This is a genomic window from Paenibacillus sp. LBL (genome assembly GCF_029893715.1).
Classification (GTDB): Bacteria; Bacillota; Bacilli; order Paenibacillales; family Paenibacillaceae; genus Paenibacillus_AQ; species Paenibacillus_AQ glucanolyticus.
The window spans coordinates 1-461373 of the sequence record NZ_JARXYU010000004.1; the positions used below are offsets into that span (position 1 = coordinate 1).

Genomic DNA, 461373 nt, shown 5'->3' on the forward strand with positions numbered 1-461373 from the left:
GCAAAAACACCTCCAAGGTTGTCTCCATATCTTACGACATGGTTGCATTCTCTTGAAGGTGTTTTAATTTGTCTCACGCTATGGGGTCAGTCCCATCCGCTCAAGGTGCTTTTTGTTTAGGAGAAGAATATGTATCTAAACGCAAGAAAAACTTCCTTGTCCCGGATAGCCCACAAACGGTGCCTGGAGATTAAGAAGTTTTTCTTCATATAACACGAGATGATTATACGCGAGTCACTTTACCGGATTTCAAAGCACGAGTGCTGACGTATACACGTTTTGGCTTGCCATCCACCAAAATGCGAACCTTTTGAACGTTGACACCCCAAGAACGCTTGTTGTGATTGTTAGCGTGAGAAACGTGGTTACCACTGCTTGGTTTCTTGCCAGTTACATAACATTTGCGAGCCATTCATTACACCTCCTTGTACCTAACCCTGCATGAAACAATACTTAAATATAATATCACAGTAAAAATTGCTCCGTCAACTATCCTAAAAACATTTATTTCTCTTTCTTCTTATAGTACAATGTTGATTAGTCCATAATATTTCCGAAGAAATATATTGTGGGCTAGTCGGCATGGCTCTCAAGATGCTTGGAACGCCGGCAGACGTAGAGGACGAGAGGGTAGCCCATCAAGATGTTATGATCGATTTAATCATGGCAAGTCTATTATTTACCGTTTGGGCATTTCGTCAGCTATAAGCTATGAAATAGATAATGAAATTTACGAAAAGAAGTGTTATGGGTATCAAGCCAGGAAGGGGAATTCTCATTGAGTAAGCGTTCTTTGAATGGAACAGAATTTACCGCGATGGTCCTAGCCGGAGCGGAGCAGCTGCAGCAGCATGCAGAACACGTCAATTCCCTGAATGTTTTCCCGGTGCCGGATGGCGACACGGGGACAAACATGAATTTGACGATGACTGCAGGCGTTGCAGAACTGAAGAGTAAGCATTCGGAATCCGTCGGACATAGTGCCGGTGTGCTGTCCAAGGGGCTTCTAATGGGAGCCAGAGGGAACTCAGGGGTTATTTTATCCCAGTTGTTCCGCGGTTTCAGCCGGTATGCAGCACCATATACAGAACTTAATACCCATCAATTTGCTGCTGCGCTCCAGACAGGCGTGGAAGCTGCTTACAAAGCGGTTGTAAAGCCCGTAGAAGGCACCATCCTTACGGTAGCAAAGGAAGCGGCTAAACATGCAGTTTATTTCTCCCGCCGCAGCAACGATGTTGTTGAGCTGATGGAGCAGGTGCTGGCGAAAGCGAAGGAAACGCTCTCCCAGACACCGGATATGCTCCCTGTTCTGAAACAGGTTGGTGTCGTGGATTCGGGCGGTCAAGGCCTGGTATACATTTACGAAGGTTTCTTGCAGGCACTCAGACAAGACGTCCCCTCCGGATCATATGCTGTGTCGGAAGGACAAGCCGAACAGAGCAATACAGCACCGGTCTCCCATGCGGTCCCTGACTTCTCTGCGGTTCAAGCTCCGGCTTCAGCCCAGTCCAGACTGTCCACAGAGGACATTGAATTTTTATATGATATGGAATTCTTTATTAACAGACAGCTTGGAGAGGGAGCAGGAGCGGAATTCGATGAAGATTATTTCCGGAAAGCGCTTGCAGTGAACGGAGATTCCATCATTGTCATTTCCGATGACGAAACGATCAAAGTGCATGTGCATTCCAAAGCTCCGGGCGAAGTGTTGAATTTGGCGCTTCAGTATGGAGAAATCACTCAGATTCACATTTTGAATATGCGTGAGCAGCATCGTGATCTTCTGACAACAGGGATGGATATTGCACCGATGCCAGAGCTGTTTGCGGATATCCCGGCAGAGCATGTAACGCCGGAAGCGCCGGCTGTTCCTCCTGCGGACGAAATGGCACCTTATGGTTTCATTGCGGTATCGTCAGGGGAAGGCATTTCCGATATTTTCAAAAGCTTGGGCGTTGACGTCGTTCTCTCCGGCGGACAGACAATGAACCCGAGCACGGAGGATTTTGTCAATGCGATTTCTTCGATCTCGGCTCAGCAAGTGTTCATTCTTCCGAATAACTCAAACATCGTGCTGGCTGCCCAGCAGGCTCGGGAGCTTCTTGAAGGCGAGCGCAGCGTGACGGTTATTCCGAGCAAGACGATTCCGCAGGGGATGGCGGCAGCTTTCGCATTCCAGGAGGACGAAAGTGCGGACATGAATACGGACAGCATGCTGGACGCCATCACCCGCGTTCAATCCGGTCAAGTGACCTATGCGGTTCGGGATACCACGATTGATGATCTGGAGATCAAGGCAGGCCAGTTTATCGGAATTCGCAATTCCAACATTGTTGCAGCCAATGCGGATCTGATTACAACCTCGCAGGATTTACTTGGCAAAATGCTGGAATCCGGCGACGAGATTGTCACGCTTCTTACCGGAGCGGATGCAACCGAGGAATCGACCAACGCCCTGACCGACTGGCTAGGGGAGCACTATCCGAACGCAGAAGTTGAAGTACACTATGGCGGACAGCCGATTTATTCTTATCTGTTCTCTGTGGAGTCCTGATTCAAGAAATAGGGAAGTATGTGTACGTGTATAGAGGATTCAACATTATGCAGGGTATATTTTTAGGAGGGGTTCCGGTGAATAAGACCGTTATTGTGACAGACAGCACAGCGGATATTCCGGCAGACCTGGCGAAGCAACACAACATTCATATCGTGCCGCTGAGACTTATGTTTGGGGAAGATACGTATTTGGACGGAGTCGAAATTACGCCAGGCGAGTTCTACACCAAGCTGGTACAATCGCCACAGCTTCCAACGACCTCCCAGCCATCTCCCGCAGATTTTGTAGCCGTGTATGAGTCCATCCTGGAACAGCATCCAGGCTGCTCCATCGTGTCGATTCACATCTCATCGGGCTTAAGCGGGACGTATCAGTCCGCATTGCTTGCAACTTCTCTTATGGAAGGTGAAGCGGATATTACCGTGTGGGATTCCAAATCAGCTTCCTACGGTTTCGGATTATTTGTTGTTCATGCAGCCAAGCTCGCTCAAGAGGGAGCTGCTGCTTCAGATATTATTTTGTCCATGGAAGATCTTCGTTCCAAGCGCCGTCTCTACTTCTTGGTAGACACGCTGGAATATTTGCAGAAGGGTGGGCGGATCGGTAAAGCTTCGGCAGTGCTGGGCACATTGCTCAACATTAAACCTATCCTGTCCATTGATGGTGAAGGAATCATTTTCCCGGTAGACAAGGTGCGCGGACGCAAGAAAGCAACCGCCAAAATCATTGAGCTGTTTCAACAGGATTTATCCGGCGTAAAAAATATTAAAGTGGCTGTGGGTCATACAGCTGACCCTGCTCAGGTTGAGGATTTTCTGCAGCAGCTGTCCGCTGTGTTTACGATTGAGGAAACGGTGTTCTCCGAGATCGGTCCGGTTATCGGTACGCATGTTGGACCGGGAACCATTGCAGCATATATATGGCCTGCTTAAGTGAGGTAGATGATATGAGTCTCAAACTCGATCAAATATCCGTCAGACAGATCAACGGCGTGAGCGCCCTGAAAGAAGGGGAGCTTCACGCCTTTGGCGTCTCTACGGTTAAGGATTTATTGGAATATTACCCCTTCCGGTATGAGGATTACCGGCTCCGGTCCTTAAGTGAAGTGAAAGACGGAGACAGAATCACCATTCAAGCGAAGATCGCCAGTGTGCCTGTATTGCAGCGCTATGGTGGGAAATCCCGTCTAACCTGCAAAATGCTCGCAGAGAATTGGATGTTCACTGCGACTTGGTTCAACCGGCATTTTCTCAAGGATCAGCTGACGGCTGGCCGGGAGATCGTGCTGACGGGCAAGTGGGATCAACGGAGAATGCAGCTTACGGTATCCGAATCGGAGTTCCCGGATAAAGGGGCCTTCCGCAGCGGGACGCTGCAGCCGGTCTACTCCATCGGTGGGAAGATTACGCAATCCTGGATCCGAAAAACGATGGGACAGGCTTTGGAGCAGTACGGGGAGATGATTCCCGAGATTCTGCCGCAATTTTTGCTTCGAAAGTATGATCTGATGCCCCGTAAAGGGGCTATCTTGACGATTCATCAGCCTGTGGATTCCAGGGAAGGTCAGGAAGGGCGACGCCGGATGGTGTATGAAGAGCTCTTTCTGTTCCAGCTGAAGATGCAGGCGTTCCGGGCACTGAACCGGGGACGGATGGACGGTGTTGTACATACGGCTGACAATGCAACCATTCGGGAGTTTGTGCGCAGCTTCCCGTTTGAGCTTACCGATGCGCAGAAGAAGGTGGAGCTGGAGATTTTGCACGATATGCGCTCCCCCTACTGCATGAATCGTTTGCTTCAAGGGGATGTGGGCTCGGGAAAAACGATTGTTGCTGCCATTGCCCTGTTTACAACCGTGCGTTCGGGCTTTCAAGGTGCCTTGATGGTGCCGACGGAAATTCTTGCGGAACAGCATATGCGTTCCTTGCAGAAGCTGTTTGAACCCTTTGGAATTACCGTGGGTCTGCTGACAGGCAGCGTTACGGGGAAGAAGCGCAAGGACTTGCTGGCTTCCCTGCAGATGGGGCTGACAGACGTTGTGGTGGGCACACATGCCCTTATTCAGGATGATGTGTACTTCCGTGAGCTTGGGCTCGTTGTGACGGACGAACAGCACCGCTTCGGCGTGAATCAGCGGAGCGTGCTCCGGCGTAAAGGTTATAACCCGGATGTGCTGACGATGACGGCAACTCCGATTCCGCGGACGCTGGCGATTACCGCTTTTGGGGATATGGATGTATCCACCCTGTCGGAGCGGCCGAAAGGGCGTATTCCGATCACAACTTATTGGGTCAAACACGAGCTCATGGAGCGTGTGCTCGGATTTATTTCCCGGGAAGTAGACCAGGGACGGCAGGCATACCTGATCGCTCCATTGATTGAGGAGTCGGACAAGCTGGATGTCCAGAACGCGATTGACCTGCATGTTCAGATGCAGCAGGCCTTTCCCAAGTATGCTGTCGGACTCCTGCACGGCCGCATGACGCCTGCCGAGAAGGATGAAGTCATGCGCCAGTTCTACAGCAATGAAGTGCAGCTGCTCATCTCTACAACGGTAGTTGAGGTTGGGGTGGATGTGCCGAATGCAACGCTGATGATTATTATGGATGCGGACCGCTTCGGCCTGTCGCAGTTGCACCAGCTGCGCGGGCGTGTAGGCCGGGGACAGCATGCTTCCTATTGCGTCCTTGTGGCCGATCCGAAGTCGGAGGTTGGACAGGAGCGCATGCAGGTGATGACCGAAACCGAGGACGGCTTTGAGGTATCCCGGCGGGATTTGGAGCTGCGCGGCCCTGGCGACTTTTTCGGTACGAAGCAGAGCGGGCTGCCGGAATTCCGGCTGGCCGACATGGTGGCCGACTTCAAAGTAGTGGAAGAAGCCAGAGGTGATGCCGCTGCTCTGGTCAGTGACACTGCCTTCTGGACGTCACCCGAGTATGAGCCTTTGCGTGAATTTTTGCAGCAGGAGAAGATTTTTCAGGGCGATATCATGGATTAGCGGCGTGTAATCTGTTGGCACAATGGACAGACCTTCGTCATATAATCAAAAAAGGTGACAGCATTTATGACTGGAGGTGCTTCAACATTGGGTTATCAGCAGTACGGGATTAGTCCGCAGCTGGTGGAGCGGATTAAACTTAAAATGAAAAACCCGGCAATCAAGGAGAAAATCAAGGGACTCACCCAAGGATTGACCAAAGCCGATCTTCAAAACAGTACCAAGGTGCATCAATTGGTCCGAACCGCCAGCGGCATACTGAATGAGAAGCTGAGTTCAACGCAGGAGCAGCAAATGGTGCAATTCGTGCTTGCACAGCGTATTGACCCGAACAATACATTCCATCTGATCAAGCTGTGGGGAATGTTTCGTTAAACCATTGGATGACATCAAGGTTTTACAAGCATAGAAGAAGCCCCTCTCTGGAGTACTCTTCTCCTTATGAGCAGGGGCTTAAATGTTGTTGAAACAGGAATGATAATTCTGCAAGCAATTCTGAATGACGACTGGGTTGTATGGATCCAGGCACAGGCGATTGAATCATTGCCCAGGCAATGTCGCGAGGAGACAGGAGGATAGGCAAAGGTTTTTTGCGTTCAGGCTGACTTAGCTGCGAGTAATGGAGCGGATACAGTCCTCCGTATCATTTTTGACGGAATTGACCGTTGTGCTAACTGGTACGGCTTGCATATCCTGAGCGGGATAAGGCTTCAGAAGCTCTTTGAGAGATTGCAGGTTGGAGGGGTTACGCTCACTTGCAGCTGTCGTCCGTTCCAGCCATAATGCCTCGTCCTCGGGTCTGAGAATAACCGGCATCCGGTTATGGATGGGCTCCATGAGTGTGTTGGGCTCGGTGGTGATGACGGTGCAGGTGCTCAGTTTTTCTCCGCTGGGGGTGATCCAGATGTCATACAGACCTGCCATGCTGAATAAATCACCGCTTCTCAAGCCGATGCGAAAGGGCTGTTTGCCATTCTCGTTTTTTTGCCATTCGTAAAAACCGTCTGCGGGAATTAGGCATCTTTTCCGATAAAAGGGCATCCTATAAGCAGGCTTCTCCTCCAGTGTTTCGCTGCGTGCGTTGATCATTTTGGCGCCTGTGGAGGAATCCTTGGCCCAGGACGGGACAAGCCCCCATTGCAGTTGTCCGATTCGGTTGGTGCTGCCGTCATTGATGATGGCCGTTACCATTTGGGTTGGAGCAATGTTGTATCGGGGAATGTGAAAGGGAGATACCGACTCGGGATCGATAAGATACCTGGTCATAAGCTCTTCCCACGTCACGGTGAGTGTAAAGCGTCCGCACATAGTCTATGGCCTCCTGTAATCGATGTGGCTTACGCCTACCTGAAAATAGCGTACCAATCGAGGATATAGAGTAAACACCTATTGTGTTTTGAGTATAACAAACATCATGCAACTTACCAAAAGGTCCAGACTCTTTGGCTGGTCCATGCATCATGAATGGAGGATATTTTGTGTTTGATTTAAAAGCTAACGGTACCTCGGTTAAGACAGAAGTTGTTGCCGGGACCACGACATTTTTCACGATGGCTTATGTGACCGTTGTGAATCCGCTGATATTATCGCAGGCGGGCGTGCCATTTGAACAAAGCTTCACGGCCACGATTATAGCCGCTGTCATCGGTACACTGCTGATGGGGCTCGTAGCCCGTTACCCGATCGCTGTAGCGCCAGGGATGGGATTAAATGCCTATTTCACCTACTCTGTCGTTCAAGGACATGCCGGACTTGGGTATATTGAAGCTTTCTCCGCCGTTTTCATCGCGGGTATTCTGTTTCTGCTGTTGTCGATGACCTCACTTCGGCGCAGGCTGATCGAGATGATCCCTGCGAATCTCAAGCATGCAATCACGGTCGGAATCGGCCTGTTCATTGCTTTTATCGGTCTCAGGATGAGCGGCATTATTACGGCGCATCCGGATAATCTGGTAGCCCTTGGCGATTTGCATCAGCCCTCGGTGGTGCTCGCTTTGGTCGGGCTGGCGATTACACTTGTATTGCTGTCCCGGGATGTGAAGGGTGCCCTCTTTATCGGTATGATCATTACCGGAATTATTGCTTATTTTGTCGGTATGCTGTCCTTTACGAGTGGCATTATGTCTGTTCCTACACTGCCGGAGGGCATTCTGGTATGGAATCCGATTACGGCAGCCTCGGATGTGATCAGACACGGGCTTTACGCCGTTGTGTTCTCGTTCCTGCTTGTGACATTGTTCGATACCACTGGTACGGTTGTCGGTGTTGCAGAGCAGGCGGGGCTGATGAAGGATAACAAGCTGCCCCGAGCCGAGCGTGCCATGTTCTCTGATTCGGTGGCAACGGTAGCGGGATCCATGGTTGGCACAAGCCCGACAACCGCGTACATTGAATCCGCTGCAGGGGTCGGCGCAGGCGGGCGTACAGGCCTGACAGCGGTTGTGGTTGCCGGATTGTTTGTGGTTGCGGCCTTCTTCAGTCCGCTGATCGGAGCGGTGGCCGGACTATCTGCCATTACGGCGCCTTCACTCATCGTCGTAGGGTGCCTGATGATGAGCAATGTCCAGCACATCCGGTGGAATGATTTTGACGAAGCGTTCCCTGCGTTTCTGGTCATCTTGACCATGCCGCTTACATCCAGCATCGCGACCGGAATTGCGCTCGGTTTTATTTCCTACCCGCTCATGAAAATCGTGAAGGGCAAGTGGAAGGCAGTTCATCCGCTGATGTATATTTTTGCCGTGCTGTTTGTGCTGCAGCTTGTATTTGTCCCGCATTGATTGGAAAGTCAGGGCAGGAAGGATGAAGCAAGAGGGTAGAATCAGCAGTAAGCATGGAGCAGAAGCAAGAAACAAGAAACAAGACGTAAGAAGCAAGAAGCAAGAAGCATGAACACATAAAGCCGTGATATAAGAGATAAGAAGCAAAAAAAGCAAGAGGCAATATGCCAGAGGTAAGAAGCAATAGGTAAGAAATATGAAATCCCCTGAAGGTCAAGCCAGACCGCGCAGGGGATATTTGTCATGTTGAAGGCAGGATGGGGAACGCGTAAAAGTTATTTTACCCGATCCGGCAAAATAAGGGGCAGGTCATCCTCGGCATCCAAACTCCACCGGAGTTTATTCAGCGGGTTCGGCTCCAAACGTCCGCATATTTCGTGACAAGCCCGTGCTCGTCGACCTCCAGATCCGCTTGATAGGCCCCGTTGTTGCTCTCATAACGGTAGGAGCGTTCACCCGTACGCGTATATCGTTGAGGAAGAGGGCTGACGGTCAGACTTGGGAACTGAATCCAGACAGCGATCATGGACGCACTCTCCCCCGGTTTCAGCTGCAGACGCCGGATCGGGAGCGTGTTGGTGGACGGGGTGATCCCGAGATCAATGTCATTCATTCCCGCAAATGACGTTAATTCTGTGCCGCTGCTCCACCAGCGGTTGTCCTCATCCTGTTTCAGGTGAAGGGACTGTTCCTTGGTGCCATTAGAGAGGTGAATCCGAACCTCACGGGTCTTCCAGCCGCTTGTTGTTTCGACTTCATAGGAGCAGTGGAGGGGCTGGGTATCCAGACTGGCTACAACCGTTCCGGTGAGCGTGAATCCCTCTTGATGCTGGTAGAGACGGCTGTGCTCCAGAGAGGGCAGGTCATGCCTGTTCCATAGCAGCGATTGCAGAAGCTGACGGGTTTCCCCGCTATCGTGTCCGGTTTGATGGGCATAGTTAACAGCGTTTGGGTTAAGATTCATAGTATTATACCTCGCTTCTAGGTTGGTGTAGATCTTCTAGTCTCGCTCCGCACCCGCATCTGAATATGAAGCTCTCCCACGGTTTAAAGCGACAGAGGGGAACCGATCGGATTGGCTTCACGTTGTGCCTCGCTAGACTCCTTTTTATTATATACCGAACGTATGTTCTTTTGGCAACTGATCAATATGCAATAGATGCATTTTTTGTTTATATAAAGAAAACAGTAGCCAGATGATGTATTGAAAGTGCGGTGGGGGACCGAAGAATATACGGGCGACGGAAGGAGCCGGAAGCTTTCTGGCTTTTTTTCATAGACAGGTTGAAATGTTAAATAAGGAAGCAAATTCAGATGGGAAGTACTGACCAAGTCAGCATGCCCTATATTTACGGGCTGATATCCTTCTGTCGAGGCACTTGGTTCTTGTACGTTAAGGGCGTCATGTTCATGGCATCTCGAAACTTGTCTATAAAATAGCTTGTGCTGTTAAAACCGACCCGATAACCGACATCTGTCACGCTCGATTCAGGATCGTGAAGCAGCACGAGACTTTGTTTGATCCGATAATCGATCACATACTGCATTGGCGATGTGTTGAGGATTTGCTTGAAATAACGGCACGTTTCGGAGCGGCTCAAGTTCCCCGCTTTTGCGATATCCTCCAATTTGATTTTCTCCGCATAATGCATATGGAGCCAGTTCAGCATTTCCTTCATGCGCTGATTCTTTCTTGTTTCGGCCTGATTGTACTCCAGTACCATTCCATTCTGCATGAAGTTTCTCCATATGGAAGCCAGATGTTCAACGATATGGATTTCATAATACGGCGATTGTAACTTGATACATGTGTTGATCGCCTCAATCGAACTTAAAATACGGAGAGCCCATGGTTCGGAGGGGGCAAGGAACAGAAAAGGCAGATTGGTTGCATGGATATATGGATATACATAGGTCGTATATAATTCTTGGGGCAGGACAAACGAAGGCGACACATTCAAACAAATGTAAACAGAGCCTGAATGATGCTCATCCTCGGCCATATGCAAGCTCCCGCTGTTGATAAATATGCCTTCGCCTTGTTTGACCACCTGCTGGACTTCGTTGATCCGAAAGACCGCTGTTCCTTGAACAACATAAACAAACTGTAACTCGGTATGCCAATGAAGAGGTATGTGACCGTGTATGTTTTGCTTAATGACCGTTTCATAGCAGGCAAGAGGAAGTACAACGGTACGATGGTCCGTAAGCTCTCTTAAGCTGCCCGCATCGATTTTGATCTCTTTGTGCTGCAAGAAGACACCTCAACATACTTATATTTTTAGATCCTATTTTTATATCCCATCTGTTGATCAGCCTTTACAATATCAATATTATGATATTTTGAATGGGGACATCAACATGGGAACACCTGCACGGAGAACCGGATTAGGTCTTGTCATCATCGGCGCATTATGTTGGGGAATGGGAGGAACCGTAGCGCAAAAGCTCATGCAGCAGTACGCTATAGATCTAAATTGGCTGGTGACAACGCGTGTATGCTTAGCCGGGATTTTGCTGTTGAGCATACAGTTTTTCGTCAAGGACCGATCCCAGATATGGAAGATTTGGAAGAATGGCAAAACAGCGATGCAATTGATGGTTTTCGGATTACTTGGCATGCTAACGGTTCAGTATACCTATCTAGCATCGATAAAGTATGGGAATTCTGCGGTTGCGACGCTATTGCAGTATTTAGCACCTGTCATGATCATCGTATACCTTGCTATAAAGGAACGGAAGCTGCTGAGCAGGCAAGATATGATTACGGCTTTGCTAGCTTTATTAGGTTGTTTCTTGTTGTTGTCCAATGGCTCCGTCACGCAGCTTTCCGTGCCGACACCTGCGATCGTGTGGGGGGTTCTATCCGGAATTGCGCTGGCCTTTTACACGATATATGCAGTTCCTCTACTTGAACAATACGATTCCCTTGTTATTGTTGGATGGGCTATGTTGATTGGAGGAAGTGCTCTTGCTTGGTTTCATCCGCCATGGAAAATAAATCTGGTCGGCTTGCAATCAGAGGCCTATTTATATCTAGTCTTCGTGATCGTTTTTGGCACGATGATTGCATTTTGGTTCTACATCGAAAGTCTGCAGAGCCTTTCGCCCAAAGAAACAAGTTTGCTTGGAACGCTCGAGCCCTTGGCGGCTGTGCTAACCACCGTTTTTTGGTTGAAAGAGCCTTTTGGCGTTTTTCAATGGGCGGGAACGGCCTGCATTATCGGAATGATTTTGTTGCTGGCACTGTATCAAAGAACGAATGATGGATAACGTAACAACGATTCAGACCTAGAGCGCCCCAGGGCGTTCTTTTTTTTGTCAACTACGTGAAGCGGATGGCAGAAAAATGCCCATAATGGATGGTCACGAATGGCCGACAACTCTTTATTCTGTGCAATGGGACAGGTCATAAAACGGATCTTGCTCCAGCTTAAATTCAGACACAAGAGGTGGATTATATTGTACGCAATAACATCACGGCACCGCATGCTGGCATGGTCATCTTTTATCGGCATGTTCTTCGTTTTGCTGGCAGGGGCGCTTGTAACCAAGACCGGTTCCGGTCGCGGCTGCGGCGATGATTGGCCGCTGTGCAACGGGAAATTCATCCCGGCATATACACTCGAATCCATGATTGAATATTCGCACCGGATGATAACCGGGGTGGTCGGCATCCTCGTTCTTGTCACGTATATCGTGATCCGGAAATATTACGGGGGCCATAAGGAAGCACGCTATTATGCCGGCGGCACCTTATTCTTCACCGTGATCCAGGCACTGATGGGGGCCGCGGCCGTCATGTGGCCACAGCAGCCAGCGGTCATGGCTCTTCATTTCGGAATCTCTTTATTTGCGGTGGCCAGCAGCATGCTGCTGGTGGTATGGATGTATGGCACAAACCCATACGATTACCGTTCCAATGCCAGGGTTCCGCGATCTATTCGTTATCTGGGCTGGGGGATCTGGCTGTATTGCTGCGGTGTGGTGTATCTTGGCGCCTATATCCGGCATACCGAGTCGGAGGCCGGTTGTATAGGCTGGCCACTGTGCAATGGCCAAGTTATCCCCTATCTGGGAGGCGCCTCGGGCATCGTCTTTCTTCATCGTGTTGCTGCTGCGATTCTACTGCTTTTGTTGATCATTCTGTTTCTAGCCGTAAGAAGATACGAGATCAGGGAGCGCTCAACAGGCCTGACAGCGCTGGCAGTTGGTCTCAATCTCGTGGTGCTCGCGCAGATTCTGAGCGGGGCGTGGCTGACACTTGCGATGAACAACAGCCATGTCTATATTTTTGCAAGCCTGATTCACAACGTGCTCGCCACCTTGCTTTTTAGTTTGCTTTCTGTTTTTGCGATCCGTACGTGGAAGAGACGATGAGTTGATGAGATTGAAATTCGGACTTGTATATGAAATTTGTTACAGAAAATTGAACTTGGCCTGTATTTTTAGTGAACGAACGGCTGGTGACACCGAATGTCTTCTCCACTAAAGTAAGTCACGACAAGTGAGCAGAGATTGGAGCTGAATGTAATGAAACGACCGAGAGCACTTCGATGGATGGGATTGGCTTTTTTACTGTCCATCATGCTGCTGGCGATGACCGGATGCAGCGAGAACATCATTGTTCTGAACCCGAAAGGGCCCATTGCGGAGCAGCAGCGCGATTTGATGATTATTTCGACCCTGCTGTGCTGCATCGTCATCGTTCCGGTATTGATTCTGACTGCCGTCATCATCTGGCGGTATCGGGATAAAAAAGGAAGAAAAGCAGCGTATACGCCGGAATGGGAGCATAGCACGAAGCTGGAGCTGATCTGGTGGGGAATTCCCGTGCTCATCATATTGATGCTGGCCATTATCACGGTAAAAGCAACGTATGACCTGGAGCCGTCGAAACCGATCGCCTCCAGCGAGAAACCGCTTACGGTGCAGGTAACGTCCCTGAACTGGAAATGGCTGTTTCAGTATCCCGAGCAGGGCATAGCGTCGGTGAATGAGTTGAAGATTCCGGAGGATGTGCCCATCCGCTTCGAAATTACGGCGGATTCGCCGATGAATTCGTTCTGGATACCGCAGTTGGGCGGTCAGATGTACGCCATGTCGGGCATGGCGATGACGCTGTATTTGCAGGCCGATGAGGTAGGGGAGTATTGGGGCTCCGGAGCTAACTTTACAGGCACGGATTTTGCCAAGATGTATTTTGATGTGGAGGCCACGTCCAAGGAGGAGTTTGACGCATGGGTGGAGGAGGTCAAGACCGATTCGCCCAAGCTGACTTTGGAAGGCTATAAACAGCTGAGAGAGCCGTCCACATCTGAGGTTCAATCGTATTCCGCATTTCCGGAAGGTCTGTTCGAGATGACGGTGACCAAATATGCCGCTTCTCACAACCATGGCTTGTCATGGAAAAACACGCAAAACTTCGAATTCGAGGACCAGGTGACTAGGTAAGGAGAGAGCTTCTAATGTGGGAAAAAATAAAAGAGTTTGCTTCCGAGTTTTTTGTAACGGGCGATCCGTTAATCTATGGGGCGGATGTCACCATCGTGCTAACCTTGATCGCCACTGTAAGCGGCTTGACGTACTTCAAGAAGTGGAAGTGGTTATGGCGGGAATGGCTGACAACCGTTGACCACAAAAAGATCGGCATTATGTACATATTGGCTGCCTTCCTGATGCTGTTTCGGGGCGGAGTGGATGCGCTTTTAATGAGGGCGCAGCTGGCCATGCCGGAGCTTAATTTTTTGCCGCCGGATCATTATAACCAGATTTTCACTACGCATGGAGTTATCATGATTCTGTTCATGGCCATGCCGTTCATGTTCGGTTTGTTCAACATCATGGTGCCGCTGCAGCTCGGCGCGAGAGACGTAGCCTACCCGTTCCTGAATTCGCTCAGCTTCTGGCTGTTCTTCTCAGGGGCGATGCTGTTTAACCTGTCGTTTGTCATCGGAGGCTCGCCGGATGCCGGCTGGCTTGCGTATCCGCCGTATTCGGGTACCATGTACAATCCGGGCGTGGGGCAGGACTTCTATGTATGGGGAATCCAAATCTCGGGGCTCGGCAGCTTGATGACCGGGATCAACTTCCTGGTGACGATTCTGAAAATGCGGGCACCGGGCATGAAACTTATGAAAATGCCGATGTTTTCCTGGTCGGTGCTATCCAGCTGCATCGCGATTATCTTCTCGTTTCCGATTCTGACCGCGACGCTTGCGCTGCTGTTTCTGGATCGTTATGCCGGGGCTCATTTTTTCACGCTTGACGGCGGCGGGAACCCGATGATGTATATCAACCTGATCTGGATGTGGGGACACCCTGAGGTGTATATCATCGTTCTGCCGGCATTCGGGATATTCTCAGAGATCGTATCCACGTTCTCGAAGAAAAAGCTGTTTGGCTACAAGTCCATGGTATGGGCCATGATGATCATCAGCGTCCTGTCCTTCCTTGTATGGGCCCACCACTTCTTTACGATGGGATCGGGCGCGGACGTCAATGCGTTCTTTGCCTTGACAACCATGCTGATTGCAATCCCTACCGGCGTGAAGGTGTTCAACTGGCTGTTTACCATGTTCCGGGGGAGAATCACATTCGAAACGCCAATGTTATGGACGATTGGATTCATTCCATGTTTTATTGTCGGCGGTTTGACCGGCGTTCTGTTATCCGTAGCTCCGGCGGATTTTCAGTTCCATAACAGTTACTTCCTGGTGGCACATTTCCATCAGGTGATCATCGGGGGCGTCGTATTCGGGTACTTTGCCGGATTGTATTATTGGTGGCCGAAAATGTTCGGTTTCACACTGAACGAACGCATCGGAAAATGGGCGTTCTGGTTCTGGAACATCGGGTTCTATTGCTGCTTTATGCCGCAGTATGTGCTCGGCCTGATGGGAATGACCCGCCGGGTGGTTACTTACAGCTGGGACAAAGGCTGGTGGGAGCTGAACCTGGTGTCCACGATCGGTGCCGTGCTGATGGCCATTGCTTTTCTGTTTCAGGTTTGGCAGATCGTGGATGGATTCAAGCACCAGGCCAAGAACCGGGACACCACGGGCGATCCGTGGAACGGCCGCACGCTGGAATGGTCCATTCCGTCGCCGGCACCGGTCTATAACTTTGCCGTTCTGCCGAATGCATCCCGTCAAGATGAATGGTGGGAGCAGAAACAATCCGTAGGGGCGCATCAAGCCATTAAGCAGAAGCTGGAGCCGATTCATATGCCTAAAAATTCCGGAGTCCCGATTGTCATGTCGGCTTTCTGGTTTATAGCAGGCTTTGGTTTCATATTCGATTGGACCGGATTCATATATACCGGATTGGCAGGCGTTGTTGGCTGTTTGCTGTACCATTCCTTTAACTATGATACGGATTATTATATTCCGGTTGATGAAATCGAGCGAACAGAAGCTGCCATAAGGAAGGTGAGTATCTAATGGCTGAGTCCCAAACATCAGAACAAATATTGCAAGCTCACGCGCATGATGAACATCATGGTCATCCGGATATGGAGGAAGTGCGAACGTTCGGTTTCTGGATTTATCTGATGACCGATGTCATTATATTCGGAACGCTTTTTGCCACCTATATCGTGCTGCAGCAAAATACGGACGGCGGTCCGGGACCTGCAGACCTGTTTCAAATGGGCGGAATTATAACAAGCACGTTTATCTTGCTTGCCAGCAGTTATACCTGCGGTCTTGCGCTGCTGTCCATGCACAAGCACAACGTTAAGGGTCTCATATCCTGGCTGGCGGTTACAGCTGGACTGGGCGCCATATTTATCGGGATGGAAATTGCCGAATTCAATCATCTGGTACACGAAGGCGCGACGATAGGAACCAGCGCATTTTTATCCGCCTTTTTCACCCTGGTGGGTACGCATGGACTGCACGTACTGTTTGGACTGGTCTGGATGATCGCCCTGATCATTCAGCTGGCCAAGCGGGGAATCACCCCGGTAACCAAACGGAAGGTGAATGTGATTAGTCTGTTCTGGCATTTCCTTGATGTGGTGTGGATCTTTGTATTTACGGTCGTGTACTTAATGGGGGTGAGTTAATATGGTTCCATCGAATTCGCATCAAACCCCGGAGGGTCACGGTTCTTTCAAATCGTATACCATCGGCTTCTTCTGCTCAATCATTCTGACCCTGATTCCCATCACCGTTGTGATGAATGATTGGCTGGAAGGAACCTGGAACTCGGTCGTGCTGATGACTGCCGCGGTGCTGCAGCTTATGGTTCAGCTCTTATTCTTCATGCATTTGCGTGAGGAGAACAAGCCGCGCTACAATCTGATATCGCTGGTGCTGGGTCTGGTTATCCTGCTGGTTATCGTAGCGGGGTCCATGTGGATCATGCTGTATAACATGGTAGCTGTATGAAGAATGCCACCTTACTGGGGGATTGGATGCAGCTTATAAAGCCGCGCATTATTCAGCTTAATCTGGTTGCTGCATTTGGAGGCTACTGGCTAGCCTCCAAATGGGTGGTGGACTTTGGCCTGTTGTGCTGGATGCTGCTTGGAACAACACTTACGATGGCATCTTCTTGCATCTTTAATAACGTTTGGGATTACAAGCTGGATCGCAAAATGGCCCGAACCTGCAATAGGCCGCTAGCGACGGGACGAATAAAGTTAACCCATGCTGTTTGGTGTGCTGTGGCTCTTGGTATCTCAGGAGAAATCATTTTGTTCCTGAACGTGAACAAGGTTGCCGGGTGGCTTGGATTGCTGGGGATGTTCTTTTACATTGTCATCTATACGATGTGGCTGAAACGAAATTCAACCTGGAGCACCGCTGTAGGCGGGGTATCGGGAGCGGTTCCGCCGGTTATCGGATACTGTGCCGGCACGGGAACCGTGGATACCGGAGCTGTTCTGTTATTCTGCTTGCTGTTCTTGTGGCAGCCCGCGCATTTCTGGTCGCTGGCCATCCGGCGGGTGGAGGAGTACAGAGCGGCAGGGTTTCCATTGCTGCCTGTCCGTAAGGGAGTTAGGCGTACCAAAGTGCAGATGATTCCCTATGTAACGCTGCTGCTCCCAACCGTCATTTTGCTGTACGTTTACGGCTTCTCCGGTCCCGTATTTCTGACGGTGTCTGTGATTGGTGGTGTGATATGGCTCTTGCATACGCTGCATGGAATAACCGTTTCGGAGGATGAACGCTGGGCTAAAACCAATTTCATGATTTCCGTAAATTATTTGATGATCGTGTTCATTGTTATGATTCTGGATACGCCTGCGCTTTAATGATAGGCATGCATAATGGGGTGAAATGATGAAGAAATCGGATTTGATTGTTCTTATATTGTGCGTGCTGCTATTAGTATCGTGTTCTTCGGCTCCTGCGTCCGATGCAGAGGTTGAAGAATTGATCCGGGTCGATCTGATTCTGCCGACGGGTCCGGTAAAGACCTCGGAGACCGTCCCTTTTGAAGCGCGAGTGACACAAGGCGAGTCGCTTGTTGAAGATGCCCAAGAGGTGGAATTCGAGTTCCGACTGGCCGATCAGGATGAGTTCCAACGGATAGAAGCTAAACATGAAGAAGACGGAAGGTACCGAATAGAGAAGGCTTTTGAGGTCGAAGGGACCTATGAAGTGACTGCGCATGTGACCGCAAGAGGCATGCATGTGATGCCAAAAAAAGAGATTGCTGTAGGAGATCATGTGGAGAAGTGAACTGAGGTAGCAGTGATCGGGTAAGAAGGGGTGGCGGATACAATGACCCGAAAATACAGGTTGATGCTTATTATGCTGGCGATGCTGGTGTTGTCTGCTTGCAGTGAAAGAACCGAGGACGACTCTGCGCTTCGCGCCAGTATTGTTACACCGGAGGATGAAAAGGCGGTTGCCCTCTACAAGAGTCAGTGCCTCTCATGCCATGCTATCGATTTGGGCGGAAGGGTAGGTCCTAGTCTTAAGGATGTCGGAACGAGGCTCTCGGAGGATGAAATACGCGACATTGTAACGGATGGCTATAGAGGCATGCCTTCCTACAGGAAGATTCTAGAGGAGAGCGAGATCCAATCCATAGCGGCGTGGCTTGCGAACATGAACGAGGAGCAGGAGGGGGATACATGAAAAAGATCATGCTCATAGGCGTGCTCATGCTGGTGACGCTGGTGGCAGCCGCATGCGGCAATTCCAAGCCGAGTCAGCTGAGCATTCCGGTCCAGCCATTTGAATACATCAATCAGGATGAAGAGGAGGTCTCTTTAGCTGATCTGAAAGGAAAGGTGTGGATCGCGGACTTTGTATTCACACGCTGCATTACGGTGTGTCCAACCATGACTGCCAATATGGCAGAGCTGCAGCAGCGGTTGAGTGATGCGGGGCTCGAAGCCACGCTGGTATCCTTTTCGGTAGACCCGGAACGGGATGAACCTGCGGCACTCAAGAGTTACCTGGGCAAATTTGATGCAAACTTCACGAACTGGCATGCGCTCACGGGATATACGTTTGACGATATTAAATCGTTTGTGCTGCAATCCTTCAAAGCACCTATTGCCATGGATACAGCAGCAGATCAGGTCATTCATGGCACGTCCTTCTACCTGATAGACCAATCGGGCACGGTTGTCGCGAAATATGATGGCAACATGGACCCGCCTTATGACAAAATCCTGAAGGACGTCAAATCGCTGCTGAAGTAGGGGCGGTCTAAGCGAGGTGGAATGAAATGAACCGATTAGCTCATTCATCATGGATCCGATGGCTGATTCTTGCGCTTGTAACGGCAGCCGGAATATACGCTCTCGTACATGCCCTGCTGGGGGATCAGGAAACCGCTGAGATTGGCCAAACGGCTCCCGACTTTGAGGCGGTGAATCTTCAGGACGAGCCCGTCAGGCTCTCCGATTACAGAGGGCAGCCCGTGCTGTTAAATTTCTGGGCGTCTTGGTGCGGTCCCTGCGTTAATGAAATGCCGATCCTGAACGAAGCGTACGCGCAGGAATCCGGCACTCAGATTATCGCTGTCAATATAGGAGAAAGCCGAGAGAAAGCGGAGGCATTCGCTTCGAAGCATCATTTGGAGATGCCGATTGTGCTGGATCAGCACAATACAATCAAAGGCCAATACGGCATCAGTGGTCTTCCGGTAACCGTCTTGATTGATGACCAGGGTAAAATGGTTGATCGAGTCACCGGCGAGCTGCCGAGTCTTGCGTTCGTCAAGGAATTGATGAGCAGGATTCAATAGGAACAAGTGTGTTAGGACACGAGAACAAGGTTAGCTTCTGGTAAGCTAACCTTGTTCTTTATTCCAGGGAGGAGAAGATCCGTTAACGTCTGCCCTATTGAATCGTGGCGTGCAGAGCTTGAGCAAACCTCGAGATGCCGGACGGGATATCCTCAGCCCTGGCACGGGCATAAGTGAATCTAACGTAACCGGATGCTGAACCGTATACGCTTCCCGGCGCAAAAATAACGCCCTTTTGAATGGAAGCTTCCAGCAGCTTGCTATCATTCACTTCCGGCATGATTTTGCACCAGAGATGCAAACCGCCCTCAGGCACATGGAACTGAACGAGACCGTTCAGCTCTTTCCGAAGGGACTCCATCAGTAAGTCACGCTTGTACAGTAAGCTAGCTCTCAGCTTGTCCAGATGAGGAGCAAAATAGGAGGAGCTGAGAAACTGTCCAGCGAGGCTTTGGGGAACCACGCTCAGCCCGAAATCCATCTGCTGTCTGGCGTCCGCGAGCCGTTCAACGACAGAATTCGGGGCGACCATCCAGCCTACGCGGAGGCCGGACGCTGCGATTTTTGATAGAGATCCAATGTACAGCACCGACCCGACTGAATCCACGGACTTCAGCGGTGCAGGGGGCGAACACTGGTAGGCCGTCAAACTGAAGGGGTCATCCTCCACGATGGGAAGCCCAAGCTCACTTGCAACATCAAGCAGTTGGGCTCTTCTCTCTTCAGCCAAGACGGTGCCTGTCGGATTCTGAAAATTCGGATTAATAAAAATCATCTTGATCCGGTGTTTCTTGTACAGGGAGCGTATGTCCTCTGGTTGTACCCCTCGTTCATCAACAGGCAGTCTGAACAATCGAAGACCGGCAGATTGAAACATAGGCAGTGAATAGCAATATGACGGGTCTTCAATAGCCACTGCGTCACCAGGCGAAAGCAAGCACTGCGTAATGAGGTACAGCGATTGCTGGGAGCCTGACGTGATTAATATGGACGATTCGGTGGTATGAATCCCCCGATATTGTTTGAGATAGGTTACCAATGCCTGTCGTAGTGGACCATATCCTTGCGGATTGTCATAACCCAGGTAGGGAGTATCCGGTTTCTGACTCAATATCGTATTCATTTCTTCGTTCGGCGCCAAATCGCCGGCAAGCTCTCCGCTCGCAAAATCAATCAGGGAGGGATCATAAGCCAATGCTTCCCGAATGCGACGGAGAAAAGGCAGGTTAGGCAGGAAGTTTCCTCCCTCCGCGTAACGGTGCCAGTTCGGCGTATGCTTGGGTGTAGCTCCCCACTTGGAGCTGCTGACCCGAGTTCCGCTCCCGGAACGGCTCTCTATGATACCAAGCGCCCGAAGCTCCGAGTAAGCCAGAACCACGGTGCTTCGATTAACTCCCAATTGCTCGGCGAGTTTGCGTTCGGATGGAAGTAAACTCCCTGGCGGAAACTCACCGTAAGATATTCTTTGCTCCAGATCATCAGCAATTTGCTGATATAGAGGTTGTGTGCTGTTACGATCCGGCTTCCACACTTTCCTCATCCTCTCATGACATATTCAGGTTGTTCCTGTCTGTAATCTTGATCATATCACTATGCACAAATAAAGGGTTTTCATAATTTTATCATTATGATGACAAATCTCTATCAATCTGTTGAACATGGATGGTGCCTTCAGCCCGTGAATTGGATGGGGTAAGCATGATAAACATTTGTGCCGATGATCATTCGTATTATCGTCCAGAGAACGAGCGAATATAGCCCGTAAGGGTCATTCTTCGGGGACAGCATGTGCACTATGATGATACAGAGCAGCATAAATATGAGATGAATAAGGAGAATGAACCCATTGACGACTTATAAATTCCAGCCAGATTTCCGACTCGGGGCTGCATGGATCATTTCGATTGCAGCAACTCTGGGAAGCCTTTATTTTAGCGAAATCAAAGGATATATCCCATGTGACTTGTGTTGGTTTCAGAGGATTTTTATGTACCCGCTAACCATTCTCTTGGGCATTGCGTATTACAAGAAAGATTTGGGAATCATGAAGTATGTTCTTCCTCTCTCTTGCATCGGAGGAGCCATCTCGGTATACCACATCGCGTATCAGCGCTTCTATTCGTTGTTTAGCAATCATGGTTTAGCAGCTTGCGGCCCCACTCCCTGCAACGTAAATTACTTCACCTGGCTGGGTTTTATTACAATTCCTGTTATGGCTCTAACCGCATTTCTGTTAATCACCGTCCTGCTGTGGAGTTTATCCAGAGCCGCTAAGGCGAAGGGAGCCAGTACCGAAGACTGAGCGCAATCAGACCTGCTTCTTGACAAAGCATAAGAACAGGATTAAAGTATGGTTTAACTAATCGTAATCGTTACGATTAATAAAATGTGAGATGAGGAGGTGCTGAATATGAGAGTGACGGTAACTTTGGCATGCACGGAAACCGGTGACCGCAACTATACAACGACAAAAAATAAACGAAATCACCCGGAGCGGATGGAGTTGCGCAAATATAGTCCGCGCTTGAAGCGAGTAACACTTCATCGGGAAACACGCTAGTTCATACGAACCACCAGGAGCCGGACCCGAGGTCCGGCTTATTTGACTTCATACGAAATGGGACTACACTGAGATTAGCAGGTTCCTGCAAAATTGAAGAGAGGAGGGATGGTATGCATCAGGAACGACATGATGCTGGCGGCGAGCTGCTGCTGAGCACACATACCGACGAGCAGTGGCGTCGGAGAAGGCGGGAGTTAAACGATTGGATTAACAGACCCAAGGTGCGCAAGCTGCCCAAGCGTACGCGGCTATTCGGCAAAACGCCGGTTGACGAGCAGCTGCATCCGATATTGATCCGGCTGCAGCGTGCAGGACTGGTCACCGAGTTCTCTTGCGCTGGCGTGAGTCCCCTCGATGAACCTGTGGACCATTCGCTGTATGCCTATCTTACGTATTTTTCCGACCGCGGTCCTGCGGAGTCGTTCACGAACCTTCTTATGAGGAACATGAAACATCGAGCGCTCATAACCTATGAGCCTTCCCGTAGCCGCTACGATGTGTCTTCGTTTTTCATCGGACATAACCGTTCCTTCTGCATTCTTTTACTGCATAGCGCGGAGCAGTTCATTCAGGAATCCCGCTTGTGAAGATACTGAAATAACATTAGATGAGGTAAGGAGTCGTGATGGAATGATACGTAGCCGAATATCTTGGGATTCGGGTCAATGGACAACCGTGCCGATATCAGTCACCGAGACGAAGGAAGGACAATATTTGAAGGTAGAGTCCAGAGAAGGCAGTGATTATTGGGAGAAAACCTTATACGGGTTTCAACGCGACAGCGGACATTCTCTGCTCACACGGTGGGAAAAGGATACGGCCATGGAAGTAACGTTTCAGCTGCAATCGTTTACGGAGCTTTATGATCAGGCAGGAATCATGCTGATGAACGCTCCGGGGCAATGGATCAAAGCAGGGATCGAGATTAATGATGGAATCCCGCAGCTTGCTGTTGTTGTCACCCAAGGATACTCGGATTGGTCGCTCGCACCTGTACCGGAGTGGATTGGCGAGAATGTCACGATCCGCGCTTCGAGAATGAATGATGCGGTCATCATTAGGGCGAGAACTGAGACGCATCCTTGGCGAACACTTCGAGTGGCGCCTTTTCCGATCAATACAGCAAGTCAAGCAGGGCCTTTTATTTGTTCGCCGACCCGTTCCGGGCTGCACGTAACCTTCACACGCTGGGTAATGACCGATCCTGACAGTGACATTCATGTTGATCCGTCTACTGAAGATTAGGATCGTTTCTGTGACATCAGTCAGATTAATATAGGGTCTGCTCTAAATCAACCACTCCAAATCGTAAGGATGCGATAATTATGAAGAAAATCATGAACAAACCGGAAACCCTCGTCAGAGAGATGTGCAGCGGCTTCGTCATGGCTCATCCAGAGTTGGAATTTCATCATAAGCATACCTTTATCCAAAAGAAAAACATGAACCAGGACAAAGTAACCTTGATCAGTGGCGGGGGGAGCGGGCATGAGCCTGCGCATGCGGGTTTTATCGGCAAGGGCATGCTGGACGTCGCGGTTTGCGGCGATGTGTTTGCATCTCCATCCCAAATTCAGGTGTATCAGGCAATCCGGGCATCGGCCAGTCGGAAGGGCACCCTGTTGATTATTAAGAACTACAGCGGAGATATGATGAATTTCAAGAATGCCGCCTGTCTGGCGAATGAAGATGGCATTCAAGTCGACTATGTGAAGGTTGACGATGACATCGCGGTTGAAGACAGCCTGTACACCGTAGGAAAAAGAGGGGTCGCGGGCACGGTTTTGGTACATAAAATAGCGGGTGCGGCCGCAGAGGCCGGCATGTCGCTGGAGCAGGTTAAAGAAGCGGCTCAGCATGCCATCGATAATGTCAAAAGCATTGGCTGTGCGTTCACGTCCTGCACGGTGCCTGCCAAGGGGACGCCGACTTTCTCCATTGGCGAGCAGGAAATGGAGTATGGCGTAGGCATTCACGGCGAGCCTGGAATCCGCCGTGAGCAGATGATTCCGGCTGACGAGCTGGCACGGAGAATGGTAGCGGAGCTGCTGGAAAGTCTGCAAGTAAACGGTGATAGCCCGCAGGAAGTTGCCGTATTGGTCAACGGCTTCGGGGGCACCCCGCTGCAGGAGCTGTATCTCTTGAACCGTTCTGTCATGCGGGAATTAAATCAGCGGAACGTTACGGTGCTTAAAGTCTTTGTCGGCAATTACATGACAAGCATCGATATGGTAGGCGCTTCGGTCTCCATCATGAAATTGACGGACCAGCTGAAATATTTGCTGGGCGAGCCGTGTGACACGCCTGCACTCGTAACACGAGGACCGCTAGAGCCTGTCGTATTTCACGATGTTCTAGAGGAATCCTGGCATAAGAAGCAGCCGGAATCCTACAACATGGTGACACATGAAGAGTATGCTGCCGTTTCGGACGATCAATTGTCACTGAACAACATCATCTACTTGATAGACAAAATGAGTGAGGTCATTATTGCGAACGAAGTCCCGTTCTGTGAATTGGATGCGCACGCCGGTGACGGTGATTTTGGCATGAGTGTTGCCAAGGGATTCAAGCAACTCAAAGCCGAATGGGAGGAGCTTATATCCGAGGCCGCTGATATCGGAAGTTTCTTGAACGCCTGTTCACTGATTATTATGGAGCATTGCGGCGGCGCATCCGGTCCGATCTGGGGCTCTGCCTTTCGGGCGGCGGGCAAATATGCGTTGCATAAGAAGGAGCTGTCCATAGCTGAAATCGCCGAGATGATGGAAGCCGTGGTTCAAGGAATACAGGATACGGGTGAAAGATCCTTTGGAAGAGGGGCAGTTGTGGGAGATAAGACGCTGATGGATGCACTCATTCCTTATGCTGAGGCTTGGAAAGTTAGCGCGCATGACGGGGAGAATCTGCTGACTGCCGGCGTTCAAGCGGCACGGGCGGCCGTGGAGGGTGGAAAAAGCACGGAGGCCCTCGTAGCTCGCATGGGAAGAGCCGGAACCGTCGGCGAGCGGAGCATCGGCTACCCGGACGCCGGGGCACATGCGCTCGGGGTTATATTTACGGAGCTTTCCCAATCGCTCACAAGAGCAAAATAGAATAATCAAACCAAGGAGCCTCGCTTTCATTTGTGAAAGGCGAGGCTTCTTTGCTGCTCGTTGTTCTTGTATCAATTGCTACAGCCCGGGTGCAATGTGCAGTGATAATATTGAGGATAGATGGACTTACATACGATTAATAACACAAACAAAAGGGGATTGGACCAGATGCCGAGTAAAGAAAGCATAGCTATCAAACAGAAACTGACGGCCGAGGGATTTCATCATAAATGGGAGGATGCCAAGGCAATTCGGCAGTATATCGCTACCATGCCTCCTTATCCCGCCCTTACCGGCGAGCAGGAAGGATTTGAAATGCGATCTTTCCAGAGCGAAAGCGGTTTGAGTATGAACTATTATATATCGCATGGTGCTAGGGATAAGGGAACGGTCCTATATTTGCACGGCGGCGCCTATTTCGAAGAAATTCTCCCGCCTCATTTTGCTTTTGTTAAACAGTGGACGAAATTAACCGGATTATCGATATATATGCCCAACTATCCGACCGTGCCAAGCATAGAAGCAGGGGATCTGACTGAGCTGATGCGCGAATATTATAAGTTTGTCTGCTCTAAGGCCCAGAGTCCGGTATTTCTGATGGGGGATTCGGCTGGCGGCGCATTAGCGCTGAACGTTGCCCAAGGATTCAAAGAGACGCCACTTACGCCCAAGCGATTAATTCTGATTGCACCTTGGGTGGACGTCGCCATGGACAATCCGCAGATTGCCAAACTCGGCATACCGCAGCGGGATGTCTTCCTGCAGCCGGCCGGGCTTGGAGCAGTCGGAAGGATGTATGCAGGGAATCTGCGCATGGACGATCCTGCGGTCAGTCCATTGTTCGGCGATATGAAGAACCTGCCAAGCACGGTGATCCTGATCGGGACCGATGATTCCCTGCTGCCGGATGCCCGGCTGCTGCGTGATCGATTGGATGTTGAGGGTGTCGATACGGAGTACTGGGAGTATGAATATATGATGCATGTCTGGCCTCTTTTTCCGATGCCTGAAGCTGAAGAGGCGCTGGACAGGCTGCAGCGGTTAATCATACGTGATTTAGAATACGATGAAATGGATGGTAAGCTGAAGGACCAATTGGATGGTCAGAACTGACGCGCAATTGGATGGTGTGCATTAACCGTTTGTTCATTATAATGAGGCTGAACGAACAAGTTATGATGCATGATGTTGATCCTGGTGCCTCGGGTCAATAGCAGATTCTGTATAATGAATAATCGAATGGGGTTGTTTGGGGTTGGTTATGTACATGATTGTCATTGCGCTGGCATTAATTGGAGGAGTATCAACACTTCTTGTAGGGTTATCACAAGAGAATAAGAAGGCTAATCCGAATTATGAACGGAAAACCAAGACCAATCTCACGAAGCTGCTCATCATCTATCTGGCATCCTTAATTGCATTCATTGTTATATGGATGATTTTTAAATAACATACAGCAACTGCTCCCCGTTACAGTGAACGGGGGGCAGTTTTTTTATGATAAAGGACTTGGACGGGGCTTCATTCCCTCCACGCTGGACAGCTACATCTAACGTTCAAACCAAATACACACGATGTACCGGCTGCTTTTATTTTTTGCATCCTTTTTTCATGGATAGGGTCTGCAGCTATTATCTTTATGATTATCATTGGAACGCAGGTCCATTTGATGTAATCTGAAGACATCAGCTCCACAGCGGTTGATAGCATGGCCAACATTCTGATGTTTGTTATGTTCGCTGCTGGGTTTATTTTATCAATCGATGAGAAGAAAACCATTGCGTTTCTAATTCAGGAGGAGGTCTAGGAATCATATGGCATTGAACGTAGGAATCATCGGCACCGGCTGGTTTAGCAAGATGCATGCCCGTATTTTATCCGACATGGACGGAGTGAGTGTTGCTGCCTTTGTCGGAACAAGCCAGGATAAGGCAGACCAAGCGATAGAAGGATACAGCTCTGCCAAAGCGTATGCGAACGTTGAGCAGATGCTGGATAATAGCAAGCCGGATGCTGTTTATATCTGTGTTCCACCCTTTGCGCATGGGGAGATAGAGTCCCTGCTTGTGGATCGGCATATTCCGTTTATGGTCGAGAAGCCGCTTGGCACGAATCTGGAAATCCCGAAGAAGATTGCGCAAGGGGTGAAGAAGTCAGGGCTAATGACGTCAGTCGGTTATCATTTCCGTTATACGGACGCTGCCATCAAAGCGGCTGAGCTGCTGGAAAGCCGAAAGATCGGCATGGCTCTTGGCTACTGGATGGGTGATATGCCGCAGGTGTATTGGTGGAGACAACAGGAAGGCTCTGGAGGACAATTCATAGAACAAACCACGCATATGGTTGACCTGCTGCGCTGCCTGCTGGGGGAAGTGGATGAAGTGTATGCGGCCTTTGCCCATAGAGCGATGAAGGATATGCATGATAATGTAAGCGTTCACGATGTGGGAACCGCTACACTGAAGTTAAAGAGCGGGGCAGTGGCAGCCATCTCCAATACCTGTATTTTGCCAGAATCGGAGAAGGTAGGCTTGGTTATCTATACGGAACAGGGGAGTCTTGACATCAGAGCAGACAGGCTGATCGTTAATGAACAAGGCAGGAGAACGGAATACCGGAATGCGGCCAACCCATATCAACGGGAGAACGAAGCATTTATTCATGCGGTACGCACAGGCGAAACTTCAGGAATCCTATCCTCTTATGAGGATGCCGTCCGCACAATGGAGATTACATATGCAGCTTTGCAGTCTGCTGAAACGGGATTGCCGGTCAAAATAGGAAATCATTAAACAAACGGCACATATCACATCTAACCATGTGCTTCGGAATTCTATCGAGGGTGAGGGGCAACGAGAAGTACGGTGGCCTTTCGTGTGTGTATGGGTTCAGTTCTGTTATAATAAGTGGACGCATGAAGGAAGGGAAAGATGTAATATGGCATTTACAGCACAGCAGGTGGCCGAATGGATGGTCGAGGAAATCAGATTCACAGGCAATTTGTATCAGACCGAGGCCATACGGTATGTAAGCGAGCACTTCGGTGAGGAGTTCGTTTTTGTTAACGAGAACGGAAATGCCTCGCTGTCCAAGGAAGTGAAGAAGGCATTCCGCAAACTGCATGGCGGCCGCATTGCCTGGGATCGTGACGGGTTTATGTGGGCTTGGACGTAGAAACTTCCAGGGGGGTTCGGTGTCAACACGTAAAAACAGTCTGCGACTGTTATTCTGAGAAGTCTGATCATTCAGGCTTCTGTTGGTTTTGATCAAAGGGATAACGGGGTACACAGGGTGCAACGGATCGAGACCACTGAGGAGTCAGGATTCGGAAAAATGAACAGGGGTCCGGTACACGTTGATTCTCCCTATATATAATCAGAACAGCTGCCTTGAATTCAAGGCAGCTGTTTTTCATACATGATTATTTTATCCGATGAATCGTAAATTGCCCGGTTGAAGCATGCAGAGCCTCCTTGGTCTGTTGTGGGTCGATCCCGTGATGCCGCTCTACCGCATATCGGAACTCATAGAAGCCGCCGAGCGTGGCTTTGAAGTTGGTTTCCCAGTAGTTGGTCAATATCCACGCATACGTGTAAGGCCGGCTGTCCGCCGATTGCATGGTATGGAGCTGGCGCGGCGTATGCTCTAGCGTTCCCAACTGCACAAGCGGCGTGTCTGTCATCGATACAGCGAGCGCTTCCCGGTCTTGGGCCGAGTACCAGAATATGCCCTCTTGGGCACTGGTGTAATCGATGCAGCTTCCCGGAATTTGATCCTTCCATGGACGGATGTGGCAGCCGGCTTTTTCAACATAAAGCTCCGCTTCGGGACCCATGGAGAATGGAAGTGCCACATATACGTTTTCGGGGAGCCAGACACTGTCCTTGTGGAAGCGGACGGACACCTCGGCACGAGGCTGGTTCGCAAACAGCTTGATGTGGAGGGCATAGTAGCTGAGCCCCTTCACTTCGAAGACCAGCTCGATCAGAGCGAACAGCGGGCCATTGTCGAGCACGTTGACGCGAGTCAGGCGCCCGGCATCGCGCTGCACATGGGTACCCTTCCGGTTGCGGCCCATACGGGCACGGGTAGCGCATATCTGGGATGGGCTGTGCTCATCCTGTGCAGGCGTGACCTCGTAAACCGGCGTGAACGGCCCATGCCGGCGTGTATCATCCAGCAGATCGGTTGAACGTGTCTTGTCGATCCAAGCCGTAATGCCCGCGTTGATCTCCCATTCGATGCGGAACGAATCCGATTCGATGAAGCTCTCACCCACTATGACCGGATAAGGGACCAGGGGCTCCAACCGAATGTCGGCGATTCCTTCACAAGCAATTGGCTCGGTGTTGCGCGCAGTCACCATGTTCCCGGAAGGGGAGCCGACCTCTGCCATTTCGAGCGGGTGGATCGACAGCGTGCGGGATTCACCCGGCGTTAGCGTCAGCTCGGCTGCGAGGGCGCCTGTGTGCGTCAGCTGATACGGGAGCGACTGTCCGTTCGATTCATCGATAAGCTCGAACTTCCTCTTCAAGATGACGTTCTCCCAGCCATCGAGCGGAATAGCGACCTGCAGTGTGGCTGTGGCGGGCTCTGTATTAATCACCTCATACCGCAGAGAGCGATGAGGGGCCAGAAGCGCACCCTGACGGGCAACCAGCGCTTTATCCAAAGCCCGGTATGCCAGCTTGCTTGCTTCAGCTGCATAGGCTTGCTTCCGAACCTCCAGCATTTGGACCTGCGGATGCCATGGCTCATACACGGAGGAATGATAACCCCACGTATGCTCCGCGTACATAGTTAGTGCTTGTGCAGCATCATCGATCTCGGCGGGGCTTACCGTTTCGGAAGCCGGATCCAGCCGCTTCACTTTGCGAAGCGTGCGCTGGGCATCCCGGTAAATCTGGGTGTGCATCGCCGTGGAGGCAACACCGTCCGTCCACCAATCCGGCCAGTCGCCCCGGTGCACCGGCAGCTCGGATAAGTCCTCCTGCTTCAGAGCCGCAAAAAATTCGGAGAGGGTAGCCATCTTAATCGTAATGCGGTCACCGTTCTGCTCATTCCATTTGGTCATCCATTCCGCAATGTCCGCATTCGGAGATGCATTATCCGTCCCAAGACCGGACACCATGATCGGAACGAAGGAATAGGGATAGGATTCCTGTTCCAGATTCCATAAATATCGGTTAATCCGTAATGATGCGATGTTGTTGTGGCGATGTTCAGGCTCCATCAGGTTATGCTGGAATTCGTCTTTGATGATGTATTTGCCGAGTGCATCCGGACAGAATCCGAGCTCGTTGCCAAACATGTAATGTTCGCCGTTCCACACAAGCAGCTTGCCGCCCTCCGGACTTTCCCACCAGAATGGGGTCTGCTTGCGACCCAGTGGATACATGCCGTGATGCGTGTGGATGCAGGAGAACAGGTGCTCAATGTTATTCTGCAGCAGGCTGTCGGCATATCCCCATCCGTAGCCGTTAATATCAGCTGTCATGGCGCTGTCGATTCGGTGTCCGAAGGATTTCGCGTACTGCTGAGCCTTCCCGTGGTTGCGCTTCAGGAGGTCAAAGTCCGGGAGCTCGGTCATGTTCAGATAAGTTCCCGACAGCTCAATATCCCCTCGGATGACAGCTTGCTGAAAAGCTTCTTTCTCTTCGGGAGAGGCCGCTTCCAGAAATTTCTCCACGGCCCAGAAGGTTTCGCAGGTCCAGCGGAATGAGCTCCAATCCGGACGCTCCCCGCGATGTGCGGCTTCTGCGATGCCGACCGCCTGGCGAATAAAGTCAACGTGGTACTGCTCGATCCTCTCCTGGCGCTCGGTGTAACCGATATCCGTGTGGGAATGATGGATGGCATAAATGGTCCAGGGACGAGCGGGTCTGTGATCACCTTGGTTTGATAAGTTCATGTAACAGTAACCTCCTATTTATGAAGTGGGACGTATGTGTGGCTATCCATCTACAAAAATTCCCTCTATGCCGTTAAACACAGCGCTGATTCCATCCTCGAGAGTGAGAATGGGGATGGCATATTGGCCTAAAGCCAGCTGTATATCCCTTTCCCATAAGGGAAAACTGCCTGAGATTTGTCCCCCGAGTACCAGGCGGTGGGGTTTAAAGTCAGCTATATAAGGCAGCAGCATCTCTCCCAGCCTGCAACCGTATTCGCGGAACAGGTCTTCAGCTTGCTTGTGACCGCGTGCAGCCGCTTCTGCAAGATCGGCTACATCCATTCCGTCCACGAGCAGTCCCCGCTCGCTAGCCAAATTCAGAATGCCCCTTCTCCCAAAATAACGGTCCACCGTATGATTCCGGTAGGGTTCGGCAAACAGCATTCCGCTGTCAGGAATCCTGTTCCTGCCAGCGATGATCTGCCCATTCTCTATAAAGGCTGACCCAAGGCCTGTGCCGAGCGTAAGGCATATTAACCGCTCGGACGGAAACCGGATACTGGCGCCAAGCCCGAACATGAAGGCATCATTGCCGAACCGGATATTGGCTGCGGTTAAACGATTGGTCATGATGCCCGGGAATAAGCTCTTCTGCTTCTGGAATTCCGTTCGGAGCAGGTCGCGCACCGACAATCTGTAGAGCGATTCATATTTGCCGACACCCTGAAGGAGGGCGATGCCTTCTGCATAATTGAAAGGTCCGGGAAAAGCAAAACCGATTTGGATCGAATCGTGATAATCCAATGGTCTGCAGGTGGAGGCAAATACGTTTAGCAGCTCCCGGCAGGCATTGGCAAAGCTGGCGATCGTATCGCTTGCCGAGCCCTGAGACTTCGACGGCCAGGTAAGGAACGAACCGGGAATAAACGTCCCGTTCACGATGAGTGCCCCTTTCAGGAATGTGCCGCCGGCATCAAGCGTGATGGTGATTCGGGCAGGAAACCGCTCGCTTGGGTGATCTGCTCCATCATCGCAGGGCATGGAAATTCTCCTCTCCGGAAGTCCAAGAAGGCGGAAGCAGGGGATGGCTCCACTCCGGATTGACTCGGGCGGCGATCAGCGTGCAGGGAGAGCCGGAGAGGTTCTCCAGACGATACTCGCCCACACATGCCGGGACGATGTAGGACTCCCCGTAGCCCCACTCAACGGCAGCATCCTCGTCTGCTGCCGGGATAAGGCGGACGCGTTCACCCTCCACGAGGTTGTACATGATAAATTCCCCGTGTGTGTCTGCGTTCCACGTATCGTGCAGGGACAGCCTGCTGACCTGAAAGAGAAGATCCTCCCGTTGGCCTAGCAGTTCCAGCGTGCTCTGACCTTGCCTGCTGATGAGCGTTGGCCGGGCAATAAGCCCGTGTTCTACGGCTGAAGTATTCATGGCATCGTTGATGTTGCGGCGTGCATGATCAGGGTTCATCGGACGAGGCCTGCCGTCCCCATCGAGCCGCAAATAATCGTATATTTTGAAAGTGAACCACCAGGTGGTTGAGGAAATTTCGAGCACCAGATTATCTTTGCCGGAGCAGTGCACCGTTCCCGGCGGAATGAGATAGAGATCCCCCGTCTGTGAGTCATATTCGTTAACGTACGAGGAGAGCTCTAGCGGTTGTTCGTGAAGGTGGGCATCCTCCACCGCTTCAAGCAGCTGTCCGCCGGTTATTCCTTCCTTCAGTCCCAGATACACCTTGGCTCCAGGGGTATTGCGCATGATGTAATAGGACTCCTGCTGTGTCATATGCTCATTGAACTGCGATTCGGCATACTCTTGCAGCGGATGCACCTGAAGTGATAATTGCCCGCCTTGCATCGTATCCAGATAGTCAAACCGGATCGGAAAGTAATCGCCGAATAACTCGACATTCCGCTGTCCCAATATGTCATGGGACGATGCCTCCATCAACAGGGTGAAGGGAATTTCCAGGGTGACGTCCTGAACCCGCAGCAGCAGTGTATTCTCGGGAGCGATGGGTTCAAAGCTCCAGGCGCAGTTTGGCCATTCTTCGGGAAGGCCGCATAATTCCTTCAAGTATTGACCGCCCCAAATCCCGGGGGCAAAAAACGGCTTGACCCGAAACGGCTGCCGACCGGCTTTGTGCAGTACTTCCTTCAAGGCTGCTACAGGCAGCCACACCGGCTCATCCGGGTGATTCAAGTCCATGTAGAACGCCTTCTTATCCTCATGCTGGGCATAATAAGCTAACCAGTCGCGGCGGTAAGTTTCCCAAACAGGCCATTCGAGAAATAAACAGTTCTTGTACGTCTCAACCTTGTCGTGACTCATGCCCAAGCCGAAGCTGCCCATATGCTGGGCGTGTCGCCGCTGCTGGTTCTCGCGGGAATAGTCGGCATAGAAGCGGAGATCGGGATCTCTGTCCGCCAGCATGGAGGCGCCGGGTCCGTATACAACGTAAATGCCTTTTTTCGTTTCAAATTCGAGCGCGCTTTTTTTTAAGGATTCCCTTGCATTATGCTGAAAATATTGACTGGGTCTGACATCAACTGCCTTATAGCCGAACGCCCGGTTATCGGTCAGATAAGGCGCCATCTCGGCTCGGAGCTCGGCCTCGGATTTTACATAATAGGACGTGGAATCACTCAGGAAGGGGATCCCCTCTTGGTCACAGATTTGCTGAAGCTCGACCAGCAATTGATCGAAATGAGCACCGTGAGTTCCATCGAAAGTTACAAAGATTCCGGGTTTTCCTGGCATCTCTTGCTGCGACTTCATGTTATAGGCGGATAGGATAAGAGAGCACCAAGCGTCTGCCCCATACTTCATAAACAGGGGTTCCTTGCGAAAGTCCAAATGGTTGATTGGATGTGATTGAAAGGCAGTTGCAGATGTCATGGATGGATGTATCCTCCCTTCGGATTGTCTGGTTACGACTTCATTGTAGAAGGCAAGGGAGGATACGTCTTTATATAAAGAGGAAGTGTTTTTGTACGATCAGGACATCGGTGGAGAAATGCTAGAACTCGGAGTCATAGCGACCCTCAGAAAACTGCGAGCGTCGGAACCGGGCGGGGGTCACGCCAATCTTGGACGTAAACACCCGTGTGAAGTAGTGTACGGACTCGAATCCGCAAAATACAGCAATCTCTTTAATCTGCCGGTCCGTATTCAGAAGCAGGTGTTTCGCCTTCTGCACGCGCTGCTCCTGCACATAATGGACAAAGGATTGATGACCGTATTTGCGAAACAGCCGTGTCAAATGACGGGTTGTGATGTGGAGATGGCCCGCCACCCGCTCAAGCGACAGCGGCTCGTTAAGATTATCCTTGATGAAAAGCTCGGCTTGATGAAACATCGAGGTCCCTTCATCATGGGCCTCGGTTCCGGAAGGCTCTTGATAGAACCCGGGGCCGTGGGCTGCAGCAATGGATAAAATCAGTGACGTGGCTATGCTGTTCAGCACATGCGGGGAATAGGTTTTATCCACGGAATGAAACTGTGATAACAGCGACAGCCACAGGAGCCCGGGCGCTTGCAGCTGCCCTTCCTGAAGCACGGGAATGCCCTGTTTGGCTAACAGCCGGAATGCGGCCGCATAGAGCTCGTTATGTGCAGTTTCATCCAGCTCGAAAGCAACATAGCATAAGGACAAGCCCTCCTTGCTTCGGATTCGGTGCTGGACGCCTGGCCGGGAGAGAAACATGGTGCCTGGTTGAAGGGGGAACTCTGTAGCGTCTTCTATATACGAGCCGCTGCCTGTTAATACATAACAAGCTTCAAAAAAAGAATGTTTATGCTCGGTATTGTCGTAATGACGCGGCATGAATCCCCAATAGTGAATATGAACGGTTAGATCCTGCTGTTCAAGACGGTTCAGGGTACGGTTCAGGATGGAATTGGCCCGTTTATAAAACGATACAAATAAATGGTTGTCAATCAGCATGGGAGAGTCTTCTCCTTCTCAAAAACGGCTTTGTATCTGCCGGTCATGTAAGTTACAGGATAATACGATGTCTCTCTATTTTATATCATAATGATAAGTTATAAAGAAAAAATGGGTATAGTGATGTTGTGCATAGACAGCTACACAAGTTCTTCATAAGTAGATGCTATGCTATAAATATTCAATTCTAGAGAGGAGTTTATACTTATGTCAGCTAAGAAACGATGGAAGCCGATCATCCTGGGAGTGTTAGCATCTCTCATCTTCATATTGGGGGCCTGCGGAAACACGGACGGTGCAAACCCTGAGAGCACACCAAGCAAGGAAACCTCCGGGAGCATGGACGGGATGGATCACGGCAGCATGAACCATTCCGGCTCAGGCGAGGTTCCGGAAGGATTGAAGGCGGCAGAGAATCCAACTTATCCGGTTGGTACCCAAGCGCTCATTGAAACTGACCATATGCCCGGGATGAAAGGGGCTAAAGCAACAATTGTTGGAGCGTATGATACTACGGTGTACACGATATCGTATACACCAACGAATGGCGGTCCCGAAGTGAAGAATCATAAATGGGTGATTCAAGAAGAGCTGAAGGATGCCGGTAAGGAACCGCTGCAGCCAGGTACGGAGGTTGTAGTTAACGCGGACCATATGGAAGGGATGGAGGGCGCAACTGCGGTCATCGATTCTGCGGAACAAACGACGGTGTATATGGTGGACTTCACATCAACCACGGGTGAAGAAGTCAAGAACCATAAATGGGTGACGGAAAGCGAACTGTCTCCGGTTCAATAAAAAATGTATAAAAAAACAATTGGTTTCCAATAATTGGAAACCAATTGTTTTTTTATGAGTTATCAGCTTTCTCTAATCTGGCGCAGCGCTTCCGTCAATTCCGCATAGCGAAACTGAAAGCCGTGACGCAGGGCTTTGGCCGGGACGATTCGCTGGCCCTTCAACAGAATGAGGGACATTTCTCCGAGGATTGCTTGCAGCATAAAGGCAGGCAAGGGGAGCCAATGTGGACGATGATAGACCTTGGCCACACATCTGCCAAATTCATCGTTCCTGACCGCATGCGGCGAAGCGGCATTGACGGCTCCGGATATTTCCTTGTGCCGGACACAGTAGTCAATTAAATCTGCGATATCGTTGATATGTATCCAAGATAACCATTGCTTGCCGCTGCCTATCTTACCGCCGACGCCCGCTTTGTAAGGCAGCAGCATCTTGGGGAGTGCCCCGCCTGGATTGCCCAGCACGACACTGATCCGCAGCTTGATTAACCGGTCAACAGGGATGTGGTCTGCTGCCTGTTCCCACTCCGATACAACCTCGGACGGGAAATCCATAATGGTGGCAGGACTCTCCTCATCAAACGTTTTGTGCTCGGAAGTACCATAAATCGCCATCGCTGAAGCTTGAACAATGACCGCTGGTTTATGCTCCAACTTGTGCATCAATTCAGCTACAGAGGATACGGTTTTTTGCCGGGACTGCAGAATTCTCTGTTTGCCCTCCCGTGTCCAGCGCTGGCTCAGAGAGGAGCCGGCAAGATTGATGAGCGCGTCCAAATGCTCAAATCGCTCGGGATTGGACTTCATCTCATCCCAGGTCAGATAGGATAAGTGCCCGTTAAGTTCGGTTTGTGCGTGAGATTTCGGAACCGATCTCGTTACAATGACAATGTCATGCCCGTCTTGGAGCCAACGCTTGCATAATGCTTGGCCTATAAATCCGGTGCCTCCGCAAACAGCGATTCTCATGAAAAAACCTCCTTGAGCGATATGTTGTCGGTGTATGATTAAAATACGATAAGCGTGATTCACGGAAATGAAGGGGAAAGGCTTAACGACCCTTTACGAATGACGCTTGGGGTTACGAATTGGAAGTCCATATTATACAATCAATTATACAGGAAATGCGGTAGGACTCCGCCATAAGATTTGCAGGAGCCTCGTACTCCGTAGCAAGAAGTAAGGAGTGAAGGATGAGTTTATTTGAGAAGCTTCAAACGTTGATCATTATGGGTGCGGTCGGGATCGGGCTGCTGTTGGGGCAGCTTCCGGCTGCTTCGGGTTATGCGGAATATGTGATTGTTCCCTTTTTGCTGCTGATGTTATATGGATTGTTCTTGACGATACCGCTGCGGCAATTAACGCAGGCCTTCAAGAACATCCGATTTCTAGGGTCGAGCACCATCATTAATTTTATTTGGACGCCGCTGCTGGCTTGGGTGCTGGGTGCTGTCTTTTTATCGGATTATCCTGCCCTCTGGATAGGCTTCATCATGCTGATGGTGACTCCTTGCACCGACTGGTATTTGGTGTTCACTTCAATTGCAAAAGGCAATGTGCCCTTGTCCACATCGGTTCTGCCCATCAATCTGATCCTTCAGGTGCTGCTGCTGCCGCTCTATCTGCTGCTGTTCGCCGGCACGATTGAAACGATGCGGATGACAACAATCATGGAGAGTGTACTGCTGGTGCTCGTGGTGCCGTTCACCCTCGCACATCTCACCCGGTTTTTGCTGAGGGAAAAGAAGGAGGTGCTGGACCAGAAGCTGGTGCCGTTCTTTGCCAAAGCACAGATTATGTTTCTGTCTTTGGCCATTGTGGCGATGTTTGCATCTCAGGGCTCGTATTTACTGAAGAACCTGGAAATGATCTATATTCTTATCGTTCCGATCCTGATCTACTTCACGGTCAATTACGTCCTGGGCAGTCTGGTAGGCAGAATGCTGCGTTTCTCCTATGAGGATTCGGTCAGTTTACATTTAACGATCATTGCCCGAAACTCTCCGGTAGCCCTGGCTATCGCGGTGACAGCTTTTCCGGACCAGCCCCTGATTGCGCTTGCCCTGGTCATCGGACCGCTGATCGAGCTTCCCGTGCTTGCCGTGGTATCTCAGCTGCTCCTCTTCACAAGAAGAATGAAGCCGACGTCCGGCTGAATCAACGAATTCGGGCTGCTTGTTAGGCGGCTGCACGGAATGGATAACGGATACCCATAAGAAAAACAGTTTGTTGCGCCCGCGTTCTTCTTGGCCGGGTGAACAAACTGTTTTTTATTGGTGCATATGCGGCGGCCAGGTATCCGTTGTCACGTAAACGCCTGCCGTACGATCTCCACGGCCTGGTCCAGCTCCGGTTTCGATATGATGAGCGGCGGTGCAAAGCGAATGATCGATTCATGGGTTTCCTTGCAGAGCAGTCCGAGATCCTTCAGCTTCTCGCAGTAGGGTCTGGCCGGTACATGCAGCTCCATACCGATGAATAATCCTCTGCCGCGCACGTCTTTAACATCGGGATGCCGAATGGAACGAAGCTGCTGGAGAAAGTATTCGCCAAGCTCTAAGGATCTGGCTTCGAGCCCCTCTTCGGCAAAAACGTCCATTGAGGCGATCGCTACCGCGCAGCCGAGTGGATTCCCGCCAAAGGTAGAGCCGTGGGATCCCGGCTCGAATACACCAAGAATATCTGCCTCCGCCGCCACAGCAGAGACAGGGAAGACGCCGCCGCCAAGCGCTTTTCCAAGAATGTACATATCGGGCACAACGTTCTCCCAGTCACAAGCAAACCGTTTTCCCGTTCTGCCGAAGCCGGTTTGAATTTCATCGGCGAGCAGAAGGACGTGGTGCTGTTTGCACAGTTCCATAGCGCCGCTCAGATATCCGTCAGGCGGAATGACAATTCCGGATTCTCCCTGGATCGGCTCGACAAGAAAAGCGGCAGTATTCGGTGTAATTGCCTGCTCGAGCGCTTCCAAATCCCCATAGGGAATGATGTTGAAGCCAGGGGTGAACGGGCCAAAGTCCTCCCGGTATTCGCTGGATGAGGAGAACGAGGTGACGGTAAGGGTACGGCCGTGAAAATTACCCTCGCAGACGATAATTTCTGCTTGATCCGCCGGGATGCCTTTGTTCCGATAAGCGTATCGGCGAGCCGCCTTGAGCGCGGTTTCAACAGCTTCGGCACCGGTATTCATGGGAAGAATCATGCCTTTGCCGGTGAATGCGGACAGCTTCTCGTAGAAGTCTCCCAACTGATCGTTATGAAAAGCGCGTGAGGTTAATGTCACCTTATCCGCCTGATCTTTCAGCGCCTGAATGATTCGGGGATGACGATGGCCTGCGTTCAGAGCGGAGTAGGCGCTTAACATGTCGATGTATCGCTTGCCGTCCGCATCCGTGATATGAATCCCTTCCGCTTCCGCGATGACGATGGGAAGGGGGAAGTAGTTTCTTGCACCGTACGTTTCGGCTTTCTCGATATGAAGCCTTGTAGGGTCCATGGCGTAACCTCCTTAGTAGTCTGAAGAAGCCGGAGAGGTTGGAGAAGTCTATTACAAGATGCTTTCGCCCAGCATGGAGGCGATTAAGCCAACAAGCAGTCGGGACGTGGTCTGACCGCGGTCCAGCAGCGGATTGTTCTCGACGAATTCGGCTGAGGTTACGATGCCGGATTCAGACAGCATCTCCATGGCAAGATGTGCTTCGCGGTAACTGAGTCCGCCCTGAACCGGCGTTCCCGTGCCAGGCGCGATTTTGGGATCGACACTGTCGATATCAAAGGACAGATGAACACCATCCGTCCCCGCCGAGGTAATGCGGATGGCTTCTTCCATGACCCGGAACATGCCCAAGCGGTCGATGTCCTGCATCGTGAAGCAAGTAATGCCTTCTTGCCGAATCAGGTCCCGTTCGCCCTGATCGAGGGAACGCGAACCGATGAGCACCACATTTTCCGGCTTGATGGGGGATTTTGCACCGCCTATGGATGTCAGCCGTGTATCGCCTTTACCCAAGCTGACAGCCAGTGACATGCCATGGATGTTGCCAGATGGCGTTGTATCCGGCGTATTGAGATCGGAATGGGCGTCCAGCCAGATGACCCCCAGATTGCGGTGGTGCCGGGTCAGTCCGGCCAGTGTGCCAATTGCGATGCTATGGTCACCGCCAAGCACAAGCGGGAAGACCCCTGTCTCTGCCAGGGCGTATACGCGAGCTGCGAGCAACTCGTTGATCGATAATACTTCCTGCACATGTTTTAATTGAGGATTGTGTGCCTCATCCTTCATTTCAGGGGGGGCAGCCAGCTCTTCGACGCGATAGGGGATACCGAGTGTGTCAAGCTTGCGCTTCAGACCCGATCCGAATATCGCATTCGGTCCCTGACCGGCTCCCCGCCGGGTAGCTCCGCGGTCAAAAGGCACCGAGAGGATTGTTACGGTGGACGGAAGATTTCTCATTATGGACTCACCTCCACTTTGTAACATTGTATTCACTGGCCCGGCTTCGTGACTTGGGTTAATCCCCATACAAGCTGATTGTAGCGGGCATATGAAGATTCACACAAAAAAAACCTCCGGCCAAACATCGGGACCCATTGGTCCAATGTCTGTGCAGGAGGGTGTTGAAAGAATCGAACGATTTCTCTTTTATTATTTTACTGTTTTATTATAGGTTTCGATCTTGGAGCTGATTTCCGAAGCAGCTTTGTCCAGGGCTTCCTGTGGTGTTTTTTGACCGTTCAGCACCTCTTCGATGGCCGTTTCGGTAAGCTGGCGAGCTTCAGGGAATACCCCCATGACAGCGCCTTGTGTTGCCAGATTGGCTGTGGTTTGATGCAATTGATCCACGGCTGTTTGGAATTGAGGGTATTTCTCCAGATTCTCTTTCACAAGCTCTTCTTCATAGGCTTTGGTTGTAACCGGGAAGTAGCCGGTGTTGACATGCCAGTAAGCTTGCGTTTGCGGCTCGGCCAAATACTTCATGAATTCCCAAGCGGCCTGCTGCTCTTCTTCCGATTTGTTGTTCATCAGCCAGAGGCTGGCACCGCCGATAATGACGCCGCCGTCGCCGCCGTCAGCCGGTTTGGGCAGGAAGCCGGTACCGACTTCGAATTTACCTTCCGCCGCGCTGACAATGCCGCGAAGCGAAGCCGTGGAGTCCAGTGTCATGGCGATTTGTCCGGCTGCAAAAGCTTTTTTGGTGTCATCCGTTTTACGCCCCAGGTTCAGCAGCACTTTATCATCCACCATTTGCTTCCACCATTCCAGTGTCTTCACGCCGGCAGGGCTGTTAACCTGTGAAGCGGTGGCCGGGGATGTACGGCCGTTGCCGTTATTCAGCAGCTCAACGCCCTGGTTCGCAAGGAATTGCTCCATAAACCAGCCGTAGATGGCGAAGGATGCGCCCGCTTGATTGCCTTTTGTCAGGGCTTTTGCTGCTTCCGCTACCTCCTCATAGGTTTTTGGAGGATTCTCAGGGTCCAAACCGGCTGCTTTAAAGGCATCTTTGTTGTAATACAGAATCGGGTTGGAGGAGTTAAACGGCATCGAGTACAGTTTATCGTCGAACGTATAGTAATTTTTGATATTCGGCTCCAGGGAAGAGATGTCGTACTGCTCGGCATCCATAAAGTCCTGAACCGGACGGATTGCCTTGGTATCCATCATGAAACGGCTGCCGATCTCGTACACCTGAATCATCGTAGGGCCGCTGTTTGAGCCCAGGGAAGCTTTGAGTTTGTTCAGGCTTTCATCGTAGGTGCCCTGAAATACGCCCTCTACCTGTATGTCTTCGTGAGCGGCATTAAAATCGGAGATTAACTTGTCCGCGACCGTGCCGAGTTCACCGCTCATGGAGTGCCACCATACAACTTTTACAGGCTCCTTGGACGGCTCGCTGCCTGCGGCAGCAGTCGTCTCCCCGGTGGTAGGCGAATTGCTGCAAGCGGCGCTGATCAGCATCAAGCAGGAAAGCAGGAGCAGCGTGAAGGATCTTTTCCCAAAACGTTTCATGATTGGTTAATCTCTCCCTTTTGAAAATATAGTATGGTTCTATCTATCAGAAATTGCGTGGTCCCGTCTCTTAGAGACAACCGGCTCGCAAGGCTGATCATGCATGGTCTTGGCTATATAGCCATTAACCCTTTAATGCGCCTGCCGTGATGCCTCGAACAAGAGGCTTCAGCCCAAGTGCCAGCAGCAGCAGGGAAGGAAGCAGAAGCAGCAGAACACCGGATAGAATCAGATTCCACGAATTCATCTCCTCAAACTGCAGCATGCCGATCCCGATCTGGACGGTGCGCATCTCGACACGGTTTGTTGTCAAGAGCGGCCATAGGTACATGTTCCAATTGTTCAAGAACGAGTACACGCCCAGTGTGGCGATTCCGGGAATCGATAACGGCAGTACCATTTTCAGAAATATCCGGACATGTCCGCAGCCGTCCACCCGAGCCGCTTCAAACAGTTCCTTCGGCAGCTGCAAAAAGGTTTGTCTCAGCAGGAAGGTACCGAAGGCAGTAGCCAGAAACGGCACGATCAGCCCTTGATAGGTGTCCAGCCAATTCAAGCTTTTGACCGTTAAATAGTTCGGAATCATGATCACTTCCCAAGGAATCATCATGGTGGCGAGAAAGAGGCTGAACAGCAGGGTCTTTCCCGGGAACCGGAGAAAGGCAAAGGCGTAAGCTGCCAGGCTTGCTGTCACAATCTGCCCCAGCATAATCGCAATGGAGACGATCAGGCTGTTTCCGATGAAGGTCAGCACGGGAATCGTATCAATCACCTTGGCGAAGTTCGACAGATTGATGGCCCCGGGAAGCAGAGGCGGCGGATAAACGGCTGATTCGGCCTCACTCATAAGCGATGTTGACAAGGTGTACAGCAGCGGAAAAGCAACAGCCAGCGAACCTAGAAGAAGGGCGATGTAAACGAAGCTTTTGGGCATGAGACGCATGTTCATTGATAATGCACCTTCTTCTCCACGAATTTGAATTGAAAGACGGTTAACAGCAGGATAATGGCAAACAGGATCAGTGCCTGCGCACTGCCGATGCCAAATCGGAAATTGACAAACGCATCCTGATAGATGTTAAACACCATGACGTTGGTGCTGTTCATCGGACCGCCCTTCGTAAGGATGTTAATCTGTCCGAACGCTTGAAAGGCGCCGATGACCGACACAACGGATGTAAAAAATAAAGTAGGGGAAATCAGCGGCATCGTAATCCGGAAGAACGTCCGAAACGGACCGGAGCCGTCTATTTTTGTGCTGTCATATATATCCTCGGATACGCCCTGCATTCCGCTCAGCATCAGGATGTAGTTGAAACCCAGGTTCATCCAGACTGTCATCAGCGCGATGGAGATCATGGCCCATTTCGGATCGGTCAGCCACTGGATCGGCTGAGTTCCGACTAGCGACAGGAAGTAATTCAGCACGCCCAGGGTTGGATGGTAGAGAATCATCCAGATCATGGAGCCGGTACCAACGGATACGGCCATGGGCAGCGAGAAGATGAAGCGGAATACCTTCATGCCTTTCAGTTTGTTATGCGTCAGAGCTGCCAGCAGAACAGCAGCCGCAATGCCGGTAGGGACCGTCAGCAGTATAAACAGCAGTGTGTTGCCAAAGCTTTTATAGAACATCTCGGAGGTTAATATCTCCCTGAAATTGTCCATCCCGACGAATTCAGCCACCCGTCCTTGCGGATCGGTCAGGAAGAGGCTGAGATAAACCGATTTGAGCAGTGGGTAGAATAGAAAAAGACCGAAGATGAGCAGCGAAGGGGCTAAACAGGCATAGGCAAGCATGATTTCCTTGCGCTTGGTTTTCTTGATTGAGACGGGTTTTGTCTCATTTGAAGCCTGTGCCTCGCTGACGGATGGTGTTAGAGAGTGCCCCGGAGAAGGGAGCGTAAATTCTTTTTCCATAATCATGTTTACCTCACTTTCCAGCTTGGCCTTACAGGTATTGAGTATAGGAGTCAGATGTAAAATCCAGTGTGGGATTTTGTAAGATTACCGTAATTTATTACTTTATAATCTAAGAATGGAAGAAGATTTGACCGGAAGGGATGCAAGAATATCCCTCCTTCAAAAAGCTTGCAGCTCAGAAGAAGATGTGATATCTTATACATGTAACCGGTTACACACGGATGAGGTGATTTTAGAATGACAACGATAAAAGATGTGGCAAAGCAGGCAGGAGTATCTGTAGCGACAGTTTCGCGGGTTTTAAATGGAAACGGTTACGTGCACGAGGACACCAGGTCCAAGGTGGAACAGAGCATTCGAGAATTGAATTACACGCCGAATGAAGTGGCGCGTTCTTTATATAAAAGAAAATCCAAATTGATCGGCTTGCTTCTTCCGGACATCATGAACCCTTATTTTCCGCAGCTTGCCCGCGGGGTTGAGGATGAGATGCAGGAGAACGATTACCGGTTGATTTTTGGAAATAGCGATGAGAAGAAGCAGAAGGAAATGGAATACATCCAGACCTTCGTTCAGAACAATGTAGTTGGCGTCATTTCGTCAACGAATGATCCGGAGGCCGATATGTACACCGGTCTGAACATTCCCGTTGTTTTTCTGGACCGAACCTCGAACGATCGGCCTTCTGTATTCGCAGATGGCCGCGAGGGCGGCAGAATTGCCGCACGGGAGATGATGCTCCGGGGCAGCAAGGAAATTACGGTTATGCAAGGTCCGGCGGATGTGCGGCCGGCGCTGGAGCGTTTTGAAGGAGCCGTAGAGGTTCTGGAAGAACGGGGGGCAGCATATCAAGTGCTGAAGACGACATCCTTTTCCCTAACCGACGCAGAAGGGTTTGCTTATGAATTGTTTCGCCAATATCCGGACACCGATGGCGTGATTGCAAGTAACGACATTGTTGCATCAGCGGTACTGAAGGAAGCGCATCGGCTGGAGAAAAGGGTGCCGGAAGACGTACAAATCATCGGATTTGATGATATTTTGCTTAGCAGCCTGCTCGCTCCCTCATTATCAACCATACATCAGCCCGCGTATGAAATGGGCAGGGCAGCGGCAAGATTACTTATTGAACTTATCGAAGGGCAGCATATTGAGAGAAGCAGCATTGAATTCCCGGTAGAATTTATGGAGCGGCAGACAACGAGAAAGGTGGAATCATAATGGCAAAAATCGTGGTGATTGGAAGCGCATCGATGGATCTGGTGGTAACCGCCGCCAAGCGTCCCGGCGCGGGGGAAACGGTGCTTGGCGACAGCTTCAAGACGGTACCCGGAGGGAAGGGAGCCAATCAGGCTGTTGCTTGCGCAAGGCTTGGCGCAGAGGTGACGATGGTCGGCTGCGTGGGCGACGATTCCTTCGGTAAAACGATTTTGAACAATTTGCAATCGAATGGTGTTGTTACGGACTATGTGGAACCGGTTACAGGTATAGAGAGCGGAACCGCGCACATCATTTTGGCGGAGGGTGACAATAGCATTGTGGTTGTGAAAGCAGCCAACGACCGGATTACCCCGGCCTACGTAGATCAGGCAGCAGCTGTGATCAAGGCTTCGGATATCGTGCTGATTCAACAGGAAATTCCGGAAGAAACGGTGGTGCACGTCAGTGAAATATGCGCGAAATACCATGTGCCGTTGATGCTGAATCCGGCTCCTGCTCGCCCGGTACCGAGCCGCGTTATCGAACAGGCGGCTTATATTACGCCGAATGAACACGAGGCCGCCATCCTTTTTGGAGATGAGCCATTAAGCGACGTGCTGCGCCGATATCCGAACAAGCTGATCGTGACGGAAGGCAAGAACGGAGTGCGTTATTTTGACGGAAGCCAAGAGGTGGTTGTGCCGGGCTACCAGGTTGAAGCGGTGGATACAACGGGAGCGGGCGACACGTTTAACGGTTCCTTCGCCGTGGCTCTCGCAGAGGGCATGAGCATTACGGACAGCTTAAGATTTGCGAACCGTGCCGCATCTTTATCCGTTATGAAGTTCGGAGCACAAGGCGGGATGCCGACACGCGACGAAGTGGAAGGGAGCCTCTGATTATGAAGAAGAGCGGAATGCTGAACAGTCATATCGCAAAAGTGCTGGCTGATCTGGGGCACACCGACACCATCGTTGTTGGCGATGTTGGCCTTCCGATTCCTCCCGGAGTTCTCAAGATTGATCTGGCATTAAAGTTAGGCACGCCAAGTTTCATGGAAGTGGTAGAGGCGATTGCCGAAGATATGGTGATCGAGAAAATCGTCATTGCCGAAGAAATGAAGCTTGATAATAAGGAAACACTGCATGATATACAGGACCTTTTTCAAGGCAACGAGATCGAGGCTTGCCCGCACGAGTTGTTTAAAGAGAGGACTCGAACCGCGAAGGCGGTCATCCGTACGGGAGAAGCGAGGCCCTACGCGAATTGCATTTTACAGGCTGGCGTTCATTTCGGTTAAAAAAAGGAGGAAGCACCATGAACATTGAGATGACGAATATTCATAAATCGTTTGGCACGAATCGGGTGCTTGCAGGCGTGGACTTTGATCTCCGGGAAGGAGAGGTCCATGCCCTGATGGGAGAGAATGGCGCAGGCAAATCGACGCTGATGAATATCTTGACCGGTCTTCACGGCCGGGATGAAGGCAAGATTGTCGTCAACGGTCAGGAGACCTATTTTGCCAACCCGAAGGAAGCGGAGGAGCGAGGTGTAGCCTTCATTCATCAGGAGCTTAACATTTGGCCGGAGATGACGGTGCTGGATAACTTGTTTATCGGCAAAGAGTTGACGTCGGGTATCGGATTCCTGAACATGAAACAAATGAAGGCGCTTGCGAAGGAACAGTTCCGCAAACTGGCGGTTACGATTCCGTTAACACAGGAGGCGGGATTGTGCTCCGTCGGCCAGCAGCAGATGATTGAGATTGCGAAAGCACTTATGACCCAAGCGAAAGTGATCATTATGGATGAACCGACGGCAGCGCTGACTGAAAGGGAAATCGAGAAGCTGTTTGACGTCATCCGCTCTTTGAAAAAAGAAGGCGTATCCATCGTCTACATTTCGCACCGAATGGAAGAGATCTTTACGATCTGCGACCGGATTACGGTCATGCGGGACGGTAAATCGGTGGACACCCAGGCGATACCGGACACGAGTTTTGATGAAGTTGTCAAGAAAATGGTCGGCCGGGAGCTGACCGAGCGTTATCCGGCGCGGCAGCCGTCTCCGGGAGAGACCGTTCTCGAAGTGAAGAATATTAGCGGAAAAGGCCGGTTCGAGAATGTAAGCTTCTCGGTTCGCGCTGGTGAAATCGTAGGTGTATCCGGTTTGATGGGAGCGGGACGTACCGAGATGATGAGAGCGATTTTTGGACTGGACCCGCTCGACAGCGGCGAGGTTTGGGTACGAGGCAAGAAGGTCTCCATCAGGAAGCCGGATGATGCCGTCAAACACGGCATTGGATTTATAACGGAGGACCGCAAGGATGAAGGATTGGTTCTGGATTTCTCGGTTCGTGAGAATATGGCACTGCCCAATTTGTTCAGCTTCTCTTCGAGAGGGTTCATCTCCGGGAAGAAGGAGCAGGATTTCGTGGATACGTTGACAAAGCGGCTGCAGATCAAGACACACAGCTCAGAAACGCAGGCACGCAATCTTTCGGGCGGTAATCAACAGAAGGTTGTTATCGCGAAGTGGATTGGCATCGGGCCGAGCGTACTCATCCTGGATGAGCCGACACGCGGCGTGGACGTCGGCGCGAAGCGGGAAATTTACCAGCTGATGAATGAGCTGACCGAGCGCGGCGTCGCGATTCTGATGGTCTCTTCGGAGCTGCCGGAAGTGCTCGGGATGAGTGACCGGATACTCGTTGTCCATGAGGGCAGGATATCCGGTGAACTGGACCACGAACAGGCAACGCAGGAACAAATCATGACTCTAGCTACAGGAGGACAGTAATATGACAACTATCAACGATGCCAAGGCGGAAAAAGGATTTAAGGTCTCAGGTTTGACGCAAAAGCTCGGTCCTCTGCTCGGACTAATCATTCTCATCGTCATTGTATCCGTCCTGAATCCAAGCTTCTTGGAACCGCTTAACATTCTGAACCTGCTGCGTCAGGTATCGATTAATGCATTGATTGCATTCGGCATGACGTTTGTTATTCTGACCGGGGGCATTGACCTGTCGGTCGGATCGATTCTGGCACTGTCCAGTGCGTTTGTTGCGAATATGATGCTGGCCGGGTTTGACCCGATTCTATCGATCATTATAGGCGTTGCGCTCGGCGGGGTGATGGGGATGATCAATGGTCTTATGATCACCAAGGGCAAGATGGCGCCGTTTATCGCCACCTTGGCCACGATGACCATATTCAGAGGACTTACACTTGTCTATACAAACGGCAACCCGATCACGGGCCTGGGTGACAGCCTGGCATTCCAGCTGTTTGGACGCGGATATCTGTTTGGCATTCCGGTGCCGGCCATTACCATGATCATTACCTTTGCCGTGTTGTGGGTCATCCTTCATAAAACGTCCTTTGGCCGCAAAACCTATGCCATTGGCGGTAACGAAAAAGCTTCGCTTGTATCCGGCATTAAAGTGCCGCGCGTGAAGATTATGATCTATTCCCTGGCAGGGATGCTGTCCGCCCTGGCCGGTGCGATTCTCACATCCCGTTTGAATTCCGCACAACCGACGGCGGGCACTTCCTATGAATTGGATGCAATTGCTGCCGTAGTTCTCGGCGGAACCAGTCTGACCGGCGGACGGGGCCGAATTGTCGGGACTCTGATCGGTGTGCTGATTATCGGCATACTGAATAACGGACTCAACCTGCTCGGCGTGAATTCCTTCTATCAGATGGTTGTCAAAGGCGTTGTCATAGCGATTGCCGTACTGCTCGACCGTAGAAAATCGGCTTAAGGGGGAGAATGAACGATGAAAAAAACAACTTTGCTGCTGGTATCACTTATGCTGATCTTCATAACCGGGTGTTCCCTGGAGCCGCCGGAATGGGCGAAGCCCAAAACCAGCGGGGATGTCAAAGATATCAAGATCGGTCTTTCCATCTCCACGCTGAATAATCCGTTCTTTGTATCCTTGAAGGATGGCGTTGTCGCTGAAGCGGCCAAACAAGGGATGCAGGTTGTTGTCGTTGATGCACAGAACGACTCGGCCAAGCAGAGCAATGACGTTGACGATCTGATTCAACAAGGTGTTCATGCATTACTAATTAATCCGACGGATTCCTCTGCGATTTCAACAGTAGTTCAAACCGCGAATAGCTTGGACATACCGGTTATTACGCTGGATCGTTCGGCGGATCAAGGCGAGGTCGCTGCGCTGGTTGCCTCCGATAATGTGAAGGGCGGCCAGATGGCAGCCGAATATATCGTGGAGCAGCTCGGCAAAGATACGAAGGTGATCGAGCTTGAAGGCGTACCGGGCGCTTCTGCGACCCGCGAGCGCGGAAAGGGATTCCATGATATCGCCGATGAGCAGCTGAGTGTGGTGGCGAAGCAGGCGGCGGATTTTGACCGGACGAAGGGGCTTACCGTAACGGAAAACCTGCTGCAGGGCAACCCGGACGCCAAAGCGATTTTTGCCCACAACGACGAGATGGCGCTTGGCGCGATTGAAGCCATTCAAAGTTCGGGCAAAGACATCATGGTCATCGGCTTTGACGGGAATGACGATGCCTTGAAATCCATCGAGGCCGGCAAGCTGACAGCAACAGTAGCGCAGCAGCCCGAGTTAATCGGTCAACTGGCTGTCGGCGCGGCCAGGGATGTGCTACAGGGCAAAGAGGTCGAAGAGAATATTGCCGCACCGCTAAAATTAGTGGTTAAGGAATAATCTGGAGTTGTGAGAAGCGTTACCCTGGTGAAATGGGCAGGGTAACGCTTTTTTTGATGGGAGAATAGACTCATTGATGCAAAATATAAATAATTCTTAAGAACTATCCGATATAATATTTATCAATAATGGAAGGATGAGTTAGATTTGAGAATAAAGAAAAGTTTAACTGTTTTAACTGCATTTACGTTGTTGTTTTCATTTATGACATCTAACGTTAATGCAGCGAGTACTCCTTTTTCACAAGGAGCTGGCTATCATCAAGGAGCATATGATAAAGAAGCTATGCAACCTATTGGGCACAATTGGAATCGGAACTCCAGATTCGCTGCGGTAAATTCAAATGTCCATCTAAAATGGAAGTATCAGATGCCTTCTGGAGGAAATTCTTCAATCGTTATTAGTAAAGATGGTACGATTTTCACTAAAAATTATGAATCATCTTCTAATCCTAAATTTAATATATACTCTATCAATCCAGATGGTACGTTGAAGTGGAAACAACCAATAATTGATAGTTTGGTATACGGTACGCCAATTATCAATAGCAACAACAAGCTGATTATTCCTGCCGGTTCCAAATTACTTTCATTAAACATAGATGATGGCGCTGTAACAGAAATGAGTCTTCCCACTAGTTATTCAAACGAAGTGGTAATAGGAAGTGATGGGACTTATTATTTATCGGGAATTGCCGGTAGGTTAGCTGCTTATAATCCTTCCGGTACTCCCAAATGGATAAGTTCCTTTGAATCGTCCTATCATTCAGGTTACCCTGCCCTTACAGATCAAGGTTCATTAGTATTTAAAGCTGGTTATGGAAGTTATGGAAGTCTATACTCCTTTAATTCTCAAACTGGTCAATTGAACTGGGAATTTAAAGGTATAATCGGTAGCGAGACTAGATCGGCACCTGCCATAGCAAAAGATGGTACAATTTATGTTACTTCTCAGGATGGTTTTGTTTATGCCATTAACCCTGATGGTACCCAAAAATGGAAGGTCAGTGTAGAAAGAAATCTTTCTTCTACGAACGTAATTGATCCAATTGTTGGTCCAGATGGAACTATTTATTCGGTTAATGGCACCAAGGATTTCTATGCGATAAATCCAGATGGTACGATTAAATGGATTTATAATTCAACAGCCATGTATTCATCCCCTATTATCGATAAGAATAATATTGTATATATTGGTGTAGGGGGTAAAGTAGTAGCTCTAAATGCTAATGGAGTAGAGCAGTGGTCATTGGCACTTAATGCTTCTAATTTCATTTCTGCCTCGGCTATTGCAGAAGATGGAACTCTATATATAGCAGACTCAAGTGGGACTGTTTTTGCAATTGGTGGTGAAGTAACAGGACCAACGGATCCAACCGAACCGCCCGTGGAACCTAAACCACCTGTAGATCCTGTCGGTGAGCGATCCATATTCGTGCTCACTTTAAGCAATGGAACAGAGAAGGAGTACGACCTTTCCATGCAAGAGGTACAGCAATTTATTAGCTGGTATGAGGCAAGAGCTGCTGGAAATGGTCCGGTTACCTTTGCCATTAATAAACACAATAATAATAAAGGACCATTTAAGCAAAGGCAGGACTATATCGTCTACGATAAAATAATAACTTTTGAAGTGAATGAATATTAGGGTTTAATGAGTCGCTGATGATCAGCGGCTTTTTATTTTTAACCCGTTATATGCGATCACAGCGAAGTAACTCACAGCCTTGAGATCGCCGCGGTAATACAATATCGTAAAAGAGAACCGTTATTTCACGGAATATATTATAATGACAATGATGCAAGAACAGCTGAGAGATGTTAAAAAGGAGCCGGATATCTATGACTATGGGGAAAACCAAACAAGCAATTGTAATTGTAGGCTATGGGGGAATGGGAAGTTACCATGCCAAGCTGATCAAGGACAATGAATATCTCGAGGTTACGGGAACCTATGATATTTTGGAAGATCGGCGGAAGGTGTCTTCTGAGGACGGATACCCTGCCTATGTCAGCTACGAGCAAGTGCTTCAGGATGCTGCAGTGGACGTAATTCTGATTGCAACGCCGAATGACGTGCACAAGGAACTTGCGCTTCAGGCCTTTACCGCCGGCAAACATGTCATCTGCGAGAAGCCGGTAACGCTTTCTGTAAGCGACTTTAAAGAGATGGTGTCCGCTGCCGATGCTGCCCGGCGGGTGCTGATGGTTCACCAGAACCGCCGCTGGGACGAGGATTTCTTGACGATTAAACAGATGTACAATGAGAAAACGATCGGCGATTTGTTCCGGATTGAATCGAGGGTGCACGGAGCGAACGGCATCCCGGGGGACTGGCGCCATCTTGAACAGTACGGCGGCGGCATGCTGCTGGACTGGGGCGTGCATCTGCTGGACCAGATCCTGTTTATGGTGGACAGCAAGATCGTCAGCCTGAGCAGCCGATTGAGTTTTATTCTGGGTGATGAGGTGGACGACGGCTTTGAATCGGTGCTGCAATTCGAGAACGGGGTCTCGGCTCTAATTGAAGTGGGAACAACAAATTTCATTACACTGCCCCGCTGGTATGTCAAAGGAACGGAAGGGACAGGCATTATTGAGGACTGGTCGTTAAACGGCAGAGTTGTTACCCGCAACCAGGATGCCGTAATAGTAGAGCCGAAGCCGATTCAGGCCGGAGTGGGATTGACCAAAACGATGGCGCCTCCTTCCGAAGAAGCTACCATTACAGGAGCCCTGCCTGAGCCGTATCGTCAATCCAGCAGCTTTTTCGATAACTTTGCGGCCGTTATCCGGGGCGAGGCAGAACCCATCGTGAAGAACGAGGAAGTGCTGCGCGTCCTGAATCTGATCGAAGCGGTGTTCGAATCGGCCAGAACGGGCGATACCCTGAAGGATTTTGACATATACCCTGCGTAACTCGCACGGACGAGCATTCATTGAATATTGCAAAAAAAGTACCGCGGCCAAGCAGATTGTGCTTGAAGCCGGGGTACTTTTTCTTTTTCCGTCACTGGGCTTACAAGCTGCCCTGATGGCTGTGCAAGCTATCGTTATTTTACATGATCCACTTGCATGCGCTGCCCGGCCAGCAGCTCCCTTCGATAGTCGCTCGGCGCCCAGCCCGTATCCTGCTTGAATAGCTTCGAGAAATAGGAATAGTTGGCATACCCCACCTTGGCCGCAATCTGATATACAGATAACGAGGTTGCCTCCAGCAGATGTTTGGCCGCCTTAATGCGGGCTTGAATGATATAGGTGCCCAAAGAGATCCCCGTCTCTTTTTTGAACAGGCGGGCTAAATAATCCGGGTTCAGATAGACAATCTCCGCCAGGCTTATTCGTGTCAGCTCGTCACCGTAATGGGATTGAATATAGTGCTTGATTTCCTCCACAACGGTTTGGGAATGGTCGGCAAAGGAATGATATTCTGCTGCCGTGCTGACCAGATATTCCATATATTTCTCCATATCTTCAATCGAGTTCAGCGATTGCATGAATAATTGATCATTGGTTTTACCCGTATAGAGCTTGTGTGCCTGAATCTCTTTGTTCTTCAGATAGGCGTACACGAGCTGCACGATGTCCAGGCGGAACAAACGCAGCACGGAGGCGTTATAGACGCCATTCTTGGCCAGGTTCTGCAAGTAATTGCGGGTCTCTCCCAAAAAAGTTCCCGGGTTGTTCTGGTTCAGCAGCTCTTCCCAGTCTTGAAGAGGGGGAGGCGCATAAACGGCTTCCTGCAGCGGATACTGCTCCAGGAAAAAGATCTGATTCCGCTTTTTGATCATATACTCGTTCATTTGGAGCAGGTCCCGTATGGACTTGTTGATCGCTTCCAGAGCCACCGAGGTCGATACGTTGCAGCAAGCATCGCTTCTGAGAAATTGATTGGCTTTTTCAATGAACGACAAGCAGATGCATTCGATTACCCGGGTATCGGGGGCCCGATTCCATTTCAGCATGACCACCCAATTGTAATCCTTATATTCCATAACCGTTTCGACGGAAATAAGAGGGTCCAGGAACAATTCGGACAACACGTTGAGGAACGCATAGTCAAACAGATCCTTGTCTTCCTTGCCCAGACTTTTGTCATACGGAAAGATGGTGATGAGCACGGGCAGAAACAGATCCGACAACTGGTAGGACAGGTTTTGTTCCGCGATATAACCTGCGATGGCCGCCCGGTCCGACGAAGCCTTCTTCTCCCGGATCAGCCTGCGCCAGAAATGGTCCTGCAGTTTCTTTTGATTTTTCTTCCAGAGTTGCCCATCCTGGATTGCTTCCTGATAACTTTGCTGTTCCTTGGCTTTGTAGGCCGCTTTAGAGATGATGAGGCTTAATTTATCGAATTCAATCGGCTTCAGGAAATAATCAAAACTTTGCAGCTCAATGGCTTTCTGGGCATAGTTGAAATCGGCGTAATTGGTCAGGAATATCGTTTGGATGCTGTACTGTTCCTCCCGTATCCAGGCGAGAAGCTCAAGCCCGCTCCCTTGCGGCATTTCGATATCACAGACAAGAATTTGAATGGAATGCTTCTGTAAAATGTCACGTGCTTGTGCAACACTGTAAGCAGTATGGACCTGCTCAATGGAGAGTGCACGCCAATCAATCTTCTTCTCCAGCGCAGCCACGACAAAATAATCGTCATCCACTAACAATACATTCATTGAATTTCCCTCCTTATATCCTGCATGGCCTGTGGAAGCGTCAAACTGACGCAGGCACCGCCGCCTGCCGGATTCGAAAACTCAACTTGAGCCCGATGGTGATAGAGCAGCTCCAGCCGCTGCATGGTATTCATGATCCCGATGTGTTTTCCTTCGCTTTGATCCAGTGGCTTGCCGTTAGCGAGCTTATCTAATACCTCCATAGGAAACCCGGGTCCCGTATCGGATATCTGGATGACTGTATAAAGCTTCTCTCCTTCTGTCACCAAGGCGACGGACAGCCGTATTTGCAGCTCCTGGTCTCTGGATACCGCGTATTTCACCGCGTTTTCGATGAAAGTCTGAAGTACCAAGGGAGGAATGGTTAGGCCGGCAAGATCATCCTTATACTCGATGCGGTAAGAAAAAGCATCCCGATAACGGTGCTTCTGGATCTCCAAATAGATTCGGACGTGCTCAATTTCGTCTTCCAGCCGTACGACATGATCCACGCTTTGAAAGATGTAACGGAAATACTTGGATGTGGACAGCGACATATATTCGATTTCCTTAAACATGTGCATTTGCGCCATACTGTAGATGTTTGTCAAGCAGTTCAGGAAAAAATGAGGGTTGATTTGCAGCTTCATATAATCCAGCTGAATTCTTTGCTTCTCGAGCTCCTGTTCGTAAATATCGATTTTAAACTTCTTGATCTGTTCGATCAGATGTTTGAACTGGGAATTCACCTGCTCAAGCTCTATAATTTCGCTGCTCATAAAATCCAGATTCTCGCTATCCTCGTGAATGCGCCTCACATTCTCCGAGAAATTCTGAATCGGCTTCAACACCTTTTTCTTGAAGTACAGCATGACAACACTGAGCGTACACGTGAGCACCACGAACAGAAGCATAATGAGCAGCTGGGCTATCATAATGGTCTCGAATACGCCGAATTGGATGACCAGCTGCACGTTGAAGGAAGCATTCGAGAACCCTTCGGTAACCGTTGAGCGCGGCTTCGAGAAGCTAAGCAGGGAAGCCTTGGTGCCTTCGAGATTCAGACTATCGGCTTCACGGGCACCCGGGCTGGAGAGGGACCCACCTTGAAGATCCACCAGGGAGACAGAACCCTCCTCACCCAGATTCAGCTGCTGCAGCGGACGGATCAAATCATCCGCGGAGATGAGACAGATCAGATAGCGATTATGATAAGGCACGATGTTGATTACGTAGAACTTGTCTTGAACCTGAATCGGGTTCCAGTTCGAGTAGAAGGTTTCGTATACGTTTTTGGAATCGGTGAGTGTTACGATCTGCTCCTTTAAGTCCCGGAACTCTGCATACGACAGCGACATAGGCGCATAGTTCTGGAAGAAATCCTGATCCTTTAGATAGAAGAAAAAGTTGTATTCTTGACCATAGTTTTTCTGAAGCTCGTTAAAGCGCTTATGCATTCGTTCGTTTGACTTAATATAATCTACATAGTCGGTGCCCGGGGTGTCCATCATCTTGACGCTTTCATCATTCGCGAGTGTCCACCCCATATAGTGGTTGATGTACGAGAAGTCATGATTGATCTGCCTTATATACAGATTCGCTGTATCCTGAAGATACCTTGTGGATTGCTGCTTCACGATGAAGATGGACGCGAAACTGATCACCAGATCCACTACAAGGGCAAAAATCGAGATGAAGAGCATGATTTTGACGTAGTGACGGATGGGATAAGGCTTATTATTCAGTGCTTTAACCATAGGGATGTCCGGGGTTCCTTTCCAATCGCCTTTTTATGAAAGCGTTTTATTGATGATAACGATATTATATAGGGATTAGGCAAAAAAAACAGGAGCGAACGCAGTCGCTTTTACCATAAAGTCCGAATAATACATCGTAAAGTCCGGATCATAGCATGTTCCTCCCTGAAATTTAGAGCTTCCCTGGCTGTAGAAAGGGGCAAAGGTCCGAATAGAGCATCATGAGGTCCAAATAACGATTCTGGGCGGAAGTATACTTGAGTTGCTTACACGACATACCGGGTTCACGACAACAAGAGGAGAAAGGGGAATCGATTTGAAAGCAGGCCAACTGAATAGCTCAACACACCCGACACTCGGGCGGATAAGAAAAAATTGGGGCCTGTATCTATTGCTGCTGCCTGCGGTTGTACTGGTCTTGTTATTTTCTTACGTTCCGATGTACGGCATACTGATCGCATTTAAGGATTACAGCCCGGCTGTTGGGATTATGGATAGCCCGTGGGCAGGACTGAAATACTTCGAGAAGTTTTTCAATTCCTATCAATTCTCAACCACTATTACCAATACGCTGGTCATCAGTTTGTACAGTGTCGCAACGTTTCCGATTCCGATCATGCTCGCCCTGATGGTCAATCAAATGCGGCAGAATAGGTTCAAGCGGTTCTTCCAGACCGTAACCTATATGCCGCATTTTATATCCACGGTTGTCATGGTGGGACTCATGCTGATTCTATTCTCGCCAGGTTCGGGACTGATCGGGAATATCTTCCGTCTCTTCGGTGCGGAGGCTCCGAATTTGATGGGCTCTGCCAGCTTGTTCAGCAGTGTGTATGTATGGTCGGATGTGTGGCAGCATACGGGCTGGGACAGCATCATCTATATCGCGGCGCTTTCCGCGGTGAGTCCGAGCTTGTACGAGGCGGCAACGATGGACGGGGCAAGCCGGTGGCAGAAAATCCGGTTTATTGATATTCCGATGCTGATGCCAACCGTGGTCACTTTGCTTATTTTGCGGATTGGCAGTTTGCTGGGCGTAGGTTTTGAAAAAGTATATCTGATGCAAAACAGCCTCAATATTACCTCAAGCGAGGTCATATCCACCTATGTATACAAAATCGGGATGCTGAGCAGCCAGTACAGCTTCTCCTCGGCGATCAATCTGTTTAATACAGTCATTAATTTTGCGCTGCTTATTCTGGTCAACCAGATTTCGAAAAAATACAGCGAGAACAGTCTGTGGTAACAAAAAGAGAGGAAGGGTTCTATGGGCTTAGTGGAAGTTAGAGAGAAAAGGGCGCCGCGGCAGAAAAATACTCGATCTTCCGATAAAGCGCTGGAAATCGGCCTGTATGTGTTCGCGGTCCTGATGCTGATCGTGCTGATCTACCCGCTTTACTTCATAATCATTGCATCATTCAGCGAGCCGGCAGCGGTTGCCAATGGACAGGCGTGGCTTGTTCCCAAGGATTTTACGCTGGCAGGCTATCAGGAATTGCTGAAGCACTCTAATATATGGATTGGGTACCGAAATACGATACTGTATACGATTGTGGGTACGGCCATCGGACTCGTGGTTAACATTTCCGCAGCGTATGCCCTGTCACGGAAAGACCTTGCGGGCCGCAAGTATTTTTCGCTGCTCTTTATATTTACCATGTTTTTTAACGGCGGTCTGATTCCTACCTTTATGACGATCCGGGATTTTCATCTCTACGATACGTTCCTTGTCATGGTGCTGCCGTTCTCGGTTGCCGCGTTTAACATCATTGTGGCCCGGACTTTTTTTCAGAGCAGCATTCCGGAGGATTTATGGGAAGCGGCTCAGCTTGACGGCTGCGGAAACCTCAGGTATTTCATGACGATTGTAATCCCGCTATCCAAAGCGGTCATCTCGGTCATTGCATTGTGGACGGCCGTGGGTCACTGGAATTCCTATTTCAATGCTTTGATTTATTTAAAAGACACAAGCCTGTATCCGCTGCAGCTGATTCTGCGTAACATTCTGGTCACCAACCAGATGCAGTCTGCCATGGGTACTGGAGAGGCCGCGGCCATTGCGCTGCGTCTGGCTAACATTATGCGTTACGCGGTGATTATCGTGGCAACGGTGCCGATCATGTGCATCTACCCGTTTGTGCAGAAGTATTTCAATCAGGGGGTGATGATCGGAGCCGTGAAGTCGTAAAACCGGATGGATCCAAGAAAATAATAATTGGGGGAATGGTGGTATGGGAACAAACAATAAAAAGAGGCCGCATCATCTGAAATGGGCTGTCTCTATTATGATGGCGGCAATCCTGCTGTTAAACCTGGCCGGCTGCAGCAGCAGCAAGAACAATGAGGCTAAGACGGATACCGAGGCCGCTTTCAATAGAGAGGGCCTGCCGATTGTGAATGAGCCGATAACCCTGGACGTCCTGACTGTTCGCTGGGGCAATATGGGGGACACCTTCCTTCAGAACCAGTGGCTCAAGGATTTGGAGAAGGAGACTAATGTCAAAATCAATTGGCAAATCATGTCCTCCAATGATTGGGGAGAGCAAAAATCGATAATGCTGGCCAGCGGGACGCTGCCTGATATTATTTTCGGTGATATCGTATTCAGCGATTCCGACATCGTGAACAACCTGTCTTATTTCCGTCCGCTCGACGATTACATTGATCAATACATGCCAAATTTGAAAGCGGCGCTGGAAGAAACGCCTGAGATGAAGAAGATGAGCACATTCCCGGACGGTAAAATATATTCCCTGCCGGCACGCTTGCCGTCGAGACCGAAGGCGTCAATCCAGCCGATCATTAACAAAACGTGGCTGGATAAACTCGGGTTGGATGTTCCGGATAACACAGACGAGCTGTATGAAGTGTTCAAGGCGTTTAAAGATAAGGACCCGAACGGAAATGGCAAGGCGGATGAAATTCCGGTCAGCGGATCGGGCAATATCAGCATGGATTTGTTGAATCCATTCGGCATCACTGACATCAATGCCAACAGCATGATGGTCATCGACAATGAGCCTGTTTATTATCCGGTGACGGAGAATTACAAGGAAGCGATCAAGTGGGCACACAAGCTGTATTCGGAAGGCCTGATCGACCAAGAGATTTTCACGCAGGACAGCACCATGTCCACGGCGAAACATCAGAACCCGGATGCGGCGCTGATCGGTTTCTCCAATCAATGGGTCCCGGATGCCGTGTTTGGCAAGTGGAAGGATCAATACATTGCAATCCCGTCCATCGCAGGACCTGACGGCAAGCGATATCAGGGCGGTGAGCCGCAGGGCATGAGTTTAAGAAGAAATGAGTTCCTCATTACAACGTCGAACAAACATCCGGAGGTCTCAGCTCGTTGGGCGGATCAGTTCTACACCAATGAAGCGAGCATCCAGAATTTCTGGGGAGCCATCGGCACTGTAATCCAGAAGAACGATGACGGTACCTTTACCCTGATGAATCCTCCGGAAGGAACGAGTGCCGACGCTTGGTACTGGGAACAGTCCGTCCGGGATTTCGGACCGAAGTATGTGAGCCCGAGCTTCGAGAAAAACATCATTCTGGATGAGACTACGGGGGACGGTCTGAAGCTGGTCATTGACAAGCTGGGCAGCGATTATGTAACCACGCCGTTCCCGAATGTGATGTACAGTGCTGAGGAGTTCCAGGAACTGCCTACACTCACAACGGATATCGATGGCTTTGTCGGCACAACCCGGGCGAAGTGGATATCCGAAGGCAATATCGATGCGGAATGGGACGCTTATGTCAAGAAGCTGAACGACATGGGGTTAGAGCGATTGATCGAGATCCGTAAGGAAGCTTATCAGCGTTATATCAGCGTAAAATAAGGATCGGCTGCACGGATTCAGGCTGCCCCGCAGATTCAATAGGCTGTGGGGCAGTGTGATTATTCAGGGAATAAAAGAAGAACTCTATCGACCTACAGGGGGTTGCAATCATGGGAAACATCAAAGTCACAGTATGGAATGAATACCGGCATGAGAGACATAATGAACAGGTAGCGAGCATTTATCCGAATGGGATTCACAGAGCAATAGCGGGTCATCTCGAAGGAGTTGAAGGTTTAGAAGTAGCTACCGCAGTATTGGATGAGCCGGATCACGGATTGACCGATGAGCGGTTGGCGAACACGGATGTGCTGCTGTGGTGGGGCCATTTGGCACATGATGAGGTGCGGGACGAGATTGTCGAGAAGGTGCGTCAACGCGTTCTGGACGGCATGGGACTGATTGTCCTGCATTCCGGTCATGGCTCCAAAATCTTCTCCAAGCTTCTCGGTACAAACACCGGCATGCTGAAGTGGCGCGACGATGGCGAGATCGAACGGCTGTGGGTGGTCGAGCCCGGTCATCCTATCGCGAAGGGTCTTGGTGAATATATCGAAATTCCGAGGGAAGAAATGTATGGAGAACGGTTTGAAATACCGGCACCGGATGAACTGGTATTTATCTTCTGGTTTGAAGGCGGCGAAGTGTTCCGCAGCGGGTGCTGTTACAGGAGAGGCAGAGGGAAGCTGTTTTATTTCCGTCCAGGCCATGAAATGTTCCCTGTGTACCACCAGCCCGAGATTCTGCAGGTGATCACGAACGGCGTGTTCTGGGCTGCGCCTGTTGATGGGGCAAAAACATCCTACGGACGGGTTGCGCCCATCGTCCCTGTTGTTCAATCCTAAGACCATCAGTTATATAGAAGAGGAGTGCATCTAGATGAATAAATTTCGCATTGGATTAATTGGCTTGGGGGGCATGGCTCAGGAGCACATCCGCTGGATGAATGAAGAGAACATGTATCAGTTTGTCGCCGTTAGTGACGTAAATGGTGAAGCTGTGGCTCAGGTAGGCGATCAGCTCGGCATTGAGGACAGCAAGCGTTACGCTGACTTCCATCATTTAATTGAAGATCCGGACGTCGATGCCGTAATCTCGATTACACCTAACAATGTGCACGCAGATATTATCAGTGCATGCTTGCAGGCAGGTAAGCCTTTTTTGGCGGAGAAGCCATTCACTCGCGTCTTCGAAGAAGCGGTGCCCCTGCTGGAGCAGTATGAAAGACAGCCCGTTCCGGCCATGATCGGTTTTACATACCGTTACACACCGGCTTTTCGTTATGCCAGAGAGCTGGTGCGCACAGGCAAGCTGGGTATGATTCGTCACTTCTCGATTCAGTATTTGCAAGGGTTCGGTGTGCCAAGCGAGCAGGTTCCTTACATGTGGAGATACAATAAAGCCATCACGGGCACAGGCACTCTGGGTGATTTGGGATCGCACATGATTGATATGGCGCGCTTTCTGTTCGGGGAGTTCAAGGAAATAACCGCACAGCTGCACACGATTATTCCGGAACGCCGCGATCCGGTAACGGGCGCAATGGCCCGGATCGAAGTAGACGATTTTGCAAGCTTTCAGGCGCGGATGACGGGTGACATCATGGGCGTATTCCAGACATCGCGCAATGCATTTGGCTCAGGCAATCAGCATGAGGTGTCCATATATGGCGACTTCGGTACGGCACATGCCAGCACATTGGACCCGGACCGGCTCATATGGATTCGAGAGGAGGAGCCAGGTCAGCTCTCCAGAACGACAATGGAAGTGCCGGAGCATTGCAAGGTGAAGCAATATGCGGATTTTGCAGCCGTATTACGCGGTGCGCCTGCCGATGGAGTTCCTGGATTCATGGACGGCTATCGAAATCAAGAGGTGCTGGATGCCGTAATTCGGGCAAGCGAAGCCAGGGCAGCAGTAGAGCTCCCGAATTAAAGCCGGGGTTCAGGGACCAGGAAATTAACAGCTGTCTCACAGTGTTTTGCCCATCCAGATGTACAAGGCCATTAAGCTGAACAGAAACAGGCAAAAGTTTACGCTTACAAATAATCCGCGAAGGACGGGCGAGCGGTGGAACTGAAAAGGTGTCCGCAGATCGCCTGTGCCTTCGATCAGGAACAGAATCAGCAGCGTGTGAATGATGGTGTGCCCGATGACTTCCTTGTAACCGAATACAAGGCTTGTCATAATAAAAATACCTGATACCAGCAGGGCGGTGAATCGGCTCATGATGCCTACGATGAATGCCCACGCCAGTCCAATTTCGATAAAAGCGCTGATCATAACAAAGTGTTCGATGGAGAATCCGAAGGTAGGCAGTCCATAGCTGCCCATGACAGAACACGCCAGTTCTGGAATGGTCAGCTTTTCCATGGCGAGCCAGGCGAGGGACATGCCTGTGCATACATACATGACTGGAGCGGCCGTTTTTTTCAAGGGCGTGCCGCACACGAACAGATAATACACAATACCGATATAAATCAAATAATCAATGGAATGAAAGATACCGTAGTTTAATGAAGCTTGAATATACAACAGGAACAGGATGGCACCGCTGATCGGCAATGTACGCTGATAGAGAAGACACGCAGCGGCGGCAGAGAGGCCGAGGATAATCCACATGGAATTGGTTCTGAATTCGGGTGCCAGATAAGAACCGCTCAGAAGCTGAAGCACTAGGCCGATGGCCAGCCCGATGCGGAGAATGACTTCGGTATGCGGCCTGAGACGGTGCAGGAATTGATGAATGCGCTCCACGGGCCGCGTCTTACCCAACGGATCGTTGAACACACTCGATACCAGTAAGACGAACAATGTAAACGCTAACCAAAACAAGAAGGTCAATGTAACGACACGGGGGAAGGGCAGGGGAACCCATTCGAAATTGTCCGTAAACCACTTTACATGAATATAGATGTTGCTAATCTCGCTGAAATACATTAACATTCAATCAGTTCCTCCCTTAACCACTCTAGTCACCTATCCAAGATAATACAACTTTGACTAAAAAAGTATATTAATAGATGAATATATCCCTCATTGTGAAAAATATTGTCCCTAAGCGCTCGCACATTTGAGTGTCTATAAAGGTTTTGAATGACACAAAGCAGGTGATCCAGGCGGATCGCCTGCTTTGTGTACGTTTTCGCCGAACAGGAACCTAAGATTCCGGAATGGAGTCATAATGCTCCCCTTTTGCAGCGGTTTGTTATAATGATGAACAAGCAGATCAAGTCATGGAAAAGGGTGAGGAAGATGAGTGAACGAACATACATAAACGATACGCATACGTATAACGGCGAGGCACGGGGAGCAGTACTTATGCTGCAGGGCACGGCCTCGGACGTAGGCAAGAGCATCCTAACGACCGCGCTATGCCGTATTCTCCTCCAGGATGGTTATCGCACAGCTCCATACAAGTCGCAAAATATGGCGCTTAACTCCTACGTGACGCTGGATGGCAAAGAGATCGGCAGAGCGCAGGGCGTGCAGGCCGAAGCCTGCGGCATTGCCGCAAACACGGACATGAATCCGATCCTGATCAAGCCGATGAAGGACATGTTTTCGCAAATCGTAATCCACGGCGTGCCCGAAATGCAGATGAGTGCGATGGATTACCGAACGGAGTTTTTGCCGAAGGCCAAGGGAATCGTACTGGCTGCACTCGATCGGCTCCGGGAGCAATACGATATCGTGCTTATGGAAGGCGCGGGAAGTCCGGCGGAGATCAATCTCAAGGACCGCGACATTGTGAATATGAATTTGGCGGGATGGGCGGATTCGCCGGTGATTTTGGTATCAGACATCGATCGCGGCGGCGTGTTTGCCTCCATCGTAGGCACCCTTGAACTATTGGAGCCCCATGAGGTTGCCAGGGTCCGGGGGTTTATCATCAACAAGTTCCGCGGGGATTTGGCACTGCTGAAGCCGGGACTGGACTGGCTAGAAGAGCGGACGGGCATTCCCGTGCTGGGCGTTCTCCCTTATATTCAGGACATGCGAATCGAGGCTGAGGATTCCGTTGTGCTGGATGAGCTTCAATATCAAAGACAGGAAAAACGCGACCTCGATATTGTTGTTATCCGGTATCCGCGGATTTCGAACTTTACGGATTTTGATGCGCTGCGCTGGGAGCCGGATGTTACCGTGCGCTTTGTCCAATCGGTGGATGAACTCGGGACGCCGGACGTCATTATTTTGCCTGGCACCAAGGATACGATCAGCGATCTCGGGTTTATCCAGGATCGGGGGCTGGCGGATGCGATTATGAAACAGACGCAGCAGCGGGATGTGCAGCTGGTTGGCATCTGCGGAGGATATCAAATGCTGGGCGAGCAGTTGTCCGATCCGCATGCGGTGGAAGGAAACGAACGGGATGCGGCAGGACTTGGGCTGCTGCCGATCCGGACCTCCTTTTTACAACAGAAAAGGACCGTTCGCGTAAAAGGGAGATTGTCACAGGAACATCCTTTGAGACTCATTCTACCGGATACAGAGGCCAATGTGGCGATAGCGGCCTATGAAATCCATATGGGCGTGACCGAATGGACCTCGATGCCTGGCGGATCGGGGCACCATCCACTGTTTTTAATAGAAGCAGACTGCGAGAATTTTTTAAAAAGTGAAGAAGATACTCCTATCCATCCAGAAGGCTTGGCTACCGCCGATGGCCGAGTATGGGGAAGTTATTTGCACGGGTTGTTTGACAACGATGCCTTCCGCAGGTCATGGCTGAACGGTGTCCGGGGGAGTAAGGGACTGGATGCCATTCCGGTAACGTTCCAAGCCGAGGCACGCAAATTCGCGGAATTCGACCGTGTGGCAGACATCGTGCGGGAGCATGTGGACATGGAGAAGATTTATGAAATCATCGGCTGTACGCGCTTATAGCCATAAGGAATAAAATGGGTTCTTGGGGTAATAGTGAAGAATAGAAGAACACCTTGCCTCAATTGCAAGGTGTTATCTGTGTGGGGAGGAAGAAAACTAAAATTGATTAATTATAGGATAGGGGGGTATACTAATAAAAGAGAATTAAAGGCACCGCAAAGTATATCCATGATTGGAGTGATAGCCTATGTGGAATAAGAAGGGGACCTTGCTAATCTTAACGGGCCTGCTTGCTTTGGGATTGTTGACATCATGCGATAACGCGAAGCAGGTACAAGATACGGGTGGCCAGGGAGGGAACCCAAATCAGGAAAACGCAAACCAGGAAGAGAACGGACACAGTGGACACGAAGGCGGGCATGAGGCTGCCTCGAACAACTACAAAGCTGCAGTTACATCGAATGAGCCGGTAAGCGCAGGCACCGAAACCGAGCTATCGATTCAGATCACAGACAGTAACGGCGCACCCGTCCAGGAATTTGATGTCAATCATGAGAAACTGCTGCATCTGATCATCGTGAATCGGGATTTGTCTTTTTTCCACCATATCCATCCCGATTACATGGAGAATGGTAAATTTACCGTGAAAACTACTTTTCCGGCTGGCGGCGAATATAAATGGTTTGCGGATTTTGTCCCCAAGGGTGCTGAAGGGACGACGCGAAGCGAATGGCTCCGGATCGAGGGAGAAGAAGGAGAAGCTTCGGCAGTTCAACCTGACACCAGTCTGATCCAACAAGTAAACGGCAAGGAAATTGAACTGAGCCTGAGCAATACCTTATCGAATGAAGAGGTTGTGCTCAGCTATCATATTCGGGATGCGCAGACAAAGCAGGGAATCAGCGATTTGGAGCCATACCTGGGCGCGGTCGGGCATGTTGTCATTCTGTCCGCAGACGCCCAGCAGTACATCCATGTGCATCCTCTGGAGGAGCGGAGCACGGGACCGAAAGCGGAGTTTGTCGCTACCTTTCCCCATAGCGGCATCTACAAGATTTGGGGGCAATTTCAACACCAGGGCGAAGTGATGACGGTGCCTTTTGTCGTTGAGATCCAGTAATATTCATTTACAAGGAGTGATCGATATGACGGAAACACGATAACCTGCAAGAAATCAGGGAATTGATCAGAAACCAGCGATTATGGTTATAAAAAAGAAGCATGGTTCGTTCCTCGCGGAATGATCCATGCTTCTTTGCATGTGGTGTTCCCGATCGCAGCGCGTTGCTTATCGCGCCGGGCGTCGTTCATCTTCTGGAGCCTTCCGCATCAAGCGGGCAATGCCCTTGATTTTAAACGATGACATGAGTGGCAATGTCAAGGGAGACCATGATCACGAAATTTGATGCTACACCCTATAAAACGTAAAGAATCAGGCATTGTATGGCTAGAATGTTCATTTTCGGGAGTTTTTTAATGTTAATTCGAAGGTGTAAATAATCTGTAGCGGTGTTATTATATGGATTGCGTCTTTTGGAAGAATATCGCTTCTGCAAGCGTTGATAACTGATCATAGATTTCTGAAACGATTCGAAATATTGCACGTATCAATACTCACTGCTTAGATGGAAGGGGTAAGAACCAGTGGATAATGGAATGAATGTCATTTTGTTTGAAAAAAGACCGGATGGTGAACTGATCCAGATTGAAGAGCGTGCATGGACGATTAACATGGTTGCCGCACTGGAGCATGTGAACTATATCGTCGCAGGCGGCCGGGAATACGAAACGATTGAAGGCAGATTAAATGTAGACACGGGCAAACTGGAGCTTCTGCTCGTTCCGATGCGGAACGAATGAACCCTGTCCGAAAGGAGAAATCATCTTGAGTCATGAAAAAGACAAAAAAGAGCAGCCGGCATCGAAATGGCTGACGCCGGATGGCAAACCGATCCGGGTCTTGTCAAGCTCGCTCGGCATCGCTTTGTTAGCGAATGCTTTTCTGGTTTCGGGCGCAGCCGCAAAGGATCTCGCATCGGAAGCGGTTACCTCGGCTGACGAGCCGCAGTTGGTGTCCTGGTCAACAGAAGAAGTAAAGAAGTATTTTGATAAGAATGTGGATTGGAACATTCCGTTTCCAAGCGAGGAAGAATTCCAGGATGAGCCGGTGGAGGGAGCTGCAGCAGGCTCAGGCGGCGGAACGACGGTTGTCAACAACTATGGCGGGTACAACTCAGGCTTCGGCTGGGATGATCTGCTGCTCTATCACATGCTGTTTAACAACGGTTCCTATTATTCATCCAGCGGATGGTATAACAATCACCGCGGTTATTACGCGAACAGTGGTAAACCATACAAACCCCGCACGTATTCGAGTGGTACGTTCCAGAACAAACCGGTGGTAAACTCGACTGTTCGCCCCAAAACTTCAACCTCATCTTCGGGTACGATTACACGCCGCTCCACCTCGTCCAAATCCGGCGGCATTGGCGGTAATTCCAGTGGATTCAGCTCCTCGGGTTCGAAATCCAGCTCCAGATCCGGTGGTTTTGGAGGATGAGTCAAGAAAGTGTGTTTGAAGTTACAGGAAAGCCCGAGCCCAATCGGAACGAGCGGGTGTCAGAGCTTGCGGAGCTTGGATTTACGTGGGCGGACATGGAAGGGGAAGCCTACTGGATAGACCAGATTGTGACCATGCGTCAAGAGACCTATCACGAGCTGGAAGAAGCGGCATCTATACTGTGGACGATTTTAGACAAAACCGTTCGCAATATTCATCGCAATCATCACATATACAGTTTGATTGGCATTCCGCCAATCCTATGGCAAATGCTCGATGAATGCCCGCTCCCGGAGGAGGGGCTGATCAGCAGGTATGCCAGGTTTGACTTTGCCATTGCCCATGACGGCAGCATCAAGCTGCTTGAGTTGAATGCGGATACGCCTACAGGCTATGTTGAAGCTTCCATTGCCACTCCATGGCTGTGTCGGCAAGCCGGAATCTTCTCGCCCAATGAAGGAATGCAGGAGCTGGTTGCAGCGGCGTGGGGAGTGGAGCGTCCCGATACGGCAGCCTGTATTGCATATGGTGAGCACAAAGAGGACTCCGGTACGATTGAAGCGTTGGTCCGGCATAGCGGTCTTGATATTCAATTGGTGGATTGTCTTGATCTGTGGGTGGATGAAGGCATGCTGAAGGACGGTGCCGGCCGGGAGATCCACCGAATGTTTGCCCTATACCCGAAGGAATGGATGTCCGTCGATGATGGCGGAGATGCGCTGGCCTATGCCATCGAGACGGGACGACTGCAGCTGTTCAACTCACCGCACAGCATTCTGCTGCAATCCAAAGGTTTGCTTGCCGCCATGTGGGGGATGTATGAGCTGGGGCTTCTGTACGAGGAGAACGAACGGGAAGCCATCCTTAAATATATGCTGCCGACATACAACAAACCGGTGTTCTCCGGTCATTTTGTCTCCAAATCCATGTTCGGCCGTGAAGGTGGTTCTGTTAAACTGTACGATCAGGCAGGTCAGCTTGAAGTAGAGGATCAGGACGGCTACGACACGAGTGTGATGTTCCCGACGGTCTATCAACGAAGAGCGGACTTGGCTCGGGTTGAGACAGCGGAAGGAGCATTTCATTTATTGACCGGATTGTTCGTGCTGAATGGAACTCCTTGCGGCTTGCTCGGACGGGCGGGCGGCTTGATTACGGGGAATTCCAGCCATTTTATCGCAATGGGAGTGAAATAAATGCAGTTGAAACAAAAGGGAATGCAGCCAAGCGGCGCTCCTCTAAGGAAGAGGAAGCCTTCTGTCGTGCTGGCTGTACTGATTCTATCGATCATGGTGCTGGGGCTGAGCGCATGCGGAAGCAATGAGTCGTCCGTGTTCCATAGCGGTTCTTCAGAGGAAGTATCCTCCTCTACCCGTGTGCCATGGGACTACCGAATTGTTGAAGGCACGGTAGGCGATTTGATTGGCGGAGATATGACAGTGCTGCCGGATAACGAGCTGCTGCCAAACGACAACAATTATGCGACCGGGGACAAAATCTGGACGCTTGAATTCATGGACGCCGAACTCGCCACCGATGCGAATCAGCGGAATGATATCCGGTTATCCTCCTGGCAGACGATCAAATCGTTCAAGGACAAGAAGAGCGCGCAAGCGGATTTAACCAACCTGAAAGTCACGGTTAAAACGGATGTGAAGCTGATTGGTGTATACAAAACAACGTACAAAAAAGAAACAAGACATTTTGCGGTAGTTGAATTGCCGACAGGAAACCGGATCAAACAGCCGATTGACGAGAAGCGTTTTACCGCAATGGAGAAAAAGAAAACGGTTGATGTTGTATTGGAGGAAGTCCATGATTTCGCCGATTACGACTTGGCCTATGCAAAATTTCGGGGGTGGGCGGATTGACGGTCGTTGTTAATATTGTAATAAGTGTGCTCTGCATTATCGTGCTTCAATTGCTGGGAATGTTGATATTTAGCTGGATGACCCGGTTTAACGACATGGAGGAGCTGAAGAAAGGGAATACAGCGGTAGGACTGGCTTTTGGAGGCAAATTTATGGCAACGGCCATTATCCTGGGGATATCAGCATACACGAATTCATCGATCTGGCATATGATTCTGTGGTTTGCCGTAGGGTATGTATGTTTGATCGTTGCCTATTGGGTATTCGAGCTGGTTACGCCGGGTCTTCGCATCTCCGAGCAACTGCAAAAGGGGAATGTAGCTATCGGAATTCTGCTCGCTATGGTGTTTATCGGTACAGCCTTTGCGATCAGCAGCTTGATTATTTAGGAAGAATAGCGCCCTTGGGGAGAGGATCAGGAACGTGCACTTTTTTCTAAGATTATCTTTGAAAATGATGCGTCTGCGTAAAACGACGATCAGCGTACTTGTCATTCTGTTTGTGGTACTGTGCTCGACGCTGGCATTTCTGCTGGAACCGGAAACCTTTCAGAACGGGTTTAACGCCTTTTATTGGGTGCTTACCACGATGGCAACCGTAGGTTACGGCGATTATTATGCAGTCACAGTGCCCGGCAAGATACTGACCATATTTATATATATTTTTGGTATCGGGCTGCTGAGTTTAGTAATTGGTAAAGTGATCGAATCGTTTGGAAGTATGCAGCGGCAGAGAGGGGCGGGCAGGTTGAATTTTCGGGGCAGCGGTCAAGTGATCATTATAAACTGGAGCAAAAAAGCGCAATCCGCCATCGATGAGATTTTGTCGTATTCGCCGGAGTCCGAGATTGTTGTCATTGATGATTCCAGTCAGCATCCTGCAGAGCATCTCGAACAGGTGCATTTTATTAGCGGGGACCCGTCAGCAGATGACGTGCTGATGCGGGCCAATATCCTGGAGGCGAAATCGGCGATTGTATTTGCAGACGCTCGGATTGATGAATCGGCGCTGGTGGATGGCAAATCGCTCTTGATTGTTTCTAGCATTGAACGGATTGCACCAAATGTACATACCACGGTGGAGATTGTTCAGGAGAAGCATGTTCAGAATTTCCGCCACAACCATGTGAACGAGTTTGTTCTTTCGCATGATGCGGTTTCCCGCTTAGCGGTACGTGCAGCTCTGCAGGAGGGCAATTCGGATGTGCTGATGCAACTGCTTAGCCGTGAGCATGGCGATGATATATATGAAGTGTCATTGAACCAGGCATGGAAGACTTATGGCGATGCCTTTCAGGATCTGCTGCGGCAGGGAGCGACGCTTATCTCCGATCGCAACGACCTCACCATTAACCGCAAGCTGGATCAGCCGATCCCGCGGGACGCCAAGCTGTATGTTGTCTCGGACGAGGCAACCTATAGGCGGATTGTTGGTAAACTTGCTTGACATTTCGAATTGCCATGGTTTAATATGGCTTAAATATTATGGAAACAATGAAAAGCTATGAAGAGAAGAGTAGTTGAGAAACGTTGTTTGCAGAGAGCTCCTGGCAGGTGGGAATGGAGCAGCAATATTCTTAATGAACAAAGACTCGGAGCTGCGTAAGGAATTGGGCAGAAGGGCTCAAGGATGTTACGACGGGCCTCTCCCGTTACAGAGATAGGGTATAAGCATCGTGATGCCGTACCTGAAGAGGTGGAACTGGTGACAGCTTTCACAAACCGGGGTGGTACCACGAAGCGTATTCTCAAAGCTCTCGTCCTCAAGATGACAATCTTGCGGATGAGGGCTTTTTTTGGTTTTTACCAAACGAATTAGAGGAGGGCTTGGAATGCATTGGTCAGAACGAATCGCGAACGAATTGATCGAGAGGTATCCAGATAGGCAGACCTATGTGTGCGCAGCCGGAATCAGTCCTTCCGGGGCTGTGCATATCGGAAATTTCCGGGAAATCGTGACGGCCTATTTTGTAACAAAAGCGCTGAGAAAGCAGGGCAGGAAGGTTCGGTTTATTTTCTCTTGGGATGATTTTGATCGATTTCGGAAGGTTCCGGCCGGGGTGGACCCGGGGTTTGAGCAGTACATCGGCATGCCCTACGTGGAGGTCCCATGTCCGTTCGGATGTCATGCTTCCTATGCGGAGCATTATGAGAAGGAGTTCGAGCTTGCCTTAGCCGAATTCGGGATCGAACCCGAGTTTATTTATCAGAGCCGGGAGTACCAATCCAGGCGGTATAATTCGCTTATGCTTCATGCGATCCGACACAGGACGGAAATTTACGATATCTTGCATGCCTTCAAAACGGGTGGAGCCCATGACCAAGAACGGGCTGTTTATTATCCAGTACAGGTATACTGTGAGGAATGCAGAAGGGATACAACGACGATACAGCAATTCGACGAGCCCACGGAAAGATTGGGTTATGCCTGCATCTGTGGGCATCGGGGCACCCTGTCGATCCTGCAGGCAACGCATATGAAATTGCAGTGGAAAATCGATTGGCCCATGCGCTGGAAGATGGAAAATGTCGCCTTCGAGCCGGGAGGCAGAGACCATTCGTCGGAAACAGGCAGCTACAATGTATCCAAAGTGATCTCGGAGAACATTTTCGGAAATCCAGCGCCTTCCTATGCGGCCTACGAATTTATAAGCATGAAGGGGAGCCATGCAAAAATGTCCAGCTCTTCCGGCAGCAACTATACGCCTGGGGACCTGCTGAAGGTGTACGCGCCTGAGAATATTCTGTTTATGTTTGCCAAGTATCAGCCGAATGCACCCTTCCATATCGGACTTGATGAAGATGTGATCCGTAACTATACCGAATATGAGCGTTACCGCAATCCTGCTGCTTCTAAGGAGTTAAGCCCTGATATTGAGGCTGCACTCGAGCTCTCCATGCCGGACAGCCATCCGGGCAGGGCTCCCAAATTCAGCCAGCTATCCGGCATATTGCCGCTCGTGAATTTTGATTACCGACTTCTGCAGGAGCTCTTGCATCGAGTTGGTGAAAGTTATGCGAAGGAGCAGCTCGAACCCACCGCACGGCGAGCCGAGTATTGGATCAAACACTGGTATCCGCAAAAGCTGATTACCGTGAAGGAGCACCAGGATCACCAACGGTACGAGACGTTGGATTCATTGGAGGGGCAATGGCTTCACACCGTATGCGATCTGCTGAAGGATGCCGAGCTTACTGGATCAACACGAATGGAGAAGATCTATGCGATCTGCCACCATGATGATAAGAAGATGATGAAACAAAATCAGAAGCGTTTGTTCAGCCTTATCTATCAATTGGTCCTTGGCCGCGATGAAGGTCCCCGTATGCCGATCTTGATCGAGGGTGTCGGCGTGCATCGAATGCTTGATCTCCTGAATTTTCAGAAATAAGGAGGACGGGCTTTATCCTCGGGGGGAGGTACAATCGACTTGGTCACAAAGACGTGGGCAATTCATCAGATGTCCGGGGAACTACAGTGGATTTCAGGGTCGGATGTTGCCGATGTCTAAACGATGAATCAACTAACGCCGCTGGCGCTTAGATAGGGGCGGGTAGAGGAGTGGAGATATTCGACATTTTGGAGGTGAAGGTGACATTTGCCTGTAGAATAAACGGTAATCAAGGTAACTTTTTCAACCTCATAGCCTTGCAAACAGACCCGCGAGACTAATTATCGGGTCTGTTTTATGTTGTCATGCCCGGATTTGTGTAAATTTTTAAACTAATTTATGTAAACTACTGTTAAGTAATCGAGACCTAAATCATCAAAAATAGGCGATACTTACCACTTGATCCTGATAATCAAATCTATAGAATATTACCCAATCCCGGTACAGGACTCTGTTCTCATTTTGTATAAAAGGCTAATATTGCCAATCCTTTACAGAATGCGGTTCTCAGCCGTTTTTTTATACGACTTTGGTATCAATTTTGTCATAACTATGGATAATGATGTAAAAATGACCGGAACTTTAGCAATTTTTCTGCGTTTAATATTACGATTCACGAAAATTTTCTGAAAACGGTCTGAACACGCTGTACTCCTTTCATGGGATAAAGTCATACAGGCTACAGCTTCTTCGGGGCCATGCCCGTTAGCTACACGTAACTAACATCATCTTGTGAAGTTGTCAAATGACAAGGTTGAAGAGACGGCGATGCATGATTCGGGGGAAAAGTTATGGGAGTGTTAAATCCGCTTCTTTAAGACTATTGTCGGTATTAGAAAAGTTGGTAAAGAAGGAATATGGTATCGGGAACGCATCGGCTATAGAATGACGAGTATAGCTCACGTCATGAACGTCGGTGCAGCAATCAGCATGTCATAGAAGGGGCAGGTGAGCAACGAAGACGATGAGCAGACGAAAATGGTGGGTAATCGCAGCGCTTTGTACTATAGTGCTTCTCTGCGGTGCCGCTGTAATTCTAGGATATCTAAGACCGTCATTAAAAACGTATGCGGATGCGGACGGCGTGAAAATGAAGTTCAAAACCGAGGGCACCTCTTTATTGGAATATGAAAACGAAGAGGTTTGGAATGAGGTTTTTGCCAAAGGCGTGAATCTGGGTGCGACGGTACCGGGGCATTATCCTGGTGAGCTGCCGGCAACGGAGGAGGATTACCTGCGTTGGTTCAAGCAGATTGATGACATGGGAGCAAACGTCATCAGGGTCTATACGGTGCACAATCCGGTCTTTTACTCGGCTTTGGTGAAATATAACCGTGATAAAGGCGAAGACCCCCTGTACTTTATGCAGGGCATCTGGTCGCCGGAGGAGCAGCTGATCGAGCGTCAGGATGCTTATGACGAGGAAATCGTCCAGACGTTTAAAGCCGAAATATCCAAGGCAGTCGCGGCTGTCTATGGGGATATCAACGTAGAGCCCAAACATGGGCAGTCGAGTGGCAAGTATAAGGTCAATGCAGGCAAGTACCTGATGGCCTGGCATGTGGGTACAGAGTGGGACCCCGCCATGGTTGAGAAAACAAATACGGTACATAAGGATGTTCCTCAATACGAGGGCTCCTATTTCTCGGGGACGGAAGACGCAAGCCCCTTCGAGAATTGGCTGGCATCTTTATTGGATTATACGGCTACCGAGGAGCAGAAGTATGGCTGGCAGCATCCGATGACATTTACGAATTGGGTCACAACGGATGTGCTGGAGCATCCCGGCGAACCGCTGTTCGAGGAGGATCTGGTGTCTGTGGACGCGAGGCATGTCACACCGGTGAATTGGGAAGCAGGATATTTTGCGGCTTACCATGTGTATCCGTACTATCCGGATTTCTTCCGAACGGACGAAACATTGCAGACCATTCCTGACGGAGACGGGGAATACAACACATACAAAGCCTACCTGCGCAAATTGAAGGCGGAGTTCGAGGATATGCCGATCATGGTCACCGAATATGGCGTGCCGTCATCCATAGGCGTTTCACACCATGGTCCTGGAGGGAGGGATCAAGGCGGACATGATGAAGCAGAGCAGGGTCTGGTCAACGTCTCACTAACCCAGGATATTTACGATGAGGGATATTCCGGGGCAATCCTGTTCATGTGGCAGGACGAATGGTTCAAGAAAACATGGAATACGATGCCTTTTGAAATCCCAGCAGACCGCCGGGCATTCTGGTTGAATGTTCTGACCAACGAGAAGATGTTCGGGGTTCTGGCCATGCAGCCGGGTAAAACAGAGCAGATTACGATTGACGGAGATTTGGCTGACTGGGATAAGCTTCCTGATGGGGAGGTTAAGGCCTGGTCCGGAACGGCTCCGGGGGTGAAGAGCATGAGGCTGACTCATGATGAAGCCTATCTGTACATTGGCATGGAGCTGGGCGAGGTGTTTGACCCTGAGCGTTCGAAGCTCTTCATTGGAGCGGACACGATTCAAGGCGGAGACATCCCGGAGAAGGAGCTGGCAGGACGAACGCTTACCGGCGGAGCTTTGGAGACTTTGATTCAGTTAGGGCAAGAGGACGAGTCCCAGGTAACCATAGCGCCATCTTATGACTTTCACAGCCGATTGTACGGCGAAGAAGGATATTGGATGCTGCCAGGGGAGGAAGCCAAGGGCACGAAGAATGATCCTGTAGCACCGGGTGGATCGTTTCACTCCTGGAAGCTGGCGATCAGCCTGCTGATGAATCCCCCGGACACCCGTTTCTCTCATCCGTTTGTGGATGAAACCGTAGGAATTCTCAAACGGGGGACCACCGATCCGGAATCTCCGGATTTCAATTCTCTTACAGCGTGGCAGTATCAAGGACAGTTCATTGAGATGCGAATTCCTTGGATGCTATTGGGATTCGGAGACCCGAGCTCGCTGCAGGTTGTGGATTACACTCCGCTTCAAGACAAGCGCTCATTCAGCACCGTGACGGCGGATGGAATTCGCTTGGCACCATGGATTGCGGAACGCTCGAAGCAGAACGGGGCTTCGGCAGCCGAATCGCCGGAGGCTATAAACCTGCAGGATATCAAACCCTATACATGGGAGCTGTGGGAAGCCACCAAGTACAGTGAGCGGTTGAAGCAAAGCTATTACGATATGCAGGAAATCTTCACCCGCCTGCCTGAACCGGGGCGGCAATCAGATGCTAAATAAAAGGAGGAGCCATCGGATATGTTTTCAAATTTAGCCATGGCGTACGTATTCATCTATGTATGTCTCGGCCTCATTGCAGCCGGCATTATCCTGTTGTTCCAAATGAAGATCAAGCATAATGCCGAGCAGAAAGAAACGGAACGTTTAAAGAAAAAGTACCATGATTACTTTGTGTATGTGCAGACCCATCTGCATGGCGATATAACGCCAGAGCTTCCGCCTGGCAAACTGACCCCGGCAGAACGCCGGGTCATTCAGGCCAAGTTTATGGAATGGATCGAGCAGTTCAAAGGGGATGCCAGAGAGAAGCTGCTTCGCTTGTGCAGGGATGCCGGATTTGTGGAGGCCGATATCCGGGCACTGTCCAGCCTGCGGAAAGACCGCCGAATCGAGGCGGCCTACCGGCTTGGGGGGATGCGTGCCGAAGAGGCGGTGCCGCAGCTTCAGCATATGATGAATCGCATGAAATACGGTCCCATGACCATCATCATTGCGCGGGCAATAGCCAAAAGCGCGGTGCAGTCCCAGCAGATTCGGGAGATGCTGTCGAAGCTGCTCTCGTACGATAAAGCCATCCATCATATGGCTGCCGATATTTTGCTCGAGACCCGGCTGGATTCGGCCAGCCTTATGCGTAAGCTTCTGGATGATCCGGATCCGGGACTGGTCAAGGTTTCGCTCGTTGCCATGTGGGGGCAAGCCATTCCGGCGGTCGTTCCTGCACTGGGCAAACTGGTGGGATCCGAGGAGAAGGACGTACGCGCAGAAGCGGTCAAGCTGTACCTGAGCTCCAACCCTGCCCTGAAGGATGACACCATTGAGGAGCTAATGAATGATCATGCGTGGGAAGTACGTTCAGCAGCAGCGAAGGCGCTGGGACGGCTTCATGCCGCAGGGAGCATTCCGCTTCTGGCTTCTGCCCTGAAGGATGACAATTGGTATGTGCGTAATCATAGCGCCGAGAGTCTTGCCATGCTTGGAGAACAAGGTTTCGAGACACTGTGTCAGGCTGCGTTGACAGGAACCGGTCCGGCAAGGGAAACGGCACTGTACCGGATCGAACGGATCATGGCCAAGGAAGGCGAACATGAACAAGTGGAGCAAATGGTTGCCTATAACAAAAGAAAACTGGTGTACGATCGTTATTTCGGTGTTCAACCGAATAAGCGCATCGGCACCGTTGCAGGAGTAGGAGGGGATTACACTGCTTAGAGACATCCTGCTCACTTACGGCATGGTGGCGATATATTACGTCATGGCCGTTAGCGCGCTTTATTTTGTAATTCTGTTGTTCTCTTTCAGAAATATCCGGGATATTTTCAGACGGGCTAATTACTCAAAATACAATACGCTGTCCGGCTCCGAGCTGGTACCATCCGTATCCCTGCTGGTTCCCGCTTACAACGAAGAGCTGACGATCGCAGAGAATGTTCGTTGTCTGATGACACTGAATTATCCCACGTACGAGGTTATTGTCATCAATGACGGATCTTCCGACGACACATTGCAGGTGCTGATTGAGGAGTATGGATTGACGCTGCTGCCAAATCCGGAGCTGCGCGGGAACATCCATACCCATAAGATGCGCGGGATTTATTACAACCCCCAGTATCCGCAGTTATACGTGATTGATAAAGAGAACGGCGGCAAGGCGGATTCATTGAACGCGGGAATCAACCTCTCCCGTTATCCGCTGATCTCTTCCATTGATGCGGATTCATTGCTGGAGAAGGATGCGCTGATCCGGATGGCCCGGATGTATATGGAGAACCCGGAAGAGACGGTGGCCATCGGGGGAGATGTTCGAATTGCCAACGGCTGCGTGATTGAGAACGGAGAGGTTAAGGACGTATCCTTGCCGCGCCGTATGTGGCCCATGTTCCAATCGATTGAATACCTTAAAGCTTTTCTGGGGGGACGAATCGGCTGGAGTCATCTTAACGGGCTTATCATCGTCTCCGGAGCCTTCGGCATGTTTCGAAAAGATTATGTCATTGCCGTAGGCGGCTATCGGGGCGGTTATCCCGGAGAAGACATGAATATCATCATCAAGCTGCACCGCTATATGCTGGAAAATAAAATCAAATATCGAGTCTCCTTCTGTCCGGAAGCAGTGTGCTGGACGCAGGCGCCGGACAGCTACAACATATTGTCCAACCAGCGCAAGCGCTGGGGACGGGGAAATTTGAAGAACATGATCGAGAACCGCAATATGCTGTTCAACCCGAAATATAAAGTCATGGGATTGCTGACAATGCCCTACAACGTTATTTTTGAAGCGCTAAACCCTTATTTCAGAATCACGGGCCTTCTGGCTCTGCTTGGATATGTAATGCTGGATATGACAAATTGGCAAGTACTGGTCGTGTTTGGACTCGTCAACTTCTTAAGCGGGTACCTGCTCAGTGTAGGCGCCCTCATCCTGGAGGAGATGGCCTTCCGGCGGTATACCAAATTGTCGGATCTGGTGAAGATGCTTCTCTTCTCGGCACTCAAATTTGTGGGTTACCACCAGTTGGGCGTGCTGTGGAGGGTACAGGGGCATATTCAATACATGCAAAACAACAATTCATGGGGAACCATGACCCGGCAGAGCTGGAAAGACAAGAACGAGGCAGCCTGACATCAAGGCCCGGTTCATGTTTTTACAGCGTCAAACCATAAAGAGAGGTGGGACTTACAATTATGTCTCAATCCGCAACATTGCAACGCGTGCAGGCCGTTGATTTCTACGGCCGCCTGGAGGAGGAAGTGAGAGGACACCGAAACGGAACAGCTTTGCTGTTTCTGTACTGTGCTGGCGATCCGTCCGGAACGGATGCTGAGCTGACGGAGGTCCAAAGCTTTGTGGACCAGCTGTCCGGTGTGAACAGCGAGGTTCTGCGAGATGTCAGTACCGGCGTCTTGGCCCTTACATTGCCTGGGTATACGCTGGATGCCGCCCACTATCAGGCACTGCTCTTGAAGCAGCATCTTCAGGGCCGGCTGGAGCAGTCGGATCCGAGAATTACGCTTGCAGCGCTTACTGAAACACCGTCAACGCAGACGATGAAGCAGATGGCGGAAGCGGCTAGGCTCAGCACCTCTTCGGATATTCATATATTCACGCAGGAGGAAGCAGACCGTGATCAGAGTCGAATTCTTATTGTGGATCAGGACGCCACGGTGAGAGAATTTTTGCAAATACGCTTGGCCATGCAAGGCTATGAAACACTCGAAGCGGTGGATGGCTTGGAGGCTCTGGATCTTATCCCGAAATGGGAGCCTGATCTTGTGCTGACGGAGCTTAATCTGCACGGCATCGATGGTTTGCCCTTCATTCATCATATCCAGCAGCTCAAGGTGAAGGAACCGCCAAAGATTGTTGTATTGACCGAGAAGCGTGTGGAGCAGACCATCAGCCAGTGCTTCCAGAACGGGGTGGATGATTATGTAACTAAGCCGTTCTCGCCGGTAGAGCTGGATGCCCGCATCCGCCGGTGCCTTCATTAAACACATGGTTATTAACGTCTTTAGCTTGATGAGGAATGTCTGAATGAAGAATGGATACGTGATTAGTTGAGCTGAGAAGTTCTTTAATCGCAAGGAGAGAGTTCAACAAAACGAGGTCTATCCTTTAGCCAAAAAGTGAGACGATAGACTAACAGACTATACATCCGATGGAGGTTGAATACTTGTGAATGAGGAATACGAAACTTTATTGAGTGCCATTGAAAATAAGAAAGCTGTTTTGGGTGTTGTGGGGCTGGGCTATGTAGGATTACCGCTCGCCGTAGAAATGGTAAGACAGGGATTTACGGTGATTGGAATCGATCTCGATTCAGACAAGATTGATCGAATCTATCGCGGAGAATCCTATATCACGGACATCTCGTCCGAAGAGCTTGCAGCCTGCATGGAGACCGGACGCTTTAAACCAACAACGGATTACAGCATGATTACGGTCATTGATGCGGTTAGCATCTGTGTGCCGACGCCGCTCAGCGAGAACCAGGACCCGGATACATCCTACATTACAATGGTAGTCGATCAGCTCAAACGCTTCATGAAACCCAATCTGTTGATTACTCTGGAGAGCACGACTTATCCGGGAACAACCGAGGAGCTGATCCAGCAGCAGATCGAAAAGCTCGGTTACAAGGTCGGTCAGGACTTCTACCTGTGCTTCTCGCCGGAACGGGTAGATCCATCCAACAGCCGGTTTAATACACGCAATACGCCGAAGGTGATCGGCGGAACAACGGATGCTTGCCTTAAACTGGGCGAGGCGTTGTACAAGCAGTACGTGGAGACGGTTGTGCCTGTCAGCAACCCCAAGGTTGCGGAAATGTCCAAGCTGCTAGAGAATACGTTCCGCAGCGTGAACATCGCCTTCGTGAACGAGATGGCCATGATGTGTGATCGCATGGGCATTGATATCTGGGAAGTAATTAATGCGGCAGCAACCAAGCCTTTCGGATTCATGCCGTTCTATCCGGGACCGGGCATCGGCGGTCACTGCATTCCGCTGGACCCTATGTACTTATCCTGGAAGGCCAAGGGTTTCCGTTTCTACAGCAAATTCATCGAGCTGGCGCAATCCACAAATGACAATATGCCATACTATGTGATCAACAAGACGGCTACGATTCTGAATGAGTATGCCAAATCGATTAAGCGCTCCAACATCCTGCTGCTTGGCATGGCGTACAAACCGGACATCAGCGATTTGCGCGAATCGCCGGGACTTGAAGTATATGAGCAGTTTAAGGAGAACGGCGCCTATGTGGAATATTACGATCCGTACGCTAACAGCTTTGTGGACAAGCATGGCACAACGATCCGCAGCGTGGAGTATGACCTCACCAAATTCAGTCGTTACGATTGCATTGTGCTGATCACGAATCATAGTAATCTCGATTACCATTCCATCGCTTCCGCGGGCGTGCCGATCCTGGATACGAGAAATGCATTTAAGGCGTATGCCGAGCCTCATATCTACAAGATTGGCCATTCCGTTCAGCATGTTGCCGAGCCGGATGAGGCCGTCTTGATCTGATGAAGTGGACGAGAAGACTGAGGTATATAAACGCAAAAGCGAAGTTGATCATCCTGGTTGCCGGCATCTGCCTTTTGCTGCTGATCCTTTTTCTTCTTCCGTCAGGCAAGGTGAATCAGAACAAAGCCACTTGGCTGTGGGATGCAAGTCTGATCCGGAGTGAAACGGAGGAGATTGTAGCCTTTAGCGGGAGGGAAGGAATTACAACGATTTTTTTGCAAATCCAAAAAGAGGTTACGGAAGAGGAATATCGCCGCTTTGTGGCGGCTGCCCATCAGAAGGGCATCAGCGTACATGCTTTGGGCGGGCAGCCGGATTGGGCTTATGGGGAAGGCCAGGGTCAAGGGATGGAGCTGTTAACCTGGCTGGACGAGTACAATCAGGCTTCTGCACCTGAGGAGAAATTTGAGGGTGTGCAGTTCGATGTCGAGCCCTATGTGCTAAGGAGATGGGACCGGGAACAGGTGCAGGTCGTGGAAGAATGGAGCGCGAACATGAAAGTGTGGGTGCAGGAGGCGGAGCGTCAGAACCTCCCGCTCAGTGCCGCCGTTCCGTTCTGGCTTGATTCCATACCTGGACCGAAAGGCGAGAATTCGGATTCGTTCAGCCGCTGGATGATTCAGAATACGGATGCAATTGCCGTTATGGCATACCGGGACAGCGGGGAGCAAATGTATGAATTGTCCAAGGAAGAGCTGAAGCAGGCAGACGAACTCGGCAAGTCCGTCTGGATCGGCATGGAGCTTGGGGATACGGAAGAAGGGGAGCATTTGACCTTCTTCACCAAGAGCGAGCAGGAAATGGAGGATGAAGCCCTGAGCGCCGCCAAGCTTGGCAGCGACCATTCCTCCTTTGCAGGCCTGGCTGTCCATCATTACCAGGCTTGGGTTCACAAACGGACGGCGATGGTCGAGGAAAAACGGTGATTTTGTAGTAAGCCCGGTCCGTATTCCGGGTTAATGTGCAAGCAGCTTCATATCATTCACTCATTCAACTTTCAGCGTACCCCCGGAAGGTCTTCAGAGATCTTCGGGGGTATTTTTTATGCGTTTTTTGAATTGTTTAGAAATTGTATAGAATTGAATTTTATAATGAATCATCAAGTCTAGGAGGATGAAAGATGATTCAAAAGCAGTGGATGGATCGAGCGAATAGGTATAATGAACCATATACCCCTCAATTTGGTTACAGCCATCTAAAAAAAGAAAAAAATCCATGAATTCTTTAAAACAGCTGTAGCAATTATGGACGGATGGTGTTATATTCTACTGGTTTGTTCAGGATGACTGCATGACAAAAGTCCCGGTTTGAAATATAGAAGGAGTAACCAGATGAAAAGAGTTTCTATTAAATTCCGAGTTCCATACATACTTTCGAGAATGACTGCACTATTCATGATCCTGATATTATTGGGAGGCTGTGGTCTATTTGGCGGTAAACCAGCCTCTAATGAAGGAACCGGTCCGATGGCGCCCGCGCCGAAGGTAGATCGGTATACCGGGGAGAAGAGCAGGGAGATCCCGTATGTTTACACAGCCAAAAAAGAATTGGCACTTACTTTCAATGGCATGGGCGATAGAGCGACCATGACCGCTCTGATCGATGAACTGGATGCGTGGGGGATCAAGGCAACTTTCTTCCTGCCGGGCATGAGAGTGGCGGAGGAGCCGGATATTGCCAGCGCCATCTTGGCCAGAGGTCACGAAATCGAGAACAATACACTGAACCAACTGGATATGAACAAGCTTGATTATGATCAGATCTATAAGGAAATCAAATTGGCGAATGACGTTATCAAGCGGGAAACCGGAGCAGAGCCGCGCTATGTTCGGACACGCTCCGGCGATTACCCTGCCGATGTACCCCTGGCGGCTGCGCATCTCGGCATGAAGGCGGTTGTGAGTTACAACATCAACCCCAAGGACCGTAATATGCAGAGTGCGGAAGAGATCGGAGAGTATGTGGCCAAATTCATTTCAAGAGGCGGTATTATCTCGATGAATACCGACGTCAATCCGGAAGTGATCTCATCTATTCAATATATAGCCCAGGCTGCAGATGATATCGGGTATCAGCTTGTTACGTTGAACGAGCTTGTTGAGAATGGCGGAGAGCGCAAACCGCTTGAACAGATTCCGGGATATGACGCAGCCCGAATCAATCCGGATTATCAACAGGCGAAGTATGAACTCGTCTACAAAGTGGATACGAACAAAAAAGAGGTAGCCTTGACGTTTGACGATTTCGGAAGTGACAAAACGGTGACCCGCATTCTCGATATTTTGGCAGAGCATGATGTAAAGGCCACCTTCTTCCTGCGGGCAAAAGGAGTGGAGAGCAACCCGAACCTGGCACGGGCGATGGTAGAAGGCGGCCATGATGTGGCCAACCATTCCTATAGTCACCCTGTTGTTACTTCGTTAACACCACAAGAGCTGCAGGAAGATGTGGTCAAGGCTCATCAGGTCATTACGGAAGCCATTCAACAACAGCCCGTTATGCTGTTCCGTCCGCCAACCGGCGTGGTAGATGATGAGCGGGCGAAAGCGCTGGCCGCTGTCGGTTATCCGGTGATTGCCATGTATGATGTGACAACGCTGGATTGGGACATTTCAAACAGTGCGAAAGATATCGTGAACGGAGTTATGACCAAAACGGAACGAGGCAGCGTCATCTTGCTGCACATGCTGGATGATATTCACACGATAGAAGCTCTGCCAAGCGTGCTGGAAGGCCTGCAAGGCAAGGGATACACGTTTGTTAAAATGGCGGACATGATGCAGCAAAACAAGGCCGCAACGGAGATGGAATAATATGGGGTTGTATGAGAACATGGTAGACCGCTTGGACAAATTGGCGGTGGTGGGTCTTGGATATGTAGGTCTTCCGCTGGCGGTTGCATTTTCGAAGAAACTGGACGTTATCGGTTTTGATCTGAGTGAAGACAAGGTGAAGCAGTACAGCAGCGGAATGGACGCCACCGGTGAGATCGGAGATGCATCTCTTAGGGACTGCAGGGCGGTATTCACTTCAGATCCGGACAAGCTGAGGGAGGCTGGTTGTTTTATTGTAGCCGTTCCGACCCCCGTAAAAAGCGGGAATGTGCCGGATTTGAAATACGTGCGCAGTGCCAGCAGGATGGTGGGTCGTGCCTTATCGCGTGGGGCTGTAGTTGTCTATGAATCGACAGTTTATCCGGGCGTTACGGAGGAAATTTGCATTCCAATCCTCGAAGCGGAGTCAGGTCTGCGCTTTGGCGTGGATTTCAAGGTGGGATATTCCCCGGAACGAATTAACCCGGGAGATCGGGTGCACCGGCTTGAAACGATTGTGAAAATCGTGTCCGGCAGCGATCCGGAGGCGCTGGAGACGGTCGCCAGGCTATATGAGCTGATTATCGAAGCCGGCGTCCACCGGGCAGAAAGCATCAAAGTGGCCGAAGCAGCCAAAGTCATTGAGAACGCTCAGCGCGATATCAATATCGCGTTTATGAACGAGCTGTCGATGCTGTTCAACCAGATGGATATCGATACGAATGCCGTCCTCCGGGCAGCGGAAACGAAGTGGAATTTCCTGCCGTTCCGGCCAGGTCTCGTCGGTGGACATTGCATCGGAATCGATCCGTATTATCTTACATACAAGGCCGAGGATACCGGATATCATTCCAAGATCATTCTGGCCGGAAGGCATATCAATGACGGGATGGGAAAATACATCGCCCAGAATGTCATTAAACTTGCAGTTCGCCAAGGTCTTGATCTGGTGCAAGCGAAGGTTGCGGTGATGGGTCTTGCCTTTAAGGAGGATTGCCAGGATATCCGCAATTCCAAGGTCATCGATATTATCCGCGAACTGCAGGATTACGGGATACAGCCGATGGTGACGGATCCATACGTGGATTCGAAGCAGGCATATGAAGAATATGGTATCGAGCTGTCGGATATGCGTGAGTTAAAAGGAATCCAAATTGCAATCGTAGCGGTCGCTCACCATGAATTCAAGCAGCTTGCGATTTCCGATTTTAACGGGATGTTCAGCACGGAGAAGGAGAAACTCTTGATTGATGTGAAGGGAGTTTATCCAAAGGCCGAATGTGAAGCCAACGGTTTTCATTATTGGAGTTTGTGAGATAACGATGGGAGAACGCAATGGGGATAAAAAAAAGTAAGCAACAAAAGAGTACCAAGGAAGTACTTACGTTACCGCGTACGGACAGAAGGACTCTTTCGTATGTGCCTGATCCGGAGCAAATTCGCATGAATGCGGACCGGAGGGGGAATCGAGCGCTGCAACCTGGAGACGATCTGTCCAATACCGAATATTTGAATAAACTTCGGATGCTCAGTTTGCGTTATGTGGCAGATTTCGAGGTGCTGCTTGTTCCTAAGGGGAAAAAGAAAAGCTCTGGAACCAAGGGGCAGGCGGCCGATATTTCGGGTACAGGCCTGCTGCTTAGGGTGCCGGACGCATCGGGCCTTGAAGTTGGCGACAAGGTGAAGGCCCGATTCCGAATTCCTCCGGGTGCGATGCCCGAGGGCTTCGAATCGGCTGTGCGGATTGATGCAAGCATTGTTCGCCAGTTTGTAAACAAAACGGAATCCGGCGACGAGTTGATGCTTGCCATTGAATTCGAGAAGCCGCTAACCGATTATTTTCAGCGCAAACGGTGGGGATATTCCGTCTACTCCGCCAGCACGCTTCTGTTCGTGTCGGTGCTCTTCATTATGCTTATGCGCGCCGAGAGTATCATCTATTTTAAATACAATATGGTGCTGTATTTATACAGCATTATTGCAGCACTGTTTCTGTTGACTCGTTACCTATTCGGAGCCTTATACCGCGATGTGCCGATCAATCCCGGGTATACACCTGGCGTGTCGATTATCATTCCCTGCTTTAATGAGGCCGACTGGATCAAACGCACGATTCTCAGCTGTATCAATCAGGACTATCCTGTTGAGAAGCTGGAGGTTATCGTGGTGGATGACCGTTCGACGGACCAATCGGTGCAGCAGATCCAGGATATGATCGAACTGATTCATTCCGAGGCGGAGCGTTACGCTACCCGGGAACGTCTGACCTATACGGTGCTGCCGGAGAATGCAGGCAAGCGGGCCGCACTGGTCAAAGGTGTGGAGATGGCGAAGCATGATCTGGTTGTTTTTGTGGATTCCGACAGTTTTCTGGACCCGACGGCCATACGCCATCTCGTTCAACCCTTCCAGGACCCGAAAATGGGCGGTGTGGCCGGACGGACAGACGTCGAGAATAAATATACCAATAATATGACGAAGCTTCAGACGGTCAGATATTATATTGCGTTTCGGATTATGAAAGCGGCAGAATCATGGTTTGACAGCGTAACCTGTTTGTCGGGTCCGTTGTCCTGTTACCGAAAAGAGCTGATTGTCCAGCATGCGGATGCATGGCTGAACCAGAAGTTCCTCGGCAGACCCGCAACCTTCGGTGATGACCGGAGCATGACCAATTTTATTCTAAAAACACACCGTACCGGCTATCAGGATTCGGCCATATGCTCAACCATCGTTCCTTCACAGATGAAGGTATTCCTGAAGCAGCAGATGCGCTGGAAGCGCTCCTGGCTGCGCGAGTCTCTGCGGGCTGGCAGTTTTATATGGCGGAAAGAGCCGTTCATGGCGCTGTTCTTCTATATCGGGCTGATTGTGCCGATCGCGGCGCCTGTTGTGGTTGCCTACAATCTGATGTATGTGCCAATCGTTCACGGCATTTTTCCGGGAACCTTCCTGATGGGCTTGCTGCTGATGGCGCTGCTTATGAGCCTTGCCCATTTACTGTTTCGCAAGAGCAGGCTCTGGGTGTTCGGCTTCGTGTTCTGTCTGTTCTATGAATTTGTGCTGTTATGGCAAATGCCGGTGGCCTGGTTTACCTTCTGGAAATCGACCTGGGGGACCAGGGAAACGCCGCAGGATATTGAAGCCAGACTGAAGAAGGAAGCCCGCAAGCGCAAAGGCAAAAAATTCGGATTACCGTTCTGATGTGTCAAAGCGGTTGAAGTGAGGATGACAAATGGGGAAGAAACAAAATACTGCCCTTAATGTTCGGCGAAAGAATCGCGGGAAAATCATAAAGGTTACGGCACAGATTCTGATTTTGGGCGTAGTTGCGATTATGCTGGCGAACGCGATTTTCGATTTCAGAGCCTATAAGGAGCCGGATAAATCGGCCTGGCGTCAGGAACAGGGTTTTATCGCTTTGTCCTATTTTGGAGTTGGTCGTACCGGAACGTCCAAGCTGGTGTCCAAAAGCCAGCTGGATGCCCAGCTGAAGGCTTTGCATGACCAGGGCTACGTCACGATATCGCAGCAGGATATTATCGATTATTACGCCGAAGGCAAGAAGCTGCCGGATAAAGCGCTGTACCTGTCCTTTGAAGACGGGCGGAACGATTCTGCCCTGTTCGCGCAGCCGCTGCTGGAGAAATACAATTATAAGGCAACCTTTTTGTCTTACGCGAACAAAATGGGCAACAGCGAACGGAAGTTTCTGCAGCCGAAGGATATGCTGAAGATGACCCGCACGGGTTTTTGGGAGCTGGGGACCAACGGCAACCGACTGACGTATATTAATATTTTTGACAAGGAAGGCCGCTATATCGGTGTTAAAGACGAGAGCGAGCTGACCAGCAAAGCCAGCGTGGAGTATTACAACCACTATCTGATGGATTTCATCCGCGATGAGAATATGATTCCGCTGGAGAATCGCGTAGAGATGGAAGAACGGGTCCGTGCAGATTATGAGGTGATGAATAAGGTCTACACGGAGGCGCTCGGCTATGTTCCCGGCACTTACATGATTATGCACGCCAATGCGCTTGGCAGCGGGATGAATCAGCTTGTTGCGAACGCGAATACGGATCAGATTCAACAGCTGTTCGGCATGAATTTCAACCGGGAGGGCAACGCCTTTAACACGAAGGACAGCGATCTTTATAATCTGACTCGGGTTCAGCCTGCGCCTTACTGGTCCACCAATCACCTTGTCATGAAGCTGCGCAAGGATCAAGGGCAGCCCATGCAGTTTGTTCGGGGGGACAAGCGGCAGGCCGACAAGTGGGAGCTGCTTGGCGGAGCGGCCGAATTCCAGGATAACCGCATGGTGGTTACGTCTCCGCCCTCCCAGGCAGGTGGCGTATATTTGAAGGGAAGTGAAGCGTCTGACGTTACCGTCTCGGCAAAAGCGCTCGGTAATGTGGTGGGACGCCAATCCGTCTATGTTCGTTACGACCGGATGAAGGGTTCTTATCTGCGCCTTCTGCTGGAGAATAATAACGTGGCGGTGGAACAGAAGATTGCGGGGCAGCCTCCTGAGACACTGTTCACGTACTCCTTGCCGAAGGTAGGATGGGGGGAAGAGGATCTGCAGTTCGACAAGGCGTCGGTGTATACGAAGGAACAAACGCAGTCCGGCGCCCGTGATGACGAGAACGATTATCCTGTGAACATCGGCGGAAGCCGGGTGCTGGAGATCTCGGTGGATGGCAATTCACTGTCCTTGAGCGTTGATCAGCAGCTGATTCTGGACCAGCAGCCAGTGCATGCTTCGATTGGTGCCGGTGGCGTAGCGTTCGAATCGCAATTTCATGAGCAGAATGAGAAGGATGACATCTACGATGCCATTTTTGAAGACGTCAGGATCCTGTCGAAGTCTTCGGACAGGGATCAGAAGCTGCTGTTTACCAATAAGCCGACTGGATTTACCGGTATGGTAACAAGCGTGCAGAGAACCGTGAACCGGGCTGTCAACTGGGCCGTGGAGACTTTTTAAAATTAGGGTGGCGTAGGGTGTGATCAACGAATGAGGTATCGAACGGTGAAATGGGCAGCAACAACAGTTTTGGTGACCATGTGCGCTGCTGTCATCATCTGGTGGCCACAAGGCAAAGAGAAGGAACGGGTACTACAGCCGCCCCAGACAGGGGTCAGGTTGTCCGCCTGGATTACGGACTGGCAGTGGAAGACGGGGATAACGGATTTGAAGCTGCTTGCCGGAGGGCTTGAAGAAATCCATCTGTTTGCGGTTTACTTCAATCATCAAGACGAACTCCACATTACACCGGATTATTTGGAGGCTCTCCCTAAGGTCATGGAGGCTGCCCGGGAAGACGGACAGATTCGCAGGGTTCTGACCATCGTGAACGACCGTTTCAATACGGATGGATCGACGGTGCAGAAAGATGCAGATCTTGTATCCCGGATCGTGGCTACACCGGAAAGCCGCAGCCGGCATATCGGGGACATCGTGGCTGAGGTGACCCGGCATGGCTTTACCGGTGTGGAACTGGACTACGAGAAGGTCCGTAAGGAAGACTGGGATAATCTGTCCGCTCTGTACAGTGAATTGTATGAGCGCCTCCGGACAGAAGATCTGTCTCTTCGAATTGTACTGGAGCCGGGCGTCCGCGTGGCATCGCTTGACCTGCCGAAGGGGCCGGATTATGTCCTGATGGCCTATAATTTGCACGGTGGTCACAGCGGACCTGGACCGAAGGCGGATCATGCCATGATCCGGGAGCTCGCAGAGAAACTGCAGCAGATCCCCGGCGAGCATGGTTTGGCTCTGTCTCTTGGCGGGTTTGACTGGGCGGAGGGTGGCAAAGTCACATCGCTGACGGAGCAGCGGGCGATCGAGCTGGCGAACTCAATTCCAGACGAGCCGCAGAGAGACCCAGCGAGCGGGGCCTTGTATTTTGAATATACCGACGACCTCGGCGCTGATCATACCGTGTGGTATGCGGATGGGACGACCGTCGCGGGCTGGATTGAAACGGCGCGGGCATCCGGCATCGCGAAGATTGCGATCTGGCGGCTGGGGGACGTGGGAGAGGATACACTGCAGCAATTGAACGAAATATCGGATACCAAAAAGTGATAATGGAACGACAGCACATAGGACATCCCCTGGTGATAAGAAGCCGGTGGGGATGTCCTTTTCATTAGGGTTATTTGCATGCCGATTTAATGAATCAGTTTCGAGGCTTTTGCTTTGCGGACCAGTCCGCTGCTGGCGCGGTTGATTGGCTTCTTGAGCACGATTCCGATGACCAGTGCGATGGCAGCGAAGATGAGCATGAGCAAGGCATCCCGGATCACGATGTCCCACAGGATGCCGCCAACGGCTTCCCGCATCATACTAATGGCATAGGTAAAGGGCAGGTACGGGTGCAGCGCCTGGAAGAATGGCGGTGTCATCTGAATCGGGAAGGTGCCGCCCGCACCCGCCAGCTGCAGCACAAGCAGCACGATGGCCATTGCTTTTCCGACATTGCCGAATACCGACACCAGAGTGTATACAATCAGCATGAAGATGGAGCTGATCAGCAGCGCAAACAGGATGAACCAGCCGGGATTCACCACATAGGTCCGGAGCAGGTAGAGGTCGCCGAGGGTGACAAACAGCGCCTGGAACAGAGCGAGGGTCAGAAAGGTTAAGTAGCGCCCGAAGTAGACCTCGATGCTGCGAAAGCTTCTCTCCTCATCATGAATATCAACGGAGAGCAGGGACACAAGCAGCAAGGCACCCACCCACAACGATAAGGTCGTGAAGAAGGGAGACATCGCGGAGCCGTAGTTCGGAATCGGGTACAGCCGATTCTCTTCCAGTGTGACAGGCTCGGCAAAAAATTGGCTTTCGAGCTCAAAATTGTTCTGAAGCAGATCGATGACTTCCTGAATATCGCCCTCAGCTTCCATCTCCCGGAGCCGGTTGGCCAGCGTTGTAATGCGAAGCTCGGCCTCCGGCAGGCGGCTCTGGGCAAGCTGCACCTCTTCTCCCCCCACTGTGAGCCCCCTCTGGGCATCCTTTAACAGGCGCTGGATGTCGGGCACGCTGGTCAGCGCCTGTGTCAGCTCATTCTGGACACGCTTGGCGGTATCGGAGCCCTTGCTGAAGGCTTTGCTTATGGCTGGACCGATCTCGCTATCGTAGCGGCTTAACAGTGTGTTGGTCAGATCTGTAATGTCATCGGCAAGTTTTTTCAGCTTAGCAACGGAATCGGCGGGTGCTTCCTCGCCCCGTTCCACCGCTTGTGTTAGGGTCTGGAGCACGGATTGCGCAGATTTCCATCTTGCCGCAATTTCCTCAAGCCTGGCGGCACCTGAAGCTGCTGCGGGGGAGACGGAGCCCAGCCGCTTAAACAATTGGCTCAGCCGAGCTGCAGCTTCAGCAGCTGTCTCGGCGCGAGCCTGGGCAGCGTTCAGGCGGTCGGCAAGCTCCTTCGGATCCATGTCGGCTTGCCCTAAAGCGTCCAGCGCCTGAGAGAGGGCACCAGTAGCTGCACCCAATACCTCCAAATCTTGACGCAAGGCAGGCTCCAGAGACTTCGAGGCACCGGCAGCCTGATTGGCGAAGTCCGCCAGTGCGCCCGCCATTTCCTTGCCCTCGGTAGCGATTCCTTCCAGGCGGGGGAGGGCGGTATGGGCTTGCTGAACGAGCTGGTTGGCCAGCTTAATATCCTCCTGAGCTGTGGTTACCGCTTCATTGAGCTCAGGAAAGCTTTTTTCAAGCCGGAACAGAAGGTTTCGCACTTTATTAATCGCAGGGAGTTGGTTCTCGATTTCAATCCCGAGCGTATTAAAAATCTCGAAGATGGTACCGTTGGCGGTTTTGATGAAGTTTTTGCTGATTTCCTCGACAACGCCGGATGCGCCCTGTGCCGTGACTTTGGGGGCAATCGCGTTAATCTTCTCGTTCGTATAGTAGAGGATCTGGGCTTTGACAGGCTCGTTGCTAAGCACCGTGCCGATACGGGCAGAGAAGTCCTCCGGAATGACAATGGCCGCGTAATCATTACCGCGCCTTACCCCCTGAATGGCGTTCTCGCTATCCTCCGTAAACCGCCAGCCCAGCTTTTCATTTTGATGGAGAGACTCCACGATTTCTTTTCCCAGATTGATCGGTTCGCCGCGCAGGGTGGTTCCTTTATCCAAGTTGGCGACAGCGATGGACAGCCCCGAAGTCTGGCCGTAGGGATCCCAGGAGGCCTCAATATTAAACCAGGCATATAGTGAAGGGAGAATGGCCAACCCGGTGATGATGACGGCTGCAGCCCAGTTTCGAACGATTCTATTTAAATCAGTAGAATAAATATGGAAAATATTCTTCATGAAAGCTCCTGTCTTGTACGTAGTTGGAGCTAGTATGCCGCCAAATCCGTGCCAAGATACGAAACAAGCTGTTCCTTTATTGCTTCCTTGAGAGAGGCCCAGTCGCTGAGCAGCCTGCGTTCATATCCGCGGCATAGATACAGCACCTGCACCCCATCTTCTGCGGTACGGCTCTGGTTCTGAATCCGGATACCGCGCTGCCTCATCTGCTGCTGAACCGACCAGGCATGATCAGAATTCCCTTTTTGCATGTATTGCAAATTTAAAATGTAGAGGTCTGCCATTTTGAGACTAAGGGTCTTCAGGATTTGAATGTCCCGCTTAAGAAGCGATTGGAGCAGGTTGTACAGGAGATAGTCTCTGATCAATGCTTCGTCTTCTTCAGAGGGCAGTGGAGGAGTTGAAGGCTTCATAAGTAACACTTCCTCATAAATGAAATACGTATAAGAACATATGTTCTAATATACACATCGTATTCGAGGATTATGCTTCGCGCAATGTATAATTTTTGGTATGTTCACGATATAGGCGTACATATCATGAATAGAGTGGATGGATATTCAACTTGAGTGTGCAATTATGTTGATGTTCATGTAATCCATGGTAAGGCAGAGCGTATCTTCCTGGGGGTGATGATGTACCGCATCACACAAGTGTTCATCCAGTAAATTCCAATGAGTACCGATGGCTGTTTAGCTAGCCTGCAATCTGTGTTATAATAATGTTAGCAGTTAACTATAACGAGAAAGAAAGGATCAGGATACCATGTGTCCCCGAAGGACGAATCCCCAAAGGACGATTTGGAAACGTTATGATCTCTCATACACATAGCTTCCTTCGTAGAGCGAAGTCGGACGTCTGAAGACAAGGACGGTCTCTCACGAAAGGATGGGAACTATGGTTCGAAGGATGAGCTCCTCCAGGTTTCCTCAGTGTAGAGATTGGCCTATGTCTGACCAATCTACTACGACAAGAGGGATCCTGTATGAGGAAAAGACAAAACACAATTATCACCATGTTGGCGATGTTGTTCGGAACGTTTTTAATGGCTTTTACGTATTATCACATTAATTTTCACAATCATTTAACCGAAGGCGGCTTTGTTGGCCTTGCGCTGCTTGGCAAATATGCACTCGATATTCCGCCGGCATTAAGTATGATCCTGATGGACATACCGGTGCTGCTGGTTGCCTTGTTTATCAAAGGCCGGAAGTTTATTTTCAATACGGTTGTTGCAGCGAGTATGTTCACTGTGTTTTACGCATTAATAGAGCGGTATTCTACGCTCGTGATTGATTTGGGCCATAATTTACTGGCAGCCGCGCTGCTGTCTGGTTTATTAACAGGCTTTGGAGCCGGTATTGTGCTCCGATTCGGTGGGGCAACAGGTGGAGACGATGTGATCTCCGTGCTCTTCAGCGAGTGGAGCGGGCTTAAGGTAGGGACGGTGTTTTTCCTGATGGATGCCGTAGTACTGCTATTATCGCTATTCTACATGCCATTGGTTGAGACTTTATACACCATATTAGCCGTATCGATTGCCGGACAAGTGATCACGATCACAGTTACGTACGGTACCGAGAAAACGGAAAAGAAACCTTTTCGGAAGGCGGTCCGTGCCCCAAGCACTCCGGTTACTCCGAAGGCAGCACAGCATACCGTTAGCGGCCGTTCATAATACGGTCCCATTAAGAGAAGCTCACCCGCATCAGGGTGAGCTTCTTTAGTATGCGGTCAGGGATGGATGTTACTTCCCCTCTTTGGGGTGATTTTCGTCCCACTCCTGCGCTTTGGCGGTGGCGATTGCGATGGCCCGACCTTCATCGTAGTCTTCCTCCAGTAAGGCATTGGCTATTTCCACCGCTTTATTCCTCACACGGGGCTCCAGATTTTTCATCGATGGCGGATAATCATTTTTGCTCCAAGGCATATTGCGATCCCTCCATTTCATTGGATTCAGTATGTACTGTATTATTACCCTGTCCTATAAAAATGAATAAACACTCTAACTCCATAAAAAAAGTACATTGTCCGTTGATTGGACAATGTACTTTGGATGTTCCTGTTTATTCAAACAGCTGCAAATATTCGCCGTAGCCTTCCTGCAACATGTCTTGCTTCGGAACAAAACGCAGTGCCGCTGAATTGATGCAGTAACGAAGTCCATTGGGTCCAGGGCCGTCGTCGAATACATGACCGAGGTGTGAGTCGCCTTTTTTGCTTCTCACCTCGGTGCGGACCATCATATGGGTGAGATCCATTTTTTCCTTGATGTTATATTCGCGAATCGGACGGGTGAAACTTGGCCATCCGCAGCCGGCATCATACTTGTCCGTAGAACTGAAGAGCGGCTCGCCCGACACGATGTCTACATAGATTCCTTCTCCGTGGTGGTCCCAGAATTCGTTGTGGAACGGAGGTTCGGTCGCATTATTCTGAGTTACTTCGTATTGTATCGGCGTAAGACGCTGTTTCAGATCCTCGGTATCGACGGGATCGGACCAGTGCTGGTCAATGAAGTCTTCGCGGCCGGATCCTTTGCGGTAGCGTTTGTAGTGGCCCGGATTTTTCTTGTGATAATCCTGATGGTATTCTTCGGCTGCATAGAAGGTGCTGGCCGGAATAATCGGCGTTACAATCGGTCCATCAAATCGTCCGCTGGCCGCTACAGCCTGCTTCGACTGCTCTGCCAGTTCTCGCTGTTCTTCTGTATGATAGAAAATAGCGGTCCGATACGACAAGCCGCGGTCATGAAATTGTCCGCCCTCATCGGTAGGATCGATTTGCTGCCAGAAGAGTTCAAGCAGCTTCTCGTATGGGAACACTTCCGGGTTGTAGGTGATTTGCACGGCCTCATAATGGCCTGTTGTATCAGAGCACACCTCTTCATAGGTCGGATTTTCCTTATGTCCGCCCGTATAGCCGGATACAACATTCAAAATGCCGGGCAGCTCATCAAAGGGAGAGACCATACACCAGAAGCAGCCTCCCGCAAAGGTAGCCAATTCGCTTGGGTTTGAACGATTACTCATATATTATCCCTCCGTCGTAATAACAATATAAATGTAAGTCTTATTATTATTATAATCATTTTTGGTTGGCGAAACCAAAATATTGCTCAATCTTCATGTTTCCTTGCCTTCAGGCGGCGGAATATCGCCAGGCCTAGAGCGGTTACCAGCATGAGTCCTGCAGCAATGGCAGCGAATATTGCCGGATGCTCGGCAAGTCCGCTGCCCATCCAAGCGTACAGGAGAATCGCAGGGATTTTACCGATGGCGGAAGCAGCTGTATATGTCCAGAAGGGAATGGAGGCCACCCCTGCATAGATATTGACGGCCATCTGCGGTATGACGGGCAGCAGCCGTGCGAGCAATATGGCTTGAAACGGACGGCGTTCCACCGCTGTGGTAAACATTTCTGCAGCCGCATATTTCCCCAGCAAGCGCCTGCCGTTCTCCTTGTACAGTGCGCGAACTGCCGCATACAGGAGAATGGCGGCTACCGTTGTGCCGAACCAAGAAATAGCTGCAGCCCAGATCGTGCCGTAAGCGTATCCGAGTACAGCGATTACGACTTTGTAGGGTGCAATAGGGAACAGGGCCAGCAGCGTGGCCAGCATCACCATCAGGAAGAGCGAGGGTTCTCCTCGAAGCCAGTCCATGATTTCTGCTCTGTATGTAAAACCTAATGCCAGGACAGCAGCATAAATTGCCGGTATAAACCATCGTTTCATTATGTCTCCTCGCTTTGCATGATAAAGCTGAATAGCATAATAATAGCAAAAAAGCGGGAATTCTGCCCGATTTTCGGTGCGGAGAGACTATGACTTTATGGAAAAAATTGAATATACAAGCGATTTTCCATATGTTATAATATGTAAAATTGAATATCCCAAAGGGGAGTAGCTTTATAAGAAAACCTATATCGTGGCCTTTTTCAAGGATGAGTGACCGCGATTCGAAGATGGGTTTTCTTGCGATATAGAGTTTAATCCAGCTCTGCTGATTACTCATAAGTTCTATATCATAAATAAAGTCGTCATGACGGGACTAACTATCCCCGGCTTTATTGGCAACGAATTTGTTGTTTAGCGAGACCTTTGCCTGATTTATTTATGAATGAGGTGAAGGTCTCTTTTTGCGTTCAAAAAACGCTGTAGACCTTATAAATTAAGGTAACAGCATTTTTTTTGGATGGAGGGCATTCGCAGGTGGAAACCTAAAAGAAATCAAAGAAAGGGTGGGAGAAGCATGGATTTGATGTCGGTGGAATTTTGGACGGCACTGCTGTCGATTATCCTCATTGACCTGGTGCTGGCAGGCGATAATGCCATTGTTATCGGACTTGCGGCTCGTAATGTCCAGAAAGAAGACCAGAGGAAGGTTATCCTGTGGGGTACCGTTGGTGCGATTGTCATTCGGATTGTGGCTACACTTCTCGTTGTACAGCTCCTAATGATTCCCGGCTTGCGCCTGATCGGCGGCATTGCGCTGCTGTGGATCGCTTACAAGCTGCTGGTGGATGAGAAACAGCATGAAATATCTGCCGGCAACCAAATGTGGGCAGCAATCCGTACGATCATCATCGCGGACGCCATGATGGGACTCGATAACGTCCTTGCGGTAGCCGGAGCAGCGGGTGAAAGCTTCATGCTCGTCATTATCGGACTTGCAATTTCTGTTCCCATTATGGTGTGGGGCAGTACCATTATCCTGAAGCTGACAGATCGCTTTCCAATCATTATTACCATCGGTGCAGCGGTGCTTGCATGGACAGCATCGAAGATGATCGTAGCAGAGCCCATGATTCATGACTGGTTCTCAAATGACTTTCTGAAGTACGGTTTTGAAATTCTGGTCATCGCCATTATCATTGGTGTTGGAACTTGGATGAAGAAGAAGAATGAGGACAAAGCGAAGAGGAATCCGGTCCATGTAAAGATGGTCGATTAGCTTTGGTTTTGTATAGGGTGCAATAAGCGGTATAATATCTTCATGGACGAAAGGAACGACAAAGAAGTTCCCATCGCATGAGGAGGAGTTATTACATGGAGTCAGCAGCCGGAAAATCCATGGAAGAACGGATTGCGGAATCGTACCGCCAGGATGAGGATATGATGATCCTCGTATTTGCCCAGTGGTGCGTGAATCACGGTCTGGATCCAGCCGAACTTTACCGCAAAGCATATCCGAGTCAGCCCGCCAACGATCAGTTGACCCGGGTTCTGGCATTAACGGTGCCTAAGGAAGAAGCGGGTGAGATACCGGATCAGACCCTGCTTGGAGTGCTTTCATTATTCGGAAACGAGGATTTGGCGATCGTTGTCTCTGAGGCAGTAGCCACATTTGGTGCCGATAAGAAGTAAGCGTGAACTCATGGCATATCTTACATGTGATCTTAGGCAAAAGCGGGTCGATCAAGGAGAAAACCTTGGTCGACCCGCTTTTTTATGGTCAGAATGGCTCATTAATTTGACGTTCGGCTGGCCATCCGGAATTGTTTAGGCGAAACACCGAATCGCGAACGGAAAACACGGTGAAAATAAGTGTAGTTGGCAAAGCCGGAGGTTTCGGCTACATCCTCCAGCGAAAGAGGACTGAACACAATCCGTTCCTTGGCCATGCTCAGACGCACGTCCATGGTGTATTGCATGATGGTTGTACCGAATGCCTCCTTGAACAGATGAACCGCACGGGAGACGCTGATCCCGACATGGGCGGCAACATCCTCCAGCTTGAACATCGAGGAGGCATTCTCTTCAATATAATTCTTCATGCGATAAGCAAGATACGTCTTGGGCGTCGTCGAAGGCTGCTCCGACAGCAGACGGTCCACTTCGAGGCACAGAATGCGCACTGTATAATCGGAGATTTCCGGATAAGGATCGGATACGCGCCGCTGCTCCAGCAGGATTTGCCTGAACAGACCCAGGTAGCGTTCTTCGAGCGGAACACGGATTTTGGTGGGCCGTTTCTTCGAATTCCACCATGCATCAGCCCAAGGCCCTTTGAAAAAAATATGATAATCCCCGCTTTCAATGGTTAATTCTCCCAAAGCGTTGTATTCATCATCAATTCGGAGCTCGTATGGCTGTCCGGGAGTGAAAATCAACAGATCTCCGGCCTCAACGAGCGATAGTTTATCATCGATTTTCGCGCGGCATTTTCCGTCGGTCTGCCATCGCATTAAGTAGGTATCAAAACCGTCCGCCAGGGACATCTTGAAAGGTTTGCGGTGAAAAGAGAAATCTGCTGCTACGACTTGGTTGGAAAGATTTGAATCCATTGCTAAAGTCCCCTTTGAAGAATAAGAAAATAATGACCAGATTGTTCATGTTTTAATCATATTCTTCATTTTAAACGAAAGCATAAAAGAATACCATTGTACTAGTCTAGAGCACATCTAAACACTCAAGGAGTGACAGCGATGAAAAAAATGAAAGCAGGTATAATTGGCTGCGGAAACATCAGCGGCATATACTTCACGAACTTAAAGAACAGCCCTTGGGTTGAAATCGTGGCATGTGCTGACCTTATTATCGAAAACGCGAAAGCGAAAGCTGATGAGTTCAACATCCCGAACGTGTATACCGTTGAGGAGATGCTCGCACAGACTGATATTGAGTTCATTATTAATTTGACCATTCCGTCAAGCCACGCCAATGTTGATATTGCCTCCCTGGAAGCAGGTAAGCATGTTTACAGTGAAAAGCCGCTGGCTATTACCCTTGATGAAGGCCGCCGTGTGCTGAATCTTGCGGATCAAAAAGGCCTTCGTGTCGGCTGCGCACCCGATACTTTTCTGGGATCCGGTGTACAAACGGCTAAAGCGGCCATTGAATCCGGCCTGATTGGCAGGCCTATCGCTGCTACGGCATTCATGATGGGTTCCGGTCCGGAGGCCTGGCATCCGAATCCTGAATTTTTCTACGCGTCGGGTGGAGGACCCATGATGGACATGGGGCCTTATTATGTATCGGCCTTGGTTGAGCTGCTGGGTCCTGCAAGCCGGATCAGCGCATCCACAGGCATTCAGATTCCCGACCGCGTTGTCGGCTCCGGCCCGCTGGAGGGAAAACCGATAACAGTGCAAACACCGACGCATTTAGCCGGAACGATGGATTTTGAGAACGGTGCCATTGCGACCATGATTACAAGTTTTGATATCTTCGGCGGTTCTGGACTGCCATGGCTTGAAATCTACGGTACCCAGGGAAGTCTTAGTTTGGGTGATCCCAATTTCTTCAATGGAGAGGTAAAGCTTCGTAAACCAGGCTCCGAAGAGTGGGAATTGCTGGATCCTGTATTCGAATGCGGCAAGAATGAGCGGGGTCTGGGCATTGATGACATGATTCAATCGATCCATGAGCAGAAGGACCACCGCGTCAGCGCTCGCTTGGCTTACCATGTGCTGGAGATCATGCAGTCATTTCAGCAGTCGTCGCTTGAAGGCAGACATATTGTTCTGCAAAGCACATACCGTTACGGCAGACTTCCATCGCCGCAGCAGGCAGAATCTGCTGAAAATGGCACTGTGAGTGACTGAATTGCGAGCAGGCAGGTCCTGGTTTTCTCGTATGTATCCATGAGCCTTTAGCGAACTGGCAGCCCGGCTTCTATTCTTGTAAACTGGTTATGAAGTACTTGCAAACCAGCTTCTGACGGATTTGGCAGGAATGAATTCTTGGCAGCAATCCGCATGAAAGCGTTGCAATAATATTTGGAGTGTATCCAAAATTAACAGATGCGTATGGGAGGAAATGGACATGTCGAAAACATTGAAGATCGGAATCATCGGTTGCGGGGGAATTGCCAACGGCAAGCATATGCCAAGCCTGAAGAAGCAGGCACAGGCAGAAATGGTAGCTTTCTGCGACATCGTAGAAGAGCGTGCGCAAAAAGCAGCCGATGAGTACGGAGTCGAAGGTGCCAAAGTATATACGGACTTCAGAGAGCTGCTTCAAGACGGCAGTATTGATGTCATCCATGTATGTACGCCAAACGATTCCCACTCTGAAATTACGGTAGCCTCTTTGGAAGCCGGTAAGCACGTTATGTGCGAGAAGCCAATGGCCAAGACGGTATCTGAAGCCAAGGCGATGCTGGACGCTGCAGAGCGTACCGGAAAAAAACTTACCATCGGTTACAATAACCGTTTCCGTGACGATAGCATGTATTTGAAAGGAATCTGTGAAGAAGGCGAGCTCGGCGAGATTTATTACGGTAAAGCACTTGCCATCCGCCGCCGTGCCGTTCCGACTTGGGGTGTATTCCTTGATGAAGAGAAGCAGGGCGGAGGACCGCTGATCGATATCGGTACCCACGCGCTGGACTTGACGCTGTGGCTGATGGACAACTACAAGCCGAAGAGTGTGCTTGGATCAACCTTCCATAAGCTGGGACATCGTGAGAATGCTGCGAATGCGTTCGGTCCTTGGGATCCGAAGGAGTTCAAGGTAGAGGATTCAGCGTTCGGATTCATCACCATGGAGAACGGTGCAACGATTGTTCTGGAATCCAGCTGGGCGCTTAACGTTGTTGAGACTGGCGAAGCCAAGGCCGTTCTGGCAGGTACTGAAGGCGGAGCTGACATGAAGGACGGTCTGCGCATTAACGGGGAGAAAATGAGCAGACTGTATGAAACCAAAGTGGATCTGAATGCTGGCGGTGTGGCGTTCTACTCCGGTTCCAAGGAAAGCGACGCAGACCGCGAGGCCAGAATGTGGATTGAAGCCATTATTGAAGATAAAGACCCTGTCGTTAAGCCGGAGCAGGCTTTTGTGGTAACGCAGATTCTGGAAGCGATTTATGAATCAGCCAAGACAGGAAAAGCCGTTTATTTCGATAATTAAGGACCTGACAAGAAATACAAATACAAAATGAAAAACCAGGAGGTACACAATGAAATTAGGCGTATTTATGGTATTGCTGAGCGGACGTAAGCTGGAGGATGCTTTGGATTATGTTGCATCCAAGGGTCTTAAAGCGGTTGAGATTGGAACTGGCGGTTACCCGGGCAATGCACATTGCAACCCTGCAGAGCTGCTTGAAAATGAAACAGCACTGAAAAACTTCAAGAACGCGGTAGAGTCCCGCGGGTTGATCATTAGCGCACTGAGCTGTCACGGCAATCCGCTCCACCCGCAAAAGGCAATCGCTAAAGAGTTCCACGATGTGTATGTAAAAACGGTAGAGCTTGCAGAGAAGCTGGAAGTGCCTGTCGTTAATACTTTCTCCGGTTGCCCGGGCGATCATGAGGATGCTAAATATCCGAACTGGCCGGTAGCACCTTGGCCTAACGACTACCAAGAGATTCTGACTTGGCAGTGGGACAACAAGGTCATTCCTTATTGGACCGAGTGGGGTAAATTCGCCGCTGATCGTAACGTTAAAATCGGTCTTGAGCTGCACGGCGGCTTCTCGGTTCATACGCCAGGCACACTTCTCAGACTGCGTGAAGCAGCGGGTGAAGTCATTGGTGCGAACCTTGACCCGAGCCACATGTGGTGGCAAGGAATTGATCCTGTTCAAGCGATTCAAATTCTGGGCCGCGAGGGAGCTATTCATCACTTCCATGCGAAGGATACAAGCATCGATCCGATTAACGTGAACAAGCACGGTCTGACCGATATGCAGTCTTATGAAAAAATGCTGGACCGTGCATGGCAGTTCCGCAGCGTTGGTTATGGACATGATGTGAAGGAATGGGCAGACATGATGAGTGCCCTGCGTCTGGTTGGATATGACTATGTAGTAAGTATTGAACATGAAGATGGGCTGATGTCCATCGAAGAAGGCTTCTCCAAAGCGGTGCAAAACCTTCAGCAAGTGCTGATCGAAGAGCCGCTCGGAGAAATGTGGTGGGTCTAACATCTTAGGGCAACCTAGCGAATACGCAATTAGGGGGAACAGCAACATGCTTAATGTAACCATATGGAATGAGTTCGTACACGAGAAGATCCATGATGAGGTTCGGAGTGTATATCCGACAGGGATTCACACAGCCCTGGCGGAGGGTCTGCATAATCCGGATTTCATCATCAGAACGGCAACGCTGGATCAGCCAGAGCACGGGTTGACTGAGGATGTACTGGATTCGACTGATGTGCTGCTGTGGTGGGGGCATATGGCTCATGACCAGGTTAGTGACGAGATCGTCAGCAAAGTCGTTAAGCGCGTGCTGGACGGTATGGGTCTGATCGTTCTTCATTCGGGGCATTTTTCCAAACCGTTCAAAGCGTTGATGGGAACGAGCTGTGATTTGAAATGGCGCGAAGCCGGCGAGCAGGAAATTATCTGGAGTGTAAATCCAACGCATCCGATTGCGGCGGGAATTACGGGTCCTATCATGATCGAGCATGAGGAAATGTACGGGGAGTTCTTTGATATTCCAGCCCCGGATGAGCTGGTATTTGTCAGCAATTTCGAAGGCGGCGAAGTTTTCCGCAGCGGCTGTACGTTCAAGCGCGGTCATGGGAACATTTTCTACTTCCGTCCGGGACACGAGACCTATCCAACTTACTACAATCCCGAAGTACTGAAAGTGATAACCAACGCTATCAACTGGGCTCATTCAACTGCAGGTAAGCAAACATTCGGCAACAGCCAGCCTGTTCGTGCGCTTCCAGTACTAGTCTAAGCCTTTTATACAAGCGTACTTAAGTAAACACAACGACGAGTCGTTCAAGGATCTGTCCTTGTTCGGCTCGTTTTCCAGTTGCGGCGGCAGAATCGTAAATTTTTTTGGAGGCTAGGGATAGAATATACGTAAGTATGGGGTATTGTATGTTATACAAGAAGGGGGCTGTACGCATGAATGAAGTACAAAGCGCACCTGTCGATCCCACCATTATCGCCATATGCCAGGCCAGGCTGGCTCATCAACCTGTTGAGGGTTTTCTGCTGGGGAGAGGAACAAGCTCCGCAGCCGTGATGTTTGTTGGAGAAGCGCCCGGGGCCCATGAGGTTTTGGAAGGAAGACCTTTTGTAGGGCAGGCCGGTCAGGAGATGAATGCTTATCTGGAGCGACTGAACTTGACGCGGGAGCAAGTGTATATTACCAGTGCCATGAGAAGCAGGCCCTATAAGGAGAAGGTGATCGTGCGGGCGTCCGGTGAGAACATCATCAGCCGTTCGAACCGTACACCCACCAAAGCGGAAATTTTGGCGCATGCGCCCTTGCTGGATGAAGAGATCAGATGGGTCCGGCCGAAGATCATCGCTCCCATGGGAAATACCGCGCTGCATCGGCTGATCGGAAGCCATGAAACGGTGACATCGCTGCATGGAAAGCTGATCGAGGGCCCTGTACAACAGGCGATTAGCCTGGAGGATGCTTCGGCTGGATATAGGTTCTCAACCGAAACCTATATGATTTTTCCTCTGTTCCATCCAGCTGCGGTACTGTATAATAGGAAATTATCCCGTTTGATCGAGTCCGATTTGGATATATTGGCTCGGATGATTTCAGGATAAGTGCTGATTTTCTGGGAAAAAGGGGCTAGGTGGTTTTCAGCTTCTCGAAAATATGCTAAAATGAAACATACTTACAATTCGTAAGTTTTGCAAGAATTATGGTTTAGTTTATTGAGTTTCTATAAACAAGGTGACTTCGTAAAGAGGTGAAGAGATATGGAAGTTACAAATGTTACGATGTGTCCCCGTTTTGAATCTGCGTTTTCTTTTCTGGGCAAACGGTGGAACGGTTTGATTATTCAGACATTGATGAGCGGGCCTAAGCGCTTTAAGGATATTTCCAATTTGATTCCGTCCATGAGTGACAAAATGCTCTCGGAGCGGATGAAGGATTTGGAGTGCGAAGGCATATTGATTCGTCATGTCTATCCGGAAACGCCGGTACGTATCGAATATGAACTAACTGAAAAAGGGAATGCACTTCGTCCGGTAATGGAACAAGTGGCTTCCTGGGCAGAGCAATGGGTCGAAAGATGAGTCATCTTAAGATCCCCGTTGACGATTAAACCCTGGCATGAGATAACTCATTTCAGGGTTTTTTTTCAAAATTTGAAGTATGATTTTTTTACAATGAAGCAAGATATGTGGACATGCACCAATCCGATGCACCTGCTATATGATGTATATAACCCAGCGGTAAATCAAGGAGGCGAGCCCATGATCAAGCGAACGTATATCTCCCATTTTCATTATGGACAAGAGGATATCTCAGAACTTGAAAACGCTTCAATGCAAGTCCTTCATATTTTTGAGAAGACCAAGCGGATGCTGAGTCAGTATTTGCCCGAGCCGCTGTGGTTGGCTTTATCCGGAACAAGCCCAGAATCGGCGGATGCCGTCAGCCGGAATTGCAGCGATGTGAACGACATGTTTCAGAAATGGGTGAAGGGTCCCCGTGGATGGAAATTCATCGGTTATGAAACGGATAAATCAAAAACAACCGGCGGGCAGGATAAGGGGCGTCTGGGCAGATTTCTGCAGATGATAATCTGGTCCCATTATGAGAAGATTGCAATGCTCCATCCATTTCTCGGCAGTGAGCCGTTTTTTGACGGGGAGGAGCTGGATGTGATTGCTGCTTATTTTGTGCCGACGTACATCAGTGCCGAACCCTTGTTGCAGCAAGGGAAGACGTTCAAGGCTATTCAAGGTGGCGTCATTTTGTATCAGGAACATATTCAGGCACCGGCTGTCATTATGCAATCGGGCAGTGACTGGCTGGAGGGAAACTGGATGACGGGTGTGGATTTGGATGCGAAGGGGTTTGCCGGGATCCGGCCTTATCTGAAAGTGCCAAGCGGAGAACGAGCCTATATGGAGGCTCAGATCATATAACATAGATAAACACACCCTCTAGAGGAAGGTGTGTTTATGACGTGCAGTCTTTCCAATCGTTTACCGGTGTTCCACCAGGTCAATCGCACCAAGCACAAGATGAGCCAGTCCGAAGCCGAGAATACCGGTTGCGGCAAGTTTATACTTGCTGCTAAGCAGAGCGGCACCCGAAGCAGAAACCACAGTTCCAAGAACAGCAGGAATCAAACCTTCACGCATGCTGAGCACTCCCTTTAATTTTGGTTTGGAAAGACAAGGTTTATTGTGGTCAAAAGGCTGTATATTATGCACAGCGAGACGCAGTGACATTAAATCCGGCAAATTTCGAGCGGACACATCTCGCAATGGCATATTTCCTGCAGCATCGGTAGATCCTTGATGACAATCATACCACCGGCATATTCAATGGCGTCTTTTTTACGGAGATCACTCAGCATCCGGTTCACGCTTTCGCGGGTTGCCCCAATCATGTTCGAGAGATCGGTGTGGGTAATCTTCTTATTAATGAGAATGGTATCATCTGCCTGATGCTGACCGTACGTATTGCTCAGACGAATCAGCGTCGAGGTTAATGCACCCGGCTTGCCGTACATCATAAGATCACGGAATTTGGTCTGGGTGATCCGGTGGTGAATGCCCATCCACTTCATAAAATCAATGGCAAAATCACAATGCTGACAGATCAGCATCTCCAAATCCTTATGCTCGATAACCCCGACTACACTATCCTCAAGCACCTCTGCCGAGAAGCTGTGATTGGTGCTGAAGAATGGATCGGCCTGACCGACCATATCCCCTGGATGATACATATATAGAATAAGCTCTTTGCCTTCATCAGTCGATTTGGTTAACTTAATTCTTCCTTGTTTCACGAAGTACAACTTGTCGGCGAAGTCACCTTCCCAGAACAAATGGGAGCCTTCAGGGAGTACTCTTTCCTTCATGGTGACCAGCAGACGGTTGCGGTTTTGTTCCGAGAAGCACTGAGTGTTCCCTAGGTTTTCGATTTCCATTACATTGTCTACAGTTTTCATGTTGGTATCCCCTAACATCCTAAAATTTGATCTGTTTAATCTTTAAATACATTATAACGTGAAAACATTCACTTGTGGGGCGGAACAAGAGGGAAATGATGGCGAATTTTCAAACTTTGTGATCTCTTTCACTTGAAATAGGGCGAAGACAGGTATAAATCACACAGAAAAGATAAATTTTAATATTGTGAAATATTTCACATGATTTTAGAAATGGCTGTGATACGATCAAACCGTAGAAGAGAAAGAATCATGAACCATGGGAGGATGAGAGATATGGCTGTGAGCAAAGGAACGATCGAAGTAAAGGCACAGACAGCAGGGGAGTACATTCAAGGTCTGATTGACAAAGCGAACCGGGCGAAAGAAAAGTTTATGGAATTGAATCAGGAGCAAATTGACGGGATTGTGCAGGCGATGGCCATCGCAGGCCTTGATAAGCATATGCAGCTGGCAAAAATGGCTGTAGAAGAAACTGGCCGCGGTGTATATGAGGATAAAATTATCAAAAACTTGTTTGCCACAGAGTACATCCACAACAGCATCAAGTATGACAAAACGGTGGGTGTCATTGAGGATAACGCTTTTGACAGCTTTCAGAAAATTGCGGAGCCGATCGGGATCATCATGGGGATTACCCCGGTAACCAATCCCACCTCCACAACAATTTTTAAGGCACTGATCTCCATCAAAACAAGAAACCCGATCATTTTCGGATTCCATCCATCCGCACAGGCATGCAGCAGGGAAGCTGCCCTGATATTGCGGGATGCTGCTGTTGCTCAAGGTGCTCCGGCCGATTGCATTCAGTGGATCGAGGCTCCTTCCATGGATAAAACCAATACACTGATGAACCATCCTGATGTTGCCTGCATTCTGGCTACCGGCGGATCCGCGATGGTAAAGGCAGCCTACAGCTGCGGTAAACCTGCGCTTGGTGTAGGACCCGGCAATGTGCCTTGCTTCATTGAAAAGAGTGCAGATCTGGATCAGGCGGTAAATGACCTGATTCTGTCCAAGACCTTTGATAACGGTATGATATGTGCTTCTGAACAGGCAGTCATTATAGAGGAGCCTATCTATACGGCAGTGAAGAAAAAAATGATGGCCAGCGGCTGTTATTTCGTAAACAGGGAGGAACTGGCGAAGCTGACTGCACACGCGATGGTATCGGAGAAATGTGCGGTTAACCCGTCAATCGTCGGACAGCCGGCATTCAAGATTGCCGAGGCCTGCGGCTTTGAAGTGCCGGAGAGCACCAAAATTCTGGTCGCCGAGCTGGAGGGAGTAGGTCCTGCATATCCACTGTCTGCCGAGAAGCTCAGTCCGGTTCTGGCCTGCTATAAAGTGAAAAATGCAGAGGAAGGAATTACGCGCGCGGAAGAAATGGTAGCATTTGGCGGCATGGGCCACTCGTCGGTCATCCACTCGCACAATGAGGAAATCATCATGAAATTCACGGACCGGATGAAGACCTGCCGTATTCTGGTGAACCAGCCATCCTCGCAAGGCGGGATTGGTGACATCTACAACACGAACCTGCCATCGTTGACGCTGGGCTGCGGTTCGTATGGCCGTAACTCTACCTCGTCGAACGTAACAGCCGTCAACCTCATCAACGTGAAAAGGGTGAACCGCAGAACCGTGAATATGCAGTGGTTTAAAGTGCCGGATAAAATCTATTTTGAAAAAGGATCCACGCAGTATCTTGCCAAAATGCCCGATATTACCCGGGTTGCTATCGTAACCGATCCGATGATGGTGAAGCTTGGCTACGTAGAGCGGGTAGAGCACTATCTGCGTCAGCGCAGAGTGCCGGTTGCTATCGAGGTGTTCTCGGAGGTTGAGCCGGATCCTTCCACAACGACGGTAGAACGCGGATCGGAGTTGCTGAAGCGATTCCAGCCGGACTGCATCATTGCCCTCGGCGGCGGTTCGCCGATGGATGCAGCAAAAGCGATGTGGCTGTTCTATGAATACCCGGATACGGACTTCAATAATCTGAAGCAAAAATTTATGGATATCCGCAAACGGGTCTATAAATATCCGAAGCTTGGACAGAAGGCAAAATTCGTTGCCATACCAACCACCTCGGGAACGGGCTCGGAAGTGACCTCGTTTGCGGTCATTACGGATAAAGTGCTGGGGAATACCAAGTACCCGCTGGCTGACTATGAGCTGACCCCGGATGTTGCGATTATCGATCCGGAATTTGTATACACCCTGCCAAAAACAGCGGTAGCGGATACCGGGATGGACGTTTTGACACATGCCATCGAGGCGTATGTATCGGTCATGGCTAACGATTTCACGGATGGTTTGGCAATCAAGGCCATACAGCTGGTGTTCCAGTATCTTGAGCAATCGGCGCTTACCGGCGACAAGCTGGCCAGAGAGAAAATGCATAATGCTTCGACGCTTGCCGGCATGGCCTTCGCGAATGCATTCCTTGGCATCAATCATAGCCTTGCGCATAAATGGGGCGGCCAGTATCACACAGCTCACGGGCGAACGAATGCAATCCTGCTGCCGCACGTCATCCGTTACAATGCCAAGAAGCCAACCAAATTTTCCGCTTGGCCTAAATACACTCACTTTGTAGCCGATGAGAGATATGCAGAAATTGCAAGGATTCTGGGCTTGCCTGCAAGAACGACGGAAGAGGGCGTCAACAGTTTGATCGGTGCAATCCGAGAGCTGAACAAGAAGCTGGGCATCGAAGAGTCGTTCCAGCAGCTGGGAATCGACCCTCAAGATTTTGAGAAACGTGTTGAGCATTTGGCGGACCGGGCCTTTGAAGACCAGTGTACTACGAGCAATCCGAAGCTGCCGCTTGTCACAGAGCTTGCGGAAGTATACCGCAACACGTTCTACGGCCGCTTTTAGATCTAAGAAATACGAGAGACGGGTTGTGGACTGCGGACTGCATAACAGAAGCGGGCGGGTAAATCAGAGTGATAAAAATCACGGGAAAAGATAAGTTTGTGATTTTTATCACAGATGCTGAGAATGAACAGGATTACAATAAAAGTGTAGAAGAAAGCTGAATCTCAGGTCTTTGATATAGAAGCTTGAAGGTACACGGCGGGGTCGAGGCAGCATTGATCGTGAAAATAATCACATTAAGATCTGAGATGGATCAATGTGTGACTCCGCCTGTGCGGCAAGCTGCAGCATAATCTAGGAGGGATTCAATATGTCGGTGATTGAAAAAGAAGTGGGCTGGAAAGGTTTTAAATCAGGTAAATGGAACAAGCGGATTGACGTTAATGATTTTATTGCAGAGAACATAACACCTTATTATGGCTCTGATGATTTTTTGGCAGGACCAACGGACAACACGAAGGCACTCTGGGATATCGTATCGGATTTAACCAAAAAAGAACGGGATAATGGCGGGGTGCTGGATGTTGATGTGAATACGCCTTCCACGATTGTGTCCCATCAACCTGGCTATTTGGATAAGAAGAAGGAACAGATCGTCGGCGTACAGACGGATGAGCCGTTCAAGCGTTCGATTCAGCCGTTCGGCGGAATCCGAATGATGATTGATGCTTGCAACGCATATGGTTTTGAAATGCCGCAAGCGGTAGTGGACATCTTCTCAGGCATACGCAAAACACATAACCAGGGCGTGTTTGATGCCTATACCTCGGAGATGAGGGCAGCCCGTAAGGCAGGGATTATTACAGGTCTTCCCGATGCTTATGGCCGTGGTCGTATTATTGGCGATTATCGCAGAATCTCCTTGTATGGTGTAGATGTCTTGATCCATGATAAATTGCGAGAGCTGGGCGAGCTTGAGGTTGATGCGATGGATGAGCCGGTGATCCGATTGCGGGAAGAATTGTCCGAGCAAATCCATGCACTCAAGGAATTGAAGGAAATGGCGGGCATGCACGGCTTTGACATTTCGAAGCCTGCGAATACGGCGAAGGAAGCATTCCAATGGCTGTATTTTGGTTATTTAGCTGCTATCAAGGAACAGAATGGCGCAGCCATGTCGCTTGGCCGGGTATCTACTTTCCTTGATATCTACATCCAGCGTGATCTGGCTGAAGGCAAGCTGACGGAAGAGACTGCACAGGAGCTGGTTGACCATTTTGTCATGAAACTGCGGATCGTGAAGTTCCTGCGTACACCCGACTACAATGAACTGTTCAGCGGTGATCCAACATGGGTCACAGAATCGATTGGCGGTATGTCGTTAAATGGGGAAACAAGAGTAACCAAGAACAGCTTCCGTTTCCTGCATACGTTGTATAATTTGGGCCCTGCCCCGGAACCGAACTTGACGGTATTATGGTCTGAGAAACTGCCCGAAGGCTTCAAGAAATACTGCTCGAAGGTATCGATCGAAACCAGCTCGATCCAATATGAGAACGATGATCTCATGCGTCCGATTTACGGAGACGATTACGGGATTGCTTGCTGCGTATCCGCTATGCGCATCGGGAAACAGATGCAGTTCTTCGGAGCCAGAGCCAATCTGGCCAAAGCGCTCCTGTATGCAATCAACGGCGGGAAGGATGAGAAATCCGGCGCCCAGGTTGGTCCGGAATACCCTGCTATTACGGCAGAGGTTCTGAGTTATGACGAGGTCATGAAGCGATTCAAGCCGATGATGGAATGGCTTGCAAAGCTGTATATGAACACACTGAACGTGATCCACTATATGCATGATAAATACAGCTACGAACGGATTGAAATGGCGCTTCATGATCGGGATATTCTGCGGACGATGGCATGCGGTATAGCGGGCCTGTCCGTAGCGGCGGATTCGCTGAGTGCAATCAAGCATGCACAGGTGAAGCCTGTACGCAATGAGCAAGGGATTGCAGTTGATTTTGAAATAGAAGGCGACTTTCCGTGCTACGGTAACAACGACGATCGGGTCGACGACATCGCCGTAGAACTCGTTGAAGTCTTCATGAGCATGATTCGCAAACATAAGGCATACCGCGATGCGATGCCGACCCAATCGGTACTGACCATTACGTCCAATGTCGTATACGGCAAGAAAACGGGAACCACACCGGACGGCCGCAAGGCGGGCGAGCCGTTTGCGCCGGGTGCGAACCCTATGCACGGACGCGATAAGAAGGGTGCCCTCGCTTCATTGACTTCCGTGGCCAAACTGCCTTATGAGGACAGCCTCGACGGGATCTCGAATACATTCTCGATTGTACCGAAAGCCCTTGGGAAGGAAAGCGAGATTCGCGTGAACAATCTGGTTGCGATGCTGGATGGATATTTTGGAAGCAAGGCTCATCATCTGAACGTGAACGTGTTTGACCGGGAGCAGCTGATGGATGCGATGGAACATCCGGAGAATTATCCGCAGTTAACGATCCGGGTATCCGGGTATGCGGTCAATTTTGTCAAACTGACACGCGAACAGCAGCTCGACGTGATCAATCGTACCTTCCACGGTACGATGTAAGAATGGAAAGTAACAACAGCGGATACAGAAAGGATGACGCCCTATGCTTAAAGGTCATATACACTCCATAGAAACGTTCGGAACGGTGGACGGTCCAGGTATCCGCTTTGTACTCTTCATGCAGGGATGTCTGCTGAAGTGTCAATATTGCCACAATCCGGATACGTGGGGATTGCATGAAGGACAGGAAATGACGGTAGAGGATGTGCTGGCTCAGATTGAGCCTTATCTAAGTTACTATCGTTCTTCCGGTGGAGGGCTGACCGTATCCGGAGGCGAGCCGACACTGCAGTATCCTTTTGTAACCGAGCTGTTTAAGGAAGTAAAGCGCCGCTGGAATCTGCACACGACCCTTGACAGCAACGGTTATAATGAGCCGGAGAAAATATCGGAGCTGCTGGAGCATACCGACTTGGTTCTGCTCGATCTGAAGCATATCAACGATGAGAAGCATATCAAGCTGACCGGGAAGTCGAATGAGAGGACGCTGAAGACCGCCCGCTGGCTGTCCCACCATGGTCGAAAAATGTGGGTCCGGCACGTATATGTGCCGGGTATCCATGACAGCGAACACGACCTGAGGGCGCTCGGTCAATTTATTCGCACTTTACAAGGCGTTGATAAATTCGAAATTCTGCCCTACCATCAGATGGGTGTGTACAAATGGAAGGAACTCGGAATGGCATATCCGCTAGAAGGAGTTCCGTCACCGTCAGAGGAAGAAATCGCACGCGCTTATCAGTTGATTGGCGAAGCAGCCGAGCAAAAATAATCGGTGGCGAACTAATTTTGTTGTATTATACTGAACATAATATGTTATTATTTTTAACAATAACCTTTCCTCATTATGGAAGGGTTATTGTTTTTTGTGGAGGATTTTATCCCTTAGATAGAAAAATATCGACCTATCGAAAAGTGGAATCGCTTTCTATAATGAAGATGTAAGGAAAACGCCTATCAAATATACAAATACTTCGGGAGGGTCAAAGACAATGAAGAAAAAGGGTCTGGCATTATTAATGTCGCTTCTGTTCGTCTCGTCCGCACTTTTGTCCGCATGCGGTGACAAGGGAGCAGAGAAACCATCAGGTGGTACGGAAGGCGCGGCCAGCAATGAACCGTTTGAAATTACAATTCGCCATACGCAGGTAGGTGAATCCAAGAAGTTCCGTCTTGCATTGCTGAACGATGTGGTCAGCAAAACCGAAGAAGCTGTACCCGGGCTTAAAATCAAGCTGGACGCAGTAGACTCCGAAGTGAACCGTAAAGAGAAATTAAGAGGCGAGATGGCCGCAGGTAAGCCGCCGGAAGTATTCGATGTGTTCGGAAGCCCGGACGCAGGCGTATATTCCAAAGAAGGCTTGATGCTCGATTTAACCCCTATTTTGGAAGAACTCGGCATTAAAGACAAATTTACAACACTGGATCCATTCACGCATGAAGGCAAGATTTACGGATTGCCAATCGGCGGCTCCATTGAAGGGATTTTCTATAACAAGGATTACTTTGCACAGAAAGGTCTGACCGTGCCGAAAACTTTGGCGCAGCTGGAGCAAATTGCGGAAACAATCAAAGCCGACGGAAAAATTCCGTTTGCACAATCCTCCAAGGACGCATGGATTCCGCTCATGACCACGAATAATCTGTGGAGCTATTATGCAGGAGCGGAAGTTACGTATGGCTTTAAGACCGGAGAAACCAAATGGACCGATCCGAAAGTCGTAGAAGGCGTGAAGAAACATCAGGAATGGGTTGAAAAGGGTTACTTCAAAAAAGGCGAGCTCGGTTTCGAGTATGCGGACATGAGAAACCAGATCATCTCCGGCGAAGCTATGATGATGATGGACGGATCGTGGGCTAACTCCGTATTCAGAGATCCGGCTCAAGCAGGCGATATGGTAGGCAAGATCGGATACTTTAACCTGCCTCCGGTTAATGAAGGCGATCCTGTGATTGTCATGCAGGATGCTAATAATGGATACGGCTTCTCTGCTTCGGTGGCTGAGGATCCTCGTAAACTTCAAGCGGTTAAAGAATTCATCAAAAATATGTGGACAGATGAAATGCAGCTTCGCGGTCTGAAAGAAGACGGCGTGCTGCCGGCGATGAAGATGGATCTGGCAACCATGAACTCCACTTCGGACGATCCGCTCATGCAGGATATTTTCAAAGGGGTAAGTGAAATCAAATATTCCTTCCCTGCCTTTGATGCACTTGTTCAAGCAGACGTGAATACGGCACTGAGCATGGGGATTCAACAGGTCATCGGCGGCGAGCTTGATGCCGAGAAGATGCTGGAGAATGTTCAAGCAGCACAAGAAGCGGCTAACGCTGCAGAGGAATAAATAATCAAGATTAGACGTTAAAGGGCACCACCCGCTGCTAGACATGGGGGTGCCCTTTCGTCTAAATTACAGACATAAATACGGAGGTTACCATGAACAAAGCGCTGAGAAATCCTCTGATTTACATCGTTTTTGTGCTGCCGGCATTCATACTGTTTCTGGCCTTTTTCATATACCCGATTTTCACTGCGTTTGATAACAGCTTTACGAGCTGGAACGGCATCTCCAAAGATGTGAAGTACATTGGGCTTGATAACTATGTTACCGCAATTAATGACGATGCTTTTTGGAAAGCAGTTAAGAATAACGTTTATTTCATTCTCTTTTCCTGTTTGATCCAGGTTCCGATTATCGTGATTTTTTCATTGCTTATTGCAAACGTGAAACGTCTGAAGGGACTTTACAAGACAGCGGTTTTTGCACCATCTATTATGTCAACAGCAGTTATCGGCATTTTGTGGGGATTCATTTACAACCCGGACTTTGGCCTGATGAATGAAATTTTAGGATTGGTTGGCGTTGAGCCAATTTACTGGCTGTCTGATCGAAAATGGGCCATGATTGCCATCCTCATTACGAACGGCTGGCAATGGACCGGCTTTTACATCGTGATGGTGCTTGCGGCGATTCTATCCATACCTAAGGAACTTGATGAGGCTGCCGCGATGGATGGTGCGACAGGCGTTCAGAGAGCCACGAAAATCACGCTTCCATTAATTATGCCAATTATCTCTGTAGTGATCATGCTTTCGATCGCGGGAGCCATGAAAGCGGCGGATATTATTCTGGTTATGACCAAGGGCGGGCCGGCCGGCTCAACCGACGTTATGGCAACATATATGATTCGATATGCAATTACGAGTTTCAAACATGGTTTTGGCAATTCGATTGCCGTGTTGATCTTCCTCTTCACGATTATCGTAACCGTGCTCTACCAGGTGCTGATTGCACGTCGCAACGAAAGGATTGAATACTGATGAGAGCACTGAAGAAACTGATCCCGCATATATTCCTGATGGCTTATCTGCTCATCATTCTCTATCCATTCCTGTTCGTGTTGTTCTCTTCCGTGAAGGTGGATAATCAGTCCATCGCGTCGAACCCGTTTGGACTGCCAAGCACGTTTGTATTCGATAACTACGTCAATGCGTGGGTTAACGCCAAGATCAGCACCTACTTCTGGAACAGCTTGTACATCGGCGTGCTGTCTGCCTGCTTGTCAATCCTGTTTGCGGCAATGCTGGCATTTGCGGTCACACGCATGCGGTACAACCGGATCAGCGCAATTGTTTTCCAATGTATTTTAATAGGGATGCTGATTCCTAACAATTCTCTGATGCTGCCGATTTATGGCATGATGAGACAGCTCGACATTTTGAACACACATATGGCTCTCATTCTACCGTATGTTGCTAATGCGATACCCTTCTCTGTCATTATTCTGGCAGCCTTCATGCGGTCGTTGCCCGGAGAAATAGAAGAAGCGGCAGTTATTGATGGATTGAGGTCTGGCGGGTTGTTTGCTAGAATTATATTACCTCTAACCGTTCCGGCCATCGTTACCGTTTTCATTATCAACTTCCTTGGTAACTGGAACGAATTCTTGCTTGCTAACTATTTCCTATCTAATGATGAACTGAGAACGCTTCCTGTCGGAATGGTCGGTTTCAGAGACGCCTATAATATGAACTACGCGCAGATGTCGGCGGGTATCGTATTCAGCGTACTTCCGGTCCTAATCATCTATGCAGTTCTACAAGAGAAGATTATTGAAGGTGTCACCGCAGGAAGTGTCAAGGGGTAATACAGGAGCGGGAGCATGCGTATGAATTTGCGGAACAAACTATTCACGGCCTTTTTGGGGCTCATTATTATTCCGTTATTTGTGCTAGGTCTATTTACTTTCTTTATTACCTATAACTCGATTGAGAAAAAGTACAGTCAGCAAGCCGAGTACTCCCTTAAAGCGATCAGTTACAGCATTCTGAACGTGTTTAAGGAAATGGAATATGTCACGGATAACGGGATTGCCACATCCGTATTTGCGATGGCGCTGAATGCCAAGGACCCCGATGCGCAAAATCTGATCAAGGAATCAAATGCGGATCAGCTGAAACTCAATGACAGACAGCGCAGTTTTCGAAACCTTCTATATAATCATCCTGCGATCAGTTATGCGTTTTTGTATCATTTCAGCAAAGAGTCGCCACCGATTCCGATTTTTAGTAAAGAAAATTTCAGAACCCTGCCTTACGAACAATTTAAGAATAGTCCTCTATATGAAGAGGTTGTCAAACTGAACGGAATTCCCAAATGGCTGGCTCCGCATGAATTTCCGGAATTGACGGGTGCGGACCCGGTCTTCACCCAGATCAGGCTCATTAAGGATGTCTCCACACTTCGCAAGCTAGGTATTCTTGTTGTTCAGATCAAAAAATGGGAGTTTGAAGAGATCTTCCGTAACCTTACACTCCCGAACAATCTGCAGAACACCTCATTCATGGTAGTTAATAATGAGGGATTAATCCTCTTTGATCCAAAGAATGATATGGATGGCCAAAATATCAGTCAGTATATGAAGCAAAAAGTCGAGTTTAAACAAGGCTACCAGAGCTTTAAAGCCAAGTTTAACGGCAATGAGAACATTGTCTCCATCTATCATCTGAACGATTATGGCTGGAATCTCGTTTCGGTTACCGATTGGAATTCTTTGTCGCAGGAGGTTACTTCCTTTGCCAAATGGTTCTTTGTCATTATGGGCATCAGCCTTGTCACAGCCATTGTGTTCAACCGTCTGTTCATGAACCGGATTACCGGCACGATCGCTGTCATTGTACGCTTTATGCGCCGAGTGGAGGATGGGGATTTGAGCGCGAGGGTTGAAGAGAAGGGAGAGGATGAACTGCTGCTCCTCTCGAAAGGGTTCAACAATTTGATGAACCGGATCAACAATCTGTTTGCGCAGATCAAGAAGGAACAGCGGCAGAAGACCGAAGCAGAGATGCGGGTGTTGCAGGCACAGATTAAGCCGCATTTTCTCTTTAATACATTGGAATCTATCAATGTCCTTGCCATCCAGAATGAAGGGCGCAAGGTCAGTGAAATGGTATACCGGCTTGCCAGCATTTTGCGAATCAGTATACAGGACAAGGAAGAGATCACACTCGAGGAAGAAATCAAGCATTTGCAGAGCTATCTCGAAATTCAGAAGTTTCGGTTCGAGGATTTGTTCGAATATGAAATCGACGTTCCGAGGGAGCTTATGCACAGCCGTATCCTGAAGCTGACGCTGCAGCCGCTTGTCGAGAATAGCATACAGCATGGATTTGAAGGGATAGCCTATACGGGAATGATTCGCATATCCGCGTGGAAGGAACTCGGGAATGTTTTCATCCGGGTGGAGGATAACGGGCTTGGGATGACCTCCGAACAGCTGTCGATGTTTGAATATATGGTATCCGAGGATAACGTGTCCGAACAGACAACGATGCAGAACCTTAAAGTGAACCAGGAACGGCGTGGACTAGGACTGCGAAGCGTGGCAGACCGGCTGAGGATTCAGTACGGGGATTATTACGGTCTGTTCATATGCTCCAGCCGTCCCGGCGGAACCGTTATACAATGTGTCATACCCAATTATGACAGGGGGGAAGGGCAGCATGCTGAAGGTATTATTAGTTGACGATGAGGCTCCCATCTTGAACAATCTCAGCAGGGTTCTGCCTTGGGAAGAGATGGGGATGAAGGTTGTCGGACTTGCCAGAAGCGGGATGGAGGCACTTGAAGTAGCTGATCAGCATCATCTCGATTTGATTCTGTCGGATATCCGGATGCCTGTGATGGATGGATTGTCCTTTATTACGAAGATCCGCGATAAGGGGAGCAAGGCGGAAATCTTTTTGCTGACGGGTTATCAGGAATTTGAATATGCGCGGGAAGCAATCAAACTTGGCGTTAAAGATTATATCAGCAAGCCGATTCATTACGGTGAACTGGAGATGAAGATTCGGGACATTGGGGAGGAAATCCGCAAGAAGAGAGCGAAAGAGAAGTATTACAGCACCGTTTCGCTTATTGATGAGGCTCCAAATCCTGTAGCTGTCAAGAAAACACCCGACCAATTGGTTACATCCGCATTAGAGTATATCAATACCCATATGGGGCAGGATTTGGGCATTGAGGAGCTCTCGGAACATCTGGGCATCAGCTCAAGTTACTTCTGCTTATTGTTCAAGAACCATGTGGGTCTTACCTTTGTGGAATACTTGACGAGACAGCGAATGGAGGCTGCCAAGTTTCTGCTTGTGAACAGCGATAAGAATATTGCGCAGATCGGTTCTTTTGTCGGTTATCATGAACGCCGTTATTTCACCAAGGTGTTTCAAAAGGCCACGGGCATGACACCATCCGAATTCCGGGAAATGTCCGGGGAGGCAACGGTCTAAGATCTCCCTGTACGAATGCGGGCTGCCAAGTCATCATACGAACCCGCTTAACCAGCCTTGCATGGTCCTTAAATTGATAGAAAGTAGGTTTTTGAAACCATGAAATGGACGATAGCGGATTTATCTTTAGAGCAAAAGGTAGGGCAAATGTTTATATGCGGATTCAATGCCCTAACGCCGAATGAACATGCAAACATACTGATCGATCAATATCAGGTCGGGGGTATCTGTTATTTCCGCCGAAACGTGAGAACGCTGCCCCAGCTGGCCGAGCTTTCGGAATCGTTGCAGCAGCTCGCCTCAGGCAGCCAGAAGCTTCCGCTTCTGCTCTCGATTGATCAGGAAGGCGGCATGGTTGCACGAATCGATCATGAAGGCATCAGCCGCATTCCTGGTAATATGGCGCTTGGCGCAGCGGGAAGCGCGGAAGATTCCTACAGGGTGGCACAGATTGGGGCGCGTGAGCTTCGTTCACTCGGTGTGAACATGAACTTTGCGCCTTGTCTGGATGTCAACAACAACCCTCGCAATCCGGTGATCGGCGTACGTTCCTTCAGTGAAGACCCGCAAGCCGTTGCTGCCCTTGGGACAGCTGCGATCAAGGGATACCAGGAAGAGGGCGTATCTGCAACGGCCAAACATTTTCCCGGACATGGCGACACCAGCGTCGATTCCCATCTGGGGCGGGCTTCTGTGCCGCATGATATGGAACGCCTTCGCCGTGTAGAATTATACCCCTTCGCGCAAGCGATCAAGGCTGGCGTTGATGCGATTATGACCGCGCACGTCAGCTTCCCGGCAATCGAATCGAGTGATCTCCCGGCAACCCTCTCGCATGCCGTGCTGACCGGACTTCTTCGAGAGGAGATGGGGTTTGAAGGGCTGATCGTGACAGACTGTCTGGAGATGCATGCCATCTCCAAAGAGTACGGCATTCCTGAAGGAGCGATTCGTGCTATTGAAGCCGGCGCGGACTGCGTGCTGGTCAGCCATACCCTGTCAGAGCAGACCGCAGCGATTACAGCTGTCATTGAAGCCGTTCAAAGCGGAAGATTGTCCATGAACCTGATCGACAGGTCTGTAGAGCGGATATTAGCGCTCAAGGAGCGCAATGCGAAGCTTGCCGAAGAGCTGCCGGTCCAAACGATTGGAGAGGTGACGGAAGAGACCAAACAATTACTGGCCCAAATCGCGGGCAGAGGAATCACGCTGGTGAAAGACGAAGGCCAGCTTCCACTTCAGGCAGAGCAAGCGATTGCGGTTATCTGGCCAGAGCTGCTGCAAGCTACCCAGGTGGATGAAGCCTGGAGCAAAAGCTATACGTTAGGCGATGCGCTGAGAAGTTATGGGGTGCAGGCAGACGATCTGCGTGTCGGAACCGATATGTCGGATGCGGAGGTAGAGCAAGCAGTTAAGGCTGCTGAAGGCTATAGACAAATTGTAGTGGCTACGTACACGTCGGAGAGCCGTCTCCCCGCGGGACAACAGAAGCTGGTGAATAAGCTGGCTGAGCTTGAGGGTGTGTCAATCGTTGTTGTTGCAACCCGCAATCCATATGATATGAATGACCTTCCTCCCGTTGCAACATATCTGTGCAGTTACGAGAACACACCTTATTATATGAATGCGGCTGCCGGCGTCTTGTTGGGCAAGGTGATACCGGAAGGGAAACTCCCGGTCAGCATTAGCGATACTTATCCGCTGGGTTGGAGCGGCCACCAGGATTATGTCAATAATTAAATAAATGTTATTGGAGCCGGAGTCTTCCTTACGGGGAATGCTCCGGTTTTCCTATTTTCCAGCTATTTCTGAGCAACTTTTCGGGAATGTTGGCGTCTAATACTATGTCCCATAGAGGCAGACAGACTATACTGAGTGTTTTAAAGGAGTAAAGGATGAATTTCAAAAGAATCTCGATGATTACAGTCCTTGCCGCGGCCCAAGTATCAACGGCTCTTCCCGTGGCAGCTGAATCACCGGATATTACAGCTCCGGCGCTAATTAGCAATTCAGCGCTGCAGTCCCCGGTGGAAGGACAAACCCAGCAGAGCAGAGAACAGCAGACGGAATTGCAGCAAGCCGAAGAAACGCCAAATGAAACACCGACCCAGGCAGTCGAAGGTACGATAAGTGATCCTGATTCCGATTCTTCTGCACCAAATGAACAGCAGGAGGAGCAGGAAAGCGATCCTTCCGATAATACGGTATCAGAAAATGAAGAGGGCAGTACGACCAAAGATGAGTCCGAGATCGGCACTTTCCAGGTTTCAGCCAATGAACTGGTGCTGATGATGAACAGCAATGTGATGTATCACAACGGTAAGCAGTACAAGGCAGGACAGCCGATGGCTGTGAAGCAAGGAGTATCCTATGTGGCTATCCGTGCGATGGTTGAACGCGCAGGACTAAAGCTGGCTTATGATAACAAGACAAAGGAAACGATCATCCTTAAAGACGGCAATGAACTACGCTTTACGACAGGAAGCAGCAATTATAAAGTGAACGGACAGGTGCGCCCAATGAAAGGCGCTGCCTATCAGAGCAGCAATGTATTTATGGTTCCATTAACCGCAATCACGCAAGCGCTTGATATTCCATATAAGGTTAATCAGCCAGAGAAGAAGGTTATTCTGGATTTATCCAATATGGGCAATGACAGCAATAGCGGTCAACAACCCGGTGGAAATAACGGGGGGGAACCAGGGAGCGAGACTCCCAATATACCGAATCTTGGCCCCAATGACTTGATCCTGATGATGAACAGCAACAAGATGTACCAGAACGGGAAAACGTATACCGCTGGACAGCCGATGGCTGTCAAGAATGGCGTATCCTATGTTGCGATTCGTTCCCTTGTCGATCGGGTCGGCCTGAAACTGACTTATGACGGGAAAACAAAAGAAACGATCATTATCCGTGGCAGCGATGAGCTTCGCTTCAAGACGAACAGCAGCGTATATACTGTGAATGGTCAGAGAAAATCAATGAAGGGCCCGGCGTACCAGTCCAACAATACGTTCATGGTGCCGCTGACCAGCATTACGCAGGCGCTTGATATCTCTTATCGGGTGGATCAGCCGAACAAGCGTATTATACTCAGCGTGAGCTCAAAGCCGGTGGCTTCCTTTACCATTCAGTCCGGTGAGATCCTTGCCGGTCAGAAGGTTACGTATAAAACGAACTCGTATTCGCCGACAGGCCTTGCGATCGTAAATGAGCATTGGGAAGGCCGCGAAGAGGTTTTCAATGAACCCGGCGTGCATACGGTTTCCTACTCCGTACAGGATTCGAGTGGGGAGTGGAGCGAGCCGTATACACTCAGCATCCATATATCAGCTCCAAACACCCCGCCTGTAGCGATGTTTGATACCGATAAGAAGGAATATAAGATCGGTGAGAAAATTACGTATATCAACCAGAGTTATGACAGTGATCCTGGCGATGAGATTACGTATAAATGGGAAAACAATGATCAGGCCTTTTTCACGGCCGGCCCGCATAAAGTGTTATTGATTGTTACGGATAAGCATGGCGCCACCAGCTCTTATGAGAAAATCATTAACGTAACGAATGAGGTCTTGTATACAAAGGATCAATTCAATCAGTTATTTACGGGTATCGGCGACAAATATACGTTTGACGGAACAGCGGTGCCAACATGGAATCTTATGCCCATTACGAGAAGCTCCGAGCCCAGCTTGCTGATCCGCAGCAACTCTCCGGAAACAGTATATCAAGAGGGGATTGTGTACCGCGAGATTGGCAATGCCAGCACACGCTTCATGATTCACCATTTGAACGCAACCGGAAAAAACATGAAGATGTACGTAGTCGCAACTAATATCAACACATCGACGGCACGCCTGACAACCGAGTATACCGGAATGGGCGGACCGATTAATATTCCTACAGCGACAGGCAAAGCAGCCGTGCAGCGTTACCTTGAATCGATGCAGTCACCGGATTCGTTCAAGACGATTTCCCTTGCACCTGGGGAAAGTCGAATCATTTTACAAGATTTAAGCGCGCAAACGATGAAGAACCAGCAGGTGCTCTCGATGTTTGCTGATCTGTATTCGGATTCGCCGATCCGATATGACGTTATCATGATTGATGAAGTCAAGGATCCGATTCAAAAGCTTCCTTATCTGATTCTGCATCCGAGTGATGGCGTTCATAACCGGGGAACCTATCCGGATTCCACGCGGATCATCGAGTCTTACGAACTGGTAGGGAATACACCTTCCCGGCTTGCGCTGGGTGACAAGACAAATGATCCGAATCTGGAAGGGTATGACGGCATTAACGGCTCATATCAATCCAATGCCGGCAACTTCGGTGTACTGTACAAAATCAAGCTGCACCGCGTAGCGCCCAATACGCTGATCACGCTGAATCCGCGCGGAGGCAAATACATGGGCGCGATGATGGTGAACGGAAACATCATTCAGACGCCGAATACAAGCGGAGGCGCAATTTCCGCTCCGAATGAAGCCGCAGTACTGTACCGTACAGGCAATTACGAGCAGAGCGTAGAGATTTTGTTCACAGCAGCACCGGGAAGCAGTCTGCCAATCAACATCCTCTTGCAGCCGCTGCCGCAGGTTAAGAACTAATATTACTTTCTAATGACAACAAGGGCAGTCCTTACAACCACGGAAATGGTGAGAGGGCTGCCCTTTTTATGATGATTCGTATCCGTCGGTGCGGTGATCCGAAGCCGTCACTATTGAAGCATGGCGTTCAATGTACGAACACAGCAGGCACATAACCGCTTACATTGACGATGTCTCATTTTTCAGGCATTATAAGGAGAGAGTATCTTCATGAAGAGGAGGTTATTGCGTATGCTTACGACAGAAGAGATTATCGACGCCATGTCGGAACAGGGGCTGCGCATTACCGATCAGCGCAAGACGCTTGCCAAATTGTTTGGGGAACATCCCGGCTATTTGACAGCCAAGGATGTATACGAATATATGGGCCGGAAGTACAGCGGTTTGAGCTTTGATACGGTGTATCGTAATCTTCGGGTATTGTATGAGCTTGGCGTATTGGAGCAGGTCGTGTTCGAGGAAGGGATCAAGTTCAGAGGACGGTGCAGCGAGGATCATCACCATCATCATATGATCTGCCTGCAATGCCAGAAGACGTATCCGATCACGTTCTGTCCGATGCAGTTGACCGATGCGCCGGATGATTTTCAAGTCGTTCAGCATAAATTCGAAGTGTTTGGCTACTGCCGGGATTGCAGCAAGGATAATACCGATAAGGGAACCTCACCTTCAAGTGGAGGAAAACGGGACAACCGGGCATGAGCACCGCGCGCAGGGTTGTGAAGGTGCCGATACACTTCTATCGGAAATTCATTTCACCGTTGAAACCGGCAACCTGCCGATTTTATCCGACCTGCTCAGCCTACGCTTTGGAGGCCGTTGAAGTGCACGGTGCCTTGAAGGGGTCCTGGCTGGCGGCCAAGCGGATTGCAAGATGTCATCCGTTTAATCCTGGCGGCATTGACATGGTTCCGCCGCGCAAAGGAGAGTCGCACTCTCCATTGACAGAGGAATAGTCCTTGTCCCTGGTAAAATGCTTGCCGGTTGTGGCATGCTGACAGTAGGAATAGGATGTCCGCACAGACCGGCTTGACACCCGGCAGCCCATTTTATTAAAATGATAAGAAATTATAGGTAAATCCGAGGAAGAGATAAGTACGAAAAGCTGCGCCTTGTACAGAGAGCCGGGGAAGCTGGAAACCGGTCATGGCGAATTTCGGAAAATGGTCTTGGAGGATCCGCTTTTGAGCGCTGCAGCCAGCATGGGAGGCTGCCGTAAAGGAGCGGCGTGAGCCAGCGTTAATGGACGGCCGCTTGACGGCAGAAGAGCCTGTTGCCCTTAAGGGTACAGGGAATTTGGGTGGTAACACGTGAGAACAACTCTCGTCCCATGGGGACGGGGGTTTTTTGCTGTTTTCCTGCATGCCGGCAATAGCTTGATACAACAATTAATTTAAGGCAAAGGAAGGTTTTTATGGCCGACAAAAAGACGTTTTATATTACAACACCCATCTATTATCCAAGCGACAAGCTGCATATCGGGCATGCCTACACCACGGTGGCAGGAGATGCCATGGCTCGCTACAAGCGGCTTCGAGGTTACGATGTCCGTTATTTGACGGGAACCGATGAGCATGGACAAAAGATTGAACGGAAAGCGGAAGAAGCAGGGAAGACCCCTCAGCAGTTCGTGGACGACATTGTGGCTGGAATCAAGGATCTGTGGAAGAAGCTGGACATCTCGAACGAGGATTTCATTCGTACCACGGAGAAGCGCCATACAACGGTTGTGCAGGAGGTATTTGAACGACTGCTCAAGCAAGATGATATCTACAAGGGCGAGTATGAAGGCTGGTACTGCACACCTTGCGAATCGTTTTTCCTGGAGCGTCAGCTGGTGAACGGCAATTGTCCGGACTGCGGTCGTCCGGTAGAGCTTGTGAAGGAGGAGAGTTACTTCTTCCGCATGAGCAAGTATGTGGACCGCCTGCTTCAGTACTATGAAGAGAACCCGGATTTTATCCAGCCGGTGTCCCGCAAGAATGAGATGATCAACAACTTCATTAAACCGGGCCTTGAGGATCTGGCTGTTTCTCGTACGACCTATGAGTGGGGCGTAAAAGTCAAAAGCGATCCGAAACATGTGATTTATGTGTGGATTGATGCACTCCTGAACTATATAACGGCACTTGGATACGGTACAGAGGACACCAGCATGTATGATAAATACTGGCCAGCCGATGTACACCTGATGAGTAAGGAGATTGTGCGTTTCCATACGATCTATTGGCCGATCATCCTGATGGCACTCGATGTGCCGCTTCCGAAAAAAGTGTTTGCCCATGGCTGGCTGCTCATGAAGGACGGTAAAATGTCCAAGTCCAAAGGGAACGTGGTTGATCCGGTCACGATGATTGACCGGTATGGACTGGATGCGCTTCGTTATTATTTGCTGCGCGAGGTTCCATTTGGCGCGGACGGTACGTTTACGCCGGAGAGCTTTGTCGAGCGGGTAAACTCGGATCTTGCCAACGACCTGGGCAACCTGCTGAACCGCACCGTGGCCATGGTCGATAAATATTTTGACGGAGAAGTCCCGGCATTAATTGCAGGTGTGACACCGTTTGATGCCGCCATAGAGGAAGCCGCCAAGACCGTGTATGACAAAGTCGAGACCGCTATGGAGAATATGGAATTCTCGGTTGCCTTGACGGCGATCAGCCAGTTTGTCAGCCGCAGCAACAAATATATTGATGAGACACAGCCATGGACGCTGGCTAAAGATGAGGGCAAACGCCACGAACTCGCATCCGTGATGAGTCATTTGGTGGAAACGCTCCGCGTAGCGTCCATTCTGCTGCAGCCGTTCCTGACCCGTACGCCGAAGAAAATGTGGGATCAGCTCGGCCTGGTGGAGGGTGAGCTGACGACTTGGGAGAGCGGCCGTCAGTTCGGGGCCATTCCGGCCGGAACGAAACTGCAAAAAGGCGAGCCGATCTTCCCGCGTCTGGACACAGAGCAAGAAGTGGCGTTCATCGTAGAGGCGATGACAGGCGGCACGAAGGCTGTCCAGGAAGAGGCTTCTGCCTCGGGGGCTTCTTCATCCGAGAATAGCGCAGCAGAGCCTGTAGAGCTCAAAGAGGAGATAGGCATAGAAGATTTTGCCAAGGTCGAGCTTCGAGTGGCGCAGGTAATCTCCGCAGAGCCCGTGAAGAAAGCAGACAAGCTGCTGAAACTGCAGCTTGATCTTGGTTTCGAACAGCGGCAAGTGGTATCCGGCATTGCCAAGTTTTACACGCCGGAGGAATTGGTGGGACGCAAAGTGATTTGTGTGACCAATCTGAAGCCGGTGAAACTAAGAGGAGAAATGTCGCAAGGGATGATCCTGGCCGCTTCCGAGGGGGATCAGTTAACGCTTGCAACGGTACCGGACAGCATGCCTAATGGAGCTGTCGTGAAATAATGTGCGACTATGTTGAATGAAGTCGGAATAGACGGTGTACCCTGTTAAGGGTACGCCGTTATTTTTTTCCGTTAATAAGGAGTACATAACATCTCTATCGAAATCTAATAGTAATTTTTACGATTTGGTTGACAATTGGGTTTTCCTGCTCTTATAATCTTGTTAGTAAAGTTTACGATTAAATGAACGGAGCGGTGTGGGGAGATGAACATGAGTAAGAGAAAGAATATGCTTAACAGTTGGACCTGGAGTATAACCTCCATGTTATTGGCAGTTGTCATTTTGTCCGGGTGTGGCAGTAAATCGGGCGGAGGCGTTGTAGAAGGCAAGGTCAACGTCATTACTACCTTTTATCCTATATATGAATTTACGAAGGAGATCGGCGGCGACGAGGTCAATGTGGTAAATCTTTTGCCAACCGGCGTAGAGCCGCATGATTGGACTCCGCGCAGCCAGGATATCGTCAACACTTCCAAAGCTCAGCTGTTTCTTTATAATGGCGCAGGCCTTGAGGGATGGGTACCCGGTTTTCTGAAGGGGCTTGATAAGGATACCCAGGTGAAACCAGTCGAAGTCAGCCAAGGCATTCAGTTGATTGATGCAGAGGGTGACGATGGTCACGGGCATGGAGAAGCAGCTCATGAAGAGGAGCACGACCACAGCCACGAGGAAGGTGCCGAAGAAAATCATGAAGGCCATGACCACGAAGAAGGCGCAACGGAGAATAACGCGAGTGCGCATCATGCAGATCCACATACATGGGTAAGTCCGAAATCGGCATTGGCGATGGCGGAGAACATCAAGAATAGCCTCGTTGAAGTGGATCCCGAACATAAGGACTTATATGAACAGCGCTATGAAGGATTGAAAGAGAAGCTCGTGAAGCTGGATAACGACTTTACGAATCAATTGTCCGGTTTGCCGAAAAAAGACATCGTTGTATCTCATCAGGCATTCGGTTATCTATGCCGGGATTATGGTCTGACACAGCATGCGATTATGGGATTGTCTCCAGATGCTGAGCCGAGAGCACAGGACATTGTGAACCTGACCAAAACGGTGAAGGAGAAGGAAGTTCAATATATTTTCTTCGAAGAACTTGTATCGGATAAACTTGCAAAAACGCTGGCTAATGAAGCGGGCGTGGAAACGCTGGTGCTGAATCCGGTAGAAGGATTGACGAAGGAGCAGGTGGACAGCGGTGAGAATTATTTCACGCTGATGGAGAAAAATTTGCAAAATCTAACGAAGGCATTACAATAAATAAGAAGGGGGATAATATCCCCCTCTTCTTTTGTGTCATGGAATGTTAATATGCTCGTATACTTGATAGAGAGACTACAGAGAGAAAGGCGGCCTGGTTATGGAACCGGCAGCGCAGGATTGCCATCAACCGATTATACAAATCAAGAATGTATCCTTTCATTATCGCGATCAGCAGGTGATCAAGGATCTTAATTTCACCATCAAAGAACGAGACTTTGTAGGGATCGTCGGCTCTAACGGAGCGGGCAAAACCACGTTGCTTCGCATGATCGTTGGATTGCTGCCTGCCGTGGAAGGATCCATCGAACTGTTTGGTCAGCCGATCCGGAAATTTCAGGACTGGGAGCGGATTGGATACGTTCCGCAGAAAAATTCGTTCAACCCGTTGTTTCCGGCAACCGTGCGCGAAGTGGTGATGTCCGGGTTATATAACCGCAAGAAAATGTTTCGCCGTCTGACCCGTCTGGATCATCAGAAATGCGAGGATGCTCTGGAAGTCATGCGTATTCAGGATATTGCAGACAAGCGGATCGGCGCCCTGTCCGGCGGTCAGCAGCAGCGTGTATTCCTGGCCCGTGCGCTTATCAATCGTCCGGATCTGCTCATATTGGACGAGCCAACGATTGGTATTGATGCCGAGACTCAGGCCGGATTTTTTGAATTGATTACCCATATGCATGCCCATCATCATATGACCTTTTTGATGGTGACCCATGACTTGGACATGGTTAAAGACTACTTGGGAGAGTCGCCGGTATCGCAGAACGGGAAAATACAATTTTATGTTCGCCATTCCCATGAAATCGAGAATTGCGCGGAAGTTGACCTGCAGCATTCGCTCGTATAATGCATTTGCATACGGAACTGTGTGAAGCAGGAGAAGGAGACGTTATCATTGCTTGATATTTTGCTTAGCGATTTTTTTCAGCGGGCGCTGATCGGAGGGGTTCTGATCGGTTTAACAGCCCCGCTTATCGGGATATTCCTCGTGCTGCGCAGGCTGTCCATGATCGGCGATACCTTGTCGCACGTCACGATTGCGGGTGTGGCGCTGGGATTTTTGATTGAAGTATATCCACTAGCCGCAGGACTTGTGTTTGCGGTTCTGGCCTCTTTTGCGATTGAGAAGCTGAGAAAGGCATACAAAAGCTATGCCGAGCTGTCAATCGCGATTATTATGTCTGGCGGCGTAGCGTTGGCTTCGCTGTTTTTCACATTGGGAATGGGCTATAATACGGATGTTATGAGTTATTTATTTGGAAGCATCTATACGCTGGATACCACCGATATTTATATGGTAGGCGGTGTAACGATTATCGTGATCGCGGTGGTGGTCATGTTCTTCAAAGAATTCTTCCTGCTCAGTTTCGAGGAGGATGCGGCAAGCGTCAGCGGGCTGCCTGTCAAAATGATGAACATGATCATTACGGTTCTGACCGCACTTGTCGTAAGCACGGCCATCAAGATTGTGGGCGCACTTCTGGTATCTGCGCTCCTGACCATACCGGTAGCGATCAGTTTATTGCTGGCGAGAAGCTTCCGAAGCTCCATCATTTTATCGGTTATCATCTCCGAAATTGCCGTTATCGGGGGACTGATGCTTGCGGGCGTATTCAATTTGGCACCGGGTGCAACTATCGTGCTGCTGCTGATTGGTCTGCTTATCGTTACACTTGTCGGCAAAAAGGGCTTTACGACATAAGGGGGTTCTGAAATAAAATGGCTGATATTAATATCGGCATTGCGTTTGCTGCCGGTTTTGCTTCCTTTATATCTCCATGCTGCTTACCGTTATACCCGTCCTACTTATCCATCATTACAGGCATGTCGGTGAATGACCTGAAGAACGAGCAGAACCGCAAGGAGGTCCGCTTCCGGACCATGACGCACACTTTGGCGTTCATCCTTGGGTTTTCTGCCGTTTATTACACCCTTGGCTGGGGGGCAGGTTTATTCGGGGAGTTTTTTACAGAGTATCAGGATCTGATTCGCCAGTTGTCTGCACTGCTTATCATTGTGATGGGACTTATGCTTATCGGCCTCTTCCAGCCTAAATTTCTAATGAAGGATCGGAAATTCAATTTTAAATCGAAGCCGACCGGATACATAGGAACGTTTTTGTTTGGCATCGGGTTTGCCGCAGGATGGTCGCCTTGCGTCGGGCCGATCTTAACTGCAATCATTGCACTGGCAGCCTCTGATCCAGGAACCTGGTTCCCGCTGATCACTTCGTACTCACTAGGATTTGCCGTTCCATTTTTCATTTTGGCATTCTTTATCGGCTCTACCCGCTGGATCCTGAAATATTCCAGCACGTTGATGAAGGTAGGCGGCATCCTGATGATTCTGATGGGGGTTCTGCTCTTTACGGATCAAATGTACAAAATTACGATTTGGCTGCAAGGCATTACGCCGGAGTGGCTCAAATTCTAATGAGCAGGTTAAGCTGGTCCAATTCATAAGTCAATAATGTTATAGGATTGGACCAGGACTTGCCAACGGGTCTTAAAAACATGTATCATTACTAGTGCAGGTAAAAGAGGTTTTTTTGCAATGGTTATGTAATTATAGAAAAGAGGGAATAAGATGCCGACACCTAGCATGGAGGATTATTTGGAGCGCATCTACAAGCTGATTGACGAAAAAGGATATGCGCGCGTTTCGGATATTGCCGAAGGCTTGGAGGTTCACCCCTCATCCGTCACGAAAATGATTCAAAAGCTGGACAAAGACGAATATTTGATTTATGAAAAATATCGTGGATTGGTGTTGACCAGCAAAGGCAAAAAAATGGGCAAGCGGCTCATGGAACGCCATCATTTGCTTGAGGAATTTCTTGAGATGATCGGTGTACAGGATGAAAATATTTATAAGGACGTTGAGGGAATCGAGCATCATTTGAGCTGGGATTCCATTATGAGAATTGAGACGCTTGTCGAGTATTTCAAGCGTGATGAGAATCGACTTCAGGATTTGCGTGACGTTCATAACGAATTAGTCAACGAATCGTAATGTGGCATCTGTCCGCTTGTGACAGATGCTTTTTTAAACTAAACTGTCATATTTCTAGTGTTTTATTAATAGGTTAGATTTACCTGCAAATTTCATATTTTCGGAGGAATAATAGAAATGAAGCTTCGTAGATGGTTGTTGGTGCTGATTATGCTGCTATTGTGTCTCCCGTCGGTGGTCCCAACTGCGCAAGCGAAGACAGCCGGTATCAGCATACAGTTGGACGGTGTTAACCTGAACAGTGACGTATCTCCTTACATATTGCCCAAGGTCTATGTGACGATGGTTCCAACACGTATTATCAGTGAGGGGCTTGGCGCATCGGTCGATTGGGATCAGAAATCGAAGACGGTAACGATCGGTAAGGACGGTTCCAATCTTCAATTGACTTCCGGCAAAAAAACAGCATTTGTGAACGGCTCATCCGTAGCCCTGGATGCATCGGTTGAGATTAAGAACGGTCGGGTTATGGTTCCGCTGCGGTTTATCAGTGAGAATCTTGGCCTGCAAGTAGAGTGGAATCAAACGGCACAGCGTATTTCGCTCTTCACAGGCATGGTAGTCGTTCCGCCGCCCGTATCCACGGGAGACGAGATCAGAGGGGCGTGGATCTCCACGGTGTTCAATCTCGATTGGCCAAAATCGAAAACCAGCGCCGAACAGCAAAAAGCATCCTATACCTCCTTACTGGACTCACTCCAGGAAGTTGGCATCAATACCGTGTACGTGCAGGTGCGTCCGGCTGGAGATGCCTTGTATCCTTCCTCCATGGTTCCCTGGTCCAAGGTGCTGACTGGCATTCAAGGGGCAGACCCGGGGTATGATCCGCTGGCATTCATGGTAGAAGAAACACATAAACGGAATATGGAGTTCCACGCTTGGTTCAATCCGTTCCGGGCCAACACCGATATCCTGACAGCAACACTCGATCCATCTCACGTGGCCTTAAGCCATCCGGACTGGATCGTGAACACCGGTAAGCAACTGTATATCAATCCAGGTATCCCGGATGCGCGTGAGCACATTATTGATACCATTATGGAAGTGGTGAACGGGTACGATATCGACGGCATTCATCTGGATGATTACTTCTATCCATCCAATACGGTATTTAACGATGATGCCGCGTATCGGCAGTACAATAATGGAGTTTACTCCAATCTCGGAGACTGGCGCCGCGGCAACATCAATGCATTTGTCCAGTCGCTTGGTGAGAGTATTCACCGTGCGAAGCCTAACGTTGAATACGGAATCAGCCCATTCGGTGTATGGCGCAACCAGTCAGTGGATAAAACCGGATCCGATACCAAAGCCGGTGTGACCGCTTATGACAGCATGTATGCCGACGTACGGGCGTGGATCCAGAACGGCTGGATCGATTATGTAGCTCCACAGATTTACTGGAGCATGAGTAATCCGGCTGTCGATTATGACAAGCTGGTTGACTGGTGGGTTGGCGAGGTTCGAGGAACGGACGTGGATCTCATTATCGGTCATGCACCCTACAAGCTTGGAACCAGTGAAATCGGTTGGCAAAGCGCATCGGAAATCATTAACCAATTGAAGTACAATCAGAATTATTCAGAGGTTACAGGCAGCATTTTCTTTAGAGCAGAAAATATTTTAAGCAATCCGTTAGGTCTTAAAGATCAATTGCAATCATATTATAGATAATCCAGCAAGTCCTATAGGTATGAAATTTCCCCCGTGCTCATACATAGTCATTAGACCATGTGAGGCGGGGGATTTTTGTATGCAAATCAATGCGGTTTTTGAAGGTGGGGGAGTCAAGGGCATCTCGCTTGCAGGGGCTGTCAAAGCAGCGGAGAATGCCGGGGTAGAGTTCAGCCGCGTTGCCGGAACATCTTCCGGATCAATCATTGCGTCCGTACTGGCAGCCGGTTACCGCGCGGATGAGATCAAGGATATTATCGAGGAAACGCCTTTTCATTCGTTTCTCCAGCGCGCCCCGATATTTAATACGAAGTTTATCGGTCCTGCCTTGCGGGTGTTGATTAAGAAGGGTCTGTATTCCGGAGAAGCCCTGGAGAACTGGATTCGAGACATTTTACTTGCGAAAGGGATCTTTACCTTCTCGGACATACCGGCAGGCAAGCTGTATATTGTAGCCTCTGACATAACAAACGGAAGGCTGCTGGTGCTTCCTGATGATCTTCGTCAATATGGAATTAACCCGCAAACGTTCCCTGTGGCCAAGGCTGTTCGTATGAGCTGCAGCATTCCTTATTTTTTTGATCCGGTCATTCTTCGCTTATTGGGCAGGGCTGCTAAGGGCAAATCCTTGGCAGATCAGTTTGTCTACATTGTGGATGGAGGGCTGCTTAGCAATTTCCCGTTGTGGCTCTTTGACCGTGATTCCAAAGGGGGGCCTAAGCCGCTGCCTGTGCTTGGTTTTCAAATGGTTGGAAAGAATAGCAACTTTCCTCATCTGATCGAGGGGCCCATCGGCATGCTGACTGCCATGTTTGAGACGATGCTGTCGGCCCACGATGAACGGTATATCGAGCAGAAAAATCGAAACCGAACGATCAAAATCCCGACGCTCGGCATCGGAACGACACATTTCAACCTGACGAAGGACGAGAGTGAGGATTTGTATAATTCCGGATTAACGGCAGGGACGATATTTTTCAGCCGCTGGAGCTCTGAACAATAAAAAAACCGTCCACCCGGCATTTCCATGCAGGGGGCGGTTTTTTATTGTTAATGATATTTAGGAACATCATCCGGCGGGTCTGATTTACCTTTTTGCCCATCGATGACCTGAAACGGGTACTGTTTGCGTTTAGCTGGACTGCTTTTTCGCACCGGAGCGTTCTTGGCTGCCATTTTTGCCGCTGTTCTCTTGGAAGGCTTCACCTTGGGACGCTTGCTTAAGCGGCGCGGCGGAAACTTGTAGAGCAAATACACAACGCCAACAATAATCAAGGGGATCAGAATACTCATTCTTGATCCAGGTTCTAACAGGAGTACCAGCAGCCCTACGGCGGCTAAGGTGCTAGCCGTCCAAAAAATGATCGCATGCCTTCTCATGGATTATCACCCTTTCGCGGGATCCAGCACACTTCCTGTCACAGATTGGTGAACGGTAACATTCTCGTATTGAGCATCTAACTCACGCATTCTGTTAAAGGATGCGATGGATACTTCAACCTGAGCATCATTAGGTTCCTTTGTAGTCAGAAGCTGCAGCCACAGACCGGGATATCCGAGGAAACGAAGCACCGGCGTATCACGCATGGCATTGGTGAGTTTCAGAAACTCAAAGGAAACGCCCAGCACCACCGGAAGAAGCGCGATTCGTTGAATGACCCTCTCTGTCATGGTATCCCATGGGACTACCGAGTAAACCACAACGCCGAGCACAATAGTCAGCATCATGAAACTGCTGCCGCAGCGATAATGCAGGCGCGTATATTTCTGAACGTTCTTCACCGTCAGTTCTTCACCTGCTTCGAATGCGCTTATGACTTTATGTTCAGCACCGTGGTACTGGAACAGTCTCTTAATGACAGGTGTTTGGGAGATCGCCCACAAATACACAAGGAGCAGTATTAATTTAATAACGCCTTCAATCAGGTTATGCACAATATAGTGATCAAATGTATCGCCAAAAAAGAAATCTTCTACAAAAACAGGTACGAGTGTAAACAACAGCTTACCGAATATAAAGGAAAGCACACTGACGGCGGCGACACCAATAATCATGCTTAAACTCCAGCCTGAGTCTTCCTTCTCTTTCTGTTTCTCGCGTTCTTCCGGCTCCAGCGTATCGTCTGCGTAAGCATCAGCCGAATAATTCAGATGTTTGGAACCTTTGATTGTTGAATCTATGAGACTGACGATGCCGCGAAGAAGCGGAATCTTCCGCAGCTTACGAACCCATGCCTTGTCTTCGCGAGGCACCTCTAGAAACTTGATTTCGTTATTTTTTCGCCGCACGGCTGTCACATTGACATGCTTGCCGCCGAACATAACGCCTTCGATTACAGCTTGGCCTCCATAGCTGATCGGGGTTGACTTATCGGACAACCAGTTCACCCTCCCTGACATGTTTTTCGTTCTATGAACTATTGTATCGAATTTTGAAAGTAATTTCTAGTTGGATTAGCCGCAAGGGAAGAGGTGCATACTACTTTGAAAGAAGAACTGAGGCAATGAAGTGTTTCCATAACATAGAGAGGAGAATCGATAGATGCATGAACATCAATTTCGGCAGCAGAATCAGGTAACGAGTCCATTCTTGTTTGCCTTGGAGCTGGGCTATTATGCTGGACTGATCTGGGGGGCTGTACTCTGGTTGTTTTACTGGCTGAGTTTTACGAAGGTGCTGCCTGGATTTTTGTTGGAGCCATTCTTCAAACATGAATTTCTCAAGAGCACAGCGGGTCAAATCGCCGGGTGGCTATCCTTCATCGCCTTTTCCGTCATTGCTTCGCTTATCTATGTGCTCTTGCTAAGGAAACTCAAGGGTCCATGGCCCGGGATTGCTTATGGAATTTTATGGTGGGCTGTGTTGTTTATTGCCCTCAACCCGTGGCTCCGACTGACGGACCCGGTCAAGAAGCTGCCGTGGGATACAAACATCTCCGAAGTTTGTATTTTTATATTGTGGGGACTATTTATCGGCTATACGGCAGCGCAGGAATTCACCGATGAGAAACTGCGTGAACCGAAGAAGGTGACAGGCTAGACAAGAAAAACTTCTCAATCTCATGCTGCCTATGGTAAAATAGCTTTTGGTTATTTGACGAAAAAGGTGGGAAACCCTATGAAATCCATATGGGTGATAAACGGACCGAACTTAAACCTGCTCGGCTTCCGGGAACCGGGGATTTATGGTTCACTCAGCCTGCAGGCGATCGAAGATAATTTGCGCAAACAGGCGGATCTCGCCGGTATCGGTATTACCTTCTTTCAGTCCAATCATGAGGGTGCAATTATTGACCGGATCCATGAAGCTATTGGGCTCGCGGACGGCATACTCCTTAACCCAGGCGCACTGACTCATTACAGCTACGCTGTACGTGATGCCATCAGTTCCGCCCGTATTCCGACAGTGGAAGTTCATCTATCGAACATTCATGCCAGGGAGGAATTTCGTCATACTTCCGTCATAGCACCTGTTGCTGTCGGGCAAATCGCGGGTTTTGGCGCAGCCAGTTACACACTGGGCTTGTCAGCCCTTTTACAAGTTCTGGATGACCAAGAAGGATAGTTTGCTCTTGGGAAATGGGTGAGAGGAGAGGGTAACGAATGAGTAACAAACGAGTTGTTGAGCTGCGTGAGAAACTTCAAGGCAAAGGCTTGTCGGCTATGCTGGTTGCAAGTCCGGTCAACCGCAGATACTTGACGGGATTCACCGGATCTGCCGGTTATGTGCTGATCACGCTGAATGAATCTTATCTATTGACGGATTTCCGTTACATGACACAGGCTCCGCAGCAAGCGGTTGGGTTTACAGTGGTCGAGCATGGACCGAAGGTCATGGATACGGTTAAAGATCTGCTTGCTGCAGAAGGAATCACCTCGCTTGGTTTTGAACAGGATCATGTTACATACGGTGTGTTTTCCACATATTCCGAACAGCTTGCACCAATCAGCTTGGCGCCGGTTACAGGCCTTGTGGAGGAACTGCGTATATTTAAGGATGCTGAAGAGCTGAGTATCATGCAGCGAGCGGCAGATTTGGCGGATCAAACGTTCAGTCATGTGCTGACCATTCTGTCGAGCGGTAAAACGGAACGGGAGATCGATCTGGAAATGGAAATGTTCATGCGCAAGCATGGTGCGACCTCCTCTTCCTTCGACACCATCGTTGCCTCCGGCGAACGATCCGCCCTTCCGCACGGTGTTGCCAGTCAGCGCGTCATTCAGGGGAATGAATTCGTTACATTTGATTTCGGTGCGCTGCTTGACGGATACTGCTCCGATTTGACAAGAACTGTTGCACTCGGCAATCCTGACCCTAAACTGAAGGAAATCTATGATATTGTGCTTGAAGCGCAGCTTCACGCACTGGATCATATTAAACCAGGCATGACGGGACGCGAGGCAGATGCCTTAACACGTGATATCATTTCACGTTATGGATATGGCGAATATTTTGGCCACAGCACGGGACATGGTTTGGGTATGGAGGTTCATGAATCTCCGCGCCTCTCCAAGATGAGTGATGATGTGCTGCAGCCGGGCATGGTGGTCACGGTCGAGCCGGGCATCTACCTGCCTGGGCTTGGCGGCGTGCGTATCGAAGATGATATCGTAATCACGGAAACGGGTATTCATATACTGACTAGCTCGTCCAAAGATTACACTGTACTATAAAGAGGCAGCTCCAGGAGTCTCTTATGACCAAGAATGTTCGATCAGGAATGAAATGCAATTCATTAGACCGTATCCTTAGGAGGGAATCTTAGTGATTTCAGTTAACGATTTTAAAACAGGTTTGACCGTAGAAGTGGATGGCGATATTTTTAGCGTTTTGGATTTTCAACATGTGAAGCCGGGTAAAGGCGCAGCTTTCGTGCGCTCCAAGTTGAAAAACCTTCGTAACGGCAACACCGTTGAGAAGACATTCCGTGCGGGGGAAACCATCGGTCGTGCCATCATCGACAACCGCGGAGTGCAATACCTGTACGCAAGCGGACAAGAGCATGTGTTTATGGACAACGAAACTTATGATCAGTTCAGCTTGACCAGCGAGCAGCTGGAGTGGGAGCTAAACTTCCTGAGAGAGAACATGAACGTTAACATCATCAGCTACCAAGGTGAGATCCTTGGTATCAACCTGCCAAACAGCGTTGAGCTGAAGGTTGTTGAGACCGAGCCTGGAATCAAAGGCAACACGGCTACGGGTGCTACGAAGAGTGCGAAAGTGGAAACCGGCCTCAATGTGCAGGTTCCGCTGTTCATTAACGAAGACGATGTGCTTCTGATTGATACGCGCGAAGGTAAATATATCTCCCGTGCTTAGTATGGCTTAAACGGGACCCTTCGAAGACTCGCAGGGTGCCAATATGTTCTAAATCAAGGACTCCTGTACGCATGTACGGGAGTTTTTTGCGATGAGCCGGGCCTGGATCCATGCGCTGTGCACGTTTTGCTTTTGAAAAGCCTTGACGGGATGACTCACTTTCGTATTATACTGTTTTAAAGTGAGAAACCACCTGAATGCTGTTACATACTGATTAGCGGGGAGTGAAAGAAGCATTGTCACTGTACGTCATGAAATTCGGAGGCAGCTCTGTTGGGGATACAGAACGCATGAAGCGTGTTGCCAGAAGAATTGTAGAGAAACAAGATGAAGGTCATCAATGTGTAGTTGTAGTGTCTGCTATGGGGGATACAACAGACGATTTGATCGATCAGGCGAAACTGTTGAATGAGAACCCGCCGGCGCGGGAAATGGATATGCTGATGACCACAGGGGAACAGATATCGATTTCACTGCTGTCCATGGCTATTCACGGCCTGGGGCGCAAGGCGATGTCCTTTACTGGCTGGCAGGCAGGCTTCCGTACGGAAGCGGTCCATGGCAAAGCTCGTATAACCGACATTATGCCTGAGCGCGTGCATAAGGCGCTTGACGATGGTCACATCGTCATTGTCGCGGGATTCCAGGGAATGTCCGAAGAAGGAGAAATTACGACGCTTGGTCGCGGAGGATCAGACACCACCGCGGTTGCTCTTGCAGCAGCCATTCAAGCGGATGTATGTGAAATATATACGGATGTGGACGGAATCTACTCTACAGATCCGCGGGTAGTCCAATGCGCGCGGAAGCTGAAGGAGATTTCCTATGACGAGATGCTGGAGCTTGCCAATCTTGGTGCAGCGGTCCTTCACCCGCGTGCGGTTGAATATGCGAAGCATAATCAAGTCAAGCTAGTCGTCAGATCCAGTTTTAATCATAACGAGGGTACGGTTGTTAAGGAGGAAACAAGCATGGAGCAAGGTGTGGTTGTCAGCGGAATTGCATTTGACAAGAATGTGGCCAGAATCAGTATCCTGGGTGTTGCCGATACGCCGGGTGTCTTGGCTCAAGTGTTCGGAGAGCTGGCGAAGGAAGCGATTGACGTCGATATTATCGTGCAGAGTGGTGTGCAGAATGGCGAAGCGGACTTTTCCTTTACCGTTTCCCTGAGCGATCGCGAACGCGCACTGTCCGTAATTGAGCAGATTCGTGGTAAACTTCCGTACCGTGATGTGACATCGGAAGACCATCTTGTGAAAGTGTCGATTGTCGGAGCGGGAATGGTCAGCCATCCTGGCGTGGCAGCTCAGATGTTCGATGTGATTTCACAGCAAGGCGTCAGCATCAAGATGGTTAGCACTTCCGAGATTAAAGTGTCCTGCGTAATTGAGGGCAGCAATCTCGAAGGTGTTGTACAGGCGCTGCATACTGCGTACGGGCTGGATACAGACCAGCAGGCTTCCGTTGGCGGACCGCAGGTTCGACGATAACATTTTCAGCTATTATACCTGTTTTAATAGAGTAATCCCGGTCGATATCGATCGGGATTTTTTGCGTTGTTCATTCGCTTCAGATATCGGTTCTATGAAATTGAAAAAAATAGAGATAAAACGAGAGTCACTCGCATATTTTTAAACATCACTGACGTGAAGAAGGAAGAAGGAGGATAAACAGCATGCTGGACAAGTTTGTCGCTAGTATGGCTACATTGCGAATTTTCTCCGGCAGTCTCGAGATTGTGGCGGCCATCATCATGCATCGTCTGAATCAAGTTGATAAAGCGCTGGCTGTTAATTCAGCACTGGCTTTCACGGGTCCGCTGGTGTTGATTATTACGACAACGATCGGTCTTGTAGGAATGGCAGATAAATTGTCTTGGGGGAAGATTGGCTGGATTTTGTGCGGCGTCTCCTGTCTCTTATACGGAGTTTTAAAAAAATGATAGATTCGCTGCATAATTTCTCGGTACAAGCATACACATGGGATAAGAAGTTCTATTTATTTAAATGACGTTCTGTAAAGCGCCATATTTCAAAAAAGGACAACTTGGGGGAAATTGAGATGACACTGAGCTGGCTGGAACTGTTTCCCGAAACCGTAAAACGAATGCTGCTGGGCTTATCGAACGAGCTTCTCCATCATGTGGAGGAGGTGCGTATCCGGGAGGAGCGTCCGCTCGAAATCAATTCGGCGGGTAAGCATCACTTTCTGGACCTGCGAGGCGGACTCACTCTGCGGCCAGAAGAAGCGTATAAACCGACACGCGAAGACACCCACAGGCTGCTGGATCTCATCAGTAATCATTCCCTCTACACCATGGAAGAGGAGCTGCGCAAAGGGTTCATCACGATACCCGGCGGTCATCGGGTTGGACTCACAGGCCGGACCGTGCTTAGCGGAGGTAGAGTTGAACACATTCGGGACATCAGCGGATTCAATGTACGGATTGCCAAGGAAGTACAGGGAGCAGCAAACGATATCATCCCGCATTTACTGGACCGCAAGCGGAAGAGGGTTCTGCACACGCTGATTCTATCCCCGCCTCAGCAAGGCAAGACCACGCTGCTCAGGGACTTGGCGAGGCAAATCAGCCATGGCAAATGGGGGAACTCGGCCGTGCATTGGCCGGGAATGAAAGTTGGCATCGTTGACGAACGTTCTGAAATTGCAGGTTGTTTGCGGGGAGTGCCGGGATTTGACGTGGGTCCCCGTACGGATGTGCTGGATGGATGTCCGAAAGCGGAAGGGATGATGATGATGATAAGGTCCATGTCGCCGGATGTGCTGATTGTGGACGAGATCGGCCGCCCGGAAGACGCCGAAGCTGTCATTGAAGCCTTGCATGCAGGCATAAGCGTGATTGCAACGGCGCATGGCTCATCCGTCCAGGATATGCGGGGCCGACCAGCACTCTCCGGATTACTGGAGAACCGGATGTTTGAGATGTATGCCGTTCTTAACAGAACGGGTGACCAAAGATCATACAAGCTGTATGACGGAGGTCAGCGCACACTTCAGCCGGCTGCGAGCGGCCCGCCTGGCGGTGATGCCTATGCTTAAACTGGTGGGCGCGGTGCTCGTGCTGGGAGCAGGTACTTTGGCCGGATTTTTTCAAGCCCAGCAGTTTGCGACAAGACCCAGGCAGCTAAGAGAACTCATTCTGGCGTTTCAACGGCTAGAGACGGAAATCAGCTACGGTTTTACACCGCTTCCCGATGCATTGGAGCGAATTGGCACTTCCCTTCGAGAGCCGCTCAGATCCTTGTTTGCCTCAGCTGCACTTTACATGAGACCCGACTACGGGTTATCCGCACAGGACAGCATCCGGAAGGCACTCGGCGAATATTGGAAGCGAACATCGATGAAAAGTGCCGAGCGAGAGGTGTTGGAGCAGCTTAGCGGCGTACTTGGCACCAGTGACAGGCAGGACCAGATCAAACATATAGCTCTGGCCGTCGGTCAGCTGAAGCATGAAGAAGCAGCGGCTAGGGACGACCAGGTCAAATATGAAAAGATGAGCAAGAGTCTGGGGCTGCTAATTGGAGCATTGATCGTCATTTTGATCTTTTAGCGAGGTGCCAAGGAAATGAACATTGAAGTGAATGCCATCTTCCAGATCGCGGGTATCGGCATTATTATCGCCATGATTCATACCGTTCTGAAACAAATGGGCAAGGAAGACATGGCGCATTGGGTGACTCTTATCGGGTTTGTGGTGGTGCTGTTTATGGTCATAAGACTGCTCGACGATTTGCTTAAGGAAATCAAAAGTATTTTTCTATTCCAGTAGGTGGACCTTTATGGAAATTATCCAGGTGGTAGGGCTGGGTCTCATCGCAACCGTGCTGATATTGGTGGTCAAGGAACAGAAGCCTCTCTTTGCCTTTCTTCTCGCCGTGGCGACCTCAGTGCTGATCTTTCTCTTCCTCATCGGGAAGATCGGAAATGTCATATCCATGCTGGAGGATTTGGCGGAGAACTCCGGAGTCCAGATCATATATCTAAAGACGGTCCTGAAGATTATCGGCATTGCCTATATTGCGGAGATGGGAGCCCAGATCGTACGAGATGCCGGACAGGAATCAATCGCATCCAAAATAGAACTGGCGGGAAAAGTGCTCATATTGGTGCTCGCTGTACCGATTATCGGGATCATTATCGAGACGGTCCTGAAGCTCCTCCCGGCTTGATAAAGGTGGGGGGACATGGGAAGAGGAGCGACCATTCAAAAAGGCTTAGCCGTGTTTCGTTTACTAACCTTGATGTTGTTTCTCTCCGGCTTGTTGTGCGGCACGGTATCCGCGGCTGAGGCATCAAATCCGGCAGGAGATTGGGTGGAGCAGCAGACGGAGCAGCTGCCGACGGACCAGGTTGAGAAATACTGGGACCGGTTGATGAAGGATTACGGCGGATTCTTCCCGGACGGCAAGACGCCGTCTCTGATGGATATGCTGCTGCCGGGCGGCGACGGGTTAAGTTTCAAAGGGGTTATGTCCGGTATTGGGAAATATTTATGGCATGAGGTGCTCTATAACGGCAAACTGCTGGCTACCATCGTCATGCTGAGCATCATGAGTCTCATCCTGGAGAACCTGCAGACGGCTTTTGAAAAAAGCACGGTGAGCCGCGTAGCCTATACGATCTGTTATATGGTCGTGCTGGTCATTGCTGTTAACAGCTTCAGCATCGCGATTGGATATGCGCGGGATGCGATCACGCAGATGATTGACTTCATGATGGCGATGCTTCCCCTGCTCTTTGCGCTCATGGCGTCAATGGGGAATGTTGTAACGGTATCGGTTGCTCATCCCCTGGTCATATTCATGGTACATACGGTAGGCACCTTGATAAGCACGATTGTTTTCCCGCTGCTGTTCTTCTCGGCACTGCTGCATCTTGTGAGTTCGCTGTCTGAAAAGTACAAGCTGACCCAGCTTGCCGATCTGCTTAGAGGAATCTCCATGGGGGTTCTGGGCGTGCTGCTTACCGTGTTCCTCGGCGTCATTTCCGTTCAAGGGTTAACCAGCTCGGTTACGGACGGCGTGACGATCCGGGCAGCCAAATATGTAACAGGCAATTTCGTTCCGGTAGTCGGCAAGATGTTTGCAGACGCGACGGATACCGTGATTTCGGCCTCATTGCTCGTTAAGAATTCCATCGGTCTGGCAGGGGTCACAATCATCTTGTTTCTGTGTGCATTTCCTGCAATCAAAATCTTGACGCTTGCCTTGATATATAATCTGGCAGCTGCGGTGATGCAGCCGCTTGGGGACACGCCGATCGGGACCTGCTTGCAAACGATCGGAAAGACGATGCTGTATGTGTTTGCAGCCTTGGCCGCCGTGAGCATGATGTTCTTCCTGGCGATAACGATATTGCTCACCGCAGGCAACATCACCGTCATGATGAGGTGAAAAGGTAAATGCAACAGTCGCAGTTTAGGAGGGTTGACGAATGGACTGGCTTGGAGCTTGGCTGAAAAGCGTCATTATGGTGGTCCTCTTTGCGGCCTTCGTTGATCTGATACTGCCTGGCAAGGCGATGGAACGTTATGCCCGGTTAGTTCTAAGCCTCCTCATTCTGCTCACACTGCTAAGTCCGATTATCTCGCTGATTACGGACCCGCCCGAGAACCAATTGGCGATGGAGCTGGAGCGTCAGGAGAAGGGGCTGCCGGAAGAGGTTCAACTGGAACAGATTATGGCACAGGCTGAGAAGCTGAAGGATATGCAGCAGAGTCAAAGCCTTCAGTGGGCAGGCAATGAACTGGCACGGGTGATGAAGGAAGAAATTTCCGCAGAAACAGGGGAAGCGGTACAAGAGGTTAAGGTGGTACTGGCTGCGGTTGCCGGACAGGACAAGGGATATTCCGGCGCGGCAATACGTTCTGTCGATGTCAGACTGACCGGGATGGAACAAGCGGATGCTGCAGTAGAGGAAGAAAATCAGCACCCTATCGGCATCCCCCCGGTGGATTCTGTTCGAGTCAACGTTGAGCCTTCATCAACGGAAAGAGATGGGAAGGCAAACGCTAAGGATAACGCAGAGGCCGTAAGCATAGCCGACGAGGCAAGGGCGGAGCCCGTACGGGATTACATCAGCCGTCGCTGGGATTTGGAGCCGGATCTGATCACGATATATATGCCAGGCCAGGAGCAGGATAAAAAGCTGTAGCGGAGGTGAGGATGATGGGGAATTGGTTGAAGCGATTGGAACAGTGGCTTGGCGGAGGAGCTGGCGGAGCAAGAAAAATACAAACCTTCCGCTGGTTGATCATTCTGGGTCTTATCGGTGTGGCAATCATGCTGTTCAATTCTTTCGTGAATGTAAAGAAGCTTGATCACGAGAATATCGGCCGTGAGCCACCGCCCGAATCGGCCTCAGTATCTACAACGCAAGGGGGGACTTCAAGCAGCGGCGGCGCGGATTTTGAATCGATAGAGCAGGATTTCGAGATGCGTACCAAGACCATGTTGGAACAGATTGTAGGCGTAGGATCCGTCGATGTGATGGTAACCGTGGATTCTACGGAAGAACTGGTGGTTCAGCGCAACATGAAGGATACACAAGAGCTGACGGAGGAAACCGATGCAAACGGGGGGAAACGTCATGTTACAAGCTATCAGCGCGACGGGCAGATCGTCACTTACGATTCAGCCGGTGATCAAACGCCCATTATTACCAAGAAGATCAAGCCGCAGGTCCGGGGTGTGCTTGTCGTAGCCAAGGGCGCGGAGAATGAAATTGTCAAAAGCTTGATCGTGGATGCGATCCAGCGCGGCCTCAATGTCCCATCCTATCGAATATCCGTTGTCCCACGCAAGCAGTAGTAAGCAAGGAGTCTCGCGAATGAGCCGATCGTTCATTCCAAGGTTTTTCAATTAAAGGAGGAAAAGTTCAAATGAATAACAAAAGACAAACCATCTGGTTGGTTTCCATGCTGAGTTTAATGGTCATTCTGTCAGCCTACTACTTATTTACGGATGATTCCGGAACCAAAGCGCCGCCTGTTGCCGAGAGCACGCAGGTTGACGGACAGAAGCCAGGTGCTGGACAAGAAGCAAACGGAACTACAGGCACTGGTGACGAACTGGTTGTGAACGAAGTTCTCGAAGAAGGCACGGACGGCGATTCCGGTGCTAATGAGCAAGGGGCTGGAACAACCGACACAGGTGCCACAGGTGCCCAAGACCCTGCGGAAGCGACACAGGGAGAGCAAGGGGATGAAGGAAAAGAGAATGGGGCAGCAGAAAAACCGGCAGAGCCTGAGGTGAAGGAATCCAAGGATGGAGCTGAGAATTCCAAAGATACCAGCAGCACGAATACCGGAGAGGGATCAGAGAAAGAAATATTAGAGCAAGTGGCTGCCAACGCAACTTCCGCTGAAGCTCAATTGGAGTCCTATAAATTAGAGCGGGCACAAAAAAATATGAAATTATACGATGATTTGATGACAAAGATCGACAATCACGAAGATAAGCCGGAGCAAACGGCACAAGCAACCCAACAGCTGAAAGCGGCTGAAGAGAAAGAGGAAGTGATTCTCAGCATCGAGGAGTCGCTGCAGCAGCAATTTGGCAACGCTGTTGTAAAAGAAGAAAGCGAGAAGTACAATGTTGTTGTTCTGAGCGACAAACTTGATGCCAAAGGCGCAGCCGGCATTGTCGATCTTGTGATGAAGGAACTGAAGGTTTCACCGGATAAAGTAACTGTCCGATATGTTACGCCGTAAGCCCGTCTGCAGGATTCAACATAAAGCATCTTTATACGATACTCTTGAAAGAGTCTAAGGATTGCCTTGGGCTCTTTCTATTTCGCCTGATTGTGATATAATACTCTAAGCTATTGACTGACTGTCCTAAGCAAGGGCTTCCAAGAAAGTGAAGGAGTGAACGTCGATAATGTTTAAATTAAACGAGATCAAAGAACTTATTAAGCTGGTGGATCAAACTTCCGTACATGAACTGGAGATTGAGAGCGAAGGTACACGCTTGTCCATTAAGAAACCCAATGCAGCTGAGGTTGTAAACAACTATCAAGCTGCGCCGCAAGCGTACATACCAGCACAGCAAGTGATGGCACCACAGATCGTACAGCCGAATACGGGGAATCAGGCGCCTGCAGCCGCACCGGGGCAGGATACAGTGGAGGATAGCAGCAGCTCATTACATAAAATCGTTTCACCGATGGTAGGAACCTTTTATCGTTCCCCTTCTCCAGAAGCTGGGCCGTTTGTTAGTCCCGGGGACAAGGTGACTGATAAATCGACGGTCTGCATCATTGAGGCCATGAAGCTGATGAACGAACTGGAAGCAGAGATCAAAGGCGAAATCGTAGAGGTTCTCGCTCAGAACGGACAACTTGTAGAATTCGGGCAGCCTCTGTTTCTGGTGAAGCCGGAGTAATATGGAGGGACTCGCCAAGAACGAGAGTCGTAAGAGTCCGAAGGAGGTTACTGCATGACATTTCAAAAAGTGCTTATTGCGAACAGGGGAGAGATTGCCGTTCGTATCATCCGGGCATGCCGGGAACTCGGCATCGCAACCGTTGCTGTATACTCGGAGCCGGATCGTGAGTCGCTGCATGTTCGCTTAGCGGATGAGGCTTATTGCATCGGCCCTACACTATCCAAAGACAGTTATCTGAATTTCACCAATATTATGAGTGTTGCCACACTGACCGAGTGTGATGCCATTCACCCGGGTTATGGCTTCCTGGCCGAGAACGCGGACTTTGCTGAGATCTGTGAATCCTGCAATATTACCTTTATCGGTCCTTCGGCTGACGCAATCAACCGTATGGGGGATAAGGCCGTTGCAAAACAAACGATGAAGGATGCCGGTGTACCGGTTATTCCGGGCTCGGACGGTTTGGTAGAGGATCTGAACGAGGCGGTTATGCTTGCCCGGGATATCGGCTATCCGGTCATTATCAAAGCCACTGCAGGTGGCGGGGGTAAGGGAATTCGGATCGCAGAGGACGAAGAGTCGCTCGTTAAGCAGATTACAAACGCACAGCAGGAAGCTCAGAAAGCATTCGGCAATGCGGGAGTTTATCTTGAGAAATATTTAACCGGCATGAAGCATGTCGAAATTCAAATTATGGCTGACAAACACGGCAACGCCGTGCATCTCGGAGAGCGTGACTGTTCCGTGCAGCGCCGGAGACAGAAGCTGGTTGAAGAAGCTCCTTGTCCGGTGCTAAGTGAAGAGGTACGCAGCCGGATGGGAGAAGCGGCGGTGCGCGCGGCGAAAGCTGTTGATTACTCTGGTGCCGGAACGCTTGAATTTTTATTGTCGCCAGACGGTCAGTTCTACTTCATGGAAATGAATACGCGGATTCAGGTAGAGCATCCGGTGACCGAAATGGTAACCGGGGTGGATCTGATCCAGGAAATGATCTCTGTCGCTGAAGGCAACACACTTTCCTTCAGTCAAGAGGATGTTGTCATTAACGGCTGGTCCATCGAATGCCGCATCAATGCCGAGAATCCGGACAAAGGCTTCATGCCTGCACCGGGAACGATTCAGTTCTATCTACCTCCAGGTGGTCCTGGCGTGCGGGTGGACAGCGCGGCATATCCCGGCTATACCATTTCGCCCTATTATGATTCCATGATTGCCAAGTTGATTGTATGGGCGCCGACGCGTGAAGAAGCGATTGCGAAGATGAAGCGCGCCTTGGCGGAATTCGAGATTGAGGGAATCTATTCTACAATCCCGTTCCATCAAAAACTGATGAATCATCCCACCTTCCTGAAGGGTGACTTTGATATTAAATTTTTGGAAGAAAATGAGATTTGAATACTTTGGCCAAGTTTGTCATAAACTTGGCCAAATGGTATAGTATGAGTAATAAGAGCGCATGCCTTATGCAGTTCGGGTGCATCCGCTTACTTATTCTGAAAGGTGTGTTGAGACAATGGCGGAAACTTTGCCTACAGAATTCGAACGTACAGATATCGGTGAGATTCAGATTGCGCCGGAAGTTATTGAAGTCATCGCTGGACTTGCCACGGTTGAAGTGCGTGGAGTTGCAGGAATGAGCGGAGGCTTCGCAGGCGGTATTGCTGAACTGCTCGGACGCAAAAACTTATCCAAGGGTGTTAAAGTGGAAGTGGGACAACGCGAAGCTGCTGTTGATGTATCCGTTATTGTGGAATACGGGTATCGTCTTCCGGAAGTAGCTGGAGAAATCCAACGCAACGTGAAACGTTCAATAGAGAATATGACAGGGCTTACGGTTATTGAAGTCAATGTACATATTCATGATGTCCATTTCATGAAATCCGTAGAGAAGACGGAAGAGTTGGATCTGGCTCAACGCGTGAAATAGAATAGTTTCAGGCTAGCCCTGGGCAGCGATGTCGAGGGTTTACTCTAATTTATAAGGGAGGCTGTGCTGAATCGTGGCCAAAATAATGGACAGACTTCTGCTGTTTATCTACAGCTTAAGCATCGGTGTTATATCCGTAGTTGCCATCCTCCTGTTGAGCGGCGCTGTTCCGTATACGTTAACGAGTGTGCAGGAACAACGTCTTTTCTGGGCTGGAATTATCGTAGCTGCGGTGTTGTTTTTGCTGAGCATTCGTTTCTTCTACATCTCAGTAAGACGTGATCGCTCGAACCTGAATTCCATTGATCAGCGTACAGAATTTGGCGATATCCAAATCTCTGTGGAGACGATCGAGAATCTGTGTCTCAAGGCTGCTTCACGCGTCCGAGGCGTAAAGGATTTGAAGTCCCGAATCAAAGTATCCCAGTCAGGTCTGGATATCGCGATTCGCGCCGTGGTTGATGGAGAGGAATCCATTCCAACGCTGACAACCGAAGTACAGAAGCAGGTGCACGACTTTGTTGAGGATACAACTGGAATACCTGTGTCATCCGTATCCGTGTATATTGCTAACGTGGTTCAGGCACCAAGCTTCAAGAGCCGCGTGGAATAGAGGTGAGCTTCCCAAATGCCCTGGAAAGAAATATGGGAGAGTCACAGAGGAAGAATTGCCGGCGTGACCGGCGGGCTTGTGTGCGGACTGATTTATTTATTATCCGGTTTTTGGGATATGTTGTTCTTTGCATTAGTGGTATTTATCGGCTATATATTTGGCAAACGTAAGGATTTGAAGCAAGGCTCCATGTTCCACTTTCAGGAATGGGGGCGCTGGCTTTCTGAGCGTTGGCGGCCGTTTAAATGAACCCTGTGATATGCTTTCTCCGGAAAAAATGCTGAGGACAGGTTTAGTGCGCCTTTTTTGCGGAGAGAGATATTCACAGGTTTTTTTTTGGAGTTTTATTGTTGTCAAGTCTTGATGATAAATGGATCATACTAATTAGAAAAAATGGATTCAGGCAGGGTCCACAGGAGGAACGAAATGAAAAGACGTGTAGCTAGAGAGATTGTCGTTCAGAGCCTTTACCAAATGGAGATGAACGAAGTCGACAGCATGGAAGCCGTGTCGATGCTGCTCTCGGAAGCGGCCGAAGAGAATGAGACCGAGCGGGTAATCGGTGACGAAGTCCAAATGAAGGAGTATGTACTGCAGCTCGTTAATGGAACTTGGGAATCCAAGGAATCCATTGATGAACTGCTCGCTCATTATTTGAAAGGCTGGCAGGTGAGTCGTCTTTCCCGTGTGGATCGTCAAATTCTGCGTTTGGCAGTATATGAACTGAGCAGTCGTGAAGATGTGCCTGGGAAGGTTGCCGTAAACGAGGCAATTGAGTTGTCCAAGCATTTTGGAACCGATGAGTCCGGTAAATTCGTGAACGGCGTACTGGGCCGGATGATTCAAGAACTGGACCAAGTCAAATTGAAGCTGCGTCAGTCTTGAACTGTGCGCACTTAACGTAAAGGCCGCATCATTCCATCATAGTGGAGGAGAGATAAGGATGACAGCAGCAACGATTATTAGCGGTAAACAGATTTCCGAGGAAATTCGCAAGGGGATTGCGTTAGAAGTAGAACAATTGTCCAAGCAGAATGTACGTCCTGGTTTGGCTGTTGTACTTGTAGGTGATGATCCGGCTTCGCATGTTTACGTTCGTAACAAGGAAAAGGCATGTCAGGATCTGGGTTATTATTCGGAGGTGCATCGGCTATCCGCGGATTCCAGCCAAGAAGAAGTGCTGGCGCTGGTGGACAAGCTTAATGCCCAGGATTCCATTCACGGGATTCTGGTTCAGCTGCCTCTGCCCAAACTCATCCATGAGAAAGCTGTCATCGATGCAATCTCGGTGGAGAAGGACGTGGATGGTTTCCATCCGGTTAATGTGGGTAACCTCGTAATAGGCGATGACAGCTTGCTTCCATGTACTCCAGCAGGTGTGATTGAAATGATTAAACGAACCGGCATAGAGATTGCGGGCAAGCATGCCGTTGTAATCGGCAGATCCAATATTGTGGGCAAGCCGGTGTCCCTCCTGCTTCAGCGGGAGAATGCCACGGTTACGATGTGTCATTCCAGAACCGCCAACATGGCCGAAATTGCTCGTCAAGCGGATATTCTGGTCGTCGCGATCGGCAGAGCCAATATGATCGATGCCAGCTATGTGAAACCTGGAGCCGTTGTCATCGATGTCGGGATGAATCGCCTGGAGAACGGAAAGCTTGCCGGGGATGTTGATTTCGAGAGCGTGAAGCAAGTGTCCGGCCCTATTACCCCGGTTCCTGGAGGCGTAGGCCCCATGACCATCACGATGCTGATGCAGAATACCTTGTTAGCCGCCAAAAGGCTGAATGGGTTGGCCTGATATGAAATCGGCAGATCCAGGACGCGTTTTATCCGTAAAGGATTTAAACCGTTATATCCGTATGAAAATGGAAGGCGACTCCCGGCTCTCAGATGTTTGGATCCGAGGTGAAATTTCGAATTTCACCCATCATTCCAGCGGTCACATGTACTTCACCCTCAAGGATGAAGGAAGCCGGATTCGTGCGATTATGTTTGCGACCCACAATCAGAGGCTCCCCTTTATTCCGAAGGAAGGCTCGCGGGTCATAGCTCGTGGAAACGTGTCGGTTTACGAACGGGATGGGCAGTACCAGTTCTATGCTGTTCAAATGCAGCCGGATGGTATCGGCAGTTTGTATTTGGCATATGAACAGTTGAAAGCCAAGCTGGAGGAGGAAGGTTTGTTTGCGGCTGATCGCAAGCGCCCCCTGCCGCTTTATCCCAAGACGATTGGCGTCATTACCTCGCCGACGGGAGCCGCTGTTCGGGATATTATGATTACCATTAGAAGGCGGTACCCTCAAGCGAGAACCATATTGTATCCCGTTCTGGTCCAAGGAAAAGGAGCAGCTCCTTCGATTGTTAAAGCGATTCGGACAATGAATGACATGGCTGAGGCAGACGTACTCATTGTAGGACGCGGCGGTGGATCGCTTGAAGAATTGTGGGCATTTAACGAGGAGATCGTAGCAAGAGCCATTTATCAATCGGACATTCCTGTCATATCGGCCGTTGGTCATGAGACGGATTTTACGATCGCCGATTTTGTTGCCGATCTTCGGGCAGCTACGCCAACTGCTGCAGCGGAGCTTGCGGTACCAAGCAGCGCAGAATTGAAGGGGCAGCTTGTTCAGAGACAGTGGCAGCTGAATCAGGGGCTTCAGCAGCGCCTGAAGCGGAGCCGTGAGCGTTTAGCTTCACTTCAGCGCTCTCCCGTCCTTGTTCACCCTCGCCGATACATGCTGCAGCATGCTGAGCGGTTGGACATGCTGTCACAGCGGCTGCACGGGAATTTGAAATCGCAGCTATCCCTGAGCCGTCAGCGGCAAAAATCACTGCATCAGGGGTTGATTCGGTACAATCCGCGCACGCAAGCGGAGTTTGCGGCGCGAAGGAAAGATCAGGCTAACCGCCAGTTAATGAATGCGATGCAGTCCATCATGAAATCCAGGCTGTCACAGCTTCAAACCGAAATGCGGCATCTCGATGCACTCAGTCCGCTTAAGATTATGTCCAGAGGGTATAGTCTGGTGTATGACGAGAAAGAGCAGAGACTCGTGAAGTCTTTAGAGGATGTGCAGTTGGGCGATTTGGTTAATGTGAGGGTCAGTGATGGACAGCTGCAGTGTCAAGTATGGGGAATGAAGGAGGATGAAGGGCATGGCGAATGAAACCGTGGAGATCAGTTTTGAAGAGGCAATGGCTCAGCTTGAGACCATTGTAGAGCAATTGGAAGATGGAGACGTACCTCTGGAGAAGGCCATCGATTTATTTCAACAGGGCATGAAGCTGTCGCAGATGTGCAGCCAAAAGCTGGAGCAGGTTGAGCAGAAGATCGAAATGATTGTTGAAGAAGGCGGGGAACTTAAGCGCAAGCCCTTTGGCGGGACGCTGGAGGAGACAGGTGAACTGGGTGAATAATAGACAACCGATCAATCAATATATGAATGAAATTTGTGACAGGCTTGATAGTGAGCTTACGAATCTTTTTCCCCCAAGTTGGAAAGTTCCTGAAACCCTTCACAAGTCCATGTCGTATTCTTTAATGGCAGGCGGAAAGCGTATGCGTCCGCTGCTTGTGATTGCTGCCTGCGAAGCGGGGGGCGGATCACGCGATGCCGCAATTCCGGTGGCATGTGCTGTTGAGATGGTCCATACATATTCGCTCGTACACGATGATCTGCCAGCGATGGATGATGACGATTACCGCCGAGGCAAACCGACAAATCACAAGGTATTTGGTGAGGCCAGTGCTATTTTGGCTGGTGACGCCTTGCTGACCCACGCTTTCTATAGCATAATTCAGGCTTCCAGACAGTTTGGCGTTCCGGCAGAACGCGTGCTGTCGATTGTGGAGGATCTTGCTGAGTATGCAGGGCCTCGGGGAATGGTAGGAGGCCAGGTTGCCGACATGGAGGGTGAACAAGGGTTGACGACGCTGGAGCAGCTGGAGTATATCCATCTGCACAAGACCAGTGATTTGATCATGTTCTCACTCATGGCAGGCGGGCATATCGCCGGATGCACGGAAGCCCAGATTGAGTCGCTTCGGACTTTTGGACACCACATCGGGCTTGCTTTTCAGATTCAGGATGATATTCTGGATCTGGTCGGGGATGAGTCCAAGCTTGGGAAGCCGGTACAGAGCGATGTGAAGCAGGAAAAAGTAACTTATCCGTACTTCATCGGTTTGGACCCATCAAGGCGAGAGGTTGAACGCCTGACAGCAGAAGCCAAGAGGGTTATCACCGAGGGGAATTTCAACGATCCATCCAGACTGCTCGAGATTGCAGATTTCTTGATGGCTCGGGACCACTAAGCGTGCATTACATGCATAAGGTTTTTTTGTGATATAATGTCTATTAATGGCTGATTCACAAGTCAGCCTCAGAAACGTAAACTTAATCAAGGAAAGCGGGGAGATTCTTCGTGCTTCTTCCAAATATCAAACATCCCAAACAACTAATGAACTTATCGGTGAACGAACTCGAGGATTTAGCTGTACAAATCCGTAATTTTCTAATTGAAAAACTGTCCGTTACCGGTGGCCATCTTGCACCGAACCTGGGAGTGGTTGAACTCACGCTGGCCTTGCACTATTGCTTTGACAGCCCTCGTGACAAGATGATTTTTGACGTGGGTCATCAAGCCTATGTACACAAAATCCTGACGGGTCGGATGGATCAGTTCGACACGCTCCGCAAATACAAGGGTTTGTGCGGCTTCGTTAAGCGTTCTGAAAGCGAGCATGATGTCTGGGAAGCCGGGCACAGCAGCACTTCGCTATCAGCTGCAATGGGAATGGCTATGGCACGCGATCTGAAGGGTGAGAACAATCGGGTTATCGCCATGATCGGGGATGGCGCCCTTACCGGCGGCATGGCGTTTGAGGCTCTCAATCATATTGGCCATGAGCAGAAAAAGCTGATAGTCATTTTAAATGATAATGAAATGTCGATTGCACCCAATGTGGGTGCCATGCATAACTATTTAAGCAAAATTCGTTCAGACCGCTTTTATCTTCGCGCTAAAGACGAAGTGGAGATGGTGCTGAAGAAGATTCCTGCTATCGGCGGGAAATTGGCAAAGACTGCGGAGAAGATGAAGGACAGCCTCAAATACATGATGGTTCCCGGCGTTCTGTTCGAGGAGCTTGGCTTTACGTATTTGGGACCTGTGGACGGACACGATCTGAACAAGCTGATCGATACGTTAAATCAGGCTGACAACGTAGATGGACCTGTTCTGGTTCATGCGGTAACCACCAAAGGCAAGGGTTACCGTCCTGCAGAATCAGATTCTCATAAATGGCACGGAATTACGCCTTATAAGATTGAATCCGGCCAAGTTCTTAAAGCCGTAGGAAATCCGATGTACACGGAAGTGTTCGGGCAGACTTTGGTTGAGCTGGGTGAGCAGGACAAACGCATCGTGGCCGTTACGCCAGCGATGCCGGGCGGGTCCGGCTTAATCCCGTTCAGCAAGAAATTCCCTGACCGGATGATTGACGTGGGCATCGCCGAACAGCATGCAGCAACACTGTGCGCAGCAATGGCAATGGAAGGCATGAAGCCTGTATTTGCCGTGTATTCGACGTTTATGCAGCGCGCTTATGACCAGATCGTGCACGATATTTGCCGTCATAATGCCAACGTTATGTTTGCGATTGATCGCGCCGGCTTTGTTGGCGCTGATGGAGAAACACACCAAGGGGTATACGATGTGGCCTTTATGCGTCACATCCCGAATATCGTCATTATGATGCCGAAAGATGAGAATGAGCTTCGTCATATGATGAAAACAGCTCTCGACTATAATGAGGGTCCGATTGCATATCGTTACCCTCGGAACAACGTTCGTGGTGTCCCGATGGATACCGAACTGGTACCCATTCCTATTGGAACTTGGGAAATCGTTCGTCCGGGTGAAGGGTATGCCATATTGGCTTCGGGCCCGATGGTACAATTAGCCGAGGAAGCGGCCGAGCAGCTTAAGCGGGAAGGCATTTCGGTAGAAGTCGTTAATGCCCGGTTCCTTAAACCGCTCGACGGAGAGATGCTCAAGAATTTGGCAGAGACCGGTACGTCCATGCTGGTTCTAGAGGAGGTTTCCCAAGCGGGCAGTATGGGCAGTGCGGTTCTGGAGTATTTTGCAGAACAGGGAATACATGATGCAATCGTATCCTTAATGGGCATTGAGGATCGGTTTATCGAGCATGGAAGCATTCCGCAGCAGCGTGAAGAAGTAGGGCTGACCTTGGAATCGGTGTGTCAGGAAATCCGGAATTTGAAGACCGCTCGGACCGCTGAGCTTGGCAAGAGAAGTTTTATGTCTTAGTAACGATCGGGAGTATAATATGGATTCATCTCAGAAAGAACGGATTGATGTCCTGCTCGTGGAGCAGGGATATTATGAGAGTAGGGAAAAAGCCAAAGCTGCGATTATGGCGGGACTGGTCTACGCTGGAACCGAGCGGATCGAGAAGGCCGGCATGAAAATCCCGAGGACGTCAGAACTGAAAGTCAAAGGCTCTGTTCATCCGTACGTCAGTCGTGGGGGCTTAAAGCTTGAGAAGGCGATTCGTGAATTCGATATCGATATGAAGGAGCGCACGATGCTGGATATCGGCTCTTCGACTGGCGGCTTTACGGATTGCGCACTCCAGCACGGGGCAAGTTATGTGTATGCAATTGACGTCGGCTACAATCAATTGGACTGGTCATTGCGTAACGATGAGCGCGTGTGTGTCATGGAGCGAACGAATTTCCGATATATGACACCGGAGGATTTGAAGGGCCCACCGCCTAATTTCGCAAGCATTGACGTGTCGTTTATATCCCTCCGCATTATTTTGCCACCTTTGAAAATGCTGCTGGGTAAACCCGGAGATGTTGCCGCTCTGATCAAACCTCAATTTGAGGCAGGGCGGGAGAAGGTCGGTAAATCCGGCGTGGTTCGGGATCCGAAGGTTCACAAGGAAGTTCTAACGCAGGTGCTGACTTTTGCTGAAGAGATAGGATTCAAATTGAAAAATCTTACTTTCTCACCGATTACCGGAGGGGAAGGAAATATTGAATTCCTGGCCCACTGGCGTTTAGAGCCGGAGGTTTCTGAAGTTTCGGAAGCACCGATTCAGGGAGATGGACAAGATGCTGTCCACTTGAGTCAATGGATTGACACCGTTGTAACACAAGCGGCTCATACATTTACGGGAAACTCATCGAAATGATGGGTTTCTTTTGCTGAAAAAGAGGAATTTATGTTCTCATCCGCGAATACAAAATTCGAGGTGAGAGGATGAATGAGCGTTATGATTGGTTATTAATGATATTGCTTGGTGTCGTCATTGCCTTGCTTATCGGCTATAGGCTGAATCGTTGGCTGATGTCACCATCACCGGACCGGCTGCCGGGTATCCCGATCAATGAGCGAATACCAGATCATCCAGCGATTGGGATGCTTGAAGAAGAGGGATATGATGTAGTTGGGGGTAAAGTAAAAATAAACTTATCTTTCGAAACGGGACAGAGGCCGATCCATAGTCGTCTGTTTGTCGATTATGTTGCATCCGATGACAGAGGTGAGCTGTATATGGTAAAGGTGTCGCGGGACCGAATGCCGGTCGATTGGACAGGCTCGGGCATCCGTGACCGGCTCATGCCATTTTTGCTGCTGTATCCGGAATGTGCCGGGCTGCTCTATATCGATATGAATGAACAGGTCATTCACCGTTTAGGTTTAGATTGGTCAGACGAAGAATGGATCGGCAATGATGAATACAACAGTTAATACTCAGGAGGCTCTTTATGAAGGGACAACGCCATATTAAAATCAGGGATATAATTACCCACCATGATATTGAGACACAGGATGAGCTTGTGGATGCTTTGCGTGCTGAGGGTTTTCAGGTTACACAGGCTACAATCTCACGAGATATAAAAGAACTGCTGCTCATTAAGGTGCCAACGGATGATGGGCGTTACAAATACTCCATGCCAACTGATCAGCGTTACAATCCTGTACAGAAGCTCAAAAGAGCACTGATCGATAATTTCGTATACATCGATCGTACCGGAAACCTTGTCGTCATGAAATGTTTGCCTGGAACAGCCAACTCGGTTGCGGTACTGCTGGATAATATGGAGTGGTCCCAAATTATGGGAACCATCTGCGGAGATGACACCATATTGTTAATTTGCCGTACGGAGGCCGATGGGGAACACGTTGTATCCCAGATCAATAAATTCATATCGTAAGTCAATGTCCTATATATAAGCAGGCTGTGGAGGTGTTAAGCATGTTAAACACGTTATCCATTCGTAATTTGGCAGTTGTTGAGAGTGTGGATGTGCAATTTTATCCGGGATTTCATGTCCTAACAGGGGAGACTGGGGCGGGTAAATCCATTATTATCGATGCGCTTGGGTTAATTGCAGGCGGGCGCGGTTCTGCTGAGCTGATTCGCTACGGCTGTGACAAGGCGGAGATCGAAGCCTTATTTGAGCTTCCCATTGATCATCCGGTTTGGAATACGCTGAAGGAGCTGGGTGTGGAAGCGGATCGGGAGGAACATTTGCTGATCCGAAGAGAGCTGACAGCCCAAGGGAAAAGCACGTCCCGTATTAACGGACAGCTTCTGAATCTAAGTATGCTCCGTGAAGTCGGCGAGAAACTGATTAATATCCATGGTCAGCATGAGCATCAAAGTTTGCTGCGTTCAGAGCAGCATATGAGCTTGTTGGATACGTACGGAGATAAGGTCATAGGACCTGCCAAGCGTAAATACCAGGAGCTGTACTCCGAGTTTAGTAAAGTGGAAAGAGAGCTTAGGGACCTGCAAGAGACCAGCCAAAAGGCGTATCAAATGCTGGATATGTATCGTTTTCAGCTGGAGGAAATAGCGGCAGCCGAGCTAAAAACAGGCGAAGACGAGGAACTTTCCGATGAAAGGACCAAGCTGTCCCATAGTGAGAAAATGATGGACTCCGTAGCAGGAGCATACGACCTCTTGTACGGGGCCTCGGGTCTCGAATCCGTCAGCCGGGCACTGTCGAAATTGGAAGATGTATCTGCTTATGACGAGAAGGGGTTAAAGCCGCTGGTCGAGCAGCTTCAATCTGCGTATTATCAGCTTGAGGATGCCGTATTCCAGCTTCGCGATTATCGGGACGGGATTGAATTCAATCCCGAGCGGCTTAACGACATTGAGCTTCGTTTAGATATGATATCCGGATTACGCCGAAAATATGGGGATAATGTGGAGCAAATTCTGGAATACTACGTGAGAATTCAGCAGGAAACTGACATGCTGGAAAACAAGGACGAATTTATTCAAGCGTTGGAGCAGCGACGGGATGAGCTATTGAGCGTGCTTTTGGTTAGTGCTAAAGAGCTCAGTATTGCCCGCAAGCAGTGCGCGCAGGATTTGGCACGACAAGTGGAAGGCGAGCTGAAGGATCTTCAGATGGAGCGAACCTCTCTGGAGGTACGTTTAGAGCTGCAGGTGGATCCTAACGGATATGAATATGAAGGACATCGAGTACGGCTGACCAAACAAGGAATGGATACAGCGGAATTCCTCATATCCGCCAATCCGGGAGAACCGCTGCGTCCGCTTGCCAAGATTGCTTCAGGCGGTGAAATGTCCAGAATTATGCTGGCGATGAAGAGTATATTTGCCCGTCATGATCAAATTCCGGTCTTAATCTTTGATGAAGTCGATACGGGTGTTAGCGGCAGAGCAGCCCAATCGATTGCTGAGAAGCTGTTTTTGCTGGCCAAAACCTGTCAGGTGTTCTCCATTACGCATTTGCCTCAGGTGGCTTGTATGGCGGATCATCAGTATCTAATCGAGAAGAAACTTGAAGCCTCCAGAACGATGACCCAAGTGGAGAACCTGACGGAAGAGGGGCGTGTAAAAGAGCTTGCACGAATGCTTGGCGGAGTCGAAATCACGGAAAAGACGCTGCATCATGCCCAGGAAATGCTCAATCTGGCGGCAGCGCAAAAGGCTTCCAGAAAGGCTTTGGGTCAATGATTGACAGTTATAAAACCTTAAGGGCAGGGTAACTTAAAGGTACGCAATTGGCGACCACCTTTTCGTCAAGCGAAAGAAGAAAAAGGGAGCGTGACAGCCATTGAAGCCTAACCTCAGGAGAAAACTGCTCGGTTTCGTTCTTGCTTTCCTTCTTTGTTTCCTTGGATCTGCTGATCCTGTCCAATCTTTTGCTTCATTGCCTGATGAGCTTAGGTTGATTTCCGGTCAGCAGTCCCGCCTGGATGTTGCCATGCCCGTTCAAGCACTCGCTTCAGTAGATCGTCCGGATGTCGTGCAACTCAACGGCTCCAGCGAATCGCAGCTTCAAGTATCATTGAAGCATCCGCTGCACTTAAATCCTCAGCAAAGCGGAAAAGCTGAAGTTACACTGAAATTATTCGGTAAAATTCCTCTGAAGACTGTACATGTCAAAGTGATGCCTGAACTCAAGGTAATCCCGGGTGGTCAAACCATCGGTGTCAAAGTGAAATCCTCTGGAATTCTCGTGGTTGGTCATCACCTGGTACGCGTTCAAAACGGTGCCAAAGTGTCACCCGGAGAAGCAGCAGGTTTAAAACTTGGCGATCTGCTTACGACGATGGATGGCAAGCCGCTCAATGACGTAACTAAGGTTGCAGATCTCGTGGAGAAGGCGGGCAAAGCCAAGCGGCCACTGGATATCTCTTTTAAGCGGGGCGGTAAAGAAATGAAGACCAAGCTGAGTCCAGCTTATGACCAGGAAGATCAAAGCTGGCGCCTTGGCCTCTATATCCGTGATTCTGCCGCAGGTGTAGGCACCTTGACCTTCTATGCACCCCACCAGAAAGTCTATGGCGCCCTGGGCCATGTCATCACCGATATGAATACTCAAACCCCTATTGAGGTTGGAAGTGGCCAGATCGTTCAGTCTAACGTCACGTCCATTAGCCGTAGTGAAGAAGGCGAGCCGGGAGAAAAACGGGCAACCTTCACGAAGGACGGCAAGATTTTGGGCAACGTCGAGCGTAACACCCACTTTGGCATTTTTGGTAAAATGAATGATCTGCCGGATCACGGGCTTTATCAGGAGCCGATACCGGTTGCCATGTCTCATGAGGTTCAGGAAGGCCCAGCCGAGATTTTGACCGTTGTTGAAGGTCAGGAAGTCGAACGCTTTACAGTTGAGATTGTTCATGTGTCCAAACAGGACGTTCCGGCAACGAAAGGGCTTGTGCTGCGCATTACGGACCCAAGGCTGCTCAAGAAGACAGGCGGTATCGTACAGGGCATGAGCGGCAGTCCAATCGTCCAAGACGGTAAGCTGATTGGAGCTGTAACCCACGTGTTTGTGAATGATCCCAAATCGGGATATGGATGCTTTATTGAATGGATGCTTCAGGATTCCGGTGTACTACAATCTACAGAGTCAACTCCTCAAAATCTTAAGGCAGGTTAATGCCTTGAGATTTTTTGTCGTAAAAGAACGAAATACAGATTAATTTGAAACAAAATATTTAATTATAAATCAACTTCAAAAAAAAATAAAGAAAAATAATTTTCGACAGAAGGAATTTAAATAAGCATGTCGAAAACTTTAAACACAAGAAAATGTTCTAAACTAATCACTGATCTGATAAAGGAGGAGCACGAATTGCAAAAGATCGAAGTATTATTGGCAGATGACAACCGTGAGTTTACAAACCTGCTTGGTGAATACATTTCGGATCAACAAGACATGGTGGTATCCGGAATCGCTTATAATGGCGAAGAAGTATTGAACATGATTGAGGAATCAGGAAAAGCACCAGATGTGCTAATCCTTGATATTATTATGCCTCATCTGGATGGACTTGGCGTACTTGAGCGTTTACGCGATATGAACCTGTCTCCACAGCCGAAAGTCATTATGCTCACGGCATTTGGTCAGGAGAATATTACTCAGCGTGCTGTGCAATTGGGTGCCTCTTATTATATTCTGAAGCCGTTTGATATGGAGGTTCTGGCTAGCCGCATTCGCCAGCTGGTTGGATCGCCAAGCAATATCTCGTCCAGCACGCCGTTTTCAAGCATGAAATCCAATGTGGTTCCTATGGGCAAGGGCAAGAATTTGGATGCGAATATCACATCGATTATTCACGAAATTGGCGTTCCTGCTCATATCAAAGGTTACCAATATTTGCGGGAAGCGATTACCATGGTATACAACAATATCGAAATTTTGGGAGCGATAACCAAAACGCTGTATCCGGCCATTGCCGAGAAGTTCAAAACAACGCCTTCCCGAGTGGAGCGTGCCATCCGTCACGCCATTGAAGTGGCCTGGACGCGCGGCAATATCGATTCCATCAGCCATCTGTTTGGTTATACGATCAACATCAGCAAATCCAAACCAACAAACAGCGAGTTCATCGCGATGGTGGCAGACAAGCTGAGAATCGAGCATAAGGTTTCTTGAAAGGGTAAGGACTAACATTGAAATCACTCCTTTATTGGTTGCGAATGAGTAACCTGTGAAGGAGTGATTTTATTTTTTTGTACAGAAGAAACCAGCCGTTGATTCGGCTGGTTTCTTCTCGCTATATGCTCCTCATTCTTAATGCTCGGGATCCTATCCCCCTCACAGATAATACATTTTGAACTCGATATCTTGTTCATGGTTGCCGAATTTTTTGCCGAATATCGTGGCTCCTCCAACGTGCTCCGCGTCTGGCTTTACTTCAATTCGAAAAGTCCAACGGTCACAAGTGGTATCCAGATCGTTCACAGAGACAGGGGAGAGCGGGTCGCCATCAATGTATGTGCCATGGCTTGTAATCCGGATCGTTTTCAGTAGTCCATATTGGTTGATGTTGTGTGGCCACCATTCAGGTGTATATTTCCCTCGCGTATCTGCGAAATCCCCGGGGCTTGTCCACGTACCGAGTTCAATCCCATTTAATGAGAACGTAATATCCGAAGGCCAAACATCGTTGGAAAAAGGAAATTCCGACGACAGCTCCAAGCTGATCTCGAACTGCTGCAGCTTCTCGTCCTTCTGAAGAAAGTTAGCGATGTTGTACTGGATAAACCCTTCGGTAAACCATAGAATCTCTGCATCAACCCGCTTCGGATCCATAAAATACTTAGGCTCATCCACCCTTCCGATAAACTCCTTTTCAGTCGCAAGGCCGCAGGTAGGCTTCAGATCATAATCCGTGTAATGGCCGATAGGCACCGAAGCTTCATAGGAAGCAAAAGAATGAAAAATTTTTTTGGGAAAATTGATTTCGATATGATCCACTTTCAGGATTGAAATTTTTTGCTGTCCGGATTTTCCGGGGATTTTCTCCGTGCGTATAATCCCCGCATCTTCCAGTTTTTTAATATGCTTTGTCACAATCGGACTGCTAATTTGAAGTTCTTGAGCCAAATCCTTGATATTCATTTTGTTTTTGGAGAGCAGCTGAATTATCTTGATTCGAACTTCGCTGGCCAACGCCTCATAAACCACAAGCGATGACTTGTCTATTTCCAATTGCATATGACCACTTCTTTCAAAAAAGTTTTCATGAACCAAGATGAACAAAGATCATTAACTAATAAGCATCATACCATAGGCAAGGTTAACCTGTATATAAATCACCTCTTTTATAGAAACAAAATTTCGAGTATATGATTAACATAATAGTTAATTAAATATAAAATTATTATATTAGATTTATATTTAAGTTATTGACACCGCTTTCAGAGCGAGTGTATACTGAACCAAAGTTAATCGTTTCCATTTCCCTGACAGGTGAATGATTAACCAAATGATTAGTAATAGGAGGAGAGTTTGTTGAAGAAAAAAATGGGGGTTTCACTGATACTTGTATGGTTAGCCGTAGCAGTTCTAGGGGGATGTGGAAACGGAGACAAAAACACCATCACCTTCTGGACGCCTTTGACAGGTGATGACGGAGCTTACATGGATCAGCTCGTAAAGGACTATAATGCAACAAATCCCGAGTATAAAGTGAAACATGTGATTACTTCGGATATGTATACCAAGATATCCACGGTTCTGAACTCCGGCAAGGGCGTACCGGATTTGTCCATTATTCATGCCGACCGGGTGCCGAGCTTTGTGAAGCAAGGCGTACTTGAACCCATGACAACGGTTATGCAAGCGCAACCAGAACTGAAAGAAGACAATTATTTGCCACAAGCCTGGGCAACCGGAAATGTGGAGGGTACCCAATATACTGTGCCTCTCGATATTCATAGCAATGCGATGTATTACAACAAGAACCTGCTCAAAAAATACAATGTCGAAAGTTTTCTCGATGACGATGTCGTTACCATTGATGAAATATTATCCCTGCAAGGAAAGTTAGATGAAGGCGACTATGTGGTCAACGATGCATTGTTAGGCTGGGTTGTGTTGGCTCAGATTCAGAATCTGGGCGGCGGTATCGAGCAAGACGGCAAGCCGGCCGTAAACACAGAAGCCATGAAGCAGGCCCTGACCGAGATTAAGAAGATATCGGATGCGGGGTTAATGACTCCGTTCGGTGAAGACGGATACTTGATGTTCCAAGCTGGAAACGTTTTATTTTCTACAGACGGCACATGGAGTTCGACGGCACATGCCAGCGTGGAAGGATTGGATTTTGGCGTAACCAACATCTATTCGACCAGTGCAGATACATTCACGAACCGTGCCTCCTCACACTTATTCTCCATGCTGAAGAACGAGAAGAGAACGGATGAAAAAGAACAAGCCATCGGCCAGTTCCTCGAATTCATACGGGAACACTCCATAGAGTGGGCAAAGGCGGGACAGATCGTGGCCAGTAAACAAGTCATTGAGAGCCCTGATTACGACAGCTACATCCAGTCGTTCTTCACTTCTAACGATAAGGAGATCGAATCGTTGTACATCTACACCTATGAATACTATCCGTATGTGGCAGAAGCCGTAGATACCTATGCAGGGGATATCGTAAGAGGAAATGTCGATATCGACGAAACTTTGGTGACAATGCAAAAGTTTGTAGAGGATAAAATAGCCGAGGGCAATAGCGGCGCGAAATAACAGGCAGGGAATCTGAACCGAACCGATTGAAAAAAAGAAACGTGTCGTTGGATCCAAGACACATTTCTTCTCCAAAGGAGACATGAAAGGGTATGAATAAGAAGTCGTTGACGCCTTTTTTCTTTGTAGGTCCCCATCTGATTTTATTTATCGTATTTATCCTGCTGCCGACCATTTACGGGATATATGCATCGTTTACGCAATGGAATTTGATCAATGATCCCGTGTGGGTTGGGCTTGCCAACTATAAAACAATTCTGTTCAATACGGAGTCCACGTTCTATAGCCAGTTTATGAATGGTCTGAAAAACACGCTGATTTTCGTTGTGCTGAGCGTACCTGTATTAATTATCATCCCTTTAATGATTGCTGTTTCACTTGAGCATAAAAAAGTGAAAATGAAAAATGTCATCCAGTCCATTCTCTATATACCCGGACTCATCTCGATTTCCGCGGCGGCACTTATTTGGTCATTAATATTTAATAAGCAGCTTGGAATCACGAATAATATCTTCGGTTCGGAAACCGTCTGGGCGGCAAATCAACCCTACGCTTGGCTCATTATCATTGTCATTACGGTATGGGGCGGCGTGGGTGGAAACATGATTATCTACCGCGCCTCCATAAGCGGCGTATCCAAGGATTTGTACGAATCAGCAGAAATGGACGGAGCAGGACCGGTTCGCAGGTTTTCGAGCATCACGCTGCCGTCGATTCGTTTTCCGCTGATCTATACCTTTGTTATGACAACGGCCGGAGCCTTCAACGTATTCGGTCAACCGCTCATGATGACGGACGGGGGACCAAGGCAGAGCACAACGGTATTGATGATGTACATTCGGCAGCTGGCTTTCGGTCATGGAGAATCGATTGCTGGTATGGCTTCCGCAATGGCAGTGCTGCTGGGATTAGTCATACTTGTGATCTCAGCTCTTCAATACTATGTCATGAACCGAAACGCTTCATAGAAGGCAAGCCATGCTTGCAAGCAACGGAAACGATAAAGGTAGGTGTACTGTGCAATGTCGAACCCGGTATTAAATGAAACCGATAAGAAGAATCCAAGGCTTGGTTCATCCGGTCCGAAGAAGGCTGCATCCCATATAAGCATCTCAAAATATATAGCTTACACATTTCTGATTGTGCTGTGTATCATATGGGCAATTCCCGTCATTTTTGGCATTACCACGTCTTTTCGCTCGCAAGCTGAAGTGGTGTCCAGCGGTTTCAGATTGCTGCCCGTCAACTGGATTTTCGATAATTATGTTACCATTCTGCAGAACACGTCAACGGCCCCTATTTTACGCTGGCTGATGAATTCGGTGTTCATTGCAACCCTGCATACACTGCTGGTGATTGTGGTCATTTCACTTACTGGTTATGGATATTCACGCATGAAGTTTAAAGGCAGAGATGCATTGTTCTTTACTTTGCTGGGTATCTCCTTTTTTCCTGGCGTGGTTAATCTCATCCCGTCTTACAAAATCATCGATGCGCTGGGCTGGGTGAACACGTCATGGGCGATGATTATTCCGGGGTTGGCGGGCATGGGTAACATTTTTCTGGTTCGGCAATTTATGATGGGCGTTCCCAAGGATCTGGATGAATCGGCTCGTGTTGATGGTGCGGGAGATTTTAAAATCTATTACTCTATCATCTTGCCGCTTATGAAGCCGGTATTGATTGTGTGCGGGTTGTTTTCCTTCACAGGGTCCTGGAATGATTTTCTCTGGCCTGTCATCGTATATACGGATGTGGAGAAAATGCCGGTCACCGCAGGTCTATTGCTGCTGCAGGACATATACGGCAATTATCGCATGATCGGCCAATTAATGGGCTCTGCCATTCTAGCGATCATTCCGACGCTGCTGTTGTTCCTGTTTGCCCAGAAATACTTTGTGCAGTCTATTAACTTAAACGCCGGTATCAAGGGTTAGATAGAATACAAATAAAATAATAAGGTATAGGAGTCGTCACCATGTCTGAATTATATATAAAAAACCCCCTGATCGAGCAGCGGGCAGATCCATGGATCTATAAACATGTCGATGGTTATTATTATTTTACCGGTTCCGTCCCGCGATACGACCGCATTGTGCTACGGCGCTCGACAACGATACAAGGGCTCGCGGATTCACGAGAGGCGACGATCTGGCGCAAGCATGAATCAGGCCTGATGAGTGCCAACATATGGGCTCCTGAGCTGCATTACATCGACGGCAAATGGTATGTCTATTATGCAGCTGCCCATACTTCAGAAACAAGGGACGGGTTGTTTGATCATCGTATGTTTGTGCTGGAGAACGAGGCGGCAAACCCGCTGGATGGGGAATGGGTGGAGAAAGGCCAAGTGATTACCCGGTGGGAGTCGTTTGCCTTGGATGCAACAACGTTTGAGCATAGAGGAAACCGGTATTATGTGTGGGCTCAGAAGGATCCTGCTATTCCAGGCAACTCCAATCTGTACATTTCATTGATGGAAAACCCATGGACGCTGACAGGCGAGCAGGTCTGTATATCGATTCCCGAGTACGAATGGGAGAAGATCGGATATCTCGTAAACGAGGGGGCCGCTGTGCTTAAGCGCAACGGACGTATTTACATGACCTACTCGGCAAGCGCCACCGACCATAACTATGCGATGGGACTGCTGACGGCAGATGAGGACAGTGACCTGTTAAATCCTGACTCGTGGATGAAATCACCATCGCCTGTATTTGCTACATCGGAAGCTAACAGCCAATATGGGCCAGGGCATAACAGCTTCACCGTTTCCGAGGATGGCTCGCAGGACATCCTGGTCTACCATGCGAGAAGTTATAAGGAGATTGTGGGAGACCCCTTATACGATCCGAATCGACATACGCGGGTGCAGATTTTCCAGTGGACAGAGGATGGAATGCCGGATTTCGGGGTACCGAGAGCGGATAGTGATCTGGCATCCGGGTCATAACCTCTGCTCCTAAACCTGATTCTAATTCGTATAACAGGAGCAGCAGCTCCGTATATGCAGCAGCCAACCGACTGAGCGCCAGCTTGGTCGGTTTTTGCTTTTTGTGAAGATGGTTACAAAGATAAAATAGGAGAAAAGAAGGAGTCTGCGATGCGGATGGAGAAAAAGGGACAGATAACGATAGCTACTGGTTAAGATGAATACACCGAATTTTAAACGCGATAACTTTATTTCCTGGTAAGGAGGAATTATAAATGGCAAAGATTCTAGTATTGGGCGGAACCCGTTTTTTTGGCAGAAGGCTTGTTAACCGGCTGCTGGCTAACGGAGATGCCGTTACGATTTTGACGAGGGGACAACACCAGGATTCTTTTGGAGGTGCTGTACAGAGAGTTGCCGTGGATCGCAAAGATCCGGAAAGCCTGAAGCAAGCGGTGGGGAATCAGGACTTTGACATCGTGTACGATAATATATGTTATACTCCAGAAGAAGCGGGACAAGCTGCCGATATTTTTACGGGACGGGTTGGACAATACGTGCTGACCTCCACGCTATCGGTATATGATTTTGCAGATCACCCTGTGCGGGAAGAGGACTTCGATCCTTACAGATATCCTGTCATGATGAATGCAAGCCAGGATTACAGCTACAAGGAAGGCAAGCGTCAGGCTGAGGCGGTGTTGTTTAGCCGACATAACCTGAATGTCACCGCCGTTCGATTACCGATTGTCCTGGGACCGGATGATTATACAAGAAGACTGCTCTTCCATATTGAGCATGCTGCCAGCGGAGAAGCTATTGGGTTGCCCGATCCGGATGCGGAAATATCGTTTGTGCATGCTGAGGAGGCGGCCGAGTTTTTGGAGTGGGCAGGTCAGGTTCAGTTTGAAGGACCGGTTAATGCTTGTTCCGTCGGTACAATATCAGTCAGAGAAATCATGGGCTTGATTCAGCAGAAAATTGGAAGATCGGCACCGCTTCAGACATCGGCGGCACCTGAGCATATGTCTCCTTTCGGCATTCCGGGGGATTGGACGATGGATCATGCAAAAGCGGCTGCTGCCGGCTTTTCGTTTTGGGAGTTGAAGGAATGGATGCCAAAATTGATTGCTGAATTGTCTGCTGATCTGAAGGTTCGATAGTTCATTAATAGGAACGGATAGATCGTTCAAGTATGAGTGGAGTGAAATGCTCTGAGAGGGAGACAAGCATGAGTGACAAGATGGAAACCTGGAAGGCACGTATGCAAGAGGTGGAGTCGCAGGGAGGCTTATCTCCGGAAGCAGCAACGTTAATTCATGCCATGTATGAAGAACTTGAAGTTATAACGAAGCAAAACATGAATCTCCGCAAAACCGTTTTGAAGGCCACTTCCAAACAGACAAGAATGTCGAGCAAACTGAAGGATGCTTTGATGGAATAGCTGGTTCAAACAATCAAAAAAAACAAACACCGGGGATGGCTCTCCGGTGTTTGTTTCATATCGCTTGATTAACTTTTGGATGGCGTTCCTGATTTTGACGCCGGACGCTTCTTTTTGAATCTCGGGCCGACGTAATTCCGTTTGCGATCCCGGAACAGGATCCACCCGCCCAAGAAACTGATGCCGATGACAAACAGCGCAAGTCCGCCTAAAAACGGCAGCCAGCCGAAAGCGGGATTCGCCACGCTATCATCCCCATGAACGGAAATATATAGAAAAACCGCATCCTTCATCATTAAGAAACCCTTCATTGCCATGAAGCCCGGGATGACCAAAATCAAGATGGCAATAAAGCGGGAAATTAACATTTTCATAGGAGATTCCTTCCTGCGACTGATGTAAGTAACTAACGTTTATCATACCTTTTTCATATGATGATGTCTATTTCGATTATCGATTCGGATTTTGTAATCCGAAAAAAAGAGAGTACAATGATAGTGAAAACTGGACTTATTATGGAGGTGCCGTTTGTGGCTATAACTTGTGACGTAGCAATTCTTGGCGGGGGAACCGGTGGTTATGTAGCTGCCATTCGTGCTGCCCAGCATGGCAAAAATGTGGTCATCATTGAACAGGACAAACTGGGGGGAACCTGTCTTCACCGCGGTTGTATTCCCAGCAAAGCATTGCTTCGCAGTGCTGAACTGTATGCAGAAATGAAGGATAGCGAGAGTTACGGAATCGAGACGAACGGGATTCGGCTGTCATTTGGCAACGTGCAGAAGCGTAAAGACGGCATCGTGGATAAGCTGCATCAGGGCGTCCAATATTTAATGCGTAAAAATAAAATCACCGTCATACAAGGAAAAGGGAGAGTCATCGGTCCATCGATTTTCTCCCCGCGGAGCGGTGCTGTGGCGGTTGAGCTTCCGGATGGGGAGATGGAGACGGTGGTTCCCGCCCATCTGATCATTGCGACCGGATCGCGGCCGCGTCACTTACCGGGCCTTGAGCCGGACGGCATACATATACTGACAAGCGATCATGCACTTCAACTGGAGGAGCTTCCTTCATCCATCATGATCGTAGGGGGCGGCGTCATCGGCGTGGAATGGGCCTCCATGCTGAACGATTTTGGCGTGAAGGTGACGGTAGTAGAGGCCTCCGCTCATCTGCTGCCATCCGAAGATGAAGAAATCGGGCGAGCGCTTACGAAGATGCTTTCCGCCAGAGGCGTTGAGGTGATCACGAACATTAATCTTTTGACCGACAGCTGCGAAATCCAGGATCATAGCGTCTCCATTACGATCGAGCAAGGCGATGAGACAAGAAGGTTATCCGCGGACAAGCTGCTCCTCTCAGTCGGAAGAGTAGGCAATACCGAGAATATTGGCCTTGAGAATACCGATGTTCGGGTGGAGAACGGTGTAATAACGGTGAATGCGAATATGCAGACGACAGAGCCTCACATATATGCGATCGGAGATTGCATCGGGGGGCTTCAGCTTGCCCATGCGGCGAGTCACGAAGGCATTGCGGCCGTAAACCATCTGTCGGGCGAGAAGTCGGAGACTTTCCGCAGTGAATGGATTCCTCGCTGTGTATACACCCGTCATGAGGCGGCGAGCGTTGGTCTGACCGAGAAGCAGGCCAGAGAACGCGGGCATGAGATCAAGATTGGGAAATTCCCGTTTTCGGCGATTGGCAAATCACTGATCCATGGAACGAAGGAAGGGTTTGTTAAAGTCATTGCCGATCAGAAGACACAGGATATTCTGGGTGTGCATATGGTGGGTCCGCATGTAACGGAGCTGATTGGTCAAGCGGCATTAGCTCAAGTGCTGGATGCGACACCATGGGAAGTGGGGACGGCTGTCCATGCCCATCCGTCTTTGTCGGAAATTATAGGCGAAGCGATGCTTGCGGTGGATGGACGGGCTATCGGTTTGTAGAGATGAGTGTATTCTTTTGTGGAATCCCTCATTTCTTTTTGCGGAGAAAGGGATTATAATAACATTAAGCCAAGTCTTAGTACCAGGTTTTAATACTTGATCTAATATGCCCCCTTCTTAACGAAATGGGCAGGTCAAGCCTGATAGTCATGGCTCACATAAAGGAGGGATCTCCATGAAAGAACATGAAACGGTTACGGCGAACAACAATAGGCATGAGCAGCTTGGACTGACCGACGGACAAGTGCTAGACATGTACAAATATATGGTACTGGCGCGAAAGTTCGATGAGCGCAACCTGCTGCTGCAGCGTGCGGGCAAAATTAATTTTCACGTATCGGGTATCGGGCAGGAGGCATGCCAGGTTGCTGCTGCTTTTGCACTGGACCGGGAGAAGGATTATTTCTTACCATACTACCGTGACTACGGATTTGTAATGGCCGTTGGCATGACGCCTCGGGAATTGATGCTGTCGGCATTTGCCAAGGCTGAAGATCCGAACAGCGGGGGACGCCAGATGCCAGGACACTTCGGCAGCAAGCGTCTGCGGATTGTGACAGGCTCAAGCCCGGTGACAACCCAGGTTCCGCATGCGGTCGGTATTGCGCTTGCCGCGAAGATGCAGAAGAAGGACTTTGTATCGTTTGTAACATTTGGTGAAGGATCAAGCAATCAGGGCGATTTTCATGAGGGCTGCAACTTTGCAGGTGTTCACAAGCTTCCTGTCATTATCATGTGTGAGAATAACCAATATGCCATCTCGGTGCCGCTTCATAAACAGATTAGCGGTAAGGTGAGCGATCGTGCTCTTGGGTATGGCTTCCCTGGTATTCGAGTAGACGGCAATGATGCGCTTGAAGTGTACGCCGCCGTGAAGGAAGCGCGGGAACGTGCGATTCGCGGGGAAGGACCTACGCTGATTGAATCCATGATGTACCGTTTGTCCCCTCATTCCACATCGGATAACGATCTGGCTTACCGGACAAAAGAAGAGGTTGAAGAGAACTGGAAAAAAGACGGCGTTGCCCGCTTTAAGACCTATTTAATCAACCTTGGGCTCTGGGACGAAACACGCGATCAGGATCTGGTCGCACAATTGAATCTGGAGATCAAAGAAGCGACGGAATCTGCAGACCTGGCTCCGTTTCCGAAGCCGGAAGATACGCTTCTTCACGTATATGCCGATGATGAAGGGGGCGCAGCAGAATGGCGGTAATGGAGTATATAGATGCAATTCGTCTGGCCATGAAGGAAGAGATGGAGCGTGACGAATCGGTATTCGTCCTTGGTGAGGACGTTGGCGTAAAAGGCGGCGTATTCACCACAACCAAAGGTTTAATGGACCAGTTCGGCGAAGCACGGGTGCTTGACACACCGCTGGCAGAATCCGCGATTGCCGGCGTGGCGATTGGTGCTGCGATGTATGGCATGAAGCCGATTGCCGAGATGCAATATTCCGACTTTATGTTCCCGGCTACCAATCAGATTATTAGCGAAGCGGCAAAAATCCGCTATCGTTCCAATAACGATTGGAGCTGCCCGGTTGTCATTCGTGCACCTATTGGCGGCGGGATATTCGGGGGATTGTATCATTCCCAATGTCCGGAATCCGTTTTCTTTGGAACACCGGGACTTAAGATTGTTGCCCCATTCTCAGCTTATGATGCCAAGGGACTGCTCAAAGCGGCTGTACGCGACCCGGACCCGGTGCTGTTCTTTGAGAATAAGAAGTGTTACAAACTAATAACCGGCGATGTTCCGGACGATGATTACGTTGTACCGATTGGCAAAGCAAATTTGCTGCGTGAAGGATCGGACATTACGGTAATCAGCTACAGCATGCCTCTGCATTTTGTTATGCAGGCTGCCGAGGAGCTTGAGAACGAAGAGGGCATCAGCGCCCATGTCCTGGATTTGCGTACCATTCAACCGCTTGACCGGGAAGCGATTATCGAAGCAGCCCGTACAACGGGCAAAGTGCTGATCGTGCATGAGGATAATAAGACCGGCGGCGTTGGAGGGGAAGTATCCGCTATTATTGCGGAGCATTGCCTCTACGATTTGGATGCCCCGATTATGCGTCTCTGTGGTCCGGATGTACCGGCCATGCCAATCAGTCCACCGATGGAGAAGTTCTTTATGCTTAACAAGGACAAAGTCAAAGAATCCATGCGTCAATTGGCGCTTTATTAAGAACAGGGAGTTGTGAGCATGTCTGAAAATCAGAAATTGACCGATGTTACGATGCCTCAGCTGGCGGAATCCCTTGTTTCCGCGACAATTGCCAAATGGCTGAAGAAGCCGGGGGATTCCATAGAGCAGTACGAACCGATCTGCGAAGTGATTACCGATAAGGTTAATGCGGAGATTCCATCTACGCTGGATGGCGTCATGGGAGAGATTCTTGCCCAGGAAGGTCAAACCGTTAATGTAGGTGAGGTTATTTGCCGGATATCGGTTGCTTCCGCTCAGGAGGCAGCGGTGTTGTCACATACGGCAGTCAACCGAAGTGCTTCCACAGCGGGTCAACCCCAAGAGGGTACTAATGAAGCGTATTCGATGCGCTCGCGTTATTCACCGGCGGTGCAGAGTCTGGCTGCAGAGCACCGGATTGACCTCTCGCAAGTACAGGGCTCCGGCATGGGTGGAAGAATAACGCGTAAGGATGTACTGGCTTATATCGAAAAAGGTGGAGCAGCCGCAAGTTATGCGGCCGAAGGAGCGGCCTTCAATCCATCGCAAGCCCCGAAAGAGACGGTACAGCATCGTTCGATGTCACCATTTGAAGGTCTGCAGCATCAGACGCCGTCGGAACCGTCGCCACCGCTCGGTACGGCTATCCCGAATGTGCGCCACTCCGGGCTGCATCTGACGGAATCGCCGAAGATTCCAACCATCGAAGTGGAAGGAATGGAGGGCGGAAGATCGGAATATTTTATTGACGTTACTCCAATGCGCAATGCAATCGCTAGAAATATGCGTCAAAGCGTGACGGAAATCCCGCACGCCTGGACCATGATTGAAGTAGATGTGACCAACATTGTGCTGCTTCGCAATCAGCTGAAGGACGAGTTTAAGCGCAAGGAAGGAGTTAATCTCACCTACCTGGCCTTCTTGCTCAAAGCCGTTGTGAACGCAATTAAAGATTATCCGATCATGAATTCCTTCTGGGCAGTGGATAAAATCGTGGTGAAGCGCGATATCAATCTATCACTGGCAGTCGGAACAGAGGATTCCGTGCTGACGCCGGTTATTCATCGTGCCGATCAGAAGAACATTGCCGGATTGGCAAGAGAGATCGAGGAGCTGGCACGCAAGACACGCGAGGGCAAGCTTAAGCTGGACGATATGCAGGGCGGGACGTTTACGGTAAACAATACGGGATCCTTCGGTTCGATTCTGTCGTATCCGATCATCAACTACCCGCAGGCGGCGATTCTGACCTTTGAATCCATCGTTAAAAAGCCGGTTGTCATCAATGACATGATTGCTGTTCGCTCGATGGCGAATCTGTGTCTGTCTCTGGATCATCGGATTTTGGATGGCGTCATCTGCGGAAGGTTCCTGCAGCGTGTTAAAGATAACCTCGAAGGTTATACCTTGGATACAAAGCTCTACTAAAAATTGCCGTTTTTTTCGTATGAAGTCAGTGGCATAAAGTTTTCATTAGGTTAGTCGGAACCCTATGAAAGAAGGCGTGAGCAGATGAATAAACCGTTAGACGTATCGTATACGCCAATTGTAGATTATGGTATGGCCTGGGAACTTCAGAAATTGCATGTTTCTGCCATTGATCAAGGGGAGCGTCACGAAAGTTTGATGCTCCTTCAGCATCCTCCAACCTATACGATGGGTTCACAGCGCCATCCGGAGCATTTGCTGCTTAGTAAAGAGGAGCTGGAGAAACAGGGAATCGGCCTGTTTGAAATTGATCGTGGCGGAGATATTACATATCATGGACCAGGGCAGCTGGTCGGATATCCGCTGCTGCTTCTGGATGGCGGGAAGAATTTGAATCTGCACGGATTTCTTCGCGATGTGGAACAGGTTATTATTGATTACCTGGCCTCCTATCATATTGAAGCAGGGCGCAAACCCGAATATACCGGGGTATGGGTAGGGGATTCGAAAATCTGCGCAATTGGCGTTAAGTTTAATAAATGTCGACAGCATCGCGGATTTGTGACGAGCCACGGGTTTGCGTTTAATATTAAATCCGGAATTGCCGACGCGGGCTTCTCAGGCATCATTCCATGCGGAATACAGGAATTTGGTGTAACTTCGCTGGAGGATTGTACGGGGCATACGTTTGAAGTAGAGGAAGTAGCCCGGGAGATCGTGCCTTACTTCACCCGGGTATTTCCATATGAGGCTCATTGGTTGTAAACGGGAGCTGTGAGTAGTGGCAAGGCCTTAACGAAGGAACAAAGGCTCAAGTACAATCAGAAGCGTTGATCCGATCATAGCAATCAGCATAAGATAGATAACAATTCGAAACCACTTTTTACGTTGCATGGTGTAACTCCTTTGAAATAGGTTTAATGATGAACAAGACTTGCATCTGCATCATCGATTTAAGAAATGGATATAAGGATATTGTATCGTATCTGCGAAAGAGAGGGAAGTCTAGTGATTTCAGAAGAACGTATCATTCGAGAGTTTATGGAATTAGTTCAGGTGGATAGCGAAACGAAACATGAAGAAGAGATCTCGAAAGTGCTTAAAGATAAATTTACCCGTCTTGGATTTGATGTCACCGAAGATGATGCAAAGGAAAAAACAGGTCACGGCGCGGGTAATTTGATTATTACCTGGAAAGCGGATCAGGCTGCTGAACAAACGCCTAAATTGCTCTTTACCTGCCACATGGATACCGTAACACCCGGTAAAGGCATCAAACCCGTACTTGGTGAAGACGGCTGGATTCGAAGCGACGGCACGACCATTCTCGGCGCGGACGACAAAGCGGGAATCGCAGCACTTCTGGAGGGTATTCGGGTAATCCAGGAAAATAACATTCCCCACGGACAAATCCAGTTTGTGATTACGGTAGGTGAGGAGTCGGGGCTGGTCGGAGCCCGTGCGCTCGATCCCGATTATTTGGACGCGGATATCGGGTTTGCCCTCGATTCCAATGGCGAATTGGGTTCGATTGCTGTTGCAGCGCCAACCCAGGCAAAAATCAAGATGATTATCAAAGGAAAATCTGCTCATGCAGGTGTCAATCCGGAGGATGGCATCAGTGCAATTCAAGTGGCTTCCAAAGCCATATCGAAAATGAAGCTGGGACGCATCGACAAGGAAACCACGGCGAACATCGGCAAGTTTCAGGGCGGGGGCGCAACGAATATCGTGTGCGACCATGTACAGATTGATGCGGAAGCGCGCAGCATCGTTCAGGAGAAAGTGGATAAACAAGTCAATGATATGCGTGAGGCGCTCGAAACCACGGTTCGCGAATACAACGCCAATTGCGAGTTCATCAGCGAAATCGTTTATCCAGCATTCAGTTTTAATGAACATGATGAGGTTGTTCAGCTGGCACAGCGTGCCATCCGTGGATTAGGTTTCCCAACCCGAACCTTCCAGTCCGGCGGTGGCAGTGATGCCAACATTTTCAATGGTCTTGGCATTCCAACCGTCAATTTGGCCATCGGATATCAAGAAATCCATACCACGCAGGAACGCATTCAAGCGGCTGATCTGGTAAAAGCTGCCCAGATTGTCGTAGGGATTATCCAAGAAACGGCTAAGGCTTAGTTGACAGGAATACAATAAAAGAGCCCGAGGCAGACGATGAAGTCCGCTTCGGGCTTTTATTGTGAATTTATCTATCAGTTCAAGAATGACATCGTCAACGAATTGCCTTCTATTCGTCTCTGTGCAGGCGACCAGGTAGTATGCCAGTTCGTGCTTTCTACAACATGCAGCGCGGCATGGATGCTGTCCATGTATTGCTCGATTTCCTTCCGCGCAGGTTCTGATGGATACTGCTCCTCCAGTCGTGAGGAGAGGGATATCAAGGCAGACTGTAAATAACAGGCAGCTTCGCCGAATCGCGTCTCGGTGTGTTCAGGATAAGACCGTCTTAGCTGCTCCAGCAAGGATGCGGCTTCATCGTATTTTCCTTGGTCATACAGACTCTCTGCCGCTATAAAACATACGTTCATACTATAGCTGCCATGTTCTTGGAGAGGGAGCGCTTCCAATTGATTTATTTTGGATACAGCGAGTCCCCTGTAACCTTCATAATAAAGAAAACAAATCAGTGCATAATCAGTGTGATCGCTGCAATCCGCAAGCAGCTCCTCGGCTACTGATACCATGCCAAGTGATATGGCGGTACGGGCTAACTCAAGCAATTCGGACATGATGATGAACCTGTCCGGAGCTCTACCTTCCCATTTCCACTCACAGAGCTGTCTGATTCTAGCCAAGTGATTCCTTTCGGCTGCTCTCGGGCAGGCCTGCTCTCCTTGGCTGTTCTTGGAGCCATGCAGATAACTGTCAATAAGCTCTATGGCCTCAGGCAGCTGATCGGTCATAATGAGACAGGACACGTATGGGATGCAGGTATCGGGATTCAAGTTCTCCTGATTGGCAAAACAGAGGGAAGCAAAAGGGTAAGCTCCGATGTAATACAACGACCTGCCAACCATTGCATGGGATGCGGGAAAGCGGTTCGTTTCAGCCAATAGCTGCTCATATATAACCTCATCGGTCGTCCCTTGCAGAAGCAGAAGGGCTGCCCAGTGATTGAGCGCCTCCTGAGCATATGTACCCGCGTGATGCAGGACGGTCTTAAAGGCCTCCTCAGATTTGTGGAAGGCGCGCATACGCATGCTTAATAACCCGTACTCAAGCCAGCTTAGGTCAATCTCTTTCCATCCGGAACGGGTATTGTCAGTTGGATCGGACTTCGCAGCTTCCTTGAAACTTTCCAGAGCCTTATCGAGATACCCGCGTCTTTTGTACCATTTTCCGCGTTCATAATCAGTTGATGGTGGATTTGTAATTGGTTCGGATTCAATAATAGGTAATTGTCGCATGTCGAAGCCTCCCAATGGTATAACACCCGTTTAGGTGAAAAGGTCATGGTCTATATTCGAAAAAAACAGAAAAAAGTCGAAAAATAGGTCTTAGAACCTAATTCTGTGTCCCGCTTTCGCGTTTATTTATTGTATTTTTTGAAATAATATCCATAACTCTCGTCTCTGAGCCCCATTGCTGCTGCCACTGCTTCAGCATAATCCGAATCTGCCAGGCCTGTCCTACCAAATGAATCGAATGGTCTCCTTTATAGCTTTTCATGGGTGCTACCTTCTTTCTGCGGAATTTTGATATAATACACCTTATGCAATAGCATGGTCAGACATGCCGTTTTTAAACAAAGGAGGTCATTTTATGAGCGATATCGGCAGTAAGAACCGGGAAGCTTCGGATAAATTGCTGGAAGAAACCACGTTGTCTTCTCAATCGATTTTTGAAGGGAAAATTATCTCGCTGCAGGTGGACACGGTGAAACTTCCGGATGGACAGACCGCTAGCCGTGAAGTTGTCCGGCATCCGGGTGCGGTCGCCGTGCTGGCATTAAAAGGCGACACAATGGTGGCTGTGAATCAGTACAGGCAGCCGCTGGGCCGCTGCGAGGTTGAAATACCTGCGGGCAAGCTGGAGCGTGGGGAGGATCCTCTGGAGGCTGCCAAGCGCGAACTTCAGGAAGAGACGGGGTATACCTGCGGTTCCATTCGGAAGCTTCATTCCTTTTACACGTCACCGGGCTTTGCGGATGAAATCATTCATTTGTATTTGGCGGAAGATCTCGTTAGCGGCGACATGAATCCGGATGAGGATGAATTTATAGAAATGATGGAAATTACGCTGGAAGAAGCTTATTCCCTCATTCAAGAAGAGAGAATCAGCGATGCGAAGACCATCCTGGCTGTGTATGCCTGGAATATGTACAAACTGACAGGGAAAATCTGATATGCTGTCATCTTTAGAACAGACAACGGACCGGCAGCTTCATTCTTTTTATGGTGATATGCATATTCACATCGGGCGCACGAGCAGCGGGCAAGCTGTGAAAATAAGCGCAAGCAACAATCTGACCTTTGAGAATATTGCCATCGAGGCATCGGAGCGAAAAGGTATCCAGATGATTGGCATCATCGATTGCCACTCTCCTTCGGTGCAGGAGGATATTATCCAGTGTCTCGACAGTGGAGCCATGCAAGAGATTGATGGCGGAGGGATAGCGTACCGGGATACGGTCATCCTGCTTGGCAGCGAGATCGAAATTCGTGAAAGCGGCCGTGGTGCAGCCCATGTGCTGGCCTATTTTCCAGATCTGGGTACGATGCAGGATTTCACCGTCTGGATGGCGAGATATATGAAAAATGTGCAGCTGAGCTCTCAGCGCATCTACGTTACTCCGCGTGAATTGCAGCAGGAGATTGTTGACCGCGGCGGTTTGCTGGTGCCTGCACATGTGTTTACGCCTCATAAGGGGCTGTATGGCAGCATGGCGGATCGTATGAGCGAGGTATTCGACCTGAACGGGATCGCCGGAATCGAGCTTGGGCTCAGTGCGGACTCCTCGATGGCAGGGCGGATAAGCGAGCTGGACGGTTATTCCTTTCTGACCAACTCCGATGCCCATTCGCTTGGTAAGATCGGCAGGGAGTATAACCGAATTGACATGGCTGAGCCTTCTTTTGCAGAATTCCGAATGGCACTCGGGGCCAAGGACGGGAGAAGAATCAGCGCAAACTACGGGCTTAATCCCCGACTGGGAAAATACCATCGGACCTATTGCAGCGGATGCGATAGCATTCTGGATGAGGGCAGTGATATAAAAGAAATGAAGTGCTGTCCATACTGCGGCAGCACCAAGTTGGTACAGGGGGTATTTGATCGGATTCTTCATGTCTCGGATCGTGAAGAACCCGTGATTCCCCTCAGCCGACCGGAGTATCACTATCAGGTTCCGCTAGAATTCATTCCCGGGCTTGGCAAATCCGCCATGTCGAAGCTGCTGCAAGCCTTTGGAACGGAAATGAATATCCTTCATCAGGCGACGGAGGCAGAGCTTGCGGCAGTTGCCGGCGATCAGCTGGCGGCAAGCATTGTCATGGCCCGAAACGGGACGCTGTCCCTGTCGGCAGGCGGGGGAGGCACTTACGGGAAAGTGCTTCGATAAATCCACGGGACTCTCTTTCATTCACCGAAAGTCATAGAAGAAGGACGAGTGTCATAGAGTAGAGTAGAGACGCAGAAAGGAGACTCTATTCTATGTCATCATTCCGCCAAGCCTTTAAGGATCAGACTACGCTCTATGTGTTTGTTGCCGTCCTGTTCTTAGTCGGCGTACTGTTTGGAGCGTTGATGGTCAATGCACTTTCACTGGAGCAGCAGCAGGAAATGGCCCGATATTTGAATCACTTTTTTGTTAACGTGCAGGACGGTGGAGAAGCCATGAGTCAATCTTCTTACTGGAGCATCGCAGCCCTTCATCTGAAATGGATCGGCTTGATATGGATTCTGGGATTGTCCGTCATCGGACTTCCTGGAATATTGATATTGGATTTCTTAAAGGGAGTTCTTATCGGGTTCACGGTCGGTTATTTGGTCGGGCAATATTCGTGGAAAGGACTGCTGTTTGCCCTGGTGTCGATTGCGCCGCAAAATTTGCTGATTATTCCGGTGCTCATGATGTGCAGTGTAGCAGCAATCACCTTCTCTCTATATATCATCAGAGACCGTTTTATTATGAATCGCGGCGGCAGCATGATGAAGCCATTTGCATCTTATGCTTTGTTGACGTTCTGCATGGTCCTGCTGACACTCGGAGTTGCATCCTTTGAAACCTGGGTTACCCCTGTTATGATGCGCTGGGTCACTCCAATGTTGCTTTAATCCGCGAATTTTTCCATATAGCAAAACCGTTTGACTTTGTTTGTCAAATCCCCCTATAATGAAGGAAGTGAACAATAACGTGCAGTGATTTCCAAGGGGGAGGGAAACGATGGAAGCGCGGATCGACAAAATTAAGCAGCAGCTACAATCCCAAGGATACAAATTAACGCCCCAACGGGAAGCCACGGTAAGCGTATTGTTGGAAAATGAAGACGACCACCTTAGCGCAGAGGATGTATTTATGCTCGTGAAAGAGAAGGCTCCGGAGATCGGTCTGGCAACCGTGTACCGTACCCTAGAGCTGCTCAGTGAGCTTCATGTTGTAGAGAAGATAAATTTTGGCGATGGTGTCGCCCGTTATGACTTGCGGACGGATACTTCGAAGCATCACCATCACCATTTGATATGTACTCAATGTGGAAGCATGGATGAGATACGCGAGGATTGGCTCGGTCCTTTGGAAGAGCGGTTGGAGCGAGAGTTCAACTTTACCGTTCATGACCATCGGCTTGATTTCCATGGCATATGCTACCGTTGCAAAGAGAAGGGCAAGAATGACCAGGACAAATCATAAATTTTATATCAATTAACCAAACAGCAGTGATGACGATCACGGCAAGCCCTCTACGGCGGTAAGCCGGGAGGGTTTTTTAGATAGCAATCCTATAATCATAAACATGCACGCATCTGTTTCGTTCACATAAGAGCATTCCATCTGTACCATTTACAAGTACGTCGTCAGACGTTTTTTTTATTCTTCAAAATATCAGATGCCTTTACCTTATTCCGTATAGGAAAATAAGGGTCATGTCGTCATAATCCTGCAGCTTGTATCATAGGCTTTACGTGATGCGATACCTGGAATACCAGCTTTCATATCGCGATGATGAAAGAGAGGCGCTGCATGTGATTATATCGATTCGGAAAATAGGCTCACTGATCCGTTTTATTTCGATGTTTGCCGTTCTGGCGATGTTTTTTTATTTTGTGCTGGGCTGGGTAAGCGACTGGCTGACCCCGATGGATCCTTACAGTGCACCTTCGGGCCAAGCTGTAAAGGCATTTCAGCCTGAAAGCACCATGGATTCCCGGTATTCGCCGGCGGAACGCCTGCGATTGTATTATTGGTACGGGGAATGACTGTGTTTTTTTAGGTGCACGGAATAGGAGATAAAGTGATCATGAAGCAATATCTGGACGAATATGTAACCTATTTGGAAGAAGTGAAGAGACTGTCCCGGAGCACGATTGAATCCTACCGGGCAGACCTTAACGGATTTATTGAATATGCAGCGGACAGGGAAGTGACCCATCCACAGGATGTGAACCGGACGGTGTTGGGATTGTATTTGGGAAGACTGAGGCAGCAGGGCAAGGCGGCATCGAGCCAGCTTCGCTGCACGGCTTCCCTGCGGTCCTTTTTTCAATATCTGGTGCGTCAATCAGTTATCGGACAAGACCCAACCCAGCTGCTGGATCGTCCCAAGCCGGAACGGAAGCCTCCACAGGCTTTAACCATTGAGCAGGTGGACAAGCTTCTGTCCGCCCCGGATTCCGACACGCCGCAGGGGGCAAGGGACAGGGCGATGCTGGAACTGCTCTATGCCTCAGGCATCAAGGTTTCGGAGCTGGTCTCACTCAGCATTCATGACCTGAATATGGAGATGCGATTTTTGCGCTGTGCCGTACCCGGGGGGAAGGAGCGTATTCTTCCGATCAGCCAGATTGCAGCCCAGAGTGTGGCTTATTATATGCGTGATATGCGGAGCCAGCTTATAAGAGATGCCGAGGAAGAGGCATTATTCCTGAATTCACTGGGTACCCGCTTGACACGGCAGGGATTTTGGAAAATTATTAAAAAGTACGGCAAGCTGGCCGAAATCGATGAGGAAATAACGCCGCATACCCTTCGCCATTCCTTTGCCATACATTTGCTGCAGAATGGTGCCGATTTACGCTCCGTTCAGGAAATGCTGGGTCACTCGGCATTATCCACCACGGGCATGTATCAATCCACCAAGAAGAGCATGAAGGAAGTTTATGATCATTACCACCCGAGATCTTAAGGACCGCAACATGTCCACTGATCTACAACTTATTTTCAGTTAGGAGAGGTATTAACATGAGTTCAGTTAATCAACAGAGCATTAAGGAAGCAGCAGCTTACATACGCGAACAGAATGGCGTTCAGCCCGAGGTTGGCCTGATTCTGGGTTCGGGACTCGGTGTCCTGGCCGAATTGATTCAGGATCCGGTTTCGATCCCATACACCGACATTCCGCATTTTCCGGTATCGACGGTAGAAGGTCATGAAGGGGAGCTGCTCCTGGGCACGATTCACAACCGACCTGTGGTCATGATGAAGGGCCGTTTCCACATGTATGAAGGTTATGGTCCGGAAGTGACGGCGTTCCCGGTACGGGTCATGAAAGAGCTGGGCGTGAAGAGTTTGCTCGTTACCAATGCGGCAGGCGGTATCAATACCTCCTTCGAGCCGGGCGACCTTATGCTGATCTCCGATCATTTGAACATGACGGGAACCAGTCCGTTAATCGGACCTAACGATCCTGAGCTTGGCGTACGGTTCCCGGATATGTCGCAGGCCTACAGCCGGAAGCTCCGTCAGTTGGCAAAAGAAGTAGCCGTGAGTCAGAGCGTTGTTCTTAGAGAAGGGGTTTATGCCGGCTTGCTTGGGCCAACCTATGAAACGCCGGCTGAAATTGTCATGCTGCGCACACTGGGCGCGGATGCGGTAGGCATGTCAACGGTATCTGAGGTGATTGTGGCCAGACATGCGGGGCTTGAGGTGCTGGGCATCTCCTGCATCAGCAACATGGCAGCAGGTATTCTGGATCAGCCGCTTTCCCATGATGAGGTTATGGAGACAGCAGAGAAGGTTCGCGAGAAATTCCTTGCGCTTGTGTTGGCCATTATCCCGAAAATGTAATATTTCCAAGTACAAGGCTGTACTCTAGTAGATGCGAATCTACCGGAGTACGGCCTTTTTGCTATGCTCCCGGAAGTATAGAGTCCTAACTTTTCCGTAAAATACTGGAATAATTTGTTTTCATCCTGACGACAATGAATAGCAGACCCGTATACTTGCGGGATGCCATTACGAATGTCAGGAGGGGACGGAAGTGAAAAAAGCGTTGATCGCTGGATTCCTTGTTCTATTTGTTGGGTTGTCCAGTACGGCTGTTCCAAGTTATGCAGAAGAAAATAGTAAAACCGGAGAAGGGTCATCTCAAGAGGAACTGGCGCCTAGTGCTCGTTCCGCCATATTGCTGGATGCGGATACCGGAACCATTATTTATGAGAAAAACAGCCATGATAAGCTGCCTCCGGCCAGCATCACCAAGATTATGACGATGCTGCTTACGATGGAGGCCATTGATGCGGGACGATTGCAGTGGACGGATAAGGTACGTACCAGTGAATATGCTGCCTCCATGGGCGGATCGCAGATTTTTCTTGAGCCTGGGGAAGAAATGACCGTTGATGAAATGCTGAAAGGCATTGCCATGGCATCAGGCAATGACGCTTCTGTTGCGATGGCGGAGAAGCTTGCCGGTTCCGAACAAGGTTTTGTCAAGATGATGAATGACAAAGCGGCTGAGCTGGGAATGAAAGATACGCATTTTGTGAATTGCAACGGACTTCCGGCAGAGAATCACTATACTTCAGCTCATGACATCGCGGTCATGAGCAGGGAATTGCTGAAATATGAGCAGATCACCAAATATACAGGCTCGTACCAGGATTATTTGCGAAAGGATTCGCAAAAGCCGTTCTGGCTGGTGAACACCAATAAGCTGGTTCGTTTCTACACAGGTGCAGACGGCCTGAAAACCGGATATACGTCAGAGGCTAAATTCTGTTTGTCCGCAACGGCCAAACGGGATGGACTGCGCGCAGTAGCCGTTGTTATGGGAGCTCCTGACACCAAGACGCGGAATAATGAAGTATCCCGTATGTTTGACTATGCGTTCGCTCAATACACGATGCATTCTATCTATAAGCCAGGCGAAGTATTGGGCATCGTGAAGGTTCAGAAAGGGAATGTGCCGGAACTGTCCATTCAAGCGGACAGAGACTACAGCGTGCTTGTGAAGAAGGGCGTAAAGGACCCGGATATCCGTCATGAAATTCAGATGGATCAGAATGTGAAGGCTCCTGTTTCCGCCGGACAAGTCATCGGCAAGCTCTTGGTCTATCAGGGGGACCGACTGGTGAAGGAGTTTGAGCTGACATCTCCGGTTGAGGTGAAGAAGGCAGGCTTCTGGAAGCTGTTCAAACGGACAACCGGCAAGTTGTTTCATGTAGATTAATGGGAGTTTTCTTCTAGTTTTGTCGTGATGCAGGAATGTCTTTTTCAAATGTAGAAATCTTTGTTCATGTCAGGGAGGAGAGTGAGCAAACATGAATCTGCAGGTTGAGATGGAGCATCACAGGCATATTCTGATCGTCCGTCTATCCGGGGAACTGGATCATCACACGGCCGATCATGTCCGGATGCAGCTGGAAGAAGCCATTCAGAGACGTCAAACAGAGCACTTGGTGCTGAGCTTAAAGGAATTGGACTTTATGGACAGCTCAGGTCTCGGGGTCATCCTGGGACGCTATAAATTCATCAAGCAAAAGGGTGGAAAGATGGCGGTATGCGATGTGAAGCCGCAAGTTTACCGCTTGCTTGAAATGTCGGGGCTGTTCAAAATCATGCCGATATATGAGAACGAGGGTACGGCACTCTCGGGTTTGGAGGTAGTGTCATGAGTGAAGGAAGAGCACAGCATAATTTTATGACTCTGCAGTTTGCCGCAAAGTCGGAAAACGAATCCTTTGCCCGTGTCGCCGTAGCTGCGTTCATTTCTCAGTTGGATCCCAACATGGATGAGCTCAGTGACCTGAAAACGGTGGTTTCCGAAGCGGTCACGAACAGCATCATCCATGGCTATGACAGCGATCCGGTGGGCGTTGTCAAGATTGAGGCTTCGATTGACGGGGATATGATCACGCTGCGCGTTGAGGATTCGGGTCGAGGCATTGAAGATTTGGAAATGGCCAAGCAGCCGCTTTATACATCCAAGCCGGAGCTGGAGCGATCCGGCATGGGATTCACGATCATGGAGAATTTCATGGACGAATTTGAAGTGGTCAGCGAACCAGGCAGCGGTACGTCGATCAAAATGAAAAAGAGGATCGAATCTAAGAAAGCTTTATATAATTAGGGGTTGGACAAATGGATGCCGATGTGAAGAAAACTTCGCAGACTTATTTGGACGACGCGGAGGTCAAACGACTCATTGCACTTAGCCAAAGCGGGGATAATGTCGCCCGGGATACGCTCGTCAACTGTAATATTCGTCTTGTCTGGTCTGTCGTTCAGCGGTTCATGAACCGGGGGTATGAGCCTGATGATCTATTTCAAATCGGCTGTATCGGTCTCCTGAAGTCAGTGGACAAGTTCGATCTCAGTTATGACGTAAAGTTCTCTACCTATGCCGTACCGATGATTATCGGAGAAATTCAGCGTTTCTTGAGAGACGACGGGACCCTGAAGGTCAGCCGGTCGCTCAAGGAAATGGCGAACAAAGTCAGGAAGAAGCGGGACGAGCTGTCCAAGCAGCTGGATCGTCTGCCTACGGTGAAAGAGGTTGCCGAAGAGTTAGGGGTAACACCAGAGGAAGTGGTGTTTGCCCAGGAGGCGAATAAACCGCCGACCTCGATTCATGAAACCGTATTTGAGAATGACGGAGATCCCATTACGCTGATGGATCAGATAGCCGATGAATCGCAGGAACGATGGTTCGACAAGCTGGCCTTGAACGAAGCGATAGGCGGCTTGACCGAGCGGGAGCGGCTCATTGTGTATCTGAGGTATTACCGGGATCAGACACAGTCGGAAGTTGCCAGCCGGCTGGGGATATCCCAGGTACAGGTATCGCGGCTTGAGAAAAAAATATTGCAGAGCATTCGAAACGAGATTGCGCAGTAGCGCTTCCTTTTTTCTATATAAGCCTGCTCCATTCGGCGCCGCCCTTAGGGTGGCGCTTTTTTGCGTTTCCGAAGCTGTTTTTCAAGTGGCCGAAAAAAGAAAGTATGGTAAATCCGAGTAGAAACGAGGAGGATTTACCATACTAACGGTAATTTAGCAGTAAAGGAGTGTTTCGGATGAAGGTTAATCCCACTCCGACGGTGTTTCTGCAGCTCCGGAGCCGCATCCGGTTACCGAGAGATCAGACCGTCAAATTAGGTGATGTTGCCTTCATAGTCTGTGAACCCGAATGGGAGAGAAGGCTTAGAGACCTGCCGCTAACGCAGCCGAAGGATATCGATGGCAACCGGCTCGTCATGGATCTGATTCAAATCATACCGAAGATTCAGAAGGTGATTCCGGGCGCCCATATTGAAACGATGGGAAATCATCATACCCTCGTGGAGCTCGTAGGACCTGACAGCAAACGATCGAAACTCTGGTTTCCGCTAATCTGGCTGCTGTTGTTTTTCGGGTCCGCACTAACCATCATGAACTTTCATGCGGACGTCAATATGCTCGAGGTACAAATTCGAATCGTCGAAATGGTGACAGGGAAAAGAGACGAGCATCCATACTTGTTTCAAATTGCGTATTCCCTGGGTCTCGGTTTCGGGATGACGGTGTTCTTCAATCATTTGTTCAAGAAAAAATGGAATGAGGAGCCGACCCCGCTTGAGGTGGAGATGTATCTTTACCAGGAAAATTTGGACCAATTCGTGGTTGCCGAGGAATACCGGAAAATGAACACCGCGGCTAAACCACCGGGTGAAAAACCATGATCTTGTCCATTCTCCAGGCTATATTCACCTGTGTTCTCGGCGTAGCGGGAGGCATTGCAGTCGGCGGCGGAGTGATCGCGCTCATCATTGTGCTGGACATCATTCCCAGACTGTCTCAGCTGACCGGAACCTATAACCGGGTGCATTGGTATGAAGGTGCACTGATTATAGGGTCTTTCATTGGGACGGTGGCAGATTTCTGGCGATGGTCCGTTCCGCTGGGTCCGATCGTGAGTACCGTAATCGGGTTGATGTGCGGCATTTTTATCGGCATGCTGGCAGCCGCGCTGACGGAAGTTCTGAATGTGCTGCCAATCCTGGCCAAGCGGCTCCGGTTAAAGGGGTATCTGTTCGGACTTCTGATGGCCATGGTGGCAGGCAAGGTGGCGGGCTCCCTGTTCGACTGGTTCGTATTCAGCAAATGATAGTTTATGGCTAGGAGGTAGGTTATGGACGATAAAACAGCACATAATGACGGCAACGTTGATCTGGTTAAAGATATTCCGATTGTTCCCCCATCGGAGATTAAAAAGTTGAATGAAGAGGCGCTGAAGGAGAAGAGGGAAGCCGAAACCTCTGACAGCACCAAGGAATCGGTCATCTATTGGCAGCAGACGGACGATGTTCCCGCGAAGCTGAGCGATCTGAAAGAAACGCTTAAGGAAGTGATCGGCCTCGGAGTCTCGTTTGATGTGATATTCCGCGAAATGAATTTTGCTGGCAGAAATGCAGGGCTTCTCTTCTTGAACGGGTTCACCAACGATATGGTGGTGACGGAAATATTAACCCGATTGACGTACCTGAAGCCTGAGGACGTAAACAACCAGGCGCTGAACGAAATGATGAACCGATATATTCCTCATGTCCAGGTGGAACGGGATACGAGGCTCAGCAAGGTAATTGACGAGGTTCTCTCGGGCCTATGCGCCCTGTTCATCGAGGATGCCCATTCCGCCATCATCCTGGACACCCGGAAATATCCGGTTCGGGGACTTGAAGAGCCTGCGGTCGAACGTGTCGTTCGAGGCGCCCGGGACGGGTTTACGGAGACGCTTGTGACCAACGTGAATCTGGTCAGGAGACGGGTTCGTGATCCCGGACTGCACGTGGAGATCATCAAAGTGGGAAGGCGGACGAGAACGGACGTCAGTCTGGTCTTCATCGATGACATAGTCGACCGCACCCAAGTTGAGGCTATTCGCAATAAAATCGAGGAAGTGGATTTGGAAGGATTGCCCCTAGGCGATAAGCAGCTGGAGGAAGCGATTGTGAACAAGGGATGGCACCCCTATCCGCTTGTCAGGTATTCTGAACGGCCTGACGTAGTGTCCTCGCATCTCCTCGAAGGCCGGATCGTGGTCATGGTGGATACTTCTCCGAGTGTGATGATTATGCCGACCACGTTCCTCGATCTCTGTCAGCATGCCGAGGAGAACCGACAGACCCCATTTATGGGAACGTATCTCCGCTGGATACGCTTTATTGGTATATTTGCTTCCATGTTCCTGCTGCCGTTGTGGATGCTCTTGGTGATCCATCCGGAAATGAAGCCACCCGGACTGGATATCCTCGGACCGCAGAAGAATACGGAAATTCCGATTATTCTGCAGTTTCTGATCGTTGAGTTCGGTGTGGACCTGCTGCGGCTGGCTGCCGTTCATACGCCGACGCCGCTGGCCTCGGCGATGGGGTTGATCGCTGCCATTTTGGTTGGCGACATCGCGGTTAAAACCGGATTGTTTGTCAACGAGGTCGTTCTGTATATGGCGGTTGCGACCATCGGGATGTATGCGACCCCGAGTTACGAGCTGGGGCTTGCCAACCGGATGGTCAGGCTGATTCTGCTGATTGCCACGGCCTTGTTTGGAGTAAAGGGCTTTGTCATAGGGACCACACTTCTGATTCTGGTTCTGACCACCCACCGCTCCTATAACTCCTCTTACCTGTGGCCATTCATACCATTTAGTGCAAAAGCAATGGGCGAAATTTTATTCCGGAAACCGCTGCTGATGTCCAGAAGAAGGCCGGCTATCAATAAAACCCGTGACAACACAAAAATGGGCTCTGACATGAATCCGCGAGGAGAGCATTAACAATAACACAAATGTTGTGTTGAAAAATCCATTTTGCTTCGCTTACGTTGTCTGCTATACTGTGAACAATTATTCGGTTATCCTATTTTGAAACAATGGATCGGAGGAATTGTAAGCATGTTTTTACACGGTACAAGTAAGATCAACGATCAGGGGCATTTGGAAATCGGCGGGTGCGACACATCCGATTTGAAAGCTCAATATGGAACACCACTATATATTGTAGACGAGCAGTCGGTGCGCAACCGCTGTCGGGAATATATCGAGGCATTCAATGCTTCCGGGTTGAAATTCCAAGTCGCGTATGCAAGCAAGGCGTTTTGCGTCATGGCTATGTGCCGCTTGGCGGATGAGGAAGGCATGTCGCTTGACGTGGTTTCCGATGGCGAGCTGTACACAGCGCTGCAAGCAGGATTTCCTGCGGAACGGATTCATTTCCACGGGAACAATAAGACGCCGGAAGAGATTGAAATGGCGCTTGATGCACATATCGGCTGTTTTGTAGTGGATAACGTGATTGAACTGCACATGCTGCAGGCCATTGCAGCCGAGAAGAACCGCACCGTTAACATTCTGCTTCGCGTGACACCGGGTGTTGAGGCTCATACGCATGAGTATATCTCCACAGGTCAAACCGACTCCAAGTTTGGTTTTGATATCGGTAACGGCTCCGCATATGAAGCGGTAAAGCTTGCAGAAGCACAAGGGAACATTAACTTGATGGGCATTCATTCCCACATCGGCTCCCAGATTTTTGAGGTGGAAGGCTTCCAGATGGCCGTTCAGCGTGTTGCCGAGTTTGCTTCTTCTGTAAAAGAAGGCTTGGGCGTTGTGTTCAAGGTTGTAAATCTTGGCGGCGGGTTTGGTATCCGTTATGTGGATGGAGACACTCCGCTTCAAGTATCCCAGTATGTAAAAGCGATTACGGATGCGGTGAAAACTCACTTTGCTGGTCTGGGTTCCGAACTTCCTGAAATTTGGGTGGAGCCGGGCCGGAGCATCGTTGGCGATGCAGGCACCACGCTGTACACGGTGGGCACAAGCAAGGATATTCCAGGCGTACGCAAATATGTTGCCGTAGATGGCGGGATGACGGACAATCCTCGTCCGGCGTTGTATGAATCGAAATATGAAGCAGTGCTCGCCAACCGTGCTAACGATAAGGTTGAAGAAACCGTGTCCATCGCTGGCAAATGCTGTGAGAGCGGGGATATGCTCATCTGGGATCTGGATCTTCCGAAGGTAGAGACAGGTGATTTGCTGGCTGTATCCTGTACAGGTGCCTACAACTACTCTATGGCAAGCAACTACAACCGCATCCGCAAGCCGGCAGTCGTATTTGTGAAGGATGGCCAGAGCAATCTGGTCGTACGCCGCGAGTCGCTTGCAGACATCATCAGTAACGACATCGTGCCTGCGAATGTGGCAAAAGAAACCGTAACGAGCTAAATAATCACCTCAGTTAGATATGAAAAGCCATTCCATCAGAGGGCCCGCCAATGCCTCAGAGCTGCGGTCAGGGCTCTTTGGTGTGCCTGTTCAGCTCGACATGGCGGGTGCGCGAGGACAAGTTCATTTTGCTTCGAGGCTCAATTCATAGTAAACTATAAAATGCATTATGTAACAAAACTACTGAAGCGGTCTAATAACGGAAGGAGATACACCTATATGGCAAAAAAAGCGAAGATCACACTGGAAAACGGTAAAGAGGTATTGCTTGATCTGTTTGAGAACGAGGCGCCGAACACGGTAGCCAACTTTGAGAAATTGGCTAACTCCGGTTTTTATAACGGCCTTGTATTTCATCGCGTAATCCCTGGCTTTGTCGCTCAAGGCGGCTGTCCGCAAGGAACGGGTACCGGCGGTCCGGGTTATACCATCAACTGTGAGATTAACCCTAACAAACATGAGCGTGGAAGCTTGGCTATGGCGCATGCAGGCCGTAACACAGGCGGCAGCCAGTTCTATGTATGCTACGAGCCGCAGCCGCATCTGGACGGTCAGCATACTGTGTTTGGTAAAGTTGTGGAAGGCATGGAGTACGTGGATGCATTCAAGGGCCGCGACAAAATGGAAAAAGTAGAAGTATACGAAGCGTAATTGTTAGCTTCCGGATTGGACAGGCGCACCTTAGGGTGTGCCTGTTTTTATGATGATGGTAATTAGAAAATCGGGGATGCGGATTACGAAGGAAATAATCTGCGAAGCTCCTCCGGAACTGATCTGCTTTTGCGAGTATGGGGATCCATGGCTACACTGGTTACCTCTGCATCTGCACACAGTTCACCTTCCTTGTTGTGGATCTGCTGCAGCATGACATAACTCGTCCGTCCGACAGATTTCGGCTCGGTCGAGATGGTCAACCGATCGCCTTGACCGCACTCCTTGCGATAATTGATATTAATGTTGACGGTTACGGTTTGGACACCGAGTTGTTTTAGCACGTCATACCGGAGGTCCCCAGCCTCGTACCATTCTTCTCGGCCCCATTCGAGATACTCCAGGTATTTAGCATTGTTTACATGTCCATTGACGTCAATTTCCGTAGGTCGGACGATGATGTCCAGGGATGTTTTCATCGTTGTTTGCTCCTTTTTAACAGAGATCAATACCTCATGTTTATCCATCAATTATGTTCTCTCTTACGACAGGATACTCCTGCTCCCAGCGCATCATTTAAGAAAACAGCAGGTCATGGGAAATGGATATTAAAGTTATGTGCTTAAAAAAAGTTAGTGGTTTTTCCTTGCAATTTTCAAAAGGTGGTGATAAGATTCATCATAAGATAAAACAACTTCATAAGTTTAATCCTTCGGGGCAGGGTGAAATTCCCTACCGGCGGTGATGAATGCAGTGGGCTTAACGTAATGTTAGCCAATGACTGCATCTTAGTCCGTGACCCGGATACGTGTGTGAATGACACCGTATGCGGTGGACCTGGTGCAAATCCGGGACCGACAGTATAGTCTGGATGGGAGAAGGAGTGAAAGACACATTGGCGGCAGCAAGTGCAGTCGTGTCTATGCACAGATCGTGACATGCGTTATGTGCAGGTTTTCACATGCGAATCAAAGCAGGCTTTGGCGATTATTTGTTGTCGCTGTGTATGGCTTTGAGTTGTTTGTTGTAGGCAAAACCTGCGTTCATGACGGTTATTTACCTTGTCATCCTTTAACTTCCATCAAGCCCTGTTCCGGATTCTTCTGAATCTGAAGCAGGGCTTTTTTAGATATCAGAGAGTATGCCCCCTTTGAAACAGGGGCTTTTATGATATCGAAAGACCAATTACTGCTAACTGCAGTCTAACAATGTGGAATGTACATCGATCACTTTATTTTTTATGGAGGTTGTGAGAGGGGGCCCATGTGTACCATGGATATCGTCAACGATGAATTCTATATGTCACTTGCACTGGACCTGGCCGAACGTGCTCAAGGACAGACGGGTATCAACCCGGTTGTCGGCTGTGTCATTGTGAAGGATGGTGCGCTTGCAGGAGTGGGAACCCATCTGGAGCGTGGAACCCCGCACGCCGAGATTCATGCCTTGAACATGGCCGGAACCAAAGCGGCTGGCAGCACGGTGTATGTGACGCTGGAGCCTTGCAGCCACTACGGATCGACACCTCCTTGCAGCGAAAGGTTGATCGCCGAAGGGGTCAAGCGGGTGGTCGTGGCGTGTGAGGACCCGAATCCGCTCGTTGCGGGCAAAGGCATCCAGATGCTGCGGGCAGCCGGAATCGAGGTCGTGACAGGGATCTTGAGAGAACGTGCGCTTCGCTTATACGAAGCCTTCATTAAATTCATTACGACGGGTCAGCCGTTCGTCACGTTGAAGACAGCAAGCACGCTGGATGGCAAGATTGCATCGAAAACCGGTGATAGCAAGTGGATATCGAGCGAAGAATCCAGGGAGCTAGTTCACACACTTCGTCATCGTCATCAAGGCATTATGGTCGGGGTGTCCACGGTTATTGCGGACAATCCAAGCCTGACAACGAGACTGAGTGTTGGAGGGCTGCATCCGGTCAGGATCATTGTGGACTCCAGCCTGCGAATGCCGCTTGATAGTCATGTGGTATCGGACGGAACGGCACCCACCTGGATTTTGACAACGGAGCAGGCAGATGAAGGCAAGCGGACATTGCTGGAGGAGCGGGAAATTCAAGTGATCCCATGCGGGGAAGGTCCGCGCGTTGATCTGAAGGCGGCCATAGCGAAGCTCGGCCAGATGGGCATTTCCTCGATTCTGCTTGAAGGAGGCGGCACACTGAACGGCGCCATGCTGGAACAGAAGCTTGTGGATCGGCTTATTCAGTTTATTGCCCCAAAAATCATTGGAGGGTACGATGCTCCGGGGAATTTCATGTTTAGCGGTTATGAGCAAATGAACCAAGCCATCGTGCTGACAGGGCTTGAAAGTAAAAGACTGGGCGACAATATTTACATCACCGGCATTCCGGTCTGGATGTAAGACATCGGGAAGGAAGGAGGGAAGCCTGTGTTTACGGGATTGGTTGAGGAAATAGGTGAGATGAGGCGAATTGGCCGCAAAGGCGAAGCCATGCTGCTGAGCATTTCGGCCAGCCGGATCATGGAGGATTTGAAGCTGGGTGACAGCGTTTCGGTCAATGGCGTATGCTTGACTGCAACGACGATAGATCGAGGGATATTTACGGTTGACGTGATGCCGGAAACCTATAGAAATACCAACCTTAAGGAGCTTCAACCAGGTGGAAAGGTGAATCTTGAACGGGCAATGGCGGCCGGAGGCAGATTCGGGGGCCACATCGTCCAGGGACATGTGGATGGAGTCGGCGTGATTCGCAGCGTGCAGGCTGATCAGAATGCGGTGGTCTATGAGATTGCACCTTCGCAAGATGACTTGTTTAAATACATCATCCCCAAAGGCTCGGTTACACTGGATGGAATCAGCTTGACCGTTGTGAAAACAACGGATTCCTCCTTTACGGTTTCCATCATCCCCCACACGCTGGCCGAGACTGTGCTGGCCTATAAAAAAGCGGGCGATACGATTAATATCGAATGCGACATTCTTGGTAAATATGTGGACCACTTGCTGCATTACGGCTCGGAGGGTGCGGGCAGCAGACGTGGGCCGAACCCGGGAATCAGCAGGGATTACCTTGCCGAGCATGGATTTGCCTAGCTGATATTCATACAGGTATCTCCATGAGAAGAAGGAGGAGTAGCAATGGAAGAGCGCTTTTCATTTCATACCATCGAAGAGGCGTTATCAGATTTGAAGGAAGGCAAGGTTGTCATTGTAGTAGACGATGAAGACCGTGAGAATGAAGGGGACTTCATCGCACTTGCCGACAAGGCAACTCCGGAAGTCATTAATTTCATGATTACAGAAGGCCGGGGGCTGGTATGTCTGCCGATGACGCAGTCCCGGGCACAGGAGCTTGATCTTAAACCGATGGTTACCCAGAACACGGACTATCATGGAACGGCCTTTACGGTTTCTATTGATCATAAGCATACCACGACAGGCATCTCCGCTTATGAACGGTCCGTGACCGTTCGGGGCATCATGGATTCAAGCGCAACCGCGGCTGATTTTCGCAGACCGGGGCATATGTTTCCCCTTATAGCCAAAGACGGCGGAGTCCTTCGCCGGGCCGGCCATACAGAGGCTGCTGTAGATCTTGCCAGATTAAGCGGGTCCTATCCTGCCGGGGTCATCTGTGAGGTGATCAAGGAGGACGGTACAATGGCACGACTTCCGGATCTGGTGGAGATTGCCAAGAAACATGACTTGAAGCTGATCAGCATCAAGGATCTGATTCATTACCGCAATGAGAAGGAAAAGCTTGTCCAGCGAGAGGTATCTGTACGGATGCCTACCGATTTCGGCGTGTTCCAGGCTGTTGCCTATACCAACGATGTGGACAATAAAGAGCATATTGCCTTGGTGAAAGGGGAGATTGACGGCAGCGAGCCTGTCCTGGTGCGTGTGCATTCCGAGTGCCTGACAGGTGATGTGTTTCACTCCCATCGCTGTGACTGCGGTCCTCAATTCGAGGCGGCACTCCGTCAAATTGATGAGGCGGGAAGAGGCGTTCTTCTCTACATGCGTCAAGAAGGGCGTGGCATTGGCCTGATCAATAAGCTGAAAGCTTATAAACTGCAGGAAGAAGGTCTGGACACGGTTGACGCGAACCTAAAGCTTGGCTTTGCCGCCGATTTGCGGGATTACGGCATCGGAGCTCAGATTCTGAAGGATCTGGGCGTAAGGCAGATCCGCCTGCTGACAAACAATCCGCGCAAAATCAAAGGCTTGGAGGGCTATGGCTTGGAGGTCGTGGAACGCGTGCCGATCCAGATGCCGGAGAACGAGGATAACACCGGCTATCTTCATACGAAGCAAGCGAAGCTCGGTCATATGCTGAAATTCGATGATATCGAGCAGAACGAGAGCACCAACTAATCACCAACAAAATAATAGGTCAATCTGGTTTTTTGGTTGCTTCTTAGATAGACCGAGCGAAGAGGACGGAATGCTGCTGGAGAAGCGTTAGCGGTCGCCTTTAACTCCTGATTTCCACCTTGGAAAATAAATCCTGAAATCAGGAGTTAACAGCGATCGGAAGCAGCAGCCGTCAGCGCAGCGGGCTTCAAGGAGCAATTGTAAACACCAGTGAGACCTTATATAAACTCCAATCCGAAAGGAAGTCATCCCATTATGGCAACAATATTTGAAGGTAAATTAGTATCCGAAGGTCTGAAATACGGTATTGTCGTGGGTCGTTTCAATGAATTTATTACCAGCAAGCTGCTGAGCGGCGCACTCGACGCATTGAAGCGTCACGGAGCCCAGGAGAATGAAGTCGATGTGGCCTGGGTGCCGGGAGCGTTTGAAATCCCGCTCATTGCCCAGAAGATGGCAGAAAGCGGCAAATATGATGCCATTATCACCCTGGGAACCGTCATCCGCGGCTCCACTACCCATTATGATTATGTGTGCAACGAAGTGGCTAAGGGCGTATCGGCCATTAACCTGAAGACCGGCGTACCTACCATTTTCGGTGTGGTAACGACAGAGAATATCGAACAAGCCGTGGAGCGTGCGGGAACGAAAGCCGGTAACAAAGGCTGGGATTCAGCCATGGCGGCCATCGAAATGGCAAACTTGACGAAAAGCCTAAAATAGTGCTTATTTAATGTAGTGCTCTTTTTCAGAGCACTGCATTTTATTTTTTGGCGGGAGGATTCACCGTGACCGTATTATACAAGCTGGAAACGTTTGAAGGACCGCTCGATCTGCTGCTGCATTTGATTGATAAAGCGGAAATCGACATCCAGGATATCCCCGTCAGCGAGATTACCGAACAATACATGGCCTATTTGCACAATATGCAGGAGCTGGAGCTCGAAATTACAAGCGAATTTCTGGTAATGGCTGCAACGCTGCTGTCTATAAAGAGCAAGCTGCTGCTTCCGAAGCCCCCGGTTATCGAAATGGACGAGTTCGATTTTTATGATGAGGACGACATGGATCCGAGAGCGGAGCTTATACAGAAGCTGATCGAATATCGCAAATACAAAGGCATTGCCCGCCATCTTCATGAGAAGGAATGGGAGCGGAGTCTGATCTACTCCAAGGAAGCGGAAGACCTCACTCCTTTTATGCCTGAGGTGGAAGAGAACCCGGTGCTGGGGCTGCACATTTCAGATTTGATCAGTGCTTTTCAAAAAGCGTTAAACAAAGCAGTCAAACGTACATCGTATGCCCGTATTCAGCGGGATGAAATATCGGTAAAGGATCGGATTCGTCAAGTCATGGATGCCCTGGAGCAAGTGGGACCGGGAGGACGTGTGCTGTTCTCCAAGCTGCTTCACGAAGAGATGGAACGGCATGAAATCGTAGTGACTTTCCTGGCCATTTTGGAATTGATGAAAATGAAACAGATATTGTGCTATCAAGAGAAGTTGTTTGAAGATATTGTCATGGAGTGGAGAGGGGAAGAACGTGTTGATGGATTATCCGAAGCTGAAATCGATTATTGAGGGGCTTCTGTTCCTATCGGGGGAAGAGGGCTTGTCGGTAAGGCAAATTGCTGAGATCACCGAGCAGTCGGATGGCCTGGTTGGCGAAGCGCTTGAGGATATGAAGGAGGAGTGGGAGCGTCAGGAGCGCGGAATTCAGATTGTTCAAATCGCGGGAAGCTACAAAATGGCTACATTGTCTGAGCATGCGCCGTATTTTGAACGCCTGGCCTATTCGCCTTCACGGTCTTCACTGTCTCAAGCAGCGCTGGAAACACTCTCCATCGTTGCCTATCGGCAGCCGATTACGCGCGTAGAGATTGAAGATATTCGCGGCGTTAAGTCCGAGCGGGCAATTCACACCCTTGTCAGTAAAGGTTTGATCGAGGAAGTCGGGCGAGCGGAGGCGATTGGCAGACCCATTCTGTATGGTACAACCAAATCGTTCCTCGAATATTTCGGACTTGCCAATATCAAGGATTTGCCGGAGCCGTCGCAGTTTGAGGATACCGATAATCTGGAAGAGGAAACGCAGTTGCTGTTTGATAAGCTTGATGGTCGTCAGCTTACATTTGATGATGTGGAGGAAAGCTAGCCATTATTCAATATTATAAGCCTTAAGTAAGAGCTGATCCTGGGAGTGGTGAATTCACCGTCCGGGATTTTTTTTGATTGAAAGTACATGAAATCGGGAACCTGGGATAGTTTTCGCATCATTTTGAGGAGATTTTGCCATACTAAGCCAAGCGGATTACATTTTACTAAGTTCGTTTTGGGGGTTACTTTGTGAGGGTTTGGATTTTTCTGGCGGTCGGTCTGGTTGTCCTCCTCATCGTATTGCTGATCGTTGTGCTGAGTTCCAAGATAACGATTAAGCTGGATGTGGTTCTAAGAAAAGATGAATATAAAGCGTTAGCGGAACTTAAGATGATTTTCGGTTTGATTACGCGCAAATATGAAGTCCCCTTTCATCTGGCCAACGGTGGCATTGAATATAAGAAGGAGACCGTTCCCGGAGAACAGGGGATCCCGTTAGGTTCTAACAAGGAGAAGATTTCTTCAAGCAGAACCATTCGATACAGGGATTATGTGCGGGCATTATTATCGACGAAAGGTCTTAAAAAATGGGTTAAGCAGACGATGGCGGCGGTTCATCTCATGGATGTCCGATGGTCGACGCGGATTGCCTTGGAACATGCGGCAGATACGGCCGTTGCAACCGGGATGCTGCATGGGGTGAAGCATACGCTTCTTGGATGGATGTCCCACCGTTTAAACATGAAGGACATGCCTCAAATCGATGTAGTGCCGATATTTAATGGCCCGCCGCAAATTTCCACTGAACTATACTGTATAGCGAAAATCTCCTGCGGAAAAGCTATGTATGCTGGACTGGTACTTATAGTTCGCGTGTTAAAGGTGAAAGGAGGAGTTAGATCATGGCAGAACACCCTATTCAAGGCTTGATGCAAACGGCAATGGAGAACATCAAGGGAATGGTGGACGTAAATACGATCGTTGGCGACCCCGTTAATACACCTGACGGCAGCGTAATCTTGCCCATCAGTAAAGTGGCCTTTGGTTTTGCAGCTGGCGGCAGCGACTACAATGTTGAAGCCGGTGGCACACACCATCATTCCACAGACGGGACGCATAGCGACCATATTTCCCATCCTTTTGGCGGAGGCAGCGGCGGTGGCGTATCCATCAGACCGATTGCTTTTCTAGTCGTAGGAAAAGAAGGCGTGCACATCGTGCCGCTGGATAACCAGACCCATCTGTTCGAACGGATCATTGATTCAACCCCGTATTTGCTTGAGCAAATTCAGTCGATGTTTCAAACAGGCAACAGCACTGGCACAACACCACCGCCTGCGTACTGATTGGAGCAAGCATATCCCTTCCGTTCCTAACGGAAGGGATTTTTGCCGTTAAGATGATGCGTGCAGGAAAACCTCCTCTAAATAACGCCCCATGGCAACTGTATAAATCTGTCTGTAGACGTTTCTCTGATGAATTGGACATACCTTAAGCGAAGGCGACATATACTTGTACAAGATTTCTGAACACCGGAGGATAAGATGATGAAAATGAAATGGAAAAAAGGCAAGTCCTTGTTATCCATGTTAATCGCTGTATGCTGCTTGCTGGTTACGATTGCGCCCGTGGTGTATGCAGATCATGAGAAAGGGCCAGCGAACCATGCTCAGGCCGCAGCGCTGATCGATGTGACTTCCGGGAGGATGCTTTACAGCAAGAACGGTGATGAGCGCTTAAGAATCGCCAGCCTGACAAAGATTATGACAGCCATTGTGGCGATTGAACATGGCAAGCTGGACGATCGTGTCAAGATCTCCAAAAATGCTTTTGCCAAGGAAGGCTCCTCTATCTTTTTGAAGCTGGGCGAGGAGATGACCCTTGAGAATTTACTGTTCGGCCTCATGCTTCGTTCGGGTAACGATGCCGCTACAGCCATTGCCGAGTATGTCGGCGGTACAGAGGAAGGCTTTGTGATGCTGATGAACGAAAAGGCAGCCCAGCTTGGCATGACGAACTCGCATTTCATGAACCCGCATGGACTGGATCATGACGAGCATTACTCTTCGGCTAATGATATGGCCAAACTGACGGCTTACGCACTCAAGAACCCTGTTTTTAGCGAAATTGTCAAAACACCAACCAAAAAAGCGCCTAATCCAAACGAGTCATGGGACTACAAGTGGGACAATAAGAACAAAATGCTTCGTTTCTATGAAGGGGCCGACGGTGTTAAAACTGGCTACACCAAAAAAGCATTCCGCTGCCTGGTGAGCTCCGCCACCCGGAATGGCCAGCAGATTGCAGCCGTAACGCTGAACGATGGTAATGACTGGAACGACCATTCCAACATGCTGGATTACGGATTTGCCCATTTTCCTCTAAAGAAGGTTACCGAAAAGGGGCAGAAAATCCAGGGATACACCCTTGTCACGGGAAGTTCCTTCACCTATGCGTTTGCGCATGATGAGGAGAGTCGCCTGGTGAAGAGACTCGTTCTGCATAAAGCGACTGCGCCGGATGTTTCGTTCGGACTTCGCGGCCATATTGAACTGCTGCTGGATAACGTCAGCATCGGTAAAGTTCCTGTTTACGAAGAAGGAAGCAGGCTTCCTGAAACCCCGGACGTCATGCAGAAGTCCAGAAGCACATCCGGACCGCTGGGTTCGTTGTCATTATGGCAGTCGGCCGGAGAAGTGATCAGGCATCTGTTCAGGGCCAATCATAACTAGTCTTCGCTGAAGAGTTGTTTACACTCTCATGCAGCGAGGCATCGAACTGGGGGCGAAGAGATGATTAATTTGATTTGGATGGGGATGATACTGGTCGGGTTTGGTTTTGCGGCTATTAACGGGAACATTGACAGCGTCACAAAAGCCGCATTTGACGGAGCTCAAACAGGGGTGACAGTCTCCTTCGGTCTGATCAGCATACTGGTGTTCTGGCTTGGCATGATGCGGCTGGCAGAAGATTCGGGCCTGCTGAAAAAGGTTGCCAAGCTGCTGGGGCCAGTTGTTCGCTTTCTGTTCCCGGATGTGCCCAAGAATCATCCCGCGATGGGTTATATACTGTCAAATATGAGCGCTAATTTGTTCGGTCTGGGCAATGCGGCAACTCCGATGGGAATTAAAGCGATGCAAGAGCTTCAGAAGCTGAATCCGGACAAGGAGACGGCTTCTCCAGCAATGTGTACGCTGCTTGCATTAAATACAGCAAGCATTACGCTCATACCCACCACGCTGATCGCGATCAGGCTGAATTATGAATCGGCCAATCCTTCAGAGATTGTAGGCACCACGTTATTGGCTACAGCCGTTGCTACTGCGGCAGCAATTATGGCTGACAGGTGGTACCGCAGACGCACGATTCGTTGCCAGAAGGCGCCGGGAATCGGTACAAGCCTGGGCCCGGACGTAAAGGGGTGATGAACTTTGCTGTCTTGGATTAACCTCGTATCCGCATGGTCCATTCCCGTCATTATCGCCTTCATTCCTCTGTACGCTTATACACGTAAAGTTCCTGTATATGAATCGTTTGTGGATGGAGCCAAAGACGGTTTCTCCACGGCGATTGGGATCATTCCGCATTTGGTCGGCATGATGGTGGCAATCAGTGTTTTCCGATCTTCCGGCGCGCTGGAGTTTTTTGTGGGCTGGACGGGCCCTTTTCTTCATTCATTGGGAGTGCCAAGCGAGATACTGCCGCTAGGCATACTCCGTCCCCTGACAGGCACCGGTTCACTTGCCTACACCACGGAACTGATCAGGGCATACGGCCCGGATTCCATGATTGGCCGGATCGCTTCGACTATACAGGGGAGCACGGATACAACCTTGTATGTGCTGACCGTTTATTTTGGCGCAGTTGGTATTCGCAACGGACGTTATGCGCTGAAGGTGGGGCTGTTCTCCGATTTGGTTGGGTTTATTGCCGCAATCGCCGTTTGTTTGCTGGTTTTTGGTTAGCCCTATATCCTATGGAGTGTGCGATGGTATGATAAGGTATGCAACAAGACGGGACGTTTTTCGATGTAACAGGACGTATGCCTATACCCTTGGTTTCACGGTGTCATATACTGCTGCAATTACGAATTGTAGTGGGGGTGGCGCAAGTGGAATTCGAGGGTTTTGTTATTCATCATACCGTATGCGAGCAGGAGCCGCCGAATTGGGATTTCAAGATCCACCCGGATGGGTCGGTTTCTTCCTCGTCTGTGCTGATGCGGCGGGATCACATACACATCTGCCTGGAAGGAGACTTCAATCTCGGTTACGAGTCCATGAATTTGGATCAGAAAACCCAGCTTTTTACCGCCAGCAAAATCATTTTGGAGCTGTCCAGGCTTCATGATATTTCTCCGCTATACTTATTTCCACACTCCGACTCCTGCCCTGGAGCACATTTTCCATGGAACGCGCTTGTGATTTATCCTGTCGATGGTTATCATTAGGGATGAGGTGACCTAACGAACATGGAGAGATTACAGAAAATTATGGCACAGGCCGGAGTCGCTTCCCGCCGCAAGTGCGAGGAATTGATTCTTGAAGGCAAGGTGCAGGTGAACGGAGAGACCGTTACCGAACTCGGCACGAAGGCCGATCCAGCCCAGGATATGATCACGGTTTCTGGCAAACCGATCAAGCATGAGAAAAAGGTATATGTCATGCTGAATAAACCGAAGGGAGTCATTACGAGTGCTTCTGATCCCGAAGGTCGAAAAATTGTATCGGATTATCTGAAGGGCATAAAAGAGCGCGTCTATCCGATTGGACGATTGGATTACGATACAGAAGGACTTCTGCTGCTGACCAATGACGGCGAATTTGCCAATCTGCTCAGCCACCCCAAATATCACGTGCCAAAAACCTATTTGGCTACTGTGAAAGGGGTGCCTCATGGTACTGAGCTGGACAAGCTGCGCCAGGGGATTATGCTGGAGGACGGCATGACATCGCCAGCCGAAGTGGAATACAAGGATGTTGATCCTGATAATAAGCAATCCGTTATATCCATCACCATTCACGAAGGCCGTAACCGTCAGGTGAGAAGGATGTTTGAGGCCATTTCCCATCCGGTATTGCGCTTGAAACGGATCTCTTACGGGGATCTGCTCCTGCAAAATTTAAAACGTGGCTTGTACCGCCATCTAACAGCGGATGAAATCAACCAGCTCATGCAGATGGCCAAAGCCGCGAAGCCAGGCGGGAATCCGAAGAAAAAACGTTAAACCCGACACATAATATTCAAAATGGCGAGCGGCGTTTATGACAAATTTCGTTATAATTGTTCATAGGATGTTCACACCCGTAGTATACGATATGATGAATGTCATAGAAAGGAAGCTGCTGCTTTATGGGCAAATCGAAGAAAAGCGTACAGATTGTTATTCTGCTTGCCATCATCCTGGTCGGAGTGTACGCCGTTGCAACGGTTGTATTCGGCTCTGACGAGGTTCCCAAAGTTGGACAGAAGGCAGCGGATTTTGAACTTCTAGGCATGGATGGCAAAGTACATACCATGAGTGAATATGAAGGTAAAGCCAGGGTTATTAATTTCTGGGGCACCTACTGTCCGCCATGCGTGCGGGAAATGCCGGCTCTTCAAGCTCAGTGGGAGAAATGGAGCAGTCAGGGCGTTGAGATCATTGGCATAAATGTGGGAGAGAACAAGATGACCGTTGAGAATTTTGTGGCTCAGACGGGAGTTCAGTTCCCCATCTTGATGGACCCTAAGCGGGATGCAGTTGCCAGCTTTGGCGTCGGACCCATGCCAACAACCTTCTTTGTTTCCGCCTCCGGCAAGATAGACCATATTCGTATAGGCGAACTGGATTTGAACACCCTTGACAAACAAATTGAACAGTTGGTGAATGCGAAATGAGTCAAGGTTCCAAGCCTTTGATCCAAAACACAAAGTGTGATTGCGGACACCAGAATCCGACGGGGACGGTCCTTTGCGAGGCTTGCGGCAAGCCGTTGACCGAAGAAGCAGAGGCCCAGCCGGTTCTGGAAATGCGTTATGACGGGGTGGCCCGTCGATCACAAAAAGCAAATCCCGGTATTATTGATCGGGTATGGAATTTCTTTTCTTCGGTAAAGGTAGCCATTTATTTGATCTTGCTGACCCTGATTGGCTCCTCTTTGGGGACCATTTTTCCGCAAGAGAGCACATTCCTCAATATTGACCCCTCGGTTTATTACAAAGAGGAGTACGGGCAGCTGGGGCATATATACTACTTGCTCGGGCTGTCACATACATACACATCATGGTGGTTCGTGCTGCTGCTCGTCATGATCGGCGCATCGCTTGTCATCTGCAGTCTTGATCGTGTGCTGCCACTCTACAAGGCACTCAGCAGACAGCGTATCCCGAAGCATATGTCATTTCTTACCCGTCAGAAAGTTGTCTATCAAGGGCAGGTCGGGGAGGATGGAGCAGAGTGGGTCGAACGGGTGAAGCCGATAATCAAGAAGAAGGGCTACCGGGTTCGCACGGACGGCGGGACGCTTCTGGCAGAGAAGCAGCGGTTCAGTCGCTGGGGTCCTTATGTGCTTCATATCGGTCTCATTATATTCCTGCTTGCAGTTCTCGGACGGAATTTGCCCGGACTGCACATGGACGAGCACATGGCATTTCCCGAGGGGGAACCTGTGCACATCAAGAACACCAGTTATTATTTGTTGAATAATGGATTTAAGGTTGAATTCTACACGGAAGAGGATATGCCTGAAGAATTCAAAGGCAAGAACAAAGTGCTGCCAAAAGAATTCCAAACCCAGGCTGTTCTGTATATGTGTGAGGCCAATTGCGATGGACTGGATAAAGAGCCTCAACTCGTGGAATTGACACGCCATAACATTGAGGTTAATCATCCGCTCAATTACAAAGGGTTTAAAGCTTACCAATTCGATTATGACCTGACCCCGATTCTTCGTACGGTTTCGCCGGTGCTGGTTGATAGTAAGAGCGGTAAAGAATTTGGCAAGATTACATTGTCGATCAATGATCCCCAGAGGGAGTATCAGGCAGGGGAATATACGTTAACGCTTACACAATCCTTTACTGATTTTGGACTTGGCGATAACGGTAATCCGGTCAACCTGTCACCCAACCCGAATGCGCCTGCATTCTTATTTCTGATTAAGGGGCCTGATCTGCCGAAGGAAGGCATTCAATACTTCTACTTTCCCAAGCAGCTCGATAAGGAACGGTTCAATCAGGAAGCAATCAATGCACAGCTGGCGGGTGGGGAGTCGCTCGTATCGCTGGACGTGCTCAGCATGGATGATGTGGACTTTTCGGAATCTACGACGTATTTGAATATTCGTGTGGATAAAGCGATGCCATTCATATGGGTGGGTTGTTTTATCGGCATGATTGGATTGATTATGGGCTTTTATTTCACCCATCGCCGGATCTGGCTGCGTATTGATAACGAAACACTGACTCTCGGCGCACATACGAACAAAAACTGGTTTGGGCTTCGCAAGGAAATCTCCGCGATCCTCAAGCAAATGAATATCGAAGTCGATGAAAAGTCATTGGAGAATAACAGGGGGAGTAAGGATGAATCTAATTGAGTTTAGCGGCGACGCCTTTATTGTAGCCTTTACCTTATACTGCGCGGCATTCATCATGTATGCACTTGCCGTTATGGGACGCCGGTTCCGTAAACGGGATCCGGAAGCTCATTTGGCTAAGTGGGGCAAGATTGCATTTGTTACAGCAACGATCGGTTTAATCGGCCACTTGCTGTACTTCTTTACAAGATGGGCAGGCTCGGGGCATGTGCCTGTCAGCAACATGTATGAGTTTATGTCCTTCTTGTCGATGGCCATCATGATTGCTTTTCTAGTCCTTTATTTTATCTACAAAAAATCGCTGCTCGGATTGTTTGCATTGCCGCTGGCTATACTGATCATGGCTTATGCAGCCGTATTTCCGCAGCAGGTACAGCCGCTCATTCCTTCGCTTCAATCCTACTGGCTGGGGATTCACGTGACATTGGCGGCGCTGGGTGATGCGTTTTTTGCCGTAGGTTTTATAGCCGGATTGATGCACCTGCTTCGTACCGTTAACTTTAGCGGAACTGACAAGGGCTCGCGCAGGGAACAGCGCTGGCTTGAGCTCTGCATGTTTGCCATCGTGGTACTGATCGGATTTATTTTGTCGGTATACAGCTTCCGTGCGGGCGGATATCAGGCCGAGTTTAACCAGACATTGGTTGACCCGAAGACAGAAAATAGTACAATAGTAAAAGTGGAATATAACATGCCTCCACTTGTTGCACCGTATAAGAGTGAGACGGAGAGTATGCAATCCTTCCTGGGCATGAAATCTCCGCTCATGGAAGCTCCGTCATGGATGCACGGGGTGAATGCAGGACGTAAGCTGAATACAGTAATATGGTCGCTGCTCAGCGGTTTGATCCTGTACGGTCTGCTCCGTCTCATTCTGCGCAAGCCGCTGGCGAAGTTCATCCAGCCTGCGCTCGGCAGACTGGATCCGGATGATCTGGATGAGATCAGTTATCGCGCCATTGCGATTGGTTTCCCGGTATTTACGCTCGGCGGACTCATATTCGCCATGATCTGGGCGGAAATTGCCTGGGGCCGATTCTGGGGCTGGGATCCAAAGGAAGTATGGGCGCTTATCACCTGGCTCTTCTACAGCGTATATCTCCATCTGCGGCTGTCACGGGGCTGGCAGGGCAAACATTCCTCCTGGCTGTCCGTTATTGGCTTTATCGTTGTCATGTTCACGCTGGTGGGCGTTAACTTGATTATTGCGGGCCTGCACTCTTATGCCGGAACCGATTAATGGTTAACTTAATAGCAATGAATTAACAATCAGAAGGGCCCTTTCCTATTCAAGAGGGCCACTTCTGATTTTCCCTATAAACATGAAGGAGCTGCTGCCAATGTCAGAGCACGGAAATCGTATCCTTGTTGTAGATGATGAAGAACGGATTCGTCGATTGTTGAAGATGTATCTGGAGAAGGAAGGTTATGAAATCGAAGAGGCGGAGGATGGGGAGACCGCGCTTCGCAAAGCCAGCTCAGAAGATTATGGACTTGTTATTCTGGATGTCATGCTGCCCGGCATGGATGGCGTCGAGGTGTGCACGCGTCTTCGTCAGGTGAAGTCTACGCCGATCCTGATGCTGACTGCCAAGGGCGAGGAGATCAATCGCGTACAGGGCTTTGAAGTGGGGGCCGACGATTATGTCGTGAAGCCGTTCAGTCCGCGCGAGGTTATCTATCGTGTAAAAGCTATTTTACGCCGGTCTTCAGCGACTGCCTACCTGAGCAAGGAAACGAATCCAAGCAACAGCATCGTATTCCCGCATCTCGTCATAGAGCACGACGCTCACCGCGTGACGGCAGGAGGACACGAAATCAGCCTGACGCCGAAAGAATACGAACTTCTTCACTATTTGGCATCCTCGCCAGATAAAGTGTTTTCTCGTGAAGAACTGCTTAAGGATGTATGGAATTATGAGTTTTTCGGTGATCTTCGCACAGTGGATACCCATGTGAAGCGATTGCGCGAGAAGTTGAATAAGGTATCCTCCGATTCCGCAGCGATGATTACAACCGTGTGGGGAGTGGGCTACAAGCTGGAGGTACCGAAGTAACGTGAGTTTCTGGAGATCACTCGTCGGCAAGCTGTGGATTACGATAACCTGTTTGGTTGCGTGCGTACTGCTGACGCTCGGATTATTTTTGCTGCCGTATATCGACACCACGTTTGCGAATTCGGATGCCATCAAACGTTTATTTACTTATGTGGCGATCATTGGATTCTCGATGACCACCTTTTTTGGACTGTTTCTGTTAACCAAGATCACGCAGCCCATGCAGCAATTGATTGAGGCTGCCAATGATATTCGGAAAGGGAAATACGGAACACGATTGAATCTGGTAACCAGTGATGAGATCGGTGAATTGGCCAATACGTTTAACCATATGGCAGCCGAACTGGAGACAAATATTCGTAATTTGAACCATGAGAAGGAGCATCTGTCCAGCGTGCTGAGAAGTATGAGTGACGCGGTCATTACCTTTGACCATCATGGTCAAGTTATACTGGTGAACCCGCCCGGACAGGAAATCATGAAGACCTGGAAGGGACTGCAGTGGGATGATGAGCTGCAAGGGGGCGGCTGGGCCGCTGATGTAATGCCGAAGCCGCTGAGCGAGCTCTATTACAGCACCGTGAACGAAGGCAGGGACCAGAGTGCAGACCTGCATGTCAAGCAGGGGATATGGTCGGCCCATATGGCCCCGCTGTACGCGGACGATATGATCCGGGGCGCTGTTGTCGTGCTCAGGGATATTACCGAGCAGGTGACCCTGGAGAAGATGCGTACGGATTTCATTGCGAATGTGTCACATGAAATCCGGACACCGCTGTCGATGATGCAGGGTTACAGCGAAGCATTGCTTGACGGCATGGCGGCTTCACCGGAAGAGAGCAGGGAGCTTATCCAGGTCATCCATGAGGAATCTCTACGGATGGGGCGCTTGGTGAAGGATCTGCTTGATTTGACACGCATGGAAGCGGGACACGCGGAGTTGTCACTGAGGAAAATGGATGCCGGTGAATTGTGCGAGCGGGTATACCGGAAATTCGCCGTGCGTGCCAAGGAGCGGGAAATTGATCTTCAGTTGAATAAACTTCATCCGAATCTGATGCTTGAAGCAGCAGACGAAGATAAGCTGGAGCAGGTGCTTACGAATCTGCTGGATAATGCTTTCCGTCACACCCCTTCAGGCAAGCAAATCCAGATCACCGCAGACCGGATCACCCTTTTGGACGATGAAGCACTTCAGGTGAAAATCTGCGACCAGGGTGTCGGCATTCCGCCCGAAGATCTGCCCTTTGTTTTCGAACGGTTCTATAAGGCGGACAAAGCGCGTGTAAGAGGTGAAACGGTGGGTACCGGTATTGGTCTCGCCATTGTGAAAAACATCGTGACTGCGCATCACGGAACGATTAACGCAACGAGTGAGGTTGGCAAAGGCACCATATTTACGATGATCATTCCCACAAAAGCGGTAGAATCATAGGGAATGCCCGCACAAAAGAAAAAACACGCTCACATGGAGCGTGTTTTTTTGTTGAAATAAAGGGGTTAATCTTGTTCTACGTGGAACATCGACTAACCCGCGTTTATCTGGATCAGTTGTTTAGCCCAGTGCAATTTGTTGCGCGGTGTTCAGTTCTGCCAGCCCTGTGAGTTTGATCAGAACATCTTTAGGCACGTCCTTATCTACGGTCAGAAGCATGATAGCCTCGCCGCCGATGACTTTACGGCCCACCTGCATGGAGGCGATGTTGACATCGTTCTCGCCGAGCAGCGTCCCGACACGACCGATAATGCCCGGTTTATCGTTATGCGAGATCAGAATCAGATGACCTTCCGGCGAGATATCGACCGGGAATTTGTCAAGGCGGACAATCCGTTCCCCATAACCGAGAAGGAGTGTACCGGCTACAATCCGCTCCAGACCGTTTTGGGTTTTAAGCGTAACGGTAACCAGATTGGTAAAGTCTTTCGTTTTTGGTGTTTGAGATACAACGACATGCAGATCACGGCTTTTGGCCAGGTGCATGGAGTTTACAATGTTCACTTCGTTTCCGAGATGACGCTCAAGCACGCCTTTTACGATGTAGCGTGTCAACGCTTGGGTATCCACTTCAGCCAGCTCGCCCGCATAGTCGACATGAATCTCCTTCACAGCGTGCGCGGTAATTTGCGCGGCTACACTGCCGAGTTTCTCACCGAGGGAGAAGTATGGCTGGAGTTTGTTCATGACGCTTGCTGCTACAAGCGGGAAGTTGACGGCATTCTTAAACGGCTCATTGCGCAAAATATGCAGCACCTGCTCCGATACATCGATGGCTACGTTCTCTTGAGCCTCAATCGTAGATGCACCCAAATGCGGAGTCACGATCACCTTTGGATGGGTCAGGAACGGATGGTCGCTTTCCGGCGGTTCATGCTCGAATACGTCAAAAGCAGCTCCAGCTACAATGCCTTCATCAATGGCTTCGACCAGTGCGCGCTCGTCGATAATACCGCCGCGTGCACAGTTCACGATACGCATGCCGCGTTTCATCACTTCAAACTGCGGTCTTGCGATCATGTGGCGGGTCTCAGGAGTAAGCGGAGTATGGACCGTAATGAAATCCGCATTGCGGATAATGTTATCCACCGAGGAGAGACTCACGCCGAGTTTGTCTGCACGCTCCTCCGTTAAGAACGGATCAAAGGCAAGTATGTTCATGCCGAATGCCTTGGCGCGTTTGGCAACCTCGCTGCCGATTCGTCCCATTCCCATAACGCCAAGCGTTTTATTGCGCAGCTCGACGCCGAGGAAGGATTTGCGATCCCAGGATCCGCCTATAGTTTTTGCATAGGCTTGCGGGATATGGCGGGCAAGGGCAATCATCATAGCAAAGGTATGCTCGGCCGTTGTAATCGTATTGCCATCCGGAGCGTTAATGACAACGATACCGCGCTTCGTAGCGGCTTCCAGGTCAATATTGTCAACACCGACACCAGCCCGGCCAACCACCTTGAGGTTTGTTCCTGCATTCATAATGCGTTCTGTTACACGTGTCTGACTCCGTACGAGGAGTCCGTCGTATTCACCGATAATGGCAGTGAGCTCATCTTCACTGAGCCCGGTTTTTTTGTCTACCTGCACATCGGCAGCATCCATCAACTGCTGAATCCCCAAATCACTGATCGGATCCGATACCAATACTTTAAACATGGTTTCTCTTCCTCCTTAAAATCCTCTATAAATGCGGTACTGCAATATTGAATAAGGATTACGCTTGGCGCGCATTCCGTTATACACGCTCAAAGATTGCCTAGTAAAGCCAGAAGAATTCTATACAGGTTTGACGCGGTGTCGTGACAAAGAATCAGGAACATAAAAAACTCTCAATCCGCATACTACTTCCGTAGTAAGGGACGAGAGTTATTCGTGGTGCCACCCTTATTCGCTGCTGTCTTGCTGCAGCCTCAAGCGGTCTGTTCAGACCATGATTGGTAACGGATATCATCCGATTTACGCCTACTTCAATGTTCAGCGAAATATCTCAGGAACGCTCAAGAATACTTTACCGCCACCGATTTCCACCAACCATCGGCTCTCTGAGGACGTTGCAGCTTCTTTTTTCCATCATCGGTTTTCACAGATTAATTTTTTCATAATGTATCATGGCTCTAACATTGTGTCAATAGGTGTTTATTCCGTCCTTAGAGCGAAGAAACAGGGGATAGCCTTGAATACCATGCCGGTAATTTGCTATGATGCTTATGCCCGCCTATGATGGAATCAATCTTATATCACTGAGGTTGTACACGAAGATTATCCTAAAATATCAAGATGAAAGACAGGCCCATCTTCTATGAAAAAATTTAAAATACGCGTAAAAAGAATCGAAGCCCATCAACTGAATGACCGACTGCTGCTTATCAATCTGTATCTTACCCAAGCCTTAACCCTCATTGTGGGTTTGATCTGGATCTTGTTTCAAAAGAGGAATCCGTTTGAGCTGTTTGTCATTCCGAAAGAAGTCGAGTTTGTATATTGGGGTCTTGGTCTTGCTGCAGCTATGCTGATTGTGGATTTTGTGTTGTCCCGTTTTGTATCTGAAGATAGTATGGATGACGGCGGAATCAATGAAATGTTGTTTCGGAACAGGCCGGTATGGCATATTTTGGTGATTGCCCTGATCGTATCTGTATGTGAGGAACTTCTGTTTCGTGGAGCGGTACAGCATGCATTTGGACCCTACTGGACCAGCATTTTGTTCGCGCTTATACATGTCAGATATCTAAAGCATTGGCTTCCTACAGGATGGGTTTTCTTGAGCAGTTATGGCCTGGGGTACGTCTATATTCATACAGGTACTCTGTGGGCGCCTATACTGTGCCATTTTCTGATTGATTTCATCTCAGGGATGCTGATTCGATTTCGGAGGAAAGAGGAAAATGAACGAGCTTAGCAGAATGGAACGACATCGGAGCCGCAATAAAGGCCGGAAGAACAAGACACCCGCTGCTTCGGAACAAGGAACTGCATCAAAGTCACAACGTGCAGAAGATACATTAAATCGCTCTAAATCATCGGTACATAAAGAACCGGTGGAGCAGAAACTTCAGGACGACAGTCCGACTGAAGGACTGAGCCGGTCCAGATCGACAAGGTCACGCTCAGGTCAATCCGGGGAAGAGGTATCGGCGCCTAAACGAACGAATACGTATTCCTCCTATCGTGTCAGAATGAGCAAATGGTTTGTGAACTCATTGATTGTCATATTCATATTATTAATGGTAGGACTGTTGTGGTGGGGACTGATCGGCGCGCCTCCATTAAGCGAATTATTAAAGGAGTTATTATGAGTGTGTTGATGTGGTTAGCCGGTGCTGCGGCTGTTGGTGCAGGCACAATCGGCTGGATGAGGTCCGAAGCCGGAGGATATCGCATACGTGAAGAGGAAGTTGTATCCGACCGTATTCCTCAGTCTTTTGACGGGTATCGAATATTGTTCATAACCGATATACATCGCAGAGTTTTGTCAGAACAGAAGCTGACCTCCAATCTCTTGCCAGTGGATTGCGTTTTTCTTGGAGGAGATATTACGGAAAAAGGGGTATCCTTTCAGCGGATGAGGCATAACATGTCGGTCCTGCTCCGTATAGCCCCCGTATATGCGGTCCTGGGTAATCATGATCTATATGCAGGCAAGGATGCGGTTCGTCAGGTTCTGCGCGAGACAGGGGTTGCCTTGTTGAGTGATAAGACAATTACACTGAAGAAGAATGAAGAGAGTATAACGCTGAGCGGAATTCGGCAGCCAGCAAGCAAAAAGCATCCGTATACGCAATTTCGCGGCAATCCAAAAGAAGATTCATACCACATCATCCTTGTCCATGATCCGATCTGGGTGAAGGACAGGGAGGAAACGAACGGTGATCTCCTGCTGGCAGGACATACGCATGGGGGACAGATCGTGCTTCCTTTTGCCGGTGCCGTACGGCTGGAGCGCTTCTATAAGAAGTTTAAATCAGGTTGGTATTCACTGCCGAGAAAAGTTGGCGACAGCCTTCACACTTCCCGAATGTTGATCAGCCGCGGATTTGGCACCTCGCACATCCCGCTGCGCTTGAAGTGTCCGGCCGAATATCATGTCATTACATTGCGCAAAAAACCTTAATTCCAACTCGTCAAAGTGATGACGGCGGAATTAAGGCTTTTTTGTATTGAGGGTTATCTTATTTTCGGTTCGATCAATCCAGGATCCACAAATCCATAACCTTTAGACTCGAGCTTGGTGAGCAGGCTGTCAAGTGCTTCGACGGTCCAGGGAAGCTCATGCATCAAGATGTTGCTGCCGGGATGAAGCTGCTCCAGTACATTGTTAACCACAGCATCGGGTTTGTTTTTGTTTTTGCTTTCCCAATCCAGCGAGCCGTTGGACCAAGTCATGAATAACAAATCATGATCCTTGGCAATGTCCTTGACGGTATCCCCGCCAGAGCCGAAAGGAGGTCGGAAGAACTTCGGTTCCGTACCAATCGTTTCCTTTACGATTTTCTGTACATTCCCAATTTGTTCCTCTACGTTCTGTTTGCTCTCTTTTTTCAGATCGATATGATCCCAGGAATGATTCCCAATCACTTGACCGCGGTCGTGGATAAGTTTCAGCAATTCGGGATTTTCTTTCACTCGATATCCGTTAACGAAGAAGATGGCCTTGGCTTCATGTTTGTCGAGAGTGTCAATTAATTGGTTAATCATGTCCTCATCCTTGGGGCCGTCGTCAAACGTGAGCAGCACCACCTTGTCTGGCACAGAATCGTCATTCGGTACAATCCGGTACACTTTATTCATGTGATATTGCGGTTTGGCGGAAGCCACTGCATCCGGCTTTTTATCCGGTTCATCCGTCGGCGGTTCTTGAGATCCATTCGCACTCAATTCCGGATCAGGCTTGTCCGTTTCGTTTACAGCGTCGGTACTCCCGCTTGGAGGGGGCACCTGCCCGGTTTCATTTTGCTGTGTTGTCGGCACATTACCGCCTTCCGCAGCCGCGTCTTGCTTCTGAGCAGCGCCGTTGTTGCCGCACGCACTGAGCATAAGACAGCAGGCCAGCAGAAGGACTGTTCGTGTTCTAACCATGATTCCATCTCACTTTCCTGTATTTATGTAGCATGAGTTCCTGGCGGTGCGAGAACAATAATCTCGAGTTTAACATAGAAGGAGGTATCATTTGTGAAGACTTCGTCATTTCTATATGGTGTCATTATCGGTGCCGTTGCATGCCGGATGATTTCCCGTAAAAACATGGGTTTCTCTTCCATGATGAAAGATGTGAACCTGGGCCGCTTTGCGGATACCGCGATGAGTAAAATTCAAGGCACAAAAAGCCATAACTACGGCTCAAGCCATGAAAGCGTGTCTCCCAGTTCAGGCCGTAACGGCTCCACTCATTCCGACAGAACTTCTGGTGGACAGACATCGACCCATTCGAAAGCTGCCAACCTGAAGCAAGTAAAGGACTTTATCCGCAACAATCCAGACGTGAAGAACGAAGTCGAACAGATTCTCAAAGAGACTCACACCGTCATACCGGGTTTGTAAACGACACGCACCTTTTTGAATCATTCTCGGGGAGTGGACTTCACATCCCTGTGAATGATTCTTTTTTCTTCAGCTACATATTTACGTGCATTTGTGGGTATTAAATGATAAAATCAATTATATAAAACCATTTTTATCACGTCATAATCCAGACATCATAATTTGTTATAAACTTTTGTTTACGTAAGGAGGATCCTGTCATGAAAATAGAGCGTTTGAGTCAAGATAAGATACGGATTTTCCTCACGTTTGACGATCTGAGTGAGCGTGGGATCCAGAAGGAAGAGATGTGGCAGGAAATACCGAAAGTTTATGACCTGTTTACGGAGATGATGGATCAGGCCTACAGTGAACTCGGGTTTGATGCCACCGGACCTCTTGCCGTTGAGGTGTTTGCACTGCCTGCCCAGGGCATGGTGGTTATTGTGACGAGAGGGAAATACGATCACCATTTTAGCAGCTTGTCCGAAGAAGATATGCCGGACGAGATTTATGAAATGGAAGTAACGCTGGATCAAAGTGATACCATCGTCTATGTTTTTCAAGATTTTGAAGTGCTCATTGAAGCATCGCATATGTTGAAGGAACTTGTAGACGGAGCAGGTAAGCTCTATCACTATATGGATAAATGGTTTTTGTATTTCGATCCTGAGGAACTGAACAGCGAGAAGCTGCCGGCGGTCATTGCCATGCTGGCTGAATTCGGCGAATCCTCCTCAGTAACGGAAGCTGTGCTGGAGGAATACGGGAAGAAAGTGATGCCTCAGCAAGCAGTTGAGGTAATCTGTACACACTTCCAGCGTCAGCGTTAATCAATGTGGGCGTGCGTGCCGGACTTCAGGCCCGCAACTAACGGAAGGGGAATTTTTTAGTGCTGGTGTTCTCGGTAATTGCGTCAGCTTTGGCGCCGGGACTCGCATTGCTCACGTATTTTTACCTGAAAGATAGGTATGATCAAGAACCCCTGCATATGGTGATCAAGGTGTTTATGCTTGGGGTTCTGATCGTTTTCCCGATTATGATTTTGCAGCGGGGAATGATACTATGGCTTGGCGATCATCCGGTAGTCAACTCACTGTTCGTTTCAGCGGGCGTTGAGGAGTTTCTGAAATGGTTTATGATGTACCATATTATTTTCAAACACAAGGAATTTGACGAGCCTTATGATGGTATCCTTTATGCAGCGGCTATATCGCTGGGTTTCGCTACTGTAGAGAACTTGCTTTACGCGTGGTACAGTCAGGCTGCTTTTGGTCCCATGTTCTTGCGGGCACTGCTACCCGTTTCGGGGCACGCGATGTTCGGTGTCATCATGGGTTACTACATGGGGCATGCGAGATTCACGGAAGGAAAGCGGAGAAGATTTTTCCTAGCTTTGTCCCTCCTCCTGCCTTGGATGTGGCACGGTCTGTACGACCTGATTCTGAATCTGCTGGCCCATTCATGGATATGGTTCATCGTGCCGCTGATGGTGCTGTTATGGTATGGCGGCATGGGTAAAATCTCAAGGGCTAACAACCGTTCTCCTTTTCGTTTCATAAAACGGGAGGAAGAGGTTAACACGTAATAAATAAGGGCACACTTCATTCTATAGGCCTTGGCTGTCAGCCAAGGAAATATAGAGTGGGAGGTGTCTTTTTTTTGCGTATAAAAGTGAAAATCCTTTGCAAAGATTGTGGTGAGCGCTTTATTCTGCGCGGGAAGAAGGAAGATGGCCGGATCGAAACCGGGTTTAAGCAGTGCCTGTGCAACAACCGGGATCACTTCGATATTGAGGAAGATTTCTAAATGATGAAGTAATTATACAGATATGCATAAGACTTCTTCCTTCTAGTCAAACTAACCTCAGTGAGTAGAAGAAAGGAGACTATCGCATCATGTACAAACGATTAAGTGCTATTCTGTTTCCTGTGGCCACAATTTTATTGATCGGGGCTCTGGTATGGGGATATCAAGAGAATAAAGAGAAAAACGCAATATTGATTAACGCCGAGAACCAATACCAACGGGCATTCCACGACTTGTCCTACAATATGGACAGGATCCATTCCGAGCTCGGCAACACACTTGCGGTCAGTTCTACTTCCCAGGGGATGCACCGGAAGGGCTTGATGAATGTATGGCGTCTGACCAGCGAGGCACAGAATGAGATCAGCCAGCTGCCGCTTACGCTGCTGCCATTCAACAAGACCGAAGAATTCTTATCCCGGATATCGAATTTTGCCTATAAAACAGGTGTCCGAGATTTCACCAAGGAACCGCTAAGTGACAATGAGGTTAAAACGCTGAAATCCCTATATGCCAACTCCGGCGAAATTACGAAGGATTTGCAGCATGTGCAGAACAAAGTCATCACCAACAGCTTGCGCTGGATGGATGTAGAAACAGCACTTGCCACGAACAAGGTAGGAGATAACTCCATTATCGATGGTTTCAAAACGGTAGACAAAAAAGTCGAGTCTTACCCTGAGCTGGACTGGGGTCCGTCGGTCAGCAGCATTTATGACAGACGCTCTGTCAAGCAGTTGGCAGGCATGCCGATTTCGGAAGAGGATGTGAAGCGGAAAGCGCTGAAGTTCTCGGATGCTGGCAACCAGGCCAAAGTCCAAGTCACGAAGAACGGCAGCGGCACGGAATGGGTATCCTATACAGCTAAGGTAAAACACCCGAACGGTCATATGCTCAGCCTGGATTTTACCGAAAAAGGAGGGCAATTGATCTCCTATACGGATGAGCGCAAGGTCGGTGCGAAGAAAGTATCGGTCCAGGATGCCATCGACAAAGGTCAGCAATTCCTGACGAAAAAGGGTTACTCCGACATGACCGTGGTTTCAGCTGACCAATACGACAACCTCGCCAACTTCTCTTTTGTCCGTGAAGAGGACGGCGTCCTGATCTATCCGGAGAAAATCACCGTTCGTTCGGCGATGGACAACGGGGATGTCATTGGTTTTCAGGCCAGCGACTTTGTATATGAGCACCAGATGAAGCGGCAAATTCCACAGCCGAAGATGAGTCTTGCAGAAGCGGAGAAAGTGCTGAACCCTGAATTCAAGGTGCTTTATCACCGCAAAGCATTAATTAAGAATGACCGTTCGGAGGATGTGCTGTGCTACGAGTTTGGCGGACGTATCAACGGCTCGCAATACCGGATCTATATTAATTCGGATACCGGCCTTGAGGAAACGGTTGAAGTCGTGAAGGATGCACAGGCAGGCATTAAATAACGGCGCTAAACATGGTGGCATGAACCGGTTAAGGAGACTCCTTGACCGGTTTTTTTAATGTGCAGATGCAGTGGAATCAGCGCTTGAATAGTGCCTCAGACAAACCGTTGTTTGCGAAGGGGAGACATGTTTACATTTTCAATCGAAGATTTTATCCCATAGACCCAGGGTTCGCATGATATAATGGTAAATATTGATTATCATGAATTAGTGGGTGAGCGCATTGTATCCAAAGATCAATGATGTCCTCTATATCCAGTTGGATACGGGGGATGAAAAGGAAGCCAAGATTGTATATAAATCCCGCATTTCCGACATGGATGATGAATCCATGTATATGGAGGTTCCGCTGCAGGAAGGCACCGGGAGGCTGAAGAAGCTCTTCATTGGGGACGAGCTGTCAGCGTATTTCTTAAGTGAGGGCGGCGTGAAGAACTACTTTAATTCCTACGTCTTGAGCCATCACGAAGACATTATACGGCTGGTTCGTATTAAGAAGCCGGATCCCGATCAGATAACGAAGGTTCAGAGAAGAAGTTTCCTGAGGGTGCAGGCAGAGCTCGAAGTTGCTGTTATTGCTAAAGACGGCACACAGTTCTTAACCAAAACCGATGATGTCGGCGGCGGCGGGGTATCCTTTCATCTAAAACCGGGCCAATCCATTTCGGAAGGAAGCTTGCTGACTTGCTGGGTTCTGATACCGTACAAGAATGGTGCGGTGGAGCACGTCCCTTTTGAAGGCGAGGTGGTGCGGGTTAAGCAGCTGCCCACGAATCGAAGCATCGTTATGCTGAAATTCAATCATATCGTAGATATGGAACGTCAAAAGCTGATCCGGTACTGTTTCGAAAGACAGTTCGATTTTCGCAATCGATGATGCATAAAAATGGTATAACGGTGGTACACTACCCGAAATTTGTACCGGAGGGACCGTTTGCATGACAGAAGCAAAGCCTCATCAAGACCCGTTGAATGAAGAAACAGAACTTAATGCTGCGCTCCATGAGAATGGACAAGCCCTTCATGACCGTTACGGAAAAGCGCTGTTTAAGCTGCTGATCGGACTTGTAGTGTCTTTGGTCATTACCCAGCTTTTGCTGCATTATGAGCCCAGCAGACCTTATATTTCGCCGGTTCAGCAAATGGAGGGCGTTCCCGTCAACGAGCCAAATGTAAACGATTGGATGGGGGAAAACACCCCTTCTCTTTTGCATCACTCTAGCTAGTGTGGTATAATTTTCACGTCGCAGGCGGGCGCCTGCTTTTTTCTTGAAATATAAGAATGGTGCAGAATTCATCTCGCGCTTTCTTGTATATTTTTTCTCAGGAAGTGTGATTCCGTCCTATCTGGATGGTAAGCCCTTTCGATTTCCAGGTATATGTTTGAGGAGGAATGCCCCGTTGGTTATGCAGGGGACAGGTTATCGCGACAGAATCAATATTGCCATTGACGGTCCGGCAGGCGCGGGTAAAAGCACAGTAGCACGTATGGTGGCCAGCAGGCTGCAGTACATCTATGTGGATACCGGAGCCATGTACAGGGCAGTCACCTGGTTCATGCTGAACCAAGGGATTTCTCCGGAAGATCCCGAAAAAGTGCTTCAATATGCACAAAACATGGTGATTGAATTAAAACCGCATGAAAATGGTCAAATGGTTTTGCTGAACGGGGAAGATGTCACACCCTATATTCGTTCACACCAGGTTAGTGCAGTGGTATCCAAATATGCACGAATCGAGGGCGTACGGATAAAGCTTGTCCGTTTGCAGCAGCTAATGGCGCTGGAGAAGGGCGTTGTCATGGATGGGCGTGACATTGGCACGACGGTTTTGCCGGATGCTGAGGTGAAGATTTTCATGACGGCCAGTGTCAAGGAACGTGCTCTCCGCCGCTTCAATGAGTTGAGTGATGAAGGCATCACGCTGGAACAACTGGAAAAAGATATCGCAGAACGTGACAGGCTTGACCAGGAACGTGAAGTGTCGCCGCTCCGATGCGCAGAGGATGCCATCATTCTGGATACGACACATATGGATATCAACCAGGTTGTTGAAGCGATTCTTTCATATTGCGAAACTTAAGTGGGATGGGGAGAAAAAGCAATGATTTATCTTTTTTGCAGAGCGGTGGTCCGCGGTTTGTTCGCTATTCTCTACAGATTTGAATCTGTCGGCGTACATAACATACCTTCAGAAGGCGGCGTGCTAATCTGCAGCAATCATATTAGCATAAGAGATCCAATATCTGTCGGGATCCACGTCAAACGCCAGGTGAAATTCATGGCGAAGGCGGAACTGTTCAAAATTCCGGTGTTCGGATGGCTGGTCCGCCAGCTTGGAGCTTTTCCGGTGAAGCGCGGTGGAGTGAGCAAAGATTCCATCAAGATGGCCCTTACCATCTTGCGTTCCGGCGAGATCATGGGCATCTTTCCCGAAGGGACACGCAACTCGGATGCTACCGCAGCGAAACGGGGTGCAGCAAGCTTTGCTCTCCGCAGCGGGGCAACGGTCATACCAGCTGCGATTATCGGTGATTATAAGCTTTTTAGAAAAGTAAAGATCATCTACGGCGCACCTGTGGATCTGTCCCAGTTTGAGGGGGATAAATCACCAGAGGCACTGGATGCGGCAACTGGAATGATCATGGCGAAGATTCATGAAATGCGTACAAGCGGCAAACCAACCGTGAACTGATTTATTCGCTCCATGCATAAAAAGCATGGGAAAGTTGGAAAGATACTACAGCAATTATGTTTTGAACTTCGCGAATGCGAGTTTAAATAAATGGGGTTTGAATTGAGGAGGTTATTTGACATGTCGGAAGAAACAAGAAATCAAGAGGCTGCTGAAAACCAAGAGCAGCTGGACCAAATCGTATCCTTGAAAAAAGGGGACACCGTGAAAGGGACGATCGTCAAACTGGAGGACAACCAAGCTTACGTAAGCATTGGATATAAATATGACGGCGTAATTCCTGTTCGCGAACTGTCTTCTGTACAACTTGATAATGCATCTGATGCGGTTCAGGTTGGCCAAGAGGTAGAGTGCAAAGTCGTTAGCATTAACGACGACAAGGAAAGCCTGGTTCTTTCCAAGCGCGCGATCGACACCGAGAATTCATGGGAAGAGCTTGAGAAGCATTTTGCAGATCAAGACGTATTCGAAGTAACGGTGGCTGACGTGGTGAAAGGCGGACTTGTAGCCGATGTTGGTGCACGCGGCTTTATTCCTGCGTCTATGGTAGAACGTCATTTTGTTGAAGATTTCAGCGACTACAAAGGCCGCACGCTTCGCGTAAAAGTGAAAGAACTGGACCGCGAGAACAACAAAGTGATTCTTTCCCAGAAGGATGTTCTGGAAGAAGAGTTCGAATCCAACAAACAAAAAGTAATGTCCGAGCTTCAAGACGGTCAAGTGCTGGAAGGTACAGTACAACGTCTTACCCAATTCGGCGCATTTGTTGACGTGGGCGGCGTTGACGGTTTGGTTCATGTATCCGAGATTGCTTGGAGCCATGTTGAGAAGCCTGCCGATGTCTTGTCCGAAGGCGACCAAGTTCGCGTGAAAGTGCTGAAAGTTGATCCTGAAAAAGGCAAAATCAGCCTCAGTATCAAAGCAGCAGCTCCTGGTCCATGGGAAACAGCTGGAGAGCAATTCAACACTGGCGACATCGTGACAGGGGTTGTAAAACGTCTGGTTACTTTTGGCGCATTCGTTGAGCTGGCTCCAGGTGTTGAAGGTTTGGTTCATATCTCCCAAATCTCCCACAAGCATATCGGTACTCCGCAAGAAGTATTGAAAGAAGGCCAGGAAGTTCAGGTTAAAGTGCTTGATATCAACACTTCCGAGCAGCGTGTAAGCCTGAGCATCAAAGAAACTGAAGAGGCACCAGCTCAAGCTCCACGAGCTGAAAAACCGTCCAAAGGTCCTAAAATCGATCTGAAAGACAACCCTAACGTTTCTTTGAACAATCAAGGCATGAGTGTTACGCTTGGAGAGCGTTTTGGCGATAAGCTGAGCAAATTCAAGTAAGCCCGGGAACAGTTTTGTTCGGTCTATTGACCTATCATAACGAAGTCGGCGAACCCAGAAACCTGGGTTCGCCATTTGTTTTTTTAGGGGACTAACGTGAACGGATGTTGTAACATGGGGTAGAGCATAATAGAAATAAGATGAAAGGTTAGCCAATTGTAACGTTTTTTGCTATGATGATAATCGTAAGAATTGACAGGAGGAGTGACTATGGCAAGACCCGTAGTGGCTATCGTTGGACGACCTAACGTCGGTAAATCCACCATATTTAACCGACTGATTGGCGACAGATTAGCCATCGTTGAAGATAAACCGGGCATTACCCGTGACCGGATTTACGGAAGTGCCGAATGGAACGGCAAAGCGTTCAGCGTCATCGATACCGGGGGTATCGAAATCGACGGTGACGACATGATATTGAAATCCATACGCATGCAGGCAGAGCTTGCGATTGAAGAAGCGGATGTCATCGTATTTATGTGCGATGCTAAAGCGGGGGTTACCCAATCGGACGAGGAAGTTGCACAAATTCTGTTCCGATCCGGCAAGCCGGTTATTCTAAGCGTAAACAAAGTGGATAATTTGAAGCGCGTTGATGATATCTACGAATTCTATTCCTTAGGATTTGGCGATCCTGTGGGCATATCGGGAAGCCACGGGACCGGAATCGGGGATCTGCTTGACGTTGTCGTGGAGAACTTGCCGGAGCTTGAGGATGACGGATATGACGAGGATGTTATTCGCGTCGCTTTGATTGGCAGACCGAATGTCGGCAAGTCTTCCCTCGTTAACGCGATATTGGGAGAAGAACGTGTTATTGTCAGCGACGTTGCCGGGACTACGCGTGATGCAATTGATACACCGTTCGAGAAAGACGGGCAGCGTTATGTGCTCATCGATACCGCAGGTATGCGTAAGCGGGGCAAGGTCTACGAGACGACAGAGAAATACAGTGTCATGCGTGCGATGCGTGCCATCGAGCGTGCAGATGTGGTGCTCGTGCTCATTAATGGCGAGGAAGGCATCATCGAGCAGGACAAGCATATTGCAGGGTATGCATACGAGGCTGGTAAAGCTTCTTTGTTCGTTGTCAACAAATGGGATATGGTTGAGAAGGAAGATAAGACGATGCAGCAGTTCGAGAAGAAGATCCGGGATCATTTCTTGTTCATGACCTACGCACCGATCGTATTCCTGTCCGCCAAAACAAAGCAGAGATTGCAGAAGCTGCTCCCCGTGGTTAAACATGTGGCCGATCAGCATTCACTTCGCGTCCAGACACATCTGCTTAACGATGTGATATCGGATGCGATTGCCATCAATCCGCCTCCAACGGATAAAGGAAGAAGATTGCGCATTAACTACTCAACACAGGTTGCGGTTAAACCGCCAACCATGGTTGTATTTGTCAACGATCCTGAATTGATGCACTTCTCGTATGAGCGTTATCTCGAGAACAAGATTCGGGCAGCGTTTGATTTTGAAGGTACACCCATCAGGATATTTACACGAAGAAAGTCTGATGAGAGTTAGGGGAGAATAGCTTGATTCTGGAGATCGTAGCGATTGTAGTGTGTTATTTACTTGGTTCGGTGAGCTTTAGCGTACTATTTGCCAAAATCCTCAAAGGGATCGACATTCGCCAGCATGGCAGCGGCAACGCCGGGGCAACCAATACCCTCCGCGTCTTGGGGAAAGGGCCTGCCATACTTGTGTTGGCATTGGATGTAATGAAGGGCATCGCTGCGGTTTGGATCGGACGATGGCTCGGGGGAGACAATGAGTGGCTGCCTGGTTTATGCGGGATTGCGGCCATAATCGGTCATAATTGGCCGCTCTATTTCCGTTTTCGAGGCGGCAAAGGGATTGCAACCGCCATTGGTGTGCTGGCCACACTTTGCTTTTTACCGGCGTTTATAGCAGGCATTATTGCAATTCTATCGATTGTTTTTACCCGTTATGTATCTTTGGGTTCCCTTATTTTTGTACTTCTCACCCCTGTTTTTCTTTTAATTGCAGGATATTCTTGGCCGATTTTTTGGACAAGCTTGATTATATGTGTGTTCGCCTTCTGGCGGCATCGTACGAATATTGTGAAGCTTGTACAGGGTCGTGAGAATAAGTTGGGTTCGGGAAAAGGAAAAGACAAAGGAGGGAAGCGTGTTGTCTGACAAAGTCGCTGTTCTGGTGGCAGGTAGTTGGGGAACCGCTTTGGCAAGTGTTCTCGCTTCGAATCATCTGAATGTTGTAGTCTGGACAAGAACGGAGGAACAGACTCGTGAAATTAACGAGTCTCATACCAATAACCGTTATTTGCCCGGTGTGGAGTTATCATCGAATATCCGCGCTACAACCCATATGGAAGAAGCGGTTTCTTCGGCTGTTGCTGTGGTCATTGTTGCACCTTCATCCGCTATGCGGGAGGTCACGGGCCAATTGAAGCCATATTGGACTGAGGATATGCTGGTCATCCATGCGACGAAGGGGTTCGAGACTGAATCATTGAAGCGGATGTCTACCGTCATTTCCGAGGAGCTTGGCTGTGAGGAAGGACGTGTGGTGGTATTATCCGGACCAAGCCACGCGGAAGAAGTAGTTAGACGCTGTCCTACTACCGTTGTTGTAGCATCATCGGATGCTGCGGCCGCCACAGCTACCCAGGATTTGTTTATGAACACGTATTTCAGAGTATATACGAACCGGGATATGATCGGTGTGGAACTTGCCGGGGCTTTGAAGAATATCATTGCACTAGGTGCCGGGATGTCAGATGGCTTGGGCTTTGGTGACAACGCCAAGGCAGCGCTCATCACCAGAGGGTTGGCGGAAATATTGCGAATCGGTATGGAGATGGGAGCAAATCCGCTTACGTTTGCCGGGCTTGCCGGCATCGGGGACCTTGTGGTTACCGCTACGAGTCAACACAGCCGGAACTGGCGAGCAGGCTCTATGCTGGGCCAAGGCAAGAAGCTGGACGAAGTTCTGGGCTCCATGGGGATGGTTGTGGAAGGAATTCGGACGACCAAAGCGGCACATGCCATTTCTGAGAAATATGGCGTGCAGATGCCGATTGCCGATCAGCTGTATCATGTGCTCTTCCAGGATCGCAATCCCCGTACTGCTGTGGAAGCTTTAATGGGCCGGGATCCCAAGACCGAGATGGAATTGATGCCGCTTGAAACTTGGGAACAGTGGCACACCTAGCTTATTCACCATTCCGATAGCTCTCTCATATATTGTTGTGAGGATGTCGGAGGAGGGGTGGAAATGAGCAAAAGCTTTCACAAGGATGTACTGAATGCGATTAACAAGAAAAGCGGCAAGAAAATTTCTTCAGGGGCTGTCAATAAGCTGGCTAGCACGGTTAAGCCGTCTACAATGCAAAATGAAGCCCAGCTCCGTCAACTGATCAAACAGGTGTCTTCCATGGCGAACATACCGGTTAGTGAGGATACAATCCAGGAGATTGTCGGAGCCGTGAAGAAGAGCGGCATGAATCCAAGCAATATGGAAGCCTTGATGAAAATGATGATGAACAAATAAGTTGCAGCAATGATGAACAAAAGCCACGTCCGGCTGGGCGGCGGCTTTTGTTCTTTTTTTCGACAAACCTGGGGTGAGGCGGTACCGTTTTCGTGATATAATAGGTTGAATAATTTGATGAGAGATTGGAGAGTTTCGTGACATGGATCCAATGCAAAAGATGTGGCTGTCCCTTGTCGCATTATTGATTATGGCGCTGTCTGTCATCGTGGTTACACTTGCGCGAAGCAAGACGAAGGGTTTCCTGCGCGGCACTTTGTCGTTTGTGGCCTTTATGATGATGATTTTTGGTTTTATTATTGGACTGGCCTCCATCATATAACAAAGGAAGCCGTCAGGGATGATAAGGTAAAAGGGGTGCAGCATGACGCTGAATGATCTGCCGGAATTGGAGACGGTACTAGCTGCCGCCATTCACAGACTGAATCGGGCTTATACCGCATGGCTGCTTGGCGGGAGCTGCAGCTTGCTTCTACAGGACGTGAAGCTGGATAAACCGCCGAGGGATATCGATTTATATACCGATGCGGAGGGTGTTCACCCATTGCATGAGACGCTGGCTTCAGCGGCAGTTGATGCTCCCCGCCTTGATCAGGAAGGAATGTATTCCTCGATTCTGAGCCACTATGTCATTAACGAAGTCCCTATCGAGCTGGTGGGCAGCTTTCAGATCAATTCTTCAGGATCCTCCTATAGGGTAGAGATTGAGTCACTCTTGTACCAAGCAGCGCCAGAGAGCCGTATACGGGACGCTGCGGTACGGCTGATGCCGTTATCCCATGAACTGGTGTTCAACGTGCTGCGGGACAGGCAGGATCGTTATGAAGCTATTGGGGAGGCTATCCTGAAGGACAAGGACAATCACATTCCGCTTCTCCAGCAGTTAATAAGCCGTAATCGTCTGAGCGTGGAGCATCTTGAGATACTGAATCGTTTAATGGGACTGCAGCTTTAGCATTGCATATGTAGATGCAATTACGAAGGTTAGTGTACATAAGGAAGAAAAGGGGGTGCGTTTACCGGTGGACTACGAGGTGTTGTTTTTGCCAGATCAGAAAAAAGCCAAGGTTCGTCAACATACGAATGTTCTGGATGCCTCTCGTCGGGCTGGTGTACGTATTCCGACCCGTTGTGGAGGAAAAGCCGGCTGTTTGATGTGCAAGGTTATCATACCGAAGGAGGAGCGTGGGCACTGCTTGCCCCCTGAATCCAAGGAAATTCGAAAGCTGGGTTCAACCCTTATCGAGCAAGGCTACCGGTTATCCTGTCAAACAAGAATAACAGACCATGTAACGGTCATGATTCCGGAGGATCAGCTCAAAGCTGCGGTACGCAAGCAGTTGGAGGCTGCGAGGAGCCGAGATTTGGATGATTTTATTTAAAGTGAAGGATGATGTTAGTTGAGTATTGTCAATGGGATGACCCAAGCAGGGGGCCGTTCAAAGCGGATGTCTGCCATCTTGATCCTGGTACTTTTTCCGATGCTGCTGACCGGCTGCCTGTACCCTGATGAGAAATTACAGGAGAACCAGGTTTCATACAGGGAGAGTATCAAGAGAATACAATCGGCAGTGGACGATTTTTACAAGGAGCAGGGAATACTGCCGATTATAACGGCTGGCCAGGAGATTCCGCGGTATGAGAAGTACCGGGTCGATCTGGATCAACTCAAGGGCAGAGGATACCTCGATGAGATTCCGAACACGGCTTTCGAGCAGGGTGGCAGCGGTTACTTTCTTATTATTAATGAAGAAACGAAGCCAACCGTGAAGGTCATGGACTTGACCACGACCCAGAAGGTGAATGACGTTCAAAGAGCAGTGAATCTGTATAAAATGTCCCATGACAACGCCCTGCCGGCAGGCGAAGCCCTCTATCCGGGTTATACGGCGGTGGACTTGTCCAAGACCGATGCCAAGTCCCTGAAACTGATGAGTGTGTATTCGGGTCAGGAGATGACCTTCATCATGGATGAAGAGGGTACCGTTTATGCGGATTACGCCTTCGATATTATGCAGGCCATCCAGAAAAATGGGGCCGATCCCCAAGAAGGACAAGATTTACGGGTGTTTTTGGAGGAAGAATCCTACTATGTCCCCGTAAAATCAGTCGCTTACACGTGGAAGGACGGGCAGCCCGTGGCCCAGCCGCAATCCTGACTCCTATCTGTAATACCCGTCGAGCCCGGCGGGTATTTTTTTGTTTTAGCAGCAAAGGATCGGCCATGCACTCCTTTTGATGATTTTTTGAAATTGAATGAATCTATTTGGAATATCTATTAAAGTGCGCGCATATTCATAATCTGAAAGAGTAGTGCGGGCAAGAGTCGGTTGCCCACATCATGAGGTTCAGGGCAACGTCCGGGGACGCATCATGAGAACAGACCGCTCCATGCGGTGGTTTTTTCTTGGGATATTTGATTTTTCGTGTCTAGTTTGTTTAGACATCTTCGATATCTTAAAAAAAACTGGACGGACTTTAAGGGGCAACCGTCATATTTTTGAACCCGGTACATATGATGTTACTAGTCCAAATGCATGTACGAGTTACGCCGCTTTGCCGTTTCCATCAAAACTCATGGAATACCGGCGGCGGGATGCTGGCGACATTGTAAAGGCTGCTCATCTGTTGCAATGGCTTTGGCTATGAGTGGAACACGAAGCGGATGCTCTTAAAGCATTTTTCCTTCGGAGTAATTTGAGGAGGGGATCTCTTTTGGAAAAAGTGGACATTTTTAAGGACATTGCCGAACGGACCGGAGGGGACATTTACTTAGGTGTTGTCGGTGCCGTCCGTACGGGAAAATCAACTTTCATTAAGCGGTTTATGGAGACGATTGTTCTCCCGAACATTACGAACGAGGCGGATCGAGTAAGAGCTGTCGATGAGCTGCCTCAAAGTGCTGCAGGGAAAACGATCATGACAACCGAGCCGAAATTTGTGCCAAACAATGCGGTGCAGATTAAGGTTACGGATGGTCTTGAGGTCAACGTACGACTGGTGGATTGCGTAGGCTACGCTGTTGAAGGCGCCAAGGGATACGAGGACGAGAACGGCCCTAGAATGATCTCGACACCATGGTTCGAAGAACCGATTCCGTTCCAGGAAGCGGCTGAAATCGGAACACGCAAAGTCATTCAGGAGCACTCAACACTTGGTGTTGTTGTAACGACAGACGGCAGCATCGCTGAGATCCCGCGCAGTTCTTACGTTGAAGCGGAAGAGCGGGTCATTGAGGAACTGAAGGAAGTTGGCAAGCCATTCGTGGTTGTGATTAACTCCACGCGTCCACGCAGTGAAGAAACCCTTCAACTGCGTAATGAGCTGGCAGAGAAGTACGACATTCCGGTAATGACACTGAGCGCGGCTACAATGACCGAAGATGATGTAACCGGCGTTCTTCGCGAAGTATTGTATGAGTTCCCTGTACATGAGGTGAATGTCAACCTGCCTAGCTGGGTTATGGTGCTCAACGAGAACCACTGGCTGCGCAGCAACTACGAGAACTCGGTTAGAGACACCGTGAAAGATATCCGTCGCCTGCGCGATGTGGATCGTGTTGTCAGCCAGTTCATGGAGTATGACTTTATTAACCACGCTGGTCTTAGCGGTATGAATATGGGGCAGGGCGTCGCAGAGATCGATCTCTTCGCTCCTGACGAATTGTATGATCGGATCTTGATGGAGGTCGTTGGTGTTGAGATTCGTGGCAAAGATCATCTGCTGCAGCTGATGCAGGAGTTCTCCCATGCCAAACGGGAGTATGACCGCTTCGCTGAAGCTCTTGAAATGGTCAAAACAACAGGTTACGGTATTGCAGCTCCTTCGCTGGCTGAGATGGCTCTCGATGAGCCTGAGCTTATCCGCCAGGGCACCCGCTTTGGGGTAAGATTGAAAGCGACGGCGCCTTCCATCCATATGATTCGAGTCGATGTGGAATCCGAGTTCTCGCCGATTATCGGAACAGAGAAGCAGAGTGAGGAGCTTGTCCGCTATCTGATGCAGGATTTCGAGAACGATCCGATCAAAATTTGGGAATCCGATATATTCGGACGCTCGCTGCACTCGATCGTCCGCGAAGGAATTCAGGGCAAAATTGCCATGATGCCAGACAATGCAAGATACAAATTACAGGAAACGCTCGGTCGCATTATTAACGAGGGTTCCGGCGGTTTGATCGCCATTATTCTCTAATCCAGGCGTTGATAGGAAGCGGAAAAAAGCAGTCGCTAGCGGGTCAAAAGTCCCGATTAGCGGCTGTTTTTCGTGTTTTCTTTGGTCCAATAAAGCAAAACGCTTGAAATTATGAGATGGCTGTATTACTATAAATTTGTTCCGCGTCATGCATTCTAAACGCGAGATAGGGGTAAAATACCCGATTGCACGTATAATTTGCGGTAAAACGGAAACAGTGAATAGCAAGTGGAGCACATCCTTGTTAGGGAGGTGAAAGAATGAATAAATCGGATCTGATCACACAAGTAGCTGAATCTACTGAGCTGTCGAAGAAAGATGCAACTAAAGCGGTTGATGCCGTTTTCGATGCGATCTCTGAAGCACTGCAAAGTGGAGACAAGGTTCAACTGGTTGGCTTTGGCAACTTCGAGGTTCGCGAGCGTTCCGCACGGAAAGGCCGCAACCCGCAGACAGGTGAAGAAATCGAAATCCCTGCGAGCAAAATTCCTGCATTTAAACCTGGTAAAGCGCTCAAAGACGGAATCAAATAAAGATTTCTACATATTACCTAAGAGCACAGGTCGTGAATTCGTTCACGGCCTTTTCTTTTAGACTTACGGTCAGGAGGTCTGGAAATGGAGAACGTTCAGAACGGAGATTATTTTGTTGTCAAAGCACTTGACCACGGGGTTCAAGTCATCGGTCTTACCCGCGGACAGGACACCCGTTTTCATCATACCGAGAAGCTGGATAAAGGCGAAGTCATCATCGCACAGTTCACGGATCATACATCGGCAGTGAAAATACGCGGTAAAGCGGAAGTCATGACGAAACACGGGAAAATCGAATCTGGCAGTTAATTTTCACTTGGCATTTTTGAGAAGCCCCACCATGATCGGTGGCGGCTTTTTTTGTATGGAACGTTTTTTTGACGTGGAAGTGCGTAAACACATTGTTAAAAGTCCTATGGTCGAGTTAACTTACGATGGATATACTAGCGGGCTGGTATGGCCTGGACCGCTGGGCACTGCCGCTGCTGGGAACACCGTGGAGCCGTAGAAGAATAGACAAGGATACATCCGACTAGGTTGGTGTTTGCCCCTAGAAAGTAACATTCGTCACTTTTGAAGCTGTTTTGTCAAGTACAATTCGAACAGCCTCCTGTTTTCACATCCTTTAATCTGGAGTTAGATACTTTTATGATAAAGGGTGATGAAGATGGGAGTCCGATCTTTTTTTAAACTGGTGGAAATTCAGACAAAGGTAGCCAGCATGATCCCGTTCCTGTTAGGAACCTTGTACGCGCTGTTTCGCTTTCAGCAGTTTGAAGGGTATCATTTTGTCCTCATGCTGGCTTCATTATTGTCGTTTGATATGGCAACGACAGCGATCAATAACTACTATGATTACAAAAAAGCGATCAAGACGAATGGTTTCGGTTATGAGCAGCATAATGCGATTGTGCGTTATAAACTAAAGGAGACGGCTGTCCTGTGTGTGATTGTGGTGCTTTTGCTGACGGCAGTCGGCTCCGGCATCGCGCTCTTTCTCTCCACGGGCTGGCTGATCCTGCTGCTTGGAGGATTGTCCTTTGCGGTAGGGATCTTATATTCGTTCGGTCCGATTCCGATCTCAAGAATGCCGCTTGGAGAGCTGTTCTCGGGATTGTTTATGGGATTTGTCATCATTTTTATCTCGGTTTGGATCCACGTGGATAAGGACAGACTGGCGGTTCTTGATATACATGGAGGGATGCTCTCGCTTCAGGTGAATCTTCCCGAAGTCCTGCTGCTGCTTGTCGTGTCCCTTCCGGCTATTCTCGGAATTGCTAACATCATGCTGGCAAACAACATCTGTGATATGGATGAGGATATGGAGAACAAGCGGTACACGCTGCCGGTATACATCGGGTTCAAGCATTCCTTATCGCTGTTCCGTATTTTCTACGGTCTCGCATACCTTGATCTGCTGGCCCTTCTTATGTTGAAGGTGCACCCCGTGCTTGTTCTTCTGGTGTTTGTAACGATTATTCCGGTTTATAAAAAAGGGGTGCAATTTACGGCTCGTCCTTCTAAAGAGAAGACATTCGTGATCGCGGTACAAAATTTTGTTCTGATGAATATGGCCCGAATTGCTGCCCTCGGGGTGGCAGTGACGCTAACAGCTCTATCGATCCTCTAGTCCGAAAACTAATCGTTATATCTTAAAGCAGGCATAGCCTGCTTTTTTTCTTTATACAATGAGGTATGGACTTAATGGGAGCGGAGGAAACTATGGACAGAGGAGGTAGATAATATGAAGCATTGGCCATCCGTACGAGCTGTTCTTGTGCCGGCGGCTATCGCCTGCATGATACTTGCGCTGCTTATTAGCGTGCAGTCACAAACGCGTTATAAGGTCGGAGCTGTGACCGCTGCAATCCCTTATCATTCCCGGGAGTTAAACGATGCCGGATTAGTGGATGCGCTGATGGAGCTCCCTCTCCATCTTAGGATTAGCCGTGCGGATTATGATGACGGCGCTCTGACTCTGGATATCAAATTAAACGATCAATCAGATACCGTAACCGACGTCTATGAGGATGTTGCAAGTGTTATGTCCTTCTCGTTTGAGGGTACCGATAATGTACAGCAGTTGTATTTGAGAGTGATAGCCATTGATCGCTGGGGCGGGAAGCGATACATGCTGTTGGCATCGAACATGAGCAGAGAAACATGGGATCCTCGGTATGCAGAAGCACTCACCCAACTTGAGAACGGCGATATGCCGCCGGCCTTAACAAGCTCCCTCAACATAACATTTACGAATCTTTGGCTGAAGCAATTCAGCAGCCCTTGAAACGGGTAAATTAGTAGATGACAGGGCATGTACGTGCCTTGAACATGTGTTATAATAGATTGGATTGTGGGCTCAATTGGACAAAAGAACATCAAGTGCACGGAGGCTGAGAATGAAATCGTATCGCGTACCAGAACTGGCAGAGAAATATATGAATTATGATATGATTAAGAACCACACGGATCTTCCGGAATTCCCGGATGCCCGTGTTCATTTGCTATACATATTTTTAAAGGATTCGGGACGAAATATTTCCGGACACGAAGAATTGTACGCGCTGGTTACCTCACTGGTTCAAGTGGGACTCGATACGCATGAGAGCATCGATGTTACGGAGGGCAATCAAGGAGAGGCGCTGATGAGATCCCGGCAGTTAAAAGTTCTCGCAGGGGATTACTTCAGCAGCCGATTTTACCAACTTCTTGCCCTGAAGGGCGAAATCGCTGTTATCTCACTTCTTAGCAAGGCTGTGAGCGATGTTAACGTGATGAAGATGAATTTGTACGGCAAAATGAAAGAAGCACTGCTGCCTTCGGAAGATTATTTAAGTCTAACGGTACAGCTGAACATGCAGCTGTTTCTTTCTTTTACTCCGCTGCTTGAGGAATCCGTGCAAGAGACTTGGGAGAAGCTGCTCAGGGAAATCACGGAATGTGAAACACTTGTGCAGGAGATGGAACGCTGTGCAACGCCTGAATTCGGCAGATGGGGTTACGCCTATTGGCATCTGATCGAGGCGGGAAGCGATGAGGAACGGAAAATGCTGGTCGGTAAGAGGACGGATATGAAGGATTGGAAGAAGCTGATTCTGAAGCACAAGGCATCAGAGAAGCTGCTGGATAAGCTCCGGGAATCGGTAAGTGCCATTCAGCAGCAGCTGGCAAGCCGCGTAGAAGAGAGCCCTTACGCCGGCATATTGGACCCTTTCCTGAAACGGCTCAGCACGTTCCGGTCCGTCGTAAGTGAAGGGTAGGGGGATGCAGTGGATAATCAAACGAACAAGCTGGACATGAATAAGCATGACGGCAAAAATCCGAAAGAGCAGTATGTTCATTCCGTCTTCGAAAGCATCTCAGGGAAATATGATTTGATGAATGACATTCTCAGCTTTCGAAGACATAAAGCCTGGCGCAAGTATACGATGAGGAAAATGAATATGCGTCAAGGCGATACGGCCATCGACCTATGCTGCGGAACTTGCGACTGGACGATCAGTATGGCCCAGGCAAGTGAATCCGGACACATAGTCGGACTTGATTTCAGCGAGGGGATGCTGAACGTCGGCCGGCAGAAGGTGGCCAAAGAGGGTTTGGAACAGCAGATCAATCTGGTTCAAGGCAACGCGATGAGCCTTCCGTTCGAAGATGGTCAATTCGACTACGCAACGATTGGTTTCGGTCTTCGCAACGTACCGGATTATATGCAGGTATTGCAAGAGATGAAACGCGTGGTTAAGCCTGGAGGGATGGTTGTATGCCTGGAACTGTCCAAGCCCACCTGGCAGCCGTTCAAAGGCATTTATTATTTCTACTTTCAACAAGTGCTGCCTCGGATGGGGAAACTGGTAGCCAAGCGATATGAGCAGTATAAGTGGCTGCCGGAATCGTTGGCATTATTCCCCGGAAGAGAGGAGCTTGCCGAAGCTTTCCGTCAGACCGGACTTAAACAGGTTCAGGCCTATCCCTTGACTGGTGGCATCGCAGCCTTACATATTGGGATCAAGGAGAATCTGGATGTTTAAGAAAATAGGAACGTATCTTGAAATGATCAAAGTGGAGCATACACTGTTTGCTCTGCCTTTCGCTTTTATGGGGGCTTTAGTGGGATCGGCTGTTGTGTTTGACGGGCTGCCTTCCTGGGGAGATATCGGCTGGATCTTTCTGGCCATGTTCGGGGCACGCAGCGCCGCGTTCGGACTGAATCGGCTGACAGATCAACACATTGACGCCAAGAACCCTCGCACCGCAAACCGGGCCATTCCGGCAGGACTGCTCAAGCCGCTTGAAGTGATTTTATTTATTATTTTGTCTTTTGCAGTATTTTTCTGGGCGACGTTTATGCTGGACCCGTTTGCTTTTCGATTGCTGCCTATTGCAATTTTTATGCTTATTATTTATTCCTTTACGAAACGCTTTACATGGCTGTGCCATTTGGTTCTCGGACTTACAACCGCATTGGCTCCGCTAGGCGGATGGGTTGCGGTAACCGGTCAGATCGACTGGAAAGCGATCGTGTTTTATATAGCGCTGGCGTTCTGGACAGCGGGATTTGATATTGTCTACGCTTGCCAAGACGAGAAGTTTGATGCGAAGGAGAAGCTGTACTCGATTCCTTCCCGGTTCGGATTGCATAAAGCGTTATGGTTTGCCCGGGGATTCCATGTAGTGACCGCGGCTGGCTTTATTATTCTATTCTTTGTCACCCCGCTCGGCTGGTGGTACCTGATTGGCATGCTCATTGCCTGCGGAATCTTGTTCTATCAGCATTACATTTTATCGCCAAACGACATGAGCCGGCTGCAAACAGCTTTCTTTACCATGAACAGTACGCTCAGCATCATCTTGTTTGTGTTTACTTTGATTGATTTGGTGGTGCGGTATATCTGATGGAAGCCACGCGCAGAAAAAGCTGGGTTGTCGGGATTACGGGGGCCAGCGGCAGCATATACGGTGTACGCCTTACCGAAAGCCTGCTCTCGCTGGGCTATGATGTGCACCTGATCATTTCGAATGCAGGCTGGCGTGTCCTGAAGGAGGAAATGGATTTTCAGGCAGGCAACCGCGAGGAGATGCTGTCCGAAAAATTCGGTGGATATGAGGGGAAGGTGATATATCACCCGATCGCTGATATCGGAGCTACGATTGCGAGTGGATCCTATCTCGTTGAAGGCATGATCATTATGCCTTGTTCCATGGGTACATTATCCTCGGTGGCACACGGGTCCTCCGATAATCTGATGGGGCGGGCAGCCGATGTGATGATGAAGGAAGGCCGCGCGCTGGTGCTCGTTCCGAGGGAAACGCCCCTGCATGCGATCCACTTAGAGAATATGCTGAAGCTGGCCAGGCTTGGCGTCAAAATCATTCCTGCGATGCCGGCGTTCTACTATGGTCCGAAAACCATCGATGATATTGTGAATTTTCTGGTAGGCAAGGTGCTGGACAGCCTGCGTATCGAACATCAATTGTACAAAAGATGGGGTGACTGACATGCCGGGAGCAGACAGCAAGACTATCATCGGCAAAATCAGTTACACCAACGCTTGGCCGGTATTTCATTACGTACATCCGTCAATACTGGATACTCCTGCAGAGATGATAACGGCAGTCCCGGCCGCGTTGAACCGCGGGATGCACAGTGGTGAAATCCATATCGGGGCGCTTTCTTCGTTTGCCTATGCTGAAATGTCGGACCGGCTCCTGCTGCTGCCGGATTTATCCGTGAGCGCAGATGGGGCGGTTAACTCCATCTTCCTGTTTTCGAAAAAGCCGCTGGATGCCTTGAAGAACGCAACCATTGCGCTAACCAATACGTCGGCAACCTCCGTCAACTTGCTGAAGATTCTTCTGGAAAAATCACTGGGGGGCACTTATTCCTATCGCACTTGTGAACCGGTGTTAAGCGAGATGATGGCTGAAGCGGATGCCGCACTTCTGATTGGGGACCATGCGATTCGGGCTTCATGGAGCCATTCAGATTATTATAAGACGGATCTCGGCCAATGGTGGAAAGAATGGACCGGCTGCAGCATGACGTTTGCCGTCTGGGCGGTGAACAGGCATGCTGTGAAGCAGAATCCCGAAGGCATGGCTGAGATTGCCGCCATGTTCCTCGAGAGCAAGCAGCGGAGTGTGAGCGACCTCTCCCCTATTGTCGATGAAGCGGTTCGGCGAATTGGAGGTACTGGCGGCTACTGGATGAAATACTTTTCGAACCTGTGCTACCATTTTGACGAACGACAACAGGAAGGGTTACGCTTATATTTCAAGTTCGCATATGAACTTGGCCTGCTGGAGCGTGAAGTGGTGCCGGAGTTATGGAACGAGAAACTAAGCATACGGGTGAACAAATGAAACGATTTGATATATTCGGAACATTAAAAAAAGATATGGATGTCATTGAGAAGGAGCTTTATCTCAGTGTGGAGGGCGACAGCCCTGAGCTGACGGAAACATCCTTGCATCTGCTGAGAGCAGGCGGCAAGCGTCTCCGGCCGGTCTTTGTGCTGATGGGCGGCAAGTTCGGCGACTATGATATCGATAAGCTGAAGCATGTGGCAGTGCCGCTTGAGCTGATTCACAGCGCATCCCTTGTTCATGACGACGTGATTGACGATGCCGATACAAGACGGGGGAAGCCAACTGTTAAGGCAAAATGGGACAATCGGATCGCCATGTATACCGGTGACTACATATACGGCAAAGCGCTCGAACTGACGACTCACCTGAAGCAGCCCGAAATTCATCAGATTCTGGCCAAAGCGATGGTTGAAATGTCCATTGGCGAAATGGAACAGATTCGTGATTTCTTTAATACGGAGCAGGATGTAAGAAGATACCTTCTCCGCATTCGCCGCAAGACATCGCTTTTGATTGCGGTCAGCTGCCAGCTCGGAGCGCTTGCCGCGGATGCGGATCGCCAGGTGGCCAACAGCCTGTATCGGTTCGGATACAACGTGGGGATGGCGTTTCAGATCCAGGACGATCTTCTGGATCTGTGCGGAACGGAGAAACAGATCGGCAAGCCGCCGGGCAGCGATATGCGTCAGGGGAACATTACCCTGCCTGTTATATTTGCCTTGAAGGATAGCGAGCGGAGGGAAGCACTGCTTGCGGAGCTGGATCGAATTCATGCGCTGAACGGCCAATGCGACGTGTCGGATGCCGTGAAGCTTGTAACCTCGAGTGAAGGGATCGCAAGAGCTGAAGCCCTTGCCGATCGCTACATCGGTAAAGCACTGGCTGCATTGGATACGCTGCCTGACATCAGAAGCAAGAAACAGCTTAGAGATATTGCAAATTTTATTACGAAACGGTCATATTAGCCTTAACCATTAGGAAGCTTTCTGTTAAAATACGGGTACAAACATGTAACATCACATGAGCATGGAATGATTGTTCAATATCCTAGAGTGAGGGGAAGAGTGATGAGGCCTATGGAACGTACTTTTTTAATGATTAAACCGGATGGTGTACAGCGTGGACTGATCGGCCGAATCGTCGGCCGTTTGGAGGATAAAGGATTTAAGCTGGTTGCAGGCAAGTTTGTGCAGATTTCGGACGAGCAGGCGAGGCGCCATTATGCTGAGCATGAAGGGAAAGACTTTTTTGCCAGCCTCGTAGGATTTATAACATCCGGACCGGTATTTGCCATGGTTTGGGAAGGGGACGACATTATCGCCTTGTCTCGCCAAGTCATCGGCAAAACAAACGTGAAGGAAGCATTGCCTGGAACAATTCGTGGTGATTTTGCAGCGCATACGCCGCATAATTTGATCCATGGATCAGATTCCCCGGAGAGTGCACAACGTGAGATTTCCAATTTTTTTGAAGAGAATGAGTTGGTGGAGTATAACAAGACGCTATCCCCTTGGCTGTAGACGTATTGAGTAAGCGCGGGAGCGAATAATCTGATTAACAGGATGATACGGATGACGGAACAAGAACCCGTGCTGGATGATCCGGATTATATCAGCTTTGTTCGAAGCATCGAACGAAGCACAGGGATCAATCTGGCAGATTATAAAGAAACGCAAATGAAGCGAAGATTGACAACGCTGCGCATGAAGAAGGGCTTCGGAACATTCTCGGCCTTTTATGACGCGATGATGAAGGACAAGCCGCTTTTCCATGAATTTTTGGACCGGATGACAATTAACGTCTCAGAGTTTTGGCGTAATCCGAACCGCTGGGAAGTTTTCCGGGATAAGATTTTGCCTGAATTGTCGCATCAGAATCCGGGTGTGCTGAAGATCTGGAGTGCTGCCTGTTCCACAGGCGAAGAGCCCTATACACTTGCCATGATTCTGGCTGAGCAGAAGATGCTGAACCGTGCACGCATCGTGGCCACAGATATCGATGATGGCGCATTACATAAAGCGGCGGAAGGCTTGTATGTCGAGAGGTCATTGAAGGATGTGCCTCCGGATATCGTCCTTCGCTACTTCAAGGAAGAAGGTTCTCTGTATCGTTTCAATGAGAACTTGAAGAAGGAAGTTGCCTTTCATAAACAGAACCTGCTGACCGACCGGTTTGAAGGCGGTTATGATCTGATTGTCTGCCGGAACGTGATGATTTATTTCACGGAAGGGGCTAAGCATAAGCTGTATACGAAATTTGCCAATAGCCTGAAACCGGGCGGCTTTCTGTTTGTGGGCAGCACCGAGCAGATATTTAATCCGGGGCAATACGGCCTGGAGAGCAATGAAACCTTTTTCTACCGCAAAGTTCAATAGAGATGGCAATAATTAACGCATAAAGCGCTTTTCTATCCTGAGGATGAGAGGCGCTTTTGCTTGTCCGGCAACATTCTTGTCAAAGCGTTGGACCTATACTATAATGAGCAGAAGATGTTTACGGAGTTTAGCGGTTTAACGCTTAAAAGTTTAAAGGGGGAAAAGCATCATGAGTTTACGTTTTTTAACTGCTGGGGAAACACATGGTCCTCAGCTGACAACTATAATCGAAGGGCTACCGAGCAATTTGGAGCTTGATTTTGAAGCACTTAACTTTCAACTGCATCGCAGACAAAAGGGATATGGCCGGGGACGCCGCATGCAAATCGAGAAGGATACGGCTCAAATTCTTGGCGGTGTTCGGCACGGATATACCACGGGAGCCCCGGTTGCATTGGTCGTTCAGAATAACGACTGGAAGCATTGGCAGAACATTATGAATGTGGAGCCGATTGAAGGCAATGACGAGGCGAAGAGACGGATGCACCGTCCACGACCGGGACATGCCGATCTGAACGGCGGCTTGAAATACAACCTGAAGGATCTGCGCAACGTGCTGGAGCGCTCCAGCGCACGTGAGACGACGGTCCGCGTAGCGGTTGGCGCAATTGCCAGACAATTCCTGGCACAGTTCGGTGTCAAGGTGGCAGGCCAGGTGATCCGGATCGGTGAGATTGAAGCTCCTCCGCATAACCTTTCGATTGATGAGCTGATTGAGCGTACGGAAGCGTCTTCGGTCCGGGTTGTGGATGAAGAGACGGAGAAGAAGATGGAAGCCTACATAGACCTGATCAAAAAAGAAGGCGACTCCATAGGCGGTATTGTTGAATGCATCATCGAAGGTTTGCCGGTTGGTCTTGGCAGCCACGTCCAATATGATCGCAAGCTGGATGGCCGCATCGCACAAGGCGTAATGTCGATCAATGCGTTCAAGGGCGTCGAGGTAGGCATCGGGTTTGAAGCAGGCGAGCTGCGCGGTTCCCAAGTGCATGATGAGATCATGTACAGCGAGGAACGGGGGTACTACCGTGCAACTAACCGCCTGGGCGGATTTGAAGGCGGAATGACTAATGGCATGCCGATCGTCGTTCGCGGTGTCATGAAGCCGATTCCGACGTTATACAAGCCGCTTCAGAGTGTAGATATCGATACGAAGGAAGCTTTTACGGCACAGGTTGAACGTTCGGATGCTTGTGCGGTTCCAGCGGCCAGCGTTGTGATGGAGCATGTTGTCACTTGGGAGGTAGCCAAAGCGTTTCTTGAGAAGTTCGGCGGTGACTCAATGGAAGAAATCCATGCGAACTACCAAAACTACCTGAAGCAGCTGGAGAACTACTAATATGAGAACACTGCAGGTGGAACTGGGAGAGCGTTCGTATCCGATCTATATCGGAGCAGGAATTCTGGATTCCATCGGTACGCTTAGTGCAAAGCATGGGATTAGCCGGAAGAGTCCGCATCTGATCGTAACGGATGATAAAGTTGCGCCTCATTATCTGTCTCAAGTTGAGGAGCAGTTAAAATCAGAAGGGTACACGGTCATTTCTCATATCGTACCTTCTGGTGAATCCTCCAAATCGCTTCAAGTTTATGAAGAGGTTATGACCACAGCCATCAACGGCAAACTGGACCGGAGCTCTGCTGTATTTGCGCTAGGCGGGGGCGTTGTTGGTGACTTGGCGGGGTTTGTAGCGGCTACTTACATGCGCGGGGTGACATTTGTTCAAATTCCAACCACCATACTGGCGCATGATAGCAGTGTTGGCGGCAAGGTAGCGGTCAACCATCCGTTAGCCAAAAATATGATCGGCGCCTTCCATCAACCGGTGATGGTGGTTTACGATGTGAATACGCTGGCGTCACTGCCTCCGCGCGAAGTGTCTTCGGGTCTGGCCGAAATGGTGAAGCATGGCCTGATTCTGGATCGTGATTTTGCCTATTGGTGCCGGGACAATGGGGAGAAGCTGCTGAGCTTGGCCCCGGAGACCTTGATCTATGGACTCGAGCGCGGCTGCGCCATTAAGGCAAATGTTGTATCCCAGGATGAGCGGGAAGGCGGCCTGCGTGCCATTCTAAATCTGGGACACACCATTGGACATGCGATTGAAGCCGTCGGAGGGTACGGACGCTTTTTGCACGGTGAGGCCATAGCGATCGGCATGGCCGGATCGGCTCGCCTCGCAGAGCTGCTGGGCAGAAGTGCCGATCTCCATCACGAGACCGTGAGCATGTTGAAGGCAGTGAACCTGCCTGTAACCTTGCCGGAGGATGTCTCGGTTGAACGAATTATGGAAGCCATGCAGCACGATAAAAAGTTCACCGAAGGGCAAATGGTCTTTATTGTACCGGAAGCTGTCGGTTCTGTAGCCATTGTCAAGGATGTGCCGGTAGAAGCTGTTCGATCCGTGGTTGAACAGTTGAAGGGAGAGGGATAGTTCATGATGAATCGGGGAATCCGGGGGGCGACAACCGTCACTCAGAATGATGAACAAGAAATAGTGCAGGAGACATTGCGACTGCTTGAAGAGATGGTACGACGTAATGAGCTTCAACCGGAATATATTAGCAATATATGGATTACAATGACTCAGGATCTCGACGCAGCGTTCCCTGCCAAAGCGATACGCCAGCTGGAGGGTTGGGATCTCGTCCCTTTGATGTGTTCGGTTGAAATACCGGTTCAGGGCAGTCTTCCGCGCTGCATTCGGTTTATGGTGCAGGTCAACACGGACAAAAGCCAAAGCGAGATTAAGCATGTGTATTTGAACGAAGCCAAGCGGCTGCGCCCGGATTTATCGGGCTCGAACGCCTGATGACTAAAATTTTGGGTTGCAGAATAAGGGTATTATCCTGTATAGTGAAATCAGAATAGCTGAGTAGAGTTAGGTTTTACAGATGAGTTGAGTTGAGAAGAGCTGAGGCATTAAGGTAACAACACAATCGGGTTAGAGAATGATTAGTATTCATGACGAATAGTACAGCTTGTTCGTACGTTGGGTTATAAGTAGGATTTGTGAACCTGGCAATGGAACGCAGCCGCTGTAGTTTGTCATTGTGACTGATTTGACTTTCTCTTGACCACGCTCTTTTTTCATAGACTTTTTCTGAACGTTAACCTCTACTTCGGTAGAGGTTTTTTTGTTGTTTACACTCATTAAGGAGGGATTGACATGGCGAATCCATCAATGGAGCAAGTGGTGGCAATGGCAGGTGAATACAACCTGATTCCGGTAGCGATCAGACTGTTAGCCGATATGGAGACCCCGATTCGCATTTTTCAGCGGTATGCGGAGCGGAAGCGGGCATTTTTACTTGAGAGCGTTGAGGGCGGTGTACAGTGGGCACGGTATTCGTTTATCGGAACAGACCCCTTCTTAATGATAACGGGTAAGAAAGGCAAGATCGAAATCGAAGTGAACGGGGAACGAACTTTGCTCGAAGGCAAGCCGATTGAGGAGCTGAAGGCGCTGCTTCGAACGTACCGCAGCCCGCAGCTGAAGGATATGCCTCCTTTTACCGGAGGGGCTATCGGTTTTTTTGGATATGACCTGCTTCAATATTATGAAAAGCTCCCGGCGCATGCCATGGATGATCTGGGAATGGATGATATTCGCTTTATGTTCTGTGACCAGGTCATCGTGTTCGATCATGTGAAGCAGCAGATCATGCTGATTGGCAATGTACACGTCAAGCCCGGAGATACGGATGAAACCATCCGTCAAAGCTATATCGACGTATGCCGTGAACTGGAAGCGGCAGCTGAGCAGCTGCAAGAACAGGGACCGCGTGAGAATGTAAATTCCAGAGGCATTCCGGCAGACGTTGACATGGGGGATATCAAATCCAACATGACCAAGGAGAAGTACATGGCCAATGTGAAGCAAGCCCAGGAGTATATCCGAGCAGGAGACATATTTCAGGTCGTATTGTCCCAGCGCTTCCATATTGAGACGGAAGTATCGCCGCTCCACGTCTATCGTGTGCTGAGAACGCTGAACCCTTCGCCGTATATGTATTATCTCAAAATGGATGATGACATTATTGTTGGAACCTCTCCTGAAGCCTTGGTGAAGGTGGATGGACGGAGGCTCGAGACAAGGCCGATTGCGGGTACAAGGCCAAGAGGCGTCGACGAGGCCGAGGATAAGGCATTGGCGGAAGAGCTTCTGAGCGATGAGAAGGAACGGGCGGAGCATTTGATGCTTGTGGATCTGGGCCGGAACGACTTGGGGCGTGTATCGGAATTTGGATCGGTGAAATGCGACACGTTTATGGAGATTGAAAAATACTCTCACGTAATGCACATGGTATCCAGCGTATCCGGTCAGCTGAGCGAGGACAAAGATTTCTTTGACGCTTTCCTATCCTGTCTTCCGGCGGGAACGGTATCAGGGGCTCCGAAACTCCGAGCTATGGAAATCATTGCCGAGCTGGAGCGGGAAGCCCGGGGGGCTTATGCCGGAGCCATCGGCTATCTGGGATTTGGCGGCAATATGGACTCCTGCATTACGATCCGCACGATTATTTTTCGTCAGGGCAAGGCTTATGTGCAGGCAGGTGCCGGTATCGTATGGGACTCGGTTCCGGAGAAGGAGTACGAGGAGACCGTCAATAAAGCCAAGGGCATGCTCAAGGCGATCCGCGTAGCGGAGGCGATGTTTCCGACCAGCACAGGCGCTAACGATTTGATCAATCAGGATTATCTGTATCAATACACACCCTAACCTGAAGGAGGAGAACGTTATGAACGTTATGGAACCGGTACAATTCAGTCTTACGAAGTTGATTGCGGGTCAAGACCTGAATCGGGATGAAGCCCGTGGGGTGATGCAGTCCATCATGGAAGGCCAAGCAACACATTCGCAGATTGGCGCACTGCTCACTGCCTTGAGAATGAAGGGGGAGACGGTAGAGGAGATAACGGGTTTTGCCGAAGCGATGAGAGGAGCGGGTGGGCGCGTTGTTACCGAGCGGAATCAACTGCTGGATACGTGCGGTACCGGAGGATCCGGCATTCACAAGTTCAACATTTCTACCGTATCCGCGATCATCTCCTCCTCGGTATCGGTCAGAGTGGCAAAACACGGCAACCGTTCGGCTTCAGGCCGGGCGGGAAGCGCAGACGTGCTGGAGGCATTGGGTGTCAATATTCACCTTACCGCCGAGCAGGCAACTGCATGTCTGGATGATATCGGTATTTGCTTCTTGTTTGCACAAATCTATCACCCGTCCATGAAATATGCCGCTGCACCGCGAAAAGAGCTGGGTATCCGGACCGTATTTAATATGCTTGGACCTTTGACGAACCCTGCCGGCGCCGATCGGCAGATGCTCGGCATTTACGATATGAATAAAACGGAAACTATTGCTCAAGTGCTGAAAGAACTCGGCCTAAAACGCGCAATGGTGGTAACCAGCCATGATGGTTTGGACGAGATCAGCATATCGGCGCCTACACGTGTATCTGAGCTTCGCGGCGGGGAAGTCCATACTTACGATATTCACCCTCATGATTTGGGACTGTCGGTTCATCCGATGAGCGACATCCTGGGCGGAGACGCAAAGGAAAATGCAGCGATTATCGGTTCAGTGCTGCGCGGTGAACGGAGCGCTTACCGGGATATTGTGCTTGCCAATGCCGGAGCATGCATCTACGTATCGGGGCTGGCGGACAGTTTGAAAGAAGGCGTACAGCGGGCAGCGGGAGCAATCGACACGGGATTGGCTCAGTCCAAGCTGGAGCAGTTGATCTCAAGAACGGGGGAAATGAGTTATGTATCTTGATCGAATTGTAGAAACGAAACGCAAAGAGGTTGCTCAGCTGCGCGAAACCTTCAGCGTCTCGGAGGCGCTGAGACAGATCGCGGAATTACCGCCCACATTGGGATTCGAGAAGGCATTGTCCACAGGACGAAAACGCAGCATGGGGCTCATTGCCGAAGTGAAGAAGGCATCTCCTTCCAAAGGTTTGATCCGGCCGGATTTTGATCCGGTTATGATCGCTAAAGCGTATGAGGCGGCCGATGCGGATTGCCTCTCCGTGCTGACAGACAGAGACTATTTTCAAGGTAGCGGTGAATATTTAAAAGCGGTTAGAGCAGCTGTTCATATTCCCTTGCTGCGCAAGGACTTCTTGATTGATGAGGCCCAGATTTACGAAGCACGCCTCCTGGGGGCGGATGCGGTTCTGTTGATTGCAAGCATCCTGGAGCCGCAGCAAATCGCGGAGTTCATTGAGACCGCGGGCTCCATCGGTCTGGATTGTTTGATCGAGGTCCACGATCAGAAGGAGATGGAGACGGTTCTTGAGCTGGGCACCGCTCAGCTTATCGGGATTAACAATCGAAATCTCCGTACGTTCGAAACTTCGCTTCAGACAACGGCTGATATCGCAGCGCAAGTTCCTCACGGAATCACCTTGATCAGCGAGAGTGGAATCTCAGGACCCGCAGATATATCTTACCTGCATTATGTCGGGGCACATGGTGTTCTGGTAGGAGAGCATTTCATGCGTCAGCAGGATGTATTCCGGGCGGTTAATGATCTGATGGGACCCTTGCCGATTGCTGCAGACACAGAATAAAGGGGAGCATTCGCTGATGAGTACGGTTCTAAAAATATGTGGACTTCAAAGCGTTGAAGTGCTAAAATCTATGATAAACTTACCTGTGGATTATATCGGATTTGTATTTGCGAAGAGTCGGCGAAACGTATCGCCCAAGCAAGCTGCACAGCTGATTCAAGTATTGCGGCAATGGGATACGGGCAAGACTCCTGCCGCCGTCGGCGTCTTGGTTAACCCTGATCTGAATGAGCTGGAAGAGCTCCTTCAAGAAGCGGCGCTCGATGTCGTGCAGCTGCACGGTCAGGAATCGCCGCAATTTTGCCGGGAAGTGAAGGAGCGCTTCCCGGTTTCCGTTTTTAAGGCTGTATCTATCGAGAGTGACCGTTCGGAAGCGGATCGTCTGTCCTCACTGGATGCGTACGCTGGCTGCATCGACGGATTGCTGCTGGACACCTACGATCCGGTGTACGGCGGTGGATCTGGCAAGACATTTGCCTGGGACCTGATTCCACCTTACCAGCGGTGGGCCTCACAGCAAGGAATTCCCTTGTTTATAGCAGGCGGGCTCGATTCGGATAATGTATCGCATTTAATCGGCCAATATGCTCCATACGGCGTGGATGTATCCAGCGGTGTAGAGAGTGAACCTGGCGTGAAGGATATAAACAAAGTGACTGCATTCGTAGAAAGGGTGAAGGGGAAATGACACAGCTTCCGGACCGTAATGGACGTTTCGGGGTGTTTGGAGGCCGGTTTGTGCCGGAAACACTCATGAACGCTTTAATAGAGCTTGAACAGGAATATAATCGCTTTTCGGAGGATCCTGAATTCAAGGAAGAAATCGCTTATTTGCTTAAGCAGTACTCCGGGCGGGAAACGCCTCTGTATTATGCAGAACGGTTAAGCCAGCATCTGGGCAAGGCCAAAATCTATCTCAAGCGCGAGGACTTGAATCATACAGGCGCCCACAAAATCAACAACGCCATCGCTCAGGGCGTATTAGCCAAGCGCATGGGCAAGGGCAAGGTGATTGCCGAGACGGGTGCCGGACAGCATGGCGTCGCAACTGCAACGGTAGCTGCTCTCCTGGGTCTTGAATGCAAAGTGTTCATGGGCGAGGAAGATACCAAGCGGCAGCAGTTGAATGTGTTCCGTATGAAAATGCTCGGGGCAGAAGTGATTCCGGTGACTTCGGGAAGCCGTACCCTGAAAGATGCGGGCAACGAAGCGCTTCGCTACTGGGTCAGCAACGTGGAGGATACCTTCTACGTTCTGGGATCTGCCGTAGGTCCGCATCCTTATCCGATGATGGTGCGGAACTTCCAGCGAATTATCGGGGATGAGACCCGCAAGCAGATTTTGGAGACGGAAGGACGCCTTCCGAACGTGATTCTCGCTCCGATCGGGGGAGGGAGCAATGCCATCGGGATGTTCTACCCGTTCCTCGAAGATAAGGAAGTGGGCCTGATCGGCGTTGAAGCGGCAGGTAAAGGTGTGGATACCGATTTTCATGCGGCTACCATGTCCAAAGGAACACATGGTGTGTTCCAGGGATCGATGAGTTATTTGCTCCAGGATGAATACGGTCAGGTTCAGGAGGCGCATTCCATTTCTGCCGGCCTCGATTATCCGGGTGTTGGCCCGGAGCATTCATACCTGAAAGATATTGAGCGTGTGCAGTACGTGCCGATAACGGACCAAGAGGCACTGGATGCCCTGCAGCTGTTATGCCGCACGGAAGGCATCATTCCGGCTCTGGAATCCGCCCACGCCGTGGCACAAGCGGTGAAGATGGCGTCAACATGGTCTGAGGACGATATCGTGGTGATTAATTTATCTGGTCGCGGTGACAAGGACGTGGAGTCCATCATGGCTTACACGGGAGGGATAACAGAATGAACCGTATTGATGAGACCTTTGCATCGTTGAAACAGCAACACAAAACCGCCCTGATTCCTTATCTTACTGTCGGCGATCCCGATGTGAAGTCGACGCTGGATATCATTCACGAGCTTGAACTTGCAGGAGCCGATATTATTGAACTCGGCGTTCCTTATTCGGATCCTCTTGCCGACGGCCCGGTCATCCAGCGCGCTTCCGAGCGTGCACTGAAGAGCAAGGTAACGATCCGAACTTGCATGGAAACTGCGCGTCTGGCTAGAGACCGCGGAAGCAAGCTGCCGTTCATTCTCTTTACCTATTACAATCCGGTTCTGCAAACCGGGCTGGATACATTTTTTGAGGAAGTGCTGAAGAATGATATCAGCGGGTTGATCATTCCGGATCTTCCGGTGGAGGAATCCGAAGAGATCAGGAGCCGGGCACATGCTGCAGGCGTCCACCTGATTCCGCTGGTGGCACCAACCTCGCATGAACGGATTGCGAGCATTGCTTCAGAGGCGACCGGCTTTGTCTATTGCGTATCCTCGCTTGGTGTGACGGGAGAGCGCTCCGATTTTTATTCGGGAATTGAGTCCTTCCTTGAAACGGTGAAGCAATACAGCCATGTTCCGATAGCGATTGGTTTTGGCATATCGTCCGGCGAGCAAGTGGCCAGATTCTCGAAAATCTGTGACGGTGTGGTTGTCGGAAGCGCGATTGTACGCCAGATTGAATCCAATATACCTCTCTTGGAAAAAGAAGAGACGCGTCAGCAGGGACTTTTGCAAATTAGAGAGTTTGTGGCACAATTAAAAGGTTAGCGTTGTGTACAGCAGTTATGAAAGGTGAGGCGAATATCGAATGAAACCAAAAGCGCAAATTGTAAATCTTCCTGTATATCAACCGGGCAAGCCGATTGAAGAGGTGAAAAAAGAATTAGGACTTGATGTTGTCATTAAATTGGCCTCCAATGAGAACCCTTATGGCTGCTCGCCGCGGGCAACCGAAGCGATTACCGCTGAACTGGGAACACTCAGCTTGTATCCGGACGGAAGCGCGGCTGATTTAACGGCAGAGCTTGCTGACCAGCTGGCAATTGAACGCAGTCAAATTATTTTCGGATGCGGATCCGACGAGATTATTGCTCTCATTATTCGAGCGTTCCTGGAGCCGGGGGATGAGACCATTATGGCGGATCAGACCTTCTCCGTGTATAAAACCAATGCAGACATTGAAGGTGCCGTGAGCATTGAGGTACCGCTGATCAACGGGAAGCATGATCTTCCGGGCATGGTCAATGTCATTACGGACAAAACGAAAATAATATGGGTGTGCAACCCGAATAACCCTACGGGAACCATCGTATCCGAGAGTGAACTGGTATCCTTCCTGGATGAGGTTCCTGCCCACGTAATGGTTGTACTGGATGAAGCTTATTATGAATATGTTACGGACGCTTCTTATCCAGCCAGCATCAAGCTGATGGAACGCTATCCTAATCTGGTTATTCTGCGTACCTTCTCCAAAATATACGGATTGGCAGCGCTTCGCATCGGTTACGGCATCGGTCAACAGGAAGTTATCTCCCTGATTAACCGGGTACGCGAGCCATTTAACACAGGTCGCCTTGCCCAAGTAGCCGCGAAAGCTGCTCTGAAGGATCAGGAGTTTGTTGCCAAATGTCGCCAGCGGAATGCCGAAGGCATTACGTATATTCAGCAGCAATTCGATCGCCTCGGGCTGTCCTACTTCCCTGCGAACGGTAATTTCATCATGGTGGATGTACAGAATCCGGGTACCGAAGTGTTCAAATTACTGCTTAGCAAAGGCATTATCGTGCGACCGGGATTTGAGGTCTACCCGAGCTACATTCGCGTAACCGTAGGTTCCGAGGAACAGAACAAGGCTTTTATCGGCGCTTTGGAGCAAGTGCTCCACGAAGTGAATTCTCCAGCCTGATCGAATGACACCACAAATAATCGCAGCTTGAAACGAGTGAGAGAGAACATGACAATGCACATTTCTATTTTTGGCGTCGGCTTGATCGGCGGTTCGTTAGCATTATGCTTCAAAGGAAAACCAGGCATAACCGTTACGGGTTATGCCCACACCCAGGAATATGCCGATCAGGTTACGGCCAAGTCCGTTGTTGACAAGGTTACCCTATCGGTAGAAGAAGCAGCCCAGGATGCGGATGTGATATTCCTGTGCGTTCCTGTAGGCAGCCTGGAGACATATATAAAGCGTTTAAGCGAATTGCCGCTTAAACCCGGGTGCATTATCACAGATGTAGGCAGTACAAAAGCCAGCATTGCGGAATGTGCAGCACAGCTAACACTTAAGGAAGCTTGCTTTATCGGAGGACACCCAATGGCTGGGTCGGAGCGATCCGGTGTAGGTGCTGCTTCGACGGTTTTGTTCGAGAATGCTTATTATGTCCTCACCCCTCCAGATCAAGTGCCTCAGGAGAAGCTGGATACTCTTGTGGAGCTTCTTGCTCATACACGGGCGCATATTGTGAAGGTAGAGCCGAGACTGCATGATGAGATTGTAGGGGCGATCAGTCACCTGCCCCATGTGATCGCAGTGGCTTTGGTGAACCAAATCAGCTCCTATAATGAGGAGAATCCGCTGTACCGCACACTTGCTGCAGGTGGCTTCCGGGATATTACCCGAATTGCATCCAGTGATCCCGTGGTTTGGCGGGACATTTTATTAAACAATCGCAATGTAATGCTTCCTTTACTTCGGGACTGGAATGAAGGAATTCAGCGGTTTATGGATATGCTGGAGAATCAAGATGGACCTGCTATCGAAGAGGCATTCCGCAGAGCGGGGGAGTTCCGCAGTGTGCTTCCTGAGAGACGTAAGGGTATGATTGTATCCCGGTACGATTTGTATCTTGACGTACCTGACCATCCAGGGATCATCGGTCGAATCGCAACTGATTTGGGAACAAACCGCATTAACCTCAGCAACATGCAGATTATCGAGAGCCGGGAAGATGTTCCGGGCGTTATGAGACTTTCCTTCCGCAATGAAATGGAACAGGAGCGTGCTAAAGAGCTGCTGATATCGCAAGGACATTCGGTTTACCAGTGATATTTCCGGTTGTTTAAAACAACCGGAAATAAATGTGTTTAATGTGTTGACAAAATGTAAACGTATACATATAATAAGAGTACAGTATGGTTTCTCTCCACTCCTATCCAAAATATTGCACTTTGTGCAACCGCCTTCAAATTTGAAGGCGGATTTTTTTTGTCTATTTTCCTAGCCGTGGTAAACCTCCTGGCACAAACCTGAACTTTTCTCCAAATTGTGCTATAATGCTAGAGTACTAGTGTAGAAGATTTGGGGAAATTGCCAAATACATAGAATAGTCAGACAACATGAGGCGTAACTATATATGGTTTGACGGTACTTTTGCAAATCCTTGATTTTGCATCCTTGAACAAGTACAGGACAAGGAAGAGGCACCGGTGGGTGAAGGAGGAACGAAAAATCATATGACGGATTCCCAATTGATCCAGGAAATCAAGCAAGGCAATACCGAACTTTATTCCGAATTAATGCGACGTTATCAGAGGAAAATATTAGCATTTGTCTATCATATGTTAAAAAGCTCGCACATGGAGCTTATGGCTGAGGATTTATGCTCGGAAACATTTTACAAGGCTTTCCGAAGCTTGCATTCATTCCGAGAAGTAGATGCATCCTTCTCAACATGGCTCTACACCATTGCACGGAACACCGTGCTCAGCGAGCTCCGCAAGCATCGCAGCGGCACATTGCCGCTTGAGGAGAGTGGAGTCGTTCCGGTGGCTCCGCTGGAGGTTGCTCCGGAACAGGCGATTCTGCGAAGCGAACGAGTACATATGGTAAGAGAAGCCATTAATAATTTGCCGGAGAAACAAAGATCGGCACTGATTCTTCGGGAGTACGATCAACTGGATTATCAAGAAATCGCGGATATTTTGGGTCAGAGTGTCAGCTCGGTCAAATCGTTGTTGTTCAGAGCCCGTGGCAGTGTCAAAATTCAGCTCGAACCTTATTTTCATGAGCCGGTTTTTGAGGATCTGAGAGGGATGAAGAGCAGATGACTTGCGATGAAGCCCAAGAGCTGATGGAAAGTGTCTGGGATTTGCCTGACAATGATCTGCGGCGACAACGGCTGAAAGCACATGTTCAAACCTGCAGTTCATGTGCAGAGGAGTACGAAATGTGGGTGGAGAGTCAAGATCTGGTCCATGCGTTGGAGCATGAAATTCCGGATATGGACGCTGACCAAATCAACCGCAATGTAATGGACCGGATCTATCGTGATTTCCCGTGGCTGGTGGAGGAAACATCCAAGAGCCGCGCGGTAAGCCGGGTTTCTCGTAAACGGTTGACTCTAATGATTGCAGGGTTTCTGGCATTGTTTGTTTGCAGCTTTGTCTATTTTGCAACGATGGGCAATCAGCCGGAGCCCGTACCGGAAGCGGTAACTACAGGAATAATGCCTACGGGAGTGGCTGACACAGCCCAAGGCCTGGCTGCTCAGGACGATTACAACATTCCGAAAACCAACAGCGGAATTATTGATCCTTTTGTGGTTGATATGAGCCCAACTCAGCCAGAATACTGGATGATCCTGTCCCTGCTGGGAATCGGCTTCGCCTTGTTTTTCCTGAAGAGATTAAATCGGGTGAGAAGATAAAATACATGAGGATGGAGGAGATGTGGCATGCAGATCGGCTTGGTTCGTCACGGTTTAACAGATTGGAATGCTGTAGGCAAAATACAAGGCCAAACGGACATTCCACTTAACGAGGAAGGTCGTAATCAAGCGCGTTTGCTAGGGGAAAGACTCCTGCAGGAGTCCTGTCGATGGGATTTTGCGATTAGCAGCGGTCTCTCCCGTGCCGAGGAGACGGCGAAGATCATCTCATCCATGCTGAATATTCCATTGGCACCACCGGATAACCGTTTGCGTGAGCGCAGATACGGACAGGTGGAGGGTTTAACAGCGGAAGAACGTGAATCCAGGTTCGGTGCCGACTGGCATCTGCAGGATTTAGGGCAGGAATCAGACATTGAGCTGCAGTCGAGGGGGCTTGTTTTCCTTGACGATATGTGGCATAAGCATCCGGATGCAAACATTCTGGTTGTCAGTCATGGCGGTTTTTTGGCGCAATTGTACAAACTGGTATGTCGTGGTGTTCTGAGTGAACGCATTGGCAATTTGTCGCTCACCGTCCTGGAGAGAAAAGACGATGATTGGTCGCCCCTTCTCTTTAACTGTACCAAGCATTTGCTGACAAAGCAGTCGTAAGTACATTGAATTATAATAAAGAGGAGCCTTCCCCGGGGGAGGCTCCTCTTTATTATAAGGACTGTCGTTTAAACTTCTGCTTTCACGATGAATCGATGCTGCTGAACCTCGAAGTAGCCCTTGGACTGGATGACAAGATAGATTCGATGCAGCGGCTCCAGGTAGCGTTCCACAGTGAAATCAGGGATCTGCCACGGAATGGCTTTCAGGTAATACACCACCGCACCGATGTCATAAAATCGCTGCAGCGGGAAGTCTTCCCGGCTGAGAGTGATGTTGAAACGATGATCGAGCAGCTCTTCCATCGCCGTTTCCAGATTCCAATGAGCAAACTCTTCATTCAGCGGGACTCCAAACATTTCGTTGATTCCTGCGCAATCTGTTCCCCCGGATTGCTGGGTTATGAATATACCGCGATCGTTCAAAATTCTCCGCAGCTCCGAGACGGAATAGGATTCATGCTGATTGATGATCAGATCAAAATAATGATCTTCCAAAGGAAGGGAAGCATCGTCTTCGAAATACACAACCTTTGCCCCCAGCGGCTCGAGCTGCTTCTTCGCCACCGGTACATTAGGCTTATATCCTTCAGTTGCGTAGACGGACTGTGGCAAGGGCTGAAGAGAGGATAAGAACTCCCCACCGCCCGTACCCATGTCCAGCAGCGTATTGGCATTCCGCAACAAGGGAATGACCAAACTGCCCAAGGACCAGGGAAGAAGCTGCGACTGCATGCGTCCTGAAGCCGTGATATGTGAAAAGTCCCATCCAGAAAAATGCTGATCCACTTCTTGGATATAGGCCATAAACTGTCTGTCTTTAATCATGGTTTGACAACCTCCATAACAATTTATAATGAGTTGTAACTGCATCTGAAATTGCTTTGGATATGGAGGCCCTCGAATTCTATGGGTGCCAAGTTATATTTCATGCTCTGGTGTTCTCACAATAATTCCCCTTCCTGAATTTTGAAAATCACTTTCATATCAACGTGCATTTCATTTTATTAGATGAGCGCTTCATAAATGTTATATTTTGACTCTATAGGCATTCTATCATTATATAAGAGAGCATAGTCATTTTTATATACAAAAAAATAATTTCGTAAACTGAAGCAAACAGGTATCAAATGTTCAAAACCTTCCCATAATGGTTGTAAAACGGCGAGGCGATGGAAGATGAATCTAGCGGATATGCTCACATATGCCGATATTGGACAGCTTAGCAATATAGCGAATCATTACGATTGTGACGCCAAGAGAAATTCGAAGCATGAGTTGATTCAGAGCATCCTGTCCAAGCTCGGAAGAAGAGAGTTCTTCGAGGAGCAGGTTAGCAGCTTGACACCAAGCGATTTGCGTTTCCTGAACAACCTGGTCTTTGACACTCGAACAGGCTACAGCCTGGAAGAATTGACTGCTGCGATACGCCTTACGGCGGATGTGGAAGAGAAGGGTGCAAAGGCCCCTGTGAAAAAGAAGGCTTCCGAGAAAACGGAAAGTCCGCGTGAGGCTGTTGCACGCTATCGCCGAAGCGGGTGGCTGTTTAACGGTTTTACCCACTCCACCAAATATTTGTTTCAAGTACCTTCGGATTTGAAGGAGCGCTTTCGGGACGTGCTTCGTGAACGTCTCCATGAAAACCTGCAGCGATTGACGGATGATCCGGAAGTATATCGGGACGAGCAGGGACTGGCCGCGGAAGATTTGATGCTGATTCTTAAGTATGTCGGTGGACATGATATTGAATTGAATCAGGAAGGGTTTATGTACAGGCGGAACCAGCAGCAGCTGATGAGCACGCTGCATATTACGGAGCCGCTGATCACGAAAGGTGCATGGCGCTTTGGGTACGGCCGATCCTGCATTGAATATCCCGATCGATTTGCACTGCTGTACGATTATGCTTACGCAAGAAAATGGATCACGGAAAGCAATGCACGGTTAATCTTGACGGAAAGCGGAACTTCGTTTATTGAGGAAGGAAATCAAGTTAGCGTGATACAGATATTCCGCTTTTGGTTAAGACTGTATAAGGGCGCAATTCCCAATATCACTTCTCTTGTGTACTGGATCAGTCAATGTGCAAGAGATTGGGTTACAGCTGCATCTCTTTATGAATCGCTGGGTTGGCTAATCCGTCCTTTCTATTATGATAGTCCGCAAAATATGCTCGAGCATCGGATTATCCGTATGCTGATGCATTTAGGGATGATCCGTATAGGGGAGAGCCAAACGATGGGAACTTCGTACAAAATGACCGCGCTTGGCTTAAAGGCTGCGGAAGCCAGTATACATATCAGCGATTCGAACGATTTGATCCTCTAGCATGGTTAGGTAGTCGAAACAGCCAAAATGATTTTATGAGAGTAAAGCAATTAATGGGAAAGAATATAAGCTATATGCAAATTTAGTTTGGAGGTGCATCCTAATGGATAAGATGAAGGTTACTTACGAGGTTATGTTAGGTCTGGCGGCCGAGATGGTGTGGGACGAAGCATTGCGCAAGCATCGGAGTGAAGAGCTGTATAAAGAAATTGACGAAGCGCTGGCTTCCGGCGACGAAGTGGCTTTCCGAAACCTGACGGATGAACTGAGGACTTTGAATTGAAGAAATGCTTTATCGCATTTCTTCTTTTTTTTGCCTTACTGCAGATTCACTCTTATAATGAAGAAAAATCATAATGAGTGAGCAGAAAGGATGTACCCTGCATGAAATTTAGTGAAGTGGACGAGCAAACTTGGGAGGAACTGAAGCCTTTCTATGATACCTGCCTCATTCCGTATACCGGATTATCAGGTTTGGAGTCGCCGTGGGAAGTGACTGCTGCACTGGAGCGGCTTCGGGATTTTATGGATTTGGCAGAAATTCCGTTTAAGGGCAGATTGGTTACATATCCAGCCATACAATATGGAAAGACTGAAGATATAAAGCTTCTAAATGAAGTTTGTCACAATGTCAAATCCATCGGGTTCAAATACGTTGTTGTCATGACAGCCGATCGTGAGCTTTCTGAAGAGGATGTGCCTGAAAGTTCGCTGGTGCTGTCCCGGCGCAGGTTTGAAGACAATGGAGATACCCCCTTGGCGGCCGTTGTTTCCGAACAAATCAGTGAAATGTGGCAGCAGGAAAGCCGTATCGAAATGTGACAAAAAACCAACAATTTATGAAAGGGCTATTGGAAGCGAACCCAAATTTGGGGTTCAAATTCTTGACGGTCTTGGGTGCCTAATATATTATTAGTATGTCCTAGTAAGTCGTGTGATTTTGATCATTGATGACACTTAAGAACGGTTGACAAAGGGGGTTGAACACAGAATGAGCAGCAACCACAATGACGAGCATGAAGAATCGCACAATCCACCCCGTCTGAAAGAGATGTCCCGCAGACAATTTCTTACATACACGTTGGGCGGTGCCACAGCTTATATGGCTGCTGGGGTAGTTTTGCCAATGCTTCGCTTTGCCGTTGATCCGATTCTTCAGAATAAAGAAGAAGGATCTTTTGTAAAGGTAGCGGAAGAGAGCAAAATTACCAACGATCCACAAGAATTCCATTTTGAACTCAAACAGCAGGACGGCTGGTACAACAGTACAGCCACTTTGACGGCGTGGATTCGTAAGAACGATCAAGGTGAGATTGTAGCGCTTTCACCAATTTGTAAACATTTGGGATGCCTTGTTGGATGGAATAACAACAAGAATTTCCCGGATGAGTACCACTGCCCTTGCCACGGTGCACGTTATACACCGGACGGTAAGAATCTTGCAGTTGCGCCGAAGCCGCTTGACCAGTACGAGACGAAAATTGATAACGGCTGGATTTACCTCGGCGCCATCGTGCCAAATACCGTAGTTAAATAGGAGGCGTAGATTCAGATGTTGAAGAATGTCTACAACTGGATTGATGAACGTCTCGATATCACGCCGATTTGGAGAGACGTTGCAGACCACGAGGTACCGGAACACGTAAACCCGGCGCATCATTTCTCCGCGTTTGTGTACTGTTTCGGCGGCTTGACGTTTTTTATCACAGTCATCCAGATTCTGTCGGGGATGTTCCTGACGATGTATTATGTGCCCGATATCATAAACGCTTACAACAGTGTCGAGTACCTGCAAACACAGGTTGCTTTTGGACAGATTGTCCGCGGTATGCATCACTGGGGCGCAAGCTTGGTAATCGTAATGATGTTCCTGCATACGATGCGCGTGTTCTTCACAGGCTCTTACAAAGCGCCGCGTGAAATGAACTGGGTAGTCGGCATGCTCATTTTCTTTGTTATGCTCGGTCTTGGTCTGACAGGTTACCTGCTGCCATGGGATAACAAAGCTTACTTCGCTACAAAAGTTACATTGGAGATTGCGAACTCCGTACCTTGGCTTGGACCAATCATTAAAGAATTGCTGCAGGGCGGTACGATTGTTGGTGCCGAAACGCTAACACGTTTCTTCGCTATTCACGTATTCTTCCTTCCGGCTGTCCTTCTTGCCCTATTGGTAGGACACTTTATTATGATCCGCCGACAAGGTATTTCCGGTCCACTATAAGAAGAAGGGAGGCGCATATTTATGGCACATGGTCATAAATCTGATGAGAAAGTAGTTTTTGTCGGCGATTCGCGTGTGAAAAAAGGCAGCGGATGGGTTACTCCGCCGGATTACACCGCTTATCCCGGTAAATCAGAAGCGTTCATTCCTAACTTCTTGCTGAAGGAATGGATGGTTGGGGTCGTTGTGTTGGTCGGATTTCTTGTGCTGACCATCTCGGAACCGGCTCCGCTTGGTTATCCGGCAGATCCGGGGGCTTCTGTAATCCCGATGCCGGACTGGTACTTCCTGTTCTTGTATGAATACTTGAAGCTTCCTTACGCTTCCGGTGATTATGTCGTTCTAGGTACAATTGGGGTTTCAGGGGTCGCCTTCGGTGCATTGCTGCTGGTTCCTTTCCTTGATACAGGGAAAGAACGGCGCTTCTACAAAAGGCCGATTACTTCGGCACTTATGATTCTGTCGTTGTTTGCCGTCATTTATCTGACGAATGCAGCATGGACGCACTATGTGCATGAGTTGGAAGCTACGGGACAGAAGCCTGAGCATATTCAGCGGGAAGAAGAAGCAGAAGAGAAACATGCAGCGGGACTGCCGACAACCAGCGGCAAGCAGTCGGAAGATAGTATTGTAGCGATTGTGGACAAGGATAATCCGGCAATGGAAACCTTTAAGACAGCTACATGCATCACCTGTCATGCTGCAGATCTGAAAGGGGCATCCGGTCCATCGCTTCGCGGTGTTGGGGATACCCACACCAAGGAAGAGATCATGGCTATCATTGAAAATGGCCAAGGTACTATGCCTCGAATGAAAGACCAGGCTTTAAGTGCTGGTGTAACCGAAGCAGAGCTTGATCAGTTGGCTGAATGGCTTGCAAGCCAGAAAGCAGAAGCAGCTGGAGAGTAATGATATACAGAAGAACCTGACCGCTGATGCGGTCAGGTTTTTTTAAATAGGAAGGGTTTAGATGAAATGTATCGGGCGTTTAGGTATAATCGGCTGTAGCTATGTAATTAGAATACAGTCATATGAGACAAGGAGGACGGAGTTTGTCAATTTCACATCTGTGGAGCCGGGAATTTTTAAGTAAGCGATCGATTCTGTGGTTATTGTTCATATGCAATGCACTTGGAACGATTTATGGCTACATATGGTACGGTGGTCAAATGGTTGACACGGTGAACCACGGCTACATATGGCAGGTCATATTTGTACCGGACAGTCCGACGGCGAGTTTGTTCTTCTGTTTGGCAGTACTGCTGCTTCTATACCCGCCTAAGCGATTGGGCAGTGCCTTGTTTCAGCAGTTCATTGAGGCATTGGCCGTTGTTACCTCAGTGAAGTACGGGGTATGGGCAGTTGCCATCATATTTGCAGGACAAGCCCAAGGGGATGTGCTGGCATGGCAGGATTGGATGCTGGTTGCCTCGCATACGGCGATGGCGGTGGAGGCGCTGCTGTTTGTCCGGTTGTTTCATTACCGCTGGACAGCGCTTACCGGGGCCATCGCATGGACTCTATTGAATGATACAGTGGATTATACTTATGGAGTGTTTCCTTGGCTGCCGGGGGAGTTATATGATGATCTTTCCGCTGTAGAGCTCTTTACCTACCTCCTGACTCTTTCTAGCGGCTTTGCTGCCTGGATATTCATGAAATACGGTAATTCCAATCGACTATAGCCAATTCGGCAATACAGTTCTATGCACATCCCTTCTGCCATACATATACGGTAGGAGGGATGTCCCATGTTTCGAACCTTTCGCAAGCTCCTGCTGGTCCTGTCTGCACTATTGCTGCTGCATGCCATCAGCATCAGTGATCCTATATGGGCTGATCCCGTGAGTGGAGATACGGAAAACTCGCCCGCTGCTTCCATTCAGGCCAAAGCGCTGAATAAGGAAGTAGAGCAGCTGTACCGTCATGTGGAGGAAGGCAATGTACAAGCCGTGCTTGAGGATACCCGCCGGGTATCCAGCCTTTTTGAAGCTTCCTCATTTCAGGGATTGATCGGAGTTGAAGGTATTCATGCACTGGCCGAGAGCATTTTGGAGATGAAAGAAGCTACTGCAAGAGCCGTGCAGGAACCTCAGCACTGGATGAGGTCTGCAGGTAAACTCCGCATGGCATCAGACAGCTTGATTCATTCGAGGGATGCATTATGGCTCCAGTACTTCAAGGTGATTCGTGAAGATCTTAGAGTAATGGGGCAGTATGCCGCGCAGCAGGATAAACCCGGCATGAAAAGGGCTTACGACAGCCTGGAAGAACATTATGAGCTCATACGCCCGTCCATCGTTATTCAGCGAAAGCCTGAGGATGTGAACATGATTGAATCCTGGATTTCCTATGCGGGTGGTCTGGTGACCTCTGGAGAAACATCCGAAGTACAAAGAGTGCTGCCGCAGGGCGAGGAAATGATGAATATGCTGTTTGGCAAGAAGAAGGATGAGCCGGCCCTTGCTCCTCTGGCAGAGGTTAGGGAGCCTTGGACATGGCAGCTGGTCATCGGTGCCTTCATCCTGGCAGCTTTAACGTTTGTTGGCTATCGCAAATATCGCGGTCAGCAGTATAGCTCTAAACCGATGTTTCCGCGTAAATTGTAAGCAACATATGATATGAGTTCGAAGCAGCCCGGTGCAAACCGGGCTATTCCTCTTTAAATCCTTCCCCATGGACATCATTGACATCGTTAATGATCATGAACGCACGAGGATCAATGGATTTGGCTATTTCGGTCAGTCGGCGGATCTCCTGTCTGGACACTACGCAGTAAACCATATGTTTGGCTTGTTTGGAGTAGACACCGATGGCGGGAATAAGCGTAACCCCGCGTTCCATATCGATGGTGATGCGTTCGGCGATCTCGGGGGCATGATCACTAATGATGGTAAAAGCTCTGGCAGCATAGGCACCCTCCTGTATAAAATCGATGACCTTCGAAGCAATGAACACGGCAACCAGGGTATATAAAATCCGTTCGAGCGGGATAAAGAATAACGAAAGCCCGATAATCAAAATATCAAGTGACAGTATGATCTGACCCATACTGAAGCCGAACTTGCGATTAATGATTCTGGCGATAATATCGGAGCCGCCGGTGGTTCCGCCGAATCGAAACACAATGCCGAGCCCAGCCCCAAGCGTTACGCCTGCATAGAGAGACGCGAGAATATAATCATGCTCTGTCCGAAACGGCACAATATATCCCCGATTGATCAGCATCTCGAATAACCAGAGGAACAGGGTTAGTGAGGCGATACCGAGACCCGTATAGATGGACTGGCGCTTTCCGAGGATTTTCATTCCAACCAAAAATAGCGGAATATTTAATACCATGGTCGAGATGGACGGGGAAATGTTGAAGGCGTAATTGAGAAGGACGGTAATGCCGGTGACTCCACCTTCCATGAGTTCATTCGGAATGATGAAATAGAGCAGACCGAATGCGTATATGGCAGAACCGATGATGATTGGAATCATCGTTCGAAGCTGATGCATCAACATGGGTGTTCTCATAAGACCTCCTGAATTTCCTGTAGTGGACTGTATCCGTATGTCTGGTTAACTCGTATCCCTAACTAGTATGTGCCGATAATGTTGCAGCAATAAAAAATTATTTGTTTTCAAATGGGCTTTACGATAACATAGGTTTAAAACCTGTCGCCCTGACGACAAGTGAAAGCTGCTGAAGACTTCATGTTGGAAGCTTACTGCGCAGTGAAGGGAGTTATCGGAATCTTGGAAAAATCAATGGCTGAAATGCAGCAGGAAGTCGATCGATATATATCACAGTTCAAGGAAGGTTATTTCAGTCCTTTATCCATGATGGCCCGGATGTCGGAAGAGGTCGGCGAGCTTGCCAGAGAGGTTAATCATCAGTTTGGCGAGAAGCCGAAGAAAGCGGATGAAGCGGATAATTCCATTGAAATGGAACTTGGAGATATCCTGTTTATCACCATCTGTTTTGCCAATTCGCTTGGCATTGATCTGGCGGAGGCCCATAATAAAGTCATGCATAAATTTTCGACGCGTGATGCCGATCGTTGGACGAAAATAAACACCGATTAGGCTGCTGCTACATATGCTGTACCAAACCCGCTGTGGGGAGGGACAGCCAGTGAAACCTGAAAGCTATATACAAAAAGCATATCGATGCATCCTTCAAAATGATTTCGACGAGGCGTTGCGTTGGTTTGAGCAAGCGATTGCCGCTAATCCCGGAGATGCTGAAGTCCACTACCGATGCTCCATCACCTATGGCAGAAGCAACAAGCTGGATATGGCGATCATTCACGCGGAAGAAGCCGTAAGATTGCAGCCTGACAAACCGGAGTATGGTGTTCATTTACAGCATATTAAGGCTGCAGAACTGGTGCAGCGAGCCCGAAAAATGGTGGAGAACCGCAAGGATGTCACCAAGACGGAGCTGTATCAGGCCATATCGCATCTGAAATCAGCCGTAGCGATGGACCCTTTATATGCTCAGGCGTATGTATGGCTGGCCCTTGTCTATAGTGAACTCGACGAGCACGCGCTTGCCATATCCACGCTTAAAGAAGTCATTGCGCTGTATCCTCAGGAAAGTGGTCTTCAGTATATTATGGAGGAGCTTAAACAGCGCTTGAGATCATATTTGCAGGATTCAGCATCGGATTGAAAGTGAGGAAATGTAGATGGCAAACAAAATGAAAGTAGCGGTCGTCGGTGCCGGCGGCCGTATGGGTAAAGAAGTTGTGAAGCTGGTGCTAGGTGATGAGGAACTGGAACTGGTAGCAGCCGTAGGAAAATCTGATGCAGGCGCAGACGCAGGGACACTTGTTGGTCTGCCAGCCTGCGGCATCCGCGTAACATCCGATTTGGAAATGGCGCTGGTTGAATCCAGACCGGATGTTATGGTTGATTTTACAACTCCGCAATTTGCTTACAGCAACACGGCGCTGGCTATTAAGCATGGTGTGCGTCCGATTGTAGGCACAACCGGTTTCACTCCGGAGCAAATCGAAGAGTTGGACAAGCAGTGTGCGGAGCAGAATATCGGCGGTTTAATTGCCCCGAACTTCTCCATTGGAGCCATCCTCATGATGAAGTTTGCTGCCCAAGCGGCAAAATATTTGCCACATGTTGAGATTATTGAAACCCATGGCGACCAGAAGCTGGATGCTCCGTCCGGCACCTCGATAAAAACAGCAGAAATGATTGCACAGAACCGTGAGGAAATTCGCCAAGGCAATCCGAAGGAAGAGGAAGTAATTGAAGGTGCCAGAGGCGGTTATTATAACGGCTTCCGCATACACAGCGTCCGTTTGCCGGGTGTATTCGCGCAGCAGGAAGTTATTTTTGGAGGATACGGTCAAAGTCTGAAGATCCGTCATGATTCCTATGAGCGTGCAGCTTATATGCCAGGTGTAAAGATGGCAATGGAGAAGGTAATGAGTTATACCGGCTTGGTCTATGGATTTGATCATTTTATTGACTAACATAGGGGAGAAATGACTATGAATATTGCATTTATCGCTCATGACCGTAAAAAAGAGGAAATGGTCAATTTCGTTATTGCATATGAAAGTGTATTTGAAGATCATAAACTGTACTCCACAGGCACGACAGGTACCCGTATTATGGAACAAACCCAGCTCAGCATACATCGCTTTGCTTCGGGCCCGCTTGGCGGCGACCAGCAGATTGGAGCGCTCGTAGCGGATAACGAAATGGATTTAATTATTTTTCTTCGCGATCCCTTGATGGCACAGCCTCATGAGCCGGACATTAACGCGCTGCTTCGTTTATGCGACGTGCAGGGAATTCCGCTTGCAACCAATGTAGCCACTGCAGAAATTCTCGTCAAAGCGCTGGACCGCGGGGATTTTGCATGGAGAGAGCTTGTGCACAAATACAAACCGGGCGTGGACAGCTAATGAACAGCAAGCTGGATATTTTAATCTTCGGGGCACACGCAGACGATGCCGAGATTGGAATGGCAGGAACGATTGCGAAGCATGCGGCGGCAGGACTGTCTATCGGGATTTGTGACCTGACGCAGGCAGAGATGTCATCCAATGGAACGGTCTCCATTCGCAAAGCAGAGGCAGATCATGCTGCCAGTGTGCTGGATCTCAAGGTCCGTACGAATCTGGGATTGCCGGATCGAGCTTTATTCGTCACACCTGAGCATATTGAGCTGGTGACAGCAGAAATCCGCAGGTTTGCTCCTTCGGTTGTGTTTGCACCCTATTGGGAAGATCGTCATCCCGATCATGTGGCCTGCAGTCGTTTGGTAGAAGAAGCGGTGTTCAATGCAAAACTTCGACGCTATATGCCGGAGCACTCACCGGTCAAAGTGGACGAGCTTTATTTTTATTTCATCAATGACATAGGAAGAGCGGATTTGGTCGTTGACGTTACGGATTATTACGGAGTTAAAGAGCAAGCCTTGTCTTGTTACCGTTCCCAATTCCAGAAGGCTGAAGAGGATGCAGTCTCTACCCCTTTGACAGAGGGATACATAGAGCGTGTGCGGGCCAGGGATTCGTTGCTTGGAGCGCGCAGGCTTATTCCTTATGCAGAAGGTTTTGCTTGTAAAAGTCCATATGTTGTTCATCTATTCGGCTCCAAGCAGGCATAATATATAGAGGCGTAGGTAAAGGAGGCCTGACATGAATCAACAACCATTAAAAATCGGAATTACCTGTTATCCTTCATTGGGCGGGTCCGGGGTGGTGGCGACGGAGCTTGGAAAGCTTCTGGCCGAGCAAGGTCACCAGGTTCATTTTATAGCACATAGCATCCCGTTCCGGTTAGGGACTTTTCATAAAAATATTTTTTATCATGAAGTTGAAGTGAACGATTATTATGTGTTTAGGTACCCGCCATATGATCTATCGCTAGCAACGAAAATGGCGCAGGTGGCAAAAATGCAGCAGCTTGACGTCCTTCATGTCCACTATGCGGTGCCGCATGCGGTATGTGCTTTCTTGGCGAAGCAGATGGTCGGGGATCAGCTTAAAGTCGTGACCACCTTGCATGGGACGGATATTACCGTGCTGGCACAGGATGAATCGCTGAAGGATCTAATCCGGCTCGCGATTAATGAGAGTGATGCGGTTACGGCTGTTTCTCAGGATCTGATCCGAGAGACTCGGGAACTGCTTGATATAAGCCGAGATGTTGACCTGACCTACAACTTCGTTGATCCTAGGGTGTACTATCCTCGGGATTCGGAGTCGCTGCGCAGAGACTATGCCGATCCGGATGAAAAGATTGTGATGCATATCTCTAATTTCCGGCCAGTGAAGCGAGTAGGCGACGTGTTGGAGATATTTGCACAGGTACAGGAACAGGTCCCAAGTAAGCTGCTGCTTGTCGGTGAAGGGCCTGAGCTGCCGAAGATCCAATGCCGTATCAATGAGCTGGGACTCAGCAGCAAGGTCCATTTTCTTGGCAAGCAAGATGAGATTGCCCACGTAATATCCATGGCCGACGTACTGCTGCTTCCTTCGGAAAAGGAAAGTTTCGGTCTGGTTGCCCTAGAAGCGATGGCTTGTGGGGTACCCACCGTGGGTTCCACAGCAGGCGGAATCCCTGAATTGGTTACGCATGGTGAGACAGGATATTTGGCTCCGATCGGAGATACGCATTCAATGGCTCAGCATGTGCTTGAGATATTTAAGGATGAAGCACTGAGCGAACGTCTGCGGAAAGCATGTTTGCAGCGATCCAGCAAAATGTTCTGTAATGAGTTAATCCGCGGCAAATATGAAGAAATATATTACCGAGTGTTGGGACGGGAGGTAGGCAAGCTGAAGCCGGTCTGTGGCTAAGCTTACCCTCTCGTTGTTTTTCGGGTGAAGGAACGGGAATACTATGGCAGAGATGTTTAATTCAGTACAATGGCGCAACGCAGACCCGAATATGGCTGAGCGGAGTGCGGACGTGATCCGCACTCTGCTTCAGCATGGATATGAAGCATACTGGGTCGGAGGCTGTGTCCGTGACGAATACATGGGGCGCAAGGTCAGCGATATGGATATTACGACCTCGGCCTTGCCGGAAGTGACCTGCTCTGTCTTTCCGAAAGTGGTTCCTACAGGCATCAAGCACGGAACCGTTACAGTGCTGATGGAAGGTCAGGCTTTCGAAGTGACCACTTATCGGGTGGAGAGCGGGTATGAGGATCATCGGCATCCGACCGAGGTCGCTTTTGTCCGAGATGTGAAGGAAGATTTGACGCGGCGCGATTTTACGATGAATGCCATGGCCAGAGGCATCGACGGTTCCTGGGTGGATCCGTTTGGCGGACGAGAGGATATTGATAAACAAGTGATTCGCTGTGTCGGCGATGCCCGTCTTCGCTTTCGTGAAGATGCGCTGCGTATGGTTCGCTGTATTCGCTTCGCTTCGGTGTTTGGTTTCTCCATTGCCCTGCATACCTGGAAGGGAATTCTATCGGAGAGAGATACCCTAAGCTGGATTGCCATGGAGCGAATTCGCAGTGAATTTGAGAAAATCATGACCGGACCATCCCCATTACGGGGATTGGAAATGTTTCTCCGCAGCGGACTTTACTCACGAATGAAAGCCCCTTTTCCGTACACGGGGCATGATGTTCCTATCATGGAAGCCATCCATCGGACGGCCCCGGAGCATTCGTCCATCCGTTGGTCGCTGCTGCTGCTTGCCTGCGGCATTTCGGCCCAGGAAGCTGAGAGACTGCTGAGATCATGGACATTTTCCAATAAACAGCGGGAAGCGATTGTGAAATTGCTGGCGCTTCACGAATCATATGCACAGGTCAATGAAGAAAAAGAAAAAGAAAAACAGAGCGGCAGGCTGACGTGGATCAAGCTTGTTCTTGCTCACGGGGCGGAAGCGGCTCATAGCTGGCTGCAGATGCAGACGGCTATGGAATGGACCGGAGCGGCGACCGTATCGCCGGCCGTGATGGAGCAGCTTGAGGGCTGGCTGCAGGAGCTTCAGATTCGAAATCTGAAGGATCTGAATATTACGGGAAGCGAGCTGCTGCTGGCGCTGGACAAGCGCGGTGGAGCCTGGCTTGGCGAACTTCTCGGGGAACTGCTGGAGAAGGCGGCAGCAGGTCTAATTAACAACGATAAGGAATCGTTGATTAATGAAGCAAAGCGGGTGGTAATTAATAATGAAGGATCATGATCAAGACAATTCGCTGCTGAGTATGTTTCAGGAGAATTCCGGTCAGTTTTTGTCAGGAGAAGAAATAAGCCGCAAGCTGTCCATAAGTCGGACGGCTGTATGGAAGCAGATCAATAAACTGCGAAGTTTGGGTTATGATTTTGAAGCTATCCCGAGACTCGGCTATCGCATGATGGAATCGCCGGACAAGCTGAGTGTGGATCAACTGGAAGCGGGGATGACCAGTAAAATCCTAGGCAAGCAAGTAACGTTATTGGACAGAACGACCTCTACTCAAGAGGACGCCCGGCAGTTGGCTGAAGAGGGAGCACCGGAAGGCACTTTAGTCATCTCGGAAGAACAAACGGGCGGGCGCGGCCGAATGGGGCGGAGATTTCATTCCCCGCGGGGCAAGGGAATATGGATGAGCCTCGTACTACGGCCGAAACAGCCGCTGCATTTAACCCAGCAGCTGACCTTGCTGACGGGCGTGGCGGTTTGCCGAGCCATCATGAAATCCGCTGGAATAAAGACGGATATCAAGTGGCCTAACGATATTTTGTTTCAGGGTAAGAAGGTTTGCGGGATTCTGCTGGAGTCTGCTACGGAAGATGAAAGAGTCCGTTACTGCGTGGCAGGAATCGGAATTAGCGCCAATCTGAAGGAGACGGATTTTCCGGAAGAGCTGCGTGACGTTGCAACCTCGATTCGAATGGCTGGCGGTAAAACCATCAATCGAACCGAATTGATTCAAACCATCATGGCGGAGATGGAAGTTCTGTATGAACTGTACAACGAGCAGGGATTTGAACCGATTTCATCGCTCTGGGAAGCATTGTCAGGCTCAATCGGTCGGGAGGTGCGTGTCCAGACGATGCGAGACAGTTTCATTGGAATCGCCACAGGCCTCAATAAGGACGGCGCATTGCTGGTGCGGAATAACGAGAATGAGACGATACCTGTTTATTCTGGAGATATTCTTTTTAATACCAGGTAAATCAAACATGGTGAAATTGCAGCGGCATTTTGTTATACTATAGCCAGAGGCGGTATCGTGAACAGCGAATTGCACTCTGCGCAAGTTTTGCAAGAAACATGTTATAGAACACCTTCATAACTGTTATGCCGGTTACGTTGGATTCTGCTCTGAGCCGAAAGGACCGAGACAGAAGGGACGATCGCGAGTGACTCTTTTTTGCCTTTCGGACTTTTTAGCGGTCGTGCTAAAAGGTTTTTTTTATTGTGTTTAACTAGATTACACAGGGAGGCTGTGTCACAATGGCAGGCAAACAAGCACTAAACATTGTAAAAATGAAAAACATGAAGAAGAAGGGCGTACCGATTACGATGCTGACCGCGTACGATTATCCTTCTGCCAAGCTGGCGGAGGAAGCAGATATCGATATGATATTGGTAGGCGATTCGCTTGGCAACGTAGTGCTGGGCTACAATTCAACGATTCCTGTAACGCTGGATGATATGGTATACCATACTCGCGCGGTTGCTCGGGGGGCGGAAGAGACCTTTATCGTAGCCGACATGCCGTTTATGACCTACCATGGGGGCATTGATGAAAGCTTGCGAGGCGTTCGGAGGTTGATGCAGGAAGGCCATGCGCATGCCGTGAAAATGGAGGGTGGCGAAGAAATCGCCGATACCGTCAAACGTATTGTACAATCCGGTGTTCCGGTACTTGGGCACATCGGGCTGACGCCTCAATCCGTGAATCAGATTGGCGGCTATCGCATACAAGGCAAGGATGCTCGTGATGCCGAGCGGCTCATGAATGACGCGAAGGCACTTGAAGCCGCAGGTGCATTTGCAGTTGTATTGGAGCTGGTGACGGAAGAAACAGCAGCCGAAATTTCCAAAGTGCTGAGCATACCAACCATTGGCATTGGTGCCGGTCGTTATTGTGACGGTCAAGTACTGGTATACCATGATATATTGAAATATGCGTCCCCTTATCGGGACAAACGCTTCGTTAAAACCTACGCTGATGTCGGAACCATCATCCGCGATGGCATTTCACAGTATGTTAGGGAAGTGAAGGACCGCTCATTCCCGGCCGAAGAGCATGTGTTCAAAACAGAGACTAAAGCAGTGGTAGAAACGACATTATATGGCGGTACCAAGGAAAAGGTGGGCACGACTTCATGAAAGTGATTCGCACAATTGCGGAATTGAGATCCGAAATTCAGGATCGCCAGCAATCCGGTTACGGACCGGTAGGTCTTGTGCCGACGATGGGCTATTTGCATGAAGGACACGCCAGTCTGATGCGTAAAGCACGTGAAATGTCAGGAACGGTGGTCATCAGCATCTTCGTCAATCCGATACAGTTCGGTCCCGGTGAAGATTTCGAAACCTACCCGCGAGATGAAGCGCGTGATGTGGCATTGGCGGAATCGGAAGGCGTAGACGTGGTGTTCATTCCAGCTGTACAGGAAATGTATCCGCAGCCAACAAAAACCAAGATTTCCGTGGCGGAAATAACGTCTTTATTGTGCGGAGCATCCCGCCCCGGGCATTTTGACGGCGTAACCACCGTTGTCAGTAAACTGTTCAATATCATAAAACCGGATTACGCCTTTTTCGGGATGAAGGACGCGCAGCAGGTGGCTGTCATTGAACAAATGGTACGGGATTTGAACATGGATGTCACCATCGTGCCCTGTCCCATCATCCGTGAAGCCGACGGTCTGGCCCTGAGCTCGCGGAACGTGTATTTGAAGCCGGAAGAGCGGGAACAGGCTCTTGTGCTGTCAGGTTCACTGCGGACGGCTCAGGAGGCAATCCAGCAAGGGCAGGCGGCAACGGCAGGAGAGATCCGTGCACATCTTCGAGAATATATATCCCGTTCCCCACTGGCCGATATTGAATATGCAGAATTACTCACATTCCCGGAACTTGTTCCAGTGGAAGATTCTTATCGTATGGTTGATGGAGACAGCCCGGTAATTATGGCGCTGGCTGTGCGCTTCGGCAGAACTCGTCTCATTGACAATGCGCTAATCCAACCAAAAGTAGGGGGATCCCATGTTTAGAACGATGATGAAATCCAAAATCCACCGGGCTACGGTGACGGAAGCCAATCTGAATTATGTGGGCAGCATTACCATTGATGAAAATTTAATGGAGGCTGCAGACTTGCTGGAGAATGAAAAAGTTCAAATCGTGAACAATAACAATGGCGCCCGTTTGGAAACGTACGTTATCAAAGGCGAACGCGGCAGCGGGGTTATATGCCTGAACGGCGCCGCAGCAAGGCTTGTTCAGCCTGGAGACAATGTAATTATCATTTCTTATGCCATGATGTCCAAAGAGGAATACGACCATCATACGCCTACGGTTGTGATTGTCGACGAAATGAATAAGCCGGTTACGACGGAGTATCGCGAAGTCCACGCGGCGGTTCTCTAAGAGCCAAAATGTGACGGAAGCCCAAAGGGATGAAAAGACCGACTTCTACAGAAAATGAGTTCAGGTCGATGCACTGATCTCATTTTTCCGCTAAGGGTGGGATGCAGCTATGTTTCAACATGTATTCGCTGAAATGAACAACATGTTAGATGAAATTGTGAAGCATTACCCTTCTGCACAAGGTCCCCAAAAACAGGCGCTGGTACAAAACTGGAACATGCTCAAAAGCATGAGTGAAGCAATTATCGAGGAGTGGCTCCAATTTGAAGAGAAGATGGCCATTTTCCGCGAAAATGCCGTATCACCCCCGGTTTTTCCGCCGACCGAAGCGCCTGAATTGCAGCTTGATGCTTTTATCCGTGGCCAAGGTTATTACAAGTTGTTGATGTTCCAGCCGGCAATACAGCAGTTTGGGGCTGCCGCTGTGGTATTTCCGGAGAGCCTTCTGATCAAGCTGTACATTGCGATGTCCCATCTTTATATGGGGCAGACAGCTCAGGCATCTGATGTATTGATGTCCATTCTGCCGCTGGCAGATAACAAGAAGCTCCGGGCGATGATCTACAATGCACTTGGATGCATCGAGGTATTGAATGGACAACAAGGGAAGGCCGAAGAAAATTTCGCACTGGCAATTCACAGCGATCCGACTCTGCCCGATCCCATTATTAATCTGGAGGTCTGCAAGAAGAACCGCGGTGAACTTCAGTACGGCAGCCAACTGATCTCTTTGCTGTAGAAGAAAAAGCCTAACAAGAAGCGATGCCAGAGCTCATTCTAAAGAGACTTTGGCATCGCTTTTTGCCGTGTGAAGCAGGAAGGGGAGGATGAGGGGATTTTTTACCCGGAATGTTCAAAACCCGCAACTTCTGGTATGCTGTTAATTAGTCTGGAGGAAAGGGATTTAGTCGAATGAAATTTGCCGTATTGGATTTTGAAACCACGGGCAACCAGTCTGCAGATGAGATTATTCAGGTCGGACTGGCCATCATCGAAGAGGATCGAAGTATATCCCGCGTGTACGGCACTTATGTCAATCCCGGGATTCCAATCCCTCCGTTTATCACCGGTTTGACCGGTATTTCTGACAGCGATGTAGCGGACGCTCCATCCCTAGAGGAAATGATGATGGAACTTGTGCCCATGCTCGACGATGTGGTATTGGTTGGGCATAACGTAGCTTTTGATTTTAATTTTTTGCAAAATGCACTCGATCGCTGTGGCTATTTACCGTTCAGCGGTCGGATTCTAGATACGATGCACTTCTTGAAAATATGCTTCCCTTCGCTTTCTTCATATCAGCTTGGAATGGTGTCTTCCCATTTCGGCCTGGAGCATGACCGTCCGCATCAAGCGGACAGCGATGCACTTGCAACGGCCTATGCGCTGCTGAAATGTCTGGAGGAGATCGATGAGCTTCCGCTCTTGACCATTCAACGGTTAAGTGATCTTTTTGCTGATGAGGATAGCGATTTGGCCTGGTTCTTTGACGGAATCCGGGCGGAACGGGAATTCCAAGCTGTACAGGGCGGAGATACCCATACGTATTATCGCCAGTTTGCGCTGGCTGTTGATGATTGGAACGATATTGCACCCGCAAGGGACGAATCGGAGCCGAACCCACTGGCTGATGTGAGCTTCGAACAGTACATGAGCGATGTCCGGGACCGTCTGAAGGAAACGCTGCCTCATTACGAGAGCAGAGACGCTCAGGATATGATGTTCCAAGAAGTGATGCAGGCACTGGATGATAATAAACATCTGTTGATTGAAGCAGGCACGGGAACAGGGAAGTCCCTCGGCTATTTGCTGCCTTCGATCTATCAAAGTGTGAAGCAGGAACAGAAGGTCATGGTCAGCACGCATACAATCAATCTTCAAGAACAGCTGCGTGACCGGGATATACCGCTGCTCACTCAGGTTGTTCCTTTTCCCTTTAAAGCAGTTATTTTTAAGGGGAGAGGACATTATTTGTGTTTGAGAAAATTTGAACATAAAATAAATAGAAGAGATTTTCATTCGCCGAAGGAAGATGTGATCATTGCAGCGCAGATGCTGGTCTGGCTGACACAGACAGAAAACGGCGACGATGAAGAACTGAACCTCGGCGGCCGTGGCGGAGATTTCTGGGAGACGATCTCCAGCGATTCGGATTCCTGTCTTGGACGTGCCTGCCCATGGTTCCGCAAATGCTACTACCACAGGGCCAAACATGAAGCGGGCGTTGCCGACGTGGTCATTACGAACCATTCGAAGCTGTTCACTGACGTTAAAGCCAATCATCAGCTGCTGCCAAGTTATGAACGCCTCGTCATTGACGAAGCACATCATCTTGAGGACGTTGCGGGCAAGCACCTTGGCTTGCAAATGAAATATTTTACGGTTGTGCATACGTTGACCCGGATGTACAAGGACAGCCGCAGCGGACAGCTTCCCGCGCTTCGCCAGCTGCTTCAGGCTTCACCGCATGAGAAGGCCGTAGAATGGTCTTCTGTCATTGACCGTATGTATCCAGATCTCATCACGGCCAAAGAAAATTGGGATCGTCTCAGCGATCAGCTGTTTGCGCTGCTGCCGGAACGCGGGGATGCATCTCCAGGAGACGCGGGCCAATTCTCACTTCGGTTATCGCCTCTCAAGAAACCGAAGGATTGGCAATCGCTGGCCGAGCTGGAGCATCAGATTCATGTGACCCTGGGTGACGTTGTGCGCAAGGGTGACAAGCTGATTGCTGAAATGAAGGAAGATCTGGATGATTACAGTGCAGACAGCTTGCTTACGGATCTGTCCGGACTGTTTAAAGACCTGGCTGCTCACCGTGAGGACTTGCGCTCCTTCATGGCTCTTAATGATGAGGGTACGGTATACTGGATGGAGGCTAATGGCAATTTCCGCAGTAAATCGCTGCAGCTCTATGCAGTGCCTGTTGATGTAAGCACTCATTTAAAGGAATTGTTTTTTGATAAAAAACAAAGCGTCATTCTGACATCGGCTACCTTGTCGGTGGATAAATCGTTCCAGTTCATGATCGAGAATCTGGGTCTTCAGGAAGCGGCTGACGCCGGTAATCTGAACACGGTTCAGCTGCCGTCTCCGTTTAATTACAGAGAACAAGCGCTGCTTGTCGTTCCGCGTGATTTTCCGAGCGTGAAGGGATCGGTCGGGGATGCCCTCTTTGTGAACACACTTGTGCAGTCACTGGCCGAAACGGCGATCGCTACCCATGGAAGGATGCTCGTTCTGTTCACCTCTTACCGGATGCTGCGTCAGGTGCATGAGCCACTGAAGGAAGCATTGGCATTAAGCGACATTGCGGTGCTGGGGCAAGGAATGGACGGGACCAGTCGAACCAAGTTGATTCGACGCTTCCAGGAGAGCAGCGCATCGGTGCTCCTTGGCACCAGCTCCTTCTGGGAAGGGGTCGACATTCCGGGCGAGGCGTTGACCTGTCTTGCTATTGTACGGCTGCCTTTCCAGCCGCCGAATCATCCGCTGGTGGAAGCCAAGAGTGAACTGCTGCAGCAGCAGAAAAAGAACCCCTTCATGAAGCTTTCCGTTCCGCAAGCGGTTATTCGGTTCAAGCAAGGGTTTGGCCGCCTGGTCCGGACGGCACAGGATAAAGGGATCGTGATTGTATACGATACCCGGGTGATTGAATCCTATTACGGGAAATATTTCTTATATTCCTTGCCAGGACCTAAGATGGAGCATATGCCGACAGAGGGAATTGTTCCACGCATCTCGGAATGGCTTCAGGAAGAGGTCGAGGTTGGGGCAGATAACCAAACCGATGAATGATAGCTAAACGAAGAATGAAAATGCAAGAGATGTAGTTATTAACCTTTACTAGGGGGAGCATGCATGAAATCGGAAAAAATTTCGGAAGCCGTGGTCCGCAGATTACCTGTATATTTGCGCTATTTGAATGAGCTTCAGAAGCGGGAGGTCTCAACTGTTTCATCCCAGGAGCTGGGGCAGAAACTGGATCTGAATCCTGCTCAAATTCGTAAGGACCTGGCGTATTTCGGTGATTTTGGACGGAAAGGGATCGGGTATGATGTTTCCTATTTGATTGAGAAGATTCGCCAGATTCTGAAGCTGGACCAGAAGATTAATGTAGCATTGGTTGGAGCCGGTAATCTTGGACATGCATTATCCAATTACAATGCATTCCTGAAGGATAATATGAAGATTGTGGCTATTTTCGATTCATATTCCCCCAAAGTTGGTATGAAAATCAACAACTTGACGGTTCAGCCGATGGAAGAGCTTGAGAAAACCGTACATGAATACGGCATTCGTATCGGGATTATTACCGTTCCGGATTTTGAGGCGCAAAACGTAGCTAATCAGCTTATTGCAGCAGGCATCGAAGCGATTCTGAATTTTGCGCCAACCATCCTGAAAGCTCCACCTCATATCCGTATTCATACGGCCGATTTTACAACCGATTTGCAGAGCTTGGCTTATTATTTGGACAACGGTAAGGAGGAAGCTTCACATGACGACAACGAAGTGGATGGTTAAGAACGGTACTTTTGCTGTGCTTGAGGATGGAAGATCCGTTCTTCGTGGATACATGGTTGTTGAGAATGACCGCATTACCTATCTTGGTGAGGAACAGCCGCCGGTAGAGGAAGGAACCGAGATTATCGACGGCACACATCTGTTGTTCCTGCCTGGTTTGGTAAATACCCATGGACATGCTGCCATGTCACTGCTCCGCGGTTATGGAGACGATTTGGCGCTGCAAGTATGGCTGCAGGAAAAAATGTGGCCGATGGAAGCCAAATTCACGGCCGATGATGTTTACTGGGGAGCCTCTCTTTCCGTGCTGGAGATGATCAAGGGCGGAACCACAACTTTTGTGGATATGTATGATCACATGGACCAGGTTGCTAAGGTGGTAGAGGATTCAGGAATGCGCGGTGTCCTGACCCGTGGCGTTATCGGATTATGTCCGCCTGAGGTTCAGCAGCAAAAACTGGATGAGGCGGTTGCATTTGCGAAGGACTGGCACGGCAAAGCCGATGGCAGAATCACAACGATGCTCTCGCCGCATGCACCGTATACGTGTCCACCGGATCTAATTGAAAAATTCGTCCAAGCATCCCATGATTTGAATCTGCCGCTGCATACACATATGTCGGAAACGGACACGGAAGTGGCCCAGAATGTGAATGACTACGGACTCCGTCCCGTTGCGCATCTGGAGAAGCTGGGCATGTTCTCTCGTCCTACACTTCTGGCGCACGCCGTCCATTTGACTGATGAAGAGATCGAGATTTTGGCTAAATATCAAGTCGCGGTCTCTCATAATCCAGGCAGTAATCTGAAGCTTGCCAGTGGTATAGCGCGCGTGCCTGCACTACTGAAAGCCGGCGTTACCGTGTCCCTGGGTACCGACGGACCAGCGAGCAATAACAATCTGGATATGTTTGAAGAGATGCGTCTGGCTGCATTGATCCATAAAGGGGTAAGCGGTGATCCTACGGCCATTCCAGCAGCCGAAGCACTACGGATGGGTACGGAGTATGGAGCCAAATCGGCTTTCATTGAAGATATAGGCACACTTGCCGTCGGCATGAAGGCGGATATGATCGCGTTGAATACAGATCAGGCGCACTTCCTTCCTCGAACCGATTATGTGTCCCATGCGATCTATTCAGCCAGTGCAAAGGATGTAGAGCATGTATGGGTTGACGGCAAGCAGGTAGTGAAAAATGGCGCCAGCCTTACCCTCGACGAGGAACGTATTCGCCGGGAAGCCCAGTCTGCATTTGAGCGTCTTACAACCCTCTAGGGAATAATCAAGGGGAGCGAGGAAGACGGATTGAAGAAAAAAACGAAGTGGATATTGCTAAGTGTATCCGGAGTGCTGCTCTTGCTGCTAGGTCTGCAGCTCTACTATTCGCATGTCATGAAGGACACTTGGAATGAAGAGAGAATGGCAATCAACGCTTCCAAACAGCATGGCGGTTTGGTTTCGACAGGAAAGACCTATAAATCGGTGTGGGGCGAGGACAACAATTACTGGGTTGTCAGCGGCAAGGATAAAGACAATCAGGACCGAATGGTCTGGGTGAAATTCACCGATGATAATGTACCGGTTGACGGTGCCGATGCGGTGCAGTCTGTCTTATTGAGTTCCGGAATGTCAGAAGCACAGATACTGGATCAGATTCACAATGATTTGCCAGGAGCAACCATTAAGAGATTGCTGCCGGGTATGTATGAAAATGAGTTTGTATGGCAGCTCCAGTACGAAAGCAATGGTCAGCGGGGCTATCGATTCTATCGTTTCCAAGATGGAAATCCGATCGGCAATGACATTATTCTTCCAAATCAATAGTAGAAAAATAAAGAGAGACATCCCTATCAATTTCGGGATGCCTCTTTTTTTCACAACAATTGACAACGTTTACAATAAATAAAATGGAAAAACTGTTCTAAATATTTTCACAGATACGCATGAAAAAGTATATAAAATGTGATATACTCATATTTGTACAAATTAAGCATACAAACTACATGCATCGTATTATATCGTTGTTACATGTCATTATATACAAAGAAAATGATAGACAAAAACTATATAAGATTTTAAGGAGGAACTTCATGAAACTACGCATTGTACCTATCGTGCTGACTGTCGTGATCTCAGCATCGGTCCTCTTTGGTGGATGGTTTCTGTATCGGCAGATGGCACAGCATAACCCGCTAGCAAATGTTGTTTCGCAGTATGATGGTGTGAAGAGTTCTCATATAGATATTAAACAGGATACGGTTACTTTGAAACTTGATCTGGCTCCGGAAACGAATTTGCAGGGGCTTGTGCAGCATATAAAGCAAGAAGGCAAATCTGTAATTGGGCAGCGTGAGCTGAAAATCCAGGTGGAGGAGCATTCCTCGGAAGCGCTGGACCAATGGTGGGAGCAGGCGATGTTATCCGTTGCAGAAGCGATGGACAACAAGCAGTACACCGATATCCAATCTTCGCTTGAGCAATTGGCTGGCGAGTCCACGAACTTAAAAGCGAAAGCAACCATTGATGACACCAATGTTTATGTCAGCTTGTCGGATGGGAAGTCTGGTAAATTTATTATCTTGCCGCGTCAACCGGGTAAAATGGGGGTTTGGAACCATGCCTAAACTGGCTAAAGAGATCATGCTGGGTTTTATCCCGGTTTTGTTGGTATTCCTCGTGTTTGTAGGCGTCAACGTCGTGCCTCTGTTTATTGCTGCGGCCCTCGTAGGTACGCTACTGTTTATTGCAAAGATGAAGGGCGGCATCGCGGTGGGGGCTGGTAATGAACGCAAGCGAAAGAAGAGCGGACCGGCCAAACTGACATTCGAAGAAATCGGCGGGCAGGATAATGCCAAGCAAGAACTCCGCGAGGCTCTGGATTTTCTCATTCGTCATGAAGATATTAAGAAATTTGGCATTCGTCCGTTGAAGGGCATTCTTCTTACCGGGCCTCCGGGAACAGGGAAGACCCTGATGGCCAAAGCCGCTGCCCATTATACGGATTCTATCTTTGTTGCTGCATCCGGCAGTGAGTTTGTTGAAATGTATGTCGGGGTTGGTGCCGGTCGTGTCCGGGATCTGTTTAAGGATGCCAGAAGCCGCGCTGCAAAAGAAAACAAACAAAATGCGATCATTTTCATAGATGAGATTGATGTGATTGGCGGCAAGCGTGAAGGCGGCCAGCAGCGTGAATATGACCAGACACTGAATCAACTGTTAACTGAAATGGACGGCATTTATTCTCAGGATACTCCGCGTATACTGGTTATAGCTGCTACGAACCGCAAAGAAATGCTGGATAGTGCACTGCTGCGTCCAGGACGATTTGACCGCCATATTCAGGTGGATCTGCCCGATAAGAAGGGGCGTACACATATCTTGAATCTCCATGCGGGTAACAAGCCGCTGCATGAGGATGTCGACTTGGACAAAATCGCGGAGGAAGCCTATGGCTTTTCCGGCGCACAGCTGGAGAGTGTCATGAATGAAGCTGCAATCTATACGATGCGTGAGAATGAGCAGTTTATCCATCAGCGCCATTTATCCATGGCGATTGACAAAGTGATGATGGGTGAACGCTCGGACCGAGAATCGAATTTCGAAGAGAAGAAGCGCGTTGCCATCCATGAATTGGGACATGCTATTATGGCAGAGCTTGTGCGTCCCGGCAGTGTCAAGCAAGTAGCATTGAGTCCGCGTGGTAAAGCACTTGGTTATGTTAGGCATAATCCGCAACAGGAACAATACCTGTATACCAAGGCGTTCCTGGAAGAGCAGATTATGATAGCGCTTGGCGGTGCTGCCGCCGAGGAGATTTATTACGGGGGCCGAAGCACGGGCTCCAGCAATGACTTTGAGCAATCGCTTAACATCGTAGAGACGATGATGAAGTCAGGACTGACGGCGCTCGGCATCATCAATATGAATATGGTAACTACGGAAGAGTTAATGAAAGAGAATAATATGATTCTGGAAGAGTTAATGAACCGAACGAAAAGCCTCTTGGAACAGAATCGGCCAGTATTCGACAATTCTCTTGACATCCTGTTGAAGGAAGAAATCCTCTCGGGAGAACAATTTCGTTGTCAATTTCGTGAAAACGCGCTTTTACCAGCATAAATTGTTATGCTGGTTATTTTTTTTTACTTTTTTGTCGTGCTAAGATATTATTATACTTTGTGCTCTAAACTGTATTTTTCGACAAATGGGGTACAATAAAGTATAGAGATAAGGAAAGGGTGGAGTAGAAACCATGTACTTCAAAAAAATCGGCGTTGTAGGCGGCGGGACCATGGGACAGGGCATTGCGGAGATGCTGGCTGCAAAGGGTCTTGACGTACTGCTCGTAGAGAAAACTCCAGAGAAACTGGACTATTCATACCGAATGATTGAGACCAGTCTAGATAAACAGCTGGAGAAGTGGGGAATTACCCAAGCAGAGAAGAAACTGATACTGAACCGGATTCAAAAAGTAACTCATTTTGCCGAGCTTAGCACCTGCGATATGGTGATTGAGACCATTATAGAGGACTTGGAAGCGAAAAAAGAAGTGTTTACACAGCTGGATCAAGTATGTCCCAGCCATGTGATATTAGCAAGTAATACATCCACGCTTAGTTTGACGGAGCTCGCCAGCTCTACCAAATATCCTGAGCGTGTTATTGGCATGCACTTCATACATCCTGTTTCCAAGGTAGATCTGGTTGAAATTATCCGCGGTCTGAAAACTTCCGATCATACGTTCACGGAAACGAAACGCTTTGTCGAGGAAGTTTCCGATAAAAAAGGCATCATGGTTTATGAATCCCCAGGCTTCGTTACAACACGCATGATCACGCTCCTCATCAATGAAGCGATGCATCTGCTTCAAGAAGGCGTGGCTTCGGCAGAAGATATCGACGATGCGATGAGAATCGGTTATAACTTCCAGCACGGGCCGCTGGAGATGGCAGACCGCTTTGGTCTCGATTCCATTCTTGCGGCGCTGGAGCGGATGTTCCGCGAGTATGGCGAACTGAAATACCGTCCATCGATTGTCTTGAAGAAAATGGTTCGCGCAGGACAACTGGGCGTCAAAACCGGAGAAGGCTTTTTCAAGTACGACAAGGATGGTGACCGGGTATGAATATTCTCGTAATTAACGCAGGCAGCTCTTCACTGAAGTATCAATTGTACAACATGACAGATGAATCCGTACTGGCCAAAGGGCTGGTTGAGCGGATCGGTATGGATTCCTCCATATTGACCCATAAGCCGACCGGAAAACAGGACGTAACCGAGGTTAGCGAAATTCTGGAGCATACAACGGCCATCCGCAAGGTGCTTGGCATGCTGACGAATGAAGAACATGGTGTTATTGACTCCATCGAGAACATTCAGGCTGTCGGTCACCGCGTGGTCCATGGCGGTGAATCTTTCAAAGCGTCCGCGCTTGTAGATAGCGATGCAAAAGCCGAGATTCGCCGTTTGTTTGACTTGGCTCCGCTTCATAATCCGGCGTCCATGATGGGAATTAAGGCTGCAGAAACGAATATGCCGGGCGTGCCGCAGGTGGTTGTATTTGATACGGCATTCCACCAAACCATGCCGGAAAAATCGTATCTATACGCTATTCCGAGAGTTCTTTATAATAAATACAAAGTACGTCGTTACGGTGCGCACGGAACATCCCATGCTTATGTCAGCCAGGCAGCAGCAGAGTTCCTGGACCGCCCGCTCGAGGATTTGAAGATCATTACCTGTCATATCGGCAACGGCGCTTCCCTGACAGCTGTTAAAGGTGGGAAATCTATCGATACCTCCATGGGCATGACCCCGCTGGAAGGTCTGATGATGGGTACCCGCAGCGGTGATTTGGACCCTGCAATCGTTCCGTTTGTCATGAACAAGGAAGAATTGACGGTCAATGAAGTAAACTCGATGTTGAACAAGCACAGCGGACTGCTGGCGATTTCCGGAATCAGCAGCGATATGCGCGAGATCACGGAAGGCATGGAGAAGGGCGATCCGAATTCGACATTGGCTTTTGATATGTATGAATATCGTGTTCGTAAATACATCGGTTCATATGCTGCGGCAATGAACGGTGTGGACGTTATCGTGTTTACCGCGGGGGTTGGCGAGAATTCGATCGTTCTTCGTCAAAGAGTGCTTGAGCAGCTTACCTATCTCGGAGTAGAATTGGATGAGGAGCTGAACAGCATTCGTTCCGGCGAGCCGCGTCGTATTTCAACGGCGAATTCCAAGGTAGAGGTTCTCGTAGTTCCTACCAACGAGGAATTGGTTATTGCTCGGGATACGCATCGTATCGTACAAGCTTCTAACCGTTAAATAGTAGTGATATAAGGGAGAGATTTAAGCATGGCCACCAAAAGTGTGATTCGTAACGTCAACCAGCATGTCGGTGAGACCGTCACGATCGGCGCCTGGATTAACAACAAGCGTTCCAGCGGGAAGATTCAGTTCCTGCAGCTTCGCGATGGATCGGGATATATCCAGGGTGTTGTTGTGAAGAGCGAAGTATCCGAGCAGGTATGGGATGACGCGAAAAGCCTGACACAAGAGAGCTCTTTGTATGTGACGGGTGTGATACGTGAAGAGCCGCGCAGTCAGTCGGGTTACGAGATGACGGTTACTGGCATTGAAATTATTCATCTTACGGAAAACTATCCGATTACCCCTAAAGAGCATGGTGTCGATTATTTGATGGACCATCGTCATCTGTGGCTTCGCACACAGAAACAACGGGCAATTATGGTGATCCGCGCCGAAATCATCCGTGCGGTTCAAGCATATTTTGACACGAACGGATTTACCCTTGTGGATCCTCCGATTTTGACACCAACTTCGGCGGAGGGGACAACAAACCTGTTCCATACGAAGTATTTTGAAGAGGATGCTTATTTGACGCAAAGCGGACAGCTGTACATGGAGGCCGCTGCTATGGCACTCGGTAAGGTATACTCCTTCGGTCCTACGTTCCGTGCCGAGAAATCCAAAACCCGTCGTCACCTGATCGAGTTCTGGATGATTGAGCCTGAGATGGCCTTCACAGACCATGAGGAGAGCCTTCAGGTACAAGAGCAGTTCATTAGTTATGTGGTGCAATCCGTAGTCAAGAACTGCCGTCAGGAGCTTGAGGCGATCGGTCGCGACATTTCCAAGCTTGAGGCGATACAGGCACCATTCCCTCGAATTACGTACGACGAGGCAATTGAATTCCTGCATACGCAAGGTTTCGATATTCCTTGGGGTGAGGACTTCGGAGCACCACACGAAACGGCTATCGCGGAGAAATATGATAAGCCGGTCTTTATAACACACTATCCGGCAGGGATCAAAGCATTCTACATGAAGCCGGATCCGAATCGTCCTGAAGTGGTGCTGTGTGCGGATATGATCGCACCGGAAGGCTATGGCGAGATTATCGGCGGCTCGCAGCGGATAGACGATCCGCAGCTGCTTGAAGAGCGCTTCAAAGAGCATGAGCTGTCGATGGAAACGTATCAATGGTACATGGATCTGCGTAAATACGGTACAGTCCCTCATTCCGGTTTTGGCTTAGGTCTGGAGCGTACCGTTGCCTGGATTTGCGGTTTGGATCATGTACGTGAGACTATTCCGTTCCCACGGACCTTGTACCGGTTGTACCCGTAAGCTGTGAGAGGTGAGTCTATGGACCACGGCAACGCTGACACAGGCGTGAAAGGGTGGACAGCGGGCGCAGCTGCCGGCATGAGCCAAGGGATGACCCTTATCCCTTACGCGTTGCTTCGGTATTATCGTTCCATCGGTTTAAGCGACCGTGAAGCAATGCTGCTCATACATCTGATCGGATATCAGCAGGTGGAGTTCAAGACGTTTCCTTCGCTGGAGGAGCTTTCGGACGTAACGGGAGCTCCGGCTTCTTTCATCGCCACAAGCCTGCAGCGCTTGATGAAGGAAGGGCTGCTCGGCATTGATGAGTATGTGGACGAGACACAGGGGATTCATTATGAGCGCTACAATCTGAATGGATTGTATGAGAGGCTCGCTTCTTGCCTGGCTGAAGAGGGCAAGGAGATGAGCGCTGATGGAACCACGTTTGCGTCCCCGCTATTAAATGCCCGTCCGGTTTCCGGCAAAGGAACGGACTCGGAGAAGTCAACGCCTGAGAAGGAAGAACGAAATTTGTTCTCGATATTCGAAAAAGAGTTCGGCCGTCCCTTATCGCCCATGGAGCTGGAGACCATCTCCGGTTGGGTCGATGCGGACCGATATCCGGACGAGTTGATATTGTTAGCTCTGAAGGAAGCGGTATTTGCGGGCAAGCTTCATTTCCGCTATATCGACCGTATCTTGCTCGAATGGAGCCGCAATCGTGTACGCACCGCGCAGGATGCCAAAGCTTATACGCAGAAATTCAGGAATATCGGAAGATAGATGAAGCACGTCCATATGGACGTGCTTTTTTTGTTATCCGCTATTTGATTGGATTGATGGCTGTTTTTTTATATAGTTGAAAATGGGATGTGCAGACAGGAGCTATCAGAAGCAGGAGAATATTCCTGCATCAGCGAATTCATCTATTTACTGCAACCGGATGTGAGGAGAGAGACATGAAATATAAAGCCATTATTTTTGATCTGGATAACACGCTGCTGGATTACAATCAGAGCGAGCAGACGTGTATGCAGCAAGCGCTTGAACATTACCGACTGCATGAGGATCTGACTTGGGATGAGTTCTGGAGTGTCTTTGGTCCGATTAACTTCCAATACTGGATGAACCGCACCCGGAATAATCACGACATCAGACAGGTGCTGGAGCATTCGTTCACGGACACCTTTCTGGGTTTGAAGCGGGATTTCAATCAGTTCAGGGAGATCTCGGAAACATACTGGGGATTCTTTTGCGGTTCTGATCATAAGGAGCCTAACGCCGATTTGATTCTGGAGCATCTGCATGGAAAATTTGCGCTTGGAGTGATTTCCAATGGCATAGGTGAAGCACAGCGCCAGCGTCTTACGACAGGGGGCTTGTTTCATTATTTTGACTCCTTTATCATCTCGGACGAGGTGAAGTGCTGGAAGCCGGATCCGTTGATTTTTGAGATGGCCTTGAGGGAATTGGCGTTAAGTCCGAGTGAGGTATTGTACATAGGGGATTCACTCACGGATGATTATGAAGGAGCTGCGCGTGCCGGCATTGATTTTTGCTATTATAATCGTCGAGGCAAGGTTTTGCATGATCATCATCGTCCTACTTATATCATCAGTGATCTTCTGCAGATCAAGGATTTGACTTGAGTTTGACGGAACCCGATCCAACAGAACCGAGGTTATCCAGTACGTTCTGGATAGATGCCATATCCAAACCTCGGATGCCGTGATGATTGGAGACCGGAAGCATGATCTGATTGGTGCCTTAACTGCGGGGTACACAGTATGGCTGTTGGTTATGGATATGGATCAGAGGACAAGCTGACGGCATGCCAGCCAACCCATTATGTCAAAACGGTGAAAGAGCTGATGCAATCTTTTACACGTATAGTGGTTTGAAGAAGGGCGGAAACCGGGAACATGAACAACTTCATTTCGATTTCGGCGTATGATCGGTTATAATGGTCATAACCAGTCGGAATGTCATTATTTTGAAGGGAGGGGCATGATTATGAAGGGAAGATTGCAGATGAGCTCTATGCAAAGTCTATTTGATGAACAACGGCGGTTGTTTGCATGGAGCGATAAGAAAGTTGCCGCCTGATTACCTCGTGTAGAGAGGCCGTTTATCTAATGGACTTTGCATCCTTAAAACCTTTATTTTAATTTTAAGGAGCAGAGCTTACCATGAAATATATAAACGCGGATATTATACTTCCAGAAGAATTGCTAAAGGAAGTTCAGAAATATGTACAGGGCGGGATGGTGTACATCCCGAAACCTGAAGGATTGCGCAAGAAATGGGGAGAAAATTCCGGCAGCCGGGTATATCTGAAAACGAGAAACCTGGAAATCCGGCAAAAGTTTGCTTCGGGTACCACGATCGATGAGCTTTCTTCTCAATTTTGTCTATCCTGCGATTCGATCAAAAAAATCGTATATACCAAAAACAAGTAATGACAAGTCACATTGGACTCGATTCTGATGTGGCTTTTTGCTATGCCAATAAAAATCTTTTCAATCCATTTGTTATATAGGCTAGGCAGGACTGCGCCAGTATAATAAGTCAGGAACGTTGTAACGAATTAAGGAGAGGTGAGACCATGGATGATTTTTTTCAATTTGAAAACGAAGAACAGCGGGGTAGACTGCTTGCAAGAGCTGAGAAGGTTGCCATGTCTGCACTTCAGTCCTATAACTTGCAATGGGTTGGCATTAAATTTATCGGCCTATCGGATACCATTACATATCAAATCCGGACTAACTTGGAAGAAACATATTTGTTGCGGATTCATTCAGACCGATGGAGCAGGAATGAAATCGAATCGGAACTTCAATTTCTGGATGTCCTTATTGCAACAGGAATCACAGTACCGACAGGTGTAGTCGCTTCCAATGGGTTAAGAGTGATGAAGATCGACACGGACCGAGGATTCCGATCTCCCTATGTCACTATCATGAGGTGGATGGATGGCGAGCATGTCATCGATAAACTTACAGAGGTTCAAGCTTTTCAGGTTGGGGCTATGATTGCGGGACTACACGAAGCAGCCATCGGTTTTGATTGGCCTTCTGCTTTTACTAGGCCCACATGGGGGATAGACAGCTATAGAACAGCTGTTGCCAAGCTGGAGCGATACGCAGAAACCTTTATGTCAGAAGTTTCTTGGGCACTGTATCAGCGTGCCGCTGAGAAGGTTTTATCAGAGCTTAACGCTATGACCGCTCATGATGGAAGTTATGGTCTCATTCATGCCGATTTACATTTGGGGAATATCGTGTTTGCAGGACAGTGTCCACAACCGATTGATTTTGGCAGATGTGGCTTCGGTTATTTTCTTTATGATCTGGCGGCGGTTATGCTGTCACTAGTTCCGAAGCAGCGATATAAGGTGATTGAAGGTTATAAGAGCGTGCGGAAGCTGGAGTCAGATTTCATTCGGACTTTGGAATGTTTTTTCATTATGATTATGATGGAGAATTATAGCCATCACGCCTCCAATCCAAGGGAGACGGATGGCTTGAAGGGTGAGCAGATCTATGCTTTAGCCTATATTCATGCTTTTTTGAACGGGAGTTCATTTTTGCTGAATGTGGTTCAGCCGGTGGACTAATCAATCAATGTCCAGTTGATCCCATCATGATAGAGGCGTATGATAAAATCATAGCGTGGCCTTTATGATGGGTGGCGTGTTTACCCGTTCACAGGGAATGATCCCCGTAACGGTCATGCACGTTGTTATGAACGTTTTATTTTGTGCTTAGCGGCATGATCCTGTAACTTGAAGTTGTACATTCTGGTTGCGGTCTATATCATCAATTCTAAAAAAGGGCGTCGATGGGCGTTCTTTTTTGTTTGGAGAATTTGGGAAGACTAAGCGGACCAGCTTTAGCCATTTGGACTTCGTTTTTTGATGATATAAATATTTTTTTGAAAAAGTGCAGGGGCAGCCGCCAAAGCTGACGTCTATTGTATTTGGGAAGGAGGGGAGAGCTATTGATGCGGAAACGTTAATCACGCGCATCCTGCAGGGTGAGCAAGAAGCCTTTCGGGAACTGGTGAACCATTACAGTCAGCACGTGTTCCATACGGCGTACTCGGTTTTGCGGGATGCCAAGGAAGCGGAGGATGCGTCGCAGGAAGTGTTTATTCAAGTATATAAAGCTCTCCCCCAGTACCGATCTGAAGGGTTTAAAACCTGGATTACGCGCATCACGCTAAATAAAGCGATTGATATGAAGAGGAAGCTTTCCCGTAAACCACCGGAGCAGCTGCCCGGTGAACATGATGAAGTGCTGGATAAACTCCCTTCCCGGGACGAAGATGTGGTCTCTCTGCTCATACATAAGGAGCGAAGAGAAGAGCTTCGAGAGAAGATCGAACAACTGCCGGACAATCACCGAGAAATTATAACGGCCTTTTATTTGGATGAGAAAAATTATGAACAGATTGCGACCGAGCTGAACGTTACGGTGAAGACCGTGGAGTCGAAGCTGTACCGGGCCAGACAATGGATTCGGAAATCCTGGAAGGAGGAGGAATGGAAATGAACGTTAAGGACAACGGGCTTAAACAGCTGACTGAACGCTATATTCGAGGGGAAGGTTCACTTGAAGAACGAACGTATTATGAAGAGCTCATGTTAACGGATGACAGTGTGCTGGAGTTATATATGCAATTGCTGGCAGAGCTTGATTCGGAACTCCCCAATCTGGCAGATCCTGAAGGGTTTGCGGATCAGGTGGTAGATCATGAGCACGTTAAGCCATACATTCGCAAAGAACCGTCGCAGATTCAGGAACGTCCCAAGCGCTGGTACGAACGCGCCATCGTTCACTATACCTTCGCCGCGTCCATTACCATGCTGTTCCTCTTTACCGGAGCATTCGACCGTCTTCTTCCCGGCGAGATCAGTGGTGAAGTTCCCTTATCGAACACTCCTTCTTACAGCGAGCAATTGATGAATAAAACAACGGGCTGGCTGGACCAGCTATTGTCCAGATAAGAAAATACGAAAGGAAGATGCCTAGTGCAGCCGCAACGAAATAAAGGGTTCGCCTTCATATTAAATATCCTTCCGGGCCTCGGTCACTATTATTGGGGGAGGAAGGGACGCGCCCTGCTGTATCCACTATTATTCTTCGGAAGTTTGTTTGGAGGATTTCTGCTCGGCATCATGTCGCACTCCGATTCGGTATTGATCCTGGGGATTCTCGGGGCGTTAATGATCTGGGGGATCAGCATGCTTGATCTGCTGGTCGCCTTAATCAGGTACACACCCGTCACGATTATCCATGACGAGTACGGCAGACCCATGGAAATTCGTCAGGATAAGAGCGACGAGTCGGAACGCTTCTACACGATTTTATTATCCTTCATTCCGGGCCTGGGACATTTTCAACTGGGCTTGATGCAGCGCGGACTGTCGTTTTTAATCGCATTTTTCGGTCTTGGGACGATCCTCCTGTTTCTGACAGGACTGACCCATGAATCCGTATTCCTGCTGTTTTTGGGGATGCTGCCCATTATATGGCTCTACTGCATGTTTGATGTTGTACAGCTCGTTCACCGCAAACAGGCCGGGGAGCTGCTGGAGGACCGTACGCTATTTGACGAACTGGAGAGCGGCCGGGAGAGCGGGCGCCGCAGCAAGGTGTTTGCCACCCTGTTATCCGCGCTCCCTGGAGCCGGGCAAATGTATCTGGGTCTGCAAAAACGCGGGCTTCAGCTCATGGTTCTGTTTCTGGGCAGCATTTATGTATTGGATGTGCTGAAGCTGTCCGTGTTCCTGTTTCTGATTCCGCTGATTTGGTTCTATGCGTTCTTTGACGGCCTGCAGCAAGTAAGCCGGTATGGCAGGGAACCGCTGCGGGATCGGCCGATCATCTCGGGGCTTGGACATCAACAGCGCTGGCTCGGGCTTGGACTGCTGATTCTGGGGATTTATTTTGTGTTTAACAGCTTTGTTATGCCGTATCTTGCGACGTATGTGGATTCCCGCTTCCGCGACTTGATGAAGACGGTAATCGTAGCGGTTCTCCTGATAGGGGGCGGAATCAAGCTGATGACAGGTTCGAAAAAAGGACCTGTGAGAGGAGAGCGTTCCTATTATGAATCCGACAACGAATAATATATCTATTCACGATTTGGCTGCCCCTCCATCGAAGTTTGCCCGGCAGTGGAGAGTCGGTACACTCTCCATGGGACTTTCCCTGCTTATACTCGGCTTGCTTGTCTTGTCATCAGCCTGGAAGGGTGTAGAGGTGTACAGTTCCGCTGTTAGATGGTGGCCCATCGTATTTGTCCTGTTAGGCACGGAAATCGTCGTGTATACGTTAATCTTTCGTAAGCAGGATACGGTTAGATACGATATGTTCAGCATTCTCCTTATTGGTTTTCTAACCTTCTGCTGCATTGGTATGGCAGCTTTAAGTGCAACTGGGTTGATGGAGCAGATTCGGCGTGAAACGATGGCTATACAGCAAACGATTCCGATACCGGACCAGAAGGTGGCCATACCGGACGAAGTTAAGAAAGTCATTGTTCAGGGCAGTTACAATCACAACATCAGGCAGGATGTTTCCAGTGCGGATGAGATGCTCATCTTTGGCAGTCTGCGGACGGAAGATTCTGAAATTTGGAGCCAAGCCGGGCTGCCTGCACTCATTCAAATCAAACAATCGGGTAATATTCTGTATGTTCAGCTGAACGATCCACCCCGTTATGCATTCAGGGGATCGTCTTCGTGGTTCGATGTGACGGTGTCCGTGCCGGCTTCGGTCAAAGTGGTCGTGAGGGACCGAAGCAGCTAGGGCAAAGCACATTACATAGACGGTGCATACAAGTCAATATGATGCTGGATAGCAGATCTAATATAATTGAAAAAGGCGTGGAGGGAGATATCGTGGCTAAGAATTTGTATTATCTGTTGTATATTGCTTTGTTTGTTGTAACCTGTTTGTTTATCGCGAATACGTATTCAACGCCTGAGCAGGTACCTATACCTGCCCTCTCTTTAACGGAGCATGATCAGAATCGGCTATAATCCATATAAGGACATAAAGTAAAACATCTAAAACGATCTGGATCGTTTTAGATGTTTTTTAGTTTTCGTTCAACCAGAATATAGATCAAGATAAAGACGATGAAAGTTGCGATACCGGTGGTTAAGAAATGGCCTGTAAGCCTGGCGATCAGCAGAAGGATGACACCGAACACCATCAGCAGCAGGCTGACGTAGGCATTGGCTGCTTTGAAGTTCCGTTCATTTTTAAGCGATGATGTGGTTTTATAAGCGTAAAAACTCTTGGAACTTTTAGGTGGAAGAAGAAAGAGGACCAACCCGTACAGAATAAACACAATGCCAATGGATAAGCTTTCAAGCACCTCTACACGCTCCTCGGAAAAAATAACGCCGGATGCACCCTGCAAACAGGTCGAGACAGGGTGCAAGCCACATGTCAAAGCGGCTGATCCGGCTTGTTGAAGTTCTAATGGTGTTACTTGGTTGATTTATTTAGTACTGGCAGCATTGAGAAGAAGACGCCGATACGAGTATTCGAATATAAACTCGAACGCCTCCAGGTGTTTTTTCGCCTCGAAGGCATTTTTTCCCCAAGCATAAATGCCGTGGTTGCGCAGCAAAATGCCGGGTACCGCAGGGTCAAGCGCATCTGGAACCAATTCGGCAATCCGCGGGATGTCGGCATAGTTCGGAAGGACAGGAATGCGAATCGCTGCATCTTCATCCCAGATGTTAAAGGCTTTGATCAGCTCGATTCCTTGAGCAGGTACATAACCTTGTTCACCATACCAGTCACTGATTAGATTGTTATCGATGGTGTGCACATGGAAAATGGCACCGCAGCCGGTCTTGCGATAAATCTCGCAGTGGATCAAGGTCTCCGCGCTAGGTTTTAAACCCGTTGCCTCACTTGGCGCACCGTCCTGATCCACGAATAAATAATCCTCTGGCGTATGTACGGACTTGTCCTTTCCGCTGGCGGTTACTGCAAAATAAAATTGTTCTGGCGAAAACTCGCCAACGCGTACCGAAAGATTACCGCTGGTGCCGGGGAACCAGCTTCTTGCAGCAAACAGCGCCTTGATTTCTTTAAGATCATGCAGCGCCGCCTGTTTCTGTTCAAGCGGGATATCTGAAAATGCCATTTACAGCGCCTCCTGTTTAAACTTGTTTCTCATGTCATCCTGGATATCGGTAAATGTCTCAAACGGCACATGATGCACACCCAGCTTCCTGCACTGCTCGGTGAGCGTGGAACGGGAATAGACAAGATCGGCCTGCTTCGCGCCTTCGAAATCGGTAAGGCTGTCACCGATCAGGATCCGGTAATACTGATCAGCAGGGAATCGTTCCATTACGGTTACCTTGCACATGCCGCAGTCGTAGCGGCATAATCCCTTGCAAGGATGGGGCCAGGTAATTTCAATGCGATCCCCTTCGAAATTCGAACCGTTGCAGAATATATGGTCGGCAGGGATGCCAAAAGGCTTCAGCAGCGGATCCACAAAGAAATCGATCCCCCCGCTGGTAACAAAAAACTCGATTTGTTCGGCTTCCAAATAGTCAAGGAATGCTCCGAATCCTTCGCGAATGCCTGCATGCTGAAGGACGAAATCCGTGATTTCGTCTCTCATGGAGGAAGGGAAGAGGGCGAACATGCGGCCCACGCCTTCCCGAATGGAGATGGAACGGTCAAGTGTATCCTGCATGACAGCTTCATAACCTTCCGGCTTGAAATGCTTCATAATGGCTACAATGTTGTCGTTATTTGTAATGGTTCCGTCAAAGTCGCAAAAAATAATCGGCTGTTTCTCTCCTGATGTCATACTTCTCCTCCCCAGATGTCCAGTGCGGCTTTCAGTTCCTCGTGTTCTTCGGCATAGTGGGCGAGCGGCACGGATTTCATCGTTGCCTCAATGGCTTGTACAAAGGCTTTGCCGCCCGCTTCGGTTCCCATCGGATGGCCGTGGATCCCGCCGCCAGCGTTGACAACCACATCGGTGCCGAAGTCCCGGATGATGCGCGGAACAAGTCCCGGATGAATTCCGGCAGACGGTACGGGCATGCTGCGCTTCACACGGAGTTTGGCACTATGCAGTTCGTCGCGGATGGCCAGATTCTCTTCTCTTGGCATCGTTACGGATCCGTAAGGAGAAGGGAAGAGCACCAGATCTGCTCCCGCTATCCGCATCAGCTGACCCAGCAGTACCGGAGCCGCTATCCCGTAGTAAGGAGACGGGTAAATCGCACCGGCAAGGGCAGGATGCGCCGCGATGGGGACCGTGATATCCGGATCGCTGCTTAGCTCGTGCAGAACATCATATCCGTACGACAGCACATTGAAGAGCAGGGCATTTGCGCCGGCATCGATGGCGCGTAGTGCTTGCTCCCGCAGCTTCGAGGTTCGGCCTGTCAAATTGGCTGCGTACAGCAGTTTTTTACCTGTCTGCTGTTCGATATCAGCAGCGGCCTGAATGCACATGCGTACGCGTTGTTCGATCGGGGTCAGATCGTTCTCAAACAGGATTTCATCATCCTTGATCAGATCTACGCCCCCGAGTGCCTGACGGATGAATTGGGCTCTAAGCTCGTCCGCATTCAGTCCGATAACCGACTTGAAAATGCTCATCAGCAGCGGACGGTCGTGAACACCGAGAATATCGCGAATTCCGTCGATGCCGAACTTCGGTCCCGGAAATGCGCTAAGAAAGTCGGGAGACAAGTCCAGAGCGGTCAGCTTGATGCGCCCGTCCATGGAAATTTTGCCAAAGACGGTCACAAGCAGGGCGGGAATATCGCGGCTAAAATTAATATCGGGATACGCAATGCTGACATCCGCATAGCGGCTGCCTGGCTCCCAGCCCTCGTTAACCTGAATATCGACGACTTCTCCCAGATGCTTCTGCATCGCTTCGCGCTTGGCCTGCGGCAGTTCGGTCCAGCTGCCAACCGTCATGCCAACGGCAATGGAAGTCGCTTTTTTACGAAAATCCGCCTGATCGTCGTAGATACGGTAAGTTGCGATGCATTGGCTCATGAGATTTGCTCCTTCAGCATGGCGCCCATTTCTTTGGAACGCTCGGCGCAGCGGTTTACAGCGGCAATGACGGTTTCAAAAAAGTCTCCTTGATCGAGTGTTTCCAAGGCGGCTTGCGTGGAACCGTTCGGTGACGTAATCTTCGCACGAAGCGATGACGGCTGCTCTCCGGTCTGTTGGACCATCCGGGCGGCGCCCAGGATCGTTTGCAGCGTCAATTCACGGCTTTGCTCCGGTGACAGGCCGCCTCGAATGCCGGCTGCCGTCATGGCTTCCATCATGTAATAGAAATAAGCCGGACCACTGCCGGAAATACCGGTCAGGATATCCATCTTCTCTTCTTCAATAACGGTCACATTACCGACGGCCTCGAACAGGGTAAGCACGAGCTGTCGTTGTTCCTCGCTGATTTCCTTCGAGAACGCAATTCCCGTGGAACCGAGTCCGATGGAGGCGGATGTATTCGGCATCGTTCTTGCAATGGGCTGTTGGTTTCCAAGCAATGTTTGCGTGGTGTAGATGGACAGCCCGGCAATCACGGAGATGATCAATTGATCACTGGAGAGCTTCGGACCAAGCTCTTTCAGCGCTTTAGCTGCATCCTTCGGTTTCATAGCCAGCACGATTACCGGGGACGTCTTGAGAATTTCGATTTTGGCGGCATCGTCATTGTTGATCTGGACACCGTAACGCTCGCTCAGTTCCTGAAGACGATGAGCGTTGCTTCGATTCAACATCGTAATATTCTCGGGAAGCACGACGGAACGGCTCACCAAGCCTCGTACAATCGCTTCTGCCATCGAGCCTGCGCCGTAAAAGGTAATTGCTTTATCTATTAAAGGGCGGTTCTGTGGGGATTGGCACATCGTTGTTTCCTCCTTCATGGATAAATTGAATGATTTATTCGCGTATTTGACCACTACCGATAATAACATATTTGGAGGAAGTAAGCGCGGGCAGTCCCATAGGTCCACGGGCATGCAGCTTTTGGGTGCTGATGCCGATCTCGGCGCCAAAGCCAAATTCAAAGCCATCGGTGAAGCGGGTCGATGCGTTATGATAAACAGCCGCTGCGTCGATTTCCTGCAAGAAACGACTGGCATGATCTTCATTCTCCGTAACGATGCATTCTGAATGCTTCGTACCATAATTTGAGATGTGCTCGATGGCCTCGTCCAGATGGTCCACAATTTTGATGTTCAAAATATAGTCGTTATACTCCGTTGCATAGTCCTCGGACGAAGCCAAGGCTGCCCAAGGCGCAAAGGCTTGTGTACGCTGGCAACCACGCAGTTCGACATTCCGTTTCCGGAACTCCTCCGCAAGGGCGGTCAGGTGCAGCTTGGCGTAATCAGCATGGACAAGCAAGGTTTCCATGGAGTTGCAGACCGAAGGACGCTGCACCTTGGCATTGATACTAATCGCAGCAGCCATGTCCGGCTGTGCTGTGGCATCCAGGTAGGTATGGCAGATTCCGGCGCCGGTTTCGATGACCGGCACCGTGGCGTTCATGACAACGTTCTGGATCAGGGAGCTGCCGCCGCGCGGGATAATGACATCCAGCAGTCCGTTCAGCTTCAGCATTTCATCCACGGAGGAGCGGTTCGGATCTTCGATAAGCTGAAGAGCTTCCTTAGGCAGTGCCGTGCGCTCCATGGCTTCATGAAGCACCTCGATCATTTTGCGGTTGGAGGAAAGCGCAGACGAGCCGCCGCGCAGCACGACTGCATTGCCTGTCTTCAAGCATAGCCCGGCTGCATCCACCGTCACGTTCGGACGTGCTTCATATATAATGCCAATGACTCCGATCGGAACACGTTTCTTCACGATACTCAGCCCGTTCGGGCGGTCAATGCTTTCCAAGGTATCGCCGATCGGGTCCGGCAGCTCGACGATCTGGCGCAATCCTTCGGCAATCCCCTCAATGCGGGATTCATTCAGAGCCAAGCGGTCCAGCAGGGAGGCAGAGGTGCCGAGCTCCTTGCCGCGGCGAAGATCCTCCGCATTTGCTTCGATAATATCGGCCGTCTGCCGGATCAAAGCGTCTGCCATGATAAGCAGAGCTTGGTTTTTCTCCTCCGTGTTCAGCCTGCCGATACGGAGCGCGGCATTTTTGGCTAACTGGGCCTTGTTTCGTACCTCACTCATGATGATTCCTCCTTATTGACATATATAGTGATGGTGAGCTGACTATTTTAGCGTGATCCATTCGTCGCGGTGAATGACCTCCAGGCGATGGACTTCGCCGATGATTCCGATCACTTGACTGCTCGGTAAACCGAGCACGGCCTGGAGCTGGTCCTCATCATAATTCACGATTCCCCTGCCGAGCCTCTCGTTGCCAATGTTCACAACCTCCACAACATCCCCGGCATGGAAACTGCCCTCGATCCGTTTCACGCCAACCGGTAGAAGGCTGTTGCCCCCGTGAATCAACGCTTTCTCCGCACCCGGATCGACTACGATCCGGCCTAGCGGCGAGGACATAAAGCCGAGCCACTGTTTTTTCATGGGAAGAGATGAGAGATGTGTGGCAAAATAGGTTCCCTTGCCTGTATGCTCCAATGCCTTCAGCAGATCGCCGGTTTCGTTGGCTTTGCCGATGAAGACGGGAACGCCGCCGCGGGTTGCGATTTTGGCCGCATCGATTTTGGAACGCATGCCGCCTGTGCCTACGCTGGAGCCCGCTCCACCAGCCATGCTGTAAATCTCCTCGGTAATTTCATGAATTTCCTCGTATTTGGTTGCATCCGGCGATTTACGGGGATCCGCCGTGTATAATCCGTCCGTGTCGGTCAGAATGATAAGCTGCTGCGCCCGGACAAGATTGGCTACAAGTGCGGATAACGTATCGTTATCACCAAACTTCAGCTCGTCAATCGACACGGTGTCGTTCTCGTTGATGATCGGAATGACTCCCTGCTTCAAAAGCTCGGTGATGGTCATGTTGGCATTATTCATGCGTTTGCGGTTCGCGAAGTCCGTTCTGGTCAACAGAATTTGCGCAGCTTTCAGCTGATGATCGGCCAGCGCATTCTGATAAGCCCGCATCAGCAGTGCCTGACCCAGAGCGGCTGCCGCTTGCTTCTCGTGCAATTGCCGCGGCCTCGTTTCATAACCGATATCCCGGAACCCGGCGGCTACGGCTCCAGATGTGACAAGCAGAACTTCATGACCGGCACTTCGCAGCGCGGAGAGTTCGCCTGCAAAAAAAGCAATGGAGTCCAGGTTCAATCCACCTTCATCTGTTGTAAGGGAACTGCTTCCGATTTTTACGACGATGCGAGAGAGCATCGTGATCACTTCCTTGTATTTATGATAGTGGCTGCAGCTGCTTGAATCCAAAAATGGATAATAAAAAAACTTCCGTCCTGTATGAAAAAGGACGAAAGTTTAACTTCCGCGGTACCACCTTTGTTGATGAGCGCAGCTCATCCGGCTTTAGCCCTGTAACAGAAGGCACTGTCCTGGCAAGCCAGGCCGCTCGGGGGTAGGATTCGGGAAGGAGGTCACGGCAAATTCTTTCAGCCCATGGAATTTGCTCTCTTTATCGTACCGTATGCTTTCGTACTGGTCCCGTCTTCGCGTTTGAAACTGCATTCGATTGTTACTGCAAGAATAGCACATCGTTTTTGTTTTTTCAAAAGGAAATAGGCTAGCCGAACAGGTTAAGCTTGCCAATGCGGTAAGCGGCTTCCCGCATTCTGTCTTCGATGCTCAACAGGCCAACGCGGACATACCCCTCGCCATGGTCTCCAAAGCCGACGCCAGGCGCAACCGCTACCTTGGCTTCCTCCAGCAGCAAGTCGGCAAAGGCTACCGACGTATAGCCTTTCGGAACGGGCAGCCAGCTGAAGAAGGAACCCGGCGGTTTCTGGGCTGCCCAGCCGATTTCCGCAAGGGCGCCATAGAAGGCGTCCCGTCTTGATTCGTAACGGGCTACAAGCTGCTCGACGCAGTTTTGCGATGAGGTAAGGGCTGTAGCCGCTGCTGCCTGGATGCCGCCAAACAGGCTGACATAGATATGATCCTGCATCTGGTTGATCAGTGAAATAATCTTCATGTTCCCCAGGGCAAAGCCGACTCGCCATCCGGCCATGTTGTAGGTCTTGGAGAGCGTGTAGAATTCTACGCCAACTTCTTTGGCGCCTTCTGCCTGCAAAAAGCTGACCGGACGCTTGCCATCAAATCCAATGGCACCATAGGCAAAATCACTGGCAACCGCAATGCCGTGTTCTGCGGCAAAAGCCACCGTATCCTCGTAGAACGATAATGGTGCAACCGCGGATGTTGGATTATTGGGATAATTCAAAAACATGAGTTTCGCCTTTTCCCTGTCTGCTGGTGTTATTGCATCATAATCAGGCAGAAACTGATGGTCTTCGATTAACGGCATGAATGTCATCTGCGCCCTGGCCAGTGCTACGCCCGACCAGTAATCCGGGTAACCGGGGTCCGGGACAAGGCAAACATCGCCCGGATTAAGCAGGATTTGCGGCAGCTGCACGAGCCCGGTTTTTCCTCCAAACAGAATCGCTACCTCGGTTTCCGGATCCAGGTCCACGTTATAGTCCTCCTTGTACCGGTGCGCAATGGCTTCCTTCAGGAAGGAGAAACCGGTAAATGGCGAATATTTGTGGAACTGCGGATTGTCCGACGCTTCCTTAAGACTGGATACGATATGTGGCGGTGTGGGTTGATCGGGATTCCCTTGTCCGAGATTAATCACATCGTGTCCTAACGCAACCTGGCGGTTTACCTTGGAGACCAAGGTGGCGAAAAATTGCGTAGGCAGCTGGGACATGATCTCAGCCGGCTCTATATGGAAATCTTTTAATTTTCTGTTCATCGCAGGTTCATCACTCCGTTATCTATTTACGCTCGAATCGATTGGGGTCTTGAAAACAATTAGGATTAATTTAACACGATTTATCAGGGGTGTATAGAGGGAAATGGGGCTCGGGTGTTGCAGTTGCTGGGCTGAGGAGGCTATGATGAGGACATATAGCATCGGATGAATCAAAAAAACGAAGCAAGATCCATGTTGAAAAACAAGATCCGGCTTCCCCGACATGATTCATTCCGACTAACAGGAGGTTGCAAGATGACGGAAACAGCCAAGGCTCAGTTACATATTGCGCTTATACAAGCGAATATAGAGATAGGCAACGTAAATGCCAATATGAATAACATGCTGGAATTGATGGAGAAGGCCGCGTCCGCCAATACGAAGCCGGATGTGATCGTGCTGCCGGAGATGTGGAACACAGGGTACGCGCTCGACCGGATTCAAGAGCTGGCCGATCCCATGGGACAAGAAACTTCATCCATGCTGAGCGATTTCGCGCGGAGGCACCGGATTCAAGTGGTTGGCGGATCTGTAGCTGAAAGAGTGGACAATGAAATCTATAACAGCATGTATGTGTTCAATCGGAACGGGGAGCAGGTCGCTAAATATTCCAAAATCCATCTGTTTCGCCTGATGGACGAAGAGAAGCATTTGCAAGCAGGCCAGCATACCGTAGCCTTTGATCTGGATGGAATCAAGGCAGGCGCGTCTATATGTTACGATATCCGGTTTCCGGAATTATCACGCACTCTTGCCCTAGGCGGCGCTCAAGTGCTGTTTGTGCCTGCGGAGTGGCCTCATCCGCGCCTGCATCACTGGAGAACCTTGCTTATGGCAAGAGCGATCGAGAATCAAATGTACGTGGTTGCCTGCAATCGTGTAGGAACCAGCGGCGATAAGGACTTCTTTGGACACTCCATGATAATCGATCCTTGGGGCGAGGTCGTTGCGGAAGGGGATGAGCAGGAAAGCATTCTGACAGGTACGCTTGATCGTAATCTCCCGGATGAAGTGAGAGGGCGGATACCGGTGTTTGAGGATCGTCGTCCGAATTTGTACTTTCAATAGCCTGCTCTATGATCTCTCCTCTAAAAATGTAAGTTTCATCTGTGCAGAGGCGGGTATACTATGGGTAATCCGTCTGAGAGGAGGCTTGGAATCATGGCAGAGAACAACCCATTCGACAGCCGAAACAATGAGCAGGTAGAAGAACAGAAAGAGCAGTTCCGCAGCTTTGTTGAAAACGTAGCCGGTGGAAGCAATGGAAAAAACGAATCGATTCAGGATCAGTCTCGCACCGCAGATGAACAGAATCGAATGATTGACAAGCATAACCTGCGCAAATAGAGGATTACACATGATGGGACTTCCGGTCTTTCATTGATTGTAAAAAAAGAGGCTCTGCCTGGTCATGGGGTCAGTCCCGTCCCCATTGACCACGTACAGAGCCTCTTTTTTGTTACGGCATCATTTATCCTGAACGCTTGTAACCACAAGGTTGTCCATGACCTGCTTGAAGGTGTCGATAAACGCATCCGCCGCTTTGGACAAATAGCGGCCGTGGCGATAGGCCACAACCAGTGTGCGGCTCGGAACCGGCTCGGCGAGCGGCAGGTATACCGGAATAAACTCGCTTCGTTTTGCCCGGGCGATAAATCGAGGCACCAGCGTTACTCCCATTCCGGTAGCAACAAGAGATTGGAGAGTCTCGATGTTGCTGCTCTCAAACACGATATTCGGCTCAAAACCGGCTTCCCGGCATAGATCCAGGGTAAGCTTTCGGAAGCCCTGGCCTTTCTTGAGCACGACGAAGGCTTCGTCGCGGATTTCATCCATTGTGATCGGCCTGACAGGATCAGAGGCTGCCCGCTGGGCAAGCGGGTGCTGCGGAGGCACGGCCAAATCGATCATTTCCTCACCGATGGGAACCCAGGACAGCGACGGTTCGGAGAGCGGAAGCGCAAGCAGGCTGAGGTCGGCCTTGCCGCTGGCGGTAAGCTTCTCCAGATTCATGGAGGAATCCTCCAGGAGGGTGATTTCAATATCGGGGTAGCCCTGTTTAAATGCAGGCAGGACCCTTGGCAGCAGATGAGAACCTGTAATCGGCATGCTGCCAACGACGACTTTGCCTTTGCGGAGCTGGGAAATGTCCGACATTTCCTGTTTCAGCTGCTCGACGGCATCCATAATCTTCTGGGCATGCTCAACGAAGCTGGCACCGGCATGGGTAAGCTCAACGTTGCTCGTATTGCGCTGGAACAGCAGAACGCCGAGCTCCTTCTCCAGCTTGGAGAGCTGCTGGCTAAGGGAAGGCTGCGCGATATGAAGTTTCTCGGCTGCGCGCGAGAAGTTTTTATCGGCTGCGATTTGCAGCGTATATTGCAGTTGTCTAAGTTCCATAAATATATCACTCCGTTATAGCTGAATCCTATTACATCTATAGATATTATATCTTGGATCAATGAAGAAGGAAATGTTATATTACTATCAACGTAAAGATGATGCGTTGCAGGTCTTCCTTTTTAAGAAGAATGCAAGTATTGATCTTCCATATGAACGTAATGAACAATGGGGTGATAATGATGAGTAAAAAGACAATGTTCGAAAAGATTTGGGATAACCACGTTATTCATCAGGAAGAAGGCAAGCCGGGTATTTTGTACATCGACCTGCATTTGGTGCATGAGGTGACTTCCCCGCAAGCATTTGAAGGTCTGCGTCTTAGCGGCCGCAAGGTTCGACGTCCTGAATTGACGTTTGCGACGATGGACCACAACGTTCCAACTAAGGATCGCTTCAACATTACGGATCCGATCTCGAAGCAGCAAATCGATACCCTGACCAAGAACTGTCAGGATTTCGGCGTTACCTTGTACGATCTGGATACGATTGATCAAGGCGTTGTGCACGTTATGGGCCCAGAGCTGGGACTGACTCATCCAGGTAAAACCATTGTATGCGGTGACAGCCATACCTCTACGCACGGTGCGTTTGGTGCGCTTGCGTTCGGTATCGGTACGAGCGAGGTTGAGCATGTCATGGCAACCCAATGCTTGCAGCAGGCAAAAGCAAAGACGATGGAAGTGCGTTTTGTCGGTCATCGCAATCCGGGCGTAACGGCGAAGGACATGATCCTCGGCGTTATCGCGAAGTACGGAACGGACTTTGCAACAGGCTATGTTATTGAATATACAGGGGAAGCTATTCGCGAGTTGTCGATGGAAGAGCGCATGACAGTGTGCAACATGTCCATCGAGGGCGGAGCAAGAGCGGGCATGATCGCTCCGGACGAGACGACATTCGAATACTTGCGCGGACGTCAATATGTACCTCAAGGCGAAGCTTATGAAGCTGCGGTAGCGACATGGAAGGAACTTGTGACAGATGAAGGCGCCGAGTTTGATGTGGTTGTTGAATTCGATGTTGAAACGCTGATCCCTCAAGTAACCTGGGGAACGAGCCCCGGAATGGGTACTGACATTTCTTCGGCGGTTCCAAACCCGGCGGATTTCAAGACCGAGAATGAGCGCAAGGCTGCCGAGAAGGCTCTTGAGTACATGGACCTTGTTCCGGGGACGCCCATCTCAGAGATTCCGATTGATTACGTCTTTATCGGTTCTTGCACGAACGGACGCATTGAGGACTTGCGTGCTGCCGCATCTGTTGCAAAAGGCCATAAAGTCTCCAGCAATGTGACAGCTATCGTTGTACCAGGATCGGGCCGAGTGAAGATTCAGGCGGAAAAAGAAGGCCTCGATAAGATTTTTGTTGAAGCCGGATTTGAATGGCGTGAAGCAGGCTGCAGCATGTGTCTTGCGATGAACCCGGATGTTCTTAAGCCTGGACAACGCTGCGCCTCCACGTCCAACCGTAACTTCGAAGGACGTCAAGGTCGTGGCGGCAGAACGCATCTCGTATCGCCGGCAATGGCAGCAGCGGCTGCAGTTAAAGGACGCTTCGTGGATGTACGTGACTGGAACTTTGCAGCAGAAGAAGTTGTGAGCTAAGAAGGACGGAGGAGAAATATATGCAAGCATTTACGAAACTAAACGGTATTGTCGCACCCGTGGACCGGGTGAATGTAGATACAGACGCCATTATTCCTAAGCAGTTTTTGAAACGGATCGAACGAACAGGGTTTGGCCAGTATTTGTTTTACGAATGGCGTTTTGACGAGGCGGGGGGCAATATCGACAGCTTCTCGCTGAATCAGCCCCGTTATCAGGGATCCACCGTTCTAATCTCCCGCGCCAACTTTGGCTGCGGATCTTCCCGCGAACATGCACCTTGGGCCATCCTGGACTACGGTTTCCGTGTTGTCATCGCTCCATCGTTTGCGGATATTTTCTACAATAACTGCTTTAAGAACGGGATCCTGCCGATCAAACTGTCGGAGGAGCAAGTCGAGGAATTGTTTCAGCGTACAGATGCCACGGAAGGCTATAAACTGAACGTAGATCTGGAGAGCAAAACGATTACCGATGAACAAGGACTTCATATTGACTTTGATCTTGACGAGCATCGCCGCCAATTCCTGCTTCAGGGCTTGGATGACATCGGTTTGACGCTGCAGCATGAGAGTGCAATTGAAGCCTATGAGAAGAAGCATGGGGACCGTCTGTTCGCTTAATCTAGCTAATGACTCTACAAAAGGTTACAAGATTATTAAACTTCCATTTCCTGTGTAGGAAATGGAAGTTTTTTTTGGTATTATGGAATTAATATGCAGCGGTTATGATGGGAACCAACGTTTTATGTCAGTATTTGTCCGGCTGGACCTGGGCCGGAATGCTGATTTACATACTTTTAGCATTTCTCTTTTTTGCTTCATTTGCTTTTCAAATTCAATCATGGGATGATCGAGGTGGATTCATGAAGAAGTTAGGGTTTGTAATGGTGTTAATAGTCTTCTTGCTGGCGTTTCCAAGGACTGGTGAAGCCAGTTCTTCAAGCGCAACTATTTTTCTTGACGGGCAACAATTGAATTTGTCTTCGGGCGTCCAAGTAGCCAATATGAAGGGCAATGTGATGATTCCGATACGCGTAGTGTCAGAGAATCTCGGCTTCAAGGTGGGATGGGAGAAAGCCAGTCAAACCGTAACAGTTGAGAATAGCCAGAAGACGGTTCGTATGGTGGTAGGCAGCCCGCAAGCAGAGCTGAACGGCGCATCGGTAGATTTGAATTTGGCACCCGTACTGAATGGGCAGACTACACTTGTGCCGCTTCGGTTTGTAAGTGAGCAGATGGGTCTTGATGTGAAATGGGACAACCAGACCAAAGCGGTATTCCTGTCTAGTTCCATTCCGCCGGTCTCCGAAGTGGAGATTGATCCTGGCTACGAGAACAATACAGGAAACGAGACGCCACCACCTGTTGAATCGAGTAACCAGCCAGCGATGACGGGGCTTAGCTTTAGCGACAACCGATTAATGATTGCTACAGAGGGTGGTGCCATAGCACCGAATGTGTTCAGTGTAACCGGACCAGATCGGATTGTTATCGATCTTCCGAACACGGTATTCTCCGCTTCATTTTTGGCTGGACATGCCGTGAACGTCCAAAGCGGCGGCAATATGGCCGTCACAGACTCCCCTGACGTGACCAACATACGATATGCACTCTTCAGCGATAATCCTTCAACCGTGCGCATCGTTCTGGATCTGACAGGACCTAAAAACTATGCTGTAACCAATGAATCGGGCATCATCATGGTTGATCTGAACGCTGAGGGGGATATCCTGGTACCGCCTGTGCCTCCTGTCAACAGTAACGGCAAGAAGATTGTTGTTATTGATGCCGGCCATGGTGGAATCAAGCCTGGATCGATCAGCCCTTCAGGAAGGACGGAAAAAGCATTTAATCTGGACGTTTCCCTCAAGGTCGAAGCATTGCTGAAAAAGGAGAAAAATATCCATGTGGTGATGACTCGCAGCGATGACTCACACCTTGAGCTTAGTGATCGCGTTAAAATTGCTAATAATTTGAAAGCTGATATATTTGTATCCATTCACGGAAACAGCAACCCGTCCAGCAGTCCAAATGGTACTGAGACGTATTATACGAGAGATTCAAGCAAATCTTTGGCGAATGTGATCCATAAACATCTGGCAAAAGCGACGGGTCTTAAAGATCGAGGAGTTAAATACAGCAGTCTTCATGTTACAAGAGAAACAACAATGCCGGCTGTCCTGCTTGAGGTTGGATTCTTAAGCAACAAGGGTGACGAAGCCCAGTTGTTTAATGACGATTTTCAAAATCGTGTTGCACAAGGCATTGTAGCGGGTATTAAAGAATATCTTAAAGTACAATAACTTGTACAGGATTTGATGAACTTAGAGGGGGACAAAAACGATGAACAAAAAATATTGGATGACAGGATTGCTGGCGCTTCTGCTTGCGTTTAGCGCCGGATGTGGACAGAAGCCGGCTGCAGCCCCCGCCGACACGAGTCCGGAGTCTTCATCAGGACAAGCGCAAACGCCTCAGGAGGATCCTGATCATGCGGCAACTGGTGATCTTAACGAAGCAGCGCAAACCGTAAACGCAAGCGAGGGGACAACTAATTCGCCGCAGAATACGGCTGGTGAAGGTACTGGCACCCCAGCCGATACGAAGGACGTGAATGCGACGGAGACTCAAGCCAAGAAGGCCAATATTAAACTCTATTATACGGATCCGGAAATCATCGATTTGAAAGAAGCCAGTAAAGAGATTACGTATTCGAATGAAGAGGATAAGTATACAAAAGCCTTTGAAGGACTTCAAAAGAGCAGCGATGCGGAACTGAATCCGTTGTGGTCAGAGCAGATCACTCTGAATTCACTCAAGTTTGACAAGGGGGCGTTGACGCTGGACATTACCAAGCCGGCCGAGGCTAACCTCGGAGCGGGGGGAGAAATGTTTGCGCTTGATGCCTTACGGAAAACCTTCTTTCAGTTCGATGAAGTGAAATCCCTTGAACTTCTGGTTGATGGCAATCAGACGGAAAGTTTGATGGGGCATGTAGAGCTTGAACATCCGATGACTCGAAACTAGTTACAAAGAACTAACGATAAGTTTCATATGAAGGTCCAAACACCTATTTCGATTTTTGAAATAGGTGTTTTTATGGTAAAAAGGGAACAATTTCGCAACTTTCATTCAGACTCGGCGTCTATAGGTTGTCAGGTAATGTCGGACAGGCCGAGTGCAGAAACGCCAATCTATGGCAAAATAATAGGATGGTAGGGGTGAAGGATGAAGAAGTTCGGTTTTTTAATGTTTCTGGTTGTCATCATGATTGCGTTTCCTAAAATGGCGGATGCGAGTTCGTACAGCGCAAAAATTTACCTGGATGGTCAACAAATCAATCTGTCATCTGGCGTGAAGGTGGAGAACAACAACGGCACAGTCATGGTTCCGATCCGTGTCATTTCCGAAAATCTCGGATATAACGTGAATTGGAACAAGGCAAGTCAGACGGTAACTGTCCAAGACGGCTCACAGAAAGTAACGATGGTAATTGGGAGCCAGTATGCTGACATTAACGGCCAGCGTGTACAAATGGCCAAAGCACCCGTTCTGCGCGGTGGAACAACACTGGTTCCGATCCGTTTCATAAGTGAGCAGATGGGACTTGAGGTTAGATGGGACAATGCCCAGAAGGCGGTCTACCTTACTTCATCCAACGGCGGGAGTAATCCTGGTGAACAACCTGGAGGAAACACGTCGACGGTGGATGGCCTCAGCTTTAGTGAGAACAGGCTGATGGTTGCCGTTACAGGGAATGCCAAGCCGAATGTGTCTAAATTGAGCAATCCGGATCGTATCGTCATTGATATGGAGAATACGAATTTCTCGGATACATTCAGCAGCAACGCCAGTTTTAATGATGCAACAAAGAGCGGTCAATTGACGGTTTCGGGATACCCGGATGTGAAAATGGTCCGCTACTCCTTGTATAACAGCAATCCGATGACTGTGCGCATCGTTATTGATCTGAACTCCGCCAAAAATTACACCGTATCAGGCCCAGAGAACGGATCAGGCCTGTTCATTGTCGATCTGAACACAACTACGAACCCTACACCGGATCCGGGTACGGGCGGCAAGAAACTCGTGGTTATCGATGCGGGTCATGGAGACCACGATCCGGGTGCAATCGGTGTAACCAAGAAGAAGGAAAAAGATTTCAATCTTGCGGTGGCGTTAAAGGTTGAGAAGTTGTTGGCCAAAGAAAAAAATATCCAAGTTGTCATGACTCGCAGTAACGATACTTTCCTCGAGCTGAAGGATCGCGCGAAGATTGCGAACGATCTGAAGGCAGATGTTTTCATATCGATACATGCTAATAGTGGCCCTTCCACTGCAAGCGGAACCGAAACGTATTATTACAATGAATCTGACAAAGCGCTGGCGAATGCGCTCCACAAAGAGATCGTTCAAGCCATGGGCTTAAAAGACCGTGGCGTGAAATATGGTAATTTCCATGTCATTCGTGAAACGAAAATGCCGGGTGCTCTGTTGGAGGTAGGATTCCTGAGCAACAAAACCGATGAGAGCAAGCTGTTTGATCCCGCGACGCAGGATCGCGTAGCTGCGGCTATTGTCAGAGGCATTAAAAATTATTTGAAGGTTGATTAACGATACGATAGTTATCGTGATTTGCAGGAGGTGGCTACTTTTGAATAAAAAAATATGGTCAGTTGGATTATTGGCAGCCGTCATGCTGGTTGGAGCAGGCTGTGGAGAGAAACCGGGCGCAGCACCGGACGATACACCGGGGCAAGTTACGCCTGCACCTGATGATCAAACAGGACAAGGGAACGGCGGAGTTTCCAATGGATCGGGTGGCGGTAATGAAACGACCACACCGGATGCGAAAACAGAGAGCATCAAAGCCTACTATACCGACCCTGAATTGATGGAGTTGGTTGAAGGCACCGCGGATATTTCATATAAAGAAGCCAATGAAAAATACGAAGCGGCATACAAGGCTCTCCAAAAAAGTGATAACGCCGAAATGATTCCCTTGTGGGAGAAAATCGAGCTGAATTCGGTGAAGTTCGAAAACGGGTCTTTGACGATCGACGTTACGGTTCCTGATGAAGCCAACTTGGGAGCAGGAGGAGAGTCATTTGCTGTCGATGCGATCAAGAAAACCTTTTTCCAATTCGACGAAGTCAAATCACTTCAGCTTCTGGTAGATGGTCAGCAGGCCGAATCGTTGATGGGGCATGTCGATTTGGAAAATCCTATGACTCGGTAATGATGGTTGAAGGAGATCACGTTCTGCTGTCGAATATTAGTATATGATGAAGCAGTAGTTATTGAGAGGGGAAAGAAAATGGTACTTAGACACAGCAAACATGTTCATTCCAAAAAAGTGGTCTCCGCCGTCATGGCCGGACTTATAGCATTCGGAGGCGGGGCTTCGATCGTCTCGGCAGATGAAGAAACGGCAAACGCACCAACAGCAAATGCAGCCCAATCGGCCATTAATGTATTCAGTGATGTTAGTTCCGGTTACTGGGGAGAGAAGTACATTTATCAATTGGCGGCACAAGGGATCGTAACCGGGAATAACGGAAAATTCCGTCCGAATGATCCCGTAACACAGCAGGAAGCTGTAACGATGGCGATCCGGTTTTTAAACATGCAGAATCAATTAAGCAGCGGTGCTGCGACATTACCGACAAATATTAAAGTGAATGACTATTTTACGAAATATGTTGAACTGGCTTTTCAGCAAAACCTGCTCGACAAGCAAAAGGAATCCGGTTATACGGATCAGAAAGTCATTTGGGGCGCGCAGAAAGCATCCCGCGAATGGATAACCGAAGTGCTTGTCCGTTCCATTGGACGTACCACGGAGGCCAATGCAGCCAAAAATAAAGCGACAGGCTTTGCGGATAACGCCAAAATAACCCCCGACCGTCTGGGCTATGTTAATGTAGCGGTTGAGCTGGGGCTTGCCAAAGGGCTCGCCGGCAACAAGTTCGATCCGCAGGGGGCTGTGACTCGTGCCCAGCTTGCAACGTTCTTCAGCCGGGCACAAGCCTACATTACGACCAATTATGAGAATCAATACAAAGGCTCCATTGCTTCTCTTGAGAACGGTAAATTGGAGCTGTATGCGGATGGCAAGCTGAATTCGTTCAAGCTGGATGCTTCCACGGCATACTTTGCATCCGATTCCGAGAAGAGATTGCAATTCTCAGATATCAATCCGTATACACAAGCCGTGGTGGTTGTTAATAACGGTACAGCTGCCTATGTAGAAATTACGGACGCAACCCAACAGGTGGAGCGGTTCGACCGCACCTATGCAAGGTTGTCGCCCAACAACGTGATTTGGCTGGATACAGGCAGTACCTTTGAGGAGCTAAGCTACGAAACAACCACCGTATTCCTGGATCAGAACGGCAACAAAATTGATCCGAAAACATTGGCAGCAGGCAGCCTGCTTACCATTGAGCGTGAAACCTACAGTCCGCAGAAGAAAATCGTGGCTATTCGCGTGAAGAGCGGCCTGGTTAACAAGACTGGAGCTGGCGTAGTTCAGAACGTTGACACGGCAAACAAAAAAGTAACGCTCAAGGATAGCACCGGTTATGAGGATTCGTACACGTGGGATGATGCAACGGTGATTCGTTACCAGAATCAAATCCTGACGCCGGCTGAGCTGAAAACGGGTTTCACCGTGAACTTCACCGTGAAAAACAGCATCTTGCAATCACTCGAGGTTACGCAAAGCGTCGATCGAACCGTGCAAGCGACACTGTATTCCGTTGAAGATAACGGAAAGACCATCACCTACAAGCGCAGCGGAAGCACACAGCTCGAAACGAAGTTCTTGGCGGAGAAGCCTGAGATCATTATGAGCGGCGTAGTAAAGCCGGTGTTGTCCGATTTGTTGGCTGATTCGGTATCCGGCGATCAAGTGACACTTACCATCAATGGTGAGGAGAGAATCACCAAGATCGAAGTGACCGGGCGTCAGATGGAGCAACTGGACGCGGTCACCATTGTAAACTATGATTCGAAGACGCATTGGCTGACGGTCAAGGATGCCAACAACCAGCCTAGAGTCATTATCCTGGATGACAAGACAAAGCTGGAATCTAGCAACGGAACGACGCTTGACAAAGTGGAGCCGCTGCTTGGCGCAGGGCGCAAAGTGAGTGTGACCTTGATTGGAACCCGCGCGCTGTCATTAGAAGTGGTTTACAAAGTTGAAGGCAAAATCAGCAGTATCAACACGTCCAAGAAAATCATTTCCATTCTGTCTGCGAATGGCAAAGTGGAAGAGATACCATATAACAGTGCTCTGATTGTGGATATCTTCGGAAAATCGAATGCGTCCCTGGCTGATGTACGTGTGGGTGACGAAGTGTCGGCCCAGTTGTCAACCAACCAGGACTACTTGCAGAGCTTAAAGCTCAAAACTTCGGCTCAATTTGAGGTTGTCTTTACGGAGCCTTCGAAGAACCGAATTCGTGTAAAATCGGGGGGCACTACAAGCGATATTTATACCGACAAGGCTACCTTGACGGGAGACAGTGGACAAGCGATCCTGCTTGCAGATCTGCGTCCCGGAACACTTGTTAATATCACACTTCAAGGTACAACGGCCGTTGCCGTTGCCGAAGTCAAATTGACCCTTGGTGAAGTTACGGGTATAGATACTTCCGGTAATATGCTGACAGTGAAGGACCATTCCGGCAACACTCAGACACTGGGTGTAAGCGGCGGTGTAAAAGTTGTTAAGAATGGTTCTACGGCAACGAATTTGAGCACGTTGGTCTCCGGCGATCGCGTAGAGATCCGCAAGGACATTCAAGGCGTCACCATCGTGAACGTCATGGAGAAACTTGAACGTGCATTCTGGCTGGCGAACAACTCGGAAATTCAAGTGAAGCGTAAATCGATTAACGATAATTTCCGGTATGCATTATCTGATAAAGTATTTGTTCATCAAGGTGACACTACTTTGTCCGTGCAATCCCTCAAGGAAAATGATAATATTGTACTGTACTTAAACAACGGTGTCGTTGTAGAGATCGTAAAACAGTAGATTATCTACTTGGGATTGCTCGAGAAACACCGTCTTGATGCGGGGATTTCCGCATCAAGATTTTTTTTTGCGGGAGGGAATTCATATGAATGCGGCAACGGTGCGGCATATTCTGGATACGATGGAGAGCATGTTCCCAGATGCACATTGCGAGCTGGTTCACAGCAATGCGTTTGAGCTGACCATCGCCGTGCTGCTATCCGCGCAGTGCACGGATGAAACGGTGAATAAAGTGACCAAGGATCTGTTTCAGAAATACAAAACACCTTTGGATTATGTATCTGTCCCGATTGAGGAACTTGAACAGGATATTAGACGGATCGGCTTGTATCGCAACAAGGCCAAACATATTCAGAATCTGTGCAGTATTCTGATCGAGCAGTATGGCGGTGAGGTACCGGAAGCTCATGATGAGCTGGTCAAATTACCGGGCGTAGGACGTAAGACAGCCAACGTCGTGGTCTCCAATGCTTTTGGTGTACCTGCTATTGCGGTTGATACGCATGTGGAAAGGGTATCCAAGCGTCTGGGACTGGCCGGCTGGAAAGATTCCGTGCTGGAAGTGGAGAAAAAGCTGATGAAGCGGGTGCCGCGTGAGGAATGGACGCTGACACATCATCGCATTATTTTTTTCGGAAGGTATCACTGTAAAGCCCAAAATCCGCAATGTCAGGTGTGCCCTCTGCTGGATGTTTGCCGCGAAGGAAAGAAGCGTATGAAAACCTCGGCAGTCAGGAAGAATAAGGAACAAACGAAAATCAGCAAGAAATAGACAAAAAAGAAGTTCAGCCGATTCGGTGTGATGAACGCCTTCGAACTGCCAGCGAAGCAGACGAGATCTTTAAGTTAGAATATCGCTCGCCTTTGTCTCCGGATTTCTATCTCAGCCCCAAAAGCGAATGGAAATCTGGAAATAACAGTGAACGGGATTGACTTCTTCGCAAATCGGGAGAGGACGGCAACCTGAATCAGCATGAGCCAAATTTAAAAGAGGATGGGATTACACATGAAATGCATCTCTGTTTACACCGACAATTTTGAATTGTTCTCGGATATTTTTGAACATGTGGTGGAGAGCCAAAGCCAACTGAGCGAAAACGAAGAACAAGAAGTTGAAGGTGTTACGTTCAGCCACTCCGGGGATGCTCCGGAGCATTATTTGGAGCGTATGTCGCAAAAGCCGGAAGTGGTTGTTATGCGCGATAAATCACGCGGTCTGACTATTCTTCAGCACGGGAATGTATTTGAAATTTTGATTCCGGCCGAAGAAAATACCGTTGTATCTTAAGAGCTTCCCATTTTAATGTTGTAAAATATTGGATATCCTGGCACTAGCATGGAACAAGAATGCAACTTCATGTTTCCTGTTTGCGTCAGTCGTAATGGTCTTTGGACAAATGGCAGGCAAGGAAGAGATATCTTCCTTGGCCTGCCATTTTGCATATACTTGGAAGTGTGATTTTGCAAGAATGGGCTCCGGATCAAAATGCAATGATTCCTTTACGAAGCAAGCGGTGATAAAATAAAATGATGTGAATCATTTGTGTCAGAGATTGAGAGATCAATGGACAGGAGCGAGAAATGACATTGAAGTTGATTGCTGAACATGAGATTGGATATAACGTTTCGGAACTGGCCCAGGTTCGTGACCGATTCCTGGAGTGGAATGATGAATCCTCCTACACCTTGGCTGAGGATTTAATACGCAAGGGTACAGGCGGTGAGCTTACGCTTGCTTTTTGCGGACATTTTTCTGCAGGGAAGTCAAGCATGATTAATGCACTATGCGGCAAGAAGGTACTGCCGTCGGGTCCGGTACCGACAAGTGCGAACGTGGTCACGATCCGCAGCGGTGAACCGCGGGCGCTGATCCATCGATCTGCTGCGGATTCGGGTGAACCTTTAACAGTCACGATTGACGAACTGGCTGAATATTGCAAGGAAGGCAGGGAGTATTCCGCGATTGAAGTATGGGATGATGTGCCGCTGCTTGGCGAAGCTGGCGTGTTGATGGATACCCCGGGAGTGGACTCAACGGATGACGGACATCGGCTTGCCACGCATTCAGCCCTGCATATGGCGGATATCGTCTTCTATGTGATGGATTACAATCATGTGCAGTCTGAGAGTAATCTGATGTTTGCGAAGAGTTTGTCGGATTGGGGGAAGCCGCTTTACCTGATCGTGAATCAGATCGATAAGCATCGTGATGATGAGCTTACACTGGCTTCTTATCTGAATGACGTAAAAAAAGCCTTCGCTCAGTGGAAAATCACATATAAGGGGTTATTGTGCACATCTCTTAAAGTCCAGGATCATCCCTACAATCAATGGGAAACGCTGAAGTCTTTAATCGGTGAACTGATATCCCATAGGGAGCCCTTGTTACAATATAGTGTATCCTGCTCTATTCGGCATGCTGCCGATCAGCATGTGGAGGCCTATACGCGCAGTCATCAGGAGGAGAAGGAGCGGCTGCTTGAGGAGATGGGCGGCGAAAAAGCGGCTGCTGCGCTGAAGGCGCGCTTACAGGAGCTGGAGGATCAAAAGCTTGCCGAGGAGCTCCTTCCGGAAGTCGTTCGCAGCAAACTCCGCAAAGAAGCGGATACTCTTCTGGCGAATGCTAATCTGACTCCGGCGGATGTCCGCGATTTAAGTTTGTCCTTTTTGGAAAGCCGCAAGAGCGGCTTCAAGGTTGGTTTTCTGTTTTCAGGAGGGAAGACGGAGGAGGAGCGTCGCCGCCGTCTGGAGGCTTTCCATCATCGGTTGAAGGAACAGACAACCGCTCAGATTGACTGGCATTTGCGGACCTTGTTCCGTAAAAGCGTGGAGCAGCATACCGAATGGAGCGCGAATTGGGAGAGTTTGATGGATGCTGAACTCCCGACGGTTCAGGAAGATATGATTACACGCACGGTGAACCCGGAGGCAACGGTGTCCGGTGAATATGTGCTGAACTACAACCGGGAGCTGACCGAGGAAATCAAGGCCAGCTATCGCCGAGCCGTACTGGCGCTTGCCGACCGGCTCATGGCGGTGTTGACGGACGCTTCCGCCGTCCGTCTGCTGGAGCTGGAGCGCCAGGGCGCGGAGCTCCTGGCGCAGTCCGCGGCTTCCGCCGGCTACGCGGCCCTGCAGCAGGCGGAAGCCGCCCGCGCGGCCGAGCTGGCGCAGCTGCTCCCGCCGCGGACCTCCCTCACCCCCGGCCTCCTGCCGGAGGTGAGGGAGCCGGAAGGGCAGCCCGCACAAGCGGCTGCCCGGGCCGGTGCCCCAGCGGCGCAGCCGGGGCACGGGCGCACAGCGCCCCGCCGCGCCGCTGCGCAGGCGGCGGCCCCGCAGCGGCGCCAGCGGCTGGAGGCCGCGGCAGCAGAGCTGCGCGCTGCCGCCGCGCTGCTGGCGCCGCATCCCGCGCTGGCATCGGCCGCGCGGGATTTAACCGCCCGCGCGGATGCGCTTGCGGGCGGCTCGTTCACCCTGGCGCTGTTCGGAGCGTTCAGCGCCGGGAAGTCCTCCTTCGCCAACGCCCTGCTTGGCGAGTCGGTCCTGCCGGTGTCACCGCATCCGACAACGGCGGCGGTGAACCGGATTGTCGCACCGGCTGATGGGAATGCCCATGGTACTGCAGCCGTGCGGATGAAGAGCCGCGACATGTGGTGGGACGATCTGTTGTATTCGTTCAGCGTATTGGGATTGGAAGAGCCGAATCCGGGGAATTGGCGGAGCGTAGCGGAGGGATTAACCCCAGGCGGCATTCATCCGGCAGGACTGCCGCATTACGGATTCCTGAAGGCAGCCGCCTCCGGCTGGAATGAGATGGAGACGAAACTGGGTACCACGGAAACAGTAGAACTGGCCGAATACCGCGGCTATGTAGCAGATGAAACCAAGTCCTGTTTTGTCGACGGGATTGACTTGTATTACAGCTGCCCGCTGACGGAGCAAGGGATCGTACTGGTGGATACGCCCGGAGCCGATTCCCTGCATGCCCGTCATACCGGTGTAACGTTCAATTATATAAAGAATGCGGATGCCATTGTCTATGTCACCTATTACAACCATGCCTTCTCGAAAGCGGACAGACAATTTCTGTCCCAGCTTGGTCGGGTGAAAGACAGTTTTGCCTTGGATAAGATGTTTTTTATCGTCAATGCGGCTGATCTTGCACAATCCGAAGAGGAGCTGGAGGAGGTTGTGAAACATGTTCGCAGCAACCTCACCGCAAGCGGAGTGGGCAGCCCGCATATATTCCCCGTGTCCAGTTTGGCTGCACTGAGCAGCAAGCAGGATGAGGATGAAGACACCTTAGCGGAGTCAGGTTTCCCTGTCTTTGAACAAGCGATCAGCCGATTCGCTGTGGAAGAGCTGCCAAGGCTGTCACAACGTGCGGGTTATGACGAGATAACCTCGGTGCGGAATCGCATCAGCGCTTGGGCGGATATGGCTGCCCAGGATGAAACCACGCGCGAGCGTAAAATCACTGAGCTCAAAGAGGCTCATGTGCAAGCTTTATCTACCCTGGCCGCGTTGGCTGAGCACAACATAACCCGGGAAATATCGCAAGAAAGCAGCGAGCTGCTCTTTCATGTACGGCAGCGGCTGGACTACGCGATGAATCGTTTTTTCCAGGAATCCTTTAACCCTTCCGTACTTCGGGAAGACGCAGGCCATCTGAAAGCGGCATTTGCGGCCTGCGGCCGTGATCTGATGCGGACACTGTCCATTGAGCTGGATCAGGAATTGTGGGCGACAACGCTTCGGCTGGAGCAGGCCGGCCGCACATTAACCGAAGGTGCGGCTGCCAAGGCAGCAGCCGATATGAATGGCATGGCCGAGGGCTTGTCGCTTGGGATTCGGCGGGAATCGGACTGGGAAGCGCCGGCACTTGGAGAAACGGAGCTCCAAATTCAAGGAGATTGGTTATCCTACTGGTCGCTGTTTAAGAACCCGAAGCATTTCTTTGAAGGCAGCGGCAGCTCCAAACTTCGTGAAGCAGCCGAACCGAAGGTAAAGGAAGCGATAGCGGATGTAGTCGCCATGCGTGAAGAACAGCTAACGGATCACTATGTACAGATGGGCGCCCTTTCATTGAAGCATCAGGTATCGGTATTGGAGGAGCAGCTTAATGAATCCATGGCTGCCATCATCAGTTCCCTGCAGGATGGTCAATCCCCGATGATGTGGAGAAAACTGGCTGACGAATTGGATGCATTGTCCGCGACTGTGCAGCATGAGCGGACCTGATCAGGTTAATCGTCTGACTAAGAGTGCATAGCAATTCTTCCGGTTCAATAAAAGTCCCACAAGAATAGCCGTTGTGCTCTTTCGCGGATCTCTGTCTGTTGCGAACCCCCAATTTACATGTTTTCTCTAAAAAGACGTCCCGTATGCCATCTTGGCGGGGCGTCTTTTGTCCTAATTAAATTAGATTTCCAAGATTAGCAGAGGCATGTCAAGGGATGGGATCGCGTCTTTTTATCCGTTCCAGCGTTCGTCACTAGGATGAAAGCAGGTTAGGATTTTACCCTTTTGTAAGCATGTTCAAAAAAGTCGAAAAGAGTGGATGAAGCCTGATGGTTGTAGGGACTGACAATGTGATTATATCCCCTAGTATTTATGAGAATTCCCGATGATTTAATCATGAAACAAAGATAAGTTATACTATTTGCCGCCTTTAGGTCCTTTTGGCTCATTTATGACGGTTTTCCCTCTTTGCCGCGGGTTCGGGTCGATGATAAACTTCATAAATGCTACATAACCTGAACGAAAATAATCCAAAGGAGGATAAACATGAATGTTCTCAGGCAACTGCAGGGCTTCTTTTGGGAAAAACGAAGTTATCTTTTTCTTTCCATGCTGTGTCTGGCGATTGCAACCGCATTGGGACTCGTCTATCCGCAGCTGTTGAAAGTGCTGATCGACGATGCAATCAAGCTGGAGAATTACGGGATCGTACCGCAGCTCGCACTTACAGTGCTGGGTGTGGTCATCCTTAAAGCCTTCATGCAGTTTTTGCATGGATTCTTTGGAGGGAGGCTGGGTAATTACCTGGCATACTCGCTGCGAAACGCCTGCTATGAAAAACTGCAATTTCTATCATTTCGCTATTATGACACGGCTCGGACCGGGGATTTGATGTCGCGGCTTACGGGGGATCTGGAAGCAATCCGGATGTTTATCGGGTTCGGCTTTGCCCAGCTTCTTAACTTAGTATTGATGGTGACCTTTGGTTCCATCATGATGTTTACCATCAGCTGGCAATTAACGCTGGTTACTTTGGTAGCGATGCCATTCCTGGTTGTGGCAGCCCTGAAGTTCGAATCCAGGATCCATCCGGCGTTCCAGGAAATGCGTCTTGCGCTGAGCTCGCTGACAACCGCGGTTCAGGAGAATATTACGGGCGTTCGAACCGTTAAATCCTTTGCACGCGAACCTCACGAAGTGGAGAAGTTCTCCGAACGGAATGAGCGCTACAAAACCAACCAGATATTTGCCTCTTCACTATGGGCACGCTACTTCCCGATGATGGAGCTGTTTGCGAATATCAGTGTCGTCATTCTGCTTGCAGTCGGCGGTGGCATGGTTATCAAAGGCTCCATGACCGTGGGGGAGCTGGCAGCATTCTTCACCTTGATCTGGTACATAATCGGCCCTTTATGGGGAATTGGCTTCCACATTAACAACTATACGCAGTCCAAGGCTTCCGGAGAACGTGTGCTGGAGCTGCTGAATCAGCCGATTGATGTGGAAGACCGCGAGCGTGCGGTAGACCTGGTGCCAAGCGAAGTGAAGGGACACGTCGTATTTGATAACGTCACCTTCGCTTATGGCAATAAGATGGCTGCCGTAAAAGATATTAATCTGGATGCGCGTCCCGGCTCCGTTATTGGTTTGCTTGGCGGAACGGGCTCTGGCAAATCGACAATCATTCAGCTCTTGATGCATGCCTACAATGTAAATCAAGGCAGCATTAAACTGGACGGAGTCAACATTAATGATATCAAGGTGCGAAGTTTACGGGGTCAGATCGCCACGGTATTCCAGGAGACATTCCTGTTCTCGTCCAGTATTCGAAACAATATTTCTTACGGGATGAAAAACGTCAGTATGGAAGAGATCATCCGGGTAGCCAAGCTGGCCAAAGCTCATGAGTTCATCATGGAGATGAAGGACGGCTACGATACGATTGTTGGCGAACGGGGAATGGGACTCTCCGGTGGACAGAAGCAGAGGATCGCAATAGCCCGGGCTCTGCTGAAGGATCCGAAAATTCTGATCCTGGATGATGCGACCAGCGCAGTGGATATGGAAACCGAGCACGAAATTCAATCCGGCTTCCAGGAAGTCATGAACGGCAGAACGACGTTTATTATCGCTCACCGGATTTCCTCTTTACGCCATGCGGATGAAATACTCGTTCTGGATGAGGGGAGTGTTGTGCAGCGCGGCAAGCATAACGATTTGATTGCAGTGCCAGGACCTTATCAGGATGTATATAAAATACAATATGCGGACCTTATCGCCAAGCAAGCTCAATCAGGCGGTACGCAAGGGCAGGTGCAAGCATGAACTCCAATGTAAATACTGAACCGCATCAGAAGCAAAAGATTCCCAGGATGAAGAAAAACTCGGAAGAAACCAATGAGCGTTTTGTATACAAGGACGATGATGCGATTGAAAAACCGTTTAACTGGACACAGCTGACTCGGCTGATCTCGTATATGAAACCTTATGCCAAACAGATTCTCCCGTTGATCGGACTGATGATGGTCATCGGCACCATAACGAAGCTTGCCATTCCGTTCTTAACCAGTTTGGCCATTGACCGGGCTATCGAACCCAAGAACGGGAACCCGAGTCTAACCCTGCTGTATCAGATTACGATAGCCGTTCTGGTGATGTATATCATTCAATGGGTTGCAGGGATATTCCGGATCAAGTTTACGAATATCATCGGTCAGCGAGTGATCTATGACCTGCGAGCAGATCTGTTCCGGCACATTCAGCGTCTGTCCTTTAATTTCTTCGACAAGCGCCCAGCTGGTTCGGTTCTGGTCCGGGTTACGAATGATGTTAACTCCTTGCAGGATTTGTTTACTAACGGGGTTGTCAATCTGATCATCGACTGCGTGCAGCTGGTAGGTATTGTGGTCATTCTTCTGTTAATAAACTGGAAGCTTGGTCTAGCTGTTATTGTTACCGTACCGATCATGTTCTTCATCTCGACCAAACTCCGCGTACGCATTCGGCGTGCATGGCAGGATGTACGGATTCGGAACTCGCGGATTAACTCCCATTTGAATGAATCGATTCAGGGTATCCGCGTGACCCAGGCCTACACGCAGGAAGAAGAGAATATGAAGTTTTTTGATAACATGAATATGGACAGCAAGAAGTCTTGGGATAGAGCATCTGCTATGAACCAGGGCTTTGGGCCGCTCATCGAAATTACCGGTGGCTTCGGCTCACTGATCCTGTTCTGGCTCGGTGCGACCTTGATTCAACAAGGCGAGCTGACCATTGGTTTGTTAATTGCCTTTACTCAATATGTAGGAAACTTCTGGGAGCCGATCAATCGGCTTGGGCAAATGTACAACCAGCTGCTTGTGGCGATGGCCTCCTCTGAGCGTATCTTTGAATTTATTGACGAGAAGCCCAGCATTGATGATGAGCCCGGGGCAAAGAAACTGCCCACGATTAAAGGGGATATCAAGCTGGAGAACGTGGTGTTTGAGTATGAAAAAGGACGCCAGGCCCTTAAAGGCATCGACCTCGATGTGAAGGCAGGTCAGTCGATAGCACTGGTCGGCCATACGGGATCGGGCAAGAGCACCATCATCAATCTGCTTAGCCGTTTCTATGATATAACGGATGGCAAGCTGACGATTGACGGGTATGATATTCAGTCGGTGACGGTTGAAAGCCTTCGAAACCAGATTGGTATCGTGCTGCAGGATACGTTTATATTCTCGGGAACCATTCGGGAGAATATCCGCTTTGGTCGTCTGGATGCCACGAACGAAGAGATTGAGGAAGTCGCCAAGGCTGTAGGCGCTCATGAATTTATCGTTCAGATGCCTGGCGGATATGAAACCGAGGTTGAAGAACGCGGAAACATGCTGTCCATGGGTCAGCGGCAGCTGCTGTCCTTTGCCAGAGCACTGCTTGCCGATCCGCGGATCCTGATTCTCGATGAAGCAACAGCCAGTATCGATACCGAGACGGAACTGAAAATTCAGGGAGCCTTGAAAGTGCTGCTTCAGGGCAGAACCTCCTTCATTGTGGCGCATCGTTTATCAACAATTCGGCATGCCGATCATATCGTTGTGCTTGACCATGGCGAGATCATTGAAGAAGGAAATCACAGCCAGCTTATGCAGAAGCAGGGGACTTACCATGGGTTGATTGAAGCTCAATACCGATTTTTGTAAAAACGGCTTAACAAAGGTTTAACAAAACCGACACAAATGTAAAAAAAATGTCGCTTGATACTTGCAATCTTCTTCATAAACTTACAAAATAGATATAGAGTTTACTCAGAATTCATAGAAGAAGGGAAGCATGAGGGTATAATGAGCATCGAAAGCGTATTATCTGCGCCTGCACTGCTGATTCGAAACTTTGAGAAGAATGATTTGGAAGCTGTCACATCCTTGATGCGAGAACTTAATTATCCGACCACGCTTAATGTTATGCGCGAACGGATGGAAGCGATGAACGACAATCCGTTATACGGCAATCTGATTGCAGAGGTTAATGGCGTTGTTGTTGGTATGATCATGCTTCGTCAAGTCAAATCCTTCACTATGACCGAACCGGTCACTCAAATCACTTCGGTTATTGTAACCTCAAGCTGCCGCGGCCAAGGAATTGGCAAACGACTAATACGCGGTGCAGAGACATGGGGAAGACAGCATGGTAGCCACCTCTTGTTTCTCACAAGCGGCAACCGGGAAGAACTTGCTCCCGCACATGCATTTTATGAACATATTGGATTTGAAAAGGCTGGATACCAGTTTAGCAAAAAACTGTAACCTCGTCTTTTCATTAAACCCATCCCTCCCCGGGATGGGTTTTTTCTTGTTTGGTGACTTAAACTCTTGCGGCATGTATCCGATATAAGATCATATTAATAGTTTCGTTCATAAGACACAGGATTCAATCAGGAACCAGGACTTGAGTGTGACAAAAGCGGATTAATAGGAAGTAGGAATCAAAGGCTTCTTTTCCAACAATTGTAGGATTGCTGAAGGTATCAAATGTGTTACAATGTGTTCGTACCTGATTACAAAAATGTAACTATTGTTTGATCGTCCTACACTTAAGAAGTTCACACCAAAGAATGGACGGTCAGGCAAACTCTACAACTACGAGCATAGGGAGATGAGTATTCATGAATAACCAGTGGATAAAGAAAATCGCGGGTGGAAGTATTGCTGCTGTACTGGCTGTTGGCATTATGCTTCCAACTACGGCGTCTGCCGCACCTGCTGAGAGCAATAATTATTTGAACTGGCAGCAAAAGATTCAAAAATTTCTAGAGAGCCAAGGTTATGAATCACAATTCAAATGCGTAGTTCAGAAGCCGCAAACGGAAAAACCTCAGACAGACAAGCCAGCTGCTGAAACTCCAGAAGCAAGCAAGCCAGAGACAAGCAAGCCAGAGACAAGCAAGCCAGAGACAAGCAAGCCAGAAGCAAGCAAACCAGAAGCAAGCAAACCAGAAACAAGCAAACCGGAAACGAGCACACCAGAGGCTAGCAAACCGGAAACAAGCAATCCATCTACTACACCGTCCAAGCCTTCCGAGTCGACAGGTACCACGGAGCAATCCAATTTTGCTTCCGAGGTTGTGACGTTGGTGAATAAAGAACGTGCAAATGCAGGTCTGAAGCCGCTGACCGTACATGCAAAACTGACTACGGTAGCCGTTGATAAAGCAAAAGACATGAGTGACAACAATTACTTCAGCCACACGTCCCCGACGCATGGCTCGCCATTTGATATGATGAAAGCTTACGGTATTTCCTTCGGCTATGCTGGAGAGAATATTGCCAAGGGACAGCGCACACCACAAGAAGTGATGAACTCCTGGATGAACAGCCAAGGACACCGTGAGAATATCCTTTCTCCGAATTTCACCATGATCGGTGTAGGATACTACAACGGATACTGGGTTCAAGAATTCATTAGCCAATAAGCAATTAATATCATTTATATGAATCAGGACTGCCCCGAGCACGTCGTCAGACTGCGTCCGGGGCAGTCTTATTTGCGTGTTGCGATTTGCAAATTTTTTATAGAAGTCTTAAGGTAATGTAATGAGGAATTTTGTAGGGGGAATGTCATGAAATCATCTGCATGGATATGGCGTATTACTGCCTCCGTTTCGGTTATTGTAACGATTGTACTCATTCTGGGTTTTGTGTATGCTTTCAAGGATATTAATAATCCGCAAGGCGAGCCTTTGTTATCCGGAGGCGAACCAGAGATATCCGACGAAGAGGCAGCACCGGCGAAACCAGATCAAGGGCCATCCCTTCCTGCACTGCCGAAAGATCTGAGGGTAACAGCCATCGGAGATTCGCTTGCCAAAGGAACAGGTGACAACTCCGGAAGCGGGTTTGTACGTCGAAGCGTCGATCAGATGAACGGTGACGGGCGAACAGCCAAACTTCTGGCTAATCTGGCTATCAACGGAATGACAACCGAGGGGCTCCTGCCGAAGCTGGACGATAAAGGAATACAGTACGCGTTGAAGCAAGCAAACGTCATCATGCTCTCCATCGGCGGCAATGATATTTTTCAGGGGAGCGATTTAATGGAGGAGGCGACCAGCCCCGATGAGCTGGAGCTTGATCCTGCGAAGTTAATGGGGGCATTGCCAATGGCTTCCGAACGTTTGCAGGCGATTTTGGAAAAGATACGTTTGATCAACCCGGAGGCAAGAATTGTCTATGTCGGTTTGTATCATCCCTTTTCCGATTTGGAAGAATTGCTGATACCCGGCAATATCGTTGTTTCTGCATGGAATCAAGCGGCCATGGAAATCGTGAACAGGGATCCCAATATGACGTTGGTCCCGACATTTGATCTGTTCCAGCACAAGCTAGGCGAATATCTGTCGTCGGATCACTTTCATCCGAATGGTGCAGGATATCAGGCTATAGCGGATCGAATTGTGCAGGGAATGCTCTAGTCACAGAGACATGTCATATGGGGAGTTGGAATCGATGAACGAACAAGGGCAAGAAATCGTACTATCCGTCCAGCATGTAAAAAAGAAAATCGGTCGAAAATGGATTATACATGATGTCTCCTTTGACGTCCGTGCAGGAGAAATTTTTGGATTCCTCGGTCCTAACGGGGCTGGAAAGACAACCACAATCCGCATGCTGGTGGATTTGATTAAGCCGTCATCTGGTATGATCAGGGTATGCGGGTATGACGTCAACCGTCAGCAGGAACAGGCGCTGCGTTATATTGGATCCATTGTAGAGAATCCTGAAATGTATTCCTACATGACGGGATGGGAAAATCTCGAGCATTTTGCACGGATGCAGCCCGGCATCGATCAGCACCGGATTGAGGAAGTTGTAAACACCGTGAGGCTGGACCGAAGGATTCACGACAAGGTGAGCACGTATTCCCTGGGGATGAGGCAGCGCCTGGGGATTGCACAGGCACTGCTTGGCAGGCCCAAACTGCTTATTCTTGATGAGCCGACCAACGGTCTTGATCCGAAGGGGATCAAAGAGATGCGGCAGTTCATCCACCAATTAGCCGCGGAAGGGCTGGCGGTGTTTGTATCGAGTCATCTACTGAGCGAGATTCAGCTTCTGTGCAGCCGTGTGGCGATCATCAGCAGTGGAAGAGTGCTGGCGGTCGGTGAGGTTGACGAATTGATTGCAGGCAATAGTGATCATGTGATCTGGGATCTTAATCCGGCAGTGCAAGGGAAGAGGATTTTGCAAAAACTGGATTATTGTGAGATCGTTAATCATCCGGAGGAAGTGCTTGACGATAATCTGCTGGCAGGCATGTCGCCGGAAGCTGTTGTGACCCGAATCAGCTCGGATAATACGTCAAGGGCAGTGGAACGCTTGGTATCCGGGGGTGTACAGGTCCGGGAAGTTCACCGGATCAATCCTACGCTGGAGCAGCTGTTCCTGCAAATGACGGAAGGTGAGAGCATTGAGTAGTCTTTTGCCTCTGATCAAGAATGAGTGCATTAAGATCATAAAACGGAAGCGCTTCTATGTTGTCCTGCTTGTTCTGCTTGCTCTTGTACCCATGTTTACTTATGCCCAGATAAAATCGGCGGAGCGGAGCCAGGAGAAGTTCAACAGTGACTGGCGGCTTGAGCTTCAGCAGCGGATAACGGATAATGAGAATTCACTCAGCAGTGACAGGGTGCCGGATGAGTGGAAAAGATATCGTCTGATTTTTATTCAGCAAATGCAGTATTATTTGCAGCATGATGTGAATCCTAATCAACCAAACGGGGTTACATTCACGCGGGAGTTCCTGAACAATGCGATATCCCTGTTTATCCCGCTGCTCATTATGGCCATTGCATCGGATATTGTATCCGGCGAACGGACGACAGGAACCATCAAGATGCTGCTTACAAGGCCAGTCAAGCGCTGGAAGGTGCTGCTGAGCAAACTGATCGCCCTGATCATGTTTACATCTCTGATTGTATTGTCCACTTATATTATTGCTTATCTGATATCCGGTCTTGCCTTCGGGTACAAGGGATTTGATATACCGGTATTCACTGGCTTCCAGATCGTTGGCTCTGAGGTGGATATGTCAGGAGTTCATGCCGTGCCCCAGTGGAAGTACCTGCTGATGCAGGGCGGTTTGGTGTGGTTCGTTGGCATCTGTATAGGTATGCTTGCTTTTATGGTGTCGGTGCTGGTGCGCAGTACGGCGGCCAGCATCGTGATTATGATGGCGGCTCTGATTGCGGGCAATATATTGACCAATATGGCCTCGGCCTGGAGCAGTGCGAAATATTTGTTCATGGTGAACCTGAATTTGACAAATTATTTGGCAGGTAATTTGCCGCCGATTGAAGGGATGACATTGAATTTTTCTCTTATCGTATTGGCCCTCTGGGCGGCTTGTGCGGTTATTGTTTCATTCAGTGTCTTTACGAGAAGGGATATCTTGAATTAAAATGGACAAAGCATGAAACATTTGTTTGCATTTTTTTAGAGAACAGCGTTCTTCTAAAATATTGAACGAAGAAATACACTCGATACGTGAAATTGAAGGAGGAGCATGAATGGTCGAACAGATCGATATGTTTGCAGAGTCATCAAAGAATGGCGGTAACAGCCGTTCAGGATACGATGCTGACGACATTCAAGTGCTCGAAGGCCTTGTTGCGGTACGCAAACGGCCAGGCATGTACATAGGGAGCACAAGCTCGTCAGGCTTGCATCATCTGGTTTGGGAAATCGTGGACAACGCCGTAGACGAGCATTTGGCCAAGTACTGCTCGAGAATTGAAATTACATTGCATAAGGACGGTTCCGCGACGGTATACGATAATGGGCGCGGAATTCCAACAGGAATGCACAAGACAGGCATACCAACCCCGCAAGTTGTATTTACCATTTTGCATGCCGGGGGTAAGTTCGGAGGCTCTGGGTACAAGAAGTCCGGCGGTCTTCACGGAGTTGGCGCATCGGTTACGAATGCGTTGTCCGAATGGCTGGAAGTCGAAATTTACCGCGAAGGTAAAGTTCATCGCCAGCGCTTCGAATACTGGCAGGATGCCAAAGGGAAAGAGCATGTCGGTGAACCGGTAACCGGGCTTGAAGTGCACGGCAACACCAACAAAACGGGAACGAAGATTACGTTTAAACCGGATGCGCGTGTATTTACTACAGGCACGCATTTGAATTACGACACGCTTGCAGAGCGCTTGCAGGAAATCGCCTTCCTGAATTCAGGACTTCGCATTGTATTAAAAGATGAGCGAAGCGGAAATGGGGAAGAATTTTTCTATGAAGGCGGCGCAAGCCAGTTCGTACAGTTTTTGAATGAAGGCAAGGATGTACTGCACGATGTGATTCATTTCTACGCGGAGAAGGATGACATCGAGGTCGAAATCGCCCTTCAATATAATGCCGGTTATACGGAGACGCTGGCCTCATTCGTAAACTCTATCCCGACCCGCGGCGGCGGTACACATGAGACGGGTTTTAAGACGGCTTATACGCGCGTGATGAATGATTATGCCCGCAAGAACACTCTCCTGAAGGAGAAGGATAAGAATCTTGAAGGAAACGATCTGCGCGAAGGCATGATGACGGTCATCAGCGTCAAGATGGCTGAGGTTGAATTCGTCGGTCAGACGAAGGATCAGCTGGGAAGCGCCTCTGCCCGCAGCACCGTGGACAGCATCGTCACCGAGAAGATGCAGATTTTCCTTGAAGAGAATCCTCAGGTTGCCCAGACGCTGCTGAAGAAAGCCATTCAGGCGTCTAAAGCCCGGGAAGCGGCTCGTAAAGCACGCGATGAAATGCGCAGCGGCAAGAAACGCAGTGAAAGCTCGAACCTTGGCGGCAAGCTGACCCCGGCGCAATCGAAGGATTTTTCAAGAACCGAATTGTTTATTGTGGAAGGGGACTCCGCAGGAGGCTCTGCCAAGCAAGGACGAGATTCGAAAATCCAGGCCATTCTGCCTCTTAAAGGGAAACCGATGAATCCGGAGAAGTCGAAGCTTGCCGATATCTTGAAGAATGATGAATATCGTGCGATTGTCTCTGCGATTGGTGCGGGGATCGGCACGGAATTTACGGCTGGGGACAGCAATTATTCGAAGATTATTATCATGACCGATGCGGATACGGACGGCGCTCACATTCAAGTGCTGCTGCTCACGTTCTTCTACAGGTACATGAAACCGCTGATTGATGAAGGCCGTGTCTATCTTGCGCAGCCTCCATTATATAAAATCGCCAGCAAATCCGGGAAACTGGAAACGATTCGTTATGCCTGGACAGAAGGGCAGCTGGCTAATTACCTGAAGGAATTCAAGAATTATGAGCTGCAGCGTTATAAAGGGCTGGGTGAGATGAACCCGGAACAACTGTGGGAAACAACGATGAACCCGGAATCACGGACCTTGCTGCAGGTGCAGATCGATGACGCTGCCAAGGCGGAGCGTCGCGTGTCAACGCTGATGGGCGATAAGGTGGACCCTCGCAAGCGCTGGATTGTAGAAAATGTAAACTTCGCGGAGTTTGAGGAATAGAAGGTGAATGAATGAGTTTATCGGAGCAATTTTTACCGGCTTATCTGGAAGAGGTTGTAGGTGATCGATTCGGCAGGTATTCCAAGTATATTATTCAGGATCGGGCAATCCCGGACGTTCGTGACGGCCTGAAACCCGTTCAGCGGCGAATTCTGTACGCCATGTACGATTCGGGTAACACACCGGATAAACCATATCGTAAATCGGCGAAAACGGTCGGAGATGTGATGGGTAATTATCACCCTCACGGGGATTCATCGATCTATGAAGGCATGGTCCGTATGGCCCAGCCTTGGAAGATGGGGCATGTGCTGGTGGACGGTCACGGAAACTGGGGATCCCAGGATGATGATCCGGCTGCAGCGATGCGTTATACCGAAGCAAGGCTGTCATCCATTGCGATGGAGCTGCTGCGGGATATCGAGAAGCGGACCGTGCTGTTTAAGGACAATTTTGATAATACGGCCAAGGAGCCGGTTGTGCTGCCTTCACGGTATCCGAACCTGCTCGTTAACGGGGCAAGCGGGATTTCCGCAGGCTTTGCCACTGAAATTCCGCCTCACAATTTGCGGGAAGTGATTGATGCTTGTATTGCCGTCATGCAAAAGCCAGAGATTGAGCTGGCTGAAATTATGACCTTTATCAAAGGTCCGGATTTCCCGACCAGCGGCATCATTATGGGCGGCGAAGGCATTCTGGATGCTTATCGCACAGGTAAAGGGCGCGTCTATCTGCGGTCGAAGACGGACATTGAATCGCTTCGCGGCGGCAAGCAGCAGATAGTGATCACGGAAATTCCTTATCAGGTCGTTAAATCGAGGCTTGTCACCGCCATGGAGAACATTCGGCTTGAGAAAAAAGTCGAGGGCATTGCCGAGGTGCGGGATGAGAGCGGCCGCGAAGGGCTGCGCATCGTCGTTGAGCTGAAGAAGGATGCTGACGCAAACGGAATTCTTGCTTATTTGTTGAAGAAAACCGATCTGCAGATTACGTACAATTTCAATATGGTTGCCATCGTGAATAAAACCCCTCAGCAGCTGGGGCTCAAAGCGATGCTTACTGCTTATATCGAGCACCAGCGTGAAGTTGTCACCAATCGCACGCAGTTCGAGCTGGAGAAAGCGGAGGACCGGGCGCACGTATTGGAAGGTCTGGTTAAGGCCCTCAACATTCTGGACGAGGTTATTGCGGCGATTAAAGCCTCCAAAAACCGTCAGGATGCACAGAACAACCTGCAATGGATGTTCGGTTTCACGGAGCGTCAGGCCGATTCCATTCTGACTTTGCAATTATACCGCCTTACCAACCTTGAAATTCATTCCCTGCAAAAAGAACTGGACGAGCTGACGAAAAAAATCGAGGGTTTGCGTGCGATTCTGGACAGCGACAAAAAGCTGATTGCTGTCATTCGCAAGGAACTGCTCGAAATCCGTGAGAAGTACGGCATCGAACGGCGTTCGGTCATTCAGGAAGAAGTGGAAGAGATCAAGGTTAATCTTGAGGTGCTGGTTAATGCCGAAGATGTGCTCGTAACGTTGTCGAACGAAGGTTACATCAAGCGCACCAGCATGTTATCTTTTACGCGCAGCGGCGGTGAGCTGGGAAGCTCCGGCGTGAAGGATGGCGATTACATCACCCGTCTGTTTGAAGTCAACACACTGGAGAACTTGCTCATCTTTACAAGCCGGGGGCAATACTTCTTACTGCCGGTCCACCAGATTCCGGAGTACAAATGGAAAGATGCCGGCACCGCCATAGTCAATGTGATCCAAGTGCCAAAAGAGGATAACATCGTATCCGTCATACCGGTATCAAACTTTGAAGATCCAGGCAAATCGCTGGTATTTGTAAGCCGCAAAGGCCAAGTGAAGCGCACCGAGCTCAAGGATTATGCCACGAAGCGGGCTGGTGCGGTCGCTGCTGTCAAGGTTGCAGCGGATGACAGCATTATCCAGGTTGTCATGAGTGATGGCCATAAAGATATTGTGCTGATCTCCAAAGAAGGAATGAGCATCCGATTCAATGAACAGGAAGTCAATGCGATGGGACGCGTGTCCGGTGGGGTTCGGGGTATCCAGCTCCGTGACGGAGACGAGGTTGTTGCAGCTTTATGGGTGGAGAACGACGAGGGTGAGATTCTGACGATCACCGATCTGGGTTATGGCAAGCGCAGTCTGCTGCTGGATTACCAGGCTCAAAGCCGTGGCGGCAAAGGGATGGCTACGTTTGAGTTCAAGGAAGGAAAGCGGGTGAAGCCTAACGGCAGTGCCATTGCCGGGGCATTCTACTGCCGGGAACCTCTGCAGATTATGGCTTACAGCGAAGATGGACAAGCCTATCCGATTCATACGGAGCAGGTTCCGATCGCAGAACGGAAATCGATTGGCAAGCTTCTTGCCGATGTCGGCAAAAAAGGACAGATCGTGGATTTGGTCAATCTGCCCATTACGGAGACAGGCAAAGAAAGTTGAACATAGATTATCTAATCAGCATAATCCTGAGAGTGTAAGATGGACAATAAGCACCTTCGATGATATTTTGTCGAGGTGCTTTTGTTATATTCTGCGTTTACCGAAAGAGGACATTTTACATTTATACTATTTGACATATGTCTGGCATTGTCGAAGTTGAGTGAACCTTGAAATACGCCGTCATATAAGGGATATCAGGTTTTGTCGCTTGATTGGAAATTATATTTTTTAACGAAAAAAGAAGGATATTGCGAGGTCTCCCGCGAAAAGTTAATCCTATAAACTAATATGAAAAGCATGACTTCGGTGGAATTCTATCGTTTCGAGTTTGACCACAACACGCTTGTGATGATCGATCTTGACAGACATAACGGAAAGGACGGGATAATATGCATACTGCCGAATTTGCCAAAGTGTGGTCCAAGCTGGCCAAGGATTATAAACTCCATATGGAAGCCGGATTAGCACCTACATTGACGGAGCCACAACTGATGGTGCTGGAGGTGCTTGCAGAGCAGAAGCGGATGAAACCATCCGATTTCATTCCATACTTGGCAACAAGTCCGGCTGCTGTGACGATGCTGCTGGACCGGATGGAGAAGAACGGATTGATCAAACGAGAGCGGGACGTGCATGACAGACGGATCGTGTGGGTTACGATATCCTATAAAGGTCGCGAGGAATATACGCGGGGGCTGCAGGTAAGGGAAGAGTATCTTTCCCAAATTCTGAACCGCATATCATCCCATAATCAACAACTGCTTGTCTATCTGTTAGGAAAAATCAACACAGCACCACAGGAAGTTTTGGTAGAAGCATAGAGTGAAAAGCCCCTGAGCGAGACTACACCTTGCAGCTCACGCGTGGGGCCAGCCAAGTTTAGCCCTAGCAAACCATCCTGGTGCCGGAAATTTCATGCGGTATTTGCTTGCAAGGAGAGACGTTGCCCTATTCTTCGGCATGCTGTAAGCAATGTAAAGGAATAACATATTACTTTCATTTCCATAATCGTTAAGTAAGACAAAAAAACGAAATCCATTAGGAAGGATTTCGTTTTTTTTGTGATTTTATCGGTAAGCTTGTAACGCCAGCTCCAGTTTATCCAGGGAGAATGAGGTCCAGGGATACACGGGAGGCGGCATCGAGTGTATGGAAATGTCCTCTTTGGTAACGGGGTGAGGAAATCCAACCAGCACAGACCATAACGCAATTTGCTGACCCGCTTTATTCACCTTGCTGCCATATTTCTGATCCCCGAACAATGGATGCCCCGCATGGTTAAGCTGGACACGGATCTGATGTGGTCTGCCCGTGTGCAGCTCGATCAGGACAAGACTGAAGCCTTCCGAGGTTTGGAGCGCCGTATAGTCCAGAATGGCTTCCTTCGCCCCGTCAGTGCCTTCTGAAGTCACATGGACGGTATTGGTCTTTGCATCCTTATACAGCATATCCACGAGTCGGCCGGAAGGCTTCGAAGGAATGCCGTGAACGACCGCTACATATTGCTTGCGGAAGCTGCGGCTCCGAACTGCTTCGGATAATCGGGAAGCGGCTTTGGAGGTCTTGGCAAATACCATTGCCCCTCCAACGGGACGGTCAAGTCGATGCACCAGACCCAAAAATACGTTGCCGGGTTTATTAAAGCGCTCCTTGATGTCCTGCTTTAGTATGGTCAGCATGTCGGGATCTCCGGTAGCATCCTCCTGAGAAGGGACATTCACCGGTTTAGCCACGCCTAACACATGATTATCCTCGAACAGAATCGGTACGACCGGGTACACTGCGGATTCCCGTCTGCTCATCGATTTAGGACTCCCATCGACCCAGGATGCCGCAAGGCAGGTTCATGCCGGTTCGAGTGATCGGTAATCCGATCTCGCCTGCACTGATCGTACCGCCGTACTTCGGTTTCATGGTCATGGTCAGCATGTTGTTCAATACCGTAGGGGAAATGCCGGTCGTATAGGAGTTAATCAGCATAAACAGCGGATTATCGGATACGATGTTCATGCAGCTTTCCAGGAACGGGTACAAACTCTGTTCAAGCTTCCACGTTTCCCCGCTAGGTCCGCGGCCATAGGAAGGAGGGTCCATAATAATCGCATCGTATTTATTCCCCCGACGCTCTTCCCGCTGTACGAATTTAAACACATCATCCGTAATATAACGGATAGGGCGATCGGCAAGGCCGGATAATGCAGCATTCTCCTTAGCCCATTGGACCATGCCTTTTGCAGCATCGACATGAACCACCTGTGCGCCTGCAGACGCTGCAGCAACCGTAGCACCTCCGGTGTAAGCGAACAGGTTCAGTACGCTTATCGGCCGACCTGCCGCTGCGATCTTGTCCATCATCCAGCGCCAGTTGGCAGCCTGCTCCGGGAACAGACCAGTATGTTTAAAATTGGTGGGTCGAATATGAAATTTCAATTGGTCGTACGAGATGGTCCACCGATCCGGCAGCTGCTTTTTCATATCCCACTGACCGCCGCCGGACGAACTGCGGTGATAGTGTCCGTGAACACTGCGCCATTCTCCGTCTTCTTGCTCAATCGGCCATATAATCTGCGGGTCCGGGCGTCTGAGAATGACATCTCCCCAGCGCTCGAGCTTTTCCCCGCCCCCGGTATCGATAACCTCGTAATCTTGCCAATCCTGAGCTACATACATGTTGAAAACCATCCTTCAAATAGTCATTTAGACTATATTGTACAACATATTTGAAGATGAATGCCACCAAGGATTAGGCGGATCGCTCTAACCGATTCGCATGATGTGGTCTTTGGAGTAGAGCTTAGCCCAGTTCTTCAAATGCTGGATGGAACCGGAACTCTCCATGCAGGCTGTGGAGTGCCCCTTCCTGAAGCTCAGCAACCATGAAAACTTCGTCCGAAACGGTAAACTGGGTCATCTCCATCCCGTAGTTCCTGGCCTGTACAAAACCGTACCTAGGATAGTACGACGGATGGCCGAACAGAAAGACAAGGGGATAGCCAAGCGACCGACACCGCCGTTTACCTTCTTCGATGAGTTTGCCGCCAATTCCTTGACGTTGAAATTCCGGAAGCACAGCCAGCGGCGCCAGTGCGGCGACAGAATGGGCATGACCTCCCTCCCAAAGCGCGGCCTGGCTAAACATAATGTGCCCCGTAATCTTCCCGTTTTCTTCCGCAACGATGGACAGCTCCTGCTGAAAGGAATTATCGGCACGCAGCCGTTGTACCAGAATGGCTTCTTCCTGTCCCGGAAAAGCACGGGTGAGAAGGGTGTGTACCTTCTCGTAATCTGCTCCAGTTTCAGTCCGAATGTTCATAGATATCTCTCCTTAAAACATAAAATGGGTTATCGTTTCCGATGATCCGATGCGACACCGACTCTAAAATTTTGAACATCGTGCGCACGGCTCCCTGTGCGCACGATGCGTGGTTCGGGGTATGCTTCTGATGGCTGGTTGGCCATAACAAAGTGCGAGTCACTCGGGCTTCTTTTCAATCTCAAGTCCTTCAATGTGTTTGCGTTTCATTATGCTGCGTTTCTTCCGATTCTCTTTACTCTCAAATACGATGTCAAGATCATAATCGTCCGGATACAGATCCTCTGCTGCAATGTAAGGCTTCAGGCGTTTATGGTTAATCCTCATTCTGTCCTTCTGTATCAAGACGCCTACATTACCCCTTGCATCTATAGTTTCATACACGGTACCGCTTCGTTTCAAATAAGGTACATAGACTCGATCTCCGAGATGGAAGGGAGAGGAAGAGGAGGCTTCGTCCTCACTCGCCTTGACGTCCGTTAACTCGTTCGGCTTGACTGGGGGAAGGACAGGGAGTTCCGGTGAGCTCGATTCCTCCAAGCCTACGGGATCCCTGCTTTCTCGATGTACAACGGCTGTATTGCCGCTGGAAATTCCCGCTTCCGTGATTTCGCGTGATCTGGCGATAATGGCTTCAGGAATGCCCAGCTTGGCTGCGATGACAAAGGCATAGCTGTGGCCGGCTTCCCCGATCCGGAGGCGATAGAGCGGCTCCAGCGTCTCGGCATCGAATTCCATTCGTGCGTTCTCAAAGCCTGGCGTACGTTCCGCAAAATTTTTGATTTCGGTAAAATGGGTGGTAACCACAACGGTAGCCTGACGTTTATGCAGTTCCTCCAGGATGGCAATGGATAAGCCTACACCTTCTCCCGGGTCCGTCCCGGACGCCATTTCATCCAGCAGCACGAGCGTTGAGCGGCCAGCCGTCTGCAATATGTCGCGGATGTTGCGAATGTGTGCAGAGAAGGTGCTGAGGGCATGCTCCAGGCTCTGCCCATCTCCGATATCCACGGAAACCTCGTCAAAGACGGCACAGTGGCTGTCTTCCGCTACAGGTACCAGCAGACCGGATTGAACCATCACCGTAATGAGTCCAACCGTCTTGATCGCCGAGGTTTTACCGCCCGTATTAGGACCTGTGATGATCAGTGTTTTGTAACGGTTCCCAATGGTGAAGTCCAGCGGCACCATGGAAGAGCCGATCAGCGGGTGAACGGCCGATTTCAGGAGGATAAACCCTTCCTGGTTCAAATGGACATTGCGTCCGCCTATGGAAATGGCATATTTGCCCCTTGCGATAATGTAGTCATAGATCCCGACCGTATCCGCGTTGGTTCTCAGTTCGAATTGATACTGCTCGGTGAGTGCGGTCAAATCACTCAGAACCTTGGTTTCTTCCCGTGCCTCGTCCGAATGAAGAAGGTTCAACTCCACTTGGAGTCCCTGCAGGTCAGATGGTTCAATGAATACCGTCTGCCCGCTTGCCGATTCGTCCAGAATCGATCCGTTCACGAGTTTGCGATGCTCCTTCTTGATAGGCAGCACATAACGTCCTCCTCGCTTGCTGATGACACTCTCCTGCATGATCGCTTTATAACGGCTCATAAGGCTGTCGAGCTTCCGCTTGATCCGTTCCTCGGTTACGATTATTTTTTTGCGGATTTTAGCCAGATCTTTGCTGGCCTGGTCCACGACGCGGCCACCGTGAATGCTGCGTTCAATTTCGGACAGCAGCGGCCGCAGCTCATGCATGGAGGAGGCGTAGGAGCTTATCGTCGGTGCGATGCCGCTCTTGGCATTCATATATTGAATGAGCTGCCGGCAGCTTCTCAGATACTGGACCATATTCCCGAAATCTCGTTCAGACAGCACATATCCTGTGCCGAGCAGATCTAAAATCATCTCGACTCCTTCCAGTGATGGAATGGGTACGCTCGCTCCGGTATGGAGCAGAATTCTTGCTTCCTCGGTTTCATTCAATTTATGGCGGATGGCTTTCATTTGGGTGAGCGGCGCCATTTTCCGTATATACTCGATACCCAGGTATGAAACGGCAAAGCGTTCGAGATCGGTGCGAATATTCTCATATTCTAATTTGTTTAATGCAAATGGATTCATGGTTTTCGGTTCTCCTTTTTCTGGAAATGAGTGTCATGCAACGCAAAAAAGGGCGGAAAGTGAACTACTAAGGTTCACTTTCCGCCCATAGGCCGTTATTCTGATGGGTACGGTGTGATGGGATAGCTCCAAATAACCCCTGTTGTAGCAGAGGGGAGACCCAAAAAATCCGCGCTGAACTCAGCACGGATCACCATATCATATCGGAATAAACCCAAAGGGGCTTCAATTGATATCCGCAGTTCTTAACTAATTCAACGGACGAAATGAATAACCATCAAAAAATAAACATAGCCCTAAGTAGGGAATGTCCATAATTTTCCATTTCGACCCATATGAAATTTGGTTAGTTAAGAACGACCACCGACATCAAAATCTCTCCTTTAGATCAGAGTATGGGATAACTATATCCATAAACAGGTCCGGAAGTCAAGATAGAAAATCGGATACGCTCCAGAAATAAACTGTGATATGATGGAATTGTTATTCTTTTACTAATATTTAGTGAGGAATATGTGGTCATGAGATTATAAGACATGAGGAGCTGTTTCCATGGGAAAAATGCTGACACGTAGTGAGGTTCCGATTGAAGCTACCTGGAATCTGGATGATTTATTTGTCTCGCAAAACGAATTTGAAGCGGGTTTAAAAGCGCTTGAATCGCAGGCCGCTGAATTGACAAGATTTAAAGGCAAGCTAGGTGAAGGTGCCTCTGTTCTTCTGGAATGCCTGAACGAACAGGAAGTTTTGATGGAGAGCATCAGCAAAGTCGGGGCATATGCCAGACTTCGACAATCCGAAGATGGAACCAACCCGCTTAATTTGGCAAATTCGGCGAAAACCGGTGATGTGTTATCCCGCATCCAGTCCTCCCTGACATTCATTGAATCGGAGCTGCTGGATCTTGAAGAAGGGATTATCGATCAGTACATAACAAACAACCATGGGCTCGCTCCTTACGCCCGAAGCTTGAATCTGCTGCTGGAATCCAAGCCGCACCGCCTGAGCCCTGAGACGGAAAGCGTGCTCGCATCACTCGGAGAGGTGCTCGGTTCGCCTTACCGCATATACCTGCGCAGCAAGCTGTCGGATATGACTTTTGATGATATCCAAGTGAACGAAGATACGAAGCCGGTCTCGTTCCGTTTATACGAGAATTCTTATGAGATGTCCGAGGATGCACAGCTTCGCCGTGAAGCCTTTGCTTCATTCTCGAAATCATTGCACGGCTCTCGTCATACATTTGCTGAAGCCTACGCCACGGAAGTGAAGAAACAAGTAGTGCTTTCTCGCCTTCGCGGATACGATTCCGTAACGGATATGCTGTTGAAGCCGCAGCAAGTGACAATGGAAATGTACAACAATATTCATGATACCATCCTGACGGAGCTTGCTCCTCATATGCGGAGGCTCATGAAGCTGAAGAAGCGTGTGCTGGGACTGGATCAAATGCTGTTCTGCGATCTGAAAGCACCGATGGATCCGGATTTTAATCCAAGCGTAACCTATGAAGAGGCTTGCTCGACCATCTCTCAAGCGCTGTCGGTTCTTGGGCCGGAATACGGTGAGATCGTTGAGTCAACGTTCACCAAGCGCTGGGTGGATTACGCCGACAATATCGGTAAATCCACGGGTGCCTTCTGTTCCTCCGTTTACGGTGTGCATTCCTATATTCTGATGGCATGGGCGGACAATATGCGAAATGCCTTTACGCTGGCGCATGAGGTTGGGCATGCAGGTCATTTGATGCTGGCTGCCCATAATCAGAGCATCACGAATGCCCGTCCTTCGATGTATTTCATCGAAGCACCTTCAACGATGAACGAGCTGCTGCTGGCGGATCACTTGCTCAGTCAATCCGAGGATAAGCGGATGCGCCGGTGGATTATTCTTCAACTGCTGAGCACGTACTATCATAATTATGTGACACATCTTCTCGAAGCGGAGATGCAGAGAAGGATATACCGTCTTGCGATGGCGGATGAGCCGATTACGGCAGATAAGCTGTCTGAGCTTAAGGGCGCGGTGCTCTCGGACTTCTGGGGAGACGCAGTGGAGCTGGATGAAGGCGCAAAACTTACCTGGATGCGACAACCGCATTATTACATGGGGCTTTATCCGTATACGTATGCAGCGGGATTGACTGCTTCAACAGCGGCAGCGCAGCTGATTCGTGAGGAAGGGCAGCCGGCCGTAGACCGCTGGCTTCAGGTTCTCAAAGCCGGAGGCAGCAAGAGCCCGCTGGAATTGATGGCGATGGCAGGTGTGGACATGTCCACGTCCGAGCCGATTTCCAAAGCGGTAGCTTATGTAGGAACTCTGGTAGACGAGCTGGAATCCTTATACGAGTAGAGCGATATTCGTTCATTGAACAAAAGGGTGGTCCACAGCCTGCATTGGCTGTAGATCACCCTTTTTGTGCGGATGGAGACAATAAGTCCTCATATTACTTATCCTGATCCATCTTCATTTAGCGTACGTGTCGGAATGGTAAAGTAGAAGGAGGAACCAAGCTGCTCCCGGCTCTCAACGCCGATGACACCACCCATTAACTCGACCAGCTTTTTGCTTATCGCGAGCCCTAGTCCAGTCCCGCCATATTTACGATTCAGGGAGGGATGAAGCTGAGAGAATGACATGAACAGCAGATGCTGCTGCTCGGCCGGTATGCCGATTCCGGTGTCCTTCACTTGGAAAGCAAGGGTGAACTCCTGAGTTCCCGTTCTGTGCAATCCCTCGACACTCATCGAGATGCTGCCCTCATTCGTAAATTTGATTGCATTGCTGATCAGATTAACAAGCACTTGCCGCAATCGCAAGCCATCGCCGATGATCACATCGGGAACCGTGGTGTTTATGCTGCACGATAGCAACAAACCTTTTTCCTTGGCCTTGGCCGAGAATAAATCGACAATGCTCTCAAGCAAAGCTTGTACATCGATCGGCTCAGAATTGAGGGTCATATTGCCGGTTTCGATTTTGCTGAAATCCAGGATCTCGTTCAGAATGTGCAGCAGGGAGCCGCTGCTTTCCATGAGAATGTCCGTGTAATTACGCTGATCCTCATCGAGCTCGGTTGTCTTCAACAGTTCAATCATGCCGATAATTCCGTTCATCGGTGTTCGCAGCTCATGGCTCATCATGGTCAAAAACTCCGTTTTTGCTTGATCGGCTCGTTCAGCATTCTCCTTAGCCCGGATGATTTCTTTTTCGTCGGTGATATCGCGGAACACCATGACAGCGCCCTTGCGTTCACCCTGATCCCAGATCGGATTGACCTGGTAATCTGCAAGAAAGCTGGTGCCATCTCCGCGCCAGAGTACGATCTCGGCTCTTGACAGCGGAGTTCCCTGCCTGACAGCCTGTACAAGAGGGGAATCCTCGCCCCGATAGAAGGTGCCGTCATGGCGAATCTCTTTTACAATCTGATCACAGGGTCTCCCGATGGTGGTAAGGGGCTCGTAATCAAGCATGGCTGCACCAGCCGGATTGATGAATGCGACCTGACCGTGAATATCCAGTCCAATAATCCCCTCGGATACCGTGTTAAGCAGCAGGGATAACTCCCGGCTGAGTTTTTTGATCTCTTCCATGGTGCGTATACGTTCGGTAATATCCCTTGTAATGCCATAGACGCCAACCACTTCATCATCTACAAAAATCGGAATGTTAATGGTATTGATCTCGATGGGATGGCCGTCCTTATGAATAATGGTCAGATCATAGCTTTGTGGTCTGCCTTCCTTCGCCAGGTTAAAATGGTATAGCGTGCGAGCCATATCTTTTTCCGCTACAATCGGTCCGAAATACATGCCGACTAATTCGTCCAATGTATAACCCGTCAGCTCCTGCAGGTTGTGGTTGGCCGTTAAATAATCGCCGTCCAGATTCATGGAGTAAACGGCAGATGGATTGTATTCAAAAAGAGAGCGGTAGCGCTGTTCATTCTCCTTTAGTTTAAATTCCATCATTTTGCGTTCGGATATGTCGCGGGCAATCGAGATAATCTCGTTCCTCTGATTGTCCTGCGTGCTAATGTACTTGCAATTGACTTCAAACCAGATGTGCCTGCCATCCTTATGTATATAGCGGAAGGTGATCGGTGTGAGCAATTTCCCGACCAGGCAGCTGCTAAAATACTCCTGAAGCGAGGGAATATCCTCGGCGTACACGTAATCAAAAGCACTCGTACCCACCATCTCTTCCGGACGATACCCGAGGAGAGAATAACAGGAGGGGGAGCAGTATAAAAATGTTGAACATTCGATGGTGCTTCTCGATATAAAATCAAGCGAGTTTTCGGTGATGAGCTTGTACTTGTTCTCATTGTCCAGCGACTGCTGTTCAATCAATACCTGCTCGGTAATATCCTGGGCCATACCCACCATCTCAATGGGCCTGCCATCGTTCGTAACGGAGACCTCCCACTGCGCTCGGATCGTCCGAATATGTCCGTCATGAAGCTTGATCCGATAGATGACTTCATCGGCTGTACCGACAAGAGCTTTTCTTACGATGGACTCTACGCGTTCGCGGTCTTCCGGTATGACCATTGCCAGCAGTGAATCATGATTTGATTCGATGGTGCTGATCTGGTATCCATAGATTCGCCTCATTTCCTCGCTGTAGGTTAACGTATGCGTGATCAAGTCCCAACGCCAGGAGCCGATCTTGGCGATTCGCTGCGCCTGGGCTAATGTGTCCTCATCGATTTTACGCTTGGTTATGTTGCGCGCGATGGCAAGGACTTTCGAAATCTCGCCTTTCGTTCCCCGTATCAGCTGGAAGGACGTTTCAAACCATAAATAATGGCCATTCTTATGGCGGATACGGCGTATGAAACTATGGTCATCCGAAAATAGCTTTCCGGGTTCCTTCATTTGTTCAGAATCAACTTCATGATAGAAGGCTGCTCGATGCTTCCCAGTCATTTCCTCTTGGGTATAGCCAAGTATGTCTGTTGCAGAGGGTGAGATGTATTCAATGATTCCGTCTTCGCTGCTAATGGAAATTAGATCTTGTCCGCTCTTGAAGATGAGTGCAAGCAATTCATCATTCTTGATGACCGGCAGAGAAGTTACTTCCTGGACCGTTTCTTGTCCAAGACAGCATAATATCCACGGAGCCTCTCCAGGTGAAGGATGCTCAAGCAGCGATATATCCACGGATACCGAAAATCTGCTGCCATCCTGACGAATGAAAAAAGAATCTTTTTTTAGACGGGATGTTCTGTCATTAGTTAAAGATAGTAGTGTTTGGTTGATGGATAGGTCGGATAGCACTTGGATTTCGGAAGGTTTGCGCTGCAGCAGTGCAGAACGCTCCGATTCGATAAGTTCGCAGAACCGGTCGTTGACCTTAACTACCTGCTCGTCAACCGCAGAAATCAGGATTGCCCCGAGGGGCAGCTTGTTAAACATCTGTTCCCAGACCCAATCTTCCGCTGCGTGCGTCATGATATCAGTTGCCTCCCTGAGCTAAGCTTATACCATCTGATCATAGTGGATAGGATCACTCTATCGCAATAGATATTCCCAAATTTCAATATGAACTTGGAAATAATGGACATATGAAAGCCAACCGATAAGAGAAGCAATCTTATGGCTGGCTAAGGTCCTAAGGTCGAGCTAAAAGGTAGATCCGTTCTCAATGAAATATAATAGGATAGGATGCTGTTCCGATCCGGAGGCTATTTGTAGAGCAATACGCGATCGTCCAGGTTTTTGTCAAAATAATGCCCGGCATAGGAGCAGGCGGGGATGATTTTCAGCTCTTCCTCGCGCGCATAATCTATGACCTTGCGGACAAGCTCGTCTGCAAGCCCTTGTCCCCGAAGACCTGGTGAAATATAGGTATGGTCAATGCTGATCACACCTTCTCCTTGAGGGGAGTAGGAGATTTCCGCTACTGTTTTTCCGTTATCTTCAAGAAAAAAACCTCCGGTTCTAGCCTGTATACTTTGTTTATCCATGATGTTCTGCCCTCCTTATATTTGGTTGTACTATACCCGTATTTGGCATGGATTAAACGGGAATAGCAGGTAGGCGAACACCCTTGGCGGGCCGTTTGCATACAATGCGATTAGAAGATAATGAAGGAGGAGCATCATGAACAATTATACCAATCAACAGCAAATGCTGTTTCAATGTGACCATCAGTTGGTGCATTCCATGAAGAAGCATAGAGAAAACGCTCATGCAGCCATGAAAAATGTCATGAATCGCAAGGTAAGAGTCCATACGATGGATGATGAAGCTTTTGAAGGTACAGTCATTAATGTAGATGCAAAGAATGTGTACATTCTTGTAGAACAAGGAAACAGAGGATTCTATCCCGGTTATCCTCCCTTTGGGCCCAATCCTAATGTAATATTACCGCTTGCATTGTTCAATTTATTGGCTGTCAGCTTGCTGTGGTAGCAAGCAGAAGAATCTGCAGTTAACGCTGCAGGTTCTTTTTTTATGCGAAGGTATTGAAAATTATTGTTTACATACATACAGTATGTATGTTAAATTGGATTCATCCCAAATATAAGGAGATGTTTCCCATATGAAGCTTCAAGGATTTTATCCCGTTATTATGACAAAGCAAATAGCCGAAAGCGCAGAGTTTTACACGCGGCTATTTGGATTTGAGATTGTTTTTGAAGCCGATTGGTATGTAAGCCTGAAATGGGGAGAACAAGGGAAGAACTCCTATGAACTCGCCTTTTTGTCTAAAGATCACCCTACGGTTCCTTCCGCTTATCAGGCGAATGTACAAGGACTGCTTCTAAATTTTGAGGTGGCGGATGTTGATGCGGAGTACGAAAGGCTTATAATAAATGAGAAGCTGCCGCTTCATCTGGATATTCGGGACGAGGAGTTTGGCCAACGGCATTTCATTACCAGCGACCCGAATGGGGTGCTTATCGATGTTATCAAGATCATCCCGCCTTCACAGGCCTTTCTGGAGCAGTACAACGAGGATGTATGGTCATCCGACGAGAGCGGAGCTGGAAAATGAGTGTGTCCATCCCTGCATGATTGTTTTGTTAACGGAGCTGGCATATCTTCTATCGGATGAAATAAAGCCGCTTGCGTCTGAGTGTTAGGGCTGGTATCGTCGAATTTAATATCAGTATTTTTGTATAGGAGAGAACCTGCATACTATGAGAAGAAGCAAAAGCGAGACCCATGGGACCATTCAACTGCTGCTGAAGGTAGCCAGAGCCCACTTTACGGATAAGGGTTATGCGAATACAGCACTGGAGGAGGTTGCTGACGAAGCCAAGGTTACTCGCGGCGCGCTGTACCATCATTTTAAGAATAAACAAGGTTTATTCCTTGCCGTGCTTGAGTTAGTGCAAACGGAAATTGCAGATCGGGTAGAACAGGAAGCGACTAGCTCAGAGGATCCTTGGAATCAGCTGCTGCTTGGCTGTCGTGCCTTTATCACTGCCGTGGTAGAGGCGCAAAACAAGCGAATCATGCTTATTGACGGTCCCAGTGTTGTGGGCTGGGAGGCTTGGCGCGAGATGGACGAGCAGAATTCGATGACTCATCTGAGAGAGCAGCTGGTCTTGATGCAGGAACAGGGAATTCTGAAGCCGGTTCCTGTGGATGCATTAACCCATGCCTTGTCAGGGGCGTTAAATGAATGCTCGCTATGGATCGCACAGATGCCGGAAACGGCTGGAGGCCTTCAGGAAACGATGGATGTGATAACAGGAATGCTCGAGGGATTCAGGATGAAGTCCTTGGCCTGAAAGCCATGTAAGCGAAGAGAATTAAGAGAAACCGATCCTGAACCAGGGTCGGTTTTTTGGCCTTGTGGATCTCGTAATGATTATTATGGGGCGTGAGGAGTGAAGGGGCGTTTGCAGAGACCAGGTGAGCCGTAGAGTAACAGAGTAAGCAGTAGGGCGACAAGGAATAGGTGAGCAATAGACACAAGGTAAGTAGAGCTACAGAATGGGCAGTAGGGTAACAGGGTGAGCAGTAGAGGCAGTAGAGTACAAGGTAAGTCTAGAGCAACGGGAGAGCAGTAGAGTAACAAGGAGAGCAGGTAGAGTAACAGTGTAAGCAGTAGAGTACAAGGTAAAACGTAGAGCAACGGGAGAGCAGTAGGGCAACTAGATGAACAGTAGAGCAACAGAGTGAGCAGTAGGGCAACGGGAGAGCAGTAGAGTAACAGGGTGAGCAGTAGAGTAACAGTATAGGCAGTAGAGTACAAGGTAAGCCGTAGAGCAACGGGGGAGCAGTAGGGCAACAGGTGAGCAGTAGAGTAACAAGATGGGCTGACGAGCAACAGGGTGAGCAGTAGGGCAACTAGATGAACAGTAGAGCAACAGAGTGAGCCGTAGGGCAACTAGATGAGCAGTAACGCAACAGAGTAGGCAGTAGAAAATCTTACGGACCTCATGGCCGTTATATGCTAATATCGTGCTCTATTCCAAATCTAACGGACCAGAGATACGCTATACAACCATAATCCGCCTTGAATACCCGTTTTTACTGTTAATTAGGACTCTGGTGTCCGTTAGTTTTATAAAAGAGGCGGATATTTTCGAATAACGTCTGCTTAGTCCGTTAGAAATTTTGGTTCTGGTTCGAAGCATACGTTGGACAAATGACTGTGGGCATTATAACGCTTAAGCAGTGGTATCGATTTAAGTGAGTGGTTATAGGTGAAATGATCCGGATGCAGAAAAACTCCAACCTTTGGATAGGGGTTGGAGTTTTGGTTTGGATATATGGAATTACTCTTCATGATCTTCAACTGCAAGGGTAACGTTGTTAGTATTTGGACGGTAAATTTGGACCCAACATTGTGTGTGATCAGGACATCTGATCCGTTGTAAGATCCAACCAGTCCAATTCTTCTTTTGTCAGCTGAATAAGAGATCCTTCATCACAGGATTTTAATTCATCTGCTGACTGTGCACCGATTAGCGCACAGGTTGGGAATGGCTGGTTCAACACGTATGCCAAAGCGATCTGTATGGCTGTCACATTTTTGGATGCTGCCAGTTGTTTGGCCCGCTCTAACCGCTTCCAGTTCTCATCGCTGTAGAATACCCGCACAAGGTCAGCATTGTCTCGAATCTCCGGAGTGAATCGGCCGGTGAAGAATCCTCTGGCTTGAGAAGACCAGGAGAGGAGCGGGAATTGCTCGGACTCATGCCAAGCGCAGGTTTCGGCGTCCGCCGAGACACAGCCTTTCCAGAACGGTTCATTCGGCTTGGCCAGACTTAGATTGGGGCTGCTGAAGGAGAATCCGACCAGTCCATTTGCGGCGGCATAGTCATTTGCATCACGGATACGCTCCCATGTCCAGTTGGATACCCCGATGGCCCCCACACTGCCATTCGCAATGTATTCATTCAACGCTTCAATCACTTCGCCTGCTGGAACAGAGGAGTCATCACGGTGCAGCGCGTACAGATCAATGTAATCCGTTTGGAGCCTTTCAAAGCTTATCGTGATATCGTGTTTAATATCTTTTTTGCTGACACGCGGTCCGTTCTGATCGTGATGGGCGCCCTTGGTCAAAATGACAAGCTGATCACGATTTCCTCTTTCCTGCATATAACGGCCGATGACTTCTTCGCTTTGACCTCCGCAATAGATATGCGCGGTGTCAACGGAATTGCCGCCTATAGCGAGATAGGCGTCCAGATTAGCAGCGGCTTTCTCATACGAATCATGATAGAAGTAGTCCGTTCCTTTCATCAGTGCAGAGACCGGTTTGTCTAATCCCTTGATTGATATATATTTCATATTCATATCCTCCTTGGGGGTGTAATTACAGCACAATTACAGCACTATTCTCTTTCGCTCATGGGCGGATTGCAGGCAAGCGTCGATGACTTTCATGTTGTGGATGGCATCTTCCGTCGGGAAACGGAGGGGCTTGTTGTTTAATATGGCTTCGGCCATATGGTCACCCTGCTCACTGTATGCGTTTGCATGAGGAACCTCGATTTCTTTGCGACCGTCTCCGGTCGTTAAGAAGAAGTTAGCACCGTTCTCGGGCAGGCTGTAGGCGAAGGGGACTTCAATCAGGCCTTCCGTGCCCACGACTTCAAGCGGGTTCCGATATGCTGCCCACATCCCACAGTCAAACGTAAGAGAAACATCACCTTCGAATTCAATTAATCCGGAAGCCATCATATCAACATGATCATGTTCCGGCGAGAAAAAGGCTTGGACGGTGACGGCTTCGGGTTCACTATCCAGTAGAATACGCGCGGCGTTGATCGGATAACAACCGACATCATAGATGGAACCGCCGCCCCAGTCCTTGCGAAACCGGACGTTCCCATGATTGGCTGAACTGTTAAACGTGAACGCACTGCGGATACCCCGAACCTCTCCGATGGCTCCTGAAGTGATAAGCTCTTTGATCATGTCATACCTCGGGTGGTAACGGTACATAAAGGCTTCAGCTAGAAGCACGCCTGCTTTAGCCGCCGCCTCGGCCATTTCTGCTGCCTCAGCTTCAGTCAAGGCGAGCGGTTTCTCGCATAGAATGTGTTTGCCGGCTTCCGCTGCGCGGATGCTCCATTCTTTATGCAGATGATTCGGGAGCGGTATATAGATTGCATCTATGGAAGAATCCGCTAGCAAGGATTCATAACTGCCGTATGCAGTCGGGATATTTAATTCCTCTGCCGCCTGTGTGGCTTTATCCTGATCTCGGCTAGCAATGGCAGCGACTTCATTCAGACGGGATTGCTGTAATCCGGGAATGACCGAACGTTTGGCAATGCTGGCACATCCCAGTATTCCCCAACGAAGTTTCTGGCTCATGTTCATCAGCTCCTATACGACTTATTAAGATTATATTGCGATTATAAAAGACAGGAATTAAAATTGATATAATATTATTTTGTAGTGCGATATAACAATATTGTCATTCAAGGAGCGTTGCGATGAAACGACAAAGCCACCTGCTGACCCTCCCGTTTATGCCGTTCTTCTGCCTGCCGGAATCGGTTGGAATATACCGGGATGAACCGGATCATACCGTAATCCGGGCCGCCGGGTCTTTAAACAATTTTAACATCCATTATGTTGCTTCCGGCAAAGGATGTATTGAAATCGATAATGTGGTTCATACGTTGGGTCCCGGAGAAGCCGTGCTGTATTTTCCTATGCAGGCTCAGCGTTATTACAGCAGCGAGGACGACCCTTGGGATGTGCGGTGGTTCCATTTTTATGGAAGCGGTTTGCAGAATTATTTTATCGAGCGTGGATTTCATAAGAGTCAATTATGGAGCATTCGTCAGCCGTCTGCGTTTGAGGAAGCACATGAAGCTCTATTAACCGAGGCAGAGACCCATCGTATGCTCAAACCTGCACAATTGTCCACGTTGACTTATTCCCTGCTCGCCGTATTCGTAGAGCAGGCTTCCGCGTTATCGGACGACAATAAATCAAACAGCTCGGCGAACCGAATTCTGGAGCTCCTGCCGATCATGCAGCAGGAGGCTGCGCAGCCGTTTATTCTGGAAGAGTGGGCGGCCAGGCTTGGCGTAACGACCTACTATTTTTGCAAATTGTTTCGCAACGTGATGGAGATGACCCCGATGGATTTTGTAACACGATGCCGCCTTCAGATGGCAAAGCAGTGGCTGCTCGATCACAAGGAAAAAACGATCGGACAAATTGCAGTGGAAGCGGGTTATCCCAGTGTCAGCTATTTTAACAAGCGATTTATGGAGCATGAAGGCATGACACCATCTTCCTATCGTCGCTTATATGGGGTATAGTTATCTATATTACGTTGTCGGGTCAGGGATAGAACTCGACTTAGGTCCAGGTCCTAATCACACCTATGGTCGGTTATGAAAATGGCTTGCCTCTACTACAATGAAGTTAACGAAGGATTTGACGAAATCCGGATCCAAGTGAAATATGTAAATGTATGTGGGGGAAAGCCAAATGACCGATAGCAAAAATATATACGTTCTGCTGACTGATACAGGTACGATGTTTACCAAATTGATTAAACGAATTACTGCCGCACCATATAACCATGCTTCGCTGGCATTGGATGAGAATCTGAATGAAGTATTCAGTTTTGGCCGGAAATGTGCCAACAATCCCTGGAGCGGTGGATTTGTGGAGGAGGATGTCTATGAAGGAACATTCCGACACTTCCCCGGCACGCGCTGTGCTCTCCTTCGTCTCCAGGTGGCTAGTCAGCAATATGAGGCAGCAAGAAGCGTGATTCAGCATTACAAGGATGAAGAAGATGCTTACGGCTACAATCTCATCGGAATGATCGGTGTTCTGATGAGACTCGATATCACACGGGAACGCTCCTACTTCTGTTCGCAGTTTGTAGCCGAGGCGATGAAGCAGAGCAGAATCCACTTGTGGGACCGTCCTTCTTCAGCGGTAACGCCGCATGATTTTTTCCAGCATCCGGCGTTCGAAATCGTATATGAAGGGATGTTATATGATTATCCGCTGCTCGATGAGTCGAGACTGGCCGGGGTCCATTACCCATTGCAGGCCACAGCACGTTAACTATATCAAGGCACCCATACAATCCAGTGAAACTTCTGCCTGCCGCAGAGGTTTTTTTGTATCTCGGGCTCATTTTAATTGTGCATTAGCGCGTGTGATGATGGTCTCGATTTTCTGTTCATATTGGTAGATGCTTTTCTTCTTCGTCAGAATCTGACCGGAGAGGGTTAATAAACGGGACAGGGTGTCGCTGGTTCTGGCAGATTCTTTGGCCTTCACAGCTGCTTTGAAGTTTTTCCACTCGGTTTCCATCAGTTTGTTTGGAGTGGATATAGCACTCTTGTCGCCTTTGATTTTGCTTTTGTACGGATCCATCTCGGATAGGATAGAGCGGATCTTAGCGGCTTTGGACGTTCTCTCTTTCTTGGCGGCCGTAAGCGCAGCTTGTTTGTTTCGAATATCCTGACGTCCCAGGCCAACCAGAATTTTCATTCCGTCGGCTTGTGATTGCAGCAGCTTGGACAGCGATTTATCTTTAAGTTTCCTGGCTGCGGTAATTTGCTTGTTCAGGGCGGTATATCCATTAAACAATGGTTGGTATTTAGTCTTGGCTGCCTGGAGCTGTTCCTCCAGTTTATGGATATGGTCCTTGTCGATTTCATTAATTTGCTTGCGTGTTTCCGAAGTTCTGACTTCATTAGCATATCGAAGAGCGGAGATTCGATCGTCCCAATCCATCGCCTGCTTGCGTTCTGATTTAAAATCATCGTACTGCTTGATGAGTCTGGAACCGATGGTTCCCGGAGCACGTTCAGCTGTGGCTTTAAATTGAGCGTTTACCGAATCGGTGAACTCAATCGTTGACGCATCTGCGAAATGAATGGGGGCAGCAGCAAACAACAGAATCATAACAAGGCATGAAAACAGCATTCTTCTAAACATAAACATCGCTCCTTAATTCAAAGATGATCTCCAGCGCAGCAAGTAAATGACGCAGAGATAGCCGGATCCGCGACAAAAAAAGCACCCATAAGAAAGGCGCGGTTAGACGCCAGACTTACGGGTGCTTCCTTCGTAAGAGATTCCGATTCTTTTTTTTGTAAATATACGGGAAAAATATGAATTTGTCAAACGTTTATTCCCTTACTTAAGAGAAAACCTTCCAAGTACAGCCTTCCAGGCATCAAAATCCCCCTCCCAAGTGGCCCCTTTCGGTATTTGAATAATGAGAACCTGGTCAGAGAACGATGGGAGCTGCACGATGTGCGGAGCATTGCCAAGCATGACAAATAACAGGGTTACGTTTGGGTTTGAGTATGTTTCACGAATAGCTTGATCAATCGTTTCAGCATCTTTTTTATGCGGGATGATCCGCACGAGGAGTGTGTTTTGAGTAGAATTCAAACAGCTGTTAAACCGTTCGATCCTTCTGTCCAGGCGTTCGCGAAAGGCAGGGTAATCAAACAGCGGGCGCTCCTCCGGATCGTTCTTGAAATCATGAAAGGACAAGCAGGAAGAGTGTTTGTCCCGTACATAGTAACAATTCACGGATTTGCCGTAGATGTCCAGATTATCCCGCAGCATGAATTCGCTGAATTGATTTCTAATGACTTTGCAAAATTCACTGGTCGAGGCGAAGTTGAACCAATCCCAGGGCCCTGCCATCTTGCGCAGCTTGTTTCTTCTAAGCTGAACAGCGACTTGACAGTTGTATCCGAGACTGAAAATGGCATCAAACGAAAGATGGGTTGTCATGCTACCAGACCTCCTTAAATCTATCATATGTATTTTGATAGAGATGGTAAGGGGCAACGACCACGGGAAGGCGTGGAGTACAGCAACAACTACAAATATTAAAGGTGTGAAAAAAATACCCTTAAGAGAAGAAATCCTCATAAGGGTAAGGGTAGATACTATTCATCGAACAAACTATTGGTAAAATGCAAGCTTTCTTCAACGATAATATGTATTAATTTTTGGTCTTGTGCACTTGATTCATAGTGATATTCACCTTATCTAAGCCTTCATTTTCATTAACCAAATAAGCGATATAATCCGATATGATATCCGCTGCATCCAGCACAAAAGTAGCTTTCGATTTATCAAGCTCCTCTCTTGTTAGAACATCCATAAGCAGCTTGGTGTAATCAATTGATGAGGTGGCTGTAATCAGTCTAGAAGGTTTATGCTCATGCCATATTTTTTGTTTAAGTAAGAGCATAACAAATAAACTTGTTGCAAAAAGCATCAAGACAAGAAGAATAAGGGGGATGGAATTTCGTTCTTCTCCTTTTATTTTTTATCTAGCAAACCGGCACGATAAAGAACTGTAATGAGAGAGTAAAAGTCCGCGCTTCTTCCTTGAGGAGTATCAATCACTGGGCTGCCATTTTGATCACGTAGTTGGACTAGTGCACTGACGGCTTTTTGAGCATAAGAGGGGATTTGATTCAATTTATCCCGGTTTTCTAAAAGTTTAACCCTTTCGCTCGTTTTTTTTATTGAAGTTCCTTGTTCTTGAGCTCCTTTTTTTAATACATTCTTGCTGTTGGTGAGTGCTTTTATTTCCGATTTTAGTGTAGCAACCAATTGCTTAAGCTGTTCAAATTGTTGTCTTTCACTTGGAGTCATGGACTCATCATCCTTTGCTGTAAAGTTGTTGTAAGCCTCTCGAACGAGTGGAATAAAACTCTTATGCGCTTGCAAAACGCTATTTCCTTGAAAGAAGTTAGATCCTGGGCAGGACTTCGTGGGTAAGCCATTTAGTTGAACTCCGGATTTGAAATTATACACTTTAGTACCGGTAGAGCTGTACCAATGATGATACACAATATGCTCCGTATCAACTGGGAGTTTGAATATTTCGCAAAGTGCTGCATTAATAAACGTAATTGTATGTAGATGCTCTTCAGTCATGTGGTCACCATTAACATCAAAGTTGCCTAAATGCTCCAAGCATAATGCAGCAGTATTCGCTCCTTTAATGCCTGCAGGTGTAGTGTCAAAAGAACGGCAGATCGCGATCAAGCCGTCAGGAAATGTTGTGACGTTTTGTCCGATATCGGACCATCCGTTGGTATGGACATGGAATCGTTTCATAGCTTCAAGTCGAGCAAAATGGTTGCTGCCGTTAAACGAAGTGTAATTAGGAGCCCAAGTGTGGTGATTTTGAATGATGGAAATTTTTCTGTTAAAGGTTTGTTTTTTCAGCCATTCATAAAATTCAAGACGAGTCAGAAGTATAAATTGTCCCTGTTTCTTCACACTTGTCATCCTTTCCCTTCATCAGATTCTTGGTTTTTTAATGCGGTAATGGCATTTTTCATCTGAGGGGGCATGGGTAAGTCCAGCCTTCCATAGTTCTCAATAAGACTGATTAACTCATTGCCAATGTAGAAAAATATAGCTCCTGTCATCAAGCTGAGATTACCGTTCAGCCCCAGTAACTTGTCAATTTGAAATAGAAGAGCAATGACGGAGAACATTAGAATTTTTTTGAATATTCCCCAATACCCCTTGTTGGAACTCCAGCCTTTCGAGGAGTCTTCTACACTCTTCCTTCCTTCATAATAGGATGCAGCCAGCCCAGTCAAGTAATCGAAAGTCACTAATGTGGCAAGGACATTTAAAGGCTGGGACCAACCGCCAAATAGAAAAGTGACCACCGATCCTCCAAAGGTATAATAAAATAGTTTTAATATGGTCGATTCATACACTGAGCTTCCTCCGTTTTGTGATGTTGTATAAGTAAAAGGACCCCCAAAGGGAGTCCTGAAAAAATTACATAATAAAATAATAGGCGCCGTTGCTGCTTCCTTTAATTAGCAAAATGCTGTCCATATCGCTGACATCTCTTTTACGAATGCTGATGGTGCAGTCCAACTCATCGACTCTAGAGACTCTTGGATAGAGGTATCCCGTTAAATCTGGAACGTTAACTATCAGGTTGGATTCGATTTCGTGTATCTGCTTAACAAGAAGAGCAGCCGCAAGTTCGGTGATTTGCCTGACATCTATAGCAGCATCAAGCCATTCTTTATCTTTAATCCACAGCACAGCATCCATTTCATGTTTGTATTTAAGCACAATGCTTCCAGCTAAATCAGGAGTGGAGCTAAGGATATGAGCTTCAAGGATGTTGTGATAAGGCAACTCTATTTTGGAATCGAGATCATTCTCTGCTAAGGCTCTTACAGTAATAGCTGCTGATATATCTGGTTTAGAAGCAGAGATTTGGGACGCAAGGTCTTCTTCGAGTGTATTTTTAACGATTAAGGAAGAATTCAAATCATCAAATGATTTTTTGATCGAAGTTACAGTCAAGTTTCCTGACAGGTCTGGTTTGGAAGCAATGATAGAACCCTCAACTTCATCATTCTCAACTATGGCAATTGTAATAAAGGTTGATAAGAAGGCATTCGGATCTATTATGATTTCTCCAAACAAGTCTGGGACGCTTGCAAGGATATTAGATTCCATATCCAGTGGCAACTTGCTAGCTACGGTTAAAGTGCTTTCAATATGATCATATTCACGTCGGGCAATGGTTAGGTCAGCTTGAACACCCGGACGTGATATAGCGATGGAAGAAGCTAGCTCTGTGAACATGGGGTCTTCTTTTCTATGAACATATAGGGTGCATTCCCATGTTGAGAAGCCTACGTCACTATGTACCGTTAAATAACCTGTTATTTCTTTATATCCCTTGCCGTTAATGAATACAGTGGATTCAAGGTCGGTTCGTCCCGGGCTGTAAATTTGTGATGTAATATAATTAACGATAAGAAGAGGAGGGATTCCGGATTCCTTCGTGAAAAAGCTCAATGGTTCATTGTTCGAAGTTTTTATTATAAAGCCGTAGTTCAAGAGTGCACTGGATTCCCAACGCTTGGCGATATCCAGAACGTCAAATTCAATATATCTTTCCGTAGTATTATGAACATATTGATCACTCAAAAGCTCAACCGAATAGGGTTGGTTTGCGTGGGTAACACCCAATTCACGCCATAGTGTGTTAGGCTGATGCAGCTCCAGGTTAGCGTTGCGTGGAAAGTTAATATAATAGAGCCGCAACCTCGCCCCTTCAAGGATTTTGAGATCGGGTATTCGGTCCTTTAGTTCTCCGAAGGAGACAAACGACTCGAAAGCTTCTTCTGTATTCTTACCCGTCAGCATGCTTTTCATATCGCCATAGTTGATGGTTCGCAGATCGTTCCGGCTGCGAGTAGTTGCATCAGCTAGCGCAGGCAAACGCACGTCAATTCTTGGTGCTTCCAGCAATTCGAATCTTCCGAATAGTCTATTATGTGGTCGCACCTCTAAAGTACATTCAAGGAAGGAGGCAGCAATTGCTTCTATATGGGCCTCTACATCTCCATTACCACGATACTTAATATCCAGTGTACTGGTGACGTCTTGTAATTTGAGTGTCCTGGCTGATAGCATTCCATCCAGGTCGTCGTTATCCCTTATCATCGTAATGAGAGAAGAATCTATATCGTTATGATTTGAACGAAAAAGAATAAAGCGACCTGAAACTTTATTCTCAAGTCGCTGTCTTATATAAATCTCACTGTAGAGATCATGATATTCATCAAACAAATGCTTCACTTCCTATCTCATTGTATTGAGATTATACGGGGTCTACTTTCGCCCGAATTTCGAACTGTCCATTAGAAGCGGGTGGGGCAGTAATGGCTGTTGCAATTCGAACATAGAATACCATCTCATCGTTGGGGTTAATCAATTTGTTGAAAAGCAGGTAATCTTCGGCAATAAATGGATCAGTATAGGACAGTTCAATGGTCACACCGGGAGGGAGCTTGTCTTTAACAACTTCAAGAACTAAGTTCTGTACAACTTGTCCAAGTTGATTCTTAACGATGACTTTCTGGAAATCTGTCGTTTGTCCGGCAACTACGATATCGAAATCCAAGTGTTTCAACAACCCTCCAAAAGAATCAGAGAAGTACTGGCCTTTCTCATCCATAAACATCAAACCGGAGTATGTACCGAAAAATGTAGTAGACCAGGTATCTTTTTGACCCCAGGCATCCTGAAATTCTACGGTTAGTGAGTTGTTTTGACCAAATAATATATCCTTCTCGGAAATGTTAAGCTTAATGTCCACAGGGGCGGGGGAGAGTGAAGTGAAATTTCCGTTAGACGGGTAGTATGGCTTGTTGTTCAAATAGACACGATATTGCACTTTTCCTTTGTCAGGGTCGTCTAGCTTGCCCATAAGCTTGTTTCCGCCTATGGTAAGCTGCAGAGTAGCGAGAGTATTTAACAGGAAAAATTCGGCATCAGAAAACTTGGCGTCGTCTACTGGAGCATTTGAAACAATTTTAATGTTATCAACTTGTGTATGTTGATTCCAATGGATATTATCATCGATATAGTAGGTAAGCCTGATTTTATTTCCTTTTCCAGAAAATTCTTTTTCTGAAATTTGGCTCAGCGAGTCAATATCCATGGCATGTCTTCTAACCATCTCCATGTTCGATATATCGGTAAGTCTCCAAGTATTAAACTTGAAATATTCCCAGGTTTGGCCTTCATCAAAGGAGAATAGTAACTTAATTGTACCTTGTTTTGAAATTTTATTGACTACGATGCTTTGCAGATCCCCGAACACCTGAAAATCTTCATCTTGAATGATAAGTTGAGGGAGGGGGGAAGCAGTCAGGTTGATATTGAGCTCGTCAATATCCTCTTGATCCGTCCAGGTGAGGATGTCGAAGTCACCGTTCAATTCATCGAGGGGACTATAGTTGGAGGTAAGTTCTAATTCAGCACTTGTTTGGCGTGGATCGTCGGTGTAGTAGAGAACATCAACTGTATCCTTAAATTCATCATGAAAACTGAATTCTTCTGTTTCAATCAGGATAGCGGACTCGGTTTTATAAGGATCATCCGAATATTCTATTATTTTAATGGTTTGATCTTCCCACTCCTCAGCGAGTGTGAAGGGTTCTGTTTCGACATTAAATAGTAATTCTGTTTTGTTAACAATGTCAGTGAAATGAGCTATTTCTACATTGCCGAGTAATTGTTTCCATGCGTCTTCAGGAACTGTAGATATGTCTTCCATTCCATAAGTGATATAATCACTTTCAGTTACGGTGGAACCAATACTGACCCAAGAATTATTGAAGTATTTATAACCCCCTTCATGGAAAGCAAAAGATCGGTTGATGTCGATATAATAATAGAAATCAAACCCAAAGGACATCATCCACGTTCTGTTAAACGTTAATGGGTTACTATCACCACCATTCGTGTAGTACCCGTTTAAAATTGTGAAACTAGTTTTATTGTCACCTGTTGATAATTTCATTAAATTAACGTCTGAATGTCCACCCAGACCACCGATTGGGCAAGAGCTATCAAAATAGAATAGGAATTTGTATTCTTCATCTTTTCTAATAGAGACTGGAGAGTCAAATGTAAACTTGATCCACCCCATATCAGGAGTAGTCGGAATACTAGGTCCTGTTCCGATTAGCTGATTACTTGAGTTGTATATTCTTGGTGCTACATTGACTGTTGCAGAGGCACTACCTCTATACATATACATAGAAGTTATAATGATATCTCGATCAACTTTCATTAAATGTCCCTGCGTTTGATTACTATTACCGAAAGCACTAGTATACTCCGAATTTTTGTAGTTTACGTCAAACCTCACGGTACACACTCCTTTCTTACAATTAGTCAATCATTATTTTCTTAATAGTCACACTTGTCGTATCGATATTCCTTTTGAAGACCCTACCAGTTCCAAGACTGGTTCCATTCCTATCTAGGAACGATTTTGTATTAAGCGTTCTATTCAGATCAATAGTTGTACCTTTATCAATCCCAAATTTAATAAACTCGTCTTCGTTGGCGACTTGAGCAACTAGGTCGATTATTTTCGAATTTGTTTGCATCATTTCTATTTCTGAAATATAGATTTGATACAATCCACCATTATTGTCTGACACAAAAATTCTGTAGTACAAATATGCCGTTTTATTGTAAAAAACATATCCTCTTGTTGAATATTGGGACCAATTGGTCTCATAAGTTCTGGTATCAAGTACAACCCAATTATTTGCATCGTTAGACCCTTCGAAAGTCCAGCTTTTAGGAGCTGCATCTGTGGTTGATGCAAAGGCATAAGAAATAGTATATTTGTTGATCACTATTGGTGTGAGAAATTTATAAGATAACCATTGAGTCTTTGGTTCGTTTCTTAAATTAATTAGCCATCCGTTATCTGTTTTATTACCGTTAAATGCTTCCCATCTACTCAGCGCTGAATTTGATGATGTTACTATACCAGTTGAAGCAGCTAAATTTGTTAATGGGGATATTAAGTTTTTACTAGGATTGGGCATAACTAATGAGTAATAGTTGACCTTATCTGAAATTAAAAAAGTATTATCAAAGACATACTCATACATCAGTAGCTGTCGAAGGCTAGTAAAAGTTAAATATCCATTGTTTTGACCAATATTCAATCGATACTTTGAGTAGCTTACTCTGTTTGGAATCGTATAGTCTGCTGAACTAGCCCATGATGTCTGGTTTCCCTTGCTATCTAACATCGTCCAGTTTATGCCGTCATTTGAACCTTCAAACAACCACATTTTGGGGTTGGCTGTAATTGTTGACCCAGGGACAATACTGTACTTTCCAATGCAAACTTTTCTAGGGAAGTCATACCTTATCCAACCCTCAACATTGCCATTTGCTGTTCTCCAATCACTTGAATTATTAGTGAATGCAACCCATTCATTACCAGCTGAGAAAGCTGAACTTGCACTAACGACACCTGAAGGTGTGGTGTTGCTTGTCATTAACGGAATTGCATTATCATTACTTAAATACGGCATTTATTTTCACTCCTAACTGACTAATACGTATAACTACTTTACAGTTATCGTTTTGACTTTCCTTTTCAACAAATCGATGGAGTGCTCGTAGATTTTCCCAGAACCTAGCTGCGAGTTGCTATAGTTAGTGCTACTAAACTTGTCAATAGTTTGGTCTAGTGCTATTTCGGATTCCATACCATAGTTTAAAAAGTCTCCTTCTGTTATTGTAGCCTTGTTGAGTTCGATTAAGGATGCATCGTATCCTTGATACATTTTCAGACGATTAATAGCTACTGAAGTCGTAATTCCATTACTTACAATTAGCCTATAATATTTATATTTCTTTTTATTTGGGAATTCGTATGGCTTGCTTTCTGTTGCAGTCCAAGTTTCATTTTTTCGTTCATGTAGTACTGTCCATGTTATACGATCATCGCTTCCTTCAAAGTTCCAATCAATAGGATATCTACTTGTAAAGCTCCCCGTGCCATTTGTAAGTTCATATTTATTAATTTGTGTAGGCTCAGGAAATTCATAACTGATCCATTGAGGGTATGGAGTACTAGATATCCAGTTATTATTATCTATTTCATTGAATGCATGGTACGCAGGATAACTTGATGTTGAACTACCACTAGAATTAACAGCACCCGATGGAGCACTTGCACTTGTCATATTGGGAATTAAATTATCAGAAAAATATGGTTGGACGACAGATTTTACTTTACCATCATTTAAAAGTAAGATTTTATTAGTAGGAACATATGACTTCAATTCTATTTCTAAGGTATTTGCTTGAGCTGTTGCATTGCCACTTGCACCCAATGCTCTATAATATCTGTACCAAGTTTTATTTGCGCTTAAAGTTTGAACAACGTTTGTTGTTCTTCCACCCCAATTGAAGTTTCCTCCAATGTTAAAAAAATTCACACCATCGTTACTTCCTTGCCATTGCCAAGTTCCTACGGCGTTTCCGTTATTCAAATAAATAGTAGCCTCATTAATTACCGTTGGTATTTTAAAGTCAAAAGTTATAAATTGGGTTCCATTTAACCCCATTGCATTAAAAGCAATAGAATTAGCACTATTGACGGCCTTACTGCCATCTATCAGAGCCTTTATGTCATTGTATGAACCATGAAGTAGTCCGTCTGAACAAGTAACATCAATAATACTCCTCCGATCACCCGTGCCGTAAATAGAAGAGTAGCTTGTTTGCATTCTTTCTCACCTTCCATTCTTAATAAACACATTATTTTAACAAAATAAAAAGAAGCAGAGCAGTACGCCCTACTTCACATTGATTATCTTGATATCGATATACTTATTAAGATCGATTCTTTCCTTAAACATTCTTCCTACTCCCAGCACTTCTCCTGATGCTGTGTTGCCATTCATAGGGATTTCGAAAGTTGTTAGTTTTCTTTCAAGTATTGACAGATCATCCATTCCTTCACTAATAAAAGTGTCAACATTAGGCAAAGTAGATGAAACTGTTTCCCAAGACGATGGTATAGCAGGGCTTCCTGGTCTCACCAGTTCATATAATTTTAATTCATTTATGCCTATATAAGCAGTATTTCCGTTATTCTCGGTAATGTTTATTCTAAAGAATTTATATGAACCTGGTGTCTTCACAGTGTAGTCTTTATCAGTGTAGTTCGTTGTCCATGTTTGCCCCGTTTGGCTATCTAACAGATTCCAAGTACCATCTGCCCCGTTCGTTGAATCATTACTACCTGATAAGGTCCAAGATTTTGGTAACTCAGTAAGTAAAGTTCCACTCCTAACGGCATATTTAATTATTGTTTTAGGTATTGTGAATCCATAACCAAGATACGAGGTAGAACCTGTTCGCATCGCCCATCCCTCGTAGTCATCTTTTTTATTGAAGGCATACCATGCCGCATAACTATCAGAAAACTGGCTGCTCGCAAATGCAAGCCCATTAGGGGCAGTATTTGATGTCATTGCAGGTATTGTTTCTTGAACAATGTCAGGAGTTAAAGGTTTCCCAGGTTTGTACTTCTTGTATTCTCCACCAGATAAAATCAACGAATTTACCATTGGCAGCATTATAATTTCAAGAACTGGTCGAAAACCTCCTCCATTAGAAAGGATTGCATCTGAAGAGGTCCATGTTGCCACAGCACTATTCCCTCTAACAGTTCTGTTAGAACTATTTCCTTTCAGTGTAGTGCTTGTCCATGCAAAAGAATTGCCACTCCAATTCCACACAGCATTATCACCAGATACGATTGTTCCATTAAGTGTAGAGTTAACGATGTGCTCATCCCATTCATTATCTTTATCTGTACTTTCTACACCACCAGAAAGAAGTCGTATAGCAAAACTATATCCTATTGGACCTGGTGTAATGTTAAATGGAATCCCACTTCCACTTGCAAAACCAGCTCCGTTCAAAGCGTCCCAAGAGATGGTATATTGAATGTTGCGATCAGCTATGAGAATCTTCCTTTTGTTAGTATCTTCAACCATAATGAAATAGAAGTCACCGTTAGGAGTAGCTGTCCCAGCAACTGGTATGAAGCCAGTCGTTTCTTGCCCAAGCCCTTTGAATGTACCTGCTACGCCAACTGTCGCAGAATAATTACAACGGATACGATTGCCTATATCAAGGTCTTTAATTTCAAGCACTTCATTTGGATGAATGAAGCGACCAGTGAAGTCAATATCAATGCCTTGTAATGACTGATACTCGTTTGCTGCATTTATGGTGATAACGACGGTATGTTTACCTTCAACCAATCCAGTTTTCTCATATATCAATACTGAATTCACCAAAGTATTTGACAAGAAATGGATTTGATCTGTCACACCGTCTATCGATATAGATGCTGGCGTTTTAGAAGTAGTGTTGTACTGCCCAATATACCTAAACTTCGTTCCTATAAAAGTAAAAGATATCGTGTTACCTACACTATTTGAGTATTTATTAATCCCACCAGAGAACGCAGCATTAGATTGCGTTGTCCATGCTCCAGTGTATAACACCAGTGGATGATCAGCATTCATTCTCTTCCAACCACTCTCAGGGGCTGTTAATGCTTGCCCTATTGTTGCCACATTTTACACCTCCTTATATTCAAATACTGGACGAAAACCTGTTAATGCGTTTGAAACACTACTTCCTCTATAAGCAAACTCATGTGGAGCGCGATTCCCTCTTTCTGTTCTATAAGTGCTGTTTGAAATCGTAACTCCACCGAAAACTGTATTCTTCATAATGGTATCTTGACACAAAGTATAAATGTTACTGTAATGAAATACATTGTCTAGCACTTTTCCCGGTTGTATATATTTCATTGGAAAGTTAGCAATGTATTTATCCCATTCATTATTTATAGGCCAACTCCCAAAACCACTGTCGGTAAGTGACAATTTTCCGTTGGCATCAGCAAAAGCAACGCCCCCCGAAAGGGAACGTACAGTATAAGGGACGTCAAACATCCTCAACTCTGCTAGCTCCATCGATGGATCGACATTATTCGCATTAATTATTAATTTGTAGTATTGGTAGCTCCCCATATTCTGAGTCACATTAAAGAATTGCTCCATTCCAGCAGTGCTCCAAGTGATGTTAGTTCTACTATCTAAAACAAGCCAGTTGGCTCCATCATTTGAAGCTTCAAACGTCCAATCTTTTGGCGCGCGTCTAGCACCTACACTTTCGTTTACACTGACTATACTGTAATGTTCAACTCTTTTAGTTGTATCAAACTTGTATTGTATCCAAGCTCCAGGGGAGAAGATGTTAACATACCATCGATCTTGCCAATTAGTTGCGATTCCGTTAAATGCTTTCCAGGCTTCCCCATCTGAACCAGAAAAACTAGCTGTAACAATACCATTTGCTTCACTTGCACTTGTTACGAGCTTAACAATGTTGCCTGCCATTGGTCCACGTTGCATAATTCGATTATTATTTAAAACATCCCAAGTGATGGTATTTTGTATCACTCTATCAGCTATTAGCAAACCAGTATCAACCTTAATAAGGTAGAATAATCCGTCTGGAGCACTAGCCCCAGTTGCAGGGATTTCATTTCCAGTAGCCACGCCAAGATTGCTAAATTCCCCTATAGTATTAGTGGTAGCCTTGTATCCACAAGCAATGTAATCACCAATCTGCATGTCTTGAATGCTCATTCTTAACTGTCCTGTTGTTGCTGGCATGGGCATTTAAATCACCTCTATCTTGTTGATTGCCTTATAATTTGATTTGCTAATTTTCGTCACAAATAGTTTTCCGATATCATTCCAATTCATATCTTGTGATCCCACATGAGGATATAGGGTCTTTAACTCTAAAACTCCATCGGAACTATTTATAAAAGGATTTGAGTATTTATCTGGAATAGTGAAGTCATCAATGGAAAAAGAGGTGTTTGTTTTATGAGCAAACAGCTCTATTTTTACTTTAGCGTATTGATCTACGCGGGTGGAGATACTCCCATCCATATAATTGATCTCTGCCCAGGGAGTCCAATTCAATTGGTCAGGGGAGGAGGAGGTGAAGATTTTGTACGAGCCGTTGCCTTTGATAGCTACATTTCGGGAAATACGTTTAAATGAGGTAACCTTGTCCTTTATAAATAAAGCTTCGGATACCCAGCTTCCTGAATTACGATAAACACCATTCCCGGCATCATCTTTGGTTTCTTCAATTAATTGCAGGGTATTATTCACGTATGTAATGTTGTCAAAAGAACCTTTGGAGAAATCTAGCGTTATTCCAATTTCTTGAGTAGCCATGTTTTCTCACCACTTTCTTAATGGGATTGGGGGATATCAAGCAATAAAGCTATCAAAGAATGAGCCTGTAATATCTACGATATCTTTCCCGTTTGTCATCTGCAGGACGACGATATTATACTTTTGATCTTTGTGATATCCACCTAATAGTGCGTTAACAGGGAGTGGGCTTATAGAGATTTGATATTTGAGTTCGTTGATCAGTTCTGAAACATTGGTTGTATATTCAGTATGGTATTTACCTGGACGGAGGGTTAGCGAGTAAGAATCGGAATCGGTAAAAATATGAAGTTCGTCATTGGTACCTGTGATGATCTCGGTCTCGCCATGGATCGTTTGGTTACCCCAAACACGCTTGTAATCGTCAATATAAAATGAATTCATTATTATCACCTCGTTATTTAATTTCCCAATGGATGATGCCTGCCATATCCTTGATTAACGGAGCGGGTATCCTATCAGTAATCAGGCCATCTCTTCGGATAATTAAGGATCCGCTCAAATCCTGATTGGCTGATAATTTGATTTGGAGATACAAGGCTTCATTAAAAGGAATGGTTAATATATTTTGAAAGCAAATGATAACTTCTTCGAGTTCCATTCTCTTTTTGTATCCGATGTTATATGAAGTAATGGTGTGATTGAACCTGCCGTTCACAGCTTTTCTGGTGAATAGATCCGCATCTGAAACGGCATCTTTATAAGTGATAATGTCGTTGTACAGAAATGTTCTTCCTGTTAATGGATACTCTGAGTTCTCCGTTGCATAGGAGATCATAATACGATGTCCATTGATGTTGAAAACCCCGTTAGCGACGTCAAAAAATACTTGAGAACCTTCACCGATGAGGCCGAATCGGATTAATTTATCTCTATCAATATCATAAAAACTGTTGGATTTCTTGGTTTCAAAGTCAAATTCGGAAGAGTATGATTTATCGTAATAATCTGCAATCCAAATAAAGGATTGGTTCTGAACAGGGGAGTGACTATATTTTCTGTCGCCTAGAATCATGCATGTACCCTCCATTGTATTGTGAGTATGAAAAAGGGACAGGTGCATGGTGCACCTGTCCAAAGTAATCATTCTATTGAGTTTTAGACGTAACGGTAGGAGACCCTGATTTTGAATTGCTGCTTACCGCTTTTGGCATCAAGCGGAACGGCTGCTCGAAGGGTTACTGTAGCATAGTTTCCTGCTGCATCTACAGCGTTACCATTATTATTTACGCCTAGAATTTCTTTAGCTGCCGGAACGAATGGAGTAGGATAGGTAGCACCAGTATGATCCTTGGTTGTCTGCCCCGTGGTGCCGATGGGCTTGGAAGCATCCTTTCCGATAATGGAGGTTGGCTGATCCAAATCTGATTCGCCTAATGAGTCTACTTGAGCGTGAAACCAATTGTTCTTAACGACTTCGACTTCATTACCGATGGTATTACCAAGACCGCCGGACATGTCACGTGTTGTAATCGTGCAGTCCTCCATTTTTGAAACATCGGTTGTTCCGCCCTTGTTGTTCCAAATGTTAAATTGGTAAGCTGGCCCTAGGTCACCAGCATCAATGACGCCAAAATCAAATGGAGCTGTTACGGTTTGAGTATGTGTACTATTCATCCATGAAATAACGGGTTGAGTCATTGTTAAAAACTCCTCTACATTTATATTTTTATTTTTAATTCGATGGTGATTCCTTGGATATTGACGCCTTGCTTTAGGACGTTCACACGGAACATGTCTCCTTTTGTCACCTTGTTTGAGGTGAAAGAGACTGCTTTATCGTCAAAATTGCTTAGCGCCCGGAAGTGCAGGTTATTGCTTAGAATGTTAGACCAGTCCACTATATTTCTGCTCTTCTCGATACTGATCTCAGTCTCCGTGTCCCCGTGTACTTTACAAATCGCATGAACGGAAGTAATCTCACCATCAAAAGGGAAGGGCACAATGACCTCCTGAATTCCTTGGAAAATGTAAGAAGGAAGACAGAAGATAACCACTCTTTCTTTGAGCTCATAAGGGAAAGATTTTAGTTTGAGGTGCTCAGCCACCGACATAAGGCCATCTCTGAATTCATTAACAGGCTGAATATTAGCGCCGAAAATATCAATGGGAACCCATTGGATTCCGTCATATCGATATCGAACACCATCGCTATACGTTTGAACGGTCCAGCCAACGGATGGATAGGGATATGTAGTGTGTAATTCCTTCATATCAGCGACGGTTGGTTTGAACACTAATCGGGTTGTTTGAAAAGCATCCATTGCTTGGTCCCTAGCGCGATCAGCTTCATCTGCAGCTCGGTTTGCATTATCCGTTGACTTACGTGACTCGTCAATGAGTAATCTGGTTTCAGTAATGAGCTGTTCAACCTTGCCGATAAGCGATTGATTCTCAGCGAGCTTCTGCTCGATTTCTGAAATATAATCTTGTAGCGTTACGACCACATCTGGATGACGGCGTACCAGAGCATAGATTCTACTGGCTGGATACATAATTAATCCTCGGCCTTTAAACCGACACAGTAGTGTTCTGCCTTCTAAGGAAGGATGAACCTGCACAGTTCCGCTAGCGTAGTTCACCAAGAATTCATGGGATTCAATTATTTTTCGTTGCTCAAAAATTTCCTGGTCAATTTCTATCATACCGGCAATGCTGACCCGGTCTTGGAGAGAAGGTAACTCTAAGAGAGTAATAATTCCATTAATGACGGGAAGGGAATCGGCCCTATCGATGTAAGGATCTTCTACGGTACCTTTTCTAGCAATAATCGTTAATGGATCGTTATATTGTAATTGAGTGATTAAGTCAGGCAAAATTTCACCTCCTCACTGAAGTGTTTTGAATTGATACCTGAATTTGATGTCCGCTTTACCGTTAACGCGCAGCACATTTTTACCTATTGGAAAATGAAGATAGTTATCATTAAAGTTACGATAGCGATAGGTAACAGGAAGCGTGGTTTCAATATCTTCCGTTTCATTGTTAACATACAATGTTTCCCCATCAATTAATTCAGTGAATTTGAATTCCTCTTGATTATGCGAAAGATTCTCTATGGAAAAATCCCCATTCTCATACTTGGATATCCAAACCTCGGGCTTGCAATCCAAGTCACCTTTGTTGTCAAAAACGAGAACAGGTTCGAATTCAAATTGAATGGATTTAAATCGTGGCTTAGATTGGTACGAGGCAGTTTTGAATAAGATACGAAACATATATTGCGGATGATTTAAGTGACTATCGTCATTTAAATCAGGAAACGGGCCACCGTTCATACAAGTTTTCCAGTCACTCCATTCATATCCGTTCAGGTTGACTCTGGTCTGTACGATGACCTGACTGCCACTAGGTTGTTCGGACTGCCAAAGCACTTTGCTTATAACTCCGTCCGCTCGCAAAGGAAGATCGAGTATAGGGGAAGTATAGTCCCCCTTAAGATTAATTAAAGCCAGCCAATTTGCCATGTCATCACCCCTTAGTCAATCTTCCCAAAGGGGCGATAGAGAACGGCTGAACCGCTTTCCCTCCATTTGGCAATACGGTAGCTTGCCCAAACCGCATTTTTGTCATAGGTAGTCGCACCATCTACGATGATCCAATTCGGCTCCACATCACCGGACTCTCCAGCCTGGATACAGACATAGAAACGACCATTATCTGTGGTAGGGAAAGAAATATCATTTACACTGTAGTAGTGATTAGGGTTCCATTGATTGGCACCTCGAGTATCTTGAACTTCTCCACCACTGGAGACAGGGAAGATCGGTTCGATTAGACCGGAGTAGCCCGATTGAATACAGGTATAAAAATGCCCATTATCCTTGCTAGGTACAATAACAGCACCGTTATTGTAGGTATTTAAGCTTTTCCAGATGGGAGCCGCCGTACCGGATCGAACATTAACCCATCCGAGGTATCCACCGATCGAGAGTTGGTTGGCATGTAAAATATGTTTGGATGGCCATATTCCAGAAGTAGGAGGAGCATCTACATAGGTACTGGAATCATCATCGATTTTCTGGAAATTGCTGGCCAGTGCCATAATCGTATGTTCAATTTCATCTGTGAATTCTGGCTTCGTTAAACCTAATTTGTTCGTTGTTGTTGCCATGATAAACTCCTTTCTTTAAGGATTTAGGTCAGACCATTGCATAGAGGAAGCATAGTCGCTCCATTTCGTTCGATGCGGATTCAGGATAAGCTGGTCATCGATGTCCACGATTGTCGAGGCTTTATCACCTGCGTTGAAGTTGTTGACATTTAAATGATATTTATGTTGATCCCATTTATATAAACGGGAAGTAAAAATGGGAGAATAAGAGTAGGGACTGTCACATCGAACAGTCAAATTGACATAGCCTTCACGAATTCCGTTATGTACGAGTACAGGATCATCAACAAACAAAGCATAGAATATTCTTTCAGGATCACGTCCCAAATCATTCGTGAAGTATAACTCTTGATAATACTCTTGTTCGGTCAGCCATCGAGTCACTTCTCTGATTTTTTGGGTATCCCAGGTATCTTCAAAAGCAAAAGAGACGTTAAATTTGAGGGGATCTTTTTTGGTTCCTTGAAAATAGGGGCGATCACGCCCCTTAATGGATACTTCCTGAATGGATCTTGATGGTGCCAAAGATTCCTCATACATGCCAGAACTCATCGTTACGTTGATAATCCCATAATCCACTGATTTTTTACCAGCATAAGAAAAGTAGAGTGCATCGCGTATAGTCATATGTATCACCTCCTTTTAAGCGACTGTAAATGTCAGCTTGTAAATACATTCGAGCTGCCGGTGGTTATAACGGTTAATTCTCCAAGACAGGTTGTCACTTGGGAGCCGATTTTGGCAACGGCTTTTGAATTTATAAAGAGAGTAGAACTGCCTGTTGATACGTTACCTTGACCGTTATCAGAAGTCCCAGGTGAGATATATCTATACTGTATTGTTGAGGTGTTGGAAGGGACAGGGGGACTAGCTATCCAGTTTTCGTTCAAAACATCTCCTATTGTTGAAACGCTCTTGCTATTAACATATACATTTTTAGTTGAGTTGACCCCCGTACTTGTTATACGAGCTCCTGTGTTGCCTTGTCGTTTATTGACCCAACCATATATCGGATCAATATACCATAAGCATTCATTCGTAATAGGATCATGATTATCACAATATCCATTCTCTATTATTTCATACTCGTATACCGAATAGGTCACATGTCCATTTTTTGTAACGGGGGCTGAAGCAGATCCGTGTGTAGCTATTCCTGCCAAATAATTGACACCTCCGTCTACTGAATTAGTTCAAATCAATTCTCGGAGCAGTAAACTTCATGTTACCGCCAGCTTCAAAATTCATGGCGCCTGTTGATTTGATGTTAATCGCTCCATTCGGAGCGATCTCGATGAAGGAGCCTGAAGAGTGGACGATTTTGGCTGTACCAGCTTTAACTTCCAGCGTCACATCTTTGGACTCTACCGTTACTGGATTTTCTTCCGAGATAATCTTAATACCGTTATCCGACAGGTCAATGCTTCTCAACCTGCTATTATTACTCGCTTTATATTCTTGTTTGAATCCGCCTCGATATTTCGTTTCAACCAGTTTGGCACGATCATTCGTTCCGCCGTCACCAGTACCTAGTTTACGAATAGGTTCAGCATCGGTACCACTGCCAGTGAAACTGATCTCTTGCTTAATCTTTATGTCTTCTGGTCTAAAACTATAGGCATAGGCTTTAATAGCTGTTACTTCTGTAGTTAGTATCTTTTTCTCGCTGTCTTGCCAGTATAGTTCCCGTCCCCGAGAATCTTTGGCATGTTCACGCTGATTGACTTTAGCAGTAATGAATCGGATATAGTTATCTTCGATTTCAATATAATCAACATACTCTCCGATATTTGCATCTTTAGGAAGGGTCTTCACTTTATTTACAGTTAAATCATTAATGTAAGTCTGGTCTGCAAGAATGGTATTAACCTGTAAAGTTTCTGCAACGAGTTTGCCAATGTTGATAATATCGAGATTATCCATGTCAATGTAACCAGCTTCAGCATCAATGAGTATGTCTCCGTTAGGGCCAATGAATTGCCCTTTTTTAAACTTCGCCGTGCCATCCATGCTAATGCTGGCAGGAGCATCATCAAATTCATCGCTTCCGAACCAGAGACCGTACTCCGGGAACATTTTAATAACTCCGCCGCTACTATCCCTTAGTGTCAGCGACGAACCTTCGATATGACCATCTTTAAAGATGCTTTTTGTAATTTCAGCATCTTCTGCATACAACTTGTACATCCATACATTTCCACTGTAATCCGCGCGGAAAGGAGCATAACCCCAAATGCTGTGACCTAACGCTAATCCATTCTTATCAATCGTGAATACTTGATCATTGACGCCGGCTTTTATGAATAGGTCACCATCTAGAGTAGTACCAAATGTTTTCTCCGCAATACCGTTTCTAAACCGTTCGATAATAAAGCCTTCGTCGGCTGTCATGGATACACGATTGACTTTGTTTGTATCACTGCAATTGGATGAACCATATCGGTTTAGATAGAATCCGAATTTATCCGGCTGCTCTGATAATAAGCCAAGCTTAACGACCTCACGGCCGCAACGGTCGTCGATCATGAGCCTGGAGCCTTCGATTGTGAATACACCCGTGGTATCGCCAATGACTACGCGTTGACCGAGAATGATTTTACCAAGCACCATCTCAGCAATTAATCCGTCAGCCGTTATTGCAGTTTCATAACGAAGTCCCCCGGAACGGGTTAAACCAAGGACACCATGGGTAGCGCGAAGGAATCGAAGAGGGTCATTAGGATCAATAATCGTAATTCCTTTGTGGTCAATCGTTACAAACTCGTTCGATGCCATATTAATGTCATTGGTCACTTTATTCCAGAACTGATCAAATAACTTGCTCATCTCTGAAGTATCAACAACTGCCTTGCCCCATTTGGTCTTATTGAGATCGACTACAACAGCTGTATTCTTGGCATCATTGAGGAACTTCTCGATTCGGGTGGATTCATCGTTCACGCTTTTGGCATTGGAAAGAGTGAGATTGATGTTGGAATTTTCGTAGTTGTAAGCAATCTCCGTTATTCTGGCTGTTACGTGTGTGTTCGTAGGCTCGTATTTGATGTTGACGAAATCACCAAGCTGAAGTTTACTCCAATTCCGTTGTTCCTCTACAACCTCAAGAAAATTAACAATATCGATATCAATGGACAATTGAGGCTGTTGTAATTCTTTGAACTTTTCTAATGCTGCCTGATAGAGATCTTGTTCGTCAACATAGGTATCATCGTTAAACTCTCGTTCTATCACATAATAATTCAGCTCTTGAAGCTGATCTGGTGTAAAGTTATTCTTGGCAAGAAGCCTAGCTTGCAGAATATCGATTTCCTCGTTAATCTGTTGGATTGCCGCCGTCATAGTATTAATCTCAAGTTCCTTTAACTTTACCTGATTTTCTTTATGATCCAAGCTGTATCGATTAACAATAGCAGCTTCATTATTAGGGGTATTGAGTTCTCCGAGATTGATGCTAACCAATTGTATAAAAATTCCAGTATCCCCACCGCTAATCATTACTTGCGAGCTTGATTGAGCTTTAATTTTTCCGAGCAGCACCCACTGATTTGAAATTACGGATCTGGCTTGTCCATCCAGATTAACGGTTACGCCTATTGTGTTATCCACTTTGATCATGACTGCATAGGCATAGGTTTGATCAATCGTAAAGGATCTCTGACTTGAGCCTTGATGAACATACTTTTCGAAGAACATTTTTCCATCGAATTGAAGGGAAATCATGGTACTGGTTACATTAGCTTCATCTCTTTGTAAACGCTGCAGATCGCTTTCGAGCTGAAGTAATTGGTTCTGTAGTTTTTGGCGCTCCGTGTAATGGGTGTTGAATAATCCCGAATTAGCTTCTACGAGTTCTTGGTGATCAATTAGCGCATGACATAATGAATCACTCATATGATGACTGGAGCTTAGAACATGACGCTGAGCATCTCTTTGGAAAGGGTACATAAAATAACCGAAGTTCTCGATATAGTTCTGACCGGTTGGATTGACTTTCTGGATTCCTAATCCATCACTTCCGTTGGCGGTTAACCTCGTAACCATTTCATCAGTTTGTACTGTTTTGCCCAAGCTGTTTAAGTATTTACCGTAAGAAAAGGTCAATCCACGATTTAAGCCGGTCAATTCAGGTTTAGTTAGGCTTACTTCCCGTTTATCCGTATTAAAATGCACAATGGCGTTATAAGTCTCAGCAACAGAAAAAATAGCATCAAGTACATTGGTGGATGGAAAATCAAAGGTTCTGTATGTTAACTCGAAATCGGCATCGATGTAGGCAGGTGTCCAGGTTGTGTTAGCTGTCAGATCGTTCAATACTTGCCTGGCATGATAAGACTCACCTAAGTACATTCGAATGGCTTTATCCGTTAGTTCATGTGCTAAGGCCAGACAGCGAATGGTTTTGGAGTTTTCTGAATCGCTGGAGTTATCATTAATCTCTTTAATGATAAACCAATCTGTTTGTTGATCTGTAACGACTTTTAATAAGTATCGTTCTTTAAGGAGGTTAATATTTTTATTTTTGATTAGTTTATGGTTGACATCCACTTGATACGGTACTGTAAGATAGAGCTCATCAACATCATTTAATTTATTGGTTCGACTGACATTGTAAGCTTCGCTTAACTTGCTAATAATCTCGCGATTAGGTTTAGCAATGAAATATTGAGGCTTGGTTGGTTTCAAATTATAATCTATTTCGCCTAACAAGAAATACACTCCTTTCTTTGGAGAAGAGGGGAGAAGCTACGTGATTAGATCGTTCTATGTTTAAGTTTTGTGCTGAGTGCAGTTTCAAACTTTTCTAGGAGATTTTTTCCCGTATCCTGTTGGTCTGCATGAATGGATACATGATCAATTCTGATGCTGTTGTCAGTTTGGGTAGAGGTGGAAGTTGTTCTGATAGCATCATGATTAAAGCTTCCTTTTATGGAGTCAATAATTTTCCTGGTGAAGTCCACAATCTTAAGCAGATTGGAAGTATCCGATTTGTTCAATATCAATTCTTTTTCATGTGCAAGCAGGAACTTACCTTCCGAACCCCAGGCAGGGGTCAGGCCACCTGTAGCCGCATTAAAAATAGACGAGCCAGTCAATACCTTTAATTCTTCATAAGAGCCGTCTTTAAATTCATAATCGTTCCGGTACTTTTGGTTTTCATCACTTAGCTCTTTAATCCGATTAGACAGTTTTTTATAATCGGAGGAACTCTTGTCATAGGTTGTTCTTTTTTTTTGAAATTCTTCTGCCAGTTTTTTGTTGCCAAGATAATTTGTCCATGCTTTGGCTACGTCTGGAGTGATTTTGGAATCCGATGCATTTCCAGTGGTGCCGCCTGGAGCAGAGCCAGCGTTGTTACCGTAATGATCCAGATTACCGTTACTTTGATCAAAGCCATTTTTTATATTGTTATATTCTTGCTGGGTTATGGTTTTATGGTTGATAAGGGCTTGTTCAAGTTCAGCATACAGCTCCGTATAAAATAGCTTTATTTCCTCCGTTGTAGCTTTGACAACAGCTTTATCTTCGCTTAGAAGACCTTGCTTAAGACGGTAAAAATTCTTCTCATCATTAAGCAAAGAGTTGTACTTCCGTTCAACATCTTTTTTCTCTTGTTCATTTTTCTGGCGTGATTCCTCGTATTGATCATCTTCGTGGCTGCGAACTTGATCCAGATATTCCTTACGGTCATCCAACAAATCTTGAAGGGTTTGCTTGGATGTCTCACGATCTCGTTGTAATTTGAATTCATCGATTTCCTCATTCTTAGCATCAAGCTGCCCTTGTAAATCTTTACGTTTTGCTTTGGCCTCCATTGAATTGTCGAGCTGTAAAACATTGATTTTATCAATGATTTCTTGTCTTTCCTTAAACTTCTTGGCTAATTCCTTATCGTAATCGTCCGAGGTGTTTTGCCGATCCATAGCTTTCAGTTGGGCATTTATATATTTTTCAAACGTTTTAAATTCATCGTCAAGATGTTTGAGCGCTTCTTTATGGCGTTCGTCCTCGGCTCTCATCTTTTCGTCTATAGCAGAGAGTTCGAGCTCTTTGCGTTTGTTGATTGCCTTCTTGTAATCCTCGAGAATTCCATCGGTTATTTCCAATCGGAGTGATCTTTCATCATGTAACAATGAACGATTAGTTTCTTTTGCATCCACTAACAACTGGTTATATTCTTTTCGCTTAGCAATGCTAATATCAGTTCTTTTCGTTTGAGCTTCCAAATAGGCAATCTCAGCTTGATTCAGATTGATTTTATCTTGAATGAGTGGGATTTGCTTCATTAACTCTTGCGTATATTCTGGAGTACCTTTTTCTAAATTGCGAAGGTTATCCTGTATGATTTTTAGTTCCGTATCTTTATCCCTGATTTGATCAGAATATTCCTCCAGTTGACTGTCTACGATATTACCCTTAATATCATCAATTTCGACTTCAACAGCTATTTTCTGTCCTTCTAATGATTCTAATTTCTCCTTAAGAGAAGCAACATCCTTTGGAAGGAGGTTTGTGTTTTTTAATTTTTCATTAATGGTATTGATTTCAGCCTCGTCAAGTTTACGGATTTTTTCCTTCCACTTTAGCTGCTCTTCAAGCTCTTTGCGAAATTCAGGAGAGGCGGAGTCTAGCAAGGAGCTTCTGGTTTCGGATGCCTCAATCTTTAGAGATTCTTGTTTACGTTTCTGCTCATATTGATCAAGGCTGCTGATAAGAACAGCGTAACGTTTTTCTTGAATCTCCGTTTCAATTTTCTCTATCTCCAGATCGTTTTGATCTAGTTGTTGCTGGAACTCTCCGCCTGTAATCTTGTATTGATTGATAAGTTTTTTGGTGTTCTCGTTTTGAGAGGATAGCTCCTTTTGTTTTCGTTCAAGATAACTTATTTGGGACATTCCCTCTTTTCGCCATTCTGCAGACAGGCTATCATAGCCAGATTGCTTGTTCTTGGACTTATTGATGGAATTCTCAGTTTTATCTAATTTGTTATTGGATTGAATAATGGTGCTTTCAATGACTTCTGTTCGAAGTTTGTATATGTTATCTGCAGATTCTCTAGATTTTGTTTCTGCTTCGGTTTTAGCTGTGGCAATTTCTTCTGAGGTAGGCACATAGCCTTTTTCGGTACCTGTGATTAATTTTTTGGGGTTAGTAAGAGCTTCATCATAAAGCTTTTTTCGTTTTGTTAATTGGGTAATTTCTTCATTTAGGGTATCTCTATAGGACTGAGATCCTTTGTTATACTTGGTTCGATTTGAATGTATTTTTCCAAAACTGTTCTCGATTTCTTTCAGTGTTTTTTGTGTTTCGGTAAGCTCTTTATTGTTATTAGTTAATTGCGTACCAGTATCTTTCAAGCTATTCGAGATGGATTTTGAATTGGTACCTGTACTTTCATTAAGAGATTCGGATAATAGCTTAAATATAGTATTCAATTCAAATACTTCATTTAGATGTTTTTCAGCATCTTTGAAAAATTGTCGGGACTCTTTTTTTCCATTTTGGTTGTGTGCAGATACTTTAGCCTCGGCCTCAGTTTTGTTTCCGCCGACACTATCTGGATGAACATCTTGCCAGTTCGAGGGTTCCTTTTCATATAATTTTGCTTTTGCGGCTTCTAATTTTGCTACGGTTGTAATAGCATCTACTTCAATACCCCATGAGGCTAATTTGGAGCGTAGATTTTTGTTCTGATTCTCTACATCTTTTCTTCTGGCTTCCATTATTTCTTTGAAAGAGCTTAATTCAGCTTGTTTCCTAGCTTTGACTAAAGAAGTGTTAAGTTTAATATGGCCATTCTCAATTTGAAAAAGCTCAATTAATGAGTGATCTTTTTTTATTAACTCAGATACTTCTTTAGCATTTAATCCGGTTTCGGATGAATTGTCCTTAAGTAGTTTATTATATAATGATATTTTCTCAGATGAAGCATCGTAGGCTGATTTAACTTGATTTAATGAATCGTTATACACATCTACTTTTTTGCTTGAGTCATCTGTAGAGGATGCAAACTGCTTAACAGTTTCATCAACATCAATAAATTTAGCTGATACGGAATCAAGTATAGATTTGAGTCCCTCAAAATTTCCAGTTTCGATCATCTTGTTAAGGTCTATTTTTTCTGCTCCAATTGCATCCAATATATTTTTGGAGAGATCTCGATAATTCCCAATTACTTGATTTTTATTTTCCTCAGTTATATTGACAGAATTAATATAATCTTCAGCAATTTTATCAAGCATATTCCGAATATTGGAATCCTCAATACCTGATTTGTTTAGTAAATCCTGATTAATAGATCCAAATGTTTCAACGAACTTCAGTTTTGATTCATCAATTATAGCCTTATTAGCATTTATGGTTTCATCAATTGTGGCAAACTCCGAATTCATTTGTTCTACAAACTCGTGTATATCATTATTACCCCAATCAATATCAAGTCTAAAGCTTTTGATTTCTTTTTTACCGAGGCCATTTTCGTTAAAAATATCAGTTATACCATTTTGCATTTCCTTTAATTTTTCTCGATTGTCCTGTGAAAACATTTGATCTAACTGTAATTGGTTATCATGCAAAAATAAACTCATATACTCGGCTGCTTGCTTATTGGCGTTAGTAGTTTGAAACTTTTTTTGATTTCTTTCTATTTCCTTGTTAGCAGCATCAATATCTTTAGCAGGTTCGGTTAACGTTTCTGACGCTTTGAGAGACAGACTGCGTTGTTTTGCAACCAATAACTCTTTTTCTTTAGCAATTAAATTATCGATTTCTACACTTGTTTTATAAACAGCATTACCTTCATTATCATAGTGAGAAACTATACCTGGCATTATTCCTGCCATCTGCTGACGGATAGACAACAACTCTTCTTGCGATTTGTTACCCGCTTTATATTGTTCGTTTAAACCCTGAAGCTGCGCTATATTTTGAGTGGAATTTTCAACGCTTTGTTTAAGATTGTCAAATTCCTCAGTGCTTTGAGAAGCACTATTACTGAGTTGATTAAATATTGAGTAAATGAGTGAACCTACTGACATTAATATACCAAAGATACCGAGTGCTCTCTGCATACCTGTTAGAGCAACAGCAGTTGTATTGGCAGCAACTCCGGTGGTTTCAATCGCTTTGCGAACTCCAAACAGAGCTAATACAGCTTGTCCGGCACCAGAGATTAAATCTCCGATGGCTTTATGTCTGAAAGTCAGTAGAAGTCCAGTGACTAATACGGTTGTATTACCCAAGTTATCAAGGAATTTAATTAATCCGGTTCCGGCATCCACGACACCCTTCAGGAATTCTGTGGATAAACTGTTGCTCCAAAAAGAGTTGGCTGCGTTTGTAAAGGCAGCAATTCTACCTTGTAAGGAGTTAAGGTAAACTTCATTTTCACGGGCTGCGCTGCCAAATGATTGAAGTCCGGCTTGTAATGCCCCTTGTGCATTCTGCCAATTAGATAGGATGCTTGCAGCAACCGCTTGCTGATCTCCACCTATGAGTTGCGTTATCTCAATTTGTTCAGTGGATGAGAGGCGATCCCATACGGAAGAAAGTTCTTGAAATATATCAAATGTACTTTTATAGGTGTTGTCGCTTTTTTTCAGCGTGAGACCGATGGCAGCAAACTTTGAATCAAGTGAGGGGAGAATCTCGGTCAGTGTTTCACCATTCTCGCCAACGCCTCTTAAGCGTTTCGAGATGGTGTTTAGACCTTTGCCAATCTTTCCAGGGTCCTGAATGGAAGTGTTAGCCGCTGCTATCATGGCTACGGATTCTTCAATTGTGTTACCGGCGGCATTTAGATTCGCTGCTGAACTGTTCATGGATTCACTGATACCTTGAGAGCTGATGCTGAATTGATTACCAACTTCATTGTAGATATCAACGATATTTGCTACGTTCTTTCCTTCATTGTCGATCTCAACCCCAAAACCTTTGATAGTGGACAGAAGTGCTTTGGACGCTTGCTCCGTTGAGTCAAAGTCTCCGACGTTTTGCAGTACCAATGTTTGTTGGGCGAGGGCCTTAGATTGGTTAAGGGTATACCCCAAGTTTGCCCATTCTGTCGCTGAGTCGATTACTTGTACAGTTAGACCGCCAATGTCGTTAGCCACTGCATTAGCATCCTGAAGGAAAGCCTGCATCTCCATGGATGAGCCACTCGTAGCTCTTGTCAGATTTGTAATGGCCGTATCCAATTGATTAACATATTGAGCACCGTTTTGTAACATTTGCAATGGAGCTCTAAAAGCAGCCGTCATAATATTCCAGGCTTCCATTCTTCTCACAAGTGACGGCCCTGTGGTTAGAACTGCTCCATCTTGATTATTGGGGTCAGGGGCAGAAGGTTGATCCGGAGCAGAACCATGTATGACAGGTTTGTTGTTTAGGGTTTTTCGGGTAGCCACGAGTTGTTGAGTTTGTCTATTTAGGCTTTGAAGTGTAATTTTTTGCTTCTCAAATAGTGCGGTTTCCGATTGCACAGCGTTTTTATTCAATTCACTTGCGATTTTAGAACTTTGGATCAATTGATTATGAGATTGGGTATTCCTATTGGTACTGCCTATAACCGTATTAAGGCGCTGGTATGAAGATGCATTGTTTGTGATTGCTTTGCTCTGGGATAATAATAGTGCATTGAGTTTGTCAGTTGCAGTCGTAATACTTTTTAATGTTTTTATAATAGCGCCATCGACAGATATGCTGAGATTCAATTTTTTTAAATTTAGATTAGTGGATAGCGCTAAGATTTGTTTATTAATATCTTTGATTGACTGGTTCATATCCAGACGTGCTGATATAAAAAGTTTTAAATCATCGGCCATATGCTGATTTCACTTCCTTCACATTAAGAATTGAATGTATTTATTCCAGAGAAGAGGAGAGAGCTAATTCACCAAGAATTTCTCCTAGATTTTGATTGGTTGATTTAAATTTATCTTCTATCTTCCGTAGTTCCTCCGGAATAAAGGAGTCGAAAATTTCGTTCATAATCCCTGTATCGAGTAGAACGTGCGAGACCTTGATGTGATCTTCTATCGATTTGCACTGTGGGTAAGGAATGCTGGTAAATTCCTTGATGATGAGACTGTTCAATAATCCGACCGTGCCTGCAATCAGCATGTCATTTAAATCCGTTCGTTTTTTCAATTCTTGCAAAAGTGCGAGATATTGGATCACTACAGCTTCTACGCGAGATTCTCGGAAAACCTGCTGAATATTAACCTCATAAGTGTTATTCAAAATAGGAACGGTTTTATTTACATTCAATTCGCTCTCAAGTTTCTTTAAGGCCTGTGTCGTTAGCTTTTTAGCTGATTTTTTTTCTGTCATGTTATGGTTCTCCCTTAAGATTAATTTTTGGTGTCTGTTAAGACACTTGGTACAGTGTTCTTGTTCGAAGAAGACTCTATGAAATGTCTTATAAATGGGGAAGAGACAGAGCGTAAGCCCTGTCTCTTTCCAGTAACTGATTAGTCTTCGTAAATTACCATATCAATGATGGTATCCACATCCTCAATTTTCTTAGGGAAGAGGTCGAATACCAAGCTCAGAGAGCTTGGATCCCCAGTTGCCGACATACTGATTGTAAAGTTCGGATCAATTTTAGCTTTGTGATATACAATCTGTGCGCCAACAATTTCACCGGTTACTTCGTCGGTGTAGGAAGTATCTCCAACCATATAAACGTATTTAGGGAATCCAGTAGCAGTAAAGGAGAGTGTATTCGCATCTGCTGCTTCAAATTGGTAGTACACTTCAACTTCAGCACCAACGGCTACGGTTGCAGAAGCGTCGAGCTCTACGACATTTCCTGTGATTGAGGAAACTGTTTGGGCAGCATCCGTACTAATTCCATTGATATAAGGATGGACGCTGACTTCATTAATAGTTCCAATTGGTGGCTTGGATAGCGTGACTTGTTTTGTACCGGTACCGTTGTCTTGAACGGTAACCACTTCCGTTTTATAGATGTTTTGTTTGCCTTTGCGGATTTCTTCCCCTGCCAGCATCGCAAGATGCTGCATGGAAAAGAGTTGGGTTTCCATAGTCAATTTTGCCGTTTTCTCACCGTCCCAGGCGATACGACGTGAGCCAGCACCCATCGCATAAACACGGGAAGAGGTCATTTCTTGGGAAGCCGTGTTGGCGTAGTCAAACGTCATGATCGGTTTCTTAGTGGCGTAATCGAAGATTTGAAGTTTAAGAATATCACGGGAACCGTATTTACCAAGGTTTAGCATAGTTATTTCCTCCTAGGGATCATAAATAGATTTTTATTAGAATTTTGTTCTTACTAACCATTCAGGCAGCTGGGAATTCTCTTTGAGATAGCCGTTAGCCCAGACGGGCAGCAGCCGGTTATGGTTTTCCTTCAAGTTTATGCGTTCAAAATGTTCATACATCTGATAGACGGTGAGGTTGGATACATTGAATACATGAATTCCATTACCTTCTGCACAGCAAATAATCGAGAGGATATCTTTGATATCCAGCCCCGTAGTTTTAGCGTTTTTTGTTTTAAGGGCATTCATTTTCTCAAATAATTCTTTAGCCTTATTATTCTTGAACTTTGCTGGGGATTCTTTCGAATCCTTTAGTCCATTCAATTCTTTGATAACGTTGTACATTTCCATATAATTGTCTGAGTTAACCAGAAGTTTGTCACCTATATTAAAGGCCTTAGCAACCGGATGATAAGAAACATGATCTTTGACGAAGAAGGAGTAGGCGTTGGATATGTACTCAGGAATGGAGGGATGGCTTGTAAGCAGGTCGTAAGGATCCTCATCCATAAGTCTGATGATATCCGTTTCAGAAAGACCAAATAAGTTAACGAGAATCGTTCGAATATTGAATGAACAGAGGGTTATATGTATGGAGTATTCAATTTCACCGATGTCTGCTATGTCTAAAAGGGTAGGGGAGTATACTGGAATATCAGTATTGAATATATGAGGCTTACCAAGAAAAGCTTTAAGTCGATCAATTATCATAAAACCTCAAAATATATATTTATTTTATTTTAGGAAACAAATTATCATAGAACAGCATTTTTCAGTTTTTGAGCTGCTCTAAACACAGGGACGTTGGCAGCTGGAATGTCCATGATTTCCCCGGTCTGCGGATTTCGGACTTTTCGGGTAGTCCTTGTCCTTACAATAAACTTTCCAAATGAAGCGATGTTCACTTCCTCGCCATAGTACAATGCATTCGTAATCTCGTTAAAGACACCATTTACGATTCCTTCAATGTCTTTTTTGGCATAATCGGTATGGGACGCAACGGCATGAATCAAATCCTTTTTGTTCAAATTAGGCTAAGCCTCCTTTCGTAAATGATGATATATAACAAAGGGAAAGAGCGAGTGTACTGAAATCAGAACGTAACCGAATTCAGTCGTTCACCTGCTCTCCCTTAAATACTTTTACGAAAATGAAGCCTAATCTTTAAATCCCTTGTAGTACGGGGGGATTTTGCAATTTGGAGATGTTATTGTTTGATTAGATATTCTTCAAAAACTCAATGTTCATACGGTTTTATAGGTTTTTTATATTTCGCTAGTGTTATTATATTTATTTTTAAGTTTATGCCATGCGATTCTTTTACGCTCCTTTTCCTTCTTCAATGAACAGGCATCGCAGAAAGTCTTTCGGTGATGTGCTGCTTTTATTCTTAGGCCACAGCTATCGCAAAGGATAAATTCATCTTTATATGTCTTGATCACATTGTTTTTCAAATTTTGAACCAAGATGTCTCCAAAACTCGACCATAATGTAGTTTTATAGCTGCTATTCTTGTGCTGGTATAAGTACTCAACAAGCATATCAACTAGTTCCCTGGGGTTATTGTTCAGTGCCATAAGCTGCTCTCGAATATCGATATAGACATAGAGATTTTCAGAAGAGTCATAATGATCAAGCGTGCCTAGTTCCATGAATCTTTTTTGCAAGTCAAGCTCCGTGTATTTTCTGATGATTCCTTCATTTAAAGGAATAGATTGACTTTTAGTGTGTAAAAGCATTCTATAATCAAAACTGCCTAAATTGAGTGCTTTGAACTGGAGTCTTGGATTAGGGATATACTCGGCGAGCCTGTTCATTGTGCTTTGGTTTAGGCTTTCAACATGATCGGGTAATTTATCTTTGGCAAACCTGAAGAAGTGAGGGACTTTTGATGCCGTATAGGACGTAATTAACTCTTTTTTAATTTTCGGCCTTTCAGGTTTGTAGAGTGTTTTGGCATAGTCGATTGTAAAATTATTCTCCATACATAATAGTTTGATAACATCAAGATTGATAGTATCACTGTTCCAAATTTTAGATATATCGTTACTTATTACGCCGATGTTTCCTCCAGAGTATGCAGCAGTTAGGCCGCGGTAGATATTCTGATTATTGATCATTTCAGCACTGGCATTGGCCATTCTATAATACAAAGGATAGATATTGTTCATATTACGCTGAGCGACGTTAACTAAGGTTTTGTCGTTGCACACGAGGCTTTTGTCACCGTCAACATCGAACATCAGCAGCTTACTGATAGGATCATGACAACTGGTATATAGGTTATTGGTGCTAAACCACCGCCGCATTTCTTTTTTATTGAGGTTTTTTCTAATAGCATGCTCCCGATAAAGATGAGGACTTCTTAAGCAATCAAGGGTTTCCTCATCATCGTATAGAGAACAGAAGACCTCGCCATGATCCAATAAGCCTTTAGGGTTCTTATGACCCAAAAATAAATATTCACAAAATGCATAGAGATCTGGACTAATAAAAGTATATTTTCCACTGATGTCTATTTTGCCGGCTCGCGCATTTTTTACAATGCTCTTCTTGACTTGCTTCAGTATTTCTCGACTATAGGTGTCGTTCAGAAGTTCTGGGTAGATCTCCAAAGCTTGCTGGAAGTAATTTTTGTTTTGGTTAGTACCGGTAACACCTAGAATTTTCAGCATGGTCTTTCGATCCGATCCGATATTCATAATTTTTTCTCTGGTCTTGCTGCTCAATTCCAATAATTCATCATTTGAAAAATCAGTGAGGGTCTGCAATATTTGATAGTTGGACTTACCGTTCACAATTTGCTCTTCTTCCTCGTTACATTTGCTGGCATGACATTGATGCTGAAGAAAATGATGTTTGTACTCATCCCATGAAGTATAGTATTTCCACATTTTGAACTGGCTTCTTGTAAAAATAATCTGAATATCCTCTTTTAAAATATCGTATTGCTTCCCATAGATGTCGGTCACAATCCCGCACTTTGTTCCTTTTTTCTTGGCTTCGCGAACAAATTTATCGAAAGGGAAAGGGACAAGCAGGCCTTTTACCCAGGGCAGTCTGATCATCATGCTCTTTTTGCTGATTTTGGGCAGGATCATGCCACAGCCATCCGTATGTTCTATGGGAATATCCATGTTTTGTCTGGTGATTTCATATGTTTGGTCATCAATAAAATCAACCGTACTCCGGAGTGTTGTTTCCATGTCATCAACCACGATGGCCTTGTTTATGTCAAAATTATGCCATTCATCCGTCGCACTGTTGCATAGTGCCAGATAAGCTAAATATTTATTGATATTAACCCCACCCTGAAGGTTTATCTTATCTATAGTTAAACCACACATTAGAGACTCACGGTATTGGTTGTATATAGCTTCCTTAATGAAGAGAGTTTTCTTCGTACGTATTTGTCCTGCACTGGCAGTGAAGCATATGTATTTCTCTCCGTTGTACATATAACCCTTGTATATCAGACTTCTTAGTATTTCAAAATAATATGTCTGGACAACCATGATATCTTCCGAGAGCTGGTTTGGCTGCATTTTCAAAGTACGTGTTAAAGTCGATTCAAATACAGAGATTATGTTTTTTTTATTAATCACTGCTTCTGGCCTTAGGTGTCTAGTTGTCTGATGACTTGTCATTAGGCCTTTTAATTGTTCTTTCAGAGTATTGATTTTGATGTTAATCTTCGAAAGAAGAAGAGTAACTTTACGGTGATACTCATTTTCTGCTAAGCACTCTCTATTCAACTTAACGAGGATTTTCCTTAATCGATAACGTTTGTTAAGTCTTCGATGTAATTTGTATTCCTGATCGGTGTAGAACGAACTGGTGTCCACACTATAAATAAAAACTTGTGCATCCATTAAATATTTCCCCCTAAATTTGTATGATATTAATTAATTATATCATTATTATTATATTTATGTTAATATATCTTCGGACGATCCATATTCTTAATTTAGGTTGTGAACAGATGAAACGTAGATTTAGATTACAGAAGCTTGTAGTTTCTTCTCCCAATCAGAAGCTAGAGGTGTGGCAAGAAACGAATATTACATCCCATAAAGCACATTTGCTTGACAATTTCCTGACCAATGGATATAGAATATTTGATGCAGAGTTCAACCAGGTGATCAGAACAGTTACCCCCTATCCATATAGGGAAATCAAACGATATAAAATATGACAATATATAAATATGGTTTATGTATTATTTTTATTTTTTGTGTATAATAGCGAAGATAGCGAAATGTCGGTTAATTGTGTGAGGTGAATAGGCTTGTATAGGGATCGGGAAGAGTTGGAAGATGCCCTGAAGAATGTAATTGAGGACATAAAGCATAAAAGAAAAGTACTGGAACAAATCAATGGGGAATTAAAAAAATATAATATTCCAAACGGTACGATTAATTCCATAGCTCGTGAGGATGATCGGATAGCAGCATTAGATTCTCCTCTCTTGTGTATAGTATGTTTAGCTGTACATACCATTACTGGCAATCCATCCATCTCCCCTTATGAATATTATTCGGATCGTGAGATCGAGTTGTCAAAAAAAAATTCGGGAACTTCTAAGGAAAATCATCTTCTGCAACTGCCGATTCAATTGACTGATGTAACTATGATCGATTTGGAAAATTATATTACGAAAATAAAAATGTCTTACCTCGTTCAAATGTATCATTCTCAATTGATTACCTATGATTATGAAACTCAGAGAAGTCCAAAATTCAAGAGAACGAAGAACGGGGTAGTACCTGTACCAGATATCAACAAGAAAAGCGTGGAAGACATTTCCGATCATATGCTTCGAGAAACCTATTTGTCGGATATGTTGACATTAAATGTGTATTCAACGGATGTTGAACCTCTACAATATAACGATAAAAACAAAATACTAACAATAAGTACCGGAGCAACGATCTCAATTCTTGATGGATTTCACAGGCTTCAGGGCGGAGTACGAGCTGTAGCCATAAATCCGGATCTTGAATTAGAAATGATTTTATCGGTTCGCAGTTATGATACAGACTCAGCTAAAAAATATTTTGGTCAAATCAACACCATTAATGTAGTTAAGCCCCAAAGATTGAAGGAACTCAAGTCTCAGAAATATTCTGACATTGTGGTCAGGGATCTTCAGAAAAAGACAGACTTGAAAGGGAAAATAGCCTCTAGTTCCAAGATAAGCGAGATCGCTGGGCAGCTGACAACGTTTGATATTTTGTCATATGCCATCGATAGAGTTTTTGATCCCAAAACAACCTTGGAAGCGAAGGAAGTCTCCAATTATTTAGTTGACTTTTTCACCTATCTAACCGGTTTGTTCGCTCAAGAGTTTATAATGAATCCGAATAAATACCGGAAAGGTTATATCAATCATCCGTTGATGTTTGCCGCATATATTCAGATTGCAAAAGATTTTAAGGAACAACAAACCGACCTGAATAAAATAAAAGACAGAATAGATAAAATTGATTTTCACAGTCGTGAGCTGCTCGAGATTCTCGAAGATCGAAGAGGTATAAACAATAATAGAAATCGCAATGCGATGATTCACTATTTCAGTTAATTATATTAATTGTTGATAAGAGGGTGACGAAGTGTCTAATAAAATATACGAAAGCGGCTTCTATAACGAAGAACAGAAGTTAATGTTTCTAAAAGGATTAAAATCAAACACTTTATCTACCTTCTCGAGAGTTTTAAACAGAGCGAAAATGTTGGAGGAGCAATTCAAAAAAGATCTTTATGATTTTAATATCTATGAAATCGAACGGCTGATTAGTTATCTAAATCCGAAAACTATGAATTCTGTTTTATCATCTGCTTCCATTATTCAAAACTATATTCGCTGGGCGATAGAAGAAGATTTAAGGATAAATAATCTAAATCCGTTAGATGCTATTTTTGGGCAAGAATATTATTCCAAGTTTGTGGATAAAACGAACAAAATGATTTTTTCCAAGGAAGAAATTGATGATATTACAGGGGGGTTAGTCAACTTTCAGGATTCCGCGATCATTCAATCGATATTCGAAGGGATATTAGGGAAGGGGTATAGTGAAGTACTTAATTTAACCATTCATGATATTAATCAGGAGGATTCAAGTGTATTATTGAGAAATAATAGGGATCAGATTTCATTTTCCGAACGAACATTGGAATTGACCCAGGAACTCGTAATAATGTTAAATAATGCTTTTCAAGAAGAGATATATTATAAAAACAACGGAAATCCGGCAGCGAATATTAAAGCACCAACCTCCAAATTAGTGAGAAATGAATACATATTTCGTAGTGCCATATTAAATACAAAGGCTAATGGTAAGGCAGACTCGCATTTGATCCTCAGAAGATTGAAAAAAATTGGAGAGTGGTATCAACAGCCGTTCCTAACGGCTATTAACATACGAAACTCTGGTATGGTGTATATGGCCCACCAATTGAGAAGAAGAACAGGAAAGTTTGATAAAGAAACGTTTGATATTGTATGTGATCGATTTAATATTTCCAAAATCAAAAACAGCAGTGACTATAATGCATCAAGAATACGTAATGATTTTTTGAATATTGATAAAATAATAGAAGTTTATGGCGAAGAATAAGTGTAAAGAGCTTATTCTTTTTTTATGCTTATTTAAACCGAGTGGGATCATTATCCTCCTTAGTTTCAAAGATACTATAATGAAGGAGTTGTTGTTTGTTCGCAATAACAAACAAGAACAAAATCATGAGGGGGCGTGTATTTAAAATGAAATCGATCGTTGTAATAAGGAGAGAGGGAAAGGTACTCCATGATCAAGCGCAGTGGCTGAGCATTGAAGATATTAATTTTACGGAACCGGAAAAAATCAGGGGAAAGATTCGAACGGTCCTACATACAGACAAGGGTCAGTTTGTATATTGTACGACAAATGATCAGATTGTGGAGTTAATATCGCAGGAAGCCGGATTTTTTGTTACAGATCGAGGTAGAATGGCTAATCTCAGTAAGGATATAGTGATTGATTATGATGCGCGTAAAATCTTCTATCGGCAATGTAAAAGCTTTGTAACTATAGCAGCGTCCAAACTGAAAATTCTAAAACAGTATATGCGCAATTACAGAATGATCAATAAAGAAAATATATAAAAATAAGCTTGGCAAATTTATCTTGTTTCATAAAGAGATTCATCGTATAATAAAAAAATAAGAACAAACGTTCGCTAAAATATATGCTATCGACAATTATCGACACTATTAATTACTTTTATTTCCAAATCATGCCAAGTCAAGCATAATTCAAGGGCAATGTAATTCGGTTGTCTTAATTTACCAACCGCTTTAATATGAACTTAACAGAGTTATTACTATGACAACATGATGATTGAAGGAGAATATATATGAATGATGATTTATTAATAAAATTACAAATAAGTCCGGCTGCTATAGAATTGATATCGATGATTAATTTCTTATTTGCACTTGAGGATGAAAAGATAAGCTTATTTAATGATTGTGCTGGGGAAGATGGCAGGGAGATTAATAGATATATTAACAATAAACGAAGGGAAATTATCTCAAATCGACTATATACAATGGATGAATTTATGAGAGATTGGCAAATGAATCAGAAATCGGCTTTGGAGAGACTATTTCAAGAACCACTCACTGATGTGAAATTGGCAAAGCTAAAGGTTAAAGATCCTATACTTATTTTCAAGTTACATAGTACCCAGCCGCATATGAGATTTATGAAATTTATTATGATCGTATGATCTATACGGGCCTTCATTAAGGCTCGAAGAACAAATACATAATAGGGGATAGCATATGAGATTCACAGTTGTATCACTAGGGATGTGCACGATATTAGCTTTGTCGTTGTTAGAGGCTCAACGATTGAATAAGCAGGAACAACTGCAACTTGAGGACTACAATGAATTTAAAAATAAAAATAATGAAAAACAGAAAAATAAATATAATCCGAATAAGAGAGGACTTGAGCGAGCGGAACATTATTTATTATTCACATTGACCGCATACACCAACGGACCTGAATCAACAGGAAAAAGTCCGGGTGATCACGCTTACGGATCATACAGTAATATAAAGAAGAAAGAGGATGATTAACAGATGACTAAGATAAATATGATATTATTCAGAGAATTACTCGATCTATATGAACAAGAGGATCTCATGTTTAGTGAGAAATTAGAGTTGCGGGATAAACTTCAAGACTTTCTTGATGATATCGAGAAGAAAATCGATGAGCATTATATTTAATCCTTTATATAATAAAAATAATAACAGAGGTATTTAATAATGAGACTGAGAGAAACGTTGGATATTGACAAGGCAAGATATATTCTTGTCCGTGAAAACAAATTCCTCAATCGGGGTTGTCATGTGTATGAAGGCAAGATGTATAAAATAGAACGGAATTTTTCAAACACACTCTTTCACAGTGGTGAAGCCTACATAGTGGATGAAGATGGAAGGGAAAACGAAGCCGTTTTCTTGGTATGCAGGTCACAACTCTATATGTGATGATGTATAACGTTTCATTGGCGCATTACTTCATAATGACAAATAAAGTTGATACATACATAATACCACCAAAGATACCACCTCCTACGCACTAACGGAGGGTGCACCCTCTTCTGCTGCGTTATATAGGATTACAACCTGCAGGCTCTTGGGAAGCTCCGTATATCAGCGGTTTACGGTCTTTTGCTGTGGCGCACATCCGTTGACAGGACTCGGGTCTGGTGATATCCTCCAATCAAAGACGGGGTTTATCCGGGATCAAATGAATTCATCCGTATCTGTCCCCTTGGCGAGGGAGTGAGCTCTCCCATGAGGAACAGTTGCGGCGGCATTTTCTATATACCGTTAGCCTGAAGCTCTTCGTATGAAGAGTTTTTTCTTTATATTACAGCGAAAAGAATGTGATGACAGATGCTGGTTCGATTACGAACCCAAATGAACGGCTTGCTTCAAAGAAATTTATCCGGGGAGTCGATGGATTACCGACAGATCTTGGCTCTGTTCTTCCCGATTCTGATCGATCAGGCGTTTATTATTGGCTTGAATTTGGTCAATACGGCCATGATCAGCTCATCGGGGGTAGCGGCTGTCAGCGCCGTGAACATGGTGGATTCCCTGAATATATTCCTGATCAATGTGTTTGTGGCGGTGGCCACCGGGGGAACCGTCGTGGTGGCGCAGTATAAGGGAAGCGGCAATGCCCTGATGGTATCAAGGGCTTCCGCGGCTACGGTAACTTCGGTTGCGATGATTGCGTTAGGGATTGCACTGTTGATTATTGGGCTTCACCAGCCTGTTCTGAATCTGCTATTTGGCTCAGCCTCACCTGAAGTGCTTGAGAGTGCGCGAATTTATCTGATCGGAAGCAGCACCTCCTTCATCGGGATTGCAGTGGTGCAGGCGGTTTGCGGTGCACTGCGGGGGATCGGCAAGACCCGGGCGTCGCTTGCGTTGTCGTTAATCATGAACCTGCTCTACGTTCTGCTTAACATCGTATTCATCACGCTCCTGAATATGGGCGTTATGGGGATGACGCTGGCCGTGAACATCGCCCGCTTTGCCGGTGCAGCCTGCGCACTGTACTACCTGTTCAGAGTAGACGCAACGCTCCATATCCGCCTGCGCGACCTGTTTCATTTTCCAATATCCATGCTGCGCAAGATTATGTTTATCGGGCTCCCGTTCGCTGCGGAGCAGATGTTTTTTAACGGGGGGAAATTGTTAACCCAAGTATTTATCGTTAGCCTGGGTACTTACGCAATCGCAACGAACGCCATCGGTTCTTCGCTTGCCGCGGTATTCCAAATTCCAGCGAGTGCATTGTCCTTAACGATCGTAACCGTGGTAGGTCAGTGCATCGGTCGTGGAAATATTGCGGATGCCCGCAAATTCATCAGATCCTTTTTATGGCTGGGCGCATTTTCGCTCGCCCTTATGGGACTGATTCTCATGCCCCTGTACAGGCCGCTGGTGGGATTGTTCAACCCGCCTCCGGAGATTGTGAACGATCTGTTTGTCGTACTGCTGATTAATACGCTGGTACAGGTGCCGTTATGGTCGGTTAGTTTTATACTGCCATCGGCGCTTCGGGCAGCGGGCGACTCCAAATTCACTTCGATTACGTCGATGCTGACCATGTGGTTGTTCCGGGTCATTCTCGGATATATTATGGGGATTGTCCTAGGCTATGGCATTCTCGGCGTATGGCTTGCGATGAATTGCGAATGGGGTGTGCGGGGAGCTATCTTCCTCTGGCGATTCCGTGGAAAGAAATGGTATGCGCATAAGTTAATTTAGGTGATTCTATATGCTTGTTAAGGAAAAAGCCCCGAAACCGGGGCTTTTTACATATTCTTTCATAGCCGGACCAAGACGGGCCCGGTTAGGATGACTTATAAACCGAAGCGTACGTTTTCCAGCCGCCGTCCAGGTTTTTTACACGGAAGCCATGCTCAGTCAGTATGCGTGCTGCCAAATAGCCGCGCAGCCCTACCTGGCAGGTTACATACAAGGTTTCGTTCTGCGGCAGATCTTTCAAACGGCTGCGCAGGTCGTTCAGCGGGATGTTGATGGAGCCTTCAATATAACCTGCTTCCCGCTCGCTGGGTTCACGCACGTCAATTAAGGTGGCGCCGCTTGAGACCAAGTCGTTCATTTCAAACCATTGTACGGTTTCAACCAACCCATCCAGTATGTTGGATGCAACATATCCGGCGTAATGGATGGGGTCCTTGGCAGAGGAATAGGGGGGAGCGTACGCAAGCTCCACCTCCGTCAGATCCCACACGTTGAGGTTGCCCTTGATCGCTGTAGCAATCACATCGATTCGTTTATCCACCCCATCTGCCCCAACCGCCTGTGCGCCGTAGATTTGTCCGCTTTCCGGATGGAACAGCAGCTTCAACGAGATTGGATACGCCCCGGGGTAATATCCGGCATGAGACAAAGGATGAATGTGGATGGCCTGATAAGGGATATTCATCTGCTTGAGTCGTTTCTCATTGGAACCCGTAGCCGCTACCGTCAGTTCAAAGACTTTGGCAATCGAGGAGCCAAGGGTGCCCTTATAACTGCTGCTTTTCCCATAGATACGGTCTGCGACAAGGCGTCCCTGCTTGTTGGCAGGTCCTGCGAGAGGAATGATGGCAGGGCTTTGGTGAATGTAATCATTCACCTCAATGGCATCACCGATGGCATAGATATGGGGATCGGACGTTTGCATATGGGCATTCACACGAATGCCGCCGCGTTCATTGACTTGCAGACCTGCTTCAACAGCCAGCACATTCTCGGGACGAACGCCAATAGACAGGAGTGTCATATCGGTGGACACAAGCTGACCGCTGGAAAGCTCGATCCGGCTCCCTCCATCGTGAAAGGCTCGAACACCATCTTCCAGAATTAAACGGACCCCTTGTTCCGTCAGATGTGAATGTACGATGGAGGCCATCTCGTAGTCTAGAGGAGCCATGACCTGGTTAGCCATTTCAATGAGTGTTACCTGAATACCATGTTCGGCCAGGTTCTCAGCCATCTCAAGACCTATAAATCCACCCCCAACGACAACGGCCTCCTTCGGCTTTTCTTTCTCTATATATTGTTTGATCCGGTCGGTATCCGGGATATTGCGCAGTGTGAATACGTTGCGGGATTCCGACAGGCCGGGGATATCCGGCACGATGGGCTTCGCCCCAGGCGAGAGAATCAGATAATCGTAACTTTCGGTATAGATATCCCCGGTTCTAAGGTTCTTAATGGTAACCTGCTTCTCTTGCCGCTGAATGGACGTAACCTCGCTTAAATTCCGTATATCCAATTGATACCGGCTGCTGAGACCAGGTACGGTTTGAACCAACAGCTTACTGCGTTCCTGAATCGTTTCTCCTATATAATATGGCAGCCCACAGTTGGCAAACGAAATATATTCTCCCCGTTCCACTAAAATAATACTCGAACTCTCGTCCAGTCTCCGCAGCCTGGCAGCTGCCGAAGCTCCTCCGGCTACACCGCCGACAATGATGATTTTGTTGCCCATAGTATATTCCTCCCTATATTGGTGGATATTATGAATGGTTTTTTATATACCCTACGGGGTATCATAGCATAGAGCAGACATGAAATGTGTGACAAAAATCAAAAAGGGGATAAGTTCAATGGATTCCAAATGAAACTTCATCATGAAGATGGAGATATCCCTACACTTGACACTATACCCTTATGGGTATATATTTGATGTCATGTAAAACGATAAGAATTATAGGGTAATTAAATTCGTATACAGACAGGAGGATTTGAGATGAATTACAATGATCAGATGAAAAATCGGATGAAGCGCATTGAGGGTCAGCTGCGGGGCATTCTGAAGATGATGGAGGAGGACAAGGATTGCAAGGATGTGATTACCCAGCTATCGGCAGCGCGGACGGCGATTGATCGTACGATTGGCGTCGTAGTCAGCTCAAACCTTGTGGAATGTGTACAGAAAGCCGAAGAAAGCGGACAAGATACAGAAAAGCTTGTGGTTGAAGCGGTGAACCTGCTCGTACGAAGCAGATAACCGCCGTTGTTTTTTGTTGGAGCAGCAGGTTGAGACCCGATCGCAGGGTTGACACACCGTCCATAACCGGATAATATACCCCTATGGGTATTAAAATAGATCTTTTTCATTACGTGTAAGGAGGAATCATGATGAACGTGGATAAAGTATTGGATGCCACAGGTTTGGCATGTCCCATGCCGATCGTGAAAACGAAGCAGGAGATGAAGGGAATGGAAGCAGGCCAGGTGCTGGAGATTCATACAACGGATCCAGGCGCAAAGAGCGATTTGACGGCATGGGCCAAGTCGACTGGCAACGAATTGCTGGAACTTCAAGAGGACGGCGATGTGTTGAAATTTTGGATTAAGAAGGGATAATTTTTTTTGAGTTTTAATATACCCATAGGGGTATGTAGAAATGCAGTATGAATTACAAGGGGAGATCACGAGGTGACAGAAGCCAAAAAGACAACGATTGTTCTATTCAGCGGTGATTACGACAAGGCGATGGCTGCTTACATTATTGCGAATGGTGCCGCCGCCTACGATCATGAGGTCACGATATTTCACACCTTCTGGGGGTTGAACGCTCTTCGCAAGGATGAGGAGGTTTTACTGCCCAAGAAAAAGAGTTTTATGGAGAAAATGTTCGGAAAAATGATGCCGCGCGGGGCAGATAACATGGGACTCTCCAGAATGAATTTTGCGGGGATGGGTCCGAAAATGATTAAAGACGTTATCAAGAAGCACAATGCTGTTCCGCTGCCGCAGTTGATTGAACTGGCTAAGGAGCAAGACGTGAAGCTGGTTGCATGCACGATGACGATGGATCTTCTTGGTTTGCAAAAAGAGGAGCTGTTTGAGGATATTGAATATGCGGGTGTAGCCGGTTATCTGGGTGATGCCCAGGATGGCAACGTAAACTTGTTCATTTAATGAGCGATGGGCGATTGTACCTCAATATCAAGGGGGAATTCATGATGAATATGTTAAATATCGTGTTCATTGCACTTATTATTTTATTTATCCTATGGAGAATTCTTCCGGCGAAGGGAGTCAGGCAGATTACGGCAGCCCAGCTCAAGGATGAACTGGCGGATCGGAACAAACAATTCATCGACGTCCGTTCACCGCGTGAATTCAAGGCAAATCATATTCGAGGCTTTCGCAATATTCCGCTGGATCAGCTTCGGTTTAGCAGTGACTCACTTTTGAAGGATCAGGAAGTGGTATTGATCTGTCAGAGCGGCATGAGAAGCAGTAAGGCGGGTACATTGTTGAAGAAATCGGGTTTTGAGAAGGTAACGAATGTCAAAGGCGGTATGAGTACGTGGTCCTGAATATTAATATGAAGAGGGAGTGTATACAGGTATGAGAGAGATTTCTCCTAAAGAAGTAGAGAAGAAGCTGGAAGAGGGAACAATCCTGCATATTATCGATGTGCGAGAGACGGAAGAAGTCGCAGAAGGAAAAATTCCAGGCGCAGTCAACATTCCACTTGGTTTGGTTGAATTTCGTAAGCAGGATTTGGATCAGTCGAAGGAGTACATTGTGGTATGCCGATCCGGCGGTCGCAGCGGTAAGGCGACGGAATACTTGGAGGGTCAGGGCTATCAAGTCATCAATATGACGGGCGGCATGCTCGCATGGGAAGGCAAGACCGAGTAGGCTGGTTTTCGGTAAAACCGTAACAGGTGTGTTTGCCGCACCTTTTTTTTGGAATGAAACATACCCGGGGTGGTATAAAAAATAGAGTGGAGGCTCGAAACGATATGGCCGGAATTGATTCCAATGTAAAGCTTGACGCGAAGGGGCTGGCTTGCCCGATGCCCATCGTTCGTACGAAAAAAGTGATGAAGGAACTTGAAGGTGGCCAAGTGCTGGAGGTTGAGGCGACTGACAAAGGGTCCAAGGCCGACCTGAAAGCGTGGGCGGAAAGCTCGGGACACCATTATCTTGGAACGATTGAAGAGGGTGACGTGCTGAAGCATTACCTGCGCAAGTCTTCAGGGGAGGAGTCGGCGGAACGATCCTACCCGCATGTGGCTACTAATGCGCAATTGGAAGAGAAGCTGCAATCCGGCGCATCGGTCGTGATTCTCGATGTGAGGGAAACGGCGGAATTTGCCTTCAAGCATATTCCGAATGCAGTGTCCATTCCGCTTGGCGAGCTGGATCAGCGATTGAATGAACTGAATCGGCAGGACTTCTTTTACGTTATCTGCCGCACGGGAACCCGCAGCGATATGGCGGCGCAAAAGCTTGCCGCAAGCGGATTTACAAGTGTACTAAACGTAGTGCCGGGAATGAGCGGCTGGAGCGGAGCAACGAAGGGCTTGGACGAATAAGCTGATGGATCACAGGGTGCTGGGTGCCTATGCAAGACTGACGGTTTGATAGGGCGTAGGATATGCAGGTTGATGGCGCGAGGCATTATAAATCTACGGGAGGAATTTCAACATGACAGTACGAGAAATGCAAGCACAAGAACTTGCCATGAAGGCAATTCATAAAGAAAGTCAGTTCATTCTGGATGTTCGCAATCCTTCGGATTTTGAAGAGTGGAAGATTGAAGGTGAACAATTGAAGCATCTGAATATACCCTACTTTGATCTGATCGACGGGGTAGAGGATATTCTGGATCAGATTCCGTCAGATCAAGAGGTGCTCGTGGTATGCGCCAAGGAAGGCTCCTCGGTAATGGTGGCTGAGATGCTGGCCGAGCATGGCCGGAATGTGGCTTACCTGAAGGGCGGCATGAAAGCGTGGAGTGAACATCTGGTTCCGCTGAAGGTTGGAAACCTCGCAGACGGCGGTGAGCTCTATCAGTTTGTTCGGATAGGAAAAGGGTGTTTGTCTTATATGGCGGTATCGAACGGTGAGGCTGCTTTGTTTGATCCGACCCGTATGACCGAGGTTTATCTTGAATTCGCTCGAAGCATCAATGCTGAAATCAGGCATGTGCTGGATACCCATCTGCATGCCGACCATATTTCCGGGGGACGAATGATGGCAGAGCAAACGGGTGCAGCATACTGGCTTCCTCCGAAAGACGCTGCTGAGGTCGTGTTTGAGTACAAACCGCTGCAGGATGGAGAAAAGGTAAGAATCGGCAGCACCACCATCAGCATCGAAGCGCTCTATTCTCCGGGTCACACCATCGGTTCCACTTCGTTTGTCATCGATGATCAGTACCTGCTGACAGGCGATATTCTGTTTATCGATTCCATTGGTCGCCCGGACTTGGCCGGCTTGGCAGAGGACTGGGTTGGCGATTTGCGAGAAACCCTTTATGCCCGTTACGCCGAATTATCGGATGATCTGACCGTGCTGCCATCCCACTTTATGATCATGGACGAGCTGAACGAGGATGGGACGGTTGCGAAGAAACTGGGCGATTTGTACCGGGATAACCACGGCCTGAATATGTCCGATGAAGCAGAATTTCGAACAATGGTAACGAAGAATTTGCCTCCGCAGCCGAACAGCTATCAAGAAATTCGTCAAACAAACATGGGGAAAATACTGCCGGACACCGACAAGCAGCGTGAGATGGAGATCGGGCCTAACCGCTGTGCGGTACGCTGATCTGGATGGATCGTCATTCGTTTGAACGACTCCATATTCAGAGTGATGAGGGATGATCACTTCATGACTCGATCAAGTAAACTTGATGAATGAACACAGATGGATGGGGAAAGGGAACCGGCACTGGTTCCCATTTCCTAAGATATAAGGGGGCATCATGATGGAACTGAGCGCAATCTTCATCACCACCATATTTTTCATTGGATTCATTGGCTCGTTTATTTCAGGCATGGTCGGTATCGGCGGCTCGATTATCAAATATCCGATGCTGCTGTACATTCCGCCGTTGTTCGGGCTAGCGGCATTTACGGCGCATGAAGTGTCCGGAATCAGTGCTGTACAGGTGTTTTTTGCAACCATCGGCGGGGTGTGGGCATACCGCAAAGGCGGTTATTTAAACAAAACGCTCATTATCTATATGGGCTCAGCCATATTGCTGGGCAGCTTCCTCGGCGGTTTCGGCTCCAACATGATGAGTGAAGACGGCATCAATCTCATCTATGGAATCCTGGCACTCATTGCCGCCGTGATGATGTTCATTCCGAACAAAGGAGTGGACGATATACCGCTTGATCAGGTTACGTTTAACAAGTGGCTCGCCGCTGTGCTCGCGCTTATCGTCGGAATTGGAGCCGGGATCGTCGGAGCAGCCGGAGCTTTCCTTCTCGTACCGATTATGCTGGTTGTGCTGAAAATTCCAACCCGGATGACTATCGCCACTTCTCTCGCAATCACATTCATCTCTTCGATCGGCTCGGCAATAGGCAAGTTGACAACAGGACAGGTGGATTATGTTCCTGCACTCATCATGGTGATTGCCAGCCTGATTGCTTCTCCTTTGGGCGCTTCGGCAGGCAAGAAGATGAATACCAAGGTACTGCAGATCATTCTAGCCGTGTTAATCCTGGCGACGGCCATCAAAATTTGGCTGGACATTTTATGATAGGCAGACCCTGGTCTCTATGGAGATTCATGATCGTTTCTGACGTTCCTTAAGCGGCACATCATTTCCTTATTCCTGCACTCATATAATGTTCATCATGAGGCTACGATGGAGGTACGAGAACATGAATGATGTACAGAGCGCGGTAGAAGAGGAAATAAGCAAGCTGACTGATTTTTTCATACAGCGGCAGCATCAAGACGGGTCCTGGCATTTTTGCTTTGAGAACGGGATTACGCTGGATGCCTATGTCATAATCCTCTTTCGAATATTGGAGATTCAGAATGAAGAGCTTATCAGAGAATTGCATGATCGCATCCTTGCAGAGCAGCAGCCGGAAGGCTGTTGGCGCTGGTATCACGACGAAGAAGGAGGCAGCTTATCGGCTACTATTGATGCCTATTATGGGCTGCTCTACTCCGGATTCAGCAAATGGTCCGACGAACACATGGAACATACCAGACGATACATTCAATCGCAAGGCGGGCTGGGTAAATCCAAGAGCGTTTTGACAAAAGCGATCCTGGCTGCAACGGGCCAGCGAAAGTGGCCGGCGTCCATATCGCTCATACCGCTGGAGATCATTCTGTTTCCTGCCTATCTGCCCATCAATCTATATGAATTCTCAGGGTACTCCCGCATTCATCTCATTCCCATGCTGATTATGGCCGACAGGAATTTCTCCATATCTACGGAGACGGCTCCCGATTTGTCCGATCTGAACGATTCCCGCGATGATGACGATGATTCGTTACCCCAGGAAAATCGGGAGATTGGGGAAAGCATACGTATGGGCCTCAGCAGACTTCTCGGAACTCCTCGTTTCATCCATGAAGCCGCCTCAACCAAGGGCGAGAAGTTCATGCTGGATCGGATCGAATCGGACGGCACCCTCTATAGTTATGCGAGCAGCACCATTCTTATGGTATTTGCCCTGCTTGCACTGGGCTATGATAAACGGCATCCCATCCTCATGAATGCGGTTCAAGGGCTGACCGCGCTGCAGTACCGCGTGGACGGCAAGGTCACGATTCAGAATTCGCCCTCGACGATTTGGGACACGGCTTTGATTTTGTATGCGCTGCAGGAGTCCGGCGTCGACGGGGATCAACAGACGACACAGCGGGCAGCAGCCTATCTCTTATCCAGACAACAGGATAAAACGGCGGATTGGAGCATTCATAACCGGGATACGGTTCCCGGCGGATGGGGCTTCTCCGAGACCAATACCTTGAATCCTGATGTGGATGACACGACTGCTGCTTTAAGAGCGATCCACTCGTTGTCGCATACCACGCCCATTTATCAGCATTCAACCAATCGGGGACTGAACTGGGTGTTATCGATGCAAAATAAAGATGGCGGATGGCCCGCCTTCGAAAAAAACACCGATAAGGAAATGCTGACGTGGCTGGCGATAGACGGTGCGAAATCCGCGGCCATTGACCCCTCCGGGGCCGACCTTACCGGACGCACGCTTGAATATCTCGGAAACTTTTGCGGATTCGGCATGAAGCATGATTTTATCAAACGAGGAACCGAATGGCTTATCACTCATCAGGAAAAAAACGGCTCATGGTATGGAAGATGGGGGATCTGTTACATTTACGGCACCTGGGCAGCATTGACAGGTTTAGAGGCTGCCGGTCTGCCGGCGGACCATTCGGCGATTCAAAGAGGAGCCGCATGGCTTCTTGAGATTCAGAATCCGGACGGGGGCTGGGGTGAATCCTGCACCAGCGACCAGGTGATGCAATACATGCCTCTAGGCCACAGCACGGCATCCCAAACCGCTTGGGCACTCGATGCACTCATAGCGGTTCAGTCAGAGCCGTCCACTGCCGTTAACAGAGGGATAAACAGGCTCATCGAATTGCTTCATGAAGACGACTGGACGGCCTCCTATCCGATGGGTGCCGGGCTTCCGGGCAGCTTCTATACTCACTATCACAGCTATCGGTACATATGGCCGCTCTTGACTTTAAGCCATTACAAGAAGAAATACGGGGTCATGAGGGGGCTCGCTGCAACCCTGCCTCAGCCATGGTAATATGGTATTAGACTCGATTGGTACAGGGCTGGTACAGATTCAGGCTCGAGGATAAAGTGAACTTACAAAAAAGAGGTGTGAAACGATGAATCCATGGAATGAACGGTTTCAGGGGGAAGATTACGTATTTGGAACAGAAGCGAATGTATTCATTGCCGACATGCATAAGAAACTAGCACTCTCAGGTGATGCACTCGCTATTGCCGAGGGAGAAGGGCGAAATGCGGTTTATTTGGCTCGTGAAGGCATGAAGGTAACCGTATGGGATTTCGCGGAATCGGGCCTGGATAAAGCCAAACGGTTGGCCGGGGCAAACGGCATGAGCATTCACACTGAGCTTGTGGATCTGCAGGAAGCACAATGGACGAAGGATCTGTGGGATGAAATCATTTGTGTGTTCGGGCATTTTCCGAAGGAACTGAGAACGAAGACTCTGGCCGGTGTGAGGGAAGCAGTGAAGCCGGGAGGCTACTTCCTTACCGAGGTTTATTCTGTTCATCAAATTCCTTATCGAAGCGGGGGACCGCAAGATCAACAGTTTTTATACACGCCAGCGGATATTCTCGAGCCCTTTGCGGATTGGCGGATCGTGCATTTTTTTATGGGAGAGGTCGTTCGCCAGGAAGGGCAGGGACATCAAGGTCTGTCCCATGTCATTCAATTCGCGGGACAGAAGCCGCTTAAGTGAATGAAAGCCAGGGATTTCTAGAATCAGGTGAATAGCTTGGAAATATCGGGCCGTTCACCTTGCAGTACATAGTCGGAGGGCGAAAGGCCGGTGTATTTTTTGAAAATGCGGTAAAAGTAGGACGTATCATAATAACCCAGATACTGCGCGATGTGAGCGATTGTCATGTCCGAATGAAGCAGGAGGCTGCAGGCTTCCAGCACGCGCAGCTGATGCATATACCGAATGGGAGAATGACCGTGTACCTCCTTGAAGAGGGCAGTAGCATAGTTGGGAGAGCGATGGATTAACTTTGCCAACGACTCGATTTCGATAGGGTCGCGATAATGCTCCAGCAGATAAGATTTGATGGTATCCGCGTATTTGCGTTTGCTTGGTGCCAGCTCCGTCTTCTCGAGTTCACGGGCCAGCATGCCGATCAGCTCCTGCATAATGCCCAGGCAGATCATGGTACGGTAGCTTTTATCTCCCCGCATTTCTTCGTACAAACGCTCGCAGCGATGATACGCATATTGAATATGGGACAGGTTGAATTTTAGGCATTTCCCTTCATCCAGGAATGGGATGCCCGTAGGTTCATGACGATCCATTGTAAAGAGGATGGTATGTTTCTGATGAGGTATGCCGTTCCAGTTCGTTCCGCTGCGTCTTGTCGATTGCGGGATAAAGAGTACGTCGTCTTTCTCTGCAATCATCTCTTCCCCATTCAGTTCGTACCTTACTTTGCCTTCTCTCACAACTACAAGGACGTTATATTCAATCGTCTCAAGCTGTGTCCGCCAGTTCGGAATGCAGTCATCAAAATTCACACTCATCAACTTGATCAATGGTCAGCACCTCACAGTGATTTTATACCTATAGCCTAGCATAGCCAGGCTCCCCAAGAGTAGTGAAATCATTGCTTTAATCGGACGATTGTTGAAAAAAGAAATAGAAATGTACAAGTAATGAATGAAATGTACATCGACGGTTCGTGGAATCGTGGCCTATAATTTCAGTCAACTGCATGAATATTTGTAAACGCTGACATGATCTGAAGAGAGTATATGCGAATTTAGATGAGGAAGGAAACGATGCGGATATGAGAGTGTTATTGCTGGATTTGGATTCTACCAGACCGGACCATCTGGGCTGCTACGGGTATCACCGGAATACATCGCCGAACATTGACCGGATAGCGGCAGAAGGTGTTCGCTTCGACAATTATTATACCTCGGATGCGCCTTGTTTCCCTTCAAGAACGGCATTAATGACAGGGAAGTTCGGTATTCATAACGGTGTTGTCGGTCATGGAGGAACGGCTGCTGACGTAAGGCATGAAGGCATTACCCGGGATTTCCGCGACAAGCTGGCCTCCGAGAGTTTCCCGGCTATTTTCCGGCGTGCCGGCATGAAGACGGCATTGATCAGTCCGTTCGGGGAACGGCATTCGGCCTGGACCTTCTATGCGGGCTTTAATGAAATGTATAACACCGGCAAGGGCGGTTTGGAATCAGCGGAAGAAGTATCCCCCGTTGTGCTGGATTGGCTGGAACGGAATGCGGATGAGGAGAACTGGATGCTGTACGTGAATTTTTGGGATCCGCATACACCGTATCGGGCACCCGAGTCGCTGGGAAATCCCTTCGAGCACGAACCTCTCCCTGACTGGATTACCGAAGATGTGCTGCAGGAGCATCAGAAGAAGGTGGGCCCGCACGGTGTGAACGAAATTAACATGTACAACAACGAGGTATCCCCCGATTATCCGCGCCATCCTGGTGAGATCAGGTCGATGGAGGATTTACGTACGATGGTGGATGGTTATGATTGCGGCATTCGGCATATGGACGAGCATATCGGCGCTATTTTTGAATTGTTAAGCCACAAAGGCGTGTGGGATGATCTGATCATCATCATTACCGCGGATCATGGCGAGAATATGGGTGAGCTTGGAATTTATGGCGAGCATGGGACAGCAGATCAGGGAACTTGCCGCATTCCGATGATTATCCGGGGGCCTGGCATGATGAAGGGGGTAACGGATAACGAGCTGCACTATCATCTGGATCTGCTGCCTACGATGGCGGAATATATGAACGTTTCACCCGTGCAAAGCTGGGATGGCATCAGTTATGCAGAGAGTTTGCGAAGCGGGAAAGGGAGCGGCCGTGACTATCTGGTGGTATCCCAGTGTGCCCATGTCTGTCAGCGCAGTGTGCGATTCGGGGATTGGCTGTACATCCGAACGTATCATGACGGCTATCATCTGTTTGATAAAGAGATGCTGTTCCATATCCACGAGGATGTGCATGAACAGCACAATCTGGCGTCTGAAAGGCCGGACCTTTGCAGGGAGGCCGTATACCTGCTCAATGAATGGCATGATCTTATGATGGCAACGATGCCTTTTGACGTGGACCCGCTGTGGACGGTAATGAAGGAGGGTGGCCCTTACCATGCCAAAGGTCATCTTCCTCGATACATCGAGCGTTTGAGAAACACGGGCCGCGGAGAAGCGGTGCCGGAGCTGATACGCCGCCATCCTCAGGAGTTGGCTTAGGGGATTAGAGAAAGTTAGAACAGCGGGGCAGCCACGACAGAGTGGAGGTCCCGTTGTTTGCATGAAGAGGAGGCAGAGGTATGCAAGAACATCATGCTTGCTGTGCAGGTTCCAGGGAAAAGGTACAGCTTGCGGAAAGCAATGGGAAGGATCGACTTGATGGTAACCTGGGTGCAGCCATGGAGCGGGATGGAAAATCGAACGTGGCCAAGGATTGTGCTGGGAAACTGAGAGTAGTTAAGGAGCAGGATGGAAATCTGAGCGTAGCCAATGATTGTGATGGAACTCCGAGCAGAGCCAAGATGCATGATCCATATGCTGCACCCCATGCCAACATGGTTCACATCCCAGAGGGGAAGTTTATGATGGGGACCGATACGAAGGAAGGGTTCCCACGAGACGGAGAAGGTCCTGCTCGGGGAGTAAGTGTATCTGGTTTTGAGATATCGCCATTTACCGTTACGAATGCGGAATTTCAACGTTTTGTAGAAACAACGGGTTATGTGACGGATGCGGAGAAATATGGATGGTCCTATGTGTTTGAGCTGCTGGCATCGGAAGAAACAAAGGCAAGCGTCGTCCAGGTCCCGCAGGGAGTGCCATGGTGGCTGGTCGTTGAAGGAGCCTACTGGGCAGCGCCGGAGGGTAAAGATTCGAGTATTGAAGGTCGGATGGATCATCCGGTTGTGCACGTTTCCTGGAATGACGCGGATGTTTATTGCCAATGGGCGGGCGTGCGGCTTCCGACAGAAGCCGAATGGGAGTATGCGGCACGTGGCGGTTTGGAAGGCAGGACTTATCCATGGGGCGATCTGTTGAAGCAGGACGGCGAACATCAATGCAACATATGGCAGGGCAAATTCCCGGTCAAAAATAACGCCAGCGACGGATACATCGGTACAGCGCCGGTAGATGCCTACAAACCCAATGGTTACGGACTGTATAACATGTCCGGCAACGTGTGGGAATGGTGTGCGGATTGGTTCAGTCCTGCCTATCATCAACAGACCTCTGCAGCCAACCCATTCTATGCGAAGCCAAGCGGCAGCAGATCGATGCGAGGCGGTTCGTATCTGTGTCATAAATCCTATTGCAACCGATATAGAGTAGCTGCGAGAAGCGGTAATACGCCCGACAGCTCAACGGGGAACTGCGGTTTCCGCGTTGTGAGAGGATAATGTGGAAGGCAGTTATCCAGGCATGTTTTCCACAATTTCATTATGAAAAAGTGTCCTGCCGTATTTTTCCTCAGGAATGCAGCCGCGGCATTCCCGCCCTTAGAGCAGCAAGTCCCTTTTAAGGACCTTGCAGCCGCAGAACGCGCCGCACTCAGCTCTGCAAGACCCTGTTAAGGACTTGCAGCCGTAATCCTGCTCCTACGCTACCGTATTCATCCACTTTCCCAGGCAATTCATTTCATGAAAAACGAATATAAACGCATAAAACTGATAAAAACGGATTGCAAAACAGAATAAAAATGAATATAATCGAGGTGTAGATGGAAAAATAATGAATAATATGGAGGGTTAATGCATGATGCAAGATCAATCAGGAATGTTTGCCGAGGAACGTCGTCAGAAAATTCTTGCTTTGCTGCATCAAGAGAAACGGGTGATTGCCAAGGAATTGGCCGAACGATTTGAAATTTCAATTGATTCGATTCGCCGGGACCTGACGATTATGGAGGATCAGGGCTTACTTCAGAAAACACACGGAGGAGCGATTCCTTCCATGAAAGTCAGGCAGCCGCCCCAACCCCCGGAACTACGGTATGGCGAAGGCACGCAGGAAGGGAACGCCATTGCCAAACTTGCCGTCTCCTATATACGCGAGAAAGATACGTTGTTTATCGGCAGCAGTTCACTGACCTACTTGCTGCTGAAGCATCTTCCCGAGCAGATGCCGCTGACGATTGTGACGAACTCCATGAAGGTTGCCGAAGCTTTACGCGAACGCGAATGGATAGATACGTATCTAATTGGAGGACGGGTTAAACCATCCGGCAATATGACGGATGTGCTTGCGAGCGAGTCTATTCGCCAATTCAAATTTGATATCGGTTTTATGACCGGCGGCGGCATTTCCGATGAGGGAATCTTCGTTGCGACACCTGAAGTAGCCGCTTTTGGACGTGCGGCTTCTGCCGTCTCCCGCCGCAGAATTGGAATGGCGACACATCATGTTATCGGTCAGGATGGTTTTGCTAAAGCTGGTGCTGTCGAAGATCTGGATGTGTTGATTACCGATGAGAAGGCAGACCAGGAAGTGGTGAAACGCATTCAGGAGACCGGTGTAAAGGTAGAGGTAGCTAAAACGGAAGAGAGCTCATCATTATGTTGAGCATGGAATCTGAGTAACTAAACGGCGCTTAAAAAAACGGTCCTCCACAAAGCCGACTCGCCCATGTTAATGAAATCATGGAACCGGCTCCTATTTCAACACAACCTATATTTAGGATGGCACTGAAGTTGTATAATACGGTTCGGAAGTGAACCAGCCCCGATTTCTGCCATAAGAATCGATTACAAAGAGTTGGAGAGGTAATAATCATGATTCAACGATTGATGGAAGCGTACTGGCCTGACTGGAACGGCAGCACGGTGGATGGTCCTACGGGCTGGAACAATACCACCTGTTTTATCCATCGTGTTCGTGAGAACCGCCGTTCTGTCATGCGTATGTACAATACACATCGGGATAAGGGCAAGATCCAGTTTGAACTTGCTGTTCTGAACTCGCTGCCGCAGATGCCGCTAAGTTTTAAGATTCCTGTGCCAATCATCTCCACATCGGGCGATCATGTGGTGCAATTATCGGATGGCAGCGACCGATACGCATGCCTATTTGCTTACATTGAAGGAGTGCGCCCGGAAGCAGACTCGATTCAATCCGTGTTATCTTTCGGGGAGAAGACGGGGGAGCTTGTAAACGCACTTGCGGTTTGTTCAGTTGGTATGGACCCGGTGTATCCGCCGTATTACGAGCTGCTTCAATCGTATCCTTTATGCAGTGAGGCCTTTGTTCTTGGTTTTTGCCAGCGCCCGCCACAGCCGTTAAGCGATCTCCGCGACGCGCTTGTTATATTAGAAGAGGCCTATGTTGATATATGCGGCAGGCTGGACTCCCTGAAAAAGCTTCCGCAGCAGCTGGTTCATGGCGATCTGAATTGTTCTAACCTGCTGGTAGACGCAGAGGAATCAAGCAAAGTTGTCGCATTGCTTGATTTTGAGTTTTGCACGCGGGACGTGAGAGCAATGGAGCCTGCAGTTGTGATTTCAGGTTCTCTGGGTTCTGAGTTTGAGCGAGAACTCATTAAGAGGTTCTGTGAAGGGTTTGCGTGCCGTGTACGGTTAAGTTCGGAAGAAATTACGGCGATTCCGTTTCTCATGCGCTTGCGCATGGTCGATGTGTTTTTGCACTTTATGAGTCGTTATATAGAAGGAACGGATGATGTCAACGTGTTAAGGGAGCAGGTGGGTTCGCTGGCTGCAGGATGCAAACGTCTGGAACACAGTCATGAGTGGATGGACGACATGTTGAATCAATATTTGATGTAAGCAGAAGGAAGGCTAATCGATGAAACGCAACGCAACCAAGAAAAAACCCGGACTCTCTTAGAGACCGGGCTTGACGCTCTGACCATGATTTCTAAGAAATCATGGTTTTTTGCATTATTTTTTCATCAGATTAATATGGTCAAGCTCTGTACTGCTGTTAAAGATAAACTCTAATTTGTAATCTCCCCGATTGTAGGTGAGTTTGGTTTGAGTGGTCTTGCCGTTTTTGAAAGTGGATGTGGCATCCGGAGCAAACCAGTTTTGCTTTAACATCTTCATCGTAATGCCGCCGATATTAGTCTGTCGTTCCACATTGGTTCCAAAATAACGCATCTCGCGGATTTTGTTCAGTTTATAGGAGAAGGCATAGCCCGGGTTCCCCATGTTGGCACCGTACAAGTCAAAGGCCTCTGCATCCTTACCTGGTAAAGAAGGCTCGCCAATCGTTTTGTAAACATCCTGCTTTGTGCTTTTACCGATTGTTAAACCGCTGACTGCACCAGGAAACTGGCCCTTTAGTGCGGGTTTATAGAAACTGTTGAGTTTCTGAAGAGCCTGTTCGGAAGCGTAATTGCCGGTGCTTGCCGTTGTGGCCGCTTCTGCTTGGTGTATAGGGAAAACGGTATAATTCACTCCCAAAGCACTCAGGCCGACAACCCCTGCCATGGTAAAGGTGACGATTGCTTTTTTAGCTAGCTGTTTCATGTCCATGTTGTATCCTCTCCTTTGTAACATGTATTTACCACATGCTCCGTTTATCAAACAAGAATTCCGGACTTATCCTCCCATGATAGTGGAAGCGAAGAAATATTAGGTTACGATTATATGAAGATGAAATCTCAGAATTGATACTCAAAAGCGAAGCTGGTTTGCAGAAGGCTGTGATCACCACACGTCTAACGGGTACACCGGCTGCGGAAAGAGATGATGAGGCCGATCGAAGATTCATTATAAGCGGGGCATTTCTCATATGATAATGCTCAAGATGATATGAATTATATGTAAAATCGTGTAATCTATATAGAACCGTCTTTCTTCAGGAGGAGTTATGGAAACCAAATCGCTATTCAAAGTGGAGCAGCTTGCTCTGAAAAAACACAAAATATTTAAGCAAAGCCAGCTTCGATATTTAGCACGGTCCATGCTTGCCAGTATGTTCATTGGCTTTGGCGTCATTGTCGCGTTTAAGACAGGGAACTTTTTTTATCTGGAGCATTCCCCCTTGACGTACCCGATGGCTGCCCTTACGTTTGGCGCCGCCATCATTCTGATTGCGTATGGGGGAGGAGATTTGTTTACCGGGAATACCTTCTACTACACGTACGCCGCTCTGCGCAAGAAGCTCAAGTGGATTGAGGTTGTCAAATTGTGGATCTTCAGTTACATCGGGAACATTTTGGGCGCATGCGCGTTTGCGTTATTGATTTTCTTGACGGGACTCTTTATGGATTCGTCCGTGAACGGGTTCCTGCTGCATGTGGTTGAGCAGAAAATGACAACCCCGATGGTGCAGCTGTTCTTCCGGGCGATTTTGTGCAACTGGCTCGTATGCCTTGCATTTTTTATCCCCATGTCACTGAAGGGCGATGGCGCCAAAATGTTCGCGATGATGCTGTTTGTATTCTGCTTCTTCATCTCCGGCTATGAGCACAGCATTGCGAATATGTGTACGTTTGCCATCGCGTTGGTTCTGAACCATCCGGGCACGATTTCATTTGATGGTGTGCTGCACAATTTGATTCCGGTGACACTCGGCAATTTAGTTGGAGGCGTGCTGCTTATGGGCTTTATGTATTATTTTGTAAATAAACCCTTCCTGGATGCTTCGGAATCGCTTGATGAATAACACGTAACGACAATAGGGGAGCCCTATCATGCCCGTCCGGTTACTCTCTTAATAGGGAGTACATCTGGGTGTCATGCGGAACACCGTCTTGATAAATATATCGGCGAAGAATTCCCTCCGCTTCAAAACCGAGCTTGGTTAGGAGCGTCCGGGATGCCTGGTTCTCGATCAAAACAACGGCGCCGATACGGGACAGATCCAGCGTGTGAAACCCATAGGCAATGATGGCCGAAGCAGCTTCGCTTGCATACCCCTGACCCCAGAACTCAGGATGAAGTTCATAGCCGATTTCGGCCCTCTTGTGCCTTGGAGACCATAGATTAAATCCGATCGTTCCGATCAAACCGCTCGTCCCTTGGAGCTCGATTCCCCATCGAAGGCCGCGTTTCTCGGCATGGTTTTTGGCGAAAAAATCAACCAGTTGGAGCGCTTCGTCGAGGGAAGTCAGCTTGTCTTGTCCGTAGTAGCGGACAACATCGTCATTCGAGAAGCAATCATAAAGAGCCCTAGCATCCTGTTGGTGAATTTCTCGCAGTAACAATCGTTTTGTCTCTAATCGTGGAAACATGTTTTCCCTCCCAGGTAGAAATTAACAGTCTGAATACTATTCATTATATAAAGATTCATAGGATAAGAGAAGAGGGGCTCCTAGCAGGAGGCCTTTCTTTTGAGTTTGTATAAGAAATATTTTGAGAAAGTGCATTGTTTGGTGATATTGAGTGGGATACAATGTATCTGAACGAAATGAGAATGATTATCATAATCAATAGATGCAATAGGATCTCGTTTCGTACCTTTTAACAACAGGCAAGGGGAGAAATGGTTTTTATGTTAGGGATAAGGACACATCACAAGAGCGCCAGATGGATAATAGCTTTACTTGTACTGATGATGGTTCTGGCTGGATGCGGCAATCAGCAGGACACGGCGGACAAGCAGGCGGCTCAAAATAAGATGGATCAGACAGAGGCTGATACCAAAGTGATGAAGGATGAATTCGGCGACGTCGAAATTCCGGTAAATCCGAAACGGGTAGCGGGTATTTATGTGGAGGACTATCTCTTGGCTCTCGGCGTTACGCCAGTTGTTCAGTGGTATCATCCGAGCTGGGGGAAACAGGATTACTTGGATCTGGATGTGCCAACCTTTGATATAACAGGGAGCATGGAAGGGCTGCTGGAGGCAAGCCCGGATTTGATCATCGTTGACGGTGCGGTGGATGCAGCAAAATATGAACTGTATTCCAAAATAGCCCCCACCTATCGGCTGCCGGAGTCCATTCTGCAGAAACCAACGGAAATCCTGAAAACGATAGGGGATGTGCTCGGTATTCCTGAAGAAGCTGAACGTGCGCTTAACGAGTACAATGAGAAGATCGCTGACGCCAAAGCGAAGCTGAAACAGGCCGTTGGCGAAGAGACCGTTGCCGTCCTCAGGCTGAATATCGGGGATAAGACGCTTGCTCTGTTTGGTATCGAAAACCGTTTTACCGGCAACATCTATAAAGAGATGGGATTGATCCCTCATCCGTTTGTGAGAAACATGACCGATTATCAGGCCATTTTGTCGCAAGAGAAAATTCCTGAGCTGGATGCAGATCATATCATCGTATTCCCATCGAACGGCGGATGGGACTCGGAGGAGAACCAAGAAGCGATGCAAGTATTTGATAGCCCGCTATGGAAGTCGGTACCGGCAGTCAAAAATGGACACGTCTATAAAGGCAATCGGACGCACTGGCAATCCGGCGCAATTACCGCTAATATGATGAAGGTTGATGATCTCTTGAAATGGTTTGTCCAATAAGCAGATCGTCCGTAAACTAGAATATAAACAGAAAGCTGCCGGCTGCGCTGGATGAGCTTTCTGTTTCTTTGCACTATATTCGAAAAAAGTTTCTTGGTCAGGGGAAGATGAGATGAAGAATGAGAACGGCAGGATAAACCGCTTCACTTGGTTCTATGTGTTGAAGGATATTCAGCTTCGTTCAGAGTACATCGATTGGCGGGAAGATTTCGTGCAGGGCAACGAGTTTACGCTGCTGATCGTGACGGCCGGAAGCGGGAAATGGGTCTTGGATAAAACAGAGCTCACTATGCGTGGAGGGCAGAGTTATCTGATAGCTCCCGGTTCGACAGCACGTCTCCGTTCTGAAACAGAAGGCATGTGTTTCTATCATTTAACTTATGAACTCTGGCGGAGTGAGGGAGATGACCCTGGACAAACTGCACCTGTAAGGAGCTCTCAATCTTCTCTGCGGCAGGGGGAACTGTTGTGCCGCCCGTTCTCCCAATGCATCGACTATCTGGAAAGCCTTTATCGGCACCGGCATACATGTAACGAACTTGAATCCTTCGAATTAGCCGTCTGTTTTCAAGCGTTCATGCTATTCCTATATCGTCAGAATCAGAACGATTCTTACACGTTGAATATGCGTCATGCTGTAGAGTTATCGATTGAACATCTGAAAGAGCATTATGCAAACCCATGGACCGTGGAACAACTGGCTGAATTAGCGAATGTTGCACGCTGGCATTATACACGTATATTCAAAGAGATTACGACCCAGTATCCCCTCGATTATCTGAACGGGATTCGAATAGATCGGGCAAAACATATGCTGCTGGCAAGCGATGACCGACTGCTGGACATTGCACAGTTTGTCGGTTTTAACAGCGAATATTATTTTAACCGTCGTTTCAAACAAACCGTTGGTGTTTCTCCTGGACAATATCGCCGTAACCACTACCGACAGGAGAATATGCGAGTGTTTGCACCTTTCCTTGAAGATTTTCTGGTGGCCCTCGGAATAACCCCGGTCGTGCAGTGCTCACACTCCAGATGGGGTAAGCAGGATTACCTCGGTTTGCTGCACGTCCCGGTTATTGATATTGAGAACGAGGATATTGCTGTACTGTCTTGTCATAAGCCTGACTGCATTATCATAAATATCGGGTTTGAACGCTGGATGTCGGACGATGGTTTGGGACGGTTGGCTCCAACGTATCAGTTCCCGCACCCGGGTGAGGATTGGCGTCTGACCCTGCGTAAATCGGCGGAACTGTTGGGCAGGAAGGACCGCGTGTTGGATATCATTTCACAGTATGAGCATAAGGCCAGCGAAGCCAAGAGGCTTCTTAGGCAATCGGTCCGTACACAGACCGTTGCTTGTCTTCGAATATCAGCCCTCGGAATCAGTCTCTATGCGGGTCCTGATCACGGATATACGGGACCTATACTGTACAAGGACCTTGGTCTGACCCCGCATCCACTCGTTCTGCAGTTGTCCCGGGGGGCCAGGATAGCCAGCCTTACCAAGGAATGGTTGAAGTTGCTGGATGCCGATCATCTGTTCATTACGTTTGATAAGCGTCATTCTTCCTGGGAAGGGGAGGAACGGAGTATGCTGGACTGGTCAGAATGGCAATCACTACCTGCTGTACAGGGCGGCTGCGTGTACGAGGTCGATTTTCTGACCTGGATGAATTATGGGGTGATCTCGCATGGGAAGAAGATTGAAGATGTGCTGAGGGTGCTGGCATAATAAATGGACTGATCCAAAGTCAGTAATGACTAAGGACCAGCCCATTTTAGGTTTGCTTTCATTTGAAGGAAATAAGATTCAAAGCACGTTTACGGCTGCTAGCGTATTTGAATGCGGCTTAAACTGCCGCCGTCTGTAAACAAGCGCTTGATATGTTGTTCGACTGCGGCATCCGGAATGAGGGGCGGTGCTTGATGCGGTTTCGAACGGGCATCGATAATGATATTGTCGCAGCCCCAATGCTTGTGCTCATAGTAGCCGTTCACACCGTGAATGTCATGGGAAGGGTTGCTTCGCGTAAAGGTCGCCCAGAGAAAATTGCTGATGGCCGCACTCATGAATTCACTGTCATCACATAGAATGATCATCGGGCAAGAGGGGAGAGGGCCTCTCGCTCGAATAGCCTCGCTTAGTCCGTCCATTTCCAGCTGCACATCGGAATAACTCGTAAATGGGGAACCCTGTATAGCCACAATGCCTGGCATGATCAATCGGGCAGGGGAGAATCCTGGCAGATCCTTCAAGGTTTCAGGCACTTCACGGCAGAGCTCTCTTTTTTTATCCCCAACCGCTGCAAAGACAACCTTGCTGCCAGTATTGAGTCCGGTTCCGGAATAATCGAGGGTATCGATTGTAGTATTGGTCTGAAAATGGATGTCCCGGTGCAGATTGATGCGCTCCAAGATATACGTCAAGAACCCCTCGATATGGTGCGTGCTTAACGCTTGTTTCTCTTCAGCGGCAATGAACAGATATTTGGCCAGACTCAATTGGCCGGTGCCTAGAATCCGATTGGCAATGGTGAGCAGCTCTGCCGGCTGTTTTACTTGTTGGTAGGGGGTGTAGCGTTCGCTGCCAATGGCAAACAGCAGGGGGTGAACCCCGGCAGCATCAACCGCATGCACTTCTTTGACACCCGGGATCTCTTGGCGAATCGCCCCGCCGGTCAGCTCATGAATCAGCTCTCCAAAGGACGTATCTTCCTGCGGCGGTCTGCCGACAACCGTAAACGGATAAATGGCCCGCTGTTTGGCATATACCTTGTGCACTCTCATGACAGGAAAAGGATGAACAAGGCTGTAATAGCCCAGATGATCACCGAATGGTCCTTCCGGTTTGGTCTCGCCGGGATGAATCTCCCCTGTAATTACAAAATCCGCATCGTGGCTTATACAATAACCATCGACATAGCTGTACCGGAAATGGCGCCCTGACAGCAAACCCGCGAAGGTAAGCTCGCTCATGCCCTCAGGCAACGGCATCACGGCCGATATCGTGTGGGCAGGTGGACCCCCTATAAAAATACTTACTTTAAGAGGCTGGCCCAGCTTGTTTGCTTTTGCCTGATGGATGCCGATGCCGCGGTGGATCTGGTAATGGATGCCGACTTCTTTGTTCATTTCATATTCGTTGCCTGTAAGCTGGACGCGGTACATCCCCAGATTGGAATTCATAATGCCCGGTTTTTCCGGATCTTCGGAATACACTTGCGGTAAGGTGACAAAAGCGCCGCCGTCGTCCTTCCAATGTTTGATCAGCGGCAGATCGGCGATTTGGATTTCCTGAAACCCTTGCGGGAGGGCGGTTGTTTTTTTGAGAGGCAATGCGGTTTTAGCCGCTAATCCCGTCCCGACATATTTAAAAGGATTCTTGAGCGCTTTCATGGGTTCATTGCGCAATGCAATGACATCTTGCGTAGACTCGAACGTGTCCCGAAAAATGAATTTGCTGCGCTCCATCGTTCCAAACAGGTTGGATACCGCACGGAAGTTCGAACCTTTTACGTTCTCAAACAACAGTGCCGGGCCGCCTGCCTCGTAGACCTTCATATGTATGGCTGCCATTTCAAGATGAGGGTCAACCTCTTCATGTATACGAACTAAATGCCCGTTTTTTTCCAGATCAATGATGCACTCTTCCAAATTGTGATATTTCATGATATAGCTCCAATCCTTTGAAGATAGTGAACTCATTCTACCATTATCGGTAATCTGTGAGCGCAGGTCAATGACACATGATACATGCGGAGCATCTCTATATATAAAAAATCGCCCTGTCCACATGAATACGGACAGGGCGATACAATATCAATACAGCAGGATACCTTGTTTATTTCTGTACAAGCTGTACATCATAACCTTTTTCTTTTAATAAATCGACAACCATGCCATCCATGACATAATGTGCCGCGCCTACCACGACAAAGGAAGTATGCTCTCCTTCTTTTTCCAGCAGCTCGGACAGTTTAATGGCCATGTTCTTGTCTCGTTCGCCGATCAGACGCTGATTGGTTTCCCCTTGGGTGAGCTGTCCGTCAGCGGTCAGGGTTTTCTTCAGGCCTTCCACGTCGCCTTCAATCCAATCCAGCTGCATTTGCTTCAGGTTGTTGGCAATTTCCTGCGATCCTTTTTCTGACAAGAGGACATCCAGCAGTTCATTCAATTCTTTCTCCTGCGTTTCGGCAGGCACGTCAGCGAACAGGTCAGCTTGCAGCTTAATGCTCTCCAGCTCATGAATTGGCTTGCCTGTCAGCATGGCACTAGTAAGGAAATAGCTGTCGATACCGGTTGCCATGGCCAACGCACTGTCGGCCGGATTCTCGAAATAACCGAACGTGGAGAGGGTGTTGGATACGCCAAAGGGCTTGAAGCTATCAAACGTGTTTGCTGGCAGTGCCAGCTTTTTCAGCGTCTTCTGCAGCTTCTCGTAGGAAGTTGCGGATATATGATCCTGCAGCTTCGTGCCGTCACTGTACATCATCTTCTCTTGGAAATAAGACATATCCCCGTTGACAATATCAACCTCGACCCAAAGATCGTCCGATGCCGCAAACGCATCGCGAATGCTCGGATGCATCGGATACATGTCGGTCAATCCCAAATGAACCGATCCGAGCAAATACAGTGTGTTGTTATCGTTAGTCACTTTCCACATCAGGCCTTCGGCTCCGCCATCGGCCGTATCATATGTATACTCAATCAATCGGCTGGCCATCACAACCGCTTGTTCGACGCTTGAAGGCTGATCCAGCTGCAGACCTGCTTTGGTGCCTTTTACGATGCCTTTTTGCTGCATGTAATCCATCGGTTTGACCGCCGTGTTCCCGAAAGCTTCCGGCAGCTCGTAATTGGACAGGAGCTTGAATAAAGAGGTGATGACCATTTCTCTTGTGATTACATCGGCTGTTACATAGGACAAGGAAGCTTCTTTTTTCTTAAGACCCAGCTGATCCAGCTTCTTCGCCGTAGTAGCCATTAAAGATTGAAACTTATCTTCCGTAATGGATTGTCTGAAGGTTCCGTCATAATACCATTCCATCGGATATATGCCGTATTTCTCACCTTCGTTCAGTGTAGCTATCGACCAAGGGCTGATGTCGGGTACGGGAGCAGTCGGTGTGTCGGCATGAATCGGGAAGACATTGCCTAACAGAATGGTTAAGCTTAATGCCCCGGCACCGGCCCAGCGCTTGACTCTACTCCAGCGTTTGTGTTCTTGCATGAAATTGTTCTCCTCTCAAATCGGTTCTGTATGGAAGATAACCACCACAATAGTAGATTATACCATAAGATAGGATAGCTCTGGAATATACAGGCCTAGTTCCATTGAATAGAAGAGTCCTCATCAGGGGGAGAGCTCACTGCGACAGAAAAACCTATGCGGAATTTGCATAAATATCAATCGATTTATTTTTTTGGTGTAAGCTTATCTAATAAATCAGACGTGTTTAAAGGAAAGGAAGGGAAATGATTAATATTCTAGAGGAAATATACTATGGAAATTGGCGTCCTGATGAATCAATAAAATCTATTGATCCAAATTATAAGTCAATTAATAGAAAAATTTCTAGCTGCATGGAGTCCTTCAAAAAAAATTTATCGGAAACTGAATTTGAGCAAATTGAAGAGTTGTTTGATTTGGCAGGTCAATCAAGTGCAATGCATACGGCGGCAGCGTTCGTGCATGGATTTAGAAAAGGTGCCCTGTTGATGATCGAAGTATTTAATGAGGAATAGATGTTATATGCTTGTACTGCACAGTGCGCTTACACCATACCGATCGTTTGAGCTGCATAATTTGTTCGGTCAGCTTCTCCTGCAATTGCAGAACGGGATGAGAAAGAGCAGTCCGCATGCCCGATCCTATTTTCTTGGCGAAAAGGTAGCTTCCTACTTGGCGAATCACCTGGAGCAGCCCTTTGATTCGGGAGAGATGGAGCGCGAGCTGCATTATCATTTTGATTATTTGGCGCGCTGCTTTTGAAGCAATACTCGGGGATGAGTCCGCTGCAATACAGACATCATCTGCAGATTGAGCGAGCTAAACGGCTACTGAAACATTCGGAGCTGTCCCTGATCAAAATCGGAGAGCAATGCGGCTTCCAGGATAATAACTACTTTACACGGTTATTCAAACGTCAATCGTCGTACACCCCCGGGGAATACCGGAAGCAGTATCAGGTGTTTCATGTGGATTCTTCCTAGCTAAAATAGCGTATAGCATGAGCATGTATGAAACTGCTGATTCGAAGGACAATTCAATTTGAGGTGGAATTATTTATAGCACATTATTGAGAGTAGATCGATCTGACATTCCAAAGGCAGCCAGCACGCTGGCGCAAGCTTTTGCAAAGGATGACCCTTTATATCAACTTATTTTGCCTGATGAGACAACGAGGCTCGACGCACTGAATATTTTTTTTCAGTGCTATATTGAAATGTTGTATCCTTATTCGGATGTATTAACGACGTCTAAGGACTACGAGGCCGTGGCGTTGGTATTCCATTCGGAGCGACAGGCAGGAACACTGCTCTCTAACGTTAAGTATGCGAAACAGATCGGGCTCGCCATAATCAAATCCTTGCCGATTTGCCGAATCATTGGGATACGAGGATTTGTTCGAGGACTAACCATTTTGCGCAGCATGAGTTCAGTTTGGCTATCGATGCTGGGCGACCGGCAGTATATGCACTTGGATATGATTGCTGTGCAGGAAGGCTGCCGCGGACAAGGATACGTTTCGAGGATCATAAAGCCACTGCTTGCAGAATGTCATACGAAGAATATCTTATGTACGTTGGAGACACAGACCCCAAGCAACGTACCCATTTATGAGCACTACGATTATCGCATGGTCAAAATCATTCCGTTACCCAACAGTTCACTCCGGCAGTATTGCATGGTGTACACGCCGGATGGTCTTCAGCAGCATGAATAGCCAGCAGGAACGTTTGCAGATAAGTTGGGAAGAGAAGAGGGTTTATTATAAAAAAACTGCCGCCTCGCGTTACGCAAGGCGGCAGTTTTTATGATTTCTTGCTTATTGTTGAACAATTGCGATAATTTCGTCTTCAAGCTCAAGTCTTACCTGTTCGCTGTATGCGCGAATGTTGTACTCGGAGTGCAGGTAGCGAAGAATCGCTTCAATGAGGTTAGCCTCAATCAAATACTGGGTTCTTCCGCCTACCCATACTTCCGCCGTATAACCGGTATCCTCATCCCAGCTAAGCTCAAGCGATACATCTGTCGGTTTGACGCCTCTGCGTTCCGCCTGGTGAAGACAGACCGCATTGATGATTTCGTCCATGCTTAGAACCATGGATTAGTACCGATTATTATTGTTATTGTTATTGTTGTTGTTGTCGCGACGCTCGTTTTGTTGACGACGATTCTTCACGGCACGTACAACAGCCATAACGACCATAATCAAAGCCCAGATTGCAATGAGGTTAATCAACAATCCCATAATTTCGCCCATGAAGCCCATGCCAGCGAACATTCCGCCGAAGAGCAAACCGGCAAGACCACCGATCATAAGACCTTTCATCAAGCCGCCGCCGCTAAAGAATCCGCGTTTGGTTGTGTTGGCTGCAGCTCCTGTGTTATTGGAACGGTTGTTGGATTGTTGCACATTATTGGTATCATTCTTTTTCGGAGTGCTGTTGTATGTTTTATTACCGGATTTGAAACCGCCGCCGCCTCTTCTGGCATCTGCGGAATCTGGTGTCAGCGCTACAAAGAACAGTGTAATCGCTACAAGAATAGTCAATACTTTTTTCATCGTGTTCTGTCGAACCTCCCAGTGAATTTAGAGTAATAAAGAGTACTACGGACGAGTCACGATAAGGTTTCAAAATTTGTGCGACCATGTTTTGAGGCGGTTGAGCGCTGCTGCTGTTTTAATAAATCCAGTACCCAATCACACCATTTCAGCTCGGTCTCAGCCATCATCAATCCTTTGGTAGCGAGTACATAATTGCTGAATGCCTTACTTCCAAGCTCTCGGGTTTCCTCCGGAATCCCCTCTAAAATCTGCTCGTAATAACGCTTTTTCTCCAGATAGCCAATTCTGCGGTCCTCGAAAATATCAACGGCGATGCCGATCTCCGCTAACCACAGGCAGAAGGTTCGAAGAGAAAGTTCATCTTTGGTGACTGCGGGAGCAATGGGTTGGTACATCCATTCGCGCAGCTTCTGCATGCCCTTTTCGGTAATCGCATAGATTTTCTTGTCCGGTTTATCACTTTGCTGGACCCAGTGAGAGGACAACAATTGCTTCTCCTCCATGCTGGACAGCAGGGGATAAATTTGACTGTGTTTGGCTTGCCAAAATGGCTGTATGCGAAGCATCAAATCGTATCCTGATGATTCTCTTCTTGCTAGTAGTCCTAACAAGCCGTATGACAACGTATTCATGGACATAACTCCCTTTGAAACGCATATCGTGGACACTAAGGTTGGGATGGAAATCCGCCTATCGGTCCGGTTGATAAAAAGTGTACACTGAAACTGTATGGTTTGACAACTGGGGGAGGGTTCTTTCTCTCTGCTTTTGGTAAAATTGTGACTAAAAAAGCACAAACGCCTCAGCGCTTGTGCTCCAATTTGACTTTGAATGATTTATTTGTTCTCGTAACCTTCGACTACCAGATCAAGCGCGCCTGTGTTAGGGTCGATAACCATGCCGTGAACGGGTACGTTTGGCGGAAGCAGCGGGTGTTTTTTGATCAAGTCAACGGTGTTTTTTACGCCGTCTGTAATGTTATCGAAACCGCGAAGCCATTTGGACAAGCGGATGCCGGAATTTTCAAGCGTGGAGAGAACTTCATCCGAGATCCCGCGGTCTCTCATATGCTGGATCATATCCTCGGCGTTCAGGGAAGCCATGCCGCATTCATAGTGGCCTACTACGATTACTTCTTCCGCGTGAAGCTCGTACAGTGCAACCATAACGCTCCGCATCACACTGCCGAAAGGCTGGGAGATGATAGCGCCGGCGTTTTTAATGATTTTGACATCGCCATTCTTGAAATTCATTGCTTTTGGAAGCAGTTCGACGAGCCGTGTATCCATGCAGGTGATGATGACGAGTTTTTTCTCAGGAAAACGACCGGTCAGATAGGATTCGTATTCTTTGTTCTCTACAAAGCTGCGGTTGTGTTCCAAAATGCTGTTTAGGTGTTGTTCCATGGATATTCTCTCCTTCGTTTCGATCGTCGTTTATAGTTGTTGCACTCGGGTATCTATAATCTGAATATTGGTGCCGTAATGTTGTCCGCTGCTGTCAAGGCGGAAGGAGCACACGCCGGGATCGGCGTCAAGCTTCATCTTGTCCTCGAAGAAAATTTCCTGCCGACGGTTTACAATAAAAGGCACAGGGCTTCCCGTATCTACAGTGATATCATCCACTGTAGGCTCATCTACAATTCGCAGGCTTGGAACGCCGTTGACGGCACATCCGCATCCCTCCGTGTCATAGATCAGCCTGATGGTGCCTGGCTTGTCCCCAAGTTTATCCTTCAGCTTCTGCTCGGCTTGGGGGGTGAGTTGAATAATCAAGGCATCCTGACACTCCTTTATATGTAGAATGTTATTTATTCTTTCTGGAAGTTGATTATATACCTTGTAAAAAGTATCATCAATAGAGTATAAAAGATTCCTATCACTAAAAAAGAAGGTGAGCCCGTATGGCAGTACAACATTCACAGCAATGGGAACAATTTGATCGATTGGTTCGCAAAATTATGAGCTACTACGAAGCTATAGGCCTACTTCATTGGGATTTACGGACAGGTGCTCCCCGCAAAGGAACCGAAATTCGTTCCGAAACGATCGGGGTTCTATCTACAGAAGCATTTAAACTGCAAATCTCGGAGGAGATGGGACAGCTTCTGTCTTTTTTTGCCGAGCCGGAACAGGCAGAGCAGTTGGATGATCGCAAACGCCGCATGATCGCGGAAGTGCGTAAAATGTACGACCAGAGCAAATCCATTCCACCTGAACGCTTCCAGGAATATTCCATTCTTGCCGCCCAATCGGAAACGAAGTGGGAGGAAGCGAAGAAGAATAGTGATTTCGAAGGTTTCGAGCCATACTTAACCAAAATCGTAGCGTTCAAGCAGGAGTTTATCGAATATTGGGGCGTGAAGGATACCCGATACGATACACTGCTTGATATGTACGAGCCGGATCTGACGGTGGAGAAGGTGGATGCCATCTTCAAACGTCTGAAAGCGCGTCTGGTGCCGCTGGTCCATGCAATCCAGGAGTCTTCCTTCAAGCCGGAAACAGCTTTCTTGAAACAGCTGTTCCCAAAGGAACAGCAGGAGAAATTCAGCTTGTTTCTGCTGGAGCAAATGGGTTATGACTTTGAAGCAGGACGCCTGGATGAGAGTGTGCATCCATTTGCGACGGGTCTCAATCCTGGCGATGTTCGCATTACGACCATGTATCTTCCGGATGACGTGCTCAGTGCGGTATTCAGCTCCTTGCACGAGGGCGGGCATGCACTATATGAGCAAAATATCGACAAGACACTGGCAGGCACGCCGCTCTCCGGCGGCACCTCCATGGGCATTCATGAGTCCCAATCCCGTCTTTGGGAGAATATGATTGGCCGGAGCCGCCCGTTCTGGCGTCGTTATTTTGCGGACCTCCAGCAGTACTTCCCTGAGCAATTAAAGGAAGTGGACGTTGAGCAATTCTATCTGGCTGCGAACAAGGTAGAGAACTCTTTGATTCGTATTGAGGCAGACGAACTGACATATAACCTGCACATCATCATTCGCTACGAGATCGAGAAAATGCTCTTTAACGAAGGATTGGCTGTGAAGGATCTTCCGGAAACCTGGAACGCGAAGTATAAGGAATACCTCGGCATTATGCCGACAAACGATGGAATGGGCGTGCTTCAGGATGTTCACTGGTCCGGCGGTGATTTCGGATATTTTGCATCCTATTCGCTGGGTAACATGTATGCTGCCCAAATGCTTCACACGATGCGTAAAGAGCTGCCGAACCTTGACCAGTTGATTGAAGAGGGGAATTTGGCTCCAATCAAAGAATGGCTGACAGACAAGGTTTACAAGTACGGCAAGAGCGAGAAACCTTCCGAGATTATTGTGAGAATCACAGGAGAAGAGCTGAACCCGGACTATCTGGCGGATTATCTGGAAGAGAAATATAAAGAGATTTATAAGCTTTAATGGATGAGACGCAGCCCTTGTGGCTGCGTTTTTTTCTTTTACATAGGAAAAGCTCGTTTGGTATTTTATCTTCTCCGCACATAGGGTACAGCGGCATGAGTGACACTGCCAGGCGTTTAACCTTTGGGCAGACGCATGCATATGTTGAAAAGAAAAGTTTGTTCAAGGGAATGGAGGGTTACCATGAAGCGTCAAAAATGGTGGGGGCTGGCGTTATCGATGCTGCTTGTTTGCGGAGTAGCGCTTGCCGGGTGCGGTGGCGGTGGATCGGCTACAAAAGTCAAGATTGGCGAAGTGACACGTTCGATCTTCTATGCGCCGCAGTATGTCGCGTTGGAGAAAGGATTTTTCAAGGAAGAGGGGCTTGATGTGGAGCTGCAGACGACCCCGGGCGGTGACAAAACTATGACGGCATTGCTGTCAGGAGCTATCGATGTGGCGCTAGTCGGCTCCGAAACCTCGATTTACGTCTATCAGCAGGGCTCTGAGGATCCTGTCATTAACTTCGGTCAGCTGACACAGACGGATGGCACATTCCTGATGGCCCGGGACGGATCAGGCGCGTTTGATTGGAACAACGTGAAGGGTAAGGTATTCCTGGGCCAGCGCAAGGGCGGAATGCCGCAGATGGCAGGCGAGTTCACACTGAACAAAAAAGGGATTGACCCGCACGGTGATCTCGAGCTGATTCAGAACATTGATTTTGCCAATATCGCATCAGCCTATGCTTCCGGTACGGGTGAGTTTGTGCAGCTCTTTGAGCCGCAAGCCTCCATCTTCGAAAAAGAAGGCCGGGGTAAGGTGGTAGCTTCCTTCGGCGTGGAAAGCGGACATCTGCCTTATACGGTGTTCATGACCAAGCAGAGTTATATCGACAAACATGACGCAACGGTTCAGAAGTTTACCAATGCCCTCTACAAGGCACAGCAATGGGTGGATGCCAACACTCCTGAGGATATTGCTGATGCCATCATGCCTTATTTCAAGGATAGCGACCGGGATATCGTCGTTTCTTCTGTTAAACGGTACAAAGAGCAGGGGAGCTACGCAACCGATCCGATCGTGGATGATGCAGAATGGAACAATCTGCTGGACGTGATGGATCAAGCCGGCGAACTGAAAGAGCGGGTAGCTCCTGAGAAGATCGTTAACAACACGTTTGCCGAGAAAGCGAAGTTAGCGAAATAATGACGTACTCCTGATCCATAGAACGAAAGGAGAGAGCACCATGGTACCGGTAGTTGAATTGAATGATATCGCTCACGTATATGTCACCGATCGGGAAGCCTCTCTGGCTGTGGAAGGAATTCACTTGAAGGTGGAGCCCGGCGAATTTGTCAGCCTGGTTGGACCTAGCGGTTGTGGCAAGACGACCATATTGTCTGTCATTGCCGGCCTGCTGCAGCCGTCCAAAGGAGCCGCTTACGTGAATGGCGATCCGATATACGGGCCGTCACCGGAGGTGGGATACATGCTGCAGCAGGACTATTTATTTCCGTGGCGGACCATTATGGATAACGCCTTGATTGGTTTGGAATTGACGGAACGATTGAATCCGGAGAGCCGCAGCGCCGTGCAGAATCTGCTCAGGGAAATGGGGCTTGGCGACAGCGGCAATCTGTATCCGTCACAACTGTCAGGCGGGATGAGACAGCGGGTCGCACTCGTTAGGACCTTGGCAACGGATCCCGGTCTGCTTCTGCTCGATGAGCCATTCTCCGCATTGGATTATCAGACGAAGCTGCAGCTCGAGGATTTGATTGTGGAGACTTTGAAAGAGCGGGGAAAGACCGCCATTCTGGTGACCCATGACCTGTCGGAGGCCATTGCGATGAGCGATCGGGTCATTCTCTTAAACCGCAATCCCGGGCGGATTCACCGGTTATTTGATATTCCGGAGAACATCCGACGGGCGCAGCCTTTTTTTGCCCGCAAGGAGCCGGGCTTTAATGAATTGTTTCATGAGATTTGGGGCGAAATGCAAACCATCGGGAAGGAGTGAAGCCTATGACAACAAGGCATGAGCCTTCTGCTTCTTCTTCGAAGGGCTGGCTCCAGGATATCTATGTTAAGCACACAAAGAAGAAGAAAAGCATCCGGAATCGGGTACTGGCGGTCCAGCTTAGCTTGCTGCTGATGTTTTTTATCTGGTGGGAAGCGGCTGGAAGATGGAAGTGGATTGACGTGCTTTTATTCAGCTACCCGTCCAAAATCTTCTCTAATATATGGGGCAACATGGTTAGCGGCGAGTTGTGGGGGCATCTGGGGATCACGGTTGGAGAGACGGTTGTCGGGTTCCTGCTGGGCACGCTTGTCGGCACGCTGCTGGCTGTCTTGATCTGGTGGTCACCGTTTCTTAATAAGGTTCTGGACCCTTACATGGTTGTGTTCAACAGCATGCCGAAAGTGGCGCTGGGTCCTATCTTTATTGTCATGTTCGGCGCCGGCTTTACCGCTATCGTGATCACTACATTATCCATTACGGTCATTGTGACCACCCTTGTGGTATACAACAGCTTTAATGAGGTGGATTCCAATCTGATCAAGGTTGTCCGTACTTTCGGCGGCACCAAGCGTCAGGTCTTTCAGCGTGTCATTCTGCCGGCATCCTATCCGGCCATCGTGTCTACACTGAAGGTCAATGTGGGCATGGCATGGGTCGGTGTCATAGTCGGTGAATTCCTGGTTGCGAAATCGGGTCTTGGTTATCTGATCATGTACGGCTTTCAGGTATTCAACTTTACGCTCGTCCTATCAAGCCTTCTCATTATCGCTGTCGTGGCCACGGCCATGTATCAAATCGTTGTATATATAGAAAGAAAATTGTTAACTCATCGTTAAAGCGCCTTGTCTTGGGCAGGTTCCCTGTATGGTTGTCTATGGCATGAAAATAGGCTAGGATGAAGTAAAACCATCACAATCGCCTGGAGGCTCTTCATCACATGGGATTTCGTGTCATCAAAACGGCCGCGGCAAGCCTGCTTGCCATTTTAATTACAGATGCCTTAAATATACCGGGGGCTACGTCCGCCGGTCTTCTTGCTATACTCGGCGTGGACGTCACGCGCAAACGGAGTGTGCGCTCCATATCATCCAGGTTCTTTGCTTCGCTGCTGGGACTGCTGCTGGCGTGCATTCTTTTTTATTTTCTCGGCTTTCATTACTGGGTTCTGGCACTCTACATACTTCTTGCATTCCCTGCGATTTCAAAAGCGAATTTCAAGGAAGGAATCGTTACCAGCTCCGTCGTGGTGTTTCGAGTGTTTCAGGGCGAAGAGATTGGCTTCGACATTCTCCTTACTCAGGTTGAGTTACTAATTATCGGCCTCGGGTCAGCGATGCTGGTGAACTTGGTGTACATGCCAAACAGTGAGGGAGCGATGATGGAGATCCGCCGCAGGGTGGACGGGCTCTTCTCTGTCATTTTCAATCATTTCTCGCTCACGCTGAGAGACCCTGAACATATATGGGACGGTAAAGAACTGATTGAGGCCAATCGGCAGATCGAGCGGGGAATAGAAGAAGCGAAGCGGGCATCAGAGAATCAGATGATTCATCCGGACGGCTCTTGGAACATATATTTCTATATGCGGAAGGAACAGATGGAGAACATCCAGAGCATGATGCATCAGATATCGCAGGTGTACGAGCGTCTTCCTCACGGGGTGCTGACCGCTGAAATTTTCGATCAATTAAGCAAGGATGTTGTTGCTGAAGGATACACGGGCAAGTCCGAAGGACTGCTGATTGAGCTGGAAGACCGGTTCAAGAAAATGGATCTCCCGACCACCCGCGAGGAATTCGAGGTCAGATCCGCGATTCTGCAGCTCTGCCATGAGCTGGAATACTATTTGAATATATCGAAGAAGTATAAGGCACCCACGGCAAAAAAACCGCAGAAGCGTGCGGATTCGGCCCCGTAGCTCAGGGTTTTTCAAAAAAAAATCTGATATTTTTAGCATCATATGAATTTATTTGGACCACTTCATTCAACATTCGCCCATCTCGTGCATACACATGTATGGAATGATTGTATGGAGGAGGTTCGAAGATGTCATTGAGTCATAAACACCAATGTAGAGAAATCATCACGAAGGCGATCTGCGGCAAGGGTCGTAAGTTCTCTACCGTAACACATACCGTGACTCCGCCTAATAATCCGACCAGTATTTTGGGGGCCTGGATTATAAACCATCAATACGAGGCGGTTGCCGCCGGAGACGGAATTGAAGTTATTGGTACTTACGATGTTAACATCTGGTATTCCTATGACAAAAATTCGCAGACCGACGTGGCGAAAGAAACGGTGTCGTATGTAGAACGCGTGCCTCTTTCCTATCTGGATCCGAAGCATCGCGCAGCAACGGTGGAAGTGTCGGCAGAAGCGACACAGGAGCCGAGCTGCGTCGAAGCCAGCGTATCCTCGAATGGCACGAGTGTCATCCTGCGGGTAGAGAGAGAGTATGCGGTGGAACTGGTGGCCGAAACCAAGGTCGTTGTAAAAGTATGCACCAACCACCATGGTGACTACGAAGACAAAGAGTTCGACTACGCCCTGGGAGACGATGTCGATGATTACGAAGACCTTGATTACGAAGGTCTGGAGGATGAACTGTAAGTTACCCCTCCTGTAGGAATGATTATAATCTTAGCATATGCAGTGAGGGCAGCTTTGCGGAGGGCGGATGCCCTCTTTTTTATTTTTTTCGCGAGGGGGGCTAGGGGATGACTAAATCAATGATAAAACCAGCTGCTGCAAAGGGTTATATTCCAATCAATGGGGCAAATGCGATCCTGGCACAGGCACGTATGATCAGGTCCGGCATTCCTTGCCAGTTGGGCATGGCTTCCGGGGAGGAGCACCGCTACACAGCCAAATACTCGGTTCATGTTCGGAAGCTGGCTGCAGCCTCGATCCGCCACCATCAGCTGGGAGGCAGCGAGGTATTGTATGAGCCTGATCCCGAGAATGGGAGATACGAAGACGGTCTGCACCGGAGACTGGAGAAAGCGGCACTGCGTTCGCTGTATACGCTGGGTGTGGATGAAGGAGAGGTCATCATTACGGCCCGGCCCGGGCGGAGATACGTGGTTGAGAGTGTTCGAATAAAGGGGGGACGGAATAAAGCGGTTATGAGTGCCAAGGGCGGCCCGATGGAAGGGGGCAATACGCTTAACGAGACCGAAGACGCTCCAATCACTCCATCGCTGCTGATCGGAATGGATCCGGAGTTTGTGCTGATGCAGGACAACGAGCAAATCGTGTTTGCTTCCGAGTTCATGGCACGTGGCGGGGAAGTCGGCAGTGATGCCGTGCGTTTTCGGGGGGAGGTCGTTTACCCCATTGCCGAATTAAGGCCGTCACCCAAAGCAGATCCTAAGGAATTGCTTCACGAAATGCAAAAAGCGCTGCGCACCGCTCAAACGATGATTCTGGATCGTTCGCTGACATGGAGAGCAGGTGCTCTGCCTTGCGGGGACTTCCCGCTTGGTGGGCATATTCATTTCAGCGGTGTTCCGCTGTCATTGTCACTGCTTCAGACGCTGGATAATTATCTGGCACTGCCGCTGGCGCTGCTGGAAGATCCCAAAGGGCGCCATCGCAGACCCCGATACGGTTTCCTGGGAGATTTCCGGAGGCAGCCGTATGGCGGTTTTGAGTACCGAACGCTTCCCAGCTTTCTCGTCTCCCCCCTCGTGGCGAAGGTATCGCTGTATCTCGCCTATCTGATCGCCCGATACAGCGACCGGCTGCTCGCAAGGCCCCTGAATACCGAACGATACCACCGGGCCTATTACGACGGGGATAAGACCGTGCTCAAAGAGTGTATAGCGGGGTGGCACCGGGATCTGTCCGCACTGCCGGAGTATAAGGACTATGCCCGTGAAATTGAGCTTGCTCTTGTGCATATCGAGGCGGGGCGAACCTGGGATGAGAGCAGGGATATCAGACCGCTGTGGAATATTCCCGTTAAGCCTTGATGCCTTGAGGTCAATTTCTGTTATAATAGAGGCCAAGCTAGAAAAGGCATGGAGGTACGTCATGGCTAAATATACGCCGATGATTGAACAATATTTAAATGTGAAGGAACAAGCGAAGGATGCGTTTCTTTTTTTCCGCTTAGGCGATTTTTATGAAATGTTTTTTGATGATGCGATCCTCGCGTCGAAGGAACTGGAGATTACACTAACCGGCCGCGAAGGCGGTGGCACCGAGAAAATACCGATGTGCGGAGTGCCGTATCATTCAGCCGAAGGGTATATCCAGCGGTTGATTGAAAAAGGGTACAAAGTCGCCATCTGTGAGCAGATGGAGGATGCCTCCGTCACCAAAGGCATGGTGCGCCGGGAAATCGTCCGGGTCGTAACGCCGGGAACGATCATGGACGGCAAGGTTGTCCACGACAAATCGAACAACTATATGGTTTGTGTCACAGAAGCGGGCGGATTGATGTCTTTATCCGCATGCGACTTGTCGACCGGCGAGCTCTATGTGACCTCGGTTCCATGGTCGGAGGAGTGGCTCCGGGACGAGATTGGCCTCTATGAGCCTTCCGAGATTATCGGTGACGCAGCGCTGCTTGAGATCATCTCTTCACAGTCGCTTCCCGGCAGCCGGAATATCGTATATACGGCGTGGGATCGAAGAGAGGATGCGTTGGTTCGAACCCAATTCGGGGAGCCCGCCTGGGCTCGTCTGGAAGAGGAACGCAGAGCCTGCGTATCTCTGCTGATCTCGTATTTAAGCGAGACGCAGAAGCGGTCACTAGGGCAGCTGACGCAGATTGCTTCCTATGAACCGGGACAGTACATGGTCCTGGATCCATTCACAAGACGCAATCTGGAGCTGGTCGAGACGGTGCGTGAGCGTTCGAAGAAGGGTTCGCTCCTGTGGCTTCTGGACCGAACGGAGACCTCGATGGGGGCAAGGCTCCTGCGGCGGAGAATCGATAAACCGCTGTTGTCCCGAAGCCGGATCGAAGAGCGGCTGGAGGCTGTGGAACATCTCTATAACCAGTACATACTGCGAGAAGATTTGCGGATGGCGCTTAAAGAGATTTACGATCTGGAACGGCTGGTAGGCCGGATTGCGTTTGGCAGTGCGAATGGTCGGGATTTGAATGCGCTCAAGCTGTCGCTGAGACAAATTCCTTCCCTGAAAGAGCTGTGTGCTCAATCTCCTTCCGAAACCCTCCGGCGTGTAGCCGCGGATACGGATATTTGCGACGATCTGTGCGAGCTGATCGAGGACGCCATTGTGGATGAGCCGCCGGTGTCCGTACGTGATGGAGGGATTATCAAGCCGGGATATCACGAGCGCCTGGACGAATTCCGTGAGGCAAGCACCAGCGGCAAACGCTGGATCGCAGAGCTGGAAGCCAAGGAACGCGCGGCTACAGGAATCAAATCCCTGAAGATCGGCTACAACAAGGTGTTTGGCTACTTCATCGAGGTAACCAAGTCCAATTTGTCTTCCCTGCCGGAAGGCCGGTATGAGCGGAAGCAGACGCTCGCCAATGCGGAACGATATGTTACACCGGAGCTGAAGGAGAAGGAAGGTTTGATCCTGGAGGCCCAGGAGAAGATGGTGGACCTTGAATATGCCCTCTTTACCGAGCTTAGGGACAAGCTGAATACACAAGTGAGCCGATTGCAGAAGCTTGCCGAGCGAATCGCGGAAATCGACGTTTACCAATCGCTGGCTGCGGTCAGTGCAGAGTACCGGTTCGTGAAGCCGGAGCTGAGCGACGGGTATGATTACATCGTTGAAGGCGGACGCCATCCTGTTGTTGAATCGGTTATGAAGGATTCTGCATTTATTGCGAATGGCACGGATTTGCGTAAGGACGGCTCCTCTATCCTGCTTATTACCGGTCCGAATATGGCTGGAAAAAGCACATATATGCGCCAGGTTGCCTTATTGTCAATCCTGGCCCAGCTCGGCTGCTTTGTTCCGGCCGAGCGCGCGGTTATCCCGCTGGTAGACCGGATCTTTACCCGCATCGGAGCAGCGGACGACTTAATTGGAGGCCAGAGCACCTTTATGGTCGAAATGGCAGATATTCAGGTCATGACGGAAAAAGCAACGCCTCGCAGTCTGATTATCATTGATGAACTGGGACGCGGAACGTCAACAAGCGAAGGCATGGCCATTGCACAAGCCGTCATTGAATATGTGCATGATCATATCGGATGCAAGGCGCTTGTATCCACGCATTTCCATGAGCTGGCTCATCTTCAGGAAAGTCTTGGCGGCCTTAAGAACTATTCCATGGCCGTTCAGGAGAGCGGAGATAAGGTTCATTTTCTCCGCAAGCTGATCCCGGGGGCAGCAGACAGCAGCTATGGTATTTATTGCGCCAGATTGGCAGGTCTGCCCGGCAGCATCATTGACCGTGCTTATGGCCTGCTGCAGGGCTTGGAGCAGGCTTCGCTGGCCGCTGTGGCTTCGGAGCATGGGGCGGCATTGCAGCGGGAAGAGACCGCTTCAGCCTCTTTGGCTGCCGAGGGTACCGATGGAGCAGTAATGGCAAGGGAGCAGCGTGAAGATGCGTTCCCGTATACCCCTCGCGACCTGAGCCATGGAGAACGGAAGGGGGGTGTGGTACAGCTCTCTATTTTTGGAGAAGACGAAGTGCCTGATCCGAGAACGGCGAAGGTTGGCAAGGATGGACATGCCATGGCGCCGGAAGCTGTACAAACTCCTGCGATCAGAGGTATTATCGATGCGGTGAAGGGTGCCGACGTGATGAATATGACACCTCTTCAGGCCATGCAGTTCTTGAATGATCTGAAGATCCAGGCGAAGGATATATAATTTTTGCATGGGATTGAAGTGAAACGGAGGTAGGAACAATGGGGATTATTCGTATTTTGGACGAGCACATCGCAAACCAGATTGCTGCCGGCGAGGTGGTGGAGCGGCCTGCCTCCGTTGTGAAGGAGCTTGTGGAGAATGCCATCGATGCCGGGAGCACCAAGATCGACGTTACGGTCGAAGAAGGCGGACTCGACAGCATTCGTGTCACGGATAACGGGGCAGGCATTGACCCGGAAGATTGCGAGACGGCTTTTTACCGCCATGCGACAAGCAAAATTACGGAAGGCCGGGATCTGTTTCAGATCACGAGCCTTGGATTCCGAGGCGAAGCCTTGCCGTCCATTGCCGCGGTATCCAAGGTACGGCTGGTGACGTCCAATGTTCAGGACGGCCGCGGCCGGAAGATCGAAATCGAAGGCGGGCATCTTCGTGTGAACGAAGAGACTGCTGCACCCAGGGGAACGGATTTCCTGGTGAAAGAATTGTTTTTTAACACGCCGGCAAGGCTGAAATATATGAAAACGATCCAGACGGAGCTTGGGCATATTTCCGATTACATGTATCGGTTGGCTCTTTCGCGGCCGGATATTGCTTTTACGCTTCGGCATAATGGAAACTCTCTGCTTCAAACGCTGGGTAATGGTGATGCTTTGCAAGTGATTGCGGCTATCTATGGCACCCAATCCGCTAAAGCCATGCTCGCGTTTGAAGCGGAGAATATGGATTACACACTCAGCGGATACATCAGCCGTCCGGATTACACCCGGGCGAACCGGAACGGCATGTCGCTGATCATCAATGGAAGATATGTCCGCAACTATGGCCTGATGCAGGCCATCTTAAGAGGGTATCACACGCTGCTGCCGATTAACCGGTTTCCGCTCGTTGTCATTCAGCTGACCATGCATCCCTCATTGATTGATGTGAACGTGCATCCATCCAAGCTGGAAGTGCGGTTCAGCAAAGAACAGGAGCTGTTTGCATTTGTGGAGGAGGAGATCCGCAAGGTGCTGCAGCAGGAAATACTCATTCCCCGCCCTGCCAAACAAGCTATTGGCAAAAGCGAGCATGCCTTCATTCAGGAGCAGCTGCATTTTCCCAATGCGCAGGGTCGGGATGCGTCGGTAAGAAGCAGGGAAGACGGAGAGGCCCCGGCGGCACGAAGCGGTGATCAATCCGATCAAGGTATGACGTCCTTCCCGCCACATGGATCAGCGTGGCCCGAGAAGCGGGATCATTTACAGCCCGAATCCGGTATCAAGCGCTCTTACGGGGATGGGTCAGGCGGAACGCCAGCAATGGCTTCCATGCGGGAAGAGGCTGCAGCCTCTTCCTATCGCAGCGATTACCGTTATGAGAACAAGGGGAATGCCCATATTCCGTCTGTAACCAAGGAATGGCTTCAGGCTGCATCAGGGCCTGCCCCGGAAATCCCGCCATTTCCAGAACTTACATTGATCGGTCAACACCACGGAACTTATCTGATTGCGCAGAATGATTCCGGGCTATATTTGATTGATCAGCATGCCGCCCATGAGCGGATTAACTACGAGTACTATTACGAGCAGTTCGGTAAGCCGGCTGACGCCTCACAGGAGCTGCTGCTGCCGATTACACTTGAATTCACACCATCGGAATCGGAGAAGGTGAAGCAGCGGCTGCACTGGTTTGAGAAGGTCGGCGTATATATGGAGTTTTTCGGCGGCCAAACCTTTCTGGTGCGTTCCCACCCGTTCTGGTTCCCCAAGGGTGACGAGAAAGCCATCATTGAAGAGATGGCTGAGTGGGTGCTGAGCGAACGAAATATTGATGTTGCGAAGCTGAGAGAGACCTCATCGATCATGTGCTCCTGCAAGGCCTCTATCAAAGCCAATCAGAAGCTGACCGAGCAGGAGGCCATGACATTGATTCAGCGTCTGGGCGCCTGTCGCCAGCCATACACCTGTCCGCATGGACGACCGATCGTGGTTTCATTCTCAGCTTATGATTTGGAGAAAATGTTTAAACGCGTCATGTAACAGCAAGGAGGACTTTCATGATCATTACAACTGGAGAAGCGGAAGCGCCGGACATTGTTAAACGTGCGATAAGCTTATCCCAGGAGACCGGGTGCCGATATGTTCAGCGCGGCGGTCATTCATTACGAAAATTAGCCCGCAGATTCGGAGACGACGACATTCTGGTCGTATTGAACGGACATGTGCGTCTCAGCGGACCGGGCGGCTCTGTCATGGAATTTCATCCGAGCATGGGATTTGTCAGATTGAAACGCGTGCTGCACGGCAATCCGGATCCTATGCTGGATGCTGCCGGTATGGCCGAAGGAGACTCTGTTCTCGATTGTACGGCAGGGCTCGGCGCTGACTCCTTGGTGTTCTCGGGCAAAGGCGGGGAGAACAGCCGGGTCACCGCATTGGAGAGCTCGCTGCCCTTGTATGCGCTGCTCAAAGAGGGCCTTCGGACCTATGAAAGTCATCTGGAGGCCAGTGATCAGGCCATGAGGAGAATCGAGGTACGACACAGCCATCACTTAGACTACTTGAAATCGCTGCCGGATCGGAGCGTGGATATTGTCTATTTCGATCCGATGTTCCGCGAGCCGATCACAGATTCGGCATCCATCAATCCGCTTAGGCATTATGCGAATGGGGAACCGCTGGATGAGGAAAGTGTGAGAGAAGCGGTCAGGGTTGCACGAAAAACCGTTGTTCTGAAGGAAGCACGGTACAGCGGAGAGTTTGAGCGGCTGGGCTTTTCTTTGCCTGAGCGGGGAAAATCGAAAATAACGTACGGAGTGATTTCCATTGACAGATGAATCAAAACCGAAACTGCTCGTTCTTATCGGACCGACAGCTGTAGGCAAAACCAAAATGAGCATTGAACTTGCCAAGGAATTTGGATGTGAGATTATATCCGGCGATTCGATGCAGGTATATCGGGGCATGGATATCGGCACAGCCAAAATCTCTGCGGATGAGATGGAAGGCATTCCCCATCATCTCATTGACATCCACGAGCCGGATCATCCCTATTCAGTGGCTGAATTTCAGGAGCAGAGCCGAAGATTGATAACCGAGATTGCTGGCCGGGGCAAGCTGCCGTTCCTCGTTGGTGGAACAGGGCTTTATGTGGAATCGGTATGCTATGGCTATCAGTTCAGCGAGACCGGGGCGGACGAGGCTTTTCGGGATGAGCAGTTCCGTTATGCTAACGAAAATGGTGCGGAAGCCCTTCACCGGAAACTTGCCGATGTAGACCCTGAAACAGCCGATCGGCTTCACCCTAATGACCTACGTCGGGTCGTTCGTGCACTGGAAGTATTCCACATGACAGGTATCCCGCTTTCAGCCCAACTGGCCCCTCAAACCAAGCAGTCTCCCTATGACTTATGCTTGGTCGGTTTGACAATGGACAGGCAAATGCTATATAACCGTATTGAAGAGCGAATTGATCTTATGCTGAATCAGGGACTTGTTGATGAGGTGGCGGCGCTCATGGACAAAGGGTATGCTCCAGGGCTTGTATCCATGCAAGGGCTTGGTTACAAGGAGATTGTATCGCATCTTAACGGGGAGTTTAGCTACGAGGAAGCGGTGGTTCTGCTCAAGCGTGATACACGCCGGTTCGCTAAGCGGCAGCTGTCATGGTTTCGTCATATGAAAGACATCGAGTGGGTAGACGTCACCGACTCGGGAAATTTTTCTGCAAACTATCAAAAAATCCGTGCTATAATAGCAGGAAAGTTTCACTGAAATCTTGAATATATTTCAAAACAATCTAATTGAACCATTGGGGGTACGGCTAATGAACAAGTCCATTAACATCCAAGACACGTTCTTGAACCAACTGCGTAAAGAGAACATTCCGGCCACGGTATACCTGACAAACGGCTTTCAGATCCGTGGAACGATCAAAGCTTTTGACAATTTTACCATCGTGATTGACAGCGACGGCCGTCAGCAAATGGTGTACAAGCATGCCATCTCCACGTTCATGCCGCAGCGCAATGTGTCCCTGATGCAGGATAACAACAACGATCAATAGATTTTAGATTGATTCATAGAGAGCATAATCATACCATCCTGATTATTTTGAAACTTTTTTGTTTATAATTCGTTTAGTTATAAGGAGTGCAGAGAGCAACCTGAGAAGGTTGTTCTTTTCTTTCCGAGACTTGACGAGAGTCAGAGGCTTGATCCCGCAAGGGAGTAAGGAGGGGGACAAATGGCTGGAAAAGATAATCAGATGTCAAGGTTGAACAAAAACAAAGACAACTCGAAGACATCCAAAACCACCAAACCTAAATCGAAGAAGAAAAAAGGCAAAGGCAAACGAATTGCATGGGCGTTGTTTTTTACAGCCGTCATTGCGATCTTCTGCGCGCTTGCAGGTTACTTGTTCATCCTGATCAGCGGCGAGAAGCTGCTGGAGCAGAACCAGGATAAACTGACCGCTTACGGTACCTCCAAAGTGTATGATCGTAACGGCACCCTGATGGGTGAACTATCTATCCAGAAGAGTGACCCGGTCGAGTACAAAGATATTCCTGATTTATTAGTACAGGCATTCATTGCAACAGAAGATAAACGATTTATGGAGCATAACGGCGTGGATATGTGGTCGATCGGCCGTGCTGCGGTCAAGGATATCATGGCTCGATCCATGGTAGAGGGCGGAAGTACGATCACACAGCAGCTTGCAAAAAATATCTTCCTGACACGCGATAAAACATTTTTCCGCAAAGCGACGGAAATGTCGATCGCGCTCGCGCTTGAGCGTCAGCACAGCAAGGAAGAGATCATTGAGATGTATTTGAACCGAATTAACTTCGGTGGACCTTATTACGGCATTAAAGCGGCTTCCGAGCGGTATTTTGGGGAATCCGACTTGAACAATCTGGAATTGTGGGAAATGGCAACACTGGCGGCAATGCCGAAGGGGCCCTCCCGTTACAATCCGCTGAAGAACCCCGACCTCTCCAAAGAGCGTCGTGCTGTGGTGCTGACTCTGATGGAGCAGCAAGGGTACATTACGGCCGGTGAGGCTGAGGAAGCGAAAAAGGTGGATTATGATTATACACCGCCTGAAAGACAGCAGAAGTATACGGCGTTTATTGATTACGTCATGGAAGAGGCCGAAGAGAAGTGGGGCCTTACCGAGGATGATGTCAACATCGGAGGTTACCAGATTTATACCACCATGGATATCAATGCTCAGCAGGCTGTGGAGGAGGAGTTCAGCAACCCGGCTAACTTCGAAGAAAGCCCGGATGATGTACCTGTTGAAGGCTCTATGGTTATTATTAACCAAGAGACCGGCGGTATCGTTGCCATGGCCGGTGGGCGTGAGTATACGAGAGGCGGGTTCAGCCGGGCAACCGACAGCCGTCGCCAACCGGGCTCCGCGTTGAAGCCAATTGTGTCGTACGCACCTGCGCTGGAATCCGGGAATTTCACGAAAAATTCCAGGCTGAGCAATAAAAAGCAGTGCTTCGGCGGCAATTACTGTCCGAATAACCTGCATGGTTACTCGGAGACAATCAGTATGCCTGAAGCGATTCAGCGCTCCGAGAATATTCCGGCCGTCTGGCTGTTGAATCAGATTGGAGTTAAGACCGGTTTTGATTTTGCGCAGAGTTTGGGCATCAAAATGTCCGAGGGTGACGCGAATCTGTCCCTTGCACTGGGCGGAATGGATACCGGTACAAATACTTTTGAAATGGCCCAAGCGTTCAGTGCCTTCGCAAATGGCGGTGAGTTTAAAGAGGCCTTTGCGATCAAACAGATTAAAGATAACAAAGGTAAGGTTGTGCACGAGAACAAAGGAAGCAAAGGGAAGCGTGTAATGGAAGCTTCTACAGCTTCGCAAATGACAGACATGATGCGTCGCGTCGTTGATGAAGGAACGGGCAAGAACGCCCGGATCAGTCGTCCGGTAGCCGGTAAGACCGGAACCACGCAAAGTGGATACAAGGGTGTTAGCTCGAACCGTGATGTTTGGTTTGTCGGATACACACCGGAGTTAACCGCTGCTGTGTGGATGGGATACGATACGCCTGACCGACAGCATCTGCTGAAACGAAGCAGCTCGATCTCGGCTTCATTATGGGGCAAAGTGATGGAGAAGGCGGTTCAGGGTTATGAAGCGAAGAACTTCCCGAGCACCGAACCGCCACCGCCTCCAGTAGAAGAAACGACTTTAACCGCCGTCAGCGGACTGACCGGTTCGTATAATGGCGAGACACAAACCGTATCTCTGAGCTGGAATGCGGTTCAAGGCAGCAATATTCAGTATCACTTGTATCGTAAGGAAACATCCGAGGCGGAATACACCCGTATTCTCGATTCCTTGGGCGGAACCTCCATTGAAGATGTGAGCGCCATGGAAGGATTGACCTACGATTACTACGTGACTGCTTTTGATACTTCGACTGGCAAGGAGTCGGAACCTTCGAACGTTCTGCAGGTCGTCGCTGTTTCGGAGGAGCTGCCGCCCGAGGAAGTGGAACCACCTCCGGTAGATACCGAAGAACCGCCTCCGGTTGAGGATGGTGACAATGGAGCAGGGAACGAAGTGCCTCCGGGTAACGAAAACGGTAATGGCACTGGTCCTGGAGATACAGGCAATGGAAATGGCACTGGTGAAGGACCTGGCAGCGGAAACGGCAATGGAACGAATCCACCTCCTGACAATGGGACCGGAACGGGTCAAGACGGCCAGAACCCAGGCAATGGTTCTGATGGTTCAGGGGATGGCTCCAACAATGGAGGCAGCGGCACAGGGGGAACCAACTCGGATACGGGCAATGTTTCTACGGTACCGGGGACCATTGTTGATCCATCGGATCCTGCGAATACACAGGATGCACCGCAAGAAAGCCCATAACCAAACAAGAAAGCCTCCGCTTGAATTGCGGGGGCTTCTTTGTTTTGAGTGTGAAACCCAAATGTGGTAAGCTGGGAATACGATATGGGGAGGAAAAGTTCCATGAAACGTAAATTCGGAGATCGGGCGAATTGGCGCCGTATCACCCGCCGACACTTCACTTCCCGGTATGTGGAATGTGAGCAATTTACAGGGTATCTCACGCTATATACCATATACGGCCTGAAAGAACCGTTGTGGAAGACGTATGGCCGTCATACCTACCGAATCGCGGACAAAGGTTATTCTTGGCTGCAGTATTATCCGAAGGACAGCCATTTCATCGTTACCGCCATGTTTGATGACAAGCGAAAGATCGTGCAATGGTACATTGATATTTGCAAGAAGCAAGGAGTAACCGATCAGGGTGTCCCTTGGTTTGACGATCTGTATCTGGACGTTGTGGTCGTCAAGAACGGTGAAGTGTTTTTGCTGGATGAAGATGAGCTTGAGGATGCCCTGCGCCGGAATGATATTACCCGGGATGATTACAGGCTTGCTAAGGTGACTGCAAGGAACCTTCTTCGGGCCATCGACGCACATGAATTTCCTTACTTTATGATGTCTCTGAAGCATCGTGACCAGTTATTTCATAACGGAGAATTTAGGAGGAAGAAATAATGCGTCAGGAAATACATAAGAATTTGCCGAGAGCGGGCACGAAGAAGAGAGCATGGCTTAGAAGAGGGATGTATGCCCTGCTCTCTCTCGTTGTTCTTGGGGTATTGTGGTCGGGTTATGCGTATTGGAAAATTGAAAGCGCAGAGAGCAGCCCGGCAGAGAAAGCGGACGTCGGCATCATTCTGGGTGCATCCATGTGGGGCGATCAGCCAAGCCCGGGACTGCGGGAACGGCTGGAGCAAGCATTGGTTGAATACAACGCAGGACGATTTGATACTTTTATCGTGTCAGGCGGTCTCGACAAGCCAGGGTATACGTATACCGAAGCCGAAGGGATGAGAAACTTCCTGGTGGAGGCCGGCGTACCTGAAGAGCGCATCTACTTGGAAAACGAAGCCACGAGCACCTATGAGAATTTGCTCTACAGTCAAGATATCATGGAGAACAACGGGTGGAAGACGGCCATAATAATTACGCATGATTATCATGGCACGAGGTCGATGGAGGTAGCAACCACTCTTGGTTATGATCATCCTTCTATGTCGCTGACGGAATCTACCGTTCTCCCCATGGTCAAACACAAGTCGAGAGAAGTGCTTGCTTACACGAAATGGACGGCTGATCGGCTGCTGATCGCAGTTGGTGTCCTATGAGGACGAAACTTCTAATAAGCAGGCTGTAAATAGAATACATTGGAATAGATAGTCAGCCCTTTGGATAAAGAGGTGAGGAGCAATGAACGGGCGTGTAACGGCCGCTAACGGCCGATCTGAAGGACGGCCATCCAGGCAGATTAATGTCGTGCTCCGCAGCGCGGAACCTCCGCTTGTCAGCAGCGTGGTTCCGGAACGCGAACCGGCCCCTTCGCCAAACCCTGTTTCCCAGCACAGTCTATTCCAGGAAATACAGAAAGAGCTGGATCAGCTAGTAGGTCTGGATCAAATCAAAGACCTGGTGTTCGAAATTTACGCTTTGCTTCAAGTGTCTCAGATGCGTTCAGAAGCAGGCTTATTAAGTGGCGGTCATGTATACCATATGATTTTTAAAGGAAATCCCGGTACCGGCAAAACGACTGTCGCGCGCATCGTTGCGAAGCTGTTCCAGAAGATGGGCGTGCTGAGCAAAGGACATCTGGTTGAAGTAGAAAGAGCGGATCTTGTCGGCGAATATATCGGCCATACTGCTCAAAAGACCAGAGAACTGGTCAAGAAAGCACTGGGAGGAATCCTGTTTATTGACGAGGCATACAGCTTGGCACGAGGCGGCGAGAAGGATTTTGGCAAGGAAGCGATCGATACCCTTGTAAAGTCAATGGAGGATCACAAGAATCAATTTATTCTGATATTGGCAGGATACAGTGATGAGATCGATTTTTTTATGGATACGAATCCTGGACTGCATTCCCGGTTTCCGATACAGATGGACTTTCCGGATTACAACATGGATCAGTTGATTCAGATTTCAGAGCTGATGGCAAAGGAGCGGGATTATATTTTGATGCCGCAGTCGCTCAGCAAGCTGAAGGATCATCTGCAATCTGAGAAGGATCATGGACTCCATGCCTTCAGTAATGCCCGTTATGTGAGGAATGTGATCGAGAAATCCATTCGCAATCAATCGGTTCGGCTGCTGAACCAATATGTGACCGGGAATCCCGGCAAGCTTGAGCTTATGACACTAAGGCCGGAGGACTTTAAGTTAAACGGAAAATTACAATGATTTTAAACCTGTCTTCGAACATAATGAAGGGGTAACACCGCTTCCTGATCATCATCATGTTTATTGCAGGCAGCCGTGGTTAGTTAACATAAGAGACGTAATCGTTAGAAGGAGTTGGATATATGACTAATACAACGCATGATACCCGGACAGAGATCGAAGATAGGGCTATACTGGTCAGCTTGGTGACGGATAAGGTTAAACGTTCGGGAATCAATCCCGAATATTCTTTGCAGGAGCTGGTTCAGCTCGCTGAAACGGCTGGAGTTGAGGTGCTGGATGTGATCACCCAGAATCGCGAAGTCCCGGACTCCAAATGGTTTATCGGTAAGGGAAAAGTTGAAGAACTTCGCATGGCGATTGATGGATTGGGCGCAACCACCGCGATATTCGATCAGGAGTTATCCGGTGCGCAAGTACGGAATTTGGAAGAATCCCTCGATGTGAAGATTATCGATCGGACTCAATTGATTCTGGATATTTTCGCCCAGCGCGCCAAGACGCGTGAGGGGATTGTTCAGGTGGAGCTGGCTCAGCTTACGTATCTGCTCCCGCGGTTGTCGGGACATGGCAAGAATCTGTCAAGGCTCGGAGCGGGGATCGGGACACGCGGACCGGGCGAGAGCAAACTCGAAACCGACCGCAGGCATATTCGCGACAGAATCAGTGACCTGAAGCGGCAGCTGGATGAGATGACAAGGCACCGGAGTCTGCACCGGGAGCGCCGCAAGAAGAGTGGCGCCGTACAGGTAGCCTTGGTCGGCTATACGAATGCCGGCAAATCGACACTGCTGAATCGTTTAACGGCCGCAGACGTGTATATCGAAGATCAACTGTTTGCTACGCTGGATCCGACCTCGCGTGCACTCGAACTGCCAAGCGGCAAAGAAGTGGTCCTTACGGATACCGTAGGATTCATTCAGAATCTTCCACATGATCTCGTTGCGGCATTCCGTGCGACGCTGGAAGAAGCCAATGAAGCGGATCTGATCCTTCATGTTGTGGATTCCTCCTCACCCATGCGAGATGAGCAGATGGCTGTGGTTCATTCTATTCTGCAGGACCTGGGAGCAGCGGATAAACCGCAGATCGTTCTTTTTAACAAGAAGGATGCGTGTGAGCCGGAGCAGTTGGAGATGCTGCCGACCGGGGAGGGGCAATTAAAGATTAGTGCTTATAATGATCAGGACCTGGACACGGTCCGTGAAGCGATCCAGAACCAGCTGTCGGGTGGGAATGTGACGTTTCGTATTCCCGCTGACCGGGGCGATCTGAACTCGGCTGTATACCGTATCGGCGACGTGCTGGAGCAGTCTCTTGATGAGAATGATATCCTCTACGAGGTTCGAATTAATAAAGCTGATTACGAGAAGATGGGTTATGTGCTTCATGATTACGTTCAGCAGCAGTAATGGAGATACAACAGCGTGAATTAAAGATGAAGTGTTAAGATGTGAGACATCATGTGTAATAGAGGAGAGAGCGGTTTGTCATGGCAAGATTTTCGCAGGATATACTTGGATTAAGCAATGAGATGGAAGCAAAAATAGGACAGCGCTTGCGCGAGATTGACGCGATCGTGGACTTCAATCAGTGGAAGGTGATCGATGCCTTCCAGAAGCATCACGTAAGTGATTTTCACTTCGCGGCTTCCACCGGCTATGCATACAATGATCGCGGGCGGGAAGTGCTGGATGAAGTATATGCAGACGTATTCGGGGCCGAATCGGCCCTGGTGCGTCCTCATTTTGCTTCCGGGACGCATACGATTTCGACGGCGCTGTTTGGCGTTTTAAGACCAGGAGATGAGCTGCTGTACATTTCCGGACGTCCGTATGACACTCTTCATAAAGTCATCGGCGAGCCTGGAGACGGCACGGGTTCCCTTCGGGATTTTGGCATCGGTTATCATGAGATTGCGCTAACAGAACAAGGTGAGATTGATTGGAATCAGGTGGAGATGATGATCACGCCAACAACGAAAGTCATCGGTATCCAGCGTTCCCGCGGATATGATTGGCGCTCTTCCTTTACGGTCTCTCAGATCGGTGAAATGGTTGCCCGTATCCGTTCCATTCGCGAGGATTTGATTATTTTCGTAGATAACTGCTATGGCGAGTTTACGGAGCAATTGGAGCCTACCGAAGTTGGTGTTGACCTGATGGCAGGTTCTCTCATCAAAAACCCGGGCGGCGGCATTGCCGAAACCGGTGGTTACATCTGTGGCAAGGAAGCCTATGTGGATATGGCAGCCTATCGGCTTACCGCTCCGGGAATCGGGCGTGAGGTGGGAGCTATGCTAGGCACGACGAGGGGGATTTACCAGGGGTTATTCCTCGCGCCTTCTACGGTGGGACAAGCGGTCAAGGGCAGTGTATATGCTGCTGCGATGTTTGAGGCCGTAGGATTTACAACCAAGCCGGGCTGGCAGGACGAACGGACGGATTTGATCCAGGCCGTTTCTTTTACCGGACCGGATCACTTGATCGCTTTTGTTCAAGGGATTCAGCGGGCAGCGGCAGTAGACAGTCATGTGGTGCCTGAGCCTTGGGATATGCCTGGATATGAGCACCCGGTAATCATGGCGGCAGGCACGTTCATTCAGGGAGGAAGCCTTGAATTATCGGCAGATGCTCCTATCCGATCTCCATACATTGGTTATATGCAAGGGGGTCTGACGTACTCTCATGTTAAATATGGGGTACTTATGGCCCTTCAAAGTATGAAAGATCGTAAACTATTGTGAGTTATCCTTACATGCGGTTGACGTAGCTGATCAGGAAATGTACAATAGGATCAGAATAGACCACTTGGAAGGTTGATGAGATATGGGTGATGAGATTCGGAGGAATATGGCGTTATTTCCGATAGGCATCGTTATGAAGCTTACGGATCTATCTGCCAGACAGATACGCTATTATGAGCAGCATAATTTAATTGTCCCTGCCCGCACATCGGGCAACCAACGCCTGTTTTCCTTCAATGATGTGGAGCGACTGCTAGAGATTAAGGCTTTGATTGAGAAAGGTGTTAACATCGCTGGCATTAAGCAAGTTATGAACCCTGTCACAAAAGAGTCTGAAGAGGCTACCGTCATTACTCCTGATACGGAGAACAGACGCCGTGAGATGTCAGAGTCGCAGCTGCGTCGTTTGCTGAAGCAGGAATTGATTACCGCTAAAAGACCGGGTCAGGTTTCATTGATTCAAGGGGAATTATCCCGGTTTTTTAATAAATAAGGATTGCCATGCTGTAATTCTTCATTCACATTACTAGTTTTTATTTAAAAAGGAGAGGATAAAGTGAGTTATACCAGAGAGGACATTCTACGCATTGCACAAGAAGAAAATGTTCGATTTATCCGCTTGCAATTTACAGATTTGCTTGGAACGATCAAAAACGTTGAAATTCCTGTAAGCCAGCTGCCAAAAGCACTTGATAATAAAATGATGTTTGATGGTTCTTCCATCGAAGGTTATGTACGTATTGAAGAATCCGATATGTATCTGTATCCGGACCTCGATACTTTTATGATTTTCCCATGGGTATCCGAGGATCGTGTTGCGCGTTTGATCTGCGATATCTATATGCCTGACGGCACTCCATTTGCCGGAGATCCGCGCGGTATTCTGAAGAGAGCTTTGGAAGAAGCCGAAGAGATGGGTTTCACTTCAATGAATGTAGGTCCAGAACCGGAATTCTTCCTGTTCAAGACTGATGAAAAAGGCAACCCAACCATGGAGCTCAATGACCAAGGCGGATACTTTGACCTGGCACCAACGGACCTTGGCGAGAATTGCCGCCGCGATATCGTGTTGACGCTGGAAGAGATGGGTTTTGAGATCGAAGCATCTCACCATGAGGTGGCTCCTGGCCAACACGAAATTGACTTTAAATATGCGAGTGCTATCAAAGCAGCCGATCAGATCCAAACCTTTAAATTGGTTGTTAAGACGATTGCTCGTCAGCATGGTCTGATTGCTACCTTTATGCCGAAACCACTCTTTGGCGTGAACGGCTCGGGTATGCACTGCAACCAATCGCTCTTCAAAGGCAACGAGAACGCGTTTGTTGATGAGAGTGATGAGCTTGGCTTGAGCGTAACCGCTCGTAACTACATGGCGGGTATTCTTAAGCATGCACGCGCATTTGCTGCGATTACGAACCCTACGGTTAACTCGTACAAGCGTCTCGTGCCTGGTTACGAAGCACCCTGCTACGTAGCGTGGTCTGCAAGCAACCGCAGCCCGATGATCCGCATTCCTGCATCCCGTGGCCTCAGCACACGTATCGAAGTGCGTAACCCGGATCCAGCAGCTAACCCATACCTCGCTCTTGCTGTAATGCTAAAAGCAGGTTTGGATGGCGTTAAACGCGAATTGTCCCTCCCAGCTCCAATCGACCGTAACATCTATGTGATGACGGAAGAAGAGCGGATCGAGGAAGGTATCCCAAGCTTACCGGCAAACCTGAAGGAAGCGCTCAACGAATTGATTCGCAGCGAAGTTATTTCCGACGCACTCGGCGATCATGCGCTGGCGCATTTCTATGAGCTGAAGGAAATCGAATGGGACATGTACCGCACACAAGTTCACCAATGGGAACGCGATCAGTACATTACGATGTATTAATAGAGGAATCCCCGCTGCTATATGGCAGTGGGGATTTTTTTGTTTAAGTCGGTGTAGGTATGGCAGCGCCGACTTGTCATTCCAACTACGCTTGATTACAATAACATTACCCGAAATCAAAGGAATAACCGTAGAGGAGATTATAAATGGCCGTACTTAGGGACCTCCATGAAGAGGGAACTCGGGTTGAATTCCGTTTTATATCACGAATACCTGGTGAGAATGAAGGATGCCAGATCCATTTTAAGTTTTTTGAAGCGGATCATTTAATCTATGATTTGAATTTTGGTTGGACCAACCTGACGATTCGAAATTATATTAGAGTTACGACGGAATTTCCTCTTGAAAGGCTTAATTCATTTAGTCTTAATGGTTTATTTATGTCTTTTGAAAAACATTTATATCAATTGGATTGGAAAGAAACAGATACGGCAGGAAGTTATCAATTGGGTTTTTACGGATCTGAGCAGGATTTTAATCTTACTGCTGATATAGAATCCGTAAGAAGATTTGGTTCTGAATTTAAATTGGATTGGGACCAGGCTCCTTTAACGAGTGAGTAACATAATCTTTAGAAACCAGCTAACATTAACCGGGAATGAAGGGGATCTACTCCATGTGGGGGAAGATGCCTTTTTTATTTATCAAAATTAGGGAACTTTTACTCGCTTCAATGACTCTAATTAGATGAGGTGAATCGGTTGGAGCTTGAATACGTAACACAAATGTCGAAGATGGATACACAAACCTTGAATGAAATGATGAACCAGTATGGAAATGATATATGGAATTACGCCTATTTTTTGACCAAGCAACATGCTCTTGCTGATGACATTGCCCAAGAGGTTTTTATTAAGGCCTATTATGGAATACATACGTTTCGTGGGCAGTCGACGTTAAAGACATGGCTGCTTACGATTACAAGACATACGGCGTTCCGGCACAAACAGGCTTTTTTCTTGCGGAAAGTGACCTTGCAGGACAAGCCGCGTCTGGATGACCAGAGCCGGTCAGCTGAAGCGGAATATATGGAAAGTCAGTATACGGATGAGATATGGAGGATGATTATGAGTCTGCCAAGAAAGTTCAGGGAGGTGCTGGTTCTAGATCTTTACTACGAAATGCCGATCACTCAGATAGCGGAGCTTCTAAACGTAGCGACTGGTACGGTTAAATCCAGGCTGTATCGGGCGAGAAAAAAAGTGCAGAACATGTTAAAGGAGAATTCTGGTTATGAATGAGGAAAAGCCTGATTGGTACGAGCGAGCGCAACAAGGTCCTTTTCAAAATGAACCATTTACCGCCGAGATGAAAAATAAGGTACAGGTGTCACTGACCCAAGGTAGCCATAGATCAAAGCGTCGTCCATATTTACGTGTTGGTATGACTGGCGTGCTATTGTTTGTCACTCTACTGCTATTGATTCAGTTTCCTTGGGGGGAACGTACGGTACAACAGCATACGGCAGGGGGGGGACCATCCCCATCTGTGACGGAGACGATTCGCGCAGAAGGTACAACGGATGAAGGAACGTTACAGGTAGTTGCCATCGATAAGGAAGAGATAACGGAATTAGGAGCTCCCAGCTGTTTCGGACTCGAAACGGATCTGTCGTTTAAAGGGGATTACAAAGTGAAGTACGCGGCAGAGGGGACCTCGGAGGATGTGGTTGTCCTTGAGGATCTCACCTTCATACAACCAACTTCCGCTGCTCTTCAGATGATTCGATTGCCTTTTCAGGAAGCGGATGTGTTCATACTCGCCCCGCAATATAAGGACTGTCACGGAATACAAATCTATGCATTTGCGGTGGAGCATGGGAGTGGTAAGGCGGTGCAGCTGCAATTTGAGGAGGAGTTTTCTAGAGCCAGCACGTCCTATTACAGACCGGGCACTACACCTACGGTGAAAGATAATAAGCTTGTTCTGAAGTCCACGGAGGGTCCAGGCGGGGAAGGCTCGCCTGAATATAATATGGCTGAGAGAATGTATCAATTAGATCTTAGGCAAAATGCCATGGCGATGGTCTTGCGCAAGGACCGGAAATCTTAAGGATTAAATAACGTAGCACAAGAGGTTACCATCCAACTAAGGGAAGGTAACCTCTTGTTCATTGATATATGAAGTTAGTGTACATCCCTAAAGAGACCGATGACTTTGCCGAGAATGGTTACATGATTCAGGCGCAGGGGCTCGTAAGTAGGATTCTCCGGCTGCAAGCGAACGTGGTCCTTCTCTTTGTAGAAGGTCTTTACGGTTGCTTCGTCTTCCTCTGTCATCGCTACTACAATGTCCCCGTTGTCTGCAGTTTGCTGCTGGCGAACAATGACATAGTCACCGCTATGTATGCCAGCTTCAATCATGCTGTCACCAACAACAGATAACATGAATACCTTATCGTCGCCTACATAATGCTGAGGGAGGGGGAAGTAATCCTCGATGTTCTCCATGGCGGTAATAGGTACGCCTGCAGTGACTTTACCGACAACAGGCACTCTGGCAATGGTGTGGGTAAACAGATTAGCGCTATCGGATTCTTCTTGGCCAAGCAGTTCGATCGCTCTTGGCTTCGTAGGGTCACGGCGGATCAAACCTTTCTTCTCCAATCGGTCTAGATGCCCATGGACCGTTGAACTGGAAGCTAGTCCTACAGCCTCGCCGATTTCCCGGACAGAAGGCGGGTAACCCTTGCTACGAACTTCGTTGCGGATAAACTCTAAGATCGCCAGCTGGCGGCTGGATATTTTCGACATGCCGTATCAACCCCATTTAGTAACGTTTGGGAAAATTATAACATAGAACTTCCGTTCGTACAAACATAAGTTCTAAAAAAAGATAGAACAAATGTTCTTTTGGGTATTGTATCAAACAAATGTTCGTGTTATTATGAATTCATAAGAGAACACTTGTTTGGGAGATGATGATTCCATGTTGAAATACAGTACATACCGTAGTATTTATGAGAACGTTCCTGTGCGAACGGAGAAGTCTTCGGTGACTTGGGTCTATCAATTGAAATCCAGAATGACTTCCATCCCCTTAATTAAACTTCTATTCATTCTGCTGATTGTTGCATCCTTTTGGACGGGGGCCTATTCCGTTTTTGCCGGGGGAATGGAGAAGCCGACAGGTGAGAAGTTGGTCATTGTTCAATCCGGCGATAGTTTATGGCGTATCGCTTCCCTTCATAAACCAGCTGATATGGATACGCGCGTATATATTGATAGTATTAGAAGAACGAACGGTTTGAAGGGTCCTGACATACAGGCAGGAGAGGTGTTATCATTACCGGTGTGGTAAGTAATGAGCAATCCATTCTAACGCGTATTGTGTATTTCTAATTACTAATACTCTATTGTTAATGATGGGGAGAACCCATTCATACTGATCATACATTCATATTTATTCTTAATGAGAGTTTGCAAGGGTGCGGTTTCCTTGACAAGCTCTTTTTCACATGTTTAAGTTATAAATGATATTGGAATTGGAGGAGAAGGCATGGATATTGATACTTTGGTGGAACGCATTAATGTATTAGCAAGAAAACAGAAGAGTGAAGGGTTGACCGAAGAAGAGCAGAAGGAACGGGCTGAGCTTCGGGAAATATACCTTAACAATATTCGTAGTAACTTTAGACAACAGCTTGAATCGATTGAATGGGTAGATGAAAATGAAGAAAAAGGCGGCCCACGATTAAAGCAGTAGTCTATGAAAACTGTCTCATGATCTGATCAGAGGATTAATGGGCAGATAGAAGGATAGAATTATAACATTTGGGATGCCGGTTCATTTGTAGAGAATTGAACACGGTTTCCCAAATTTATATGGTTTAAATCATATTGAAATTGAGTCCAGGGGGAACCATATGTCACGATCATGGGAAAGAAAAGTCAACAAGAATATGTCACAACTCAACAAGCAGCGTAAGAAGCAAGGGCTGTCCTCGTACCAAGGTTCCACCATCTCCGATAAGAGTGATGTGTTTAAAGGACGTAAATACGTTCTGCCGTTAGTGCTCGTTGCGCTTGCCGGGCTGTACGCCCTTCTGGGCACTGCAACGTCTGGGGCAACAGGAGGAAGCAATGATGTGTTGAACTGGGTGGGTGTCAGTTTGTATATTCTATTGGCGCTTATGATTTTCTTGCGTAAGCCTTATTTGAAGATAGAGCGTGCCTCTGTATCCACGATGAAATTCAACCGGGAACGCCGTTTGGCTGTATCTGACATCGAGAAAATCAAAATTGCTTCGGGTTCCGTGGTTATCCAGGGCAAAGGGAAAGCGGGCAATTGGGTGTTCTCACGCATGATGAATCTTTATGATACCAAAGCGATGGGCGAGAGGCTGGAGGAGTTTGCCAAAACTCATCAAATTCCAGTGGAGCATGACTAATCGACAGAGCAGATAACAGTCAATATGGGGAGTGGGAGAGAAATGCCGATAGCTGCAGTGTTATTTGATTTGGATGATACGTTATTGTGGGACGAACGAAGTGTGGAAGAGGCTTTCGAAGTGACAAGCCAAGCGGGGGCAGCGGAAACCGGCGTCAATGCAGCTGAACTGCTGTCTGCGGTCAGGGAGGAAGCAAGAGCGTTATATGAATCGTATGATACGTTTGCTTTTACTAAAATGATCGGAATTAATCCGTTTGAAGGCTTGTGGGCGAATTTTACGGCTGGAGCACAGCCGGAATTCAGGAAACTTCAGGAACTTGCACCCGTTTACCGCAAAGAGTCGTGGCGCCGGGGACTTATTCGCGTGGGTGTGGATAATGAGTCGTTGGCTGAGAAGCTGGCTGAACGATTTGCTTCAGAACGTCGAACAAGACCCTATGTATATGAAGAGACCTTTGAAATTCTGAAGGAATTGCAGGGCAACGTGAAATTACTGCTTCTTACGAACGGAAGTCCTGATCTGCAACAGGAGAAGCTGGATGGCGTCCCGGAGCTGGTCCCATATTTCGATCATATTATCATTTCCGGCGATTTCGGCAAGGGTAAGCCAGATGTCTCCATATTCAAGCATGCACTTGATCTGTTAGGTGTGGAGGCCGATCAAGCTGTTATGGTCGGGGATAAACTGACAACGGATATTAAGGGCGGCAATGCGGCTGGGCTCCATACCGTATGGATCAATCGGGTCGATCGTCCCCATGATCCGGGTATACAGCCGAAGTTTGAAATCAAGCATTTATCCGAACTGCACGGCATTTTGAGGAATTTGTAAATTACAAGTATATTAATATCCATCGATACGTTATCGTACATAGAAACAGTCCTGAAGCAGATTATGCGATCCGGGGCTGTTTTTTTGTTGGTCCTGTCGCCTGAGGTTTGTTGTGATTACCGCCTGTGATAAACGTCACACAATTGTAAGCTGTATGAGATAGAAAAAAAAGGTTAATACGATATAATGGATAGTAAGCTTACGCAGATTGGCATTGACCATTACGTGGATGAACCATACATAGCATTATATCGTAAAGAGGTGTTAGGCATGACTACGAAAAAGGTGGCTTTGTTTGCAGCGATGGTACTTATGGCTGTTGCGCTTGCTGCATGCAGTGACAGCCAAGCGGAATACAGCGATGATGTGATGGCAGAGCCTATCATTGTAGAACTGACGTTGACGCCGGAGAGCATTCAGGCTGGTGAGAAGGTATTAATTCAAGCAAAGGTGACACAAGCAGGCAATCCGGTGGAAGATGCGAATGATGTGGAATTTGAAGTAACACTCGAAGGTGGAGGCGTACAGGCGAAGGTGCCGGTTAAGCACGATCAGGATGGGGTATACCAAATGGAAAAAACCTTCCCCGATGCCGGAACGTATCGTATCGTTTCGCACGTCACTGCAAGAGGACAGCACTCGATGCCGTTGAAGGAACTCACGGTAACGGAGTAATGGAGTAATGCAACACAATAAAATAAGGCAGCGCAGGATCCGTGAATCGGATGGTTGCGCTGCCTTATTTTATTTTCCTATTCAATCAACCATTGCAGTTTTATTGGAACTGGGGATCCGCTACCGGTGTAGCTACCCATCCGTTCTCTTCAATGAAGAGACGAACTGCGATGATCTGTTTGTTCTCCATCAATGTGAAGAAGTGAGGCGTGTTTTCCGGAACGGAAATGACATCGCCGGGCTCAAGCTCAACATTAAAGTATCCTACATCGTCAGAACCTTTAATAATGAAGATCCCTTTACCGCCGACTATCGCACGGATTTCGTCTTCCGAGTGCGTGTGAACCTCTTCGAATTTCTTCAGCAGGTCCTCTATATTGGGCGTTGACTCGGAAAGTGTGATGACATCCCAAATTTTGTAGCCGCGTCTTGCAGCCAGGTCGCGAATCTCTACATCAAAGATGTCCAAAATGCGCTTCTTATCGTCATCACTAAGCTTGAAATTTTCTTGAAGCGCTGCCGGGAGTTTTTCCATATTCCAGTGCTCGTAAACAACCTCTTGGTTATTCAGGAATTCCCGAACATTTTCTTCCCCGGTAATACGTTCGTTCGTATTGCGAATTACAATCTCTGCCATAGCTCTAACCCTCTTTCTCCCGTTGGATTAATATGTATTATAGCCCCCCTCACCGCGTTTGTCATCTGCAAATGTTGATTTGCCCGAGTAACAACGCATATTTCAGCTTTTCTATTGAAAAATATTCTGATACACTAAGATTTAACGTTTTCCGGGGAGGTTTATGAGTTGAACAAGCCTAGCTTACAAGAAGTACTTAAGGAACGAATATTAATTCTTGATGGTGCCATGGGCACCATGATACAGCAAGAGGACCTCTCGGCAGAAGATTTTGGCGGCCCGGAGCTGGACGGTTGTAATGAAATGCTGGTCATTCATCGGCCGGATGTCATTCAGAAAATACATGAACAATACCTTGAAGCAGGTGCAGACCTGATTGAAACGAATACATTTGGCTCAACCTCCGTTGTCCTTGCTGAATATGATGTTCCGGAGCTTGCCAGGGAACTCAACCTGAAAGCAGCGCATTTGGCGCGTGCTGCGGTTGAAAAATATTCTACCCCGGACAGTCCTCGCTATGTGGTGGGGGCAATGGGGCCGACAACCAAGACGCTCTCCGTCACCGGCGGTGTGACTTTTGCCGAGTTGATTGAGAGTTACGAGGAGCAGGCCGTGGCTTTGATTGAAGGAGGGGTTGATGCGCTGCTGCTCGAAACTTCACAGGATACGTTGAACGTTAAAGCGGGGAGCATTGGCATTCGCCAGGCGTTTGAGAAGACGGGTGTTACCCTTCCTATTATGATTTCCGGTACCATCGAACCGATGGGAACCACGCTTGCCGGTCAGAATATTGAAGCATTCTACATTTCATTGGAACATTTAAATCCGGTATCCATCGGGCTTAACTGCGCTACAGGCCCGGAATTCATGCGCGACCATATCCGGTCTTTGTCTGAAATGTCAAGAAGTGCGATCAGTTGTTATCCTAACGCTGGTCTGCCTGACGAGAACGGTCAGTATCATGAATCCCCTGAGTCGTTGGCCCAGAAGATGGGTGCTTTTGCAGAAAAGGGATGGCTCAATATTGCCGGCGGTTGCTGCGGGACAACTCCTGATCATATTCGTGCGCTAAAGAATACGATGGACACCTTCCTGCCACGTCCGCTGGATGGTACGCATTTACCGGCATTGTCCGGCATCGAGCCTGTCTATATTGAGCAGGAAAACCGCCCATATATGGTGGGTGAACGTACGAATGTACTGGGTTCGCGCAAGTTTAAGCGTCTAATTGTTGAAGGCAAATACGAAGAGGCATCCGAGATTGCCCGTGCACAAGTGAAGAACGGTGCTCATATTATTGACGTTTGTGTGCAGGACCCTGATCGTGAAGAAAGTGAAGACATGGTCAAATTCCTGGAGCTCGTGGTGAAAAAGGTTAAGGTACCACTGATGGTGGATACAACCGATCCGGCTGTCATTGACTTAGCCCTCCAATACTCGCAAGGCAAAGCGATAATTAACTCCATTAACCTTGAAGATGGCGAGGAGAAATTTGAGCAAGTGATTCCCTTGGTACACAAATACGGTGCTGCGGTCGTAGTGGGCACCATTGATGAGAGCGGCCAGGCGATCCATCGTGACGACAAGCTGAAGGTAGCTCAGCGCTCTTATGATCTGCTCGTGAACAAGTATGGCGTTTCACCGGAAGATATTATTTTTGACACACTGGTATTCCCTGTAGGTACTGGAGACGAGCAGTACATCGGATCCGCCAAGGAAACCATTGAAGGCATTCGTATTATAAAAGAAGCGATGCCGAAAGTGCATACGATTCTTGGAATCAGCAACGTTTCCTTCGGATTGCCGGAAGCAGGACGCGAAGTGCTGAATTCCGTGTATCTGTACGAATGCACCAAGGCGGGCCTGGATTATGCGATTGTGAACACAGAGAAGCTGGAACGGTATGCCTCCATTCCGGAAGAGGAGCGCCGGTTGGCGGAGGATCTGATCTACCGCACCAATGATGAGACATTGGCAGCCTTTGTGGCGGCATTCCGCAACAAGAAGGTCGAGAAGAAGGTTCAAGTCTCGAATTTGACACTTGAGGAACGCCTTGCCTCCTATGTAGTGGAAGGGTCTAAGGAAGGACTTATTTCGGACTTGGATGAAGCATTAACCAAATACGGAGCCCTTGAGATTATTAACGGCCCCTTGATGAATGGAATGAGCGAGGTTGGCCGCTTGTTCAACAACAATGAGTTAATCGTGGCAGAAGTGCTCCAGAGCGCAGAAGTAATGAAAGCCTCCGTGGCGTATTTGGAATCTTTTATGGAGAAAAACGAGTCATCGGTCAAAGGTAAAATCATGCTCGCCACCGTCAAGGGAGATGTGCATGATATCGGCAAAAACCTGGTGGAGATCATTCTGTCCAACAATGGTTATCGAATCATTAATTTGGGTATAAAAGTACCACCGGAGCAAATTATCGAGGCCTACCGGCGTGAACAGCCTGATGCAATCGGTTTGTCCGGTTTGCTGGTCAAATCAGCCCAGCAGATGGTATCAACGGCCCAGGATTTGAAGAATGCCGGGATCAGCGTTCCGATTATGGTAGGCGGAGCTGCCCTGACACGAAAATTCACCAAAACGCGCATTCGTCCGGAGTACGATGGGATGGTGCTCTATGCCAAGGATGCGATGGATGGTCTTGCTTTGGCAAACCAGCTTAGCGATCCGGTGCAGCGGACAAGAATGGTTGAAGATATCAAGGCAGAGCAAGAAGCGGAAGCTGCGGCTCCTCAAGTGGTGAAAGTGATGCCTAAGCTGTCAGAGGGCTTGCGATCCAAAATATCGACAGATGTCCCGGTGTATATACCGCCGGATATGGAGCGGCATGTGCTCCGGAATTATCCGATCTCGCATATCCTGCCTTATATCAACATGCAGATGCTGTTAGGACATCATCTGGGACTTAAAGGATCCGTTGAACAGCTGTTAAAAGCAAATGATCCGAAGGCAGTATCCCTTAAGGAAACCGTTGACGGTATCCTGGAGGAGGCCGTTCAATCGGGCATCATTCAGGCGCATGCCATGTACCGTTTCTTCCCGGCGCAGTCGAGAGGCAACGATATCATCATATATGATCCGAATGACACAACCAAAGAACTGCATACGTTTACGTTTCCGAGACAGCAGGTTGAGCCATACCTATGTCTGGCGGATTTCTTGAAATCCGTAGATAGCGGCGTGATGGATTACGTCGGATTTCTCGTTGTTACAGCAGGACACGGCGTAGGAAAACTGTCCGGGGAATGGAAGGACAAGGGAGATTATCTCCGCTCCCATGCGCTTCAATCCGTTGCCCTGGAAACGGCAGAAGGACTGGCGGAGCGGATTCATCACATGATGCGGGATACTTGGGGATATCCGGATCCGGCAGACATGACCATGAAGCAGCGCTTGGGTGCCAGGTATCAAGGCATTCGCGTCTCCTTTGGTTATCCGGCTTGCCCGGACCTGGAAGATCAGGAGCCGTTGTTTAAGCTGCTGCAGCCAGAGGATATCGGCGTTCAACTCACCGAAGGATTCATGATGGAGCCTGAGGCGTCGGTATCGGCGATGGTGTTCAGCCATCCTGAGGCACATTATTTTAACGTGGATAAAGCTTAACCTGTTGAATACCGGCATAGCCGGGTTGAAATCCTCCGAATGTTTCGGGGGATTTCTCCGGTTTACAACCGAAAGGGGAGAAGAGGGATGGAACTCTATTTTTTAGGAACGAACGCGGGGGTTCCGACGCTGCAGCGTAACGTGACCTCGATTGCACTGCGTTTGCTGGAGGAGCGCAGAAGTTTGTGGCTTTTTGATTGTGGAGAAGGCACACAGCATCAAATATTGAAATCCCCGCTCAAGCTGTCCAAGCTTGAGAAGGTATTCATTACCCATATGCATGGTGATCACATCTTCGGCCTGCCGGGACTGCTTTCGAGCCGCGGTGCCCAAGGCGTGACTTTACCGCTTGCGATTTACGGTCCCCCGGGGATTAAATCGTTCATTGAGACCACATTAAACATCAGCCAATCCCGTGTTCCTTACACGATGGAGATCATGGAGCATACGGGCGGTGTGTTGTTTGAGGACGATAGCTTCCGGGTGGAAGCGGCAAAGCTGGATCATCGAGCGGAGAGCTACGGTTACCGCATAGAGGAGAAAGACCTTCCCGGCAGTCTGGATCTGAAGCGGCTGGAGGCTTACGGGCTCAAGCCGGGACCGTTATACGGGAAGCTGAAAAGAGGAGAGAGCGTGGATCTCGGCGGCGGCAGGTGGATACATGCTTCGGACGTGCTTCTAACTCCGAAAAAGGGCAGAGTGGTTACGATTCTCGGGGATACGCGCCCATGCCCGGGGGTGGAGAGCCTGTCGAAGGGAGCCGATCTTCTCGTTCATGAAGCTACCTTTATGGATGACTTGACGGAGCTCGCTCACGAATATTATCACAGTACAGCTAAGCAGGCAGCAGAGGCAGCAGAACGAGCCGGAGTAAAGACGCTGTTCCTGACCCACTTTAGTTCCCGCTATAAAGATATCGAGCATCTGCAGCCACTGCTTAAGGAAGCGCAGCAGATTTTTGAGAATACACGGCTGGCTGAAGATTTCGGATTGTACCCCATCCAGAGAAGATCGTAAAAATGGAGCAGCTGCCCGGCTTACAGGGAAATGTGAAGTGAATTATTTTCCGGGAAAGCGCAGGAAATGACAAACCGATATATATTCGCTGATGGTTGGACAGCCTTCGATTTCTTTCGACTCGGCAGCACCAGGATGAGGCGCCCGGCATGAACCTTGCAACCGGATGTGGGCTTCTTTACAATAATACTACTGGGGTATTTATGTTTGATACATATTCATGATGATGGATGCCGATAACGGATTGGCGAGAATACACTTTTACTTCAGCCGATGAATCATTTAGGGTATGAAGGAAAGAAATAAAGAAGGTGCTATAACATGGTGGAAAAATCCAAAGGATTGCTGATAGACCTCGATGGAACACTGTATCACGGCCGCAACCGAATTGAGGGAGCGGATCTTCTCATTGAGCGATTGAAGGAGCTGCAGATTCCGTACCTGTACGTAACCAACAACTCCTCGAGAACACCGGAGCAGGTGGCAGCGCATTTGATGGAAATGGGGATACCTGCTTCGCCAAACGAAGTGTGCACCTCTTCCCTTGCAGCGGCCCGATATATTGCCGAGGAATCGCCGGGAGCCAGAGTTGCGATGCTCGGGGAAGAGGGACTGAGGGAAGCGCTGTTGTCTGCAGGCCTCACGATCGTGGAGGACTCCCCTGAATATGTCATTCAAGGAATTGACCGTGCGTTTCATTACGATAAACTGACCCGTGCTGTCCGCTGGATTCAGGAGGGGGCGGTGTCTGTATTGACCAATCCCGATCTGCTTCTCCCGTCGGATACCGGCTTAATGCCTGGTGCAGGTTCGCTTGGGGCCGCCATTGAAGCTGCTTCCGGAGTTAAGCCGACCGTGATTGGCAAGCCTTCCTCGATTCTGATGAAGTTTGCCTCGGACCGTCTTGGACTGGCACCGGAAGAAACTTATGTGATCGGGGATAATATCCGTACGGATATCGCAGCGGGTGCACATGCCGGATGCAAGACGGTGCTCGTTATGACGGGTATAACGACAGATCTCAACATGGAGGCACATATCGAGGCAACGGGTGTTACGCCAGACTATATATGCCGCGATTTGAGTGAAGTGGTCAAACTGCTGTGTTCGTAAAAAGCGAAGCGTACATAAACTTTTGTGATCGACGAAGGGAAGATGAATCATGCCGGAACTGCCGGAAATGGAGAACTACCGAAGACTGTTATCTCAGAGCATTGTCAATGTACCCATCACAAATGTTGTCGTGAACCGTGAGAAATCACTAAACGTGCCTGTTGATGAGTTTACTTCCGTATTAAAAGGAAGCAAGGTCATTTTTGTGGAACGGAGAGGGAAGCACCTCGTATTTCATCTCCACAACGGAGGCCGGCTGCTGCTTCACTTGATGCTGGGAGGCATTCTGTATTTAGGGCGTATCGATGAAGAGCGTCCTCCCCGTTCTACTCAAGTCGAGATCACGTTTGGTGATCAGGTGTTGTATTTTATCGGTCTGCGCCTGGGTTATTTGCATTTTCTTACGGCAAAAGAAGCCGATGATGCGCTAAAAGAGCTTGGACCTGAGCTGCTGGACCGACGTATGACCAAAGCGCGCTTTGTCCAATTGATCGGAAAGCGGCGTGGCGCATTAAAAACTACGCTGGTCAATCAACAGGTTGTCGCTGGAATCGGTAACTGTTACGCAGATGAGATCGCATTTGATGCCAGAATTCATCCATTGACCAAAATCCAGGATTTGTCGGAGCAGTCTTTGGAGCAGCTGTATGACAGCACCGTTAAGGTAATGAATGAAGCGACTGATGGCGGAGGTTACATGGAGATGCCGTTTCAGGAAGGGGACCAGCTGACAGGAGCCTATAACGATGAATGCAAGGTGTATGATCGCGAAGGAGAGCCTTGCGTTCGCTGCGGTACCGCTATTGCGAAGGCGGAGCATACCTCGCGCAAAGTTTTCTTTTGTCCCCATTGCCAGCATGAAGCCTAAGATCAGGATCGGAAGCCACGTCAGCACCCGGGGCGGATTTCTTGCAGCAGCCCAGCATGCAGCCGGGATCGGTTCACTGGCCTATCAATATTTCCCGAAAAATCCGCGCAGTCTCCATTTGAAGACGCCGGACATTCGGAATGCTGCCGCATGCGCCAGGTTCTGCCAGGAGCAAGGGATTGTTTCGATTGCGCACACGCCTTATCCGACGAATATGGCGGTAGGGTTGACCCGCGGCGAAGAATTCTACGGGTTGACCGTGGAATCACTCAAGAATGACCTTATAATTGCAGAGGCTTGCGGCTCGTTTGGCATCGTTGTTCATTTTGGGCATCACAAGAGTCAGGATGTGCTGGAAGGCTATCAGAATATTATTCGTTGTTTGAACGATGTGTTATCATCTTGGAAGGGCAAGGCCAAGCTGCTGATCGAGAATCAGGCGGGCGACCATGGATCGATGGGCATGACCCTTGAGGAGAGTGTAAAGGTTAGACAGCTGGCTGATTATCCGGAAAAAATAGGTTTTTGTCTCGATACCTGCCACTTGTTTGCGGCAGGAGGATGGGATATATCCAACACAGGCGAGCTCCTTGCCAGAGGCAAGTCGCTTGGTTACTGGGATTCCCTGGTAGCAGTCCACTTAAACGACTCGAAATATGGAGCCGGTTCGAGAAAAGATCGTCATGCACGTGTCGGGCAAGGTATGATAGGTACAGAAGCGCTGAAGCATTTGGCTCTGGCACAGGAGCTCACGGGCAAGGCATTTGTCCTGGAAAGTGAAAAAGGGGCTGACGGCACACATCGGGAAGACATCGCCAAGGTGCTGTCCTGGTCCTGATTAAGGGAGAGAGTAGTATGATTCATCTGTATTTAGACGACTGGCGTCCTAATCCGAAAGGATTTGCGCTGGCTCGAAACGGGGAAGAATGTCTGTTGATGCTCCGCGAATGCGAAGTGGATGTGCTGTCACTTGATTTTGAGTTGGGGCATGATCAAATGAACGGCGGCGATGTAGTTGCTGCTATGATTGCCGAGAAGCTGCAGGCCAAGGAAATATATCTTCACACCTCAAGTCCATCAGGCAGAAGAAAAATGTATGAACTGCTCTATGCACATATGCCCGAAGGCGTGCAGGTTCATAATGGACCGATGCCGGAATCCGTAATGCGGGAAGTCGCGCAGGGTACAAGATGATCGAGGTTACTCAGCGGGAACTGGTGGAGAGGCTCGAATGGCAAGAGCGTATGGCGAAACGGGATATGGAAGCTGATCCTGTCATCGTATTTTTGCATACGCCATTATGCGGTACATGTGCCGCTGCGCGTAAAATGATCGAAATTGTGGAGCATGTGGTTCCGGATATGAAGCTCCTTGAAGCAGACGTGAATTTTCTTCCGGGCATTGTGGAACGGTATCAAATTCGCAGTGTTCCTGCTCTCTTGGCTGTCCAATCAAGTGCTGGCGCCGTACCGGCTGTGCTGTACCGGATGGGCTCCGTGCAGGATATTGCAAGTTTTGTCAGGAGTGTGAAGCCATGATCTCGTTGCAGTATATATCGCTTGTCCGAGGGGACCGTCATATTCTGGATAATGTCAGCATGGAGATGAGACCGGGAGAAAACTGGGTTATTTTGGGCCGGAATGGTTCAGGCAAGACCACGCTGCTGGAAATGATGATGGGGTATATGTTCCCTTCCAGTGGACGAGTTGAAGTTCTCGGCCATGTATATGGACAATGTGACGTTCGGGATGTCCGCAAATCCATAGGCTATATTAGTCAATCGCTGCTGGAAAAGCTTTCTCTGAGCGACCCGGTGTGGGAAGTAGTCGCCACAGGCGCTTATGCCTTTTTGCGGTTCTATCAGGACATTCCGGAGGAAGCACGGAGTAGAGCCTACACTCTGCTGAATGAGATGAATGTTGGTCATTTGGCAGAGCAGCCTCTCGGAACCTTATCCCAGGGCGAACGAAAAAAAGTAATGCTGGCGCGTTCCCTTATGGCTGATCCGAGGATTCTGATTATGGATGAACCGTGTGCCGGCCTTGATTTATACGAAAGGGAGAAGATGCTGCTGGAGATTGATTCTCTGAAGCAGCGTAAGATAGCGGTTGTGTACGTTACGCATCATATCGAGGAGATTGTCCCTTTGTTTACTCATGTGGCGCTTATCAAGGACGGACGCTTAACGGCCTCGGGTAGGAAAGAAGAAGTATTAAAACCTGAACTTATCAAACAAACTTATGATATTGACGCTCAGCTGGAATGGAATGGCGGACGTCCCTGGATCAAAGTTATTTCTGGAGGTTAATCCGTTTGGATGAATTAAATGTTATGCAGGGTCTTGAAGAAGAGGATCGGAAAAGTCAGGATTTGCACTGTAAATGGGTGTGCACAGCAAATCATGGATTTGCACCCTATGCCCAGGAAGAGCTGCGCCGGATGTTTGGCAGCCTGAAGAGCACGATGTTGATACCGGGGGAGCTGTTTGTAACAACACTCGGCAGGTCGGAAGAGGAGGCCAAGGGACTGATAATGTCCAAGCCCCCTATTTTTCTACGGCATCTGTTTCCCGTACATCTCGAAATAACGGCGGAAACCGTTGATGAAGCTTTACATGCGGTCGAAGCGTATATACTGAAGCGGGAAGAGATCAGCGGCAGCCGAGTATCCATCCAGATCCGAAAGACGGAGAACAGCTTGTGGACGGAAAACCCGGCAGCGCTCCGGGATGAACTTCAGCATCGTTTGATTCCGCTCCAACTCGAATACACGGTGCAGGCACCAGAGTGGATCATATCATTGTTCGCAGCGGACGGCTTATGGTATGTCGGCGTATCGCGGCCAGAGGAGAACCTGTCGGATTGGAACGGAGGCGCAGTCCGTTTTCAACGTGAAGAGGGTCAAATCTCAAGGGCGAAGTTCAAGCTGCTTGAGGCTGAGAAGCAGTTCGGAATCCCATTTGATTCGTTCCGCAAGGCCCTTGATATCGGTGCTGCGCCTGGAGGATGGACTTCCTTTTTGCTGGAGCGCGGCCTGCAGGTTACAGCGGTGGATCCCGCCAAAATGCATCCATCGCTTCACGGACACAAGAACCTGAGGGTCATCCACAAGAACGCGGCCGATGTGTCGTTTAAGGAGCATGAATTCGATCTGCTGGTCTGCGATATGAGCTGGAGTCCGAAACAAACGGCAAAGATGGTGACAGGGCTCCTGTACAGTCTTCAGGCGGGCGGCACGGCAGTCATTACAGTCAAGCTGTTGACCAAGAAACCGATGGCGCTTGTGAAAGAGATCATGGCTGTTTTTGAAGAGGCGAGAATGCAGGTTCAGGGAGCGAAGCAGCTGTTTCATAATCGGGACGAGATTACGCTATATATGATTAAGTATTAAAAAAGTCTTTACAAGTGAATGAATCATGTTTTATAATGATTCCAAAATTAACCAACAACAACTACAGGGAAAGCATCCCGCTATTCATCACGATTTAGTGATGTGGCGGAGTGCTTTCCCTTTTTGTTGTGCTTATAAGACAGGGGAGAGGGCGTAATCATGAAACAGCAGCCTTGCAGATTGCTGCATGGGGAAGTGCTAGGCGAACGTTATGTTATAGATCGTATTATCGGCGAAGGCGGTATGAGCTGCGTATATCTGACGGAGGATTTGAAGCTGCCCGGCAAGAAATGGGCGGTGAAGGAGAGTATGTCTGAGCCCGGTATGCAGCGCGCTGTTCAGGATGAGGCGCAGCTGCTGATTAAACTCAGTCATCCGCGCTTGCCGCGAATCGTTGATTTTTTCCATGTTCAGGATACCGGCTACACCTATTTGGTGATGGATTACATTCAGGGCATGACATTGGAGAAGTACTTTCGGGGATACCGCGGAAACGTGAACCCGGAATTTATCATGGAACTGACAGAGCAATTGCTGGACGTGCTGGAGTATCTCCATGGTCATGAGCCTCAGGTCATATTCCGGGACTTAAAGCCATCGAACATCATGCTGACCGATCAGCTGGAGGTTCGACTCATCGATTTTGGCATCGCGAGAAGTTACAAGCAGGAGAGCGGCGAAGATACGGTCAAGCTTGGAACGGTCGGATTTGCAGCACCCGAGCAGTATGGGGGAAGGCAAAGCGATGCGCGATCGGATCTGTACGGGTTAGGCGCGCTGCTGCTATATCTCTCAACCAGTGGCAAGTTCAGTGAATGGATCACAGGCGTGGAGCGTCATATTCGTGGTGACTTGCCAAGAGAACTGGTGCCTGTTATCCGTAAACTGCTGCAATATGCACCCGAGCATCGATATCAATCCACGATGGAAGTGCGTTCTGCACTCAGCAGGCAGCAGTCGATTCCCGTGAATAGTTCGGGGGTTCAGTCCGGTACGGTTGCCGGGACGCTGGTGGCTGCTGTGCTAGGTGCATCGTCAGGTGTAGGAACTACACATAGCTGTATTGCGTTTGGACATTTCCTGGCTTCGCGATATGGAAAAGTGGCGATTGTGGAAATGAGCGCGAAATCCACCGCATTCAGCCGGATTCAGGAAATCGCGGAAGGCGGAAAGCTTGGGTCCATTCGAAAGTTTGAAATCAATGGAATTCACTTTTGGCGCCAAACGGCCAGAACGGAGGTCATCTCGCTGCTGGGTGGCAGTTATGATGCGGTTGTCCTCGATTTGGGGTCCTATCGTGACAGCGAACGGTTGGAGGAATTCCTTCGGGCCGATCTGCCGATCGTGATCGGTTCAGGAGCGGAGTGGCGGCAGCATGATGTGGTGACGCTAGCCCGGATGCTGTCCAGACATCCTCAGCCTGGACGGATTTATGCACTGCCGCTCGCGGGGGAAGAAACGATTCAGGAGATGAGGAAAGCGCTTGGAACGAGCAAAGTTCATGCATTGCCTCTGCAATCGGATCCATTTGAGATACCGAATAGCAGCCAACAGACATTTGCCCAAGTATTTCAGGACTATCTGCCTTCGACAGAACGGAAGCGAAGATTCAGGTTTCGAAAGAATTAACCGCATTTGATATGAAGGAGATGAAGCAATGCCGATTATCAGGCGGCGGAGCCGCAAGCTGATATTTGCCGGACTTGCCGGCGCAGCCGTGACAGGTGCCCTGTGTGCCGGCACCATGATTTACTATCTGAACGGCTATAAGGAACAGCAGGGTGAAGAGCGAATGAAATACGAGCTGCGGATCACGGAGCTGGAAGAGACGCAGCTTCAGCAGTTGAACTCGATGCAGGTTGCATGGGTTCCGGTAAGAGATATCCCTCCTGGACATTTCATTGAGGCAAAGGATATTAAGGAAGTTCGGCTGCCATATGACGGGGCTTCTAACAATCTTCTTTCGGTCAAGGAGGAGATCGCCGGGAAGGGGGTAAAGATCGAACTGCTGCAAGGAACACCTATCACGCGCACGATGCTGTTTGAAGAGGAGCCTACGCCGTCAGATCTGCGTCATCGGGAGATGAAATCCGTATATTTGCCAAGTAATTTGAGACAGGGGGACGTTGTGGATGTCCGGGTTCAATTCCCAACAGGACAGGATTACATTATTTTGTCCAAGAAGAAGATTGACAGGTTTCAAAATCCGGCATTCTGGACGACGTTAAGTGAACAGGAGATTCTTCTGCTCTCCAGTGCTTTGGTTGACGCTTACCTTCATGATGCAACGCTGTATGCACTTACTTATGTTGAACCGGAGCTGCAGGATAAGGCGATTCCCAACTATCCGCCGAATGAGGAAGTATCCAGCCTGATTGCAAGCAATCCGAACATAGTGAAGAAAGCGGAAAAGCATCTGGAGATTTCGCTTCGGAGCACGCTGGAAGAGGATTTAAGCAAACTTAATTCGAATCAGCAGGTTCAGGCTTCTGATGTGCACTATAGTTCCACGTTTGGAGGCAGTGCCAGAAGTCCGGACTCTTGGAGCCCGGCATCCACTAACAGCACTCCAGCGACACCTCCTGCTAATAGCAGTTCGGCTGATAACCAATCTGACGAACAGGGGGATACCCCGCTACGCGGTGAGATGGATCTTGAAGCTGAGCAGATTCTGGGAACACAGGGAACAGCGGATCCAAAGCCCACAACAGAAGTGGGAACACCTGATGCGGATTTGATATTCTCAAGTCCCTGAGCGGGAACATATTGATCTTGAATAACAGATAGGCGAATGAAGGAGTGTTAGCAATTGAAGACTTGGATATTTACGGGCATCTGTGATAAGAGCGACTTGCTTTTGTATATGTGCAAAATATTAGCGTTCGGAGATAACAGGGTGTTGCTAGTGGATGGTGCGCTTGATGCGAAGTATAAACATTGCATAGGCGTGATGCATCCTAAACTGCCGATCATTGAGTTTGCCGGGTTTGATGTGGCAACCGGATTTCAGAATTACTCTTCACTGGGGAAATATTTGGAAGGAGGAGATGAGAAGACGTATGACTACGTCATTATGGATGTAGAGAAATCGCAATTTTTGGATAAGAATCAATGGGATGAAGCCGATGCCTATGTTTGGGTCAGCGGATTCGAGGTAACAGGACTGAGAAAGAGCTCAGCTTTGCTGGATGAGCTAAGAGCTGCAAGAATAGATGATCCATTACCACCGTTCCATCGGGTATACGTTCAGGTGATCGAAGATTTAACAGATGAAGCTTACATCGAAGGTTATCTGGAAGAAAGTCGGATCGAGTGGCTGGGTCCACCCGTGAAAATGCCGTGGGACGAACTGTTTTTCGCCCTGAAAATTAAGAATGAGCATGCGGGTAGACTGGGCATTAAGCCATTGTCCAGGCAGTATAAGCGATCCCTTACCGAACTTATCCGCAGATTGTCGGAGATGGAGCACCGGCATATCCGCCGGGCGTTAAGGCAAGCAGGAAGGAGGCATGCATGAGTCTGATTGCTGTGTGGAGTCCGTTGAGGGGCGGCAGTGGCAGTACCATGCTGGCCACAAGCCTGCCCATCGTGCTGGCGTTCGAGTATCAGGTCAAAGTGCTGCTGGCACATGGCGGATACCATGGAGAACGAGTGGAACAAGCATTTACACATCGAAAGGAAACACTGGATTATATTACGGCTTTCCAGGACAGCGGCATGGATGCCTTGGATAGGCTTGATGCAAGTGGGAGATTGAGTCCAGAGAATGTACGCAATTATACCCTGCCGCTTTTGTCAGACCGACTGGATCTGCTGTGTGGGCCGCGGCATATGCCTGAGCATGAATTCGAATCGGCCAAGCATGCGGAGGATGGGAATCAGGCCACCCTAATGAACAGAGTCATGGAATCCTCCAAGCGAAGTTATGATGTCACGATAGCCGATGCAGGGAATGGAGCACCTGGGGCCTCAGACCGAGCAATACTACAAGGTGCTGACCTGATCGTAGTGGCTTTGAACCAAAATTTGCATGCGCTTGAGCGAGAACTTGTACAGGAACGATTGCCCTCTGAGCTTACGGACAAGCACCGGCTGTATGTAATCGGCAAATATGATCGGGAGAGCAATTGCACTCTGCAAAATATCAAGCGTCGCTTTGGCATTAAAAACGTGGTGCTCGGTGTTCCGTATTGTTCCGGCATGACGGATGCATGGAATATGCGTTCGATTTTGCCCTATATGCAGCGCAGCCGGGGAGGTGCTGACCTTAGACGGATGAATCCTCTTTATAACGCCGTGCATCATGTAGCCGACGCTGCTGCCGAGCAGTTGGGTCTGCCTGCCGGTGCTTCGAAAGCGGGGGGCTTGCATGCTTTCGGGTAGCTCTTTGAATATGGTTTGGATCGTAATCTTGATTTTGTTTGCGCTGTTGTTTGTATACCTTCGCTATTTGGACACAAAGAAAACAGCCGCTGACATGACAAGGGGAACGGACCCGTATTCACTCGGGTCCATGACAGAGTTTGTTAAGGATACCCTGCATCAACTGACGCATAGTCAACTGTCCGATTTAGGACTCCATGAAGAAGAGTATCGAAGAAGATTGAACAAGCGAAGTGAATTGAGACGCGCTCTCAAAGGCTGCGTATCAGGTGATGTACTGGACAAGGCATATGTAAAGGATTTCTTGAAACAGCTGCTTGTCAGCCATTTGGGTTTGAATGAGTCCAATATTAATGCTGCAATTTCGTTCGAGAATCAGCTGGACCTGACAGCCCAGGATCAATTCGAAATCGTCTTATACCTATATAAACAGAGACATGGTGAGGATGCCTTGTCTGTACTGGTCGAGACATATGATCTTGCCAGACCGCGGGTGATCCCCGGTTGTGGAGAGGGCGGCGTATATGCGGTTACGGCGGATGACATGGCTTATATTTATGAGTCCGAGCAGCGCCCGCTCTTGTTTCAGGAGAAGCTGGATATCGTGGTTCAACGCATTTATCAGCAGTACAAAGGCTTTTCTGTTGTGGATGAAATCAGAGATCAGCGTATTGATGGGGTTAGCGGTGGAGTTAGCGGGATACCTGTCGATCGTGACAGCGGACAGGAGATCTTTCGTTCTCACGATGATTTCTTGGGAATTGGGGCACAGCACGCCGGATTACCTTCAACAGGCTGTGAAAGTGTGTGGATTTTTTACCGGGGGATATCGATGCATCTGGCCTTCCTTTCGTTTGGGTCGATGCTGGAACTGAAGAGGGTATGTCAGAACATATACAAATACAATCATCCCGGACAGCTTTCCGAAGCCAGCGGTTACAAGGTAAATGAGATGAAGGATGGTTCACGGGTCGTCGTGGTTAGACCTCCGTTTGCAGAATCCTGGGCATTTTTTGTTCGCAAATTCGATCTGCCTAAGGTTTCGCTTGATCAGTTGATTACGGGCAGCGGTGCGGAACTGCCGATTGGGCTGTTGAAATATTTGATGAGGGGCAGTCGGATTACGGCTATCACCGGTGCACAAGGGTCGGGAAAAACAACGCTGCTTATGGCGATGGTGGGCCACATATATGCGTCCTATACGCTTCGGGTTCAGGAAATGGCCTTTGAGCTGCATTTGAGGAAGATCTACAGCCGAAGGAACATCCTCAGCTTCAGGGAAACGGAACACATAAGCGGGCAGGCAGGCCTGGATCTTCAGAAGAAAACGGACGGTACGGTCAATATTCTTGGCGAGGTAGCTAGTGACGAGGTAGCTTCATGGATGATTCAGATGTCCCAAGTGGCCAGTTTGTTCACGGTATTTACCCATCATGCCAAGACATTCAAGGATCTGGTTCAATCGCTGCGCAATTCCCTGCTCAAGAGTGGAGTATTCAGACAGGAGCACATTGCCGAGCAGCAGGTAATCAGTGTCATCAACTTTGATGTTCATCTTAGAAGAGATGCGAATGGCAACCGTTACATAGAGCGCATTACAGAATGTATCCCGATAGAGAAGGGGACATTCCCAGACATCAATATAAACTCGGATAGTGGCAGCTTGAAGAAACGTTTGGAGGAATATTTCAAGCTGAGTGCAGAGCATATACGGAGATTGAATGAAGAAGGTCATTTCATATCCCGCAATGTGATTGAGTACCGGGATGGAGTTTATATAGCTGCTGCCAAGCTATCCGAGCGCAGTATCCTCGAAATGACGGAGCAGATGCAGCCGGAAGATGCGGAAGAATTCAAAGCATTTCTGACTGCAGGTTGGGGGGGAGAAGGTGACCTCTAAAGATGTGCTGATCCTGGTTTTCATTATATCTCTGCTGCTATTTGCGATCACCATGGGTATCGTGTTATGGCTATCCAGAAGACGAGTTTTTCATAGAGGAAGCGTCGGAAGGGCAGAGATGGGAGAAAACAAGCCACTGCGTGAGATGTACCGACAGTGGTTTCAATTGGCCTATATGTACGGGGTGAAAATCCCCTTGGTCCGATCTTATCTCAAACGGATCAGGCAGAGAATCGCGATCATTCATCCTTACGATGAAATCGCGCTTCGGTTTGAGAC

General features: G+C 48.5%; 448 protein-coding genes, 1 riboswitch and 2 other annotated features (1 of these 451 only partly in view). Of the genes, 352 read left to right on the plus strand and 96 right to left on the minus strand.

Going from position 1 to position 461373, the window contains the following annotated elements:
* Nucleotides 1–223: 223 nt before the first annotated feature.
* The gene (gene rpmB / locus M2277_RS11135; protein ID WP_006209230.1) at nucleotides 224–412 is read right to left on the minus strand and encodes a 50S ribosomal protein L28; all 189 of its coding nucleotides are present in this window, start codon (nucleotides 410–412) and stop codon (nucleotides 224–226) included.
* Between the two features lie 366 nt (nucleotides 413–778).
* Between rpmB and M2277_RS11140 the strand changes: the two genes are divergently transcribed.
* From M2277_RS11140 to M2277_RS11155, 4 genes are all read left to right on the plus strand, one after another.
* A complete protein-coding gene (locus M2277_RS11140) occupies nucleotides 779–2557 on the plus strand; it encodes a DAK2 domain-containing protein (RefSeq protein ID WP_280754774.1) in 1779 nt (592 codons plus the stop codon).
* Between the two features lie 77 nt (nucleotides 2558–2634).
* Entirely contained in the window at nucleotides 2635–3492 is an 858-nt protein-coding gene (locus M2277_RS11145) for a DegV family protein (protein ID WP_006209232.1), read from the plus strand.
* Nucleotides 3493–3506: 14 nt separating this feature from the next.
* Nucleotides 3507–5558 (plus strand): ATP-dependent DNA helicase RecG, encoded by a 2052-nt coding sequence (gene recG / locus M2277_RS11150; RefSeq protein ID WP_036636596.1) that lies wholly within the window; start codon nucleotides 3507–3509, stop codon nucleotides 5556–5558.
* Between the two features lie 87 nt (nucleotides 5559–5645).
* Nucleotides 5646–5933: a stage VI sporulation protein F gene (locus M2277_RS11155; protein WP_006209234.1), complete on the plus strand. Its 288-nt coding sequence runs from the start codon at nucleotides 5646–5648 to the stop codon at nucleotides 5931–5933.
* 231 nt (nucleotides 5934–6164) lie between these two features.
* Here the strand turns inward: M2277_RS11155 and M2277_RS11160 are convergent, their stop codons facing one another.
* Nucleotides 6165–6866, minus strand: a complete 702-nt coding sequence (locus M2277_RS11160) for an SOS response-associated peptidase (RefSeq protein ID WP_006209236.1) — start codon at nucleotides 6864–6866, stop codon at nucleotides 6165–6167.
* 170 nt (nucleotides 6867–7036) lie between these two features.
* Between M2277_RS11160 and M2277_RS11165 the strand changes: the two genes are divergently transcribed.
* Nucleotides 7037–8338 (plus strand): NCS2 family permease, encoded by a 1302-nt coding sequence (locus M2277_RS11165; RefSeq protein ID WP_280754775.1) that lies wholly within the window; start codon nucleotides 7037–7039, stop codon nucleotides 8336–8338.
* Between the two features lie 343 nt (nucleotides 8339–8681).
* Here M2277_RS11165 and M2277_RS11170 read toward each other — a convergent pair whose 3' ends face one another.
* Both M2277_RS11170 and M2277_RS11175 read right to left on the minus strand, forming a co-directional pair.
* Nucleotides 8682–9302: a putative glycolipid-binding domain-containing protein gene (locus M2277_RS11170; RefSeq protein ID WP_148247721.1), complete on the minus strand. Its 621-nt coding sequence runs from the start codon at nucleotides 9300–9302 to the stop codon at nucleotides 8682–8684.
* A 385-nt stretch (nucleotides 9303–9687) separates the two neighbouring features.
* A complete protein-coding gene (locus M2277_RS11175) occupies nucleotides 9688–10593 on the minus strand; it encodes an AraC family transcriptional regulator (protein ID WP_076152057.1) in 906 nt (301 codons plus the stop codon).
* Between the two features lie 106 nt (nucleotides 10594–10699).
* Here M2277_RS11175 and M2277_RS11180 point away from each other — a divergent pair, with 106 nt between their 5' ends.
* The 11 genes from M2277_RS11180 (at nucleotide 10700) to M2277_RS11230 (ending at nucleotide 19552) form a co-directional block, all read left to right on the plus strand.
* Nucleotides 10700–11611 carry a DMT family transporter gene (locus M2277_RS11180; protein ID WP_280754776.1) on the plus strand — a complete coding sequence of 304 codons (912 nt, stop codon included), beginning with the start codon at nucleotides 10700–10702 and terminating at the stop codon, nucleotides 11609–11611.
* A 189-nt stretch (nucleotides 11612–11800) separates the two neighbouring features.
* Nucleotides 11801–12718 carry a COX15/CtaA family protein gene (locus M2277_RS11185; RefSeq protein ID WP_148247720.1) on the plus strand — a complete coding sequence of 306 codons (918 nt, stop codon included), beginning with the start codon at nucleotides 11801–11803 and terminating at the stop codon, nucleotides 12716–12718.
* A gap of 153 nt (nucleotides 12719–12871) precedes the next feature.
* Nucleotides 12872–13792, plus strand: coding sequence for a ubiquinol oxidase subunit II (gene cyoA / locus M2277_RS11190; protein ID WP_148247719.1), 921 nt, complete (start codon nucleotides 12872–12874; stop codon nucleotides 13790–13792).
* 14 nt (nucleotides 13793–13806) lie between these two features.
* On the plus strand, nucleotides 13807–15780 hold the full coding sequence (locus M2277_RS11195) for a cbb3-type cytochrome c oxidase subunit I (RefSeq protein WP_148247718.1): 1974 nt from the start codon (nucleotides 13807–13809) through the stop codon (nucleotides 15778–15780).
* A complete protein-coding gene (gene cyoC, locus M2277_RS11200) occupies nucleotides 15780–16406 on the plus strand; it encodes a cytochrome o ubiquinol oxidase subunit III (RefSeq protein ID WP_006209246.1) in 627 nt (208 codons plus the stop codon). Before M2277_RS11195 ends, cyoC begins: the two co-directional genes overlap by 1 nt.
* 1 nt (nucleotide 16407) lies before the next feature.
* Nucleotides 16408–16731 carry a cytochrome o ubiquinol oxidase subunit IV gene (gene cyoD, locus M2277_RS11205; protein WP_006209247.1) on the plus strand — a complete coding sequence of 108 codons (324 nt, stop codon included), beginning with the start codon at nucleotides 16408–16410 and terminating at the stop codon, nucleotides 16729–16731.
* The gene (gene cyoE, locus M2277_RS11210) at nucleotides 16728–17600 is read left to right on the plus strand and encodes a heme o synthase (RefSeq protein WP_148247717.1); all 873 of its coding nucleotides are present in this window, start codon (nucleotides 16728–16730) and stop codon (nucleotides 17598–17600) included. Before cyoD ends, cyoE begins: the two co-directional genes overlap by 4 nt.
* A gap of 25 nt (nucleotides 17601–17625) precedes the next feature.
* Entirely contained in the window at nucleotides 17626–18030 is a 405-nt protein-coding gene (locus M2277_RS11215) for a FixH family protein (protein ID WP_148247716.1), read from the plus strand.
* Nucleotides 18031–18072: 42 nt separating this feature from the next.
* Nucleotides 18073–18432 carry a c-type cytochrome gene (locus M2277_RS11220; RefSeq protein WP_006209250.1) on the plus strand — a complete coding sequence of 120 codons (360 nt, stop codon included), beginning with the start codon at nucleotides 18073–18075 and terminating at the stop codon, nucleotides 18430–18432.
* Nucleotides 18429–19004 carry an SCO family protein gene (locus tag M2277_RS11225; RefSeq protein ID WP_036636616.1) on the plus strand — a complete coding sequence of 192 codons (576 nt, stop codon included), beginning with the start codon at nucleotides 18429–18431 and terminating at the stop codon, nucleotides 19002–19004. The genes M2277_RS11220 and M2277_RS11225 overlap by 4 nt, the downstream gene beginning before the upstream one ends.
* Before the next feature lie 26 nt (nucleotides 19005–19030).
* Nucleotides 19031–19552, plus strand: coding sequence for a redoxin domain-containing protein (locus tag M2277_RS11230; protein WP_006209252.1), 522 nt, complete (start codon nucleotides 19031–19033; stop codon nucleotides 19550–19552).
* Nucleotides 19553–19646: 94 nt separating this feature from the next.
* Here M2277_RS11230 and pdxR read toward each other — a convergent pair whose 3' ends face one another.
* Nucleotides 19647–21083 carry a MocR-like pyridoxine biosynthesis transcription factor PdxR gene (gene pdxR / locus M2277_RS11235; protein ID WP_082834322.1) on the minus strand — a complete coding sequence of 479 codons (1437 nt, stop codon included), beginning with the start codon at nucleotides 21081–21083 and terminating at the stop codon, nucleotides 19647–19649.
* 306 nt (nucleotides 21084–21389) lie between these two features.
* On the opposite strand from pdxR, the gene M2277_RS11240 reads away from it, so the two are divergent.
* The 9 genes from M2277_RS11240 to M2277_RS11280 all read left to right on the plus strand — a co-directional run bounded on the left by M2277_RS11240 (nucleotide 21390) and on the right by M2277_RS11280 (nucleotide 28384).
* Nucleotides 21390–21854 (plus strand): disulfide oxidoreductase, encoded by a 465-nt coding sequence (locus tag M2277_RS11240; RefSeq protein WP_280754777.1) that lies wholly within the window; start codon nucleotides 21390–21392, stop codon nucleotides 21852–21854.
* 108 nt (nucleotides 21855–21962) lie between these two features.
* Nucleotides 21963–22112 (plus strand): 50S ribosomal protein L33, encoded by a 150-nt coding sequence (rpmG, locus tag M2277_RS11245; protein ID WP_006209254.1) that lies wholly within the window; start codon nucleotides 21963–21965, stop codon nucleotides 22110–22112.
* A gap of 113 nt (nucleotides 22113–22225) precedes the next feature.
* The gene (locus M2277_RS11250) at nucleotides 22226–22702 is read left to right on the plus strand and encodes a hypothetical protein (protein WP_036636622.1); all 477 of its coding nucleotides are present in this window, start codon (nucleotides 22226–22228) and stop codon (nucleotides 22700–22702) included.
* A gap of 43 nt (nucleotides 22703–22745) precedes the next feature.
* A complete protein-coding gene (locus M2277_RS11255) occupies nucleotides 22746–23360 on the plus strand; it encodes a DUF1349 domain-containing protein (RefSeq protein WP_280754778.1) in 615 nt (204 codons plus the stop codon).
* 80 nt (nucleotides 23361–23440) lie between these two features.
* Nucleotides 23441–25210: a dihydroxyacetone kinase subunit DhaK gene (dhaK, locus tag M2277_RS11260; RefSeq protein ID WP_280754779.1), complete on the plus strand. Its 1770-nt coding sequence runs from the start codon at nucleotides 23441–23443 to the stop codon at nucleotides 25208–25210.
* A 168-nt stretch (nucleotides 25211–25378) separates the two neighbouring features.
* Nucleotides 25379–26323 (plus strand): alpha/beta hydrolase, encoded by a 945-nt coding sequence (locus tag M2277_RS11265; RefSeq protein ID WP_280754780.1) that lies wholly within the window; start codon nucleotides 25379–25381, stop codon nucleotides 26321–26323.
* 148 nt (nucleotides 26324–26471) lie between these two features.
* The gene (locus M2277_RS11270) at nucleotides 26472–26660 is read left to right on the plus strand and encodes a hypothetical protein (RefSeq protein WP_036636628.1); all 189 of its coding nucleotides are present in this window, start codon (nucleotides 26472–26474) and stop codon (nucleotides 26658–26660) included.
* Between the two features lie 364 nt (nucleotides 26661–27024).
* Complete coding sequence (locus M2277_RS11275) at nucleotides 27025–28002, plus strand: Gfo/Idh/MocA family protein (RefSeq protein WP_036636630.1); 978 nt, start codon at nucleotides 27025–27027, stop codon at nucleotides 28000–28002.
* Nucleotides 28003–28147: 145 nt separating this feature from the next.
* A complete protein-coding gene (locus M2277_RS11280; RefSeq protein ID WP_006209264.1) occupies nucleotides 28148–28384 on the plus strand; it encodes a DUF6953 family protein in 237 nt (78 codons plus the stop codon).
* Between the two features lie 247 nt (nucleotides 28385–28631).
* Here the strand turns inward: M2277_RS11280 and M2277_RS11285 are convergent, their stop codons facing one another.
* The 4 genes from M2277_RS11285 to M2277_RS11300 all read right to left on the minus strand — a co-directional run bounded on the left by M2277_RS11285 (nucleotide 28632) and on the right by M2277_RS11300 (nucleotide 35059).
* Nucleotides 28632–31121, minus strand: coding sequence for a glycoside hydrolase family 38 N-terminal domain-containing protein (locus M2277_RS11285; RefSeq protein WP_280754781.1), 2490 nt, complete (start codon nucleotides 31119–31121; stop codon nucleotides 28632–28634).
* A 42-nt stretch (nucleotides 31122–31163) separates the two neighbouring features.
* Nucleotides 31164–32144, minus strand: a complete 981-nt coding sequence (locus tag M2277_RS11290; protein ID WP_280754782.1) for an ROK family protein — start codon at nucleotides 32142–32144, stop codon at nucleotides 31164–31166.
* Nucleotides 32131–34011, minus strand: a complete 1881-nt coding sequence (locus M2277_RS11295; RefSeq protein ID WP_280754783.1) for a class I mannose-6-phosphate isomerase — start codon at nucleotides 34009–34011, stop codon at nucleotides 32131–32133. Before M2277_RS11295 ends, M2277_RS11290 begins: the two co-directional genes overlap by 14 nt.
* Nucleotides 34012–34132: 121 nt before the next feature.
* Nucleotides 34133–35059, minus strand: coding sequence for an AraC family transcriptional regulator (locus tag M2277_RS11300; protein WP_148247708.1), 927 nt, complete (start codon nucleotides 35057–35059; stop codon nucleotides 34133–34135).
* 207 nt (nucleotides 35060–35266) lie between these two features.
* Here M2277_RS11300 and M2277_RS11305 point away from each other — a divergent pair, with 207 nt between their 5' ends.
* On the plus strand, nucleotides 35267–35857 hold the full coding sequence (locus M2277_RS11305; protein ID WP_006209269.1) for a YdhK family protein: 591 nt from the start codon (nucleotides 35267–35269) through the stop codon (nucleotides 35855–35857).
* Nucleotides 35858–35919: 62 nt separating this feature from the next.
* On the opposite strand, the gene M2277_RS11310 is transcribed toward M2277_RS11305, so the two are convergent.
* Nucleotides 35920–36828 carry a TIGR01777 family oxidoreductase gene (locus M2277_RS11310; protein WP_280754784.1) on the minus strand — a complete coding sequence of 303 codons (909 nt, stop codon included), beginning with the start codon at nucleotides 36826–36828 and terminating at the stop codon, nucleotides 35920–35922.
* A gap of 224 nt (nucleotides 36829–37052) precedes the next feature.
* Here M2277_RS11310 and M2277_RS11315 point away from each other — a divergent pair, with 224 nt between their 5' ends.
* Entirely contained in the window at nucleotides 37053–38015 is a 963-nt protein-coding gene (locus M2277_RS11315) for an arsenic resistance protein (RefSeq protein WP_006209271.1), read from the plus strand.
* A gap of 149 nt (nucleotides 38016–38164) precedes the next feature.
* Here M2277_RS11315 and M2277_RS11320 read toward each other — a convergent pair whose 3' ends face one another.
* From M2277_RS11320 to M2277_RS11340, 5 genes are all read right to left on the minus strand, one after another.
* A complete protein-coding gene (locus M2277_RS11320) occupies nucleotides 38165–39355 on the minus strand; it encodes an ornithine--oxo-acid transaminase (RefSeq protein ID WP_006209272.1) in 1191 nt (396 codons plus the stop codon).
* A gap of 51 nt (nucleotides 39356–39406) precedes the next feature.
* Nucleotides 39407–40312 (minus strand): arginase, encoded by a 906-nt coding sequence (gene rocF, locus M2277_RS11325; RefSeq protein ID WP_036636648.1) that lies wholly within the window; start codon nucleotides 40310–40312, stop codon nucleotides 39407–39409.
* A gap of 192 nt (nucleotides 40313–40504) precedes the next feature.
* The gene (locus M2277_RS11330) at nucleotides 40505–41866 is read right to left on the minus strand and encodes an ABC transporter substrate-binding protein (protein ID WP_006209274.1); all 1362 of its coding nucleotides are present in this window, start codon (nucleotides 41864–41866) and stop codon (nucleotides 40505–40507) included.
* A 124-nt stretch (nucleotides 41867–41990) separates the two neighbouring features.
* Nucleotides 41991–42815 (minus strand): carbohydrate ABC transporter permease, encoded by an 825-nt coding sequence (locus M2277_RS11335; protein WP_063479057.1) that lies wholly within the window; start codon nucleotides 42813–42815, stop codon nucleotides 41991–41993.
* Nucleotides 42812–43792 (minus strand): carbohydrate ABC transporter permease, encoded by a 981-nt coding sequence (locus M2277_RS11340; RefSeq protein WP_036636650.1) that lies wholly within the window; start codon nucleotides 43790–43792, stop codon nucleotides 42812–42814. The genes M2277_RS11335 and M2277_RS11340 overlap by 4 nt, the downstream gene beginning before the upstream one ends.
* Nucleotides 43793–44026: 234 nt before the next feature.
* Here M2277_RS11340 and M2277_RS11345 point away from each other — a divergent pair, with 234 nt between their 5' ends.
* From M2277_RS11345 to M2277_RS11380, 8 genes are all read left to right on the plus strand, one after another.
* Nucleotides 44027–45010, plus strand: coding sequence for a LacI family DNA-binding transcriptional regulator (locus M2277_RS11345; protein ID WP_280754785.1), 984 nt, complete (start codon nucleotides 44027–44029; stop codon nucleotides 45008–45010).
* Complete coding sequence (gene rbsK, locus M2277_RS11350; protein WP_006209279.1) at nucleotides 45010–45888, plus strand: ribokinase; 879 nt, start codon at nucleotides 45010–45012, stop codon at nucleotides 45886–45888. The genes M2277_RS11345 and rbsK overlap by 1 nt, the downstream gene beginning before the upstream one ends.
* A gap of 2 nt (nucleotides 45889–45890) precedes the next feature.
* Nucleotides 45891–46289, plus strand: a complete 399-nt coding sequence (gene rbsD, locus M2277_RS11355) for a D-ribose pyranase (protein ID WP_036636652.1) — start codon at nucleotides 45891–45893, stop codon at nucleotides 46287–46289.
* 17 nt (nucleotides 46290–46306) lie between these two features.
* Nucleotides 46307–47788 carry a sugar ABC transporter ATP-binding protein gene (locus tag M2277_RS11360; RefSeq protein WP_280754786.1) on the plus strand — a complete coding sequence of 494 codons (1482 nt, stop codon included), beginning with the start codon at nucleotides 46307–46309 and terminating at the stop codon, nucleotides 47786–47788.
* A gap of 1 nt (nucleotide 47789) precedes the next feature.
* Nucleotides 47790–48758 (plus strand): ribose ABC transporter permease RbsC, encoded by a 969-nt coding sequence (gene rbsC / locus M2277_RS11365; RefSeq protein WP_280754787.1) that lies wholly within the window; start codon nucleotides 47790–47792, stop codon nucleotides 48756–48758.
* Between the two features lie 15 nt (nucleotides 48759–48773).
* Nucleotides 48774–49691: a ribose ABC transporter substrate-binding protein RbsB gene (gene rbsB / locus M2277_RS11370; protein WP_036636654.1), complete on the plus strand. Its 918-nt coding sequence runs from the start codon at nucleotides 48774–48776 to the stop codon at nucleotides 49689–49691.
* 147 nt (nucleotides 49692–49838) lie between these two features.
* On the plus strand, nucleotides 49839–51338 hold the full coding sequence (locus M2277_RS11375; RefSeq protein ID WP_280754788.1) for a PQQ-binding-like beta-propeller repeat protein: 1500 nt from the start codon (nucleotides 49839–49841) through the stop codon (nucleotides 51336–51338).
* Nucleotides 51339–51532: 194 nt separating this feature from the next.
* A complete protein-coding gene (locus tag M2277_RS11380; protein ID WP_063479062.1) occupies nucleotides 51533–52609 on the plus strand; it encodes a Gfo/Idh/MocA family protein in 1077 nt (358 codons plus the stop codon).
* A gap of 134 nt (nucleotides 52610–52743) precedes the next feature.
* On the opposite strand, the gene M2277_RS11385 is transcribed toward M2277_RS11380, so the two are convergent.
* Both M2277_RS11385 and M2277_RS11390 read right to left on the minus strand, forming a co-directional pair.
* A complete protein-coding gene (locus tag M2277_RS11385) occupies nucleotides 52744–54366 on the minus strand; it encodes a response regulator (RefSeq protein WP_280754789.1) in 1623 nt (540 codons plus the stop codon).
* Nucleotides 54363–56102 (minus strand): sensor histidine kinase, encoded by a 1740-nt coding sequence (locus tag M2277_RS11390; RefSeq protein ID WP_280754790.1) that lies wholly within the window; start codon nucleotides 56100–56102, stop codon nucleotides 54363–54365. Before M2277_RS11390 ends, M2277_RS11385 begins: the two co-directional genes overlap by 4 nt.
* A gap of 316 nt (nucleotides 56103–56418) precedes the next feature.
* On the opposite strand from M2277_RS11390, the gene M2277_RS11395 reads away from it, so the two are divergent.
* From M2277_RS11395 to M2277_RS11415, 5 genes are all read left to right on the plus strand, one after another.
* Nucleotides 56419–57348 (plus strand): ABC transporter permease, encoded by a 930-nt coding sequence (locus tag M2277_RS11395; RefSeq protein ID WP_036636665.1) that lies wholly within the window; start codon nucleotides 56419–56421, stop codon nucleotides 57346–57348.
* Nucleotides 57349–57369: 21 nt separating this feature from the next.
* A complete protein-coding gene (locus M2277_RS11400) occupies nucleotides 57370–58290 on the plus strand; it encodes a carbohydrate ABC transporter permease (protein WP_280754791.1) in 921 nt (306 codons plus the stop codon).
* A 43-nt stretch (nucleotides 58291–58333) separates the two neighbouring features.
* Nucleotides 58334–59953: an extracellular solute-binding protein gene (locus M2277_RS11405; RefSeq protein WP_280754792.1), complete on the plus strand. Its 1620-nt coding sequence runs from the start codon at nucleotides 58334–58336 to the stop codon at nucleotides 59951–59953.
* A gap of 110 nt (nucleotides 59954–60063) precedes the next feature.
* Nucleotides 60064–60798, plus strand: a complete 735-nt coding sequence (locus M2277_RS11410; RefSeq protein WP_280754793.1) for a ThuA domain-containing protein — start codon at nucleotides 60064–60066, stop codon at nucleotides 60796–60798.
* A 34-nt stretch (nucleotides 60799–60832) separates the two neighbouring features.
* Nucleotides 60833–61888 (plus strand): Gfo/Idh/MocA family protein, encoded by a 1056-nt coding sequence (locus tag M2277_RS11415; protein WP_280754794.1) that lies wholly within the window; start codon nucleotides 60833–60835, stop codon nucleotides 61886–61888.
* 36 nt (nucleotides 61889–61924) lie between these two features.
* Here the strand turns inward: M2277_RS11415 and M2277_RS11420 are convergent, their stop codons facing one another.
* Nucleotides 61925–62899 (minus strand): hypothetical protein, encoded by a 975-nt coding sequence (locus tag M2277_RS11420; protein WP_280754795.1) that lies wholly within the window; start codon nucleotides 62897–62899, stop codon nucleotides 61925–61927.
* A gap of 309 nt (nucleotides 62900–63208) precedes the next feature.
* Here M2277_RS11420 and M2277_RS11425 point away from each other — a divergent pair, with 309 nt between their 5' ends.
* The 20 genes from M2277_RS11425 to M2277_RS11520 all read left to right on the plus strand — a co-directional run bounded on the left by M2277_RS11425 (nucleotide 63209) and on the right by M2277_RS11520 (nucleotide 89776).
* Nucleotides 63209–64843, plus strand: coding sequence for a cobyric acid synthase (locus M2277_RS11425; protein WP_280754796.1), 1635 nt, complete (start codon nucleotides 63209–63211; stop codon nucleotides 64841–64843).
* Nucleotides 64844–65030: 187 nt separating this feature from the next.
* Nucleotides 65031–65903, plus strand: coding sequence for a hypothetical protein (locus tag M2277_RS11430; protein WP_280754797.1), 873 nt, complete (start codon nucleotides 65031–65033; stop codon nucleotides 65901–65903).
* A gap of 524 nt (nucleotides 65904–66427) precedes the next feature.
* A complete protein-coding gene (locus M2277_RS11435; RefSeq protein WP_006209295.1) occupies nucleotides 66428–66643 on the plus strand; it encodes a hypothetical protein in 216 nt (71 codons plus the stop codon).
* 25 nt (nucleotides 66644–66668) lie between these two features.
* Nucleotides 66669–67343, plus strand: coding sequence for a hypothetical protein (locus tag M2277_RS11440; protein WP_063479068.1), 675 nt, complete (start codon nucleotides 66669–66671; stop codon nucleotides 67341–67343).
* Nucleotides 67340–68539 (plus strand): glutathionylspermidine synthase family protein, encoded by a 1200-nt coding sequence (locus tag M2277_RS11445; protein ID WP_063479069.1) that lies wholly within the window; start codon nucleotides 67340–67342, stop codon nucleotides 68537–68539. Before M2277_RS11440 ends, M2277_RS11445 begins: the two co-directional genes overlap by 4 nt.
* Complete coding sequence (locus tag M2277_RS11450; protein WP_076152686.1) at nucleotides 68540–69214, plus strand: hypothetical protein; 675 nt, start codon at nucleotides 68540–68542, stop codon at nucleotides 69212–69214.
* A complete protein-coding gene (locus M2277_RS11455; protein ID WP_006209299.1) occupies nucleotides 69211–69603 on the plus strand; it encodes a DUF350 domain-containing protein in 393 nt (130 codons plus the stop codon). Before M2277_RS11450 ends, M2277_RS11455 begins: the two co-directional genes overlap by 4 nt.
* A 34-nt stretch (nucleotides 69604–69637) precedes the next feature.
* Nucleotides 69638–70660 carry a potassium channel family protein gene (locus tag M2277_RS11460; RefSeq protein ID WP_006209300.1) on the plus strand — a complete coding sequence of 341 codons (1023 nt, stop codon included), beginning with the start codon at nucleotides 69638–69640 and terminating at the stop codon, nucleotides 70658–70660.
* Nucleotides 70661–71045: 385 nt separating this feature from the next.
* Nucleotides 71046–72605: a lysine--tRNA ligase gene (lysS, locus tag M2277_RS11465; protein WP_280754798.1), complete on the plus strand. Its 1560-nt coding sequence runs from the start codon at nucleotides 71046–71048 to the stop codon at nucleotides 72603–72605.
* Nucleotides 72606–73569: 964 nt separating this feature from the next.
* Nucleotides 73570–75828: a hypothetical protein gene (locus tag M2277_RS11470; RefSeq protein ID WP_280754799.1), complete on the plus strand. Its 2259-nt coding sequence runs from the start codon at nucleotides 73570–73572 to the stop codon at nucleotides 75826–75828.
* A gap of 18 nt (nucleotides 75829–75846) precedes the next feature.
* A complete protein-coding gene (locus M2277_RS11475; RefSeq protein WP_280754800.1) occupies nucleotides 75847–77040 on the plus strand; it encodes a HEAT repeat domain-containing protein in 1194 nt (397 codons plus the stop codon).
* A gap of 43 nt (nucleotides 77041–77083) precedes the next feature.
* Nucleotides 77084–78451: a glycosyltransferase family 2 protein gene (locus M2277_RS11480; protein ID WP_006209306.1), complete on the plus strand. Its 1368-nt coding sequence runs from the start codon at nucleotides 77084–77086 to the stop codon at nucleotides 78449–78451.
* A 62-nt stretch (nucleotides 78452–78513) separates the two neighbouring features.
* Nucleotides 78514–79320: a response regulator transcription factor gene (locus M2277_RS11485; protein WP_006209307.1), complete on the plus strand. Its 807-nt coding sequence runs from the start codon at nucleotides 78514–78516 to the stop codon at nucleotides 79318–79320.
* Nucleotides 79321–79504: 184 nt separating this feature from the next.
* On the plus strand, nucleotides 79505–80866 hold the full coding sequence (locus M2277_RS11490) for a nucleotide sugar dehydrogenase (protein WP_006209308.1): 1362 nt from the start codon (nucleotides 79505–79507) through the stop codon (nucleotides 80864–80866).
* Entirely contained in the window at nucleotides 80866–81792 is a 927-nt protein-coding gene (locus tag M2277_RS11495; protein ID WP_063479073.1) for a hypothetical protein, read from the plus strand. The genes M2277_RS11490 and M2277_RS11495 overlap by 1 nt, the downstream gene beginning before the upstream one ends.
* A 405-nt stretch (nucleotides 81793–82197) precedes the next feature.
* Entirely contained in the window at nucleotides 82198–83679 is a 1482-nt protein-coding gene (locus M2277_RS11500) for a polysaccharide deacetylase family protein (protein WP_148247695.1), read from the plus strand.
* Nucleotide 83680: 1 nt separating this feature from the next.
* Nucleotides 83681–84994: a nucleotide sugar dehydrogenase gene (locus tag M2277_RS11505; RefSeq protein ID WP_063479074.1), complete on the plus strand. Its 1314-nt coding sequence runs from the start codon at nucleotides 83681–83683 to the stop codon at nucleotides 84992–84994.
* 20 nt (nucleotides 84995–85014) lie between these two features.
* On the plus strand, nucleotides 85015–86883 hold the full coding sequence (locus M2277_RS11510) for a glycosyltransferase family 2 protein (protein WP_280754801.1): 1869 nt from the start codon (nucleotides 85015–85017) through the stop codon (nucleotides 86881–86883).
* Between the two features lie 31 nt (nucleotides 86884–86914).
* Nucleotides 86915–88672, plus strand: coding sequence for a polysaccharide deacetylase family protein (locus tag M2277_RS11515; protein WP_076152693.1), 1758 nt, complete (start codon nucleotides 86915–86917; stop codon nucleotides 88670–88672).
* A gap of 30 nt (nucleotides 88673–88702) precedes the next feature.
* Nucleotides 88703–89776 (plus strand): glycosyl hydrolase family 18 protein, encoded by a 1074-nt coding sequence (locus M2277_RS11520; RefSeq protein WP_280754802.1) that lies wholly within the window; start codon nucleotides 88703–88705, stop codon nucleotides 89774–89776.
* A gap of 86 nt (nucleotides 89777–89862) precedes the next feature.
* Here the strand turns inward: M2277_RS11520 and M2277_RS11525 are convergent, their stop codons facing one another.
* Nucleotides 89863–92010, minus strand: a complete 2148-nt coding sequence (locus M2277_RS11525; RefSeq protein WP_036636705.1) for a YhgE/Pip domain-containing protein — start codon at nucleotides 92008–92010, stop codon at nucleotides 89863–89865.
* Nucleotides 92011–92039: 29 nt separating this feature from the next.
* On the minus strand, nucleotides 92040–92423 hold the full coding sequence (locus tag M2277_RS11530; protein ID WP_006209318.1) for a YhjD family protein: 384 nt from the start codon (nucleotides 92421–92423) through the stop codon (nucleotides 92040–92042).
* 572 nt (nucleotides 92424–92995) lie between these two features.
* Between M2277_RS11530 and M2277_RS11535 the strand changes: the two genes are divergently transcribed.
* On the plus strand, nucleotides 92996–93688 hold the full coding sequence (locus M2277_RS11535; RefSeq protein ID WP_280754803.1) for a YitT family protein: 693 nt from the start codon (nucleotides 92996–92998) through the stop codon (nucleotides 93686–93688).
* Between the two features lie 69 nt (nucleotides 93689–93757).
* Here the strand turns inward: M2277_RS11535 and M2277_RS11540 are convergent, their stop codons facing one another.
* The 3 genes from M2277_RS11540 to M2277_RS11550 all read right to left on the minus strand — a co-directional run bounded on the left by M2277_RS11540 (nucleotide 93758) and on the right by M2277_RS11550 (nucleotide 95746).
* Nucleotides 93758–93940: a DUF2188 domain-containing protein gene (locus M2277_RS11540; protein WP_006209320.1), complete on the minus strand. Its 183-nt coding sequence runs from the start codon at nucleotides 93938–93940 to the stop codon at nucleotides 93758–93760.
* A gap of 136 nt (nucleotides 93941–94076) precedes the next feature.
* Nucleotides 94077–95042, minus strand: coding sequence for a peptide-methionine (S)-S-oxide reductase MsrA (gene msrA / locus M2277_RS11545; protein ID WP_040680496.1), 966 nt, complete (start codon nucleotides 95040–95042; stop codon nucleotides 94077–94079).
* A gap of 86 nt (nucleotides 95043–95128) precedes the next feature.
* Nucleotides 95129–95746, minus strand: coding sequence for a TVP38/TMEM64 family protein (locus tag M2277_RS11550; RefSeq protein WP_006209322.1), 618 nt, complete (start codon nucleotides 95744–95746; stop codon nucleotides 95129–95131).
* A gap of 517 nt (nucleotides 95747–96263) precedes the next feature.
* Here M2277_RS11550 and M2277_RS11555 point away from each other — a divergent pair.
* Nucleotides 96264–96965 (plus strand): TerC family protein, encoded by a 702-nt coding sequence (locus tag M2277_RS11555; RefSeq protein ID WP_006209323.1) that lies wholly within the window; start codon nucleotides 96264–96266, stop codon nucleotides 96963–96965.
* Nucleotides 96966–97060: 95 nt separating this feature from the next.
* Nucleotides 97061–97378, plus strand: coding sequence for a hypothetical protein (locus tag M2277_RS11560; protein WP_006209324.1), 318 nt, complete (start codon nucleotides 97061–97063; stop codon nucleotides 97376–97378).
* A 101-nt stretch (nucleotides 97379–97479) separates the two neighbouring features.
* Here M2277_RS11560 and M2277_RS11565 read toward each other — a convergent pair whose 3' ends face one another.
* A complete protein-coding gene (locus M2277_RS11565) occupies nucleotides 97480–98298 on the minus strand; it encodes an AraC family transcriptional regulator (RefSeq protein ID WP_006209325.1) in 819 nt (272 codons plus the stop codon).
* Nucleotides 98299–98439: 141 nt separating this feature from the next.
* Here M2277_RS11565 and M2277_RS11570 point away from each other — a divergent pair, with 141 nt between their 5' ends.
* From M2277_RS11570 to M2277_RS11600, 7 genes are all read left to right on the plus strand, one after another.
* Nucleotides 98440–99558 carry a Gfo/Idh/MocA family protein gene (locus M2277_RS11570; RefSeq protein ID WP_280754804.1) on the plus strand — a complete coding sequence of 373 codons (1119 nt, stop codon included), beginning with the start codon at nucleotides 98440–98442 and terminating at the stop codon, nucleotides 99556–99558.
* 220 nt (nucleotides 99559–99778) lie between these two features.
* Entirely contained in the window at nucleotides 99779–100864 is a 1086-nt protein-coding gene (locus M2277_RS11575; RefSeq protein WP_006209327.1) for a Gfo/Idh/MocA family protein, read from the plus strand.
* 49 nt (nucleotides 100865–100913) lie between these two features.
* Nucleotides 100914–101882, plus strand: coding sequence for a sugar phosphate isomerase/epimerase family protein (locus M2277_RS11580; protein WP_006209328.1), 969 nt, complete (start codon nucleotides 100914–100916; stop codon nucleotides 101880–101882).
* 46 nt (nucleotides 101883–101928) lie between these two features.
* Complete coding sequence (locus M2277_RS11585; RefSeq protein ID WP_006209329.1) at nucleotides 101929–102651, plus strand: ThuA domain-containing protein; 723 nt, start codon at nucleotides 101929–101931, stop codon at nucleotides 102649–102651.
* Nucleotides 102652–102824: 173 nt separating this feature from the next.
* Complete coding sequence (locus M2277_RS11590; RefSeq protein WP_280754805.1) at nucleotides 102825–103487, plus strand: uracil-DNA glycosylase; 663 nt, start codon at nucleotides 102825–102827, stop codon at nucleotides 103485–103487.
* Nucleotides 103488–103643: 156 nt separating this feature from the next.
* Entirely contained in the window at nucleotides 103644–103964 is a 321-nt protein-coding gene (locus tag M2277_RS11595) for a winged helix-turn-helix transcriptional regulator (RefSeq protein WP_006209331.1), read from the plus strand.
* 180 nt (nucleotides 103965–104144) lie between these two features.
* A complete protein-coding gene (locus M2277_RS11600) occupies nucleotides 104145–104822 on the plus strand; it encodes a hypothetical protein (protein WP_280754806.1) in 678 nt (225 codons plus the stop codon).
* Nucleotides 104823–104882: 60 nt separating this feature from the next.
* Here the strand turns inward: M2277_RS11600 and M2277_RS11605 are convergent, their stop codons facing one another.
* Both M2277_RS11605 and M2277_RS11610 read right to left on the minus strand, forming a co-directional pair.
* A complete protein-coding gene (locus tag M2277_RS11605; RefSeq protein ID WP_006209333.1) occupies nucleotides 104883–105041 on the minus strand; it encodes a hypothetical protein in 159 nt (52 codons plus the stop codon).
* 89 nt (nucleotides 105042–105130) lie between these two features.
* Nucleotides 105131–105856, minus strand: a complete 726-nt coding sequence (locus tag M2277_RS11610) for a Crp/Fnr family transcriptional regulator (protein WP_036636723.1) — start codon at nucleotides 105854–105856, stop codon at nucleotides 105131–105133.
* Nucleotides 105857–106132: 276 nt separating this feature from the next.
* Here M2277_RS11610 and adhE point away from each other — a divergent pair, with 276 nt between their 5' ends.
* The 20 genes from adhE (at nucleotide 106133) to M2277_RS11710 (ending at nucleotide 133063) form a co-directional block, all read left to right on the plus strand.
* The gene (gene adhE / locus M2277_RS11615; protein ID WP_280754807.1) at nucleotides 106133–108742 is read left to right on the plus strand and encodes a bifunctional acetaldehyde-CoA/alcohol dehydrogenase; all 2610 of its coding nucleotides are present in this window, start codon (nucleotides 106133–106135) and stop codon (nucleotides 108740–108742) included.
* Between the two features lie 310 nt (nucleotides 108743–109052).
* Nucleotides 109053–111299 (plus strand): formate C-acetyltransferase, encoded by a 2247-nt coding sequence (gene pflB / locus M2277_RS11620; protein ID WP_280754808.1) that lies wholly within the window; start codon nucleotides 109053–109055, stop codon nucleotides 111297–111299.
* A 43-nt stretch (nucleotides 111300–111342) separates the two neighbouring features.
* Entirely contained in the window at nucleotides 111343–112071 is a 729-nt protein-coding gene (pflA, locus tag M2277_RS11625; protein ID WP_063479085.1) for a pyruvate formate-lyase-activating protein, read from the plus strand.
* Nucleotides 112072–112291: 220 nt separating this feature from the next.
* Nucleotides 112292–113644 (plus strand): ABC transporter substrate-binding protein, encoded by a 1353-nt coding sequence (locus M2277_RS11630; protein WP_006209337.1) that lies wholly within the window; start codon nucleotides 112292–112294, stop codon nucleotides 113642–113644.
* A 92-nt stretch (nucleotides 113645–113736) separates the two neighbouring features.
* Nucleotides 113737–114621: a carbohydrate ABC transporter permease gene (locus tag M2277_RS11635; protein ID WP_006209338.1), complete on the plus strand. Its 885-nt coding sequence runs from the start codon at nucleotides 113737–113739 to the stop codon at nucleotides 114619–114621.
* The gene (locus M2277_RS11640) at nucleotides 114621–115448 is read left to right on the plus strand and encodes a carbohydrate ABC transporter permease (protein ID WP_006209339.1); all 828 of its coding nucleotides are present in this window, start codon (nucleotides 114621–114623) and stop codon (nucleotides 115446–115448) included. The genes M2277_RS11635 and M2277_RS11640 overlap by 1 nt, the downstream gene beginning before the upstream one ends.
* Nucleotides 115449–115469: 21 nt before the next feature.
* Nucleotides 115470–117326: a cache domain-containing sensor histidine kinase gene (locus M2277_RS11645; RefSeq protein ID WP_006209340.1), complete on the plus strand. Its 1857-nt coding sequence runs from the start codon at nucleotides 115470–115472 to the stop codon at nucleotides 117324–117326.
* Nucleotides 117304–118089 (plus strand): response regulator transcription factor, encoded by a 786-nt coding sequence (locus tag M2277_RS11650; protein ID WP_006209341.1) that lies wholly within the window; start codon nucleotides 117304–117306, stop codon nucleotides 118087–118089. The genes M2277_RS11645 and M2277_RS11650 overlap by 23 nt, the downstream gene beginning before the upstream one ends.
* A 99-nt stretch (nucleotides 118090–118188) precedes the next feature.
* Nucleotides 118189–119829, plus strand: coding sequence for a beta-N-acetylhexosaminidase (nagZ, locus tag M2277_RS11655; RefSeq protein ID WP_280754809.1), 1641 nt, complete (start codon nucleotides 118189–118191; stop codon nucleotides 119827–119829).
* 155 nt (nucleotides 119830–119984) lie between these two features.
* Nucleotides 119985–122705, plus strand: a complete 2721-nt coding sequence (locus M2277_RS11660) for a stalk domain-containing protein (RefSeq protein ID WP_006209342.1) — start codon at nucleotides 119985–119987, stop codon at nucleotides 122703–122705.
* 231 nt (nucleotides 122706–122936) lie between these two features.
* Nucleotides 122937–123407, plus strand: a complete 471-nt coding sequence (locus M2277_RS11665) for a Fur family transcriptional regulator (protein ID WP_006209343.1) — start codon at nucleotides 122937–122939, stop codon at nucleotides 123405–123407.
* Nucleotides 123404–123661, plus strand: coding sequence for a membrane protein insertion efficiency factor YidD (yidD, locus tag M2277_RS11670; RefSeq protein ID WP_006209344.1), 258 nt, complete (start codon nucleotides 123404–123406; stop codon nucleotides 123659–123661). The genes M2277_RS11665 and yidD overlap by 4 nt, the downstream gene beginning before the upstream one ends.
* Before the next feature lie 118 nt (nucleotides 123662–123779).
* Nucleotides 123780–124039 (plus strand) — a binding site (T-box leader).
* Between the two features lie 80 nt (nucleotides 124040–124119).
* Nucleotides 124120–126108 (plus strand): methionine--tRNA ligase, encoded by a 1989-nt coding sequence (metG, locus tag M2277_RS11675; protein ID WP_280754810.1) that lies wholly within the window; start codon nucleotides 124120–124122, stop codon nucleotides 126106–126108.
* A gap of 204 nt (nucleotides 126109–126312) precedes the next feature.
* On the plus strand, nucleotides 126313–127371 hold the full coding sequence (locus M2277_RS11680; protein WP_082834325.1) for a metal ABC transporter solute-binding protein, Zn/Mn family: 1059 nt from the start codon (nucleotides 126313–126315) through the stop codon (nucleotides 127369–127371).
* Nucleotides 127372–127471: 100 nt separating this feature from the next.
* On the plus strand, nucleotides 127472–128221 hold the full coding sequence (locus M2277_RS11685) for a metal ABC transporter ATP-binding protein (protein WP_006209347.1): 750 nt from the start codon (nucleotides 127472–127474) through the stop codon (nucleotides 128219–128221).
* A gap of 48 nt (nucleotides 128222–128269) precedes the next feature.
* Nucleotides 128270–129076 (plus strand): metal ABC transporter permease, encoded by an 807-nt coding sequence (locus M2277_RS11690; protein ID WP_280754811.1) that lies wholly within the window; start codon nucleotides 128270–128272, stop codon nucleotides 129074–129076.
* A 17-nt stretch (nucleotides 129077–129093) separates the two neighbouring features.
* The gene (locus tag M2277_RS11695; protein ID WP_006209349.1) at nucleotides 129094–129807 is read left to right on the plus strand and encodes a cytochrome c biogenesis CcdA family protein; all 714 of its coding nucleotides are present in this window, start codon (nucleotides 129094–129096) and stop codon (nucleotides 129805–129807) included.
* 153 nt (nucleotides 129808–129960) lie between these two features.
* A complete protein-coding gene (gene mntR / locus M2277_RS11700; RefSeq protein WP_006209350.1) occupies nucleotides 129961–130386 on the plus strand; it encodes a transcriptional regulator MntR in 426 nt (141 codons plus the stop codon).
* A 117-nt stretch (nucleotides 130387–130503) separates the two neighbouring features.
* A complete protein-coding gene (locus tag M2277_RS11705; RefSeq protein WP_006209351.1) occupies nucleotides 130504–132060 on the plus strand; it encodes a family 10 glycosylhydrolase in 1557 nt (518 codons plus the stop codon).
* Nucleotides 132061–132139: 79 nt separating this feature from the next.
* Nucleotides 132140–133063 (plus strand): patatin-like phospholipase family protein, encoded by a 924-nt coding sequence (locus tag M2277_RS11710; RefSeq protein ID WP_006209352.1) that lies wholly within the window; start codon nucleotides 132140–132142, stop codon nucleotides 133061–133063.
* Nucleotides 133064–133110: 47 nt separating this feature from the next.
* Here the strand turns inward: M2277_RS11710 and M2277_RS11715 are convergent, their stop codons facing one another.
* On the minus strand, nucleotides 133111–133440 hold the full coding sequence (locus tag M2277_RS11715; protein ID WP_036636750.1) for a hypothetical protein: 330 nt from the start codon (nucleotides 133438–133440) through the stop codon (nucleotides 133111–133113).
* A gap of 6 nt (nucleotides 133441–133446) precedes the next feature.
* Nucleotides 133447–134439 carry a DUF1385 domain-containing protein gene (locus M2277_RS11720; protein WP_063479092.1) on the minus strand — a complete coding sequence of 331 codons (993 nt, stop codon included), beginning with the start codon at nucleotides 134437–134439 and terminating at the stop codon, nucleotides 133447–133449.
* A 163-nt stretch (nucleotides 134440–134602) separates the two neighbouring features.
* On the opposite strand from M2277_RS11720, the gene M2277_RS11725 reads away from it, so the two are divergent.
* The 31 genes from M2277_RS11725 (at nucleotide 134603) to spo0A (ending at nucleotide 160807) form a co-directional block, all read left to right on the plus strand.
* Nucleotides 134603–135100 (plus strand): YqhR family membrane protein, encoded by a 498-nt coding sequence (locus tag M2277_RS11725; RefSeq protein ID WP_006209355.1) that lies wholly within the window; start codon nucleotides 134603–134605, stop codon nucleotides 135098–135100.
* Nucleotides 135101–135178: 78 nt separating this feature from the next.
* A complete protein-coding gene (gene aroQ / locus M2277_RS11730) occupies nucleotides 135179–135625 on the plus strand; it encodes a type II 3-dehydroquinate dehydratase (protein WP_036636754.1) in 447 nt (148 codons plus the stop codon).
* Between the two features lie 38 nt (nucleotides 135626–135663).
* On the plus strand, nucleotides 135664–136734 hold the full coding sequence (locus tag M2277_RS11735) for a M24 family metallopeptidase (RefSeq protein WP_006209357.1): 1071 nt from the start codon (nucleotides 135664–135666) through the stop codon (nucleotides 136732–136734).
* Between the two features lie 91 nt (nucleotides 136735–136825).
* On the plus strand, nucleotides 136826–137383 hold the full coding sequence (gene efp, locus M2277_RS11740; protein WP_006209358.1) for an elongation factor P: 558 nt from the start codon (nucleotides 136826–136828) through the stop codon (nucleotides 137381–137383).
* A gap of 236 nt (nucleotides 137384–137619) precedes the next feature.
* Nucleotides 137620–138873, plus strand: a complete 1254-nt coding sequence (locus M2277_RS11745) for an aspartate kinase (RefSeq protein ID WP_076152712.1) — start codon at nucleotides 137620–137622, stop codon at nucleotides 138871–138873.
* 185 nt (nucleotides 138874–139058) lie between these two features.
* Nucleotides 139059–139325 carry a YqhV family protein gene (locus M2277_RS11750; RefSeq protein ID WP_280754812.1) on the plus strand — a complete coding sequence of 89 codons (267 nt, stop codon included), beginning with the start codon at nucleotides 139059–139061 and terminating at the stop codon, nucleotides 139323–139325.
* Between the two features lie 119 nt (nucleotides 139326–139444).
* Nucleotides 139445–140443: a stage III sporulation protein AA gene (gene spoIIIAA, locus M2277_RS11755; RefSeq protein WP_280754813.1), complete on the plus strand. Its 999-nt coding sequence runs from the start codon at nucleotides 139445–139447 to the stop codon at nucleotides 140441–140443.
* Nucleotides 140436–140954, plus strand: coding sequence for a stage III sporulation protein SpoIIIAB (gene spoIIIAB, locus M2277_RS11760; RefSeq protein WP_006209362.1), 519 nt, complete (start codon nucleotides 140436–140438; stop codon nucleotides 140952–140954). Before spoIIIAA ends, spoIIIAB begins: the two co-directional genes overlap by 8 nt.
* A gap of 15 nt (nucleotides 140955–140969) precedes the next feature.
* Nucleotides 140970–141173, plus strand: coding sequence for a stage III sporulation protein AC (spoIIIAC, locus tag M2277_RS11765; protein ID WP_006209363.1), 204 nt, complete (start codon nucleotides 140970–140972; stop codon nucleotides 141171–141173).
* 10 nt (nucleotides 141174–141183) lie between these two features.
* Nucleotides 141184–141573, plus strand: a complete 390-nt coding sequence (gene spoIIIAD / locus M2277_RS11770) for a stage III sporulation protein AD (RefSeq protein WP_006209364.1) — start codon at nucleotides 141184–141186, stop codon at nucleotides 141571–141573.
* A 15-nt stretch (nucleotides 141574–141588) separates the two neighbouring features.
* Nucleotides 141589–142797: a stage III sporulation protein AE gene (gene spoIIIAE / locus M2277_RS11775; protein WP_280754814.1), complete on the plus strand. Its 1209-nt coding sequence runs from the start codon at nucleotides 141589–141591 to the stop codon at nucleotides 142795–142797.
* Between the two features lie 40 nt (nucleotides 142798–142837).
* Nucleotides 142838–143557: a stage III sporulation protein AF gene (gene spoIIIAF, locus M2277_RS11780; protein WP_280754815.1), complete on the plus strand. Its 720-nt coding sequence runs from the start codon at nucleotides 142838–142840 to the stop codon at nucleotides 143555–143557.
* A 14-nt stretch (nucleotides 143558–143571) separates the two neighbouring features.
* Nucleotides 143572–144213, plus strand: a complete 642-nt coding sequence (gene spoIIIAG, locus M2277_RS11785; protein WP_006209367.1) for a stage III sporulation protein AG — start codon at nucleotides 143572–143574, stop codon at nucleotides 144211–144213.
* A gap of 71 nt (nucleotides 144214–144284) precedes the next feature.
* Nucleotides 144285–145115: a SpoIIIAH-like family protein gene (locus tag M2277_RS11790; protein WP_006209368.1), complete on the plus strand. Its 831-nt coding sequence runs from the start codon at nucleotides 144285–144287 to the stop codon at nucleotides 145113–145115.
* 169 nt (nucleotides 145116–145284) lie between these two features.
* Nucleotides 145285–145788 (plus strand): acetyl-CoA carboxylase biotin carboxyl carrier protein, encoded by a 504-nt coding sequence (gene accB, locus M2277_RS11795; RefSeq protein WP_006209369.1) that lies wholly within the window; start codon nucleotides 145285–145287, stop codon nucleotides 145786–145788.
* Nucleotides 145789–145842: 54 nt separating this feature from the next.
* Nucleotides 145843–147186 (plus strand): acetyl-CoA carboxylase biotin carboxylase subunit, encoded by a 1344-nt coding sequence (accC, locus tag M2277_RS11800; RefSeq protein WP_036636762.1) that lies wholly within the window; start codon nucleotides 145843–145845, stop codon nucleotides 147184–147186.
* Nucleotides 147187–147304: 118 nt separating this feature from the next.
* Nucleotides 147305–147718 carry an Asp23/Gls24 family envelope stress response protein gene (locus tag M2277_RS11805; protein ID WP_006209370.1) on the plus strand — a complete coding sequence of 138 codons (414 nt, stop codon included), beginning with the start codon at nucleotides 147305–147307 and terminating at the stop codon, nucleotides 147716–147718.
* Nucleotides 147719–147791: 73 nt separating this feature from the next.
* Entirely contained in the window at nucleotides 147792–148331 is a 540-nt protein-coding gene (gene amaP, locus M2277_RS11810) for an alkaline shock response membrane anchor protein AmaP (protein WP_006209371.1), read from the plus strand.
* Between the two features lie 15 nt (nucleotides 148332–148346).
* A complete protein-coding gene (locus tag M2277_RS11815; RefSeq protein ID WP_006209372.1) occupies nucleotides 148347–148580 on the plus strand; it encodes a DUF2273 domain-containing protein in 234 nt (77 codons plus the stop codon).
* Between the two features lie 177 nt (nucleotides 148581–148757).
* On the plus strand, nucleotides 148758–149216 hold the full coding sequence (gene nusB / locus M2277_RS11820) for a transcription antitermination factor NusB (protein ID WP_006209373.1): 459 nt from the start codon (nucleotides 148758–148760) through the stop codon (nucleotides 149214–149216).
* A 58-nt stretch (nucleotides 149217–149274) separates the two neighbouring features.
* Nucleotides 149275–150135, plus strand: a complete 861-nt coding sequence (gene folD / locus M2277_RS11825; RefSeq protein ID WP_280754816.1) for a bifunctional methylenetetrahydrofolate dehydrogenase/methenyltetrahydrofolate cyclohydrolase FolD — start codon at nucleotides 149275–149277, stop codon at nucleotides 150133–150135.
* Nucleotide 150136: 1 nt separating this feature from the next.
* Nucleotides 150137–151507: an exodeoxyribonuclease VII large subunit gene (gene xseA / locus M2277_RS11830; protein WP_280754817.1), complete on the plus strand. Its 1371-nt coding sequence runs from the start codon at nucleotides 150137–150139 to the stop codon at nucleotides 151505–151507.
* Nucleotides 151497–151757: an exodeoxyribonuclease VII small subunit gene (gene xseB / locus M2277_RS11835; RefSeq protein WP_063479098.1), complete on the plus strand. Its 261-nt coding sequence runs from the start codon at nucleotides 151497–151499 to the stop codon at nucleotides 151755–151757. Before xseA ends, xseB begins: the two co-directional genes overlap by 11 nt.
* 22 nt (nucleotides 151758–151779) lie before the next feature.
* Nucleotides 151780–152655 carry a polyprenyl synthetase family protein gene (locus tag M2277_RS11840; RefSeq protein ID WP_152825305.1) on the plus strand — a complete coding sequence of 292 codons (876 nt, stop codon included), beginning with the start codon at nucleotides 151780–151782 and terminating at the stop codon, nucleotides 152653–152655.
* Nucleotides 152656–152765: 110 nt separating this feature from the next.
* A complete protein-coding gene (gene dxs, locus M2277_RS11845) occupies nucleotides 152766–154673 on the plus strand; it encodes a 1-deoxy-D-xylulose-5-phosphate synthase (protein WP_280754818.1) in 1908 nt (635 codons plus the stop codon).
* A gap of 19 nt (nucleotides 154674–154692) precedes the next feature.
* A complete protein-coding gene (locus M2277_RS11850; RefSeq protein WP_006209379.1) occupies nucleotides 154693–155565 on the plus strand; it encodes a TlyA family RNA methyltransferase in 873 nt (290 codons plus the stop codon).
* 68 nt (nucleotides 155566–155633) lie between these two features.
* Complete coding sequence (locus M2277_RS11855) at nucleotides 155634–156125, plus strand: hypothetical protein (RefSeq protein ID WP_063479101.1); 492 nt, start codon at nucleotides 155634–155636, stop codon at nucleotides 156123–156125.
* Nucleotides 156126–156142: 17 nt separating this feature from the next.
* The gene (gene ahrC, locus M2277_RS11860; RefSeq protein ID WP_006209381.1) at nucleotides 156143–156592 is read left to right on the plus strand and encodes a transcriptional regulator AhrC/ArgR; all 450 of its coding nucleotides are present in this window, start codon (nucleotides 156143–156145) and stop codon (nucleotides 156590–156592) included.
* A gap of 41 nt (nucleotides 156593–156633) precedes the next feature.
* Nucleotides 156634–158373, plus strand: coding sequence for a DNA repair protein RecN (recN, locus tag M2277_RS11865; protein WP_036636768.1), 1740 nt, complete (start codon nucleotides 156634–156636; stop codon nucleotides 158371–158373).
* A gap of 100 nt (nucleotides 158374–158473) precedes the next feature.
* A complete protein-coding gene (gene spoIVB / locus M2277_RS11870) occupies nucleotides 158474–159808 on the plus strand; it encodes a SpoIVB peptidase (RefSeq protein ID WP_006209383.1) in 1335 nt (444 codons plus the stop codon).
* Between the two features lie 195 nt (nucleotides 159809–160003).
* Nucleotides 160004–160807: a sporulation transcription factor Spo0A gene (gene spo0A, locus M2277_RS11875; RefSeq protein ID WP_006209384.1), complete on the plus strand. Its 804-nt coding sequence runs from the start codon at nucleotides 160004–160006 to the stop codon at nucleotides 160805–160807.
* A gap of 162 nt (nucleotides 160808–160969) precedes the next feature.
* On the opposite strand, the gene M2277_RS11880 is transcribed toward spo0A, so the two are convergent.
* Nucleotides 160970–161872 (minus strand): ArsR/SmtB family transcription factor, encoded by a 903-nt coding sequence (locus tag M2277_RS11880; RefSeq protein WP_006209385.1) that lies wholly within the window; start codon nucleotides 161870–161872, stop codon nucleotides 160970–160972.
* Nucleotides 161873–162166: 294 nt separating this feature from the next.
* Here M2277_RS11880 and M2277_RS11885 point away from each other — a divergent pair, with 294 nt between their 5' ends.
* From M2277_RS11885 to M2277_RS11910, 6 genes are all read left to right on the plus strand, one after another.
* Nucleotides 162167–163408 (plus strand): extracellular solute-binding protein, encoded by a 1242-nt coding sequence (locus M2277_RS11885; protein ID WP_036636775.1) that lies wholly within the window; start codon nucleotides 162167–162169, stop codon nucleotides 163406–163408.
* Between the two features lie 92 nt (nucleotides 163409–163500).
* Complete coding sequence (locus M2277_RS11890) at nucleotides 163501–164376, plus strand: carbohydrate ABC transporter permease (protein ID WP_063479106.1); 876 nt, start codon at nucleotides 163501–163503, stop codon at nucleotides 164374–164376.
* A gap of 54 nt (nucleotides 164377–164430) precedes the next feature.
* Nucleotides 164431–165345, plus strand: a complete 915-nt coding sequence (locus M2277_RS11895) for a carbohydrate ABC transporter permease (RefSeq protein WP_280754819.1) — start codon at nucleotides 164431–164433, stop codon at nucleotides 165343–165345.
* Nucleotides 165346–165386: 41 nt separating this feature from the next.
* Nucleotides 165387–166361 (plus strand): glycoside hydrolase family 43 protein, encoded by a 975-nt coding sequence (locus M2277_RS11900; RefSeq protein ID WP_280754820.1) that lies wholly within the window; start codon nucleotides 165387–165389, stop codon nucleotides 166359–166361.
* A 254-nt stretch (nucleotides 166362–166615) separates the two neighbouring features.
* Nucleotides 166616–167503, plus strand: coding sequence for an NAD-dependent epimerase/dehydratase family protein (locus tag M2277_RS11905; protein WP_280754821.1), 888 nt, complete (start codon nucleotides 166616–166618; stop codon nucleotides 167501–167503).
* Nucleotides 167504–167571: 68 nt separating this feature from the next.
* Nucleotides 167572–167784 (plus strand): hypothetical protein, encoded by a 213-nt coding sequence (locus M2277_RS11910; protein ID WP_006209391.1) that lies wholly within the window; start codon nucleotides 167572–167574, stop codon nucleotides 167782–167784.
* Nucleotides 167785–167852: 68 nt separating this feature from the next.
* On the opposite strand, the gene M2277_RS11915 is transcribed toward M2277_RS11910, so the two are convergent.
* Nucleotides 167853–168158 carry a DUF2627 domain-containing protein gene (locus M2277_RS11915; protein WP_036636781.1) on the minus strand — a complete coding sequence of 102 codons (306 nt, stop codon included), beginning with the start codon at nucleotides 168156–168158 and terminating at the stop codon, nucleotides 167853–167855.
* Nucleotides 168159–168314: 156 nt separating this feature from the next.
* Here M2277_RS11915 and lpdA point away from each other — a divergent pair, with 156 nt between their 5' ends.
* The 5 genes from lpdA to lipB all read left to right on the plus strand — a co-directional run bounded on the left by lpdA (nucleotide 168315) and on the right by lipB (nucleotide 174122).
* Nucleotides 168315–169736: a dihydrolipoyl dehydrogenase gene (gene lpdA, locus M2277_RS11920; protein WP_280754822.1), complete on the plus strand. Its 1422-nt coding sequence runs from the start codon at nucleotides 168315–168317 to the stop codon at nucleotides 169734–169736.
* A gap of 175 nt (nucleotides 169737–169911) precedes the next feature.
* A complete protein-coding gene (locus tag M2277_RS11925) occupies nucleotides 169912–170952 on the plus strand; it encodes a thiamine pyrophosphate-dependent dehydrogenase E1 component subunit alpha (RefSeq protein ID WP_280754823.1) in 1041 nt (346 codons plus the stop codon).
* Nucleotides 170943–171929, plus strand: coding sequence for an alpha-ketoacid dehydrogenase subunit beta (locus M2277_RS11930; RefSeq protein ID WP_006209395.1), 987 nt, complete (start codon nucleotides 170943–170945; stop codon nucleotides 171927–171929). Before M2277_RS11925 ends, M2277_RS11930 begins: the two co-directional genes overlap by 10 nt.
* 18 nt (nucleotides 171930–171947) lie before the next feature.
* Nucleotides 171948–173357, plus strand: coding sequence for a dihydrolipoamide acetyltransferase family protein (locus M2277_RS11935; RefSeq protein ID WP_036636783.1), 1410 nt, complete (start codon nucleotides 171948–171950; stop codon nucleotides 173355–173357).
* Between the two features lie 84 nt (nucleotides 173358–173441).
* Nucleotides 173442–174122, plus strand: coding sequence for a lipoyl(octanoyl) transferase LipB (gene lipB, locus M2277_RS11940; RefSeq protein ID WP_036636785.1), 681 nt, complete (start codon nucleotides 173442–173444; stop codon nucleotides 174120–174122).
* A gap of 27 nt (nucleotides 174123–174149) precedes the next feature.
* Here lipB and prli42 read toward each other — a convergent pair whose 3' ends face one another.
* Nucleotides 174150–174251, minus strand: coding sequence for a stressosome-associated protein Prli42 (prli42, locus tag M2277_RS11945; protein ID WP_006209398.1), 102 nt, complete (start codon nucleotides 174249–174251; stop codon nucleotides 174150–174152).
* A gap of 114 nt (nucleotides 174252–174365) precedes the next feature.
* Here prli42 and M2277_RS11950 point away from each other — a divergent pair, with 114 nt between their 5' ends.
* A complete protein-coding gene (locus M2277_RS11950; protein ID WP_036636787.1) occupies nucleotides 174366–175496 on the plus strand; it encodes a tripeptidase T in 1131 nt (376 codons plus the stop codon).
* Nucleotides 175497–175570: 74 nt separating this feature from the next.
* Here the strand turns inward: M2277_RS11950 and M2277_RS11955 are convergent, their stop codons facing one another.
* The gene (locus M2277_RS11955) at nucleotides 175571–176785 is read right to left on the minus strand and encodes a tetratricopeptide repeat protein (RefSeq protein ID WP_006209400.1); all 1215 of its coding nucleotides are present in this window, start codon (nucleotides 176783–176785) and stop codon (nucleotides 175571–175573) included.
* 97 nt (nucleotides 176786–176882) lie between these two features.
* Complete coding sequence (gene mciZ / locus M2277_RS11960; protein ID WP_006209401.1) at nucleotides 176883–177047, minus strand: Z-ring formation inhibitor MciZ; 165 nt, start codon at nucleotides 177045–177047, stop codon at nucleotides 176883–176885.
* 93 nt (nucleotides 177048–177140) lie between these two features.
* Between mciZ and M2277_RS11965 the strand changes: the two genes are divergently transcribed.
* From M2277_RS11965 to M2277_RS12040, 16 genes are all read left to right on the plus strand, one after another.
* On the plus strand, nucleotides 177141–177722 hold the full coding sequence (locus M2277_RS11965) for an NUDIX domain-containing protein (protein WP_280754824.1): 582 nt from the start codon (nucleotides 177141–177143) through the stop codon (nucleotides 177720–177722).
* A 1-nt stretch (nucleotide 177723) separates the two neighbouring features.
* Nucleotides 177724–178938 (plus strand): endonuclease Q family protein, encoded by a 1215-nt coding sequence (locus M2277_RS11970; RefSeq protein ID WP_280754825.1) that lies wholly within the window; start codon nucleotides 177724–177726, stop codon nucleotides 178936–178938.
* Between the two features lie 92 nt (nucleotides 178939–179030).
* On the plus strand, nucleotides 179031–179654 hold the full coding sequence (gene spoIIM / locus M2277_RS11975; protein ID WP_006209404.1) for a stage II sporulation protein M: 624 nt from the start codon (nucleotides 179031–179033) through the stop codon (nucleotides 179652–179654).
* Between the two features lie 109 nt (nucleotides 179655–179763).
* Nucleotides 179764–180228, plus strand: a complete 465-nt coding sequence (fur, locus tag M2277_RS11980; RefSeq protein ID WP_006209405.1) for a ferric iron uptake transcriptional regulator — start codon at nucleotides 179764–179766, stop codon at nucleotides 180226–180228.
* A gap of 332 nt (nucleotides 180229–180560) precedes the next feature.
* Complete coding sequence (locus M2277_RS11985; protein ID WP_036637025.1) at nucleotides 180561–180794, plus strand: YqzK family protein; 234 nt, start codon at nucleotides 180561–180563, stop codon at nucleotides 180792–180794.
* 41 nt (nucleotides 180795–180835) lie between these two features.
* Nucleotides 180836–181720 (plus strand): tyrosine recombinase, encoded by an 885-nt coding sequence (locus M2277_RS11990; RefSeq protein ID WP_063479116.1) that lies wholly within the window; start codon nucleotides 180836–180838, stop codon nucleotides 181718–181720.
* A 56-nt stretch (nucleotides 181721–181776) separates the two neighbouring features.
* The gene (locus tag M2277_RS11995; protein WP_006209408.1) at nucleotides 181777–182601 is read left to right on the plus strand and encodes a purine-nucleoside phosphorylase; all 825 of its coding nucleotides are present in this window, start codon (nucleotides 181777–181779) and stop codon (nucleotides 182599–182601) included.
* A 193-nt stretch (nucleotides 182602–182794) separates the two neighbouring features.
* Entirely contained in the window at nucleotides 182795–183985 is a 1191-nt protein-coding gene (locus tag M2277_RS12000) for a D-alanyl-D-alanine carboxypeptidase family protein (protein ID WP_006209409.1), read from the plus strand.
* A 91-nt stretch (nucleotides 183986–184076) separates the two neighbouring features.
* Entirely contained in the window at nucleotides 184077–184430 is a 354-nt protein-coding gene (gene spoIIAA, locus M2277_RS12005; RefSeq protein WP_006209410.1) for an anti-sigma F factor antagonist, read from the plus strand.
* Complete coding sequence (gene spoIIAB / locus M2277_RS12010) at nucleotides 184427–184885, plus strand: anti-sigma F factor (RefSeq protein WP_006209411.1); 459 nt, start codon at nucleotides 184427–184429, stop codon at nucleotides 184883–184885. Before spoIIAA ends, spoIIAB begins: the two co-directional genes overlap by 4 nt.
* Nucleotides 184886–184896: 11 nt before the next feature.
* Nucleotides 184897–185652: an RNA polymerase sporulation sigma factor SigF gene (sigF, locus tag M2277_RS12015; RefSeq protein WP_006209412.1), complete on the plus strand. Its 756-nt coding sequence runs from the start codon at nucleotides 184897–184899 to the stop codon at nucleotides 185650–185652.
* A gap of 176 nt (nucleotides 185653–185828) precedes the next feature.
* Nucleotides 185829–186473 carry a stage V sporulation protein AA gene (locus tag M2277_RS12020; RefSeq protein ID WP_006209413.1) on the plus strand — a complete coding sequence of 215 codons (645 nt, stop codon included), beginning with the start codon at nucleotides 185829–185831 and terminating at the stop codon, nucleotides 186471–186473.
* A complete protein-coding gene (locus tag M2277_RS12025; protein WP_280754826.1) occupies nucleotides 186470–186898 on the plus strand; it encodes a stage V sporulation protein AB in 429 nt (142 codons plus the stop codon). Before M2277_RS12020 ends, M2277_RS12025 begins: the two co-directional genes overlap by 4 nt.
* Before the next feature lie 24 nt (nucleotides 186899–186922).
* On the plus strand, nucleotides 186923–188566 hold the full coding sequence (locus tag M2277_RS12030; protein ID WP_280754827.1) for a spore germination protein: 1644 nt from the start codon (nucleotides 186923–186925) through the stop codon (nucleotides 188564–188566).
* Nucleotides 188567–188683: 117 nt separating this feature from the next.
* Nucleotides 188684–190015 (plus strand): diaminopimelate decarboxylase, encoded by a 1332-nt coding sequence (lysA, locus tag M2277_RS12035; protein ID WP_006209416.1) that lies wholly within the window; start codon nucleotides 188684–188686, stop codon nucleotides 190013–190015.
* Between the two features lie 219 nt (nucleotides 190016–190234).
* Nucleotides 190235–190666 carry a peptidylprolyl isomerase gene (locus M2277_RS12040; RefSeq protein WP_076152382.1) on the plus strand — a complete coding sequence of 144 codons (432 nt, stop codon included), beginning with the start codon at nucleotides 190235–190237 and terminating at the stop codon, nucleotides 190664–190666.
* An 83-nt stretch (nucleotides 190667–190749) separates the two neighbouring features.
* On the opposite strand, the gene M2277_RS12045 is transcribed toward M2277_RS12040, so the two are convergent.
* Nucleotides 190750–191145 carry an acyl-CoA thioesterase gene (locus M2277_RS12045; protein ID WP_036637027.1) on the minus strand — a complete coding sequence of 132 codons (396 nt, stop codon included), beginning with the start codon at nucleotides 191143–191145 and terminating at the stop codon, nucleotides 190750–190752.
* Nucleotides 191146–191370: 225 nt separating this feature from the next.
* A riboswitch (FMN riboswitch) is annotated at nucleotides 191371–191553 on the plus strand.
* A gap of 385 nt (nucleotides 191554–191938) precedes the next feature.
* Between M2277_RS12045 and ribD the strand changes: the two genes are divergently transcribed.
* The 11 genes from ribD (at nucleotide 191939) to M2277_RS12100 (ending at nucleotide 201080) form a co-directional block, all read left to right on the plus strand.
* Nucleotides 191939–193039 (plus strand): bifunctional diaminohydroxyphosphoribosylaminopyrimidine deaminase/5-amino-6-(5-phosphoribosylamino)uracil reductase RibD, encoded by a 1101-nt coding sequence (gene ribD, locus M2277_RS12050; RefSeq protein WP_280754828.1) that lies wholly within the window; start codon nucleotides 191939–191941, stop codon nucleotides 193037–193039.
* Nucleotides 193040–193066: 27 nt separating this feature from the next.
* Nucleotides 193067–193735, plus strand: coding sequence for a riboflavin synthase (gene ribE / locus M2277_RS12055; RefSeq protein WP_006209420.1), 669 nt, complete (start codon nucleotides 193067–193069; stop codon nucleotides 193733–193735).
* 45 nt (nucleotides 193736–193780) lie between these two features.
* Nucleotides 193781–195019, plus strand: a complete 1239-nt coding sequence (locus tag M2277_RS12060; RefSeq protein WP_006209421.1) for a bifunctional 3,4-dihydroxy-2-butanone-4-phosphate synthase/GTP cyclohydrolase II — start codon at nucleotides 193781–193783, stop codon at nucleotides 195017–195019.
* Nucleotides 195020–195274: 255 nt separating this feature from the next.
* Nucleotides 195275–195742 carry a 6,7-dimethyl-8-ribityllumazine synthase gene (gene ribH / locus M2277_RS12065; protein WP_006209422.1) on the plus strand — a complete coding sequence of 156 codons (468 nt, stop codon included), beginning with the start codon at nucleotides 195275–195277 and terminating at the stop codon, nucleotides 195740–195742.
* Between the two features lie 65 nt (nucleotides 195743–195807).
* On the plus strand, nucleotides 195808–196599 hold the full coding sequence (locus M2277_RS12070) for a segregation and condensation protein A (RefSeq protein ID WP_006209423.1): 792 nt from the start codon (nucleotides 195808–195810) through the stop codon (nucleotides 196597–196599).
* On the plus strand, nucleotides 196568–197173 hold the full coding sequence (gene scpB / locus M2277_RS12075; protein WP_006209424.1) for an SMC-Scp complex subunit ScpB: 606 nt from the start codon (nucleotides 196568–196570) through the stop codon (nucleotides 197171–197173). Before M2277_RS12070 ends, scpB begins: the two co-directional genes overlap by 32 nt.
* A gap of 191 nt (nucleotides 197174–197364) precedes the next feature.
* Nucleotides 197365–198045, plus strand: a complete 681-nt coding sequence (locus M2277_RS12080) for a DUF2953 domain-containing protein (protein ID WP_006209425.1) — start codon at nucleotides 197365–197367, stop codon at nucleotides 198043–198045.
* Nucleotides 198018–198461: a GerW family sporulation protein gene (gene ytfJ, locus M2277_RS12085; RefSeq protein ID WP_006209426.1), complete on the plus strand. Its 444-nt coding sequence runs from the start codon at nucleotides 198018–198020 to the stop codon at nucleotides 198459–198461. Before M2277_RS12080 ends, ytfJ begins: the two co-directional genes overlap by 28 nt.
* A gap of 198 nt (nucleotides 198462–198659) precedes the next feature.
* A complete protein-coding gene (locus M2277_RS12090) occupies nucleotides 198660–199847 on the plus strand; it encodes a D-alanyl-D-alanine carboxypeptidase family protein (RefSeq protein WP_280754829.1) in 1188 nt (395 codons plus the stop codon).
* A gap of 60 nt (nucleotides 199848–199907) precedes the next feature.
* Nucleotides 199908–200540 carry a nucleoside recognition domain-containing protein gene (locus M2277_RS12095; protein ID WP_280754830.1) on the plus strand — a complete coding sequence of 211 codons (633 nt, stop codon included), beginning with the start codon at nucleotides 199908–199910 and terminating at the stop codon, nucleotides 200538–200540.
* Between the two features lie 6 nt (nucleotides 200541–200546).
* On the plus strand, nucleotides 200547–201080 hold the full coding sequence (locus tag M2277_RS12100) for a spore maturation protein (protein WP_006209429.1): 534 nt from the start codon (nucleotides 200547–200549) through the stop codon (nucleotides 201078–201080).
* Nucleotides 201081–201199: 119 nt separating this feature from the next.
* Here M2277_RS12100 and M2277_RS12105 read toward each other — a convergent pair whose 3' ends face one another.
* Nucleotides 201200–201463, minus strand: coding sequence for a hypothetical protein (locus M2277_RS12105; RefSeq protein WP_280754831.1), 264 nt, complete (start codon nucleotides 201461–201463; stop codon nucleotides 201200–201202).
* 123 nt (nucleotides 201464–201586) lie between these two features.
* Between M2277_RS12105 and M2277_RS12110 the strand changes: the two genes are divergently transcribed.
* From M2277_RS12110 to M2277_RS12135, 6 genes are all read left to right on the plus strand, one after another.
* Nucleotides 201587–202342 carry a pseudouridine synthase gene (locus M2277_RS12110; RefSeq protein ID WP_006209431.1) on the plus strand — a complete coding sequence of 252 codons (756 nt, stop codon included), beginning with the start codon at nucleotides 201587–201589 and terminating at the stop codon, nucleotides 202340–202342.
* A gap of 125 nt (nucleotides 202343–202467) precedes the next feature.
* A complete protein-coding gene (locus tag M2277_RS12115) occupies nucleotides 202468–202995 on the plus strand; it encodes a redoxin domain-containing protein (RefSeq protein ID WP_036636810.1) in 528 nt (175 codons plus the stop codon).
* Nucleotides 202992–204695, plus strand: coding sequence for a cytochrome c biogenesis protein ResB (resB, locus tag M2277_RS12120; protein WP_006209434.1), 1704 nt, complete (start codon nucleotides 202992–202994; stop codon nucleotides 204693–204695). The genes M2277_RS12115 and resB overlap by 4 nt, the downstream gene beginning before the upstream one ends.
* Nucleotides 204682–205935: a cytochrome c biogenesis protein CcsA gene (gene ccsA / locus M2277_RS12125; protein ID WP_006209435.1), complete on the plus strand. Its 1254-nt coding sequence runs from the start codon at nucleotides 204682–204684 to the stop codon at nucleotides 205933–205935. The genes resB and ccsA overlap by 14 nt, the downstream gene beginning before the upstream one ends.
* A gap of 100 nt (nucleotides 205936–206035) precedes the next feature.
* Nucleotides 206036–206752 (plus strand): response regulator transcription factor, encoded by a 717-nt coding sequence (locus M2277_RS12130; protein WP_006209436.1) that lies wholly within the window; start codon nucleotides 206036–206038, stop codon nucleotides 206750–206752.
* 1 nt (nucleotide 206753) lies between these two features.
* Nucleotides 206754–208187 (plus strand): ATP-binding protein, encoded by a 1434-nt coding sequence (locus tag M2277_RS12135; RefSeq protein WP_036636815.1) that lies wholly within the window; start codon nucleotides 206754–206756, stop codon nucleotides 208185–208187.
* Between the two features lie 120 nt (nucleotides 208188–208307).
* Here the strand turns inward: M2277_RS12135 and serA are convergent, their stop codons facing one another.
* Nucleotides 208308–209900: a phosphoglycerate dehydrogenase gene (serA, locus tag M2277_RS12140; protein ID WP_006209438.1), complete on the minus strand. Its 1593-nt coding sequence runs from the start codon at nucleotides 209898–209900 to the stop codon at nucleotides 208308–208310.
* A 196-nt stretch (nucleotides 209901–210096) separates the two neighbouring features.
* Nucleotides 210097–210327: a binding site (T-box leader), on the minus strand.
* 216 nt (nucleotides 210328–210543) lie between these two features.
* Here serA and M2277_RS12145 point away from each other — a divergent pair.
* Genes M2277_RS12145 through M2277_RS12155 form a run of 3 tightly spaced genes read left to right on the plus strand, consistent with a single transcriptional unit; the run spans nucleotide 210544 to nucleotide 212355 of the window.
* The gene (locus tag M2277_RS12145; protein ID WP_006209439.1) at nucleotides 210544–211143 is read left to right on the plus strand and encodes a CPBP family intramembrane glutamic endopeptidase; all 600 of its coding nucleotides are present in this window, start codon (nucleotides 210544–210546) and stop codon (nucleotides 211141–211143) included.
* Nucleotides 211130–211540, plus strand: a complete 411-nt coding sequence (locus M2277_RS12150; RefSeq protein ID WP_006209440.1) for a hypothetical protein — start codon at nucleotides 211130–211132, stop codon at nucleotides 211538–211540. The genes M2277_RS12145 and M2277_RS12150 overlap by 14 nt, the downstream gene beginning before the upstream one ends.
* Complete coding sequence (locus tag M2277_RS12155; RefSeq protein ID WP_006209441.1) at nucleotides 211537–212355, plus strand: metallophosphoesterase; 819 nt, start codon at nucleotides 211537–211539, stop codon at nucleotides 212353–212355. Before M2277_RS12150 ends, M2277_RS12155 begins: the two co-directional genes overlap by 4 nt.
* 53 nt (nucleotides 212356–212408) lie before the next feature.
* Here M2277_RS12155 and M2277_RS12160 read toward each other — a convergent pair whose 3' ends face one another.
* Complete coding sequence (locus M2277_RS12160; RefSeq protein WP_063479125.1) at nucleotides 212409–213320, minus strand: polysaccharide deacetylase family protein; 912 nt, start codon at nucleotides 213318–213320, stop codon at nucleotides 212409–212411.
* A 93-nt stretch (nucleotides 213321–213413) separates the two neighbouring features.
* Here M2277_RS12160 and M2277_RS12165 point away from each other — a divergent pair, with 93 nt between their 5' ends.
* From M2277_RS12165 to M2277_RS12385, 45 genes are all read left to right on the plus strand, one after another.
* Complete coding sequence (locus tag M2277_RS12165; RefSeq protein WP_006209443.1) at nucleotides 213414–213782, plus strand: hypothetical protein; 369 nt, start codon at nucleotides 213414–213416, stop codon at nucleotides 213780–213782.
* Between the two features lie 200 nt (nucleotides 213783–213982).
* Nucleotides 213983–214594, plus strand: a complete 612-nt coding sequence (locus tag M2277_RS12170; protein WP_006209444.1) for a genetic competence negative regulator — start codon at nucleotides 213983–213985, stop codon at nucleotides 214592–214594.
* Between the two features lie 59 nt (nucleotides 214595–214653).
* Nucleotides 214654–215349, plus strand: coding sequence for a glutamic-type intramembrane protease PrsW (prsW, locus tag M2277_RS12175; protein WP_006209445.1), 696 nt, complete (start codon nucleotides 214654–214656; stop codon nucleotides 215347–215349).
* A 74-nt stretch (nucleotides 215350–215423) separates the two neighbouring features.
* Entirely contained in the window at nucleotides 215424–215570 is a 147-nt protein-coding gene (locus tag M2277_RS12180) for a hypothetical protein (RefSeq protein WP_006209446.1), read from the plus strand.
* An 89-nt stretch (nucleotides 215571–215659) separates the two neighbouring features.
* The gene (ypeB, locus tag M2277_RS12185; RefSeq protein WP_280754832.1) at nucleotides 215660–217009 is read left to right on the plus strand and encodes a germination protein YpeB; all 1350 of its coding nucleotides are present in this window, start codon (nucleotides 215660–215662) and stop codon (nucleotides 217007–217009) included.
* A 223-nt stretch (nucleotides 217010–217232) separates the two neighbouring features.
* Nucleotides 217233–217886, plus strand: a complete 654-nt coding sequence (locus M2277_RS12190) for a flagellar brake protein (RefSeq protein WP_006209448.1) — start codon at nucleotides 217233–217235, stop codon at nucleotides 217884–217886.
* A 61-nt stretch (nucleotides 217887–217947) separates the two neighbouring features.
* Nucleotides 217948–218235 (plus strand): DUF5359 family protein, encoded by a 288-nt coding sequence (locus M2277_RS12195; protein WP_063479126.1) that lies wholly within the window; start codon nucleotides 217948–217950, stop codon nucleotides 218233–218235.
* 175 nt (nucleotides 218236–218410) lie between these two features.
* Complete coding sequence (cmk, locus tag M2277_RS12200; protein ID WP_481857771.1) at nucleotides 218411–219091, plus strand: (d)CMP kinase; 681 nt, start codon at nucleotides 218411–218413, stop codon at nucleotides 219089–219091.
* 21 nt (nucleotides 219092–219112) lie between these two features.
* Nucleotides 219113–219703 carry a lysophospholipid acyltransferase family protein gene (locus M2277_RS12205; RefSeq protein WP_280754833.1) on the plus strand — a complete coding sequence of 197 codons (591 nt, stop codon included), beginning with the start codon at nucleotides 219113–219115 and terminating at the stop codon, nucleotides 219701–219703.
* Nucleotides 219704–219823: 120 nt separating this feature from the next.
* A complete protein-coding gene (gene rpsA, locus M2277_RS12210) occupies nucleotides 219824–221041 on the plus strand; it encodes a 30S ribosomal protein S1 (protein WP_006209452.1) in 1218 nt (405 codons plus the stop codon).
* 210 nt (nucleotides 221042–221251) lie between these two features.
* The gene (gene der / locus M2277_RS12215; protein WP_006209453.1) at nucleotides 221252–222574 is read left to right on the plus strand and encodes a ribosome biogenesis GTPase Der; all 1323 of its coding nucleotides are present in this window, start codon (nucleotides 221252–221254) and stop codon (nucleotides 222572–222574) included.
* Between the two features lie 11 nt (nucleotides 222575–222585).
* Nucleotides 222586–223212 (plus strand): glycerol-3-phosphate 1-O-acyltransferase PlsY, encoded by a 627-nt coding sequence (gene plsY, locus M2277_RS12220; protein WP_006209454.1) that lies wholly within the window; start codon nucleotides 222586–222588, stop codon nucleotides 223210–223212.
* Nucleotides 223205–224245: an NAD(P)H-dependent glycerol-3-phosphate dehydrogenase gene (locus tag M2277_RS12225; RefSeq protein WP_006209455.1), complete on the plus strand. Its 1041-nt coding sequence runs from the start codon at nucleotides 223205–223207 to the stop codon at nucleotides 224243–224245. The genes plsY and M2277_RS12225 overlap by 8 nt, the downstream gene beginning before the upstream one ends.
* A gap of 63 nt (nucleotides 224246–224308) precedes the next feature.
* Complete coding sequence (locus M2277_RS12230) at nucleotides 224309–224584, plus strand: stage VI sporulation protein F (protein WP_006209456.1); 276 nt, start codon at nucleotides 224309–224311, stop codon at nucleotides 224582–224584.
* A 142-nt stretch (nucleotides 224585–224726) separates the two neighbouring features.
* Nucleotides 224727–224906 carry a DUF2768 family protein gene (locus M2277_RS12235; protein ID WP_006209457.1) on the plus strand — a complete coding sequence of 60 codons (180 nt, stop codon included), beginning with the start codon at nucleotides 224727–224729 and terminating at the stop codon, nucleotides 224904–224906.
* Nucleotides 224907–224948: 42 nt separating this feature from the next.
* Nucleotides 224949–225539 (plus strand): hypothetical protein, encoded by a 591-nt coding sequence (locus M2277_RS12240; RefSeq protein ID WP_280754834.1) that lies wholly within the window; start codon nucleotides 224949–224951, stop codon nucleotides 225537–225539.
* Nucleotides 225540–225606: 67 nt separating this feature from the next.
* Entirely contained in the window at nucleotides 225607–225966 is a 360-nt protein-coding gene (locus M2277_RS12245; protein ID WP_280754930.1) for a 2Fe-2S iron-sulfur cluster-binding protein, read from the plus strand.
* A gap of 36 nt (nucleotides 225967–226002) precedes the next feature.
* Nucleotides 226003–226743, plus strand: a complete 741-nt coding sequence (locus M2277_RS12250) for a DUF3939 domain-containing protein (protein WP_040680535.1) — start codon at nucleotides 226003–226005, stop codon at nucleotides 226741–226743.
* 556 nt (nucleotides 226744–227299) lie between these two features.
* Entirely contained in the window at nucleotides 227300–228778 is a 1479-nt protein-coding gene (gene spoIVA, locus M2277_RS12255; protein ID WP_006209462.1) for a stage IV sporulation protein A, read from the plus strand.
* Nucleotides 228779–229038: 260 nt separating this feature from the next.
* On the plus strand, nucleotides 229039–229311 hold the full coding sequence (locus M2277_RS12260) for an HU family DNA-binding protein (RefSeq protein WP_006209463.1): 273 nt from the start codon (nucleotides 229039–229041) through the stop codon (nucleotides 229309–229311).
* A gap of 84 nt (nucleotides 229312–229395) precedes the next feature.
* Nucleotides 229396–229620, plus strand: coding sequence for a trp RNA-binding attenuation protein MtrB (mtrB, locus tag M2277_RS12265; protein ID WP_036636837.1), 225 nt, complete (start codon nucleotides 229396–229398; stop codon nucleotides 229618–229620).
* 358 nt (nucleotides 229621–229978) lie between these two features.
* On the plus strand, nucleotides 229979–230941 hold the full coding sequence (locus M2277_RS12270; protein WP_280754835.1) for a 1,4-dihydroxy-2-naphthoate polyprenyltransferase: 963 nt from the start codon (nucleotides 229979–229981) through the stop codon (nucleotides 230939–230941).
* A gap of 114 nt (nucleotides 230942–231055) precedes the next feature.
* Nucleotides 231056–231598, plus strand: coding sequence for a hypothetical protein (locus M2277_RS12275; RefSeq protein WP_006209467.1), 543 nt, complete (start codon nucleotides 231056–231058; stop codon nucleotides 231596–231598).
* A 112-nt stretch (nucleotides 231599–231710) separates the two neighbouring features.
* Complete coding sequence (locus M2277_RS12280) at nucleotides 231711–232571, plus strand: heptaprenyl diphosphate synthase component 1 (RefSeq protein ID WP_036636841.1); 861 nt, start codon at nucleotides 231711–231713, stop codon at nucleotides 232569–232571.
* A 36-nt stretch (nucleotides 232572–232607) separates the two neighbouring features.
* A complete protein-coding gene (locus M2277_RS12285; protein ID WP_036637031.1) occupies nucleotides 232608–233339 on the plus strand; it encodes a demethylmenaquinone methyltransferase in 732 nt (243 codons plus the stop codon).
* Entirely contained in the window at nucleotides 233332–234204 is an 873-nt protein-coding gene (locus M2277_RS12290; protein ID WP_006209470.1) for a UbiA-like polyprenyltransferase, read from the plus strand. Before M2277_RS12285 ends, M2277_RS12290 begins: the two co-directional genes overlap by 8 nt.
* Nucleotides 234204–234806, plus strand: a complete 603-nt coding sequence (locus M2277_RS12295; protein ID WP_006209471.1) for a UbiX family flavin prenyltransferase — start codon at nucleotides 234204–234206, stop codon at nucleotides 234804–234806. The genes M2277_RS12290 and M2277_RS12295 overlap by 1 nt, the downstream gene beginning before the upstream one ends.
* Before the next feature lies 1 nt (nucleotide 234807).
* Complete coding sequence (locus M2277_RS12300; protein ID WP_063479129.1) at nucleotides 234808–235671, plus strand: menaquinone biosynthesis protein; 864 nt, start codon at nucleotides 234808–234810, stop codon at nucleotides 235669–235671.
* Nucleotides 235668–236642 carry a polyprenyl synthetase family protein gene (locus M2277_RS12305; protein WP_006209473.1) on the plus strand — a complete coding sequence of 325 codons (975 nt, stop codon included), beginning with the start codon at nucleotides 235668–235670 and terminating at the stop codon, nucleotides 236640–236642. Before M2277_RS12300 ends, M2277_RS12305 begins: the two co-directional genes overlap by 4 nt.
* 111 nt (nucleotides 236643–236753) lie before the next feature.
* Nucleotides 236754–237197: a nucleoside-diphosphate kinase gene (gene ndk, locus M2277_RS12310; protein ID WP_006209474.1), complete on the plus strand. Its 444-nt coding sequence runs from the start codon at nucleotides 236754–236756 to the stop codon at nucleotides 237195–237197.
* A 51-nt stretch (nucleotides 237198–237248) separates the two neighbouring features.
* On the plus strand, nucleotides 237249–238052 hold the full coding sequence (locus M2277_RS12315) for a CheR family methyltransferase (RefSeq protein WP_063479131.1): 804 nt from the start codon (nucleotides 237249–237251) through the stop codon (nucleotides 238050–238052).
* 169 nt (nucleotides 238053–238221) lie between these two features.
* Nucleotides 238222–239391: a chorismate synthase gene (gene aroC, locus M2277_RS12320; protein WP_063479132.1), complete on the plus strand. Its 1170-nt coding sequence runs from the start codon at nucleotides 238222–238224 to the stop codon at nucleotides 239389–239391.
* A 1-nt stretch (nucleotide 239392) separates the two neighbouring features.
* Nucleotides 239393–240487, plus strand: a complete 1095-nt coding sequence (aroB, locus tag M2277_RS12325) for a 3-dehydroquinate synthase (protein ID WP_036636853.1) — start codon at nucleotides 239393–239395, stop codon at nucleotides 240485–240487.
* Nucleotides 240488–240490: 3 nt separating this feature from the next.
* Nucleotides 240491–240865 carry a chorismate mutase gene (aroH, locus tag M2277_RS12330; protein WP_280754836.1) on the plus strand — a complete coding sequence of 125 codons (375 nt, stop codon included), beginning with the start codon at nucleotides 240491–240493 and terminating at the stop codon, nucleotides 240863–240865.
* Between the two features lie 357 nt (nucleotides 240866–241222).
* Nucleotides 241223–242776 carry an anthranilate synthase component I gene (gene trpE, locus M2277_RS12335; RefSeq protein ID WP_006209481.1) on the plus strand — a complete coding sequence of 518 codons (1554 nt, stop codon included), beginning with the start codon at nucleotides 241223–241225 and terminating at the stop codon, nucleotides 242774–242776.
* A 19-nt stretch (nucleotides 242777–242795) separates the two neighbouring features.
* Nucleotides 242796–243836 carry an anthranilate phosphoribosyltransferase gene (gene trpD, locus M2277_RS12340; protein WP_006209482.1) on the plus strand — a complete coding sequence of 347 codons (1041 nt, stop codon included), beginning with the start codon at nucleotides 242796–242798 and terminating at the stop codon, nucleotides 243834–243836.
* Nucleotides 243826–244635 (plus strand): indole-3-glycerol phosphate synthase TrpC, encoded by an 810-nt coding sequence (gene trpC, locus M2277_RS12345; protein ID WP_280754837.1) that lies wholly within the window; start codon nucleotides 243826–243828, stop codon nucleotides 244633–244635. The genes trpD and trpC overlap by 11 nt, the downstream gene beginning before the upstream one ends.
* A gap of 70 nt (nucleotides 244636–244705) precedes the next feature.
* Entirely contained in the window at nucleotides 244706–245323 is a 618-nt protein-coding gene (locus tag M2277_RS12350; RefSeq protein WP_006209485.1) for a phosphoribosylanthranilate isomerase, read from the plus strand.
* The gene (gene trpB / locus M2277_RS12355; protein WP_280754838.1) at nucleotides 245320–246516 is read left to right on the plus strand and encodes a tryptophan synthase subunit beta; all 1197 of its coding nucleotides are present in this window, start codon (nucleotides 245320–245322) and stop codon (nucleotides 246514–246516) included. The genes M2277_RS12350 and trpB overlap by 4 nt, the downstream gene beginning before the upstream one ends.
* Complete coding sequence (trpA, locus tag M2277_RS12360) at nucleotides 246513–247319, plus strand: tryptophan synthase subunit alpha (RefSeq protein ID WP_006209488.1); 807 nt, start codon at nucleotides 246513–246515, stop codon at nucleotides 247317–247319. Before trpB ends, trpA begins: the two co-directional genes overlap by 4 nt.
* 40 nt (nucleotides 247320–247359) lie before the next feature.
* Nucleotides 247360–248457, plus strand: coding sequence for a histidinol-phosphate transaminase (gene hisC, locus M2277_RS12365; protein ID WP_006209489.1), 1098 nt, complete (start codon nucleotides 247360–247362; stop codon nucleotides 248455–248457).
* 54 nt (nucleotides 248458–248511) lie between these two features.
* Nucleotides 248512–249600 carry a prephenate dehydrogenase gene (locus M2277_RS12370; protein ID WP_006209490.1) on the plus strand — a complete coding sequence of 363 codons (1089 nt, stop codon included), beginning with the start codon at nucleotides 248512–248514 and terminating at the stop codon, nucleotides 249598–249600.
* Nucleotides 249601–250007: 407 nt separating this feature from the next.
* Nucleotides 250008–250601 carry an RNA polymerase sigma factor gene (locus tag M2277_RS12375; RefSeq protein WP_006209491.1) on the plus strand — a complete coding sequence of 198 codons (594 nt, stop codon included), beginning with the start codon at nucleotides 250008–250010 and terminating at the stop codon, nucleotides 250599–250601.
* On the plus strand, nucleotides 250598–251200 hold the full coding sequence (locus tag M2277_RS12380) for an anti-sigma factor family protein (RefSeq protein WP_063479183.1): 603 nt from the start codon (nucleotides 250598–250600) through the stop codon (nucleotides 251198–251200). The genes M2277_RS12375 and M2277_RS12380 overlap by 4 nt, the downstream gene beginning before the upstream one ends.
* A gap of 27 nt (nucleotides 251201–251227) precedes the next feature.
* Nucleotides 251228–251815, plus strand: coding sequence for a histidine phosphatase family protein (locus tag M2277_RS12385; protein ID WP_280754839.1), 588 nt, complete (start codon nucleotides 251228–251230; stop codon nucleotides 251813–251815).
* Between the two features lie 68 nt (nucleotides 251816–251883).
* Here M2277_RS12385 and M2277_RS12390 read toward each other — a convergent pair whose 3' ends face one another.
* The gene (locus M2277_RS12390; protein ID WP_063479185.1) at nucleotides 251884–252642 is read right to left on the minus strand and encodes a class I SAM-dependent methyltransferase; all 759 of its coding nucleotides are present in this window, start codon (nucleotides 252640–252642) and stop codon (nucleotides 251884–251886) included.
* Between the two features lie 351 nt (nucleotides 252643–252993).
* On the opposite strand from M2277_RS12390, the gene M2277_RS12395 reads away from it, so the two are divergent.
* The 8 genes from M2277_RS12395 to M2277_RS12430 all read left to right on the plus strand — a co-directional run bounded on the left by M2277_RS12395 (nucleotide 252994) and on the right by M2277_RS12430 (nucleotide 258975).
* A complete protein-coding gene (locus M2277_RS12395; protein WP_036636868.1) occupies nucleotides 252994–254142 on the plus strand; it encodes a hypothetical protein in 1149 nt (382 codons plus the stop codon).
* 103 nt (nucleotides 254143–254245) lie between these two features.
* Complete coding sequence (locus M2277_RS12400) at nucleotides 254246–254425, plus strand: IDEAL domain-containing protein (RefSeq protein ID WP_006209497.1); 180 nt, start codon at nucleotides 254246–254248, stop codon at nucleotides 254423–254425.
* A 101-nt stretch (nucleotides 254426–254526) separates the two neighbouring features.
* The gene (locus M2277_RS12405; RefSeq protein ID WP_280754840.1) at nucleotides 254527–254964 is read left to right on the plus strand and encodes a DUF2487 family protein; all 438 of its coding nucleotides are present in this window, start codon (nucleotides 254527–254529) and stop codon (nucleotides 254962–254964) included.
* Nucleotides 254965–255133: 169 nt separating this feature from the next.
* Complete coding sequence (locus tag M2277_RS12410; RefSeq protein ID WP_006209499.1) at nucleotides 255134–255679, plus strand: Rieske (2Fe-2S) protein; 546 nt, start codon at nucleotides 255134–255136, stop codon at nucleotides 255677–255679.
* Between the two features lie 15 nt (nucleotides 255680–255694).
* Nucleotides 255695–256366 (plus strand): menaquinol-cytochrome c reductase cytochrome b subunit, encoded by a 672-nt coding sequence (qcrB, locus tag M2277_RS12415; protein WP_006209500.1) that lies wholly within the window; start codon nucleotides 255695–255697, stop codon nucleotides 256364–256366.
* Nucleotides 256367–256387: 21 nt separating this feature from the next.
* Nucleotides 256388–257275: a menaquinol-cytochrome c reductase cytochrome b/c subunit gene (locus M2277_RS12420; RefSeq protein WP_148247641.1), complete on the plus strand. Its 888-nt coding sequence runs from the start codon at nucleotides 256388–256390 to the stop codon at nucleotides 257273–257275.
* A 143-nt stretch (nucleotides 257276–257418) separates the two neighbouring features.
* Complete coding sequence (locus M2277_RS12425; protein ID WP_148247640.1) at nucleotides 257419–258051, plus strand: DUF1405 domain-containing protein; 633 nt, start codon at nucleotides 257419–257421, stop codon at nucleotides 258049–258051.
* Nucleotides 258052–258117: 66 nt separating this feature from the next.
* On the plus strand, nucleotides 258118–258975 hold the full coding sequence (locus tag M2277_RS12430) for a sporulation protein YpjB (RefSeq protein WP_280754841.1): 858 nt from the start codon (nucleotides 258118–258120) through the stop codon (nucleotides 258973–258975).
* A 43-nt stretch (nucleotides 258976–259018) separates the two neighbouring features.
* Here M2277_RS12430 and M2277_RS12435 read toward each other — a convergent pair whose 3' ends face one another.
* Nucleotides 259019–259888 (minus strand): YitT family protein, encoded by an 870-nt coding sequence (locus M2277_RS12435; protein ID WP_148247638.1) that lies wholly within the window; start codon nucleotides 259886–259888, stop codon nucleotides 259019–259021.
* A gap of 222 nt (nucleotides 259889–260110) precedes the next feature.
* Here M2277_RS12435 and M2277_RS12440 point away from each other — a divergent pair, with 222 nt between their 5' ends.
* The 31 genes from M2277_RS12440 to M2277_RS12590 all read left to right on the plus strand — a co-directional run bounded on the left by M2277_RS12440 (nucleotide 260111) and on the right by M2277_RS12590 (nucleotide 288153).
* On the plus strand, nucleotides 260111–260440 hold the full coding sequence (locus tag M2277_RS12440) for a nucleotide pyrophosphohydrolase (RefSeq protein WP_036637038.1): 330 nt from the start codon (nucleotides 260111–260113) through the stop codon (nucleotides 260438–260440).
* A gap of 49 nt (nucleotides 260441–260489) precedes the next feature.
* Nucleotides 260490–261029, plus strand: a complete 540-nt coding sequence (locus tag M2277_RS12445; protein WP_063479188.1) for a tetratricopeptide repeat protein — start codon at nucleotides 260490–260492, stop codon at nucleotides 261027–261029.
* 16 nt (nucleotides 261030–261045) lie between these two features.
* Nucleotides 261046–261849, plus strand: coding sequence for a 4-hydroxy-tetrahydrodipicolinate reductase (gene dapB / locus M2277_RS12450; RefSeq protein ID WP_280754842.1), 804 nt, complete (start codon nucleotides 261046–261048; stop codon nucleotides 261847–261849).
* A gap of 18 nt (nucleotides 261850–261867) precedes the next feature.
* A complete protein-coding gene (mgsA, locus tag M2277_RS12455) occupies nucleotides 261868–262287 on the plus strand; it encodes a methylglyoxal synthase (protein ID WP_006209508.1) in 420 nt (139 codons plus the stop codon).
* The gene (bshB1, locus tag M2277_RS12460; protein ID WP_280754843.1) at nucleotides 262287–262994 is read left to right on the plus strand and encodes a bacillithiol biosynthesis deacetylase BshB1; all 708 of its coding nucleotides are present in this window, start codon (nucleotides 262287–262289) and stop codon (nucleotides 262992–262994) included. The genes mgsA and bshB1 overlap by 1 nt, the downstream gene beginning before the upstream one ends.
* A 31-nt stretch (nucleotides 262995–263025) precedes the next feature.
* Nucleotides 263026–264189 (plus strand): N-acetyl-alpha-D-glucosaminyl L-malate synthase BshA, encoded by a 1164-nt coding sequence (bshA, locus tag M2277_RS12465; protein WP_006209510.1) that lies wholly within the window; start codon nucleotides 263026–263028, stop codon nucleotides 264187–264189.
* Between the two features lie 43 nt (nucleotides 264190–264232).
* The gene (locus M2277_RS12470; protein WP_280754844.1) at nucleotides 264233–265537 is read left to right on the plus strand and encodes a CCA tRNA nucleotidyltransferase; all 1305 of its coding nucleotides are present in this window, start codon (nucleotides 264233–264235) and stop codon (nucleotides 265535–265537) included.
* Nucleotides 265524–266513, plus strand: a complete 990-nt coding sequence (locus tag M2277_RS12475; protein WP_280754845.1) for a biotin--[acetyl-CoA-carboxylase] ligase — start codon at nucleotides 265524–265526, stop codon at nucleotides 266511–266513. Before M2277_RS12470 ends, M2277_RS12475 begins: the two co-directional genes overlap by 14 nt.
* Nucleotides 266514–266794: 281 nt before the next feature.
* Complete coding sequence (gene panB, locus M2277_RS12480; protein ID WP_280754846.1) at nucleotides 266795–267676, plus strand: 3-methyl-2-oxobutanoate hydroxymethyltransferase; 882 nt, start codon at nucleotides 266795–266797, stop codon at nucleotides 267674–267676.
* Entirely contained in the window at nucleotides 267673–268563 is an 891-nt protein-coding gene (panC, locus tag M2277_RS12485; protein WP_036636896.1) for a pantoate--beta-alanine ligase, read from the plus strand. Before panB ends, panC begins: the two co-directional genes overlap by 4 nt.
* On the plus strand, nucleotides 268556–268939 hold the full coding sequence (panD, locus tag M2277_RS12490) for an aspartate 1-decarboxylase (protein WP_006209517.1): 384 nt from the start codon (nucleotides 268556–268558) through the stop codon (nucleotides 268937–268939). Before panC ends, panD begins: the two co-directional genes overlap by 8 nt.
* Before the next feature lie 109 nt (nucleotides 268940–269048).
* Nucleotides 269049–269678 carry a hypothetical protein gene (locus M2277_RS12495; protein WP_006209518.1) on the plus strand — a complete coding sequence of 210 codons (630 nt, stop codon included), beginning with the start codon at nucleotides 269049–269051 and terminating at the stop codon, nucleotides 269676–269678.
* 173 nt (nucleotides 269679–269851) lie between these two features.
* A complete protein-coding gene (gene dinG, locus M2277_RS12500; RefSeq protein WP_280754847.1) occupies nucleotides 269852–272737 on the plus strand; it encodes an ATP-dependent DNA helicase DinG in 2886 nt (961 codons plus the stop codon).
* A gap of 63 nt (nucleotides 272738–272800) precedes the next feature.
* Complete coding sequence (locus M2277_RS12505) at nucleotides 272801–273466, plus strand: redox-sensing transcriptional repressor Rex (protein WP_006209520.1); 666 nt, start codon at nucleotides 272801–272803, stop codon at nucleotides 273464–273466.
* Nucleotides 273441–274742, plus strand: a complete 1302-nt coding sequence (locus tag M2277_RS12510) for an amidohydrolase (RefSeq protein WP_036636901.1) — start codon at nucleotides 273441–273443, stop codon at nucleotides 274740–274742. Before M2277_RS12505 ends, M2277_RS12510 begins: the two co-directional genes overlap by 26 nt.
* 30 nt (nucleotides 274743–274772) lie before the next feature.
* Nucleotides 274773–275291 carry a cell wall elongation regulator TseB-like domain-containing protein gene (locus M2277_RS12515; RefSeq protein WP_006209522.1) on the plus strand — a complete coding sequence of 173 codons (519 nt, stop codon included), beginning with the start codon at nucleotides 274773–274775 and terminating at the stop codon, nucleotides 275289–275291.
* A gap of 266 nt (nucleotides 275292–275557) precedes the next feature.
* Entirely contained in the window at nucleotides 275558–276091 is a 534-nt protein-coding gene (locus M2277_RS12520; RefSeq protein ID WP_006209523.1) for a hypothetical protein, read from the plus strand.
* Nucleotides 276084–277586 carry an AAA family ATPase gene (locus tag M2277_RS12525; protein ID WP_280754848.1) on the plus strand — a complete coding sequence of 501 codons (1503 nt, stop codon included), beginning with the start codon at nucleotides 276084–276086 and terminating at the stop codon, nucleotides 277584–277586. The genes M2277_RS12520 and M2277_RS12525 overlap by 8 nt, the downstream gene beginning before the upstream one ends.
* A gap of 133 nt (nucleotides 277587–277719) precedes the next feature.
* Nucleotides 277720–278592, plus strand: a complete 873-nt coding sequence (locus M2277_RS12530) for a 3-hydroxyacyl-CoA dehydrogenase family protein (RefSeq protein ID WP_006209527.1) — start codon at nucleotides 277720–277722, stop codon at nucleotides 278590–278592.
* Nucleotides 278589–279797 (plus strand): acetate/propionate family kinase, encoded by a 1209-nt coding sequence (locus tag M2277_RS12535; protein ID WP_280754849.1) that lies wholly within the window; start codon nucleotides 278589–278591, stop codon nucleotides 279795–279797. Before M2277_RS12530 ends, M2277_RS12535 begins: the two co-directional genes overlap by 4 nt.
* A 30-nt stretch (nucleotides 279798–279827) precedes the next feature.
* Complete coding sequence (asnS, locus tag M2277_RS12540; RefSeq protein ID WP_006209529.1) at nucleotides 279828–281123, plus strand: asparagine--tRNA ligase; 1296 nt, start codon at nucleotides 279828–279830, stop codon at nucleotides 281121–281123.
* 18 nt (nucleotides 281124–281141) lie between these two features.
* Nucleotides 281142–281888 carry a DnaD domain-containing protein gene (locus tag M2277_RS12545; protein WP_063479196.1) on the plus strand — a complete coding sequence of 249 codons (747 nt, stop codon included), beginning with the start codon at nucleotides 281142–281144 and terminating at the stop codon, nucleotides 281886–281888.
* Between the two features lie 176 nt (nucleotides 281889–282064).
* Complete coding sequence (locus M2277_RS12550; RefSeq protein ID WP_006209531.1) at nucleotides 282065–282754, plus strand: HAD family hydrolase; 690 nt, start codon at nucleotides 282065–282067, stop codon at nucleotides 282752–282754.
* Nucleotides 282755–282833: 79 nt separating this feature from the next.
* Nucleotides 282834–282932 carry a hypothetical protein gene (locus M2277_RS12555; RefSeq protein ID WP_280754850.1) on the plus strand — a complete coding sequence of 33 codons (99 nt, stop codon included), beginning with the start codon at nucleotides 282834–282836 and terminating at the stop codon, nucleotides 282930–282932.
* A gap of 362 nt (nucleotides 282933–283294) precedes the next feature.
* On the plus strand, nucleotides 283295–283564 hold the full coding sequence (locus tag M2277_RS12560; protein ID WP_006209534.1) for a CD3324 family protein: 270 nt from the start codon (nucleotides 283295–283297) through the stop codon (nucleotides 283562–283564).
* A 146-nt stretch (nucleotides 283565–283710) separates the two neighbouring features.
* A complete protein-coding gene (locus M2277_RS12565; protein WP_280754851.1) occupies nucleotides 283711–284721 on the plus strand; it encodes a phosphotransferase enzyme family protein in 1011 nt (336 codons plus the stop codon).
* Between the two features lie 325 nt (nucleotides 284722–285046).
* Complete coding sequence (locus M2277_RS12570; RefSeq protein WP_006209537.1) at nucleotides 285047–285658, plus strand: RNA polymerase sigma factor; 612 nt, start codon at nucleotides 285047–285049, stop codon at nucleotides 285656–285658.
* Nucleotides 285655–286113 (plus strand): hypothetical protein, encoded by a 459-nt coding sequence (locus M2277_RS12575; RefSeq protein WP_076152915.1) that lies wholly within the window; start codon nucleotides 285655–285657, stop codon nucleotides 286111–286113. Before M2277_RS12570 ends, M2277_RS12575 begins: the two co-directional genes overlap by 4 nt.
* A 24-nt stretch (nucleotides 286114–286137) precedes the next feature.
* Nucleotides 286138–287238 (plus strand): DUF6677 family protein, encoded by a 1101-nt coding sequence (locus M2277_RS12580; RefSeq protein ID WP_036636915.1) that lies wholly within the window; start codon nucleotides 286138–286140, stop codon nucleotides 287236–287238.
* Nucleotides 287219–287920 carry a hypothetical protein gene (locus M2277_RS12585; protein WP_280754852.1) on the plus strand — a complete coding sequence of 234 codons (702 nt, stop codon included), beginning with the start codon at nucleotides 287219–287221 and terminating at the stop codon, nucleotides 287918–287920. Before M2277_RS12580 ends, M2277_RS12585 begins: the two co-directional genes overlap by 20 nt.
* Before the next feature lie 92 nt (nucleotides 287921–288012).
* Nucleotides 288013–288153, plus strand: a complete 141-nt coding sequence (locus tag M2277_RS12590; protein WP_164481448.1) for a hypothetical protein — start codon at nucleotides 288013–288015, stop codon at nucleotides 288151–288153.
* Between the two features lie 47 nt (nucleotides 288154–288200).
* On the opposite strand, the gene M2277_RS12595 is transcribed toward M2277_RS12590, so the two are convergent.
* The 8 genes from M2277_RS12595 to M2277_RS12630 all read right to left on the minus strand — a co-directional run bounded on the left by M2277_RS12595 (nucleotide 288201) and on the right by M2277_RS12630 (nucleotide 296018).
* On the minus strand, nucleotides 288201–288494 hold the full coding sequence (locus tag M2277_RS12595; protein WP_036636917.1) for an SdpI family protein: 294 nt from the start codon (nucleotides 288492–288494) through the stop codon (nucleotides 288201–288203).
* A gap of 126 nt (nucleotides 288495–288620) precedes the next feature.
* Nucleotides 288621–289277, minus strand: a complete 657-nt coding sequence (gene mtnB, locus M2277_RS12600; RefSeq protein WP_148247627.1) for a methylthioribulose 1-phosphate dehydratase — start codon at nucleotides 289275–289277, stop codon at nucleotides 288621–288623.
* Nucleotides 289278–289958 carry a 2-hydroxy-3-keto-5-methylthiopentenyl-1-phosphate phosphatase gene (locus tag M2277_RS12605; RefSeq protein WP_280754853.1) on the minus strand — a complete coding sequence of 227 codons (681 nt, stop codon included), beginning with the start codon at nucleotides 289956–289958 and terminating at the stop codon, nucleotides 289278–289280.
* A complete protein-coding gene (locus tag M2277_RS12610) occupies nucleotides 289955–291169 on the minus strand; it encodes a 2,3-diketo-5-methylthiopentyl-1-phosphate enolase (RefSeq protein ID WP_006209545.1) in 1215 nt (404 codons plus the stop codon). The genes M2277_RS12605 and M2277_RS12610 overlap by 4 nt, the downstream gene beginning before the upstream one ends.
* On the minus strand, nucleotides 291166–292035 hold the full coding sequence (proC, locus tag M2277_RS12615; RefSeq protein WP_006209546.1) for a pyrroline-5-carboxylate reductase: 870 nt from the start codon (nucleotides 292033–292035) through the stop codon (nucleotides 291166–291168). The genes M2277_RS12610 and proC overlap by 4 nt, the downstream gene beginning before the upstream one ends.
* A gap of 34 nt (nucleotides 292036–292069) precedes the next feature.
* Nucleotides 292070–293317 carry a glutamate-5-semialdehyde dehydrogenase gene (locus M2277_RS12620; protein ID WP_280754854.1) on the minus strand — a complete coding sequence of 416 codons (1248 nt, stop codon included), beginning with the start codon at nucleotides 293315–293317 and terminating at the stop codon, nucleotides 292070–292072.
* 42 nt (nucleotides 293318–293359) lie between these two features.
* Entirely contained in the window at nucleotides 293360–294463 is a 1104-nt protein-coding gene (gene proB, locus M2277_RS12625; RefSeq protein ID WP_006209548.1) for a glutamate 5-kinase, read from the minus strand.
* Nucleotides 294464–294824: 361 nt separating this feature from the next.
* The gene (locus M2277_RS12630) at nucleotides 294825–296018 is read right to left on the minus strand and encodes a pyridoxal phosphate-dependent aminotransferase (RefSeq protein WP_280754855.1); all 1194 of its coding nucleotides are present in this window, start codon (nucleotides 296016–296018) and stop codon (nucleotides 294825–294827) included.
* A 255-nt stretch (nucleotides 296019–296273) separates the two neighbouring features.
* On the opposite strand from M2277_RS12630, the gene M2277_RS12635 reads away from it, so the two are divergent.
* Nucleotides 296274–297086, plus strand: a complete 813-nt coding sequence (locus M2277_RS12635) for a carbon-nitrogen family hydrolase (RefSeq protein WP_280754856.1) — start codon at nucleotides 296274–296276, stop codon at nucleotides 297084–297086.
* 93 nt (nucleotides 297087–297179) lie between these two features.
* The gene (locus M2277_RS12640) at nucleotides 297180–297365 is read left to right on the plus strand and encodes a hypothetical protein (RefSeq protein ID WP_280754857.1); all 186 of its coding nucleotides are present in this window, start codon (nucleotides 297180–297182) and stop codon (nucleotides 297363–297365) included.
* A 120-nt stretch (nucleotides 297366–297485) separates the two neighbouring features.
* Here M2277_RS12640 and M2277_RS12645 read toward each other — a convergent pair whose 3' ends face one another.
* A complete protein-coding gene (locus M2277_RS12645) occupies nucleotides 297486–298418 on the minus strand; it encodes a LysR family transcriptional regulator (RefSeq protein WP_006209552.1) in 933 nt (310 codons plus the stop codon).
* A 182-nt stretch (nucleotides 298419–298600) separates the two neighbouring features.
* Between M2277_RS12645 and leuC the strand changes: the two genes are divergently transcribed.
* The 20 genes from leuC (at nucleotide 298601) to M2277_RS12745 (ending at nucleotide 327636) form a co-directional block, all read left to right on the plus strand.
* Nucleotides 298601–300025, plus strand: a complete 1425-nt coding sequence (gene leuC, locus M2277_RS12650) for a 3-isopropylmalate dehydratase large subunit (protein ID WP_040680541.1) — start codon at nucleotides 298601–298603, stop codon at nucleotides 300023–300025.
* Between the two features lie 20 nt (nucleotides 300026–300045).
* Nucleotides 300046–300648, plus strand: coding sequence for a 3-isopropylmalate dehydratase small subunit (gene leuD, locus M2277_RS12655; RefSeq protein ID WP_036636936.1), 603 nt, complete (start codon nucleotides 300046–300048; stop codon nucleotides 300646–300648).
* A gap of 242 nt (nucleotides 300649–300890) precedes the next feature.
* On the plus strand, nucleotides 300891–302330 hold the full coding sequence (locus tag M2277_RS12660; protein ID WP_040680543.1) for an N-acetylmuramoyl-L-alanine amidase family protein: 1440 nt from the start codon (nucleotides 300891–300893) through the stop codon (nucleotides 302328–302330).
* A 40-nt stretch (nucleotides 302331–302370) separates the two neighbouring features.
* Nucleotides 302371–303054: a GerMN domain-containing protein gene (locus tag M2277_RS12665; RefSeq protein WP_006209559.1), complete on the plus strand. Its 684-nt coding sequence runs from the start codon at nucleotides 302371–302373 to the stop codon at nucleotides 303052–303054.
* A gap of 201 nt (nucleotides 303055–303255) precedes the next feature.
* The gene (locus M2277_RS12670) at nucleotides 303256–304641 is read left to right on the plus strand and encodes an N-acetylmuramoyl-L-alanine amidase family protein (protein ID WP_006209560.1); all 1386 of its coding nucleotides are present in this window, start codon (nucleotides 303256–303258) and stop codon (nucleotides 304639–304641) included.
* 40 nt (nucleotides 304642–304681) lie between these two features.
* A complete protein-coding gene (locus M2277_RS12675) occupies nucleotides 304682–305266 on the plus strand; it encodes a GerMN domain-containing protein (RefSeq protein WP_036636944.1) in 585 nt (194 codons plus the stop codon).
* A gap of 78 nt (nucleotides 305267–305344) precedes the next feature.
* Nucleotides 305345–308074 carry an S-layer homology domain-containing protein gene (locus M2277_RS12680; protein WP_006209562.1) on the plus strand — a complete coding sequence of 910 codons (2730 nt, stop codon included), beginning with the start codon at nucleotides 305345–305347 and terminating at the stop codon, nucleotides 308072–308074.
* A gap of 85 nt (nucleotides 308075–308159) precedes the next feature.
* A complete protein-coding gene (gene nth, locus M2277_RS12685) occupies nucleotides 308160–308846 on the plus strand; it encodes an endonuclease III (RefSeq protein WP_006209563.1) in 687 nt (228 codons plus the stop codon).
* A 234-nt stretch (nucleotides 308847–309080) separates the two neighbouring features.
* Nucleotides 309081–309362 carry a hypothetical protein gene (locus M2277_RS12690; RefSeq protein WP_006209564.1) on the plus strand — a complete coding sequence of 94 codons (282 nt, stop codon included), beginning with the start codon at nucleotides 309081–309083 and terminating at the stop codon, nucleotides 309360–309362.
* A 293-nt stretch (nucleotides 309363–309655) separates the two neighbouring features.
* Nucleotides 309656–313315 carry a dynamin family protein gene (locus M2277_RS12695; protein ID WP_280754858.1) on the plus strand — a complete coding sequence of 1220 codons (3660 nt, stop codon included), beginning with the start codon at nucleotides 309656–309658 and terminating at the stop codon, nucleotides 313313–313315.
* 546 nt (nucleotides 313316–313861) lie between these two features.
* Nucleotides 313862–315640 (plus strand): ABC transporter ATP-binding protein, encoded by a 1779-nt coding sequence (locus M2277_RS12700; protein WP_036636952.1) that lies wholly within the window; start codon nucleotides 313862–313864, stop codon nucleotides 315638–315640.
* Entirely contained in the window at nucleotides 315637–317502 is a 1866-nt protein-coding gene (locus tag M2277_RS12705; RefSeq protein ID WP_036636954.1) for an ABC transporter ATP-binding protein, read from the plus strand. Before M2277_RS12700 ends, M2277_RS12705 begins: the two co-directional genes overlap by 4 nt.
* A gap of 141 nt (nucleotides 317503–317643) precedes the next feature.
* Nucleotides 317644–318105 carry a GNAT family N-acetyltransferase gene (locus tag M2277_RS12710; protein ID WP_006209567.1) on the plus strand — a complete coding sequence of 154 codons (462 nt, stop codon included), beginning with the start codon at nucleotides 317644–317646 and terminating at the stop codon, nucleotides 318103–318105.
* Nucleotides 318106–318464: 359 nt separating this feature from the next.
* Nucleotides 318465–319271, plus strand: coding sequence for a CAP domain-containing protein (locus tag M2277_RS12715; protein WP_280754859.1), 807 nt, complete (start codon nucleotides 318465–318467; stop codon nucleotides 319269–319271).
* Nucleotides 319272–319418: 147 nt separating this feature from the next.
* Nucleotides 319419–320270, plus strand: a complete 852-nt coding sequence (locus M2277_RS12720) for a GDSL-type esterase/lipase family protein (RefSeq protein ID WP_280754860.1) — start codon at nucleotides 319419–319421, stop codon at nucleotides 320268–320270.
* A gap of 34 nt (nucleotides 320271–320304) precedes the next feature.
* Nucleotides 320305–321273 (plus strand): ABC transporter ATP-binding protein, encoded by a 969-nt coding sequence (locus tag M2277_RS12725; protein ID WP_280754861.1) that lies wholly within the window; start codon nucleotides 320305–320307, stop codon nucleotides 321271–321273.
* A complete protein-coding gene (locus tag M2277_RS12730) occupies nucleotides 321266–322255 on the plus strand; it encodes an ABC transporter permease (RefSeq protein ID WP_280754862.1) in 990 nt (329 codons plus the stop codon). Before M2277_RS12725 ends, M2277_RS12730 begins: the two co-directional genes overlap by 8 nt.
* Before the next feature lie 109 nt (nucleotides 322256–322364).
* Nucleotides 322365–324344, plus strand: coding sequence for a DNA topoisomerase IV subunit B (gene parE / locus M2277_RS12735; protein ID WP_280754863.1), 1980 nt, complete (start codon nucleotides 322365–322367; stop codon nucleotides 324342–324344).
* An 11-nt stretch (nucleotides 324345–324355) separates the two neighbouring features.
* Complete coding sequence (gyrA, locus tag M2277_RS12740) at nucleotides 324356–326815, plus strand: DNA gyrase subunit A (RefSeq protein ID WP_148247614.1); 2460 nt, start codon at nucleotides 324356–324358, stop codon at nucleotides 326813–326815.
* A 389-nt stretch (nucleotides 326816–327204) separates the two neighbouring features.
* Nucleotides 327205–327636, plus strand: a complete 432-nt coding sequence (locus tag M2277_RS12745; protein WP_006209574.1) for a MarR family winged helix-turn-helix transcriptional regulator — start codon at nucleotides 327205–327207, stop codon at nucleotides 327634–327636.
* 246 nt (nucleotides 327637–327882) lie between these two features.
* Here the strand turns inward: M2277_RS12745 and M2277_RS12750 are convergent, their stop codons facing one another.
* The 4 genes from M2277_RS12750 to M2277_RS12765 form a co-directional block, all read right to left on the minus strand.
* Nucleotides 327883–328617 (minus strand): RluA family pseudouridine synthase, encoded by a 735-nt coding sequence (locus M2277_RS12750; protein ID WP_280754864.1) that lies wholly within the window; start codon nucleotides 328615–328617, stop codon nucleotides 327883–327885.
* A 4-nt stretch (nucleotides 328618–328621) separates the two neighbouring features.
* On the minus strand, nucleotides 328622–329485 hold the full coding sequence (locus M2277_RS12755; RefSeq protein WP_063479212.1) for a class I SAM-dependent methyltransferase: 864 nt from the start codon (nucleotides 329483–329485) through the stop codon (nucleotides 328622–328624).
* Nucleotides 329486–329609: 124 nt separating this feature from the next.
* Nucleotides 329610–330128 carry a GNAT family N-acetyltransferase gene (locus tag M2277_RS12760; RefSeq protein WP_006209578.1) on the minus strand — a complete coding sequence of 173 codons (519 nt, stop codon included), beginning with the start codon at nucleotides 330126–330128 and terminating at the stop codon, nucleotides 329610–329612.
* A gap of 159 nt (nucleotides 330129–330287) precedes the next feature.
* On the minus strand, nucleotides 330288–332246 hold the full coding sequence (locus tag M2277_RS12765; protein ID WP_280754865.1) for an endonuclease MutS2: 1959 nt from the start codon (nucleotides 332244–332246) through the stop codon (nucleotides 330288–330290).
* A gap of 552 nt (nucleotides 332247–332798) precedes the next feature.
* On the opposite strand from M2277_RS12765, the gene pepF reads away from it, so the two are divergent.
* On the plus strand, nucleotides 332799–334598 hold the full coding sequence (pepF, locus tag M2277_RS12770; RefSeq protein WP_280754866.1) for an oligoendopeptidase F: 1800 nt from the start codon (nucleotides 332799–332801) through the stop codon (nucleotides 334596–334598).
* A 98-nt stretch (nucleotides 334599–334696) separates the two neighbouring features.
* On the opposite strand, the gene M2277_RS12775 is transcribed toward pepF, so the two are convergent.
* Nucleotides 334697–337702, minus strand: coding sequence for a PAS domain S-box protein (locus tag M2277_RS12775; RefSeq protein WP_280754867.1), 3006 nt, complete (start codon nucleotides 337700–337702; stop codon nucleotides 334697–334699).
* Nucleotides 337703–337935: 233 nt separating this feature from the next.
* A complete protein-coding gene (locus M2277_RS12780) occupies nucleotides 337936–338217 on the minus strand; it encodes a GNAT family N-acetyltransferase (RefSeq protein ID WP_006209583.1) in 282 nt (93 codons plus the stop codon).
* A 136-nt stretch (nucleotides 338218–338353) separates the two neighbouring features.
* On the opposite strand from M2277_RS12780, the gene M2277_RS12785 reads away from it, so the two are divergent.
* From M2277_RS12785 to M2277_RS12795, 3 genes are all read left to right on the plus strand, one after another.
* Complete coding sequence (locus M2277_RS12785; RefSeq protein WP_006209584.1) at nucleotides 338354–338665, plus strand: hypothetical protein; 312 nt, start codon at nucleotides 338354–338356, stop codon at nucleotides 338663–338665.
* Nucleotides 338666–338795: 130 nt separating this feature from the next.
* Entirely contained in the window at nucleotides 338796–339251 is a 456-nt protein-coding gene (locus tag M2277_RS12790; protein WP_006209585.1) for a VOC family protein, read from the plus strand.
* Between the two features lie 145 nt (nucleotides 339252–339396).
* Nucleotides 339397–339993, plus strand: a complete 597-nt coding sequence (locus tag M2277_RS12795) for a TetR/AcrR family transcriptional regulator (protein WP_280754868.1) — start codon at nucleotides 339397–339399, stop codon at nucleotides 339991–339993.
* A 1072-nt stretch (nucleotides 339994–341065) separates the two neighbouring features.
* Here the strand turns inward: M2277_RS12795 and M2277_RS12800 are convergent.
* Both M2277_RS12800 and M2277_RS12805 read right to left on the minus strand, forming a co-directional pair.
* Complete coding sequence (locus M2277_RS12800) at nucleotides 341066–342007, minus strand: aldo/keto reductase (protein ID WP_063479216.1); 942 nt, start codon at nucleotides 342005–342007, stop codon at nucleotides 341066–341068.
* A 36-nt stretch (nucleotides 342008–342043) separates the two neighbouring features.
* On the minus strand, nucleotides 342044–343039 hold the full coding sequence (locus M2277_RS12805; RefSeq protein WP_063479217.1) for a Gfo/Idh/MocA family protein: 996 nt from the start codon (nucleotides 343037–343039) through the stop codon (nucleotides 342044–342046).
* Between the two features lie 122 nt (nucleotides 343040–343161).
* On the opposite strand from M2277_RS12805, the gene M2277_RS12810 reads away from it, so the two are divergent.
* Nucleotides 343162–344001, plus strand: a complete 840-nt coding sequence (locus M2277_RS12810) for an AraC family transcriptional regulator (protein WP_063479218.1) — start codon at nucleotides 343162–343164, stop codon at nucleotides 343999–344001.
* Nucleotides 344002–344173: 172 nt separating this feature from the next.
* Nucleotides 344174–344764, plus strand: a complete 591-nt coding sequence (locus tag M2277_RS12815; RefSeq protein ID WP_036636984.1) for a hypothetical protein — start codon at nucleotides 344174–344176, stop codon at nucleotides 344762–344764.
* A 69-nt stretch (nucleotides 344765–344833) separates the two neighbouring features.
* On the opposite strand, the gene M2277_RS12820 is transcribed toward M2277_RS12815, so the two are convergent.
* The 27 genes from M2277_RS12820 to M2277_RS12950 all read right to left on the minus strand — a co-directional run bounded on the left by M2277_RS12820 (nucleotide 344834) and on the right by M2277_RS12950 (nucleotide 378611).
* On the minus strand, nucleotides 344834–345646 hold the full coding sequence (locus M2277_RS12820; protein ID WP_063479219.1) for a hypothetical protein: 813 nt from the start codon (nucleotides 345644–345646) through the stop codon (nucleotides 344834–344836).
* 201 nt (nucleotides 345647–345847) lie between these two features.
* The gene (locus M2277_RS12825) at nucleotides 345848–346459 is read right to left on the minus strand and encodes a DUF1796 family putative cysteine peptidase (RefSeq protein WP_036636989.1); all 612 of its coding nucleotides are present in this window, start codon (nucleotides 346457–346459) and stop codon (nucleotides 345848–345850) included.
* A gap of 214 nt (nucleotides 346460–346673) precedes the next feature.
* Complete coding sequence (locus tag M2277_RS12830) at nucleotides 346674–346925, minus strand: hypothetical protein (RefSeq protein WP_280754869.1); 252 nt, start codon at nucleotides 346923–346925, stop codon at nucleotides 346674–346676.
* Between the two features lie 71 nt (nucleotides 346926–346996).
* Entirely contained in the window at nucleotides 346997–347968 is a 972-nt protein-coding gene (locus M2277_RS12835; protein WP_280754870.1) for a peptidoglycan recognition protein family protein, read from the minus strand.
* Between the two features lie 5 nt (nucleotides 347969–347973).
* Nucleotides 347974–348420 carry a phage holin family protein gene (locus tag M2277_RS12840; protein ID WP_280754871.1) on the minus strand — a complete coding sequence of 149 codons (447 nt, stop codon included), beginning with the start codon at nucleotides 348418–348420 and terminating at the stop codon, nucleotides 347974–347976.
* A gap of 64 nt (nucleotides 348421–348484) precedes the next feature.
* On the minus strand, nucleotides 348485–350305 hold the full coding sequence (locus M2277_RS12845; RefSeq protein WP_280754872.1) for a DNRLRE domain-containing protein: 1821 nt from the start codon (nucleotides 350303–350305) through the stop codon (nucleotides 348485–348487).
* Between the two features lie 31 nt (nucleotides 350306–350336).
* Nucleotides 350337–352394 carry a DUF4082 domain-containing protein gene (locus M2277_RS12850; protein ID WP_280754873.1) on the minus strand — a complete coding sequence of 686 codons (2058 nt, stop codon included), beginning with the start codon at nucleotides 352392–352394 and terminating at the stop codon, nucleotides 350337–350339.
* A 22-nt stretch (nucleotides 352395–352416) separates the two neighbouring features.
* Entirely contained in the window at nucleotides 352417–353586 is a 1170-nt protein-coding gene (locus M2277_RS12855; RefSeq protein ID WP_280754874.1) for a discoidin domain-containing protein, read from the minus strand.
* 33 nt (nucleotides 353587–353619) lie between these two features.
* Nucleotides 353620–354789 carry a discoidin domain-containing protein gene (locus M2277_RS12860; RefSeq protein WP_280754875.1) on the minus strand — a complete coding sequence of 390 codons (1170 nt, stop codon included), beginning with the start codon at nucleotides 354787–354789 and terminating at the stop codon, nucleotides 353620–353622.
* A 69-nt stretch (nucleotides 354790–354858) separates the two neighbouring features.
* Entirely contained in the window at nucleotides 354859–356655 is a 1797-nt protein-coding gene (locus M2277_RS12865) for a hypothetical protein (RefSeq protein ID WP_280754876.1), read from the minus strand.
* 3 nt (nucleotides 356656–356658) lie between these two features.
* Nucleotides 356659–357765, minus strand: a complete 1107-nt coding sequence (locus tag M2277_RS12870) for a hypothetical protein (protein ID WP_280754877.1) — start codon at nucleotides 357763–357765, stop codon at nucleotides 356659–356661.
* Nucleotides 357766–357771: 6 nt separating this feature from the next.
* The gene (locus tag M2277_RS12875) at nucleotides 357772–358344 is read right to left on the minus strand and encodes a hypothetical protein (RefSeq protein ID WP_280754878.1); all 573 of its coding nucleotides are present in this window, start codon (nucleotides 358342–358344) and stop codon (nucleotides 357772–357774) included.
* A gap of 36 nt (nucleotides 358345–358380) precedes the next feature.
* Entirely contained in the window at nucleotides 358381–358728 is a 348-nt protein-coding gene (locus tag M2277_RS12880) for a hypothetical protein (RefSeq protein WP_280754879.1), read from the minus strand.
* Between the two features lie 13 nt (nucleotides 358729–358741).
* Nucleotides 358742–359359, minus strand: a complete 618-nt coding sequence (locus M2277_RS12885; protein WP_280754880.1) for a hypothetical protein — start codon at nucleotides 359357–359359, stop codon at nucleotides 358742–358744.
* An 83-nt stretch (nucleotides 359360–359442) separates the two neighbouring features.
* Entirely contained in the window at nucleotides 359443–359985 is a 543-nt protein-coding gene (locus M2277_RS12890; protein WP_280754881.1) for a hypothetical protein, read from the minus strand.
* Nucleotides 359986–360005: 20 nt separating this feature from the next.
* Nucleotides 360006–361160 carry a hypothetical protein gene (locus tag M2277_RS12895; RefSeq protein WP_280754882.1) on the minus strand — a complete coding sequence of 385 codons (1155 nt, stop codon included), beginning with the start codon at nucleotides 361158–361160 and terminating at the stop codon, nucleotides 360006–360008.
* A 12-nt stretch (nucleotides 361161–361172) separates the two neighbouring features.
* Nucleotides 361173–361811, minus strand: a complete 639-nt coding sequence (locus tag M2277_RS12900) for a phage tail family protein (RefSeq protein ID WP_280754883.1) — start codon at nucleotides 361809–361811, stop codon at nucleotides 361173–361175.
* Nucleotides 361812–361822: 11 nt separating this feature from the next.
* Nucleotides 361823–362458 carry a hypothetical protein gene (locus tag M2277_RS12905; protein ID WP_280754884.1) on the minus strand — a complete coding sequence of 212 codons (636 nt, stop codon included), beginning with the start codon at nucleotides 362456–362458 and terminating at the stop codon, nucleotides 361823–361825.
* Between the two features lie 15 nt (nucleotides 362459–362473).
* Nucleotides 362474–363085 (minus strand): phage tail domain-containing protein, encoded by a 612-nt coding sequence (locus M2277_RS12910; protein WP_280754885.1) that lies wholly within the window; start codon nucleotides 363083–363085, stop codon nucleotides 362474–362476.
* A gap of 32 nt (nucleotides 363086–363117) precedes the next feature.
* The gene (locus M2277_RS12915; RefSeq protein WP_280754886.1) at nucleotides 363118–363621 is read right to left on the minus strand and encodes a PAAR domain-containing protein; all 504 of its coding nucleotides are present in this window, start codon (nucleotides 363619–363621) and stop codon (nucleotides 363118–363120) included.
* A 25-nt stretch (nucleotides 363622–363646) separates the two neighbouring features.
* Nucleotides 363647–367165: a phage tail spike protein gene (locus tag M2277_RS12920; RefSeq protein ID WP_280754887.1), complete on the minus strand. Its 3519-nt coding sequence runs from the start codon at nucleotides 367163–367165 to the stop codon at nucleotides 363647–363649.
* Nucleotides 367166–367209: 44 nt separating this feature from the next.
* The gene (locus tag M2277_RS12925; RefSeq protein ID WP_280754888.1) at nucleotides 367210–373278 is read right to left on the minus strand and encodes a phage tail tape measure protein; all 6069 of its coding nucleotides are present in this window, start codon (nucleotides 373276–373278) and stop codon (nucleotides 367210–367212) included.
* Nucleotides 373279–373318: 40 nt separating this feature from the next.
* Nucleotides 373319–373786, minus strand: coding sequence for a hypothetical protein (locus M2277_RS12930; RefSeq protein WP_280754889.1), 468 nt, complete (start codon nucleotides 373784–373786; stop codon nucleotides 373319–373321).
* Between the two features lie 140 nt (nucleotides 373787–373926).
* Entirely contained in the window at nucleotides 373927–374697 is a 771-nt protein-coding gene (locus tag M2277_RS12935) for a hypothetical protein (protein WP_280754890.1), read from the minus strand.
* Between the two features lie 36 nt (nucleotides 374698–374733).
* Nucleotides 374734–375450 carry a hypothetical protein gene (locus tag M2277_RS12940; protein WP_280754891.1) on the minus strand — a complete coding sequence of 239 codons (717 nt, stop codon included), beginning with the start codon at nucleotides 375448–375450 and terminating at the stop codon, nucleotides 374734–374736.
* 44 nt (nucleotides 375451–375494) lie between these two features.
* The gene (locus M2277_RS12945; RefSeq protein WP_280754892.1) at nucleotides 375495–375767 is read right to left on the minus strand and encodes an HU family DNA-binding protein; all 273 of its coding nucleotides are present in this window, start codon (nucleotides 375765–375767) and stop codon (nucleotides 375495–375497) included.
* Between the two features lie 237 nt (nucleotides 375768–376004).
* Nucleotides 376005–378611: an RNA dependent RNA polymerase gene (locus M2277_RS12950; protein WP_280754893.1), complete on the minus strand. Its 2607-nt coding sequence runs from the start codon at nucleotides 378609–378611 to the stop codon at nucleotides 376005–376007.
* Between the two features lie 416 nt (nucleotides 378612–379027).
* Here M2277_RS12950 and M2277_RS12955 point away from each other — a divergent pair, with 416 nt between their 5' ends.
* From M2277_RS12955 to M2277_RS12985, 7 genes are all read left to right on the plus strand, one after another.
* Nucleotides 379028–380320: a DNA sulfur modification protein DndB gene (locus M2277_RS12955; RefSeq protein ID WP_280754894.1), complete on the plus strand. Its 1293-nt coding sequence runs from the start codon at nucleotides 379028–379030 to the stop codon at nucleotides 380318–380320.
* Between the two features lie 31 nt (nucleotides 380321–380351).
* Nucleotides 380352–381356: a phage lytic cycle repressor MrpR family protein gene (locus M2277_RS12960; protein ID WP_280754895.1), complete on the plus strand. Its 1005-nt coding sequence runs from the start codon at nucleotides 380352–380354 to the stop codon at nucleotides 381354–381356.
* A 146-nt stretch (nucleotides 381357–381502) separates the two neighbouring features.
* The gene (locus M2277_RS12965) at nucleotides 381503–381883 is read left to right on the plus strand and encodes a hypothetical protein (protein WP_280754896.1); all 381 of its coding nucleotides are present in this window, start codon (nucleotides 381503–381505) and stop codon (nucleotides 381881–381883) included.
* 251 nt (nucleotides 381884–382134) lie between these two features.
* Nucleotides 382135–382509: a hypothetical protein gene (locus M2277_RS12970; protein WP_280754897.1), complete on the plus strand. Its 375-nt coding sequence runs from the start codon at nucleotides 382135–382137 to the stop codon at nucleotides 382507–382509.
* Between the two features lie 55 nt (nucleotides 382510–382564).
* Nucleotides 382565–382864 carry a hypothetical protein gene (locus M2277_RS12975; protein WP_280754898.1) on the plus strand — a complete coding sequence of 100 codons (300 nt, stop codon included), beginning with the start codon at nucleotides 382565–382567 and terminating at the stop codon, nucleotides 382862–382864.
* A 3-nt stretch (nucleotides 382865–382867) separates the two neighbouring features.
* Nucleotides 382868–383017: a hypothetical protein gene (locus M2277_RS12980; RefSeq protein ID WP_280754899.1), complete on the plus strand. Its 150-nt coding sequence runs from the start codon at nucleotides 382868–382870 to the stop codon at nucleotides 383015–383017.
* 675 nt (nucleotides 383018–383692) lie between these two features.
* Complete coding sequence (locus tag M2277_RS12985) at nucleotides 383693–385078, plus strand: MATE family efflux transporter (protein WP_006209595.1); 1386 nt, start codon at nucleotides 383693–383695, stop codon at nucleotides 385076–385078.
* Between the two features lie 85 nt (nucleotides 385079–385163).
* Here the strand turns inward: M2277_RS12985 and M2277_RS12990 are convergent, their stop codons facing one another.
* A complete protein-coding gene (locus M2277_RS12990; RefSeq protein WP_280754900.1) occupies nucleotides 385164–386816 on the minus strand; it encodes an FAD-dependent oxidoreductase in 1653 nt (550 codons plus the stop codon).
* Nucleotides 386817–387077: 261 nt separating this feature from the next.
* Between M2277_RS12990 and M2277_RS12995 the strand changes: the two genes are divergently transcribed.
* From M2277_RS12995 to M2277_RS13040, 10 genes are all read left to right on the plus strand, one after another.
* Entirely contained in the window at nucleotides 387078–387338 is a 261-nt protein-coding gene (locus tag M2277_RS12995) for a metal-sensitive transcriptional regulator (RefSeq protein ID WP_006209596.1), read from the plus strand.
* A gap of 131 nt (nucleotides 387339–387469) precedes the next feature.
* On the plus strand, nucleotides 387470–387697 hold the full coding sequence (locus M2277_RS13000; protein ID WP_006209597.1) for a sulfurtransferase TusA family protein: 228 nt from the start codon (nucleotides 387470–387472) through the stop codon (nucleotides 387695–387697).
* 72 nt (nucleotides 387698–387769) lie between these two features.
* On the plus strand, nucleotides 387770–388255 hold the full coding sequence (locus tag M2277_RS13005; RefSeq protein WP_036637495.1) for a DsrE/DsrF/DrsH-like family protein: 486 nt from the start codon (nucleotides 387770–387772) through the stop codon (nucleotides 388253–388255).
* A 44-nt stretch (nucleotides 388256–388299) separates the two neighbouring features.
* The gene (locus tag M2277_RS13010; RefSeq protein WP_280754931.1) at nucleotides 388300–388659 is read left to right on the plus strand and encodes a rhodanese-like domain-containing protein; all 360 of its coding nucleotides are present in this window, start codon (nucleotides 388300–388302) and stop codon (nucleotides 388657–388659) included.
* A 31-nt stretch (nucleotides 388660–388690) separates the two neighbouring features.
* Nucleotides 388691–388987: a rhodanese-like domain-containing protein gene (locus tag M2277_RS13015; RefSeq protein WP_063479220.1), complete on the plus strand. Its 297-nt coding sequence runs from the start codon at nucleotides 388691–388693 to the stop codon at nucleotides 388985–388987.
* A 104-nt stretch (nucleotides 388988–389091) separates the two neighbouring features.
* Complete coding sequence (locus tag M2277_RS13020) at nucleotides 389092–389667, plus strand: sulfurtransferase TusA family protein (protein WP_280754901.1); 576 nt, start codon at nucleotides 389092–389094, stop codon at nucleotides 389665–389667.
* Nucleotides 389668–389779: 112 nt separating this feature from the next.
* Nucleotides 389780–390907, plus strand: coding sequence for an MBL fold metallo-hydrolase (locus M2277_RS13025; RefSeq protein WP_280754902.1), 1128 nt, complete (start codon nucleotides 389780–389782; stop codon nucleotides 390905–390907).
* A gap of 160 nt (nucleotides 390908–391067) precedes the next feature.
* Entirely contained in the window at nucleotides 391068–391850 is a 783-nt protein-coding gene (locus tag M2277_RS13030) for a sulfite exporter TauE/SafE family protein (protein ID WP_280754932.1), read from the plus strand.
* 124 nt (nucleotides 391851–391974) lie between these two features.
* Nucleotides 391975–393900 carry a squalene--hopene cyclase gene (shc, locus tag M2277_RS13035; RefSeq protein ID WP_280754903.1) on the plus strand — a complete coding sequence of 642 codons (1926 nt, stop codon included), beginning with the start codon at nucleotides 391975–391977 and terminating at the stop codon, nucleotides 393898–393900.
* Between the two features lie 85 nt (nucleotides 393901–393985).
* Nucleotides 393986–394588, plus strand: a complete 603-nt coding sequence (locus tag M2277_RS13040) for a class I SAM-dependent methyltransferase (protein ID WP_280754904.1) — start codon at nucleotides 393986–393988, stop codon at nucleotides 394586–394588.
* Between the two features lie 23 nt (nucleotides 394589–394611).
* On the opposite strand, the gene M2277_RS13045 is transcribed toward M2277_RS13040, so the two are convergent.
* A complete protein-coding gene (locus tag M2277_RS13045) occupies nucleotides 394612–395415 on the minus strand; it encodes a helix-turn-helix domain-containing protein (protein ID WP_006209607.1) in 804 nt (267 codons plus the stop codon).
* Between the two features lie 254 nt (nucleotides 395416–395669).
* Between M2277_RS13045 and M2277_RS13050 the strand changes: the two genes are divergently transcribed.
* The 4 genes from M2277_RS13050 to M2277_RS13065 all read left to right on the plus strand — a co-directional run bounded on the left by M2277_RS13050 (nucleotide 395670) and on the right by M2277_RS13065 (nucleotide 400687).
* On the plus strand, nucleotides 395670–397130 hold the full coding sequence (locus tag M2277_RS13050) for a sulfatase family protein (protein ID WP_280754905.1): 1461 nt from the start codon (nucleotides 395670–395672) through the stop codon (nucleotides 397128–397130).
* A gap of 302 nt (nucleotides 397131–397432) precedes the next feature.
* Complete coding sequence (locus tag M2277_RS13055; protein WP_280754933.1) at nucleotides 397433–398308, plus strand: formylglycine-generating enzyme family protein; 876 nt, start codon at nucleotides 397433–397435, stop codon at nucleotides 398306–398308.
* Between the two features lie 376 nt (nucleotides 398309–398684).
* Nucleotides 398685–399470, plus strand: a complete 786-nt coding sequence (locus M2277_RS13060; protein ID WP_172964059.1) for a DeoR/GlpR family DNA-binding transcription regulator — start codon at nucleotides 398685–398687, stop codon at nucleotides 399468–399470.
* Between the two features lie 209 nt (nucleotides 399471–399679).
* Nucleotides 399680–400687, plus strand: coding sequence for a phosphotransferase enzyme family protein (locus M2277_RS13065; protein WP_280754906.1), 1008 nt, complete (start codon nucleotides 399680–399682; stop codon nucleotides 400685–400687).
* A gap of 114 nt (nucleotides 400688–400801) precedes the next feature.
* On the opposite strand, the gene M2277_RS13070 is transcribed toward M2277_RS13065, so the two are convergent.
* A complete protein-coding gene (locus M2277_RS13070; RefSeq protein ID WP_148247595.1) occupies nucleotides 400802–401398 on the minus strand; it encodes a YjgB family protein in 597 nt (198 codons plus the stop codon).
* A 337-nt stretch (nucleotides 401399–401735) separates the two neighbouring features.
* Here M2277_RS13070 and M2277_RS13075 point away from each other — a divergent pair, with 337 nt between their 5' ends.
* The gene (locus M2277_RS13075) at nucleotides 401736–402533 is read left to right on the plus strand and encodes a formate/nitrite transporter family protein (protein ID WP_036637514.1); all 798 of its coding nucleotides are present in this window, start codon (nucleotides 401736–401738) and stop codon (nucleotides 402531–402533) included.
* 40 nt (nucleotides 402534–402573) lie between these two features.
* Here the strand turns inward: M2277_RS13075 and M2277_RS13080 are convergent, their stop codons facing one another.
* Complete coding sequence (locus M2277_RS13080; protein WP_148247594.1) at nucleotides 402574–403101, minus strand: GNAT family N-acetyltransferase; 528 nt, start codon at nucleotides 403099–403101, stop codon at nucleotides 402574–402576.
* Nucleotides 403102–403361: 260 nt separating this feature from the next.
* On the opposite strand from M2277_RS13080, the gene M2277_RS13085 reads away from it, so the two are divergent.
* Together M2277_RS13085 and M2277_RS13090 are read left to right on the plus strand one after the other, a co-directional pair.
* Nucleotides 403362–404339: an ABC transporter substrate-binding protein gene (locus M2277_RS13085; protein ID WP_006209618.1), complete on the plus strand. Its 978-nt coding sequence runs from the start codon at nucleotides 403362–403364 to the stop codon at nucleotides 404337–404339.
* A gap of 112 nt (nucleotides 404340–404451) precedes the next feature.
* On the plus strand, nucleotides 404452–406077 hold the full coding sequence (locus M2277_RS13090; protein ID WP_172963965.1) for a helix-turn-helix domain-containing protein: 1626 nt from the start codon (nucleotides 404452–404454) through the stop codon (nucleotides 406075–406077).
* Between the two features lie 98 nt (nucleotides 406078–406175).
* Here M2277_RS13090 and M2277_RS13095 read toward each other — a convergent pair whose 3' ends face one another.
* Complete coding sequence (locus M2277_RS13095) at nucleotides 406176–408014, minus strand: UbiD family decarboxylase (protein WP_148247592.1); 1839 nt, start codon at nucleotides 408012–408014, stop codon at nucleotides 406176–406178.
* Nucleotides 408015–408186: 172 nt separating this feature from the next.
* The gene (locus M2277_RS13100) at nucleotides 408187–409578 is read right to left on the minus strand and encodes a TraB/GumN family protein (RefSeq protein ID WP_006209622.1); all 1392 of its coding nucleotides are present in this window, start codon (nucleotides 409576–409578) and stop codon (nucleotides 408187–408189) included.
* A 245-nt stretch (nucleotides 409579–409823) separates the two neighbouring features.
* Here M2277_RS13100 and M2277_RS13105 point away from each other — a divergent pair, with 245 nt between their 5' ends.
* The 4 genes from M2277_RS13105 to M2277_RS13120 all read left to right on the plus strand — a co-directional run bounded on the left by M2277_RS13105 (nucleotide 409824) and on the right by M2277_RS13120 (nucleotide 411295).
* Nucleotides 409824–410093, plus strand: a complete 270-nt coding sequence (locus tag M2277_RS13105) for a DUF6809 family protein (protein ID WP_280754907.1) — start codon at nucleotides 409824–409826, stop codon at nucleotides 410091–410093.
* A gap of 7 nt (nucleotides 410094–410100) precedes the next feature.
* Complete coding sequence (locus M2277_RS13110) at nucleotides 410101–410340, plus strand: hypothetical protein (protein ID WP_280754908.1); 240 nt, start codon at nucleotides 410101–410103, stop codon at nucleotides 410338–410340.
* Nucleotides 410337–410561, plus strand: a complete 225-nt coding sequence (locus M2277_RS13115; protein ID WP_280754909.1) for a helix-turn-helix transcriptional regulator — start codon at nucleotides 410337–410339, stop codon at nucleotides 410559–410561. The genes M2277_RS13110 and M2277_RS13115 overlap by 4 nt, the downstream gene beginning before the upstream one ends.
* Nucleotides 410562–410845: 284 nt before the next feature.
* Entirely contained in the window at nucleotides 410846–411295 is a 450-nt protein-coding gene (locus tag M2277_RS13120; protein ID WP_280754910.1) for a GNAT family N-acetyltransferase, read from the plus strand.
* A gap of 102 nt (nucleotides 411296–411397) precedes the next feature.
* Here M2277_RS13120 and M2277_RS13125 read toward each other — a convergent pair whose 3' ends face one another.
* The 5 genes from M2277_RS13125 to M2277_RS13145 all read right to left on the minus strand — a co-directional run bounded on the left by M2277_RS13125 (nucleotide 411398) and on the right by M2277_RS13145 (nucleotide 413916).
* Nucleotides 411398–411676 (minus strand): YxcD family protein, encoded by a 279-nt coding sequence (locus tag M2277_RS13125; protein WP_280754911.1) that lies wholly within the window; start codon nucleotides 411674–411676, stop codon nucleotides 411398–411400.
* A 3-nt stretch (nucleotides 411677–411679) separates the two neighbouring features.
* A complete protein-coding gene (locus M2277_RS13130) occupies nucleotides 411680–412138 on the minus strand; it encodes a hypothetical protein (protein ID WP_280754912.1) in 459 nt (152 codons plus the stop codon).
* Nucleotides 412139–412194: 56 nt separating this feature from the next.
* Entirely contained in the window at nucleotides 412195–412773 is a 579-nt protein-coding gene (locus M2277_RS13135) for a PadR family transcriptional regulator (protein WP_036637524.1), read from the minus strand.
* A gap of 204 nt (nucleotides 412774–412977) precedes the next feature.
* Complete coding sequence (locus M2277_RS13140) at nucleotides 412978–413547, minus strand: beta-class carbonic anhydrase (RefSeq protein WP_006209629.1); 570 nt, start codon at nucleotides 413545–413547, stop codon at nucleotides 412978–412980.
* Between the two features lie 30 nt (nucleotides 413548–413577).
* Nucleotides 413578–413916: an iron-sulfur cluster biosynthesis family protein gene (locus tag M2277_RS13145; protein WP_036637526.1), complete on the minus strand. Its 339-nt coding sequence runs from the start codon at nucleotides 413914–413916 to the stop codon at nucleotides 413578–413580.
* 128 nt (nucleotides 413917–414044) lie between these two features.
* Between M2277_RS13145 and M2277_RS13150 the strand changes: the two genes are divergently transcribed.
* From M2277_RS13150 to M2277_RS13260, 23 genes are all read left to right on the plus strand, one after another.
* Complete coding sequence (locus tag M2277_RS13150) at nucleotides 414045–415562, plus strand: carboxypeptidase M32 (protein WP_280754913.1); 1518 nt, start codon at nucleotides 414045–414047, stop codon at nucleotides 415560–415562.
* Nucleotides 415563–415745: 183 nt separating this feature from the next.
* A complete protein-coding gene (locus M2277_RS13155) occupies nucleotides 415746–416750 on the plus strand; it encodes an ABC transporter substrate-binding protein (RefSeq protein ID WP_006209632.1) in 1005 nt (334 codons plus the stop codon).
* A 40-nt stretch (nucleotides 416751–416790) separates the two neighbouring features.
* Nucleotides 416791–417564: an ABC transporter ATP-binding protein gene (locus tag M2277_RS13160; protein ID WP_036637528.1), complete on the plus strand. Its 774-nt coding sequence runs from the start codon at nucleotides 416791–416793 to the stop codon at nucleotides 417562–417564.
* 5 nt (nucleotides 417565–417569) lie between these two features.
* Nucleotides 417570–418403 (plus strand): ABC transporter permease, encoded by an 834-nt coding sequence (locus M2277_RS13165; protein WP_280754914.1) that lies wholly within the window; start codon nucleotides 417570–417572, stop codon nucleotides 418401–418403.
* Nucleotides 418404–418504: 101 nt separating this feature from the next.
* Nucleotides 418505–419485, plus strand: coding sequence for an aromatic acid exporter family protein (locus tag M2277_RS13170; protein ID WP_076153148.1), 981 nt, complete (start codon nucleotides 418505–418507; stop codon nucleotides 419483–419485).
* Between the two features lie 128 nt (nucleotides 419486–419613).
* Nucleotides 419614–420180: an outer spore coat protein CotE gene (locus M2277_RS13175; RefSeq protein ID WP_006209636.1), complete on the plus strand. Its 567-nt coding sequence runs from the start codon at nucleotides 419614–419616 to the stop codon at nucleotides 420178–420180.
* A gap of 107 nt (nucleotides 420181–420287) precedes the next feature.
* The gene (locus tag M2277_RS13180) at nucleotides 420288–421544 is read left to right on the plus strand and encodes a putative amidoligase domain-containing protein (RefSeq protein WP_280754915.1); all 1257 of its coding nucleotides are present in this window, start codon (nucleotides 420288–420290) and stop codon (nucleotides 421542–421544) included.
* Between the two features lie 61 nt (nucleotides 421545–421605).
* Nucleotides 421606–424380: a DNA mismatch repair protein MutS gene (mutS, locus tag M2277_RS13185; protein ID WP_063479246.1), complete on the plus strand. Its 2775-nt coding sequence runs from the start codon at nucleotides 421606–421608 to the stop codon at nucleotides 424378–424380.
* Between the two features lie 38 nt (nucleotides 424381–424418).
* Nucleotides 424419–426401 (plus strand): DNA mismatch repair endonuclease MutL, encoded by a 1983-nt coding sequence (mutL, locus tag M2277_RS13190; RefSeq protein WP_280754916.1) that lies wholly within the window; start codon nucleotides 424419–424421, stop codon nucleotides 426399–426401.
* Between the two features lie 17 nt (nucleotides 426402–426418).
* On the plus strand, nucleotides 426419–427198 hold the full coding sequence (locus M2277_RS13195; protein ID WP_036637537.1) for a class I SAM-dependent methyltransferase: 780 nt from the start codon (nucleotides 426419–426421) through the stop codon (nucleotides 427196–427198).
* Nucleotides 427188–428135 (plus strand): tRNA (adenosine(37)-N6)-dimethylallyltransferase MiaA, encoded by a 948-nt coding sequence (gene miaA, locus M2277_RS13200; RefSeq protein ID WP_280754917.1) that lies wholly within the window; start codon nucleotides 427188–427190, stop codon nucleotides 428133–428135. Before M2277_RS13195 ends, miaA begins: the two co-directional genes overlap by 11 nt.
* A gap of 52 nt (nucleotides 428136–428187) precedes the next feature.
* Nucleotides 428188–428427: an RNA chaperone Hfq gene (hfq, locus tag M2277_RS13205; protein ID WP_006209643.1), complete on the plus strand. Its 240-nt coding sequence runs from the start codon at nucleotides 428188–428190 to the stop codon at nucleotides 428425–428427.
* Nucleotides 428428–428607: 180 nt separating this feature from the next.
* Nucleotides 428608–431268 (plus strand): PBP1A family penicillin-binding protein, encoded by a 2661-nt coding sequence (locus M2277_RS13210; protein ID WP_280754918.1) that lies wholly within the window; start codon nucleotides 428608–428610, stop codon nucleotides 431266–431268.
* A 102-nt stretch (nucleotides 431269–431370) separates the two neighbouring features.
* Nucleotides 431371–431928, plus strand: coding sequence for a ribonuclease FAU-1 family protein (locus tag M2277_RS13215; RefSeq protein WP_006209645.1), 558 nt, complete (start codon nucleotides 431371–431373; stop codon nucleotides 431926–431928).
* Nucleotides 431928–432581, plus strand: coding sequence for a YdcF family protein (locus M2277_RS13220; protein WP_148247582.1), 654 nt, complete (start codon nucleotides 431928–431930; stop codon nucleotides 432579–432581). The genes M2277_RS13215 and M2277_RS13220 overlap by 1 nt, the downstream gene beginning before the upstream one ends.
* A gap of 82 nt (nucleotides 432582–432663) precedes the next feature.
* Nucleotides 432664–433647 (plus strand): AAA family ATPase, encoded by a 984-nt coding sequence (locus M2277_RS13225; RefSeq protein WP_006209647.1) that lies wholly within the window; start codon nucleotides 432664–432666, stop codon nucleotides 433645–433647.
* A gap of 122 nt (nucleotides 433648–433769) precedes the next feature.
* On the plus strand, nucleotides 433770–435059 hold the full coding sequence (gene hflX, locus M2277_RS13230; protein ID WP_006209648.1) for a GTPase HflX: 1290 nt from the start codon (nucleotides 433770–433772) through the stop codon (nucleotides 435057–435059).
* Between the two features lie 80 nt (nucleotides 435060–435139).
* Nucleotides 435140–436393, plus strand: a complete 1254-nt coding sequence (locus tag M2277_RS13235) for a methionine gamma-lyase family protein (RefSeq protein WP_006209649.1) — start codon at nucleotides 435140–435142, stop codon at nucleotides 436391–436393.
* Nucleotides 436394–436475: 82 nt separating this feature from the next.
* Nucleotides 436476–436886 (plus strand): MerR family transcriptional regulator, encoded by a 411-nt coding sequence (locus M2277_RS13240; protein ID WP_006209652.1) that lies wholly within the window; start codon nucleotides 436476–436478, stop codon nucleotides 436884–436886.
* Nucleotides 436887–436949: 63 nt separating this feature from the next.
* A complete protein-coding gene (gene glnA, locus M2277_RS13245) occupies nucleotides 436950–438278 on the plus strand; it encodes a type I glutamate--ammonia ligase (protein ID WP_006209653.1) in 1329 nt (442 codons plus the stop codon).
* A gap of 146 nt (nucleotides 438279–438424) precedes the next feature.
* Complete coding sequence (locus M2277_RS13250; protein ID WP_280754919.1) at nucleotides 438425–438841, plus strand: hypothetical protein; 417 nt, start codon at nucleotides 438425–438427, stop codon at nucleotides 438839–438841.
* Nucleotides 438842–438979: 138 nt separating this feature from the next.
* Nucleotides 438980–439519 (plus strand): RNA polymerase sigma factor, encoded by a 540-nt coding sequence (locus tag M2277_RS13255; protein ID WP_063479252.1) that lies wholly within the window; start codon nucleotides 438980–438982, stop codon nucleotides 439517–439519.
* On the plus strand, nucleotides 439512–440330 hold the full coding sequence (locus M2277_RS13260) for a hypothetical protein (RefSeq protein ID WP_280754920.1): 819 nt from the start codon (nucleotides 439512–439514) through the stop codon (nucleotides 440328–440330). Before M2277_RS13255 ends, M2277_RS13260 begins: the two co-directional genes overlap by 8 nt.
* A gap of 74 nt (nucleotides 440331–440404) precedes the next feature.
* Here the strand turns inward: M2277_RS13260 and lexA are convergent, their stop codons facing one another.
* On the minus strand, nucleotides 440405–441031 hold the full coding sequence (lexA, locus tag M2277_RS13265) for a transcriptional repressor LexA (RefSeq protein WP_006209658.1): 627 nt from the start codon (nucleotides 441029–441031) through the stop codon (nucleotides 440405–440407).
* A gap of 175 nt (nucleotides 441032–441206) precedes the next feature.
* Here lexA and M2277_RS13270 point away from each other — a divergent pair, with 175 nt between their 5' ends.
* The 5 genes from M2277_RS13270 (at nucleotide 441207) to M2277_RS13290 (ending at nucleotide 444177) form a co-directional block, all read left to right on the plus strand.
* The gene (locus M2277_RS13270) at nucleotides 441207–441578 is read left to right on the plus strand and encodes a LysM peptidoglycan-binding domain-containing protein (RefSeq protein ID WP_036637582.1); all 372 of its coding nucleotides are present in this window, start codon (nucleotides 441207–441209) and stop codon (nucleotides 441576–441578) included.
* Between the two features lie 198 nt (nucleotides 441579–441776).
* Nucleotides 441777–441983 (plus strand): DUF896 domain-containing protein, encoded by a 207-nt coding sequence (locus tag M2277_RS13275; protein WP_006209660.1) that lies wholly within the window; start codon nucleotides 441777–441779, stop codon nucleotides 441981–441983.
* Nucleotides 441984–442143: 160 nt separating this feature from the next.
* Nucleotides 442144–442668, plus strand: coding sequence for a hypothetical protein (locus M2277_RS13280; RefSeq protein WP_006209661.1), 525 nt, complete (start codon nucleotides 442144–442146; stop codon nucleotides 442666–442668).
* Between the two features lie 42 nt (nucleotides 442669–442710).
* Nucleotides 442711–443502, plus strand: coding sequence for an HAD family hydrolase (locus M2277_RS13285; RefSeq protein ID WP_006209662.1), 792 nt, complete (start codon nucleotides 442711–442713; stop codon nucleotides 443500–443502).
* Between the two features lie 270 nt (nucleotides 443503–443772).
* On the plus strand, nucleotides 443773–444177 hold the full coding sequence (locus tag M2277_RS13290) for a FixH family protein (RefSeq protein WP_063479793.1): 405 nt from the start codon (nucleotides 443773–443775) through the stop codon (nucleotides 444175–444177).
* A gap of 100 nt (nucleotides 444178–444277) precedes the next feature.
* Here M2277_RS13290 and M2277_RS13295 read toward each other — a convergent pair whose 3' ends face one another.
* Nucleotides 444278–444814 carry a cupin domain-containing protein gene (locus tag M2277_RS13295; protein WP_006209664.1) on the minus strand — a complete coding sequence of 179 codons (537 nt, stop codon included), beginning with the start codon at nucleotides 444812–444814 and terminating at the stop codon, nucleotides 444278–444280.
* 168 nt (nucleotides 444815–444982) lie between these two features.
* Here M2277_RS13295 and metH point away from each other — a divergent pair, with 168 nt between their 5' ends.
* The 15 genes from metH to M2277_RS13370 all read left to right on the plus strand — a co-directional run.
* Nucleotides 444983–448423 (plus strand): methionine synthase, encoded by a 3441-nt coding sequence (gene metH / locus M2277_RS13300; protein WP_280754921.1) that lies wholly within the window; start codon nucleotides 444983–444985, stop codon nucleotides 448421–448423.
* Nucleotides 448424–448510: 87 nt separating this feature from the next.
* Complete coding sequence (gene rnz, locus M2277_RS13305) at nucleotides 448511–449440, plus strand: ribonuclease Z (protein WP_006209666.1); 930 nt, start codon at nucleotides 448511–448513, stop codon at nucleotides 449438–449440.
* A 321-nt stretch (nucleotides 449441–449761) separates the two neighbouring features.
* Nucleotides 449762–450553: a TIGR01457 family HAD-type hydrolase gene (locus M2277_RS13310; RefSeq protein WP_006209667.1), complete on the plus strand. Its 792-nt coding sequence runs from the start codon at nucleotides 449762–449764 to the stop codon at nucleotides 450551–450553.
* A gap of 49 nt (nucleotides 450554–450602) precedes the next feature.
* On the plus strand, nucleotides 450603–451421 hold the full coding sequence (locus M2277_RS13315; protein WP_006209668.1) for an Fpg/Nei family DNA glycosylase: 819 nt from the start codon (nucleotides 450603–450605) through the stop codon (nucleotides 451419–451421).
* A complete protein-coding gene (locus M2277_RS13320; RefSeq protein WP_280754934.1) occupies nucleotides 451411–452259 on the plus strand; it encodes a deoxyribonuclease IV in 849 nt (282 codons plus the stop codon). Before M2277_RS13315 ends, M2277_RS13320 begins: the two co-directional genes overlap by 11 nt.
* A 17-nt stretch (nucleotides 452260–452276) precedes the next feature.
* Nucleotides 452277–452615, plus strand: a complete 339-nt coding sequence (locus M2277_RS13325; RefSeq protein WP_006209670.1) for a cyclic-phosphate processing receiver domain-containing protein — start codon at nucleotides 452277–452279, stop codon at nucleotides 452613–452615.
* Nucleotides 452612–452959 (plus strand): thioredoxin family protein, encoded by a 348-nt coding sequence (locus M2277_RS13330; protein WP_051449105.1) that lies wholly within the window; start codon nucleotides 452612–452614, stop codon nucleotides 452957–452959. Before M2277_RS13325 ends, M2277_RS13330 begins: the two co-directional genes overlap by 4 nt.
* Nucleotides 452956–453729 (plus strand): ABC transporter ATP-binding protein, encoded by a 774-nt coding sequence (locus tag M2277_RS13335; RefSeq protein WP_280754922.1) that lies wholly within the window; start codon nucleotides 452956–452958, stop codon nucleotides 453727–453729. Before M2277_RS13330 ends, M2277_RS13335 begins: the two co-directional genes overlap by 4 nt.
* Nucleotides 453730–453734: 5 nt before the next feature.
* A complete protein-coding gene (locus M2277_RS13340; RefSeq protein WP_280754923.1) occupies nucleotides 453735–454811 on the plus strand; it encodes an SAM-dependent methyltransferase in 1077 nt (358 codons plus the stop codon).
* Nucleotides 454812–454970: 159 nt separating this feature from the next.
* A complete protein-coding gene (locus M2277_RS13345) occupies nucleotides 454971–456440 on the plus strand; it encodes a serine/threonine protein kinase (RefSeq protein WP_006209678.1) in 1470 nt (489 codons plus the stop codon).
* Between the two features lie 28 nt (nucleotides 456441–456468).
* On the plus strand, nucleotides 456469–457566 hold the full coding sequence (locus M2277_RS13350) for an SAF domain-containing protein (RefSeq protein WP_280754924.1): 1098 nt from the start codon (nucleotides 456469–456471) through the stop codon (nucleotides 457564–457566).
* Nucleotides 457567–457620: 54 nt separating this feature from the next.
* A complete protein-coding gene (locus M2277_RS13355; protein ID WP_280754925.1) occupies nucleotides 457621–458328 on the plus strand; it encodes a hypothetical protein in 708 nt (235 codons plus the stop codon).
* On the plus strand, nucleotides 458325–459194 hold the full coding sequence (locus M2277_RS13360; RefSeq protein WP_076153137.1) for a CpaE/TadZ family protein: 870 nt from the start codon (nucleotides 458325–458327) through the stop codon (nucleotides 459192–459194). The genes M2277_RS13355 and M2277_RS13360 overlap by 4 nt, the downstream gene beginning before the upstream one ends.
* Nucleotides 459181–461094 carry an ATPase, T2SS/T4P/T4SS family gene (locus tag M2277_RS13365; protein WP_280754926.1) on the plus strand — a complete coding sequence of 638 codons (1914 nt, stop codon included), beginning with the start codon at nucleotides 459181–459183 and terminating at the stop codon, nucleotides 461092–461094. The genes M2277_RS13360 and M2277_RS13365 overlap by 14 nt, the downstream gene beginning before the upstream one ends.
* Nucleotides 461084–461373, plus strand: the start of a protein-coding gene (locus M2277_RS13370) for a hypothetical protein (protein ID WP_280754927.1). 1786 nt of this gene lie beyond the right edge of the window; 290 of the gene's 2076 nt are visible here — the first part of the coding sequence; the start codon lies at nucleotides 461084–461086; the stop codon falls past the right edge of the window. The genes M2277_RS13365 and M2277_RS13370 overlap by 11 nt, the downstream gene beginning before the upstream one ends.

Excerpts from the sequence above, each read along its gene's own strand:
- rpmB (WP_006209230.1), bottom strand. The coding sequence starts at position 412 with ATGGCTCGCAAATGTTATGTAACTGGCAAGAAACCAAGCAGTGGTAAC.
- recG (WP_036636596.1), top strand. The coding sequence starts at position 3,507 with ATGAGTCTCAAACTCGATCAAATATCCGTCAGACAGATCAACGGCGTG.
- M2277_RS11160 (WP_006209236.1), bottom strand. The coding sequence starts at position 6,866 with ATGTGCGGACGCTTTACACTCACCGTGACGTGGGAAGAGCTTATGACC.
- M2277_RS11170 (WP_148247721.1), bottom strand. The coding sequence starts at position 9,302 with ATGAATCTTAACCCAAACGCTGTTAACTATGCCCATCAAACCGGACAC.
- M2277_RS11180 (WP_280754776.1), top strand. The coding sequence starts at position 10,700 with ATGGGAACACCTGCACGGAGAACCGGATTAGGTCTTGTCATCATCGGC.
- cyoA (WP_148247719.1), top strand. The coding sequence starts at position 12,872 with ATGAAACGACCGAGAGCACTTCGATGGATGGGATTGGCTTTTTTACTG.
- M2277_RS11195 (WP_148247718.1), top strand. The coding sequence starts at position 13,807 with ATGTGGGAAAAAATAAAAGAGTTTGCTTCCGAGTTTTTTGTAACGGGC.
- cyoC (WP_006209246.1), top strand. The coding sequence starts at position 15,780 with ATGGCTGAGTCCCAAACATCAGAACAAATATTGCAAGCTCACGCGCAT.
- cyoD (WP_006209247.1), top strand. The coding sequence starts at position 16,408 with ATGGTTCCATCGAATTCGCATCAAACCCCGGAGGGTCACGGTTCTTTC.
- cyoE (WP_148247717.1), top strand. The coding sequence starts at position 16,728 with ATGAAGAATGCCACCTTACTGGGGGATTGGATGCAGCTTATAAAGCCG.
- M2277_RS11215 (WP_148247716.1), top strand. The coding sequence starts at position 17,626 with ATGATGAAGAAATCGGATTTGATTGTTCTTATATTGTGCGTGCTGCTA.
- M2277_RS11220 (WP_006209250.1), top strand. The coding sequence starts at position 18,073 with ATGACCCGAAAATACAGGTTGATGCTTATTATGCTGGCGATGCTGGTG.
- M2277_RS11225 (WP_036636616.1), top strand. The coding sequence starts at position 18,429 with ATGAAAAAGATCATGCTCATAGGCGTGCTCATGCTGGTGACGCTGGTG.
- M2277_RS11230 (WP_006209252.1), top strand. The coding sequence starts at position 19,031 with ATGAACCGATTAGCTCATTCATCATGGATCCGATGGCTGATTCTTGCG.
- M2277_RS11240 (WP_280754777.1), top strand. The coding sequence starts at position 21,390 with ATGAACCCATTGACGACTTATAAATTCCAGCCAGATTTCCGACTCGGG.
- rpmG (WP_006209254.1), top strand. The coding sequence starts at position 21,963 with ATGAGAGTGACGGTAACTTTGGCATGCACGGAAACCGGTGACCGCAAC.
- M2277_RS11250 (WP_036636622.1), top strand. The coding sequence starts at position 22,226 with ATGCATCAGGAACGACATGATGCTGGCGGCGAGCTGCTGCTGAGCACA.
- M2277_RS11255 (WP_280754778.1), top strand. The coding sequence starts at position 22,746 with ATGATACGTAGCCGAATATCTTGGGATTCGGGTCAATGGACAACCGTG.
- dhaK (WP_280754779.1), top strand. The coding sequence starts at position 23,441 with ATGAAGAAAATCATGAACAAACCGGAAACCCTCGTCAGAGAGATGTGC.
- M2277_RS11265 (WP_280754780.1), top strand. The coding sequence starts at position 25,379 with ATGCCGAGTAAAGAAAGCATAGCTATCAAACAGAAACTGACGGCCGAG.
- M2277_RS11270 (WP_036636628.1), top strand. The coding sequence starts at position 26,472 with ATGTACATGATTGTCATTGCGCTGGCATTAATTGGAGGAGTATCAACA.
- M2277_RS11275 (WP_036636630.1), top strand. The coding sequence starts at position 27,025 with ATGGCATTGAACGTAGGAATCATCGGCACCGGCTGGTTTAGCAAGATG.
- M2277_RS11280 (WP_006209264.1), top strand. The coding sequence starts at position 28,148 with ATGGCATTTACAGCACAGCAGGTGGCCGAATGGATGGTCGAGGAAATC.
- M2277_RS11285 (WP_280754781.1), bottom strand. The coding sequence starts at position 31,121 with ATGAACTTATCAAACCAAGGTGATCACAGACCCGCTCGTCCCTGGACC.
- M2277_RS11290 (WP_280754782.1), bottom strand. The coding sequence starts at position 32,144 with ATGCCCTGCGATGATGGAGCAGATCACCCAAGCGAGCGGTTTCCTGCC.
- M2277_RS11295 (WP_280754783.1), bottom strand. The coding sequence starts at position 34,011 with ATGACATCTGCAACTGCCTTTCAATCACATCCAATCAACCATTTGGAC.
- M2277_RS11300 (WP_148247708.1), bottom strand. The coding sequence starts at position 35,059 with ATGCTGATTGACAACCATTTATTTGTATCGTTTTATAAACGGGCCAAT.
- M2277_RS11305 (WP_006209269.1), top strand. The coding sequence starts at position 35,267 with ATGTCAGCTAAGAAACGATGGAAGCCGATCATCCTGGGAGTGTTAGCA.
- M2277_RS11310 (WP_280754784.1), bottom strand. The coding sequence starts at position 36,828 with ATGAGAATCGCTGTTTGCGGAGGCACCGGATTTATAGGCCAAGCATTA.
- M2277_RS11315 (WP_006209271.1), top strand. The coding sequence starts at position 37,053 with ATGAGTTTATTTGAGAAGCTTCAAACGTTGATCATTATGGGTGCGGTC.
- M2277_RS11320 (WP_006209272.1), bottom strand. The coding sequence starts at position 39,355 with ATGGACCCTACAAGGCTTCATATCGAGAAAGCCGAAACGTACGGTGCA.
- rocF (WP_036636648.1), bottom strand. The coding sequence starts at position 40,312 with ATGAGAAATCTTCCGTCCACCGTAACAATCCTCTCGGTGCCTTTTGAC.
- M2277_RS11330 (WP_006209274.1), bottom strand. The coding sequence starts at position 41,866 with ATGAAACGTTTTGGGAAAAGATCCTTCACGCTGCTCCTGCTTTCCTGC.
- M2277_RS11335 (WP_063479057.1), bottom strand. The coding sequence starts at position 42,815 with ATGAACATGCGTCTCATGCCCAAAAGCTTCGTTTACATCGCCCTTCTT.
- M2277_RS11340 (WP_036636650.1), bottom strand. The coding sequence starts at position 43,792 with ATGATTATGGAAAAAGAATTTACGCTCCCTTCTCCGGGGCACTCTCTA.
- M2277_RS11345 (WP_280754785.1), top strand. The coding sequence starts at position 44,027 with ATGACAACGATAAAAGATGTGGCAAAGCAGGCAGGAGTATCTGTAGCG.
- rbsK (WP_006209279.1), top strand. The coding sequence starts at position 45,010 with ATGGCAAAAATCGTGGTGATTGGAAGCGCATCGATGGATCTGGTGGTA.
- rbsD (WP_036636652.1), top strand. The coding sequence starts at position 45,891 with ATGAAGAAGAGCGGAATGCTGAACAGTCATATCGCAAAAGTGCTGGCT.
- M2277_RS11360 (WP_280754786.1), top strand. The coding sequence starts at position 46,307 with ATGAACATTGAGATGACGAATATTCATAAATCGTTTGGCACGAATCGG.
- rbsC (WP_280754787.1), top strand. The coding sequence starts at position 47,790 with ATGACAACTATCAACGATGCCAAGGCGGAAAAAGGATTTAAGGTCTCA.
- rbsB (WP_036636654.1), top strand. The coding sequence starts at position 48,774 with ATGAAAAAAACAACTTTGCTGCTGGTATCACTTATGCTGATCTTCATA.
- M2277_RS11380 (WP_063479062.1), top strand. The coding sequence starts at position 51,533 with ATGACTATGGGGAAAACCAAACAAGCAATTGTAATTGTAGGCTATGGG.
- M2277_RS11385 (WP_280754789.1), bottom strand. The coding sequence starts at position 54,366 with ATGAATGTATTGTTAGTGGATGACGATTATTTTGTCGTGGCTGCGCTG.
- M2277_RS11390 (WP_280754790.1), bottom strand. The coding sequence starts at position 56,102 with ATGGTTAAAGCACTGAATAATAAGCCTTATCCCATCCGTCACTACGTC.
- M2277_RS11400 (WP_280754791.1), top strand. The coding sequence starts at position 57,370 with ATGGGCTTAGTGGAAGTTAGAGAGAAAAGGGCGCCGCGGCAGAAAAAT.
- M2277_RS11405 (WP_280754792.1), top strand. The coding sequence starts at position 58,334 with ATGGGAACAAACAATAAAAAGAGGCCGCATCATCTGAAATGGGCTGTC.
- M2277_RS11410 (WP_280754793.1), top strand. The coding sequence starts at position 60,064 with ATGGGAAACATCAAAGTCACAGTATGGAATGAATACCGGCATGAGAGA.
- M2277_RS11415 (WP_280754794.1), top strand. The coding sequence starts at position 60,833 with ATGAATAAATTTCGCATTGGATTAATTGGCTTGGGGGGCATGGCTCAG.
- M2277_RS11420 (WP_280754795.1), bottom strand. The coding sequence starts at position 62,899 with ATGTTAATGTATTTCAGCGAGATTAGCAACATCTATATTCATGTAAAG.
- M2277_RS11425 (WP_280754796.1), top strand. The coding sequence starts at position 63,209 with ATGAGTGAACGAACATACATAAACGATACGCATACGTATAACGGCGAG.
- M2277_RS11430 (WP_280754797.1), top strand. The coding sequence starts at position 65,031 with ATGTGGAATAAGAAGGGGACCTTGCTAATCTTAACGGGCCTGCTTGCT.
- M2277_RS11445 (WP_063479069.1), top strand. The coding sequence starts at position 67,340 with ATGAGTCAAGAAAGTGTGTTTGAAGTTACAGGAAAGCCCGAGCCCAAT.
- M2277_RS11450 (WP_076152686.1), top strand. The coding sequence starts at position 68,540 with ATGCAGTTGAAACAAAAGGGAATGCAGCCAAGCGGCGCTCCTCTAAGG.
- lysS (WP_280754798.1), top strand. The coding sequence starts at position 71,046 with ATGCATTGGTCAGAACGAATCGCGAACGAATTGATCGAGAGGTATCCA.
- M2277_RS11470 (WP_280754799.1), top strand. The coding sequence starts at position 73,570 with ATGAGCAGACGAAAATGGTGGGTAATCGCAGCGCTTTGTACTATAGTG.
- M2277_RS11475 (WP_280754800.1), top strand. The coding sequence starts at position 75,847 with ATGTTTTCAAATTTAGCCATGGCGTACGTATTCATCTATGTATGTCTC.
- M2277_RS11480 (WP_006209306.1), top strand. The coding sequence starts at position 77,084 with ATGGCCGTTAGCGCGCTTTATTTTGTAATTCTGTTGTTCTCTTTCAGA.
- M2277_RS11485 (WP_006209307.1), top strand. The coding sequence starts at position 78,514 with ATGTCTCAATCCGCAACATTGCAACGCGTGCAGGCCGTTGATTTCTAC.
- M2277_RS11495 (WP_063479073.1), top strand. The coding sequence starts at position 80,866 with ATGAAGTGGACGAGAAGACTGAGGTATATAAACGCAAAAGCGAAGTTG.
- M2277_RS11500 (WP_148247695.1), top strand. The coding sequence starts at position 82,198 with ATGAAAAGAGTTTCTATTAAATTCCGAGTTCCATACATACTTTCGAGA.
- M2277_RS11505 (WP_063479074.1), top strand. The coding sequence starts at position 83,681 with ATGGGGTTGTATGAGAACATGGTAGACCGCTTGGACAAATTGGCGGTG.
- M2277_RS11510 (WP_280754801.1), top strand. The coding sequence starts at position 85,015 with ATGGGGATAAAAAAAAGTAAGCAACAAAAGAGTACCAAGGAAGTACTT.
- M2277_RS11515 (WP_076152693.1), top strand. The coding sequence starts at position 86,915 with ATGGGGAAGAAACAAAATACTGCCCTTAATGTTCGGCGAAAGAATCGC.
- M2277_RS11520 (WP_280754802.1), top strand. The coding sequence starts at position 88,703 with ATGAGGTATCGAACGGTGAAATGGGCAGCAACAACAGTTTTGGTGACC.
- M2277_RS11525 (WP_036636705.1), bottom strand. The coding sequence starts at position 92,010 with ATGAAGAATATTTTCCATATTTATTCTACTGATTTAAATAGAATCGTT.
- M2277_RS11530 (WP_006209318.1), bottom strand. The coding sequence starts at position 92,423 with ATGAAGCCTTCAACTCCTCCACTGCCCTCTGAAGAAGACGAAGCATTG.
- M2277_RS11535 (WP_280754803.1), top strand. The coding sequence starts at position 92,996 with ATGAGGAAAAGACAAAACACAATTATCACCATGTTGGCGATGTTGTTC.
- M2277_RS11540 (WP_006209320.1), bottom strand. The coding sequence starts at position 93,940 with ATGCCTTGGAGCAAAAATGATTATCCGCCATCGATGAAAAATCTGGAG.
- msrA (WP_040680496.1), bottom strand. The coding sequence starts at position 95,042 with ATGAGTAATCGTTCAAACCCAAGCGAATTGGCTACCTTTGCGGGAGGC.
- M2277_RS11550 (WP_006209322.1), bottom strand. The coding sequence starts at position 95,746 with ATGAAACGATGGTTTATACCGGCAATTTATGCTGCTGTCCTGGCATTA.
- M2277_RS11555 (WP_006209323.1), top strand. The coding sequence starts at position 96,264 with ATGGATTTGATGTCGGTGGAATTTTGGACGGCACTGCTGTCGATTATC.
- M2277_RS11560 (WP_006209324.1), top strand. The coding sequence starts at position 97,061 with ATGGAGTCAGCAGCCGGAAAATCCATGGAAGAACGGATTGCGGAATCG.
- M2277_RS11565 (WP_006209325.1), bottom strand. The coding sequence starts at position 98,298 with ATGGATTCAAATCTTTCCAACCAAGTCGTAGCAGCAGATTTCTCTTTT.
- M2277_RS11570 (WP_280754804.1), top strand. The coding sequence starts at position 98,440 with ATGAAAAAAATGAAAGCAGGTATAATTGGCTGCGGAAACATCAGCGGC.
- M2277_RS11575 (WP_006209327.1), top strand. The coding sequence starts at position 99,779 with ATGTCGAAAACATTGAAGATCGGAATCATCGGTTGCGGGGGAATTGCC.
- M2277_RS11580 (WP_006209328.1), top strand. The coding sequence starts at position 100,914 with ATGAAATTAGGCGTATTTATGGTATTGCTGAGCGGACGTAAGCTGGAG.
- M2277_RS11585 (WP_006209329.1), top strand. The coding sequence starts at position 101,929 with ATGCTTAATGTAACCATATGGAATGAGTTCGTACACGAGAAGATCCAT.
- M2277_RS11590 (WP_280754805.1), top strand. The coding sequence starts at position 102,825 with ATGAATGAAGTACAAAGCGCACCTGTCGATCCCACCATTATCGCCATA.
- M2277_RS11595 (WP_006209331.1), top strand. The coding sequence starts at position 103,644 with ATGGAAGTTACAAATGTTACGATGTGTCCCCGTTTTGAATCTGCGTTT.
- M2277_RS11600 (WP_280754806.1), top strand. The coding sequence starts at position 104,145 with ATGATCAAGCGAACGTATATCTCCCATTTTCATTATGGACAAGAGGAT.
- M2277_RS11605 (WP_006209333.1), bottom strand. The coding sequence starts at position 105,041 with ATGCGTGAAGGTTTGATTCCTGCTGTTCTTGGAACTGTGGTTTCTGCT.
- M2277_RS11610 (WP_036636723.1), bottom strand. The coding sequence starts at position 105,856 with ATGAAAACTGTAGACAATGTAATGGAAATCGAAAACCTAGGGAACACT.
- adhE (WP_280754807.1), top strand. The coding sequence starts at position 106,133 with ATGGCTGTGAGCAAAGGAACGATCGAAGTAAAGGCACAGACAGCAGGG.
- pflB (WP_280754808.1), top strand. The coding sequence starts at position 109,053 with ATGTCGGTGATTGAAAAAGAAGTGGGCTGGAAAGGTTTTAAATCAGGT.
- pflA (WP_063479085.1), top strand. The coding sequence starts at position 111,343 with ATGCTTAAAGGTCATATACACTCCATAGAAACGTTCGGAACGGTGGAC.
- M2277_RS11630 (WP_006209337.1), top strand. The coding sequence starts at position 112,292 with ATGAAGAAAAAGGGTCTGGCATTATTAATGTCGCTTCTGTTCGTCTCG.
- M2277_RS11635 (WP_006209338.1), top strand. The coding sequence starts at position 113,737 with ATGAACAAAGCGCTGAGAAATCCTCTGATTTACATCGTTTTTGTGCTG.
- M2277_RS11640 (WP_006209339.1), top strand. The coding sequence starts at position 114,621 with ATGAGAGCACTGAAGAAACTGATCCCGCATATATTCCTGATGGCTTAT.
- M2277_RS11645 (WP_006209340.1), top strand. The coding sequence starts at position 115,470 with ATGAATTTGCGGAACAAACTATTCACGGCCTTTTTGGGGCTCATTATT.
- M2277_RS11650 (WP_006209341.1), top strand. The coding sequence starts at position 117,304 with ATGCTGAAGGTATTATTAGTTGACGATGAGGCTCCCATCTTGAACAAT.
- nagZ (WP_280754809.1), top strand. The coding sequence starts at position 118,189 with ATGAAATGGACGATAGCGGATTTATCTTTAGAGCAAAAGGTAGGGCAA.
- M2277_RS11660 (WP_006209342.1), top strand. The coding sequence starts at position 119,985 with ATGAATTTCAAAAGAATCTCGATGATTACAGTCCTTGCCGCGGCCCAA.
- M2277_RS11665 (WP_006209343.1), top strand. The coding sequence starts at position 122,937 with ATGCTTACGACAGAAGAGATTATCGACGCCATGTCGGAACAGGGGCTG.
- yidD (WP_006209344.1), top strand. The coding sequence starts at position 123,404 with ATGAGCACCGCGCGCAGGGTTGTGAAGGTGCCGATACACTTCTATCGG.
- metG (WP_280754810.1), top strand. The coding sequence starts at position 124,120 with ATGGCCGACAAAAAGACGTTTTATATTACAACACCCATCTATTATCCA.
- M2277_RS11680 (WP_082834325.1), top strand. The coding sequence starts at position 126,313 with ATGAACATGAGTAAGAGAAAGAATATGCTTAACAGTTGGACCTGGAGT.
- M2277_RS11685 (WP_006209347.1), top strand. The coding sequence starts at position 127,472 with ATGGAACCGGCAGCGCAGGATTGCCATCAACCGATTATACAAATCAAG.
- M2277_RS11695 (WP_006209349.1), top strand. The coding sequence starts at position 129,094 with ATGGCTGATATTAATATCGGCATTGCGTTTGCTGCCGGTTTTGCTTCC.
- mntR (WP_006209350.1), top strand. The coding sequence starts at position 129,961 with ATGCCGACACCTAGCATGGAGGATTATTTGGAGCGCATCTACAAGCTG.
- M2277_RS11705 (WP_006209351.1), top strand. The coding sequence starts at position 130,504 with ATGAAGCTTCGTAGATGGTTGTTGGTGCTGATTATGCTGCTATTGTGT.
- M2277_RS11710 (WP_006209352.1), top strand. The coding sequence starts at position 132,140 with ATGCAAATCAATGCGGTTTTTGAAGGTGGGGGAGTCAAGGGCATCTCG.
- M2277_RS11715 (WP_036636750.1), bottom strand. The coding sequence starts at position 133,440 with ATGAGAAGGCATGCGATCATTTTTTGGACGGCTAGCACCTTAGCCGCC.
- M2277_RS11725 (WP_006209355.1), top strand. The coding sequence starts at position 134,603 with ATGCATGAACATCAATTTCGGCAGCAGAATCAGGTAACGAGTCCATTC.
- aroQ (WP_036636754.1), top strand. The coding sequence starts at position 135,179 with ATGAAATCCATATGGGTGATAAACGGACCGAACTTAAACCTGCTCGGC.
- M2277_RS11735 (WP_006209357.1), top strand. The coding sequence starts at position 135,664 with ATGAGTAACAAACGAGTTGTTGAGCTGCGTGAGAAACTTCAAGGCAAA.
- M2277_RS11750 (WP_280754812.1), top strand. The coding sequence starts at position 139,059 with ATGCTGGACAAGTTTGTCGCTAGTATGGCTACATTGCGAATTTTCTCC.
- spoIIIAA (WP_280754813.1), top strand. The coding sequence starts at position 139,445 with ATGACACTGAGCTGGCTGGAACTGTTTCCCGAAACCGTAAAACGAATG.
- spoIIIAB (WP_006209362.1), top strand. The coding sequence starts at position 140,436 with ATGCTTAAACTGGTGGGCGCGGTGCTCGTGCTGGGAGCAGGTACTTTG.
- spoIIIAC (WP_006209363.1), top strand. The coding sequence starts at position 140,970 with ATGAACATTGAAGTGAATGCCATCTTCCAGATCGCGGGTATCGGCATT.
- spoIIIAD (WP_006209364.1), top strand. The coding sequence starts at position 141,184 with ATGGAAATTATCCAGGTGGTAGGGCTGGGTCTCATCGCAACCGTGCTG.
- spoIIIAE (WP_280754814.1), top strand. The coding sequence starts at position 141,589 with ATGGGAAGAGGAGCGACCATTCAAAAAGGCTTAGCCGTGTTTCGTTTA.
- spoIIIAF (WP_280754815.1), top strand. The coding sequence starts at position 142,838 with ATGGACTGGCTTGGAGCTTGGCTGAAAAGCGTCATTATGGTGGTCCTC.
- spoIIIAG (WP_006209367.1), top strand. The coding sequence starts at position 143,572 with ATGGGGAATTGGTTGAAGCGATTGGAACAGTGGCTTGGCGGAGGAGCT.
- M2277_RS11790 (WP_006209368.1), top strand. The coding sequence starts at position 144,285 with ATGAATAACAAAAGACAAACCATCTGGTTGGTTTCCATGCTGAGTTTA.
- accB (WP_006209369.1), top strand. The coding sequence starts at position 145,285 with ATGTTTAAATTAAACGAGATCAAAGAACTTATTAAGCTGGTGGATCAA.
- accC (WP_036636762.1), top strand. The coding sequence starts at position 145,843 with ATGACATTTCAAAAAGTGCTTATTGCGAACAGGGGAGAGATTGCCGTT.
- M2277_RS11805 (WP_006209370.1), top strand. The coding sequence starts at position 147,305 with ATGGCGGAAACTTTGCCTACAGAATTCGAACGTACAGATATCGGTGAG.
- M2277_RS11815 (WP_006209372.1), top strand. The coding sequence starts at position 148,347 with ATGCCCTGGAAAGAAATATGGGAGAGTCACAGAGGAAGAATTGCCGGC.
- nusB (WP_006209373.1), top strand. The coding sequence starts at position 148,758 with ATGAAAAGACGTGTAGCTAGAGAGATTGTCGTTCAGAGCCTTTACCAA.
- folD (WP_280754816.1), top strand. The coding sequence starts at position 149,275 with ATGACAGCAGCAACGATTATTAGCGGTAAACAGATTTCCGAGGAAATT.
- xseA (WP_280754817.1), top strand. The coding sequence starts at position 150,137 with ATGAAATCGGCAGATCCAGGACGCGTTTTATCCGTAAAGGATTTAAAC.
- xseB (WP_063479098.1), top strand. The coding sequence starts at position 151,497 with ATGGCGAATGAAACCGTGGAGATCAGTTTTGAAGAGGCAATGGCTCAG.
- M2277_RS11840 (WP_152825305.1), top strand. The coding sequence starts at position 151,780 with ATGAATGAAATTTGTGACAGGCTTGATAGTGAGCTTACGAATCTTTTT.
- M2277_RS11850 (WP_006209379.1), top strand. The coding sequence starts at position 154,693 with ATGGATTCATCTCAGAAAGAACGGATTGATGTCCTGCTCGTGGAGCAG.
- M2277_RS11855 (WP_063479101.1), top strand. The coding sequence starts at position 155,634 with ATGAATGAGCGTTATGATTGGTTATTAATGATATTGCTTGGTGTCGTC.
- ahrC (WP_006209381.1), top strand. The coding sequence starts at position 156,143 with ATGAAGGGACAACGCCATATTAAAATCAGGGATATAATTACCCACCAT.
- recN (WP_036636768.1), top strand. The coding sequence starts at position 156,634 with ATGTTAAACACGTTATCCATTCGTAATTTGGCAGTTGTTGAGAGTGTG.
- M2277_RS11880 (WP_006209385.1), bottom strand. The coding sequence starts at position 161,872 with ATGCAATTGGAAATAGACAAGTCATCGCTTGTGGTTTATGAGGCGTTG.
- M2277_RS11890 (WP_063479106.1), top strand. The coding sequence starts at position 163,501 with ATGAATAAGAAGTCGTTGACGCCTTTTTTCTTTGTAGGTCCCCATCTG.
- M2277_RS11895 (WP_280754819.1), top strand. The coding sequence starts at position 164,431 with ATGTCGAACCCGGTATTAAATGAAACCGATAAGAAGAATCCAAGGCTT.
- M2277_RS11900 (WP_280754820.1), top strand. The coding sequence starts at position 165,387 with ATGTCTGAATTATATATAAAAAACCCCCTGATCGAGCAGCGGGCAGAT.
- M2277_RS11905 (WP_280754821.1), top strand. The coding sequence starts at position 166,616 with ATGGCAAAGATTCTAGTATTGGGCGGAACCCGTTTTTTTGGCAGAAGG.
- M2277_RS11910 (WP_006209391.1), top strand. The coding sequence starts at position 167,572 with ATGAGTGACAAGATGGAAACCTGGAAGGCACGTATGCAAGAGGTGGAG.
- M2277_RS11915 (WP_036636781.1), bottom strand. The coding sequence starts at position 168,158 with ATGAAAATGTTAATTTCCCGCTTTATTGCCATCTTGATTTTGGTCATC.
- M2277_RS11925 (WP_280754823.1), top strand. The coding sequence starts at position 169,912 with ATGAAAGAACATGAAACGGTTACGGCGAACAACAATAGGCATGAGCAG.
- M2277_RS11930 (WP_006209395.1), top strand. The coding sequence starts at position 170,943 with ATGGCGGTAATGGAGTATATAGATGCAATTCGTCTGGCCATGAAGGAA.
- M2277_RS11935 (WP_036636783.1), top strand. The coding sequence starts at position 171,948 with ATGTCTGAAAATCAGAAATTGACCGATGTTACGATGCCTCAGCTGGCG.
- lipB (WP_036636785.1), top strand. The coding sequence starts at position 173,442 with ATGAATAAACCGTTAGACGTATCGTATACGCCAATTGTAGATTATGGT.
- prli42 (WP_006209398.1), bottom strand. The coding sequence starts at position 174,251 with ATGCAACGTAAAAAGTGGTTTCGAATTGTTATCTATCTTATGCTGATT.
- M2277_RS11955 (WP_006209400.1), bottom strand. The coding sequence starts at position 176,785 with ATGCGACAATTACCTATTATTGAATCCGAACCAATTACAAATCCACCA.
- mciZ (WP_006209401.1), bottom strand. The coding sequence starts at position 177,047 with ATGAAAAGCTATAAAGGAGACCATTCGATTCATTTGGTAGGACAGGCC.
- M2277_RS11965 (WP_280754824.1), top strand. The coding sequence starts at position 177,141 with ATGAGCGATATCGGCAGTAAGAACCGGGAAGCTTCGGATAAATTGCTG.
- M2277_RS11970 (WP_280754825.1), top strand. The coding sequence starts at position 177,724 with ATGCTGTCATCTTTAGAACAGACAACGGACCGGCAGCTTCATTCTTTT.
- spoIIM (WP_006209404.1), top strand. The coding sequence starts at position 179,031 with ATGTCATCATTCCGCCAAGCCTTTAAGGATCAGACTACGCTCTATGTG.
- fur (WP_006209405.1), top strand. The coding sequence starts at position 179,764 with ATGGAAGCGCGGATCGACAAAATTAAGCAGCAGCTACAATCCCAAGGA.
- M2277_RS11990 (WP_063479116.1), top strand. The coding sequence starts at position 180,836 with ATGAAGCAATATCTGGACGAATATGTAACCTATTTGGAAGAAGTGAAG.
- M2277_RS11995 (WP_006209408.1), top strand. The coding sequence starts at position 181,777 with ATGAGTTCAGTTAATCAACAGAGCATTAAGGAAGCAGCAGCTTACATA.
- spoIIAA (WP_006209410.1), top strand. The coding sequence starts at position 184,077 with ATGAATCTGCAGGTTGAGATGGAGCATCACAGGCATATTCTGATCGTC.
- spoIIAB (WP_006209411.1), top strand. The coding sequence starts at position 184,427 with ATGAGTGAAGGAAGAGCACAGCATAATTTTATGACTCTGCAGTTTGCC.
- sigF (WP_006209412.1), top strand. The coding sequence starts at position 184,897 with ATGGATGCCGATGTGAAGAAAACTTCGCAGACTTATTTGGACGACGCG.
- M2277_RS12020 (WP_006209413.1), top strand. The coding sequence starts at position 185,829 with ATGAAGGTTAATCCCACTCCGACGGTGTTTCTGCAGCTCCGGAGCCGC.
- M2277_RS12025 (WP_280754826.1), top strand. The coding sequence starts at position 186,470 with ATGATCTTGTCCATTCTCCAGGCTATATTCACCTGTGTTCTCGGCGTA.
- M2277_RS12030 (WP_280754827.1), top strand. The coding sequence starts at position 186,923 with ATGGACGATAAAACAGCACATAATGACGGCAACGTTGATCTGGTTAAA.
- lysA (WP_006209416.1), top strand. The coding sequence starts at position 188,684 with ATGTTTTTACACGGTACAAGTAAGATCAACGATCAGGGGCATTTGGAA.
- M2277_RS12040 (WP_076152382.1), top strand. The coding sequence starts at position 190,235 with ATGGCAAAAAAAGCGAAGATCACACTGGAAAACGGTAAAGAGGTATTG.
- M2277_RS12045 (WP_036637027.1), bottom strand. The coding sequence starts at position 191,145 with ATGAAAACATCCCTGGACATCATCGTCCGACCTACGGAAATTGACGTC.
- ribD (WP_280754828.1), top strand. The coding sequence starts at position 191,939 with ATGGATATCGTCAACGATGAATTCTATATGTCACTTGCACTGGACCTG.
- M2277_RS12060 (WP_006209421.1), top strand. The coding sequence starts at position 193,781 with ATGGAAGAGCGCTTTTCATTTCATACCATCGAAGAGGCGTTATCAGAT.
- ribH (WP_006209422.1), top strand. The coding sequence starts at position 195,275 with ATGGCAACAATATTTGAAGGTAAATTAGTATCCGAAGGTCTGAAATAC.
- scpB (WP_006209424.1), top strand. The coding sequence starts at position 196,568 with ATGGATTATCCGAAGCTGAAATCGATTATTGAGGGGCTTCTGTTCCTA.
- ytfJ (WP_006209426.1), top strand. The coding sequence starts at position 198,018 with ATGGCAGAACACCCTATTCAAGGCTTGATGCAAACGGCAATGGAGAAC.
- M2277_RS12090 (WP_280754829.1), top strand. The coding sequence starts at position 198,660 with ATGATGAAAATGAAATGGAAAAAAGGCAAGTCCTTGTTATCCATGTTA.
- M2277_RS12095 (WP_280754830.1), top strand. The coding sequence starts at position 199,908 with ATGATTAATTTGATTTGGATGGGGATGATACTGGTCGGGTTTGGTTTT.
- M2277_RS12105 (WP_280754831.1), bottom strand. The coding sequence starts at position 201,463 with ATGAAGCCTGGACAGCTCCAAAATGATTTTGCTGGCGGTAAAAAGCTG.
- M2277_RS12110 (WP_006209431.1), top strand. The coding sequence starts at position 201,587 with ATGGAGAGATTACAGAAAATTATGGCACAGGCCGGAGTCGCTTCCCGC.
- M2277_RS12115 (WP_036636810.1), top strand. The coding sequence starts at position 202,468 with ATGGGCAAATCGAAGAAAAGCGTACAGATTGTTATTCTGCTTGCCATC.
- resB (WP_006209434.1), top strand. The coding sequence starts at position 202,992 with ATGAGTCAAGGTTCCAAGCCTTTGATCCAAAACACAAAGTGTGATTGC.
- ccsA (WP_006209435.1), top strand. The coding sequence starts at position 204,682 with ATGAATCTAATTGAGTTTAGCGGCGACGCCTTTATTGTAGCCTTTACC.
- M2277_RS12130 (WP_006209436.1), top strand. The coding sequence starts at position 206,036 with ATGTCAGAGCACGGAAATCGTATCCTTGTTGTAGATGATGAAGAACGG.
- serA (WP_006209438.1), bottom strand. The coding sequence starts at position 209,900 with ATGTTTAAAGTATTGGTATCGGATCCGATCAGTGATTTGGGGATTCAG.
- M2277_RS12145 (WP_006209439.1), top strand. The coding sequence starts at position 210,544 with ATGAAAAAATTTAAAATACGCGTAAAAAGAATCGAAGCCCATCAACTG.
- M2277_RS12150 (WP_006209440.1), top strand. The coding sequence starts at position 211,130 with ATGAACGAGCTTAGCAGAATGGAACGACATCGGAGCCGCAATAAAGGC.
- M2277_RS12155 (WP_006209441.1), top strand. The coding sequence starts at position 211,537 with ATGAGTGTGTTGATGTGGTTAGCCGGTGCTGCGGCTGTTGGTGCAGGC.
- M2277_RS12160 (WP_063479125.1), bottom strand. The coding sequence starts at position 213,320 with ATGGTTAGAACACGAACAGTCCTTCTGCTGGCCTGCTGTCTTATGCTC.
- M2277_RS12170 (WP_006209444.1), top strand. The coding sequence starts at position 213,983 with ATGAAAATAGAGCGTTTGAGTCAAGATAAGATACGGATTTTCCTCACG.
- ypeB (WP_280754832.1), top strand. The coding sequence starts at position 215,660 with ATGTACAAACGATTAAGTGCTATTCTGTTTCCTGTGGCCACAATTTTA.
- M2277_RS12195 (WP_063479126.1), top strand. The coding sequence starts at position 217,948 with ATGACAGAAGCAAAGCCTCATCAAGACCCGTTGAATGAAGAAACAGAA.
- M2277_RS12205 (WP_280754833.1), top strand. The coding sequence starts at position 219,113 with ATGATTTATCTTTTTTGCAGAGCGGTGGTCCGCGGTTTGTTCGCTATT.
- rpsA (WP_006209452.1), top strand. The coding sequence starts at position 219,824 with ATGTCGGAAGAAACAAGAAATCAAGAGGCTGCTGAAAACCAAGAGCAG.
- der (WP_006209453.1), top strand. The coding sequence starts at position 221,252 with ATGGCAAGACCCGTAGTGGCTATCGTTGGACGACCTAACGTCGGTAAA.
- M2277_RS12230 (WP_006209456.1), top strand. The coding sequence starts at position 224,309 with ATGAGCAAAAGCTTTCACAAGGATGTACTGAATGCGATTAACAAGAAA.
- M2277_RS12235 (WP_006209457.1), top strand. The coding sequence starts at position 224,727 with ATGGATCCAATGCAAAAGATGTGGCTGTCCCTTGTCGCATTATTGATT.
- M2277_RS12240 (WP_280754834.1), top strand. The coding sequence starts at position 224,949 with ATGACGCTGAATGATCTGCCGGAATTGGAGACGGTACTAGCTGCCGCC.
- M2277_RS12250 (WP_040680535.1), top strand. The coding sequence starts at position 226,003 with ATGACCCAAGCAGGGGGCCGTTCAAAGCGGATGTCTGCCATCTTGATC.
- M2277_RS12260 (WP_006209463.1), top strand. The coding sequence starts at position 229,039 with ATGAATAAATCGGATCTGATCACACAAGTAGCTGAATCTACTGAGCTG.
- mtrB (WP_036636837.1), top strand. The coding sequence starts at position 229,396 with ATGGAGAACGTTCAGAACGGAGATTATTTTGTTGTCAAAGCACTTGAC.
- M2277_RS12270 (WP_280754835.1), top strand. The coding sequence starts at position 229,979 with ATGGGAGTCCGATCTTTTTTTAAACTGGTGGAAATTCAGACAAAGGTA.
- M2277_RS12275 (WP_006209467.1), top strand. The coding sequence starts at position 231,056 with ATGAAGCATTGGCCATCCGTACGAGCTGTTCTTGTGCCGGCGGCTATC.
- M2277_RS12280 (WP_036636841.1), top strand. The coding sequence starts at position 231,711 with ATGAAATCGTATCGCGTACCAGAACTGGCAGAGAAATATATGAATTAT.
- M2277_RS12285 (WP_036637031.1), top strand. The coding sequence starts at position 232,608 with ATGAATAAGCATGACGGCAAAAATCCGAAAGAGCAGTATGTTCATTCC.
- M2277_RS12290 (WP_006209470.1), top strand. The coding sequence starts at position 233,332 with ATGTTTAAGAAAATAGGAACGTATCTTGAAATGATCAAAGTGGAGCAT.
- M2277_RS12295 (WP_006209471.1), top strand. The coding sequence starts at position 234,204 with ATGGAAGCCACGCGCAGAAAAAGCTGGGTTGTCGGGATTACGGGGGCC.
- M2277_RS12300 (WP_063479129.1), top strand. The coding sequence starts at position 234,808 with ATGCCGGGAGCAGACAGCAAGACTATCATCGGCAAAATCAGTTACACC.
- M2277_RS12305 (WP_006209473.1), top strand. The coding sequence starts at position 235,668 with ATGAAACGATTTGATATATTCGGAACATTAAAAAAAGATATGGATGTC.
- ndk (WP_006209474.1), top strand. The coding sequence starts at position 236,754 with ATGGAACGTACTTTTTTAATGATTAAACCGGATGGTGTACAGCGTGGA.
- M2277_RS12315 (WP_063479131.1), top strand. The coding sequence starts at position 237,249 with ATGACGGAACAAGAACCCGTGCTGGATGATCCGGATTATATCAGCTTT.
- aroC (WP_063479132.1), top strand. The coding sequence starts at position 238,222 with ATGAGTTTACGTTTTTTAACTGCTGGGGAAACACATGGTCCTCAGCTG.
- aroB (WP_036636853.1), top strand. The coding sequence starts at position 239,393 with ATGAGAACACTGCAGGTGGAACTGGGAGAGCGTTCGTATCCGATCTAT.
- aroH (WP_280754836.1), top strand. The coding sequence starts at position 240,491 with ATGATGAATCGGGGAATCCGGGGGGCGACAACCGTCACTCAGAATGAT.
- trpE (WP_006209481.1), top strand. The coding sequence starts at position 241,223 with ATGGCGAATCCATCAATGGAGCAAGTGGTGGCAATGGCAGGTGAATAC.
- trpD (WP_006209482.1), top strand. The coding sequence starts at position 242,796 with ATGAACGTTATGGAACCGGTACAATTCAGTCTTACGAAGTTGATTGCG.
- trpC (WP_280754837.1), top strand. The coding sequence starts at position 243,826 with ATGTATCTTGATCGAATTGTAGAAACGAAACGCAAAGAGGTTGCTCAG.
- M2277_RS12350 (WP_006209485.1), top strand. The coding sequence starts at position 244,706 with ATGATAAACTTACCTGTGGATTATATCGGATTTGTATTTGCGAAGAGT.
- trpB (WP_280754838.1), top strand. The coding sequence starts at position 245,320 with ATGACACAGCTTCCGGACCGTAATGGACGTTTCGGGGTGTTTGGAGGC.
- trpA (WP_006209488.1), top strand. The coding sequence starts at position 246,513 with ATGAACCGTATTGATGAGACCTTTGCATCGTTGAAACAGCAACACAAA.
- hisC (WP_006209489.1), top strand. The coding sequence starts at position 247,360 with ATGAAACCAAAAGCGCAAATTGTAAATCTTCCTGTATATCAACCGGGC.
- M2277_RS12370 (WP_006209490.1), top strand. The coding sequence starts at position 248,512 with ATGCACATTTCTATTTTTGGCGTCGGCTTGATCGGCGGTTCGTTAGCA.
- M2277_RS12375 (WP_006209491.1), top strand. The coding sequence starts at position 250,008 with ATGACGGATTCCCAATTGATCCAGGAAATCAAGCAAGGCAATACCGAA.
- M2277_RS12380 (WP_063479183.1), top strand. The coding sequence starts at position 250,598 with ATGACTTGCGATGAAGCCCAAGAGCTGATGGAAAGTGTCTGGGATTTG.
- M2277_RS12385 (WP_280754839.1), top strand. The coding sequence starts at position 251,228 with ATGCAGATCGGCTTGGTTCGTCACGGTTTAACAGATTGGAATGCTGTA.
- M2277_RS12390 (WP_063479185.1), bottom strand. The coding sequence starts at position 252,642 with ATGATTAAAGACAGACAGTTTATGGCCTATATCCAAGAAGTGGATCAG.
- M2277_RS12395 (WP_036636868.1), top strand. The coding sequence starts at position 252,994 with ATGAATCTAGCGGATATGCTCACATATGCCGATATTGGACAGCTTAGC.
- M2277_RS12400 (WP_006209497.1), top strand. The coding sequence starts at position 254,246 with ATGGATAAGATGAAGGTTACTTACGAGGTTATGTTAGGTCTGGCGGCC.
- M2277_RS12405 (WP_280754840.1), top strand. The coding sequence starts at position 254,527 with ATGAAATTTAGTGAAGTGGACGAGCAAACTTGGGAGGAACTGAAGCCT.
- M2277_RS12410 (WP_006209499.1), top strand. The coding sequence starts at position 255,134 with ATGAGCAGCAACCACAATGACGAGCATGAAGAATCGCACAATCCACCC.
- qcrB (WP_006209500.1), top strand. The coding sequence starts at position 255,695 with ATGTTGAAGAATGTCTACAACTGGATTGATGAACGTCTCGATATCACG.
- M2277_RS12420 (WP_148247641.1), top strand. The coding sequence starts at position 256,388 with ATGGCACATGGTCATAAATCTGATGAGAAAGTAGTTTTTGTCGGCGAT.
- M2277_RS12430 (WP_280754841.1), top strand. The coding sequence starts at position 258,118 with ATGTTTCGAACCTTTCGCAAGCTCCTGCTGGTCCTGTCTGCACTATTG.
- M2277_RS12435 (WP_148247638.1), bottom strand. The coding sequence starts at position 259,888 with ATGAGAACACCCATGTTGATGCATCAGCTTCGAACGATGATTCCAATC.
- dapB (WP_280754842.1), top strand. The coding sequence starts at position 261,046 with ATGGCAAACAAAATGAAAGTAGCGGTCGTCGGTGCCGGCGGCCGTATG.
- mgsA (WP_006209508.1), top strand. The coding sequence starts at position 261,868 with ATGAATATTGCATTTATCGCTCATGACCGTAAAAAAGAGGAAATGGTC.
- bshB1 (WP_280754843.1), top strand. The coding sequence starts at position 262,287 with ATGAACAGCAAGCTGGATATTTTAATCTTCGGGGCACACGCAGACGAT.
- bshA (WP_006209510.1), top strand. The coding sequence starts at position 263,026 with ATGAATCAACAACCATTAAAAATCGGAATTACCTGTTATCCTTCATTG.
- M2277_RS12470 (WP_280754844.1), top strand. The coding sequence starts at position 264,233 with ATGGCAGAGATGTTTAATTCAGTACAATGGCGCAACGCAGACCCGAAT.
- M2277_RS12475 (WP_280754845.1), top strand. The coding sequence starts at position 265,524 with ATGAAGGATCATGATCAAGACAATTCGCTGCTGAGTATGTTTCAGGAG.
- panB (WP_280754846.1), top strand. The coding sequence starts at position 266,795 with ATGGCAGGCAAACAAGCACTAAACATTGTAAAAATGAAAAACATGAAG.
- panC (WP_036636896.1), top strand. The coding sequence starts at position 267,673 with ATGAAAGTGATTCGCACAATTGCGGAATTGAGATCCGAAATTCAGGAT.
- panD (WP_006209517.1), top strand. The coding sequence starts at position 268,556 with ATGTTTAGAACGATGATGAAATCCAAAATCCACCGGGCTACGGTGACG.
- M2277_RS12495 (WP_006209518.1), top strand. The coding sequence starts at position 269,049 with ATGTTTCAACATGTATTCGCTGAAATGAACAACATGTTAGATGAAATT.
- dinG (WP_280754847.1), top strand. The coding sequence starts at position 269,852 with ATGAAATTTGCCGTATTGGATTTTGAAACCACGGGCAACCAGTCTGCA.
- M2277_RS12505 (WP_006209520.1), top strand. The coding sequence starts at position 272,801 with ATGAAATCGGAAAAAATTTCGGAAGCCGTGGTCCGCAGATTACCTGTA.
- M2277_RS12510 (WP_036636901.1), top strand. The coding sequence starts at position 273,441 with ATGACGACAACGAAGTGGATGGTTAAGAACGGTACTTTTGCTGTGCTT.
- M2277_RS12520 (WP_006209523.1), top strand. The coding sequence starts at position 275,558 with ATGAAACTACGCATTGTACCTATCGTGCTGACTGTCGTGATCTCAGCA.
- M2277_RS12525 (WP_280754848.1), top strand. The coding sequence starts at position 276,084 with ATGCCTAAACTGGCTAAAGAGATCATGCTGGGTTTTATCCCGGTTTTG.
- M2277_RS12530 (WP_006209527.1), top strand. The coding sequence starts at position 277,720 with ATGTACTTCAAAAAAATCGGCGTTGTAGGCGGCGGGACCATGGGACAG.
- M2277_RS12535 (WP_280754849.1), top strand. The coding sequence starts at position 278,589 with ATGAATATTCTCGTAATTAACGCAGGCAGCTCTTCACTGAAGTATCAA.
- asnS (WP_006209529.1), top strand. The coding sequence starts at position 279,828 with ATGGCCACCAAAAGTGTGATTCGTAACGTCAACCAGCATGTCGGTGAG.
- M2277_RS12545 (WP_063479196.1), top strand. The coding sequence starts at position 281,142 with ATGGACCACGGCAACGCTGACACAGGCGTGAAAGGGTGGACAGCGGGC.
- M2277_RS12550 (WP_006209531.1), top strand. The coding sequence starts at position 282,065 with ATGAAATATAAAGCCATTATTTTTGATCTGGATAACACGCTGCTGGAT.
- M2277_RS12560 (WP_006209534.1), top strand. The coding sequence starts at position 283,295 with ATGAAATATATAAACGCGGATATTATACTTCCAGAAGAATTGCTAAAG.
- M2277_RS12565 (WP_280754851.1), top strand. The coding sequence starts at position 283,711 with ATGGATGATTTTTTTCAATTTGAAAACGAAGAACAGCGGGGTAGACTG.
- M2277_RS12575 (WP_076152915.1), top strand. The coding sequence starts at position 285,655 with ATGAACGTTAAGGACAACGGGCTTAAACAGCTGACTGAACGCTATATT.
- M2277_RS12585 (WP_280754852.1), top strand. The coding sequence starts at position 287,219 with ATGAATCCGACAACGAATAATATATCTATTCACGATTTGGCTGCCCCT.
- mtnB (WP_148247627.1), bottom strand. The coding sequence starts at position 289,277 with ATGGCATTTTCAGATATCCCGCTTGAACAGAAACAGGCGGCGCTGCAT.
- M2277_RS12605 (WP_280754853.1), bottom strand. The coding sequence starts at position 289,958 with ATGACATCAGGAGAGAAACAGCCGATTATTTTTTGCGACTTTGACGGA.
- M2277_RS12610 (WP_006209545.1), bottom strand. The coding sequence starts at position 291,169 with ATGAGCCAATGCATCGCAACTTACCGTATCTACGACGATCAGGCGGAT.
- proC (WP_006209546.1), bottom strand. The coding sequence starts at position 292,035 with ATGTGCCAATCCCCACAGAACCGCCCTTTAATAGATAAAGCAATTACC.
- M2277_RS12620 (WP_280754854.1), bottom strand. The coding sequence starts at position 293,317 with ATGAGTGAGGTACGAAACAAGGCCCAGTTAGCCAAAAATGCCGCGCTC.
- proB (WP_006209548.1), bottom strand. The coding sequence starts at position 294,463 with ATGCTCTCTCGCATCGTCGTAAAAATCGGAAGCAGTTCCCTTACAACA.
- M2277_RS12630 (WP_280754855.1), bottom strand. The coding sequence starts at position 296,018 with ATGAACAGAAAATTAAAAGATTTCCATATAGAGCCGGCTGAGATCATG.
- M2277_RS12635 (WP_280754856.1), top strand. The coding sequence starts at position 296,274 with ATGACGGAAACAGCCAAGGCTCAGTTACATATTGCGCTTATACAAGCG.
- M2277_RS12640 (WP_280754857.1), top strand. The coding sequence starts at position 297,180 with ATGGCAGAGAACAACCCATTCGACAGCCGAAACAATGAGCAGGTAGAA.
- M2277_RS12645 (WP_006209552.1), bottom strand. The coding sequence starts at position 298,418 with ATGGAACTTAGACAACTGCAATATACGCTGCAAATCGCAGCCGATAAA.
- leuC (WP_040680541.1), top strand. The coding sequence starts at position 298,601 with ATGAGTAAAAAGACAATGTTCGAAAAGATTTGGGATAACCACGTTATT.
- leuD (WP_036636936.1), top strand. The coding sequence starts at position 300,046 with ATGCAAGCATTTACGAAACTAAACGGTATTGTCGCACCCGTGGACCGG.
- M2277_RS12660 (WP_040680543.1), top strand. The coding sequence starts at position 300,891 with ATGAAGAAGTTAGGGTTTGTAATGGTGTTAATAGTCTTCTTGCTGGCG.
- M2277_RS12665 (WP_006209559.1), top strand. The coding sequence starts at position 302,371 with ATGAACAAAAAATATTGGATGACAGGATTGCTGGCGCTTCTGCTTGCG.
- M2277_RS12670 (WP_006209560.1), top strand. The coding sequence starts at position 303,256 with ATGAAGAAGTTCGGTTTTTTAATGTTTCTGGTTGTCATCATGATTGCG.
- M2277_RS12680 (WP_006209562.1), top strand. The coding sequence starts at position 305,345 with ATGGTACTTAGACACAGCAAACATGTTCATTCCAAAAAAGTGGTCTCC.
- nth (WP_006209563.1), top strand. The coding sequence starts at position 308,160 with ATGAATGCGGCAACGGTGCGGCATATTCTGGATACGATGGAGAGCATG.
- M2277_RS12690 (WP_006209564.1), top strand. The coding sequence starts at position 309,081 with ATGAAATGCATCTCTGTTTACACCGACAATTTTGAATTGTTCTCGGAT.
- M2277_RS12695 (WP_280754858.1), top strand. The coding sequence starts at position 309,656 with ATGACATTGAAGTTGATTGCTGAACATGAGATTGGATATAACGTTTCG.
- M2277_RS12700 (WP_036636952.1), top strand. The coding sequence starts at position 313,862 with ATGAATGTTCTCAGGCAACTGCAGGGCTTCTTTTGGGAAAAACGAAGT.
- M2277_RS12705 (WP_036636954.1), top strand. The coding sequence starts at position 315,637 with ATGAACTCCAATGTAAATACTGAACCGCATCAGAAGCAAAAGATTCCC.
- M2277_RS12710 (WP_006209567.1), top strand. The coding sequence starts at position 317,644 with ATGAGCATCGAAAGCGTATTATCTGCGCCTGCACTGCTGATTCGAAAC.
- M2277_RS12715 (WP_280754859.1), top strand. The coding sequence starts at position 318,465 with ATGAATAACCAGTGGATAAAGAAAATCGCGGGTGGAAGTATTGCTGCT.
- M2277_RS12720 (WP_280754860.1), top strand. The coding sequence starts at position 319,419 with ATGAAATCATCTGCATGGATATGGCGTATTACTGCCTCCGTTTCGGTT.
- M2277_RS12725 (WP_280754861.1), top strand. The coding sequence starts at position 320,305 with ATGAACGAACAAGGGCAAGAAATCGTACTATCCGTCCAGCATGTAAAA.
- parE (WP_280754863.1), top strand. The coding sequence starts at position 322,365 with ATGGTCGAACAGATCGATATGTTTGCAGAGTCATCAAAGAATGGCGGT.
- gyrA (WP_148247614.1), top strand. The coding sequence starts at position 324,356 with ATGAGTTTATCGGAGCAATTTTTACCGGCTTATCTGGAAGAGGTTGTA.
- M2277_RS12745 (WP_006209574.1), top strand. The coding sequence starts at position 327,205 with ATGCATACTGCCGAATTTGCCAAAGTGTGGTCCAAGCTGGCCAAGGAT.
- M2277_RS12750 (WP_280754864.1), bottom strand. The coding sequence starts at position 328,617 with ATGAGCAGACGGGAATCCGCAGTGTACCCGGTCGTACCGATTCTGTTC.
- M2277_RS12755 (WP_063479212.1), bottom strand. The coding sequence starts at position 329,485 with ATGTATGTAGCTCAGGATTGGCAAGATTACGAGGTTATCGATACCGGG.
- M2277_RS12760 (WP_006209578.1), bottom strand. The coding sequence starts at position 330,128 with ATGAACATTCGGACTGAAACTGGAGCAGATTACGAGAAGGTACACACC.
- M2277_RS12765 (WP_280754865.1), bottom strand. The coding sequence starts at position 332,246 with ATGAATCCATTTGCATTAAACAAATTAGAATATGAGAATATTCGCACC.
- pepF (WP_280754866.1), top strand. The coding sequence starts at position 332,799 with ATGGGAAAAATGCTGACACGTAGTGAGGTTCCGATTGAAGCTACCTGG.
- M2277_RS12775 (WP_280754867.1), bottom strand. The coding sequence starts at position 337,702 with ATGACGCACGCAGCGGAAGATTGGGTCTGGGAACAGATGTTTAACAAG.
- M2277_RS12780 (WP_006209583.1), bottom strand. The coding sequence starts at position 338,217 with ATGGATAAACAAAGTATACAGGCTAGAACCGGAGGTTTTTTTCTTGAA.
- M2277_RS12785 (WP_006209584.1), top strand. The coding sequence starts at position 338,354 with ATGAACAATTATACCAATCAACAGCAAATGCTGTTTCAATGTGACCAT.
- M2277_RS12790 (WP_006209585.1), top strand. The coding sequence starts at position 338,796 with ATGAAGCTTCAAGGATTTTATCCCGTTATTATGACAAAGCAAATAGCC.
- M2277_RS12795 (WP_280754868.1), top strand. The coding sequence starts at position 339,397 with ATGAGAAGAAGCAAAAGCGAGACCCATGGGACCATTCAACTGCTGCTG.
- M2277_RS12800 (WP_063479216.1), bottom strand. The coding sequence starts at position 342,007 with ATGAAATATATATCAATCAAGGGATTAGACAAACCGGTCTCTGCACTG.
- M2277_RS12805 (WP_063479217.1), bottom strand. The coding sequence starts at position 343,039 with ATGAGCCAGAAACTTCGTTGGGGAATACTGGGATGTGCCAGCATTGCC.
- M2277_RS12810 (WP_063479218.1), top strand. The coding sequence starts at position 343,162 with ATGAAACGACAAAGCCACCTGCTGACCCTCCCGTTTATGCCGTTCTTC.
- M2277_RS12815 (WP_036636984.1), top strand. The coding sequence starts at position 344,174 with ATGACCGATAGCAAAAATATATACGTTCTGCTGACTGATACAGGTACG.
- M2277_RS12820 (WP_063479219.1), bottom strand. The coding sequence starts at position 345,646 with ATGTTTAGAAGAATGCTGTTTTCATGCCTTGTTATGATTCTGTTGTTT.
- M2277_RS12825 (WP_036636989.1), bottom strand. The coding sequence starts at position 346,459 with ATGACAACCCATCTTTCGTTTGATGCCATTTTCAGTCTCGGATACAAC.
- M2277_RS12830 (WP_280754869.1), bottom strand. The coding sequence starts at position 346,925 with ATGCTCTTACTTAAACAAAAAATATGGCATGAGCATAAACCTTCTAGA.
- M2277_RS12855 (WP_280754874.1), bottom strand. The coding sequence starts at position 353,586 with ATGCCGTATTTAAGTAATGATAATGCAATTCCGTTAATGACAAGCAAC.
- M2277_RS12860 (WP_280754875.1), bottom strand. The coding sequence starts at position 354,789 with ATGCAAACAAGCTACTCTTCTATTTACGGCACGGGTGATCGGAGGAGT.
- M2277_RS12870 (WP_280754877.1), bottom strand. The coding sequence starts at position 357,765 with ATGCCAGCAACAACAGGACAGTTAAGAATGAGCATTCAAGACATGCAG.
- M2277_RS12875 (WP_280754878.1), bottom strand. The coding sequence starts at position 358,344 with ATGGCTACTCAAGAAATTGGAATAACGCTAGATTTCTCCAAAGGTTCT.
- M2277_RS12880 (WP_280754879.1), bottom strand. The coding sequence starts at position 358,728 with ATGAATTCATTTTATATTGACGATTACAAGCGTGTTTGGGGTAACCAA.
- M2277_RS12885 (WP_280754880.1), bottom strand. The coding sequence starts at position 359,359 with ATGATTCTAGGCGACAGAAAATATAGTCACTCCCCTGTTCAGAACCAA.
- M2277_RS12890 (WP_280754881.1), bottom strand. The coding sequence starts at position 359,985 with ATGACTCAACCCGTTATTTCATGGATGAATAGTACACATACTCAAACC.
- M2277_RS12900 (WP_280754883.1), bottom strand. The coding sequence starts at position 361,811 with ATGGCAAATTGGCTGGCTTTAATTAATCTTAAGGGGGACTATACTTCC.
- M2277_RS12905 (WP_280754884.1), bottom strand. The coding sequence starts at position 362,458 with ATGGCAACAACAACGAACAAATTAGGTTTAACGAAGCCAGAATTCACA.
- M2277_RS12910 (WP_280754885.1), bottom strand. The coding sequence starts at position 363,085 with ATGACTATACGCGATGCACTCTACTTTTCTTATGCTGGTAAAAAATCA.
- M2277_RS12925 (WP_280754888.1), bottom strand. The coding sequence starts at position 373,278 with ATGGCCGATGATTTAAAACTTTTTATATCAGCACGTCTGGATATGAAC.
- M2277_RS12930 (WP_280754889.1), bottom strand. The coding sequence starts at position 373,786 with ATGACAGAAAAAAAATCAGCTAAAAAGCTAACGACACAGGCCTTAAAG.
- M2277_RS12935 (WP_280754890.1), bottom strand. The coding sequence starts at position 374,697 with ATGCTAAACCTTGGTAAATACGGTTCCCGTGATATTCTTAAACTTCAA.
- M2277_RS12940 (WP_280754891.1), bottom strand. The coding sequence starts at position 375,450 with ATGATAATTGATCGACTTAAAGCTTTTCTTGGTAAGCCTCATATATTC.
- M2277_RS12950 (WP_280754893.1), bottom strand. The coding sequence starts at position 378,611 with ATGGATGCACAAGTTTTTATTTATAGTGTGGACACCAGTTCGTTCTAC.
- M2277_RS12965 (WP_280754896.1), top strand. The coding sequence starts at position 381,503 with ATGAAATCGATCGTTGTAATAAGGAGAGAGGGAAAGGTACTCCATGAT.
- M2277_RS12970 (WP_280754897.1), top strand. The coding sequence starts at position 382,135 with ATGAATGATGATTTATTAATAAAATTACAAATAAGTCCGGCTGCTATA.
- M2277_RS12975 (WP_280754898.1), top strand. The coding sequence starts at position 382,565 with ATGAGATTCACAGTTGTATCACTAGGGATGTGCACGATATTAGCTTTG.
- M2277_RS12980 (WP_280754899.1), top strand. The coding sequence starts at position 382,868 with ATGACTAAGATAAATATGATATTATTCAGAGAATTACTCGATCTATAT.
- M2277_RS12985 (WP_006209595.1), top strand. The coding sequence starts at position 383,693 with ATGCTGGTTCGATTACGAACCCAAATGAACGGCTTGCTTCAAAGAAAT.
- M2277_RS12990 (WP_280754900.1), bottom strand. The coding sequence starts at position 386,816 with ATGGGCAACAAAATCATCATTGTCGGCGGTGTAGCCGGAGGAGCTTCG.
- M2277_RS12995 (WP_006209596.1), top strand. The coding sequence starts at position 387,078 with ATGAATTACAATGATCAGATGAAAAATCGGATGAAGCGCATTGAGGGT.
- M2277_RS13000 (WP_006209597.1), top strand. The coding sequence starts at position 387,470 with ATGAACGTGGATAAAGTATTGGATGCCACAGGTTTGGCATGTCCCATG.
- M2277_RS13010 (WP_280754931.1), top strand. The coding sequence starts at position 388,300 with ATGAATATGTTAAATATCGTGTTCATTGCACTTATTATTTTATTTATC.
- M2277_RS13015 (WP_063479220.1), top strand. The coding sequence starts at position 388,691 with ATGAGAGAGATTTCTCCTAAAGAAGTAGAGAAGAAGCTGGAAGAGGGA.
- M2277_RS13020 (WP_280754901.1), top strand. The coding sequence starts at position 389,092 with ATGGCCGGAATTGATTCCAATGTAAAGCTTGACGCGAAGGGGCTGGCT.
- M2277_RS13025 (WP_280754902.1), top strand. The coding sequence starts at position 389,780 with ATGACAGTACGAGAAATGCAAGCACAAGAACTTGCCATGAAGGCAATT.
- M2277_RS13030 (WP_280754932.1), top strand. The coding sequence starts at position 391,068 with ATGGAACTGAGCGCAATCTTCATCACCACCATATTTTTCATTGGATTC.
- shc (WP_280754903.1), top strand. The coding sequence starts at position 391,975 with ATGAATGATGTACAGAGCGCGGTAGAAGAGGAAATAAGCAAGCTGACT.
- M2277_RS13040 (WP_280754904.1), top strand. The coding sequence starts at position 393,986 with ATGAATCCATGGAATGAACGGTTTCAGGGGGAAGATTACGTATTTGGA.
- M2277_RS13050 (WP_280754905.1), top strand. The coding sequence starts at position 395,670 with ATGAGAGTGTTATTGCTGGATTTGGATTCTACCAGACCGGACCATCTG.
- M2277_RS13055 (WP_280754933.1), top strand. The coding sequence starts at position 397,433 with ATGCATGATCCATATGCTGCACCCCATGCCAACATGGTTCACATCCCA.
- M2277_RS13060 (WP_172964059.1), top strand. The coding sequence starts at position 398,685 with ATGTTTGCCGAGGAACGTCGTCAGAAAATTCTTGCTTTGCTGCATCAA.
- M2277_RS13065 (WP_280754906.1), top strand. The coding sequence starts at position 399,680 with ATGATTCAACGATTGATGGAAGCGTACTGGCCTGACTGGAACGGCAGC.
- M2277_RS13070 (WP_148247595.1), bottom strand. The coding sequence starts at position 401,398 with ATGGACATGAAACAGCTAGCTAAAAAAGCAATCGTCACCTTTACCATG.
- M2277_RS13075 (WP_036637514.1), top strand. The coding sequence starts at position 401,736 with ATGGAAACCAAATCGCTATTCAAAGTGGAGCAGCTTGCTCTGAAAAAA.
- M2277_RS13080 (WP_148247594.1), bottom strand. The coding sequence starts at position 403,101 with ATGTTTCCACGATTAGAGACAAAACGATTGTTACTGCGAGAAATTCAC.
- M2277_RS13085 (WP_006209618.1), top strand. The coding sequence starts at position 403,362 with ATGTTAGGGATAAGGACACATCACAAGAGCGCCAGATGGATAATAGCT.
- M2277_RS13090 (WP_172963965.1), top strand. The coding sequence starts at position 404,452 with ATGAAGAATGAGAACGGCAGGATAAACCGCTTCACTTGGTTCTATGTG.
- M2277_RS13095 (WP_148247592.1), bottom strand. The coding sequence starts at position 408,014 with ATGAAATATCACAATTTGGAAGAGTGCATCATTGATCTGGAAAAAAAC.
- M2277_RS13100 (WP_006209622.1), bottom strand. The coding sequence starts at position 409,578 with ATGCAAGAACACAAACGCTGGAGTAGAGTCAAGCGCTGGGCCGGTGCC.
- M2277_RS13105 (WP_280754907.1), top strand. The coding sequence starts at position 409,824 with ATGATTAATATTCTAGAGGAAATATACTATGGAAATTGGCGTCCTGAT.
- M2277_RS13110 (WP_280754908.1), top strand. The coding sequence starts at position 410,101 with ATGCTTGTACTGCACAGTGCGCTTACACCATACCGATCGTTTGAGCTG.
- M2277_RS13125 (WP_280754911.1), bottom strand. The coding sequence starts at position 411,676 with ATGGTTCTAAGCATGGACGAAATCATCAATGCGGTCTGTCTTCACCAG.
- M2277_RS13130 (WP_280754912.1), bottom strand. The coding sequence starts at position 412,138 with ATGAAAAAAGTATTGACTATTCTTGTAGCGATTACACTGTTCTTTGTA.
- M2277_RS13135 (WP_036637524.1), bottom strand. The coding sequence starts at position 412,773 with ATGAATACGTTGTCATACGGCTTGTTAGGACTACTAGCAAGAAGAGAA.
- M2277_RS13140 (WP_006209629.1), bottom strand. The coding sequence starts at position 413,547 with ATGGAACAACACCTAAACAGCATTTTGGAACACAACCGCAGCTTTGTA.
- M2277_RS13150 (WP_280754913.1), top strand. The coding sequence starts at position 414,045 with ATGGCAGTACAACATTCACAGCAATGGGAACAATTTGATCGATTGGTT.
- M2277_RS13155 (WP_006209632.1), top strand. The coding sequence starts at position 415,746 with ATGAAGCGTCAAAAATGGTGGGGGCTGGCGTTATCGATGCTGCTTGTT.
- M2277_RS13160 (WP_036637528.1), top strand. The coding sequence starts at position 416,791 with ATGGTACCGGTAGTTGAATTGAATGATATCGCTCACGTATATGTCACC.
- M2277_RS13165 (WP_280754914.1), top strand. The coding sequence starts at position 417,570 with ATGACAACAAGGCATGAGCCTTCTGCTTCTTCTTCGAAGGGCTGGCTC.
- M2277_RS13170 (WP_076153148.1), top strand. The coding sequence starts at position 418,505 with ATGGGATTTCGTGTCATCAAAACGGCCGCGGCAAGCCTGCTTGCCATT.
- M2277_RS13175 (WP_006209636.1), top strand. The coding sequence starts at position 419,614 with ATGTCATTGAGTCATAAACACCAATGTAGAGAAATCATCACGAAGGCG.
- M2277_RS13180 (WP_280754915.1), top strand. The coding sequence starts at position 420,288 with ATGACTAAATCAATGATAAAACCAGCTGCTGCAAAGGGTTATATTCCA.
- mutS (WP_063479246.1), top strand. The coding sequence starts at position 421,606 with ATGGCTAAATATACGCCGATGATTGAACAATATTTAAATGTGAAGGAA.
- mutL (WP_280754916.1), top strand. The coding sequence starts at position 424,419 with ATGGGGATTATTCGTATTTTGGACGAGCACATCGCAAACCAGATTGCT.
- M2277_RS13195 (WP_036637537.1), top strand. The coding sequence starts at position 426,419 with ATGATCATTACAACTGGAGAAGCGGAAGCGCCGGACATTGTTAAACGT.
- hfq (WP_006209643.1), top strand. The coding sequence starts at position 428,188 with ATGAACAAGTCCATTAACATCCAAGACACGTTCTTGAACCAACTGCGT.
- M2277_RS13210 (WP_280754918.1), top strand. The coding sequence starts at position 428,608 with ATGGCTGGAAAAGATAATCAGATGTCAAGGTTGAACAAAAACAAAGAC.
- M2277_RS13215 (WP_006209645.1), top strand. The coding sequence starts at position 431,371 with ATGAAACGTAAATTCGGAGATCGGGCGAATTGGCGCCGTATCACCCGC.
- M2277_RS13220 (WP_148247582.1), top strand. The coding sequence starts at position 431,928 with ATGCGTCAGGAAATACATAAGAATTTGCCGAGAGCGGGCACGAAGAAG.
- M2277_RS13225 (WP_006209647.1), top strand. The coding sequence starts at position 432,664 with ATGAACGGGCGTGTAACGGCCGCTAACGGCCGATCTGAAGGACGGCCA.
- hflX (WP_006209648.1), top strand. The coding sequence starts at position 433,770 with ATGACTAATACAACGCATGATACCCGGACAGAGATCGAAGATAGGGCT.
- M2277_RS13235 (WP_006209649.1), top strand. The coding sequence starts at position 435,140 with ATGGCAAGATTTTCGCAGGATATACTTGGATTAAGCAATGAGATGGAA.
- M2277_RS13240 (WP_006209652.1), top strand. The coding sequence starts at position 436,476 with ATGGGTGATGAGATTCGGAGGAATATGGCGTTATTTCCGATAGGCATC.
- M2277_RS13250 (WP_280754919.1), top strand. The coding sequence starts at position 438,425 with ATGGCCGTACTTAGGGACCTCCATGAAGAGGGAACTCGGGTTGAATTC.
- M2277_RS13260 (WP_280754920.1), top strand. The coding sequence starts at position 439,512 with ATGAATGAGGAAAAGCCTGATTGGTACGAGCGAGCGCAACAAGGTCCT.
- lexA (WP_006209658.1), bottom strand. The coding sequence starts at position 441,031 with ATGTCGAAAATATCCAGCCGCCAGCTGGCGATCTTAGAGTTTATCCGC.
- M2277_RS13270 (WP_036637582.1), top strand. The coding sequence starts at position 441,207 with ATGTTGAAATACAGTACATACCGTAGTATTTATGAGAACGTTCCTGTG.
- M2277_RS13275 (WP_006209660.1), top strand. The coding sequence starts at position 441,777 with ATGGATATTGATACTTTGGTGGAACGCATTAATGTATTAGCAAGAAAA.
- M2277_RS13280 (WP_006209661.1), top strand. The coding sequence starts at position 442,144 with ATGTCACGATCATGGGAAAGAAAAGTCAACAAGAATATGTCACAACTC.
- M2277_RS13285 (WP_006209662.1), top strand. The coding sequence starts at position 442,711 with ATGCCGATAGCTGCAGTGTTATTTGATTTGGATGATACGTTATTGTGG.
- M2277_RS13290 (WP_063479793.1), top strand. The coding sequence starts at position 443,773 with ATGACTACGAAAAAGGTGGCTTTGTTTGCAGCGATGGTACTTATGGCT.
- M2277_RS13295 (WP_006209664.1), bottom strand. The coding sequence starts at position 444,814 with ATGGCAGAGATTGTAATTCGCAATACGAACGAACGTATTACCGGGGAA.
- rnz (WP_006209666.1), top strand. The coding sequence starts at position 448,511 with ATGGAACTCTATTTTTTAGGAACGAACGCGGGGGTTCCGACGCTGCAG.
- M2277_RS13310 (WP_006209667.1), top strand. The coding sequence starts at position 449,762 with ATGGTGGAAAAATCCAAAGGATTGCTGATAGACCTCGATGGAACACTG.
- M2277_RS13315 (WP_006209668.1), top strand. The coding sequence starts at position 450,603 with ATGCCGGAACTGCCGGAAATGGAGAACTACCGAAGACTGTTATCTCAG.
- M2277_RS13320 (WP_280754934.1), top strand. The coding sequence starts at position 451,411 with ATGAAGCCTAAGATCAGGATCGGAAGCCACGTCAGCACCCGGGGCGGA.
- M2277_RS13325 (WP_006209670.1), top strand. The coding sequence starts at position 452,277 with ATGATTCATCTGTATTTAGACGACTGGCGTCCTAATCCGAAAGGATTT.
- M2277_RS13330 (WP_051449105.1), top strand. The coding sequence starts at position 452,612 with ATGATCGAGGTTACTCAGCGGGAACTGGTGGAGAGGCTCGAATGGCAA.
- M2277_RS13335 (WP_280754922.1), top strand. The coding sequence starts at position 452,956 with ATGATCTCGTTGCAGTATATATCGCTTGTCCGAGGGGACCGTCATATT.
- M2277_RS13345 (WP_006209678.1), top strand. The coding sequence starts at position 454,971 with ATGAAACAGCAGCCTTGCAGATTGCTGCATGGGGAAGTGCTAGGCGAA.
- M2277_RS13350 (WP_280754924.1), top strand. The coding sequence starts at position 456,469 with ATGCCGATTATCAGGCGGCGGAGCCGCAAGCTGATATTTGCCGGACTT.
- M2277_RS13360 (WP_076153137.1), top strand. The coding sequence starts at position 458,325 with ATGAGTCTGATTGCTGTGTGGAGTCCGTTGAGGGGCGGCAGTGGCAGT.
- M2277_RS13365 (WP_280754926.1), top strand. The coding sequence starts at position 459,181 with ATGCTTTCGGGTAGCTCTTTGAATATGGTTTGGATCGTAATCTTGATT.